Origin of the sequence: Citrobacter sp. wls711 (assembly GCF_005281055.1) — a bacterium.
Classification (GTDB): Bacteria; Pseudomonadota; Gammaproteobacteria; order Enterobacterales; family Enterobacteriaceae; genus Citrobacter; species Citrobacter gillenii.
Genome location: NZ_SZXC01000025.1, coordinates 1 through 326,889, shown reverse-complemented (window position 1 = coordinate 326,889; position 326,889 = coordinate 1). Strand labels below are relative to the sequence as shown.

Here is a 326,889-nt window from a genome sequence, read left to right as displayed (position 1 = left end):
CAAGTATTCCTTCAGTCTACTTAAATTGGAATAGCTGTACGGCGAGGGCTTCAAAGCTATCGTTACGGCTTTTGGGGGCGCTGCGAATTAAACTGAAATCAATATTCATCACCAGACCTTGTTCCTGTAAATATCCTTTTAAAGTTTCGTTGGCTGAGGCCAGCTAAAGTAGGAAGGTCAAAAAACGACCTTAACGTACAATAATTTTCGATATCCAAACTGACCCCTATTTTCAGCTTCGGCTGACAGTAAATGCGGTGGAGCCTTTTGTGATTCCACGGGTATCCCTGCCGTCGCAGCACCTGGAAGAACTATGTAAAACCGTATCGTGGGTATCCTCAACCACCGTCTGCAGGGCGGCAAAAACGGGTTCATCACGCGTGGTATTCGGCAGTAATGGTAAACCGTTCTGCTCAGGTTCAAACTCCGGCAGTCCTGACGGATACTGAGTCCGAATGTCGTTATCAGATGAGAATGACCAGCCTCCGCTTAAAGGCTGGTTTTAAAGCTTTCGGGATCATTCCGCGCAGCTATTTAGCGGCGACAAACCCATGGAGCTGAGATAATAGAGGTTAGGTGAAATGGGTTTTCCCTCTGCTGCTTCGAAACGCGATTTTGCCATATCGGTAAGTTCAGACACGCTAGATTTATCGTCAGCAGCACACAGTAGCACCTCGATACGAGTGGGGACCGCTATAACCAGGTCACCCGATATTGGGATCGCATGACGCCAACGGCTCAAATCCAGAACAACCGAAGCGCTGAGAGTTCGTTCTTCCGGTACAGTCAGGCGAAACCGACCGTTCCCTCCTTCAATATGAATATCACCTCGATTTCGAAGGTTTTTGATCGCAATTGGAAATAGCTCATCGTGATTGCAAAAACCATGGGCAGCACTGACTATTTCCCAGCCCGGGCCTGGGTCGATAGCATAAGTGATAAACAGACCATCAGTATACGGAATAGCTATAGGCCAATTATCAGCCGGAAGATCGGGTATCTTCGATAAGATCTCTTTGTTGCTGTCCATCCAGGACTGGCCTGAGAGCATTGGAACGATTAAATCGTAGCGCAATGAGGTATCATTGACTGGAACCGAATCTGCTGGCGTGTTTTTCGGTTTTTTAAACCATGAAAAAAGTCCCATGTTTGTATATTATCCTCGTAAGTGCTGAAAGAATTTTCTAGTTTTTAGCAATAAATATCATATCTCTATTGACGATAAAACTTGAATATTCTTATTTATGATGTATTAAACTATATTTACGGCGGTGGGCTGGTTGATCCTACCCGCGTAATGTGGACACGGCCCTAAGCGAGGTTCTGTTTTTCAAATTGTTCCGGGCTGAGACCGCCACAGACACTGTGAGGGGTCAGTTTGGATAACTTGACCATCCGGAACTGGGACGTCTACTGATGGACAGTCACCGCAATGATATCTTGCTGGTCGAGCAGATAGAGCGTCTGACCCGACTAAGTAACAGTGACTGGATGACGCTTAAAAAGCAGATCGAGCAACACGAGCTGCGGATTGTCAGCTTTAAGGCCCTGATGCACCTGCCACTCAAAGGTTTCCAGACGAAACGTCAGGCCGGCCTGCTCCGGTGCAGAGGCCGTGTCTGGTGTGTACACTCCTGAATACTGAGGTGCGGCGCACGCTGGTGATTATCAGAACATGGCGGATTAACGTTTTTTCACACTGCCGGAGGACAGCGGCTCAGCCACCACGCCGGTGTGATGGTGAGGAGGCTGCACATCAGACCTGGCTGACGGCACTGTACTGCGGGTGCAGTTATTCTCCTCATCGCACACACTGATGGTCAGCGTCTGCGGCTCAGGGCGATAGCCGGAGGTCTCAGGCATACCACCCTCCTCAGCGCGAAGCGCACCCAGCGCGGCCTGGGTCTGCAGAGCACGCTGCTGAGCGGAATTCTGCAGATTTTCACCAGCAATCCTGCACACGATTTCACGCAGCACACCACGCAGACATAAAAAAACCGGCCATTGTGGGCGGTTCGTCGTGACGGTTTCTGACTTAATGGATTTTTGCCCGGGCCGCTGCTTTCTCAGACTGACGCTCTGCAGCTCTGACAACAGGCATAAACGCTTTGACACCCGGATCCACATCCGGCGACAACATGCGCATAATTGATTTTGAATTCCTGCCGACCTCGTCTGAAATCGCTGGATAACCGCACGTGACCTTAATCAGCGTGCGCAGCATTCCTTTTGCGACTTCGATTTCACCGGCTAGGATTAACTCGTTGATCTCCTGGATAATCTGAACACGTGACCCGATGTCCTCTTTATGCAGGCGAATTATTTATCGTCTGAAATCGTTTTGCATTCACACTTGCCACCTACACTGGCAGCGGTCAGACATAATTCACCGGTTATCGGTTCGTATTTTAGCGTTGCACCTGGCATGACCTGCGCGTGTGTAACCGTGCCCTCGCTCGTCTTGGCATCAAAGGTGATGGCAAGCCCGGATTCGGTGACAATATTGCAGTGTTACTTTGTGGGGGTTTAACCCGCCGTTGCTGATTGCCGTCATATTTAATTAACGAATCAATTTAAATGTGTTTATATACTAGACATGATGCTTTAAAAAATATTTGCTATAGGTGGTGTGCGTAGGTGTATGATGACCGCACTTTTAATATTTCAAAGGGATTGATTATGGCTTTTAAAGAGTTTGCAACATTTGGTACTTTAATAACACCAAAAATACTCGTCGCCGCTTACTGGGTATTAACTATTATTTATATTATCGCTGCTGTTATATTTGCATTTAACGGTAATTTTAGCGCCAGTGGTTTAAGTATTCTTGTTTTAGTTATTACTCGCATTTCATTTGAACTGATAATGATTTCGTTTAAAAATAACGAGTTTCTGTTCCGCATTTGTAATGCACTAGAAAAAGACAAGCAATAAACATCAGCCCCGCATTGACGCGGGGCTTTTTTTGTGTAGTCAGCCATGCCGTGGATATCCTCAATGCGATTAGCGGGTTATCCACGCTGCGCGGCATCCCACCGCTGGCGCCCTATTTCCGCGCGACGGAAACGCGTTTCGCGCCTGAAAACTTGCCACACAACTTACATCTGGTTGAACTACTGAAATCCTGGGCAATAAGAAAAAATGCCGCCCCGGGACAAATTGCGCTGGCATGGCTCCTGGCGCGTAAACCCTGGATTGTTCCCATCCCTGGCACCACCAATAAAGACCATATGCTGCAAAACACAGCGGCTACCAGCGTGTCGCTGACTCTCGCCGAGATGACCGAACTCACCCGCTCACTGGACGCCATCACTATCCAGGGGCAACGTCTGCCGGATGCCGTGCAGGTTTATTCCGATGTTGAAGCACCGATGAAAAGTTAAGAGGAAGTCCCGTTATGCGCCTGTTGTTAGTCGAAGATGAAGAAAAAACGTCAACCTATCTCAACCGTGCGTTGAGCGAGTCCGGATTTACGGTAGATGTCTCTGCAGATGGCGCTGAAGGTCTTCATTACGCGCTAGAGTTCGACTACGACGCGATAATACTGGATGTGATGCTGCCGGGGATAGATGGCTACCGGGTACTTGAGGGTGTGCGAGCAGCCAAACAGACGCCGGTGCTGATGCTCTCGGCACGCGGCTCGGTCGATGAACGCGTCAAAGGGCTTCGTCTTGGCGCGGATGATTATCTGCCCAAGCCCTTTTCGCTTATTGAACTGGTGGCGCGTATTCAGGCGCTGGTACGTCGCCGCGCTACGGATGGCGCAGACATCACCCAACTGCAAATTCACGATCTGCATCTCGACCTGCTGGCTCGCCGGGTATTTCGTGGCGGAACACGGCTGGAACTGACCGCAAAAGAGTTTTCCCTGTTGAGCCTTCTGGCCCGACATCAGGGAGAGATTCTGTCAAAGATGATGATAGCTGAGCAGATATGGGACATGAATTTTGACAGCGACGCCAACGTGGTTGAAGTGGCCATTAAACGACTTAGAGCCAAAGTGGATGCGCCATTCGACGTCAAGCTATTTCATACCGTTCGTGGCATGGGGTATGTCCTCGAAGTCCGGTCCGAATAAATGAAAGGGATAAGCATGCCTAAGCATGTCTCGAGCATAATTTTATTCCTTATCATCATGTTGGCATCATCACTTAATCCATAAGTTAAGCACTTTACCGCGCCCTTCTCACTTCAGCAAATAAGCCGGCTTGTGAGCTACCGCACAGAAATTTCCTCTCTGACATCATTTGTCAAAGGCCCGTGTGATCTGCGCAAATTTCATCCGGGCATATGCGTGAGAATTTCGCCATTGATTCGGACTAATGCACGAAGTCACTCTGCGTTACGGTTTTTATACTGCCATAAACCACATAACTCTTATGGGCTAATTAAACCCATAGTCAGGCAATAGAACGCTTTTTAGGTTCAAACGCTGTACCGAAAACAGGATTATTCCTCCTGCTCTCCTTAGCAGGAAACAGCTACAGGGTAATGCTGAAACCACGCTGTCAAACCGTATGAGAAAAGGTGTTTATCAGGCTGACGGTTCAATTAAAGCCGAAGATATGATGAATGTGGACGATGTAGCCGCTGCCATTCAAATGATGGCGCAGCTGCCCGTCACGACTAACGTGTTGGAAATCACGATTATGGCTAACAACATGCCGTATGTCGGTCGTGGATAATAACTCTCTTTCCCCCAGCGAAAGCCCTCCCGTTCAGGGAGGGTGATAAATGCTCTGCTCTACTGATTAACTATCCCAGAAATAAACAAAATCTGACCATAATGTCGTACGCTTAACGTGAAGATTGAATACGATCTCATCTTACACAGGAGATAGCTACATGGCCGACTGGAACCCTGCACTTTATCTGCAATACGGCAGCGAACGCTCAAGACCCGCAGCAGAATTATTGGGCAGAGTAGCCTTAGAAAATGTCCGTTTAGTCGCCGATCTGGGGTGTGGCCCGGGCAACAGTACGGCATTGCTGCATCAGCGCTGGCCTACAGCCAAAATTACAGGCGTGGATTCATCCCCGAATATGCTCAACGAGGCGCGCGCTGCATTACCAAACTGCCACTTTGTAGAAGTCGATATCAGCGCGTTCCAGGCTGAGCAACCTCTTGATCTGCTTTATGCGAATGCGTCATTGCAGTGGGTACCGGACCACTATGAATTGTTCCCGTATCTTGTCTCTCAGTTGAAGCGTAACGGCGTACTGGCTGTACAAATGCCGGATAACTGGCTGGAGCCGACGCATGTGTTGATGCGAGAGGTCGCCTATGAACAGGATTATCCCGATCGGGGGCGTGCGTCACTTCCCGGTGTGCATGCCTATTATGATATTTTGACGGATGCTGGCTGCGACGTTGATATCTGGCGCACGACCTATTATCACATTATGGATTCACATCAATCGATAATCGACTGGGTCAGTGCTACGGGGTTACGTCCCTGGTTGCAGGATCTGAGCGAAAGTGAGCAACGAAAGTATCTGGCGCGCTACCATGAACTTCTGCAAGAGCAATATCCGCTGCAGGAAAACGGCAAAATCTTGCTGTCATTTCCACGTTTGTTTATTGTTGCCAGACGCGATTTTTAACCCCCCTTATACCTGCATTGGCCTTTCATTGCAGAGGCTAATGTGGGTAAATAGAAATAGTATTTAGCTGGTATTATTTTATTTCGAATGGTGACTATTCAACAATTACTCTTCGGTGAATTTGATATTATCATAAATTGGGCACCCCGCTTTCCATGCTTCCAATTGTGTTGCATTATTACCAGCCGGCCTTGATAACATCCAACGGGCCATAAGCTGGTCCAGTTGATTGTTTGTTTTCACATCCTTTCTGGTATTGCTGCATTTTTCTGGTTTTCTTACCGATGTCGGGGACGTTGCTACCTTGATAATTCGTACGGCAAGTTGACAACAACCACCCTGTACTGGGATTTTACGCATTTCAAATGTGATATCATCATACCCATGTCGATGACAAATATAGCTAAGTATGCCACTGGAACGTCTCAAATCTATCTGAAACGCCTGGCTAACATCATCCCGAGTAAACTCAGTTTTACGCAGAAAACCCCACCAGGCTACCGCTCTATAAAGCGACATATCACCAAGATGGCGGATCTCGTCTGGAATATGAAAATGACCATGGTGCTTTTGTCGGGCTTGTTCACCTGCCCTATTTGACTGATTTATCATAAAATTAACCTGTTTATTCACTATTCATAAAAAGAGGGTAAGCAACGTCAAATGCTTTATTGTAAAAAGCGGGAATGAAATATATCTCATGGGTTAATGCAGTGTTGATTTTAAGATGAACAATAAAGAGATATTAGCGATTCGACGAGTTATTACTTTTTTTACATGATAGCACGCAGGAATTAATTGATCTTAAGCACTGTCTTTTTGTTAGATGAAATAACCTTGTAACACGCCTGTTGGTATATTTTCACACCGTAAGATTATTATTCAATTTGTGAATTAACACTTTTGGTTAATACTTCTTCCGCGCGCGAATGATAGTGGCGATATAAACACCCCGCATCCTGATTTAGGATGCGGGGTGTTGTCAGAATAACACCTTCACACCGAACATTGCCTGAGAATCACTGTAACCACTGTCGCCAATTTGTTGACCTACGTTTCCCCAAAGGTGCAGACGCGTATTTACTTTCGCTTCAACACCAGCTCTGAGTTCAACGATATTTTTTGCGCCATCAACGTCACCCTGTATTTCATTCATTGATATCGAAAAATTTCGGGAATTATGAAGCCAGTTAGTTTCAATAAATGGCTGAAAAAGCCGGCCTTTTCCTTCATCGCGTTGGTTATAGCCTCGCAAATACACTTTACCCCCCAACCGGCTTTGCAGATTCCCTTTGCCTTTATCTCTGATCACGGTGCCGTTTGCCTCCTGATGATCGTCAGACGATACGTCCATCCAGGTCAACTGAACCTGAGGTTGTAGCCAGTAACTCAGGCGTGCCGTCTCCTTCAACTTAAAGGCATATCCTGCTTCAAGCGAGGCGGTCACTCCCCGTGAGCGATATTTCTCTGTCGCCAGTTTTTCACCGCGAACGGTGTTATCAAACCAGTTATAAAGCATCCAGCTGTCAAGATATCCCCCGCTTTTCTCCACATTGTTGGCATACCAGGTTGCGTACAATCCGGCGCTGTAACCTGATATCGAACCGTCAGCGCGGTAATGGCTGACGTCTGACCGCGTATTACTTTGGCTGTTTGCGTAGCCGAACATGACGCCCAGATGCCAGCGTTCAACCTCGCCTGAACTCCATTGTGCGACCTCACCACCTATTTGCAGAACATAACGGTTACTTTGCGTCTTCAGCTGCCCGCTACTATCACGAAACCGGGTATGCCCACCGACGTTGCGTAACCACATGCTGGTCACGTCTGGCTCACCCGTTATGGGGTCAATATAGTGACTTTCGCCCAGGCGATCGTGCAAACGTGTCGTAAACAGCGTATTTCCCGCCGATTTATTCGCAAGGTAGGCGCCTAATTCAGGGCGTAAAACCGAATCGTGAGATGCGGGTTCTTCTTGTTGGACAGGTAACACCGGTGTGTCGGGATCAATAGCCGGTTCTTCTGGATCGCGTATCGGTTCTTCAGAAGGAGTCCACGTATTGGTCAAATACCAATGATTCGAATCAGGAATGAGTGCGGAATCATCCGTATTATTTCCCCGCAGTAGCGCGTAATCATAGGCGCCCGCGATCAAACGGCCAACTGCAACAAACTCACCACCTGACTCGCCATCCACCCGCACTACCCGTGCACCATTGAGATTACTGACCGTCTGGCTGCCCAGTACCTGCAAAGCGACACGGGTGGTCCCTGATGTATTCCCCATCACATGAAGTTGGTTCACCACCGCTTTTTGTTGCACGGCATCTTCTTCTATTGTATTGAGGATAAGAAAACCGTTGTTGCTGCTGTAATTACCGCTAATGGTCAGGATACTATTGGAACGTTTTAGTGCCTCGTCCGTTCCCGGCTGGCCAAAACTGAGCATACCGTCGAGCGACAGCGAGCGGATAGTCTGACTAAAACCATTCAGATCGACAGTCGCCGTCTCATCCACAGTGAAATCTGAGTTGCGGCTAAAGGCATCCGTGCTGCCAGCCCGCAGCGTACCGTTGCGTAGCGACGTGGTGCCCGTGTAGGCATTATTTCCCGACAATAATGTAGTTCCCGGACCATTATGATTGACCTGACCACGTCCGGTTATATCTGCTGCGAGTGAAAAATCGTCACTGTTATGATTAAAATTCAGTTGAACGGTGCTGGTATTGTCGGCAGTATCGCCAAGATAGATCCACGGAACGTTAATGACGCCAGCGCGCTGCGCGACGTCCCCCTCTTCAGACCCTACGTTGACAATGCCTGTACTTCCCTTACCGACGCCTAACCATAAATACTTCCCGGATTTTACCGTGCCACCATTACTCACGGTTAGCACGCCGCGTGCATCATTGTTGCCGGTTCCGTATCCCCCTAACAAAATCGGCTTAGCGATATCCAGTAACGAATCCTCACCATCAACCCTGACGGCACCGTTACCAAACAAGTTATTGCGATCTGTTTTACCAACATAGCCGATATTCATGTGTTCGGTTGCGACCAGCTGCCCACCATTAAGAATATCGAGCTTGCCGGTGTCCTGATCGCCCACTACGACCCAGTTCGTTTTAACGGTAGATCCCGTTCCGTCAATCATGACGCTGCCGTAGGCACCGGCATAAAATTCGCCGATGCGGAGTTCATTAATTCCGCTAATTTTGCTGCCAAGCTCCACCAATAAGCGGCCACTGCCGCTGTTAGTCCCTAAAACAAGATTTCCCCCTTTCAGTATCCAGATTGCCCCATTGGTCAGGGTCACAATGCCGGCACTTCCCCGACCAATTGAGCCTGTAAGCGAAGAAATTTGGCGCCCATCAATGACCAACGCACCTGCAGAATCTTTACCAACAATCAGACCACGAAAAGTATTCCAGACGTCGTCAGTATTTTCAGTATTTGATAACAGAACACTGGCGTTATTATTAATGATCGCATCACTGGTGGCATTGGCGGGTGTATACGGTTGGGCCGCCAATAATACGCGGCTGGCTTGCAGTGTAGTTTTACTTTTATTTTCCGTGCATAACGCGGCGGATTCACGTTCACAGAGCAGTTCCTCTGCGATGGCGTCTACGGGTACCAGCAGACCTGTTGACGCTAACAGCAGTCCGGGAATAATCGCTAATCGGCCGGGGCATTTTGCAGGCATTAGCTGAAAGTTTTTCATAGATAATCCTCCTGATTATCGTGCGTACATCCTTTTAAAGCGTCAGCAGGTTAATCCTCCTGACGACATGGATTTTTTATACGAACGCCATGATTACACTTTCAACGGTTTTATCGAGACAATGATCTATTCTGTGAATGGCCTTACGCTCCGCGGAGATAAATAAGCCTTCGTATTGACAATCACAGGTTGTCGTTCATTTAATGGTCTTTTTTATCTTTACAGCGGGTATCGCATATGCGTGCCATCGCTTTTTTAAGATGTGCTTCTAGTGGCGAGGCTTGTCATCTGCTAGTGTCAGATAACGTTTCGCTGACGAGAGCCGTCATGTCTAAAATCTATTCTGGCGGTTGCCTGTGTGGTTCGGTTCGTTTTACCGCAACGACCCCTAATAATTCACATTCCTGCTCCTGTGATATTTGCCGCAGACATACGGGTGCGCCCACCGTAGTGTGGATTGAATTTAACGCTGAAAACGTAGAATGGACGGGCATTGCGGGGCAACCAGCGACCTGGCGATCATCAGAAATATCCAGCCGAGCCTTTTGTCCACAGTGTGGTAGTTCCGTGGGCGCCATCGATGACGCCCCGATTATTGCCCTGTTAGCCGGGGGATTTGACGATCCCAATGATGAGAGTCTGGCGCCACAGTTTCACTCTTTTTCCGATATGATGCCGGTATGGTGGCAAAAAGGACATGGCGAAAATTGATTCGGTTATGTCAGCTGATAGTGCTTATCGGGCATATGTTTAGCAGGTACAGTCGTTTCATCGTTCATTTGCAGCAAATCAATTTCAATCGCATTACAAATCGCATCCAGCGGCAAGTCGTTATTTTCCGTGCCGAACGGGTCTTCAAGCTCTTCTGCCAACGTGTCGAGAGAAATGAACGTATATGAAATCAGCACGGAAATGAACGGCGTCATATAGTGCAGATCGACCACCAATGCGAATGGCAGCATGATACAAAACAGATAGACCGTGCGATGCAGGATCAAGGTATAGGCAAATGGCACCGGTGTATTAGCAATCCGCTCACAACCTGCAAGTACCGCCGACATATCATTTAATCTATTGTTTAAACTGTGAAATAATATGTCAGATAGCTCGCCATTACGCCTGCGTACGGCTAACCACTCCCCCATCAACAGCAGAATACGGTTGGCCGGTGATTGGCAGGCAAAGACAGTTTGCAAATCTGCGGCACTGAGATATTTCGCTAATGGTTCCGCCTGCGGGTTACGACGCAAGGTCATGCGTAAACAGTGGGCAAAGGCGATTTGCAGACGTACAAACTGCCCCAGCTCGACGTCGTCCGGTAATGTGTTTTTTACTTCACGCAGTAGCGAACGGGAGGCAATCATTAATTGTCCCCACAGGTGTCGAGCCTCAACATAGCGCGAGTAACAGGCGTTGTTGCGGAAGCCTAAAAAGATAGCAATAGCGACGCCCAGGATACTGAATGGTGCCAGGGTAAATTTGATACCCAGCAGCGTATACCATGGCAGCATGATGATAACGGCAATGGAAAGCAGAAAATTCAGCAGCAGGCGCGAGAAAATCTTCGATAACACTGAACCATGCCAGACGAATATCAGACGCAGCCAGTGTTGTTGAGGTCGAACAATCATAGTTATCTTCGGAAAATGTGAAAGCCGCGCCATTAAACGTGATCGCGATCAATGTTGCAAGCACCTCACCGCACTAAATCCCGCCTTTTTACCTGTCTGAACAAATGAGGCGCTACCGTCTCAGACGGTAACTGAATTTAAGAAACACACTGTATGTTGTAACTAATAAACAGGTATAAAAAACCCGGCCTAAACCGGGTAACTATGTGACTATTTTAGCACAGTGGCTTCACGGCTTCGCGCATACCGTTGGACAGAATGGCGTCCAGATCGGCAGAAACCTGTTCAACCAGACCGGGAACCTGCGTCAGATCCTGCTCCCAGTGCTCGTTGACCGCCAGTACTGAGTGGACCAACGCTTGCGTGCTTATTTGACGATCGTGGTGCTGACTCCATAGCAGCTGGAAGCGCTCAATCCAGTGGGCATCATCCTGAACAGGATAAGACTCACCGTTACGCTCGCCACGATAGAAAGCAATCAACGCCGCCAGCGCAAACGTCAGACGCGCCGGCAATTGACCATTGGCCTGCTGCCCTGCCAGCAACTGCGGCAAAATACGCGTGCGGAATTTGGTCATTCCGTTCAGGGCAATCGACAACAGCTGATGCTTGATGTACGGGTTGCAGAAACGTCCGGTCACCGCGCTGGCGAATGATGCCAGCTCATCACGTGGTAAATCGAGCACCGGAATGATCTCTTCGTAAATGGCTTTTTCGACAAAAGCACAAATCTCTGCGTCATTCATCGCTTCACCCACCGTGTCTAGCCCTGCCTGGTAGGCTACCGGTACCAGCGCGGTGTGCGCACCGTTAAGGATGGCAACTTTACGCTCTTTGTACGGCTTAATATCATCAACAATCAGTACATTCAGCGGATATTTGTCCAGACGCAGTTCAGTCGCTAATGACTTCGGCCCCTGAATCACAAACAGGTAGAAGTGCTCTGCAGTATCGAGGAATGCATCGTGATAACCCAGCTCGGCTTCCAGCGTGGCCACTTCGTCACGAGGGTAACCGGTAACGATGCGGTCCACCAGCGTAGAACAAAATGCGTTAGCCTTGTCCAGCCACTGCACGAACGCGTCCGGCAACGCCCACTCCTGCGCATAACGCAGCACCAGTTCACGCAGCGCATCGCCGTTGTAATCAATCAGTTCGCAAGGAATGATTATCCAGCCTTTATCCAGCGCGCCGTCAAAATGGCTGTAACGCTCAAACAGCAGGCGGGTCAATTTGGCCGGATAGCTTACCGCAGGCGCATCGTCGAACTTGTCGCCCGCGTGATAACTGATCCCGGCTTCCGTTGTATTGGAGAAAACAAAACGCATATCAGGGTTATGCGCCAGTTTCAGGAACTCATCGTATTCGCTATAGACGCTGATTTCACGGTTAACCGAGCGAATTAAACGCGCGTCGCTGACGGCCTCGCCCTTTTCATTCAGACCACGAATGATGGTAGTGTAGAGACCATCCTGCGTGCTCAGTGATGGCGGAAATGTACTTTCGATAGGACGAACAATGACCACACCAGAATTCAGATCGGTATGTTCATTCAGTAAATCAACTTGCCAGTCAACAAAGGCGCGCAGGAAGTTTCCTTCACCAAACTGAATGATGCGTTCAGGATAGTGAGCACCGGGAAAATCGCGACGATTTAGTGTTTGCACAATGGGTTCCCTTTTTGATTAGTCATACAACCTGATTGAATTGGTCCAATAGGTTAGCAAACTTTAATACCTTGAAACCCTGTTTTGATCAATCCCCGGTAACAAATTACAGTGATTTATAGAAAAGTGTGGTGCCCGTCAGCGTTCCGTCCGGCATTTGGGCGTAGTCGGGGATCATGCCAGCTTTTTGCCAGCCACAATTGTGGTAGAACAACTCCGCACCGCTACCGGTGGCCGTGTCGAGCACCAGCATGGTTTTACGCTGTTGACGCGCACACGTTTCCAGCGCGTTCATCAGTTCCCTGGCGATACCTGTCCGTCGTGCAGGCGGATGCACCAGTAATTTGGCGACGTCGGCACGATGCGGCTGGTTTTCAGGTTGATCGATAATAAGTTGAACAGTCCCTACCAGAGTACCTTTCGCGTTCTCAGCCGCCAGCACAATTTTCTCGCCACGGACGACGCTTTGCGCGACGCCGGTCCAGAACGGCAGTGACTTATCACGGTTGAAGGGGTGTATAAAACTCACAGATGCGCCGTCATTCACGCACTGTTCGAGGATGTCGCAAAGTTCGTCGATTCTCGACAGAATTTGTTGTGCGCTGAGCACGACGCAGGGTGTAACAGAAGCCATGTTTTTCTCCTTAGATTAACCCCTTGATAGTGCGTTTAACTTTTTCGCAACACAAGGGGTCTTATCATAGGATTGTGTTATCTATGGCTGATTCATTTGGCGTACTATCCAGTGATAAATTACCGTGACAACGTAACGTTGTTGTTCTGCACTTAGCGCCTGCCCTTGCGGAATATCATGCCATTTTGCCAGACACCCGCGACAGCAGGTTGCCGTCGCGTGCTGGGCAATAAACACCGGATGCCCGCGCATTGGCGTCTGCTTACCGTCATTGACCGGGAAGGCAGGCGCCAGGCGTTTAGCAATAAAATCGGCGGCATGTTGTTCAATCACCGGCGCGCCTTTCTCTATACAATAACGTCGTTCTTTGTCACCGAGGCGAAATCGCAAACGAAAACTCGATTTCGCTAGTCGGGAAAAAAGAGGTTCGAGCGAGTTCATCAGTAAACCGAACGCCCCATCTGTTGGGTTAACTGTTCCAGCACCGCAATACCTGCCAGTGAATTCCCTGCCGGATCCAGTTCCGGGCTCCAGACCGCTATCGCCATTTCATGCGGCACAATCGCCACGATACCGCCCCCCACCCCGGATTTTGCCGGCAGCCCTACTCGCCACGCAAATTCACCGGCGTTCTGGTACATACCACTGGTCGCCATCAGCGCATTAATTTGTCGGGCCTGCATCGGTGTCACCACCGGTTCATTGAGATGAAAGGCATGCCCCTGATTAGCCAGAAAGACAAAGGTACGCGCCAGCTCCACGCAGCTCATTTTCAGCGCACAGTAGTGGAAATAGTTTTGCAGAACGGTGGCTACATCATGTTGAAAATTGCCAAAGGATTTCATCAGCCAGGCAATGGCCGCATTACGTGCCGAATGCTCAAACTCAGAGCGGGCAACTGTCGCATCATAGGCGATATCCGGCACACCGCTTAGCGCCCGTACGACTTCGAGCATGCGTTGGCGTGGCGCACTCAGACGCCCCTGCAGCATGTCGCAAACCACCAGCGCCCCGGCATTAATAAACGGGTTGCGCGGTATTCCTTGCTCCATTTCCAGCTGTACCAGAGAGTTAAACGGATGTCCTGACGGATCTTTGCCTACTCGCTGCCAGATCTCATCTTCCTGATAATGACGCATCGCCACCACCAGACTGAGCACCTTCGAGATCGACTGAATTGAAAAACGTTCTTGCGCATCGCCCGCCTGATAGTGCTGACCATCAACGGTACAAATGGCAATACCCAGTTTGGAACCATCAACGGAGGCTAATGCGGGGATGTAGTCAGCGACCTTCCCCTGACCAATCAGCGGGCGAACCTGCTGCACAATGGTTTCTAAGATTGAATTGTCCATGGCCCTGGCCACAACATGCTCCTTGCTCGCAGGTCTGAAAGGCCTGCGAGTATAACAGAGCTGAATGCACCGCGTCAGGATGCAGATGATATGCGTGGACGGGTGTCCCGTGTGGAGACACCCTGAAGATTAGATACGGTTTTTCCAGACGGTCTGCACGTTACAAAACTCATGCAGGCCAAAGTGCGAAAGCTCCCGACCAAAGCCGCTTTTCTTCACCCCGCCAAACGCAACGCGGGCATCACTGGCACTATAACCATTGATAAATACCCCGCCACATTCCAGGCGTGCAGCCATATTCTGCGCCAGTGTCTCATCAGCGGTGAAAATCGTTGCCGACAAGCCAAAATCACTCTCATTCGCCAGTACTAACGCATGCTCTGCGTTCTTCGCTACGGTAATTGCTGCTACCGGGCCGAACAATTCCTGGCGGAAAGCGGTCATCTCAGGTGTCACGTCACCAAGAACCGTGATGGTATAGTAGTTACCTTTTCCGGCAATTTTTTCGCCACCGAGTAACAACGTCGCCCCTTGAGCCAGCGAAGCCTCAACTTGCTGATGCAGTTCATCACGCAGATCAACGCGTGCCATTGGGCCGAGATCGTTTTCCTCATTCAGAGGATCGCCCATTTTTAGCGCACTGGCCGCCGCCACAAAACGCTGAGTAAATTCTGCCGCAATCCCTTCCTCAACAATAAAACGTTTCGCTGCCGCACAAACCTGCCCGGTATTCTGATAACGACCGGCGACTGCCGCCTTCACGGCCAGATCGAGGTCAGCATCGTTAAGGACAATGAACGGATCGGATCCACCCAGTTCAAGCACGCATTTCTTCAGCGCCGCCCCCGCCTGAGCACCAATTGCCGCCCCGGCTCGCACACTTCCCGTTACCGTAACGGCGGCAATACGCGGATCGTTGATTATCTGGCTAACGCCCGAGTTATCGGCATTCACCCAGCCATATACCCCCTGCGGGATACCGGCATCAGCAAACGCCTGCGCAATAATACCGGCACACCCGGTTACATTCGGTGCATGCTTTAACAGGTAACCATTCCCGGCCAATAAAATAGGCACTGCACCGCGCATGACCTGCCACAGCGGGAAGTTCCACGGCATAACAGCCAGAATAGTGCCCAGAGGACGATATTCGATCACCGCCTGGTTATTCTCCACCTGTGTTGGTTCAGGATTAAGCATCAAAGGTCCATGCTCTGCATACCAGTCACACAGCGCCGCGGATTTCGCCACTTCTGCACGAGCCTGTTTTATCGGTTTCCCCATTTCCCGTGAGATACACTGTGCCATCTCTTCCGCACGCTGGCGCAGAGCGTGCCCAACCTTGCGCAGCATCTGCGCCCGATGCGCCACGGTGGTGTGTTTCCATTCATTAAATCCACTGGCGGCCAGATCAAGCGCATGGGCAATCTCATCCCGACTAGCCCACGGCATCGCCGTTAACCTTTCGCCGTTCACAGGATTGACGGAAATCGCATGTGTTGCTGATGTGATGGTCATAGCTGTCTCTCTTTTTGCAGGGTATGGTCATATCATGAGCGTATTTACTCTTTCTGAAAAATGAATAATATTAACTACACCATTCACGAATAGAGAAAAATAATGGATCTGACGCAACTGGAAATGTTCAATGCGGTGGCGGAAACCGGCAGCATTACGCAGGCCGCCGCGAAGGTACATCGTGTGCCGTCCAATCTCACCACGCGTATTCGCCAGCTTGAAGCCGACCTTGGCGTCGATCTGTTTATTCGTGAAAACCAGCGCCTGCGACTTTCCCCGTCCGGGCACAATTTTTTGCGCTATAGCCAGCGGATCCTTGCCCTGGTAGAGGAAGCACGCATGGTCGTTGCTGGCGATGAGCCGCAGGGACTGTTCTCTCTCGGTTCGCTGGAAAGCACCGCGGCCGTACGCATTCCCGCGACGCTGGCTGAATATAATCGACGCTACCCTAAAATCCAGTTTGCGTTGGCTACCGGGCCTTCAGGCACCATGCTGGACGGTGTACTGGAGGGGACGCTGAGCGCCGCCTTTGTCGATGGCCCGATCACCCACCCGGGACTGGAAGGCATGCCGGTCTACCGTGAGGAGATGATGATCGTTACCCCTCACGGACACGCCCCCATACAGCGGGCCAGCGACGTCAACGGCTGCAGTATTTATGCCTTTCGCGCGAACTGCTCTTACCGCCGCCATTTTGAAAGCTGGTTTCACGCCGATCGCGCAATGCCGGGCACCATCCATGAAATGGAGTCGTATCACGGCATGCTCGCCTGCGTGATTGCCGGGGCGGGAATTGCGCTGATTCCACGATCGATGCTGGAAAGTATGCCGGGACACCATCAAGTTAACGCCTGGCCGTTGAGTGAAAACTGGCGTTGGCTCAATACATGGCTGGTCTGGCGTCGGGGAGCGATGACGCGACAGCTGGAAGCATTTATTGAGGTGTTGAACCCCCAACTGGCGCAGAATGCAGATTAGCTGACGCCGGGTGACGCAAGCTCACCCGGCCCTCCTTTCCAGGCATCAGGCGTAAAAATGTGATTTGAATCACGAAATGATTGTGTTTTCACCAGTAACCGTTTTAAGATCGTGACCTCATCTTTTCGCAGCTAATCCAATTTATTTGATATGACAACACACACTGTTTCCCGCAAGGTCGCGTGGCTACGGGTCGTTACGCTGGCTATTGCCGCTTTTATTTTCAATACCACGGAGTTTGTTCCCGTCGGTTTGCTCTCCGACATCGCGCAAAGCTTTAATATGCAAACAGCGCAGGTCGGGATCATGCTGACCATCTATGCCTGGGTCGTTGCCCTGATGTCACTGCCGTTTATGCTGCTTACCAGTCAGGTAGAGCGACGCAAACTTCTGATTTGCCTTTTCGCGCTGTTTATCGCCAGTCATGTGCTCTCTTTCCTGGCATGGAACTTTACCGTGCTGGTCATTAGCCGTATTGGTATTGCCTTCGCACACGCCATTTTCTGGTCGATTACCGCGTCATTAGCGATTCGCATGGCACCCGCCGGCAAACGTGCGCAGGCGTTGAGCCTGATTGCTACCGGGACCGCGCTGGCGATGGTGCTGGGTCTGCCTATTGGCCGTATCGTCGGCCAGTATTTTGGCTGGCGCACAACCTTCTTCGCTATCGGCGTCGCCGCATTAGTCACCTTGCTCTGTCTGATTAAACTGCTGCCAAAACTACCCAGTGAGCATTCCGGCTCGCTAAAAAGCCTGCCGCTGCTGTTTCGCCGCCCGGCGCTGATGAGCATTTATTTGCTAACAGTGATTGTGGTGACCGCGCACTACACGGCTTACAGCTATATAGAACCCTTTGTTCAGACCGTTGCCGGACTGAGTGCCAATTTTGCGACCGTGTTGTTACTGGTTCTGGGTGCGGCGGGCATTATCGGCAGCCTCATCTTTGGCAAGCTGGGTAATCAGCATGCATCCGGGCTGATAAGTGCGGCTATTGCGTTACTGACGGTGTGCCTGGTGCTGCTATTACCAGCCGCTGACAGCGAGATGCACCTCGCCATACTGAGTATTTTCTGGGGTGTGGCCATTATGGTGATAGGTCTGGGGATGCAGGTGAAAGTGCTTGCGCTGGCACCCGATGCCACCGACGTTGCCATGGCGCTGTTTTCCGGGATCTTTAATCTGGGTATCGGCGCGGGCGCACTGGTGGGAAATCAGGTCAGTTTGCACTGGTCGATGTCCACAATCGGTTACATCGGTGCGATACCCGCACTGGCTGCGCTGATATGGTCCGTGATTATCTTTCGCAAGTGGCCGGTCGCGCTGGAAGAACAGCCTAACTAGCCATAAAAAAAGGGTCCGGTAGACTATACCGGACCCTTTTTTTAAGCGTAGGTTTTGATAATTTCCAGTACGCCATTAATAATAAATTGCACGCCCATACACACCAGCAAAAAGCCCATCAGACGGGAAATCGCTTCAATGCCCCCTTTGCCGACCAGACGCATAATTCCGCCTGAACTGCGCAGGCAGCCCCACAGAATAACCCCGATCACCGCAAAAATAATCGGTGGAGCGACCATAATAACCCAGTCCGGAAACTCAGAGCCTTGACGTACGGTCGAGGCCGAACTGATGATCATCGCAATGGTACCCGGACCGGCAGTACTGGGCATTGCCAGCGGCACGAAGGCAATATTAGCCGTCGGTTCGTCTACAAGTTCTTCTGACTTACTTCTCGCTTCCGGAGAGTCGTGCGCCTTCTGCTGCGGGAACAGCATCCGAAAGCCGATAAACGCAACGATTAACCCACCAGCAATACGCAATCCGGGAATCGAAATCCCGAAGGTATTCATCACCACCTGCCCGGCATAGTACGCCACCATCATGATGGCAAACACGTAGACAGACGCCATTAATGACTGACGGTTACGCTCTGCGCTGTTCATATTGCCGGCAAGGCCGAGGAACAACGCCACGGTGGTTAACGGGTTCGCCAACGGTAACAGGACTACCAGTCCCAGACCTATGGCCTTAAACAAATCCATCATAATTCATCTTTCCTGTGCGTTAATCGTCAACGGCAAGTATACGGTGAAAACACCTGTTTAAGCCATTTTCGCGATGTAAGGATTCATTTTTCTCCTCTACGCATAAGCCTGTGAAATCAAAATATTGAAACGAACGTACGGTTAGCCAGGTGCTGACGTTTTAGCAAAACGTGGCATTTGCCAACCCATTCATTTGACTTATATTTGCCTAAGCAATAATATCAGCCGTGACTAACTACTTGCCAGGGCAACCATTGTGAAAAACACCAGTGATCTGTTCAACGAAATCATCCCACTGGGCCGTTTGATCTATATGGTTAATCAGAAAAAAGATCGTTTGCTAAACGACTACCTGTCACCGCTGGATATCACGGCATCGCAGTTTAAGGTGCTTTGCTCCATCCGCTGCGCGGTGTGCATCACCCCTGTTGAATTGAAAAAAGTGCTGTCTGTCGATCTTGGTGCGCTGACGCGTATGCTCGACAGACTGGCCTGTAAAGGCTGGATTGAAAGACTTCCTAATCCACATGACAAACGCGGCGTGCTGGTGAAACTCACCGAGCATGGCGCGACAATTTGTGAGCAGTGCCATCAATTAGTCGGGCAAGACCTGCACCAGGAACTAACAAAAAACTTAACGGCGGACGAAGTGGCAACACTTGAGCATTTGCTTAAGAAAATCCTGCCGTAAACAGAAAGAGGTATGACGATGTCCAGACGCAATACTGACACAATCACTATTCATAGCATTTTGGACTGGATCGAGAATAACCTTGAATCACCGCTGTCACTGGAAAAGGTGTCAGAGCGTTCAGGTTACTCCAAATGGCACCTGCAACGGATGTTTAAAAAAGAAACCGGCCATTCATTAGGTCAATACATCCGCAGCCGCAAAATGACTGAAATAGCGCAAAAATTAAAAGAAAGTAACGAACCGATCCTCTACCTGGCGGAGCGTTATGGCTTTGAGTCTCAGCAAACGCTGACCCGGACCTTCAAAAACTATTTTGATGTGCCACCCCATAAGTACCGTATGACAAATATGCACGGCGAATCCCGGTATTTGCATCCGCTGAATCAATGTAACTGCTAATCGCCTGATAAAGACGTAACCGAGGAAATCATGAAACTTCTGTCATCTGCAATGCTGGCCCTGCTGCTTGTTGTTTCGGGCCAGAGCATGGCGGAACAAACCGCGCAGCCCATAACACCCAATAATCGCGACGCGATAATTATGCCTCCTACGCAGGAGCAGTCCCCGTTTGATTTTAATCATATGGGCGCCGGTAGCGACAAGTCCGACGAACTGGGTGTGCCTTATTACAACATGCGCAGTTTATAAGTCATGATGCCCCGCCACGGCGGGGCTACTGTTATCCCCTCGCCTGCGCAGTCCTGCGCAAACGAAAACCAAACACGTTGATGTACAGCCCCGCCATAATCAACAGCGCGCCGATAAGTTGCAGCCCACTTAGCGTTTCATCCAGTAACACTGCCGCACTCGCCAGCCCAACCACCGGCACGAGTAAAGACAGCGGGGCCACGCGCCAGGTCTCATAGCGTCCCAGCAACGCACCCCATATGCCGTATCCCACAATCGTCGCCACAAATGCCAGATAGACCAGTGAGAGAATAGTCGTCATATCAATAGCAATAAGGCTGTGTACGATGAGCCCTGGGCCATCAAGGACGAGAGATGCCAGAAAGAACGGTAAAATAGGGATCAAGGCACTCCACACCACCAGCGACATCACTGGCGGGCGGGATTCATGTTGCATAATTTTCTTGTTGAAGATATTGCCGCAGGCCCAACTCAGCGCTGCCGCCAGCGTCAGCATAAAACCGAGCATTGTCACGTGCTGTCCATTCAGGCTGGCTTCGATCAACACCAGCACACCAAACACCGCCAGCGCGATGCCGACCCGTTGCTTGCCCTGTAAACGCTCACCAAAAGCGAATGCGCCCAACACAATGGTGAAAAATGCCTGCGCCTGCAATACCAGTGACGCCAGTCCAGCGGGCATGCCAAATTTTATGGCGCTGAACAGAAACGCGAACTGGCCAAAGCTGATGGTCAGGCCATAACCGAGCAGCAATGAGAGAGGGATTTTCGGGCGGGCAACAAAGAAAATAGCCGGAAATGCCACCAGTAGGAAACGTAGCCCTGCCAGCATCAGCGGCGGCATATTGTGCAGACCCACTTTGATGACGACAAAATTTAGCCCCCATACCACCACGACCAGTAGTGCTAACAACCCGTCTTTACGTGACATTCACCCGCCCCTGAAATCATTAAATTTTTGTAAACAAGTTAAAGTAGCGGAAATCGTTGCCGGGTAACAGATCATTAATACAGGTAGGTATAACTGGGCATTTTCAGACAACTTTTTGAGTGTACATCACACTTTTGCCGTGCTATTCCTGTTTGAAATTGAATAAAAACATAACAACATGCATTGTCGGGCAAGAAAATGAATACCACTCTGAGAAGATCCACCCTCGCGTTACTCGCCTCCTCACTATTACTGACGATTGGGCGGGGTGCCACGCTCCCGTTTATGACCATCTATCTCAACCGACAGTACGGCCTGAGCGTCGATCTGATTGGTTACGCCATGACGGTCGCCCTGACTATTGGCGTTATCTTCAGCCTGGGCTTCGGTATTCTGGCCGATAAGTTCGATAAAAAACGCTATATGCTGCTGGCGATTACCGGTTTTGCGTCTGGCTTTATCGCGATCCCTCTGGTGCATAATGTTATCGTAGTGGTGTTGCTTTTTGCCCTGATCAACTGCGCCTACTCCGTCTTTGCCACCGTGCTGAAAGCCTGGTTTGCCGATAATCTCTCCGCCACCAGCAAGACCAAAATTTTCTCACTTAACTATACAGTACTCAACATTGGCTGGACCGTGGGTCCGCCGCTCGGCACGCTGCTGGTGATGCAAAGTATCAACCTGCCGTTCTGGCTGGCAGCGCTTTGCTCGGCCTTCCCGTTGGTATTTATCCAGACGTGGGTGAAACGTTCAGAAGTGCCATCCGAGGGACTGAACGCATCCGTCTGGTCCCCCTCGGTACTGTTGCGCGATAAAGCGTTATGCTGGTTTACCCTGTCAGCGTTTTTGGCCTCGTTTGTGGGCGGCGCATTTGCGTCCTGTATTTCTCAGTACGTGATGGTGGTTGCTGACGGTGATTTCGCAGAAAAAGTGGTGGCCGTGGTCCTGCCCGTCAACGCGGCAATGGTGGTTACATTGCAATATGCCGTCGGGCGCCGTCTTTCCAGCGCCAACATCCGCCCGTTAATGGCCGGCGGAACATTATTCTTTGTGCTGGGTTTAGTGGGTTTTATTTTTTCCGGCAACAGTCTGCTGATGTGGGGCATTTCCGCGGCGTTTTTTACCATCGGCGAAATCATTTACGCACCGGGCGAATATATGCTTATCGACAACATTGCCCCCGTGGGGATGAAAGCGAGCTATTTCTCCGCCCAGTCGCTGGGCTGGCTTGGCGCGGCATTTAACCCGTTAGTCAGCGGCGTTATTCTGACGACCCTGCCGTCATGGTCGCTGTTTGTGGTGCTGATGATTGCCATCATTCTGGCCTGGACGCTGATGTTAAAAGGCATGCGAGCTAAACCCTGGGGCCAGCCTGTAGTTTGTTAATTTCTCTGGCGACAGAGCAGGTGCTGCCCTGTCGCTTTTTCAGAAAACCTCGACATATTTTCCCTGCTCCGCATATTTTGACATCCTTATTTATTTTTCTCTGCCAATAACGCGATAACTTTACTATTCAGACGAAATAATTCACCTGGTTCAATCTTTGTTTAAGATTAAATTGCTAGTATAGTCCTTAACGAGGTGAAATTAAGGTAAGAGAGGAAACTCACAAATAAAGGAGCATAGACAATGCTGGGTAATATGAATGTTTTTATGGCCGTTCTGGGAATTATTTTATTTTCTGGTTTTCTGGCCGCCTACTTTAGCCACAGATGGGATGATTGATGAACGACGATAGTCCTGAACCGAACCGGCCCCTTGCTGTATCACTGCGCAAGGGGCCATTTTTTTGCATGTTCCCACAGCGTCCAAACACAAAGAAGGCCTGAACGACAGGCAAAAAAAACCGCCGGATAGACCAGCGGTAAATGCTTGCATGGATAGATTTGTGTTTTGCTTTATACGCTATCAGGCAATTCCCTGCACAGATAACGAATAGTGAGCCAACATATCATCCGCAACCCCAATGAACGTTAAACGAAATGGAATCACATCAACAAAACTCACGTTCACACCTGTGTCGTTATTCGATCGTTGGCGCCAACCCGCGTGACCTGCTCGTGTTTATCCATAAACATACAGCGGTTTCTGCCGGTCTGTTTCCCTGCATACATAGCTCGGTCAGCACGCCCGAGCGCCGTATCCAGTGTTTCCCCCTGATGTACCCTGGTGAGACCAGCCGTTACCGTAATGCCTAACTCCCCCTGCGGGTAAGGGATCTTTTTTTGCTCAATAAGATGACACAGGCGCAACCCGGCGAGACATGCCTGCTCATCCGTTTTTGTTCTGATCAGAATGATGAACTCTTCGCCACCGTAGCGATACGCGATCTCATCATAACGAGTCCATGACAATAAATTTGATGCCAGACTGCGCAGTACGACGTCACCAACCAGATGGCCGTAGGTATCATTGACGTATTTAAAACGGTCGATATTCAGCAATAATAAATATAAATTAAGCGGTTGCGCGTCAAGTAACTGCTGGTCAAAAGACTCATCCAGCATTCTTCGTCCAGGTAAACCGGTTAATACATCGATATTACTGCGGATAGTCAGTAAATGTATTTTATAATCCATCACCGCCGACGTAAAAGCCAGAAGCGCATCCTGAAAACTATCGAAATGCCATGACTGACTGCGTTCTTCTACTATTACCGATAGCAAGTCCTTACCTAATAAATGCATTTTTTCATGGGCTGCATTTATCTTACTCAAATAACTATAATCTGCGTCATCCTTGACCAGACGCGGGGTAAGCCACTGTCCGAATTGACAGGCACAGTGCGAATTCTTACCTGAAATATCCGCCTGAGTGACATCAGATGACACCACGCAGTGAAACATTTTGACTAGCCATTTATAGTGCGCATCAATCGAGTGATTCAACTCCATCAAGATTGAATCTATTTCTGCCGTTTTTCTCATCATCACGAATCCTTTCCCTGTGTGAGTATTGCTGATAGACAATAGTTTAGCGGCTATAAAGAAAATTTATGTAAATTTATTAATAGTAATTAATATGCCGCAGTCTCGGCCACCGATAATACGGTCAGATTGTAAGCTGACCGTATTATCCCGGTTACTGTTCTAATCCCCGGTTGCGCAGCATTGCATTAATTCCTGGTTCACGCCCACGCCATGCGGGATACAGACCATGCAAATCTGCACTATTACCGCGAGAGAGGATTGCCTCACGAAAATACTGGCCGTTTTCACGGGTTAATCCACCGTTTTCGACAAACCACTGATAGCCATCGTCGGCCAACATTTGCGTCCATAAATAGGCGTAATATCCCGCGGCATAGCCACCACCAAAAATATGAGCAAAATAAGTGCTGCGATAACGCGGCGGTACAGCAGAAATATTCAGCCCTTCCGCAGTCAGCGCACACTGCTCAAACTCCGATACTGACAATATCCTCTCGCGGTTTTCCAACGTGTGCCAGTGCATATCCAGTAATGCGGCACTGAGCAACTCGGTCATATCGTAGCCCTTGTTAAACAAGCTGGCCCGCTGCATCTTATCCTGCAGCGATTCTGGCATTCTTTCCCCGGTTTCAACATGGCGCGCGTAGCGGGCAAAGACCTGTGGATGACTCGCCCAGTGTTCATTAATTTGCGAAGGAAATTCAACGAAATCCCGCGGGGTATTGGTTCCTGAGAGTGTGGCATAACGTTGACTGGCAAACAGGCCGTGCAGCGTGTGTCCAAACTCATGGAACAGCGTAATGACATCATCCCACAGCAGCAAGGGGGGCTGATCCTGGGCAGGTTTTTGGTAGTTACAGACGTTGTAAATCACCGGTCTGGTTTCGTTAAGCATCGATTGCTCAACAAAATTCCCCATCCATGCGCCACCACTTTTTGATTCCCGGGCAAAGAAATCACCGTAGAACAACGCCAGCCCCGTGCCGTCGTGGTCAAAAATTTCCCATACCCGTACATCCGGGTGATATACAGGGATGTCGAAACGCTCGATAAATGTAATGCCATAGAGCTGGTTTGCCGTCCAGAACACACCATCGTTCAGCACCGTATCTAACGCAAAATAGGGTTTCAGCTGTGCCTCATCAAGAGCATATTTTTCACGGCGAACCTGTTCGGCATAATAGGCCCAGTCCCAGGCCTGCACGCTAAAATCGCCCAGCTCTTTATCTATGGCATTTTGGATTTCAGCCAGTTCATCATGGACTCTCCGACGCGCAGCCGGAACGATAGCGCGCATAAAAGTGAGCGCTGCTTCCGACGTTTTTGCCATTTGGTCGGCAACTTTCCACGCTGCATAATGAGCAAAACCAAGTAACTTCGCCTGCTGCATTCGGATTTCCGCCAGCCGCTGAACGATGGCGCGCGTATCGTTGGCATCATTATTTTCAGCCCGCGTCCATGCACGGGTAAACAGCGTCTCACGGGTCTGCCTGTCATGTAACGCGGCAAGCGCAGGCTGCTGCGTGGTGTTCAACAGCGGGATAACCCAATGGTCCTGAAGCCCTTTCTCCCTGGCAATTGCAGCCGCCATAGTTTTCTCTTCCGGGCTTAAGCCATCCAGTTGATGGACATTATCCACCACCAGGGCGCCTGATTTATTCGCCGCCAGCAGGCGCTGATTGAACTGGCTTGTCAGCGTGGCTGATTCGGTGTTCAGCAATTTGAGACGCGCTTTGTCTTCTTCATTCAATTGGGCACCAGCCAGTACAAAACGCTGATAGACGATCTCCAACAACCGTAAGGACTCTGCATCCAGTCCCAACACGGCACGCTGTCGCCAGACGGCCTCTACGCGCACAAAAAGTGCCGCGTTAAGATAAATATCATTCGCCAGCGCCGCCAGCTCAGCGGAAAACGCTTCATCAAGACGCTGTAATTCATCGTTGGTATGCGCTGCCGTCATGGCAAAGAACACGCTGGTGACGCGCGTTAACAGTGCCCCGCTCTGCTCAAGTGCCAGCAGCGTATTAGCAAAATTTGCGGGCTGTGAATTTTGCACAATGGCGTCGATTTCGGCACGCTTTTGCCGAACACCTTCGTCAAACGCGGGACGGTAATGATGCACGTCTATGTGATCAAATGGCGGAGCCTGATAAGGCAAAGTGCTTTGACGTAAAAAAGGATTCGTTAACGACATCTTTCACTCCTGAAAACGATTTATTGACGTGGTATGGTAATAGCACATAAAAAGCGTTGAGGAACAGTGAGATGATCGTTTTAGTAACCGGAGCAACCGCAGGTTTTGGTGAGTGCATTACGCGTCGTTTTATTGAGAATGGGCATAAAGTTATTGCCACCGGACGCCGCCATGAGCGTCTGCAAGAGCTGAAAGACGAGCTGGGCGATAACCTGTATACCGCACAACTTGACGTACGTAACCGTGCCGCAATTGAAGAGATGCTGGCCGCCCTACCAGCCGAATGGCGCAACATAGATATTCTGGTCAACAACGCCGGTCTGGCGCTGGGTCTTGAACCGGCCCATAAGGCTAACGTTGACGACTGGGAAACCATGATCGACACCAACAACAAAGGGTTGATTTATATGACCCGTGCCGTACTGCCGGGTATGGTCGAACGTAATCGTGGTCATATTATCAATATCGGTTCAACCGCCGGTAGCTGGCCCTATGCCGGAGGTAACGTGTATGGCGCAACAAAAGCGTTTGTTCGCCAGTTTAGCCTGAACTTACGTACCGACCTGCATGGCACTGCCGTGCGCGTGACCGATATTGAACCGGGCCTGGTTGGCGGTACGGAGTTCTCTAACGTACGTTTCAAAGGCGACGATGATAAAGCCGTCAAAGCCTACGAAAACACCACCGCGCTGACGCCGGAAGATGTCACTGAAGCCGTGTGGTGGGTGGCGTCATTACCTGCGCATGTCAACATTAACACCCTTGAAATGATGCCTGTTGCACAGTCTTTTGCAGGCTTGAGCGTCCACCGGGGTTAATTTTTATACCCGGCCTTATGCCGGGTATAGATACCACCGAATAAGTGATAAAGTATTCGGGTTAACTCTCTAAAAAGTAAGAATGAATGACCGTAGAAACGCAACTCAACCCTACACAGCCGGTAAATCAGCAGATTTATCGTATTCTTCGTCGCGACATCGTGCAGTGTCTGATTGCGCCCGGTACGCCGCTTTCGGAGAAAGAGGTTTCCGTCCGCTTTAATGTATCACGCCAGCCAGTACGCGAAGCATTCATCAAACTGGCTGAGAACGGCCTGATTCAGATCCGTCCTCAGCGTGGCAGTTACGTGAACAAGATTTCGCTGTCGCAGATGCAAAATGGGTGTTTTGTTCGCCAGGCAATTGAATGCGCGGTTGCCCGTCGCGCCGCGTCGATGATCACTGACAACCAGTGTTATCAGCTTGAACAGAATCTGCATCAGCAGCGCATCGCTATTGATCGTAAACAGCTTAACGATTTTTTCCTGCTGGACGATGAGTTTCATCAGAAGCTGGCGTTAATAGCGGATTGTCAGCTCGCCTGGGACACCGTGGAAAACATCAAGGCAACCATCGATCGCGTTCGCTATATGAGCCTCGATCACGTCTCCCCGCCGGAAATGCTCCTGCGTCAGCATCACGACATTTTTGCCGCGCTGGAGAAGCATGACAGCGATGCCGTTGAGCGCGCGATGATGCTGCACCTGCAGGAAATCGGTGAATCTGTTCAGCTGATTCGTCAGGAAAATAGCGACTGGTTTAGCGAAGATTAATCACTCCCTCACCTCGTTCCGGGGTGAGTTTATGCATCCCTTTATCTCCCCCTCTGAACCGCCAAAAAAAAGCTGTGATTTTGATCGAAAACAAAAAAATTCTTTAACGAGAAGCGTATTTATATTGCGCCCGTTACGTGGGTCTAAAAGCCCACGGGCTTTGACGGTAAGTTGGAGAGGAGAAACCACCATGAAAACATACGATCGTAACCGTAACGCAATCACCACCGGCAGCCGCGTCATGATCAGTGACACTGGCATTACTGGCCGCATCAAGGCTATTGATTCCGATGGCCTGACCGCAGAGCAAATTCGCCGCGGGAAAACAGTGGAAATCGAGGGTTGTGAAGGTAAATACGCCCCTCTGGAATTGATTCGTCTGGGTATGAACTGATTGGTGTGAGTGCCAGCAAATAACGCGCCATCTGGCTGGAGTATAAGCCGGATGGCGACATCAACGTTTTACGTCGTTACTTCAATTTCGCGGCATACTTCGCCACCGTCACCTTCGCCCCTTCCGCCAGTAACGCCAGATACGCTTCGGTAACGCGGGTTCTGAACAACTCAACCAGCGGCAACTCACGACCAAAGATAGCATCGATTGCCAGCAGCGCCTGAACACGTTCTACGCCCTCTTTACTGCTCTGCACCGCATTCTGGATAACCGGCAGTAACGGATCGCTAATCTCAATCGCATCGCCCTGTTCATCCACGCCACCTACGTAGCGCATCCAACCCGCCACACCCAGCGCCAGCAGGTCGAAACGGCTGCCGTGCACAAGATGCCAGCGTACGGAATCGAGCATACGCTGCGGAAGTTTTTGGCTGCCGTCCATCGCTATCTGCCAGGTACGGTGACGCAGTGCCGGGTTGCTGTAACGTTCAATCAAACGATCGGCATACTGCTGTAAATCAACTCCTTTCACTTTCAGCGTTGGGGCCTGCTCCTGCAACATCAGCGCACGGGCGGCAACACGATAATTGTCGTCCCCCATACAGTCGTTAATGTGTTGGTATCCCGCCAGATAGCCGAGATAGGCGAGGAAAGAGTGGCTGCCGTTAAGCATACGCAGCTTCATCTCTTCGAACGGGATAACATCGGCCACCAGCTCAGCTCCTGCTTTTTCCCATTGTGGACGACCGGCAACAAAGTTGTCTTCAATCACCCACTGACGGAACGGTTCACACGCCACGCCCGCCGGATCGCGCACGCCGGTAAGCTGTTCAATTTTATCCAGCGTATCGGGCGTTACCGCAGGAACAATACGGTCAACCATGGTCGACGGGAACGTCACATGCTGTTCGATCCAGTCTGCCAGCCCGGCATCCACCGCACGCGCGTACGCAGTAACCACGTTACGCATGACATGACCGTTTTCAGGCATGTTATCGCAGGACATCACGGTAAATGCGGCCAGACCGGCAGCTTTGCGGCGAGCAAGCGCTTCAACAATGACGCCCGGCGCAGATTTGGGCTGATGCGGATTTTGCAGATCGGCGGCGATCAGCGGGTTTTCCAGCATCAGTTGTCCAGTTGCCGGGGAGTGGCAGTATCCTTTCTCGGTAATAGTGAGAGAAACGATAGCCACCTGCGGTTCGCACAGGGCGGCAAGAACAGCCTCAAGACCATCAACCTGCGCATGCAGCGCGTTTTTGACAACGCCAACCACTCTCGCCGTCCAGGCATCGGCCGACATTTCCGCGACGGTATACAGATTCTCCTGCTGTTTCAGGTCGGCAATCTGCTGCTCGCCGCCGATCAGGTTAACTTCGCAATATCCCCAGTCACTGTTGTGCTCGGCCGCCAGGATATCTGCGTAAACACCCTGATGCGCACGGTGAAACGCACCAAACCCCAGATGAACAATACGTGGGACCAGTTTGCTACGATCGTAGTCAGGAAGTGCAGCCTTAGCTGCCAAGAGTTTGTTTTGCATGGTATGACCTACTTATCAATGAAATCAGGACTGTCTCAGAGTAACGCCTGTATGGTTGTATGTTTTGATTTGCATTAAACTTTTTACTATTGGTATGACATCATTTGAAGTTATATACCAACACACTGAGAGTGGCGGCAAGCGCCGCCAGCTAGTATTAGTGCTTTTGCCACTGCTGATATTCACGTTTAAGCCGCTGTGGTGCTGTTTCTGGCATCATAAGTAAACCGATTATGGAGATAATCCCCAGGACAATAACGTAAGTTGCTAGCCCATAATAATGACCACCAGTGACCTGCAGAATCTTCACTGCGACCAAGCCAAGTATGCCACTACCAATCAACGATCCCATCTGCCAAATCAAGGCGATACCGCTACAGCGAATATGCGTCGGAAAAAGTTCAGGGAAATAGGAGGCCTGAGGGGCATAACACATGCTATGACCGACACTCAGAACCAAAATCATCACTAATTGAGTAAGCCAAAAGCTATCCTGATTTATCGCGAGGAAAAATGGAATAATCATGACGACCTGGAGAAGCGCGCCAATAATATAAACAGGTTTTCGCCCAATCCTGTCACACAACGATCCCATCAAAGGGATTGCAATAATTTCTAGGATTACTGCAACAATCATTGTTTCCATTAAAATATTAGCATCAAGATTATTTGCCTTACCGTAAGCTAAAACAATCACTGTAAACATCGCAAATGTGCAAGCTTCAATCAGTTTTGCGCATACGCCCTTGACGACAATCCCAGGAAAATCGCGAATAACTTCGACTAATGGGCGTGATTCTTCAGCTTTAGTCTCTCTAATTTGAGCAAAAACTGGAGATTCATCTATTTTTAAGCGGATAAAGAGGCCAACAATAACCAATAATAAGCTCAGCAAAAAAGGTATGCGCCATCCGTAGTCCATCATTGCCTCAGGTGAGAGCGTAGCATTCAAGAAGGCAAAAAGTGCTAATGGCAGAAGGAAGCCAACGGGTGCACCAATTTGAACCCAGCTTGAGAAGAAACCACGGTGTTTGGGTTCAGAATATTCAGCGGTCATCAACACAGCACCGGCCTGCTCCCCCCCCACCCCAAATCCTTGTAATACGCGAATGAATATCAGCAAGGTTGGAGCCCAAATACCAATTTTTTCATAGGTTGGCAGCAACCCGATACAAAAAGTTCCTAAACCAACAATAAGGATGGTAATAACTAATGCTTTTTTGCGCCCAACCTTATCGCCAATATGGCCGAATACTATACCACCTAATGGCCTTGCCAGGAAGCCGACGGCATAGGTTGCAAAAGCGGCGAGTGTACTAATTAACGGGTCGTCACTAGGGAAAAATAGATGACCAAAAAAGAGTACGGCTGCTGTTCCGTACGCAAAAAAATCATAATATTCGGCAGCAGTACCAATTGCTGATGCAGAAGCTACTCGGCGAATAATTGGTTTATTATCTGCATCACTTTTAATATCGACTGAACTAACCATAGTTTTTACCTTTTGTAGGGTATGGGGCTAATCAATTTTTTTGTACGTTAAATTTAATTTACCAGTTCCACAAAGTGCCATCTTCCAGGCGCGCGACGGGCAAATAGGCCGGATCGTACGGATATTTCGCCGCGAGTTTTTCGTCGAATTCAATACCCAGACCCGGTTTGTCACCAGGGTGCATATAGCCGTTATCGAACGTCCAGTTATGCGGGAAGACCTCCAGCATCTGCTCGGAATAACCCATATATTCTTGTACGCCGAAATTTGGCACCCACAGGTCAAAGTGCAGCGCAGCAGCCATGCAGACAGGTGACAAATCAGAAGGTCCGTGAGAGCCGGTGCGCACCTGGTACAGCGACGCAAAATCCGCAATGCGACGCATGCCGGTGATGCCGCCCGCATGGGTAATGGTGGTGCGGATGTAGTCGATCAGCTGTTCTTCGATCAACTGTTTGCAATCCCAGATACTGTTGAAGACTTCCCCTACCGCAATCGGCGTCACCGTGTGCTGGCGAATCAGTCGGAAACATTCCTGGTTTTCAGCTGGCGTCGGATCTTCCATCCAGAACAAACGATACTGCTCAATGCTTTTGCCAAACCGCGCGGCTTCAATCGGCGTCAGGCGATGGTGCATGTCGTGCAGCAGGTGTTCGTTGAAGCCGAATTTGTTACGCACGGCGTCAAATAACTGAGGGGTAAAATCAAGGTACTTTTCCGTCGACCACAACTGCTCTTCCGGCCACTGCCCTTTGGTCGCTGGCTCATAGGCCAGGCCTTTGCCTTTTGACATACCGTAGGTGGTTTTCATACCCGGCACGCCGCACTGGACGCGAATCGCTTTAAAGCCCATCTCCTGATGGCGCGCGTAATCTTCCAGCACATCGTCAATGGTACGGCCGGTGGTGTGGCAGTAAACCATCACGCCTTCGCGGGACGCGCCACCCAGTAGCTGATAAAGCGGCATATTCGCGGCTTTCGCTTTGATATCCCACAGCGCCATATCAACGGCAGATATCGCCGACATCGTGACCGGACCACGACGCCAGTACGCGCCTTTGTAGAAGAACTGCCAGATGTCTTCAATGCGGTGCGCGTCGCGGCCAATAAGTTGCGGACACACATGGTCCTTCAGATAGGACGCAACGGATAACTCACGTCCGTTCAGCGTGGCATCACCTAACCCCGTGATCCCGTCCTCAGTGGTAATTTTCAGCGTGACGAAATTACGCCCTGGACAGGTGACAAAAACTTCAGCCCCTACAATCTTCATTCTCTATTCCTTACATCGCTGTGTCTGATGCAGGAAATCTACTCAACTGAACTACTACCATACAAGTATAATGATCGTAAAAGCGCTAGCTGATCACAAAAAAGGGGCTATGCGCGCCCCCATCCTGCCACGATGATCAACATTCCGCACAGCGCGATCAACGCGCCAGACCAGTCGTACAGGCTCAGTTTTACACCATCGACAATGCGCAGCCACATCAGTGCGGTCACCACATACACGCCACCATACGCCGCGTACACGCGCCCGCTCGCGGCCGGGTGCAGCGTCAACAACCAGACAAACAAGGCCAGTGACACCCCGGCCGGAAGAAGCAACCAGGCCGTTGCGCCTCGCTTTAACCAGAGCCAGGGTAAAAAGCAGCCGATAATTTCGCACAGCGCGGTGATGAAAAAAAGTAATGTCGTTTTAAGCATGGACAGTATTCAGTGACGTTTGGTTTACACATGATACGACAGAATGCGGGCAGTTTATCCATATCCGCCAGGCGGGTATGACCCGGAACAGGAATGGTGTAGAATTTAACCCTGTTTTATCGTTTTTTGCCTTTCTCATTAAAGGAATTCACCATGAACAACACACTGAGCAAACGCCTGTGCCTGACGGCCATGTTGACGCTGGCGGCGGTTGTATACACCTCCTCCGCCTTTGCTGAAACCAGCAAACTGGTCATTGAGTCCGGCGACAGTGCCCAAAGTCGTCAACAGGCGGCGATGGAAAAGGAACAGTGGAACGACACGCGTCAGTTACGCCAGAAAGTAAATACGCGCACCGAGAAAGAGTGGGATAAAGCCGACGTGGCCTTTGACAGCCGCGATAAATGCGAGCAAAGCGCCAACATTAATGCCTACTGGGAACCGAACACCCTGCGCTGCCTTGACCGCCGCACCGGCCGTACCGTCGCGCCATAATTTTTGTACCCAATAAAGGAAATGGAAAGGATACGTTATGACAAGCGCCCTCAGTGTTAAGCTGCGCCCGCTGGAGCGTGAAGATTTACGATTTGTCCATCAGCTTGATAACAATGCCAGCGTGATGCGTTACTGGTTCGAAGAACCGTACGAAGCGTTCGTTGAGCTGTCGGACCTGTATGACAAGCATATTCATGACCAAAGCGAACGCCGCTTTGTAGTGGAATGCGACGGTGAAAAAGCCGGTCTGGTGGAACTGGTGGAAATTAACCATGTACACCGCCGTGCCGAATTCCAGATCATTATTTCGCCAGATTTCCAGGGCAAAGGTCTCGCCACACGCGCGGCAAAACTGGCGATGGATTACGGTTTCACCGTACTCAATTTATATAAGCTGTATCTGATCGTTGATAAAGAGAATGAAAAGGCCATTCATATCTACCGCAAACTTGGTTTTATGGTGGAAGGCGAGTTGATTCACGAGTTCTTTATTAACGGACAGTACCGTAACACCATCCGCATGTGTATCTTCCAGCATCAGTATCTGGCGGAACATAAAACACCCGGTTCCAACCTGTTGCAGGCTACTGCACAGTAACGCGGTTAGTAGTAATCAATGGTGTTTTTAATCGTGTAATGGTGTTCAACTGCCGGCTTCACGCTATCATCAACGATGACAAGCTGGCAGTTGAGCGGATTCGCATGATCATCGTATTCACACGTTTGCGTGACGTTTCCCAACGAACGATCGTTCAATAGACTCTCTGCCGTATAATCCAGTTTTTTCAGCGGATCGGCTGACGGTTTTGCATTAACACGTAACGTATTGTCTTTACTGATGGTGGTTTTCCCCAGCGGATAGCCCTCCGCGTCGTACCGGTACTGCACCTGCATTTCTTTCCCCGTTCCTGAAACAACGAAGCCGTTATCGTCGGTGTCCCACACCACCCCGGTAGCAGGTAATTCCGCCAACTGGCATTTCCCCTGTAAACGGATCTTTTTTTCCAGCGTCTCGGCGTCCAGGTAATAGTTAGCATCCAGCACTAACGCCATTCCGCTGTTGCTCTCAGTATCGTGTAATTCCAGCGTATCAAAGCAGCCTTCTTGCGAGAGAGTGCCACGCACACGCTTGGCCACTTCACCTTTCTCATTCAGCAGTGTCTGGCTGAAATCTTTTACCGGACCACGCAGCGGATCAAACTCGAATTCATTGGAAAAACTGGCCATTTCCGGCGTGAAGGAAACCAACTCCTTGCCGTTATCACAGCCGATCAACACGACGCACAGAAAACCTAACAAGGTCTGTTTCTTCACATTTTTCACCGGCATAAAGAGATTATTCTCAATCATATTAGCAAATACAGTTATTTACACCAGAAATGCTAATCTTAATAAATGTCTGTCATGAAAGGAGTTGGTGATGAAATTCTCTACAGGAATTGTCGCAAGTTTGCTTATCCTCGCCTCCCCACAGGTTCTGGCGGCGCCTGAATCGTGCGAGAGAGTCAGGAGCGATATTGAGCAGCGTATTATTAATAATGGCGTTGCACAAGACAGCTTCACCTTAAGTATCGTGCCAAACGACCAGGCCGATCGACCGGATTCTCTGGTCGTGGGACATTGTGCCAACGACACGCATAAAATCCTTTACGCGCGTACCAGCAGCGGCAACGCCACCGCCAATAGTACGCCATCTCAGGACGGTCACCCCGCCGAACCGCAATAAACCTGCCCTCCGTTCGCGGAGGGTTACGCTTAATTTGATATGCATTAATAAGCCCCACCCCAGAATAGGTAAACTTAGCCCACCATTAGCATGCTATTAATTTCATTGTGACACGTAATATATAGCGATAACTATAATGGAGTGGGTTATGTCTGACGTTGACCAAATTCGGATATCAATAAAACGCATGAGATCCTGCAGGATGATTCGAAATGCGAAATGATTGTGGTCATTGAGAATTTCATGACCTCCTCCGCCAAATATGCCGATATTCTGCTGCCCGACCTGATGACCGTTGAACAAGAAGACATTATTCCGAACGATTACGCAGGGAATATGGGATACCTGATTTTTATTCAACCCGCGACTTCCGCAAAATTCGAGCGTAAACCCATCTACTGGATAATGAGCGAAATCGCGAAACGTCTTGGAGACGACATCTACCAACGGTTTACCGAAGGACGCACGCAAGAACAATGGCTGCAGTACCTGTATGCCAAAATGCTGGCTAAAGACCCTGCACTGCCTTCGTATGATGAGCTAAAAAAAATGGGGATCTATAAGCGTAAAGATCCTAACGGGCACTATGTCGCCTACAAGAAGTTCCGCGAAGACCCTGATGCCAATCCACTGAAGACACCGTCAGGCAAAATTGAGATCTACTCGAGTCGACTGGCAAAAATTGCCCGTACCTGGGAACTAGAGAAAGATGACGTGATTAGTCCGCTGCCTGTTTACGCATCGACCTTTGAAGGCTGGGACGATCCCAAACGCAGTCATTTCCCACTACAGCTATTTGGTTTCCACTACAAATCTCGAACCCACTCAAGCTACGGCAACATCGACGTTCTCAAAGCGTCCTGTCGCCAGGAAGTCTGGATTAACCCACTGGATGCGCAAAAGCGTGGTATTTCCAATGGCGATATGGTGCGTGTTTATAACGATCGTGGCGAAGTGCGTATTCCCGCAAAGTGACCCCGCGTATTCTCCCCGGCATTAGCGCAATGGGCCAGGGTGCCTGGCACGATGCCGATATGTCTGGCGACAAAATTGACCATGGTGCCTGTGTTAACACGCTGACCACCCAGCGCCCGTCACCGTTAGCCAAAGGTAACCCGCAGCACACTAACCTGGTTGAGATTGAGAAGGTTTAAGGGGCGTGTTGATCGTGAGCGGGCTGGGGTGGTTCTCTGCCAAAGACGATGCGACAAGACAGCGTCTCGTTCGCAGCATGTTCTTTCTGTTTTCGCCGTCGGTGGTGTCTGGTGGCTAGTGGCTAGTGGCTTTTCTCGGTAAAATGCCCGCAGCGCGGGGTAAAATCTGGCTGCTGGTAAGCATAATCCTCGGCGTTGTATTTGTCTGGGCGATAACCCAGATTTACCAGATAGAAACCGTGCCGACCTGGTATAATGGTTACACCACCGTGGCCTTTTTCATGACGGTGTTGCTAAGTGGCCCGCGGATTTGTCCCCTGATCCGCCGCAAAGAACCCCATGTTACAGGTCTGGCGCTCGGCTTAATTCTCGTGCTTGCCGGTGAAATCATTGGCCGCGGATTGTTTTACGGTCTGCATATGACAGTCGGTATGGCTGTTGCAGGTTAACTCACGAGTGCGGGGAAGCCCGCACTTTTCAGGATTGTTTGCATGACCTCTTTTTCTCAACGTGACAACTTCTCCACCGCAGCGCGCGTGCTGGGTGCACTATTTTACTATGCGCCAGACAGCGCAGAAGCGGCCCCGCTCATTAGTGCGCTAAGAGCCAATGGCTGGCAGGCGCAATGGCCACTGTCTGACGATACGCTGTGCGAACTGGTTAGCCAGTTTCAGATTGAAGGCGATGAATCACTCTCACAGGCCTGGCAGCGTTTGTTCGTTGGTCCGTACGCACTGCCTTCTCCGCCATGGGGTTCCGTCTGGCTGGATCGTGAAAACGTCTTGTTTGGTGAATCCACGCTGGCATTGCGTCAGTGGATGCGCGACAACGGTATCCAGTTCGACATGCAGCAAAACGAACCCGAAGATCACTTCGGCTCTCTGCTGCTATTAACCGCCTGGCTTGCTGAAAATGGCCATCACAACGCGTGCGAACAACTGCTGGCCTGGCATCTGTTACCCTGGTCAGGCCGTTTCCTCGAAGTTTTTATCGAGAAAGCCGATCATCCGTTTTATCAGGCCCTGGGGGAACTGGCCCGACTCACGCTGGCGCATTGGCAGTCGCAGTTGCTGATCCCCGTCGCTGTGAAGCCATTATTTCGTTAATGCATCATTTGCACGCCTATCCTGACCTGCGCGCGATGCTTCGCCGTCTGGTGTTCGCCGCGCTGATTGGTATCCTGGCAGCACTGGCAGTGGCCGGGTTCCGCCACGCCATGCTGCTCCTGGAGTGGCTTTTCCTGAGTAATGACACCGGCAGTCTGGTTAATGCGGCGTCCAGTCTGTCACCACTGCGACGCATGCTGACCCCGGCTCTGGGCGGCCTTGCTGCAGGCTTGCTGCTGTGGGGCTGGCAGAAATTTAACCGGCAGCGCCCGCAGGCGCCTACGGATTATATGGAAGCACTGCAAACTGACGGCCAGTTTGACGTTAGCGCCAGCCTGGTGAAGTCGTTGGCGTCATTGCTGGTGGTCGCCAGCGGGAGTGCCATCGGACGTGAAGGCGCCATGATCTTACTGGCGGCGCTGGCAGCATCCTGTTTTGCACAACGCTTTACCCCACGCACGGAATGGAAGTTATGGATTGCCTGCGGTGCTGCCGCCGGCATGGCCGGTGCGTACCATGCGCCACTGGCCGGCAGCCTGTTTATTGCTGAAGTCCTGTTTGGCACGTTAATTCTGGCATCGCTGGGACCGGTTGTCGTCTCCGCCGTTGTCGCCTTGCTCACCACTCATTTACTCAGTGACAGCAACGCGCTGCTTTATACCGTGCATTTGTCGCGAGAGCTGCACGCGCTGGACTATCTGATGATTGTCAGTACCGGCGTGGCGGCAGGGATCTGCGGCCCTCTCTTTATGTGGCTGATGACCACCAGCCACACCGGTTTTTTACGCCTGAAACTTTCACCACCGTGGCAGTTGGCGCTGGGGGGATTGATCGTTGGCGTGCTGTCGTTATTCACACCAACCGTTTGGGGAAATGGCTACAGCGTGGTGCAGTCGTTTTTACTCTCCCCGCCGCTGCTTTCGGTTATCTCCGGGATTTTTATCTGCAAATTACTGGCTGTACTGGCCAGCAGTGGTTCTGGCGCGCCGGGCGGTGTGTTCACACCGACCCTGTTTGTCGGCCTGTCGGTTGGTATGCTGTTGGGTCGCCTGTGGGGATTCTGGCTTCCCGGTACGGATGAGATTGCGGTGCTGCTGGGATTAACCGGGATGGCGACGTTATTGGCGGCAACAACGCACGCACCGATTATGTCTACGCTGATGGTCTGTGAAATGACCGGGGAGTATCGTCTACTCCCCGGCTTATTGATTGCTTGCGTCGTGGCTTCCGTGCTGTCGCGAACGTTACGCCATGACTCTATCTACCGACAGCACGCTGCCGAGCATTGACAGTCGGATATACTGAGACAGCTCTCGCTGCTCTGCGCGCGGCAGGTACGGCAACTCGCCGATCAACGGGGCAGGTAATTTCTTGCCGAGCACGTCGATGATTTCAGCGTAATGCGCCAATCCGGGGTTAATGCGGTTCGCTACCCAACCAATCAGCGGCAGCCCGTCACTGGCAATCGCCTGCGCCGTAAGGATGGCATGATTAATGCAGCCTTCCTGAATCCCCACTACCATCAGCACGGGTAGCTGTTCCTGAACCACCCACTCCGACAACGGACGCAAATCGTTCATCAGACTGCGCCACCCGCCGGTCCCTTCGACCACCACGTGATCAACCTTTTCGCTCAGGCTGGCGAGTCCGTTGGACAACAGGGTGTAGTTGATCGGGCCGCTATGCGCCACACTACTTTCGTCTTCGCTCAGCGCAATAGGATTGACCGCCTCGTAAGGCAATTCCAGGGAAGAAACGCTTTGCAGCACCAGCGCATCTTTGTTCCGCAAGCCTTCCGGCGTCTCTTTGCTGCCTTTAGCCACGGGTTTATAACCCGCAACACATTTACCCCCTGACGCTAACGCTTGTAGTAATGCGCGGGAAACCACTGTCTTCCCAACAGAAGTGTCTGTACCTGTAATAAAGAAACGCTTCAGCATCACTAACTCCACCGTTATGCTTTGAAAATATAAGCCAGGAAAATAATACAGTGGAGAAAGTCTAAGGTAAGAGAACCTGAATCAGCTTGAGATAGCGCAATTTTTTGTACAACAGTTAAAAAATGTTAACCCTGTAATAGACGAATCAACAAAGAACCGTTATACATCGCGTCCTTCACGAGTGCGGCCCCCGCCATCGTTCCCTGATTGGTAAACTGCGTGCTCTCAACAACAATGTGCTTACTGTAGGCTGGCAACGCCTGTTGGCGAATACTGTCAGCAATGGTCGGAAACAGAATATCTGCGGCCTTGCTGAGCGGAGAACCGATCAAAATCTTTTGCGGGTTGAATAAATTCACCATGATGGCCAGGATGCGTCCCACATGCGTACCGACGCCGCTAATAATATCTTTCGCCAATAAATCACCCTGCATGGCGGCAAGGCATATTGAATCCACCGTCAACGGTTGGCCATGCAGTGAGGAGCTCATCGACTGTTTCAGACGCACCTGTGCGAGTTCAAGAACGCTATCTACGCTGGCTATCGTTTCCAGACACCCATGATTCCCGCAGTAACAACGCTTGCCATACGGGTCCACCTGCGTATGGCCAATCTCGACCAGACTGCTGCTGCCCGCATGCAGTAAATGGCCGTCGGTGATCACCCCCGCGCCCACGTTGTGGTCAATCACTACCTGAATCACGTCGCGGGCACCGCGCGATGCACCAAAAAGCGCTTCAGCCATGGTCCAGGCGCTGATATCGTGCTGAATGTATACCGGTACCCCGGTATGACTCTCCAGCGCGTCACCCAGTGGCATCTCTTTAACGTCATCGTAAAACGGCATGCGATGAACGATGCCATTCTCGGTATCGATAATGCCCGGCATGGTGATGGCAATGGACGTTAAGCGTTCAAGCTTTTGCTGATGGCGAATGAAGAATTGATCGACCTGCGCAATCACGCGATCGAGCAGCGGGATCTCGGAGACCAGCGCCATTTCAAGGCAATCTTCAACCACCAGTTTGCTGCTGAGATCGCGCAGTGCGAGAAAAATTTCGCCACGACTGATACGAATAGATAAGTAGTGCCAGGCTTCCGTCTCGACAACCAGGCCAACGGCCGGACGCCCACGACTCCCGGCTTCTTTGATTTCCAGTTCTTGCACCAAATGTGCTTCGAGCATTTCGCGGACAATCTTGGTAATACTGGCAGGCGCTAATTGCGCCAGGCGAGAGAGATCAATACGCGATACCGGTCCGAGCTGATCTATCAGGCGATAAACCGCGCCCGCATTGGTCTGCTTAATTTGATCGATATGCCCAGGCTGACTATCAGCAACCACCACTTACTCCCTTTATTTTCGCGCTCCGAAATAATCTGTAGGCTATGGTGAAGTACTTCAATGGTTTCCGTCAACTTTTTACTTAGCCGTGTGATTTACCGCACATTTTCACCGGTTTTTAAACTAATTTAAGCACGTTGTACCGCCGCTAAAAGCTGCTGGCGAAAGCGTTGCGCAGCATGGCTTTGCTCGCGATGTTTAGGCCACACCAGCCACATTTCAGATACAGCATCCTCTTCTGCTATCGGTACCCAACACATTTCATACAGCTGTACCCGTTTAAAGGAGACTGGCAGAATAGACACCCCCAACCCCGCCGCCACCAGGCCGATAATGGTCATCGCCTCCCCGACCTCCTGAGTAATAGTCGGCTTCAGGTCGTAGCGACGCATCAGGCCAAGAATATCGTCATACAATCCGGTCCCCACGTGCGGGTCAAAAAAGACAAACGGCTCGCGGGCAAGTTCCGCCAGAGTAACAACCGGCTTTTGTGCCAATGGATGCGCTCGCGGGATCATCGCCATCAGCGGTTCGTGCAGGATAACCTCCCGGTGCAGAGTGTCAGGCAGTTGCGTATTGCGCAACAGTCCCATATCCAGCGTCCCTTCGCTTAATGGGGCAATTTGCTCGCGGGTATTCATTTCACGGGTTTGCATATGCACATCGGGGTAAGCCTGGCGAAAAAAGGACAGCGTATCTGACACCGCCTTAATAAACGGTGCTGAGGAGGTAAATCCGATACGCAACTCACCCGCTTCGCCCAAATGCAGACGTTCAGCTCTTGCTGCGGCTTCATTCACCAGCCCGAGGATCTGCCGACTGTCGGCCAGAAACTGCCTGCCTGCGGCGGTCAGCGCCACGCTGCGGTTGGTTCGCGCCAGCAATCTGGCACCCACCTGCTGCTCGAGGATTTGGATCTGTTGGCTCAACGGAGGTTGGGAAATGTTCAGCCGCGCCGCCGCACGGCCAAAATGGAGTTCTTCCGCAACCGCCACAAAGTAGCGCAGGTGACGCAGTTCAATATTCATATTTTTAAAATATTATTTGAGATTATTAATATATTAGACAGAATATTGTGTTTTTCATACTCTAAAGACTAGTCCTGTATACCCAATGGATTTCATGTGAGCCGTACAACTACTGTCGATACTGCCCCGACAAGCGATGTTGATGAACAGATTATCTCCCCGCCAGATGCGTTTATAAAACGCGGCACCGCCTCTTTTATGCGCGTCACGCTGGCTCTGTTTTCCGCCGGGCTGGCGACATTTGCCCTGCTGTATTGTGTACAACCGATCCTGCCGGTACTGTCCCATGAGTTTGGCGTATCGCCTGCCAGCAGCAGTATTTCACTGTCTATCTCCACCGCCATGCTGGCAATCGGTCTCCTGTTTACCGGCCCGCTTTCCGACGCCATTGGCCGCAAGCCGGTAATGGTCACCGCGCTCCTGCTGGCTTCCTGCTGCACCCTACTTTCAACGATGATGACCAGCTGGCACGGTATCCTGATCATGCGTGCATTGATTGGCCTGTCATTAAGCGGGGTCGCCGCGGTAGGTATGACCTATCTCAGTGAGGAGATCCACCCTAGCTTTGTCGCCTTTTCGATGGGGCTGTATATCAGCGGTAACTCGATTGGCGGCATGAGTGGCCGGTTGATCAGCGGAGTATTTACCGACTTTTTTAACTGGCGTATTGCGCTGGCGGCTATCGGCTGTTTTGCGCTGGCCTCCGCGCTGATGTTCTGGAAAATCTTACCCGAATCGCGCCACTTCAGACCGACGTCACTGCGGCCTAAGTCATTGTTTATTAATTTCCGCATGCACTGGCGTGACCCCGGATTGCCGCTACTTTTCGTGGTCGGATTCTTATTGATGGGGTCGTTTGTCACGCTGTTTAACTACATCGGCTACCGCCTGATGCTGTCGCCCTGGGAACTCAGTCAGGCGGTGGTCGGCCTGCTGTCCGTGGCTTACCTTACCGGTACCTGGAGTTCCCCCAAAGCTGGGTCAATGACCACCCGCTACGGTCGTGGTCCGGTGATGTTGTTCTCGACTGGCGTGATGCTCGTAGGCTTGTTGATGACGCTGTTCACCTCACTGTGGCTGATTTTTGCCGGGATGCTGCTCTTTTCTGCCGGTTTCTTTGCCGCACATTCGGTGGCCAGCAGCTGGATTGGTCCGCGCGCTAAACGCGCCAAAGGTCAGGCCTCGTCGTTGTATCTGTTCTGTTATTACCTGGGATCGAGCATTGCGGGTACGCTGGGTGGCGTTTTCTGGCATAACTACGGCTGGAACGGCGTCGGCGGGTTTATTGCGTTGATGCTGATCCTTGCGCTACTGGTGGGGTCCCGTTTACATCACCGTTTGCACGCCCTGGAGAAGAATGGGTAAATGCGGTAAATCGCGTTAGACTCACAGGTCTGGTCCAACAGAACGAGAACGAAAATAATGAGTAACAGTACGAATTACCAACAGCTCACCCGCACGTTCCAGCGGCTCTCTCGCTTCTCCCACCTCTCGGCTATCGCCAGTTGGGACATGTTCACCATGATGCCTCCTGGTGGCAGCCAGGCCCGTGGCGAAGCGCTGGCGGAACTGAACGTCCTGGAACATCAACTGTTAACCGATCCTAAGGTCGCCACCTGGATTGCCGGCGCGCAACAAGAAGAATTGAATGATGTTGAACAGGCCAATCTGCGGGAAATGTCGCGTCTGCATCATCAGGCATCATTGTTGCCGGAATCACTGGTTGAAGCCAAATCCCTTGCGGGTAGCCGCTGCGAACACGCCTGGCGCAGCCAGCGCCCGGCCAATGACTGGGAAGGTTTTGCTGAGAACCTGAAGGATGTGGTGAAGTACAGCCGCGAAGAGGCCAGGCTGCGTGCCGAGGCCAAAGGTTGTTCACCGTATGATGCGCTGCTGGATGTGTTTGAACCAGACATGACCAGCGCCCGCCTGGACGTGTTATTCGCCGACCTCAAAGGCTGGCTACCGGATCTGTTAAGCAAGGTGGTCGCCAAACAGTCCCGGCAATCGTTAATCGCGCCGGTTGGCCCTTTCCCGACGGCGGTGCAGCGCGAATTAGGCCTTGAGACCATGGCGCAGTTGGGATTCGACTTTGCGGGTGGACGGCTGGACATTAGCGCCCACCCATTCTGCGGCGGCGTACCGGAAGATGTGCGCATCACCACACGGTATGATGAAAATGAACTGCTGAGCGCACTGTTTGGCGTTATCCATGAAACCGGCCATGCCCGCTATGAGCAGAACCTGCCGCGTAACTGGTCCGGTCAACCTATCGCTCTGGCACGCTCGACCGCCATTCATGAATCCCAAAGCTTGTTCTTTGAAATGCAGCTGGGTCGAAGCAGCGCCTTCCTGACGCGGCTAATCCCGGCGGTGAAGCGGCATTTTGGCGATCAAACCGCCTTTGAAGAAAGCAATTTTATCGCCTGGAACCAGCAGGTGAAGCCGGGCTTTATCCGCGTTGATGCCGATGAAGTGAGCTACCCCGCCCACGTGATCCTGCGCTACGAAATCGAGCGAGCACTGATTAACGGCGACATTGAAGTCGATGATATTCCGGCCTTGTGGAATGAGAAGATGCAGGCGTGGCTGGGGCTGTCAACCATCGGCAATTACCGTAATGGGTGTATGCAGGATATCCACTGGACCGACGGTGGCTTTGGCTACTTCCCTTCCTATACCCTTGGTGCCATGTATGCAGCACAGTTGTTTAGTGCGGCAAACCGCGCGTTGCCGGGGTTAGAAACGGCCATTGCTCAGGGTGATTTCAGCGCACTGTTTGACTGGTTACGCCAGAACATCTGGCAGCACGGTAGCCGCTTTACCACCGAACAGCTGATTACGCAGGCCACCGGTGAACCACTCAGTAGCCGCTATTTCCGCGCACATCTGGAAGCCCGTTATCTGTAATTGCTTACCGTGAGTCATTGTACATATGGTTACACGCCGAAACCAATGACTCACGGAAGCCTTGATATTACAGCGATATAGTTATTTCAACGGCCCCGCAGTGGGGTTGAATGAAAAACCAAATCGAGGGTATGACAATGAAAAAAGTATTAGCTCTGGTTGTTGCCGCAGCTATGGGTCTGTCTTCTGCTGCATTTGCTGCTGAAACAACGGCTACCACGACTCCGGCCGCTGCAGCCACCACCAAAGCAGCCCCGGCTAAAACCACACATCATAAAAAACAGCACAAGGCGGCACCGCAGAAAGCGCAATCTGCCAAGAAACACACCAAAAAAACCACCGCTAAACCTGCTGCAGAACAAAAAGCACCAGAGCAAAAAGCACAGGCAGCTAAAAAGCACAGCAAAAAAGCTGTAAAACACGACGCAGCTAAACCTGCGGCTCAGCCAGCGGCATAATCCGTCAGAAATAACGCTGGCGTTCCCCACGCCAGCGCCTACGGCGCTAGCTCTTGTCGGTTTAGCGCCGCGTTTCGGAGGGTAAAAGGGTGTCCCATTACCGCTTTGAGTTCATTCTTATTACACTGATAATTTGCGGCCTTATTGCCACGCACTTTTATCTTTCCTGAGTGTAGTTACCTGATTTTACTCCCACTTTCCCACCGTCCCGTCTATAGTATTCATTGAGGGTTTGCTTTTAATAATCATAATTCCCCACCAGAGTGTGATATGCATAAAACCATTGCGGTATTACTGGGTTCTATTTATCTTTCTCCTGGCATTGCGCATGCGGATCGGCCAGCAACGCCCGCCACTGAAGCTGAAGACATTAAAACGCTCTTCTTTGGTCATGACGATCGCGTACAGATCCCAGACCCGACTCAATCTCCCTGGGACGCCATCGGACAACTGGAAACCGCCAGCGGTAACCTGTGTACGGCCACGCTCATTTCTCCGCATCTGGCCTTGACCGCCGGGCACTGTCTGTTAACGCCCCCTAAAGGCAAGCCGGATAAAGCCGTTGCGCTGCGCTTTGTGTCAAAAAAAGGCGTCTGGCGCTATGAAATCCACGGCATTGAGGCACGGGTTGATCCTTCACTTGGCAAGCGCTTAAAAGCGGATGGCGACGGCTGGATAGTGCCCCCTTCTGCGGCACCCTGGGATTTTGGTCTGGTGGTGTTGCGTTACCCTCCATCAGGAATTACACCGCTTCCCTTGTATGAAGGCGATAAAACCGCATTAACCGCTGCGCTGAAAGCCGCCGATCGCAAAGTCACTCAGTCAGGCTACCCGGAAGACCATCTGGACGATCTGTATGCGCATCAGGATTGTGTGGTGACCGGCTGGGCGCAAAACACCGTCATGTCCCATCAGTGCGACACGCTCCCGGGTGACAGCGGTTCCCCATTGATGCTGAAGACAGATGCGGGCTGGCAATTGATTGGTGTGCAGAGCTCCGCTCCGGCGGCGAAAGATCGCTGGCGGGCCGATAACCGCGCGATTTCGGTCACCGGTTTTCGCGATAAACTGGACGCGTTAGCGAAGGGATAACAACATGCTGCCCGCAGATACAGGCAGCATTTTTATCAGGCGAGTTTAATCATGATCATACCGGCCAGCAACAATGCCACGCCGATCCAGCCTTTATTATTCAGGCGCTGACCAAAAAGCACCCAGCCTGCGGCCAACGTGGCGGCAATCCCGAATCCCCCCCACAGGGCATAAGCAACGGAAAGGTCGATGCCTTTTACCGCCTGGGACAGCGCACTAAAGGCTGCCAGCACGGCGACCAATGACAGCACGCCATAGGCTTTACGACGAAAACCATCGGAAAATTTCAAAAAGACGTTAGCGACAATTTCCAGCACGATGGCCATCCCCAACCAGGCGCCGTGAACCCATTCAAACTGCTGCATGGGTCACCTTGCCCCTCGCTTTTGCTGGCTTTCGTGTGCCTGATTTAATCAGCACGATACCGAACACTAGCGAGACTAATCCGGCCACCTTCATCGCCGACAGGGTTTCGTCAAATAACAGCACGCTAAATAGCGTAATAAATAAAATACCGATACCTTCCCATAACGCGTAGGCCACGCCGAGGGCGATTTTTTTAACGGCGAAACTGAGAAAAATATACGATAAGGCGATCATTACCAGCATTAAAATAAAGCCCGCATTACCATTACCTACGCTTGCCCATTTCATCGACAGCGTACCTGTAATTTCAGCCGCAATGGCCAGACCTAATAAAATCCAGTAAAACATGATACTTCTCCTGCTAGAGAATAAAGTCCTTTGGGCTTACCGCATGCAGCAAACCAAAAAATAAAATCAGATAGCTCAGCGCATAACGCCAGCTCAGGCAGAAGAAGGGACTAAAGCGCGTTGCGCCAGAGTTGCTCACCTGCAAGCAGGAAAGTAGAAGAGGTACGAAGAAGTGTAGGTAAACGCAAAAACATCCTGAACGTATTGTCCATAATATTACAATTATCCGCAGTGTTGCTTCTCGTCATCGCGGATGATAATTGTCCTCGGTAGTTAAACACACGCAATTTGTATCATAGGTTCAAGACGAACTCAAAATCTTTTCACTTCTTTACCTGCTTCGTTTGATTTTTGTTATAACGACTCGAGGCAGATCACACTATTATCCTGATTCAGGATAACTCTTCAGGAATAAACATGGCGAAACCCATTATCACGCTTAGCGGTCTAAAATTAGTCATTATGTTGGGCATGCTGGTGATCATTCTGACCGGCGTCCGCTTTGCGGCCGATATCATTGTCCCCTTTATTCTGGCGTTATTTATTGCCGTGGTACTTAATCCCGTGGTCCAGCGGATGGTCAAACTTCGCATTCCGCGAGTATTAGCCGTGTCATTGCTGGTGGTTATTATTGTGATGCTAATGGTGCTGCTTTTAGCATATTTAGGGACATCCTTAAATGAATTAGCGAGAACGCTACCGCAATACCGTTCTTCACTGGTTATCCCGCTGAAAAATATCGAACCGTGGCTGCAGCGCGCGGGAATTGGCGTTTCCGTCGACGAACTCGTGAAGTATATCGACCCTAATGCGGCGATGACGCTGGTGACCAATTTGCTGACGCAATTGTCCAATGCCATGTCATCTATCTTTTTACTGCTACTGACCGTCGTGTTTATGCTACTGGAAGTGCCACAGTTACCCAGCAAACTCAAACAAATGATGAGCAGACCCGTTGAGGGAATGGCGGCTATTCAACGCGCAATCGACAGCGTGTCACACTACCTGGTCCTCAAAACGGCCATCAGTATTGTCACCGGCCTGGTCGCCTGGGGCATGCTGGCCGCACTGGATGTCCGCTTCGCATTTGTCTGGGGACTGCTGGCTTTCGCGCTGAACTACATCCCCAATATCGGATCCGTGCTGGCGGCGATCCCCCCTATTGCTCAGGTACTGGTGTTTAGCGGATTTTACGATGCCCTGGTGGTGCTGGCGGGCTATCTGGCGATTAACCTGATATTCGGTAACATTCTCGAACCGCGCATCATGGGACGCGGACTGGGGCTATCGACGCTGGTGGTTTTTCTGTCGTTGATATTCTGGGGCTGGTTACTGGGACCGGTTGGCATGCTGCTTTCTGTCCCACTCACCATCATCGTTAAAATTGCACTTGAGCAAACTGAAGGCGGCCAAAGCATTGCCGTTTTGCTGGGCGATCTCAATAAAGCCTGAAGCCGCCTCTCTCGCTAATAAGCGGAATGTGTTATAAAAAAACGGCCTCCGAGGAGGCCGTATGACATGTTAGTAATAATTACAGCGCTTTCAGTATTGCATCCACGCTGGCTTTGGCATCGCCAAACAGCATATGGGTGTTATCTTTAAAGAACAGTGGGTTCTGCACGCCGGCATAACCGGTATTCATTGAACGTTTAAACACAATGACGTTCTGCGCCTTCCACACTTCCAGAACCGGCATACCGGCGATTGGGCTTTTCGGATCGTCCAGCGCCGCCGGGTTAACGGTATCGTTCGCGCCGATGACCAGTACAGTGTCGGTATCGGCGAAATCATCGTTGATTTCATCCATTTCCAGCACGATATCGTAAGGCACCTTCGCTTCCGCCAGCAGCACGTTCATATGCCCCGGCAGACGCCCGGCAACCGGGTGGATACCGAAACGCACCTTGATGCCGCGTGCACGCAGTTTCTCGGTGATTTCGGCCACCGGATACTGTGCCTGCGCCACCGCCATGCCATAGCCTGGAGTGATAATCACCGAGTGCGAATCCTTCAGCATTTCTGCCGTTTCTTCCGCGGAAATCTCGCGATGTTCACCCGCTTCCTGATCGTCACCAGTAGAAGAACCGTCGGTACCAAAACCACCGGCAATGACGCTGATGAAGGAGCGGTTCATCGCCTTACACATAATGTAAGACAGGATCGCACCCGAAGAACCCACCAGCGCACCGGTAACGATCAGCAGATCGTTGCTCAACATAAAGCCCGCCGCCGCTGCCGCCCATCCTGAATAGGAGTTCAGCATCGATACCACAACCGGCATATCTGCCCCGCCGATAGACGCCACCAGATGCCAGCCAAACGCCAGCGCGATAATGGTCATCACCAGCAACGCCAGAACCTGCAGACCCACGCTTTCAGTACGCACGAACAGCACCAGCAGCAGGAACGAAACCACCAGCGCCGCAAGGTTCAGCTTGTGACGATTCGGCAGCATCAGCGGCTTAGAGGATATCTTGCCGCGCAGTTTACCAAACGCCACAATAGAACCCGTGAAGGTCACCGCACCGATGAAGATGCCAAGGAACACTTCAGTCAGGTGAATATTCACCAGAATCGGTTCCAGACCCGCTTCGTGATACAGGTAGCTGTTAAAACCAACCAGCACCGCCGCCAGGCCAACGAAGCTGTGCAGGATCGCCACCAGCTCCGGCATCTCGGTCATTTCGACTTTCTTCGCCAGACGAATACCAATCGCGCCACCGATGATCATGGCAACCAGAATCCACGCGACGTTGCCGGTATCCGGACCAAAGATCGTGGCAATCAGCGCAATCGCCATCCCGGCGATACCGAAGTTATTACCCTGCTGGGACGTTTCATGCTTAGAAAGCCCCGCCAGACTGAAAATAAACAGGATCGCGGCAACAATGTATGCAGCTGTAACTAATCCTCCAGACATGTGCTACCCCTTAGTTTTTCCGGAACATTTTCAGCATGCGCTGAGTCACGGTGAAGCCACCGAAAATATTAATGCTGGCAATAAGTACCGCGATAAAGCTCAGGAAACTCACCCAGCCACCCTGGCCAATCTGCAATAATGCCCCCACAACGATGATCCCGGAGATGGCGTTCGTCACAGACATCAGCGGCGTATGCAGCGCATGCGACACGTTCCAGACCACGTAGTAACCGACCACGCAGGAAAGCGCGAACACGGTAAAGTGGCCAAGGAACTCTTTTGGCGCCACATCGGCCAGCCAGCCAAACAGAATAACCACCAACGCCATCAGGGCGTATTTACGCCACGGTGAGACTGGTTTTTTCTCTTCAACCGGTGCAGGTGCAGCTTTTGCTGCCGCCTGAGGCTGAGCGGAAACCTGGATCGGCGGCGCAGGCCAGGTGATTTCACCTTCGCGAACCACCGTCACACCGCGCACCACCACATCGTCGAAATCCACGGTGATATTGCCGTCTTTCTCTTTGCACAGCAGCTTCAGCAGGTTAACGAGGTTGGTCCCGTATAGCTGGGAAGACTGCGTCGGCAAACGGCCCGGAAGGTCGGTATAACCAATAACCTTGACGCCGTTCTCGGTCGTGGTCACCTGATTCGCCACGGTGTATTCGCAGTTACCGCCGTTTTGCGCAGCGAGATCGACAATCACGCTGCCCGCTTTCATGGAGTCAACCATTTCACGGGTGATCAGTTTCGGGGCCGGTTTACCCGGAATCAACGCGGTGGTGACGATAATATCGACGTCTTTCGCCTGCGCGGCGAACAGTTCCATTTCCGCTTTGATAAACGCTTCGGACATCACCTTGGCGTAACCATCGCCGCTGCCCGCTTCTTCTTTGAAATCCAGCTCGAGGAATTCAGCGCCCATACTTTGCACTTGTTCTTTCACTTCCGGGCGCGTATCGAAGGCGCGAACAATCGCCCCCAGGCTGTTGGCCGCACCAATGGCCGCAAGACCCGCAACCCCGGCACCGATCACCATCACTTTGGCTGGCGGGACCTTACCCGCGGCGGTAATTTGTCCGGTAAAGAAGCGACCGAACTCATGCGCCGCTTCAACAATGGCGCGATATCCGGCGATGTTGGCCATCGAACTGAGGGCATCCAGCGACTGCGCACGCGAAATACGCGGTACGGAGTCCATTGCCATCACGGTGACATTGCGCTCGGCGAGTTTTTGCAGCAACTCCGGGTTTTGCGCCGGCCAGAGGAAACTGACCAGCGTGGTCCCCGGATTCAACAACGGAATCTCAAATTCTTCTGGTGCGTTGACCTTCAGGATAATCTCTGACTGCCAGACCGCATCCCCGTCAACAATTTCCGCGCCCGCTTGCACAAACGCCTTGTCGTCAAAACTTGCCAGTTGACCCGCGCCGCTTTCAACCGCGACGCTAAAACCCAGCTTCAGCAGCTGCTCAACCGTCTTCGGTGTGGCTGCTACGCGGGTTTCATTGGTTAACCGTTCTCTTGGTATGCCAATTCGCATAATGTTCCCTTCCATCTGTATTTTTGATGATGGTTTATCAATGTTCGCAAGCGGCCTGCGCGCACTTACGTAAGAGGTAAGTGTTACCCCAACAAAATAAAACAGTAACAAACTCTGTATAACCTACTGAAATTAACGCCTGTGATCTAGCGCCAAAAAACAGTATTTATTATGAAATTCGCAAAACCGGGATGAATTAACCCGCAGACAGAGATAATGCCCTTGAAATAGCCCGCAAAGGCCGATAAATCGCTCAAGCCAAGCGGCAAAACATGATTAAGCGCCACCACGGAACAATTGATTAACATTAAATTAACTTATGAAATTCAACCGATTTATCAGTTTTAGCGCTGAAATGCCGAATTTTTAGACATATCACTAAATGTTATCGATGTTGTTACGACGGCTGGCTCGATGAGTGAAAAATGACGCAGACACTGACACAATTTAAATGCAATAATCAGCCACGTTTCTAGTCAATAACAATACCAGTACCTGGTTTGCGCAAGGCGAAGGATTATTTTTATGAAGCTTAAGAACACTCTCCTGGCGTCCGCACTTCTTTCTGCGACTGCTTTTTCTGTAAATGCAGCGACAGAATTGACGCCGGAGCAAGCGGCTGCCCTGAAACCCTATGACCGCATTGTGGTGACCGGCCGTTTTAATGCTATCGGTGATGCGGTTGCCGCCGTATCCCGCCGTGCAGATAAAGACGGTGCAGCCTCCTTTTACGTTGTTGATACCTCAGATTTTGGCAGCGGCGGTAACTGGCGTGTTGTTGCCGACGTCTATAAAGCCGACGCAGAAAAAGCGGAAGCTAACAAAAATCGCGTCATCAACGGTGTTGTAGAATTACCCAAAGATCAGGCCGTGTTGCTGGAACCGTACGATACCGTCACGGTGCAGGGTTTCTACCGTAGCCAGCCTGAAGTCAACGACGCCATCACCAAAGCGGCGAGAGAGAAAGGGGCTTACTCTTTCTATATTGTCCGTCAGGTCGATGCTAACCAGGGTGGCAACCAGCGTATTACCGCATTTGTCTATAAAGCCGATGCGAAAAAACGTGTTGTACAAAGCCCTGACGCCATCCCAGCTGATTCTGATGCCGGACGTGCAGCATTAGCAGCCGGTGGCGAAGCCGCGAAGAAAGTTGAGATCCCGGGCGTAGCTACCACCGCATCTCCGAGTGCAGAAGTGGGTCGTTTCTTCGAAACGCAGTCAACCAAAGGTGGACGTTACACTGTCACGCTTCCGGATGGTACGAAAGTAGAAGAACTGAACAAAGCAACCGCCGCCATGATGGTGCCGTTTGACAGCATCAAGTTCACCGGTAACTACGGCAACATGACTGAAGTTTCTTATCAGGTTGCTAAACGTGCCGCGAAAAAAGGTGCCAAGTACTACCACATTACCCGCCAGTGGCAGGAACGTGGTAACAACGTGACCATCAGTGCCGATCTGTATAAATAACGGTCACGAGTAACAATATAAGGCGGCTTTTTGCCGCCTTTCGCATTTTTAGTCACAAATCTCCCCATGCCCATTGCATGCGCTCCCTTCTCTCCGTAAAATTCCGCGCCTTAGTGGCTTCCTCCATTTTTATGCGGTTTGCCAAAATAATTATTCTCTCACTCTCGTTTTGTCACTGGATACAAATGGAAAAGAAATTGGGTCTGAGCGCACTGACCGCGCTGGTTTTAAGCTCAATGCTCGGCGCGGGCGTTTTCAGCCTGCCACAAAATATGGCAGCGGTTGCCAGCCCAGCCGCATTACTGATTGGTTGGGCGATTACCGGCGCGGGAATTCTCCTGCTGGCCTTTGCCATGCTCATCCTGACGCGCATCCGTCCCGATCTGGACGGCGGTATTTTTACCTACGCCCGTGAAGGTTTTGGCGAACTGATTGGTTTCTGCTCGGCATGGGGTTACTGGCTGTGCGCCGTTATCGCCAACGTTTCTTATCTGGTGATCGTTTTTTCCGCACTCAGCTTCTTCACCGATACGCCTGAATTGCGTCTATTTGGCGACGGAAATACCTGGCAGTCTATCGTCGGGGCCTCAGTGCTGCTGTGGGTGGTCCATTTTCTGGTATTACGCGGTGTACAAACCGCCGCCAGCATCAACCTGGTAGCGACACTGGCGAAATTATTGCCGCTGGGTCTGTTTGTCGTGCTGGCCTTTATGCTGTTTAAGCTTGATACCTTTACCCTGGATTTTACCGGTATTGCGCTGGGTGTTCCGGTCTGGGAACAGGTCAAAAACACCATGCTCATCACGCTGTGGGTGTTTATCGGGGTAGAAGGCGCGGTCGTTGTGTCAGCACGTGCCCGCAATAAACGCGATGTCGGTCGCGCCACGCTGCTGGCGGTATTGGCCGCGCTGGGTGTTTATCTGTTGGTTACCCTGCTTTCCCTTGGCGTGGTTGCTCGCCCGGAACTGGCTGAAATCCGTAACCCGTCAATGGCCGGACTGATGGTCAAAATGATGGGGCCATGGGGTGAAATTATTATTGCGGCCGGTCTGATAGTTTCCGTCTGCGGTGCCTATTTAAGCTGGACGATTATGGCAGCCGAAGTGCCGTTTCTGGCATCGACGCACAAAGCGTTCCCGCGCATTTTCGCACGTCAAAATGCGCAAGGTGCACCGTCGTCTTCACTGTGGCTCACCAATATCTGCGTACAGGTGTGTCTGGTGCTGATCTGGCTCACAGGCTCTGACTATAATACGCTGCTGACGATTGCCTCCGAGATGATTCTGGTGCCTTATTTTCTCGTTGGCGCATTTTTGCTGAAAATCGCCACCCGCCCGATTCATCAGGCTGTTGGTGTCGGTGCCTGCATTTATGGCTTATGGTTATTATATGCTTCTGGCCCAATGCACCTGCTGCTGTCTGTGGTGCTGTATGCGCCAGGATTATTGGTCTTTCTTTACGCCAGAAAAACGCACACGCACGATAACGTGCTGAACCGCCAGGAATTGGTTTTGATCGGCCTGCTGCTGGTCGCCGCCGTTCCGGCTACCTGGATGCTGATGGGGTAAACGTCATACCCATCGTTTGATGTTAATGGAGATTACGATGGGTAAAAAGCCCCTGCCAATACTTATCACCGGCGCAGGCCGTCGCATCGGCCTCGCAATTGCATGGCATTTTTTGAATCAAAAACAGCCGGTAATTATCAGCTATCGTACGCATTATCCATCGATTGATGGTCTGCAAGAAGCCGGCGCGGTGTGCATTCAGGCCGATTTTTCGACCGATGCCGGCGTGCTGGCCTTCGCTGATGACGTAAAAAACCGAACGGATGGATTACGCGCCATCGTGCACAATGCCAGCGCCTGGGTTGCAGAAAAACCCGGTAAACCGCTGTCTGACGTGTTGTCCAGCATGATGCAGATCCATGTCAACACGCCCTACCTGCTCAACCACGCGCTGGAAGGCCTGCTGCGCGGCCACGGCCACGCCGCCGGCGACATCATCCATTTTACCGATTACGTCGTCGAGCGCGGCAGCGACAAACATATCGCGTATGCCGCCAGCAAGGCTGCACTGGACAACATGACCCGCTCATTCGCGCGTAAACTGGCACCAGAAGTCAAAGTGAACGCCATCGCTCCATCGCTTATTCTGTTTAACGAAGATGACGACGCCGAATATCGTCAGCAGGCTCTGAACAAGTCACTGATGAAAACCGCGCCCGGCGAAAAAGAGGTCATTGAGTTAATCGATTATCTGTTGACCAGCTGTTTTGTCACCGGGCGTAGTTTTGCCCTGGATGGCGGTCGCCACCTGCGTTAGTGCAGTTTTACCCAACAAATAATCAGCAACCACGCGCTCAGGCCCCAGCAGACTACCGCCCCGCCGAGCGCGACGGGCAGGCGCATAAACCCGGTGAAGTACCACAGTGAAACAAGGTAGACAAAATAGGGAATAATTGACCACATACTGAAGACAATTGTGGTGCGTAACGCTTCAATACCGCGCTCGCTGGCCACAATATAGTGAGCGATCAGCGCAAATGTCGGGAACAGCGGAATTAATCCGGCAATATAGTAATTCTTTGTTTTAGCCAGCACGCCAATCAACACCACCACCAGCGCACCCAGCGCCGCTTTTATAAGTAACCCCATCACTTTGCCTTAACACATCAATAACATCAGCCCCTAGCATAACGGAAGCGTTCTCGTTTAGAAAAGATTAATGGAAGGAAAAACAGGGGCGGTGTATGTTGGCGCTTTATAATCAAAATGAATGATATGAACACCATCGTATTTGTTGAAGATGATCCTGAAGTCGGTTCGCTGATTGCCGCCTACCTGGCCCGGCACGATATCGAGGTCATCCTTGAACCGCGCGGCGATGTAGCCGAAGAGAAGGTCCTGCAGGTTCAACCCGACCTGGTGTTGTTAGACATTATGCTGCCTGGTAAAGACGGAATGACCATCTGTCGTGATTTGCGCGGGCGCTGGCAGGGTCCAATTGTTCTGCTGACGTCTCTCGACAGCGATATGAACCATATACTGGCGCTCGAAATGGGAGCCTGTGACTACATTCTGAAAACGACGCCGCCGGCGGTGCTGCTGGCCCGCCTGCGCCTGCATTTACGCCAGAACGAACATTCGACGCAGTCAAAAGGTATTCAGGCGGCCACCCTTACGCCGCATACCATACTGCGCTTTGGTACGCTAACTATCGATCCAACCAATCGTTCCGTGCTACTTGCTGGTGACCCCGTTTCGCTATCTACCGCCGATTTCGAACTACTGTGGGAGCTGGCAACCCATGCGGGACACATTATGGATCGCGATGCGTTGCTGAAAAATCTGCGCGGTGTGAGTTATGACGGGATGGATCGCAGCGTTGATGTGGCGATTTCCAGACTGCGTAAAAAACTGCTGGATAACGCCACAGAGCCGTACCGCATCAAGACCATCCGTAATAAAGGCTATTTGTTTGCCCCGCACGCCTGGGATGATGAACCACGCAAATAACCCAGCCAAATTCGCCATTTAACGTTACACCGTCACGTAAATCGTCTACAGGATAAGCATAAAGACCTCGTCTCGGTCTGAACCACACTTTTTGCGTGGCTGTCAGTGGCCCCCCTCCCTATAATCCGTCCCGGTCCTGAGCCACTATGGCTCAGCGTTTTATTTCAAAAATACACTCTCTTTCCGGCATTTCAGGTGCTGAATGAGGCAAGAGGCTACATTATGTTCGTTACTCTCGCGTATATCGCGTTATTTTTGGTTTGTTCATGGGCTGTATTCAGAATCGACCAAAAAAGTCACTCCCTGTCCAAAAGCGTTTTCATTGCCATTTTTATCGGTGCCGTTATTGGCTTATCCCTGCATTTTATTGCAGCCGACAACAGCAAAATAATTATCGACTGGTATAACGTCATCGGTAACGGTTATGTCAATTTACTCAAGCTAGTTGCGGTTCCGCTAATCTTTATCTCTATCCTGTCGGCGATTAATAAGCTCGAAAACAGCGCCGGAATTGGCAAAATGTCGCTCACTATTGTAGGGAGCATGCTCTGCCTGGTGATGATCGCCGGATTTGTTGGCCTGCTCACCGCCCACGTTTTAGGTCTGAATGCCAGCGCATTTGGCCATATGCAGTCAACGTTGACGGCTGAGGATGTGAGTAAAACAGCCGCCGTTTCACTGCCTAAGCTAGTCACCTCGCTGATCCCCACCAATATCTTCCTCGATCTTACCGGGGCCAGAAGCGTTTCTGTTATTGGTATTGTGATTTTCACTCTGCTTGCCGGGGTGGCATTATTAAAAGTAAAACAAGATGCACCGCAAGAAGGTGAAAAATTAAGCGCGGGCATTAACGCCATCCAGATTTGGGTGATGAAAATGGTGCGCATCGTTATTGCCCTCACCCCCTATGGCGTGATGGCATTAATGGCTGGCGTATTTTCCGCTTATCGGTTTGAACAATTTGCCAGTTTGTTAGGCTTTATTGCCGCCTGCTACATTGCCGTGCTGATGATGTTTATCGTGCATGCGCTAATTTTGCTGCTTAGCGGAAACAATCCTGTGCGCTATTTTAAAACCGTGTGGCCGGTTTTAACCTTTGCGTTTGTTTCACGCAGCAGCGCTGCCTCTATTCCACTGGCCATTACCGCACAGGAAAAATTTGGCGTACAAAATACCATTGCCAATATCGCGGCTTCATTTGGTTCCAGCATGGGCCAGAATGGCTGTGCCGGGATTTACCCTGCGATTATGGTGGCAATGATTGCACCGACAATGGGCATCGATCCGCTGTCGGTACATTTTCTGCTCGCGATGCTACCGGCGATTGCGCTGGGATCGATTGGGGTGGCGGGCGTCGGTGGTGGTGGGACGTTTGCCGCACTGATTGTGCTTTCCACGCTGAATTTTCCGGTCGCGCTGGTGGGGATTTTTATTGCTATTGAGCCGATTGTCGATATGGCGAGGACTGCATTAAACGTCAACGGTTCGATGATGTCGGGCGTGCTGGCTAACCGAATTTTGCGTAAAGAAACGTCCGCGCAGCAACCGTCCACATCGCTCAGCAACGCTGAATAACCGTTCAGAGCAGTGCCAGATAATAGCCTTCCCGCTGACAGGAAGGCTTTATTTAGGTTAGCTGAGCATCAACCTGTCATAGTTTTTCCAGCGATAATTCAGCGCGGAGAGGATCCAGCAACCGAGAAATACAGCAATAATCATAAAACCAACATTACCCATGTGGTCACGCATATTACTTACCGTATCCCACATTCCGCCCTGAAGTGAAAACGCATCGGACAGTAATCCTAACGCTTCCAGCCCGCCAATAAATACCGCCACAATCACCGAGGTTCCGGTGATGGTCATATTGTAATACAGCTTCCGCTGCGGCTTATTAAAGGCCCAGCCGTAGGCCTCGACCATCAGAATACTGTCGAGGCAATCAATTAACGCCATGCCACAGGTAAACAATGCCGGAAACACCAGAATGGACCAGATGGACATCCCACTGGAAGCACCTGAAGCAGAAATGCCTAACAGCGAAATTTCTGTGGCAGTATCAAAACCCAGCCCAAACAAAAAGCCGACAAAATACATATGCCAGTCTTTCCCCACCAGCCTAAAGGCCGAGCGGAAGAGCCAACTCAGAGGCCCTGAAATCGTGATTTCTTCCGCAGTTCCGTAATAGGTGCCCGTACGTTTTAAATGGCGGAATGCCTTCCATACCTGGCAGAAGATAATCAGATTGATGGTCGCCAGAATCAGCAAGAACGCTGCAGAAACGGCCGTACCGATCACGCCCCCAACATTCTGCAACCACGCCATATGATGTTTAAACACGCTGGTAGTGAGGGCAATGCCAATACTTGCCAGTACCACGATGGTGGAATGTCCGAGAGAAAACCATGCCCCGGTGGTCAATGCGCGCTTTTTTTGCTGCATCAGTTTGCGGGTTGCGCTGTCGATGGCGGCGATATGATCGGCATCCACTGCGTGGCGCAAACCGTAACACCAGGCGACCAGGCTCAGCGCCAGAAGCGAGGTATGATGACTAAACACCGTGAAAGCCCACAGCCACGCCACAATGTTTGCACCGACCAAAATCGCCACCAGCAGCATAATATCCGGGCGTTTTTTGCACACTGAAAACAACGCGTTCATTGTTTTCGGCCTATTAATTTATTCACAAAAGACACAACCTAACCCGCCATTTACTGATTGGTAATCTAAATATTTATTAGTCTAATGATAACGGTTTAAAATTACTGACGCGTGTCGTAGATCAAAATTGCAGAGACCCTGAGTCCAGTTCAGCAAACGCGAGCTCCGCCACGTGCAGGGTTATTGCCGCAGTGCCCCCGTCTTGCAGAAACCAGGCGGATGAAAGCCCACACCATGCCGCGATCCACAGAAGAAGACGCTCGCGTTTAAGTCCGGCAGCCTCTGAAACGATGTTGACGCGCTGGGTGAACCGCGATGGATCAATGGCGATGCCAATACCAGGATCGGCAAGATCGGGATTGGTGAAAATATTGGCGTAATCAAACCCACGCTCACCCAACAACCCTTTCGGATCGATAGCCAGCCATCCAGACTCTGCAAAATCAAGCACATTACCGTGGTGTAAATCACCGTGCAGCACCACGACATCTTGCGCAGTGGAGAAAAGCACATTGGCTGCCTGCGCGCAACGAAGCATGATCCCACCAAAACGTTGCGCTGTCGGCTCAAGATCGCCAAACCAATGTTCAAGTGGCGTGAGCACCGGTGTTGAGGTATCTGCCGCAACATGGAGTCGACGGGCAGTTTGGCAAATGATGCGGCAGGCTCGCGCATCCTGGTCTTCCCGGGACATATCCGTCAGCGATTGTGTCCCTGTGGCACGTTCTAACAGAATCGCCCCATTTTCATGAGCCAGCACCCTCGCCGCCCCTTTCCCGTTCCACCAGGTCATCAACTGACAACCGGTTCGCTCACTGTCATCATCCGTGAGTTTAAGAATGGCTTTCTTGCCACCGTGAATTGTTGTCACGGGTAGCAGATACGATGTATGAGTCACGATGGGAGCACCATCAGGGACGAGTTTCCAGCGGCTTAACCAGGTACTGAACATATGCTTTCCAAAGTAATGCCACCCTCTTCAGCCTGAGTGAATCGCTGGTGGAACATTAGCGAGATTTTTACCGCAGTATAACGATGACGGGTCAGGGCGACACCTACACCTATACAGAATTTTATGCTAGGTTGAAAAATACAGCCCTCGAGAAATAGGCAAGCGCCAGCTTCAAAAACAGATCGTTTGTGCTGTTTACGGTCAATTTCGCCATAGAATTCAGAATAAAATAAAATCACATCATCGATAAAAACAGGGAGCGCTGAATTCTCGCCCCCTGCACTTTTTTTACCCCTCAGGCATCGCCGAAGAGTGATGGGTAGAGATTTTCCACTCTTTCCCATCCCATGCGTAAGTGAACGTATATCGTGCTGAAACGGTAGATTTATCGGCGAAGGTAAATGTGTAGGTACCGGTATCTATCGCCTTGTTGCACCCCAGACGAATAGTGCGAGTATCAATTTTTCCGGTAGGTTTCTTCGCCAGAAAATGCTCAAAATAATCAATGCGTTCAGCATCCGTTAAGCGGGCTTTATTGGATACCGTTGGCAGTAACACCGCATCGCTGAGATAGTTTTCTGAAACCGTCTTCGCGTTGCCCGTTTTTAACGATGCGTTCCACTTATCAAATAGCGCTTCGATTTGAGCGTTATCGACCTTCACGCAGTCAGGTGCCGACACCGCAAAAACCGGGCCAGACAGAAGGGTCAGTGAAGCAATAAGACCAAATAATTTCTTCATTTTAATCAATCCATTCGTGGTCGTATGGCAATGCTGAACCATTGATAACCAGGCTATAAAAATCGCATGGCATGTCATTATCAATGGGAATCATCAACATACGCTGTGTGTGAAAATAAAGAATCCGTGAGGGAAAGGGTATTCAATACGAAGGAGTTATAAGCGATTTTTGTGTTATCGCCACGGGTAGAGACTGTTCAACTTCCTGGTTAATTATAGTTCAGTGATTATTGCTGAAGCATGACTTTCAGTATTTTTGCCCGTATCCAGTACGGGCATTTTAGATGATGCTCCCCTCATATCACGTACTCACCTTGCGCAAAGACAGCCGCCAGCAGCAATTACTCTGTTAAGACGAGACTGTTTACCTGGCCCAACTGCCCTCGCCCGTTCCAGACATGCTGTATTTATTACGGGCCTCATGGGCCATGAGAATGCATAAAGGGTTCATACCGTGTACTCTGCCGGGATAAGCGCGATTGACGATGGTCAGACTGAATTTCTGAATCTGCGTCTCGGTGGATACAGCAATCCCCCCGCCAGCCCCGAGTGGCAAAAGCGTATTAGCTAACTTATTGAGCGTCCGGTGATTTGTTATGAAGAAGCTGTTTGTGCAGTTTTACCTGTTGCTGTTCGTCTGCTTTCTGGTGATGACCCTGCTGGTCGGTTTGGTATATAAATTCACCGCAGAGCGCGCCGGCAGGCAGTCGCTCGATGATTTAATGAAAAGCTCCCTGTATTTGATGCGCAGTGAGCTTCGCGAGATCCCCCCCCATGAGTGGGGGAAGACGCTGAAAGAGATGGATTTAAACCTCTCGTTTGATCTGCGCGTGGAGCCACTGAATAAATACCATCTGGATGCCCCTACCCAGCAGCGTCTGCGCGAGGGCGATATTGTGGCGCTCGACGACCAGTACACCTTTATTCAGCGTATTCCTCGCAGCCATTATGTCCTTGCCGTCGGCCCGGTTCCCTATCTCTATTTTCTGCATCAAATGCGCTTGCTGGACGTCGCGCTGATGGCGTTCATCGCCATTTCGCTGGCCTTCCCGGTGCTTATCTGGATGCGTCCGCACTGGAAGGAGATGTTGAGGCTGGAAGCGGCGGCGCAACGTTTTGGTGAAGGACACCTGAGTGAACGACTACATTTTGACAGCGGTTCCAGTTTTGAGCGGCTCGGCGTGGCGTTCAACCAAATGGCGGACAATATCAATGCGCTCATTGCCAGCAAAAAACAGCTGATTGATGGCATCGCCCATGAGCTGCGCACACCGCTGGTGCGTTTACGCTACCGGCTGGAGATGAGCGATAACCTCAGCGAACAGGAATCCCAGGCGCTGAATCGTGATATTAGCCAGTTGGAAGCGCTCATCGAAGAGTTACTCACCTACGCACGACTCGACCGGCCACAGAATGAGTTAAACCTCACGGAACCAAACCTACCGGTATGGCTCACCACCCATCTGGACGATGTACAAAGCGTTAATCCTGACCGCACGGTGCGCCTGCGCCATCTAACCTCCGGTGATTACGGTGCGCTGGATATGCGCCTGATGGAGCGCGTCCTGGATAATTTGCTCAACAACGCCCTGCGCTACTGCCAGTCTACGGTTCACGCCAGTCTGCTGCTACAGGGTAATCAAGCGATGCTGGTCGTCGAAGACGATGGCCCCGGCATTCCACCTGACGCCCGTGCGCAAGTTTTTGAACCGTTTGTTCGTCTCGATCCCAGCCGCGACCGGGCCACCGGCGGCTGCGGACTCGGGCTGGCCATCGTCCACTCGATTGCGCAGGCCATGGGCGGTACGGTGATGTGTGACGAAAGCGAGCTCGGCGGCGCGCGTTTCACCTTTAGCTGGCCCCTCTGGCATAACATTCCTGAATTTTCCGCTGCCTGACCCCTACGGCTCGGTGGTCAGGTAACGTTGGGTGTGCTATAAAAAAGTATGTTGTAACTAAAATGGTAACTCTATGACTCGTTACGATCTCGTTGAACGTCTGAACAGCACTTTTCGCCAGATGGAACAAGAACTGGCGCAATTCACTGAAAATCTGCAGCAGCACACGCTACTGATTGCCCGTGTGTTCTCCTTGCCAGAAATCGCAAAAGAGTCGGAGCACGCCCCGCTGGAGGCCATCGACGTTAAACAACATTTAGGTAAAGAAGCTCAAAGTCTGGCGCTGCGCCACTATCGCCACCTGTTTATTCAGCAGCAGTCCGAGAATCGCAGCAGCAAAGCTGCCGTGCGCCTACCCGGCGTGTTGTGCTATCAGGTCGACAGCCCTTCTCAGGCGACGCTGGAAGCGCAAATTCAGCGTATCAACCAGTTGAAAACAACCTTTGAGCATATTGTGACGGTGGATTCAGGTCTGCCACCCGCCGCACGTTTCGAATGGGTGCATCGCCATTTACCAGGACTCATCACCCTCAATGCTTATCGAACGCTGACGGTGGTCAGAGAACCTGCGACCCTGCGATTCGGTTGGGCCAATAAACACATTATTAAAAACCTGAAACGCGATGAGGTACTGGAACAACTGGAAAAGAGCCTGAATTCACCGCGCAGCGTACATCCATGGACGCGCGAAGAGTGGCAGGCCCGTCTGGAGCGCGAGTATCAGGACATTGCCGCCCTGCCGCAACAGGCGAAACTGAAGATAAAAAGACCGGTGAAAGTCCAGCCCATCGCCCGCGTCTGGTACAAAGGGCAGCAAAAGCAAGTGCAATATGCATGTCCGACACCGCTGATTGCACTGATTAATAACGATAATGGTATGAGTGTGCCGGACATCGGCGAGTTGCTGAATTACGATGCCGACAACGTGCAACACCGTTTCAAACCGCAGGCGCAACCGCTGAGGTTGATTATTCCCCGGCTGCACCTGTATGTGGCAGATTAACGTCCCGGTCGCATACTTCCAACCATCAGTTCCGGGCGCACCCAACTGTCGAACTCAGCTTCGCTAAGGTAGCCCAGCGCCAGCGCCGAGGCTTTTAACGTCAGCCCCTCTTTGTGGGCCTTTTTGGCGATCTCCGCGGCTTTATCGTACCCAATATGGGTATTCAGGGCAGTCACCAGCATCAGGGATTCATTGAGCAACTGGTCAATGCGCTCGCGATTGGGCTCAATGCCGGTCGCGCAGTGCGCATTGAAGCTTTCCATACCATCTGCCAGCAGACGAACTGATTGCAGGAAATTATGGATAACCATCGGTCGGTAGACGTTAAGCTCAAAATTACCGGAGGCTCCACCAATGTTGATAGCCACATCGTTGCCCATTACCTGACAGCACAGCATAGTTAAGGCTTCACATTGTGTGGGGTTGACCTTACCAGGCATGATGGAGCTGCCTGGCTCGTTTTCAGGAATCGCTATCTCGCCGATACCACAGCGCGGACCAGATGCCAGCCAGCGCACATCGTTGGCAATTTTCATTAACGATGCAGCCAGACCTTTCAGTGCACCATGGGCATGTACCAGCGCATCACAGGTGGCCAGCGCTTCGAATTTATTCGGCGCGGTGACAAACGGTGCACAGGTGATCACTCTCAGTTCATCCGCGACCCGGCGAGCATATTCAGGATGTGTATTCAGTCCGGTGCCGACGGCCGTTCCTCCCAAAGCCAGTTCGGCCACATGCGGCAGGCTGTTTTCTATGTGCTTCAGGTTATGTTCCAGCATCGCCACCCAGCCAGAAATTTCCTGACCCAGCGTCAACGGTGTAGCGTCCTGCAAATGCGTACGGCCAATTTTGACAATATCTGCAAAGGCGTGGGATTTTTTACTCAGTGTTTCAATTAAAACATTCAATTGTGGAATAAGTGACTTACGCAGAGCCAGCAGTGCGGCAACGTGCATCGCCGTGGGGAATACGTCATTTGAACTTTGGCTTTTATTGACGTCATCGTTGGGGTGTATTTTACGTTCCATCCCCCGCACGCCGCCCAGCAGTTCGCTGGCCCGGTTCGCCAGCACCTCGTTCATGTTCATATTGCTTTGCGTACCGGAACCGGTCTGCCAGATAGCCAGCGGAAACTCATCAGCGTGTTTATCAGCCAGCACTTCATCTGCCGCCTGCATGATGGCGTTCGCTTTTTCTGCCGCCAGCAGCCCGAGGTCCTGATTTACCTTCGCGGCGGCACGTTTAGTGAGCGCCAGCGCGTGGATCAGCGAGACCGGCATTTTCTCCGTAGAGATACGAAAATGCTCCAGCGATCGTTGGGTTTGTGCGCCCCAGAGTTTATCGGCCGGAACCTCAATCGCCCCCATTGAATCATTTTCGCGGCGTACCGTTACCATGACCTGCTCCTTATATTAACAATTGATTAGGTTATGTTTCGACATTGCCCATTTGCCATTGGTCTTATGAGTATTGACGAGGATGGAACCCTCGTTTGGTGGTTCGTGCGGTAAAAAAAACCGCCCCAAGGGGCGGCTGACGTTACTTAACGCAGCGTGCGCACTGCGACGTCTGAATCTGTTGGAAGAAATCGTTACCTTTGTCATCCACCAGGATAAACGCCGGGAAATCTTCCACTTCAATTTTCCAGATGGCTTCCATCCCCAGTTCCGGGTATTCCACACATTCCAGGCTCTTGATACTGCCTTGCGCCAGCACTGCCGCAGGACCGCCGATGCTACCTAAATAGAAGCCACCGTGTTTATGGCAGGCGTCAGTAACCTGCTGGCTGCGGTTGCCTTTTGCCAGCATGATCATGCTGCCACCCGCAGACTGCAGTTGATCAACGTATGAATCCATGCGCCCGGCGGTGGTTGGGCCCAGCGAACCCGAAGCATAACCTTCCGGCGTTTTCGCCGGACCCGCGTAATAGATTGGATGATCTTTAACATACTGCGGCAAACTTTCGCCGTTATCCAGACGCTCTTTCAGTTTTGCATGCGCTATATCACGTCCGACGATGATTGTGCCATTCAGTGACAGACGCGTGGAAACAGGATACTGCGACAACTGTGCCAGAATCTCTTTCATCGGGCGGTTAAGATCGACGCGCACCGCTTCGCCTTCACCGGCCTGACGCAACGCTTCCGGGATGTACTTGCCGGGATTATTTTCCAGCTTCTCAATCCAGATCCCCTGGCGGTTGATCTTGGCTTTAATATTACGATCCGCTGAACAGGAGACGCCCATGCCAACCGGGCATGACGCACCGTGGCGCGGCAGGCGGATCACGCGAATATCGTGGGCAAAGTATTTCCCGCCGAACTGCGCGCCCAGTCCAAGGTTTTGCGCTTCAATCAACAGCTCTTTTTCCAGCCCGACATCGCGGAACGCCTGACCATGCTCATTACCTTCAGTCGGCAATTCATCATAATATTTTGCCGACGCCAGCTTAACGGTTTTCAGCGTTGCTTCTGCCGAGGTTCCACCAATCACAAAAGCAATGTGATACGGCGGACAGGCTGCGGTTCCCAGCGTACGCATTTTCTCGACCAGATAATTTTTCAATTTACCCGGCGTGAGCAGCGCTTTGGTTTCCTGATACAGATAGGTTTTATTCGCCGATCCCCCACCTTTGGCGATGCAGAGGAATTTGTACTCGTCACCGTCCACGGTATACAGGTCTATCTGCGCAGGCAGGTTGGTCCCGGTGTTTACCTCGTTATACATATCCAGCGCGGCGTTTTGCGAATAGCGCAGGTTATCTTCGATATAAGTGTTATACACCCCACGCGCCAGAGCGGCTTCATCACCCCCGCCGGTCCAGACACGTTGCCCTTTTTTACCGACAATAATCGCCGTACCGGTGTCCTGGCAGGTCGGTAACACGCCTTTCGCCGCGATGTCGGAGTTACGCAGGAATTGCAGGGCCACATATTTGTCGTTTTCGCTGGCATCCGGGTCGCGAAGAATATCCGCAACCTGCTGCTGATGCGCCGGACGCAGCATAAATGAGGCATCATGAAATGCCTGGCGGGCAAGGAGGGTTAAGGCTTGCGGATCAACTTTAATGATTTCGTGGCCTTCAAATTCGGAAACGGAAACATGGTCGCTGGTCAACAGATAGTATTCGGTATCATCCTTTTTGAGGGGGAAAGGATGCTGATAATGAAAGGGTTTGTTTGACATTGTGCTCTCACTTACTGCTCGGTCTGGTTATTCTCTGGGCAGATGTTCCATTGCCCTGCTTCCCTGTCGCGGGTCCGGTTGTGCCAGCAACGGCCTTTGTGCAACCAGAATTGCTCAGGGTATTAAAAGCGAGTCACCATATCCTACACAATTTTTTAACAAAAACTGAGACAAGTACGACTTTTTACATGCGCAGGTTACTTCCCCGTGGGTTTCTTGGTTTAATAGTCAGAGATAATTCCACATTGAAACAGGGCTTGATAATGCAAAAACTCATCAACTCAGTGCAGAACTATGCCTGGGGAAGCAAAACTGCCTTAACGGAACTTTATGGCATTGAAAATCCGACCCAGCAACCGATGGCAGAGCTGTGGATGGGTGCCCATCCGAAAAGCAGTTCTCGGGTTCAGAACGCCGACGGCCAGACGGTTTCCCTGCGTGACGTGATCGAGCACGATAAGTCAGCACTGTTAGGTGATGCCGTAGCACAACGCTTTGGTGAACTGCCTTTCCTGTTTAAAGTGCTCTGCGCTGCCCAGCCTCTTTCGATTCAGGTCCACCCGAACAAACACAATTCTGAGGTTGGCTTTGCCAAAGAAAACGCCGCAGGGATCCCAATGGACGCCGCCGAGCGTAATTACAAAGATCCTAATCACAAGCCCGAACTGGTGTTTGCCCTGACGCCTTTCCTGGCGATGAATGCGTTTCGCGAGTTCTCCGAGATTGTGGCGCTGCTACAGCCAGTGTCTGGCGCGCATCCGGCCATTGCTCACTTCCTGCAGGAACCCAACGCCGAGCGCCTGAGCCACCTTTTCGCCAGCTTGTTGAATATGCAGGGCGAAGAGAAATCGCGTGCGTTGGCCGTACTGAAATCTGCCCTTAACAGCCAACAGGGTGAGCCGTGGCAAACTATCCGTCTGATAGCGGATGTCTATCCGGATGATAGCGGCCTGTTCTCTCCGCTGCTGCTCAATGTGGTGAAGCTGAATCCAGGCGAGGCGATGTTCTTGTTTGCCGAAACCCCACACGCCTACTTGCAAGGTGTGGCGCTCGAGGTCATGGCCAACTCCGATAACGTACTGCGCGCCGGACTGACGCCGAAATACATCGATATTCCAGAGCTGGTCGCCAACGTTCAGTTTGTCGCTAAACCGGCGAATCAACTGCTGACAACCCCAGTCAAAACAGAGAGTGAACTGGATTTCCCAATCCCGGTTGACGATTTCGCTTTCTCCCTGCATGTACTGTCTGCCCGTGAAGCCACTATCAGCCAGCACAGCGCCGCCATTTTGTTCTGCGTTGAGGGCGAAGCCGTGCTGAGCAAGGGCGAGCAACGCTTGGTACTGAAAGCAGGTGAATCGGCATTTATCAGCGCCAATGAGTCGCCGGTGAACGTCAGCGGCACCGGTCGTTTAGCGCGGGTTTATAACAAGCTGTAGCAAGATACTGATATTTTTAACAACTCTTGCTAAGCTAGTAGAGAGTTAAAGACATGTCACCCCTCCAGGCGTCTTCAAACGCCTGGATTTATTTTATGGATATCGAAATGAAAAAAACGCTGGTAGCTGCGGGTGTGGTGGTTGCACTGGGAATCGTCTGGACGGGCGGTGCATGGTTCACGGGAAAGAAACTGGAAACCCATCTTGCTGAGATGGTGACGCAGGCAAACGATCAGCTCAAACGCCTCTCGCCCGAGGCAGGCATTGAGCTGAGTTATGAGAACTACCAGCGCGGCGTGTTCAGCAGCCAGCTGCAACTGGTGGTAAAACCTGTTGCCGGTCAGGAAAATGCCTGGCTGAAGCCAGGGCAAAGCATCATTTTGGATGAATCCGTCGATCATGGCCCTTTCCCGCTAGCCCAGCTTAAGTCATTCAACCTGGTACCCGCGATGGCCGCAGTGAAAACCACGCTGGTGAATAATGACGTCACCAAACCGTTATTTGACATTGCCAAGGGTGAGTCACCTTTCATCATCAATTCCCGCGTGGGCTATAGCGGCGATACCCGCTCTGACATATCTCTCAAGCCGCTGAGTTACGAAAAAGGCGATGAGAAAGTAGCCTTTAGCGGAGGCGAATTCCAGCTCAGCGCCGACAAAGACGGTAACGCGGTTTCCCTGACCGGTGAAGCGCAAAGCGGCGTGGTCAATGCGGTTAACGAGTACGATCAAAAAGTACAAGTTACCTTTAATAATCTGAAGACGGATGGCTCAAGCTCGGTTGCCAGCTTTGGTGAGCGTATTGGCGATCAGAAATTGTCCCTTGATAAGCTGTCTATTTCCGTCGAAGGCAAAGAGTTGGCGGTGCTGGAAGGCATGGGCATCGACGGTAAATCAGACCTGGTTAACGAGGGTAAAACCGTCAACAGCCAGCTGGATTACACGATCAACAGCCTGAAATTGCAGGGTCAAGATTTGGGTAGCGGTAAGCTGACGCTGAAAGTAGGCCAGATTGATGGCGAAGCATTACATCAGTTCAGCCAGCAGTATAGTGCCCAAACCAAAGCATTGATGTCACAGATTGACGTAGTGCAAAACCCGGAGCTGTATCAGCAGAAAGTGACCGAAGCGTTCTTCAGTGCTCTGCCTGTTCTGATGAAGGGTGAGCCGGTTATTACCGTTGCGCCACTGAGCTGGAAAAATGCCAAGGGTGAGACCAGCTTTAATCTGTCCCTGTTCCTGAAAGACCCGAATGCGAACCAGGAAGAACCAAAAACGCTGGCCCAGGAAGTGGATCGCTCGGTGAAATCACTGGACGCGAAGCTGGCGATCCCGATGGATATGGCAACTGAGTTCATGACCCAGATTGCCAAACTGGAAGGGTATCAGCAGGAAGAAGCGGCAGGTATGGCGAAACAGCAGGTCAATGGTCTTGCTGCGATGGGTCAAATGTTCCGCATCACGACGGTACAGGACAACACCATCGGCTCCAGCCTGCAGTACGCAAACGGTCAGGTGACGCTCAACGGCCAAAAAATGCCGCTGGATGAGTTTGTCGGCATGTTTGGTATGCCAACACTTTCCGCACCAGATGCCCCGGCCATGCCGCAGCCGTAATTTCCATCTGCGTAATGTCCGCTACAGCCCGATAAAGCGATTTATCGGGCTTTTTTACCTCTGGCGCATTACTTTTGCGTCACCAGTCTGGCGGATAACGTCAGATTGCGCGAATGCCCCTCATCACTGCTGATTCGCTGGAGTACGCGTTCAGCCAGTGTATATCCCATTTCACGCGCGGGCGTGCTGACCCAAATAATCGGTAAATCATCCAGAGCGTTCTCTGCCACATCGGCAAAGGCGGCTAGCGAGATCTGCTGTTCAAAATAACGGTCAACGCCAATTTCACCACTCTGTCGCCCTGCTTTCATCAGGCCAAACCAAGCCCCAACGGCGATAGTTTCGTTATAGCATACCACCGCACTGATGGTCGGGTTATGCCGTAGTAGCGCCGTCACGGCGTCTGCGGCCTGCTTCTGGCTTGAGGCGCACTCCAGTACCCAATCGCTGTGAAAAGGCAGTCCAAATTTAAGCAGCGTGGCGCAATATCCCCCCACGCGTTCTGCACGGGTCAGAGAGGAGCTCTGTCCCCCTAACCAGGCGATTCGTTGATGACCATGCCCGACAAGATGCTCAACTAACAGCTGCGCAGCCTGCATATTGTCGGGTCTGACGGTGTCAGCATCATCCAGATAACTGGCGCGTGAAGCAAACACTACCGGAATACCCTTTTCACCGGCCAACTGCCGTAACGCGTCGCTGCTGCCCGCGGCTCCGGCGATCACCACCCCGTCAACGCCCTGATTGAGTAACATCGAGAAACGCTGGGCCAGCTGTTCGCCGTCCTTACCGCCATGCAGTAAAAATACCATCCGCCCCTGAGCTTCTAAGGCTTCCGTCAGTCCTGCCGTCAGTTCGGCATAAAACGGCGTCGAGAGATCGCGAACGATTAACCCAATAACCCCACTCTGCCCGCCACGCAGCGCCGATGCCTGGCGGTTACGTACGAACCCCAGTTGTTCGATGGCAGCATTGACCCGTTCTCCGGTCGCTGATGAGATACGCCCTTTGCCGCTAAGAACCAATGAGACGGTACTGACTGAGACACCGGCCGCCAGCGCTACATCATGAATGGTTATTTTTTTGGCTATAGCCATAAAACCAGAAAGCTCCCTGATAACGTGATGGATAAAACGTTTTATCAATCATCCGTATTTATACGCCCTATTATCCTTCGATAATGTGATTTGTAACGCACTAAAATTAGGTAAAACGTTTTATCTTCTCGCCATCATTCGTTGGTCGATTTTTTACAAGGAGTCGTTAGATGACGACGAGAACCACACCAAAAGTCACGTTATGGGAATTTTTCCAGCAGTTGGGCAAAACCTTTATGTTGCCCGTAGCACTGCTCTCGTTTTGCGGGATCATGCTGGGGATCGGCAGCTCATTAAGCAGCCATGATGTCATTACGCTGATCCCCGCGTTGGGGAACCCGATGTTGCAGGCGCTGTTTACCTGGATGAGCAAAGTCGGATCCTTCGCATTTAGTTTTCTGCCGGTGATGTTTTGTATCGCTATCCCGCTTGGCCTGGCGCGCGAAAATAAAGGCGTTGCGGCCTTTGCCGGTTTTGTCGGCTATGCGGTGATGAACCTGGCCGTCAACTTTTGGTTAACGGCCAAGGGAATATTGCCCACCACGGATGCGGCGATCCTCAAAGCCAACAACGTGCAAAACATTCTGGGGATCCAGTCGATCGACACTGGGATCCTCGGTGCGGTAATCGCCGGGATCATTGTCTGGATGCTGCATGAACGTTTCCACAACATTCGCCTGCCGGATGCGCTGGCGTTCTTCGGTGGCACCCGTTTTGTGCCGATCATCTCGTCGGTAGTGATGGGACTGGTCGGGCTGGTCATTCCGCTGATTTGGCCGTTCTTCGCCATGGGTATCACTGGCTTGGGTAACATCATCAATAGCGCCGGTGATTTTGGTCCGATGCTGTTTGGTACCGGTGAACGTCTGCTGTTGCCGTTTGGCCTGCATCACATTCTGGTGGCCTTAATTCGCTTCACTGAAGCTGGCGGTACGCAGGAGGTGTGTGGTCATAGCGTTAGCGGCGCGCTGACTATTTTCCAGGCCCAATTGAGCTGCCCTACCACTCAGGGCTTCTCTGAAAGTGCCACGCGTTTCCTGTCCCAGGGCAAAATGCCGGCGTTCCTCGGCGGTTTACCGGGCGCTGCGTTAGCGATGTACCACTGTGCTCGCCCTGAAAATCGTCACAAAATTAAGGGATTATTAATCTCCGGCCTGATCGCCTGCGTGATTGGCGGTACCACCGAACCTCTGGAGTTCTTATTCCTGTTCGTCGCACCAGTGCTGTACGTTATTCACGCACTGTTGACCGGGCTGGGCTTCACTATCATGGCTGTGCTTGGCGTCACCATCGGCAATACCGATGGCAACCTGATTGACTTCGTGGTGTTTGGCATCCTGCACGGGTTGTCCACCAAGTGGTATCTGGTACCGGTTGTCGCTGCTATCTGGTTCGCGGTGTACTACGTCATCTTCCGCTTCGCCATCACCCGCTTTAATCTGAAAACACCGGGTCGTGATGTCGAAATTGCCAGCAATATTGAGAAAGTCATGGCAGGAACGCCGGGCAAATCAGGCTATAACGTCCCGGCTATTCTGGCGGCGCTGGGTGGCGCTGAGAATATCGTCAGCCTGGATAATTGCATTACCCGCTTGCGTCTTTCCGTGAAAGATATGTCGCTTGTGAACGTGCAGGCGCTGAAGGATAATCGCGCAATTGGCGTCGTTCAACTCAATCAGCATAACTTGCAGGTCGTCATCGGTCCGCAGGTCCAGTCGGTGAAGGACGAAATGACGGTTCTGATGAATACCGTACAGGCATAAGGGCAACAATATGTTTGATTTTTCAACTGAAGTGGACAGGCACGGTACCTGGTGCACCCAATGGGATTATGTCGCCGATCGGTTTGGTTCGGCCGACCTGCTACCATTCACCATCTCAGATATGGATTTTGCCACCGCACCATGCATTCTCCAGGCGCTGACGCAGCGCCTGTCACACGGTGTGTTGGGCTACAGTCGCTGGAAAAATGATGATTTTTTGGCGGCAATTAGCCATTGGTTCCTGACCCGCCATAACACCCAAATCGATCCGCAATCTGTAGTTTATGGCCCCTCCGTCATCTATATGGTGTCGGAGCTGATCCGCCAGTGGTCGTCAACGGGTGACGCGGTGGTTATCCATACTCCAGCTTACGATGCGTTTTACAACGCCATCAAAGGCAACCAGCGTACAGTGCACCCTGTTGCACTGGAGAAACGTGCGCACGGCTGGTATTGCGATATGGCTAAGCTGGAAGAAACCCTCTCGCGGCCTGAAAGCAAAATTCTTCTGCTCTGTAGTCCGCAGAATCCGACCGGCAAGGTCTGGACCCGAGATGAACTGGAAACCATGGCCAGCATGTGTCAACGGCACGGCGTGAAGGTCATTTCCGACGAAATTCATATGGACATGGTATGGGATCAACAACCTCATATCCCATGGAGTCAGGTTGCTCGAGGCGACTGGGCGCTGCTCACATCCGGCTCCAAGAGTTTTAATATTCCGGCGTTAACCGGGGCTTACGGGATCGTTGAAGACGCCGATAGCCGTAACCACTACCTTGCGGCGCTAAAAGGCCGAGATGGCCTTTCCTCACCTGCCGTACTGGCGCTTACCGCGCATATTGCTGCTTATCAGCACGGCGCCCCATGGTTGGATGCGTTACGCGATTATCTGGCCGCTAATCTGCACTATGTCGCACATGAGCTTAATGCTGCGTTCCCTGAGTTAAACTGGCAGATCCCACAATCAACTTATCTGGCATGGATTGACCTGCATCCGCTCAATATTGATGATCATGCGTTGCAGGATGTACTCATCCATCAGCAAAAAGTCGCGATTATGCCGGGATATACCTATGGTGAAGAAGGCCGCGGCTTTGTCCGTCTGAATGCCGGGTGTCCGCGTGCAAAACTGGAAAAAGGTGTGAATGGGTTAATAAACGCTATTCGTTCGCTACGCTGACTGTATTTGCGCAATGAGCCTTTTCATTGCGCAAATTTTACCTGCTGGGGAACCCGCCTTCTTTGTTACTCTCTCACCATTGCACAATAGGGCAATGTGAGAAAAAACAGTATTTTTCAGCTAACCGTGTATAGTGGGCTTCCACTCAAATCAGGAAGAGCCTATGTCTGAACGTAAAAATGTGAAATCCCGCCGTAATTTTCTTATCAAATGTCCTTGCCCTAACTGCACCGCGCATTCTGAACACAGTTTTTCTCGCGTACAAAAAGGTGCCATGTTGATTTGCCCGCAGTGCAATAAACTATTCCAGGCCGATACCAAACTCGTCGCGTAAACTGCTATTCAGATAACCGCTGCTCAAAACAATTATCATGAATTGCGGTTATCACAGCATAAATCATCACTCCGAATCTCATGACATCTGTCATCTATAACTTCAGCAAATATCACGCCTAAATTAGGCTATTACAAAGCGAATACCTACTTTCTGGATGGTTTTAGCGGATGATGTTTCTGTTGTATAATGGTGCGCACTTTTACTAAAAACAAAGAGTGCGACCATGATTGATAAATCCCTCCCCTTAACCGACATCCATCGTCACCTTGATGGCAACATTCGTGCGCAAACTATTCTCGATCTTGGCCGTCAGTTCAATTTAACGCTTCCCGCTCAAACGCTGGAGACGCTGATCCCGCACGTGCAGGTCACCTCGACAGAACCGGATTTAGTCAGTTTTTTGTCGAAGCTTGACTGGGGCGTGAAGGTACTGGCCTCACTGGATGCCTGCCGCCGCGTGGCCTTTGAAAATATTGAAGATGCCGCCCGTAACGGGCTGCACTATGTGGAACTGCGCTTTTCGCCCGGCTATATGGCGATGGCGCATCAACTCCCCGTCGCGGGCGTGGTTGAAGCAGTGATTGCGGGCGTGCGTGAAGGCTGCAAGACTTTTGGCGTGGAAGCGCGCTTAATTGGCATTATGAGCCGTACTTTTGGCGAAGCCGCTTGCCTGCAGGAACTGGATGCGCTGTTAGCACACCGTGACCACATTACCGCACTGGACCTGGCGGGCGATGAACTGGGTTTCCCAGGCAGTCTGTTCCTGTCTCATTTTAATCGGGCGCGCGATGCAGGCTGGCACATTACCGTGCACGCTGGTGAAGCAGCAGGCCCTGAAAGCATCTGGCAGGCCATCCGAGAACTGGGTGCCGAACGTATTGGTCATGGCGTCAAAGCCGTAGAAGATCCTGCGTTAATGGATTTTCTTGCCGAGCAGCGAATTGGCATCGAATCCTGCCTGACCTCCAACATCCAGACCAGCACCGTTGCTTCATTGGCAGCGCATCCGCTGAAGACGTTCCTCGAACAAGGTGTGTTGGCCAGTCTAAACACCGACGATCCCGCGGTTCAGGGCGTGGATATTATTCACGAATATACTGTTGCTGCTCCAGCTGCAGGGTTGAGCCGCGAACAGATCCGTCAGGCGCAAATCAATGGTCTGGAAATGGCGTTTTTGAGTACTGAAGAGAAACGTGCGTTGCGTGAGAAAGTCGCAGCGGCATAACGATGATAGTGCCGGATGGCGCTAACGCTTATCCGGCATTTCCGTAATCAGGCAAGACACAACGTAGAACGGTGTTTTGCCGATTCAATACCCAGCTCAATCAGTTCCATAATTTGAATGGCCTGTCGTGCTGGAACCGGGTTTTCACCATTGCCGTTCAGTGCATCACGGATACCCGCATAATAAGCCGGATAGTTACCTGGCACGGTTAACCAGGTCTCTTCCACACGTTCTTCGCCTTCGACCCGCGTCAGCACGCCATCGCGCATGTCGTAACCCCAGTCTTCCTGCGGCAAACGTTCACCATTTTTTAAACGTTCTTCCTGCGGATCAAGACCGTATTTCACATAGCTCCCACGCGAACCGTGCACGATGTAGCGTGCCGACTCGGCGGCAGCCAGCATGGTGCCGTGCAGAACCACCCGACGCTGAGGGTAAGTCAAAATAGCGTGGAAATAATCTGTCGATTGTGCGCCAGGACGTAACTGTGCAAGGTCCACCGTCAGGCTGACAGGCAAACCAAACAGGTTAATGGCCTGATCCAACAGATGCGGCGCTAAATCGTACCAGATACCGCTTCCTGGACCGCCCTGTTCACGCCAGCGGTCGCGGACCTGCGGACGGAAACGATCGAAGTGGGATTCAAAGTAAGCGACTTCACCCAACACTCCGTCTGCCAGCAGGGCTTTCAGCGTCAAGAAATCACTGTCCCAGCGGCGGTTATGGAAAACAGACAGCACACGACCCAGGCTACGCGCCAACGCATCCAGCTCGCGAGCTTGTGACAGTGTCACGGTAAATGGCTTATCAACAACCACGTGTTTACCCGCTTCCAGCGCTGCTTTAGCGAGCGGGAAATGCGTGTCATTCGGCGTGGGGATCACAATCAGGTCGATGCTGGGATCGTTAAACAGATGCTTAGGCTCACTCACCACCGTAACAGAAGGCCAGTCCGCCTTCACTTTTGCTTCGTCACTACTGGATACCGCGGCCAGCTCCAGCCCCGGGGTGCCCACAATCAGAGGGGCATGGAAAGTTTTGCTGGCATAGCCATAGCCAATCAGCCCAACGCGGATGTTGTCACTCATGTTATTGCCTCTCAATTCAGGACCGACCTATTTCACACCATACATCGCAACGTCACAACAGTTTAATAACCTTTGCAGGGAAAAGGTTGTTTCTTAACTTAAGTCAAACATATGCCACTTAGTGATAACTTGCTGCGAAAAAGTCGTCGAAATCGTTCCCAATGCTCTTGCCGTCTTACTTATTGATAAGTAACATTTGCCTCCTGTGTTTAAGGATAAATCAAAGCAAATGTCGTCAGTAATGAATCGTCTTATTGAGTTAACAGGTTGGATTGTTCTCGCGGTTTCCGTCATCCTTTTAGGTATTGCCACGCATATCGACAACTACCAGCCACCAGAACCAACGGCTTCGGTGCATGCGGTGCAGAAAAAATAACCCACGGCCTCCTTTTTTAACCCAGCAGTCATGCTGGGTTAGGTTGTAACAGCGTCATTTCTATCAAAAATAGCGAATTGTGCAGTCCCCCACCTTGGCACTTATTGCCTGCGATAGCGAAGCGCGTTACCCTTTGACCTGGTGCTCAGCGTGCCTGCGTATCTATCAGTACGAACACTCTTATTTGTATCTTTGCACACCCTGCGTTTTTATCTGTGCAACCTTGTTTATTTTTTAATATTAACTACTCCGTTGGTGTTATTTTCTTAATATGGATCTCCACATATGACTGTTCAGGATTACTTATTAAAATTCCGCAAAATCAATTCCCTCGAAAGCCTGGAAAAACTGTTCGATCATCTTAACTACACGCTCACCGACGATCGCGACATTATCAATATGTATCGCGCGGCGGATCACCGCCGGGCGGAGCTTATCTCCGGGGGACGCCTGTTTGATATCGGCCAGGTGCCAAAATCCGTCTGGCATTATGTGCAATAAATAAGAAAGTAGCGCTCATCGTTAAAAGCTTTATAATAATCGCCCCAAAATGAATGGCATGTTTGTTTGCACGCGTAAATCTGGAGAAGAGATGACGACGACACCGGCACAACGTATCGGAGGCTGGCTACTTGGGCCACTGGCCTGGCTGTTAGTGGCGTTGTTGAGCGCTTCGCTGGCGATCCTGTTGTATGTAACTGCGCTGGCAACTCCGCAGACGTTTCAGACGCTCGGCGAACAAAGCTCCGCTAATTTACTGTTATGGGGCGTTTCCTTTATTACCGCTATCGCCATGTGGTACTACACGCTGTGGCTGACTATCGCGTTTTTCAAACGCCGACGCTGTGTACCCAAGCACTACATTTTATGGTTACTGATCTCTGTGTTACTGGCTATTAAAGCCTTTGCGTTTTCACCTGTTCCGGATGCCTTTGCCGTCCGCCAGTTACTGTTCCCGTTGTTGGCTGCTGCATTGCTGGTGCCCTATTTCAAGCGTTCGCAGCGCGTGAAATCGACGTTTGTGAACCCGTAATAACCCTACAGTTAACCTGTTGTCGCCTGTTGTAGATTGTCAGATAATAGGCGGCTTTTTTATTTCAGGCCGAAAAATGACTGATTACCTGCTGCTGTTTGTCGGAACTGTACTGGTCAATAACTTTGTACTGGTCAAGTTTCTGGGTCTCTGCCCGTTTATGGGCGTTTCCAAAAAACTGGAAACGGCGATGGGCATGGGCCTCGCCACGACCTTTGTAATGACGCTGGCATCGATTTGCGCATGGCTGATTGACACCTGGATCCTCATCCCGCTCGATCTCATCTACCTGCGTACGCTGGCGTTTATCTTAGTCATCGCCGTGGTCGTGCAATTTACCGAAATGGTGGTGCGCAAAACGAGTCCTGCGCTGTATCGCCTGCTGGGGATCTTCTTACCGTTGATCACCACTAACTGTGCGGTACTGGGCGTCGCGTTGTTGAATATCAACCTCGGTCATAACTTTTTACAGTCGGCACTGTACGGTTTTTCCGCTGCCGTCGGCTTCTCGCTGGTGATGGTACTGTTCGCCGCCATTCGCGAGCGCCTCGCCGTGGCTGATGTTCCGGCACCTTTTCGCGGTAATGCGATTGCGCTGATTACCGCCGGTTTAATGTCATTGGCCTTTATGGGCTTTAGTGGTTTGGTGAAGCTGTAATGAATGCTATCTGGATTGCCGTTGCTGCAGTGAGTCTACTGGGTCTGGCATTCGGCGCTGTTTTAGGCTATGCCTCCCGACGTTTTGCCGTTGAGGACGACCCGGTCGTTGAAAAAATCGATGAGATCCTTCCGCAAAGTCAATGTGGCCAGTGCGGTTACCCTGGCTGTCGCCCGTATGCGGAAGCGATTGGCTGCCAGGGCGAAAAAATCAATCGCTGCGCCCCCGGCGGTGAAGCGGTGATGCTAAAAATTGCGACGCTGCTGAACGTCGATCCGCAGCCTATTGATGGCGATGAACAGGACGTTACGCCGGTGAGAATGCTGGCGGTCATTGATGAAAATAACTGTATTGGCTGTACAAAGTGCATTCAGGCCTGCCCGGTTGATGCCATCGTCGGCGCGACGCGTGCAATGCACACAGTCATGAGCGATCTCTGTACCGGATGCAACTTGTGCGTTGATCCCTGCCCGACTCAGTGTATTGAATTACGTCCGGTTGCCGAAACGCCTGATAGCTGGAAGTGGGATTTGAACACTATCCCCGTGCGCATCATTCCCGTGGAACAACATGTTTAAGCTATTCTCTGCATTCAGAAAAAACAAAATTTGGGACTTCGAAGGCGGCATTCATCCGCCCGAAATGAAAACCCAGTCAAACGGCACGCCGCTGCGACAAGTACCACTGCCGCCGCGTCTGGTGATTCCGCTCAAACAGCATATTGGTGCTGAGGGTGAGCTGTGCGTAAACGTCGGTGACCACGTCCTGCGCGGTCAGGCGCTGACGCGTGGACGAGGTAAAATGCTGCCAGTGCACGCGCCAACCTCCGGCACCGTTGTGGCCATTGCTCCTCACTCCACTGCGCACCCTTCAGCATTGGCCGAGCTCAGCGTCATAATCGATGCTGATGGCGAAGATCGCTGGATTGAGCGTGAAGGCTGGGCTGACTATCGCTCCCGCAGCCGAGAAGAGCTTATTGCCCGTATTCATCAGTTCGGCGTTGCCGGACTGGGCGGTGCTGGTTTCCCTACTGGCGTAAAACTGCAGGGCGGCGGCGATAAAATTGAAACATTGATCATCAACGCTGCGGAATGTGAACCCTACATTACCGCTGACGATCGCCTGATGCAGGATTGTGCAGCTCAGGTGGTGGAAGGCATCCGCATTCTGGCCCACATTCTTCAACCGCGCGAGATCCTGTTGGGGATTGAAGATAACAAACCGCAAGCGATATCAATGCTGCGCGCGGTGCTGGCGGACTCACATGATATCAGCCTGCGCGTTATCCCAACCAAATATCCTTCCGGCGGCGCGAAGCAGTTGACCCAAATTCTGACCGGAAAACAGGTCCCACACGGTGGACGCTCCTCAGATATCGGCGTCCTGATGCAAAACGTCGGTACGGCCTATGCTATCAAACGCGCCGTGATCGACGGGGAACCGATCACCGAACGCGTCGTAACGCTGACCGGCGAAGCCGTCAGCCGTCCGGGCAACGTCTGGGCACGTTTAGGCACGCCTGTTCGCCACCTGCTTGATGACGCAGGTTTTTGCCCTTCCGCAGAGCAAATGGTCATCATGGGCGGCCCGCTAATGGGCTTCACTCTCCCCTGGCTTGATGTCCCCGTAGTGAAGATCACCAACTGCCTGCTGGCGCCATCTGCCAGTGAAATGGGTGAACAGCAGGAAGAAAAAGGCTGCATTCGCTGTAGCGCCTGCGCCGACGCCTGCCCGGCCGATCTCCTGCCTCAGCAGCTTTACTGGTTCAGTAAAGGACATCAGCACGACAAAGCAATCGGTCACAATATCGCTGACTGCATTGAATGCGGTGCCTGTGCGTGGGTATGTCCCAGCAATATTCCGCTGGTGCAGTATTTCCGTCAGGAAAAAGCTGAGATTTACGCCATAAGCCAGGAAGAAAAACGCGCCGCAGAGGCAAAAGCACGATTCGAAGCCAGACAGGCACGCCTGGAGCGTGAAAAAGCTGCGCGTCTTGAACGTCATAAAAGCGCCGCCGTTCAGCCTGCCGCGAAGGACAACGATGCCATTGCTGCCGCGCTTGCACGGGTGAAAGAGAAACAAGCTCAGGCTTTACAACCGATTGTTATTCAGGCTGGAGAGAAACCGGATAATAGTGCCGCCATTGCCGCCAGAGAAGCGCGGAAAGCACAGGCCCGGGCCAAACAGGCGGAAAATGTGCCTGCTACCGACAGCACCACCGATACCGATCCGCGCAAAGCCGCGGTAGAAGCGGCTATTGCCCGTGCCAAAGCACGCAAGCTTGAGCAGCAACAGGCCGTCGCCGAGACTGCCGAACCAGTTGACCCGCGCAAAGCCGCGGTAGAAGCGGCTATTGCCCGCGCTAAAGCACGCAAACTTGAGCAGCAGCAGGCCGTCGCCGAGACTGCCGAACCAGTTGACCCGCGCAAAGCCGCGGTAGAAGCGGCTATTGCCCGCGCTAAAGCACGCAAACTTGAGCAGCAGCAGGTCGTCGCCGAGACCACCGAACCGGTTGATCCACGCAAAGCCGCCGTTGCGGCCGCTATTGCACGCGCTCAGGCTAAAAAGGCCGCCCAGCAGCAGGTTGTTAACGAGGAATAAATGGTATTCAGAATCGCAAGCTCTCCCTATACCCATAACCAGCGCCAGACATCGCGTATTATGCTGCTGGTGTTAATTGCCGCGTTACCGGGGATTGCCGCTCAGCTTTGGTTTTTTGGTTGGGGCACGTTGGTACAGATTTTTCTCGCTGCCATCAGCGCCATTGCCGCTGAAGCAGGCGTATTGAAACTGCGTAAACAGCCGGTCGTCGCTATTTTAAAAGACAACTCCGCCTTGCTCACCGGGCTACTGCTTGCCGTCAGCCTTCCGCCGCTGGCCCCCTGGTGGATGGTGGTCCTGGGCACCGTATTTGCCGTGATCATTGCCAAGCAACTGTATGGCGGCCTCGGGCAAAACCCGTTTAACCCGGCGATGATCGGCTATGTGGTTCTGCTTATCTCCTTCCCGGTGCAGATGACAAGCTGGCTTCCCCCGCATGAAATTGCGGCCACGGTACCGGGATTTGTTGACGCCATTAACGTCATTTTTACCGGACATACCTCAAGCGGCGGTGATATGAACACCTTACGCATGGGTATCGATGGCATTAGCCAGGCGACGCCGCTTGATACGTTCAAGACATCGTTGCACGCCGGACGCACTGTAGAACAGGTTATGCAGTACCCCATTTACAGCGGGATACTTGCAGGCGCAGGCTGGCAGTGGGTAAACCTGGCCTGGCTGGCGGGCGGCGTCATGCTATTGTGGAAAAACGCTATTCGCTGGCATATTCCGGTCAGTTTCCTGCTGTCGCTCGCTATCTGTGCGACATTAGGCTGGCTTTTCTCTCCCGAGTCGCTGGCGTCACCACAGTTGCACCTGCTCTCTGGCGCAACCATGCTCGGTGCGTTCTTTATTCTTACCGATCCCGTTACGGCATCGACAACCAATCGCGGTCGGCTGATTTTTGGTGCACTTGCCGGTCTGTTGGTATGGCTGATTCGCAGTTTTGGTGGGTATCCGGATGGCGTGGCCTTTGCGGTATTGTTGGCAAATATCACGGTCCCGTTGATTGATTATTACACCCGCCCTCGCGTGTACGGACATCGCTAAGGACACCCTATGCTGAAAACGATTCGTAAACACGGTATCACTCTGGCACTCTTTGCCGCTGGTTCTACGGGCTTAACAGCGGCAATCAATCAGCTGACTAAGTCTACGATTGACGAGCAGGCAACGCTGCAGCAAAAAGCGCTGTTTGATCAGGTTCTGCCAACTGACCGCTACAATAATAATCTGCACGACAGCTGTTATCTGGTTACAGCCCCGGCATTAGGTAAAGGGACGCACCGTGTTTATATCGCCCGTCAGGACGATCGTCCGGTCGCTGCCATTCTCGAAGCCACCGCGCCAGACGGCTACTCCGGCGCGATACAACTGCTGGTTGGTGTCGATTTTAATGGTACCGTACTGGGTACGCGGGTCACCGAGCATCATGAAACGCCCGGTCTGGGCGATAAAATCGAGCTTCGACTGTCCGGCTGGATAACCCACTTTACCGGTAAAACAATCTCAGCTGAAAACGATCCTCATTGGGCAGTGAAAAAAGATGGCGGTGACTTCGACCAGTTCACTGGCGCCACCATCACTCCGCGCGCGGTCGTCAATGCGGTGAAACGCGCAGGCCTGTATGCGCAGACGCTTCCTGCGCAACTTCCTCAACTTCCCGCCTGTGGAGAATAAACCATGAGCGAAATTAAAGACGTCATTGTTCAGGGGCTGTGGAAAAACAACTCCGCACTGGTACAGCTACTCGGTATGTGTCCACTGCTGGCAGTCACCTCTACCGCTACCAATGCTCTCGGACTGGGGCTTGCTACCACGCTGGTTTTAACGCTAACCAACCTGACCATCTCTGCCCTGCGCCGCTGGACGCCGTCTGAGATTCGTATTCCGATTTACGTCATGATCATCGCTTCAGTGGTCAGTGCCGTACAAATGCTCATCAACGCCTACGCCTTTGGTCTGTATCAGTCTCTGGGGATCTTCATCCCTCTGATCGTGACCAACTGTATTGTGGTTGGTCGTGCCGAGGCCTTTGCGGCAAAAAAAGGCCCCGCACTTTCCGCGCTGGACGGTTTTTCCATTGGGATGGGGGCAACCGGCGCAATGTTTGTGCTGGGTTCATTGCGCGAGATTATTGGCAACGGCACGTTGTTTGATGGTGCAGACGGCCTGCTGGGGAGCTGGGCAAAAGTGCTGCGCGTTGAGATATTCCACACGGACACGCCATTCTTATTAGCTATGCTGCCACCGGGCGCATTCATCGGGCTTGGGCTGATGTTGGCCGGCAAGTACCTTATTGACGAGAAGATGAAGAAACGTCGCGCAGAGGCTGCTGTGGCAAACACTCCGGCGGGTGAGACAAGGAATGTGTCATGAACAAAGCAAAACGGCTGGAAATACTGACGCGACTACGCGATAACAATCCACACCCTACTACCGAACTCAATTTTACATCGCCGTTTGAGCTACTGATTTCGGTGCTCCTTTCGGCGCAGGCGACCGATGTCAGCGTCAATAAAGCCACCGCAAAACTGTACCCTGTCGCTAACACCCCAGCCGCGATGCTGGAACTCGGGGTCGACGGCGTAAAGTCTTATATTAAGACCATCGGATTGTTCAACAGCAAAGCGGAGAACGTGATTAAAACCTGCCGTATTTTGCTCGAACAGCACAATGGCGAGGTTCCGGAGGACAGAGCAGCACTGGAAGCGTTGCCTGGCGTCGGGCGTAAAACCGCCAACGTGGTGCTCAATACCGCCTTTGGCTGGCCCACTATCGCTGTCGATACGCATATATTTCGGGTGTGTAACCGAACACAATTCGCCCCAGGGAAAAACGTCGAGCAGGTCGAAGAAAAGCTGCTGAAAGTCGTTCCCAGTGAATTTAAAGTCGACTGCCATCACTGGTTAATTCTTCATGGTCGCTACACCTGCATTGCCAGGAAGCCGCGCTGCGGCTCCTGTATCATTGAGGATCTCTGTGAATTTAAAGAAAAAGTCGACATCTAATGCAATCGGGGTAACGTTCGTTGCCCCTTATTATCATAACGATTAGTTATGCACTCTCCAATCGCTTAATCCCCGACAATGATGCCATGCTATTGCGTATATCTAATGCAATATTCTTGTGCTTTAACACCTGAGCAGGTTAATCGTTTTTTTAGTAGTAGAAATTTCTATTCATACGTGATCAAGATCACATTGATAATGTGATGTTAATTTTTCTTATTTTTATAGTTAAAATGACAATCAGATGACCTATTCCCGTCGATTCGATACAAAACATTACACTGGGTATTTTTCAGATAATGGCCTATATCACTGGATTCAACGCTGAATAGCAGAACATATAGCCGCTTTGCCATTTTCGCCCCCATTGAACAGTGAAAAAAACTGTCATTTTTCAATTGAAGAAATTTAACGCTAGATAACATTTACCTGCCCCGATGATTTCACCACCCTGGATATATGTAACAGAGTATTACAAACCTCTTGTCTGAAGGGGCAAGATAGTGAACATTACTTGCCGTTTCCCCTCCCACTATAACAATCGGACGGATGAACTTGACTCATCACGTACCTGAACACCCCCGTAGATATGGGATGTAAAAAAAGAGGTAAAAGTGTCTACTGCAAACAATAAACCAACTGAAAGCGTGAGCTTAAACGCCTTCAAACAACCAAAAGCGTTCTATCTCATTTTCTCAATTGAGCTGTGGGAACGTTTTGGCTACTACGGCCTGCAAGGGATTATGGCCGTCTACCTGGTGAAACAACTGGGTATGTCAGAAGCGGATTCCATTACCCTTTTCTCCTCCTTTAGTGCCCTGGTTTACGGCCTGGTGGCTATTGGCGGCTGGTTAGGTGATAAAGTTCTGGGTACTAAGCGTGTCATTATGCTGGGTGCCATTGTACTGGCTATCGGTTATGCGCTGGTCGCATGGTCCGGTCATGATGCTGGTATCGTTTATATGGGTATGGCGGCCATCGCGGTCGGTAATGGCCTGTTTAAAGCGAACCCATCCTCCCTGCTTTCTACCTGCTATGCCAAAGATGACCCGCGTCTTGATGGTGCATTTACTATGTACTACATGTCCGTCAACATCGGTTCATTCTTCTCAATGCTTGCTACTCCATGGCTGGCGGCACGATACGGCTGGAGCACCGCATTCGCACTGAGCGTCGTCGGGATGCTGATTACCGTCGTAAACTTCGCATTCTGCCAGCGTTGGGTTAAACAATACGGGTCTAAACCAGACTTTGAGCCGATCAACTTCCGCAACCTGCTGCTGACCATTGTTGGCGTGGTGGTGTTGATTGTTATCGCAACATGGTTACTGCACAACCAGGGCATTGCACGTATGGTTCTGGGCGTCGTGGCTATGGGTATCGTGTTTATCTTCGGTAAAGAAGCCTTCGCCATGAAGGGTGCCGCGCGTCGTAAAATGATCGTCGCCTTCATTCTGATGCTGGAAGCGATTATCTTCTTCGTGCTGTACAGCCAGATGCCGACATCACTGAACTTCTTTGCAATTCGTAACGTTGAGCACTCTATTCTGGGCATCACGTTCGAACCTGAGCAGTATCAGGCACTGAACCCGTTCTGGATCATCATTGGTAGCCCAATCCTTGCCGCTATCTATAACAAGATGGGTGACACCCTGCCAATGCCGACCAAGTTTGCTATCGGTATGGTGCTGTGTTCCGGTGCGTTCTTGATCCTGCCGCTGGGTGCGAAATTTGCCACCGATGCGGGTATCGTTTCCGTTAACTGGCTGATCATTTGCTACGGTCTGCAGAGTATCGGTGAACTGATGATCTCTGGTCTGGGTCTGGCAATGGTTGCGCAGTTGGTACCACAGCGTCTGATGGGCTTCATCATGGGTAGCTGGTTCCTGACCACTGCCGGTGCAAACATCATCGGTGGCTATGTTGCCAACATGATGGCTGTACCGGAGAATGTGACCGACCCACTGATGTCTCTGGAAGTCTATGGTCGTGTGTTCCTGCAGATCGGTATTGCAACGGCAGTTATCGCTGTTCTGATGCTGCTGACGGCACCGAAGCTGAACCGTATGACTCAGGACGATGATGTCAGCGAGAAAGCCTCTAAGACCGCAACAGCGTAATTCTCAGGGAAACTTCTTTTCAGGCCGCTAACTGATGTTAGCGGCTTTTTTTTTGGCTGAGGTCGCACTACCATACGATATACCTCAGCCAAAAGGAGTTACCGATGAAACTGTTCTACAAACCGGGCGCGTGTTCTCTCGCTTCGCACATCACGCTTCGCGAAAGCGGTAAAGATTTCACCCTTGATGGTGTTGATCTGATGAAGAAACGCCTGGAAAACGGCGATGATTTTTTCGCGGTAAACCCAAAGGGACAAGTTCCTGCTCTGCTGCTGGACGATGGTACGCTACTAACCGAAGGCGTGGCCATCATGCAGTACCTGGCCGATTCGGTACCCGATCGCCAGCTTCTTGCCCCAACCAGCAGCCTCTCGCGTTACAAAACGCTGGAGTGGCTTAACTATATTGCGACAGAACTGCATAAAGGCTTTACGCCATTGTTCCGTCCCGATACGCCGGAAGAGTACAAGCCGACCGTACGCGCACTGCTGGAGAAAAAAATGCAGTATGTGAACGATTCACTGCAGGACAACCCGTGGATCTGCGGCCAGCGTTTTTCCATTGCAGATGCTTATCTGTTCACCGTACTGCGTTGGGCGTATGCCGTGAAATTGAATATGGCAGGATTAAGCCATATCGAAGCCTATATGGCGCGGATGGCTGAGCGCCCGGCAGTGGCAGCGGCGCTTAAGGCAGAAGGGTTAAATTAATGGTTGTTGCCGGGTGGCGCTTGCTCACCCGGCTTACAGTCAAACAAACGTAAGCCCGATAAGCGTGAGCGCCATCGGGCATTGATTACAGCTGCGTAGCGCTAAAATAGTGTTCCGGTTTTGCAATGCGATCCTGTGCAGCAACGACCTGCAGTTCATACTCATGCATCTCTTTGGTCGCAATCATAATCTCATACACCGCCGCCGTTACATGCTCAAGCGCCTGCTGCACCGTCGCGCCCTGTAACAGTTTCACCAGTAGCAAACCGCTGGTCACATCACCCACCCCCACAGGCTGACGCGCACCAAAATCCACCAGCGGACGACTGATATGCCACGCCTGCTCAGCGGTGACCAGCAGCATCTCGAAACGGTCGGGACTCATCCCTGCGCGAGCAAGATGTTTCACCAGCACCACCTCAGGCCCTTGAGCAATCAGCTCACGCGCCGCTAATACCGCTTCATCCACGTTGGTCACCGCGTGCTCGCAAAGGATCTCAAGCTCTACCAAATTAGGCGCGATAATATCGCTGGCCGGTAACGCGTGGCGCACGTGAAACTCGGCGACGCCCGGTGCGACAATACAGCCTTTTTCCGGATGTCCCATCACGGGGTCGCAGAAATACTTCGCCTGTGGATTAGCCGACTTTACCTTACGGACAATTCCCAGAATATGTTCGCCCTGCTCTGCTGAACCGAGGTAGCCGCTCAGCACAGCATCACAAGTTTTAAGTTTATCGATATCGGCAATACCCTGGACAATTTCGGTCAGGTGGCTGGGCGGCATCACGCAGCCGGTCCATTTGCCGTATTGGGTATGGTTAGAGAACTGAACGGTATTAAGAGGCCAGACGTTGGCGCCAAGACGGCGCATCGGAAATTCTGCTGCACTGTTGCCCGCATGACCAAAAACAACGTGGGACTGGATGGCGAGGATATTCTTCATTTTTTTACCTGAACAAAAATAAGGGAGTGATTTCTCACTCCCATTCCTTAACGCATTATTTCCAGCAAATCAGACAATAGTTCTTTTTGCCGCGGCGCAGTAACGTGTAGCGCCCAAACAAAATGTCACTGTCCTGGAAGAAGTATTCCGGATCTGACTGTTTTTCGCCGTTGATGGTCACCGCATTCGACGCAATGGTCTTACGCGCCTGGCCGCGAGACGGCTGCAGTTCTGAGTCCACCAGCGCCTGCATCAGATCGGCACCTTTTTCCATTTCGATCATCGGCACGCCATCCTGCGCCAACTGCTCGAAGTCAGCTTCGCTGAGATCGCTTAAGTTCCCGTTGAACAGGCATTCGGTGATGCGTTTTGCCGCCACCAGACCTTCTTCACCGTGAACCAGACGCGTAACCTGCTCCGCCAGAACATACTGGGCACGCGGCGCTTTACCGCTGTTCTTATCTTCTTCTTCCAGGGCATTGATCTCTTCAATGTCCATAAAGGTGAAGAATTTAAGGAAGCGATAGACATCAGCATCGGCGGTGTTAATCCAGAACTGGTAGAACTTGTACGGACTGGTTTTCTTCGGATCCAGCCAGACTGCGCCACCTTCCGTTTTACCGAACTTGGTCCCGTCTGCTTTGGTGATCAGCGGAACCGTCAGGCCGAACACCTGATTCTGGTGTAAACGGCGGGTCAGATCGATACCGGAGGTAATGTTACCCCACTGGTCAGAACCCCCGATTTGCAGCGCCACACCGTGCAGTTTGTTCAGGCAGGCGAAGTCATACCCTTGCAGCAGGTTGTAAGAAAACTCGGTAAAGGAGATGCCCTGATCGTCACGGTTCAGACGCTGCTTCACCGCTTCTTTGTTGATCATCTGGTTCACAGAGAAATGCTTGCCGATATCACGCAGGAAAGTCAGTACATTCATACCGCCAAACCAGTCGTAGTTGTTCGCAGCAATCGCGGAGTTGTCGCCACAGTCGAAATCGAGGAACGGTGCAACCTGTTTGCGGATTTTATCCACCCATTCTTGCACGGTGTCTTCGGTATTCAGTTTACGCTCGGCGGCTTTAAAGCTCGGGTCACCAATCAGACCGGTTGCACCACCTACCAGTGCGACAGGCTTATGGCCTGCCTGCTGGAAGCGTTTCAGGCATAACAATGGAACCAGATGCCCCAAATGCAAGCTGTCAGCGGTAGGGTCGAAGCCGCAATAGAGCGCGATCGGGCCTTGCGCCAGTCGCTCTGCTAACGCTTCTTCGTCCGTCACCTGGGCCACCAGCCCCCGCTCTTGCAATTGTTTAATCAAGTTACTGCTTGCCATCAAAATCTCCATGTATAAAACGACTGCACCTTTGCCGGTACACGACTTTTCGCCTGATGCGAAAGAGACATAGAATAAAGCGCCGGATTCATCAGTGCCAGCGCTTAAAACAAGAATTTTGCATCTTTAGGGGGCCAGGCGATCGATTTTCCACGCGTTGTCTTCACGCTGGTATAAAAAACGATCGTGTAAGCGGTTTTCGCCGCCCTGCCAGAACTCCATTTGCTCAATACTCACGCGAAAACCGCCCCAGAAACTTGGCAGTGGGACTTCCCCCTGCTGAAACTTCTGCTTCAGTTCAAGAAATTTGCTTTCGAGAATACCGCGTGCGGAGATACGACTGGACTGTTTTGATACCCAGGCGCCAATTTGGCTGTCGCGTGGGCGACTGTGGAAGTACTTAACCACCTCAAGCGTAGAAAGACGTTCGGCCTTACCTATCACCATCACCTGCCGTTCCAGCGTATGCCACGGGAACAGTAGGCTAATGCGAGGATTATGCTCTATCTGGTGCGCCTTACGGCTGCCCATGTTGGTATAAAATACCAAACCTTTGTCATCATAATGTTTGAGCAACACGATGCGCTGGTACGGCTGACCGTTTTCATCAACGGTGGCCACTACCATGGCAGTCGGATCGGCGAGTTTGGCGTCACAGGCTTGTCCGAGCCAGCGCTCAAAAAGCGCAAGCGGCTCGGCGGGAAGATCGCGGCGGCGAAGACCGCCTTTCGTGTATTCACGGCGCAAATGCGCGATTTGCTGCAATTCGTCGTTATCAGACATGATGTTTGGGCTACGGATTGTCAGTGGGTGACGCTATTGTGCGCCGCCCAGGTGAAAATCTCAACGCTTCGGGTTCTGTAACTGACAGTTATTTAACACAACTCTGTCACGTTTATAGACCGTCGCGCTGTCGCCTTTAGACCAAAAGACATAGATGCCATCGGTGTAACGCGCACCCGATGCTGATACACCCTGTTTAAGATTCACTAACTGATTATCGTAAACAAAGCTTGCCGTTTGTTGGGTATTGTTCAATTTCACGGTCAGCGGTTTTTCATCACAGCGATATTCGAGAGTATCCGTTTGCATACGCTCGACAAATTGGTTGTAGACACTACAGCCGGTAAGCAGTACCGGCAAACATACCAATAACAGTTTTTTCATAGCCCTATCCTGAAGACATTCCTGGTCCCGGAGGGGAATACCCCCCTCCCTAACATCCCTAGTTTACCGGCATCGACGCCAGGATAATTTCAGTTAACTCTGAGTTCGTGGGTTTGCGGGAAAAATAGCGCCTAAAACGCTGGATTCCGTCGCACCGGTAACTGAGGGTAAATTACCCGGTAATCCCGCCAGCGAGCGCCATGCCAGCCAGGCAAAAGCTAACGCTTCCATATCATCCCCGCTAATACCGGCTTCATCGGTAGAGGTCACTTCCGTGCCGGGCAACAGTGCCGCCAGGCGCATCATCAGCAGCGGATTACGGCTTCCACCGCCGCAGACCATCAAGCGCTCGCAGCCACCGCTCAACAGGACCTGCTCGGATATTGTCACCGCCGTCAGTTCAGCAAGCGTCGTCTGCACATCACGCGCGGCCAGTCCCGGGAACTGCGCCAGATGACGTTCGACCCAACCATAATTAAAGTACTCGCGGCCAGTGCTTTTAGGTGCCGGCGCGGCAAAATAGGGATCGCTCAGCATGCTTTGCAGCAACGGAAGAATTACCGTGCCTTCGCAAGCCCACTGCGCATCTTTATCGTAAGGTTTTCCACATTGCCGCCAGATCCAGGCATCCATCAGCATATTACCTGGCCCGGTGTCATAACCGCGTACAGGGCGCTGAGGAATAAGCAGTGACAAATTAGCTATACCGCCGATATTCAACACCATCCGACGTTCAGTTGGGTGCGCCAACAGCGCCTGATGAAAAGCGGGAACCAGCGGTGCACCCTGCCCGCCCAGTGCAATATCACGCCGGCGAAAATCGCCGACTACGGTGATGCCGGTATGCGCCACAATCTGGTTGTTGTCGCCAATTTGCAGGGTATGCGGCGCACTGCCTGTCGGCTCATGCCAGACGGTTTGTCCGTGGCAGCCAATTGCGACAATATCCTGCGGCTTTAATTTTTGCTGCGCCAGCAGCGCATTTACCGCCTCGGCGAATAAACGCCCCAATTGCGTATCCAGTTGCCCATACTGCGAGAGTGTGAGTTGCTGCCCCTGGCAGATATCGAGAATGGCCTGTTTCAAATGGAGAGGGATGGGCCAGGTCAGACTCGCCTGCTGCGCGACCATCGTTTCATCTATTGCGGCCAGCACAACATCAACACCATCAAGGCTGGTTCCAGACATAACACCGATAAAACGGCCCGATTTCATACGTCATCCTTTTAAACACGTTAGCCTTGACACTCAACCATAAAGTGCTGATTAATTCCATGCTTCGTTGATGATTTTTGATGGCTAATCATGACAAGCCGCCATCTATTCAATCAATTTGATGAATGATTCGTTTATACTCAGTTAACCTGATTTCGGTTAAGATTTTCATATTGTTCCAGTAGAACATGTGACCTTAGGCTCACAAATGCCATATAATTTAACCATGAAGGGTGCTTTATTAGCGTTTCGTGGTGTAAAGGAGAGTTATAAATGATTAAACGTGCACTGATTGTTTCATTAATGGGATTATCTTTAGCGGGTTGTGTTAACAGTGATAGTCTTTCAGGTGACGTGTATACCGCATCCGAAGCGAAACAGGTACAGAACGTAACCTACGGTACGATCGTTCATGTCCGTCCGGTGCAAATTCAGGGTGGCGATGATGCTAACGTCATCGGCGCGATCGGCGGCGCTGTACTTGGTGGATTCCTTGGTAACACCGTCGGCGGCGGTTCTGGTCGTTCATTAGCTACGGCGGCAGGTGCGGTTGCAGGCGGCGTCGCAGGTCAAAGCGTCCAGGGTGCAATCAATAAAACACAGGGTGTGGAACTGGAAATCCGTAAGGATGACGGGAACACCATTATGGTGGTGCAGAAACAAGGCGCGACCAAATTCGCTTCAGGTCAGCGTGTTGTGATGGCCAGCAACGGCAAAGAAGTTACCGTTTCTCCGCGCTAATCGAATTTACGTGTGGTCAGTCAGATACTGGCCACACGTAGATTTTCGCATCAGCCCTGAGACTGTAGCTCAATAATATTGTGTTCCAGTCGGGCAACCAGTTTAATCAGCAGATTAATTTCCTCGGTTGAAATCCCTTCCAGAATCTCTCCGCGCGTTTTGTTGATGACCGCTTCCATATCCGCGATCAGCGGCTCGGCTTTCTCCGTCAGTTTAATTCTCTTTGCTCGACGATCGCTGGCGCAAGTCTGTCGTGAAATGAGTCCCTTTTCTTCCAGTTGGTCGAGCGTACGCACCAGAGAAGGCTGCTCAATCCCTATCGCTTTAGCCAGCTGGATCTGCGATTGATCCGGTGGCAGCTGATGAATGTTGTGCAGCGTAACCCAATGCGTCTGCGTCAACTCCAAAGGCTTCAGGCGATGGTCAATCAGAGCACGCCAAATGCGCACCAACCGTGCCAGATCAGAACCTAGTGGCGATTCCAATTTCATCTCCTTATAATTAGCTTGCTAAGTTGTTATGCTGATTTTAGAATAGTGTGCAGCATTTGTATTCCCAAAACAAATGTATTGCCAAATTTGCTTACCGGATGACATTTTTTCAGACATTATGCGTTAAAGAGACTGATTGTCCCTTTTTTTGCTAAACCTATAGCAATGCTCTCTTCCGTCAAGGATTTTGCCCGTGAAGTTTATGTTTAATGCAACAGGATTGCCCCTACAAGATTTAATGATCGGTGCATCTGTCTACTTCCCTCCACTTTTCAAAGCGTTTATCTGCGGATTTATCTTCTGGTTGGTTGTTCATCGCGTACTGCGCGACTGGATGTACTCCGGCGAAATCTGGCATCCCTTGTTAATGGATCTGTCGCTCTTTGCGCTTTGCGTGTGTCTGGGCTTTGTTATGCTGATTGTGTGGTGATTATGTCGCTCAAAACCGTTAAATACTTCTCCACTATTATAGTCGCAGTTGTTGCCGTTCTCGCGGGTTGGTGGATGTGGAATTATTATATGCAGTCCCCCTGGACGCGCGATGGCAAAGTTCGTGCGGAGCAGGTCAGTATCACCCCACAGGTTTCCGGCAGCATTACCCAACTCAATATTAAAGATAATCAGTTTGTTAATGCAGGCGAGGTGCTGTTTGTTATCGATAAGACGCCGTTTCATATTGCTGAACTGAATGCACAGGCGCAGCTGGCGAAAGCGCAGTCCGATCTGGCAAAGGCCAATAACGAGGCTAATCGCCGCCGACATCTTTCACAAAATTATATCTCTGCCGAAGATCTGGACACGGCCAACCTCAACGTGAAAGCGATGCAGGCAAGCGTTGAGGCGGCCCAGGCCCAATTACGGCAAGCGCAATGGCAATTAACCCAAACGGATGTGAAAGCCCCGGTCGCAGGTTGGGTGACAAACCTTTCAACGCGACGCGGAGATTACGCAACTACCGGTAAGCCCCTGTTTGCCCTGGTCGACAGCCACTCATTTTATGTGATGGGATATTTTGAAGAAACCAAACTCCGCCATATTCGTGAGGGCTCACCGGCACTGATAACGTTGTACAGCGGCAACATAAAGTTACAGGGTCACGTTTCCAGCATTGGCCGTGCAATTTACGATCAAAGCGTTGAGAGCGATTCCGGCCTGATACCCGATATCAAACCGAACGTGCCGTGGGTACGACTGGCGCAACGGGTGCCTGTGCGTATCGAGTTTGACGTGCTGCCACACGATGTCACCCTGGTGTCTGGCACCACCTGCAGCGTGTCCATCGGTCAGCAAAAATGAAAAGGCTTCACCTGACGCCGGGCAATTTGCCATGGTTCAAAGCCACTGCCGCACAGTGGCGTTACGCATTACGTAATACCATCGCAATGTGTCTGGCGTTAACGTTTGCCTACTACCTGAATCTGGATGAACCCTACTGGGCGATGACTTCCGCTGCAGTAGTGAGTTTCCCCACCGTTGGCGGCGTCATCAGCAAAAGTCTGGGTCGCGTGGCAGGCAGCTTGTTGGGTGCCACGGCGGCGCTGATTATTGCCGGACACACCCTCAACGAACCATGGCTGTTTCTGCTCAGCATGTCAGTCTGGATTGGCTTATGCACCTGGGCCTGCGCGCACTTTACCAATAATGTGGCTTACGCCTTTCAACTGGCAGGCTACACCGCGGCCATCATTGCGTTTCCAATGGTCAATACCATTGAGATTACGCAACTGTGGGATATTGCCCAGGCCCGGGTGTGTGAAGTAATAGTCGGGATACTCTGCGGGGGCATGATGATGATGATCCTGCCCAGCACCTCCGATGGTTCCACGCTGCTGACGGCGCTGAAAAATATGCATGCACGTTTGCTGGAACATGCCAGCCTGCTCTGGCAACCTGAAACCACCGATGCGATCCGCTCTGCCCATGAAGGGGTGATCGGCCAGATTCTGACCATGAATCTGCTGCGTATTCAGGCATTCTGGAGCCACTACCGCTTTCGCCGTCAGAATGCCCTGCTCAATTCGCTGTTGCATCAGCAGCTTCGTCTGACCAGCGTGATCTCCAGCCTGCGCAGAATGCTACTTAACTGGCCAAATCCTCCTGCTCACACCCGGGAAGTCATCGAACAGCTACTCAGTGCACTGGTGAAATCCGATACCGATAGCTACACGGTAGCCCGCATTATTGCCCCCCTGCGTCCACAGGATTCCCACGACTACCGGCATGTCGCCTTCTGGCAACGGCTACGTTATTTCTGCCGAATTTACCTGCAAAGCAGCCATTATCTGCATTTGCTGGAAAAAGGCGTGACTGCCGAGCGCATCAGCGTGAACCGCACACCGGGCCTGGCCCGCCATACGGACAACGCGGAAGCCATCTGGAGCGGGTTACGTACCTTCATCACGTTGATGGTGATTGGCGCGTGGAGCATCGGCGCACAATGGGAGTCCGGCGCGGGTGCTCTGACGCTGGCTGCTATTAGCTGCGTGCTGTATTCCGCCGTTGCCACCCCATTCAAATCACTCTCGCTGCTGATGCGCACGCTGGTACTGCTTTCATTGTTCAGTTTTGTGGTGAAATTTGGCCTGATGGTGCAAATCACAGACCTGTGGCAATTCATTCTGTTTCTCTTCCCACTGCTTGCCACCATGCAGCTATTAAAGCTGCAAATGCCTGCCCTGGCAGGGCTTTGGGGGCAGTTGATCGTCTTTATGGGATCGTTCATTGCCGTAACTAACCCGCCGGTGTATGACTTCGCCGATTTCCTGAATGATAATCTGGCAAAAATAACCGGCGTAGCGCTATCCTGGTTGGCCTTTGCTATCCTGCGGCCAGGCTCAGACGCGAGAAAGAGTCGTCGTCATATTCGCGCCCTGCGCCGGGATTTTGTCGATCAGCTCAGTCGGCATCCGGCACACAGCGAAAATGAATTTGAGTCGTTAACCTATCATCATGTCAGCCAGCTCAGTAACAGCCAGGATGCGCTGGCGCGGCGGTGGTTATTACGCTGGGGCGTCGTGTTGCTGAATTGCTCTCATGTGGTGTGGCAGCTGCGCGCCTGGGAAGCGCGCTCCGATCCGTTGGCCCGCGTCAGGGATGTGTGTATTTCACTGCTGCGCGATGTGATGAGCGAGCGTGGCGTCCAGCAGCGTCCGCTGAATGCCACGCTTAACGAGTTACAGCGCATCTGCGATACGCTTGCCCATCATCATCAGCCTGCCGCACAAGAGCTGGCGGCGCTTATCTGGCGTTTACACTGTTCGTTGTCTCAGCTTGAACAGGCTCCGCCGCCAGGCACGCTGAGCCGTTGATTATTTGATAACCCCGCAGGCGTAACGCGCCCCGCCACCGCCTAGAGGTTTAGGCTGATCGGACATGTTATCGCCACCCACATGGACCATCAGCGCCTTACCTTTGACCTCATCCAGTGATTTCAGGCGTGGGGCGGTAACAGTCGTTGTGGCGTAACCTTCGGCATTGACCACCAGCAACGGCAGGTCGCCCATGTGCCCAGCCCCCTCCGGACCTTCATGTTTTCCTGTTTTATGCGGGTCAAGATGTCCCCCTGCCGATTCAGCGGCAGAAGCTTTGCCTTCTTTAATCGCAGGCTGACAGCTGCCGTTGGCATGGACATGGAAACCATGTTCTCCTGGCGGCAGTGCTTTCAGGTCAGGCGTAAACGCCAGCCCTTGCGCAGTTTCAGAAATAGTTACTGAACCAATCGACTGACCTACCCCTTGCGAAGTCACCAGATTCATCTCAACTTGCTCACTGGCAGCCTGTGCGCCCGCACAGGCCAGTAAGGTGATTATGGCGATACTCAAACGCTTCATACGACCTCCGTCACTATGTGTCTGACTGATAAGTGTAAACCAGTGACGCGATTTTGAGCGACGGAACGCCGAAAACGCGATTACGGTACGTCGTAACCCAGCGCGGCTTTACGGATACGGAACCATTGCTGGCGGGACATGGTTAACGATTCGGCCTCAATAGCAGCGCAAACACGCTCAATTTTCCCTGAGCCAATAATCGGCAGCGGCTGTGACGGTAGACGGAGGATCCACGCATAGACCACCTGCTCAATGGACTGCGCATTCAATTCTTGCGCAATGACGGCGAGTTCATTGCGAAGCGGTTGGAAAGCATCATCATTGAACAGTCGTCCACCACCCAGACAGGACCAGGCCATTGGCCGGATGCGCAGTTGTTGCAGCTGATCTAAGGTGCCATCCAGCAGCAGTGGCTGATGCACCGGGGAAATCTCAACCTGATTGGTTGCCAGCGTAAACGGCAGACGTGATTGCAGCAGGGAAAACTGCGCAGGCGTAAAGTTCGACACGCCAAAGTGACGCACTTTGCCGCTATGATGCAGTTTCTTAAACGCCTCAGCCACTTCATCGGCATCCATCAGCGGATCGGGACGATGGATCAAGAGCAGATCAATATGGTCGGTCGCCAGCAGTTTCAGCGACTGCTCCGCGCTGGCAATAATATGGTCGCTGTCGGTGATGTAGTGACCGAGGGTATTTTCCGCCCGTGCCGTGGTGGCAATACCGCATTTGGTCACGATCTGCATTTTTTCACGCAGATGCGGAGCCAGCTTCATCGCCTCGCCAAACGCCGCTTCGCACTGGTATCCACCATAAATATCAGCGTGATCGACGGTGGTTACGCCCAGGTCAAGATGTTCTTCAATAAAGCTGACGAGCTGGCGCGCGGACATATTCCAGTCCATCAGCCGCCAGTACCCCATGACAAAGCGAGAAAATTCCGGGCCTTGCGGCGCAATAGTAATACGCTGAACCATAGCAGCTTCCTTAACAATGAGTGTGCATCGAGTATACGCAATTACGCTTTTAAAAGAGTGAAGGTTGTTGCTGTTCTTCTGGCGGGCTGGGTTTGTTTGCACGTAATTTACGCATCAGACGCTGACGACAAAGACGCAGCACATCCTGCTTTTCGGCATCGCTCATTTTCTGCCAGTTAAAGCGCTCATCCCGGCTACGAAAACAACCACGGCAAAAGCCGCGTTCGTCGGACTGGCAGATCCCGCGGCACGGGCTCTGGACGGGGAAAAACTCCAGCTGTTCGGCCACATCCCCTCCTTACGTAAGATAGTTATACCTATTGAAGACGCTAACTGAATTTCTGGCAAGCGCTATTGCATTAGACCGACTGGTCTATTACACTCCATGCCATGAACAAAGCAACTGAACACGACACACGCGAACATCTTCTGGCAACCGGCGAGCAGCTTTGCATGCAGCGCGGTTTCACCGGTATGGGTTTAAGCGAACTGCTGAAAACCGCCGAGGTGCCCAAAGGGTCGTTTTACCACTATTTTCGCTCTAAAGAGGCGTTTGGTGTTTCCATGCTTGAACGCCATTACGCGGCCTACCACCTTCGGCTGGCCACACATTTGGCGTCGGGTGCCGGTAACTACCGCGACAGAATCCTCGCCTACTATCAGGAAACCCTGAATCAGTTTAGTCAACACGGCATTATTAGCGGTTGCTTAACGGTCAAACTGTCGGCTGAAGTATGCGATCTCTCTGAAGATATGCGTACGGCGATGGATAAAGGCGCTCGGCACATTATTACCCTGCTGGCGCAAGCACTGGAAAAAGGTCGCGACACACACTGCCTGTTGTTTAGCGGCGAACCGCTGCAGCAAGCGCAGGTGCTGTATGCGCTGTGGCTCGGGGCCAACCTGCAGGCCAAGATGTCTCGCAGTGCTACCCCTCTGGAAAATGCGCTGGCACACGTTAAAAACATTATTGCAACGCCTGCCGTTTAACAGGCGTTTTTATTTACCTAATCACTAGACGACCGGTCTATTCATACCTGGAGTTAATATGTCATCTGAAAAATTGTTTTCCCCGCTGAAAGTAGGAGCCATCACGGCGGCCAACCGCGTATTTATGGCCCCACTGACGCGCCTGCGTAGCATCGAACCTGGCGACATCCCAACTCCGCTGATGGCCGAGTATTATCGCCAACGCGCCAGCGCTGGTCTTATCATCAGCGAGGCCACTCAGATATCTGCTCAGGCAAAAGGCTACGCCGGTGCGCCGGGATTACACAGCGCAGCACAAATTGAAGCCTGGAAAAAAATCACCGCCGCCGTCCACGCTGAACAAGGTCATATTGCCGTACAGTTGTGGCACACCGGTCGTATCTCTCACGTCAGCCTGCAGCCGAACGGACAACCGCCAGTTGCCCCTTCCGCCATCAGCGCCGGTACCCGTACCTCGCTGCGCGATGAAAACGGTCTGGCAACGCGTGCCGACACCTCAATGCCGCGCGCCCTGGAAACCGACGAAATCCCGGGCATCGTCAATGATTTCCGTCAGGCAATCGCCAACGCACGCGAGGCTGGCTTTGACATGGTTGAGCTGCACTCTGCCCATGGCTATTTGCTACACCAGTTCCTGTCACCCACCTCTAACCAGCGTACCGATCAGTACGGCGGCAGCGTCGAAAATCGTGCACGTCTGGTGCTGGAAGTCGTTGATGCCGGTATCAAAGAATGGGGCGCAGACCGGATTGGCATCCGCGTATCCCCTATCGGCTCTTTCCAGAACGTTGATAACGGCCCGAATGAAGAAGCCGATGCGTTGTACCTGATTGAACAACTGGGTAAACGTGGTATCGCTTATCTGCACATGTCCGAACCAGACTGGGCCGGTGGAGAGCCGTATAGCGATGCGTTCCGCGAGAAAGTTCGCGCGCGTTTCCACGGTCCGATTATTGGTGCTGGTGCCTACACCCCGGAAAAAGCAGAAGCGCTGATTGAGAAAGGGTTGATCGACGCCGTAGCCTTTGGCCGCGCCTATATTGCCAACCCGGATTTGGTCGCACGTTTGCAGCACAAAGCAGAACTGAACCCACAGCGCGCAGAGAGTTTCTACGGCGGCGGTGCAGAGGGTTACACGGATTATCCAACCCTGTAATTGCGCAATCTCCGTTCTGGCATTGATAGCGGCGCAACAACGCCGCTATACTAAAACAACATATTGAATGTACTAGCCATTTTTGAAGGGGAAAAAGATGCGTTTACTTCATACCATGCTGCGCGTAGGTGACCTGCAGCGTTCCATCGAATTTTACACCAACGTGCTGGGCATGAAGCTGCTGCGTACCAGTGAAAACCCTGAATACAAGTATTCTCTGGCCTTTGTCGGTTACGGTCCTGAGACCGATGAAGCCGTCATTGAGCTGACCTGGAACTGGGGCGTCGACAAATATGACCTGGGCACTGCCTACGGCCACATTGCTCTGAGCGTAGACAACGCCGCAGAAGCCTGCGAGCGCATTCGTCAGAACGGCGGCAACGTGACGCGCGAAGCGGGTCCGGTCAAAGGCGGGACGACGGTTATCGCATTTGTAGAAGATCCGGACGGTTACAAAATCGAACTGATCGAAGAGAAAGACGCAGGCCGCGGCCTGGGTGACTAACCTCCCCTCGGGCGCAGATCGTCTGTGCCCGTAGTTTTATACTCATCATTTTGTCATAATACGCGCTGCAATTTTCCCGTATTAAGAGACCCAGATGTCCGATAACGCTCAACTTTCCGGTCTGTGTGACCGTTTTCGTGGTTTTTATCCTGTCGTCATTGATGTAGAAACAGCAGGATTTAACGCCAAAACCGATGCGCTGCTCGAGATTGCAGCCATCACGCTGAAAATGGATGAACAAGGCTGGCTGATGCCGGACATGACGTTGCATTTCCACGTCGAACCGTTTGAAGGGGCAAATCTGCAACCAGAAGCACTTGCGTTTAACGGTATTGATCCGAGCAACCCGTTGCGCGGCGCGGTCAGCGAATACGACGCCCTGCACGCCATCTTCAAAATGGTGCGTAAAGGCATCAAAGACAGCGGCTGCAATCGGGCGATTATGGTTGCGCATAATGCCACCTTCGATCACAGCTTCATGATGGCAGCCGCCGAACGCGCCTCGCTGAAGCGCAACCCATTTCACCCGTTTGTGACCTTTGACACTGCGGCCTTAAGCGGTCTTTCGCTCGGGCAAACCGTACTGTCTAAAGCGTGTCTGGCTGCAGGAATGGAGTTTGATGGCAACCAGGCGCACTCTGCGCTGTATGACACCGAACGGACGGCCGTGCTGTTTTGCGAAATCGTTAACCGCTGGAAACGCCTTGGTGGGTGGCCCCTGCCAATGCCTGAAGAGGCATAAGCGGACCATAAAAAAAGCGACCAGACTGGTCGCTTTTTCGTTTCTGCTGATTACTCAGCGTCCGGCTCTTCGGTTTTGTACTTCGCCGCAGTCTCTTTGATAAGCTGCTGCAATTCACCGCGCTGGTACATTTCGATTAAAATGTCGCAGCCGCCAACCAGCTCACCATCAACCCACAGCTGCGGGAAGGTTGGCCAGTTTGCGTATTTCGGCAACTCAGCGCGAATATCCGGGTTTTGCAGAATATCAACATAAGCAAAGCGTTCACCACAGGCAGACAGCGCCTGCACAGCCTGAGCGGAAAAACCGCAGCTTGGCAGTTTTGGAGAACCTTTCATGTACAGGAGAATCGGGTTTTCAGCGATCTGGCGCTGGATTTTTTCGATAGTGGTGCTCATTATCTTGCTTCCTTAACTTCTTTTACGGCAGTAGTCTGACATTGTAACGGGTCTGACTGACAACGGAAAATAACATTTTTCTTACGGTTATTATTTTATCGCCAGTCGCCATAAGTTGCATTCAGAATCTTACTTATCCCTTTTATGCACAAGGAATTGATTATCCCTTCGCCAGTATTGGCGTTGATTGCTGTTTTTTTTTGCGGTCGGTAACGAAACACTATTTTAAACAAAAAAAGCTATTAACTTTCCCCGTTTCTATAGATTAGAATCATCAAGTTTTGAAAATCACACGCAGGCATGATAGACCTGCCCTAACAGAGGACTGCTCAGTGGCGCGGATAAACCGAATCTCGATCACGCTCTGTGCTTTGCTTTTTACCACACTCCCTTTTACGTCAGTGGCCCATGCTTCCAAGCAGGCCAGGGCGACACCTGCCGTTTCTCACACGCTCAAAACGGTAGATAAAAAGAAAAGCGCGATAGCCAGTAAAAAAGTCACACAAACCAGCAAGAAAACGGCAAAAAAAACCACCAGTAAATCCAGCACCAAAACCGCTTCCTCTTCCAAAAAACGCACCGCGACACCTGCAAAAACAACCAAAACGGTCAACCGTCGCAGTAAAGTCGCAACAACACAAACCGCTGCGGTCACCTGGACTGAAAAATGCACCCCGCGCAAAGGTCACAAGCCGCGCTGTGTAAAAGTAAAATCAACAGCCCCGGTAGCCCTCGCTGATGCCCATAAAGTGAAAGTGCAAAAAGCGACCAAAACCGCGATGTCTACTCTGATGAACCAGATCGGTAAACCCTACCGCTGGGGTGGCTCTTCGCCGAGGACCGGTTTTGATTGCAGTGGTCTGGTTTATTACGCGTATAAGGACCTGGTGAAGTTCCGCATTCCGCGTACTGCCAATGAAATGTACCACCTGCGCGACGCGGCACCGATCGACCGCGATGAACTGAAAAACGGCGATTTGGTCTTCTTCCGTACCCAGGGCCGCGGCACCGCCGATCACGTTGGTGTCTACGTTGGCAACGGTAAGTTTATTCAGTCACCACGTAGCGGTCAGGAGATCCAAATCACCTCCCTGAGTGAAGATTACTGGCAGCGCCACTATGTGGGCGCTCGTCGTGTCATGACGCCAAAAACAATTCGCTAAAATCTTACCCTACAGTATGTGCTGTAGGGTAAGTTCTTCTTTTGCATAACCTTTCAATTTGCTACCCTATCCTTACTCACAATGAGGCTATTGTGTGTACTCAATATAAATAATAAGGAGAGAAGCAATGTCGTTCGAATTACCTGCATTACCGTATGCCAAAGATGCTCTGGCGCCGCACATTTCTGCTGAAACGCTGGAATACCACTATGGCAAACACCACCAGACTTACGTTACTAACCTGAATAACCTGATCAAAGGCACGGCGTTTGAAGGCAAATCACTGGAAGAGATCGTACGTAGCTCTGAAGGTGGTGTGTTTAACAACGCGGCTCAGGTCTGGAACCACACCTTCTACTGGAACTGCCTGGCACCCAACGCGGGCGGCGAACCGACCGGTGAACTGGCTGAAGCCATTGTTGCATCTTTTGGTAGCTTCGCTGACTTCAAAGCGCAATTCACCGATGCGGCGATCAAAAACTTCGGCGCTGGCTGGACCTGGCTGGTAAAAGGTACTGATGGCAAACTGGCTATCGTTTCCACGTCAAATGCCGGAACACCGCTGACCACCGATGCAACGCCGCTGATGACCGTTGATGTGTGGGAACACGCTTACTACATCGACTATCGCAACGCGCGTCCTGGCTACCTGGAACATTTCTGGGCGCTGGTGAACTGGGAGTTTGTTGCGAAAAACTTCGCAGCATAAAAATGATAACGCAGAAGGGACTCCCTTCTGCGTTTTAGCGTTAGTTCGTGACGCTGCAGGCCTCGTCAGGCTGTTTTCTCGCGGAGACAAAGACCAGTAGCAACGCCATCCCAGCCACAATTGCCCCCATCACCGGGACAAAACTGTAACCTAAACCACCCGATATCACTGCGCCACCCGCCGCCGCACCTAGCGCATTCCCCAGATTAAACGCACCAATGTTGACCGAGGATGATAAGCCCGGCGCGTCGCTGGCAACGCGCATCACACGCATCTGTAACGGCGGAACTACCGCAAAGGTTGCCGCACCCCAGACTACCATGCTAATAGCTGCACCCAGTTCACTACGCGCCAGTAGCGGGATTGCCAGCATAATCACCATCAATAGCAGTAAGAAGCCTTTCAGCGTGCCGTTGACTGAGCGGTCCGCAAGCTTGCCGCCCAGATAGTTACCGATTGAGAACCCAACGCCAATCAGCACCAGCATTCCGGTTACAAAGGCAGGCGTGGCATGGGTGATGCTATGCAGCACCGGTGAAATATAGGTATAGAGCGTGAACATCGCACCGGCTCCCAGCACAGTAGTCAGCAACGCTGACACCACCTGCGGGCGCATGAGCACCGCCAGCTCTTTGCGCACGTTCGGGCGCTCCCCTGCTCCGCCACTCGGCAACGAGAAGAACAGGCTGACCATCGAGATAACCCCCAGACCCGCCGTTGCCATAAAGGACATGCGCCAGCCGATGGTTTCACCCAGCCAGGTCGCTGCAGGAACGCCGCCAATATTGGCGATGGTGAGTCCCATAAACATGGTGGCGACAGCGCTGACCTGTTTGTGCTTTGGCACCACGCTTGCCGCTACAACCGAGCCGAGACCAAAAAAGGCCCCATGGTTAAGACTGGTCAGAATACGCGACAGCATCAGAGTAGTGTAATCGGGAGATAACGCCGACAGCACGTTGCCGAGCGTAAAAATCGCCATCAGAAAAATCAGCGCATTGCGACGCCCGCGATGAGAAAGCAATAAGGTCATTAACGGTGCACCGACCATCACCCCTACTGCATAGGCGCTAATTAGCATCCCTGCCGCCGGAATCGAGACATCGACGCCTTTAGCGATGACGGGTAATAACCCCATCGGAGAAAACTCTGTCGTGCCGATACCAAACGCCCCTATCGCCAGCGCCAGTAGTGGATAATTTATTTTCATACAGCGACTCCGTAACGTCGAGCCGTGGCACGACACAGAATAAGAGTCAAAAGCATGACATTGATCGCAAAAATAATAAAGTTAACAAAAATGCAAAAGACTTTTGCTTATTTGCAAACAATAGCAGTGGGAGGACAGGTTGGCGGGATGAGGGAGATAGCTCTCCCTCGGCGATACATCAATGCAGCGCGGCGGTTAAACCACTGGCAACAATCAAACCCAGAACAATAATGGTGGTGACTAACGAAAATTTCAGATCGGTGCTCATCAAGTTTTCTCCTTTTTATTCCCACACAAAAAGTGATATTGCGCATTTTTGCACACTTGAAGGTAAAAATCTCTCACGATTTATATTGATAAATGCTTTTAACTCTTCCCCTTTTCGTAAAGATCAGACAAAATTCCACGCTTACTTGATTAGCGTACCGGCCATTGACCCCTTCCTGACGTTCCGTGTCGTTTTCCTGGCGTACCGCAACCCTGATGTTGCGCGAAGGGTGTGTGAAGGCAAACGGTTACCTGGAGTATTCTCAGGAACTTAGGATATGGTCTGGAGTGAGATGTAATGGCAACAATTAAAGATGTAGCGAAGCGAGCAAACGTTTCCACTACAACCGTATCACACGTAATTAACAAAACACGCTTTGTCGCGGAAGAAACGCGCAATGCCGTCTGGGCAGCAATTAAAGAACTACATTATTCCCCAAGCGCGGTGGCACGCAGTCTGAAGGTGAATCACACTAAATCGATTGGCTTGTTGGCGACCAGCAGCGAAGCCGCCTACTTTGCGGAAATCATCGAAGCCGTTGAGAAGAACTGCTTCCAGAAAGGCTATACGCTGATTCTGGGCAACGCGTGGAACAGCCTCGAGAAGCAGCAGGCCTACCTCTCCATGATGGCGCAGAAGCGCGTAGATGGTCTGCTGGTGATGTGTTCTGAATACCCGGAACCTCTGCTTTCCATGCTCGAAGAATATCGCCATATTCCGATGGTGGTGATGGATTGGGGCGAAGCCAAAGCTGATTTTACCGATACGGTCATCGATAACGCCTTTGAAGGCGGTTATATGGCAGGCCGTTATCTGGTTGAACGCGGTCATCGCGAGATTGGTGTGATCCCAGGGCCTATGGAGCGTAACACCGGCGCCGGACGCCTGGCGGGCTTTATGAAGGCGATGGAAGAAGCGCTGATTAAAGTGCCTGACAACTGGATTGTCCAGGGCGATTTTGAGCCTGAATCCGGGTATCGCGCCATGCAGCAGATCCTCTCCCAGTCGCACCGCCCGACCGCCGTCTTCTGCGGTGGTGATATCATGGCGATGGGCGCGCTTTGCGCCGCTGACGAGATGGGCCTGCGCGTCCCGCAAGATGTGTCGCTGATTGGTTACGACAACGTGCGTAACGCCCGCTTCTTCACCCCGGCATTAACCACCATTCATCAGCCAAAAGATTCGCTCGGTGAAACGGCCTTTAACATGCTGTTAGACCGTATCGTGAATAAACGCGAAGAGTCACAGTCTATTGAGGTGCACCCGCGCCTGGTAGAACGTCGCTCCGTGGCCGATGGTCCGTTCCGCGATTATCGTCGATAATCTGTTGTGCGGGAGCCTTCCTCTGGCTCCCGCAGCCACTCTTTATTCAACGTTTCACTGTCCCCTAAATAGTCCAGCAGCCATCTCAGTGCGGGCGAGGTATCGTTTTGCTGCCAGGTCAGGCAACATGCGGCATCAGGAAAGGGATTTTCAAGCTGTAGTGCAACCCATTTCCCGCTGTCGATCCACGGTTTGGAAAAATGCGTTGGCACCATCCCAACACAGAGTCCAGCCGATAAACAGGTGGCAGATGACTCCCAGTCAGGCACTACCACCCGTTTTTGGTTATCCAGTAGCCAGGTAATACGTTTTGGCAACGTACGGGAGGTGTCTTCTCGTACCAGCGACGGCCAGTTGCGCAACGTATCGTCACTGAGCGGTCCCGGCATCGACGCCAGCGGATGATGACTTGCCACCACGCAGTTCCAGCTCAACATTCCCATATCGCGAAACGTATAGCGCCCCCCTACCGGAATAGCCTGCGTCGCGCCAATCGCCAGCTCCACGCGCCCGTCCGATAACGCATCCCAGACACCGTTAAACACCTCCTGAAAAACGATTAACTCCACATCATCAAAATGACGGTAGAAATCCACAATCATCTGCCGGGTCCGTTCCGGCCTGACAATATTATCGACGGCAATCGCCAGTTGCCCACGCCAGCCGTTGGCAATTTGCTGACATTGTTGGCGAGTGATCTGCATTTTTTTGATAACAGAGCGCCCTTCTTTTAAAAACCACGCCCCGGCGGGGGTTAATTCCACATCCCGATGGCGACGTTCGAAAAGAGGCACAGCCAGCCACTCCTCCAGTTGACGCACGGTATAGCTCACCGCCGAAGGCACGCGGTGCAACTCCTGGGCGGCAGAACTAAAGCTGCCGTTGCGTGCGACTGCATCCACCACTTCAAGGGAATATTCTGACCACATACTCTGCCTGCAAAAAATTTGAAATCAATAAGCAAATATTAGCGTTTCACAGCAAGAATTTCACTCACTACACTCAGCGGCACTGTTCTATTGCTTATAAAGAGAAATAATGATGCAACCTGGAAAAGGGTTTTTAGTCTGGCTGGCAGGTCTTAGCGTGCTCGGTTTTCTGGCAACGGATATGTATTTGCCAGCATTTGCGGCTATTCAGTCCGATTTGCAAACCCCAGCATCAGCCGTCAGCGCCAGCCTTAGCCTGTTCTTGGCGGGTTTTGCCATCGCGCAACTTCTGTGGGGGCCACTCTCCGACCATTATGGCCGCAAGCCTATTTTGCTACTGGGCCTCTCCATCTTCGCGCTGAGCAGTCTTGGCATGCTTTGGGTCGAAAACGCCACCGGCTTGCTGGTGCTGCGCTTTATCCAGGCTGTGGGCGTCTGTGCGGCGTCGGTTATCTGGCAGGCGTTGGTTGCTGATTATTATCCCTCGCAAAAAGTGAACCGTATCTTTGCCACCATTATGCCGCTGGTCGGGTTATCTCCTGCACTCGCGCCATTATTAGGCAGTTGGATCCTGATGCATTTTTCCTGGCAGGCTATTTTTGCCACCCTGTTTGCCATCACCCTGATCCTGATGCTGCCGGCCCTGCGCCTGAAGCCCACGGCTAAAGCGCGTGACGATAGCCAGGATAAGCTCACCTTTGCCACCCTGCTGCGCTCCAGAACCTACCGCGGCAACGTGCTGATTTATGCGGCCTGTTCCGCGAGCTTTTTCGCGTGGCTGACCGGCTCGCCGTTTATCCTGAGCGAGATGGGCTATAGCCCGGCCGTCATTGGCCTGAGCTATGTGCCGCAAACCATCGCCTTTTTGATCGGCGGATACGGCTGTCGTGCCGCCCTGCAAAAATGGGAAGGTCGTCAATTACTGCCGTGGCTGCTCATTCTGTATGCGGTGAGCGTTATCGCTACCTGGGCGGTCGGCTTTATTCACCACGTTGCGCTGGCCGAAATCCTGATCCCATTCTGCGTGATGGCAATAGCGAACGGTGCTATCTATCCGATTGTCGTTGCTCAAGCTTTGCGTCCCTTCCCACAGGCAACAGGACGTGCCGCAGCGCTGCAGAATACGCTGCAACTGGGCTTATGCTTCCTGGCAAGTCTGGTTGTGTCATGGTTGATCAGCACGCCGCTATTCACCACCACCGGCGTCATGCTGTCCACGGTGTTGCTGGCCGCGCTGGGGTACAAAATGCAGTCGCAGAAAGAATGTCGCTCTCACGCTGATGAGGTTTCTACTGCTGCGCCCGGCGAATCACATTCATAGCGCTTGAATAATTAATTAGCGGGCTAATATTTTTTGATTGAACCCACAAAAATTCAGGCCTATACTGATTTCCAGTTGTTACAAAAACGATAATTTTTATGTGTTAACGGGAACACGCATGTTCCCGCTTAACCACGGATGGCCTTTTCGGTAAGGGATTCTCCCTTCCTCTGTTCTACGTCGGAAAACAGATTCGCGGATTCATTCCGTGAGATTTCTCACAAAGCCCAAAAAAGCGTCTACGCTGTTTTAAGGTTCTGATCACCGACCTGTGATGGAGAAGCTATGAGTTCATCCTGTATAGAAGACGTCAGCGTACCAGATGATGACTGGTATCGAATCACCAGTGAATTATTAAGCCGTGCGGGCATTACCATTAATGGCACTGCACCGGCAGATATTCGCGTTAACAACCCCGATTTTTACAAGCGCGTTTTACAGGAAGGTTCACTGGGTTTAGGTGAAAGTTATATGGATGGCTGGTGGGAATGCGATCGGCTGGACATGTTTTTTACTCAGGTTTTACGTGCCGGCCTTGAAGGCCAACTCCCCCGCCACTTTAAAGACACGCTGCGAATCGCCGCCGCGCGCCTGTTCAATTTACAGAATAAAAAACGCGCGTGGGTTGTCGGAAAAGAACACTACGATTTAGGCAACGATCTCTTCACCCGCATGCTTGATCCCTACATGCAATATTCCTGTGCCTACTGGAAGGACGCCACGACCCTGGAGTCAGCCCAACAGGCGAAGCTCAATATGATCGCCGAAAAATTACAGCTCAAACCGGGGATGCGCGTGCTGGACATTGGCTGCGGCTGGGGAGGCTTGTCCCAGTTTATGGCCGCCCATTACGGCGTCAGCGTCGTGGGGGTGACCATTTCTGCCGAACAGCAGAAACTGGCGCAAACACGGTGTGAAGGGCTGGATGTCACTATTTTGCTTGAGGATTACCGCGACCTGCACGATCGTTTCGACCGCATTGTCTCCGTTGGCATGTTTGAGCATGTGGGTCCAAAAAACTACAACACCTATTTTGATGTTGTCGATCGCAATTTAAAACCAGAGGGTCTGTTTTTGCTCCACAGCATTGGATCCAGAAAAACCGACAATAACGTCGATCCGTGGATCAATAAGTATATTTTCCCGAATGGTTGCTTGCCGTCCGTGCGCCAGATTGCGAAAGCCAGCGAGCCGCATTTTGTGATGGAAGACTGGCACAACTTTGGCGCCGATTACGATACTACGCTGATGGCCTGGCATACGCGCTTTATGGCAACCTGGCCTGAAATCACCGAGCACTACACCGAGCGCTTTAAACGTATGTTCAGCTACTACCTCAACGCCTGTGCCGGCGCATTTCGCGCCCGTGATATTCAGCTCTGGCAGGTGGTGTTCTCACGTGGCGTAGAACACGGCCTGCGCGTTCCACGCTAGTCATTCCCGCCCCCGCCTTCAACGGGGGCCTGGAAACGCGCCGGCTTAGACTTCGCCGGTGACGTGATTTACTGCACTTTCTTTTGCCGCCAGCACGCGCTCAACGGTATCCACGACCGCCTGCGTTTGTGGGTCGATTTCGATGTTGACCCGAGCCCCCAGTTTTTTCTTACCAAGCGTCGTACGCTCCAGCGTTTCCGGGATCAAATGCACGCAAAAACGCGTCGGTGTTACTTCTCCAACCGTCAGGCTGATACCATCAATGCCGATAAATCCTTTGTACAGGATATATTTCATCAACGACGCATCCTGCACCTTAAACCAGATCTGACGATTATTTTCTGAGGTCAGAATTTTTGATATCTCAGCGGTAGTCATAATATGACCTGACATTAAATGCCCGCCGATCTCATCGCTGAATTTTGCCGCGCGCTCTACGTTGACCCGATCGCCCACTTTAAGCTCGCCCAGATTGGTAATACGCAGCGTTTCTTTCATCAGGTCAAAGCTGATGTGATTGCCGTTAATGTCGGTCACCGTCAGACAACAACCATTGTGTGCAACTGATGCACCCGTCTCCAGGCCATCCAGCATGTATTCAGGTAACTCCACTACATGCGTACGAAAATTTGGTTTCTCATCAATAGACACCAGTTTCGCGGTGCCCTGCACAATACCCGTAAACATACCTCTAACTCCTGAACGTAATTAAGACATATCTGTTGTGCACAATAGCAGGTGAAAATTGCGGTTGCCAGCAATGCACCGCCCCCACCTGTTTTTTCACTGGAGAATTACGTATTCCTCGCTACAATAGACTGCAATTTCCCCTGTATTTTCTTCTTGCTGCCCTCTCAGGCGGCTTTTTTAGTCTCTCAAATAACAACAATATAATGGTGTAAACGTGCAAAAGTATGTAATCGAAGCGCGTCAGTTATTAGCTCTGGCAATTCCGGTGATTCTTGCGCAAATCGCCCAAACCGCAATGGGGTTCGTCGATACCGTCATGGCGGGTGGATACAGCGCGACGGACATGGCTGCCGTCGCTATCGGGACCTCCATTTGGCTCCCGGCCATCTTATTTGGTCACGGACTCCTGCTGGCATTGACGCCAGTCATTGCGCAACTTAACGGATCGGGTCGCCGCGACCGCATTGCTCATCAAATACGCCAGGGTTTCTGGCTGGCGGGCAGCGTATCTGTGCTCATTATGGTGGTGCTCTGGAATGCGGGATACATTATCCGCTCCATGGATAATATCGATCCGGCGCTGGCCGATAAAGCCGTCGGCTACCTGCGCGCGCTGTTGTGGGGCGCGCCTGGCTATTTATTCTTCCAGGTAGCTCGTAACCAGTGTGAAGGTCTGGCCAAAACCAAACCGGCGATGGTGATGGGGTTTCTCGGCCTGTTGGTCAACATCCCGGTTAACTACATTTTCATCTATGGGCATTTTGGCATGCCAGAACTCGGCGGCGTAGGCTGCGGCGTTGCCACTGCGGCGGTGTACTGGGTGATGTTTCTCGCCATGTTGTCCTACGTTAAACGTGCGCGCTCAATGCGTGATATTCGCAACGTCCGCGGTTTCCAGAAACCCGATACCGCGGTGATGAAGCGCCTGATCCAGTTGGGCTTACCGATTGCGCTGGCGTTATTCTTTGAAGTCACGTTGTTCGCCGTAGTGGCATTGCTGGTTTCCCCGCTGGGGATTGTGGACGTGGCCGGACACCAAATCGCGCTCAACTTTAGCTCGCTCATGTTCGTTCTGCCGATGTCGCTGGCAGCCGCCGTAACGATTCGCGTGGGTTATCGTCTGGGCCAGGGGTCAACGCTTGATGCCCAAACTGCAGCCAGAACCGGGTTGGGCGTCGGTGTTTGCATGGCAGTGTTAACCGCAGTGTTCACCGTGACCCTGCGTGAGCACATCGCCCTGCTCTACAACAATAATCCTGAAGTGGTGACGCTGGCTGCCCAGCTCATGTTGCTGGCCGCCGTGTATCAAATATCTGACTCGATTCAGGTCATTGGCAGTGGGATCCTGCGTGGTTATAAAGATACGCGCTCCATTTTCTTTATCACCTTTATCGCTTACTGGGTGTTGGGTTTACCGAGCGGATATATCCTCGCACTGACCGACCTGGTAGTTGAACGCATGGGTCCAGCAGGTTTCTGGATCGGCTTTATTATCGGTCTGACCTCTGCTGCAGTAATGATGATGCTGCGCATGCGTTATCTCCAACGCCAGCCGTCCGCCATTATTTTACAACGCGCGGCGCGATAACACCCCGCAATAGCCGCCCCCCGGCGGCTATTCTCTCCACCCTATTCAGAACGGACTGGCATTGTGGGCGTTGATCGCTTCTCCGCTGACAGGATGCTTAAAATGCAGTTCGCTGGCATGCAGCATCAGTCGCGGCGTCCGTTCTGTACCCGGCAACAGACGCCCCCCATACAGATCGCAGCCCCAAATGGCGTACCCCAGATGTTGACAGTGAATACGCAACTGATGGGTGCGACCGGTTTCGGGGAAAAGCTGTACCCGCGTTAATGGCAGTACAGTCCCGTCTTCCAGCGGATGATTAAAGCGTTCGACAACCCGATAGCGGGAGCGCGCGGGTTTACCGCTGATGGCGCATATCGACATCAGCGGAAACAGCGCCGGATCCTTGGCAATAGCAGCGTCTATCACCCCTTCATCCTCGCTCAGATGCCCACAGAGCAAGGCGCTATACACCTTGGTGACGGCGCGCAGGCTGAATTGCTGGCACAGCGCAGCATTGGCAGCCTTATTGCGGGCAATCACCATCAGCCCGGAAGTGCCAAAATCAAGTCGATGCACCAGCGTGCAGCCGGGATAAATCTGAACCAGCCGGTGATGTACCGAGTCGATATTTTGCGGATTTTTTCCTGACAGGCTTAGCAAACCGGTGGGTTTATTGATAAGAAGCAGATGGTCGTCTTGATAGAGGACCTCTATCTCGTCATGGCACGGTGGAGCAATAAAGGTATCAAAGAGAGTAGACATCAGGCAGCCATGATAAAGTACGGGAGCGGATCATAACGAATTTTCAGCAGACTGGCGAATCAGCGATCTTTTGCCGTTTATTGTGCAATAAATTAAAAATAAGATACTGACTTACCCACATCAGCGTTATCCATGGAGGAATTATGTCAAACACACTATTGCAGTTGCACTTTGATTTTCAGGGCCCGTTTGGTGAAGAGATGTCACGCCAGCTTGTCGACCTGGCAGAGTCCATTAACCAGGAGCCTGGTTTTATCTGGAAAATCTGGACAGAAAACGAAGCAACCCAGGAAGCCGGCGGCATCTACCTGTTCCAGGACGAAGAAACTGCGCTGGCATATGTTAAAAAGCATACAGCCCGTCTGAAACCGCTAGGTGTGCAAAACGTGCAATTCAAAATCTTTAATGTCAATGAACCGTTAACGCGCATTAACCACGGCATGGCTGAGTAACATTGTTGCTTTATCACAGGCAAAATAGAGGGCGGCTTTACGTTCAAGCTGCCCTGTAGCGGGTAGGGCCAATGTACTCTGAGCAGACATGACTGCTATCCTTGCTGGTAATAAGAGATCGTCTGGCACATCAAGCATTGCGTTCTTCTGAATGGTGCAATATGTTATCGCTAATCTCTTGTAATTCATTGATCAATCTTGCCACATGAAAACCATCGCACACGGAATGATGTACCTGAACAGCGAGAGGTAACATTACTTTTCCATCCTGGTTGTAGTATTTCCCAATAGTGAACATGGGGGAAAAAAAGTTCTGCATGTTGGCAACGTTGATATTGAAACTGGTAAAACTTACCCAAGGAATGGCCGACACGAAAAATATATTTTCCAGCGACTCTCCCTTAGGCCAGTAAGAAAGGTTATTACCATAGCGTGCCATGTCTTCTGCATAAACATGTTGAAAGTGATGAATATTGCCATCATAGTGACTCCATAATGATGAAAAGGTCTCCGTTTCATTATGGAAAATCGTATAACTTGGATGAACTTCATTCCATATGACAAGCTTATTGTCCTTTATCGCCATACGAAACTCTGTATGCCTGTTTACGACTTTAGAGAGCAGGAAAATAATAGTAGGATAAAATTTCCAGCCAACCTCTTTTATATGTTTTAACAGCGCGGTAATGTCTAAGAGAACTGTTTGGTTAATTGTGCTTTGAGCAAAGGTCTGAAACACCTCAAAATGCTCCTTTCTTGCCCAACGAGATAAGTTAACGGGCGTATATTCTGGGGTTGTTTTTTTCACTTTTTAACCTTTGATAAGCAATCATATATCAGACGTCAGCCTAAACTTTTTCATGAATTAAGCAAGCATACAGATGCCGTAATCGTTTTTGTAGCAAACGCCTTTGTGGGAGTCGCGCATCCTTATACCACGACTTCCGACAGGGGTTCAGCTCACCGTGGGTATTGCGTACAATGCAGGGTCGATACTCTCTGGAAATGGCTGTGGCGAATACTATGAATCTCAATCGCGGTTGTTATTTGCTGCTGATCCTCGCCGCGATCGGCAGCCTGTTTACATCACATCCCTTTATTATATGGTTACTGCTCGCCAACGTACTGACGCTGGTGATTTACGGCATGGACAAAATGGCGGCGCGAAAAGCCTGGCGCAGAGTGCCAGAGTCCACATTACTGATATTTGGCGTTGTCGGTGGATGGCCCGGCGCGATAGCTGGTCAGCAACTCTTCCGCCACAAAACACACAAACAACCATTCAAAACCTACTTTATCATCAGCGTATTATTGAGCATCTCCGTGATGGTAGCGGTGTATCAGCTCTATCCTTTTTCGCCTTTCTGAACATTGGCTACGCGCGAACTATACAGCTTTACAACATCTGCCTGATAAAGTCGTGGAGATCGTCGCTGGCCAACTGACATTTTTCAGGTGAAGGATGAATAATCAGGTTCTCTGAGTACCCGTTAAGCATGGCAACGAACTGGCGTGTAACACGTTCGGCATCCAGCGCCCGGAACGCTTTCAACCCCACACCTTCACGAATAATGTCGGCTATCATTTCCATCCAGCAATTCATATTGCGCTCTGCAAGCTCTGCGTAAGCGGCGTCATGGCTCGCCAGGCGCCATAAAGAGTCATAAAGCTGCCAGACGGCATCCGGACCTTCAGGAAGGTAGTATTTGATCAATACGCTTAACTTTTCGTGAGGTTCGCGCCCGGCTAACGATTCGGTTAAATCGTCCAGCTCTTGTTGCATAAATCTTTCCAGCGCGGCAAGGCACAGTGACTGCCAGTCCTTAAAGTAGTGATAGATATGGCTGCGAGAAAGGCCGAGATGTTCCGTCAACTCCCGGGTTGTCACCTTCTCTATCCCTTTTTCGATAAACAGCGCCACCGCGCCATCCAGAATTCGTACTCTCAACTCTTCTGTCTTTTTTTTCATCAATTCACCCCGCATTGACTTTGAGCAACCGCTCAAATACACTCGACCTGCAATAATTGAGCAACCGCTCAATTATTAATTTTAACAGAATCACAGATAATGATAAGCCTGAAGAGTCACGATAAATCCACATCCTTATACAGTGCAGTTGGCACGCTTAAGTCTCTGGCCCGCCGCCACCGTAAAAAACTCCTGGTCACATTTCTTCTCGTAGTTGCCGAGAACCTGACGTATCTGCTGTATCCGCTAATGGCCGGCTTTGCCATCAATGCAATTATTGCGGGTAACGCCTTACACGCGGTTTTTTATGCCGTTGTGGTCTTTATAATGTGGGCCATTGGGGCGGCTCGTCGGAGTGTTGATACCCGTACATTTACTCGGATCTATGCTGAGTTGGCGGTTCCCGTCATTCTCGCTCAACGTCGGGACAATCAAAATACCTCGACCATTGCAGCACGGGTCGCGCTTTCCCGCGAGTTCGTCGATTTTTTTGAAAAGCATCTGCCTGCGCTGATCACCTCGATCGCCTCTATTCTGGGGGCTGCCATCATGCTGCTGGTTATAGAGTTGTGGACGGGTGTGGCCTGCCTTGTCATTCTTGGTTTTTTTTCACTGTTCCTGAGCAGCTATACGCGCAAAAACGAAGCGCTTTTCCTGCGATTAAATAATCGACTCGAAAAAGAGATAGCCATGGTCAATAGCGCCGCCGCCTCCCCGCTCAGCAAACATTACCGCCTGTTGTCCAGGCTGCGTATTTGTTTGTCCGACCGTGAGGCGCTGGGTTACTTGTCCATTGGCATTGTAGTCGCTCTGTTATTTGGCATGACGATCCTCATCATGACGCTCGGCGGCGGGGCTGATGCGGGTCACATTTACTCTGTGATGACCTATATGTGGATGTTTGCCATGAGCCTGGATGATGCTCCGCAGTTGCTGGAAAAGTATTCTCAGCTCAAAGATATTGGTAAACGAGTAAACACCGGACATGAATAAACCCCGGTAGACTCGCGTCCATTTCGCTCAGCGTGCCCTGGCACGCCGACAGTTGCAGGTTGGTAAATCCGCTGAACAGTTCTATAGTCGGGACTGCTTCTTATTTACAGGATCCACTAATGCGTTTTAACGGACTGACCAAAGGTTTTTTCATTTTCATTCTCGCCCTCGTGACGTGGGCGTTCTTTGATGTGCTGTCCCCTTACTTTTCCGCCATTCTGTGGGCCGCGATATTAACCACTATTTTTAATCCGGTGAAAAACAAACTGCGCAGCGCGCTGGGCGATCGCAACGGGCTGGCGTCGCTTATCACCATTGGCATTATCTGCCTGATTGTCTTTATTCCCCTGATGGTGATCCTGTCATCACTGGCTATCGAACTGAACGTGGTGTACAGCAAGCTGCAACAGAACAACACGCAGTTCCCGGAAGTCGTCACCGCGATCCTGTCGTATCTCCCTGACTGGGCCAGAGGATTCCTTGCGGACCACCATCTGGATAACGTGGCACAAATTCAGCAAAAGCTCTCCGATGTTGCATTACAGGGCGGGCAGTACCTCGCCGGCAGTGCATTCCTGATTGGCAAAGGGACATTCGGCTTTGCCATCAGCTTTGGCATCATGCTGTATCTGCTGTTTTTCCTGCTCAAGGACGGGCCGTACCTGGTGCGTCAGATTCTGGATTCTTTACCGCTGACCGATTTCGCTAAACAGCACCTGTTTGCCAAATTTGTCGGTGTCACCCGTGCCACGGTAAAAGGCACAGCGGTGGTCGCGGTGGTTCAGGGCACACTCGGTGGCATTGCTTTTGCCATTGTGGACATCGACGGCAGCGTTCTGTGGGGCGCATTGATGGCGTTTCTCTCACTGGTGCCTGCTGTGGGTTCAGCCATTGTCTGGGTGCCCGCAGCAATTTTCCTCTTTGCCACGCAGCAGTTGTGGCAAGGACTGTTTATCGTCGGATTCTTCGTCATTATCGTCGGGCTGGTAGACAATATTTTGCGCCCATTGCTGGTGGGCAAAGACACCAAGATGCCCGATTATCTAATTTTGATTTCTACCCTCGGCGGGATGGAGATTTACGGTATCAACGGGTTTGTCATTGGCCCGTTGATCGCGGCACTGTTCCTTGCCTGCTGGAATCTGTTATCCGGGCGCGATCACGAGGGCAACGTGGAGGAGATCGATAAAGACTTTATGGAAGAAGGAAAAAATCCTCCAGATTTATAATGGTATGACGATAACAAAGGGCGACCACGGGGTCGCCTTTTTATTATCACGCAAAATCATACGTTTTCTATAATTTCAATCATGCACATTCATTACTCGTCGCAAAAGGAATAAACAGGTGCGAATAGCCACAATCACCAACTGGGCCTACAGTGCGACGGTATGCCTGACCCTCGCCTCCGGCGTGGTCATGCTAATGGCGTCAAGCGCCGATAACACCGAACGACAGGCGGTAGAACAGCGGTATATATTCGATCAATTGACCGAAGAAGTTGAAATTGACGCCTGGTCACTGTCCGATCTGGCGCGCCTGTATGTGGTCAGTAAAGATCCTGATGCGTTGCAAGCCTACCAACAGAAAGAGACCTCGCTAAAAGCCGTTGAGCACCGATTGACGAAACTGAAGGATACCGGTGCATCAGGGGAAGAATTGGCGCTCCTGCACGAGGGATTGCAAATTGTTGATACGCTACAGAACGAACAACAGACGGCGATCGAAAGCGTCGCGCGCGGAGAGCAGGCGCAGGCTATAGCCCTGCTCTTCGGTAAATCCTATGAGCAGGAGCTCGAACGGACGCAGGATAAAATAGACCATTTCCGCCAGATGCTCGACAGCCGCGCCCGCCACGCCATTGAGGGCGCCACGCAGACGTCCCGTACACTGCGCACGCTGTCCGAAGTGATGGTCGGACTGACGGCACTGCTGTTTTTGTTTGTCCTCGGCTTTATTTTAAAACGTCGGGTGCTACGCCCCGTCGTGCGACTGAGCGACGTCGTTCATCGACTGGCCTCGCAGGATTACGCGGTTGAAACACCTAACTTTAACCAGATTGATGAAATCGGCGATATGGCACAGGCCATCCGCATTTTTCGCGAGAACGGCCTGGTACGGCAGCGGCTGGAGAAAGAGCGTGACGCCGACTGGGCGATACGCGAACTGCTGGCACGGATGACTCAGCGCTTACAGGGTTGTGAGAACTTCGCTGACGTTATCAATGTTGCACAACTGTTCGCGCCGAATATTGCTCCCGGCGTCGCCGGACGCCTCTACATTCTTGACCGGGAACCGTGGCAGATGCGCTGCGTCGCTGAGTGGCTTTCTCCGCAGGGAAAAGCAGATGCCTTCCACCCGGACGAATGCTGGGCCGTGCGTCGCGGGCAGAGTCATCCCCCGGTCCACGGCGAGCCGGACATCGCCTGCTACCATCTGCCAGAGTCATGTCAGGATCACACGCTGTGTGTGCCGTTGATTGCTCAGGGGGAGGCTATCGGCCTGCTCTCATTTCAGAATCTCAGCGATGATACCGCGCCTTCCCGCGCGTATCTGGAACTGATGGCAGAAGCGCTCGGTCTGGCATTAGCCAATCAGCGTCTGCGCGATGCGTTACTGGAAAAAGCACTCTACGACCCGCTGACCGGTCTGCGCAATCGCCATCATCTGGAAGACACTTTGCGCACCCAGATGGGCCTGGCGATACATAATCAGACACCCATCAGTTGCCTGATGATTGATATTGATCACTTCAAAGATGTCAACGATCGGTTCGGTCACGAGGCGGGCGATGGCGTTATCAAGGGCGTTGCCGCGATTATTCAGCGCGCCATACGCGACAGTGGGATGGCGTTCCGCTACGGTGGTGAAGAGTTTTTGGTCCTGCTCAGCGGCATGGGTGAAGAAGAGGCTAACCGCATGGCGACGGACATCTACAACGGTGTGCATGCGCTTACGCTGCGCTTTGGGACGTCGGACATCAGCCATATCGACGTGTCTATTGGCGTTGCCAGCTACCCACAGCACGCCCAAAGCGACAACCTGCTGCGCGCCGCTGACGTGGCCCTGTATCGCGCCAAAGAGTTGGGTCGATCGCGAATCGTGAGCTTCGGTATGCTGCAAGCGAGCTAAACGCGGGCATATCGCGATATGTTATTGCCTGCAAGAGCATAAACCAATACGAAATTGCACGTTGTCATGGCATGGTAGAGCGTGAGATGACCGGAGAACAACAAGAGGACTATACGATGAAGCACATTGATTTTTACATGATAGATGCCTTTACCGACACCACTTTTGGTGGCAATGCCGCAGCAGTGTGTCCTCTTACAGAATGGTTGCCCGATGAGATATTATTAAAAATGTCTCAGCAACATAACCAGTCAGAAACCGCCTTCTTTGTCACCACCGATAGCGGCTTTGAGCTACGTTGGTTTACCACTCAGGGTGAAATCAATTTATGCGGGCATGCCACACTGGCTGCTGCACACGTCATCTTTGAACATCTTGACTACCCGGACACCACAATTCACTTCGAAACCCGATTTGTTGGCCCGCTGACCGTGACCCGCAGTGGCGAATGGCTGACGCTTGATTTCCCCGCCTGGAATACCGAATCGGTTATACCGCCGCCTTTACTATTGGAAACGCTGGGTATCACGGAATACAAAGAAGTCCGCGTGGCACGTGATTACATGGTCGTTATGGAGAATCAGCAGCAGATTGCAGCAGTACGCCCGGATATTCACGCCATGCTTCCGCTGGGAAAAATGGTCTGCATTACGGCGCCAGGCGATAGGGAATACGATTTTGTCAGTCGTTTCTTCTGCCCAGGCGAGGCCGTTGCGGAAGACCCTGTCACAGGTTCGGCACATAGCATGCTCATTCCATACTGGGCTGAGAAACTGAACAAAACACAGATGCTGGCACGCCAGGTGTCCGAGCGCGGCGGGGATTTACGCTGCAAGTTAGTGGGCGATCGTGTCCATATTGGTGGTCAAGCCACAACGTATCTGACAGGTAAAGTACAGTTGCGTGAGAACGCGCGATAACAACGGTTGTCACGCCAATCAGCTCGCAGCGTGCATGGCTTTACCTCTTCATCACACCATGGTATGTTCATTAAATGAATACAAAACACGATGTAAACAGCGTTAATAACAACCTGTGGTGGCAGCCTTCTTAAAGGCGGCCAGAATGTGTTTTCCCCATTTTAAATAACCGCCGAAAGGCGGTTATTTGCATTTGAAAGACCCCTTTCGGTTTGATGACTAAGGAGTCTGACATGAACAACAAAACCATTATTCTTACTGGCGATCGCCCAACCGGCCCATTACATCTCGGCCACTTTGTTGGCTCGCTACGCCAGCGTGTTGCCCTACAACGTGAGTATCAACAGTTTGTGCTGGTCGCGGATCTTCAGGGGCTTACCGATAACGGCAGCAATCCGCAAAAGATCCGCAATAACATCCCCGAAGTGCTCGCCGATTATCTTGCCGCGGGGATTGATCCTTCACTCACGACAATTTGCTTGCAGTCTGCTTTACCGGCGCTTGCTGAACTGACTGCGCTTTATATGAACATTGTTACCGTGGCGCGCGTGGAGCGTAACCCAACGGTAAAAAATGAAATTATGCAAAAAGGGTTTGCCCGCTCTCTGCCGGTTGGTTTCCTGGTTTACCCGATCAGCCAGGCGGCAGATATTACAGCCTTCAAAGCCAGCATTGTCCCCGTCGGCGACGATCAATTACCGATGCTCGAGCAGACTAACGAAATCGTACATAAGATGAATAGCCTGTTACCAACTCCCGTTTTACAGCATTGTAAAGCTATGCTCAGCGAAACCAGCCGCCTCCCGGGTATCGACGGCAACGCCAAAATGTCGAAATCACTTGGCAATACGTTGCTCCTTTCTGCCAGCGAAGAGGCCATTCATCGCGCGGTCAGCGCCATGTACACCGACCCTCACCATTTAAAAGTGACCGACCCGGGGCGGATAGACGGCAATATAGTGTTCACATATCTGGACGCCTTTCACCCGAACAAAGCAAAAGTTGCGGAAATGAAAGCGAACTATCAACAAGGCGGGCTGGGGGATAAAACGTGTAAAAACGAGCTGGAGGTGTGCTTACAAGAGCTTATTGCCCCCATGCGAGAGCGCCGTGCGACCTACATCCAGGATAAAGGTATGTTGATGGCGCTATTGCAAAAAGGGAGCGAGCGGGCGCACGACGTCACGCAGAAAACAGTAAGGGAAGTGAAGTGTGGGCTGGGATTACCCGTTTTCTGACACGCGCAATTTCCCGCTTCTCAGCAGCGCCATCTCTTGCTTGCAGAGCAGCACCACGGCCTGACGTCCCTTGACACGGCGGGATGTCAGAGCCCTTTTCACCGTACGGCGACTCGCGCCAGATTCCAGCATCTGAAAACACATCAGGGAGAGCTTCGGATTATTTTTCATCAAAAATTCACTTGGTTGAGTTAGCCAGTAGCGTTGCGGCAGAAAGCGGAGATTTTACGCTAATCCGGGCACGGCTTAAACCCGGTCTACGGGTAGGTCCTGTTGCAGAATTCCCCATGGCGAAACCGAACAAAAAACAACCAGGCTGATATAATTGAAGAGCAGCCATGTGCGTAATCAAGCTAAGGAGGTGCGCAATGGACAAAGCAGATGTGAAATCATTCGATATACCCGATGAGGTTCGCGAGTTTGCGAATGGACGACTGGAACTTCTCAATATCGGCGGAGCCATCGTCGGACGTGCGGTGCTGGAGCCCGGCTGGCGATGGGCGACATCGATCCAGTCGATAGCGGGAACAAAGAGTTGTGAAGCCCCGCATTTTCAATACCACGTAGCCGGGGTGCTGCGGGTAAAAATGGACGATGGCAGTGAATTTGATTGCCGCCCCGGCGATCTGTCACGCATCCCTCCAGGGCACGATGCCTGGGTCGTCGGGGATGAGTCGGTGGTCATTGTTGACTTTCAGGGCATGGTCGACTGGGCCAGACATAAAGATACCGGCTGTAACGACTCGCCATAACAGCAAAAAGCCCCGGATGATCGCGACATTCGGGACTTACAGGAGTGGTTCTGATTCTCCCCCGCACGCCTGACTTGTGCCCCCAAAGGACCGGGTGAATAAAAAACACGCCGTAAAATCAACAAAATATAATCAACTTGCTTAATTACTCTGCAATTGAGTGAAAACATGCAGAAAAACACCATTTCCCTCTTGCCTCATTCGGTCTGTGCCGCTAATATTCGTCCCCGTTGTCACCTACAACGTTGCGTTCATAGCTCAGTTGGTTAGAGCACCACCTTGACATGGTGGGGGTCGTTGGTTCGAGTCCAATTGAACGCACCATTTTGCGTCCGTAGCTCAGTTGGTTAGAGCACCACCTTGACATGGTGGGGGTCGGTGGTTCGAGTCCACTCGGACGCACCAAATCAATTCCCGTTGATTTGGTGCTTACTCTCTCGTCTTTCTCTACACTTTCTTTTTTTCAAAAAAACACTCTTACGTAATTACTATTCGGCCTTCAACAATTGGCTGTGGCTGCCTGCTTTCCTCACTGTCTTACAGGCAACCATCCGTTCAGAAAAACGCCTTAATTCACATCCGCTATACAGACCACGTGACTGCTTTTCCTGGTATTCGTCACTATCCCGTTACTCATATTCAACGTATTTTTACTGCCCAGTTCATCTATCCAGTAAGGTGCGTTGACCCAGTTGCCACCAAAGTTGTACAACGGCCCCCACTCGCTCCACCAGCGTCCGGTTGAAGCCGCTCGCTCGCCGTTGCGGGTCGATTCCTCTGCAGTCGGCCGACGATAGCCATCATCTTGTTTACCACACCAGTCATTATTAAATCCTGTTGGATTGCCGTCAGTGATTAACCACTTCGTGACCGTGAAGGTATAAGCATAAGATCCACCATCATTTTTCGACCGTATGGTAATGGTGGCAGTTTTCTCTGCGCCTTCAGGCCGACGGGTAAACGTCACCACACCCTTATCATCCACGCTTAACCACGAACGATCGTCATGCCAGGAATACTCCCGGTTGCTGGCAGCATTGCCATTCATGCGCAACTGGAAGCTGGCACCAACCAATCCGCTGCGAGGAAAACCGCTGTCGGTATCAAACGTGGCGCCATTGACGTGAATAGTCGTGTTCCCAGGGAGGACGTTGCTGCCGCCTGATGCCACTTGCTCGCTGACCGTACTGACCATTGTCCCCATTACCGTGTCATAGCTTGCTGGCGTAGCTTCCACCACCAGATAGCGATTTACATCCTCTGCAACGGGGGTATAACTTTTTTCAACCGCGCCTGGAATTGCCGTTTTTCTGGCCGTTCCTGCGGCATTATCCGCACGAAACCACTGAAAACGCGACCGGTCGGGAATCGTCTCATTCCCCTGATAAAGATAGGAAAGCGTGACATCTTCCCCTTCGCGGGGCGCCGGTATCGCTAAATTGACGATCGCCGGGAGCATGTCAGGTATACCGGTTTGCGCGCACACCACTGTCTGTCTGCTGGCGTTTGCCGCCGCGCTACTACGCCCATCGGTAAAAGCATTAATCACCGCATGGTGCGTATCATTGAGCGCGCGTGTCGTCCAGATAGCGTTACGTCCAGCAATGCCATAGGTATGCCGTAAATCGCCTTTAGAATCTTGCCCCACACGATTTGCCCGAGTGTAGGTCACAAACATATCCTGCAGATCTCCCTCATCGGGTAAACGCATGCCGTTGTTCGCACAGTGCATATACGCATCCCCCCAGCGCAGCGCTGGCGAAGCATAATGAAACGCGGCCGACAAGTCTGCTCGCGCGGGTAGCACCGGCGCGTTCGCGTTTGGGCTGACAAAAGGCGCATCCGGTCGGTCGGGATCGGAAGGTTCAATCTCAACCGGCAACACCTTAACCGTCAGGTAGCGTTTATTCTGCGCGGGGCCGGGCGTGAAAAGACGCTCATTCGCCCCTGAGATTACCTGCTCGTCGGCCAACCAGCGAAACAGGGTCTCTGATGGACTTTCCTGCAAACCATCAGGATCGTGAAATTGATACGCAATCTCCAGCGTATCTCCCTGAGCCGGATTTAATCCCGGCGCAGAGGTGTTAATCACCTGCAGTTGACCGGCCACGGGCGGGCGTCCTTTTACCGTCCCGGTCTGTGCTGTCACCGCCAGGGCTTCAGTGGCGACAAAAACAACCAATATGCCCGCGGCGCTGCGCACAATGGGTGACATTAATTCACCTCGATCTGAATCTTACGTTTCTGATCCCCGGCTACCGGTTTGTAAGTCTTACCGTTCGCACCTGGAATATTTTGGTATACGCCAGAACCAATCGCGGTCTCAATCTTCCACTGATAGGTGCCAGCATCACCGGCGCTGCCGTCAGCCAGTTGTACGACGGCGCTAAGTTCAGTATCAACCTGCGGGAAGCCATTCACTGCGCCATCAATCTGTACGGCGATCGGCGTCGATGCAGAAGCCGCTGACAGCTCATTTGACGCAACTGCGATACCGGTATCCGGATCGGTTATCGTTGGATCAGTATGCGGCGTAACCAACACGGTGATCTTTTTGCCTAAATCACTCGCCGTCACGGTGTAGGTATCACTGGTGGCGCCCGAAATATCTGCCCCATCCGCCTGCCACTGAAAGGTTCTTTGCGATTCTGCATCCCCGTCCGGGTCGCTGAACGCGCCCTGCTGGCTGATGGAAATCACATCGCCAATGTCGAAGACGCCGTTGCTGTTAGTATCAGCAGAAACAATCGTGCTCTGGGTGATAACCGGCACGCGTCCTTTTACGGTATCGGTTGGATCGGACAAGACGGCCAGGGCGGGAAATGACAGGATTAACATCGCGCTACTGGCGGTTAAGGTAAAGTTTTTGCGTTTCATTTGCGTACTCAATAATAAAAAGGGATTAAGGCGTCAGCCGGGAAATTACGGTTTTCAGGGTGATTCTTGTGTTTCCACGCGCAAAGCACGTTTTTGCCATTCGCCAGACACAACATAGATACGGCCCGTCGCCTGTGGAATCGCGGTGAACTGGTTACTGCCTGCAGCGGTTTCCCCCTGCCACTGAAAATGTTCTGGCTGCTCTTCGCAGACAATTTCACCGCACATGACGACAGCGGATAAACGGTCACCCACCTGCGGATGGGTGGTCAGCGCTTGCCCATTGCGTAGCACTTTCACCGATGATGCAAAGGGGGCAAAATTAACCGACACGTGCTCGCCGCGACGATTAATCAGCGCCACAACCTCGCTGCGTCCCGCAGCCGTGCTCGTCAGGGTCGCTGTTATCACGCCGTTCGCATCGGTCACCCCCTGTGCAGAAGCACGTACGCCGTGGCTGGCCTTAAATTTCACCTGCTGCCCCGCCACAGGATTACCAAACGCATCCCTGATGGTCGCGCTGACTTTATTTTCAGCAGTGCCGTTAGCTAATGCGTTGTCCGCTATGATGCGCAGGTCGCCAGGGAAAATGGTGGCGCTGCCTTCATCAGACAGAAAGGTGAGTTCAACCTGCTGGACATGTCCGTTTAACATCACCGACACCACGGATTTTCCGGCGATGCGGTTGGTCACCATGGCCATTGCTTCGCCTTCGCTATTAGTCATCACCGAGGTGGGTACTGCCGCCCCGTTAGTCGCCACGAATCGCACCGCCTGCGCGCTGGCCGGACGCCCATCCGCATGGTGTATGGTGACCTTCACCTGATTCGCCGATCTGCCATTGGCCGGCGCATTGTCTGCCACCACCTGCGTGACGCCCTGCCCGGCCTCACCCACTTTTGGCGTGAGCGTAACGCTCACTGGAGTAACCGCAAAGTGATGGTCATTCACGTTGACAGAAATCTCGGCAACGCCCGCCGTTACGCCAGATAACGACGCTTTATACAGGCCGTTATGGTTATCCTTAGCCTGACTGATAGTCGTGCCCTCCAGAGGACTGGTGAAGGTCACTTTTTGCCCGGTAACCGGGTTACCCTGCTGATCCCTTAATAAAAAGTGAATAAATGATTCAGCATTGCCATTCGCTTCAATACGTTCAGGGACGACATTCAGTTGAGATTTCGCTGGATCCAGGCTGTCATCATCAACGGCAAAACTCGTTTCAACTTCCTCTGTGCTGCCGTTAAGTTCGACAATCACCGTGACCTCACCCGCGACCCGACTGGTCAACGACACCGAGACCTCACCGTTAGCATCGGTGGTGGCTGCTGGGGGAATATCCGCATGATTGTTCGCGTACAGTCGTACGGTTTCACCCGCAGCAGGTGTCCCATCCGCGTTAAAGGTGGTGACTTTGATGACATTCTCATCTACACCATCCGCCAGCGCATGATCGTCAAGCACCACCACAGCCTCAAGACTGACCGAATTGTCATCACGTACCAGCTTGACCACCGTCGGCGCGATAGTGGTCAGAAACCCGTTAACATGCGTCCTTATTTTTGCGTTTCCGGTTGCGGTACCCGTCAATGTGGCGGTATACGTACCATCCTCCCGGTTAGTGACGTTGCCGATCGTCGTTCCGGCGAGGCTACTGGTAAATCGGACGTTTTTTTCTTTCAGTGGGTTCCCGCTGCTGTCGGTTAACTGCAGAACCAGAGTCGATTCCGTATTACCATTGGCGGATATTCTTCCCGGCGTCGCATTTAGAGAAGATTGCTGCGGGTCGACAGGGTTACCGGAGGAGATGAGGGTGACCGGACGGCGTAAGGTCTTCGCCACAACATTTCCCTGCATAACCTGCACCACGCCTTTCCCGGCATGAATACCGCTCAACTTTGCACGATAGATACCCGGCGCGACTTCACGCACTGCACTGGAGGTGGTATTGGGCACACCGATCACCTGAAACGACACGTTCTCGAGACCCGTTACCGGTTCGCCCTCGCTGTTATTAGCTTTGTAGGTCATTTCAGCAACATCTTCGCCATCGGCCCGAATCACCGCCGGGTTCACCAGCAACGCCGAGTACATTCCATCGACACCCGAATTCGCCTGGCTATACAATACTTTCGCGCTCTGGCTCAGTTCATGCACCCTGGCCGTCGCCATTGCCTGACCCGCAACGTGAGAGACCACGCTGTACATCGCCCGCCCAGCCGCATCGCTCATCACATCCTCAGCGGTGATACTGCCGTCGGCGAATGTCATTCCCATGGTGATATTTTTTCCGCTAACCGGTTTGCCGTCATCATCGACCAGGGTTGCGGTCACAGTAACCGGCGTTTTACCATCAGCGGGCGCACCGTTACCGGTGACCTGTAACGCATCGCCAAACGCCAGATTTACGGGTAGAACCTCAATCAGCAAGGTCTGGGCATTACTGGTATTTCCTTCGGTATCCTCTGCCATCGCAACGACGCGATACTGGTTTGCCGTCCCGTCTGAGGATGGCGAGCGTTGGTAAGGAGGCAATGTCAGTGAAAACATATTCACGCTCAGCTCGCGAAACTCTCCGCCAGCCGCCAGAAACGCCGCGTTATCCCAGGTGACCTGCGCCAGCGGGTATTCACTCGTGACATCGGTCGAAATCGTATGCACCGTATATTCAGCGTCCTGAATCGCCTCTTCAGAAAGCGTCAACTGCACAAGATCCTGTGCCTGATATTCCAGAGTGATGACATTATTACGATCAACCAGGTTGTAGCGGCTACCTTCCAGCTCGCGCAGAGAGGCCACTTCATCAGGCGAAAGTTGAGACTCCAGGGTTTCACCCGGTCGCCACGCCAGCTCCATTTGCACGCTGGTGTCTCGCTCATCACCCTTTTCCATACTCTGCTCAATACCCAGCGTCATTAGTGGGAATGGCGTCCAGGTGATACCGGTCGTGAAGGCCCAGGCATTTTTCTCACGTTCATCTTCGCCAGACAGCCCGACCTCATCGCCAAAATACTGCTCATAGATAAACTTGCCGCCAAGGTGCGGATAGTCAGGCAACCAACCTTGCACTCTGACATCAAAACCGTTCGACGGGCGTTCGTCATAATTTTCCACGTCTTTCGAGGCCTTCCAGTCAGACAGTCTGAAATACCCGTTGGTAGCAAGTTGAAAATAGTCGCGCCACAGTTCAGCCCCAACGCCAAGGCGACGATGATCGCCACTCAAATCGGCGTCATAAAAGGTATTAAATCCCAGCATCCAGTCATGGCTGAAATGACGTACGCCCACGCCAACGTTCAGCGTATTACGGTCGTCCTGATTCTGATAACCCAGTTGGGTGAATAAGACATTCGTCTGTGTTTCATATACCGGCACCAGCCAATCTACGCTGCTGTCATCAAGGGAAAACTGTTCGCCGACATTCAACTGCGCCCGTACCGTGCCAAACCGCCCTAACCAGCCAGTGACTGTTTCATTCGCTTTACTGTTAATTTCCGAACGGACCAGACCGCTGGCCGCTTGTGCCGCATCGCCGTTTTCGAGAATATTCGCCAGGCCCGAAGCACCGCTGGCAAGGCGTTTAACCCCGGCGTCGTTTTCCTGTTCCTGGTGTAGCTTGTCACTCGCGCCTGCCGCCTTATTCCCACCGGAGGCTGGGGCCGGAATATCAAGCTCATCACCCTGATCTAATTGTTCAAACGGTTTGTTAAATGTTCTGAATTGGTTGAAATAGCGCAGTTGGGTGGTCGTCAGACCTAAGCGTTCGGCAACGGAATCCGTCGTTTCTTCGGCCTGAAGCACATATACGACAGAAGGTCGTGCAAGTAATTCGCTTTGCCATTGCGACGATTGAGGTTCGCTTGTTATTGTTGCCAGTACCGGCGTCGTAATGATCGACAGGTGTACAATCAGGCAAAGCCATGCAGTTCTTTCGATCATAATAAGTGTGCGACTTTTACAGAGGGCTCAGGGTTTAATTTGTAATAAAAGTGAATAAAACGTTATTCATTCAGTAAAATTTGCTTAAGTATTAACTCGTTATCCCTGAATCCAGACTGTGACCATAAATTTGCGCGGTATTCTAGTCAGATTCACCTCATGCGTCTCGCAAACAATGTGCATAACATTATGCGTAATAGATATAATGCATTACCGTTTCTGCTACAGTAGTATCAGGCAGATTTTTTCAATCGTTCCATCGAATTGCATCAATAGATATAATCTGCGTAATAATACTGCGCAGATAACCTTCACAAGATATATCTGAGGTCTCAGTGGTCCAGAAAATCAGCTTTAACGATAACGAACTCCGTATCCTTTATGAACTTTCGTGTACCCGTAGTTTGAGTCTGGCTGCGGAAACGCTAAAAATTGCGCAACCCAATATCAGTAGAACCTTACAACAACTGGAGGACCGTTTTGGATTCTCCGTGTTCGATCGCTCTTGTCGGCCGATAAAATTGACCCGTTTCGGTGAAGAGCTTCTCCCCTACGTCAAAAAACACATGAAGTCATGTGAAGATATCCAGAAGTTTACAATGGCCTATAAGCTGGCGTCTGATGGTTTTGTCAGGATCCATGCCCCTACCGGTCAGCTGTTATTTATCTCCAAGTACGTCATTCCTGGGTTGAAAGCGCAGCATCCGGAAATTAAATTAATGCTGACCACCAGTAACCTCAGCAACGCTGAATTTACCCTTGGTGTCCCTTTTAGTGATGACTGCGACATCTTGTTTACGCATTCATTGCCCGACAATGACGAACTTATTGCGCGAAATATCGCATCGATTCCGGCCAATATATATGGCACCCGCGACATGATTGCGAGATATCCGATCCACTCCATTGACGATTATGGACACAGTCCCTGTATACTTTTTTTCTCACATATGGAAGACAATCATAACATCTGGTATATAAATGACGACTCACGTAAAGAAATAAGAAAGATAATCATTAGCGGTGATTTTGCCTGCGATAACTCGTATGCCGCAATCGAACTCGCCAAAGCGGGTCTTGGTTATTTATTTATGCCCGAGTTGATCATTAAAGAAACAGATATCGACGGTCTGGTCCCTACACTTCCTGATAACTTCTCCACCCATCTGGATCTGTTTGTGATTTACAGTAAAAAGACCCAGCAGCCTTTCCGGGTACAGCTAATCATTAATTCAATTGTTAATATCTTAAAAAAATTATTACCCAGATAATTATTGCCATTTGCATCGAATAGTTGGTCATATACAATATGATGACGTTTAAGATGTCTGTCATTCATTTCGGACCTCGAATTCAGGACTCGCTACATTATGTCATGCCCCATCACGCTCTTCGCTGCTGGTAGTTTACGGCTGGCCTTTACCCCGCTGATAAACCAGTTCACGTCTCTAAGCGGAATTGATGTTTGTGTGGAATACGGCCCGGCCGGATTATTACGCGAACGTATAGAAGCCGGTGAACCTTGTGCCTTATTTGCCTCGGCCAATCGTGCACATCCGCAGCAGTTGCTGGCCAGCGGTAGGGCACTGTCCGCGCATACCTTTTGCTGGAACCAACTGAGCCTCACCACCCGCAAAACCGGCGAATGGCTGGAGTTACTGCGCGATCCAACCCTGCGTATTGGCACCTCAACCCCCGGCTGTGACCCTTCCGGGGATTATGCCTGGGCATTATTCGACAGCCTCGATGTGCTCGAACCCGGCCTTGGACAGCGCCTGCGCGAACGCGCTATTCCCCTTGTCGGTGGCCGTGACACGGTTAAGGTGCCAAATGGCGAACTGGCCAGCGCGTGGATTATTCGCCAGGGCCTGGCGGATTTGTTTATTGGCTACGCGCACTATGCAACAGCACTTGCCGGGCAGCCCGATATTCGCTGCGTAACGATCCCCACGGACCATAACATTCGCTGTGAATACCAGTTAGCGGTGCTCGAGGCGTCTAAAAACGTCAAAGCGCTGGCTGATTTTATCCTCGCGCGCGACGGACAAACATGTTTGGCCAGCGCCGGTTTTAAAACACTTAACGATGAATGGTAAACAGCGGCGCGATAAACGGCGTCGGATGCGGGTCCACGCTAAATTTTCGCAGCGGTAAACCGTACGCCTGGAACAAATTATCTTCCGTCACAATCTCCTGCGTTGGCCCCGCCAGCCATCTCCCCTGCGGCAACAACAGCAGCGTATGACTGGCTATCTGTAGTGCATGCTGCGGATCGTGCGTTGTAAAGAGAATACTGCAGCCCTCGCGACACGCCAGATCGCTAATAAGCTGCAGTACCACCTGCTGATTGGCTAAATCCAGCGCCGAACAAGGTTCATCAAGCAGCAGCGTTTGACAATCCGTGACCAACGCCCGGGCGATCATTACCAACTGTTGCTGCCCACCGGAAAGTGAACAAAAATTACAGGACGCAAGATGCGCAATATTGAGCTGCTCCAGCGCCTGCATCGCCCGCTTTTTATCCTGCTGGCCCGGTTGAGCAAATAACTTTACATGCTGCGCGCGGCCCATCAGCACGACATCGCTAACGGTGTAGGGAAACGGCAAGCGCGTATGCTGCGCCACAATACCAATTCCCCCCTCACTTTGTATGTTTCCACCCAACAACGGCAGCGTACCGATCAGCGTATCCAGCAACGTGCTCTTCCCCAAACCGTTACGCCCGAGCACGGCACAGATATTGCCTTTCTCACAGCGGAACGTGAGCGGCGCAAACAACGGCATCCGGTAGCCATACTCCAACTGATCGACGTTAAGTGCGGCAGATATCATCGTTTCCCCCGTCGACTGGACTGAATCAGCAAAAAGGCAAACAGCGGCGCACCGAGCAAGGCGGTGATGATCCCCAGAGGAATTTCCGCAGGTAGCAGCGTGCGGGCAATATCATCCACCACAATCATAAAACCGCCGCCCAGCCAGAAAGCACAGGGGAGTAACCGACGGTGATCAACGCCTACCAGCAGGCGGGCCAGATGCGGGATCACCAGACCCACCCAGGCAATACTGCCGCTGACGGAGACCTGCGCCGCAACCAGCAATGCGCAGCACAGCAACACGCTGCGCCGCAGCGGAACCACCGACACCCCGAGCGCTTTGGCGTCTTTATCGTTGAGTGATAACAGGTTGATTCGCCAGCGCAACTGGTACAACAGCATGGCCGCAATGCCGACCGGCACCGCCAGCAGCCACACTTTATGCCAGTTGGCGGTCGCAAAACTGCCCAACAGCCAGAATACAATGCTGGGTAACGTCTCTTCGGTATCGGCCTGGTATTGAATCAGGCTCACCAGCGCGGCAAAAAAACCACTCAAAATAATGCCCGAGAGGATCAGCACCAGCGTGTTTTCCAGCCCCTGTAGCGCGGCAATGGCATATACCAGAATCAACGCCGCCAGACCAAAGAAGAACGTCGACCCCATCATCAGGAACGGATCAAGCCCAAGCAAAATCGCCAGCGTGCCGCCAAATGCTGAGCCAGAGGTCACCCCAATAATATGCGGGTCCACCAGCGGATTATGAAACACGCCTTGCAGCGTAGCCCCACATAACCCCAGCGCGCCGCCCGCCAGCAGTGCCATCAAAATACGCGGGAGTCTGACGGTCCAGACGACCTGGTGCGCCATACCCTGCGAGTCTGCGTAATAGCTCAACAGTGAGAACACATCGCGCAGCGACAGCGGATATTGCCCCACACACAGTGAACCAACACCCAGCAGTAGCACCACGGTAATCAGTATCGGTTGCAGGGGGAAAGCGCGATTACTTAGCAGCATCGGACTGCCAGTTCACGCGGTAAAAACGGTGGTAGTAATCCTGTGCCTGCGCATCAACATCGATGTTTTTATAGACATCCGGATAGAGTTTTTTTGCCATCCACAATTCACCCAGCGCCAGCGCTTCCGGCATCGGATATCCCCAGGCTTTAGCGTATTCCGGCATCAGCCAGACGCGATGATTTTTTACCGCATCGATGTTCTGCCAGTTGGGATCGTTTAGGATCTCCGTCACCACCTGCGGGTAGCGGTCCTGGACAAAAATCACCTGCGGGTTCCACGCTAACACCTGCTCCAGCGAAACCTGCCGCGCGCCTTTAACGCTCGCCGCAGCCACGTTTAGCCCTCCGGCATGCTGCATCATCAGGCTCGTGTACTTTCCGGCACCGTAAGTCATGAGATCGGGGTTGGCCATATAGATACGGACTTTTTGCGCCTGTGCAATCGCCGCCACCGGCGCATTGAATTTAGCCCTGGCCGAAAAAACGTAGTCGATCAGCGTTTCAGCCTGCGGTTTACGTCCCACCACGTCGGCAATCAGGCGAATCCCCTGCTTTAAGCCTTCGTTGTAGACCTGCTCTTCGTCAGCCATAGTCGGGTTCATTTTGTTCTGCTGGCCAGCAGCATCCTGACGTAATGAGATAGCCACCACCGGAATCCCGGCATTCTGAATCTGCTGGATCATCTCGGCAGGTGCATAGTTGGCAACAAACACCACCTGCGGGTGGGTAGCCAGCAGGCTTTCAATATTCACGCTGGTGAGATCGCCCGGCGTCGGCAGGGTCGTAATCGTCGGCATAAAGCGGGCGAACGCCGGTCCAAGCTGTTTTTTCCAGCTCGACATCACGCCGACAATGTCCTGCGTGGCATCCAGTTGAACCAGAATATTCAGCGTCTGGTGTTGTAACACCACCACCTTATTAACGCTATCGGGGATCGTGACCTGGCGGCCAAGCTGATCGGTTATCGTGCGGTCTGCCTGCGCCGAAAACGCAAACAACATGCTGGCGCATACCAGCAAAAATGAACGAAGAGTTAACATAGACACCATCTGGACAGGAGAAAAATCGATATGCATTAAATTATATAACGAGGTATCTGGCAACGCATTTCCAATAAATCAGGTAACTCTACCGATGAAGATCAATTGACGTTGAGAAACCCACAGGAACAAAAAAGCCGACGATGTGTACCACCGTCGGCCAGGGTTGACGCTATACGCGCACTATCACGATTTAGTGACGGATTTAATAATTTCCAGCGCTTTTACGAACTGTTCCTGCGGAATGGTCAGCGGGTAGAGGAAACGGATCACGTTGCCGTACTGGCCGCAGGTAAGCAGCAGCAGTCCCTGCTCAAGGGCTTTCTTCTGTACGCGTTGCGCCGTGGCCGCAGAAGGCTCTCCGGTGCTGGCATCACAAAACTCAGCGGCAATCATCGATCCTAACCCACGCACTTCGGCAAGTTCCGGACACCACGCACGGGCATCGGTCAGCGTGGCACGCAGTTGTTCACCCAGCGCCGCTGCTCGCTGGCACAGTTGCTCATCATGAATGATATCAAGCACCGCGTGAGCGGCCGCCACGGCGAGCGGGTTACCGGCATAGGTACCGCCCAGACCACCCGGTGCAGGGGCATCCATAATTTCGGCTTTGCCGACCACGCCGGACAGCGGCATACCGCCCGCCAGACTTTTCGCCATGGTCATCAGATCGGCTTTGTGGCCGTAATGGTCCATGGCAAAAAGCTCGCCGGTGCGGGCAAAACCACTCTGGACTTCATCGGCAATCATCACAATACCGTGCTCATCGCAGATGCGGCGAATAGCGGCAACGAATTCAGGTGGGGCCACCACAAAGCCCCCTTCACCCTGGACGGGTTCGAAGATAATCGCTGCGACCTGGCTGGCGTCGATATCAGCTTTAAACAGACGCTCGATGGCTTTTATTGAATCGGCGGTGGTGATGCCTTGCAACTCAGAAGGATACGGTGCGTGGTAAACCGATCCCGGGAACGGCCCGAAGCCTTTTTTATACGGTGCGACCTTGCCGGTCAGCGCCATCGTCATATAGGTACGGCCATGAAATCCCCCGCCAAACGCGATCACACCTGGACGGCCGGTGTGCGCGCGGGCAATTTTAACCGCGTTTTCGACGGCTTCTGCGCCGGTGGTAAAGAACGTGGTTTTACGCAAACCGTCAATCGGCGCGGCCGCATTGATTTTCTCCGCCAGCGAGACGTAGCTTTCGTACGGGACAATCTGATAGGCCGTGTGGGTAAAGGCTTGAAGTTGTGCTTCAACCGCCTGCACCATACGAGGATGACGGTGTCCAGTATTCAGGACGGCAATCCCGGCAGCAAAATCAATATATTGATTGCCTTCGATATCGGTAATGGTGCTGTTTTCTGCCGACTGGGCGAAAAAGTCACACATTACGCCCACGCCACGCGGGGTTGCATCCAGACGACGTTGTTGCAGGTTTTTATTATTCATTCTCTACACCTTGTTCATAAACACATTCAGGGTTGAATTACCCTTTAAATCTAGACGCCATCTGGTACTTTAATCGAGAGCCAAATCGTTTTATTTTAAGGATCCAAATGCGTTCACTTGCCGGAGATGTGATCAAGCATGCATTTAGCCAGCAAACCGACGAGAAACTGCACCGGCGTTTGTATGCCGCCATCTGCAGCTGCATTCTTGAAGGCAGCCTGAAACCCGCCACCCGTATGCCACCTTCGCGCGATCTGGCGGGCGAACTGGCGTTATCGCGCAATACCGTCTTGCGAGTGTATGAGCAACTGCAGGCCGAAGGGTATATTTCTGCACGTACCAGCAGCGGCACGTTTGTCACCGATAGCGTGCTGGACAACCTCGCGCAACGGCCCGATAAAAAAAACGCGCCCCCCGCACAGGAAGACCGCGCCAGCCTGTCCGCCCGCTGCCTGGAGCTGCTCGGTAATGCCAGCGCCAGCCCACGCCAGTGGGGGGCGTTTATTCCTGGCGTTCCGGATGTGCAACATTTCCCCCACCGCACGCTTAAAAAAATTCAGGACCGGCTGGCAAGACGCCTGCGCCCGGAGTTTCTCACCTATGATGCGGCGGGTGGCGACGGTGAACTAAAAGAAGCGCTGGCGGACTATTTGCGTACCGCGCGCGGCGTCAGGTGTGCTCCTGAACAGATACTGATCACCGAAGGCATTCACCAGGCGTTGGATCTGGTGACCCGCACCCTGTGTAACCCTGGCGATAACGCCTGGATTGAAGAGCCAGGCTATTGGGGAATCAAAAATATTCTGCGCATCAACGCGGTTAACTTCTCGGCGATGGCGGTTGATGAACAGGGCATGGTACCGCCAGTGTCGTCAGCGGTGTCCCCGAAGCTGATTTTTGTGACACCGTCACATCAGTATCCGCTGGGGTCGGTGATGAGCCTGAGCCGGCGACGGCAGTTACTGTTTCGCGCACGTGAAACACGCAGTTGGATCGTGGAAGATGACTACGACAGCGAATTTCGCTTTTCGGGGCAGCCCATTCCTTCACTGCAAGGACTGGAGGAAGAAAGTCCAGTTATCTACATCGGCACATTCAGTAAAACGCTCTATCCTGCCCTCCGACTCGGGTATGTTGTGCTGCCCAAACCGCTCGCTGCACCGCTGAAGAAAGTTCATAACGACCTCTATCGCGGCGGACACCTTTTGATTCAGGCCGCGCTGGCAGAGTTTATCCGCGAAGGCTACTACGCCGCGCATATCCGTAAAATGCGCCAACTGTACAGCCGCCGTCGTCAGACGCTGGTGGACCTGATCGCCACGCAACTCGGAGAGGATTATCTGGGACCGTTCAACAGTAACGCCGGGCTGCATCTGATATTACAATTGCCAGCCCATGCCGACGACAGCATGATTGCACAGCTGGCGAATACGCAGGGGTTATTGGTACGACCGCTGTCACGTTACTACGTCAACGAAGAGAAACGCCGCGGTCTGTTGCTGGGTTTTGCCAGTATTGAAGAACATGAGATGGCCGCGGCGTTTTCCCGGTTGGCGGGCATTATCAAGGCAAACGTAGGATAAACGTTGCCGGATGGCGTCACTAACGCGTCTTATCCGACCTACAATACGGTTTTTATAGGTCGGATAAGCGCAGCGCCATCAGGCATGACGCTTAGTGTGTAGCTGGTTTAAGTCCGGCAAGCTCCTCCTGACTGACCTCGCCATTGCCTTCACCCCAACTTTTTCGTACATAGTTGATCACATCGCGCATCTCAACCTCGGTCAGCAATCCGTTATACGCTGGCATCTTAAACGACACGTTGCCCCGCGTGGTCGGCGTTTCCGCGCCCTGCGAAATAACCCTGAACAGCGGGGTCGGATCGTCAACCATCACCAGCGGATTGTGGATAAGTGACGGCGCGTTGTTATCCGTGCCCTTGCCTTCCAGACCGTGACAGGTCGAGCAATAACGGTTGTAGACCACTTTTCCCGCCTGCGGTGAATTCGACCAGGACGCCGTGGTGGTGCCCGCTCGTGTCGGCTCCGGTTTGGCGTTTTTCAGGCTCCGCAGATACTGTGCAATCGCTGCAGCATCTTCATCCGTCAGGTATTGCGTACTCTCACTGACGACTTCAGCCATTGAACCCGAAACCGCAGCATGCTTGCTTTTACCGGTCAGTAACAGCGACGTTAACTCCCGCTCAGACATCCCGGTGCCCCGAAGGGACGGCGCATACCAGCCGTCAATCATCGTCCCGCTCAGGTACTGTGCATCGGCATGAGTATAGGCTTTCTCATTCATCGCCATTCCCCTCGGGGTATGGCAGGAGCCACAGTGGCCGGGTCCTTCAACCAGATAAGCTCCGCGCTGGATCCGCGCGGCACTGGCATCGGTACTGTTGCTGCCTACCGCAGCCGTTGCAGGAGCGTCGGTAAAGAGCCAGTTCCAGATATGCAGCGGCCAGCGGGCTGAAATCAGCCAGGGGATCTCATTCTCTTTATTTGCTGTCGCAGACGGCGTGACATCATGCATAAAGTAGTGATACAGCGCCTGGACATCTTCGTCGGAGAGCTTGGCGTAAGACGGATATGGCATGGCCGGGTAAAGCGGATGGCCATCTTTGGCAATGCCCTGACGCACCGCTTTTTCAAAATCCTCGTAGGAATAGTTACCGATGCCGTGGGTTTTGTCCGGCGTGATATTTGTCGAGAAAATATCACCGACCGGCGTGGGAAACTTTTTGCCCCCAGCCATCGCGTCTCCACCCTCAGCGGTGTGACAGGCTACACAGTCTGAAATTCTGGCGATGTACTCACCGTGAGAGTCCGCGGCGGAAACCGTCGCGCTAAACAAACAGGCGACAAGAACGGTTACATTACGCATAGATCACCTCATACCCTTGAGTTCGTTAACCGCCCGCAATGCCTGATCGATCGCCGCATGTGCATACGCGCTCCAGTCGGCATCAGAGTTAGCAATCGCAATTCGGCCGATGGGCTGGCGTGCCCGCTCAACAACCTTCTCCATTTCATCCATGTCGTCGAACAGCGGGTTGGCGTAATAGGCATAGCCATGTGCCCAGCGGTTAACCGTAATAGCCGCGATATCACGTTGATTGTCAAAGCCTGTCGAGCCAAACATCTCCTGCAACTGGCCACGGATCATCTCTTCATGCGCAGCAAACGAGGTCCCCAGCAGATAGGCCCGTCCCAGGCGGAATTGTTCTCTCGCCGGTAGGTTACTGCCCGGATAGGTTGGCACATAGACCATATGAATCACCATCGGATCGTCCGGGGTCGCCGGGTGCTGATAGCCGCCAATGCTGACTGGATAGTCGAGCTTAATGCGGCTGTACGGCGCAGCCGGGGAATAAAACTCATGTACGCCGAGTTGCTTAAACGCCTGCCAATTTTTCACCACTACGTTGGTGTACACCAGCGGCGCCTTTACGTTCAGCTTGAGGTCTGCCTGCTGTTGTTTCGGCATTTCCGGCACCAGGTACGGGATCATCATGTTATAACCCGCCATGATGGCGTTTTTTGCGTGCACACGATGCAATTTGGCGTCACGCAGATAGGTTACGGCCACGCCGCGCGGCACGTTGGCCGCATTAATCACGCTACTGTTGAGGCGCAAACGCGTGGTATTTTCCGGCTGATCCAGCTTTTCGTAATGCAATCTGGCGAGGACGGAATCCTCCATGGTGGTCCCCGGCAAGGCATCCGGGAGCATATATCTGACCATTATTCGTGCCAGTCCCGCGTTGCCATCGGGGAAGTGATAAACATACGGCTCTTCGAGGTCGGCCAGTGACTCGCCGTCCAGCGGCGGCAGACCTAACGCTTCCATGCCCGGTAAGGCGCATGCCCGGGCATCGCTACAGGAAATGCCCTCAATGCCGATAGCAAAGAAATCGTTGGAACGCTGCTGGAAATAGAGCAGTGCCATTTTGCTTAAACCGACTTTCGTGGCCAGAAATTCACTGTAGCTGTGGGTATCCAGCCAGCTACTTTTCTCCTCGACCGTCATGCCCGGAAGGTAGTCGCCAGGGCGTACATGCAGATCGATAAGCGCTTTTCGGTCGCTCTCACTCAACGGAAAATCATTGATAAAGTCTTCAATCTTACGACCGTTGAGCCGGTCCGGTGGAATATCGTCGGAAACCGCGCGTCCCGGATCGCCGCTGACGATTTTGGTCTCGCCAAAATTCTTTTTGTCGAAAAAGACGCCGCGACTGAGCTGCCAGTCTGGGTAGAAGTCGACGTCAAAACTCTCTTTGAGCTTGGTGGCGCTCACGCCGAGTGTTTCCATCAGCTTTTGCACATCCGGGCTGAAATTATGCGCTGGCGACTGAAACGACTCACTGCCGCCATAGCCGATCAGTTTTTTTCCGGCTGTGCTAAATTCGTTACGTTTGGCGTGGCCGCCAAAATCATCATGGTTGTCGAGGATCAGAACCTTGCTGTTTTGCCCGACAAGTTGCCGCCAGAAACATCCGGCCGCCAGCCCGCTAATGCCGCCACCGACCACCACCAGGTCGTACTCTTCCTCGAGCGGAAGCGCCGTTAAATCAAATTTTTTCTGTTCCCGGCCCAACGCGTGAGCCATTTCAAACGAGCCAGGATGGTTACCACGCAGCCCCGTCAGGCTGGGAGGGTAATAACTTCCATCGATAAATTCATGTTCTTTTCCTGCCGCTCTGACCATATCCAGAGGGGTCAGCCCCGCGGCGATGGTGACCGCCACACCGTTGAGAAAATCACGTCGGGTAATTGCCATTAACTTGTCCTTTTGCCACGCACACACTGCCCTAAACACAGCACAAATGAGAGGTTCCCCCTCTCACAAGGGGGACCACCGACTACTTCACTGGCTTGAGTTCTTCATCCAGTTTTTTAGAATCATAATAATCACCCTGCCAGGTGATTTTTCCTGCCTTAACATGAATATAGCTGACGCCTTCAAATTTTATCGGATTATTTGTCGGCGGACTTCCTGCCCATTCGCCGCTATTTTTACCCGAGAACTCCCAACGAAATGCCACGGTATCTTCGTCATAGACGGGTTTGCCGACCATTTTCCAGTTCAGATCCGGGACCGCCTTAATGAATGCTCCAATCACCTCTTTCTCGGCTTTTTCCCTGCCAGTTATCGGCTCCCCGGCGGCGGCATCGTAATAGACCGCGTCGTCGGCCAGATACTGCGCTGCCAGCGGCGCGTTATGCGCATTCCAGGCCGCCATATACGCTTTTACGGTATTCAGCGGGGAGCTGTCTGCCAGGCTAAACCCCGAGAACATCACCAGCGACAGCGTAGCTATTTTTAATGTTTTCATCGTATTACCCGCTATTCAGAAATATCGCACATGATATGTTTCACTCGGGTGTACTCATCGAGTGAATAAGAGGAGAGATCTTTACCGTAGCCGGATTTCTTGAACCCGCCGTGCGGCATTTCCGCACACAGTGGAATATGGTTGTTGATCCACACCGTGCCAAAATCGAGATCAATGCAAAAACGCTGTGCGCGGCCGTGGTTACCGGTCCAGACGCTTGCGGCCAGGCCGTATTCCACATCATTGGCTTTGTGCAACGCGTCTTCGTCAGTCGAAAAGGACTGAATCGCCATTACCGGACCAAACACTTCATGTTGAATGGCTTCGTCGTGCTGATGCAGACCGGAGATGATGGTTGGCTCAAAGTAGAAGCCCGGTCCGGGCCCTGCTCTGCCACCCGTTTCAATTTTTGCATGCGCAGGCAGACGCGCAATAAAACCTTGCACCTGCTCCAGTTGGTTCCGGCTATTCAACGCGCCATATAGCGCATCCCTATCCTGCGGGGGACCAAATTTGATGCTTTTTGTTTTCTGGATCAATTTTTCCAGAAACTCAGCATAAACGGACTGCTCGACGAGAATTCGCGTGGCGGCGGTACAATCTTGCCCGGCATTGAAAAAGCCGGCGGTAGCGATCGTCTCAATCGCCCTGTCGATATTCGCGTCGGCAAATACCACGGCGGGCGCTTTACCGCCCAACTCCAGATGGGCTTTGGTCAGGTTTGCCGCCGCCGACGCCGCCACCTGTAGACCCGCACGTACCGAGCCAGTAATCGAAACCAGTGAGGCCGTCGGGTTCGACACCACCAGCGAACCGGTTTTGGCTTTCCCTAATACCACATTAAACGCCCCTTTCGGGAACAGCGGCGCGGCCAGCTCAGCCAGCAGCAGCGTGCTGACCGGCGTGGTGTCACTCGGTTTAAGCACCACCGTATTGCCTGCCGCCAGCGCAGGGGCTATCTTCCACACCGCCATCATAAACGGGTAATTCCACGGCGTGACTTGCCCCACAATACCCAGCGGTTCGCGACGAATGGTTGAGGTGAACCCGGCAGAATATTCACCGGCAGCCTTCCCTTCAAGGCAGCGCGCGGCACCGGCAAAAAATCGAATGGCGTCGCAGGAGGCCACGATCTCTTCTTTCTCAATAAAATGGCGCAGCTGTCCAGTTTCCTGACTCTGGGCGTTAACCAGTCGCTCTACATTGCGTTCGATTTCATCAGCCAGCGCCAGAAGCGCTTTTTGCCGCTGTGCGGGCGTCGATTTCTTCCAGATACTGAACGCGGCAGCGGCGGCCGAGTAGGCCAGATCGACTTCTGCTGCCCCACCATTGGGCGATAACGCGTATGTTTCACCGTCCACCGGGCTGACCAGCTCAAACGCGTCTTCGGTACTGCCCGCCACGTAGTGTCCGTTGATAAAATGCTTCAGGGTTTTCATGACTGTCTCCTGCCCGTTAATACATAAAGAATCTTATGTAATATATATATTGTAAAATTTTTTCAAATGCGCAACATTGACAGTATGATAAACGTCGCATTTTTAACTTAAATTTTACATTTTTACGGTAAGGTTATTCATCGTCATTTGACGCTAACGGGACACACATCCGCCTGTGCAACGGTTTTGTGCATGGGCAGGTAAAATAACGCGACCATTCTGACCTTCCTTGCCTGACAGGCTTGTGTTAGAAAGGGTCGTTGTTTCAGGGAATTGAGTGCAGAAAAGATTATGATTACTCATGCGGTCATATTTGCGCCTATCGGGCAGGTCAGTCGTTCCGACCAGATTGTGCAGCGCCTTTCAAACGCCATCATTACGGGATTGCTCGAGCCAAAAGAGCAACTGCCCAACGAAACCGACCTGGCAAAGATGATGGGCGTCTCACATATCACCATCAGAGAAGCACTCAACACGCTTCGGGCTAATAATCTTATCCATACGGTTCGTGGCCGAAATGGCGGCAGCTTCGTTTGCGAAAATATTGATGGCAAAAATAGCGTCCTGCATCCGTTTAAATCGATTGGCACCGATTACCTTTCCGACTTAGGCGAAATGCATTGCGCCATTATCAGCCACAGCGCCAGGCTGGCCTCCCGGCGCATGACCAATGCGGATATCGCTAAATTTCGCGAGTTTGTTGAGGTGTTAAGAAAGGCTAATTCACCCGAATTAATGACCCAGGCCGATATGCGTTGCCTACTGGCGATCGCCGCCAGTTCGCATTCAGCGCGGCTGGCGAACCAGGAACTACAGGTGCAGGCGGAATGGGCTTCGCTGGTCGCTATACTCTATCGTTCTGGCACTATTCACGCCGAGATCATTGCGCTCTATTCGGCGCTGGCCGATGCGCTGGCCGCGCATAATGAGACAGAATCGGTGCAGTTTGCCACCCAGATTATCGATACCTGTACCTATTATCTTATTGAAAAAAAGCTGAAATATAACGCGAACTGACCATCAGTGAAGGCAGGAAAGACCATGAGCTCTTCGACATCCCTTAGCGCATTAATCCGTAAAATTGATGATATTACTGTCTCTACCGTAGAGTCTACCGTTGCGCTGGCGAGGAGCATCCACGAGGCGATTGCCGGTGTACAAAAAGGCTCGGCAGAGGTGGTCCTCGACCCGGCAGTGAGAGCCACTGTTCAGCAGCACATTAAACACACGCTGAATCACAATCACTATTGCTCGGGTGCCGGATTCGCCAGCCATATTGAGAATACGCCAACCCGCAACGAGTATTGGCTGCTGGAGTGGTGGTATAAGAAAGATAACGGTCTGAGTCAGGCGCATCTGGATTTAGATCAGGCCACCCAACAGCGGCTGGATTTCAGAACCTTCGAGTGGTTTAAGCATTCTCCTCCTGCAGGTGAAGCCTATATTCACGGGCCTTACGTCGACTATATCTGCAACATTTCTTACACACTGACCTCGGCGGTGCCCGTTTACTACCATGACCAGTTTCTTGGCGTCGCCGCTGTCGATCTGCTGGTAAGCCAGATCGAGGCAGAACTGCTCTCCTGCCCCCAACCTGACTATGTCATTCTGACCAATCTGGAAAACCGGATTATCTTCTCCAGTTGGCCGCGCTGTCGCGTGGGAGAATTACTGTCACCGACGAATACCCGTATTGTGTATCAGAGCGACTACTTCATTCTTTACCACTATCAACACTAAGGGGATAGGCTCTAAGGGCCCGAAGGCCCTTTGTTTAATTATCCTGCCCCATATTGAGCTTGTTTGCGTAGGCTATCGCATCATTTTCCGGCGCAGCAGAGCGACCAAACGGACGCGTCAGGAACATGTAGATAAGCCCCGAACCCACCACAATCGCCAGGCCAAACAGCACCGTCCAGCGGTCGATGAAATCACTGCTGTCGGCGGGTTGGGCCAGCAGCCAGATCCCGCACAATCCGTAAGCTAACGCCAGCACGTTAACCAGAGTCCCCCAACCACCGATGGTCCACTCGCCCGCCGGTTTCCAGCCTTTCAGGCGCTGACGCAGCGCTGCCAGCACGACCATCTGGAAGGAAATATAGATACCGATAACGGCAAACGCGGTAATGCGCGACAGATTATCGGGCTGGAAGTAGACCCAAACACAGATAATCACCGGCAGTAAGCAACTGACCACCATGGCATTATCGGGAACACCATTTTTAGAGATTTTGGACATCCACTCGCTTCCCGGCAGCATTCTGTCACGGGAGAAAGAGAAGATAAGGCGGCTCAACGCAGCCTGGAGAGACAGAATACACGACAGCATGGCGATAATCGCGACGATGATAAAGACCGTCGCGCCGGTTTCCCCCAGGGCCTCATTGAGGATAGCCGGGATCGGATCGGCCGTTTTACCGTTGACAATACTGACCAGATTCGGCGAAGCCAGCAGATACCCCATGACGGAAATAATGGCCGAGATCGCACCAAACACGATACTCAGGATCATCGCAATCGGGATTTTTTTGCTTGGGTTCTTCACCTCTTCCGCAACGTTGCCGCAGGCTTCAAAGCCAAAGAACATAAACAGGCCCATCAGCGCGGCTGACATAAAGGCAGTGGAGTAGCTCCCGTCCTGGGCCAGCACGCCCATTGAATCAAATATCACCGAGAATGGCTGCGAACGGTGGAATATCAGCAGGTAAATCCCCAGCGCAATCACGCTGACGATCTCACACCAGAAACCAATTTTGGCGACCCGGGCAAGATTCTTTGTCCCGGACATATTCACCGCCATCATCAAGAGCAGCAGCACCACGGATGTCAGCAGCATGGTGGCCGGAGTCTGACCATAGTGGAATAATGACTCGACGAAGGTAGAGGTGTATTCCGCGATTGAGGTGATGGTCACCACCAGCGCCCACAGGTAAATCCAGGCGGCAATCCACGCATATTTTTTCCCCCACAACCTTCTGGCCCAGGGATACAGCCCTCCGGTAATCGGATACTGAGACGCCACTTCGCCAAACACCAGCGCAACCAGAAGCTGCCCACAGGCGACGATTAAAATCCACCATACCGCCGGTGGCCCTGCCAGTGTTACGGCAAGCGCAAACAGCGAATACACGGCGGTGAGTGGCGACAGATAGGTAAAACCCAGCGCAAAGTTAGAGATAAGTCCGATCGATCGGTTGAACTGCTCTTTGCCATCTTTCTGAAAATTATCGTTTTTATTATCAGGTATCTGTTCCATATCTCTTTCTCTTTTGTGGAATAGTCACAGGGGTTAACGATTAATGTATAAAAGATATTAAGTTATATGTATAGTGATTTTGTCATGATATTGTTAAAAATGATCGCGCGTCACGTTCCTGAATAAACAGGCCTGCAGCATGATTGTGAAACATATTATTAACATTTTGGCGAGTTGTGACGGGTTAAAAAACGGACAAAAAAAAGTAGTTAGCGAGGACCGCCGCGCACCGGAGCGGTGTTTCAGTTCAGGGGCGCGGCGTTGGCGTGCATGTCAGGTTATCGGTTCGGACAACACCGACAAACCGAACTGTTCAATAAAGCGATCGACCGTATTTATATCCTCATCCGTTAAGGTCCAGCCGGGTTTTCGACAATACTCATCCTGAGCGCCGCCAACCGACATCTGTGGACCACGCTACCGGAAAAATACGCACATCTGATTTGATAGTCGCCTCTAAATCGCAAGAATCGCTGCTGTTCAGCAACATTTTTGCAATATAATTAGGGAATGTTAAACGCTGAACCTGAACAGGTGACTGATGGAAATTGATCTCGATAATCTGGTCTTTGATGGACTTGATGAAGCGCAAGAGCGCAATGCGGAACGTCTGGAAGATGCAGACAAAAAAGCACAGGAAATGATTGCGGATAATGACTGCGGCGATGCCTGCAAAATCTAATCCCTGAACCGGCGTAATGCCGGTTTTTTTATCTCCAGTCAGCGTGTATAGCGCAATGCTTCAATCAGCTGTGCAAAGGAAGCGGTGTGCTGTTTGCGGCTGGGATAATAAAAATAATGACCCGTAAACGGCGCGCCTGGCCCTCTTTGAGATAATAGAGATCGTTAAAATTATCACGCAGCATGACTGGCCCCAATCCAACATCGGTTGTCGGTTGTCGGTTATCGGTACAGGCCCGCATGGAAATACAGTAGCGTTCCTGGATAATTTGCATTGTATTTACCCATTATTAACAGCTATTTCACTAATATCATTTTGTATATAGATAAGAATTTTTTCTTATTTTGCGCCATCGATAAGTTATGGGAGCGTTAATAGCACAAACCAATAACTACAGGGATTTCATATAATGATGGCAACGAAAATTCAGCGCGCTAAAAAATCAATCCTGGCACTTAGCATATTGTCCGCGTCGGGCATGATGGCTTCGCAGGCTCAGGCCGATCAACTGGCCGATATCAAAGCTGCAGGCGTGGTGAAAGTCGCGACGTTCGACGCTAACCCACCGTTTGGCTCTGTTGATGCGAAAACACATAAAATTGTCGGCTATGACGTGGATTTTGCCGAAGCGCTGGCAAAATCACTCGGTGTAAAACTGGAACTGGTGGCAACCAATCCGGCCAACCGCATTCCGCTGTTGCAATCCGGTAAGGCCGATTTAATCGTTGCGGATATTACGATTACGCCGGAGCGGGCGCAGGTCATCGACTTTTCGGTCCCCTATTTTGTCACCGGACAGCAGTTCCTGGTGCCCGCAAAATCCCCGGACAAGCTTGATGATTACAGCAAGGCACGCATCGGCGCGGTGAAAGGCACTACCGGTGAACAGGCGCTACATCAGCGCTTCCCACAGTCACGCGTGCTGGCCTACGACGATATTCCGCTGGCGCTGACCGCATTGCGCAATGGCAATGTTCAGGCCATCACCCAGGACAGTACTATTCTGGCGGGCCTGTTAGGTGGCGCACCGGATAAAGCAGATTTCAAAATTTTACCTGACCTGCTGAGTAAAGAAGAGATCGGCGTAGGGGTGAAAAAAGGCGAAACGGCACTGTTAAACGCGGTAAACGACGAACTGCTGAAACTTGAGTCGACCGGTCAGGCGGCCAAAATCTACGATGTCTGGTTTGGGCCTGACACCAAAAATCCCCAGCCCCGCGCCTTTAAAATAGAAGCGAAGTAATATGCTCTCAGGTCTGTTTCCTCGCTCCGCAGCGCCAGCTGCGGATTTTACGCAGTTGCGTCAGGCGCGGGTCGAGCTGCGCAATGTGCATAAACAGTATGACGCGCAGGTGGTGTTAAATGACGTTAACCTGACCGTGGAGCCCGGTGAAATGGTCACCATTCTGGGCCCTTCCGGCTCAGGGAAATCTACGCTTATTCGCCTGATCAATCAGCTTGAATCACTTAGCGGGGGCGATATTTTCATTGATGACCACCCGATCGGCCAGCTGCGCGGCGCGGCCTTACGTCAGTTACGCAGTCGCATTGGTTTTGTGTTCCAGCAGTTCAATCTTTACGCACATCTGACGGCGCAGCAGAACATCTCGCTGGCGCTGGAATATGTTCACGGCTGGAATAAAACGGAGGCGAAACGACGTGCACTTGAGCTGCTGGAACAGGTCGGACTGGCTGACAAAGCCGAGGCCTACGCCGCACAGCTTTCCGGCGGTCAGCAACAGCGCGTTGCCATCGCCCGCGCCCTGGCCTCCTCCCCACAAATCCTCCTGTTTGATGAACCCACTTCCGCGCTGGATCCCGAAATGATCGGCGAAGTACTGTTGGTGATGAAAAACCTCGCCCATAGTGGCATCACGATGATTGTCGTCACTCACGAAATGCATTTCGCCCGCGAGATTGCCGATCGGGTGGTTTTCATTGATGGCGGCGATATTCTCGAAGTGGCGCCCCCCGAGGCGTTCTTTACCCGCCCACAGCACCCAAGGACCCGACGTTTCCTGAAAAAAGTTCTCGACCCGTTACATCAGGAGTCATCGTTATAATGCACGCAATGGACTGGCAGGGAGTGCTGAGCGGGCAACCTCTGCAATGGATAATGTCAGGTTTTCTGACCACGCTATGGGTGACACTGGCGGGGATCGTACTCGCCACATTGCTGGCCATCTTACTGCTCGGCCTGCGCCTTTCGGGTAATCGCATCGCCGGTGGCATGGTCAGCGTGTGGGTTTCAGTTTTTCGCAACACGCCGTTACTGGTACAACTGATGTTCTGGTATTTCGCCGCATGGAATCTGCTTCCCCGGGAGGTAATTACCTTCATCAATGCGGAGCACCCGTGGTCCATTCTGCCGGGAGAGGTCTGGTGGTTAACGCCGGAGTTTCTCTGTTCGGCCTGGGGGCTGGGGATTTTTACGTCAGCTTTTTTGGTGGAGGAAATCGCCTCCGGTTTACAGGCGGTGTCCAGCGGGCAGCGGGAAGCCGCCGTGGCGCAGGGTTTTTCTTCCTGGGCGGCCTTTCGGCATATTCTGTTGCCTCAGGGCCTGGCGAACGCCTGGCAGCCAATCGTCGGGCAGTATCTCAATTTAATGAAGCTCTCATCGCTTGCCAGCGGTATTGGTTTCGCTGAACTGACCTACCAGGTTCGGCAAATCGAGAGTTATAACGCCCACGCACTGGAAGCGTTTGCCGTCGGCACCGGGCTGTATCTGCTCACTGGGCTTGTGCTGGGAATGCTGCTCACGCGACTTGGCCCTCGGCCCGTACCGGCAAAGCGATCTGCGGTAAAAACCCACATTTTGAGCATCCGGAGTCCACAGCATGATCGCTAATATTTCGGTGATTACCGACAATCTGGACTATCTCCTGTGGGGACGCGCGGCACAGGGACAGCCGGGGGGAGTTCTGCTCACGTTACTGATGGCAATTGGCGCTGCGGTGCTGGCGCTGCCCGCCGGGATTCTCCTCGCCTGCTGCGCGTGGCGGTTCCCGGGCGTGGTGCGCAAGGGACTGTTTGTCTGGGCGGAGTTTATTCGCGGCATTCCGCTCATTTTTGTCATTTTCTGGATGTGGTACCTGCTGCCCATGCTGACAGGCAGCGATCTGCCAGGGGCGGCGACCGTCACGCTGGCGCTAGCCTGGTTTACCGCCGCCTCGGTGATGCACTCCGTGTATGCGGGCTTAAACGCGCTGCCTGGCGGTCAGTATGAGGCGTCAGTGGCTCAAGGATTTCGCCCGTTTCAGACGTTGTGGCTGATTTTACTGCCACAGGTGCTGCGTAATATCCTGCCATCGCTGACGGGGATTTTTATCGGGTTACTAAAGGATACGTCGCTGGCGTTTATCGTCAACGTCCCTGAACTGACGACGGTTGCCGGTCAGGTGAACAGCCGCGTGCAGATTTACCCGGCGGCGATTTTTGTCTTTACCGGACTGGTTTACTACCTGCTGTGTTTTGGGCTGGAGAAAGTCGCCCGGCATCGGTTCGCGCTAAAATAATGCCACGGCTCAACAGGCCACGAACTGGTGGTCGTCGTTGAGCCGGTATTTCACACCGGCACGGATATTATTCTCACCCTCGATGGCCACGGCAAACCGCATTCTCTCCCCGTCGTGATAGGCAAGCGCGGCACATCCACCGGGGCCGAGAATGATTGAATCGACCTCGCCGGTACTGGCAACGACCGCATTTTCACCGCTGGCAATAATGTGCACATTGTCAGCACAGTTAGCAATCTTTGACTCAGGGCCAAAGCTGGCGATCTGCGTGAGATCGCCGCTGCTGGCAATACGGCTGCGCTCGCCCAACGAACTGATACGCACACGCATGCCGGTACTGGCGATGCGCGTGCCGCCTCCCACGCTGCTGACGCGCGTGGAATTTCCCGCGACCGCGATTCTGCTGCGATTGCCGGAGCTGCCGACATGCGTATTGTACCCCACGCTGCCAATGCGGGCGCTGTACCCCGCGCTGGCAATCTGTGCGGCGTACCCGGCGCTGGCGATTTTGACGTTATCACCTGCACTGCCAAGGCTGTCGCGGTCCGTTGCACTCGCCAGCTGTCTGCCGTTGTCGTCTGCCGTTTGCGGGCTGGCTAAACGCGCCATCGCGAAAATATCCTGCTGCACAAAACGTGCTTCATCCAACCATTTAGACCAGCCATATTCCACGAGGCTGTCCGCCCAGTCGCCGAAACCCTCTCGCTCAAGCGCACGGTGAACATCCGCATAGCTGCCACCGTCCGGAAACGAACGCAGAAACCAGCGGTACAACACGGGCCCGACGCGCCAGGCCCGTAAGTCACTAGAGGTTATCATCATTGCTTAATGCCGATGATAGCCATCCACCATGCACCTGAAGGTTTCGCCCGGTGTGCGTCCCGTGGTGCAGAGATAAAGATGTCCAAAAATGAAAAACAGACTCACTATCGCCAGCGCAAAGTGCGCCTGCAGCAACCAGTAACGCACCCCCGGGAACAGATCGCCCACCGCTTGCGGATACAGCGACAGCAAACCAGAAATCAGCAACAGAGGTAACAGTCCGTACATTACGCCGACATAGGCCGCCTGCTGTAACGGGTTGAACTTAGACCGCGTGGATGCCGGGAACGGGTGTGCCTCACCCTGCATAATGCCAAACAGATAAAACCGCGTCTGTCGTTGCGCCCGCCCAATCCAGCCCTGGCGTTTAATCATATAGTGATGCCCGTTGCCACCGATCAGGTTGATCAGCACAAAGCCAATCCAGCACGCCAGCAGCAAGAAGCCACAGATTTCGTGCACAGCATGCAGGCTTTTCATTACCGGGGCGCTGACGGCAGAAAAGTGGTTGACCAGACCACTGCCCAGCAGCAGTAAAAACAGCAGCGCATTCGACCAGTGCCACAGGCGGACCGCCTTCGAGTACAGATAAACTTTCTCACCGTGCCCGGCTGACGCTTTATTGGCAGAGCGAAAGCGCAACATGGCGTGTAGCGCCAGCACCAGCCACATCCCCACCAGCATTAACCCGGCAGCCACCAGCCAGACTGGCCAGTAGTCGGGCTTAAACAAGGGGACGTACTGCGCCAGTTGCGCATGAAACTGTTCGGCATTCTGCGACGCGTTCATACATTATCCTTTTTAATCAAATGTTGACCGAACCGACGATACAGATGGGGTTTCCCGGCGCCTGCCAGCTGATACTCGTAAAACTTGTTTTCGCGCAGCCAGGCCTGAACCTGCGGACTATCTTCACGCCCAAATATCAGCGCATGTTCCGGGCACGCATTCACGCAGATAGGCGGGAAGCCTTTTGCCAGACGTGACTCGGCGCAGAAGTCACATTTGTCGGCCACTTTGGTTTGCGGATTAAGATAGCGAACCTGATAAGGACAGGCCCCTATGCAGTAGCTGCAGCCAATGCAACGCGCGGCGTCAACCCGCACAATCCCATTCTCATCGCGCCAGGAAGCACCGGTCGGACACACCTCAATACAGGGCGCATCGTCACAATGCTGGCAGGACTGGCGGAAATAGTGATACAGGGTTTCGTTGTCGTTATCCGACACCGGAATATGGGCAATCGACAAACGGCTACCCTGGGCTGGAACATGGTTGGTTTTTCTGCACGCTCGGGCACAAATATTACAGCCGTTGCACAATGACTCATCATGAATCATGACATAACGAACCGCTTGCGTATTTTTGGTACTTGCTAACAAGGTTTGGCCTGGGCCGGTGAAAAAAATCACCGTCCCCATGCCAATGACAAATTTTCGTCGGGTGAAGGACATCGGGTTATCCTCTAATGCTGTGACAGTGATAGTCCACACGTTCCATGACATTTACCTGATCAATTCAGGGGTTCTGGTACTGCTCAACCTCAAGCCATTCACACAGGCCGTACGCCTTGCCGTAGCGCATAAAGCGCTCGCTAAACAGATAAGGTTCCGCATTCGACGCTTCCACAACGCGTATATCTGCGTAATCCGGGTGCGTTTCCATGGCGGTCAGCGCCGCGGCTATCTGTTGAGGTGCAAAGTGATACGGCGACTGTCCGAGCATGGCGACCTTATACGGGCGAGGATACGTTCGGCAGTCAAAGCGCACCGCCTCGGCGATCGCCCGGCAGATATCGTTTTCCACCACCTGCATGCACATGTCGGCATAGTTAGCCGTCATGGTCTGCGTCGAGTAGAAATACACATCTTCCGCACCCTGCACGCAGGTAATATCCGCACTGCCCGCCTGCTCATGCATGGCGTCCAGCAGCAGCGTAAGGTCTGTTTCAGGCATTGAATAAGGTGGCTGCAAAAACACACCGCTCGCCACCAGCTGGCCCGACGTGGAGTGCTGGCGGATAAAATCCGCCATTATTGACTCCGCCGTCACCGGCTCTTCGACCTGCGGCGTGTTGCTGTGCTCTACGGCCGGGTGTAACGCCTGTAGCCACTGTCGTTTTTGGCTATCCACCTCATCAGGAAGCGCTATACACGCTTCCTCATCGGCGACCAGAACGTCGCTCACGTTAGTCATCTCGCGTTCCTTACGCCGGCAGCAGATTCTGCGCAGCCAGATCGGCTGCCACATCCTCAAGACCGAGGCGATTCAGGGTTTCACGCGTTGGGCAGCCGAGTTCCGGGTCCCAGCCCATTTCCTGATAGAACATCGTCAATGACTGGCGCATATCTTCCCGATCCATTTTGTCGGTCCCTTCGGTAAACACCGGGATCTTAGGATCTTTGTCGAAGACCCAGGAGCAGATAAGATCGTGCTCATTGCGCATATCTTTGGTTTGCATCAGTTTCACTGTATAGGCACGGTGCAACGTAAAAATACGCTCGGCGGCGAGATCCAGGCTTGCCTGCGTTGTTTCATCACCGGTTACCGCCTGGAAGAATTTCGCTTCCAGATCCAGATCTCCACGATAGTTTCGACTCTTCAGCGGCGACACCGTCATCGGCCAGACCCAGTTGCACAGCGTGACGGCGTTATGCAGACAGACCTTCAGCAGCGTCCATTTGGCATATTTAATTTTGGCGGCGTTGATTGGGGTGTAGTTTTTTGTTTCGTCGTAGGCATCCTGTGAGCCAAACAACTCACCCGCCACTTCACGCTGTAATTTCAACGGCAAACCAGAGCCGATGAAGTTGATGTGGGTGTGCGCCATGCAGTCACGGTTAAACATGCAGTTGGTGATCGCCCCCACCTGTGCCGAAGCCTCGTTAGCATGGTGAACAGGAAAACCAAACGGCGACCACAGTTTGTTTTTGGCATAGCCCCAGTACTCGTCGCCTAAATTCCAGCGTTCGGCAATGGCATATGACCCATCTGCAAGGTGGCTGAGTTCACCGACGCGATGCGCCAGGCGGTAGTAGAAATCTTTAATAAAATTAGGATCGCCCGCTTCCAGCTGATCCCAACGGATCTCGGCATACTCTTCGGCCGGCAGCACGCGTTTAAAAACGCCTTTGGCATAGCAGTAGGTGAAATCACGGTGCAATTGCCCGTAGTTACACCAGATACCGTAGTCGTCGAACAGGTTCAGGCCAACCAGATTCCCCACCACGCGGCCATCATCTTTCTCGTCAAAATCTCTCGGGCCGTTCGGGAAAATCGTGGTGTGCACGAAGTTCGCCACGCAGGTGTTACCACCGGTACTCGGTACACCAAAATCTTTAACACGCGGGACGTTGAGCTGGGTCATACAGCGAATCGGGCATGAGTGACAGCCGCTCATTTTGACCGTGTATTTTTCTGCGGCCGGTCCGAGATCGAACACCGACTTGTAGGTACGAAAGCCGACGGTATTTTGGTTGCCTGGCGGGATTTCCCCCGTTTCAATCGGGCCGCCTTCCGCCGCCCCCCAGAACAGTCCTTTACGCGCCGTCCAGCGTGAGTTTGGAGATGAATATTCAGCCCACGCCTGTGGCGTGCTCGGCACCACATGGTTGTTGTTAGCGCCGATAAGCTCGGTCATCATGTAATCGTTCAGCCGCTTCATCTCTTTACGATCGGCGATGTTGACCCCTTTTGTGCCTTCAACCGCAATGGCCTTCAGGTTCTTCGAGCCCATCACCGCACCGGTGCCAGCACCGCCGCTGTGGTTGCGGCTGTTGATCATACAGGACAGCGGTACCAGATTTTCTCCCGCCTGACCGATGGCGGTGACGCAGGTTTCCGGGCTGGTGAGGCGACAAATTTCTTCGGTCGTAGCGCGTGTACCCTTGCCCCACAGGAAGTCGGCTTTTTCGATGCTGACCTTGTCGTCTTTGATATTGATCCAGACAGGCGATGCCGCCTTACCTTCAATCACAATCGCGTCATAGCCGGCAAATTTCATTTGTGCCGCAAAGAAGCCGCCCATATGGGCATCAACGACTAAATTACCTTTGGTAAAGGTTGATAATGAGGTGATATTGACGCGTGAACTGCAGGGTGCGCCCGAGCCAGTGAGGGGACCGGTGGCGAAAACCAGTTTATTCCCTTCATCAAAAGGTTTTGTGCCTGGCGGGACTTCGTCGTACATAATTTTATAACCAAAGCCCATCCCACCGACAAATTTTTTAAATTTACTGGAATCTTCCACGGTGATATTACCCGTCGTGAGATTGACCCGTAAAATATTACCTGTCCAACCATTAGCCATCATTTTTTCCTTTGCTAGAAGGTTTAATAGATATACCCGTCATTTTGCTGGCCGCATTTCTGTACATAGCGGCAATTTTTTTGGCAATTAATGACGCGTATCAGGCAAGCCTGCGATCCATCAAACGGTAATCTCTTTCCATTCGATAATTTTTAATGCTCCAGTCGGACAAGCATTGGCGCATTCCCCACACAACACACATTTCGAGGATTTTTTAGTTTCGGTATTCACGGTCGCCATCATCCAGGGACAGGCCGTGGTACACGCGCTACAGCCAATACAGCGCTTGTGATCCACCGCAATACAACCGTCTTCCTGTTTCCAGGTAATTGCGCCTATCGGGCAGACAGCCATACATTGCGGATCTTTGCACTGACGGCAGGTGTCGGCGGTGTAGTTTAAATCGCCGTACAGTCCGCCACCGGAACCGACACCGTTGTCACCAAAGAAGAAATTGCGATGGATTTTGATACGGGAAAAGAAGGTGCCAACGGCGCCATCGTTATAATTCGTACAGGAAATTTCGCAGCGGTGACATCCTGTGCAGCGTGCACGTTGTGTCACCAGCACCCCTTTCGGCGTGTTAATCAGCCCGACAGTGCCGCTATCGACATCTTCCTGCTTACAGCCAAAAAGTGATAACAGTGCGGGGGCAATGGTTAACCCTGCCAGACCTTTTCCTGATATCCGCAGAAATTCAAGTCGCGTTAAACCACAATCTAAAAATGGACGATCAACCTGGTTCATTTATTTCGCATCCTCTTCGCAAACGCTGTAGCAGCAACACATCCAGTGCTCATGTTTATACGCGCCGGGCAGGCCAAATCGGGCCACTGATGTTGCCGACAACACGTGATATTTTTGCCCTAACCTGATCGCATCAATGACGGTGGTTAAACGGAATGAATCTTTACCCTCAAGACAGACATAATCCTTTAGGGTTAGGCGAATAAATAATGTGGTTATTCATAGCCTGTAACCTTGATCGTTATCAAGTAAAAACGGGAAGGAGAACAATTAATGCGGAGTGATATTTATTATCATTAAGGCAGGTTGAAATAGTATTTCATCTGCATTACACATATTTGTGATTACACCTCCAAATATAAGCGTATGTTTTAATCGATATATAAAATAAAACATAACGACAAATACATTTTTCTGCACTTTTTATTTTCAAAGATGAATTATATATATTGATAGAATACCGTGGCAGAATTACAGGGCGGTAGCCTTTCTCCACCGCCCTTTTCAGGATTAACCGGCTAACGCTTTAATCACCGTCTCCATGGCCTGTTTTTCTAACTCACTGCGTTGCACGCGCTGATTGGCGAGGGTGGTTCTCAGTACACCGGCAATGACGATATGCTTAGGCTCTTGTCCCAGATCGCGCATTTCCAGTACTACTTTACCAACAACTCTGCACATCTCGCGGTACAGTTCGTCATCTTTGGTCTGATTACCCATATTTGCCTGCTCGTCATTAGCTCAAACCAACAGCATATATCAGTCTGGTTTATTAGACAAAAAATCAATGAAAATCAAATAACTGTCATGAATCTACAGAACCTGCTGGAGTCGGTTAACCAGCTCAGCCAGGCTCCCCGCCTGCATTTTTTCCATCACTCTTGCCCGGTGAACCTCAACGGTACGGACCGCAATATTCATTGCATCTGCGATTTCCCGGTTCATCAATCCTTGTGCCACCAGACCGGCCAGTTGGCGTTCCTTTGGGGTAAGCTGTTGGTAGCAAGCGACGATCTCATGGCGCGTGCATGCCGTAATGGAAACCTGCAGAGCATGTTCCAGCGCGACCTGAAGTGGTCCGGCAGAAACCGGCTTTTGCAGAAAATCGACCGCTCCACGTTTCATTTGCGCGACCGCCATCGGTACATCGCCATGCCCGGTAAGAAAGACCACCGCCAGCGTGCTGCCGCGCCGTAGCATCTCGTCATGTACACCTTGTCCATCCAGTCCCGGCATACGCATATCCAGCAATACAACCCCGACCTGATGCAAATTAACCTCGGCCAGGAAGGTTTCTCCGTGCTGCCAGCACCGGACCTTGTATCCCAGACTTTCCAGTAAAAATGCGCAGGCCTGGGTGACGGCTACATCGTCATCCAGCAGATGAATGATCGCCACAATCGCCCCCTTTCTGTGTTGGCTTAAAATGTAATCTTACCGCGACACCCGCCCGACCATCCGGAGCCTGTTGATTGTTGATGCTGATCTCGCCTCCAGCATAGCGAACCAGGCGTTGGCATATGACCAATCCCAGCCCCATTCCTTCTTTGCGGGTAGTCATAAACGGTTGGAACGCCTGATAAAGCTGAGTTTCATCGATTCCTCCGGCGTTATCCTGTACCTGTATGCTGATACCGTCGTCCACATGTTGAGCGGTAAACCACACCGTGCTGGCCCCTGCCTGAGCGGCGTTAAGCACCAGATTTGCCAGTACTTGTTCCAGCAGAACGCTGGGCAGCGTCAGCGTTAAGTTTGCGCTGACCGTCGTTTGCAGCGTGACGTCAGGGAATTGCTGTGTCATACGCAATAATTGCCACACGTGGTGGACAGCATCACGGATGTTGATCGCCTGCCAGTCATCCGTCATTACTGGATTGCCCTGGGCCTGGCTGGCCCACAGACGCAGATTGCGCAACGTATCGCCCCCCCGCTGTGCCTGAGCATCTATCTGTTCAAGCGCAGGTAACAGCGGATGCTGTTGATCCTGACCGCGCAGGCGAATCAGGCAGCCTTGCGCGTAGTGACGGATAGCCGAGAGCGGCTGGTTAAGTTCATGGGCAAACCCGGACGTCATCTCGCCGAGGACGCTCATCTGACGCGCGGTTTCCAGTGCCTGCTCCTGCTTGCGCAACAGCACATTGTTACGCTCCAGCAGCCTGCCGCGACGACGGACCAACAGCATCACCCAGATGTAGTTGAGTGTGAGCAACAGCAGAACCACCGCTGCTGCCCCCATTACCAGTTGATGCTGGATAAACCAGCTTTTGATATCCAGCCACAGTTGACGCTGCTGCGGGTGCTGACGAACGTCACGTAGCAACGTTTCGACCTCGCGGGTCGAGGCGGGAGCTCCCCAGCGAAAAGGCGCATCTTGTGGGGCATTAAACAGAACCCGGGTGACGCGATCGGCAAGTTCATCACTCACTGCTGGCAGTGCGGCGAAGGACCAGTCAGGATAAAGCGGCGTGCTGCTCAGGCAGGGAATCGACGTCGGATGGTTGAGCACCACCTTAAAATCGGCTTTATGGATCAGCCCTTCTTCATCCATTTTTTCCAGCAGACACACCGGCACAATCACGGCCTGAACGGCTTTCTCACGCAATAAATACACTAACGCATCGGCAGGAAAACCCGTGAACCTCAGGCGCAAATCGCGCTCCGGGCGCAATCCCGCATCGATAAGCGCTTTATAACCCAGCAAATAGCCGCCAAATGCCTGGGCATCGATCGCCCCAACCGTTTTGCCGATCAGATCGTGTGCCGACGCGATCTCTCCGTCACGCCTGACCAGGATCGCACTACCAATCACATTGCTGGTTGCTTTTCCGCCGCGGGTGGAGCGTAAGGATGCCAGCCAGCGTAGCGCTGCGCGGTTGTTTAACTGCACAAACTGCGCCGGATTGGTTACCACAAACTGCACGGTTCCCCGGTTCACGGCATCTTGCATCTGGTGCAGGTCCAACGGTTGAATATGAAACCGTTCACCGGCGATTTGCTGATTCAGCAGGGTTTCCAGCGGCTGCCAGTGATTACGTGTGGTGACCTCCCCACGCATGGCTAAGACGCCAATGTTCCATGTCTGCGCCCAGGCCGCTCCACTCAGCATCCACAACGCTGCCAGCACCGTCAGGCAATGTACTACTTTACATCTCACGCCATTATCCCTGTCATTTATGTTGTTTTAGATCAACAACAAGCCGGGTATGTGGTTAACCACAATAGAGTACCCCCCGCCACGATTTTTACACTGTAAATCATCAAGATTCTTTATTCATCACACGCAAACCAACGGCGTGACCAATGTTTCGTTGTTGCATTGTGACGGGAGAAAATATGGACAGCAGTAAACGGCAGTTTCTCCAGCAACTGGGCGTTCTGACCGCAGGCGCATCCCTGGTTCCCCTGGCTCAGGCCGAGTTTCCCTTCTCGCCAGAACGCCATGAGGGGTCGCGCCAGCATCGCTACGCCATGTTGATTGATCTGCGGCGGTGTATTGGCTGTCAGGCCTGTACCGTCAGTTGCGCCATTGAAAACCAGACGCCTCAGGGCGCGTTTCGTACCAACGTCAACCAGTATCAGGTACAGGTTGAGGGTCAGCAAAGCGTCACCAACGTGCTGCTGCCGCGCCTGTGTAACCATTGCGATAACCCACCTTGTGTGCCCGTTTGTCCCGTGCAGGCCACCTTTCAGCGCGAAGATGGCATTGTAGTGGTCGACAATACGCGCTGTGTGGGCTGCGCCTACTGCGTGCAAGCCTGTCCATACGATGCGCGGTTTATTAACCATGAAACGCAGACCGCCGACAAATGCACATTTTGCGTGCACCGCCTGGAAGCCGGGCTGCTCCCGGCCTGCGTGGAGTCCTGTGTGGGCGGCGCGCGCATCATTGGCGACATCAACGATCCGCACAGCCGGATTTCACGCATGCTGCACGAACACCATGACACCATCAAAGTCCTGAAACCGGAAAGCGGCACCTCGCCTCACGTGTTCTATCTGGGGCTGGATGACGCCTTCGTCACCCCGTTGATGGGACGTGCTCAACCCGCTCTGTGGCAGGAGGTTTAAATGACCCATTCACTGATTATCGAAGAGGTGCTGGCCCATCCGCAGGAAATAAGCTGGTTGCCCTGGGCAGTACAGTATTTCTTTTTCATTGGCATTGCCGCCTGCGCGGCGCTGTTCGCCTGCGTGCTCCACTGGCGTAAAAAAGCGCAGCCGCAGCTAGAAAACCTGACGCTGCTGATCGCCCTGACCTGTGCCATCACCGCCCCGCTGGCGCTGACCGCGGATCTGCACCAGACCGCGCGCGTCTGGCATTTTTACGCCTGGCCGACACCGTGGTCATGGATGCCGTGGGGAGCACTGTTTTTACCGTTGTTCACCGGGTTTCTCGGGCTGTGGTTTCTGGCGCAGCAGGTCAAACGGTTTACGCATAAAAGTTACAGTGTCACTAAATGGTTGGCCGTGGGCAGCGCGCTCTCAGCCATTGGATTATTGGTGTATACCGGCCGCGAAGTCTCCGTCGTGCAGGCGCGTCCCATCTGGTTCAGCTATGCCTTCCCGCTGGCGATGTTCCTCAGCGCGCTGCAAACCTTCTTCGCCCTGCTTATCGCCAGCATAAACCGCGACAGCACACTGCCGCACAAGCTGGCATGGGGGCAAATTGTCACGTTGATCGTTCTGGCCATTGTGATGGCGTGGTGGGTGAGCGGCGATACGCTTTCCGGCTCGGCGATTCGCCAGTGGCTGGATGTCGCCGCGTCTGCACGGCACTACGCCATCGGCTGGGTAGTGCTGTGGGCTGTCTCACTGGCACTTTGCGGATGGGTGTTACGTCACCCATCGTCATTACCGCTGCGTATTACGCTGGCCTTCAGCGCCATGGCGCTGTGCTGGCTGATGCGCTGGACGATACTGATTCAGGTGCAGACCATCCCCAAATTTAACGCGCAATTTAATCCGTACTCCCTGCCCGGCGGCACAGATGGCTGGCTGGCCATTGTAGGCACCTTTGGCCTGTGGGTTGCGCTACTCATTATTGTTCATGAAGGCCTCAACGCGATCGCAAGGAGAATGCAACATGGCTAATTTAACCCGTCGTCAGTGGCTTAAAGTTGGTCTCGCCGTTGGCGGGATGGTGACCTTTGGCCTGAGTTATCGGGATGTGGCAAAGCGCGCGATTGACGGTTTGCTGGATGGCACCTCGGGGAAAATCACCCGCGATCGCATCTTCGGCAATGCGCTTCCCCCCGAAGCCAACGCCCAACCGCGCTGGCAGCAGGATCCGCAGCAGGTGATCGCCATGACCCAGTGCTTCGGCTGCTGGACCCAGTGCGGTGTGCGGGTCCGCGTCGACAGCAAAGCGGGGAAAGTTCTGCGCATTGCGGGCAACCCCTACCACCCACTGTCGCATGAACATCACATTGATTCGTCGGTTCCGTTTGCCACGGCAATGGAACAACTGGCGGGCGAAAGCGGTCTTGATGCGCGTTCCACCGCCTGCGCCCGGGGCGCAACCCTGCTCGAAGGCCTGTACAGCCCGCTGCGAATTCTGGAGCCGATGAAGCGCGTCGGTAAACGTGGCGAAGGTAAATGGCAGCGCATCAGCTTTGAACAGCTCATCAAAGAGGTGGTGGAAGGCGGGGACCTGTTTGGCGAAGGTCACGTTGACGGCCTGCGGGCCATCCACGACCCCATCACCCCGTTAGATGCTAAGCACCCCGGCTTTGGCCCGAAATCCAATCAACTGCTGGTCACCAATACCAGCGACGAGGGACGCGATACGTTTATCCGCCGTTTCGCACTGAACAGTTTTGGTAGTAAAAACTTCGGCGCGCACGGTGCGTATTGTGGGCTAGCGTATCGGGCCGGTTCCGGCGCGTTAATGGGCGATCTGGATAAAAACACCCACGTCAAACCGGACTGGGATAACGTCGAGTTCGCGTTATTTATGGGCACCTCCCCGGCGCAGTCCGGCAACCCGTTTAAGCGCCAGGCTCGCCAACTCGCCAGCGCCCGCTTACGCAATGATTTCGAGTATGTCGTTGTCGCACCCGCCCTGCCATTAACCACGGTACTGGCTGACGATCGCGGTCACTGGCAGCCTGTGCACCCGGGGAGCGACTCGGCGCTGGCAATGGGAATGATCCGCTGGATAATCGAAAAGCAGCGTTACAACGCCGATTACCTCGCCATCCCTGGTGTCCAGGCCATGCAACAGGCCGGAGAAAAAAGCTGGACCAACGCCACGCATCTGGTGATTACCGATGAGATCCCAACGCTTGCCGGACAGCATCTCACGCTCGCCCATCTGAACACCGACGCGCCTGGCGAACCGCTGGTCGTTAACGAGGCCGGTGACATGGTAGCAGCCAGCAGCAGTCAACGCGCACAGCTGTTCGTGACCCGCGAAGTAACGCTAGCCGACGGGCAAACTGTGACGGTCAAAAGCGCATTCCAGCGTCTGAAAGAGTCTGCCGAAAAGCTGTCACTGGCGCAATACAGCCAGCAGTGCGGCGTGTCGGAGGCAAAAATAGGCGCGCTGGCGGACGCCTTTACCCGTCACGGGCGTAAAGCGGCGGTGATCACCCACGGCGGGATGATGGCAGGCAACGGATTTTACAACGCCTGGGCGGTGATGATGCTGAATGCGCTGATTGGCAACCTCAGCCTCGAAGGCGGCGTCTTTGTGGGCGGCGGTAAATTCAACGGTGTCACTGACGGACCGCGCTACAATATGGACAGTTTCGTCGGAAAGGTGAAACCGAAAGGCCTGAGCATCGCACGCAGCAAAACCGCCTATGAATCCTCTGAAGAGTACCGTAATAAAGTGGCCGCTGGACAATCGCCCTTCCCGGCAAAAGCCCCGTGGTATCCGTTTGTCGCCGGGCAGTTGACCGAATTACTCGTCTCGGCGCTCGAAGGCTATCCGTATCCGCTAAAAGCCTGGATCTCCAACATGACTAACCCGTTCTACGGCATTGCGGGGTTGCGTGGCGTGGCGGAAGAAAAGCTCAAAGATCCGGCGCGTCTGCCGTTGTTTATTGCCATTGATGCTTTTATGAACGAAACCACCGCGCTGGCAGACTATATTGTCCCGGATACCCACAACTTCGAAAGCTGGGGATTCAGCGCCCCGTGGGCAGGCGTGGCGAGCAAGACCACCACCGCCCGCTGGCCGATTGTTGCACCCGCCACCAGCAAAACCGCCGACGGCCAACCGGCATCCATGGAGTCATTTTGCATCGCGGTGGCAAAACGCATCGGGCTGCCGGGCTTTGGCGATAACGCCATTACCGATCCGCAGGGCAATCACTATCCGCTGAACCGCGCGGAAGATTACTACCTGCGACTGGCCGCCAACATTGCGTTTATGGGTAAGGCGCCGGTCGCCGAAGCCGCGCCGGAAGATATCTCGCTGACCGGCGTGACGCGGATCCTGCCGGTCATCACCGACACGCTAAAAGCCGACGAAGTTCGTCGCGTGGCGTTTGTCTACTCGCGCGGTGGTCGTTTTGCGCCAGATAAGAGTGGCCGCACCGATAACCGCGTCGGTAATGCGTGGGAGAAACCTCTGCAAATCTGGAACGCGGATGTCGCCGCACACCGCCATGCGATCACCGGCGAGCGCTACAGCGGCTGTCCGGCCTGGTATCCTTCCCGCCTGTCCGACGGGCGTTCGGTGGACGAATTGTTTCCGCAGCAGGAATGGCCGCTGAAGATGATCTCCTTTAAGTCCAATACCATGTCCAGCGCCTCGGCGGTGATCCCACGTCTTCACCATCTCAAGCCTGTGAATCTGGTGGCGCTCAACCCGCAGGACGGCGCGCGTTATGGTGTGTCACACGGCGACACGGTGCGCATCATCACGCCGGGTGGACACGCACAAGCGCAGGTCAGCCTGCTCAACGGCGTTATGCCGGGCGTTATCGCAATTGAACATGGTTACGGACATAAAGAAATGGGGGCGGCACAGCATACGCTTGACGGAGAGCCAATGGCGTTTGATGAAAAGATTAAATCGGGGATTAACATTAACGATTTGGGTTTTGCCGACCCTACGCGTCAGGTGGCCAATACCTGGCTGGACTGGGTCTCAGGAGCGTCTGTGCGCCAAGGGCTACCGGCGAGAATCGAGCGAGTGCAACTCTAGCGCCGGATGGCAACGCTACTGCGTTTTACCCAGCCTACAGACGTTGTAGGCGGGGTAAGGCGAAGCCGCCACCCGGCAGAAAGTGGATCAGTTATTTACCGGGATCACCGCGCCTTTATATTTGGTGCGGATCCAGTCCTGAATTTCTTTTGAGTGCAGTGCGTCAACCAGCGCCACAATATCCTTTTTCTTCTCATCGCCGCGATGCACGGTAATGATGTTGGCATACGGGTTGTTTTCACCGCTTTCGACGGCAATCGGATCTTTCACCGGATCCAGCCCGGCATCGATGGCGTAGTTGGCGTTGATCACCACCGCATCGCCTTCATCGTTGTTATACATCTGCGGCAACAGTGCCGCTTCAACGTTAGGCAGGAACTTCAGTTTTTTCGGGTTCTCAACGATGTCGCTGATGCGCGCGGTGACTTTATCAACGCCTGGCTTGAGCTTAATCACGCCCTCTTTTTCGAAAATCGACAGAATACGCCCTTCTTCGGACACCGCGTCACGCATGATGATCTTTCCGCCTTCCGGCAGGTCCTTCAGCGACTTTACCTTTTTAGAATAGATACCAATCGGCTCAATGTGAATCGCCCCGGCGCTGACGAAATCATAGGTCTTATCACCCGCATGATCCTTCAGTACGCTGTTCAGGTACGGAATATGCTGGAAGTAGTTGGCGTCAATCTCACGCCCCGCCAGCGCGGTGTTTGGCAGAATGTAGTCCTGGAACGGTTTAATCTCCAACTCGATCCCCTGCTTTGCCAGGATCGGTTTCGCCTGTTCGAGGATCTCAGCGTGCGGCACGTTGGACGCGCCCACGGTCAGCGTATCTGCCCACGACGCAAAGCTCAGGGCGCTTAAGGTGGCGGCGGCGAGTAATGTCAGTGATTTTTTCATGATAATGGTTTCCGTATTTTATTAGCGTTTATCTAACAGAGAGGTGATCACATCGCCGCAAAACTGGATGATGAAGACAATAACCAGAATGGTCACCGTCGCCACCAGCGTAACGTCGCTGTGGTTGCGCTGGAATCCTTCCAGATAAGCCAAATTCCCTAAACCACCGGCACCAATCACACCAGCCATTGCGCTGTAGCTAACCAGGGCAATCAGCGTCACGGTGATACCGGACACCAGAGCGGGTGATGATTCCGGCAGTAAAACCCGAAAAATAAGCGTACTCAGACGTGCCCCCATGGAGCGGCTCGCTTCAATAACGCCTTTATCTACTTCACGCAGGGCAATTTCGACCAGACGGGCATAGAACGGTGCGGCACCCACGATCAGCGCGGGTAGCGCGGCGTTGGCACCAAGAATGGTGCCTACCAGCGTTTTGGTCACCGGGATCAGCAGCACGATCAAAATGATGAATGGGATTGAGCGGAAAATATTCACGATCAACGAGATGGCGCTGTACAGCGTGCGGTTCTGATACAGGCCGCCACGCGCGGTCAGAAATAGCGCCAGTCCGAGCGCAATACCCAGCACAAAGGTCGCCACACCGGAAAGCGCGGTCATGTAGAGCGTTTCCTGAGTTGCCGCGAACAGTTGGTCCCATTTCAGATGGGGAAACAGGGAATCAGCCATGTTGGATAACCTCGCCGTCAACGTCGCTGTGGCGCAGATCGGCCAGAATATTGTTGAGTTGTTCTTCAGTGGCCACCACGTGCACCCACAGTTGACCAAACGCGCCATGGGCGGTTTGCGTCATCTTGCCGTGCAGAATGTTAAACGGCAGGCCGTAGCGCAGGGTCAGTTCCCCGACCACCGGCCGATGGGTACGATGTCCGGTAAACGTTAACTTAATCACCGCACCGCCGAGTTCGCTTGCCAGTTGCGGATTAAACTCATCTTCCTCGGCATATTGACTTACCTGACGGACAAACTGACGGGTGATCGGTTGCTGCGGGTGGCTAAACACGCTGAGCACATCGCCCTCTTCAACCACTTTGCCGTTCTCCATCACCGCCACGCGATCGCAAATTTTGCGCACCACGTGCATCTCATGAGTGATCAGCACAATGGTTAATTTGAAACGCCGGTTAATATCGAGCAGCAAATCCAGGATTTGATCGGTGGTTTGCGGATCCAGCGCGGAGGTGGCTTCGTCGCACAACAGCACGTCCGGGTTGTTCGCCAGCGCACGAGCAATCCCGACACGCTGCTTTTGCCCACCGCTGAGCTGCGACGGCCAGGCGTTTTCTCGACCATCCAGCCCGACCAATGTAATCAGTTCGGCCACACGTGCTTTAATTTTTGCTTTTGGTACACCGGCGATTTGCATTGAGAAGGCAATGTTTTCGCTGACGGTCCGCGACCACAGCAGATTAAAGTGCTGAAACACCATGCTGATTTTCAGTCGGGCCTGGCGTAACGATTCCCCGCGCGCCGTGGAGATATCGTGACCATTGACGGTCACACTGCCGGAAGTTGGCTGTTCAAGGCCGTTAAGCAGGCGAATCAGGGTGCTCTTACCGGCACCGCTGTAGCCAATAATTCCGTAAATCTGCCCCTGTTCAACCGTCAGGTTGACGTTATCGACAGCGGTAATAGCAAGCCTGCCTGGCGTAAACACTTTCGAAATATTTTTCAGGACAATCATGTCGTTTGGGTATCCGCTGCTGCTTATCGTTATCCTGCTAACGCTTTTGGCTGTTTAGCAGTATGGATGTCCAAACGAGTGTAATCAGGGAAATAGGCTTTTGATATGATTTAAAAAGAATTTGATATAACTATAAGGAATAACTGTTTTGCACTATTGTCGTTTGCAAGAGCCGGGAATGAAGAACCTCGTGTTGTTGCGCAACAGACCACCGCTGCGGACAACCTCTTTATCCATAGCAATGAACAAATTCGTGAATATTTTTTCGTGAAACTGCACAGAACGCTTTTGAAACACCGTTTCCATTTTCCTTTTAGATAATTTTCAGCGTATAATGCGCGCCAATTGTCTCTTGAATGGTTTCAGCACATTGACCTGTAAAACTCAACGACTACAAAACTCTCCTACCCGTTGGGCTGAAACGCAAGCACACATTCCTCTGCACGCTCTTTCGATGTCACCTATCCTTAGAGCGAGGCATCACAACTTTCGTAACTCAGGTTTAGCTTCCCATCCGTGCGCGACGGAAGCCAGATTTCCATATCCTTCTCAACTTAAAGACTAAGACTGTCATGAAAAAGACGAAAATTGTTTGCACCATCGGTCCGAAAACCGAATCCGAAGAGATGTTAACCAAAATGCTGGACGCGGGCATGAACGTCATGCGTCTGAACTTCTCCCACGGCGATTACGCAGAGCACGGTCAGCGCATTAAGAACTTGCGCAACGTGATGAGCAAGACCGGCAAGAAAGCGGCCATCCTGCTCGACACCAAAGGTCCGGAAATCCGTACCATTAAACTGGAAGGCGGTAACGACGTTTCTCTGAAAGCGGGTCAGACCTTCACGTTCACCACCGACAAATCTGTCGTAGGTAACAACGAAATCGTTGCTGTTACTTATGAAGGCTTCACCAATGACCTGTCCGTTGGCAATACCGTGCTGGTTGACGATGGTCTGATCGGCATGGAAGTTACCGCAATCGAAGGTAACAAAGTTATCTGTAAAGTGCTGAACAACGGCGACCTGGGCGAAAACAAAGGCGTTAACCTGCCGGGCGTTTCTATCGCGCTGCCAGCACTGGCTGAAAAAGACAAACAGGACCTGATCTTCGGTTGCGAGCAAGGCGTTGACTTCGTTGCTGCGTCCTTTATCCGTAAACGTTCTGACGTCATTGAAATTCGTGAACACCTGAAAGCGCACGGCGGCGAAAACATTCAGATCATCTCCAAAATCGAAAACCAGGAAGGCCTGAACAACTTCGACGAGATCCTCGAAGCGTCTGACGGCATCATGGTTGCACGTGGCGATCTGGGCGTAGAAATCCCGGTTGAAGAAGTTATCTTCGCGCAGAAGATGATGATCGAAAAATGCGTACGCGCACGTAAAGTGGTTATCACCGCGACTCAGATGCTGGACTCCATGATCAAAAACCCACGTCCGACCCGTGCTGAAGCCGGTGACGTGGCAAACGCCATCCTCGACGGTACTGATGCAGTCATGCTGTCTGGTGAATCCGCTAAAGGTAAATACCCGCTGGAAGCCGTTTCTATCATGGCAACCATCTGTGAACGTACCGACCGCGTGATGACCAGCCGTCTGGACAACAGCCATGACAACCGCAAACTGCGTATTACCGAAGCCGTTTGCCGTGGTGCTGTAGAAACCGCTGAAAAACTGGAAGCTCCGCTGATCGTCGTAGCGACCCAGGGTGGTAAATCCGCTAAAGCCGTACGTAAATACTTCCCGAACGCGACCATTCTGGCGCTGACCACTAACGAAGTGACTGCGCGTCAGCTGGTTCTCAGCAAAGGTGTGGTGCCGCACCTGGTGAAAGAAATCGCTTCTACTGATGATTTCTACCGTCTGGGTAAAGAAGTTGCGCTGCAGTTAGTTGAGCGCGGCCTGGCACAGAAAGGTGACGTTGTAGTGATGGTTTCCGGTGCGCTGGTACCGAGCGGCACCACCAACACGGCATCTGTTCACGTGCTGTAATAATTCCATCGGGAATTAATTTGCCTAAAAAGCGCCCTTGCGGCGCTTTTTTTATTTCCGCGTTAGCTACTATTAATAAAAAATCAAATCGGATTTCACTATCTAATTAGAGATTATCTAAGATGAATCCGATGGAAGCTTTCTGTTTTCACTCGGGTTTTTAGCCGTTTTTGCACAATTCGATGCTTCTTTGAGCGAACGATCAAAAATAAGTGCATTCGCATCAAAAAAATATTCTCAACCTAAAAAGCTTTGTGTAATACTTGTAACGCTACATGGAGATTAACTCAATCTAGAGGGTATTAATAATGAATCGTACTAAACTGGTACTGGGCGCGGTAATCCTGGGTTCTACTCTGCTGGCAGGTTGCTCCAGCAATGCTAAAATCGATCAGCTGTCTTCTGACGTTCAGACTCTGAACGCTAAAGTTGACCAGCTGAGCAACGACGTGAACGCAATGCGTTCCGACGTTCAGGCTGCTAAAGATGACGCAGCACGCGCTAACCAGCGTCTGGACAACGCAGCTACTAAATACCGTAAGTAATAGTATCTGTGTAATAGAAATGGCGCACATTGTGCGCCATTTTTTTTGCCCTTTATTCCTCCTTCCCTGTTACTGCATCGTCCGCACGTCCCCTGCTTCTGGCAATCCATTCTGTGCCGACTTCACCTCTGGCCCGTTGGCCACAATCGGTGCCTGCCCGGCCGTAACGGTAACCGGATAACCTGCCCGACGATACAGCGCCCGATCCACCAGCCCCAGGTCTACGGCTTTACTGTCTTTAAACTGGGTAAAACCGGCTGGCAGTACATACGGCATGGTCTGTACGTTTTGTTCTTCCTCTGGCGACAATGGTCGGTGCACTTCAACATAACGCATGCCGTTAGGCTCGATGGCGTATTTTATCGGCTCATTAATCACTCTGACCGGCGTGCCGGTTCTGACCTGAGCAAACAGAGCTTTGATGTCCGGCGCGTTCATGCGAATACAGCCAGAGCTGACGCGCAGGCCTACACTGTCGGGTGCGCTGGTGCCGTGGATAAGGTATTCACCGTTTCCATGCGCCAGACGCAGCGCAAAGCGTCCTAACGGGTTATTGGGCCCGGCGGGCACTACAGGGGGCAGCGTAATGCCGCGCTCCAGAGAACGCTTACGGATGCCTGGTGTTGGGGTCCATGTAGGGTTAGGGATTTTCTGTCCCACCCGGGTTTCCATCACCGGGGTCTCCAGTCCCTGTAAGCCAATGCCAATCGGGAATACCTGAACAATATTCTCTCCTGGCGGGAAATAATACAGACGCAATTCTGCCAGATTCACAATAATGCCTTCGCGCGGCGCATCCGGTAACAGCAGTTGCGAAGGAATCGTAATCAGGGTGCCGGGACTGGGTACCGGGGCGATCGTATTATTCGCTTCGAGGATCAGCATCGCGGCGGTATCAAACCGGCGGGCTATCGCCTGCAAGTTTTTATCGCCTTCCTGCACGGTGTAGGTTTGATTCTGCCCGACAAGACGACTGTTCGCCGCAGGCAAAGGATAATCGACCGCCCAGGCGGCCTGTATAGCGCTGTAAGCGCCAATTAGCATTAGAGTAATAACAGACGCGCGTTTCATACTCACTCACCCCCCTGGCGTTATTGCCGGATAACGACTGCTGCGGTATCCGGCCAACGAGTCATTGCATAAATCTGCTCAGCGTTATCCCGCAAGGTTTGCCGGATAACGTGTTTTATCAGTTTAGCTAAGAGTTGCCGCTTGCGTACGAATAGCGCGAATCATCGCTTCCAGCCCCTGTGAACGCGATGGCGTGAGATGTTGCGTCAGCGCCATTTTCTCGAACCACGGACGCACATCAAAACGCACAATATCTTCGGCAGTCATTCGATCATATAAAATGAATACCACAGCAATCAGTCCTTTCACAATTGCCGCATCACTGTCGCCCTGTAATTCAATAATTCCGTCAGCATTCTGACGCATTGCTATCCATACCTGACTCTGACAGCCCTGAATACTATTTTTCTCACAGCGATCGTCAGCATTTAATTCTGGTAAACGCTGACCTAATTCAATGACATACAGATACTTCTCTTCCCAGTTCGCACAGCGCAGAAAATTACGCAACAACTTTTCTTTATCCGGTAGCGCAGCCATACCCCCTCCCTGTTATCCCAGTAAGTGATGAATGCGTTTAAGTCCTGTCACCAGACGGTCAACCTCTTCCTGGGTGTTGTACATGGCAATCGAGGCCCGGCACATAGCAGGGACGTTATAATACGCCATCAGCGGCATGGCGCAGTGATGCCCGGTGCGCACGGCAATGCCGTAGTTATCAAGAAAACTACCCACGTCGTAGGCGTGGTGCTTACCGAGGTTAAACGCGATGACGCCCAGGCGGTCCTGCGGGCCGTACAGCGTCAGTTCCGGCACGCTGGCCAGCTGTTCCAACGTATAGCGCATCATGAACTGCTCGTACTCGCTGATGTCATCCAGCCCCAGCGAACTCACATATTCAATGGCAGCCCCCAGGCCAATAATACCACCGGTGTTGGGGGTTCCCGCCTCAAAACGCCAGGGTGCTTTCGCCCAGGTCGTTCCCTGGCTCAGGCTAACCGTTGCTATCATTGAACCCCCGCCTTCCCAGGGCGGCATATCTTGTAGCAAAGACTCGCGGGCATACAGCACGCCGATACCGGTGGGGCCGTACAGTTTATGTCCCGAGAAGACATAAAAGTCGCAATCGAGCGCCTGCACATCCACCTTATGGTGCATCACCGCCTGCGCGCCATCGACCAGCACTTTTGCCCCGTGCTGATGCGCCAGTGCAATCATCTCTGCTAACGGGTTTTCGGTGCCCAGCACGTTGGATACATGGGTAATCGCCAGCAGTTGGGTGCGTTCGTCGAACAGAGTTGGCAGAGTATCCAACTGCAAGGTGCCATCAGCATTCAGGGGGATGACACGCAGCTCAGCACCCACTCGGGCACACAGCATCTGCCATGGCACGATGTTGGCGTGGTGTTCCATCTCACTGATGATGATGTTATCCCCCGCCCGCACATTGCTGGTGCCCCAACTGTTGGCTACCAGATTAATACCCTCGGTCGTGCCACGCACAAATACCAGTTCTTCAGCGGAGCGGGCATTAATAAACAGCGACGCCAGCTTACGCACATTCTCCATTTTTTCCGTCGCCTGGGCGCTTAAGGTATGAATACCACGGTGAACCGCCGCATAGCCATGGCGGTAAAACTCAGCTTCGGCATCAATCACCTGATTCGGCTTTTGCGCGCTGGCTGCGCTGTCCAGATACGCCAGTGGCAGGCCGTTCACTTCACGGGTCAGGACCGGAAAGTCGGCCCGCACTTTTTCAATCGGAAATGTCATGCTACGCCTCCCGGCAGGCGTTGGGCTATACGCGCCAGAACCTGTTGTTTAAGCGTTTCATCGCTCAGGGCTTCCGTCAGCTCAGCGGCAAACGCATAGAGAATCATCTGTTGAGCATCCTGCTGGCCGATCCCACGCGAGCGCAGATAGAACATCTGCTCATCGTCGATCCGCCCTACCGTCGCGCCGTGGCTGCATTTCACGTCATCGGCATAGATTTCCAGTTGCGGTTTGGTGTCCACTTCCGACAGCTTACCAAGCAGCAAATTATTGTTCGTCATCTGCCCGTCGGTTTTAATCGCGTGCTGCGCCACGTTGATCAGACCATTGAACACCGCCCGACCTTTATCGCTGACGATGGTTTTATGCAGTTGGCGGCTGTTGCAATAGCCTTTGTTATGCTCAAGCCAGGTGCGGGTATCGCAGACTTCGTTTTTCACCGGCATCGCCAGACTGTTAATCCGCAGCGTGGTGTTTTCGCCGTTCAGTTGAGTGCTGGTGTTATGGCGCAACACCGCGTCGCCGAGCAAAAAGCTGTGACTCACCGCCGTAGCATCTGCGCCCAGCTGAATGTCGTTATGGGCGAAGTGATGGCTGACCGGGTTCTCAAACGCCAGCTTGATATGCTGCAAGTGGGCATTGGCCGCCACGTTCATCGTAACGCGCGCGCCGGTAAAGTGCTTCAGCGTGTTGAGGCTGACAAAATGTTCGATGAGGGTGGCTTCTGCACCCTCCGCCAGTTCAAGGTGGTGGCGATAATGCGCAGTATTGACGTCATCGCCCGCCACTCCCTGGGTGATGTGCATCAACAGCAGCGGTTTCGCCGGGCGCTGATTACGCTTCACCTTGATATGCGTCACACTGCGCGACAGGCTTTCCGTCAGATGCAGAAAAACCTCTGGCTGAATCGGTGGCGGCAGCGACAGGTGCGCATCGTCAACGGTAATGTCAAAGCCGCTACCGTCCGTGCTGTCGCTAAGCGCTTCGCAGAATTGCCCGTCGACAAACACCAGACGCACAGCATCAATGCCAGCGGCTAACGCCTCGCACTGCGCCGGGGTTATCGCGGCAGGATGACTAACAAACTGGCTACGGGTTAATCCTTCCAGCGGCGTGTATTTCCAGTCTTCATGCTTACGCGTAGGCAGCCCAAGACGCAGCATCTGCTGTAAGTGCTGCTGCGCGTGCTGCGAGCGGGTTTCGCCCTGCGACTCAAACAGGTGATGCCACTGCTGCAGCACATTACTGCTGTTCACTAAGCCAGCCATATCCTTGCTCCTCCAGCTGTTTAACCAGCGTGAAATCGCCGGACTTAACAATGCGTCCCTGATACAAAACATGGACGTAATCGGGTTTGATATAGTCGAGGATGCGCTGATAGTGGGTGACAATAATGAATGAACGCGTGCCGTCGCGCAGCGAATTGACGCCATCAGCGACAATTTTTAGCGCATCAATATCCAACCCCGAATCAGACTCGTCGAGAATGCACAGCTGAGGCTCCAGCACCGCCATCTGCAAAATATCATTGCGTTTTTTCTCACCGCCGGAGAAACCGACGTTTACCGAGCGGGTGAGCAAATCCTCCGGCATTTTCAACAGCGCGATTTTCTCCTCCATCAAATCCTGGAAGTCGAATCGATCCAGCGCGTCTTCGCCACGGTAACCGCGCACTGCATTAAGCGCGGTTTGCAGGAAAAACTGATTGCTGACGCCGGGGATTTCTACCGGGTACTGAAACGCCATAAAGATGCCTTCACCAGCCCGGTCTTCCGGCGACAGTTCCAGTAAATCTTTACCATTAAATTCCACCGTTCCCCCGGTGACGGCATAATCATCACGCCCGGCCAATGTTGCCGACAGCGTGCTTTTTCCTGAACCGTTCGGCCCCATAATGGCGTGAACTTCACCCGGGCGGACCTCCAGGCTCAGCCCGCGCAGGATCGCCTTCTCTTCGACGCTGACCTGTAAATCTTTAATGCTTAACATGTGCTTTCCTTAAATTTTAACCGACGCTGTGTTCAAGGCTGATGGCGAGAAGTTTTTGCGCTTCAACAGCGAACTCCAGCGGCAGTTCAGAGAACACGTCTTTACAGAACCCGTTGACGATCATCGAGATGGCGTCTTCTTCGCTGATACCGCGCTGCAGACAGTAGAACAGCTGATCTTCACCAATACGTGAGGTGGTGGCTTCGTGTTCAAGCTGGGCGCTGTTGTTGCGACACTCTACGTACGGGAAGGTGTGCGCCCCGCAGTCCGCACCAATCAGCATCGAGTCACACTGGGTATAGTTACGGGCGTTGGTGGCCGTCGGCATGATTTTTACCAGGCCGCGATAGCTGTTCTGGCTGTGCCCGGCGGAGATCCCTTTCGAGATAATGGTCGATTTGGTGTTCTTGCCGATGTGGATCATCTTGGTGCCGGTATCGGCCTGCTGATGACCGCTGGTCAACGCAACGGAGTAGAATTCGCCGATGGAGTTATCGCCGCGCAAAATACAGCTGGGGTATTTCCAGGTGATGGCCGAGCCAGTTTCCGACTGGGTCCACGACATTTTGCTGTTTTCGCCTTCACACAGTGCACGTTTGGTCACGAAGTTCAGAATGCCGCCGGTGTTGCCATCGCCAGGGAACCAGTTTTGCACCGTCGAGTATTTCACTTCAGCATCTTTGTGGATGATCACTTCCACCACCGCCGCGTGCAGCTGATAGCTGTCGCGTACCGGAGCAGAACATCCTTCAATGTAGCTGACGTAGCTGCCTTCATCCGCCACCAGGATAGTGCGTTCAAATTGCCCGGTTTTTTCCGCATTTATACGAAAATAGGTGGAAAGCTCCATTGGGCAGCGCACGCCTTTCGGCACATAGATAAACGTACCGTCTGAGGCAACCGCTGCATTCAGCGCGGCAAAGAAATTGTCGTTGCCCGGCACCACCGTGCCGAGATATTTTTTCACCAGTTCCGGGTGATCATGAATGGCCTCACCGAACGAGCAGAAAATAATGCCTTGCTCCGCCAGCTTTTCACGATAGGTGGTCGCCACCGATACCGAGTCAAAAATGGCGTCAACCGCTACTTCTCGCCCTTCACGTACCGGCACGCCAAGTTGTTCGAAAGCGTCCTCAACCTCTTTACTTAAAAACGCATTCGCGCCCGTTTGCTGTACCGCTCCCGGCTCGGAGGCGCAGGTCTCATCGCAGTTGCCGCAGGAAGGTGCGGAGTAATAGCTGTAATCCTGATAATTCAGCTTATCGTAATGCGCTTTTAACCAGTGCGGCTCCTCCATCGTCAGCCACGCCTTAAACGCATCCAGGCGAAATGCCAGCATCCAGTCCGGTTCGTTGCGTTTCGCGGAAATCGCCCGTACGACCTCTTCATTGATGCCCTTCGCCAGTTCATCAGTTTTTAGTTGGGTGAAGAACCCCTCTTTATAATTGAGGTGTCCGCCAGCCCAGGTGTTGACATCGTCAGTTGCTTCAGTGTTACGCGACATAGTACCGCCTATACCCCAAAACTTTCGCCACAGCCGCATTCGTTCTGGGCTTTCGGGTTATGAAATTTAAATAACTGATTTAATCCTTCACGAACAAAATCGACTTCGGTTCCGTCAATAAACGGCATCGCCTGTAACGGCACATACAGCCTCGCGCCATCGGTTTCGAACACCAGATCGTCTTTTTCCGGTTGGCTGACGGTATCCAGCACATAGCCAAACCCCGCACATCCTGTTTGCTTCACGCCTAACCGTACGCCCAGCATATCGGGCTGTTTTGCCACCAGCTCACGAATATGCACCGCTGCGGCTGGCGTTAACGTCAACCCACGCCATGCAAAATCGTTCGGATTAAATGTTCCTGAATGCAATTCCATAGGGTTACCTCGAGTCATTAACCTGCACGCTACAACACCATGTTAGTGATAATGATTATCACTTCAACCCCTGATCAGCAGGGGCATTCGGGTTAACCGCCCTTTTTGGTTACTTTTATTAAGCATAGACCCTGCGGCGAGGGTTTACAGAGAGCGATTATTTTGTTCAATGCTTTGATAAATAATGGGTTACAAACCGTTAATCGTTCAGCAAGGTAAAACGCAAAAAGATGTATAGAAAATGTCTATTTAAGAGATAGGGGAAAGACGGAGAAATAGAGGTAACCGCATGCAAACGGCGCAGACAGACAATAAAAAACCCTTAAGGCTGCTCTATTAGCAGGCTTAAGGGTTCCGACCCCATCCGGCGCTTATCTCCGGCACTCACGATGGCTTAGCTCTTGAAGGGGCGATAAGAATACTCTCACGACCTGACGCCGTGTTTTTAACACAAACTGCGGTTTGTCTGATTTACAGGCGGACGCAGCTCACATATTCAGACCAGAATCTCATGCAGGGCATCCAATAACAGACGCAGCCCTGCCGGTTGATGCTCACGCGACAGGTATAAGCCGTAAATTGGCAGACGTCGCGGCTTGAGTTGGGGTAGAAGTCGGATCAACTGGCCGCGAGCCAGCCCTTCACGCGCCTCTTGTTCCGGCACCACCGCAATACCCATACCGGCCAGCGCCGACTCACATAATAGCGCAGAGATCCCCGCGCTGAGATTTCCCTTTATCGCCACCGATACAGCATTGCCCTGCTCATCATCAAAGTGCCATGATTTTCCGGCAAACCCGCTGTAGTAAAGGCAATTATGCTGGGCGAGACAGTCCAGGGTTTGCGGAATGCCATGCTGGCGCAGGTAGTCCGCAGAGGCGCATAACACCGACTCACAGTCACCCAGACGACGGGCGATAGTACCCGGTTCAGGATTATCCGTAATGCGAATCGCCGTATCAATACGTTCACCGACCAGGCTCACCGGTTGATTGTTAATCTCAACCTCAATGCGCAGTTCAGGGAAACGCGCCAGAAAAACGGGCAGTACCGGCGCCAAAATATGCATCGCAGTAAAATGCGCGCAAGCCACACGTAGCGTGCCGGAAGGAATCTCTGCTGCGCTGGCGGCGCTGATATCCAGCGACAGCTGCGCCAGCGAGCGTGTCTTCACTAACGCCTCTTCCCCCGCGGGCGTAATGGTCAGCCGACGCGATGAACGGTGGATTAACCTTGCACCCGCCCATTTTTCCATCTCGTCGAGATAGCGACTGACCATCGGACGGGAAAGCCCCAGCGCGCGCGCTGCGGCGCTCAGGCTGCCCAAATCGCAGATGTGGTTAAACACCGTTGCCGCCATGACTCTGTCCATTGCATCCCATCCGATCGTTTTATGAAACTCAGCATGTCCTGATAGAGGAATTCTAACAGATCCAAATATCCGTAAAATAAAGAACAAGAAAAAGACATTTCATCTGCAAAAGGTTATCCCCCATGAAAGTGAACACCCTGGCCCTGCTGTTACCTCTGTTTGCCTCGCCGGTATTCGCCGCGCCACTCCAGCTTGACGTCTACAATCCCCAGGAAAAAGCTATTTTCCCGGTATCCTCAACGCTGGTGTCCGGCCCGAAAGAGGCCATTTTATTTGATGCGCAATTCAGCACCAAAGACGGTGAAAAGCTGGTGCAGATGATTCGCGACAGCGGCAAAAAACTGCAGGCCATCGTGATCACCTCCGGCGATCCGGATTTTTATTTTGGTCTGCAGTCGATTGTTAACGCCTTTCCCGAGGTAAAGATTTTGGCAACACCGCACGTCGTGGAGCACATTCGTGCCACCAAAGACGCCAAACTGCAGTTTTGGGGCCCGCAGATGAAAGACGGCGCACCAACGACGCTCATCGTGCCGCAGGTCACGACGCAGACACGCTTTACCATTGATGGTGAAACGCTGGAACTGCGCCACTCGAATGATTACGCGGCCTACGTCTGGATCCCGGCTAACCGGGCGATCCTCGGCGGCACCGGCGTGGCTTCCGGTATTCATGTCTGGACCGCGGACACACAATCTCCTGAACAGCGTCGCGCATGGCGTAACGTGCTGAGCGAAATGCAAACCTTACGCCCAAACGAGGTGATCCCCGGTCACTACATCGGCGAACGCCCGGCAGGCGATCAAGCGATCCGCTTCACCGGTGATTACTTGCACGCTTTTGAGCAGGCGCTGGGCGCAAAAAAAGGGTCTACATATGTGATTAAAACGATGAAGGCGGCATGGCCAGGGCTTGCGGACGAAAGCTCGCTGGGGCTGAGTGCGAAGGTCAATACCGGGGAGATGAAATGGTAAATCCGATTTAAGGCAAAAAATAACCCCGAACTGGTGTCGGGGTTTTCATCACGATAAGCATACTGGAATCAATGAACGCCGTGCCGCCAGGCAAAATAGATTTCTTCTTTGAGTTCAGTCGAAGAAAGCGCCAGTAAATCAGCAAACTCCAGCTCTAATTGTTTCAGTCTTTTCAGGTACTGAGCCGGTGAAAGATCGCTGTTATCACGACGTATAAATTCTATTGCCAGTTGGGCCGGGTCTAATTGGGTAGACATATCATCCTCGCTTGTGTTCAAAACCTGCACAGTATAGCACCTTTCCCTGCGCAGATAATGACCAAAAGCAACATGCATCACAAAATAGCGGTCGTCAGACGCGATGTGCAACACAACCGTCCCTGCTCATCGAAGATTTCGATTTGCCAGACCTGATGGCGAGAACCGGTATGCAGCGCGCTGCACACCCCTCTCACTCGCCCTTCCCGCGCGGAACGGATATGGTTGGCATTGACCTCAAGACCCACCACTTTTTGATCACCTTGAGTGCATAAATAGCCGGCCACCGAGCCAATGCTTTCGGCCAGCACCACCGACGCGCCACCGTGTAACAGGCCAAAAGGCTGTTTGGTCCGGTGATCCACCGGCATTGTGGCTTCCAGCGTATCGTCACCAATGTGCTCAAAACGAATATCAAGCAGACCAACCATATTTCCCTCACCCATGGCATTGAGCGCCTCGAGTGAAACTTCACGTTTCCAGATCATCCAATAATCTCCAGCAGTGCCTGTAATGGGTGGCGAACGCCCGTGCCTTCCACGCGTTTCACCTGGCTGCGACAAGAATATCCCGCAGCCAGACAGCGATTGCGCGGTAGTCTCTGCATCGCCTGATGCCATGATAGCTCATAGATGCCCAGCGAGTTCTGGTGATTCTTCACTTCATGACCGTACGTGCCCGCCATGCCGCAGCACCCGACACTGACGTTTTCCAGCTGCGCGCCAAATTTGGCAAAAATGGCCGCCCACTGCGCTGGCGCACCCGGCAGGGCCGTTACTTCGGTGCAGTGTCCAAAGAAATACCACGGCTCACCCGCAACAGCGGCAGGCTGCTGAGAGGCCAGGACAGTTGACAGCCACTCGTTCACCAACAGTACATGGAAGTCTCCACGCTGATCGCCAAGCGCCAGCTTGTATTCATCGCGATAGCACAATACCAGCGCCGGATCGACGCCGACCATTGGGATGTTCAACGTCGCCACCCGATTGAGAAATTCAGAGGTCTTTTTCGCCGTTTTGGCAAAACGGTTTAAGAAGCCCTTAATGTGCTGCGCCTTGCCATTAGGCGAGAACGGTAGCAGGACCGGCTGTAAACCGAGTTTTTCCACCAGGCGGATAAAATCAGCTACCACCTGCGCATCGTAATAGCTGGTGAACGGATCCTGGACCACCAGCACAGTGCGGGCTTTCTGTTCCTGACTCAATAGCTCGAGCTGTTCCAGCGTCATATTGGCGGAGCGGTGCCCGACCAGCTGACGTTGTAATGACGGCGCGGACAGTAGCGGCAAATCCACCATGCCAATATGCTTTTTGGCCAGCGTACGCACCAGCGGCTGGTTAATGAAGAAGTTGAATGTTTTTGGCGCACGCGCCATTAGCGGCGCATAGCTTTCGACGGTTGCCACCATGTGATCGCGCAGCGGGCGTAAATAACGCGTGTGGTACAGTTGCAGGAAGCGAGAGCGAAATTCCGGGACGTCAATTTTGATCGGGCACTGCGTGGAACACGCTTTACATGCCAGACAGCCGGACATCGCCTCTTTGACTTCGTGCGAGAAATCGTACTCCCCCTTGCGCGCATGCCAGCTGTTACGCGTGCGGGCGATTAACGTGCGCAAGCTGGCACCTTTTTCCGGTAACTCTTTTTCCAGGCGAACCGGATCGATGCCGCGGTCAGCCAGCAGGCGTAACCATTCCCGTACCAGCGTTGCGCGTCCTTTGGGGGAGTGAATTCGGTTCATGCTGATTTTCATCGACGGGCACATGGGGCTGTTGGCATCGAAGTTAAAACATAACCCGTTGCCGTTACACTCCAGCGCCCCACGCCACTCCTGCCTTACGGCCAGTGGGATCTGGCGATCGTAGGTACCGCGTTTAACCGCATCGACCTTCATCATCGGCGCATCGACGCCTTCCGGTGGGCATATTTTACCAGGGTTCAGTCGGTTTTGCGGGTCAAACGCCGACTTCACCTTGCGCAGTTCACCGTACAATTCATCGCCAAAGAAAGCCGGACTGTACTCCGCGCGGAATCCTTTGCCGTGTTCGCCCCACAGCAGGCCGCCGTATTTTGCCGTCAATGCCACCACGTCATCAGAAATGCGTTTCATCAGCACTTCCTGCTGCGGATCGCACATGTCCAGCGCCGGCCTGACGTGTAACACTCCGGCATCCACGTGACCAAACATGCCATAGCTCAGGCCGTGGCCGTCAAGCAGCGCGCGGAACTCCGCGATATAATCCGCCAGATGTTCAGGCGGTACGCAGGTATCCTCCGCGAACGGAATCGGCTTGGCGGCCCCTTTTGTATTACCCAGCAGACCGACGGCTTTTTTGCGCATCGCGTAGATACGCTCCACGCCCGCCAGCTCAGTACACAGCTGCCAGCCAATGACGCCAGCTTCCTGACGGGCAATTAAACCGTCCAGGCGTTCACACAACGCGCTGACCTGCTCATCAATCAATGCTTCGTCGTCACCGGCAAACTCGACGATATTCAGTCCCAACATTTCTTTATTCGGTACATCGGTAATCAGTTCGCTAACCGAATGCCAGACAATGTCTTCGCGCGCCAGATTCAGCACCCTGGAGTCCACGGTTTCTACCGACAGCGCGCGCGCGTCAACCATTACCGGGGCATTGCGCAAAGCGGAATCAAATGAGTCATATTTGACGTTGACCAGCCGCCGCACTTTCGGCAATGGCGTGATATCGAGGCGAGCCTCGGTAATAAATGCCAGCGTGCCCTCGGAACCGGTGAGGATGCGGGTTAAATCAAATTCGGTCATCTCATCGTTAAAGACGTGCCGCAGATCGTAGCCGGTTAAAAACCGATTCAGCTTCGGAAACTTATCCACGATCAGCTGACGATTTTCGCGACAGCGCTGGTAAACGGTCTTATAGATGCGCCCGATGGTGGTATTGGTGTTACCGAGCATTTCAGCCAGTTCCACTGGCATCGGCTGCGTATCAAGGATATCGCCGCCCATCAGTACCGCACGTACGCCCAGTACGTGGTCGGAGGTTTTACCGTATACCAGCGAGCCCTGTCCGGACGCATCGGTGTTGATCATCCCGCCAAGCGTTGCCCGGTTACTGGTCGACAATTCTGGTGCGAAGAAATAGCCGTACGGCTTTAGATACTGGTTAAGCTGGTCTTTGATCACCCCGGCCTCGACCCGTACCCAACCTTCCTGCGGATTGATTTCAATAATGCGGCTCATATAACGGGACATATCCACGATAATGCCCTGATTCAGCGCCTGACCATTGGTACCCGTGCCGCCGCCACGCGGGGTAAAAATCAACGAGGAAAAGAGAGGTTCTGCCGCCAGACGGGCGATCAGCGCCACATCCGCCGTTGAACGGGGAAAAACCACGGCATCAGGAAGAAGCTGATAAATGCTGTTATCTGTCGACATTGTCAGGCGATCGGCATAGCTCGTTGCCGTGTCGCCCGTAAACCCTTGCTGCTCCAGCGCCTGCAAAAAATTAAGCACCAGTTGAACGACACCAGGTGCCTGAGAAATTTGTGGAATCATTATAGTGACCCTTTCCTGCGGTCTGTGTTGTGAATTTAATCGTTTGCGTGTTGCTTTGTTTGTTGTATCACATTTTTTTCTAATACGCCCGGCAGATTTAAAGGCAGAATCTGCCTGTTAAAAACCGCTGAAATTGCTCATCATTATAGGGTGGGGTTTTAGCGTTCACGTCGCGTCAACGTCCTGACGTACAGAAAAGGTGAAAAAGTATTTATGGTAAATTTCCGTCAGCCCAGGGATATCGCACAAGTGCTGCTCTCGGTGCTGTTTTTAGCCATCCTAATTGTGGCCTGTTTATGGATAGTGCAGCCCTTTATCCTTGGTTTTGCATGGGCTGGAACCGTGGTCATTGCGACCTGGCCTATCTTGCTACGCATACAGAAATTGTTATGGGGACGCCGCTCTCTGGCCGTGCTGGTAATGACCCTGCTGCTGGTCCTTTTGTTTATCATTCCCATCGCGCTATTGGTCAACAGTATTGTTGATGGCAGCGGACCGTTGATCCATGCCGTAACCGCGGGCGATATGACGTTGCCGGACCTGGAATGGCTGAACAGTATTCCGTTAGTGGGTGCCAAAATTTATAGCGCATGGCACAGCCTGCTGGATATGGGCGGCGCGGCAATTATGGCCAAAGTGCGTCCTTATATCGGTTCCACAACGACCTGGTTTGTTGGTCAGGCCGCGCACATTGGTCGCTTTATGATGCACTGTGGCCTGATGCTGCTGTTCAGCGCCCTGCTCTACTGGCGCGGCGAGCAGGTGGCATTAGGGATTCGTCACTTCGCCTGTCGCCTGGCTTCTAAGCGTGGTGATGCTGCTATTTTGCTGGCGGCACAAGCGATCCGCGCGGTGGCATTGGGTGTGGTCGTCACCGCACTGGTGCAGGCCGTTCTCGGGGGTATTGGTCTGGCGGTAACGGGTGTGCCGTACGCCACGCTGCTGGCGGTGTTGATGATCCTGTCCTGCCTGGTGCAGTTGGGTCCTCTACCGGTGCTAATCCCGGCCATTATCTGGCTGTACTGGACGGGGGACTCCACCTGGGGCACGGTGCTGCTGGTTTGGAGTGCCGTGGTCGGCACGCTGGATAACGTAATCCGCCCGATGCTGATTCGTATGGGCGCCGATTTACCGCTGATCCTCATCCTGTCGGGTGTCATCGGCGGGTTAATTGCCTTCGGCATGATTGGCTTGTTTATCGGCCCAGTGGTCCTGGCGGTATCCTGGCGTCTGTTCTCTGCTTGGGTGAACGAAGCCCCGGCTCCAGGTAACGATCCGGACGAAATCCTCGAAGAAATCGCTGAAATCGAAAACAACAAATAACCCTGAAATCAGGCGGCATCGCCGCCTGATTGTTTAACGCTGCTTATTGATGCTTCAGCACTCATTGCCCCAATCCCACGCCTCCTGCCTTAAAACTCTCATTTGTGTCGCAATTTCTTTACAGTTTTTAAACTATTGAGATGAATCTGATCGACGTGAAAAATCGACATGCCTACTATTGTCTCAAGGCTTTAGATCAACACATTGATTTATAAGCATGGAAATCCCCTGAGTGAAACAACGAATTGCTGTGTGTAGTCTTTGCCCATCTCCCACGATGGGCTTTTTTTTAACATTTACTCGCAGCTCACCACGCAGCGGCTCATCATCTGCCAATTCTTCGGCATAATCTGTAGCGTACCAACCACATTGACCGTCGTGCTCGCCCAGATGTTCGCAGATGAATTCCCGACCATCAGGTCGAACTCGCCAGGTTCAACCACCCGTTTGCCATCCCGGCGGGTGAAGTTAAGCATATCCACCGGCACATAAAAGGTCAGCGTCGCGCGTGCACCGGGCTCCAGCGTGAGGCGTTGAAACGCTTTCAGCTCTTTAACGGGGCGTACCATCGAAGCCACTTTATCGTGGACATACACCTGCACCACTTCACTTCCCCTGCGCTCGCCACGGTTACTTAACCTTACCTGCAAAGCAATCTCGCCTTCCACCGGGACATCCTTCGCCAGCGCTGCTATTCCTTCACAGGCAAACTCGGTCCAGCCTTTGCCGTAACCGAAGGGATAGCGGGATCCAAAGTGGAACGCAAACGGCGTTCCGCCGCTTTTCAGTTTGTGATTGTAGTAATAGGGCATAGCACCTGCGCTTTTCGGCACGCTAACCACCAGCCTGCCCAGCGGCTCAGCCCGTCCGGTCAGCACATCGGCAATAGCCCAGCCTCCTTCCTGACCTGGTGCCCAGGCCATTAACAGCCCGGCGACATTGTCCTCCAGCCCCTGCAGGTTGTATGGCCTGCCGCCTGTCATCACCACAACAACCGGTTTACCCGTCGCCACCAGAGCCTCCAGTAGTTGTTGCTGTACACCCGGCAGAGTGAGGCTGTCTGTATCCGAGCCTTCTCCCACCGTGCCGCTCTGGAAAAGTCCGGCCAGATCGCCGACACAGACCACCACCACATCGTTGCGACGGGCGACGGCAACCGCTTCAGGAATCAAACGTTGGTCAGTGGAGACCGGGGAGGACTGCATCGGTTTGCCACTGCTGTCACCGGGAAACACCGGTGCGCCCGCCAACCGTTTCTCTATGATATGACAGCCCTTCGCATAGTCGATATGGTCATCGCCCAGATAGTGGCGCAGCGCGGCCAGCGGGGTCGTCACCTGCTCGGCGCTGTCAGCCATATCGCTGATGATCAGATGCACCGGGAAGCTGTAACCACTGAGCAGCGCCAGCGGGTCGTCCGCCGTGGGGCCGATCACCGCAACGCGCGGTCTGCCCTGCAGCGGCAAAATACCGTTATTTTCCAGTAGCGTTATCGAGCACGTGGCAACATCACGCGCGGCCTTGCGTGTTTCATCGGACTGTAGGTCAATCGCGGACACATCGGTATACGGCTGTTCGAACAGGCCAAGACGGAATTTCTCCGTCAGGATGCGGGAGACAATCTCATCGACTTTGGTCATGGTTATCAGTCGACGCTCAACCGCCGTAGCTAAATGGCGGGCGCAGTCGTCTTTCGGCAACTCAACGTCCAACCCGGCATTAAAGGCCAGCGCTGCAGATTGCGCAGCATCATGCGACACGCCATGATGCTGATGCAGCAAACTCACACCACCGTAATCCGCCACAATAATCCCATCAAATCCCCATTGCTCGCGCAAAACGGTGGTTAACAGATAATTGTCACTGTGCCCCGGCTGGTTATCAATATCATGATAGGCAGGCATTACCGATCCGGCATTGGCCAATTTAACCGCCATCTCGAACGGCAGCAGGAAGGTATCGTTAAGCTCACAGAATCCCAGATGCACGGGCGCATGGTTGCGCGCACCTTCGCTGAACGAATGCCCGACATAATGCTTCAGCGTCGCCAGCACATCGCGTTTTTCGCCCTGTAAGCCCTGCACATAGGCACAGGCCATTACCCCCACTAGCCATGGATCTTCACCAAAGGTTTCTTCCGTCCTACCCCAGCGGACATCGCGTGAGACATCCAGCACCGGTGCCAGCCCCTGGCGGCATCCGGTTGAACGCGCCTCCAGGCCAATCTGCCTGGCGGCACGCTTGACCAGTTCAGGATCCCAGGTTGAACCGTAGTTCAGCGACGAGGGAAACAGGGTGGCATCTTTACATAACAACCCCACCAGGCACTCCTCATGAAACAGCGCGGGAATGCCCAGTCGCGTCTCTTCCACTAACATCTTTTGTAAACGATTTGCCGCCCGCACGCCCGTTTTTGCCTCAACGATATGGGTACCCAGCGGGCGCGTAATCTGTCCAACACCCATTCTCAGTCGCTCGGTGAGTGCCGCCTGACCGCTCACACCGGCAAACTCGTCACTCATGTCGCTGCGTTCCCGGTGGTCGCCCTGTTCAGAGAGCACCAGCCAATACGCATGCATTTGCGCGAACTTCTCTTCAGGTGTCATGCGCGCCAGCAAATCGGCCACGCGTTCGTGCACCGGCCGTTGTGCATCCTTGTAAATACTCATCATTGTAACTCCCCTCTCTCCATCAACCATTGCTCTGACAAGTATCGAGAGGCGCGACAACGTGAACAATTGCGGAAATAGCCAGTGGAATTACGTTATTTAGTTAATGTGATCGGCCGAAAGGGGTGTTTTACTCGCGACCTGAAAGGCCAATCACCGTCGTATTCACAGATTAATAACAAATAATATTGCACAAGATACTGTGACTCTCTTCAAGTTGAAATATCCACAGTAATGCTATTACTACTCCACCGTTTTTATTAAGTGATGACATGATGAACGCATTCGAATTGCAGGCATTCCGCCACCTTTTTGCGCTATCGATTGAAGAAAGTGCGATTTATATTGCAGGTGATGGCAATGTTACCACCTGGCAACAATGGGAAAATGGTGATCGTGATATACCAGAGAGCATTGTGCGGCGCTGTGCAGAAATGAAAGCAAAGCGCAAATTGCGAATTAATGCCATCATCGAAAAAATCAACAATCGTATTGGTAATAATACGATGCGTTTTTTCCCCGACCTGATGTCTTTTCAGGCGGTGTATCACGACGATAATTTCCTCGACTGGAAAATTTATCAATCGACGGCAGTTGAACTTTTTGCTCACGATCTCGAGCGTTTGTGCTAGGAAACCGCGACGCCACACCCTTTAGCCTCTTCGCTGAGTAACACATTATGAAAAATACCTATTTCTCCACTGCGATAGGGCTGTACCTTAATTATCTGGTACACGGTATGGGGGTCATTTTGATGAGCCTCAATATGTCCTCACTGGAACAACAGTGGCAAACCAATGCGGCAGGCGTGTCGATTGTCATTTCTTCTCTCGGCATTGGTCGATTAAGCGTCTTATTACTGGCGGGTTTACTCTCCGATCGCTATGGGCGCAGGCCGTTTATCCTGCTCGGCATGACCTGCTATCTCTGTTTCTTCGTGGGTATTATCAATACGCACAATATTTACATTGCCTACGCGTTTGGTTTTTTAGCCGGGATGGCGAACAGTTTTCTCGATGCGGGAACTTACCCCAGCTTGATGGAGGCATTTCCCCGCACCCCCAGCACCGCGAATATTCTGATTAAAGCCTTTGTCTCCAGCGGCCAGTTCCTGTTGCCGATGGTCATCAGCCTGTTGATGTGGGGCGAATGTTGGTTTGGTTGGTCCTTCCTGCTGGCGGCAGGCATCATGATTTCCAACGGCATATTTTTATTTCGCTGCCGATTTCCTGCGCATCCGGGACGTCAACCCACCGTCAAGGAAGCACCCGAAACAACGATGGCTACGCATCGTTGTTCCCTGATCGATCTTGGCAGCTACACCCTGTACGGCTACATCTCAATGGCCACCTTTTACCTGGTGAGCCAGTGGCTGGCTCAGTACGGTCAGTTTGTCGCTGGCATGTCCTATACGTTATCCATCAAGCTGTTGAGCGTTTACACGTGCGGTTCGCTACTGTGCGTGCTGATCACCGCCCCGCTGGCGAGGAAGGCCGAACGCGCACCGACGCTGTTAATGCTTTACACCTTCATCTCGTTTATTGCTCTGCTGGCGGTCTGCCTGCACCCTACGCCAACGGTGGTGATCGCGTTTGCTTTTGTCATCGGTTTTTCATCTGCTGGCGGCGTGGTGCAAATCGGGCTAACGCTGATGGCGGCGCGCTTCCCGCATGCCAAGGGGAAAGCCACCGGGATTTATTACAGTGCGGGTAGTATTGCCACTTTCACCATTCCCTTGATTACGGCAAAACTCTCACAATCCAGCATTGCCCATATCATGTGGTTTGATACCGGCATGGCTGCCATCGGCTTCTTGCTGGCACTGTTCATTGGTTATCGCAGCCGCATGGCGACAAAGTATCCATTAAAAATGGCGCCACTCGCCGAATAGCACGGATGCAATATTGTTCCCCCCGTCTGCAAAATAATTTGCGGACTATTTAAAACAACAGCAAAACGGCAACAGGAAGAATTAATTTCACACTTTGCTATGCAATATACCTGGTCACTTAAGCGTCATGCTATGTAGGTACAGCATCCGTCACTCGGTATAGTAATGACATCATCATCGCAATCAATATTATCACGATGAAAACGAACCCTATTAAAATCTGCAAGGAGTTATGCGAAATGTCTCAGAGCAAGGCTTTTAATACGCCATTTCTTCTGGCGATAACCTGTATTTATCTCAGTTATTTCCTGCATGGCATTAGTGTCATTACGCTGGCACAAAACATGACTTCCCTGGCAGAGAAATTTTCTACCGACAATGCGGGGATTGCCTATTTAATTTCCGGTATCGGATTGGGCCGTCTGGTCAGTATTTTATTCTTTGGCGTACTCTCCGATAAATTTGGTCGTCGGGCCATTATCCTGTTAGGCGTCATTCTTTATATGCTGTTCTTCTTCGGTATTCCCGCCAGCCCAAATCTGATGATTGCTTTTATTCTGGCGGTTTGTGTGGGCGTCGCCAACTCCGCGTTGGATACCGGTGGCTATCCGGCGTTAATGGAGTGCTTCCCCAAAGCGTCCGGTTCGGCGGTTATTCTGGTGAAGGCGATGGTGTCTTTTGGGCAGATGATCTACCCGCTCGTTGTCAGCACCATGTTATTGAATCATATCTGGTACGGCTATGCCGTCATTGTCCCGGGCATCCTGTTCGTGGTGATTACCTTAATGCTGCTGAAGAGTCGCTTCCCCAGCCAAGTGGTGGACGCAGGTGTGGCGAAAGATCTGCCGCAGATGAACAGTAAGCCGCTGGTGTGGCTGGAAGGTGTGGCATCAGTGATGTTCGGCGTGGCCGCATTTTCAACCTTTTACGTCATCGTGGTGTGGATGCCGAAATACGCCATGGCCTTTGCCGGGATGGCCGAAGCCGACGCGCTGAAAACCATCTCTTACTACAGTATGGGTTCCCTGGTCTGCGTGTTTATTTTTGCTGCACTGCTGAAGAAATTAGTCCGTCCGATCTGGGCCAACGTCTTTAACGCCGGGCTGGCAACGATTACAGCAGCGGTTATCTATTTGTACCCCTCACCGCTGGTCTGTAACGCAGGCTCATTTCTCATCGGGTTCTCTGCCGCTGGCGGTATTTTACAACTGGGCGTCTCGGTGATGTCGGAGTTCTTCCCGAAGAGCAAAGCCAAAGTCACCAGCGTTTATATGATGATGGGCGGCGTTGCCAACTTCATTATCCCGCTGATCACCGGATACCTGTCTAACATCGGCCTGCAATACATTATTTTGCTCGATCTGGTCTTTGCCCTGCTGGCATTTATCACGGCCATTATCGTCTTTATCCGTTACTACCGCGTATTTGATATACCCAAAAACGATGTGCGGTTGGGCGAAAGTTATTTTCAATAAAGAGTTCACAAGGAGTTAAAAATGGATGTTACTGCAAAATATGAACTGATTGGCCTGATGGCCTACCCCATCAGACACAGTCTGTCGCCAGAAATGCAAAATAAGGCGCTGGAAAAAGCCGGACTGCCGTTTACCTATATGGCATTTGAAGTCGATAACACAACCTTTGCGAGTGCCATTGAAGGGTTGAAAGCGTTAAAGATGCGCGGTACCGGCGTCTCGATGCCCAATAAACAGCTGGCGTGCGAATATGTCGATGAATTAACCCCGGCCGCTAAACTGGTCGGTGCCATCAATACCATCGTCAATGACAATGGCTATCTTCGTGGCTACAACACCGACGGCACCGGCCACATTCGCGCCATTAAGGAAAGCGGCTTCGATATAAAAGGCAAAACCATGGTACTGTTGGGCGCGGGCGGTGCATCGACCGCTATCGGCGCACAGGCCGCCATTGAGGGCATTAAAGAGATTAAACTGTTTAACCGTCAGGATGATTTCTTTAGCAAGGCGCTTGAGTTCGCCAAACGCGTGAATGACAACACCGACTGCGTGGTGACCGTTATCGATCTGGCCGACCAGCAGGCCTTTGCCAAAGCCCTGGCCAGCGCAGACATTTTGACCAACGGCACAAAAGTCGGTATGAAACCACTGGAAAACGAATCCATTGTTCGCGATGAATCGCTCCTACGCCCGGATCTGCTGGTAACCGAATGCGTCTACAATCCGCATATGACCAGGTTACTGCAGCAGGCGCAGCGTGCCGGTTGCAAAACCATTGATGGTTACGGCATGTTGTTATGGCAAGGTGCTGAGCAGTTCAAATTGTGGACCGGGAAAGATTTTCCGCTGGAATACGTTAAGCAGGTTATGGGGTTTGCCGCCTGACGGGCAACAATCTGTGAATTTTTAAAGGGTAATCAATGAAAACCGTAACCGTAAGAAACCTCGTGATTGGCGAGGGTGCGCCGAAGATCATTGTTTCGTTAATGGGTAAAGACATCGCCACGGTAAAAACCGAAGCGCTGGCCTACCGTGACGCGGACTTCGACATCCTGGAATGGCGTGTTGACCATTTTGCCGATGTCTCTTCCATTGACGCGGTGCTGGAAGCGGCCCGCACGATCCGCGACGTGATGAGCGATAAGCCGCTACTTTTCACCTTCCGCAGCGCCAAAGAAGGCGGTGAACAGGCGCTGTCTGTTGCAGACTATATTGCGCTTAACCGTGCGGCGGTGGATAGCGGGCTGGTGGATATGATCGATCTGGAGCTGTTCACCGGCGATGAACAGGTCAAAGCCACCGTCGAGCATGCGCACGCGAAGCAGGTGCTGGTGATTATGTCGAATCATGATTTCCACAAAACACCGGCGGCAGAAGAGATTATCCAGCGGCTGCGTAAAATGCAGGAACTGGGCGCAGATATCCCGAAAATTGCGCTGATGCCACAAAACAAGACGGATGTCCTGACGCTGCTTAGCGCTACGCTTGAGATGCAGGAGCACTACGCCGACCGCCCGATCATTACTATGTCGATGGCCAAAACAGGCGTAATTTCGCGACTGGCGGGTGAAGTTTTTGGTTCTGCGGCGACCTTTGGCGCGGTGAAAAAAGCCTCAGCGCCCGGGCAGATCTCGGTTTCCGATTTGCGCAGCGTACTAACCATTTTACATCAGGCTTAATAACAGAATATTTCAGTACTGTTTTAAATAACCTCCCTGCCCTGTTATTCATATTATTTTGAATATCGGGCAGACGGTTAGTTATTTTTAAAATAAATTAATATCTTTTATCGAATAAAACGATAGGCAGCCTCACGCCTGTAACCTGGAGTTTATATGAAACTTAACAGACCTGAACGTATTAACGGTCGGGTGCCGGTATTATCGGCAGCGGATGCAGTTGATTATATTTCTGATGAAGCCACGCTCTGCGTATTAGGCGCCGGCGGCGGCATTCTGGAGGCCACCACATTAATTAGCGCACTGGCCGAAAAATATAAAACCTGTCAAACTCCGCGTAATTTATCGCTAATTAGTCCGACGGGCCTGGGCGATCGCGCCGACCGGGGTATTAGCCCGTTGGCACAAGAAGGATTGGTCAAATGGGCGCTATGCGGACATTGGGGGCAATCACCGCGCATTTCCGATTTAGCTGAACAAAATAAAATCGCCGCCTATAACTATCCTCAGGGCGTATTGACGCAAACGCTGCGTGCAGCCGCAGCCCACCAGCCGGGTATTCTGAGTGATATTGGGATCGGCACGTTTGTTGACCCCCGCCAGCAGGGCGGCAAGCTCAATGACGTAACCACCGACGATCTGATCAAACTGGTGGAGATAGACAACAAGGAGTACCTCTACTACAAGGCCATCGCGCCCACCATCGCCTTCATTCGCGCTACCACCTGTGACAGCGAAGGCTACGCCACGTTTGAGGATGAGGTGATGTACCTCGATGCGCTGGTGATTGCCCAGGCCGTGCATAACCACGGCGGCATCGTCATGATGCAGGTACAAAAAATGGTCAAGAAAGCCACCTTACACCCCAAAGCGGTGCGGATCCCAGGCTATCTGGTGGACATCGTGGTGGTTGACCCTGATCAGACCCAACTGTACGGCGGGGCGCCGGTTAACCGTTTTATTTCCGGTGACTTTGTCCTTGATGACAGCCAGCAAATCGCCCTGCCGCTCAACCAGCGCAAACTGGTGGCCAGGCGCGCCTTGTTCGAAATGCGCAAAGGCGCGGTGGGTAACGTGGGGGTCGGTATCGCTGACGGCATTGGTCTGGTTGCTCGTGAAGAAGGCTGCGCCGACGACTTTATTCTGACGGTCGAAACTGGTCCAGTGGGTGGGATAACCTCGCAAGGCATTGCCTTCGGTGCCAACGTTAACACCCGTGCCATTATGGATATGACCACGCAGTTCGATTTCTACCACGGCGGCGGTCTGGATGTGTGCTATTTGAGTTTTGCTGAAGTGGACAGCCACGGCAACGTCGGCGTGCATAAATTCAATGGCAAGATTATGGGCACCGGTGGATTTATTGATATTAGCGCCACGTCCAAGAAAATTATTTTCTGCGGCACACTCACTGCCGGAAATCTGAAAACAGACGTCGCCGACGGTAAGCTGAATATTGTCCAGGAAGGTCGGGTGAAAAAATTCGTCAGTGAATTACCTGAAATAACCTTCAGTGGAAAAATTGCTCTCGAACGCGGATTAGAGGTGCGTTACATCACCGAACGTGCCGTCTTTACCTTAAAAGAGGATGGTCTCCATTTGGTAGAAATTGCCCCCGGCGTTTCTTTGCAAAACGATATTCTGGACAAAATGGATTTCGCCCCGGTTATTTCTCCTGAGTTAAAACTGATGGACGAAAGATTATTTATCAATACCCCTATGGGTTTTGTCTTGCCCGACGCAGCCAATTAAAAGGAGTACCCTAATGGACTTTTCGTTAACTGAAGAACAAGAGCTGCTGCTTGCCAGCATTCGCGAACTGATCACCAGCCATTTTCCGGAAGAATATTTCCGCACCTGCGATCAGACCGCCACCTACCCAAAAGAGTTTATGCGCGCCCTTGCGGATAACGGTATTTCGATGCTGGGCGTGCCGGAAGAGTTCGGCGGCATACCGGCAGATTATGTCACCCAGATGCTGGCGCTGATGGAAGTGTCAAAATGCGGCGCTCCGGCATTTTTAATCACTAACGGGCAGTGTATTCACAGCATGCTCCGTTTTGGTTCCGCCGAGCAGTTACGTAAAACGGCGGAAAGCACCATGGAAACCGGTGATCCCGCATATGCGCTGGCGTTAACCGAACCGGGTGCCGGATCTGACAACAACAGTGCCACCACCAGTTACACGCGTAAAAACGGCAAAGTGTATCTCAACGGGCAAAAAACGTTCATTACCGGTGCTAAAGAGTACCCGTACATGCTGATACTGGCCCGCGACCCGGAGCCAAAAGATCCGAAGAAAGCCTTTACGCTGTGGTGGGTCGACTCCAGTAAACCGGGTATTAAGGTGAACCCGTTGCACAAGATCGGCTGGCACATGTTAAGCACCTGCGAAGTCTACCTCGACGACGTTGAAGTTGACGAAAGCGATAGGGTTGGCGAAGAAGGCATGGGCTTCCTCAACGTGATGTACAACTTCGAAATGGAGCGGCTGATCAACGCCGCACGCAGTACCGGCTTTGCCGAGTGCGCCTTCGAAGATGCCGCGCGTTATGCCAATCAACGTATTGCCTTCGGCAAGCCGATCGGCCACAACCAGATGATCCAGGAAAAACTGGCGTTAATGGCGGTTAAAATCGAAAACATGCGCAATATGGTGTTGAAGGTCGCCTGGCAGGCCGACCAGAAGCAATCACTGCGGACCAGCGCTGCGCTGGCAAAACTGTACTGCGCCCGTACGGCGATGGAAGTGATTGACGACGCGATTCAAATTATGGGTGGTCTGGGGTATACCGATGAGGCTCGCGTGTCCCGCTTCTGGCGCGACGTACGCTGTGAGCGCATTGGCGGCGGCACGGATGAAATCATGATTTACGTTGCGGGCCGTCAGATCCTGAAAGATTACCAGAACAAGTAAGCGTTAATGGCCCGGTAGGCGTCAAACTTACCGGGCACGCAGAAAACCGCTAATTAGATCTCCGGCATCAGACATTCCTGCTCAAGCAGATTGTTTTTAAATTGCTTGCGATACTCGCTGGGCGAGCAGCCTACGTGGCGCTGAAAGAGTTTGGCAAAGTGATCGACATTTTCATATCCCACTCGCCACGAAATTTCTGCCAGTGATGATTCGGTGTTGGTCAGAGAAAATTTAGCCTCCGTCATTCGCCGCTGAATAACATAATTAATCGGTGAGATCCGATACTCTTTAGTAAATTCATGGCAGATGTAACTGACGCTGGCGCGAAATTTTTTTGACAACTGTTCAAGTGTGATTTTTTCCCGAAAATTGTTATTTAAATACACCAGCACATCTTTAATTAAGATATCTTTTTTAATGTATCCCTGCTCCGAACGGTACGCATTTTTGAAATTTTCATAATACAGCACGGTTAACGCATAGGCGAAAGCTGCATAAGCCGCCGAAGTCGGGTTATTTTTGCTTCGTGGCAGCATAATACTCAGTTCGTTAAAAATACTGTTAATCACCTCCTTTCCCTGCCCGACGCTGATAACCGGGCACGAATGCGCCTGCAGCAGTTGGTTATCCTGCCAACCGTTAAAGCGGAATCCTGCCAGTGCGCAAGTGTAGGTGGTAGCCGGTGCGCTGCTGTCAGACGCGACCGCATGCAGCCTGCCTTGCTCTATCACCACAATATCGCCGGCGTGGGCAACATACAGTGACGAGTCGATAATAAACCTGGCGACACCTTTTTTGACATAAATGAGTTCGGTTTCATTGTCGTGGACATGGTGGCCTGACTCCCAGTTCGGATCGTCGCTGATGACGAAGCGAGAAAACACAGGGGTTTTCCCCTGCTCAAAAAGGGTTTCCATGGCATTATCAAAACATCGTTGATACATGACAACCTCCACCTTAAGACCGGATAATTTTGAATGAATAATAGCGATGAAATAAAGGGACTGAGTATGTTATACAACGTTACTTCATCCTGAAGAAACAAAATTATTGGTACCTCCTGCAAGATGGTACGCATGGTCATCATGTATTATCCGCACAACTTATTGACGTTTTGAAATTAATAAAAAGCGTAAATGTTATTATTTGGCTATCAACTATTCACATAACAGAAACACAAATAGTCAGATATTGAGTAATAACATGATGCATTTCACGGTTTCCCCGTCCTGCTCACTGTTTCTGTTTATTGCCACCCTCCCTGACGTTTAATCAGCGCTGATCAGTAAAACGTCCGAACGGCACTTTTTTTTGCAAGATTGTTGGAAACGAAAACAGATTGTCCCGTCGAAAATGCCCCTCACCTGCCGCACACTAATTTCAGTCACCTTTCCCTACTGCCGATAATGACGCTCCCCGTCATCATCTGAACATGATTCACCGGAGATGCCATGAAAATAGTCACCTGCTTTAAGTTGGTCCCTGAAGAACAGGACATTGTCGTTACCCCTGAGCGTTCGCTTAATTTCGACAGAGCAGAAGCCAAAATCAGCCAATTTGACTTAAACGCCATCGAAGCCGCAGCGCAACTGGCTGCTGAAGGTGACGAGATCGTCGCCTTAACGGTTGGCGGCTCGCTGTTACAAAACTCCAAAGTGCGTAAAGACGTCTTGTCCCGCGGACCGGACAGCCTGTATATGGTCCAGGATGCGCAACTGGAACATGCACTGCCCAGAGATACCGCCCAGGCACTGGCCTGCGCCGCAACAAAAATTGAATGTGACCTGATGTTATTCGGCGAAGGGTCGGGCGATATCTATGCGCAGCAGGTGGGCTTGCTGGTAGGCGAACTCCTGCAGTTGCCCGTCGTCAACGCGGTGAGCAAGATTGAACGTCACGGTGAGCGGATTCTGGTCGAACGCGCGCTTGAGGACGAGATTGAAGTGCTTGAACTCCCGCTCCCCGCCGTGCTTTGCGTCACGTCAGATATCAACACGCCGCGCATTCCGTCAATGAAAGCCATTCTTGGCGCCGGGAAAAAAGCCGTCACCCCCTGGCAGGCCAGCGATATTGGCTGGACGCCTGTGCCGCCGTTAGCGGAACTGGTGGCAATAACGGTTCCACCACAAACCGAGCGTAAACGCATCATTCTGGAAAATGATTCAGCGGACGCCATTGCTGAACTGGCCGACCACCTGAAAAAAGCCCTGAATTAAGCCCAACGGAGAGAAAACATTATGAGTAAATTAGCCAACGTCTGGGTATTTAGCGATAACGCTGAACGCTACGCAGAATTAATGACCGGCGCGCGTCAATGGGGTGAACAGGTCCATATCATTGTGCAAGGTAGCGAGCAGGCAAATCAGGTTCTGCCGCTGGGGGCCGATAGCATTATCGTGCTTGAGCAATCTTCCGGCTTACAGCGCATTGAAAACTATGCCGAAACCTTCACTTCGCTGTTGCAAGATCACAATGGTTTACTGCTGATGCCCGCCACCAAGCGCGCGAAATCCCTTGGCGCGCGTCTGAGCATTCAACTCAATGCGGCGATGGTGAATGACGCCACCTCGGTAAGTCTTGATGCTGGCGCACTGTTCGTTGAACACCGCATGTATGGCGGTCTGGCATTCGGCAAAGAAAAGCTCAATAGCGCGCTGGCCATTATCACGCTTGCATCCGGCGTACTGGAGTCGAACGAGGCCAACCCGGCACACACCTGCCCTGTTACCGCTGCGCCGTACATCACCCCTCGCCATGAAATTATGTGTCAGGAGCGTCGCGCCAAACCCCTGAGCAGCGTGGATCTCAGCAAAGCCAAACGCGTGGTGGGCGTCGGCCGCGGTCTGGTGGCACAAGCCGATCTGGAGATGGTACATAAACTGGCGGCCGTGCTGGGCGCAGAGGTCGGTTGTTCCCGCCCGATTGCTGAAGGCGAAAACTGGATGGAGCGCGAACGCTACATTGGCGTTTCCGGCGTGTTGCTGAAATCTGACCTGTACCTGACGCTGGGCATCTCCGGACAAATCCAGCATATGGTCGGCGGTAATGGTGCAAAAGTCATCGTCGCCATCAACAAAGATAAAAAAGCGCCGATCTTTAATTATGCCGATTACGGCCTGGTGGGCGATATCTACAAAGTTGTGCCGGCCCTGATCGAACAGTTAAGCCGCTAACCCCCCTCATTTAATCCACATCTCCCGCTGCGCTCGCGGCGGGAAGGGAGCATAAGCATGTCAGATGAAAAATTTGATGCCATTGTGGTTGGTGCTGGCGTGGCGGGAGCGGTCGCTGGCTACGTAATGGCAAAAGCCGGACTGGACGTCCTGGTCATCGAGCGCGGAAACAGTGCAGGCAGTAAGAACATGACCGGCGGGCGTCTCTATGCACACAGCCTTGAAAGCATCATGCCAGGATTTGCCGAGGAAGCGCCTGTCGAACGCAAAGTGACGCGTGAAAAAATCTCCTTTCTAACCGAAGAAAGCGCCGTCACGCTCGATTTTCATGGTGAAAAAAACACGGCGGCAACGCAGGATTCGTACACGGTTTTACGCAGCCGTTTTGACCCGTGGCTAATGGATAAAGCCGAACAGGCCGGCGCGCAGTTTATTCCAGGCGTACGCGTCGATGCATTACTTCGCGAAGGTAATAAGGTCACGGGCGTTCAGGCCGGTGACGATGTTCTGGAGGCTAACATCGTCATCCTCGCTGACGGCGTCAACTCCCTACTCGGTCGCTCGCTCGGCATGGTCCCGCCCGCTTCAGCACACCACTATGCCGTCGGCGTTAAAGAGTTGATTGGCTTGCCACCCGCGGTTATAGCAGACCGTTTCAATCTTTCGGGCAACGACGGCGCAGCCTGGCTGTTTGCCGGTTCCCCGTCAAACGGCTTGATGGGCGGTGGTTTTCTGTATACCAATCAGGATTCAATTTCTCTGGGCCTGGTTTGTGGGCTGGGCGATATCGCCCACACCACGAAGAGCGTTCCACAAATGCTGGAAGACTTTAAGCAGCATCCAACCATTCGTCCGCTGATTGCCGGGGGTGAACTGCTGGAATATTCGGCGCATATGGTGCCCGAAGGCGGCCTGGCAATGGTGCCTGAACTGGTCAATGACGGTGTGATGATCGTCGGCGATGCCGCCGGCTTCTGCCTGAATCTGGGGTATACGATCCGCGGTATGGATTTGGCCATTGCCTCCGCAGAGGCGGCGGCGAAAACGGCTATCGCGGCGAAAGAACGCCAGGATTTCTCCACCAACAGCTTGATGGAATACAAACGCTCCCTCGAGCAGGGTTGCGTCATGCATGAGTTACAGCATTTTCGCAAGATCCCGGCACTGATGGAAAACCCACGTCTGTTCACCCAGTACCCGCGCATGGTGGCGGATATTATGAGCGAAATATTCACCGTTGACGGACGTCCGACGCCCCCAATGCGCAAAAGGATCATGCCCCATGTAAAACGCATTGGGTTAATGAACTTACTGAAAGACGGCATTAAGGGAGCGACCGCGTTATGAACCAGGACAACACCGTGAACGTTGACGTCAAGCTGGGCGTCAATAAATTCAACGTTGATGAAGGACATCCGCACATTATTCTGGCCACCCACCCGGATCTGAACGAGTTTCGCAAACTGCTCTATGCCTGCCCCGCCGGACTGTACAAGCAGGACGAGGCCGGAAATATCCATTTTGATTCCGCCGGATGTCTGGAGTGCGGAACCTGTCGGGTGCTGTGCGGCGAAACAATACTTGAACAATGGACGTACCCGCTCGGCACTTTTGGCATCGATTTTCGTTATGGATAACGGATATTGCCAGTTGCAGGCCGGATAAGGCCCAGTCGCCGTCCGGCAAGACGTATGCCGCAATCATCCAGGGACAAAGCAATGAGTGTCAGATTAACGTTTAACGCCGAGCGTCGTCATGCCTGGCGACAGCAAGGACTGTGGGGTGACGCCTCACTGGGCGATTACTGGAGCCAGACCGCCCGGGCCGTACCGGATAAAATTGCCGTGGTCGATAATCACGGCGATGCATACACCTACGCCGCACTCGATCGCGCCGCCAGCAGCCTGGCCACCTGGTTTTTAGCCAGCGGCATTCAACCCGGCGATCGGGTGGCTTTCCAGTTGCCGGGCTGGTGTGAATTTACCGTGATTTATCTGGCTTGCCTGAAAACCGGTGCCGTTTCCGTACCGCTACTGCCTGCCTGGCGCGAAGCAGAGCTGGTATGGGTGCTAAACAAATGCAAGGCGAAGCTCTTCTTTGCGCCAACCCTGTTTAAACAGACTCGCCCGGTGGATCTGATCCTGCCCTTACAGAATCAGTTGCCGCACCTGCAACAAATTATCGCCGTGGATAAACTGGCCCCGGCAACTGCTTCGCTGGCGCTAAGCCAGCTTCTGACCTCCCCCCCGTTAACCCACACCGTTAGCGTGCACGCCGACGTGTTAGCCGCCGTGCTGTTCACTTCCGGCACAGAGGGTATGCCAAAAGGAGTAATGCTGACCCATAACAATATTCTCGCCAGCGAACGCGCCTACTGCGCCCGCCTTAACCTCAACTGGCAGGATGTTTTTTTAATGCCTGCACCGTTGGGGCACGCCACCGGTTTTCTGCACGGCGTCACGGCCCCTTTTTTAATTGGCGCACGCAGCGTACTGCTGGATGTTTTTACCCCAACCGCCTGTCTTGAACTGCTGGAGCAACAGCACTGTACCTGCGTCCTCGGCGCTACGCCCTTCGTCTATGACATGCTGTGCTGCGTGGAAAAACAGCCTTACGACCTCTCATCATTACGCTTCTTCTTATGCGGCGGCACCACCATTCCGCAGAAAATTGCCCGCGAGTGTCAGCAGCGCGGCATTAAGTTATTAAGCGTTTACGGCTCGACCGAAAGCTCACCGCATGCGGTGGTGAATCTCGATGATTCGCTTTCCCAGATGATGAATACCGACGGCTACGCCGCTGCGGGCGTTGAAATTAAAGTGGTTGACGAGGCACGTAATACGCTGCCACCTGGCGTGGAGGGCGAAGAAGCCTCGCGCGGGCCGAACGTGTTTATGGGCTACCTTGATGAACCCGAAATGACTGCCAGAGCACTGGATCAAGACGGCTGGTACTACAGCGGTGACTTATGCCGCATGGACGAGGCGGGCTACATTAAGATTACCGGACGTAAGAAAGATATTATCGTGCGCGGTGGCGAAAATATCAGCAGCCGTGAGGTTGAGGACATTTTATTGCAGCATCCGCGTATTCACGATGCCTGCGTGGTGTCGATGCCGGACGAGCGTTTAGGGGAAAGGTCGTGCGCTTACGTGGTGCTTAAACCGCCACATCACTCGCTGTCGCTGGAATCGGTAGTGGCCTTCTTTAGCCGCAAGCGGGTAGCAAAATACAAATATCCAGAACATCTGGTGATTGTCGATAAATTACCACGCACCGCCGCCGGTAAAATTCAGAAGTATCAACTTCGTCAGGATATTATTCAGCGCCTGAGCAAGGTATGAATGCCGGATGGCGACGCTCTCGCGCCTTATCCGGCCTACGAATAATGCTGACCGTAGGCCGATAAGGCATTTACGCCACCATCCGGCAGGGTATTACTTGTTCAGTTCCGCCAGGCTCAGCCAGGTCTGTACGACGGTGTCCGGGTTCAGCGACAGACTGTCGATCCCCTCTTCCATCAGCCAGGCCGCGAAGTCTTCGTGATCAGAGGGGCCCTGACCGCAAATACCCACGTATTTACCCTGTTTCTTGGCCGCGCGAATCGCCATCGACAGCAGCGCTTTCACCGCGTCATTACGCTCATCAAACAGTTCTGACACCACGCCGGAATCACGGTCCAGACCCAGCGCCAGCTGCGTCATGTCGTTCGAGCCGATAGAGAAACCGTCGAAGTACTCAAGGAACTGCTCAGCCAACAAGGCGTTGGATGGGATCTCACACATCATGATGATCTTCAGCCCGTTCTCACCACGCTTCAGACCCTGACGAGCCAGCTCTTCCACCACGGCCTTGGCCTGCGCCACGGTACGCACAAACGGCACCATCACTTCAACGTTAGTCAGTCCCATCTCGTTGCGCACACGTTTCACCGCGTCACATTCGAGTGCGAAGCAGTCGCGGAAGCTGTCTGCCACGTAACGGCCTGCCCCACGGAAGCCCAGCATCGGGTTTTCTTCATGCGGCTCGTAACGCTCGCCACCGACCAGGTTGGCATACTCGTTGGACTTAAAGTCTGACATCCGCACAATAACGCGTTTTGGATAGAACGCCGCACCCAGCGTCGCGATCCCTTCGGTCAGACGACCGACGTAGAATTCACGCGGCGAATCAAAACCTTTCATCATTCCGCGGATTTCATTTTGCAGTTCTGGCGTCTGGTCATCAAATTCCAGCAGCGCGCGAGGATGCACGCCAATCATGCGGTTGATGATAAATTCCAGACGCGCCAGCCCGACACCTTCGTTTGGCAGGCAAGCGAAGTCGAATGCACGGTCCGGGTTACCGACGTTCATCATCACCTTCAACGGCAGGTCCGGCATCGTTTCGACGCTGGAACTCTTAACGCTAAAGTCGAGCATATCGGCATACACGTAGCCGGTGTCACCTTCGGCACAGGAGACGGTCACATTCTCGCCTTCCGTGATGCGATCGGTTGCATCACCACAGCCTACTACCGCCGGGATCCCCAGTTCACGGGCGATGATTGCCGCGTGACAGGTACGACCACCACGGTTGGTGACAATCGCCGCCGCTTTTTTCATGATCGGTTCCCAGTCCGGGTCGGTCATGTCAGTAACCAGCACGTCACCAGGTTCAATGCGGTTCATTTCGCTGATGTCATGAATGACTTTTACCGGACCCGCACCGATGCGGTGGCCGATAGCACGGCCTTCAGCAATGATTTTGCCCTGCGCATGCAGCGTATAACGCTCCATCACCTGGCCGCGAGAACGCACGGTTTCCGGACGCGCCTGCACAATAAACAGCTTGCCGGTGTGACCGTCTTTCGCCCATTCGATGTCCATCGGACGACCGTAGTGCTTCTCGATTTGCACCGCCTGCTTCGCCAGTTCCTGCACTTCCTCGTTCGTCAGTGAGAAAATATCGCGCTGTTCCTGCGGCACATCTTCGATCGTCACCTGTTTGCCGTGTTCCTGGCTCGGCGCGTAGATCATGCGGATTTTTTTCGAACCCATGGTGCGACGCACGATAGCCGGACGGTTAGCCGCCAGGGTCGGTTTGTGCACATAGAATTCATCCGGGTTAACGGCACCCTGCACCACCATTTCGCCCAGGCCCCATGCGGAGGTGATAAACACCACCTGATCGAAGCCAGATTCTGTGTCGATAGAGAACATGACGCCCGAAGAGGCCAGGTCGGATCGCACCATCCGCTGAACGCCAGCAGAAAGCGCTACGCCGCGGTGGTCATAACCTTGGTGCACACGGTAAGAAATTGCACGGTCGTTAAACAGCGAAGCAAAGACGTGCTTGATGGCCACCAGCACGGCATCAAAGCCCTGGACGTTGAGGAACGTTTCCTGCTGACCGGCAAATGAAGCATCAGGCATATCTTCTGCGGTGGCGGAGGAGCGCACGGCAAAAGAGGCATGGGCATCGTCCGCGGAAAGCTGCGCGTAGGCATCACGAACGGCATTTTCCAGCTCAGGCTGGAAAGGAGTGTCGATAATCCACTGGCGGATCTGCGCCCCGGCTTTGGCAAGCTCGGTGACATCGTCGATATCCGTTTTATCCAGCAGTTCATAAATGCGCTGGTTTACACCGCTTTGCTCCAGAAACAGGTTAAACGCATCGGCGGTCGTTGCAAAACCATTCGGTACGGAAACACCCATACCTGAAAGGTTAGTAATCATTTCACCCAGGGAGGCATTTTTGCCTCCAACTCTGTCTACATCATTCATGCCGAGTTGGTTATACCAAAGCACCAGCGGTGACGAGCCATTGTTGGACATCGAACAATCCTTATATATGAACGAGGTTAGGAAACTCAATTTTGCGTAATTATCTTTGCATATTTACCGCGGCGAAAAAAACGGTGAATCGTTCAAGCAACTTTATTTTTTATTTTTTCAGATTGTTTCCGCATTTGCGCAAACCCGCGAGCGGCACGGGATCACCACAAAAACAGTCGGTCTAAACATTCGTTCCGAAAAATGAAATGTACTTTTCAGTAAATATAAAAATACCGTTTCATTTTATAAAATGGCGACAACAATATTCGCTTCTGACGCATTTTAATTTATGCTTTCAGAGAATTATATCTGCCCCCAGGATGAGCAAAATGGATAATGCTGTTGATCGTCACGTATTTTATATTTCTGATGGCACGGCCATCACCGCAGAGGTATTGGGCCACGCAGTGATGTCGCAATTTCCGGTTACGATCAGCAGTATTACGCTGCCGTTTGTTGAAAATGAGAGCCGCGCCCGCGCGGTGAAAGACCAGATTGACGCCATTTACCAGCAAACGGGCGTACGCCCGTTAGTGTTCTACTCCATTGTATTGCCGGAGATTCGCGCAATCATTTTGCAAAGCGAGGGCTTCTGTCAGGATATCGTCCAGGCGCTGGTCGCACCGCTGCAACATGAGATGAAACTCGACCCGACTCCAATCGCTCATCGCACGCACGGACTGAATCCCGGCAACCTCAATAAGTACGACGCACGCATTGCCGCCATTGATTACGCCCTCGCCCACGATGACGGTATTTCGTTGCGCAACCTCGATCAGGCGCAGGTTATTTTGCTCGGCGTCTCCCGCTGCGGTAAAACGCCAACCAGCCTGTATCTGGCGATGCAGTTTGGCATTCGGGCGGCGAACTACCCCTTTATTGCCGATGATATGGATAACCTGGTACTGCCCGCGTCGCTAAAACCGCTGCAACACAAACTTTTTGGTCTGACCATTGATCCGGAACGTCTGACGGCGATCCGCGAGGAGCGTAGAGAAAACAGTCGTTATGCCTCGCTGCGCCAGTGCCGCATGGAAGTAGCCGAAGTTGAAGCGTTATACCGTAAAAACAAGATCCCATGGCTCAACAGTACCAACTATTCGGTAGAAGAAATTGCCACCAAGATCCTCGATATTATGGGACTAAATCGTCGCATGTACTAGAACGCTAGTGCAATGGTTCGTTTTTTGTTAGCATAAACTCTGGCTTGCGAGGTGTGACACGCCTCGCACTTGAAATCAGCAGGGATTGGTTTATCGTGATGCGCATCACTTCCCGGTAGTCCTGCCGTTGAAGCAACAAATTTCTGAGACACGTAATGAACCGAACTGATGAACTCCGTACTGCGCGTATTGACAATCTGGTCACTCCCGCTGAGCTGGCGCAACGGCATCCTGTGTCGTCCTCTGTCGCTCATCACGTGACGGATTCCCGACGCCGGATAGAAAAAATACTGAATGGCGAAGATCCTCGTTTGCTGGTGATCGTGGGTCCCTGCTCGATTCACGACCTCGATGCGGCCCTGGAGTACGCCACGCGCTTGCAGACGCTGCGCACCCAACACCAGGCACGCCTGGAAATCGTGATGCGGACCTATTTTGAAAAACCGCGCACCGTCGTCGGCTGGAAAGGCTTAATTTCCGACCCGGACCTGAACGGCAGCTACCGCGTTAACCACGGCATTGAGCTGGCGCGTAAACTCCTGCTACAGGTCAACGAGCTGGGGGTCCCTACGGCCACCGAATTCCTCGATATGGTCACCGGTCAGTTTATTGCCGATCTGATCAGCTGGGGCGCTATCGGCGCACGTACCACCGAAAGCCAAATCCACCGTGAAATGGCCTCTGCGCTGTCCTGCCCGGTCGGGTTTAAAAACGGGACGGATGGCAATACGCGTATCGCCGTCGATGCTATTCGCGCCTCCCGCGCCAGCCATATGTTCCTCTCACCGGATAAAACCGGTCAGATGACTATCTATCAGACCAGCGGCAACCCGTACGGGCATATCATCATGCGCGGTGGTAAAAAGCCGAATTACTTTGCAGAAGATATTGCCGCCGCCTGCGATACGCTGCATGAATTTTCGCTGCCGGAGCATCTGGTCGTCGATTTCAGCCACGGCAATTGCCAGAAGCAGCATCGCCGCCAGCTGGAAGTATGTGATGACGTCTGTCAGCAAATTCGCAATGGCTCAACGGCCATTGCCGGGATTATGGCAGAAAGTTTCCTGCGCGAAGGGACACAAAAAATCGTCAGCGGTCAGCCGCTGGTCTACGGTCAGTCCATAACCGACCCCTGCCTGAATTGGGAAGATACCGAACTGCTGGTCGAAAAACTCGCGGCTGCGGTGGATAGCCGCTTCTAACTTTTTCGCCGGGTAGCATATGTTACCCGGTGACAATCCCTTGTTTTCCTCCTGTTTTTTCCTCTTTTTTGCTCAAAAATCGCTCTCGTCACAATTTTTTCACAAAAAGGCTTGCCGCAAATTTTTACTTTGATGATAATGATTATCATTGTTACATTGATTGTTATTTTTAAATACTATGTCACGTATGGATAACACAACGGCAACGCCTGCAAAAAAGAAGACACCCCCCCCTGCCCCCGTCGCTGAGCGTCGAATTGACAGCAAAAGCCTGCTGGGCAATGAGGGACGAGTGATCATTGAGCATGACGGGCAGCATTACCTGCTGCGCCAGACCCATGCCGGAAAACTAATTTTAACGAAATAACCCCACACATTTCGCCAGCCACCCAGGTTATCCCCAGGCAGCCAGCGCTTTTCGAGTTTCTAATGGAGAGTTGCTATGCCTTACCTGCACACCGCGAGGATGCGCCCATCGCTGCTGGCGCTGGCGATCGTCTGCAGTCTTCCTGGCGCCGCCTACGCGGCGGTTGAAGACATGACCGTTACCGCGACCGGCAATGCTCGCAGCGCCTTTGAAGCACCGATGATGGTCAGCGTCATCGACGCGACGGCCCCGGAAAATCAAACCGCCAGCTCCGCCGCAGACCTGCTGCGCAGGGTCCCCGGCCTGACTCTTGACGGCACCGGTCGTACCAACGGCCAGGACGTCAATCTGCGCGGCTACGACCGACGCGGCGTGCTGGTACTGGTTGACGGCGTCCGTCAAGGCACTGACACCGGACACCTCAACAGCACCTTCCTCGATCCTGCCCTCATCAAGCGTATTGAAGTGGTGCGCGGCCCGTCCGCGCTGCTGTACGGCAGCGGCGCGCTGGGCGGCGTCATTGCCTATGAGACGGCGAATGCCAGCGATCTACTGGGCGCGGGAAAAAACAGCGGATATCGCGTGTTCGGTACCGCTGCCACGGGGGATCACAGCCTCGGGATGGGTGCCAGCACGTATGGCCGCAGCGATACGCTGGACGGACTGCTGTCCTGGTCCAGCCGTGACCGGGGTGACCTCCGTCAGAGTAACGGCACCACCGCGCCGAACGACGAAGCGATTAATAATATGCTGGCGAAAGGCAGCTGGAAAATTGACAACGCCCAGACGTTGGTCGGCTCACTGCGCTATTACAACAACGATGCACGGGAACCTAAAAACCCGCAGGCCAGTGACGCGGACAGCAGCAATCCAATGACCGACCGTTCGACGATCCAGCGCGATGCCCAACTGACCTACTCGGTAGCCCCGGCGGATAATGACTGGCTGAATGCCGATGCGCGCATTTACTGGTCTGAAGCGCGTATTAACGCACAAAACCCGGATGCCACCGGCGAGTTTCGTAAGCAAACCACCACCGGTGGGAAGATTGATAACCGTACGCGCCTGTTTAGCGACGCCTTTGCCGCGCATCTGCTGACATATGGCGGCGAGTACTATCGTCAGGAGCAAAAACCAGCGGGAGCCACTACCGGTTTCCCACAGGCGAAAATTGATTTCAGCTCCGGCTGGCTACAGGACGAAATCACCCTGCGTGACCTGCCGGTGACCTTGCTGGGCGGCACGCGTTATGACTCTTACCGCGGTAGCAGCGACGGTTACGCAGATGTCGATGCCGATAAATGGTCGTCCCGCGCAGGAATGACCGTAACCCCAACCGACTGGCTGATGCTGTTTGGATCTTACGCCCAGGCCTTCCGTGCGCCAACCATGGGCGAAATGTACAACGATGCGAAACACTTCTCCATCGGTCGCTTCTACACCAACTACTGGGTACCTAATCCGAATCTGCGCCCGGAAACCAACGAAACGCAGGAGTATGGTTTTGGTCTGCGCTTTGACGATTTGCTGCTGGCGAACGATGCCCTTGAATTTAAAGCCAGCTATTTTGACACGAAAGCGAAAGACTATATCTCCACCCGCGTCGATTTCGCCGCCGCAACGACGATGTCCTACAACGTTGCTAACGCCAAAATCTGGGGCTGGGACGTGATGACAACTTATTCCACCGATCTGTTCAGCTTGGATCTGGCCTATAACCGCACGCGCGGCAAAGACACCGACACCGGTGAATATATTTCCAGCATTAACCCGGACACCGTCACCAGCAAGCTAAACGTGCCTGTCGCGCACAGCGGTTTCTCAGTTGGCTGGCTCGGTACCTTTGCCGACCGTTCAACCCATATCAGCAACAGCTACACTAAACAGCCCGGCTATGCGGTCAACGACTTCTATGTCAGCTACCAGGGGCAGCAGGCGCTGAAAGGCATGACCACCACGCTGGTGCTGGGTAACGCCTTTGACAAAGCGTACTGGTCGCCGCAGGGCATTCCACAAGATGGACGCAACGGCAAAATTTTCGTGAGTTATCAGTGGTAATCACTTTGCCCCGGACACCGGGGCAGCAATCGGAAAGGAAGAGGCAATGAATTACTACACCCGCTGGCTGGAACTGAAAAAAGAACATCCTGGCAAATACGCCCGTGACATCGCAGGTCTGTTGCATATCAGCGAAGCTGAACTGACCTTTGCGCGCGTTGGTCATGACGCCTGGCGCCTGCGCGGTGAGGTGCGCGAGATCCTCAGTGCACTGGAGGCCGTGGGCGAAACCAAATGCATTTGTCGCAATGAATACGCGGTGCATGAAGTTATTGGCGCGTTTACGAATCAACACCTGAACGGCCATGCTGGGCTCATTCTGAATCCGCGCGCCCTCGATCTGCGCCTGTTCTTGAATCAATGGGCCTGCGCATTTCACATCAGCGAGAACACCGCTCACGGCGAGCGCCAGAGCATCCAGTTTTTCGATAGTCAGGGCGACGCGTTGCTAAAGGTCTACACCACGCAGCATACCGATATTGCTGCCTGGGGCTCGCTGCTGACCCGTTTCATCTTTGCGGAAAACCCACCGCTGATGCTGCAAACACTCGAAACCGCCGTTTCTGGCGTTAACGCAGACGCTACGGTGGTAGATGCAGAGTGGCGCACCATGACCGATGTGCACCAGTTTTTTGGCTTGCTGAAACGCCACAACCTAACCCGTCAGCAGGCCTTTCGCCTGGTGGGTGACGATCTGGCCTGCAAAGTGACGAACAGTGCGGTGGCCCAATTGCTGGAAACTGCACGTCAGGATGGCAACGAAATTATGGTATTTGTCGGCAACCGCGGCTGCGTGCAGATTTTTACCGGCGTGGTAGAAAAATTGGTGCCAATGAAAGGCTGGCTGAATATTTTCAACCCGACCTTTACGCTGCATCTGCTGGAAGAGACCGTCGCCGAGACGTGGGTCACGCGTAAGCCGACCGCTGACGGTCACGTCACCAGCCTGGAACTGTTTGCCGCAGACGGTACGCAAATCGCCCAGCTGTATGGGCAGCGTACGGAGGGCGAGCCAGAACAGAAGCAATGGCGTACGCAAATCGACGCGTTAGCACCGAAAGGGCTGGCCGCATGAAGATACTGTGGGTCCTGATGGCGTTTCTGCCGCTGACGGCTCAGGCCGCACCCGAAGAGAAAGTGGTCGCCCTCGGCGGTGACGTGACAGAGATTGTCTTCGCGCTGGGCGCGCAGTCATCCCTTGTGGCGCGGGATAGCACCAGCCAGTGGCCGGCGGCGGCAACGGCATTGCCGGACGTGGGCTATTTACGTCAGCTCAATGCCGAAGGGATCCTGGCCACCCGCCCTACGCTGGTTTTGGCCAGCGCGCAGGCGCAGCCCTCATTGGTGCTTGAACAGCTCAAGCAAAGTCAGGTCAACGTTGTTACGGTACCGGCAGGTAATGCGCTTAGCGTGATTGATGAGAAAGTCCGGGTGATTGCACAGGCAACCCATCGTCAGGCTCAAGGTGAGGCGCTACGCCAAACCCTACGCCAGGCGCTGGCTGAACTGCCCTCCTCGGAACTCAACAAACGCGTGCTGTTCATTCTCAATCACGGCGGAATGACCGCCATGGCGGCCGGACAGCAAACCGGAGCCGATGCAGCCATTCGTGCCGCAGGTTTGCGCAACGCTATGCAAGGGTTTACCCGTTACCAACCCTTGTCTCAAGAAGGGGTGATTGCCAGTCAGCCCGATCTGGTGGTGATTTCCCAAGACGGCGTCAACGCGATGGGGGGTGAAGATAATCTGTGGACGCTGCCGGGACTGGCGCAAACGCCCGCTGGTCGTAATAAGCAGGTGTTGCAGATTGACGATATGGCATTGCTGGGTTTTAGCGTGCGTACGCCGCAGGCCATCCAGCAACTGCGTGCCAAAGCGGAGCAATTGCCCTGATGCCCTGGCGTATCACCTGCTCTTTGTGGATGCTGGCCGCTACGCTGGTCGTGATGACGATTGTGGCTACCGGTTTTGGCGCATTGCGTCTGCCGGTAAGCCTTTTCTGGCGCGAGGGAGATGGCGCGCTGCGTCAAATCTGGCTCACTATTCGACTACCGCGCGTGCTGCTGGCACTGGTGATTGGCGGTTCACTGGCGCTGGCGGGCTGTGTGATGCAGGGGTTGTTTCGCAATCCACTTGCCGATCCGGGCCTGCTGGGGATCAGTAGCGGAGCCGCCTGCGCCGTCGCATTGTGGGTAGTATTACCGGTCACCTTACCGGCGCTGCTGATGCTGTATGCCCCGATGCTGGCGGCGTTTCTCGGCGCACTCGCCGCCACCGGGGTGATTTTTTTTCTCAGTCAACAGCGCGACGGTTCGCTTTCACGCCTGTTGCTGGTGGGTATTGCCATCAATGCATTGTGCGGAGCTGCGGTCGGCGTGTTGTCGTGGGTCAGCAATGATGCGCAACTGCGCCAGTTGTCGCTGTGGGGGATGGGCAGTCTGGGGACCGCGCAGTGGTCAACACTGCTGGCGGTCACTTCGCTGATGCTGCCCACTGTGCTTTTCATCTGGCGTTTATCCCCGACGCTGAATCTGCTGCAGCTCGGAGAGGAAGACGCGCACTATCTTGGCGTGGATGTCCGTCGGGTGCAGTGCATTTTACTGCTATGCAGCGCACTGTTAGTAGCCGCAGCCGTCGCGGTCTGTGGCGTGATTGGTTTTATCGGTTTGGTTATCCCTCATTTGATGCGCATGTGGCTTGGTAGCGATCATCGGGCGGTGATCCCAGGCTCTGTATTGGCGGGGGCATGTTTACTGTTGATCGCCGACACCCTCGCGCGAACAGCGGTTTCGCCCGCTGAGATGCCGGTGGGTCTGTTGACCAGTATTCTCGGTGCACCGTGGTTTTTGTGGCTTATTTTTCGTCAGCGAGGTCCGCATGGCTGAACATTTCATCGCCGAAAATCTGCACTATCAAGTGGCGGATCGTTCGGTGATTCGCGACGTGTCACTGACGCTGACAAAGGGTGAACTGGTGGCGTTGATCGGCCCAAATGGTGCGGGGAAGTCCACGCTGCTGCGCCTGCTGACCGGCTTTCTGACGCCGACAGCCGGGCGCTGCTTACTGAACGGAAAACCGCTGAATGACTGGCGTATACAGAGTCTGTCTCGCCATCGCGCAGTCATGCGGCAACAAACACAGATAGGCTTTGACTGGCAGGTCGAGGCCGTGATCGCCATGGGGCGAACGCCCTGGACCCAACAACCCGAACCGGCGCTTATTGCTCAGGTGATGGTGATGACCGGATGTACACCGCTAGCTGGCAGGCACTACGCCGCGCTTTCCGGCGGCGAGCAGCAACGTGTACAGCTTGCCCGTGCGCTGGCGCAGTTGTGGTGCGACGGCGCGCCGCGCGGCTGGCTATTCCTTGATGAACCTACTTCAGCGTTAGATCTCTACCACCAGCAGCAACTGTTACGTTTGTTAACGTCGCTAACGGCTGTGGGGGAGTTACACGTATGCGTAGTCCTTCACGATCTCAATCTTGCCGCGTTGTGGGCCGACAAAATTATCTTGCTCCATGACGGACATATTGTCTCTCAAGGGACGCCAGAAGCCGTATTACAGGCCAATGAGCTGATGCGCTGGTACGGCGCCCAGCTTCACATTGGCCTGCACCCGGCTAACGCCTCGCCGCATGTTTTTCTCGCCCGTTAGCTTGAACAACTGACTTCCAGCCGCTTACCCCAGTCTGGCGGACGGCTGACATAGTCATCATCCCTGTCGGCATACGGCGTGCGCAACGCAATGTGTAAGCGATGCAGTTCAGCGTAATCCCCCTGCTCTGCCTGGCTAATTGCCCGCTGCGCCAGCCAGTTGCGTAACACCATTGCCGGGTTGGCAGCTTTCATTTGCGCCTGTCTTACATCGTCCGCCACATTGTCCTGTTGCAAACGTGAACGATAGCGCGCAAACCAGTCATCAAATGCTGCGCGGTCGATAAACTCATCGCGCAACGGCGAAGACGCGCTATGTTGCTCCGTCTGACTCAGCATACGAAACGTTCGCGTAAAATCGCTTCTTTCCCGTGCCATCAGGCTAAACAGTTCGCTGAGCAATTCGTTATCGTTTTTTTGCTCGCTAAAGAAGCCCAGCTTTTGTCGCATCCGCTGCCCATAACGGGTCAGCAGCGCCAGTTGATAGTTATCCAGCGCGTCATTGAGTGCGTCGGCCGCAATAAACGGCGACAGGGTTTGCGCCAGCCGCTGCAAATTCCACAGCGCGGCAGCCGGTTGATTATCGAAACTGTATCGCCCCTGGTGATCCGAATGATTACAGATAAAATCAGGCACATAGTCATCCAGAAAACCGAAGGGACCGTAGTCCATCGTCAGCCCGAGAATCGACATGTTGTCGGTGTTCATCACCCCGTGCGCAAACCCTACCGTCTGCCAGTTGGCAATTAAGGTCGCGGTGCGCGTGACCACGTCCTGAAACCACCGTTGATATTTATCCGCCTCGTCCTGCCAGTGCGGCCAATAATAGCGAATCGCAAAATCGGCCAGTTGACGTACTTTTTCCGGTTCACGACGATAGTAGAAGTGTTCAAAGTGACCAAAGCGCATATGACTTTGCGCCACGCGAATCAGCATCGCCCCGGCTTCTACCGTTTCGCGGTAGACCGGCGTGTCGCTGGTGACCACCGACAGCGCTCGCGTCGTGGGGATCCCGAGATAATGCATGGCTTCGCTGGCCAGACTTTCGCGGATCGTCGAACGCAGTACCGCACGCCCGTCTCCCATGCGCGAATATGGCGTAAGTCCCGCGCCTTTCAGATGCCAGTCAAGCGTCGAGCCATCGGCGAGCAGCTGTTCGCCCAGCAGGATCCCGCGTCCGTCACCCAACTGCCCTGCCCAAACACCAAACTGATGTCCGCTATAGACCTGCGCCAACGGCGACATGCCGGGAAGCAGCGTTTCACCGCCGCAAACGCCTGCGTTATTTTCACTATTAAACAACGTAGCCGGGATCCCTGATTGCTCAGCAAGCATATCGTTATGCCAAATTACGCGCGCATTTTTCAGGGGAGTAGGCGAAAGTGCCGTATAGGTTGCTGGCAATTCATCACGCCAGCGGGTGGTAAAAGACAGGGTCATAGGGCCTCCTGCCTCTAGTGTAGACTGTTAACGAACGGTTAAACACCGGCAAATGCAAGGGTTATCCTTGCATCAATGAGGTTATCTGCGCGGGTAAGACAGCCGGCCATAGCGCACCCTGCATGGCGCTGAATCCCAGGGGCAATACCCGTTCGAGCATCTCCTGCGTATCAATGCCGCTGATTATTATTGATTCGCAGTCTGGGGATATTTGTGCCTGAATGGCGCGCATAAAAGGCTCAAACGAAATTTGCGTAATACGTTGTTGAACAAAGTGTTTATCCAGTACGACACGTTTGAACAGGCCATCAAAAATTGCACGCGTGGATATGCCTGGCGCACCGAAGTTGGTCAAGACTAATGGAAATCGCACCGCTAATGCCGCCAGTATTGGATTTTCTTTACCCTTGTTTAACTCGGGAAAACTTTCATTAATGGTTAATTCAATAAATGAAAATCGTTCAATACGCGAAGCATATTCTGCATCTAATAATAAAGTATTAGCGACTGCTGGAGTTAAATTAAGCCACGCAGAAATGTTGCGTTGAATAAAAAAATGTTGGCATGTTTCGATTAATTCGAGTTTTTCGCTAAATAAACGACGCTGCTCATCGTCCGACATCCGAGGTATGACCAACCCTGATGGCATATGCACTACGCCGTCAGGACTAACAAAATGGGTGATGATGTCTACGTATTTAAGATCGCCTCCTGCACTTCTCGCAGGAAGAAAAGAGAACTCAGAATGATAAAGATTATCCAGTGAAACTATCATTGTGCCAGCCCCGCTGCATGGGTGTAATCCGGCATCCTGTAGCAAAGGATGGAAAAATACGTCACATCAGATGCAAATTGAGGCTCTTTCATTTTTCCCTTTTTAGCCAGTAAATCGAATCCTTTTTTTTAGCTTATCCTGATTATAAGCTAATATCCAGCTTTGTACTTTTTAATAACTCGGCATAAATCATATTTTTAGCAAAATACTCTCTTAATGCACAGGGTTATTGTCAGTGCAGCAGCAGAAGTGAAAGTTGACTTTAAATGGCGATGATGGAGCTGCTTCATACATGACCAGCCCCATCACCCGAGAGATTTAAATACGTCGCGCCTGCCAGAAATTTTTACGCCAGTAGACATTATCAAGCGAGGAGCGCATCACGCCACGACTGGTGGAGGCATGAATAAATTGATTATTGGTATCGTAAATACCGACGTGTAGCCCGCTTTCACCCGATCCGGTTTTAAAGAAAACCAGATCGCCTGGCAGCAATTCATCTTTATCAATTTCGGTACCAATCTTTGACTGCGTGCGCGTATCGCGTGGTAATTGCAGGTCGAATTTATCGCGCATCGTCATCAGTACAAATCCAGAACAATCCACGCCGCTCCGGCTCATTCCTCCATAACGATAAGGTGTACCACGCCAGTGCTGTAACTGGTCGTTAAGACCGGCAATCACGGCGATAGAGTCCGATAACCGGGCATTGGGTGCGGGAGCGCGATGGCTACTGCACCCTGCCAAAAACAAAGCTGTGATAAAAAGAAGCCAAAAACGCATGCAGGACGAATCCTCTATTTTTTATTCTTGCGCCAATTTAGCGTGGAAATAATGGGGTTTTCAAGAGCCCATTTAACTTAAGTGGTTGATATGAGCATTCTGTGGCCTTCGATATCCAGACGACGGAAGTTTACGCCATAAGCCTGAGAGAGATTAGCCGGCGTCAGCACCGCATCGCGTGTACCACTGGCCAGCAACTTCCCGCGCTTGAGTAACCAGGCTTTGTGCGCATGACGCAACGTATGGTTCAGGTCATGACTGCTCATCACAATTGCAATTCCCTGCTGACAGAGTCGGCCCAATAGGCGGTCCAGCGCATTTTGTTGCGCAACATCCAGACTGTTCATCGGTTCATCTAACAGCAACAGTTGGCCGTGCGGATTAGCCTGCGGACAAATTTGCAGTATTACCGCCGCAAGACGCACCCGCTGCCATTCGCCGCCAGAAAGCTGATTCGACCCACGACCAAGTTTATCACCCAACCCAAGCGCGTCGGCCGTCTCCTGCAGCAAATCGGTACGCGTTTTATCAGGCTGATGCAGCGTCAGAAAATGCCAAACCGGCATGGCAAACGGGGGGGGTTGTTGTTGCGCAAGATAAGCGCGATGTTGCGCCAGTTTTGCCGCAGGCCAGTCATCGAGCGGCACATCACCCAACACGATGGTTCCTTCACCGGTCGTTAACCCCGCCATCCTCGCCAGCAGCGTGCTTTTTCCTGCGCCGTTGGGTCCGACAAGGTGCAGGATCTCCCCGGCCCTTATTTCACCGGAAAGCGGGCCAAGCCGGGTCGATTCCGCCACATTCTGGAGCTGCATCAAAGGAGACATTATTTTGCCAGCGCCGCGTTGATATGTTCCACAAGGATGGGGTCTTCAGGCGTCATATCGGGTGAAAAACGCTGTAAAACCTGACCATCGCGCCCGACTAAAAACTTCTCGAAATTCCACAGAATATCGTCCGGGTAGAGCGGCGCGCGCCCTTTGCTCGCCATGCGCGCATAAAACCCACTGTCGGCTGGCGCTACGGCGGTGGGCGCGGCGGCAATCAGCTTCTGATACAGCGGATGGCGCGCTTCGCCGTTGACATCTATTTTACTGAACATGGGGAAAGTAACGCCCCAGGTAGTACTGCACCAGGTTTTAATTTCCTCTTCACTACCGGGTTCCTGACCGAGAAACTGATTGCAGGGGAACCCCAACACGGTAACTCCCTGCTCGTGCCATGCTTTCTGCAGATTCTCGAGTTGTTCATACTGCGGCGTTAATCCACATTTTGAAGCAACATTAACAATTAACAGGACTTTTCCGGCATACGCTTGTAATGAGACGACATTTCCGTCGATAGTCGTCACTTCGGTATTGAAAATAGTGTCTTGCATAGCATCTCCAGGTGAATAGTCAGCGATCAATTTTCCGTGTTTAATCATAGTCCGAACCGCAGACGTCTAGCGCCCGGATTTTAACAATAACCAGATAAATACCGGTGCACCCATGGTTGCCGTTACCACGCCGATAGGCAGTTCAGCCGACGCCAGCACCAGACGTGCCACAACATCCGCTAACAGTAACGCAATAGCCCCCGCCAGCGCACAGCCAGGCAGCAATACGCGATGATCGGTTAATCCACACAGTCGCAGAATATGCGGGATAACCAGGCCGATAAAACCAATGGCGCCAGCAAGCGCCACGCTGACCCCCACCATCCAGCCGGTGGCCACCACCAGCAGGTTCCGCCAGAACCATAACGGCAGCCCTAGCTGGCGCGCAGACGTCTCCCCCAGCGCCAGCATATTCATCGGCTGCGACTGACAGCAAATCCACAGTAAAACGGGCAGTAGCGCGACCATCAGCCAGGCCTGCTGCCAGTCGACACCGCCAAAGCCGCCCATCATCCAGTACATTAACTGTCGCAGATCAAAAGAGGTTGAGAAGTAGATAGCCCACGTCATCAAGGCGCTACAAATAATACCCAGCGCCACGCCTGCCAGCAGCAGACGGCTGGTCGACAGGTGGCGGCGGGCAAAACGCAGAAGGATAAGCGTGATGATCAGCGCCCCGGCAATCGCGCACAGGCCCAGCGCCCAGCCGGGTAACTGGCCCTGCCCCAATAGCACCGCGGCGATGAGTCCAACGCCTGCGCCGTTAGACACGCCCAGCAGGCCTGGTTCGGCTAAGGGGTTTTCGAACAGCGCCTGCATCACAGCACCGGACAGCGCCAGCGCGGCACCGACCAGCAGTACGGCCAGCGTACGAGGAAGTCGAATTTGCCAGACGAACAGATCGCCACGGGCGCTAAACCAGTTGCCGGGCGCAATCCACTGTTCGCCTGCGCACAGGCTGAGGATCGTTGCCAGCAGCATCAGCGCTGACAGAGACAATATCCAGCGTACATTTCGTCGCTGTTGTTGATGGGCGAAGGTCAGCATGTTTTCCATTCTGCTGAAAAGAGATGGGAGGATTTTACGGTGCCGATTCGGTAGTGGAAAGGAAAAAGGCCGCAGAGCGGCCTTTTTAGTTATACCCGTCATACTTCCAGCCGCATGTGCGTTGGCTTTACTCGCTCACCCCAGTCACGTACTTATGTACGCTCCTGGAGATTAGCTACGTCGCCGCCTTCCTGCAACTCGAAGTATTTAGGGTATGTATACGTCATGCTTTGCACTGCCGCTTTGATGGCGGCGTAAGTGACTTAGCGGAACGTCAAATCACTCTTCTTTGGGCGTTGCGTTTTCGACCCGACTTTTTAACTTCTGTCCGGGTCTGAAGGTCACCACGCGCCGTGCTGTAATGGGAATATCTTCGCCCGTTTTCGGGTTACGTCCCGGGCGTTGATTCTTATCACGCAGATCGAAGTTACCAAAACCAGAGAGTTTTACCTGCTCACCATTTTCCAGAGCACGACGGATCTCTTCGAAAAACAGCTCGACCAGTTCTTTGGCATCCCGCTTGCTAAGCCCAAGCTTATCAAACAGATATTCTGACATTTCAGCTTTTGTAAGCGCCATAGGTTCAATCCCTCAATGATGCCTGGAATCGCTCTTTTAATGCCTCTACACATTTGGCGACGGTAGCGGCAATCTCCTCTTCTTCAAGTGTACGGCTGGTATCCTGAAGGATCAGGCTGATAGCGAGGCTCTTATAACCCTCCGCAACACCCTTACCGCGGTACACGTCAAATAAGTTTACGCCAACTACCTGATTTACGCCAACTTTCTTACACTCGGATAAAATATCCGCAGCGGGAACGTTTTCTGCCACCACCACGGCGATATCACGGCGGTTCGCCGGGAAGCGAGAAACTTCACGAGCCTGAGGCACCACGCGGTCTGCGAGCTTGTTCCACTCCAGTTCAAACACTAAAGTGCGACCGTTCAGATCCAGTTTACGTTCCAGCTCAGGATGAACAACCCCAATGAAACCAATACGTTCACCTTTCAGATAAATCGCCGCAGACTGGCCCGGATGTAATGCCGGATTGGCTTCAGCTTTGAACTGAATGTCACCCAGTTTACCGGTCAGGTCGAGAACCGCTTCCAGATCGCCTTTCAGATCATAGAAATCAACGGCCTCTTTTGCCAGGTCCCAGTGTTCATCATAACGGTTGCCGCAGATAGCACCCGCCAACATCAGATCCTGACGGATCCCGAGGTTAGCCTGGGTATCGGGAACAAAACGTAAACCCGTTTCGAAAATACGCACGCGATTCTGCTGACGGTTCTGGTTATACACCACCGTAGACAGCAAGCCGGTCCACAGGGACAAACGCATTGCCGACATGTCGATTGAGATTGGGCTTGGCAGCAACAGCGCTTCTTCACCCGGATGCAGCAGCGCCTGAACTTTCGGATCGACGAAGCTGTAGGTGATCACTTCCTGGTAGCCTTTATCATTGAGCATGGTTTTGACACGCTTCAGCGATAAATCTGCTTCGCGATGCGTCCCCATGATCAGGCCTGCCTGAATAGGCGTATTCGGGATATTGTCATAACCGTATACGCGGGCAATTTCTTCGACCAGGTCTTCTTCAATCGACATGTCGAAACGCCAGCTCGGTGCAACCGCCAACCACTCATCCTGGCCTTCCGTCACGTCACAACCCAGACGACGCAGAATATCGCTCACCTGCTCATCGGCAATATGATGGCCAATCAGACGATCCAGTTTGCTACGACGAAGCGTAATGGTTGCGCGTTTTGGCAACGTACTTTCGTTCGTTACGTCAATGACCGGACCGGCTTCACCGCCACAGATGTCAATCAGCAGACGCGTTGCACGCTCCATGGCTTTGTGCTGCAGCGCCGGATCGACACCACGCTCGTAACGGTGAGAGGCATCGGTGTGCAGACCGTGACGACGCGCGCGACCAGTAATGGACAGCGGGCTGAAGAACGCACATTCCAGCAGGACGTTTTGCGTCTCATCATTCACACCAGAGTGCTCTCCGCCAAAGATGCCGCCCATTGCCAACGCTTTGTTGTGGTCAGCAATAACCAGCGTATCCGCATTCAGTTTTGCTTCGCTGCCGTCCAGCAATACCAGGGTCTCACCCTCTTTTGCCATACGCACAACAATTCCGCCTTCAATGCGGTCTTTGTCGAACGCATGCATCGGCTGACCCAGTTCGAGCAGTACATAGTTGGTCACATCAACCACGGCATCGATGGAACGGATCCCGCAACGACGCAGTTTCTCTTTCATCCACAGCGGCGTTGGTGCTTTAACATTGATACCTTTAACCACACGGCCCAGATAGCGCGGACAGGCGTCAACGGCTTCAACCTGGATTGGCAGCACGTCATCAACTGTCGCCGCCACAGGGACGATTTCCGGCTCAACCAGCGGGGCTTTGTTCAGTACCGCAACATCGCGTGCAACACCGATGATGCCTAAGCAGTCGGCGCGGTTCGGCGTAACGCTGATTTCGATAGTGTTATCGTCAAGCTTCAGGTATTCGCGGATATCGGTACCAATCGGCGCATCCGCCGGCAGTTCGATAATCCCGTTATGATCATCGGAAATACCCAGCTCAGAGAACGAGCACAACATCCCTTCTGACGGCTCACCGCGCAGTTTGGCGGCTTTAATCTTGAAATCGCCCGGCAGAACGGCACCGATGGTCGCCACGGCGACTCTTAATCCCTGACGGCAGTTAGGTGCGCCACAGACGATATCCAGCAGACGATCGCCGCCCACATTAACTTTGGTGACACGCAGTTTGTCTGCGTTCGGGTGCTGGCCGCACTCAACCACTTCACCGACCACTACGCCGTTAAATTCACCGGCAACGGCTTCAACGCCGTCGACCTCGAGGCCCGCCATGGTGATCTGGTTTGACAGCGCATCGCTATCAATTGCCGGGTTTACCCATTCGCGTAACCACAGTTCACTGAATTTCATTGTTTTATCCTGCCTTTATTTAAACTGTTTGAGGAAACGCAGATCGTTTTCGAAGAAAGAACGCAGATCGGTGACGCCGTAACGCAGCATGGTCAGACGCTCCATACCCATACCGAAGGCAAAGCCTGAGTAGATTTCTGGGTCGATACCAACGTTACGCAGCACGTTCGGATGGACCATACCGCAGCCCAGCACTTCCAGCCATTTGCCATTTTTTCCCATTACGTCAACTTCCGCAGAAGGCTCAGTGAACGGGAAATAGGAAGGACGGAAACGTACCTGCAGATCCTCTTCAAAGAAGTTACGCAGGAAATCGTGCAGCGTGCCTTTCAGGTTGGTGAAGTTGATGTTGGTATCAACAATCAAGCCTTCCATCTGATGGAACATCGGGGTGTGCGTCTGATCGTAGTCGTTACGATACACGCGGCCCGGTGCGATAATGCGGATTGGCGGCTGTTTTTCTTTCATGGTGCGGATCTGCACGCCAGAGGTCTGGGTACGCAGCAGGCGCGTGGCGTCAAACCAAAACGTGTCGTGGTCAGCACGCGCCGGGTGATGGCCTGGAATATTCAGCGCATCGAAGTTGTGGTAGTCATCTTCGATTTCCGGTCCCGTCGCCACGGTAAATCCGAGCTCACCGAAGAAGCTTTCAATCCTGTCGATGGTACGTGTGACCGGATGCAACCCGCCGTTTTCAATACGACGGCCCGGCAGGGAGATATCAATGGTTTCTTCTGCCAGACGTGCATTCAGCGCAGCATTTTCTAAATCAGCCTTACGCGCGTTCAGCGCCTGCTGTACCTGCTCTTTGGCTTCATTGATAACCGCACCTGCTGCCGGACGCTCTTCAGGCGGCAGTTCGCGCAGGGTTGTCATTTGCAGGGTCAAATGCCCTTTCTTACCCAAATATTCGACGCGGACATTGTCTAACGCGGCAACATCTGAAGCCTGGTTAATGGCGGCCGTTGCACTGGCAACCAGCTCTGCGAGATGTGACATGGTTTTCCTCGTTGTGTGGCGATATTCATATGTCGCTCATATATACACAAAATCATTCAAGTTGCATCCAGGCGGCAAGAGAGCAAAATGCAGCCAATACAGGGGCCGCTTGAAGGATTACGTGTATAAAAAAAGCCTCCACCAGGGAGGCTCTTAGGCGCTGTTTTCCGTTTCTTCTTTCACGCGCTAGCCTCCCGGATTCAGGTGCTAAAGTAAAAAAAGAAGCGGAAAATAGCAGCATTCATGCTTGCGTTACCTTATGTAGTAAAAACCGGACAACCTTTATTGAAAAGGCTTACGGGTGAATTGTCAACTAATTGATTACGCTACAAATAAAAGAGAGGGAGCCTGGCTCCCTCTTTTCACCGGCTTATGCCAGAGCTGCTTTCGCTTTTTCAACCAGAGCGGTGAACGCTACTTTGTCGAATACTGCGATGTCAGCAAGGATCTTACGGTCGATTTCAACAGAGGCTTTTTTCAGGCCGTTGATGAATTTGCTGTAAGAAATACCGTTCTGACGTGCTGCTGCGTTGATACGCGCAATCCACAGTTGACGGAACTGACGCTTTTTCTGACGACGGTCACGATAAGCGTACTGACCAGCTTTGATAACAGCCTGGAAGGCAACGCGGTATACGCGAGAACGCGCACCGTAGTAGCCTTTAGCTTGTTTCAAAATTTTCTTGTGACGTGCACGGGCAACTACACCACGTTTTACGCGAGCCATATGTGCTCTCCTGTATCTATATTCTTAGTAAAAAAATTAATTAAACGTTAACGGCTTATGCGTACGGCAGGCACGCGATAACCAGACCCAGATCGCCTTTAGACACGAGGCCTTTTGGACGCAGGTGACGTTTACGCTTAGTAGATTTTTTGGTCAGAATATGACGCAGGTTTGCGTGCTTACGCTTAAATCCACCACCACCGGTTTTTTTGAAGCGCTTAGCAGCACCGCGTACGGTCTTAATTTTTGGCATTTTAATAACTTCCACTTCGCATTGTTAATAAACGAAACATAGGCGAACAAAACCTGCGAAGCCCGTAGGCTCCACAGGAATTGCTACTTGAAGGCCTTACTGTTTCTTCTTAGGAGCGAGCACCATGATCATCTGGCGGCCTTCGATCTTCGTAGGGAAGGATTCGACCACTGCCAGTTCACTCAGATCGTCACGGACGCGCGTAAGCACTTCCATACCGATCTGTTGGTGAGCCATCTCACGGCCGCGGAAACGCAGCGTGATCTTAGCTTTATCACCCTCTTCCAGAAAGCGTACCAGGCTGCGGAGTTTTACCTGGTAATCGCCATCGTCGGTGCCAGGACGGAATTTAATTTCCTTAACCTGGATAACTTTTTGCTTTTTCTTCTGTTCCTTAGAAGATTTACTCTTTTCATAAAGGAACTTGCCGTAGTCCATAATACGACAAACTGGCGGTTCGGCGTTAGGGCTGATTTCAACTAAATCTACTCCAGCTTCTTCAGCTTTTTCGATAGCTTCTCTCAGACTCACAATACCCAAAGCTTCGCCTTCCAGACCTGTTAAGCGAACTTCCAGGGCGCGAATCTCGCCATTGATACGATTCGGACGTGCCGTTTGAACTCGTTTTCCGCCTTTAATACCTTATTCCTCCAGTTGTTGAAGACTGCGGCTGCGAATCTCTTGTTGCAGCTTCTCGATAACTTCACTTACGTCCAGGCTGCCCAAGTCTTTGCCACGACGGGTACGCACGGCAACTTTGCCTGCTTCTACCTCTTTGTCGCCACAGACCAACATGTAAGGGACACGACGTAAAGTGTGCTCGCGGATTTTAAAGCCAATCTTCTCATTTCTCAAGTCTGCTTTTACACGAATACCCGCATTTTGTAGTTTCTGCGTTAATTCGTTGACGTATTCAGACTGCGAATCGGTAATATTCATGACCACAACCTGAACCGGCGCAAGCCAGGTCGGGAAGAAGCCAGCGAACTCTTCGGTCAGGATACCAATGAAACGTTCCATTGACCCAAGAATCGCGCGGTGAATCATTACCGGTACCTGACGCTCGTTGTTTTCGCCAACATAAGAGGCGCTCAGACGAGACGGCAGAGAGAAGTCCAGCTGTACAGTACCGCACTGCCATGCGCGATCGAGGCAGTCATACAGGGTAAATTCAATTTTCGGACCGTAGAATGCGCCTTCACCCAGTTGGAACTCAAACGGGATGTTGTTTTCTTCCAGCGCAACCGCTAAGTCCGCTTCAGCACGGTCCCACATTTCATCGCTACCGATACGTTTCTCGGGGCGAGTGGACAGTTTGACGACGATTTTCTCGAAGCCAAAGGTGCTGTACATATCGTAGACCATACGAATGCAGGCGTTAACTTCATCACGAATCTGCTCTTCGGTACAGAAGATATGCGCATCATCTTGAGTGAAGCCACGTACGCGCATCAGGCCGTGCAGCGCACCTGACGGTTCGTTACGGTGACAGCTACCAAATTCCGCCATACGCAGCGGCAGGTCGCGATACGATTTCAGACCCTGATTAAAGATCTGAACGTGGCCTGGGCAGTTCATTGGCTTGATGCAGTATTCACGGTTCTCTGAAGAGGTGGTGAACATCGCATCCTTGTAGTTGTCCCAGTGCCCTGTTTTTTCCCACAGCACACGGTCCATCATGAACGGGCCTTTCACTTCCTGATACTGGTATTCTTTCAGTTTCGAACGAACGAACACTTCCAGTTCACGGAAAATTGTCCAGCCATCGTTATGCCAGAACACCATACCTGGCGCTTCTTCTTGCATATGATACAGGTCAAGCTGCTTACCAATTTTACGGTGGTCGCGTTTAGCCGCTTCTTCCAGACGTTGCAGGTAGGCACTCAGCGCTTTTTTATCGGCCCATGCAGTACCATAAATGCGCTGCAGCATCTTGTTGTTGCTGTCGCCGCGCCAGTATGCCCCAGCGGTCTTCATCAGTTTGAAGTGATGACAGAAACGCATGTTCGGCACGTGCGGGCCACGGCACATATCGACGTATTCTTCATGATGATACAAGCCAGGCTTGTCATCATGGGCAATATTTTCATCAAGGATAGAGACTTTATAGGTCTCGCCACGCTTCACGAACGTTTCACGCGCTTCGTACCAGCTGACTTTCTTCTTAATGACATCGTAGTTTTTCTCAGCGAGCTCGTGCATCCGCTTTTCGAGCGCGTCGACGTCTTCCTGGGTTAACGTACGGTCAAGATCGATATCGTAGTAAAAGCCGTTGTCAACAACCGGTCCGATCGCCATTTTGGTGTGCGGCCAGAGTTGTTTGATCGCGTGCCCTAACAGGTGCGCACAGGAGTGACGAATGATCTCCAGACCTTCATCATCCTTAGCGGTAATGATGGAGAGTTTCGCATCCTGTTCAATCAGATCGGAAGCATCAACCAGCTCACCGTTTACACGGCCAGCGATAGTGGCTTTCGCCAGACCTGGACCGATGTCCAGCGCAACATCCATGGGACTTACAGCGTGGTCGTAATGGCGTTGGCTGCCATCAGGAAGAGTAATAACAGGCATGTTATATCCTTATTTGCAGTGGTGCCCCACACGTAAGAGCACATACAAAGTTTCACTATTTAAAATTTATCAAAAAGGTGTGGGCTGATTCCCGCTTCACTCTGCGAAATATGTCACGCATTACCTGACTGGCAACGCTGTAACCTACACCCGCTTTTTGATAACACCGCCTGACAGTGTACACGGCATTACGGGCCGTTCAAAGCGACAATCAACGCGCCATCTATGATGTAAATCAATTCACTGGCGCCCTGCCGTCTTTGTTACACTATGCGGTAATCATTGTTACTGACCAGGAAAGAACCATGCCAAAAAATCGCTTTGCCAAAAAACACTGGAAAATGGTTGTGGTACTGCTCGTCATTTGCGCGGCAATGCTGATGTTAAGGTGGGCAGCAATGATTTGGGGTTGAACCGTCACGCCGTTAATAAATGGTACTTTGCGTTATTTCGCGATGTACACAGATGCATCCAATAAATTAAAAAAGAGATTTCAATATTACTTTACCGTTTATGACAAAATAAAAACCGGTACATCAATATCCGGTTTTTTCATTACGACATTTGGCTGAATAGACGTCTGGACACTGATGAAGATATTAAGACCATTCGCCAGCCACCAGGGTATGAACATTAAACGCATCATTCATACTTTGGCCAGTTGACTGGGAACCAGGAGCGATATTTGAACCTGCTTCCACATCAGAGGCATGCGTGATGCCAACTTGTGTCGTGTTATCAGACGGTGCGTTGGTGACCGGAACGGCTGCAAACACGCCGAAGGACAGCGCAGAAAGCACGATGACAGCAGCCGTCGCTTTGATATTTTTCATAGGTATCTTCTCTTACTTGAATTAATGCTAAGGTCTGAAGGCGATTAATTGCCTGTAGGTAAGAGTGTAGATCTGGCTCACACTTTTTCCTAGTCAATTTATTTATCAATTCGTGTCAAATAAATTGAATATGTACCCAGAAGAGTAATTATGGAGAAAGTATGAAGAAAAGTTTTTTTCGAAAAAATTAAAATACCGGTCAGAAAATAATAACACTGAAATTTTATTTGGAAAAGCCGGGCCATTTATTTGACCCGGCTTTTTACTACATACGATAGCCGAGCGAAACGGTCGTACGACGATCGGTATGTTCCGGTGCCGTAGCCGGCGGTTCTGAGTTCCAGGTGACGTTATAAGCCACTTTCAAACCGAAGTGTTCGTTGATAGCCACATTTAACGCTGTTTCAGAGTTAAGCGTCGTATCTTCAGCACCAAACACCGACACCCCTTGTGTGAATTTGGTGGTGTCCGTCATCTGCCACGCATAAGCGCCTGACGCATAACCCAGCGGCTGCGTTTCGGTTATGCCATCGGTGTGTTCGTCATAGCGTACGCCTGGACCGAATTCGAAACGGAAGCTGTGTACCGGCCCATTAAGGAACTGACGACCATAACCTGCAGTCAGTACGTCACGCTCGCGATAGCCGTTGTATCGGTCGGTCAACCAACTGGCCTGTCCGAACAGGTAATCATAATCCGTCATATTAAAACGACTACGACCACCTACGGCGTATTTCTCCGAAGAGCGTTCATCATTCGACGAGGTATTGCTGGCGTTACCCCACAGAGACCACGCCGTGGTTTCACCGTACCAGGTCATGGTGGTATCTGCGGTTAAAGAAGAACTTTTTGTGTTGCCTGACTGGGCGAGGTATCCCGCGTTCAGGTTACCTTCAAAGGGTTTTTTCGCGCTGGAGGGGTCATCCATGACAGTAAAAACGGAATCATCGGCGGCGGCATGCATTGACGCAAACACGCCTCCCATCAGCACGAATGCTGCGGGTACTGTCTTCAAAAGCTTCATTTATAAAGAGTCCGTACAACAAAAAAAGAGACCATTACGGTCTCGGAAACTTTCATAGGGATCAATGACAAAAGCCCCTTGAAAGGTAACAAATTATAAAAAGACTCGAATAACATAGCAATAATTTCTTATTTCATTTTTTGAATAAGAGCGTTCTTAAACCGTAATTTTATTTATATATCTTTGCCGAGATAATTTTAAATAAAGATGCGATAAATCATGTTGTTAATTACTTCACTTTCGTCACATTAAGTGCCAGACTGAGGACAGCCTAACAGGAGGTAAAGATGGTACGTATCTATACGTTAACACTTGCGCCCTCTCTCGATAGCGCAACAATCACCCCGCAAATCTATCCCGAAGGTAAACTTCGCTGCACCTCGCCGGTTTTTGAACCCGGTGGTGGTGGTATTAACGTGGCCCGCGCCATTGCTCATCTTGGCGGAAACGCAACGGCTATCTTTCCGGCTGGCGGCGCTACCGGGGAACACCTGGTATCATTGCTTGCCGATGAAAATGTCCCGGTCGCCACCATAGAGGCCAAAGACTGGACCCGGCAAAATCTTCACGTCCACGTAGAATCCAGCGGCGAGCAGTATCGATTTGTTATGCCTGGGGCAACACTTACCGATGACGAGTTCCACCAGCTTCAGGATCAGGTGCTGGAAATTGAGTCCGGCGCGCTGCTGGTGATAAGCGGCAGCCTGCCACCCGGCGTGAAGCTTGAAAAACTCACCCAACTTATTACTGCGGCACAAAAGCAGGGCATTCGCTGCATTGTTGATAGCTCAGGTGAGGCACTGACTGCCGCATTAACGCTCGGCAATATCGAACTGGTCAAACCCAACCTCAAAGAACTCAGCGCGTTGGTTAACCGCGAACTCACACAACCTGATGACGTCCGTAAGGCCGCGGAGGAAATTGTGCACAGCGGTAAAGCGCAACGTGTTGTCGTTTCGTTGGGACCGCAAGGGGCACTGGGCGTTGACGGTGAAACCTGCGTACAGGTGGTACCCCCGCCGGTTAAGAGCCAAAGTACCGTCGGCGCAGGTGACAGCATGGTCGGCGCGATGACGCTGAAACTGGCACAAAATGCGCCATTTGACGATATTGTTCGTTTTGGCGTAGCGGCAGGTAGCGCGGCAACCCTCAATCAGGGTACCCGTTTATGCTCGCAGGACGATACGCATAAAATATACGCATACCTTTCGCGGTAATACCCTTCCCCCTCATCATCAGGGGGATTTACCGACAAAACTGTCGACATACGTGTTATGCGTCTATGCTGAAAAATCACGTGATAACAAAGCAGTGGATCACGTGAACCCATAACTGCAGCGCTCTGACAAGGAGTGAAATAGCAACAAACATTACGTGCTTTTTCAGCGATAACGCGTCCACGGTGTGCGTTGGTTCGTGTTTTTTTACCGCATTATTGCGCTAACCTTATGATCTGGCAGACAACATGGGGAGAGACATCATGTGGCAGGCTATCAGTCGTCTTTTAAGCGAGCAACTCGGTGAAGGCGAAATCGAGCTGCGTAATGAACTGCCCGGCGGTGAGATCCACGCCGCATGGCATTTACGCTATGCGGGGCGCGATTTTTTCGTCAAATGCGATGAAAGGGAGCTGTTAACCGGCTTTACGGCAGAAGCCGACCAGCTGGAACTGCTATCCCGCAGCAATACCGTTTCAGTCCCCAAGGTCTGGGCGGTCGGTGCAGACAGAGACTACAGCTTTTTGGTGATGGATTTCCTCCCTCCCCGTCCACTGGATGCCCACAACGCCTTTATTCTCGGACAGCAGCTCGCGCATCTTCATGAATGGAGCGATCAGCCGCAGTTTGGCCTCGACTTTGATAATGCACTCTCTACCACGCCACAACCCAATACGTGGCAACGTCGCTGGTCTACCTTTTTTGCAGAACAGCGCATTGGCTGGCAACTGGAGCTTGCCGCCGAAAAAGGGATCGCGTTTGGCAATATTGACGCCATTGTTGACCATGTTCAGCAGCGTTTGTCATCACACCAGCCACAGCCTTCACTACTGCATGGCGATTTGTGGTCGGGGAACTGCGCCCTTGGCCCTCATGGTCCCTACATCTTTGACCCCGCATGCTATTGGGGCGACAGAGAGTGCGACCTGGCAATGCTGCCATTACATAGCGATCAGCCACCGCAAATTTATGACGGCTATCAGTCGGTTTCCCCCCTGCCGCTGGATTTTCTCGACAGGCAGCCTGTTTATCAGCTTTATACGCTGCTGAATCGGGCGATTCTGTTCGGCGGGCAACATCTGGTGGTAGCGCAGAAAGCGATGGACAGGATACTGGCGGCTTAACAGATATATAGCGGAAGTTCTTTGCTAATCAGGCCCGCAGCTTTCGCGTGGGCCTGATAGTGACGCGCTTACAAAAAACCTAGTAGCGAAAAGAAGAAATAGCCAATCACGATGACGATAACCGGCAAAATATAGAGCGGGAATATTTGTAAGAAAATCGTATGATGCGGCACGACAATACGCGACTCAATCTGCTCACGCGATACCCCTTCACTGCCCTTCGCCTGCTCCAGAATCAGCTGATCTTCAACGCCTTCACGTAAAAAACGAGCCTGACGGCTCATGCGAGCACCCGAATCCTGCATCGCCAGCCCGATAAAAATAAGAATAAAAATCAGCCAGAAAACCAGATTCAGTCCACTTTGAAAATCAGGTGTCGGTGAGTTATACCAAAACAGGTTAAGAAAGGGAGTGTTTACCCGCATCATGTCAATCATCACGTGGGCAAAGTCGAGCATCACCGCGTTAATCCCCTCCTGCTTTTCACTGTGCGCATACATAAACTTCAGTACTGAAACCAGCGTTGAAATCAGCGCCGGGATGAAAATCACCCATCCCACCAGCCTTTTCAAGACAGCAATGCGTCCAGCTTGTTGATACGTCATGAGTTCCCCTTGATTAAGACGTGTCATTTTGGCCTAAGTTTACCCGTTGATAACCATTTTCGCCTGATCTTTAAAGGCGGTATAATCGAGAATTAGCCATAATGAACGCTGAGAGCCGGTTCACCCAGGCTCTTAATCCCTGCTGTTTCATGTTCAAAGGAGAGGTTGTGATGTCAACCCCGCGTCAAATTCTTGCTGCAATTTTCGATATGGATGGATTACTGGTCGACTCTGAACCCCTTTGGGATCAGGCTGAACTGGACGTGATCGCAAGTTTAGGCGTAGATATCACTCGCCGCCATGAACTGCCCGATACGCTGGGGCTGCGTATTGATATGGTTGTAGATCTATGGTTCGCCCAGCAACCGTGGAGCGGCCCATCTCGCCAAGAGGTCACCGATCGCATTATCACCCGGGCTATCGCCCTGGTTGAAGAGACAAAACCACTGCTGCCTGGCGTACGTGAAGCCGTCGCGCTGTGCAAATCCCAGGGCTTACGAGTGGGTCTGGCATCGGCCTCCCCGCTGCATATGCTGGAAAAAGTGCTGACGATGTTTGATCTTCGCGACAGCTTCGACGCGCTGGCCTCGGCAGAGAAATTGCCCTACAGCAAACCGCATCCTCAGGTCTACCTCGACTGCGCGGCAAAATTGGGTGTGGAGCCCTTATCTTGCGTAGCGCTGGAAGATTCTGTCAACGGCATGATTGCATCAAAAGCAGCACGCATGCGCGCGATCGTCGTACCTGCACATGAGAACCAGGACGATGCCCGCTTTGTTCTTGCTGACGTTAAATTGACCTCGCTGGCCGATCTCACCGTCACGCATCTACGCGGATAATTCCCTGATGGGCAATGGTTGCATTGCCCGTTTTGCCAGGTCAGTCATGTTTTTGAAACGTTGTTTCATTTTTCATTGTATTTCCTGCCAGCCTCTCCTATTCTTTCACTCACAGCATGCGTTAAAACCATTTGATAGCCGGGGTGAATATGATTTTGGATGCTTTTCGTCTTGAAGGTAAAGTAGCAATCGTCACCGGATGTGATACCGGGCTTGGGCAAGGTATGGCGGTCGCGCTGGCGGAGGCCGGCTGCGACGTGGTCGGCGTCAATCGTAAAATTCCTGTGCAAACCGCTGAGAAAATCCATGCACTCGGGCGACGCTTTCTGACTATCCAGGCCGACCTCAGCCAGCAGGACTCGCTGAACGATATCGTGACGCAAACGGTCTCCACCTTTGGTCGGATCGATATTCTGGTCAATAACGCGGGGACCATTCGCCGTGAGGACGCCCTGAACTTTAGTGAGCAAGACTGGGATGATGTGATGAACCTGAATCTCAAATCCGTTTTCTTTTTGTCACAGGCCGTCGCCAGACAATTCCTGACCCAGGGTCAGGGCGGAAAAATCATCAACATTGCGTCAATGCTCTCCTTCCAGGGCGGTATCCGCGTACCTTCCTACACCGCTTCAAAAAGCGGCGTGCTGGGCATAACCCGCCTTCTGGCCAATGAATGGGCCGCTCAGGGTATTAACGTCAATGCCATTGCTCCGGGATATATGGCGACCAACAATACGCAGCAACTGCGGGATGATGCCGACCGTAATCAGGAGATTGTCGACCGTATTCCGGCCGGACGCTGGGGAACGCCTGACGACCTGAAAGGCCCGGCGGTATTCCTTGCCAGCCGCGCCTCTGACTACATTAATGGGTATACATTGGCCGTCGACGGTGGCTGGCTGGCACGTTAATCGCCTATTTGTGACAAAGGGTTACAACGTCACCTCTTTCGCCTACTGTATAAAACCCCTATACTGTATGAATTGACAGTTCATTGGGTTTTATCATGACGGCGGAAGGCCACCTTCTTTTTTCTATTGCCTGTGCGGTATTTGCCAAGAATGCCGAACTGACGCCCGTTCTCGCGCAGGGTGACTGGTGGCATATTGTTCCTTCAGCTATCTTGACCTGCCTGCTGCCCGATATCGATCATCCCAAATCGTTGCTGGGGCAGCGTCTGAAGTGGGTCTCAAAGCCCATAGCCCGGGCATTTGGTCATCGCGGGTTTACGCATAGCCTGCTGGCGGTGTTTGCCTTGCTGGCGACGTTCTATTTGAAAGTACCCGAGACCTGGATAATCCCGGCGGATGCGTTACAGGGGATGGTGCTCGGCTACCTTAGTCATATTCTGGCCGATATGCTGACCCCAGCCGGCGTTCCTCTGCTGTGGCCCTGCCGCTGGCGCTTTCGCCTGCCGATCCTCGTACCGCAAAAAGGCAACCAGCTGGAGCGTTTTTTATGCATGGCGCTGTTTGCCTGGGCTATCTGGATGCCACAAACTTTGCCTGAAAACAGTGCAGTACGCTGGTCATCGCAGATGATTAATACGCTACAAATGCAGTTTAATCGTTTTATAAAACACCAGGCTGATTAAGAAATCGGCCAAAATGTCATTTTTGGCATAAACAATTCCATTTGAATATAAGAGGCAAGTCACAGTTCTGCTAATCTTGCGCCAACAGAATCACTGTAGTTCGGTGATACATAAAAAAAGATCAGGAGAACGGGGATGAACTTTCCATTAATCGCGAACATTATCGTGTTCGTTGTACTGCTGTTCGTGCTGGCGCAAGCCCGTCACAAACAGTGGAGTCTGGCCAAAAAAGTACTGGTTGGTCTGGTTATGGGCGTGGTATTTGGCCTTGCCCTGCATACGATTTACGGCTCAGACAGCCAGGTACTGAAAGATTCTGTACAGTGGTTCAACATTGTCGGCAACGGCTATGTTCAACTGCTGCAAATGATCGTCATGCCGCTGGTATTTGCCTCTATCCTCAGCGCCGTTGCGCGTCTGCACAACGCCTCTCAGCTGGGGAAAATCAGCTTCCTGACCATCGGGACGCTGCTGTTTACAACACTTATCGCCGCGTTAGTTGGGGTACTGGTCACTAACCTGTTCGGCCTGACGGCGGATGGACTGGTACAGGGTGGTGCTGAAACCGCCCGTCTGAACGCCATCGAAACCAACTACGTGGGTAAAGTTGCCGACCTGAGCGTGCCGCAACTGGTGCTGTCGTTTATCCCGAAAAACCCGTTTGCCGATCTCACTGGCGCTAACCCAACCTCCATTATCAGCGTTGTTATCTTCGCCGCATTCCTTGGTGTCGCTGCCCTGAAACTGCTGAAAGATGATGCCCCGAAAGGCGAACGCGTATTAACCGCTATTGATACCCTGCAGAGCTGGGTGATGAAGCTGGTTCGTCTGGTGATGCAGCTGACGCCGTACGGTGTTCTGGCGTTGATGACCAAAGTGGTTGCCGGCTCCAACCTGCAGGACATTATTAAGCTGGGCAGCTTCGTGGTGGCTTCGTACCTCGGTCTGGGCATCATGTTCGTGGTACACGGTATTCTGCTGGGTATTAACGGCGTGAGCCCGCTGAAATACTTCCGTAAAGTTTGGCCGGTGCTGACGTTTGCCTTCACCAGCCGCTCCAGCGCTGCGTCTATTCCGCTGAATGTGGAAGCGCAAACTCGTCGCCTGGGCGTGCCTGAGTCGATTGCCAGCTTTGCTGCCTCTTTTGGCGCCACGATTGGTCAAAACGGTTGTGCGGGCCTGTACCCGGCAATGCTGGCGGTGATGGTTGCACCAACCGTGGGGATTAACCCGCTCGACCCAATGTGGATTGCGACGCTGGTCGGTATTGTGACCGTTAGCTCCGCCGGTGTTGCGGGCGTGGGTGGCGGTGCAACGTTTGCCGCGCTGATCGTGCTGCCGGCGATGGGCCTGCCGGTTACGTTGGTCGCTCTCCTGATCTCCGTAGAACCGCTGATCGATATGGGTCGTACCGCGCTGAACGTGAGCGGTTCCATGACCGCCGGTACGCTCACCAGCCAGTGGTTGAAGCAAACCGACAAAACGATTCTGGACAGTGACGATAACGCCGAACTGGCGCACCGTTAAACCGGTTTCCTGAAACGTAAAAAACCGCCGGAGTATCACGCTCCGGCGGTTTTTTTATATCCCATTACTCGCTCAGTTCGTTTTCCTGACGGATCTGGTTGGCCCAGCGTTGTGCCGACTCCGGCACCGTAAACACAGGCGAACGTTGAAACGCCTCTCCTATTAAGACAAAAGCGACATATTTTCCGCGCAGTATCCATACGTCACGAAACGCATTCATTTTTATCGCATGCTCTGGTGGCGCGGGCTCCACACGCGGAACGTAGCTGATAACCTTGCGATTTTGTTGGCGAAGAGGTTTCATAATCAGTTGCTTCACTAAAGACAAATTCTAAAAATCAGAAAAACGCTATCTTAGCCGATTTTGCGCCCTGCCGTCCTGCCTTGCGTACGCTGTTTGCCTTGTTCATTGCAGTATTCTCCTTCAACGGAACCCGGCCCAACTGGATGCGTGGTCTATAGTTAATGTTTTTGACAGCAACAACGACCCTTTCAGCAATGAAAACAGGAGACGAGTTCATGTCGCAGAATGACAAGCATCCACTCAATCACCCGGCACCGGTTCATGATGCCAGCGAATCCAGACCAGGGCTCGATTCCCAGGCCCCCGCAGACGGCTCGCACAAACCCGACGCCAAACCCACACCGCCGGGCATGCAGCCCACTGCCCCTGGTAGTGCAAAGGCCCCCGACACCGTTAATGACAAACTCAACTCACTGGAGCCTTTTCGTAAAGGCAGTGAAGATTTTGCCCTTACCACCAATCAGGGTGTCCGCATTGCAGACGATCAAAACTCATTACGCGCCGGAAACCGTGGGCCGACGCTGCTCGAGGATTTTATCCTGCGTGAGAAGATTACCCATTTTGATCATGAACGCATTCCGGAACGAATCGTTCATGCCCGTGGCTCCGCCGCGCATGGTTACTTTCAGTCCTATGCCGATTTAAGTGCCGTCACCAAAGCCGACTTCCTGTGTGAGGCAAATAAGATAACCCCGGTTTTTGTGCGCTTCTCCACCGTCCAGGGCGGCGCCGGTTCAGCAGACACGGTCCGGGATATTCGCGGATTTGCCACAAAGTTTTATACCGAAGAGGGGATATTTGACCTGGTAGGAAATAATACACCGGTGTTTTTTATCCAGGACGCCCATAAATTCCCGGACTTCGTCCACGCGGTTAAACCAGAGCCGCACTGGGCTATTCCACAGGGACAAAGCGCGCATGATACCTTCTGGGATTACGTCTCTTTACAGCCAGAAACACTGCATAACGTGATGTGGGCCATGTCAGACCGTGGGATCCCTCGCAGCTATCGCACGATGGAAGGCTTTGGCATTCACACGTTTCGACTGATTAACGCGCAAGGCAAAGCCACCTTTGTGCGCTTCCACTGGAAACCCCTGGCAGGCAAAGCCTCTCTGGTTTGGGATGAAGCGCAAAAACTTACCGGTCGAGACCCTGACTTCCACCGTCGCGATCTGTGGGAGGCCATCGAAGCCGGTGATTACCCGGAATATGAGTTGGGACTGCAACTGATTTCGGAAGAGGACGAGTTTAAATTCGATTTTGATCTGCTCGACCCAACAAAGTTGATCCCCGAGGAATTGGTTCCGGTTCAGCGCGTCGGAAAAATGGTGCTTAACCGTAACCCGGATAATTTCTTTGCCGAAAACGAGCAGGTAGCATTTCATCCAGGACACATCGTCCCCGGTATTGATTTCACCAACGATCCGCTGCTACAGGGCCGACTGTTTTCATATACCGACACGCAGATCAGCCGTCTGGGCGGACCTAATTTCCATGAAATTCCGATTAACCGCCCGACTTGCCCGTATCACAATTTCCAGCGCGACGGCATGCATCGCATGGATATTGATACCAACCCGGCCAACTACGAACCAAACTCGATCAATGATAACTGGCCGCGCGAAACGCCACCTGGCCCTAAACGCGGGGGTTTTGAATCGTATCAGGAACGTATTGAAGGCAGTAAGATCCGTGAAAGAAGCCCCTCTTTCGGCGAATACTATGCGCACCCTCGCCTGTTCTGGCTAAGTCAGACGCCTATTGAGCAGCAGCATATTGTAGGCGGATTCAGTTTTGAACTGAGCAAAGTCACCCGCCCGTATATCCGCGAGAGAGTGGTTGAACAACTGGCGCACATTGATACCACCCTTGCACAATCTGTTGCCGACAACCTCGGTTTTGAACTAACCGACGAACAGCAGCAAATCGCCCCGCCTGCGGACGTCAACGGGTTAACTGAAGCCCCATCACTCAGTTTGTACGCAGGGGAACAAGGCGATATCAAAGGCCGTATAGTGGCCATTTTGCTGAATGACGAGGTCAAATCGGCCGATATGCTCACCATAATGCAAGCTCTCCAGTCCCGCGGTGTGCATGCAAAATTGCTCTATTCGCGGATGGGGAACGTGGTTGCCGACGATGGCTCGGTTCTGAACATCGCCGGTACCTTTGCCGGTTCGCCATCACTGACCGTGGATGCGGTCATTGTGCCTTGCGGCAATATTGCGGATATCGACATGCGCGGCGATACCCGTTACTACTTACTGGAAGCGTACAAACATTTGAAACCCATTGCGCTGGCAGGCGATGCGCGTCAGTTGAAAGCCGTGCTGCAGGTTAGCAATCAGGGTGAAGAAGGGATTGTTGAAGCGGACAGCGCAGATGCGCAGTTTATGGATACCTTGCTGGCGCTCATGACTGCGCACCGTGTCTGGTCTCGCAGCGGAAAAGTCGACGCCATTCCGGCCTAAAAAAAGCGGCGCATTGACGCGCCGCAAACTCAGGAATTACACGTTCAGAAAACTGCCGAGACGATAACCGCGCTCCGCAATAGCATATTTCAATACCGGAGACGTCAGCACATCAAGTTCAGTTAAGCGGGGGTAACAGTAGGCGCTTTGTCGAATGATATTATCGACAAAGGCCGGGTGGCACATCACTTCCAGCGAGGACTCGCCCCTGTCTGCAGAGGCGTCGAGCACCTGCAAAAACAGTTCTTCGGAAATCGCCTCGCCGTAAAACTCGCTGCTAAATCCCTGCGACGTGCGCAACGTAATCGGTAAGTCAGAGGCCTCAAATACTGCCTGGCGATCGATACGTAATGCAATACCACGCTGGGCCGCAAAATCCGCCACTACAGGGAAAATCTGCGGAAACATATGCACATGGTGATGGCTATCCAGATGCGTCGGCTCCCGGCCGAACAGGTCGATGAAACGCTGATACTGTGCGGCCAGCTCGTGCGAAATTTCATCCAGCGGCAAGGTGTCCTCCTCGGCCATCTGCCAGATCCATTTCCCCAGCAGTCCGTCGCGGGTCAGCCCTGGCATTGCCGTCAGCGGTTTCCCCAGCGTCAGCACAAAGTGCATGCCAACAGCCAGTTCAGGAAGCTCACGACTCAACTGCACCGCATGCTCAATGGCCTCGCCGTTGACCAGCGCCGTTGTCGAGGTGACAACACCATGGCGACAAGCGTCAATAATGCCGTAGTTTTGCCCTTTGCTCAGGCCAAAATCATCCGCATTCACAATCAGTACGCGTTCCATAGCCGACCTCTATCAGTGTTGTTCGCTTTTGAGCGTCTCGATGCACCCGGCAAAGTTTGGCAGCCATTTTTCATGGGCAAGGATCAGTTCCCGCGCCAGAATTTCGGCATCACGGTCAGAATGCACCAGTGGGCTCAGATTTAACGCCAGCAGCACATCATTAAATTCACCGCTCAGCGCCGCATTACTCGCCGCCACCTCAAAACCTTTAATGGTATAGATAAGGCCAAGCACTTTCTCATCAAAATGCGTGATCCGTGGATGCGGGGTCGCACCATTGCGCCCCAGCGTACAGGTCATCTCAACCGCCCAGTCCGCAGGAATGTTGTCTACATGACCATAGTGAGGAATGTTGACATAGTGCTCGGTCTGCTTGTCGTTGTAGATGGCGTTGATCACCTCACACGCCGCATCGGAGTAATACGCCCCACCACGCTGCTCAAGCTCCTTCGGTTTCACATTCAGTTCAGGATTTTTATACAGCTCAAAAAGTTGTTTCTCCACTTTTTGCACAACCTGCGCGCGTGCACCGCCCTTATAGTATTCACCCATTTCAATCGCCAGCATCTCTTTTGGCTTGAAGTAGTAAAGCAAATACGAGCACGGCAGCAGTTTCAGCGAGCGAATCAATCCTTCGCTAAACGGCAGGTCGAAAATGTTCTTCACGGTGGACGCTTTTAACTGCCCCGAGGCCACGCCGTCGAGCAGTTCGTCAAAACGTGACTCGCCGTTGACCAGCACATCTTTAATAAACACCATATGGTTCAGGCCAAACAGATCGATAGATAAATCATCGCTCTCTTTCAACGCCAGCACGTCGGTTATAAACATTTTCATGCCGATCGGAATATTGCATACCCCGATGAATTTCTTAAAATTCGTATGGCGATAGACGGCTTCAGTGACCATTCCGGCCGGGTTAGTAAAATTAATCACCCACGCATTCGGGCACAGTTCTTCGACATCTTTCACGATGTCAAAAATAACCGGAATAGTCCGCAAACCTTTAAACAGGCCGCCCGCGCCGTTTGTCTCCTGGCCCAGATAACCGTGGCTCAGCGGGATTCGCTCGTCCTGCTCACGGGCTTTAAGTTGTCCAACGCGCAGCTGCGTGGTCACAAAGTCAGCGTCTTTCAGCGCTTCGCGACGATCTAGTGTTTTATACAGCTTCATCGGTACGCCGGCGTTGTCGATCATGCGTTGGCACAGGTCGAAAATAATATCCAGCTTCTCTCTACCGCCGTCGACATCAACCAACCACAATTCAGATACCGGTAATTCATGATAACGCTTAATAAAGCCTTCAAGTAATTCAGGGGTGTAGCTGCTCCCGCCACCGATAGTGACGACTTTTAATTTCTGGCTCATACTTTCTCCCTTCAGTGTTAAAACACTGACGTGTATTATGCTCAACCCGTTTGTCAGATATAGCGTGGCTGTCCCGACGCTATTTTGGGCAAGCTATAAAAATGGGTTATTGGCAAATAATAGCTACTGATTAAACTCAGTTAACTTCTTCCGGTAGCTATTGGGCGTAAACGACGTCAGTTTTTTAAACGTTTTAATAAACAGGCTTGGGCTGCTATAACCGGACTCATAAGCAATATCCGTGACCGAATAGTTGGTCATTTCCAGCTGTTTTTTAGCAAAGTTAATGCGGATTTCATTAATAATCTGCATCGGTGTTTTACTGTAATAACGCTGGGTGGCACGAGTCAGATATTCCTGAGATTTTGCCGACAGCTGGACCATGTTTTCCAGCGCATTCTCGCTAAACTGACGTTTGTCGTGCATCGTTTCCACGGTCGCTTTCAGCCATTGTGGAATGTCATCCAACACTTGTTCTTCACGGTGATGCCGGAGTCGATTAATAATGTAGAAGGTGACCACTTCGACAAATTCATCCAGCCCGCTCTCGCGAAAGTTCAGTGATGCAATGACCGTTTCGATATAGGTGAGAAAGGAGTTATTCGCCCGATACACCTGCGATGCAACAAAACAAAACGGCAATAAAGGATGATAGTGCTGTTCAAAAAAACGCTTACTGATACCGACGTTAAGGATCCGCGTGGCGCCGAAATCATAGAAACTTTGGTGATGCGATCCCAGGGGGATAAAAACAAAGTCACCACGTTCCAGCAGTACACGTTTACCGTTGATTTCCTGATAATAGCGACCGGTTAATACCAGCGTAAATTCATAGTAATCGTGCTGATGCAGTCCACTGATACTCTCAGTTTTGTTATAGATAAACACATGGAAATTTTTGCCATTAAACAACTGCTGCTCGTAAACGGTTTTGATTTCCGGTGCGTTAATCTGTAATTGCATCATGCACTCCTCGCTATTTCAGCTTCTCGTGAAGCTCAATCAGTTCCGTCACCAGCTCGCGTGCCAGCATCGACGTCATCAGGTGATCCTGTGCGTGAACCAGAACCAGGCTCACTTTCATTTTACCTTCGCCCTGATCGCCTTCAATCAGTTTCGTTTGTACGAGGTGCGCTTCGTTCAGCGCCATACGAGACTGTTCCATCATGGCCTTCGCCGCCTCAAAATCGCCCTGTTTGGCCATCTTGAGTGCGCCATAGGCCAGGCTACGCGCCTGCCCCGAATTGATGATAAGCCCCATCACCACTTCTTCAAGCTCTTCAGCTTCTGACGATGTATCCACGATATTTTCGATATCCAACATACTCTTTTCCTCTGGTTCAGTCCGGCATGACCGAGAGGCCATGCCGGATTAAATTTAGAATTTCAATGCGTTAGCGATATCTTCTTCGCTTTCTTCTTTATCAATAACGTTCTGCGCTTTGTTGGCGACGACGACGAATGGCAGATACACCAGCGTGGCGACCCCAAGGTTGAACAGTGCCACCAGCAGAGCCGCAACGCTACCGTTGGTGTTAAAGAACGCGCCTAACCCGGTTGGCATCGTCCACGGCGCAATATTGGTAATCGGTGGAATAATGCCTGTGTAGTAGGCTGCCAGCATAATCGCGGCCAGAATCGGTTGAACCAGAATGAACGGGATGAACATAACCGGGTTCATGATAATTGGCAGACCGAACAGAATCGGTTCGTTAATCTGGAAGATACCTGACGGCAGGGCCAGTTTCGCCACCTGACGATAATCCGGACGACGAGATGCCAGGAAGATAGCAATAATCAGACCCAGGGTTGCGCCGCTACCGCCGAGGAAGATGTAGGAATCCAGCATCGGTTTTGCCCAGACGTGGAACGTCTTACCGGCTTCCAATGCTGCGTCTACGGAACCAAACTGTTGATAGATAGCGATGTTTTCCAGTGCCCAAGGCGTCATGATACCGCTGTCCAGCGCGGTCAGCGCCAGTGAACCGTGAATACCAAAGAACCACAGCAGCGGAACAAAAATCACGTAAGCCCAGCCCACTACGCTGCCCAGCGATGCCAGCGGAGTCGAAATAGAATCCATGATGATCTGGTGGAAGTTGGTGCCCCAGATTGCCAGTGCCCAGCCAATGATCCCCATAATGGAGAGAATGATAAATCCAGGAATCAGTGCTGAGAAGGAGCGCGAGACCGAGGCAGGAACGCTATCGGGTAATCTGATAACCCAATTACGACGGACCACAAAGGTGAACATTTCTGCGACCACAAGACCGATAATAATACCGGAAATAATGTTCGCACCACCCAACCAGTTTGCACCAACGGCATAGGCTTCACCCACGCTATAAGGCGTGACGGTCATAAAGGCTGCGACGGAGAGCAAACCTGCGGCCAGGGAGTCAACTTTGCGTTCATCGGCCATCGCCATGCCGATAAAGAAAGGCGCCATCAATGACATGATACCCAGCGTACCGTTATAAACGTTCCCACCGATACCTTTTAAGCTATTGAGATTCTCAATAGTCGAAGCATCAAGTCGGATACCCATTGAATAAAAAAACGACCCCTCCCCAAAGCTCAGGAAAACGTTATTGATTAATACAAACATGGCCCCTGCGAGGGTTAACGGCATTAAACGAATAAAACCGTTTTTGATTGCATTAACGTGTGGCTGCTTTCCAATTTTTATAGCAAAAGGAAGGAGTACCTTTTCAAGTGAAGCAATAGCGTTACTCATAGAAAAATACCCTTAAATACCGCAATATAATATTGCGGTGAATGTTAATGAAATAACTCTTTGACGGGAAATTTAAAAAATATAATTAATTTGCTGCGGCTTTTTTAATTGCTGCAACTGCAGCCTTAAGCACGCCTAAACCATCGACTTTGCCATATAACAGCGAGTCAATCACTTCTACAGGCTTGTTAGGTAACAAACGCTGAATTTCGGGTAACATATAAGCAATTTGCGGGCCTAATAACACGACGTCAGCAACAGGACCTTTTTCCCCAGCCAGGGTTTCAGGGAAAGCTTCAATAATAACCGGTACTTCGTATTTTTCAGCCTGCGCACGCATCTTCGAAACTAACAAGGAAGTCGACATGCCCGCAGAACAAAACAGATAAATGTGTTTCTTTTCCATAAAAACGATCCTCATATGCGATTATCTGTCATCCAGACACTCCGCAAGCCATAACCTGCATCCATGCTCTGGGTAACTTGCGTCAGCTAAATTACTTTTTTAGGTGGCTGAAATGAGTATACGGGATTGCACCAGAGGATGGTATTTCCTTGACCAACTAAATTGTCTCTCATTGACCTGGTGTTATGACACCCCTCACATTTCAGGCAAATAATTCGCGACATTAAATAAGATCGTACGGCACAAAAAAACCGGCGCAATGGCCGGTTCCGTTGAGTGCTCAGGCATTAAGCAGTCGTTACTGCTTCGCCGCCTGCGGATCGGTGTCGTACTCGGCACAGGTCTGATAACCAGAATTAACCACGTGTCCCGTATCATCCAAAGCTACAAAATAGGTCTCAGCTTTACCATCTCGTTGACCCAGGATGTAGGTCTGACACGTCCCGCGAGCATGCACCATTGTCACTTCAGAAGACGGCTTGCCGGCAATCTGCGCAACCTGCGCCCGGCTCATCCCTTTCTTCACATCTTTCACCACGGGCTGAACAAATTGGTCTTTTGTACGATCGTAGGCCGTACACCCCGCCAGCATAGTCAATACCGCCGCTGCACCCAGAATTCCTGTTAGATTCTTGTTCATTTTCTCGTCCTCTTGTTTTTCAGCGTGTTATATAAGCCTGGAGCACAACAACACATTTTTCAAGCTTACAGATGAGTCTCAGACCATTTCGGAAAAATCTATACCCTAAATAATTCGAGTTGCAGGAAGGTGGCAAGGGAGCGAATCCCCAGGAGCTTACTAAAGTAAGTGACTGGGGAGAACGAGTGTAGCCGACGCACATGCAACTTGAAGTATGACGGGTATAGTAAAACAAAATACTGCGATATCAGGCTGCATCCCTTGTCGTTTGGGCGTCAACGCGTTAGCTTTAACCGATCATATTTTTTGTCATTATTTTTTTCGGAGGGGTTAGATGACTCTGCAGCAAGAGATAATCCAGGCACTTGGCGCACAGCCGCACATTAATGCAGAAGAAGAAATTCGCCGTAGCGTAGATTTTCTGAAATCTTATCTGAAAACCTATCCTTTCCTGAAATCACTGGTATTAGGGATTAGCGGCGGTCAGGATTCAACGCTCGCCGGAAAGTTATGCCAAATGGCCATTTCAGAGTTGCGCGACGAGACCGGGAACGACGCGCTGCAGTTTATTGCCGTGCGCCTCCCTTACGGTGTGCAGGCCGATGAACAGGACTGCCAGGACGCCATCACCTTCATTCAGCCGGATCGCGTGTTAACCGTCAATATCAAAGCTGCGGTGCTGGCCAGCGAACAGGCATTACGTGAAGCTGGTATTGAGCTGAGCGATTTTGTGCGCGGTAATGAAAAAGCCCGTGAACGTATGAAGGCACAGTACAGCATCGCCGGAATGACCAGCGGCGTAGTGGTAGGTACCGATCACGCTGCGGAAGCGATTACCGGCTTTTTCACCAAATATGGCGATGGCGGCACCGACATTAACCCACTATTCCGCCTCAACAAGCGTCAGGGGAAACAGCTGCTGGCCGCGCTAGGCTGTCCGGAGCACTTATATAAGAAAGCGCCTACCGCCGACCTCGAAGACGATCGCCCTTCTCTGCCCGATGAAGCCGCCTTAGGCGTAACGTACGATAACATTGATGATTATCTGGAAGGCAAAATTCTGGATGATGTTATCGCGAAGAAAATTGAAGGCTGGTATTTAAAGACGGAACACAAACGTCGCACGCCCATTACGGTGTTTGACGATTTCTGGAAAAAAGCGTAATCAGTTTGCTCTGTGCCGGATGACCACACTACACGGCTTATCCGGCACTAAATCAGCGCTATTGCACAGAATCCGGCGAATGCCCCGGCATCCAGTTAATCTCACTAAACAGCAGCTTCCCTTCCGCTTTTAACAATCGCAGCGTGTGCTTGCCGTCGTGCCAGCATGCGCCCTGGTCCGCCGTCAGTAACTTATCGCCCAACTGCCAGGCTCCGCTTAACACAAACACCACACCGCCGCGCGAACCAAAGGTGGTAAACGTTCGATCCGCAACCCTGACTTTGGCCTGGCAGACATCACGACGGGTCATAATATTGAAGTCCATCGACATCTGACCTTCTGTCAGTTTGGCTTTGACTACCTGATCGCCCGCAAAGGTAAACGGTTGATGCTGTTTCAGGGTATGGCTGAAGGGATTGGCGCCTTCCAGAGTCACTTCGCCTCCTTCCAGCAAGGTAATCACTCGCTCTACGCCCGGGAAAAGAGAAAACTCACCGTTCGCGGCAATGGACGCAATACTTGCCCGCCAGTGAAAATCGCGGGTCGCTGGCGGAAAACAACAAATCTCTCGCGTTTCACCCGCACCATTGCGCCAAAGATTGACCGGCATTTTGCGGATATCAAAGTATTCCATCATCCCTCCAGAAAGGCGCGGTACGTCAGCGTGACGCTCCCTGGCCGCCATAAGTTCACTCTGCACATTTATTGTTATCGGCAGCAGAGTTGATTTGCCTTAGCGAGGATGCAGACGTTTGAAGAAAAAAGATTAACGCGCTGATCCAGGTAGAATTTTCGCAGGCTTCAGGAGAATAGCGTGTCGGTTGCAGGGTGCAATAGGCTGGAAAGAAAAAACCGCCGATCCTGCCCACCTCGTTAAACGTGTTGTGGACAAGACCGGCGGTCTTGAGTTTTGATTCGCGCCGTCCTGAGCAATGCCCAGACACAACGCGAATAATGTAGTGTAGACGCTAATCGGTTACTCAGCAGCTTCTGGCATTTTACCTTTCTGCGCCGCGCGTTCTGTCAGACGCTTCTCAAAATTGGCATTAAACTGTTTTTTCTGTTCCGGCGTCAGGATGTTGTAAATCTTGTTCTGGGTTTCCATATGCGCCAGCATATTAGCTTTGCGCTGTTCTTCCATCTTCGCAATCTGCGCTTCAGCTTTCGCTTTGTCGAAGCTGTCGCTGGCGATGATATCGTGCATTGCACGGCGTTCCTCCAGCGGCGGACGTTTCATCTGATCGCGCTGGCCTTTCATAATGTCGCGGATCTGCTGTTTCTGCGCATCAGTCAGATTCAGATCTTTAAACATCATGTCGTGGTGCGGGCCAAACTTGCCGTTATGGTGCATCATCGGTTTGGCATCAGCCGGAGCGGTAGTTGTGGTATCAGCGGCGTGTGCCAGATTTGCAGCGCCCAGCGCCAGAGTAGAGGCAACAAACAGAGCAGTCAGTTTACGCATAATTTCTATCCTTCCTTTCAGTTATTCTGACGACATTCTTACGATGCTTATCTCATCGGATGTCGTGTTGACGAGATTAACTTTACCGCCAGAAGCGTCAATTAATCAGAGCAACGGTAAAACAATGAAAGTATAAAAAACAAATTCTCACCAATTATGAAGAAAAAAAGAATAAATTACGCAGAGTTGCAATAAAATATTACAACATGATGATTTTGAAAGGATTATGGAGAACTATACCTGAAACATGATTATTAATAAAGCAACTTACCAGGAATAATCCGTAATAACAAAAAAGGGCATGTAAAAATAATCCCTCAGAGACATCCCCGAGGGAAAGATATTGATTATAACCTTTCCAGCATCAGCCCCGCGCGTAAACCACAGGCCACGTTTGGGTTGGGAAACAGCACATATTCAACATCATGAGTAACAACAAAACGCGCATCGCCGTCCTGCGCCAGCAATGTGCCCTCGTTAAAGGGGGTAAAATTCAGCGTCTGATTGTTCATATGAAGAACAAAATCGTCGCTGTGTCGCGTGATTTGCGACACCACGCGATAGCGCAGCGGCGTGGTTTGCGTTGATGATGCACGCTCCCCCTGCAACAAAGCCGCCAACGCCTCCGCCGTGTGAGCAAACTGCGTCAAATCGTTTTGCCCGAACGCCAGAGCCTTACCCAGCTCCAGCGTACAGGCCAGCGCACCGAAATGCTCGCCACTGAAATGGGTAAATGTCCCGCCCGGTGTCTGATGGAAAACCAGCGCCTCCAGTCCCGCATCCCCCAGCCACGATAGAAACCCTTCGTCCCAGGGCACGTTGCGCTGCGGCAGTACGCCAAAGCGCAGATGATGCGAACCGCGAATGGCGGTGTGCAGATCCAGATGCCAGCGCACGGACTCCCTGGTGCGCGAATAAAACGCTTCCAGGCACAGCTCAAGTTCGCGGGCGCGCCGCGTTTCACCGCTCTCGACAAATATCTGCCAGCGCCCGCCAAACATACGGTTCATGTCGCTATGGCAATAGCGCTTCCCCTCCGCCAGCGCCTGCGGATTGCCCAGAATCACCAGCAACCGCCATGTCAGCGTCAACTCGCCACGAAAAAGCGCGGACAGCAGCGCATCCAGCATCTCAACCGGTGCCGTTTCATTGCCATGAATACCTGCAGAGATCACCAGCGAACGATCAACCTCGGCGACCGGCGTCAGCTCCAGCATCCCGTGCCCTGTCCACCGCCAGCTAAAACTATGAGCCTCACCGTGGGTGATATCCGGCGAGGTTCCCGCGAGGGTCAGGGCCAGAAAGTTATCCATAGTTCGCCCGCTCCTGCTGGAAAGGATACACCGAGCCGAGATTGAGCAGTTGCGTCAGTGAATCCAGCGCTTCGCGTCCTTCACGTAACAGCTGGGGGTCAGCAAGATCTGCAGCGGTAAGCCGGTCCCGGTAGTAACGATCGACCCAGTTATTGAGCGTATTGAACAACGTGTCGTTCATCATTACCGCTGGATTCACCGCCTGCAGCTCCTGTGACGTTAACACCACTCTCAGTCGCAGGCATGCCGGACCGCCGCCGTTGGACATACTTTCACGCAGATCGAATACCCGCAGGTCGTCAAGCGGATTATCCGCGTCCAGTAGACCGTTCAGATAGCGCCACACGCCCGCATGCTCCCGACACTCCTGTGGTAAAACCAGCATCATTGAGCCATCATCACGGCTCAACAACTGGCTGTTAAACAGATACGTTGCCACCGCATCCGCCACCGACACCTCCGCAGCAGGCACTTCCAGCGCCGTAAACCCATCAACCTGAGCGCGTAGCTGGCTCAACAGCGCCTGCTGTCGGACAAATGCCTGTTCATGGCAAAACAGCACCTGGCGATTCGATACCGCGATCACGTCGTTATGGAACACGCCACTATCGATAACGTCCGGGTTTTGCTGGGCAAAGATAAGTTGATGCGGATTAACCTGGTTCAGCCGCGCCACCGCTTCGCTGGCCTCACGCGATTGTCTGGCCGGGTAGCGCCTCGGCTGTGACACATTCCCCTCCTCGCGACCGTAAACAAACAGCTGCACGCCAGGTGCACCGTAATCTCCTCCAAGGCGATTGTGGTTGGCCGCCCCTTCATCACCCAGCAGAGCCACCTGAGGTAGCGCGCTGTGGACCGCAAAAGCATGCTCATCACGGAATATCGCCCGTAATAACGCTTCGGTAGTCGGCGCTTCCAGTGAACGGTGGAATTTGTTGTTCAGGTTCGCCACCGTCAGATGTACTTTCCCATCCAGTGAATCGGCCGAAGGACAGACCGTGGCCGCATTCGCCACCCACATCGGCGAGGCCGAGCTGGCGCTGGAAAGCCAGTGTGGCGCCTGACGCGCAACCTTTTCCAGGATCTGCTCATCGCTCCCGCTGAAGCCGAGCTGACGCAGAACCGGAATATACGGACGTTCATGCGGCGGGATCACCGCCTGAGGAAACCCGGCATCTGCCAGCGCTTTCATCTTTAATAAGCCCTGCTTCGCCGCCAGACGGGGATTCGACACCTGAAAACGGTGCCGGGTCGAGGCCTCATTGCCAAACGACAGCCCCGCATAATGGTGGGTCAGTCCCACCAGCCCGTCGAAATTGACCTCACGCGCTTTCATCGTTTTTCTCCACGAGAAAAATCCAGACCTGGGCTCAGCGTCGTCGGCAACGTTAATGCCGGTGACTCCAGACTCGCCATTGGCCAGGCGCAGTAATCTGCGGCATACCACGCGCTGGCACGATGGTTTCCTGAAGCCCCCACTCCGCCAAACGGTGCCGTACTCGCCGCCCCGGTCAACGGTTTATTCCAGTTAACGATGCCCGCCCGCGCTTCCAGCAACAGCTGGTCAAACTGATTGCGATCCGGTGAGACCAGTCCGCATGACAGGCCAAATCGGGTGTGGTTCGCAAGGCTTATTGCCTCGTCGAAACTGTCATAACGCCAGACGCCGAGCAGTGGACCAAACACCTCTTCATCCGGCACATTGGCCACACCGGTGAGTTCGATAATGCCCGGCGCCAGCAGTGACGTGCCCGCTTTTACCCGTCGCGGCGCCAACAGCGTACGGCCACCTAACGCCTCAAGACGCTGCCAGGCATCACAGACGTGTTGCGCCGCCTGCTCAGATATCAGTCCGCCGATAAACGGTTGCGGCTCGTCATCCCACTTGCCAGGCAGTAAACGCTGGCTGACCTCAACCAGGCGCGCCAGAAACGCATCGCCCTGCGCGCCTTTTTTTACCAGCAGACGACGGGCGCAGGTGCAACGCTGCCCGGCGGTGACAAACGCCGACTGAATAGTCAGATGCACGGCGGCATCAATATCTTCCGGATTCTCAATAATTAACGGGTTATTGCCCCCCATCTCCAGCGCGAGGATTTTTTCCGGCTGCCCGGAGAGTTGTCGATGCAGTTGATAACCGGTATTGGCGCTACCGGTAAACAGCAAACCGTCAAGGTCTTCCAGCGCGCTCAGCGCCTGCCCGGTTTCGCGCCCACCCTGCACCAGGTTTAGCACGCCCGCAGGGAGCCCCGCCTGCCCCCACAGTTTGGTCACCGCTTCACCGGTCCACGGCGTCAATTCACTGGGTTTAAAAATCAGCGTATTGCCCGCCAGCAGCGCCGGAACGATATGACCGTTGGGGAGATGACCGGGGAAGTTATACGGACCAAACACCGCCAGCACGCCGTGCGGACGATGGCGTAACGTCGCCGCGCCATCCGGTAATTCGTTGTGTTGCTCCCCGGTACGCGTGTGGTACGCCTTTACGGAAATGGCGATTTTATTGATCATCGCCGTCAGTTCGGTGGCTGCTTCCCAGCGTGGTTTTCCGGTTTCTCTGGCGATAATGGTCGTCAGCTCGGCTTTGTTGCTCTCCAGCAATGTGGCGAATTTTTCCACCACCGCCTGACGCGCGGAAAAGGGTTGCCTGGCCCAGCCCGCAAACGCCGCACGTGCGGCGCGGCATGCCTGCGCCACCTGCGTAGCATCTGCATCATGGCCTTGCCACAATACATCGCCGCCCACCGGATTAGTTTTCACCCGACGCTCGCCCTGGCCCGTTACCCAGTCGCCGTTTATCCATAAAGTCATGCTGTTTTCTCCTCTGCACAAAGACGAACGAAACGGACATGGTCACCCGCATGGCACTTCAGGGCATCCAGCTGCGCCGCCGTCAGCACCAGCCGCTGGGTATGCGGATCGGCGCGCACCAGCATGACGCGGAAGTTGTGGTAGTTTTCATTCGCCACCAGGCAGGCCGGATATTCGCCCGGCGCTGGCTGGCCTTCAGCCACCTCCACCAGCCGGCTTTTCCGAATCGCCCGCACCCGGTCGATATCGCATTCCAGCGTCGGTCCGCCGTCGAAAATGTCGACATAGTTGCGATAGCGGAAGCCTTCTTTCTCCAGTACCGCACGCGCCGGGGCCGTTTGCGGATGCACTTCGCCAATCACGCTTTGCGCTTCATCCGACAGGAAGTGGGTATAGATAGGATGCTTGGGCATCAATTCGGCAATAAAGGCTTTTTGCCCGGTGCCGCAAAGAAAATCGGCCCGGCTAAACTCCATCGAAAAGAAGCGTTTGCCGAGGCTCTGCCAGAACGGGGAGTAACCATGTTCATCAATCACGCCGCGCATCTCGGCCACCACTTTTTCATTAAACCGGTCGCGGAATGCCGCCATAAACATAAAGCGCGATTTCGACAGCAAATAGCCGTTGCCCTCTTTACGCCAGTCCGGATCAAGAAACAGGGTGCAAAGTTCGCTGCTGCCGGTGTGATCGTTACTGAGAAACAGCGTCGGCAGCGCGTTATAGACGTTCAATTCCTTCGAGGCATGGACCAGCGTCCCGACGCGATAGTTGTACCAGGGGTCGTTTAGCCCGACCGCCACTTCAATCGCGCAGATCCCGGCCACGGTACCGGTGGCACTGTCCTCGAGTACAAAAACGTAGCCCTGCTCACTTTTTGGCAGTTCGCCCTGCCAGGTCTGCAGTGAACGCTCAATACGCGCCATCAGCGTGGCTTCGTTAGCCGGAAGCGAGGTCAGCCCACCGCCGGTCTTACTGGCCAACTGCATCAACGCCGTAATATCGGCGCGTTCAATGGGACGGATCACCATCATGATGAACCTCCTGCTTTAATACGTTCGCAGGCCAGCGCAAAGCGATCCAGTCCGCTGGCAACCTCTTCTTCGCTAACGTTCAGCGCAGGTGCAAAACGCACCACGTTACCGCCAGCAATCAGCACCATCACGCCGACATTGGCCGCCTCTTGCGAGATAAGCTTCGCTTTACCGGCAAACTCCGCATTCAGCACACAGCCGATCAGCAGGCCCAGTCCACGAACCTCACTAAACAATCCAAAACGTTCGTTAATGGCGTTAATACGCTCCACAAACCAGTCGTGACGCTGTTTTACGCCAGTGAGGATTTCCGGCGTGTTAACGATCTCCAGCAGTTTTCCGGCCACCGCAGAAGCCAGCGGGTTTCCGCCGTAAGTGGTGCCGTGCGTACCCACCGTCATAACGCTTGCGCATGGTTCGGTCGCCAGCAGCGCACCGATAGGGAACCCACCGCCCAGCGCTTTGGCCGTGGTCAGCAGATCCGGCGTCACGCCGTAGTGCATATAGGCATACAGTTCGCCGGTACGTCCCACGCCAGTCTGCACTTCATCAAAAATCAGCAACGCATTGTGGCGATCGCAGAGTTCGCGCAGCCCCTGCAAAAAGGCCTTTGTCGCAGGCACCACGCCGCCTTCACCCTGAATCGGCTCAACAATAACCGCACAGGTGGTGTCATCAATCAGCTGGCTGGCAGAGTCGAGATCGTTATACACCGCATGGCGGATATCCGGCGGCAATGGCGCGAAATCCTGCGAATAGGCCGGCTGCCCCCCGGCGCTGACGGTAAACAGCGTTCGGCCGTGGAAGGCGTTTTTAAACGCGACGATGCCGCTTTTCTGCGTGCCGAAACGGTCGTGAGCATATTTACGCGCCAGTTTTAATGCCGCTTCGTTGGCTTCTGCGCCGGAGTTACAGAAGAAGACACGCTCGGCAAAGGTGGCATCAATCAGTTTTTTTGCCAGCCGCAGTACCGGCTCGTTAGTGTAGCCATTTCCGGTATGCCAGAATTTACCGGCCTGATCGTTTAATGCTTCGCGCAAAGCCGGGTGTGCGTGACCCAGCGCGTTAACCGCAATGCCCCCCGCGAAATCGATATACTCTTTGCCCTGCTGATCCCACAGTCGCGAGCCTTCACCGCGAACCGGCACAAAAGGAGCCGGTGCGTATACGGGCATCATCCATTCATCAAAATTTTCACGCGTAACTGACAGAGACATAGCGACCCCTACGGTAAATAAAAAGTTATTTATATGTTAATAAATATAGTGTTTGCGGTGTAAATGTAGAGTGCAGGGTTCGTGCCAGCCAGCAAAAAATATGCATAAACACGACGAGACAACGAAATATCAATAAGTTACGAACCATCAATATTCATCATATGTGCATATAAAGTGAATACGTTCGCCAGCGGGGTGAATAATTAGAGGAAAAAACGCAATTCTATTCAGTCGCCAAATATAATTCTGGAATTGTGATCGTATACGAAATTTTTCGGAAATTATTGCCCCATTCTGACGCGTATCGCGCCAAAACAGTGCAGTTTTTGCCCCATCGTTAACGCCATTAGCAATCATTGTTGGAATCAGGTGACAAGAAGCAGTCAGCCTGCGGAAATTCTGCTACCATCCTTGCACTATTCATCTTGCAAAGTGGCAGCGACTATGAAATTTGTCTCTTTTAATATCAACGGCCTGCGTGCCCGTCCTCATCAACTGGCAGCCATTGTCGAAAAACACCAACCGGATGTGATCGGCTTGCAGGAGACAAAAGTCCACGATGACATGTTCCCTCTCGAAGAGGTCGCAAAGCTGGGTTACAACGTTTTCTATCACGGTCAAAAAGGCCATTACGGCGTCGCGCTGCTGACGAAAGAAACGCCCATTTCGGTGCGTCGTGGCTTCCCGAACGATGACGAAGAAGCTCAGCGCCGTATTATCATGGCCGAAATCCCGTCTCCACTGGGGAATATCACCGTGATTAACGGCTATTTTCCGCAAGGCGAAAGCCGTGACCACCCGCAGAAGTTCCCGGCCAAAGCCGCGTTTTATCAGAACCTGCAAAACTATCTGGAGACTGAACTGAAGCGCGACAATCCGGTGCTGATCATGGGAGATATGAATATCAGCCCGACCGATCTGGACATCGGCATTGGTGAAGAGAATCGCAAACGCTGGCTGCGTACCGGCAAGTGCTCCTTCCTGCCGGAAGAGCGTGAGTGGATGGAACGACTGATGGGATGGGGTCTGGTGGACACGTTCCGTCACGCACATCCGGACACCGCCGACCAGTACTCGTGGTTTGATTACCGTTCAAAAGGCTTTGACGATAACCGTGGTCTGCGTATCGATCTGCTGCTGGCGAGCAACCCGCTGGCGGAGCGCTGCGAAGAAACCGGCATCGACTATGAGATCCGCAGTATGGAAAAACCGTCCGACCATGCGCCGGTATGGGCCAAATTCCGCGTCTGATCGCCTGAGCGTTGTCACTCTCCGGGCCTTGCCTGGAGAGTCGGTGTAGCCTGAGCAAAATCAAAAAAACCACGGTAATACATTGTTGCCAACGGGGATTTATTATATCTTCGCGCGCACTTTCGCTGGCGAAACGCGTTATTACCCTCGGTATTACAGGAGACCCCATGAAAAAGAAGTTCGCATAAAGCAGAATACAGACTGCTGATCGTTGCGCTACTCCTCTGTGTCCTGGTGGGCGTTCTCCATTATTCTGGCCTGAGTGGCCTGATAACCCATTTCCACCTTTTACAAGATCTCATCCGCCAGAGCGGCATATACGGCTACGTGCTGTACATTCTGCTGTTTATCGTCGCTGCGCTGTGTTTGATACCCGGCAGCATGCTGGTGATCGTCGGCGGTATCCTGTTTGGCCCGCTGGTGGGGACGCTTGTATCGCTGTTTGCAGCCACCGTGGCCTCGGCGCTGTCGTTCTTACTTGCCCGCTGGCTGGGTCGCGATCTGCTGCTGAAATATGTCGGGCATACGGCCACCTTCCAGGCGATAGAAAAAGGCATTGCTCAAAGCGGTAGCGATTTTCTGATCCTCACCCGCCTGGTGCCGTTATTCCCGTACAACATTCAAAATTATGCCTACGGGCTGACCGCCATCCCATTCTGGTCATTCACCGTCATTTCTGCACTCACCACCTTCCCCGGCCTGTTCATCTATACGCTCATGTCGCATGAACTCGTCAGCGACGGCATCACCCTGGCGTTTATGGTTAAACTCAGTATTGCTGGCATTATTTTATTTACCCTGGTACAGGCAGCCAAAGCCTGGGCCCGCGTGAAGCGTATTGATCCCTCTGTCCAACGTGAGTTAGCCGATAAATCATGAAGCTGAACAAAACGCACGTCATACGCTATTGCCGAACCGGGCTGATTCTCCTGTTACTGCTGGCGCCGATCGCCTGGGTATGGGTGCCCGGCGTCAGTGATTTTGTCAGTCACAGCCTGGCGGCATTCGCCACGGTTGACCAGCTCGCCATTGAAAATCTCATTCGGTCATACGGTGCTCAGGCTGCGGTGGTATCGTTTTGCTTAATGATCTTACAAGCCATTATCGCCCCGCTTCCGGCGTTTGTGATCACCTTTGCCAATGCGTCATTGTTCGGCGCATTCTGGGGAGGCGTACTCTCCTGGACCAGCGCAATGGCTGGCGCGGCGCTATGCTTTTTCATCGCCCGTGTTTTTGGTCGTAGCACGGTGGAAAAGCTGACCGGAAAAACGGTGTTGAATAGCATGGACGCCTTTTTTGCACGCTACGGCAAACACACTATTCTGGTCTGTCGCCTGTTACCTTTCGTTCCCTTTGATCCGGTTAGTTACGCCGCCGGTCTGACATCGATCCGCTTTCGTCATTTTTTCCTCGCCACCGGCGTCGGTCAGCTACCCGCGACTCTCGTCTATTCCTGGGCCGGCAGCCTGTTAACCGGAGGAACATTCTGGTTCGTGACCGGGCTATTTGTATTATTTGCGCTGACTGTGGTTATCTCCGTGGCGAGAAGCATTTATCTTGAACGGCACAGAAAACACGTCTGAGGCCCCCCTTAACAACTGGAGAGTGTATGCGTTATTGCTTATTGTGCCTGAGTTTGCTGTTTTCTCCGCTGGCGACCTTCGCGCAGGATCACAGCTGGCAGCAGATCAAAAACGACGCCCGTGGCCAGACGGTGTGGTTCAACGCCTGGGGAGGCGATAACGCAGTGAACCAATATCTCGACTGGGTAAGCGGCGAGATGAAAACACATTACGCCATTAACCTGAAAATCGTGCGTCTGGCCGATGCTGCCGACGCGGTTAAGCGTATTCAAACAGAGGCCGCTTCCGGGCGTAAAACCGGCGGCTCTGTCGATTTACTGTGGGTGAACGGTGAAAACTTCCGTACGCTGAAAGAGGCAAACCTGCTGCAAACGCAGTGGGCGCAGACGCTGCCCAACTGGCGCTACGTTGATACCCTGCAGCCTGTCAGCGAAGACTTCTCCATCCCTACAGAGGGAGCCGAGTCACCGTGGGGAGGCGCGCAGCTTACTTTTATCGCTAACCGTGATGTGACCGAACAGCCACCACAAACCCCGCAGGCGCTGCTGGCATTTGCCAAAGCGCATCCTGGTTCGGTGACCTACCCGCGCCCCCCGGATTTTACCGGGACTGCATTTCTTGAGCAGTTGCTGATGGCGCTGACTACCCAACCACAAGCGTTGAAAATGGCGCCCGATACCGCGACGTTCGCTGATGTTACGGCTCCGCTGTGGCAGTATCTTGACACGCTGCATCCGTTTTTATGGCGTGAAGGTAAAGACTTCCCGCCTACGCCCGCACGAATGGATACGCTGCTGAACAACGGCGTACTGCGCTTGTCGCTGACCTTTAACCCCGCGCACGCGCAACAAAAAGTGGCCAGCGGTGAATTACCCAAAAACAGCTACAGCTTTGGTTTTACGCAAGGCATGATTGGCAACGTGCATTTTGTCACGATCCCGGCGAACGCCAGCGCCAGTGCAGGGGCGAAAGTCGTCGCCAATTTCCTGCTCTCTCCGGAGGCGCAACTGCGTAAAGCCGATCCCGCCTACTGGGGCGACCCTTCGGTTCTCGATCCGCAAAAATTACCTGCGGCACAACGTGAAGCTCTGCAGGCACGGATCCCCAAAGGACTACCCACCGTGCTTCCTGAACCCCATGCGGCCTGGGTAAACGTACTGGAACAAGAATGGCTACGCCGTTACGGTACGCATTAATCCTGCTGATATGGGGCGTCATGGCGGTGATTTATTTGCCGCTGGTACCTGCCGCCATCGCACTTTTCACACCTGCGCTCTCCATCACTCATTGGCTGGCGCTGTTTGCCGATCCCCAGCTGCCGCAGGCGCTGATGGCGACGCTGGTTTCCGTGACGCTGGCGACCCTCGGTGCGTTGGTCATTGCCCTGTTGGCGATCCTCGCCATGTGGCCCGGCGCGGGCTGGGCGCGGCTGTGCACCCGGCTGCCGTGGCTGTTGGCGATTCCGCACGTCGCGTTTGCCACCAGCGTCCTGTTGTTGTTTGCCGAAGGCGGTCTGCTGTACCGCGTGTTGCCTTTTCTTACCCCGCAGGCTGACCGCTACGGGATCGGTCTGGGCTTGACGCTAGCCGTCAAAGAGAGCGCTTTTTTGTTATGGGTACTCTCGGCCCTGCTCAGTGAAAAGCAGCTTGCCCGGCAGGTGACCGTGCTGGACTCGCTGGGATATAGCCGCCTGCAATGCCTCAACTGGTTGGTCTTACCCGCCATCGCACCGGCACTGGGGAAAGTGATGCTGGCGGCCACTGCATGGTCATTGTCGGCGGTGGATGTGGCGATCGTGCTGGGTCCGGGCAATCCGCCAACGCTTGCGGTGTTGAGCTGGCAATGGCTCACTCAGGGCGATGCCGACCAACAGATAAAAGGCTCGCTCGCCAGCCTGCTGCTGGTACTGCTGCTGTGTGTGTATGCGCTGGTTGGTTATCTACTCTGGCGCAGCTGGCGGCGTACCCTGCCGGGGATTAGCGGGAAGCGCCAGCGTTTTTCATCCTATCCACTGGGGCGCTCACTGGCGCAACTGGTGCCCGTAAGCGGCGTACTCTGCCTGCTGGTTCTGGCCCTGGTTGCACAGTATTCATTCATCGATAGCCAGACGTTATTCACCAGCCTGCAAGTGGGAATGATTGCCAGCGCACTGGCATTAATCACGCTGTTGCTATGGCTGGAATGGGGACCACAGCGCGGACATCGTTGGGTCTGGCTGCCGATTATCCTGCCTGCTCTCCCGCTGGTCACCGGACAATATACGCTGGCGCTACACGCACAGCTGGATGGTCAGTTGTTGACGGTTGTCTGGGGACATTTGCTGTGGGTCACACCGTGGATGCTGTTTATCCTCAAACCGGCGTGGCAGCGAATTGATCCGCGGTTAATGTTGATTGCGCAGACGCTGGGCTGGTCGCGGGAGCGCATCTTCTGGCAGGTGAAATGCCCGCTGCTGCTGCGCCCCGCGCTGATCGCTTTCGCGGTGGGCTTTTCCGTCAGTATCGCCCAGTATATGCCGACCCTGTGGTTAGGGGCCGGACGCTTCCCCACGCTGACCACCGAGGCCGTGGCATTGAGCAGCGGCGGCAGCGCGGCACGGCTTGCGTCACAGGCGCTCTGGCAACTGCTGCTGCCGCTGTTGGTTTTCGCACTGTCAGCATTACTCTCCGCATGGGTTGGCCGCTGTCGACAAGGACTCCGCTAATGCTAATTGTGAAAAATGTTTCGCTACATCTGGGGCCTTGCGTTCTGCTCAACGAGGCCAATTTCGAGGTTAACAAAGGTGACATTGTCACTATTATGGGCCCCTCCGGCAGCGGCAAATCATCGCTGTTCTCGTGGATGATTGGCGCACTTTCTCCAACGTTTCAGGCGAGTGGCGAGCTGTGGCTTAACGACCGGCGCATCGACTCGTTGCCCACGGCGCAGCGCCAGATTGGCATTTTGTTCCAGGATGCCCTGCTGTTCGACCATTTCAGCGTGGGGCAAAATTTGCTGCTGGCACTCCCCGCAAGTCTGAAAGGATCGGCCAGACGAGATAAGGTCGAGCGCGCCCTTGAGCGTGCCGGGCTGGCGGGGTTTTATCATCGCGATCCGGCGTCACTCTCCGGCGGGCAGCGATCGCGTATCGCCCTGCTGCGCGCGCTGTTGGCACAACCGCTGGCGCTGCTGCTGGATGAGCCCTTCAGCCGACTGGACACCTCGCTTCGCGACGCGTTTCGCCAGTGGGTCTTTGCCGAAGTGCGCAAGCTGGGTATTCCCGTGGTGCAGGTTACCCATGACGCGCAGGACGTTCCGCCCGCGGGCCGCGTTTTGCAGATGGCAAACTGGGCGTGAATGTGGCGATATGCTGCGTTAACGCAATGATTTTATCAGGCTGGCGGCACAGAATGTCGTCTTCTTTTTTTCAACGTCGGGCTATTCGATGAAACGTGTTTCTCAAATGACCGCGCTGGCACTGGCTTTAGGGCTCGCTTGCGCTTCTTCCTGGGCTGCTGAAACAGCACAGACGCTCACCCTCCACCAGTTACAGCAGCAACAAGGCGCGGCAATCGATACCCGTCAAAGTGCGTTTTATAACGGCTGGCCGCAATCGCTTAATGGCCCTTCCGGCCATGAACCTGCCGCCCTGAACCTGTCTGCCGCCTGGCTCGACAACATGAACGACGAGCAACTCACCGCCTGGGTTAAGCAACATCAGTTAAAAACCGATGCACCGGTAGCGCTGTATGGCAGCGAAAGCGACATGCAGGCTGTTAAAGCGCGTCTGCAGAAAGTGGGCTTTAGCCAGCTTTCCACGCTCAGCGATGCACTGCAGGATCCCGCGCGATTGCAGCGCCTACCGCACTTCGAACAGCTGGTCTATCCGCAGTGGCTACACGACCTGCAACAAGGCAAAGCCGTCACCGCCAAACCGGCCGGTGACTGGAAAGTCATTGAAGCGGCCTGGGGGGCACCGAAGCTCTATCTGCTCAGTCATATTCCGGGTGCCGGATACATTGATACCAACGAAGTCGAAAGCGAACCGCTGTGGAACAAAGTCTCCGACGCGCAGCTCAAAGCGATGCTGGCTAAACACGGTATTCGTCATGACACGACGGTGATTTTGTATGGCCGTGATGTCTATGCGGCGGCGCGTGTCGCACAGATCATGCTGTACGCGGGCGTGAAAGATGTTCGCCTGCTCGACGGCGGCTGGCAGACGTGGTCCGACGCAGGATTACCGGTCGAACGCGGCACGGCACCGACGGTTAAACCGGAGCCTGATTTTGGCGCGACGATCCCTGCACAGCCGCAGCTGATGCTGGATATGGAACAGGCGCGTGGCCTGCTGCATCGTCAGGATGCGTCGCTGGTCAGCATTCGTTCGTGGCCGGAATTTGTCGGCACCACCAGCGGTTACAGCTACATTAAACCAAAAGGTGAAATTGCGGGGGCGCGTTGGGGTCATGCGGGCAGCGACTCCACGCATATGGAAGATTTCCATAACCCGGACGGCACCATGCGCAGCGCAGACGATATCGCCGCAATGTGGAAACAGTGGAACATCTTGCCGGATCAGCAGGTTTCCTTCTACTGCGGTACCGGCTGGCGTGCCTCGGAGACGTTTATGTACGCCCGTGCGATGGGCTGGAAAAACGTCTCGGTGTACGACGGTGGCTGGTTCGAGTGGAGCAGCAATCCGAAGAACCCGGTAGCCAGCGGCGAGCGTGGCCCGGACGCCAGCAAGTAATCGCTGATTATTCCTGACGCTGGATCGATTTCAGCGTCAGGTATCCGCTCCAGATCCGCGTGAACGTTGTCAGCCAGCACAGCGCACCAAATATCCACGCCAGCACGGCAAAATAATCAGGGAACAGACAGCCCAGCACGAACAGCAATATCGTCTCGGTGCCTTCGGTCAACCCACCTAAATAATAAAACGATTTATGCGCATAACCGGGGTTATCAATCTGATGCTTCGCCGCCAACGCGGCAAAGGCCAGGAAACTGCTGCCAGTGCCGATAAACGCAAACAATAGCCAGCTGCCCGCCAGCGCATTCTGCTCGGGTGCCGCCAGAATAAAGCCAAACGGCACCAGCGCGTAAAACAGAAAATCGAGTGAAATATCGAGGAATCCGCCGGCATCGGTCAGTCCCCTGCGCCGCGCCAGCGCGCCGTCCAACCCATCAAACAGACGATTAAGCACAATGGCGACCAGCGCCGCCGAATACCAGCCTAATGCCAGAAACGGCAAGGCCAGCACGCCAATAGCGAAACCGAAGAGCGTCAGACCGTCCGGCGAAATACCGGGCTTATCAATCATGCGAGCGCACTGATGTAACAGCGGTTTTAACCGCGGATGAAGATGGCGGTCAAGCATGTGGCCGTCCTTTGAAACTGTCGCACAATCCCTGCGAAGGAATATCCAGCGCGGCGTTAAAGCGTGCCGAGAGATTTTGAAAGGCAATCAGCGCGGTCATTTCGGTAATCGTGTCATCGGTAAAATGCTGCTGCATTTGCGTCTTCAGCGCATCATCAAGGCGCGGCGGCGTGGAGGTCATCGCATCCGCATAGGCCAGCGCCACGCGCTCTTCTGCGCTAAACAGTGCAGACGATTGCCAGTTTGCCACCTGTAACACTTTATCCAGCGCCCCGCTGCGTTCGGCCAGCCGTAAGCTGTTGGCATCCACGCAGAACGCGCAATGACACACCTGCGACACCCGCGTCATCAACAGCGCGCGCATCACCGGGGTTAATCGCGCCCGTTTACGCTCCAGAAATCCGACAAACAGCGCGACCAGCCAAAACAGAAACGGCATACGCCCCCACCAGCGCGTGGGATGCAGCACGTCGCCGTAATGTTTTTTCTGCGTCGCGACAAGCGGTTTCAAACTGGAAGGGATACGCGTCAACGGTTTTACCCACGCCTGAGGATCGTTCAACGGTGACTCCTGAATACTTTAGATAAAACAAAGATAGCGATAGTATGTCACTTTCTGCTGTTAGATCTTGATGAATATGATGAAAACCCTCGACGTGGTCGCCGCTATCCTTGAACGTGATGGCAAAATATTACTCGCTCAGCGCCCGGCGCATACGGATCAGCCGGGTATGTGGGAGTTTGCGGGCGGTAAGGTAGAGCCCGGCGAGAGCCAGCCGCAGGCGCTGAGGCGTGAACTGCACGAAGAACTCGGCATTGAGGCGGTTGTTGGGCAGTACGTTGCCAGCCATCAACGCGAAGTATCAGGCCGGATTATCCATCTGCATGCCTGGCATGTGCCAGATTATCAGGGCGAACTGCACGCGCACGAGCATCAGCAACTGGTGTGGTGCCTACCTGAAGAGGCGCTGACGTATCCGCTGGCGCCTGCCGACATCCCGCTCTTACAGGCGTTTATTCTTTTACGCGACGCCAGACCAGCGGATTAGTGCCGATCGTTTTCTCATCACGCTGGCATTGCAACAACACGCTATCAGCCTTGATTACCGCGCCTTCCGAATAGTTTTGATCCTGATAAACGCAGCACTGATTACAGGGCTGCGCCCGCTGACCGCTGGAACTGAACACTTCTGGCGGCACATTAACCTGCACATCCGGGCGATAAAGCTGATTTGCCAGTGCCGTGCTGGAGAGCAAAACCAGCGCACCTGCCATGATAGAACGGCGCATACTCTTTCCTTTTAAACTGACCTCTATGCTCAGTATAACGGTATAAACCGGCAGAAACTTTAGTCCCTTCCCGCATCGTTTTTGGTTATGACCTACGCCGCAATATTAATTTCCTTAGCGGGGTTAATTTTTTCTTGCGTCCCGTCACACTGCTGATGTTATAGTCAAAAACTGCACAACACATAACATAAACATCAAAAATATAACCATATCAATACATAAGAGGTTCTTATATCTATGGATCAGACATGTTCTTTGGCGTCATTTCTCAACCATGTGCAAAAGCGCGACCCGAATCAAACCGAGTTCGCGCAAGCCGTTCGTGAGGTCATGACGACGCTGTGGCCGTTCCTCGAACAAAACCCGCGCTATCGTCAAATGTCATTGCTGGAACGTCTGGTTGAACCTGAGCGCGTGATCCAGTTCCGCGTGGTCTGGCTGGACGATCGTAATCAGGTACAGGTTAACCGCGCATGGCGTGTACAGTTTAGCTCGGCGATTGGTCCTTACAAAGGCGGCATGCGTTTCCATCCGTCGGTAAACCTGTCGATCCTGAAATTCCTTGGCTTCGAGCAGACTTTTAAAAACGCCCTCACCACGCTGCCGATGGGCGGAGGTAAAGGCGGGAGCGATTTCGATCCAAAAGGCAAAAGCGAAGGCGAAGTGATGCGTTTTTGCCAGTCCCTGATGACCGAACTGTTCCGTCATTTAGGGCCAGACACTGACGTTCCCGCGGGTGATATCGGCGTGGGCGGTCGTGAAGTCGGCTTTATGGCCGGGATGATGAAAAAACTCTCCAACAACAGCGCCTGCGTCTTTACCGGTAAAGGTCTGTCGTTCGGCGGCAGTCTGATCCGCCCGGAAGCGACCGGCTACGGCCTGGTGTACTTCACCGAAGCAATGCTTAAGCGCCATGGTCTGGGCTTTGAAGGCATGCGTGTCGCCGTTTCCGGCTCAGGTAACGTGGCGCAATTCGCCATTGAGAAAGCCATGGAGTTTGGTGCCCGCGTGGTGACCGCCTCCGACTCCAGCGGTACCGTGGTTGACGAGAGTGGCTTCACGAAAGAGAAACTGGCGCGTCTGTGTGCCATTAAAGACAGCCGCGATGGCCGCGTGGCGGATTACGCCCGTGAGTTTGGCCTGACCTATCTGGAAGGTAAGCAACCGTGGTCAGTGCCGGTGGATATCGCCCTGCCGTGCGCTACGCAGAACGAACTGGATGTGGACGCTGCGCAGATGCTGATTGCCAACGGCGTCAAGGCCGTGGCGGAAGGCGCAAACATGCCGACCACCATCGAAGCCACCGATCTGTTCCTCGAAGCGGGCGTACTGTTTGCGCCGGGTAAAGCCGCCAACGCCGGTGGTGTGGCGACATCAGGCCTGGAAATGGCGCAGAACGCCGCGCGTCTGGGTTGGAAAGCGGAGAAAGTGGATGCGCGCCTGCACCACATCATGCTGGATATTCACCACGCCTGCGTCGAGTACGGTGGTGAAAGCAAACAAACCAACTACGTGCAAGGCGCCAACATTGCTGGCTTCGTGAAAGTTGCCGACGCGATGCTGGGCCAGGGTGTGATTTAATCATCAGGCATGACCGCATTACAGGCCTGCCTCCTCTGAAGGCGGGCTTTTTTTCGCCGGGCGTTTTCGCGGCGCGCTCTTTTTCTTCTCCGCGCCAGCCGGCGCGGTTATCCCGCGGAACCGGCGTACCGGCGTACGTTTAGCCTGGTCAATCAGCTGATACAGAGTGTCCACCAGCGGCTGCATAAAGTCCTGATAGCGGCACTGCTTTTCACTGATTTGCGTCAGGATCGACTCCCAGTGCGCGGTCATATCCGGACGCGTCGCCATTTCGGGCAGCGAATGGAACAGCGCCTTTCCGGGATCCGTCGAGTGTATATAGCGACCCTTTTTCACCAGGAACCCGCGCTTAAACAGCAGTTCGATAATCCCCGCACGCGTAGCCTCCGTTCCCAGTCCGTCGGTGGCACGCAGGATTTTTTTCAGATCTTTATCCTGCACAAACCGTGCTATCCCGGTCATCGCCGACAACAGCGTCGCGTCGGTAAAATGGCGCGGCGGCTGGGTCTGGCGTTCCACCACTTCGCCCTTTTCACACAGTAGTTCGTCATCACGAGCCACCACCGGCAACGGTGTGCCGTCGTTTTCTTCGTCGCGCTCTTTGTTACCCAGCAGCGTACGCCACCCGGCTTCCGCCAGGAAACGGGCTTTAGCAACAAATTTGCCTTTCGCAATATCCAGTTCAATGACGCACTTGCGGAATACCGCGTCCGGGCAGAACTGCATCAGATACTGACGCGCAATCAGGTTGTACACCCTGGCTTCATTGTCATTCAGATTGATGGATGAACTGCGCGCAGTGGGAATAATCGCGTGGTGCGCATCAACCTTTTTATCGTCCCAGCAGCGATTACGCATATCGGGATTGACCGCAGGCTGCGGAAATAAATCCGGAGCGTGCACGCTAATCGCATTCATCACCGCATGGCGACCGGCAAAATGTTCTTCCGGCAGATAGCGGCTATCAGAACGCGGATAGGTAATCAATTTGTGGGTTTCATACAGCTTCTGGCAGATATCGAGCACGTTTTGCGCGCTCAGTCCGAAGCGTTTAGCGGCTTCAATCTGCAACGCCGACAATGAGAACGGCAGCGGTGCGGATTCTGATTCCCGTTTATCGTTATAGCTGGTGACTATCGCTGGCTGACCGTTGATGCGTTTCACCACATGCTCCGCCAGCGTACGGTTCAGTAAGCGCCCTTCTTCATCCTGATAAGGTTCACACGCCTCGCTCGGCTGCCAGATAGCGGTAAACCGCTCGTCGGCAGGTGTGACGATATGCGCTTTGACCTCAAAGAAATCTTTGGCGACGAAGTTTTCAATCTCTTCATCACGGCGCACCACCAGACCAAGCACCGGCGTCTGCACACGCCCCACGGACAGCACGCCCTGATAACCCGCGTTACGCCCAAGAATGGTATAGGCGCGCGTCATATTAATGCCGTACAGCCAGTCGGCACGCGCCCGCGCCAGCGCCGAAACGCACAGCGGGATGAACTCACTGTTGGCGCGCAGACGAGAAATTGCCCGCTCCACCGCCTGTGGGTTAAGGTCGTTAATCAGACACCGCTGTACCTGATGCCGCTTTTCCGGCGCCAGTTGCAGGTAATCCAGCACTTCATCGACCAGCAGCTGTCCTTCACGATCGGGGTCTCCCGCGTGAATGACTTCACTGGCCTCATGCAGAAAGCGCTTGATGACGTTGAGCTGTTTGGTGACGGAGGGACGCGGCTGCAGTTGCCACTTTTCCGGTACAATCGGCAAGTCGACCAGACTCCAGCGTGCATAGCGACTGTCGTAGGCGTCTGGCTGCGCCTGTTCAAGCAGGTGACCGATACACCAGGTCACCACTTGCCCATTTCCGCATTCAATAAAGCCATCACCTTTGCGATGTGGCTTAGGGAGCACATCGGCAATCGCGCGCGCCAGACTCGGTTTTTCGGCAATAAACAACCGCATCGAATTAACGGATCTCAACCATGGCGCGACCGCCACGTGCTTCAACCAGCTCACCAATCGCGGTGAGATCAATGCCAAACTGCGCGGCAACCGCTTTCACTTCAGCCTCAGATTCCGGCGTTACCGCCAGCAGCAGGCCGCCGGAGGTTTGCGGATCGCACAGCAGGTCTCGTACCGCCTGCGGCATCTCACCCATCAGATGCCCGTAGCTGGCAAAGTTACGCTGCGTACCGCCCGGCACTGCGCCCTGCGCGATGTACTCTTCAACACCAGGCAGTTTTGGAATATCCTGGTAAACGATTTGCGCCTGAACGCCCGCGCCCTGACACATTTCGCTCAGGTGTCCCAGCAGGCCAAAACCGGTCACGTCGGTCATGGCTTTCACACCTTCAATGTCCGCAAACGCTGCGCCCGCAATATTCATGCGGCACATCACTTCCGTCGCCAGCCCAACATGCTCAGGCTTAAGCAGCGATTTTTTCTCGGCGGTGGTCAACACGCCAATGCCCAGCGGCTTGGTGAGGAACAGCGTGCATCCCGCTTCTGCGGTGCTGTTTTTCTTCACGCGCTCGGTCGGGACCACGCCCGTTACAGCGAGACCAAAAATCGGCTCCGGGGCATCAATAGAGTGACCACCCGCCAGCGCAATGCCGGCCTGGCGACAGGCGAAACGCCCGCCTTCGGTCACTTCACGGGCGACTTCCGGTGCCAGCTTATCGAGCGGCCAGCCCAGAATCGCGATAGCCATAATCGGTTTGCCACCCATCGCGAAGATATCGCTGATGGCGTTGGTCGCGGCGATGCGGCCAAAATCAAACGGATTATCGACAATCGGCATAAAGAAATCGGTGGTGCTGATAACGCTGGTACCATTACCCAGATCGTACACGGCCGCGTCGTCGCGGGTTTCATTCCCCACGAGTAAATTCGGATCAACAAATTTCGCCTGCTCGCTGTGCAGGATGGTTTCCAGCACTTTGGGGGAAATTTTACAACCGCAACCGGCTCCGTGGCTGTATTGCGTTAAACGAATAGCGTGCTCGCTCATGGACATCTCCTGTCATTGCAATCGGGCTATGGTAGCGCTCATTCCATGATGTGGTAAGAGTGACTGTCTGAATTCGGGTGTCTTTGCTCATAATCCAGACAGTTTAGCCGCTGAAATCAAAAATACTGGACGAATGCGCTCGGATCGGCAGGGTTAATCGTGGTGGACGCTTTAAGCTGTGGCGTGCCCAGATAGAGGAAGCCGACAATTTTATCCTGCGCACGACAGTCAAATGCCTCGCGCACCACTGCACTTTCGGTTAATGCACCGCTGCGCCAGATCCCGCCAAAGCCTTGCGCAATCGCCGCCATTTGCATGGCCATTACCGCACAACCCGCTGACATTTCCTGTTCCCACAGCGGAACCTTGTCACTTTCTTCACATTTTGCCACTACTGCAATAATCAGCGGGGCACGAAACGGCGCAGTACGCGCTTTTTCGACAGCCTTTTCGTCGCCCTCTGCGGCAATAGCCCCTTTTTCGAGCACGGCGCTAAAACGCTCACGCCCTGCACCTTCAATCACAAAGAAACGCCACGGCTGCAGCGATTTGTGATCCGGGGCGCGCATCCCCGCCCGCAGGATATTTTGCAGTTGCTCCCCCACGGGAGCGGGTTCAACAAGACGAGAGGCGCTACGGCGGGTAAGAAGTAATTCGAGTGCATCCATTTGCTTAACTCCAACAATGAAATTTGTTCACAAAATTAACACGTGAGCGGATTTTGTTACAGCGCCGGCGGTGATTCCTGCTGACAATTGCCTGCCGGGTCATTACGATAGCCACATCTTAACGTCTTCTCCGCTAAAACGGGGGGGGCGTGTTGTTCATCGGTAGGGAGAATACATGCGAACCCTGTGGCGTTTTATTGCCGGAATTTTTAAATGGACGTGGCGAATACTGAATTTCGTCCGCGAATGTGTACTGAACCTGTTCTTTATCTTTTTGGTCCTGGTGGGCGTGGGGATCTGGATGCAGGTCAGCAGTAGCACCTCCAGCGAACACGCGGAGCGTGGCGCACTGCTGCTCGATATCTCCGGCGTTATTGTCGATAAGCCCTCGAGCACCAGCCGCTTAAGCGTCATCGGACGTCAGCTGTTTGGCGCCAGTTCCGATCGCCTGCAAGAAAACTCACTGTTCGATATCGTTAACACCATTCGCCAGGCAAAAGACGATCGTAACATCACCGGCATCGTGATGGATTTAAAAAACTTTGCCGGGGCCGATCAGCCGTCCATGCAGTATATCGGCAAAGCACTGCGCGAATTCCGCGACAGTGGAAAACCGGTATTTGCCGTGGGCGATAACTTCAGCCAGGGACAGTATTACCTCGCAAGCTTTGCCAACAAAATTTGGCTCTCCCCGCAGGGTTCGGTTGACCTGCACGGCTTTGCGACCAACGGTCTGTATTACAAGTCTCTGCTGGATAAACTAAAAGTCTCCACCCACGTTTTCCGCGTCGGTACCTATAAGTCCGCCGTCGAGCCGTTTATTCGCGACGATATGTCCCCGGCCGCACGTGAAGCCGACAGTCGCTGGATTGGCGAGCTGTGGCAGAACTATCTCGATACCGTTGCCGCTAACCGCCAGATCCCGGCGCAGCAAGTGTTCCCTGGCGCACAGGCGATGCTTGACGGCCTGACGAAAGTGGGTGGCGACACCGCGAAGTACGCCCTCGACAATAAACTGGTCGATGCTCTCGCCTCCAGCGCTGAAGTGGAAAAACTGCTGACTAAACAGTTTGGCTGGAGCAAAACTGAGAAGAACTACAGTGCCGTCAGCTATTACGATTACACGCTAAAAACCCCGGCGGATACCGGTGACAGCATTGGCGTAGTCTTCGCCAATGGCGCGATCATGGATGGAGAAGAAACACCGGGGAACGTCGGCGGCGACACCACTGCAGCACAAATCCGTGAAGCGCGTCTCGATCCGAAGGTAAAAGCCATTGTCCTGCGCGTTAACAGCCCAGGCGGCAGCGTCAGCGCCTCGGAAGTGATCCGCGCTGAGCTGGCTGCAGCAAAAGCGGCGGGTAAACCGGTGGTGGTTTCCATGGGCGGCATGGCGGCATCCGGCGGTTACTGGATCTCAACCCCGGCAAACTACATTGTGGCGAACCCCAGCACCCTGACCGGCTCCATCGGCATCTTTGGCGTGATCAACACCGTTGAAAACAGCCTCGATTCCATTGGTGTACATACCGACGGCGTGGCGACCTCGCCGCTGGCCGATATTTCCGTCACCAAAGCGTTACCGCCGGAAGTGCAGCAGATGATGCAACTGAGCATCGAGAACGGCTATAAGCGCTTCATCACGCTGGTCGCGGATGCACGTAAGACAACGCCAGAGCAGATTGATAAAATCGCCCAGGGCCACGTCTGGACCGGTCAGGATGCAAAAGCGAATGGTCTGGTCGACAGTCTCGGCGATTTCGACGACGCTGTAGCAAAAGCGGCAGAACTGGCGAAACTGAAACAATGGCACATTGAGTATTATCAGGACGAGCCCACGTTCGTTGATATGGTCATGGACAGCATGTCTGGTTCCGTTCGCGCTATGCTACCAGAAGCCATTCAGGCCATGCTCCCGGCACCACTGGCCTCTGCGGCAAGCGTGGTAAAAACCGAAAGTGATAAGCTGGCCGCGTTTAACGACCCGCAGAACCGTTATGCGTTCTGCCTGACCTGCGCCAACGTCCGCTAACTCTTGGCCCCTCTTCGGGATGAAGAGGGGTTTTTCTTTGAGACAGAAGAAAAGTCATGCAGAAGAAATCGATTTACGTTGCCTATACCGGCGGTACCATCGGTATGCAGCGCTCAGAACAAGGTTACATTCCGGTTTCCGGCCATCTTCAGCGTCAACTGGCATTGATGCCTGAATTCCACCGCCCTGAGATGCCAGACTTCACCATTCACGAATATGTCCCGCTGATGGATTCCTCCGATATGACGCCAGAAGACTGGCAGCATATTGCGGAAGATATTAAAGCTCACTACGACGAATACGACGGTTTTGTGATCCTGCACGGCACCGACACCATGGCGTTCACCGCCTCGGCGCTGTCGTTTATGCTGGAGAATCTGGGCAAGCCAGTTATTGTGACAGGGTCACAAATCCCGCTGGCTGAGCTACGTTCAGACGGACAAATCAATTTGCTGAATGCGTTGTACGTTGCGGCCAATTATCCGATCAATGAAGTCACTCTGTTCTTCAATAACCGACTGTATCGTGGTAACCGCACTACCAAAGCGCACGCCGACGGTTTTGACGCCTTCGCTTCACCTAACCTTGCACCTTTACTGGAAGCCGGGATCCACATCCGTCGTTTGGGCACCCCGCCCGCGCCGCACGGTGCGGGCGAGCTGATTGTGCACCCTATCACCCCGCAGCCGATTGGCGTGGTCACGATTTATCCGGGAATTTCCGCAGACGTGGTGCGGAACTTCCTGCGCCAGCCAGTCAAAGCGTTAATTCTGCGTTCTTACGGCGTGGGCAATGCCCCGCAGAATAAAGAGTTCCTGAAGGAGCTTGAGGATGCCAGCTCACGCGGTATTGTGGTCATTAACCTCACGCAGTGCATGTCCGGCAAGGTCAACATGGGCGGTTATGCGACGGGGAATGCGCTGGCACATGCGGGCGTGATTGGCGGTGCGGATATGACCGTTGAAGCAACACTGACCAAGCTGCATTATTTGCTGAGCCAGGGTCTGGACACGCAGGCCATCCGTGACGCGATGACGCAAAACCTGCGCGGTGAACTGACGCCGGATGATTGAAGGAGGAGTGACGATGGCACGAGCATTACTGCTGGTTGATTTACAAAACGATTTTTGTGCCGGAGGCGCACTTGCCGTTCCAGAAGGTGATAGCACCGTGGATGTCGCCAATCGCCTGATTGACTGGTGTTCGCTGCACGGTGAGAAGGTTGTTTCCAGTCTGGACTGGCATCCGGCTAATCACGGCAGCTTTGCCAGCCAGCATCAGATCGCCCCTTACACGCAGGGACAACTGGACGGCCTGGCGCAGACGTTCTGGCCGGATCACTGTGTACAGAACTCGCAGGGAGCGGCCCTGCACCCTCTGCTGAATCAGCGCGGCATTGATAAGACGTTCTATAAGGGCGAAAACCCGCAGGTTGACAGCTACAGCGCATTTTTTGATAACGGTCGCCGTCAGGCAACGGAACTGAATGCGTGGCTTGTGCAACAACGTATTACCGACCTCATCATCATGGGGCTGGCAACCGACTACTGCGTGAAGTTTACCGTCCTCGATGCGCTGGAACTGGGCTATACGGTGAACGTCATTACCGACGGTTGTCGAGGGGTGAATATTCAGCCTCAGGACAGCACGCAGGCGTTTATGGAGATGGCCGCTGCGGGTGCAACGCTGTATACGCTGGCTGACTGGGAAGAAACGCAAAGATAGAACGTTGCCTGATGGTACAGCCATCAGGCAAGTAATCACCCCAAAGTTGAGATTTCTTCTAGTGAAACCAAGCGGGTTTCAATACCAAAACAAAACAGGATCAGCGCACATACCACCAGCATGATACCGAGGACGATAAACACGGTAACAGAGTCATATTGAGTTAATAATACGGCAACGCCATAGGGTGTAAAGACGGCGACAATTCGACCCACAGCATTGACAAAACCTGAACCACGTAATCTGAGATGCGTTGGCCACAGTTCCGGGACATATACCGCAGAGGCAAAACAGACATACATATATAAAAAGAAAATCATGACCAGACCACAGCTTAAAATCGCCCACTCCTGCGTTTGAATCGAATAAAAATAGCCCAAAAGTGCAATAATAATTAACAGCAACGAACCAAAGAGACGTCGCGGAAAGCGGTCGATAATCAATGCCGCAATAAAAATACCTACCGGTGCGCCAATCATAATAATCGCAGTCATCAAAATGGACTTCGTCACAGCAATACCCGAGTTAACAAAAATAGTCGGGATCCATACGGTAATGGTATACAGTGAGATATTCATCGCAATCAATACCGTAATAGCCACCAGCGTCCGACGCAGCATCTGTCCTTTGAATAACAGCCAAAATGACCCGTCTACGGCGCGGCGTTCGCTCTTTCTCTTCGGTATTGGACACAATGGTAATGTGATTTGCTTTTCTGTTTCTACCTGCAACTCAACATCGAGTAAATGCTTCTCCGCCATGTCCTGCTGACCTTTACCTGCCAGCCACCGGGGAGACTCAATAAAGTATTTTCCAGAAATGTACCAGGCCAGCAGCATTCCCACGCCTCCGACTAAAAACATCGCTCGCCAGCTTAAGTATGAGATAACAACCACACCAACCGCCGCCGACAGCATCGGCGACCAGTTGCCAACAAAAGACAGACGCGCAGACCATTTTCCGCGCACCACCGGCGGAATAAACTCAGTGAATGAGGCATAGCCCACCATAATCAGCGCCCCCATGCCGGTTCCCATCAGGCCTCGAAAGAAGATCAACCAGTACATGTTGGGAACAAAAGATGCGGCGATTGCAGAAATGCCAACAATCAGTAGATTGATACGAAATGCTTTACGGCGACCAAAATAATCACCAATAAATCCACCACTCAACGATCCGATGAAATAACCAAACATCAGCGCAGACGTAAACGCTGCATTGAGATAATTATTTGACCAACCGTTACTAACCAACTTTGCCAGTACCACATTACCGGAATAACTAAGAAACCCGGTCAGTAATAAACCAAAACTTATGATACCAAAAATACGAAAATGAAATCGCGAGAAAGGTAAGCGATCTAGTCTTGCACCGATATATTCATATTGTTCCATCTGGATGCCTCAAATGCAGCAAAATATAAAATAATAAATTATGGTAACGCGCGGCAGAGTTAACTTTGCCGCATTTACCATCATCATTTTATTGGCATTATCCGGATGCAAACTAAAACGCTATCGATATCACAATTCCGTTATTAGTATACGAGCTGGATATTATTTTCCTTGCAAAAGGAAATCCATTCTGCACCCGGTGCTTTATCTGTTATTATGTAATTAATATGACTAAGATCTACCAACTGAACAAATGCTTTACGATCGAACTTTGAGTGGTCAACCAACAGTGCTACTTCAGCAGCCTGACGAATCATGGTTTTCTTGATCTCTGCTTCAGCTTCGTTTGAATCAAGCGCACCGTTGGCGATATCCAGTCCTTTACAACTCATCACCATGATATCAACGTGATATCGGCTGATGATCTCTTTGGTAATACGCCCCTGTAGTGACAGCGTATTTTTGTTTAACTCTCCCCCCGTCGAAACCACATTAATCTCAGACTGTGCCAGTTCATGAAAGGCTTCCGCCGAGTTGGTTAATAATGTGAGGTCATTACGTTCCTTCAGAAGCTTTAATAACTCCATTGCAGTACTGCTGGAGTCAGCCGCCATAGTGGTCTTATTTTTAATAAACGGCAGCGCGTTGCGAGCGACCTTCTGCTTTTCTTCATAGAATGATTTAGCTCGCTTGTAAAAATGAATGTTATCAGACAGCGCGGCCGTATTTAATACAGCACCACCATACGTACGGGTCAGAAAACCTTCATCTTCAAGCTTTTCAAGATCGCGGCGAATCGTTTCTTCTGTAACCTGAAAAATAGCGCTCAGATTAGATACCGTTACTTTCTTGTCGTTGGCTACCCTTTGCTTGATAGCCTGAATTCTGTCTTTTGCCGCCACGATTACACCTCTGTTTCCTTCAACATCATGATAAGTTACCAGTATCTCACAGGCTATGTTTATTTTCAAAACAACATGTCTGAATCACAGATTTTATGGTCTTTTACACAGAAACAGAGGCGTTTTCTATTTACCTATTTATTATTCAATGCTTCTGCCATTTCTCGCATCAATAAAGAATCCGCGTCGGTTAACGCGATCGTCAGGGCGTCGACGTTTTCACGAACCTGCTCTGGCGCCGTCGCTCCGCTTAACAGGGTGATTAAATCACTTTGTTTTAAAATCCACGCCAGCGCCAGCGCCGGGATTGTGCAACGGTATTTAGCACACAGCGGTTGCCAGCGTTCTAGCATGTCAATCACGCGCAGCATATTTTCGCGCTGGAACCAGACTTTGTTAGCCCGCGCGCCGCCGGGAACATAATCCCGTGTGATAGTTCCGGTCAGCAGCCCCTGTTCCAGCGGGGAATAGACCTGAACCACAATGCCGTGCCGCTGACAGAGCGGCAGCAGCTCAGTTTCCAGCGCCCGGTCGAGGATGCTGTACTTAGCCTGCACGATATCCAGCTCGCCGTGTTTTACGTACTCCCGAATATGCTCAGCATCTACGTTCGCCGCGCCGATAGAACGGATTTTCCCTTCTTTCTTGAGCGCGTTGAGCGTATCGACCGTTTCCGCAATCGGTGTAAAACAAGGCTCTACCGACTGCCAGTGGGTCATATAAATATCAATGCTGTCGATACCGAGCCGTTGCAGGCTGGCGTCCACCTCCTCACGAATCGACTCGGGCGTGAGATTTTTATACAGCTGGCGTTCGCCCACTTTATTGAACAGGCTACCTTCCCGCTCCCAGACAATGCCGCATTTGGTTTCGACAACAATCTCGTTGCGCGGCAGTTTTTTCAGCGCCTGACCCACAATCTTCTCGCTATTACCGAAGTTGTAGCCCGGTGCGGTATCAATCAGATTAATGCCGCAACGATGCGCTTCGATAATGGTGTCGATGCAAACCTGCAAATCAAGATCGCCGTTCCATGCCGGGCCGCCACCGATGGCCCAGGTGCCCAGTCCCATGCGGGAAAGCGTAATATCCGTACTGCCTAAAGGAATCATTTTCATCTGCCGCTATTACCCTTCGTATTCGTCGAGAAGTTGGTCAACCAGTTTTCTGTTTTTCACGCCCGTCGTAGCGCCCACGCTGAGCACCGATATCGCTGCCGTCGCGTTAGCAAACAGCGCACAGTCGCGTAGCGGTTTGCCTTCAAGCAGCGCAGAGATAAACCCCGAAGCGAAATTATCGCCCGCACCGATGGTGTCAATAGCGGTAATTCCCGAAACCGCAGGTACCGCCATTTTCATATCAGCACGCTTGATAAAGCAGCCTTTCTTACCGGTTTTAATCACTACCGTTTTCACACCGCAGTGCAGAAAACTGTCTGCTATCTCATCCAGCGTCTCTTTCCCGGTTAGCAGTTTCGCCTCGTCGACATTGGGAAACAGATAATCGACATAGCTCAGCGCTTCGCGAATATCGTCCAGCGTTTCATTAAGCCGCGGCTTAATCATATCGGCACAAATGATCAACTGATGCTTTTTGGCCTGAATAAATATCTCCGTTAACGCTTTGCCGTCCAGCAAGGGGCTATTAAAGATGCTTGCCAGCGATAGCAGCTTTGCCTGCGAGAAACGGTCAAAATCGACATCGCTAATATTCAGTTTCCACAGGCTGCCGTTGCAGTTAGTCACAAAGGTGCGTTCGCCATCGGCGGTCACTAAGCCCACGTTAATAGAAGTATCAATATCCGCGTCCTGTTTCAGACTCTGGATATCAATATTCTCGCGTCGACAGTGGTCGAGAATAAAATTCCCGGCGGCATCATTACCTACCCGACTGATTAACGCGGTGCGATGACCGAGGCGAGAAATAATCGTCGCTTCATTAATCGCATCTCCCCCGGTGGTCATGGCAATACGTTCTAACGGATAAGAGTCTACATCAAAGATATTTTTACTTACCGGCTGCAAGGGAATATCAACAATGGCCGCCCCTATACAAATAACCTCGATTCTATCCATATTGTCATTCCGCTTTACCGTCTGAACCAAACAGTTTGATTTTCTCCAGCGCGCGCTCTTTTACAGCTTTACGTACTTCGCGCTCGACGTGCAGGAACGGCTGGTCCTGGTTTTCTTGCACCGCGACCATCGCGGCCTGACACAGTTCAGTGTGGATATTGATTTTCGAAATGCCTAATGAAATGGCTTTCTTAATATCCGCATCGCTGATGCCGGAAGCGCCGTGCAGCACCAGCGGCACAGATACCGCCTGACGTACGCGTTTAACCACGTCAAAGTTCAATTTCGGTTCGGAGGTATAGACGCCGTGCTGGTTACCAATCGCTACCGCCAGCGAGTCGCAGCCGGTACGTTCAACGAACTCAGCCGCCTGGCTTGGGTCGGTGTAATGATAGCCGGCCAGCGCTTCTTCGTAGACCGTTTCATTCCCCACATGGCCCAGTTCTGCTTCGACCGGAATACCCAGCGGGTGGAAGAAATCGACCGCCTCTTTGGTCAGGCGAATATTTTCTTCGAAATCAAAAGCGGAAGCATCACGCATCAGCGAATTCATGCCGTGGGTCCAGGCGTTATGGATAATCTCCATACTGCGTCCGTGATCCCAGTGGGTAATTACCGGTACCGAGGCCTTTTTCGCCATAGAAACCATCATATGCGAAAAATCTTCAAACGAGGTATTGCCGACAAACCCGGTGCCGAACGAGATAATGACCGGCGATTTCGACTCTTCCGCCGCATCAATCACCCCCATTAACATTTCCGCATTCCACACGTTAAAGTGGGCAATAGCATAATGTTTATTCTGGGCATCGTTTTCCCAATATTTAATATCTGCTAGCATGGTTATTTCTCCCTTTTCAATTAATTAATGATTAACTTTAATAACGCCTTTAATAATGTCGCGTTTGTTATTAACGGATTCATCAAACGCGCGCTGAACATCTTCATAATCGTAAATATGCGTCACCATCGACTTCACATCGAAACGACCGGAGGAGATAGCCTCAATGGTGACCGGATAGCGGTTGGCATAGCGGAAAACGGTCTGAATCGAGACTTCACGGTTAATTTTGAGGAAATTAATCGCCGAATCACCGGGTACCGTGCCGACAATCATGATTTTGCCGCCGCGCATCACCAGATAAGGGGCTTGCTTAACGGTGATGGCTGAACCGGCGGTTTCAAAAACAATGTCGGCCCCCATATCGCCAGAGAACTGCTGGCAGCGGACAACCGTGTCCTCTTTTGCCCCGTTGATGACGGTCGTCGCCCCAAGCTGCTCGGCCATAGCCAGGCGTTTTTCCAGCACATCAACGACGGCAATATCGGTTGCGCCCAGGCATTTACAGGCTTGCAGAGTCATTAAGCCGATACAGCCTGCCCCCAGAATGACGATTTTCTTACCCGGTTTAACATCTGCCAGCATCGCAGCGTGCATCCCCACTGCCGCAGGCTCTACCAGCGCCCCTTCCAGGGTGTCCATATTGTCGGGCAGCTTGTAGGTGAAGCTCTCCGGATGGCACAGATAGTGGGTTAGCGCACCACGATAGTTTGGCTGGGTGACCATAAAATCGACGTCCGGGCAGATGTTGTATTTCCCTTCCAGACAATAACGACAGTGACCGCACGGCACGCCAGGCTCGATATTGACCCGGTCGCCGGGTTTGAATTTGGATACGCGGTTCCCTACCGCCACCACGGTACCTGCACATTCGTGCCCGAGACCAATTTCCTGATTCGGATCTTTCGGCGGAATAAAAGGGCCCGATTCAAAACCGTGAACATCTGAGCCGCAAATACCGACGTATTCAATTTTAATCAGCACTTCATGCTCTTTCGGTACCGGCATATCGGCGGTAATAATTTTCATCGTACCGGGTGTTTTTAATATTGCTTTTGAATTTTGCATTTTCTTTCCCATCAATATTATTTGCTGGTCGCGGCATCAATACCGAGACTTTCGACAGAGACGCCTTTGGTTTCAATTCCGATAGTAGCAATGGCGATGGCGACAATAATGGATACCGCCCCCAGCAGCACAAATACCCCCGTCACACCGTAACCGTTAAGCAGTACGGCTACCGCGTAAGGTGCGGCGATACCGCTGATGCGCCCTACCGCATTTGCCAGTCCGGAGCCACGCAGTTTTGCTTCGGTCGGCCATATTTCCGGAACATACACCGCCGAAGCGTAGCAAACATACATATACACAAAGGTAATCAGGAAGAAGCCAATTAACGTAATTAGCAGCATGCTGGTTTGCAGCGAATAGATATATCCCAGCACAGCAATTAAAACTAATAAGCCCACACCCATGGTCTTTCTGGGAATTTTATCCATCACCAGCATGGCGATAAATATGCCAAACGGCGCGCCGAACATACTCATGGTATTTAAAACAATGGAGTCTTTCAGGTTAATACCCTGAGTCATAAATATCGTCGGTAGCCAGTTAATTAAGGTGTACTGCACGACATTCATGGCAATCAGAACGAAGGAACCTAAAATAACGCGCTTGAGTAATACGCCGGTTAATAGAGCCGAATACGGGACAGAGCGTGGGGGCTTGCCGTCATCTTCTATCACCACCGGCGGCAGCGGTTTACCCGTCTGCTGAACCACGCCCTCCTCTATTGCCCGCATCACTTTTTCGGCTTCCTGATAGCGTCCACGAGACTCCAGCCAGCGAGGCGACTCGGGGAACCAGCGCCAGGCAATGGCGGTGGCAATCAGCGACAGCACCGCCGGGATCAGCAGTTGTACGCGCCAGTTCCATTCAGCACTGATTAACGGCGTCAGCCCTATTGCAATCAGCGAACACAGCGGATAAGACCAGTTACCGATAAATGAGACCCGACTGGACCAGGTGCCTCGATTTCTGCCGGGCATATATTCGGTGAATCCGGCAAATAAGGTCACCAGCAGCGCGCCTAATCCCACCCCCATGACAAAACGGCAGGCGATCAGGAAGGTCATATTTGGCGAAAACGCCCCCACGACCATGGCAATAATATGAATCGTTTCATACAGGATAAAGGCATTTTTGCGCCCGGTTTTATCCCCGATAATTCCCCCGGCAAGCGCGCCAAGAAACATGCCCGCCGTGGTAATTGCTGAAAACGTGGCGGTAGTGGAATTATCGGTCCAGCCCAGTTCTTTTAACTGTGCGAGAATTAATCCGCCGACGGCATTGCTCCAGCACACCAGTAATCCAAAGGCGACCATGGCAAACATCGATGAATGCCAGCGACAGTCAGGCAGCCTGTCCAACCTGGCGCCGCAGTGCGGTTTTGTTATTTTTTCCATGCGATAACGTTCCTTTAATAAATAGGTTATTCATCAAAGTCGTAAGTCATGATCACTTTAATCGCGGTTTTATCGACCATAGCGTCAAACCCTTCGCGCCATTGTGAGAGGCCAATACGGTGAGTGATCATCGGTTTAACGTTGATCGCGCCGCTGGCCAGCAGGCGAATCGCGTTGCGCCAGGACGTTGAGTCATAAGCCATATGACCGATGATGCTTTTGTTCCACGCAGTGATGTCGTTGATGGAGAAATCGAGCGGTTTAAAGCCCATACCCACGCGGACGACTTCACCGTTTGGACGCAGCATTTCGATCGATTGTTTGAGGGCGATATTGGCACCGGAGCATTCGATGACCAGCCCCAGATTGTCTTTCCCGCAGATTTCCTGGCAGCGCGTGACCACATCTTCGGTCGAACCGTTGACTACCGCCGTCGCACCCAATTCTTTGGCGATTGGGAAACGCACCGCAACGTCCTCTTCCAGCCCGACCATCACGATATTGACGGCCCCCATAATGCGCGCCATCTGGACCGAGAAGAGGCCTAATGGACCGGTACCGAAGACCACCACATCCTGACCGGGAAGGAATTTTGATTGCTGAGCGATAGATTTATAAGCGTTGCAGATAGGGTCCAGCACCGCGGCTTCTTCATAATCAACACCCTGCGGGATTTCCCACAGCGCGTGACGGTGAATTTTGAGGATCTCACCCGGTACCAGACAGTATTTTGAAAATCCACCGCCCCAGGTATTGTTATCCAGACCCAAATTCACTTTTTCTGTACAACACAGAAAATCACCTTGTTCACAGGCCGGACAAACGCCGCAGACGTGCCCACTATTGTCAGAAACCACCCGCTGGCCAACTTTCCAGTCCTTGACCTTTTCCCCTACCTGCACAATATTGCCGGCAAATTCGTGACCGCGAACGGAGTTGAACTGATCGGAACCGCTGTCGACGTTGTAGTGTTTCATATCCGCACCGCAGATAGCCGCCGCTTTGATTTCAATCACTACGTCATCCGGACCACATACTGGTTCCGGCACGTCAATCATCTTATAACCGCCAAAGGCCTTACCAAATCTTGCCAGTGCTTTCATTGCATCTTCCTTTGTGTTTAGTTTTGCATCAGTGGCACCAATACTTAACCACGCCATCTTCAAGGTCAACATAAAATCTTTAAAACAAAGATAATGATCTGTATTTCACAACTCAGATCACAAATAGAAGTGAACATATCCCAAATTTCAAAGGACCATGGAAGCCGCTTCGCTAAACATGGCGTGAACCCCTTCGCATTTTTCCTTTTTGTAAACTGCTAGCCTGCGAGAGCTGTTTTTTTCGCCACGCCATTATCGTGGCGTGTTTGCTTGTTTAAATGTCAAAGAGGAACACCGATGAAACTTTTGCCTTTGCTGGCAGCATTACCCCTGCTCTGCGCGAGCGTTGTGTCCGCTAATCCCCTGATGTCTGTCGGTTACTTTAACGGCGGTGGCGATGTTACTGCCGGTCCCGGTGGCGATATTGATAAACTGGACGTCCGCCAGATTACCCATCTCAATTACTCCTTTGGTCTGGTCTACAACAACGAAAAAGACGAAACCAATGACGCATTAAAAGATGCCAGCAAGCTGCATCAGATTTGGCTGTCGCCAAAAGTACAGGCTGATTTGCAGAAGATCCCCACATTGCGTAAGCAAAACCCTAACCTGAAAGTGCTGCTTTCTGTGGGTGGCTGGGGGGCGCGCGGATTCTCAGGTGCGGCGGCAACCAAAGAAACGCGAGCAGTGTTTATTCGGTCCGTACAGGAGATTGTGAGGAAATACGGCCTGGATGGTATCGATCTCGACTGGGAGTACCCGGTAAACGGTGCATGGGGACTGGTCGATAGCCAACCCGCCGATCGGGATAACTTTACCTCGCTACTGAAAGAACTGCGTAGCGCAATGGGCCAGCAAAAACTGGTCACCATTGCCGTGGGCGCAAACGCGGATAGCCCGAAAAGCTGGGTGGACGTGAAGGCGATAGCCCCGTCGCTCGATTACATCAATCTGATGACCTATGACATGGCTTACGGCACTCAGTACTTCAACGCCAATCTCTATGATTCAACACAATGGCCAACGGTGGCGGCGGCAGATAAATACAGCGCCGATTTTGTGGTTAATAACTATCTTGCCGCAGGATTAAAACCGAGCCAGATGAACCTGGGAATTGGTTTCTATGGCCGGGTGCCTAAACGCACCGTCGAGCCAGGGATTGACTGGAGCAAACCCGATGCGCAGAAAAATCCGGTCACCCAGCCCTACTTCAGTGCCCAGCAAATTGAACTGTTCAAATCACTGGGCGTGGATCTGACCAAAGATACCTATGTGAAATACAACGACATTGTGGCGAAGCTCATCAACGATCCGCAAAAACGCTTTACCCAGCACTGGGATGATGAAGCGAAAGTGCCATGGCTGTCGGTGCAGTCGGCTGACGGCAAAGCGCTGTTTGCCCTTTCTTACGAGAACCCACGATCGGTGGCAATCAAAGCAGACTACATCAAGAGCAAGGGGCTGGGCGGGGCCATGTTCTGGGAGTATGGCGCGGACGATAAAAACCAACTGGCTAAGCAGCTGGCTGAGTCGTTAGGGATTAAACACTGATCCCCACGTCGTGCACAATAGGTTATGATTATCGCCATCTGCTGCGCCTGACGTTGGCGCAGCTTTTCAAATTCTACAGGAGCACGAGGTTTTATGGCTTTTATCCCTAAAAATTACGCCCGTCTGGAAGTCGGATACCGGGAAAAGGCGCTTAAACTGTTCCCCTGGGTCTGCGGGCGCTGTTCGCGCGAGTTCGTGTATTCCAACCTGCGCGAGCTGACGGTACACCATATCGATCATGACCATTCCAATAACCCGGAAGATGGCAGTAACTGGGAGATGTTATGCCTGTATTGCCACGATCATGAGCACTCGAAATACACCGAAGTGGATCAGTATGGTTCTACCGTGGTAGCGGGCGAAGATGCGCAGAAAGACGTCGGCGAGGCGAAATACAACCCGTTTGCCGACCTTAAGGCGATGATGAACAAGAAGTAAGACTTTGCAGGTCCGTTACGGTAAGCCGTACCGGACCTGCGAATTCGTGTTGTTTCCACAATCAGGATTTGAACGTCGCAATCGGCTCAGGCGTTATCCCAAATTCAACTTTCAGCTGCTGCTTACTCTTCATGACCATCTCACCGTTGGTGTCGATAGTCATATGCTGCGCATCGATATTGTTACGCGCCTGCCATAACATCACCAGTTGCATGCTGTTCTCTTTTTGTTCTGCCGTCAGCGCGACGCCATCCGGCCATTTTCCCAGCTCAACGGCCGTCGATAAGCGCTGATAAATTTCCGGCGTCATGCTGTTAATCATCTCATCAAGATTCATCTTAAACCCACTCCCGTAGAATAATTTGCTGAATCGTTTCTTCAGCCTTTAATCTGCTCACCGTTTTCATCGTCGGTAAAGTTCAAAGACGCTGAGTTGACGCAGTAGCGTTCACCGGTAGGTTTTGGACCATCCGGGAAGACATGTCCCAAGTGCGCATCACAGTTGCCGCAACGAATTTCAATGCGCTGCATGCCATGTGACGTATCCTTAATGTAACGAATCGCCTCTTCACTGACAGGCTCGTAAAAGCTAGGCCAGCCGCAGCCAGAATCATATTTTGTATCAGAACGAAACAGCGGTTTGTCACAGATCAGGCAGTGATAAACACCGTCCCGCTTGTTATGCAGCAAACGCCCGGTAAATGGCGGTTCTGTCCCATGATTTTGTGTCACGTAGAACTGCATTTCGGATAAATTTTTCTTTAGGTCTTCTGGAGAAGGTTGATTAGCCATTTGCTCACATCTCGCTTTATCTAAACTCACATTGCGAGACAGATTCTAACAAAACATTAACACCGCAGGGCGAACTTTTGTTCTAAACTTGATCATTGCGAAATGGCAGCCTATAAATCGTGATAGCAATCACGTTTTTATCTTGATTGCCCTTTAAAATTCGGGCCGCCGCCCCCATGTGGTTTCAAGCCCAAAGGAAGAGTGAGGCGAGTCAGTTGCGCAAAGCTTAGGCAGCAGATTGATTTGTCGCAATGATTGACACGATTCCGCTTGACGCTGCGTAAGGTTTTTGTAATTTTACAGGCAACCTTTTATTCACTAACAAATAGCTGGTGGAATATATGACTATCAAAGTAGGTATCAACGGTTTTGGCCGTATCGGTCGCATTGTTTTCCGTGCTGCTCAAGAACGTTCTGACATCGAGATCGTTGCAATCAACGACCTGTTAGACGCTGACTACATGGCTTACATGCTGAAATATGACTCCACTCACGGCCGTTTCAACGGTACCGTTGAAGTGAAAGACGGTCATCTGATCGTAAACGGTAAAAAAATCCGTGTTACCGCTGAACGTGATCCGGCTAACCTGAAATGGGACGAAGTTGGTGTTGACGTAGTTGCTGAAGCTACTGGCCTGTTCCTGACAGACGAAACCGCTCGTAAGCACATCACTGCTGGCGCGAAAAAAGTGGTTCTGACTGGCCCGTCCAAAGACAACACTCCGATGTTTGTTAAAGGCGCTAACTTTGACAAATACGAAGGTCAGGACATCGTTTCTAACGCTTCCTGCACCACTAACTGCCTGGCTCCGCTGGCTAAAGTTATCAACGACAACTTCGGTATTATCGAAGGTCTGATGACTACCGTTCACGCGACCACCGCGACTCAGAAAACCGTTGATGGCCCGTCTCACAAAGACTGGCGCGGCGGTCGTGGCGCAGCACAGAACATCATCCCGTCCTCTACCGGTGCTGCTAAAGCAGTAGGTAAAGTACTGCCAGAACTGAATGGCAAACTGACTGGTATGGCGTTCCGCGTTCCTACTCCGAACGTATCCGTTGTTGACCTGACCGTTCGTCTGGAAAAAGCTGCTTCTTACGAAGAAATTAAGAAAGCAATCAAAGCTGCTTCCGAAGGCCCGATGAAAGGCGTTCTGGGTTACACCGAAGACGACGTTGTATCTACCGATTTCAACGGTGAAGTTTGCACTTCCGTGTTCGATGCTAAAGCAGGTATCGCACTGAACGACAACTTCGTGAAACTGGTCTCCTGGTACGACAACGAAACCGGCTACTCAAACAAAGTTCTGGATCTGATTGCTCACATCTCCAAATAAGTTGAGATGAAAATCTGATCCAAAAAGGCGACCTCGGTCGCCTTTTTTTATGGTTTTCAACATCAAGGATTGCATCATGATTAATAAAATTTTTGCACTTCCGATAATCGAACAAATTTCCCCTGTCCTCTCCCGTCGTCAGTTGGATGAACTGGAGGTCGTGGTGGTCGATCACCCGCAGGTTAAAGCCTCTTTCGCCCTACAGGGCGCGCATCTTCTGTCATGGAAACCGACCGGCGAAGATGAGGTCCTGTGGTTAAGCAACAATACGCCGTTTAAAACGGGCGTAGCGCTGCGTGGTGGCGTCCCTATTTGCTGGCCATGGTTTGGCCCAGCGGCACAGCCAGGGCTTCCCTCGCACGGTTTTGCCCGTAATCTGCCGTGGACGCTGAAAGCGCACAACGAAGATAATAGCGGTGTGGTTCTGACGTTTGAACTGCAAAGTAGCGCTGAAACGCGTCAGCTTTGGCCGCATGAGTTTACGCTGTTAGCGCGTTTCAAAGTGGGCGCTACCTGTGAAATAGAACTGGAAGCCCACGGTGAATTTGAAACCACCTCCGCGCTGCACACCTATTTTAACGTCGGTGACATTGCAGCGGTGAAAGTGAGTGGCCTTGGTGACCGTCTGATCGATAAAGTTAACGATGCAAAAGAAGATGTCCTGGCTGACGGTACCCAGACGTTCCCGGACCGCACCGACCGCGTGTATCTGAACCCAGAAGCGTGCAGCGTCATCCATGACGATTCACTGAACCGCAACATCGACGTCGTACACCATCACCATCTGAACGTTGTCGGCTGGAACCCAGGGCCAGCCCTGTCTGTCAGCATGGGTGACATGCCGGACGACGGGTACAAAACATTTGTCTGCGTAGAAACCGCTTACGCGACCGCGCCGCAGAAAACCACCGCTGAGAAACCTTCTCGCCTGGCACAAACAATTCGTGTTGCTAAGCGCTAAGATTTTGCCAGTTGCCTGATGGCAACTGGCGTTTTATCAGGCCATATCTAGCGGTGTTTTAGCTGCTGGGGCAGGAAAAGCCGAGTCTAACAACATCAACTCCTCGTCAGAAAGCGTCATATTTAGCGCTGCGGCATTCTGCGCAACGTGTGCGACATTTGCCGCCTTCGGAATGGCTATCACCCCCGGTTGTCGAATAACCCACGCCAATAAAATCTGCGCGGAGCTGGCCTTGTGCGCGTGCGCAATCTCACTCACCGCCGGATTAGTGAGCAAATCTCTGCATAAACGCCCCGCCTGGGCCAACGGGCTGTAGGCCATGACCGGTATCTGCCGTTGCTGACACCATGGCAGCAAATCAAACTCAATGCCGCGTGACGCCAGATGATACAGCACCTGATTCGTGGCACACTGCTGTCCACCAGTAACCTGCCATAGCGCCTGCATGTCTTCATAGTCGAGGTTAGAAACGCCCCAGCGGCGGATTTTCCCTTGCGCGATCAACCTTTCCATCGCCTCAACCGTCTCTGCAAATGAAAAATTACCCGTCCAATGCAGTAAGTAGAGATCCAGATAATCGGTCTTCAGTCGCCGCAGGCTCGCTTCGCAGGCCGCGATGGCTTTCTGGCCCCCAGCATTCCAGGGATAAACTTTTGATACCAGAAAAGCGTCATCGCGTCGCCCCAATAACGCCTCGCCGACAATCTCTTCCGCTGCACCATCAGCGTACATTTCTGCAGTATCAATAAGGCGCAAACCCAGATCCAGTCCAGCACGCAGCGCTGCCACTTCAGCTCCCCGGCAATGGGCGTTTTCACCCATGTACCACGTCCCCTGCCCGATAGCAGGAAGCGTGGCCTGCCCGGTAAACATCACCTGTTTATCTGTCATCGCACTCTCCTGTATTTTGCACCACAGTAAAGCAAAACAGTGCGCATGTGTCCTGTAATGGTGCACAAATTGCACCATCATCGTTTGGGCTATTCGTTGCCCGGCCTGCCAGCAGACACAAAAAAACCCGCTGTAATGCGGGCTTCTGTTCAGTATGTTCAGTTATCAGAACTTGTAGGTAATACCCGTAGAGATCAGACCCGTCCAGGATTTGTCTACCATCGGACTGTCGGTCACTTCATCAGACAGGTGGGTATAACGCGCCGTCGCGTATGCACTCCAGTTGCCGATGAAGTTATAATTTGCGCTCAGCTCCAGGTACGGGCTCCAGCTGCTATTTGGATCGTAGCTGCGCAGGCCGCTGCGAGAGGATTCATGACGCGATACACCATAATAGTATTCGTTTTGGTTTTCGCTGTTCCACTCGATACCGATCCCCGGCGTCAGCGTCAGGCCACCGTTAGTGTAACGATATAACCACGCCAGATCCCAGACGATACCATTACTGTTGTCCAGCGCGTCTCCCGCAAGGCTGGTGCGCAGGAAACCGTATTGCGTATTGTGGACGTAAGACAGACCGGCCATCATGGTGCTCTTACGTTTATCCAGTTGACGCAATTGGCTGTTATCGCTGTCACCCGGTTTAAAGTACATCGGTGACCAGTAAGCCATGACAGACAACTTATCGGTATTGTCATTCCACAGGTAGTAACCGCCCCCCAGCCCACGGAACCAGAAGTTCTCGCTGTCATAGGTCACTACAGGTACCGGGTAAACGTCGTTATCGTATTGTTTATAAGCGTTCTCGACCACACCAACGCCCGCGCCCAGCGACAGGTCGCTTTCTGCTTGTGCTACGCTGGAAGAAGTGGCAATAAGCACGCCAAGTGCCAGAAGTTTGAGTTTGGTCACAGTCCATAATTCCTTATTCAAATGTAAAGCACCCAAAGTGTAACCGTCATTGCGTGACAGCCCAACTATTTTACGTATTCATCTCGTTATGTAACCCTCTAATTTCTCAGCGAGTGATGACATTTTACTTGCAGCCTGATGAACAAGGTATGAATTCAGTCCTATTTATTTACATAACAGGTCTATTTTTTGCCGATGAGTTATTGATATGCCATTGAAATTCGTTTGCGCGCGCAGGCAAGTTTTGCAAATGCCATCTACGCTTAATTTTAGAAGGTGTATCACTGAATACGTTGATCTTCTGACCATCAAAATGGCATGAGAGTTGCTTATTTTTCCAGCAGCGACGTCGTTCAGTTTACCTCTTCAGGGGCCTCTACTATTCATATGAACGGCTCTTAACATGTGCTAAAAAACGAAAGGACGGCATACCATGAATATATTCGATCACTATCGCCAGCGTTATGAAGCTGCCAAGGACGAAGAGTTCACGCTGCAGGAGTTTCTTACCACTTGTCGGCAAGATCGCAGTGCTTATGCCAACGCGGCAGAGCGGCTATTAATGGCTATTGGTGAGCCTGTCATGGTCGATACTGCCCATGAACCTCGACTTTCTCGACTCTTCTCTAACCGGGTTATTGCACGTTATCCCGCGTTTGAAGAGTTTTACGGCATGGAAGACGCGATTGAACAGATTGTCTCCTATCTGAAGCACGCGGCGCAGGGGCTGGAAGAGAAGAAGCAGATCCTGTATCTGCTGGGGCCTGTAGGGGGAGGAAAATCCTCTCTTGCTGAGCGACTGAAGTCGCTGATGCAGAGGGTACCGATTTATGTCCTGAGCGCCAACGGTGAACGCAGCCCGGTTAACGATCACCCGTTATGCCTGTTTAATCCGCAGGAAGATGCACAAATCCTGGAGAAAGAGTACGGGATCCCACGTCGCTATCTTGGCACCATTATGTCGCCATGGGCCGCGAAGCGTCTGCATGATTTTGGTGGAGACATCACTAAATTCCGCGTAGTTAAAGTGTGGCCGTCTATTCTGGAACAAATCGCTATCGCCAAAACGGAACCGGGCGATGAGAACAACCAGGACATTTCCGCGCTGGTCGGCAAAGTGGATATTCGTAAACTCGAACACCACGCCCAGAACGATCCGGATGCTTACGGCTATTCCGGCGCACTATGCAGGGCTAACCAGGGGATTATGGAGTTCGTGGAGATGTTTAAAGCACCGATTAAAGTGCTGCATCCTCTGCTGACCGCAACGCAGGAAGGTAACTACAACGGGACAGAAGGTATTTCTGCCCTGCCGTTTAACGGCATCATTCTTGCCCACTCAAACGAATCTGAATGGGTGACGTTCCGTAACAACAAAAATAACGAAGCCTTCCTTGACCGCGTATACATCGTGAAGGTTCCGTATTGCTTACGCATTTCCGAAGAGATCAAGATCTACGAGAAATTGCTTAATCACAGTGAATTGACCCACGCGCCGTGCGCACCGGGTACGCTGGAAACGCTGTCTCGCTTTACCATTCTTTCTCGCCTGAAAGAGCCAGAAAACTCGAGCATCTACTCGAAGATGCGCGTTTACGATGGCGAGAGCCTGAAAGACACCGATCCGAAAGCGAAATCCTACCAGGAGTACCGGGATTACGCCGGAGTCGATGAGGGGATGAACGGTCTGTCAACGCGCTTCGCGTTTAAGATCCTCTCCCGCGTGTTTAACTTTGACCATGTAGAAGTGGCGGCCAACCCGGTGCACCTGTTCTATGTTCTGGAGCAGCAAATTGAGCGCGAGCAGTTCCCGCAGGAGCAGTCCGAACGTTATCTCGAGTTCCTGAAAGGTTATCTGATCCCGAAATACGCTGAATTTATTGGCAAAGAGATCCAGACCGCCTATCTGGAATCCTACTCCGAGTATGGACAGAACATTTTTGACCGTTATGTCACCTATGCGGATTTTTGGATCCAGGATCAGGAATACCGTGACCCGGATACCGGTCAGCTGTTTGACCGCGAGTCGCTGAATTCAGAACTGGAAAAAATTGAAAAACCGGCGGGTATCAGCAACCCGAAAGATTTCCGTAACGAGATCGTCAACTTTGTTTTGCGCGCCAGAGCGAATAACAGCGGTCGTAATCCAAACTGGACCAGTTACGAAAAACTGCGCACGGTTATTGAGAAGAAAATGTTCTCCAACACCGAGGAGTTGCTGCCGGTCATTTCGTTTAACGCTAAAACCTCAACTGACGAGCAGAAAAAGCACGACGATTTTGTCGACCGCATGATGGAAAAAGGCTACACGCGTAAACAGGTGCGTTTACTGTGCGAATGGTATTTGCGCGTACGTAAATCGTCTTAACATAAGTGCCCGGTGGCGCATGCGCTTACCGGGCATGCAAAACAATGTTCCGTAGGCCGGATAAGCGCCAGCGCCATCCGGCACTTACAGACATGGCGAACAGTTGGCAGTACGGGGGGCATATGACCTGGTTCATAGACCGACGTCTTAACGGTAAAAACAAGAGCACGGTTAACCGCCAGCGCTTCTTGCGCCGTTATAAATCACAAATTAAACAGTCGATCTCCGAGGCCATTAATAAGCGTTCGGTGACTGATGTCGATAGTGGCGAGTCTGTCTCTATCCCAACCGATGATATTAGCGAACCGATGTTCCATCAGGGGCGTGGAGGCCTGCGCCATCGCGTACATCCGGGTAACGACCATTTTGTGCAGAACGACCGTATAGAACGCCCTCAGGGCGGCGGCGGGGGTTCAGGAAGCGGGCAAGGCCAGGCCAGCCAGGATGGAGAAGGCCAGGATGAGTTCGTGTTTCAAATTTCTAAAGATGAGTATCTGGATCTGCTGTTTGAAGATTTGGCACTGCCGAATCTGAAGCAAAATCAGCAACGTCAGTTAACGGAATACAAAACCCACCGTGCGGGCTTCACCTCCAATGGGGTGCCAGCCAATATCAGCGTGGTGCGTTCCCTGCAAAACTCACTGGCGCGCCGCACGGCGATGACGGCAGGTAAACGTCGGGAGCTGCACGCGCTTGAAGCTGACCTGGAGACTATCGCCAACACAGAACCGGCGCAGTTGCTGGAGGAAGAACGCCTACGCAAAGAGATTGCTGAACTGCGGGCAAAAATTGAACGCGTCCCGTTTATCGACACCTTTGATTTACGCTATAAAAATTATGAAAAACGACCCGATCCTTCCAGCCAGGCGGTGATGTTCTGTCTGATGGACGTTTCCGGCTCGATGGATCAGTCGACTAAAGATATGGCCAAGCGGTTTTACATTCTGCTGTATCTATTCTTAAGCCGAACCTACAAAAACGTGGAAGTGGTTTACATTCGCCACCATACCCAGGCAAAAGAGGTGGACGAGCATGAGTTCTTCTACTCTCAGGAAACCGGGGGCACCATCGTCTCCAGCGCGCTGAAGTTGATGGATGAAGTGGTGAAAGATCGTTACGATCCTGCCCAATGGAATATCTATGCAGCGCAGGCATCAGATGGCGATAACTGGGCGGATGACTCACCGTTGTGCCATGAGATTCTGGCGAAAAAACTGCTGCCGGTGGTGCGATATTATAGCTATATCGAAATCACCCGCCGCGCGCACCAGACCTTATGGCGTGAGTACGAGCATCTGCAATCGACCTTTGATAACTTTGCCATGCAGCATATTCGTGACCAGGATGATATCTATCCGGTGTTCCGGGAACTGTTTCATAAGCAGAGTGCCACAAGTTGAGATGAACCATTGAAGATCGGCCAGTTACGTACTGTTTCTGGCTGATTTTTCAACATGATACGCCTACTCTACGCCCAATTCGCCGTTTACTCTTTTCTTTGCCGCTCAACTCCAACGCTGAAATATCGCCAGATGACAACAGCGGTTGCAATGCCACCAACGTCTCTTCCGCCAGTTGATACAAATCCAGCGCCAGCAATCGTTTAATATCCTCTTCGGGAAGTCGATATCTTATGATCTTCGCCGGATTCCCGCCGACAATCGCATACGGAGGTACATCTTTGGTCACGACAGCACCCGCAGCCACGACAGCGCCTTCTCCAACCGTCACGCCAGGCATAATCATCGCGCGCATACCTAACCAACAGCCATCCTTGAGAACCGTGTCTCCGCGAAACTGGTAGGCATCGTTGATGGACGCCATAAAGGGGTAAAGACTTATCCAGTCCAACCGGTGGGTACTGTTTCCCCCCATAACAATCACGCTCTCGGCACCAATACAGACGAAATTACCGATGATCAACTTATCCAGATGCCCGAGCGGTTCCCACTCTCTGCTAACCTCGTCGCCGAGTAAATATCGCACGACTGAAGCCTCAAAGCCTTTATCCCAGCAGTCACTGTAATAACTGTGTGTCCCTTTGATCACAATATTGGGATTCGTCACTGTCTGGTGAAGATATTCCATTCTCGACCAGTGTTTTTCTGACATTCCAGTAGCCCTTTACTCAGTTATGTTCTGAACGCACATTACATCCTTTCTACCCGCGGATAGAAATCTTTATTTTCCCGCTGCATACGCTCAAACACTTTGCGTAATACGGTATTGGCGTCGCGTCTGAACGCCTCGTCATTACCCATCAGCTTGCTGGCAATATTCCAGCGGCGCGAAAACGCATCATACTCACCAACAATATCCGCCATTTCACGTTGAAATTGGGTACTGACCTGTCTGAGTTTACTATTCCCATCCTGTTCAATTTGAGGGTAAAGAAACTGATCTTCCGCTGACAGATGCGTTTTAATGATCGCACTCATGCTCACGATCGCCGCAGCAATTTGCTGCGCATTGGATGATACCCCGGACTGGCTTAACGTACGTAGAAAAGATATTTTTTCGAGAATATCAACGTGCTGATGTTTCATTTTATCCAGATTCATCCCTTCATCCTTTTTATTTTCCCTTTACGGAACAGCAGGCGATATAGTTGAGTTGGTGACGCTGTGCGCGGAAAAAGCGGAACATGTTAATAAAACGCTGGCGATTCTCATGCGTGCGTAGTCCGTTATAAGCAATTTTAAGGGCGCCGTTAAATCCCTCATCACGAATTAACCCCTGCGGCGACATTAGCGACATTTCACCATTTTGCTGTAGCACCTGTTCAAATCCCGCGCCAAGAAATAGATCGCGCCAGCCTTGCTGCGTCAGTGGACTCACATTTGACTTCACAACCTGCTGAAGCTGGTTTTGATCGCCCTCTCCCAGTTTTTGCGCCGTAAACATAATGTCATGGGTTAACAAGCGCCCACCGGGTTTCAGTACCCGATGGTATTCCGCAATCAACTTCGTCTTAGCCTTATCACCGTACATCGTGAGCATGGCTTCATTAATCACCACGTCAAAACTGTTGTCGGCGAAAGGAATAGTATTCGCATTAGCGGCCATGACATGAATGTGATTTTCCAGCCCATGGACGGCGACGTTATTCCTCGCCTTAACCAGCGCATTTTTATCCATATCAATGGCGTAAACGGTGCAGCCAAAACGTTGCACCAGTTCAATCGCCGTGGTCGCCATGTTACACGCCACTTCAAGCACCTGACTGTCTGACGTCAATTGCGACTGGCTGAACAGCCATTCTGTGGCTTCTATACCCCCCGGGCGCAGGCGGGTTTTCCCCAGGCTGGCTAAAAATGTATGGCCTGCTTTTTCCATCGTACTCATCGGCCTGTCTCCTTTTCTATAAGTTGCATTATAAATACAACATTAAAGATTAAAGGTGAAGAGTACGAATGATTTTTATTACAAAAATAGCCAACAATGGGGCATTCCCATACCGTTAGAGTGGACGTTTAGCGTGTGATAAACTGAAGTATCGGACTTACAGGGCTGAAAAACATTATGAAATTTCATCATAAAGCGCTCCGGCACTTTATCTCCGTAAGCGTTATTGTTTTGACCTCTTCTTTTCTGGTGTACGAACTGATTGCCAGCGATCGGGCAATGAACGCCTATATGCGTTATGTCATTGAGAAAGCCGACTCTTCTTTCCTGTATGATAAATACACTAATCAGAGTATTGCCGCCCATTTAATGCGCCGTTTTTCATCGCCCAAAGCCCCTGTTTCTGCTGAACAACGAAAAGCACTGTGCCAGGCATTTGAGCACGTTAACGGCACGTACGGGCTGAATCTCACCTCACATAGCTACCTGCCGTTACGCGGTACTTTACAGACCCACTCAGCAAACTGTATTGAACAACTTGATGACATATTCTTGTTGCCCGCTTTCGACCAGGCGGTCAACGTCAATCGTGAACTGGTCGATTACGGCCACGGATTAGCCACACTGGAGTATAAATTTCGTTATTACATTGATTTAAATAATAACTATATCTATTTCTACAACCTGATTAACTCTAATCAGTTCACGATGAATCATTGGTCTTTTTTGCAAAAAGGCACGCTGGGAATTCACCAGAACGATATCGATGATGTTTTTACCGGCCGCACCGTCATTTCCAGTATTTATGAGGATGACCTGACGCAAGAAAAAGTCATGAGCTTTATCACCCCGGTCTATTACGCCGGTAAACTCAAAGGCGTCGTGATGGTCGATGTGAACAAGGACAATCTGCGGCATATTTTTTATACCAGCGATCGTCCCCTCGTCTGGCGTTATCTGAACGTCACGTTGTCTGACGTCAGTTCAGGAAAAGAGATCGTCATCAACCAGAGTGAATCAAACCTGTTCCAGTATGTGCAATATGTTAATGATATTCCCGGCGGAATACGGATCACACTCTCCCTTGATTTAATGTACTTTATTGTCTCTTCCTGGAAAATTTTCGCTTTTTACCTGCTGGCAACCGCGCTACTGCTGAATTTGGTCAGAACCCACTTTCGTTTGTATCATAACGTCCGGCGCGAAAATATCAGCGATGCGATGACCGGGTTGTACAACCGTAAAATCTTAACGCCAACGCTTGAGCAACGTTTGCAGCAACTGGTCAACGCCGGAACGCGGGTGACATTTATCGCTATTGATTGTGACAAGCTAAAAACCATTAATGACACGCTGGGACACCAGGAAGGCGATCGTATTATCACTATTCTGGCCAAAGCGATTCAAAACGCGATCCGCAAAAGTGATTATGCTATTCGCCTCGGGGGCGATGAGTTCTGCATGATTCTGATCGATTATCCTGCCGAGCTCACTCCTCAGTTGCTGGAACGGATCGACGAGAACTTACACATTATTGCGCCGGGGACCTCCGTTAGCTTTTCTGCCGGTATTTATAATATGCAGCCGGGTGACACCATTAACGATGCTTACAAAGCCTCTGACGCCCAGCTGTATCTCAACAAACAGAAGAAGCACCCTCGTTCGTGATACTTTTTCTGCGCAGGATTTTTATTGTGATATCAGGAGTAAGACATGACGGAAGTAAATACAGGTAATGTAACCCATCAACGTTTGGTCGCGTTATTGTCGGAACACGGCGCAACGTACCGCGTGATCAGCCACGACGCCGTCGGCAAATGCGAGGCGGTATCAGAGATTCGTGGCACAGCCTTGGGTCAGGGTGCAAAAGCCCTGGTATGTAAAGTGAAAGGCAATGGCGTCAATCAGCATGTGCTTGCTATTCTTTCTGCCGATCAACAGGCTGATCTGAGCCAACTCGCCAGCCATCTTGGCGGCTTGAGGGCCTCCCTGGCAAGCCCTGCTGAAGTGGATGAACTGACGGGATGCGTCTTTGGCGCCATTCCTCCCTTCAGCTTCCATCCTCAGCTCAAGCTGGTCGCCGATCCACTCTTGTTCGAGCGTTTTGATGAGATTGCCTTTAACGCCGGGGTGCTGGAAAAGTCGGTCATTATGGACACCCAGGATTACCTGCGCATTGCGCAACCGGAGTTAGTCACGTTTCGCCGCACGCAATAACACGCTATAACGCCCCGTTACCGGCACAGAAACGCACGGTTATGCGTTCGCCCAAATAGCGTATACATCACTAAAAAAAGCCTGTTCCACCACGCATTTGCGCGTACAGTAAGCAGGCTTATTTTTTTTGGCAAGGAAACTACGATGTTTGATGTCACTCTGCTGATCCTGCTCGGACTGGCAGCTCTGGGCTTTGTCAGCCACAACACCACTGTCGCCGTTTCAATCCTGGTGCTGATTATTGTCCGTGTCACCCCGCTGAACACCTTTTTCCCGTGGATTGAAAAACAGGGCCTGACTGTCGGGATTATTATCCTGACGATTGGCGTGATGGCACCGATCGCCAGCGGAACGCTACCGCCCTCCACGCTCATTCACTCCTTCGTAAACTGGAAGTCACTGGTCGCCATTGCTATCGGCGTGTTCGTCTCCTGGCTGGGTGGACGTGGCGTCACGCTGATGGGCAGTCAGCCGCAGTTAGTCGCCGGGTTGCTGGTCGGTACGGTACTGGGCGTTGCGCTGTTTCGCGGCGTCCCTGTGGGGCCGCTCATCGCCGCGGGTCTGGTTTCGCTGATTGTGGGGAAACAGTAGCCAGCCCCGTCAGATAACGGCCTGGGGTTTGACCCAGGCCTTTTTTGAACATGGTGATAAAGGCGGTTGTTGAATCGTAACCCAGCATGTGGGCGACCTGCTGGACGTTACGACCATCAACCAGCGCCTGTAATGCCAGAATCAACTGTAGTTGCTGACGCCAGCGGCGAAAACTCAGCCCGGTCTCTTTCACCACCAGCCGGGCAAGATTGCGTTCGCTCATCGCAAACACGCTAGCCCACTGGCCCAAGGTCTGCCATTGCGCGGGCTCCTGCGCCATCGTTGCGACCATCCTGCGAATTTTCGGATGATCGGAAACCGGCAGCTGCATTTGCTCCTGCGGTTGCTGCGGAAGTTCATCAAACAAGACCTGCGTCAGCCGCTGCGTTGACGGCTCCAGCCGCTGGGCATCGGTTCTGGTCGCCAGCGAAAGAATCAGTTCCCGGCAGAGTGGGGATATTTTCAGCGTGCAGCAACGTTCAGGCATCACCACCGCCTGCGGTTCAATAAACAAAAAACACAGCTCAGCGCCAACGGTGACGTGATTACTGTGAGGGATCTCACCCGGGATCCACACCGCGTACTGGGGTGGCACCATCCACATGGCGTGTTCAACTTCACAGGTAATGGCGCCATGCAATGCCAGGATCAGTTGGCCTTTACGGTGCTGATGCAGCGGGCTGAAGAGTTCATCTTCCTGAGCCTGAATACAAAAAGCCACAGCGGCATCGTGATAGCGATCCGGCTCATACCCGTCCAGCCTCAGTCCCAGCATAACGTTGTCCGATTTTAGCGATAATCTGTCATTTTAGCTTGATTCATCCATGGTGTAAAAACGGTAAGGTATTGCCTCGCCTGACGATAAGAGAAAAAGATGACTTATTCCCCTTCCCCCCGCGGCAAGCAAGGTGCATTGCTGATTGCGGGTATCCTGATGATCGCCACCACGCTTCGCGTTACCTTTACCGGTGCAGCGCCGCTGCTGGATGCCATTCGCGCAGATTACGCGCTGACGACCGCCCAGACGGGGCTCCTGACTACCCTGCCGCTGCTGGCCTTTGCGTTAGTTTCCCCCCTGGCGGCGGGCGTTGCCCGTCGATGGGGTATTGAGCGCAGTCTGTTTGCCGCCATGCTGCTGATTTGCGCCGGTATTGCCATACGTTCATTGCCCTCGCCGCCATTCTTATTTGGTGGAACCACCCTCATTGGCTGTGGGATAGCATTAGGTAACGTGCTGCTTCCGGGGCTGATTAAGCGTGATTTTTCACAACATGTCGCAAAACTTACCGGGGCGTACTCGTTGACGATGGGAGCTGCGGCCGCCATTGGCTCAGCCATCGTGGTGCTGCTGACGCTTAACGGATTCGGCTGGCGCGGTGCGCTGATGATGTTGATGGTCTTTCCGCTGCTGGCGCTGTTTATCTGGCTACCACAGTGTCGCCAGACGAGCCATGCCACGATGAGTAACTCGCGCGCGTTGCATTCCCGAGGGATCTGGCGCTCCAGCCTCGCCTGGCAGGTGACGCTCTTTCTGGGGATCAACTCACTCGTCTATTACGTGATTATCGGCTGGTTGCCCGCTATTTTGATTAGCCATGGCTACAGCGAGGCGCAGGCGGGTTCGCTGCACGGTTTGCTGCAACTCGCTACTGCCGCACCCGGCTTACTGATCCCTTTAATCTTGTTTAAATTGAAGGATCAACGCGCCATTGCCGCTTTGGTCTCATTAATGTGTGCGATTGCAGCCGCAGGATTCTGGCTGCTACCCAACCAGGCCGTGTTGTGGACGATTTTATTTGGCTTTGGCTCGGGCGCGACGATGATCCTCGGACTGACGTTCATCGGGCTTCGTGCCAGTTCTGCGCACCAGGCCGCCGCGCTGTCAGGTATGGCGCAGTCTGTGGGGTACTTGCTGGCGGCGTGTGGACCGCCGTTAATGGGCAAAATTCACGACCTCAACGGTAACTGGCAGATACCGTTGATTGGCGTCGCCCTGCTAGCGACGCTGATGGCGGTGTTTGGCCTGTATGCCGGGCGCAACCGTGAGATAACCTCGCCATAACGCATGGGGCAGGCTCAGTGCAGACCTGCCCGACTTTTTATCCGCGCGCCGCGCGTAACATCGCCTGAACCAGCGGCACGGGTTTCCCCGCCAAGGCACCACGTTCATGTTGAAAGAGCGTGCCAACATAAAAAGGATGCGTCACCAGTTCAATAGCTCGAATATCTCCCGCCTCATCCCAGCCCGTCACGCGTAAATCCCCACGATCCAGTTCGTCGGCAAAGGCTTGCGATACGCCGTAGTTGCAGTGATAACCTTCGGAAATCACCTCCTGATTGTAGGCTCTGGCGATCAGCGTATTCGCCCGCAGTTCGATATCATCCGTTTTTTCGACCAGCGAGCAGCTCAACGGGGCAATTACCATGCGACCTTCGGTATCCGTTTCTGCGTGTGCGGCATCGTGCCAACCCAGCACGTTGCGGGCATATTCGAGGATGGCATGCTGAAAACCACCGCAGGTGCCGAGAAAGGGAATACTGTTTTCACGGGCGTAACGAATCGCCGTCAGTGCACCTTCTGGATGCTGATACGGGCTACCGGGCACCACCCAAATAGCGTCATAGCCGACCAGGTCCTCACCGCTATTAATATCCGATGTGGTTAGCCAGTCGTAATCCGCCATTAATTCCAGCACCGCGGCAGCGTCATCAATAGCAAGGGGAATCGCCTGATGCGCGACAATGTCAGGGTTGTAGTCACCGACCAGCGCAATGCGAAGGGTATTTTTTACAGGGGAAATGTCCATGAGAGTTTCCTTGTGTCCAGACAATAAGGGACAACATAAGGAGCCTCACCCTACCGATATTTTGTTGTTTTCACAATCCCTTAAATTGGGAGCCAGTCGCGACAAAATGCTATAATGGTCACGTTTTACGATCTTAATGTGCCGTAAAGACGATAATAAAACGTCTCCATTCGGTGATATAACGGAGCGGATTGAGAAATGAATATTCAATGTAAACGCGTGTATGACCCGGCTGAACAAAATGATGGTTATCGCGTTCTGGTCGACAGACTGTGGCCACGGGGGTTAAAAAAAACCGACCTGGCCTGCGATGAGTGGAATAAAGCGCTCACGCCCTCGACTGAATTACGCAAAGCATTTCATGCTGAACTTATTGATTTTAAACATTTCGCAGAACAATACCGCGCCGAGCTTGCTCAACAGCAGCAGGAAGGGAAACGGCTTGCTGACATCGCGCGTCAACAGACCGTCACGCTACTGTATGCGGCAAAAAATACGCAGCAAAACCACGCTCTCGTGCTGGCCGAGTGGCTACGTCAATGGTAGCAGGCTCTCACTGCGTTTTAGCCGGGTGATCTCTGCGCCAAAGCGCCCATTCGTCAATCACTTCTCCTCCGGGGAGCTTGCAGTCAGAACGTACCCCTTGCGGCGTTTGTACCGCAATCAGCGAACCTCCTTTTTGCTGGCAATAGACGGATGCCGGATTCGCCATACCCACTTTCGGTGGCATTGGTGCATCGGGTTGCGTCGAACATCCCGCTAACATCAGCATACTTGGCAACACAATAAACACAGATTTCATGACCGCTCCTGCAAATAATGTTATTGCGGAAGATTACCCTGACTGCCCGCCTACCTCCATGTTTTAGTGATGCGTTTTCATTCTCTGCTTACATTTCATACAGTTCGGCTTGTTTCATCTTTCACAGTGTTGTTTTATCATGCAGGCATCACCGTCGTTGTTACTACTCAGGAGTATTTACCTCTCATGTCTGACATGATCCTTGCCAGAGTCTCACAATCATTAGCCACCGAGCAGTCTGTTGAGGGTCTGGTTCGGCAACTTCTGGAGATGCTGGAAATGGTGACTGACATGGAGTCGACCTATTTAACCAAAGTCGATTTAGATGCACGCCTGCAGCATATTCTGTATGCACGTAACAGCCGACAGATGCATATACCCGAGGGTTTGTCGGTGCCGTGGGATGAAACGTTGTGCAAGCGCGCAATCGAAGAAAACTGCCTGTATAGTGATAACGTTCCCGCTCGCTGGCCAGACTGCACCGCCGCGTGCGCACTGGAAATTACCACCTTTTTGAGCACGCCGGTCCACCTTCCGGATGGGACGTTCTATGGTACGCTTTGCGCCACCAGCCGGCAGCAACAAACGTTGAGCCAACGCGGAGAGCAGGTCCTGCATCTGTTTGCGAGTCTGATTGCCCAGTCGATTCAAAAAGAGTCACTGGTGGCGCAATTACGTGAAGCGAATGCGGCACTCATTACACACTCCTATACCGATGCACTCACCGGATTACCGAATCGTCGGGCCATTTTCGAAAAAATGGAGACCCTCTTTTCGCTGGCTCGCCATTTGCAGCAAAAAATTATCGTCGCCTATATCGATTTAGATGATTTCAAGCTGATCAATGACCGTTTTGGCCATGAAGTTGGTGACCAATTCTTGATCCAGGTTGGGCAACGTTTGCGCCATGTGTGTAGTGAAAACGATATTCTCGGCCGACTGGGCGGCGACGAATTTCTCGTCGCGGGTCTGTCACAAAAAAGTGAAGGAGATCAACACACGCGCGTGCAGAGGGTTAAAGACCAGTTGCAACAACACCTCTGCGGCGACTATCAGCTTGGCGCTATCAGCCTGTTTTATCCTGGTGCCAGCCTGGGCGTGATTGAAGTTGATCCGCGAGAAACCGACTTAAACTGTGCGCTTCATAGCGCTGATAGCGCGATGTACCTGGATAAAAAACGTGCGGGCAAAACTGCTTTTGTCACGCATTAAGCCCTGTTATTCTGGCTCATCTTTACATAACGTTGGCTGGTGAAACCATGAGGATCGGTATTATTTTTCCTGTCATTATCTTCATTTCCGCCGTTGTTTTCTTATCCTGGTTCTTTATTGGCGGCTACGCCGCACCGGGAGCATAACCATGAAAAAAACAACGCTCATCATGATTGGTGTCGCCATTATTGTGGTACTCGGCACCGAGTTGGGCTGGTGGTAAAAAAATAAAGGCCACACGAAGTGGCCTTTATTTCGATATCTGTTTTGATTTAGCTTTTGACTTTTCTGTAGATAAACAGAACAACGAGCGCGCCGATAATCGCCACGACAAAGCTGCCAAAGTTGAAACCATCCACTTTGCCAAAGCCCAGCAATGTACTGATCCAACCGCCAACGACTGCACCGATAACCCCTAAAATAATAGTCATAAAGAATCCGCCGCCGTCCTTGCCTGGCATAATCCATTTTGCCAATATCCCAGCGATAAGACCGAAAATAATCCATGAAAGTATACCCATTTTTTTCCTCGCTTATGTTTTTACGTGAACGATTGACTCGCTGTTTAAAAGCATAGCATAGACCCGAAAAATTAATATTTGTGATCGCCATCACTTTGTATTTTCATCTTTTTCCGATGATTCATGAGATTAAAGCATCCTAAATGGCGATCTTTTCTGACGTTTATCGTCATTAATGTCGTTTCGTCAGTGACTTTACGTTTAATTTCGCAGCCAAACCCTACCGTGACTACGTTTTCAATTCTGGCACACTTTATGCTTTAACAGCCCGTCACTACGATACATCGTAGCCCGTGACCTGTTCACGCGGCTGCGTCTACAATTCGCGCTATTTCAGCATTTAACAGGTCTGTTATTGATGAAAAAAATCACCAGTGTATGCCCATACTGCGGGGCAGGGTGCAAGCTCAAGCTTGTTGTTGAAAATAACAAAATCATCCGCGCCGAAGCCGCTGAAGGGGTGACCAACCAAAACCAGCTATGTCTGAAAGGCTACTACGGTTGGGATTTTCTTAACGACACGCGCCTTCTGACTCCCCGTCTAACTCGCCCGCTGATCCGTTATGAAAAAGGGGGAAAGTTCACGCCCGTCAGCTGGGATGAAGCCATTCGCTACACCGCAAAACGCCTATCAGACATCAAAAATACTCATGGTCCCCGCGCCATCATGACTACTGGCTCTTCCCGTGGAACGGGAAATGAGACCAACTATGTGATGCAAAAGTTCGCGCGTGGCGTGCTCAACACCAACAACGTCGATTGCTGTGCTCGCGTATGCCATGGCCCTTCCGTTGCCGGATTGCAGGAAACCTTAGGCAATGGCGCAATGAGCAACTCCATCAGCGACATTGAAAATTCCAAATGCCTGCTCATCTTTGGCTATAACTGCGCAGACTCTCATCCGATAGTCGCCCGCCGGGTCATCAAAGCCCGTCAGAACGGCGCGAAAATCATTGTCTGCGATCCTCGCCGCATTGAAACCGCGCGTATTGCAGACCAGCACCTGCAGTTGAAAAATGGCTGTAACATGGCGCTGGTCAACGCCTTTGGACACGTGCTGATTGAAGAGCAGCTCTACGATCGTGAATACGTGCAAAAGCATGTCGAGGGCCTGGAAAGCTATTGGGAAACCGTAAAGGACTATGCGCCTGAAACCGTTGAACACCTCACCGGGGTGCCCGCTCAACAGGTACGCCAGGCGATGCGCACCTTTGCCGCCGCACCGTCAGCGACGGTGATGTGGGGAATGGGCGTGACGCAGTTCGGCCAGGCTGTCGACGTCGTGCGTGGGTTGTCGAGTCTGGCCCTGCTGACCGGCAATCTGGGTCGACCTAACGTCGGCGTCGGCCCGGTACGCGGGCAGAATAACGTTCAGGGCGCATGCGACATGGGCGTGCTTCCCAATCAATTTCCGGGCTATCAGGACGTTACCGATCCCGCGGTAAGAGCGAAATTTGCTCAGGCCTGGGGGATCGACGTCAACCTGATGGATGACAAGGTGGGCACACGGATCACCGAAGTCCCGCATCTGGCGATTGAAGGCAAAGTTAAAGCCTACTACATCATGGGGGAAGATCCGCTGCAAACCGAAGCCGATTTGGGCCTGGTTCGAGAAGGCTTCAACGCGCTTGATTTTATCGTGGTGCAGGACATCTTCATGACCAAGACGGCGGAAATGGCCGACGTTATCCTGCCCGCAACCTCATGGGGCGAACACGGTGGCGTCTTTACCTGCGCCGATCGTGGTTTTCAGCGTTTTGAGAAGGCGATCGAACCCACCGGGGATGTGAAGCGCGACTGGGAAATTATCAGTCTGCTGGCGACGGAAATGGGTTACCCAATGCAGTATCAAAACAACCAGCAAATCTGGGATGAGATGCGCGAACTCTGTCCGCTATTCTATGGGGTAACGTATGAGAAAATGGGCGATATGGGCCATATTCAATGGCCTTGCCCGGATCTCGATCACCCTGGCACCCCGTATCTCTATCAGAATAGTCGGTTTGATACCGCCAACGGTAAGGGCAAGCTGTTTGCCGCTCAGTGGCGAGCCCCTGCCGAAGTACCGGATGAAAAATACCCGATGGTGCTCTGTACCGTACGCGAAGTGGGGCATTACTCCTGTCGTTCCATGACCGGCAATTGCGCGGCACTGCAGGCGCTGGCAGATGAACCGGGCTATGTGCAAATCAATACTCAGGATGCCGCCAAACAGGGGATCCGTCATCGTGACCTGGTGTGGGTGAGTTCCCGTCGTGGGAAAGTCATCAGCCGTGCCGATGTCTCTGAACGCATCAATAGCGGAACGGTATATATGACGTATCAGTGGTGGATTGGCGCATGTAACGAGTTAACCCAGGATAATCTTGATCCTATCTCGAAAACGCCGGAAACCAAGTATTGCGCGGTGAATATCGAACACATCACCGATCAAAATTGGGCGGAGAAGTATGCTGCGCAATCGTATAGCGAGATGAAGTCACGTTTATGTGAAGCTATTGCGTAAATAAGAGTACGCACAGCCTGAGTCTTTTGTTCAAGGCTCAGGCTGTTATTTCGATCACTTAGCCAGCAGCGGCTTGCCCACACGAACAAATGCGTATTCTTCCTTCTTATCTTGCCGCATAAAACCAAGGTTCATCAGAAATAATCCCACCATAAACGGCAGTTCATACAGCTCTTCAATAAGATCGCCGTAATGGGCATTATGCAGAAACAGTGGCGACAGCAGACGATGATGTTCTACGGTGTCAGATATCAAAAATGCACAGGTGGTGATTGCCAGCAGCCAAATCGGCAGCGGTTCATTGCGTACACGACGTGCAATATCCTGCCGTAAGCGCTTCGACAGTAACACTGGCAGAATAATCACGGCAATAAACACGACTGAGATGGTTCTGAACAGGAGTTTAGGATGCTCAGGGAAATAATCACGGCCCCAGCTGGTGCTTCTGCCCAGTAAAACCAGCCACCACACTGCCGCCCACAGCCAAAATTGCTTCTCACCTTCAGGACGAGATAAAGGCCGAATATAGCCGAGAGTAAATATCGCGCCAAACAGTAGCCACAGCGCTTGCCCATTTTCAATCCATCTGACAACGGTGCCGTTTAACAGAGGAAGATTCCAGTTTGCGGTGAACGGGATCGCGACGATGACCAATCCAAGAATGGGTGTGGGTAATGTAAGCTGGGTGTTCAATTTCATAAGCAAGATGTTCTGTAATGTTACTGTGTACCGATCATAATCCCTGTGGATGGTTGCCTATTAGCAATGAATGCGATGTTCTTAAGGTTTTCTTAAGAATTCTTTTTTCGGACTATTTAAGTAACCAGTCACAGGATGTCAGTCAATAAAAAAACCGCAGTACGCTGCGGTTTTTTATATAAATCATAGAGTAACGGCGCTTATGGCGTTACCAGCCGCAAACATCGTGCTCATTTTCTGTATCGTACGAACGTACGGTATTCACCAGATCTTTGACCACTTCGGCTGCCACGTCGGGTACCAACAGCGTCATTGGCGCTTCCGTTTCATAATCAACAGAAACGCCATTGCTGTTATTGGTTACGGTGACGGTATAGGTTGCTTTACTCATGACTCACTCCTTGCCGGTACGCACGACTTTTCGTTGATTAGCACTCTCCATCAGAACCTCAGGCGCAACGAAAAAATCGATATTAAAGTAGGTGTCGTCGGTCATCACTTCGATGTTATGCCATTTTTCCGGTGGGAAAACGCCAAACTGACCGGCTTCAATAATCATCACCTCTACGGGTTCCGGGCTGTGCTCATCTGCGAATCCGAGATATTTGACCGCCCCCTGCATAACCGACAGTCGAGGATAAACCCCCGCACGGGTACCTTTATCAAGGTGGCGTTCGAAAATTCCGGCAGGCGCAGTGTCTTTGTTCCAGAACGGCGTTGAGCGTGTATGAATGTGATTCTGTGGAATTTGAAGCATCTTTCTTCCCTTTTCCAGTCGACAACCAGCGAGCCTTATTGAACCGCTGCTGTGAACAGGGTACGCCTCAAAATATACATTTAAAATACCATTTATTGGTTAGTATTCTTACTGATGGGCAATGATAAGAATGGGGAAAAACGCAAAGCCCGCCGCCTGGAGCGGGCTAATGGCGTTAAGACTGAAGCGTCGCCAGACGGGCTGCAAATCCCACAAAAATTAAACCGATAAGGGAATTGCCCACCTTCGCCAGTTTCTTCTTGGTGCGAATATACTGCGTGACAAAAGCACCTGAGAAAATAAGGAAACTCAGATAGAAGAAGCTCACGATTTCAAGCGTAATGGCCAAAATAAAGAACGACAACCCTGAATGTGGTGCATTGACGTCAATAAATTGAACGAAAAACGACACATAAAACAGAATGGCTTTTGGATTAGTCAGACTCAAAATTAATGCACGTTTGAAAATAGCACCAAAGGGCGTTTCTTCGGCCGCAGTCTCCGTGGCCCTCGACTTTAACGTGGCATACAGAATCTTCGCGCCGAGATATAACAGATAAAAAGCCCCCAGATAACGCACGATATTAAACAAAACGGGCGTTGTTTTGATCAGTGCCGCAACACCTGCGTAGGCCAAAAACATCAGCACGGCATCACCGATGAACACCCCGCAGGCTGCAAGGTAACCGCCCTTCACCCCTCGCCCTACGCTGTTCTTCAGCACGAATATCGTATTGGGCCCCGGTACCAGTACAATAAAAATAGCCCCCACCAAATACGTCCAGTAATTCAGAACTCCATACTCTGCGAACACGTTAACCTCTTCCTGATAAAACACATGCACTTGCTGCGAGACAATATGCTAACGAATGCATCACCTGATGGAAAGAGAAGCTTATGAATAGCGCACTCTGTTGCAGAATATTTTTCGTTCCAGATTTACAACGATGAAACTCATTTTTGCGACTACCCAATACCCCGGATAGCCACTACTGTTTATCAATAGATTTCGCCGTCGAGGCCCCCTCTCATCACCTGGAGAAAGAAAAAATGACGATTACCTATAAACGTGTGGACAAAGATCAGGCTGCCGTACTGTTGGTCGATCACCAGGCAGGTTTACTGTCGCTGGTCCGTGATATTGATCCCGACAAGTTTAAAAACAACGTGCTGGCGCTGGCCGATCTGGCGAAGTACTTCAAACTCCCCACCATTCTGACCACCAGCTTTGAAACCGGTCCTAATGGCCCTCTGGTTCCTGAGCTGAAAGCGCTGTTTCCTGACGCCCCTTACATTGCCCGCCCGGGGCAGATTAACGCCTGGGACAACGACGATTTTGTCAACGCGATTAAAGCGACGGGTAAAAAACAGCTGATCATCGCCGGTGTCGTCACCGAAGTGTGCGTCGCCTTCCCTGCGCTATCGGCCATTGAGGCAGGGTTCGACGTGTTCGTGGTTACCGATGCGTCCGGTACCTTTAACCCGCTGACCCGCGACTCTGCCTGGAACCGTATGTCTTCTGCCGGCGTGCAGTTGATGACCTGGTTCGGTCTGGCCTGTGAATTACACCGCGACTGGCGTAATGACGTTGAAGGGCTGGGCACGCTGTTTTCCAACCATATTCCTGACTATCGCAACCTGATGACCAGTTACAGCACGCTGGCTTCCGGAAAATAATATCCGCAATTTATCAACCCGCCGTTATCGGCGGGTTTAAATACAGCCGGATGGGAATTAATGATGCAGCATCTCGTCAATCACCGCTTCTGCTTTGAGCTGATACGGATAATAGGTTGGCCAGTTGTCCATCTCTTCAAGCAGCGCTGCCTGTGAGGTATTTCCCATAAAGATGTGATAGTGGCTCGAATTGCGTGGCGCGATAATATGATCGCTAAATTGAACGTATTTAGGCGCCTGACTATTTGCCTCTTTGCACTCAAACAGATACCGCACACCTTTCTTGCCTGACGTATAGGTCAATATTTTGTATCCGGCATAGTCATATTTACACGATGCAACCTTATTACCCGTATGAAATTCCATCACACCGTTCTCGATACCGATAGTGTCCACGCTAGTGGCATAGCCTGTGCGGTAATAGGTTTTATACTCCTCCGCCGTTTTACTTTTATCCTTTTCGGCCTTCTGCTTGAATACCGGATCCAGTTCACCGCTCTGCAGATAAGGGTACACGGACTGCCACACGCCATCCCAGTCGCTCAGGGCCCTGTCCTTCACATGGCTATTATCAAAAACGCCCTCTGACGCTTTTTGCTCTATTTCTGTCATCGGTGCGCCATGGGAATGGTGCCCATGTGCCAGTACCTGACTACTGGCTAACAGCATTCCCAAAACAACCGCCAGTCTTTCCAAACGAATAGCCAAAATTTCACCCTCAATATGGTTGCGAGTGAATTGTTATAATATAACGTAACAATATAATCAACGATTATGCAGCATTCGCGAGCAAACTTGATCAAGCAATGCCTGCTGATGGCTGATAATAAGCATACCTAACGGTCGACGCTGGCATTCTTCAAGAAGCAGCGCCCATATGTCTCGTTGAATAGAAGGGTCAAGCTGGGCGGTAATTTCATCGGCAATGAGAAAACGCGTGCGCGGATCAAGCGCGCGCAGTAGCGCAATACGCGCCAGTTCACCACCAGAAAGCTGCCCGGGTCGGCGGGTTAACCACTCGGGATTGATATGTAAACGGGCGAGCGTTGAGGCATCCGGCTGCCAGGCATCCCGCACCGCATCACCGGTACTTCGCCAGGGGTTGAACGTCAATTCAGGATGTTGCGGCACCAGTTGTACCGGGCAATATTGCCCGACCGGTAACGGTTTATCATCGACTAAAATCTCACCGGAGGTTGGTTTTTGCCAGCCAGCCAGCACGCGTCCCAACGTGGTTTTCCCGGTCCCGCTAGGAGCGCAAATCCCCATGCGCTCCCCGACAGCCAGCGAGAACGTCAGGCTTTGCCACAGCACCTTACCGCCCTGGCGTATAACAACATCACGACAGCACAGCATTCAGCTCTCCAAATAGTTGGTTTCTCTCAGGTAACGCCCGCCATTGCCGCTGCAAATGTTCGCTGATATCGCCACGCAGCAGCTGTTCCCGGCTCACGTTATCCGATACCCGTCCCTGATGCAGGGCAACAATCCGGTCCGCATGGCGTGCAGCCAGCGTGAGATCGTGGGTTACCCACAGCACACCGCAGCCCTGCTCGCAAAGGCCTCGTAAATGCCCCAGCAGTTGATTCGCCAAAGGCGCATCCAGCCAGGCGGTAATTTCGTCAGCAAGGATATAGCGCGCCTGACTGAGTGACGCATGGCACGCCAGAACACGTTTTGCCATCCCACCGGACAGCTGGCGCGGGAAAGCACCTAATACGCTGGTGTCCAGTTGGCTCCGTTCAAGAAGTTGCGTTACCTTCCCCGCGTCCCAGGGATGACCGGAGAGTTGACTCGCTCTTTTCAAATGCTTTTCAATGGTCAGCAGTGGATTAAGCGCCTGAACCCCTTGCGGTACATAACTAAAGGTATTGCCGCGACATGCACGGATGTCATTACGATCCAGCGTTTTTCCATCGAGGGTTATCGCGCCCTGAACGCGCAGATTGTCTGGTAACAGATCGAGCAGACACTGCAACAGCAGACTCTTACCTTCCCCGCTGCCGCCGACTAATGCCACCATTTGACCGGGGGCAATATCAAAAGAAATATCCTGGAGTAGCGATGACCACTTTCTCGCGCCGTACCAACGATAACGCGCCACGTCCAGCGAGACCTGCTGTAAACTCAACATGCGTCACCTCTCAACCACAAACGATGTACCGCCCGGGCAAACTGATCAAATAACATCACCAGGCTGAACAGCATTAACCCCGGAAACAGCACCAGCCACCAGTTGCCGTGGCTGATAAATCGCAGCGCATCCGCCAGCAACAGACCCAGCGACGGCTCATGCGGCGCCAGCCCGAAACCAAGAAAACTTAACGCCGCGCTATGTAACACCGCGTGCGGAAACATCAACAACGTCCCGGTCAACCATTGTGGCAATAGCGCAGGTAAGTAGTGATGACGCCAGCAGTAAAAATGCCCGTGTCCCAGCCGCCGGGTCAGCATCAGGTAGTCACTGTGTGCGACGCGTTCCGCCTCCGCGCGCAGGATCAAGGCCAGACGCGGCCAATGGGTCAGCGCAACCGCCAGCACCACCCCACTTTTACCACCGCCGAGAGTAAAGCAGATCAAAATCAGCAGCAGCAGATGCGGCATCGACAACATCGCGTCGGTGACTAAGCGCATCAGAACATCCATGCGCGGATGCAAACGCGAAACCGCCGCCATCAATAAAGCAATTACCCCGCTACACACCGCCGCGCCGATACCAATTTGCAGGCTGGTTAACGCCCCCTGAAAGCAGCGCCCCCATAAATCACGCCCGAGATTATCGGTGCCAAACCAGTGCAGCGCATCCGGTGGCAAATGGCGGGCCAGCAGATTAACGCTCAGTGCACTATCCAGCGTAGCGTTGCCATAAATGGCGATGAAGAGTAAACCGCCCGCAGACAGCAGAAGGCGAATCAACGTTGGGGTTGGGTTATAGAGCATCTGGACGCTCCACCGCGCGATTTAGCACATGGACTAACCAGGAAGAGAGCGAGTTGCCGATGAATACCAGAACGGTGCTGAACAAGACAATCCCCATCAGCAGCGGCACATCGCCGCGTAATCCGGCATCAATGGTCGCCTGCCCCAGTCCGGGATACGCAAAGACTTTTTCTGCCAGCAATGCGCCGCCAAAAAGTTCGCCAAGCGAAGCAAATTGCAGGCACAGCGCAGGCGTTATCGCATGACGCAGGACCTGGTGGCGCAGCAGCGACCATCCCTTGTCTCCCTGCGAGCGAGCAAAGCGAACGAAGTCGCTTTTCATCACGCTGGCGATACTTTCGCGGGTGTGTAGCGTAATTTGCCCTAACCCCAATAAACTGAGGGCGCATACCGGAAGAATCAGATGACGCAGACGCTCTGTGAAGCCAGCCATATCACCACTGTTACCAGGCTCCCACGCGCAGCAGACCGGGAGCACCGGCCAGCGCACCGCAAACACGGCCAGCAGCAGCATTCCTATCCAGAAGGTTGGCAACGATGAAAGCAGATAGCTGAGGCGGCAGATCATTTTATCCGGCCAGCGGTTCAGGAAGCGCCCGGCAACGAACCCCATTGCCGTACCCAGTAACCCCGACATCAACCATGCACCACAGAGCAGAGCAAACGAGGTCGCAAAACGCTCTTTGATCACGCTGGCGACCGGTGCATTAAACAGCATCGAATACCCGAGATCGCCCTGTAAGACGCGTGCAAACCAGTGCCCGAAACGCTCCCACAGCGGCTGATCCAGCCCCCAGCGTGCGGCGATACGCGCATACTGTTCTGGCGGAACATGCAGGAGATCGTTACCAATATAGGCACGAATCGGATCGACCGGCGAGAAGCTGAGCAAGATGAAGGTGCCAGCAGCGACCAGCACCAACAATACGATCAGCCGCAGAAAATGACCCACAACAGACTTCATCAACGGCAGGTCCAGGTCCATTCTTCAAGATTGTTGAGCACGGACCAGCTGCCGTGAATTTCCGGCGCCCCTTTGCCCAGGTCAATGCACGGATTAGCCAGATAAGTATGCTGGATATTCAGCAACCATGCCCACGCAGCGTCACCCTGAACGCCTGCACCCTGCTTGCCATCCCACTCCACCTGCTGCCAGAAAGGCACTGCTTTTTGCCAGTCCGGCGCATCAATGGCCTGTTTGAGATGCTGTTCAACCGCAGGATTGCTGTAATAACCGGGGTTGTAATACTCAATGCCCGCAGCCTGCCCGCTGTAGTGATGGAAAAGCTCCATCGGATCTAAACTCCCCCAACCAAACAGCGTGGGATTCGAATGCATGTGGCGCTCAACGGTTTCCCAGCTTCCGGATTGCAGCGACACCGCAATGCCAACAGGTTCGAGCATGGCACGCACCGCTTCGGCTAAATCACGACGCGTACTGTCGCCGCTCGCATACCATAAGGTCAGACGGACTGCTTTGCCGTCTTTTACACGTACACCATCCGGGCCAACTTTCCAGCCAGCCTGTTCCAGAAGCGCACGCGCTTTGTCACTGTCGCCATCTTTAAACGCAACCGACGGTCCCTGCCACGGCAGTCCCTGCACCGCGCTGTACGCCGGGATAGCGTGGCCTTCCATAACCTGTTCAGCGAGCTGCTTACGATCGATGGCGTAGTTGATGGCCCGTCTGATCGCGACGTCGGCCGTTATATCGTTACCGACCGGATAACCGTTAGCATCTTTTTTACCCGCAGGGACCATCGGGAACACGATCCCCCGGTTCTCTACGCTGTTGCGAACCCACAGTTTCAAATTATCTTGCTGAGGTGCAACGGCCATTGATGGCGCAATACGCACCAGCCCCAGTTGACCACTGCGTGCGGCCGCGTAAGCGTTATCTTCGTCGAGGAAAACAAACACCAGCCGGTTAAAATCATTTTTCTTACCCGCGTACCAAGGGTTCGCTTCGACGATCAGCTGTTGGCCCGGCTGAAAACTCACCAGCCGATAAGGGCCTGCGCCAATTGGATTTCTGGCAAAGGTTTTTTCATCGTATTGTTTTGCCGGAACAATGCCTAACGAGCCCAGCACGTTCACAAACGTACTCTGCGGACTGCGTAGCGTCATTTCTACCGTGCGATTGTCTTTCAGGCGGGCATGGGTGAAATTCCCCATGTCGATTTTCCCACCGCTTGTCGCGGCTTTGTTGAAGGTAAATACCACATCTTCCGCCGTGAGCGGGGAGCCATCAGAGAATTTAAGATCGGGTTTTAAGGTTAATGTCCAGGTTTTCCCATCAGCGCTGGTCTCCACCTTCTCCGTCAGCAGGCTTCCCCAGCTCATATCGGCATTTTGTTTTAACAAAGGTGCATGCAGGAGCAAATAGCTGCCGTGACTCCAGCCTAGCATTGGGTCGAATCCCTCCGTGGGTTCGGGTCCAATTGCCAGTTTCAATGTTTGCCCTTCCACCGCCGGTTGTGCTGCGAAAAGGGAGGTCGAAAATGCCAGAGTCAGTGCGCACGTCAACCGTGCCAGCTTGCCGTTAATCATTACCTTATCCCGCTTTTGCGTTGTTTTTATACCGCACAACAGCACATACCCGTTGTGAGGTCTCCTGGGGAAGGGATTATGGCGGACCACTTTGGCTAAAAAAATGATACAGCGCAGAAAAGTATGACGATTTTAAAAAAACATCATACAACTGTCGAATTCTCACCTCTCGACGTGCAGTGATTAACTACCGTGATTTTTATCTCCTTCTCTATTATTCAATCTCATATTAAATGAATATTAATAATTACCGTAAAAACTACTCACGCGTTTTGTCATTACTCCCTATCTAAAATTAGTGACAATTTATGTATATTTATTCAAGAAATATACAGAGAGTGACAAGTTATGTAAATTTGTAATGATAATTATTTGTATTATCATTTTCATCAATTATCTTACTGCCTTTGAATTTTTAACAAAGGAAGTTTGACTATGCGTTTAAAACCTGTTGCCTCTGTCGTTCTGTCCTGCCTTGGATTCAGCGGTACTTATGCCTTCGCCGATGATGTCATGGTCGTGACCGCGTCGGGTTACGAAAAAAAGATCACCAACGCGGCTGCCAGCGTGTCGGTTATTTCTCAACAAGAATTACAAACCAATAAATATAATGACTTAGGTGAAGCCCTGCGCTCCGTTGAAGGGGTTGATGTTGAAAGCAGCACCGGTAAAACCGGCGGTCTGGAGGTCAGTATTCGCGGCATGCCTGCCAGCTATACGCTGATCCTGATAGACGGTATTCGTCAAAATGGCAGCAGTGACGTGACGCCCAACGGCTTCTCTGCCATGAACACCAGTTTTATGCCTCCGCTGGCAGCCATCGATCATATTGAAGTGATCCGCGGTCCTATGTCGACGCTGTACGGTTCAGATGCTATCGGCGGTGTCGTTAACATCATTACCAAGAGAAGTACGGACAAATGGAGCACGTCCATTAATACCGGCGTTAACCTGCAAGAAAGCAATAAATGGGGTAACAGCACGGTAGCCAACTTCTGGTCAAGCGGCCCGCTAATTGCTGGTGTGCTGGACATGCAGGTACGCGGCAGCACGACACAACGACAAGGCTCCAGCGTCACCTCTCTGAGCGATACCACATCGACGCGCGTGCCATATCCAACGGAATCTGAAAACTACAACATCGGTACCCGTCTGGACTGGAAAACCGGCGCAAATAATACGCTGTGGCTGGATCTCGACTCCGCCAGACAGCGCTATGACAATGATGATGGGCAGTTGGGTAATCTCACCGGCGGATACGATAAAACCCTGCGCTATGAACGTAATAAGGTCACGCTGGGTCACGATACCGCATTAACATTTGGTACCTGGAAATCCTCCGTGGGCTGGAATGAAACCGAGAACAAAGGCCGCCAACTGGTCTCATCCGCACTCACGCCAGAAAACGCGGGCCAGGCCGGTGACGCTCGTGAACTGAAAAATACCAACGTCATCCTGGACTCGGTCCTGCTGACGCCATTGGGTGATTCGCATCTGCTTACTCTCGGCGGAGAATACTGGGATGCCCGCATGAAAGACGGGGTGGTGCTGGCCAATACCGGTGAGACATTCCACCAGAAAACCTGGGCGACCTACGCAGAAGATGAGTGGCATATTCTCGACTCGCTGGCGTTGACCGCAGGCACTCGCTATGAGCATAACGATGTCTTTGGCGGACACCTTAGCCCGCGAGCTTACATGGTGTGGGACGTATCGGAAGAATGGACCTTGAAAGGTGGCGTCACAACCGGATACAAAGCCCCGTCACTCAGCCAGTTGCACAACGGCATCAGCGGTGTGACCGCTCAGGGAACCGTCAATACGGTCGGCAACCCCGACCTTAAACCCGAAGAAAGCACCAGCTATGAAACCGGGTTGTACTATGAGAACGACGCGGGGCTGAACGCCAACGTTACCGGCTTCTACACCGAATACAAAAATAAAATTGTCTCGTATTCCATCGATGACAATACCAACAGCTATACCAACAGCGGCAAGGCGAGAACGGACGGCGTTGAATTCGCCAGCACCTTCCCGCTTTGGTCTGACGTGCTGAGCTTATCGCTCAACTACACCTATACCCAGAGCAAACAAAAAGATGGCGAAAACAAAGGCGCACCGCTGAGCTATACCCCCAAACATATGGCTAACGCCCGTCTGAACTGGCAGGCAACCGAAGATATGAATGCCTGGCTAAGCGCACGCTATCGTGGTAAAGCCCCACGCTTTACCGAAAACTATGACAACCTTAGTGCAGTCCAAAAAGCCGTGTACGATGATAAAGGGGGCAATTTAAAAGCCTGGACCGTTCTCGATATGGGTATGTCCTATAAGCTGACCAAAGAACTGACACTGAATACGGCGATAAATAACGTGTTAGATAAAGACTTTAGCGACGTCACACTGTATCAGGTCGGCCGCAGCAGCACCTACGCGGGCGACTATTTCCAGACCGCACAATCCACGACTGGCTACGTCAATCCGGGCCGCAACTACTGGGTGTCGTTAAACTACCAGTTCTAATTGGCTTTCCAACTCTTGGCCGGGCTATATCTTAGCCCGGCATATTTTCGATATTATAATGCCCGAGCCAAAAGATGATAAAAAGCATATCCGCTATGGGCTAGAACCAATGTTGATATTAATAAAACGTTAGAACTCCACAGTATTGTAAATAAACGAGGTTTAGTACCATTTTTCTGATAAGTAGAGATTCGTTCCAGTTTTCAGCCCCCCTGACTTCATGAATCCTTGATAGACATAGACATAAGGAAAATGTAGGATCGCCTGATATTAAATTTCATCATTATCTCTAACTACCCAGCTAAAAAGGCGTAGAGCATGGCTTACATGCACAATGGAAGAAGCCATGGAGAGCTTTCGTAACCGTTACAATGAAAATGAATTTAATTGTACTATAAACAAAATCTCTAGCGGTTATGTCTATATAGTTAAACCTAAGTCTAAAATTGAAAAAAATCAGAGCAACCATTCTCAAATAGCCAATTCCAAGAAAGCAACCTCTTCAATTTTAATTGAACCATTATCAAACAAAAAATCCGCACCCAGGGTTAACTCGCTTGCTACAGAAGATTTAGAAAAAGTTAAAAAACTGCCGATTAAAAAATCTAAAAATATAGTTGAAGATGAACCTGTATCAGATGAGGCGATTAAAGCAGTAATTGCATGCCGGGCTAAGTGCAAAAAACCGTACCATATGTGCGAGAAGAATTCCCATCTGTATCTACATTAAATATCAATCAACCTGATTTAGATCGGCTACGTTGCATCTATTGTGGTGACTATCGTTCGGGCATAGTTCGTGATCATGTAGTATCTGTTGCTAAACACGTTTAGTCAAAGCAGTGACGTGGTTGGAATTGTCGTACTTATCACCCTGCACGGTTTCTAAGTCACCCCCTGAAGATTTCTTTGTTAAATTGTGAAAATAGTTAATACAACGCTATATAGTTTAACGCAACATTGTTCCTTGAGAAAATTAAGCACCTGATGATATCTCAACAAATAATCACATTGTTTACCACTTTCAAAGATAAGCCATATTTGAAATGCTGCTAATTTCAAAAAACAAAACAAATTCAACATTGTTAAAAAAAGAGAATAAGTCCAATGAAATATATTTTCTCAAAATAATATTTTACACAGTTAACATTTCTTAGCATAAAAATACATATTTATTGATTATTTTGGATTTTTACAATACTCATTTTTGTTTTTTCTTGAATTTCACTTTGGTATACTTCTAATCGCTCCCGGATGGTATTGTTTTTAATGATGACAGCTCTTGTTATGAATTAGATAATGCTTAATGGAGACGAAGGTGAAATACATAAAAGAACATAACCAGCAACCTCAGCAGGGCTCTTTCCTGGAAAAAAAGAATCATATTCTTCCTTCAGGAAATATGTCTGATGATGAGTTCTGGTTTTTGATCGAACTGACACCCATCCGCAGCGATAAAATAATCAGGGCGTTGCACGATTATTTTGTATTGAATCGCCCAAGATCTCACTGTTGCGATAAACATGGTGTTAGCAATGGCTACTTTGGGGTATGCATCAGCAGATTTGAGCATGTCATCCAGGTTGTTAATGCGCTACTTAATTATTATAAGATGTCAAAAAGCGAAATGACCGAATGAATTCCCTGCGAAACCATTCAATATGTTCGAGTAATGCAGTGAGTTTTAAGAGCATCTCAAATTTGTAACCGGTAGACGATATTAAAATCATTACACATCCTGGGCGCATGAGGTATGCGGATACGTTTGTCAGTTTCCCGCAACTAATACTTAATGATTTCTGTACTTTTCAACGCTTATATATTTTTAAGGTGGGAATATGTCAACGCTGAAGAATACATTTTTTATCCCTCCGCCTGATATTCCAACGCAGGCCGGACCTGAAAATATCTTTTATGATTTTAATGATGGCGCTCGTGTTCTGCTTCCTGAAGGGAAATGGCACGTACGTTTGCTTGATGCCGACTCCGATAACATTCTTTTCTGCTGCGATGCAGATAACGGCTGGGTGACCAGTAGTAAGAAATATTTTGTGCGCTTCCGCATTCAGGTATTCCGTCAGGGGGAAGAGACACCCCTGCTGGATGAAACCCTGAAATTAAAAGACCGGCCTGTGCTGATTTCATTCCCCACCGGGACGTTAGGCGACCTGCTCGGCTGGTTTCCTTATGTCGAACGCTTCCAGACTCTGCACAAGTGCAAGCTGGAATGCACGATGGCACAGGACATTATCGACCTGCTGGCACCTCAGTACCCGCAGATACAGTTTTCCACGCCGGATAATCCACGCACGGTAGCGCCTTACGCAACTTACCGCATAGGTCTCTACTTTGGTGGCGATACAGATAATCAGCCCGTGGATTTTCGCAAAGTCGGTTTCCATCGTTCTGCAGGCTACATTCTGGGCGTAGACCCGCGTGAATCGCCGGTCCGTCTTGACCTGTCTGCGCCCCGGGTTATCCAGGAGCCTTACGTGTGTATCGCCACGCAGTCCACCTGTCAGGCGAAGTACTGGAACAACGGCACCGGCTGGAGTGAGGTTGTCGCACAACTGAAATCACTGGGTTACCGGGTGCTGTGCATTGACCGGGACGCCCACTATGGCCAGGGCTTTGTCTGGAATCACATCCCGTGGGGTGCAGAGGACTTTACCGGCAAGCTCCCTTTGCAGGAGCGGGTGAACCTGCTGCGGCATGCCAGCTTTTTCATTGGACTGCCAAGCGGCTTGTCATGGCTGGCCTGGGCTACCGGTATTCCGGTGGTGCTGATAAGTGGCTTCAGCCTGCCCAACAGCGAATTTTATACCCCGTGGCGGGTATTTAATTCCCATGGCTGCTACGGATGCTGGGACGACACATCGCTGAATTTTGACCACCACGATTTTCTGTGGTGCCCGAGACATAAAAACACCGACCGGCAATTTGAATGTACCCGGCTGATAACCGGCGCCCAGGTCAAGGGCGTCATCAATAAACTTCACCGTTCTTTAACTGAACAGGGTGTTGAGGCCACCCTGGAGAAAGGAGTAAGCAATGAATAAGGTCTATAACACTGTCTGGAATGAATCCACAGGAACGTGGGTCGTAACCTCAGAACTGACCCGTAAAGGGGGCCGACGCCCCCCGTCAAATCAAGCGAACCGCGCTGGCAGGGCTGATTGCGGGCCTACTTATGCCGTCACAGCCCGTACTGGCGACTGCCTATGACAATCAGACGCTGGGGAGTGGCGGAACAAGCTCATCCATGGTCCTGAGTGCTGGTAATACGGCAACAAATACCACCATTAACAACGGTGGGGTTCAGCATGTTTCCAGCGGCGGTAGTGCCACGAGTACCACTATCAACAGCGGAGGGCACCAGCATGTCTCCAGTGGTGGTAGTGCCACGAATGCAACTGTTAACAATGGTGGGAGACAGACGGTATTCAGCGGCGGCAGTGCCATGGGCACCATAATTAACAGCGGAGGAGACCAGTATGTAATCAGTGGTGGCAGTGCCACAAGCGCATCAGTTAACGACGGAGCGCGACAGTTTGTCTCCAGTGGCGGCATCGCCAAGGCGACTTCTGTTAATAGCGGTGGTCGCCAGTATGTCCGTGACGGCGGCATTGCCACGGACACCGTGCTTAACAATACTGGGCGTCAGATTGTCTCCCACGGTGGTAGTGCCACTAACACTACAATTAATTCCGGTGGGCAACTGACTGTCAGTACCGGCGGCAGTGCCACTAACACTACAATTAATTCCGGTGGGCAACAGATTGTCAGTACCGGCGGCAGTGCCACTAACACTACAATTAATTCCGGTGGGCAACAGATTGTCAGTACCGGCGGCAGTGCCACTAACACTACAATTAATTCCGGTGGGCAACAGATTGTCAGTACCGGCGGCAGTGCCACTAACACTACAATTAATTCCGGTGGGCAACAGATTGTCAGTACCGGCGGCAGTGCCACTAACACTACAATTAATTCCGGTGGGCAACAGATTGTCAGTACCGGCGGCAGTGCCACTAACACTACAATTAATTCCGGTGGGCAACAGATTGTCAGTACCGGCGGCAGTGCCACTAACACTACAATTAATTCCGGTGGGCAACAGATTGTCAGTACCGGCGGCAGTGCCACTAACACTACAATTAATTCCGGTGGGCAACAGATTGTCAGTACCGGCGGCAGTGCCACTAACGCTACAATTAATTCCGGTGGGGGGCAGTTTCTCTACGGCGGAAGTGCCACGGGTACCTCTATTAACAACGGTGGGGTTCAGCATGTTTCCAGCGGCGGTAGTGCCACGAGTACCACTATCAACAGCGGAGGGCACCAGCATGTCTCCAGTGGTGGTAGTGCCACGAATGCAACTGTTAACAATGGTGGGAGACAGACGGTATTCAGCGGCGGCAGTGCCATGGGCACCATAATTAACAGCGGAGGAGACCAGTATGTAATCAGTGGTGGCAGTGCCACAAGCGCATCAGTTAACGACGGAGCGCGACAGTTTGTCTCCAGTGGCGGCATCGCCAAGGCGACTTCTGTTAATAGCGGTGGTCGCCAGTATGTCCGTGACGGCGGCATTGCCACGGACACCGTGCTTAACAATACTGGGCGTCAGATTGTCTCCCACGGTGGTAGTGCCACTAACACTACAATTAATTCCGGTGGGCAACAGATTGTCAGTACCGGCGGCAGTGCCACTAACGCTACAATTAATTCCGGTGGGGGGCAGTTTCTCTACGGCGGAAGTGCCACGGGTACCTCTATTAACAACGGTGGGGTTCAGCATGTTTCCAGCGAAAGAAGTAGCGGAAGTGGCGGAAGTAGCGGACTTGGCGGTAGTGCCACTAGTACCACCATCAACAGCGGCGGGACGCTGGATATTCGCAGCGGCGGTGTGCTCTACGGCACCACCACCCTGACTGATAAAGGGACGCTGGTCGGTGACGTAGTCACAAACGAAGGCAACCTGTATTACCTCAACAACAGTGCTGCAGCCTTCTCAGGTACCCTGACGGGGAGCGGTACCCTGACACAGGAAGGCGGCAACACACGCTTTAGCGGTCTGTTGTCTCAGGACGGTGGGATTGTCCTTAGGAGTGGCGGTGCCATGACGATGGATGCCCTTCAGGCTAAAGCCAATGTGACGACACAATCAGGCACCACCCTGACTCTGGATAACGGGACTATCCTGACGGGGAACGTTGCAGGGGACAGCACCGGCGCAGGTGATATGGCGATTAAAGGTGCATCTGTCTGGCATCTCGATGGTGACTCCACTGTCGGCGCATTAACGCTGGATAACGGGACCGTTGATTTCCGTCCGTCAACAACCACGCGTCTGACGCCAGCCTTCCAGGCGGTTTCGCTGTCGCTCGGGAGCCTGTCGGGTAGCGGGACATTCCGGATGAACACTGATATCGCGTCGCATACCGGAGATATGCTGAATGTCGCGGGCAACGCCAGTGGTAACTTTGTGCTGGATATCAAAAATACCGGCCAGGAGCCAGTATCCGCTGATGCGCCGCTTCAGGTGGTGCAGACCGGTGGCGGTGACGCCGCGTTTACCCTGAAAGGCGGGAAAGTCGATGCAGGTACCTGGGAATACGGCCTGAGTAAGGAAAATACCAACTGGTATCTGAAGACTGACACCCCACCTCCGGTTACTCCGCCGACCACCCCGGATACAGGTAACCCGGATGCAGGTGTGCCGTCTCCTGCGCATCGCACAACAAAATCTGCCGACGCGGTACTGGGCATGGCGACAGCACCGGCATACGTCTTCAACAGCGAACTGCAGAATCTGCGTTTCCGTCACGGTGACGTGATGCAGAACACCCGTGCGCCAGGAGGAGTATGGGGCCGTTATACAGGGTCAGATAACCGCATCAGCGGCGGGGCCAGCTCGGGCTATTCTCTGACCCAGAACGGTTTCGAAACTGGTGGCGACAAGGTCTTTGAGCTGGGTGACAGCCATTTAGCTGTGGGTGCTTTCTTCTCTTACACCGACAACAGCATTAAGCATGCCCGTGGTGGAAAAAGTACGATCGACAGCACAGGCGGTGGTTTGTATGCAACCTGGTTTGATAATGACGGCTACTACGTGGACGGGGTTATCAAATTCAACCGCTTTAGTAATGAGCTGCGCACCTGGATGAGTGACGGCTCGGCGGTGAAGGGAGATTACAGCCAGAATGGTTTTGGCGGCAGTCTCGAAGCTGGTAAGACCTTCAGCCTGAATGAGAATACATGGGCGCAGCCATACGTGCGGACAACGGCGTTCCGGGCAGATGAGAAGGATATCAGCCTGAATAACGGCATGAAAGCCAGCATCGGGGCAACCAAGTCTCTGCAGGCCGAGACCGGTGTGAATCTGGGTATGAATCTTGACGTTGCCGGAAAAACAGTCAAACCGTACCTCAAGGCTGCGGTCAGCCATGAGTTTTCGGACAACAACAAGGTGCAGATCAACAACCGCTATGACTTTACCAACGATATCTCAGGTACGACAGGTAAATACGGCGTCGGGGTGAGTGCCCAGTTGACACCAAACGCAGGGGTGTGGGCTGAGGCAAACTACCAGAAAGGAGAGAATATCGAGTCTCCGGTAACCGGTAGCGTAGGTTTCCGCATCAACTTCTAACCAGGGATGGAAACGACAGCCACATCTGTGGCTGTCTCCCCTTCGACTGAACATTCACGCCATGAGCGGTACCGGTCATTTTTAATGCACGCCGCAATGGTCTGACGATGCACATCAGACAATGTGGCCAGTTGGCTAACATTTAGTTGTAAGTTTTTTAGTTCACAATCCATAGTTCACCCGAGGAAAAAACTTGCATCCTGCGAGCACCTTTTAAAAACGGCGTCAGTGATGAACAAAGCGCACACATTCGACACTATGAAATTTATCTCATTAAATATCAATGAATTATACTAACAGTGATGGCCGATGAAAATGCAAAAACCAGCCTTGCTACGCGCCGCTCCCGCCCCGTAGCAAGGCCCCCCTACTGGGAGAACCCTTAATCGTCCCATGACCTCGCTATCCGCACCACACCAAGAGATCTGACCAGATTGAAGCGACAAAACTGATCGTGCACACTACACGCTCTCATAACTAACAATAGGTTATAACCCTGATGGATCAGGTTACTGTTCTTGAAAAGATGTTTGAGCAAGTGAGAAAGGAACATAATTTTTCGTGGTTTTACTCTGAACTAAAACGCCAGAATATTGCTCATTATATTTACTACCTGGCTACTGATAACATCAGAGCTGTTACAGCGAATGATAAAGTAATATTAATAAGAGGGAAAAGAGATTTATTAAAAGTCAGTACAACCAAGAACCCTGAACAAGTAAAAAAAGCAGCCCAGGCACATATTTCCGGGGAATCCACATTTCGGGAATATATTACAACACTTGTTAGTGCTGGCGTTTTCCGATGGGTTACTGATGTCAATGATAACAAACGGTATTACTACTCTGTCGACGATACACTTTTATACATGGAAGATGTCGAGAACAACAATCCATTAATATAATGATAATTAAACTAACAGTCCGGTTTCTTCCCCCCTGGCACCGGATAAGCTGACATAAGTGCCAAACCTGGTTTTGGGGAAACGTTTTGGCGAGAGTTTTGGGGAAGGAATTTTACAGGTATAAAAAACGGGAGCCCATCGGCCCCCGTTCACATACAACCCAGAATCTGGATTACATGTTTTCGATGATCGCGTCACCAAACTCAGAACATTTCAGCAGCTTAGCGCCGTCCATCAGACGTTCGAAGTCATAGGTTACGGTTTTCGCGTTGATCGCACCGCTCATACCTTTAACGATCAGGTCAGCCGCTTCGACCCAACCCATGTGGCTCAGCAGTAGTTAGACGGTCCAACCACAACCATCTGATAAATAACAGTAATATGAATAATCCCCTGTTAATACGCTGGCTTCTGGCTTTCCCCTAACTTATTGATTATCAATATATAATTCTTGGTTTTGATAACCGTTTTAGAATGTAAGAAACAGCCAGTATTTATCAGATACTTCACAAAAAAATAGATCTTAAATCATGTATGTTTTACATAGTTATCAGTGAGTTACTTTTTTTCACCAATAATTCATAAGTTAACGATCATATAAGACAGAAGCTTTCCGGTATATATAAACGCGGGCGGAAGCCTTTCAACTTCCGCCCGCAGCGCAGGGTTTAATCCCTGCCGTGTTCAGGGTATGGCTCAGAAATTAAAACGGAACCCGACACTGGCCGTGACCGGTGACTCGGTCTGCTTACCGTTTTCATAACGAGCTTCAGCCCAGACTCCAGCATTTGGGGTCAGCTGCGCACTGACACCCACTCCGTATTTCCCGGTCGTCCCGGAGATGTCGTTCCTGAAGTCGTAGGTGTCATTAATCCGGACTTTGTTGTTGTCCGAAAATTCATGACTCACCGCTGCCGACAGGTACGGTTTGACTTCTTTTCCTCCAACGTCAAGGGTCATCCCCAGCTTCACGCCAGCCTCAGCCTGCACCGATTTGGTCGCACCGGTTTTGGCCTTCATACCGTTATTCAGGCTGATATCCTTCGCATCTGCCTTGAATGCCGTTGTCCGCACGTATGGCTGCGCCCAGGCATTCTCATTCAGACTGAAGGTTCTGCCCGCTTCGAGACTACCGCCGAAACCATTCTGGCTGTAATCCCCTTTCACCGCCGTGCCGTCACTCATCCAGGTACGCAGCTCATTATTAAAGCGGTTGTATTTCAGCACCCCGTCCACGTAGTAGCCGTCATTATCAAACCAGGTGGCATACAAACCACCACCGGTGCTGTCGACCTTACTCTTTCCTCCACGCGCATGCTTAATGCTGTTGTCGCTGTAAGAGAAGAAAGTACCTACAGCTAAACTGCTCTCACCCAGGTCAAAGACCTTGTCGGCGCCGGTTTCAAAACCGTTCTGGGTCAGGGTATAGCCCGAGCTGGCCCCGCCACTGATACGGTTCTCTGACCCTGTATAACGGCCCCATACGCCCCCTGGAGCACCGGTATTCTGCATCACATCGCCGTGACGGAATCGCAGATTATCCAGCTCGCTGTTGAAGACGTATGCCGGTGCTGTCGCCATGCCCAGTACCGCGTCGGCCGATTTGGTTGTACGACGCACCGGAGACGACGATGTACCTGCATCTGGCTTACCTGCGCCCGTGTTACCTGCACCTGGGTTACCTGCATCCGGGTTACCTGCATCCGGGTTACCAGTTCCTGGGTTACCTGTGCCCGGTGTTGAAGGCTGGGTAACCGGCGGAGGGGTATTAGCCTTCAGATACCAGTTGCTATTTTCCTTGCTCAGACCGTATTCCCAGGTACCGGCGTCCACTTTCCCGCCTTTCAGGGTAAACGCAGCATCACCGCCACCGGTCTGCACTACCTGAAGCGGCGCACCCGCAGATACTGGCTCCCGGCCGGTGTTTTTGATATCCAGCACAAAGTTACCGCTGGCATTACCTGCTACCTTCAGCATATCTCCGGTATGCGATGCGATATCCGTGTTCATCCGGAACGTACCGTTACCCGACAGGGTATCAAGCGCCAGCGAAACCGCCTGGAAGACTGGCGTCAGACGCGTGGTTGCTGACGGACGGAAATCAACGGTCCCGTTATCCAGCGTTAAAGCCCCGACAGTGGAGTCACCGTCGAGATGCCAGACAGACGCACCTTTAACCGCCATGTCACCTGCGCCGGTGCTGTCTCCCGCCACGCTCCCCGTCAGGATGGTCCCGTTATCCAGCGTCAGGGTGGTCCCGGACTGGGTCGTCACATTGGCCTTCGCCTTAAGGGCATCCATCGTCATGGCTCCACCATTCTGAAGGGCAATCCCGCCATCCTGAGACAACAGGCCGCTGAAGCGTGTGTTGCCGCCTTCCTGCGTCAGGGTACCGGAGCCCGTCAGGGTGCCTGTGAAGGCTGCAGCAGTGTTGTTAAGGAAATGCAGGTTCCCTTCGTTTGTCACCACATCACCGACCAGTACCCCTTTATCGTTCAGGGTGGTGGTGCCACGGAGCACACCGCCGCTGCGGACATCCAGTACCCCATCACTGCCAACAGTTGTATCGCTGGCTTCATGACCGTCAAGCACCGCCAGGTATCCGCCGTTTTCCAGCAGCATATTGGCTGCACTGCCGCCGGCAATACTGAAGCTACCTTTAACATTGTTGCCATTCAGGACAGAACCAGTGTCAGTACTGATGGCGCCACCGCTTTCCTGAGTAATTGAGACAGCACTTCCTCCAGCGAACACCACCAGTGAACCATCGCTCTTAATGGTCGTATCCGTAGCGCTACCGCCGCTGTAAACAGTCTGTAATCCGTCGCTGTTAATGATTGTGTTCGTTACGCTACCGCCGCTGGAGACAGCCTGCTCCCCCCCATTATTAATGGTGGTATCAGTAGCGATACCGTAGACTTTTTGGTCCCCACCGTTGATTGTTGTAGCAGTTACACTACCACCGCTTGATACCCGTTGATTTCCCGCACTGTTAATAATGGTGTTAGTAGCACTACCGCCGCTGATGATAGTCTGCCCCCCACTATTAATTGTGGTACTTGTAACGCTGCCGCCACTGGCGACATACTGATGCCCACCGTTCATGGTAGTACTTGTGGCACTACCGCCGTTGGAGACAAATTGATTTCCACCGTTAATGATGGTCTCAGTGACGCTGCCTCCGCTGGAGACATGTATCCTGAACACACTCAGGACAGAAGAAACGTATTTTTATTCGGCTGCGTCTCACAGGCATGCCCGCCACCAGAATATCTCTCCGTCAGAAGTTATGAATTAAGAAGCACTGACATCCCTCCACTCCAGTAATAACAACAGATATCTGTTGCCGTATGTGTCGGGTTATCAGTGCCCAGTAACGTGCAATACAGGTATACAGGAAGAGGATCCGTTGTTGTCAAAATGACCCATTTTGACAACAACGGATTAATAATCTGAATTTAAGTTATTAAGCAGAGTTTATTGTTGATAAATGATTATGTATTGGATTTTTATTTTGTTGAAATAATCCTGGAAATCTCAGAAAACTGACAGGGATCAGGGGCACGGGCTTACAGAAGGGAAGAGATATGCGGGTTTTATTGATTTAAATCAAACTATCTTAAAAAAGTTGTTGTCTGCATTGTCTGTGTTTTTTTAGAATTTTCGTTCAATGCAGGCAGTTTACAGTTTGGGTCAAAAAGTTGCTTTTTCCCCTTTTTTGACCGATTCCACACCCGGTCAAACCGGGCTGAATTTGAGGCGGTATAAATTACCGTATGCCGGATATTCCGGTGTCCCAGATAATCCTGAATCAGCCGCGTATCAATGCCATTATCCGCCAGCGCATAACCACAGCCATGCCTGAGCATATGAGGGTGAACGGAGACAGTCAGCCGGGCTTTCCTTCCGGCTTCAGACAGCAGGTCATAGAACCGCTGACGGGAGAGCGGACGTCCCGACCGGGAAATAAAAAGCCAGTCCCCTTCCTCTTCTGCAGCCGGTGATTTAATCGTTTCCCTGGCGGTAAGCCAGCTTCTGAGGCACTTCACCTCTTCTGCCAGTAAAGGATGAACGGTACTGAAACCGTTTTTGAGACGCCGGACACACAGTTTTCGGGATACGAGCTCAAGGTCAGCAAGCCGCAGTGACAGCAACTCACTGACCCGCAGTCCGTGGAGAAAGGCCAGGAGTATCATGCAGGTGTCGCGTTCCGGATGACGGCTGGTCAGTGCAGCCTGCAGCAGCAAAGAAACTTCATGGTGGGTGAGAAATTTTCGGGTAGACATTAGTTGCTCCGGTTTAGTGAAACAGAGCAATGGAGGATGACACGATAAAAACCACTGGCGAAGGCGAAACGTGCTAACGTCGGAGAATACAGTGAAATTACGACCGTTCTTAACACTCAGCCTCTGCCGTGGCTGTAAAAGGGAGAAGAGATGGGTTTAATCCAGCAACTGGCAGCTATTATTGAAGGAAATCTGAACAGTTCCCTGCCGGTGAAAGAGCTTGCAGAGCGTTCCGGCTACACAGAACGCTGGCTGTACAGTCTGTTTCTGAAAGAGACCGGGATGAGTGTGGCAAAGTATATTCGTCGTAGAAAACTGACACTTGCGGCGTTACTGTTGCGTCATACCAGCATTCCGGCAACCGACATATCACTGATGTATGACTTCAGTTCTCTTCAGACATTCTCCCGTTCATTCAGACAACAGTTTACTGTCTCCCCGCAACAATACCGGAATGCAAAGGCATGGGATATGCAGTACGCCCAGCCCGTGCTGTACAAGCTGACAAAGGACACAGAATTTAAGTTAGTGGAGATAGCAGAAGGAAATAGCCTCCCTGCTCTTCGCAATAAAAAAAGCATTCGACTGGGAATGGATTTTATACATACAACAAGAGACGGTCGCCTTGTTTATAATCGGAATCTTTTTCAGTCCATGATGTCAATTTACGTACCAACTTATACCATGTCAGACTTTATGATTTCAGGAGAAATGGTTCCCGCTGAAGACACTGATTCAGAAATTATTTACACTTTTACAGAAATAAGCAACCCCGCCCAACCGGAAAAACTTATCCCTGATGGTTTATACACCTGCCAGAAATTCAAAGGTACATACGAACAGATCTTTGAGTTCCAGATGTACGATGCGATGGGAGAGCTGTGCAATAATAAATGCATTTTAAAGAAAGGCCCTATGTATACTTTATTCCACAGAACTGATCATAAAGATATTATGAACGTGCAGTTTCTTATCCCTTGTCTGAAGGCTTAGCCTTGCCAGACTCTCTGAAAACGCCCGGGGTTACTGGCTGTATACAGAACAGTATGATGAATATTCCTGTGCCCGAGATAGTCCTGGATAAGTCGTGTATCCAACCCCTGGTTGGCAAGAGCATAACCACAAGCGTGACGTAGCATGTGTGGATGAACCTTAACTCTCAAACCCGCGAACTTACTGTATCGAGCACATAATTTATACACCCACTGTCTGGATATTTTTTTCCCGTGAGAGGACAGAAAAAGATAATCCTCATGGTTGCCTTTCGCGTATTTTTTCCTGATCTGAATCCAGTGTTGCAATAATTCTACGGTTTCTTGTTGCAATGGATGAGAGGTTGACAACCCATTTTTTAGTCGTCTGATGAAAACAATTTTTTCGGTCATATCAAGATCGCCTAACCTCAGGTCTAACACCTCACTGACTCTCAACCCATGGATATATGTCATCTGCAACAAGGCTTTATCGCGAATTTCATTTCGCGTACCATTTATAGCTTTAAAAAAAGCCACCCATTCGCTGTGGGTAATATATTTACGCATAACCTCCTCCTGTCAGATTTATAAGCAAAATTTTACTGCCAACAGAAGTAATGACTTATCAATTTCGGAAGTCAGGTTATGATAAAGTAGGTATGTCGCGTAATTGATTGGTAACCCCCCGGTAATCCCCCCATTTTTAACGGAGGTGATAAGTAGAATCAGGTCATGCGTTGAATATGCTGCATCGGCGTGAAGCCATTCAGTGCCATATTCGGACATTCGTAATTATAAAACTATTGCCACTGCGTGGCATAGCCCTGCAATTCGTCCAGTGAGTTAAACAGGTGCTGGCCCAGCCAGTCATAACGCACCGTCCGGTTATATCGCTCAATATAGGCATTCTGCTGAGGTTTGCCGGGCTGAATAAAACGAAGGCTTATATTCTGCTGTGCGGCCCATGACATCAGTATCCTCCCTGTATATTCCGGTCCGTTATCACACCGAATGGCTGCGGGTTTTCCCTTCCATGCGATGAGTTGCTCAAGTGTTCTGACTACCCGACTGGCCGGCAGAGAAAAATCGACCTCAATCGCCAGTGCCTCACGGTTAAAATTATCGATAACATTCAGCAGACGGACTGAGCGACCATCCGATAACTGGTCGTGCATGAAGTCCATCGACCAGCATTCGTTGCTGCTTTCAGGCACTGCCAGCGGTTCAGGTTTATCCCGTTTCAGTCTTTTTTTCGGCTTGATGCGCATGTTCAGCGATAGCTCGCAGTAAATCCGGTACACCCTTTTGTGGTTGAAGCGGAAGCCTTTTACGTTGCGCAGGTACAAAAAACACAGGCAAAATCCCCAGTTGCGCTGACTGCCCGTAATGCGCAGTAGCCAGTCGGCAATGACCTCATTTTCCTCATTCAGTTG

The 326,889-nt window shown here is 52.2% G+C and carries 314 protein-coding genes, 2 tRNA genes, 1 other RNA gene, 12 pseudogenes and 1 other annotated feature; of the genes and pseudogenes, 162 read left to right on the top strand and 167 right to left on the bottom strand.

The window, feature by feature from the left end; translation table 11 throughout:
• Positions 1-233: 233 nt before the first annotated feature.
• Positions 234-512: pseudogene (locus tag FDW98_RS11445) on the bottom strand (IS3 family transposase); the annotation flags it as partial.
• 5 nt (positions 513-517) lie between these two features.
• Positions 518-1,147, bottom strand: a complete 630-nt coding sequence (locus FDW98_RS23410) for a hypothetical protein (protein WP_096757065.1) — start codon at positions 1,145-1,147, stop codon at positions 518-520.
• Positions 1,148-1,386: 239 nt separating this feature from the next.
• Between FDW98_RS23410 and FDW98_RS11440 the strand changes: the two are divergent.
• Positions 1,387-1,539: pseudogene (locus tag FDW98_RS11440) on the top strand (recombinase family protein); the annotation flags it as partial.
• Here FDW98_RS11440 and FDW98_RS23405 read toward each other — a convergent pair.
• Together FDW98_RS23405 and FDW98_RS23635 are read right to left on the bottom strand one after the other, a co-directional pair.
• Positions 1,474-1,632 (bottom strand): hypothetical protein, encoded by a 159-nt coding sequence (locus FDW98_RS23405; RefSeq protein WP_170975203.1) that lies wholly within the window; start codon positions 1,630-1,632, stop codon positions 1,474-1,476. The pseudogene FDW98_RS11440 and the gene FDW98_RS23405 overlap by 66 nt on opposite strands.
• A 51-nt stretch (positions 1,633-1,683) precedes the next feature.
• Positions 1,684-2,115, bottom strand: a complete 432-nt coding sequence (locus FDW98_RS23635) for a hypothetical protein (RefSeq protein ID WP_226794634.1) — start codon at positions 2,113-2,115, stop codon at positions 1,684-1,686.
• Between the two features lie 564 nt (positions 2,116-2,679).
• On the opposite strand from FDW98_RS23635, the gene FDW98_RS11425 reads away from it, so the two are divergent.
• From FDW98_RS11425 to tam, 5 genes are all read left to right on the top strand, one after another.
• Positions 2,680-2,934, top strand: a complete 255-nt coding sequence (locus FDW98_RS11425; protein ID WP_096757066.1) for a hypothetical protein — start codon at positions 2,680-2,682, stop codon at positions 2,932-2,934.
• A 50-nt stretch (positions 2,935-2,984) separates the two neighbouring features.
• Positions 2,985-3,383 carry an aldo/keto reductase gene (locus FDW98_RS11420; protein WP_226794636.1) on the top strand — a complete coding sequence of 133 codons (399 nt, stop codon included), beginning with the start codon at positions 2,985-2,987 and terminating at the stop codon, positions 3,381-3,383.
• 14 nt (positions 3,384-3,397) lie between these two features.
• Complete coding sequence (locus FDW98_RS11415) at positions 3,398-4,078, top strand: heavy metal response regulator transcription factor (RefSeq protein ID WP_096757067.1); 681 nt, start codon at positions 3,398-3,400, stop codon at positions 4,076-4,078.
• A gap of 439 nt (positions 4,079-4,517) precedes the next feature.
• Positions 4,518-4,685 (top strand): hypothetical protein, encoded by a 168-nt coding sequence (locus tag FDW98_RS11410; RefSeq protein WP_226794639.1) that lies wholly within the window; start codon positions 4,518-4,520, stop codon positions 4,683-4,685.
• A 160-nt stretch (positions 4,686-4,845) separates the two neighbouring features.
• The gene (tam, locus tag FDW98_RS11405; protein WP_096757068.1) at positions 4,846-5,604 is read left to right on the top strand and encodes a trans-aconitate 2-methyltransferase; all 759 of its coding nucleotides are present in this window, start codon (positions 4,846-4,848) and stop codon (positions 5,602-5,604) included.
• A gap of 105 nt (positions 5,605-5,709) precedes the next feature.
• Here the strand turns inward: tam and FDW98_RS11400 are convergent, their stop codons facing one another.
• Together FDW98_RS11400 and FDW98_RS11395 are read right to left on the bottom strand one after the other, a co-directional pair.
• Positions 5,710-6,216 (bottom strand): CaiF/GrlA family transcriptional regulator, encoded by a 507-nt coding sequence (locus FDW98_RS11400; RefSeq protein ID WP_096757069.1) that lies wholly within the window; start codon positions 6,214-6,216, stop codon positions 5,710-5,712.
• 370 nt (positions 6,217-6,586) lie between these two features.
• Positions 6,587-9,328 (bottom strand): autotransporter outer membrane beta-barrel domain-containing protein, encoded by a 2,742-nt coding sequence (locus FDW98_RS11395; RefSeq protein WP_096757070.1) that lies wholly within the window; start codon positions 9,326-9,328, stop codon positions 6,587-6,589.
• 327 nt (positions 9,329-9,655) lie between these two features.
• Here FDW98_RS11395 and FDW98_RS11390 point away from each other — a divergent pair, with 327 nt between their 5' ends.
• Positions 9,656-10,039, top strand: coding sequence for a GFA family protein (locus FDW98_RS11390; RefSeq protein ID WP_096757071.1), 384 nt, complete (start codon positions 9,656-9,658; stop codon positions 10,037-10,039).
• A 5-nt stretch (positions 10,040-10,044) separates the two neighbouring features.
• Here FDW98_RS11390 and FDW98_RS11385 read toward each other — a convergent pair whose 3' ends face one another.
• From FDW98_RS11385 to sad, 6 genes are all read right to left on the bottom strand, one after another.
• Entirely contained in the window at positions 10,045-10,959 is a 915-nt protein-coding gene (locus FDW98_RS11385; RefSeq protein ID WP_269473705.1) for a bestrophin family protein, read from the bottom strand.
• A 215-nt stretch (positions 10,960-11,174) separates the two neighbouring features.
• A complete protein-coding gene (locus tag FDW98_RS11380; protein WP_096757073.1) occupies positions 11,175-12,626 on the bottom strand; it encodes a tagaturonate reductase in 1,452 nt (483 codons plus the stop codon).
• 106 nt (positions 12,627-12,732) lie between these two features.
• Positions 12,733-13,260 (bottom strand): N-acetyltransferase, encoded by a 528-nt coding sequence (locus FDW98_RS11375; protein WP_096757074.1) that lies wholly within the window; start codon positions 13,258-13,260, stop codon positions 12,733-12,735.
• A gap of 81 nt (positions 13,261-13,341) precedes the next feature.
• Complete coding sequence (locus FDW98_RS11370) at positions 13,342-13,701, bottom strand: DUF4186 domain-containing protein (protein ID WP_096757075.1); 360 nt, start codon at positions 13,699-13,701, stop codon at positions 13,342-13,344.
• Entirely contained in the window at positions 13,701-14,627 is a 927-nt protein-coding gene (gene glsB, locus FDW98_RS11365) for a glutaminase B (protein ID WP_096757076.1), read from the bottom strand. Before glsB ends, FDW98_RS11370 begins: the two co-directional genes overlap by 1 nt.
• A 117-nt stretch (positions 14,628-14,744) precedes the next feature.
• Complete coding sequence (gene sad / locus FDW98_RS11360; RefSeq protein ID WP_096757077.1) at positions 14,745-16,133, bottom strand: succinate-semialdehyde dehydrogenase; 1,389 nt, start codon at positions 16,131-16,133, stop codon at positions 14,745-14,747.
• 102 nt (positions 16,134-16,235) lie between these two features.
• Here sad and FDW98_RS11355 point away from each other — a divergent pair, with 102 nt between their 5' ends.
• Both FDW98_RS11355 and FDW98_RS11350 read left to right on the top strand, forming a co-directional pair.
• Positions 16,236-17,111, top strand: coding sequence for a LysR family transcriptional regulator (locus FDW98_RS11355; protein ID WP_096757078.1), 876 nt, complete (start codon positions 16,236-16,238; stop codon positions 17,109-17,111).
• A 150-nt stretch (positions 17,112-17,261) separates the two neighbouring features.
• A complete protein-coding gene (locus FDW98_RS11350; RefSeq protein WP_096757079.1) occupies positions 17,262-18,452 on the top strand; it encodes a sugar transporter in 1,191 nt (396 codons plus the stop codon).
• Between the two features lie 41 nt (positions 18,453-18,493).
• Here the strand turns inward: FDW98_RS11350 and FDW98_RS11345 are convergent, their stop codons facing one another.
• On the bottom strand, positions 18,494-19,159 hold the full coding sequence (locus FDW98_RS11345; RefSeq protein WP_096757080.1) for a MarC family NAAT transporter: 666 nt from the start codon (positions 19,157-19,159) through the stop codon (positions 18,494-18,496).
• Between the two features lie 256 nt (positions 19,160-19,415).
• On the opposite strand from FDW98_RS11345, the gene marR reads away from it, so the two are divergent.
• Genes marR through marB form a run of 3 tightly spaced genes read left to right on the top strand, consistent with a single transcriptional unit; the run spans position 19,416 to position 20,501 of the window.
• Positions 19,416-19,850, top strand: a complete 435-nt coding sequence (marR, locus tag FDW98_RS11340; RefSeq protein ID WP_096757081.1) for a multiple antibiotic resistance transcriptional regulator MarR — start codon at positions 19,416-19,418, stop codon at positions 19,848-19,850.
• An 18-nt stretch (positions 19,851-19,868) separates the two neighbouring features.
• Positions 19,869-20,252 (top strand): MDR efflux pump AcrAB transcriptional activator MarA, encoded by a 384-nt coding sequence (gene marA / locus FDW98_RS11335; protein WP_138140554.1) that lies wholly within the window; start codon positions 19,869-19,871, stop codon positions 20,250-20,252.
• Between the two features lie 30 nt (positions 20,253-20,282).
• Positions 20,283-20,501: a multiple antibiotic resistance protein MarB gene (gene marB / locus FDW98_RS11330; protein WP_096757082.1), complete on the top strand. Its 219-nt coding sequence runs from the start codon at positions 20,283-20,285 to the stop codon at positions 20,499-20,501.
• A gap of 31 nt (positions 20,502-20,532) precedes the next feature.
• Here marB and eamA read toward each other — a convergent pair whose 3' ends face one another.
• The gene (eamA, locus tag FDW98_RS11325; RefSeq protein ID WP_096757083.1) at positions 20,533-21,432 is read right to left on the bottom strand and encodes an O-acetylserine/cysteine exporter; all 900 of its coding nucleotides are present in this window, start codon (positions 21,430-21,432) and stop codon (positions 20,533-20,535) included.
• Positions 21,433-21,630: 198 nt separating this feature from the next.
• Between eamA and ydeE the strand changes: the two genes are divergently transcribed.
• Both ydeE and mgtS read left to right on the top strand, forming a co-directional pair.
• On the top strand, positions 21,631-22,818 hold the full coding sequence (gene ydeE / locus FDW98_RS11320) for an efflux MFS transporter YdeE (protein WP_096757084.1): 1,188 nt from the start codon (positions 21,631-21,633) through the stop codon (positions 22,816-22,818).
• Between the two features lie 243 nt (positions 22,819-23,061).
• Complete coding sequence (gene mgtS / locus FDW98_RS11315; protein WP_096757085.1) at positions 23,062-23,157, top strand: protein MgtS; 96 nt, start codon at positions 23,062-23,064, stop codon at positions 23,155-23,157.
• Between the two features lie 284 nt (positions 23,158-23,441).
• On the opposite strand, the gene FDW98_RS11310 is transcribed toward mgtS, so the two are convergent.
• Both FDW98_RS11310 and dcp read right to left on the bottom strand, forming a co-directional pair.
• Positions 23,442-24,362: a diguanylate cyclase gene (locus tag FDW98_RS11310; RefSeq protein ID WP_096757086.1), complete on the bottom strand. Its 921-nt coding sequence runs from the start codon at positions 24,360-24,362 to the stop codon at positions 23,442-23,444.
• A gap of 151 nt (positions 24,363-24,513) precedes the next feature.
• Positions 24,514-26,559: a peptidyl-dipeptidase Dcp gene (dcp, locus tag FDW98_RS11305; RefSeq protein WP_096757087.1), complete on the bottom strand. Its 2,046-nt coding sequence runs from the start codon at positions 26,557-26,559 to the stop codon at positions 24,514-24,516.
• A 71-nt stretch (positions 26,560-26,630) separates the two neighbouring features.
• On the opposite strand from dcp, the gene ydfG reads away from it, so the two are divergent.
• The 3 genes from ydfG to ydfZ all read left to right on the top strand — a co-directional run bounded on the left by ydfG (position 26,631) and on the right by ydfZ (position 28,544).
• Entirely contained in the window at positions 26,631-27,377 is a 747-nt protein-coding gene (gene ydfG / locus FDW98_RS11300; protein ID WP_096757088.1) for a bifunctional NADP-dependent 3-hydroxy acid dehydrogenase/3-hydroxypropionate dehydrogenase YdfG, read from the top strand.
• An 86-nt stretch (positions 27,378-27,463) separates the two neighbouring features.
• On the top strand, positions 27,464-28,150 hold the full coding sequence (locus FDW98_RS11295) for a GntR family transcriptional regulator (protein ID WP_096757089.1): 687 nt from the start codon (positions 27,464-27,466) through the stop codon (positions 28,148-28,150).
• A 190-nt stretch (positions 28,151-28,340) separates the two neighbouring features.
• Positions 28,341-28,544, top strand: a complete 204-nt coding sequence (ydfZ, locus tag FDW98_RS11290) for a putative selenium delivery protein YdfZ (RefSeq protein WP_096757090.1) — start codon at positions 28,341-28,343, stop codon at positions 28,542-28,544.
• Positions 28,545-28,620: 76 nt separating this feature from the next.
• Here the strand turns inward: ydfZ and FDW98_RS11285 are convergent, their stop codons facing one another.
• From FDW98_RS11285 to FDW98_RS11270, 4 genes are all read right to left on the bottom strand, one after another.
• Complete coding sequence (locus tag FDW98_RS11285) at positions 28,621-30,087, bottom strand: mannitol dehydrogenase family protein (RefSeq protein WP_096757091.1); 1,467 nt, start codon at positions 30,085-30,087, stop codon at positions 28,621-28,623.
• Between the two features lie 157 nt (positions 30,088-30,244).
• On the bottom strand, positions 30,245-31,579 hold the full coding sequence (locus tag FDW98_RS11280; protein WP_096757092.1) for an MFS transporter: 1,335 nt from the start codon (positions 31,577-31,579) through the stop codon (positions 30,245-30,247).
• 58 nt (positions 31,580-31,637) lie between these two features.
• Positions 31,638-32,852, bottom strand: coding sequence for a starvation-sensing protein RspA (rspA, locus tag FDW98_RS11275; protein WP_096757093.1), 1,215 nt, complete (start codon positions 32,850-32,852; stop codon positions 31,638-31,640).
• Positions 32,853-32,959: 107 nt separating this feature from the next.
• A complete protein-coding gene (locus FDW98_RS11270; RefSeq protein WP_096757094.1) occupies positions 32,960-33,286 on the bottom strand; it encodes a YnfA family protein in 327 nt (108 codons plus the stop codon).
• A 153-nt stretch (positions 33,287-33,439) separates the two neighbouring features.
• On the opposite strand from FDW98_RS11270, the gene FDW98_RS11265 reads away from it, so the two are divergent.
• Positions 33,440-33,781, top strand: a complete 342-nt coding sequence (locus FDW98_RS11265) for a DUF1283 family protein (RefSeq protein ID WP_096757095.1) — start codon at positions 33,440-33,442, stop codon at positions 33,779-33,781.
• A gap of 37 nt (positions 33,782-33,818) precedes the next feature.
• Positions 33,819-34,379, top strand: a complete 561-nt coding sequence (gene speG, locus FDW98_RS11260; protein WP_096757096.1) for a spermidine N1-acetyltransferase — start codon at positions 33,819-33,821, stop codon at positions 34,377-34,379.
• Positions 34,380-34,384: 5 nt separating this feature from the next.
• On the opposite strand, the gene FDW98_RS11255 is transcribed toward speG, so the two are convergent.
• Positions 34,385-35,095, bottom strand: a complete 711-nt coding sequence (locus FDW98_RS11255; RefSeq protein WP_096759402.1) for a YnfC family lipoprotein — start codon at positions 35,093-35,095, stop codon at positions 34,385-34,387.
• A 106-nt stretch (positions 35,096-35,201) separates the two neighbouring features.
• On the opposite strand from FDW98_RS11255, the gene FDW98_RS11250 reads away from it, so the two are divergent.
• The 5 genes and pseudogenes from FDW98_RS11250 to clcB all read left to right on the top strand — a co-directional run bounded on the left by FDW98_RS11250 (position 35,202) and on the right by clcB (position 39,056).
• On the top strand, positions 35,202-35,507 hold the full coding sequence (locus FDW98_RS11250) for a DUF1161 domain-containing protein (protein ID WP_096757097.1): 306 nt from the start codon (positions 35,202-35,204) through the stop codon (positions 35,505-35,507).
• 165 nt (positions 35,508-35,672) lie between these two features.
• Positions 35,673-36,661, top strand: a pseudogene (locus tag FDW98_RS11245) (molybdopterin dinucleotide binding domain-containing protein); the annotation flags it as partial.
• A 2-nt stretch (positions 36,662-36,663) separates the two neighbouring features.
• Positions 36,664-37,110 (top strand): annotated as a pseudogene (locus FDW98_RS11240) (DmsC/YnfH family molybdoenzyme membrane anchor subunit); the annotation flags it as partial.
• A 42-nt stretch (positions 37,111-37,152) separates the two neighbouring features.
• Positions 37,153-37,767: a Tat proofreading chaperone DmsD gene (gene dmsD, locus FDW98_RS11235; protein ID WP_096757098.1), complete on the top strand. Its 615-nt coding sequence runs from the start codon at positions 37,153-37,155 to the stop codon at positions 37,765-37,767.
• Entirely contained in the window at positions 37,767-39,056 is a 1,290-nt protein-coding gene (gene clcB, locus FDW98_RS11230) for a voltage-gated ClC-type chloride channel ClcB (protein WP_096757099.1), read from the top strand. Before dmsD ends, clcB begins: the two co-directional genes overlap by 1 nt.
• Here clcB and bioD read toward each other — a convergent pair.
• From bioD to FDW98_RS11215, 3 genes are all read right to left on the bottom strand, one after another.
• Positions 39,012-39,707: a dethiobiotin synthase gene (bioD, locus tag FDW98_RS11225; RefSeq protein ID WP_096757100.1), complete on the bottom strand. Its 696-nt coding sequence runs from the start codon at positions 39,705-39,707 to the stop codon at positions 39,012-39,014. The genes clcB and bioD overlap by 45 nt on opposite strands.
• Before the next feature lie 125 nt (positions 39,708-39,832).
• Positions 39,833-41,053: a sugar metabolism global transcriptional regulator Mlc gene (mlc, locus tag FDW98_RS11220; RefSeq protein WP_096759403.1), complete on the bottom strand. Its 1,221-nt coding sequence runs from the start codon at positions 41,051-41,053 to the stop codon at positions 39,833-39,835.
• A gap of 128 nt (positions 41,054-41,181) precedes the next feature.
• Positions 41,182-42,081: a LysR family transcriptional regulator gene (locus FDW98_RS11215; protein ID WP_096757101.1), complete on the bottom strand. Its 900-nt coding sequence runs from the start codon at positions 42,079-42,081 to the stop codon at positions 41,182-41,184.
• Positions 42,082-42,177: 96 nt separating this feature from the next.
• On the opposite strand from FDW98_RS11215, the gene FDW98_RS11210 reads away from it, so the two are divergent.
• From FDW98_RS11210 to FDW98_RS11195, 4 genes are all read left to right on the top strand, one after another.
• Positions 42,178-43,446, top strand: a complete 1,269-nt coding sequence (locus FDW98_RS11210; RefSeq protein ID WP_096757102.1) for an MFS transporter — start codon at positions 42,178-42,180, stop codon at positions 43,444-43,446.
• Positions 43,447-43,503: 57 nt separating this feature from the next.
• Positions 43,504-44,991, top strand: a complete 1,488-nt coding sequence (locus tag FDW98_RS11205; protein ID WP_096757103.1) for a carboxypeptidase M32 — start codon at positions 43,504-43,506, stop codon at positions 44,989-44,991.
• Positions 44,992-45,128: 137 nt separating this feature from the next.
• A complete protein-coding gene (gene asr, locus FDW98_RS11200) occupies positions 45,129-45,449 on the top strand; it encodes an acid resistance repetitive basic protein Asr (protein WP_115259947.1) in 321 nt (106 codons plus the stop codon).
• 270 nt (positions 45,450-45,719) lie between these two features.
• Positions 45,720-46,541 carry a serine protease gene (locus FDW98_RS11195; protein ID WP_096757105.1) on the top strand — a complete coding sequence of 274 codons (822 nt, stop codon included), beginning with the start codon at positions 45,720-45,722 and terminating at the stop codon, positions 46,539-46,541.
• 35 nt (positions 46,542-46,576) lie between these two features.
• Here the strand turns inward: FDW98_RS11195 and mdtI are convergent, their stop codons facing one another.
• Entirely contained in the window at positions 46,577-46,906 is a 330-nt protein-coding gene (gene mdtI, locus FDW98_RS11190) for a multidrug/spermidine efflux SMR transporter subunit MdtI (RefSeq protein WP_040233868.1), read from the bottom strand.
• Complete coding sequence (mdtJ, locus tag FDW98_RS11185) at positions 46,893-47,258, bottom strand: multidrug/spermidine efflux SMR transporter subunit MdtJ (protein ID WP_170975210.1); 366 nt, start codon at positions 47,256-47,258, stop codon at positions 46,893-46,895. Before mdtJ ends, mdtI begins: the two co-directional genes overlap by 14 nt.
• Positions 47,259-47,672: 414 nt before the next feature.
• On the opposite strand from mdtJ, the gene FDW98_RS11175 reads away from it, so the two are divergent.
• Positions 47,673-48,707, top strand: a complete 1,035-nt coding sequence (locus FDW98_RS11175) for an AI-2E family transporter (protein ID WP_096757108.1) — start codon at positions 47,673-47,675, stop codon at positions 48,705-48,707.
• Between the two features lie 79 nt (positions 48,708-48,786).
• On the opposite strand, the gene pntB is transcribed toward FDW98_RS11175, so the two are convergent.
• Both pntB and pntA read right to left on the bottom strand, forming a co-directional pair.
• The gene (gene pntB / locus FDW98_RS11170; RefSeq protein ID WP_096757109.1) at positions 48,787-50,175 is read right to left on the bottom strand and encodes a Re/Si-specific NAD(P)(+) transhydrogenase subunit beta; all 1,389 of its coding nucleotides are present in this window, start codon (positions 50,173-50,175) and stop codon (positions 48,787-48,789) included.
• 10 nt (positions 50,176-50,185) lie between these two features.
• The gene (gene pntA / locus FDW98_RS11165) at positions 50,186-51,715 is read right to left on the bottom strand and encodes a Re/Si-specific NAD(P)(+) transhydrogenase subunit alpha (protein WP_096757110.1); all 1,530 of its coding nucleotides are present in this window, start codon (positions 51,713-51,715) and stop codon (positions 50,186-50,188) included.
• Between the two features lie 525 nt (positions 51,716-52,240).
• Between pntA and ydgH the strand changes: the two genes are divergently transcribed.
• The 3 genes from ydgH to folM all read left to right on the top strand — a co-directional run bounded on the left by ydgH (position 52,241) and on the right by folM (position 55,510).
• The gene (gene ydgH / locus FDW98_RS11160; RefSeq protein ID WP_096757111.1) at positions 52,241-53,185 is read left to right on the top strand and encodes a DUF1471 family protein YdgH; all 945 of its coding nucleotides are present in this window, start codon (positions 52,241-52,243) and stop codon (positions 53,183-53,185) included.
• A 185-nt stretch (positions 53,186-53,370) separates the two neighbouring features.
• Complete coding sequence (locus FDW98_RS11155) at positions 53,371-54,753, top strand: amino acid permease (RefSeq protein WP_096757112.1); 1,383 nt, start codon at positions 53,371-53,373, stop codon at positions 54,751-54,753.
• A 37-nt stretch (positions 54,754-54,790) separates the two neighbouring features.
• Positions 54,791-55,510: a dihydromonapterin reductase gene (gene folM / locus FDW98_RS11150; protein WP_096757113.1), complete on the top strand. Its 720-nt coding sequence runs from the start codon at positions 54,791-54,793 to the stop codon at positions 55,508-55,510.
• Here folM and FDW98_RS11145 read toward each other — a convergent pair.
• Positions 55,507-55,842 carry a GlpM family protein gene (locus FDW98_RS11145; RefSeq protein ID WP_096757114.1) on the bottom strand — a complete coding sequence of 112 codons (336 nt, stop codon included), beginning with the start codon at positions 55,840-55,842 and terminating at the stop codon, positions 55,507-55,509. The genes folM and FDW98_RS11145 overlap by 4 nt on opposite strands.
• A gap of 117 nt (positions 55,843-55,959) precedes the next feature.
• Here FDW98_RS11145 and rstA point away from each other — a divergent pair, with 117 nt between their 5' ends.
• On the top strand, positions 55,960-56,703 hold the full coding sequence (gene rstA, locus FDW98_RS11140; protein ID WP_096757115.1) for a two-component system response regulator RstA: 744 nt from the start codon (positions 55,960-55,962) through the stop codon (positions 56,701-56,703).
• A gap of 222 nt (positions 56,704-56,925) precedes the next feature.
• Positions 56,926-58,278 carry an L-cystine transporter gene (locus FDW98_RS11135; RefSeq protein WP_096757116.1) on the top strand — a complete coding sequence of 451 codons (1,353 nt, stop codon included), beginning with the start codon at positions 56,926-56,928 and terminating at the stop codon, positions 58,276-58,278.
• A 57-nt stretch (positions 58,279-58,335) separates the two neighbouring features.
• Here the strand turns inward: FDW98_RS11135 and FDW98_RS11130 are convergent, their stop codons facing one another.
• The 3 genes from FDW98_RS11130 to FDW98_RS11120 all read right to left on the bottom strand — a co-directional run bounded on the left by FDW98_RS11130 (position 58,336) and on the right by FDW98_RS11120 (position 61,057).
• Positions 58,336-59,364 (bottom strand): HoxN/HupN/NixA family nickel/cobalt transporter, encoded by a 1,029-nt coding sequence (locus FDW98_RS11130; RefSeq protein WP_096757117.1) that lies wholly within the window; start codon positions 59,362-59,364, stop codon positions 58,336-58,338.
• A gap of 121 nt (positions 59,365-59,485) precedes the next feature.
• Positions 59,486-60,316, bottom strand: a complete 831-nt coding sequence (locus FDW98_RS11125; protein ID WP_096757118.1) for an aminoglycoside phosphotransferase family protein — start codon at positions 60,314-60,316, stop codon at positions 59,486-59,488.
• Positions 60,317-60,604: 288 nt separating this feature from the next.
• Positions 60,605-61,057 carry an SgcJ/EcaC family oxidoreductase gene (locus FDW98_RS11120; RefSeq protein WP_096757119.1) on the bottom strand — a complete coding sequence of 151 codons (453 nt, stop codon included), beginning with the start codon at positions 61,055-61,057 and terminating at the stop codon, positions 60,605-60,607.
• 596 nt (positions 61,058-61,653) lie between these two features.
• Between FDW98_RS11120 and rstB the strand changes: the two genes are divergently transcribed.
• Together rstB and tus are read left to right on the top strand one after the other, a co-directional pair.
• Positions 61,654-62,955: a two-component system sensor histidine kinase RstB gene (gene rstB, locus FDW98_RS11115; protein ID WP_096757120.1), complete on the top strand. Its 1,302-nt coding sequence runs from the start codon at positions 61,654-61,656 to the stop codon at positions 62,953-62,955.
• Between the two features lie 73 nt (positions 62,956-63,028).
• Positions 63,029-63,958: a DNA replication terminus site-binding protein gene (tus, locus tag FDW98_RS11110; protein ID WP_096757121.1), complete on the top strand. Its 930-nt coding sequence runs from the start codon at positions 63,029-63,031 to the stop codon at positions 63,956-63,958.
• Here tus and fumC read toward each other — a convergent pair.
• Positions 63,955-65,358, bottom strand: coding sequence for a class II fumarate hydratase (gene fumC, locus FDW98_RS11105; RefSeq protein ID WP_096757122.1), 1,404 nt, complete (start codon positions 65,356-65,358; stop codon positions 63,955-63,957). The genes tus and fumC overlap by 4 nt on opposite strands.
• Before the next feature lie 142 nt (positions 65,359-65,500).
• Positions 65,501-67,147: a class I fumarate hydratase gene (gene fumB, locus FDW98_RS11100; protein WP_096757123.1), complete on the bottom strand. Its 1,647-nt coding sequence runs from the start codon at positions 67,145-67,147 to the stop codon at positions 65,501-65,503.
• 263 nt (positions 67,148-67,410) lie between these two features.
• Between fumB and manA the strand changes: the two genes are divergently transcribed.
• Entirely contained in the window at positions 67,411-68,586 is a 1,176-nt protein-coding gene (manA, locus tag FDW98_RS11095) for a mannose-6-phosphate isomerase (protein WP_096757124.1), read from the top strand.
• 107 nt (positions 68,587-68,693) lie between these two features.
• The gene (locus FDW98_RS11090; protein WP_096759404.1) at positions 68,694-70,202 is read left to right on the top strand and encodes a YdgA family protein; all 1,509 of its coding nucleotides are present in this window, start codon (positions 68,694-68,696) and stop codon (positions 70,200-70,202) included.
• Between the two features lie 68 nt (positions 70,203-70,270).
• On the opposite strand, the gene FDW98_RS11085 is transcribed toward FDW98_RS11090, so the two are convergent.
• Entirely contained in the window at positions 70,271-71,299 is a 1,029-nt protein-coding gene (locus FDW98_RS11085; RefSeq protein WP_096757125.1) for a Mal regulon transcriptional regulator MalI, read from the bottom strand.
• A gap of 170 nt (positions 71,300-71,469) precedes the next feature.
• On the opposite strand from FDW98_RS11085, the gene malX reads away from it, so the two are divergent.
• The 4 genes from malX (at position 71,470) to add (ending at position 75,807) form a co-directional block, all read left to right on the top strand.
• A complete protein-coding gene (gene malX / locus FDW98_RS11080; RefSeq protein WP_096757126.1) occupies positions 71,470-73,062 on the top strand; it encodes a maltose/glucose-specific PTS transporter subunit IIBC in 1,593 nt (530 codons plus the stop codon).
• Positions 73,063-73,072: 10 nt separating this feature from the next.
• Positions 73,073-74,245, top strand: a complete 1,173-nt coding sequence (locus tag FDW98_RS11075) for a MalY/PatB family protein (protein WP_096757127.1) — start codon at positions 73,073-73,075, stop codon at positions 74,243-74,245.
• A gap of 163 nt (positions 74,246-74,408) precedes the next feature.
• Positions 74,409-74,579 (top strand): YnfU family zinc-binding protein, encoded by a 171-nt coding sequence (locus FDW98_RS23500; RefSeq protein ID WP_164496619.1) that lies wholly within the window; start codon positions 74,409-74,411, stop codon positions 74,577-74,579.
• Positions 74,580-74,805: 226 nt separating this feature from the next.
• Entirely contained in the window at positions 74,806-75,807 is a 1,002-nt protein-coding gene (gene add, locus FDW98_RS11070) for an adenosine deaminase (RefSeq protein ID WP_096757128.1), read from the top strand.
• A 47-nt stretch (positions 75,808-75,854) separates the two neighbouring features.
• Here add and FDW98_RS11065 read toward each other — a convergent pair whose 3' ends face one another.
• Positions 75,855-76,895, bottom strand: a complete 1,041-nt coding sequence (locus FDW98_RS11065; protein WP_096757129.1) for an oxidoreductase — start codon at positions 76,893-76,895, stop codon at positions 75,855-75,857.
• A gap of 241 nt (positions 76,896-77,136) precedes the next feature.
• Here FDW98_RS11065 and blr point away from each other — a divergent pair, with 241 nt between their 5' ends.
• The 12 genes from blr (at position 77,137) to gstA (ending at position 87,407) form a co-directional block, all read left to right on the top strand.
• The gene (gene blr / locus FDW98_RS11060; RefSeq protein ID WP_096757130.1) at positions 77,137-77,271 is read left to right on the top strand and encodes a division septum protein Blr; all 135 of its coding nucleotides are present in this window, start codon (positions 77,137-77,139) and stop codon (positions 77,269-77,271) included.
• Positions 77,272-77,556: 285 nt separating this feature from the next.
• The gene (gene ydgT / locus FDW98_RS11055) at positions 77,557-77,772 is read left to right on the top strand and encodes a transcription modulator YdgT (RefSeq protein ID WP_096757131.1); all 216 of its coding nucleotides are present in this window, start codon (positions 77,557-77,559) and stop codon (positions 77,770-77,772) included.
• Between the two features lie 91 nt (positions 77,773-77,863).
• The gene (locus FDW98_RS11050) at positions 77,864-78,304 is read left to right on the top strand and encodes a DUF2569 domain-containing protein (protein ID WP_096757132.1); all 441 of its coding nucleotides are present in this window, start codon (positions 77,864-77,866) and stop codon (positions 78,302-78,304) included.
• 76 nt (positions 78,305-78,380) lie between these two features.
• Positions 78,381-78,962 (top strand): electron transport complex subunit RsxA, encoded by a 582-nt coding sequence (gene rsxA / locus FDW98_RS11045; RefSeq protein WP_005121199.1) that lies wholly within the window; start codon positions 78,381-78,383, stop codon positions 78,960-78,962.
• Entirely contained in the window at positions 78,962-79,540 is a 579-nt protein-coding gene (gene rsxB, locus FDW98_RS11040; RefSeq protein ID WP_096757133.1) for an electron transport complex subunit RsxB, read from the top strand. Before rsxA ends, rsxB begins: the two co-directional genes overlap by 1 nt.
• Positions 79,533-81,563: an electron transport complex subunit RsxC gene (rsxC, locus tag FDW98_RS11035; RefSeq protein WP_137398850.1), complete on the top strand. Its 2,031-nt coding sequence runs from the start codon at positions 79,533-79,535 to the stop codon at positions 81,561-81,563. Before rsxB ends, rsxC begins: the two co-directional genes overlap by 8 nt.
• Entirely contained in the window at positions 81,564-82,616 is a 1,053-nt protein-coding gene (gene rsxD / locus FDW98_RS11030; protein ID WP_096757135.1) for an electron transport complex subunit RsxD, read from the top strand.
• 9 nt (positions 82,617-82,625) lie between these two features.
• Complete coding sequence (gene rsxG, locus FDW98_RS11025; RefSeq protein ID WP_096757136.1) at positions 82,626-83,246, top strand: electron transport complex subunit RsxG; 621 nt, start codon at positions 82,626-82,628, stop codon at positions 83,244-83,246.
• Positions 83,247-83,249: 3 nt separating this feature from the next.
• On the top strand, positions 83,250-83,945 hold the full coding sequence (locus FDW98_RS11020) for an electron transport complex subunit E (protein WP_096757137.1): 696 nt from the start codon (positions 83,250-83,252) through the stop codon (positions 83,943-83,945).
• Positions 83,942-84,577 (top strand): endonuclease III, encoded by a 636-nt coding sequence (gene nth / locus FDW98_RS11015; RefSeq protein WP_096757138.1) that lies wholly within the window; start codon positions 83,942-83,944, stop codon positions 84,575-84,577. The genes FDW98_RS11020 and nth overlap by 4 nt, the downstream gene beginning before the upstream one ends.
• A gap of 614 nt (positions 84,578-85,191) precedes the next feature.
• Entirely contained in the window at positions 85,192-86,697 is a 1,506-nt protein-coding gene (gene dtpA, locus FDW98_RS11010) for a dipeptide/tripeptide permease DtpA (RefSeq protein WP_096757140.1), read from the top strand.
• Positions 86,698-86,801: 104 nt separating this feature from the next.
• Positions 86,802-87,407: a glutathione transferase GstA gene (gene gstA / locus FDW98_RS11005; RefSeq protein ID WP_096757141.1), complete on the top strand. Its 606-nt coding sequence runs from the start codon at positions 86,802-86,804 to the stop codon at positions 87,405-87,407.
• A gap of 85 nt (positions 87,408-87,492) precedes the next feature.
• Here gstA and pdxY read toward each other — a convergent pair whose 3' ends face one another.
• From pdxY to anmK, 5 genes are all read right to left on the bottom strand, one after another.
• On the bottom strand, positions 87,493-88,353 hold the full coding sequence (pdxY, locus tag FDW98_RS11000; protein ID WP_096757142.1) for a pyridoxal kinase PdxY: 861 nt from the start codon (positions 88,351-88,353) through the stop codon (positions 87,493-87,495).
• Positions 88,354-88,408: 55 nt separating this feature from the next.
• Complete coding sequence (tyrS, locus tag FDW98_RS10995; RefSeq protein ID WP_096757143.1) at positions 88,409-89,683, bottom strand: tyrosine--tRNA ligase; 1,275 nt, start codon at positions 89,681-89,683, stop codon at positions 88,409-88,411.
• 126 nt (positions 89,684-89,809) lie between these two features.
• Entirely contained in the window at positions 89,810-90,466 is a 657-nt protein-coding gene (pdxH, locus tag FDW98_RS10990; protein WP_096757144.1) for a pyridoxamine 5'-phosphate oxidase, read from the bottom strand.
• 60 nt (positions 90,467-90,526) lie between these two features.
• The gene (gene mliC, locus FDW98_RS10985) at positions 90,527-90,850 is read right to left on the bottom strand and encodes a C-type lysozyme inhibitor (protein ID WP_096757145.1); all 324 of its coding nucleotides are present in this window, start codon (positions 90,848-90,850) and stop codon (positions 90,527-90,529) included.
• A gap of 93 nt (positions 90,851-90,943) precedes the next feature.
• A complete protein-coding gene (gene anmK, locus FDW98_RS10980) occupies positions 90,944-92,065 on the bottom strand; it encodes an anhydro-N-acetylmuramic acid kinase (protein ID WP_096757146.1) in 1,122 nt (373 codons plus the stop codon).
• Between the two features lie 273 nt (positions 92,066-92,338).
• Between anmK and slyB the strand changes: the two genes are divergently transcribed.
• Positions 92,339-92,806 carry an outer membrane lipoprotein SlyB gene (gene slyB, locus FDW98_RS10975; protein WP_096757147.1) on the top strand — a complete coding sequence of 156 codons (468 nt, stop codon included), beginning with the start codon at positions 92,339-92,341 and terminating at the stop codon, positions 92,804-92,806.
• 50 nt (positions 92,807-92,856) lie between these two features.
• Here slyB and slyA read toward each other — a convergent pair whose 3' ends face one another.
• Positions 92,857-93,297 (bottom strand): transcriptional regulator SlyA, encoded by a 441-nt coding sequence (gene slyA / locus FDW98_RS10970; RefSeq protein WP_269473706.1) that lies wholly within the window; start codon positions 93,295-93,297, stop codon positions 92,857-92,859.
• Between the two features lie 193 nt (positions 93,298-93,490).
• On the opposite strand from slyA, the gene FDW98_RS10965 reads away from it, so the two are divergent.
• From FDW98_RS10965 to FDW98_RS10955, 3 genes and pseudogenes are all read left to right on the top strand, one after another.
• Complete coding sequence (locus tag FDW98_RS10965; RefSeq protein WP_096757148.1) at positions 93,491-93,727, top strand: DUF1656 domain-containing protein; 237 nt, start codon at positions 93,491-93,493, stop codon at positions 93,725-93,727.
• 2 nt (positions 93,728-93,729) lie between these two features.
• Complete coding sequence (locus FDW98_RS10960; protein WP_096757149.1) at positions 93,730-94,593, top strand: HlyD family secretion protein; 864 nt, start codon at positions 93,730-93,732, stop codon at positions 94,591-94,593.
• Positions 94,590-96,630: pseudogene (locus FDW98_RS10955) on the top strand (FUSC family protein). Before FDW98_RS10960 ends, FDW98_RS10955 begins: the two are co-directional and overlap by 4 nt.
• On the opposite strand, the gene sodC reads toward FDW98_RS10955, so the two are convergent.
• The 3 genes from sodC to FDW98_RS10940 all read right to left on the bottom strand — a co-directional run bounded on the left by sodC (position 96,606) and on the right by FDW98_RS10940 (position 98,393).
• Positions 96,606-97,127 carry a superoxide dismutase [Cu-Zn] SodC gene (gene sodC / locus FDW98_RS10950; protein ID WP_096757151.1) on the bottom strand — a complete coding sequence of 174 codons (522 nt, stop codon included), beginning with the start codon at positions 97,125-97,127 and terminating at the stop codon, positions 96,606-96,608. The pseudogene FDW98_RS10955 and the gene sodC overlap by 25 nt on opposite strands.
• 80 nt (positions 97,128-97,207) lie before the next feature.
• Positions 97,208-98,104, bottom strand: coding sequence for an aldo/keto reductase family oxidoreductase (locus tag FDW98_RS10945; RefSeq protein ID WP_096757152.1), 897 nt, complete (start codon positions 98,102-98,104; stop codon positions 97,208-97,210).
• A gap of 49 nt (positions 98,105-98,153) precedes the next feature.
• The gene (locus tag FDW98_RS10940) at positions 98,154-98,393 is read right to left on the bottom strand and encodes a DUF1289 domain-containing protein (RefSeq protein WP_096757153.1); all 240 of its coding nucleotides are present in this window, start codon (positions 98,391-98,393) and stop codon (positions 98,154-98,156) included.
• A 101-nt stretch (positions 98,394-98,494) separates the two neighbouring features.
• On the opposite strand from FDW98_RS10940, the gene FDW98_RS10935 reads away from it, so the two are divergent.
• From FDW98_RS10935 to rnt, 4 genes are all read left to right on the top strand, one after another.
• Positions 98,495-99,094, top strand: a complete 600-nt coding sequence (locus tag FDW98_RS10935) for a TetR/AcrR family transcriptional regulator (protein ID WP_096757154.1) — start codon at positions 98,495-98,497, stop codon at positions 99,092-99,094.
• A gap of 58 nt (positions 99,095-99,152) precedes the next feature.
• A complete protein-coding gene (locus FDW98_RS10930; protein ID WP_096757155.1) occupies positions 99,153-100,250 on the top strand; it encodes an alkene reductase in 1,098 nt (365 codons plus the stop codon).
• A 97-nt stretch (positions 100,251-100,347) separates the two neighbouring features.
• Complete coding sequence (gene gloA, locus FDW98_RS10925; protein WP_096757156.1) at positions 100,348-100,755, top strand: lactoylglutathione lyase; 408 nt, start codon at positions 100,348-100,350, stop codon at positions 100,753-100,755.
• A gap of 94 nt (positions 100,756-100,849) precedes the next feature.
• Positions 100,850-101,497 carry a ribonuclease T gene (gene rnt, locus FDW98_RS10920; protein ID WP_096757157.1) on the top strand — a complete coding sequence of 216 codons (648 nt, stop codon included), beginning with the start codon at positions 100,850-100,852 and terminating at the stop codon, positions 101,495-101,497.
• Between the two features lie 50 nt (positions 101,498-101,547).
• Here the strand turns inward: rnt and grxD are convergent, their stop codons facing one another.
• Positions 101,548-101,895 (bottom strand): monothiol glutaredoxin 4, encoded by a 348-nt coding sequence (gene grxD, locus FDW98_RS10915; RefSeq protein WP_003832760.1) that lies wholly within the window; start codon positions 101,893-101,895, stop codon positions 101,548-101,550.
• A gap of 332 nt (positions 101,896-102,227) precedes the next feature.
• Between grxD and FDW98_RS10910 the strand changes: the two genes are divergently transcribed.
• Both FDW98_RS10910 and sodB read left to right on the top strand, forming a co-directional pair.
• Positions 102,228-103,058, top strand: a complete 831-nt coding sequence (locus FDW98_RS10910) for a C40 family peptidase (RefSeq protein WP_096757158.1) — start codon at positions 102,228-102,230, stop codon at positions 103,056-103,058.
• Positions 103,059-103,185: 127 nt separating this feature from the next.
• Positions 103,186-103,767, top strand: coding sequence for a superoxide dismutase [Fe] (sodB, locus tag FDW98_RS10905; protein WP_096757159.1), 582 nt, complete (start codon positions 103,186-103,188; stop codon positions 103,765-103,767).
• A gap of 40 nt (positions 103,768-103,807) precedes the next feature.
• Here the strand turns inward: sodB and FDW98_RS10900 are convergent, their stop codons facing one another.
• Positions 103,808-104,977 carry an MFS transporter gene (locus FDW98_RS10900; RefSeq protein WP_096757160.1) on the bottom strand — a complete coding sequence of 390 codons (1,170 nt, stop codon included), beginning with the start codon at positions 104,975-104,977 and terminating at the stop codon, positions 103,808-103,810.
• Positions 104,978-105,155: 178 nt separating this feature from the next.
• Positions 105,156-105,245: a cytochrome bd-I accessory subunit CydH gene (gene cydH / locus FDW98_RS10895; RefSeq protein ID WP_072036634.1), complete on the bottom strand. Its 90-nt coding sequence runs from the start codon at positions 105,243-105,245 to the stop codon at positions 105,156-105,158.
• 297 nt (positions 105,246-105,542) lie between these two features.
• Here cydH and purR point away from each other — a divergent pair, with 297 nt between their 5' ends.
• A complete protein-coding gene (gene purR / locus FDW98_RS10890) occupies positions 105,543-106,568 on the top strand; it encodes an HTH-type transcriptional repressor PurR (RefSeq protein WP_096757161.1) in 1,026 nt (341 codons plus the stop codon).
• Here the strand turns inward: purR and punR are convergent.
• Positions 106,556-107,497 carry a DNA-binding transcriptional activator PunR gene (gene punR, locus FDW98_RS10885; RefSeq protein ID WP_137398849.1) on the bottom strand — a complete coding sequence of 314 codons (942 nt, stop codon included), beginning with the start codon at positions 107,495-107,497 and terminating at the stop codon, positions 106,556-106,558. The genes purR and punR overlap by 13 nt on opposite strands.
• A 112-nt stretch (positions 107,498-107,609) precedes the next feature.
• On the opposite strand from punR, the gene punC reads away from it, so the two are divergent.
• Together punC and cfa are read left to right on the top strand one after the other, a co-directional pair.
• On the top strand, positions 107,610-108,818 hold the full coding sequence (gene punC, locus FDW98_RS10880; RefSeq protein ID WP_096757163.1) for a purine nucleoside transporter PunC: 1,209 nt from the start codon (positions 107,610-107,612) through the stop codon (positions 108,816-108,818).
• A gap of 285 nt (positions 108,819-109,103) precedes the next feature.
• Positions 109,104-110,252 (top strand): cyclopropane fatty acyl phospholipid synthase, encoded by a 1,149-nt coding sequence (gene cfa, locus FDW98_RS10875; protein ID WP_096757164.1) that lies wholly within the window; start codon positions 109,104-109,106, stop codon positions 110,250-110,252.
• Positions 110,253-110,297: 45 nt separating this feature from the next.
• On the opposite strand, the gene FDW98_RS10870 is transcribed toward cfa, so the two are convergent.
• On the bottom strand, positions 110,298-110,939 hold the full coding sequence (locus FDW98_RS10870) for a riboflavin synthase subunit alpha (RefSeq protein WP_096757165.1): 642 nt from the start codon (positions 110,937-110,939) through the stop codon (positions 110,298-110,300).
• A gap of 217 nt (positions 110,940-111,156) precedes the next feature.
• Between FDW98_RS10870 and mdtK the strand changes: the two genes are divergently transcribed.
• Positions 111,157-112,530 carry an MdtK family multidrug efflux MATE transporter gene (gene mdtK, locus FDW98_RS10865; protein WP_096757166.1) on the top strand — a complete coding sequence of 458 codons (1,374 nt, stop codon included), beginning with the start codon at positions 111,157-111,159 and terminating at the stop codon, positions 112,528-112,530.
• A gap of 45 nt (positions 112,531-112,575) precedes the next feature.
• On the opposite strand, the gene FDW98_RS10860 is transcribed toward mdtK, so the two are convergent.
• The gene (locus tag FDW98_RS10860) at positions 112,576-113,274 is read right to left on the bottom strand and encodes an RluA family pseudouridine synthase (protein ID WP_096757167.1); all 699 of its coding nucleotides are present in this window, start codon (positions 113,272-113,274) and stop codon (positions 112,576-112,578) included.
• A 143-nt stretch (positions 113,275-113,417) separates the two neighbouring features.
• On the opposite strand from FDW98_RS10860, the gene FDW98_RS10855 reads away from it, so the two are divergent.
• Positions 113,418-113,726: a monooxygenase gene (locus FDW98_RS10855; protein ID WP_096757168.1), complete on the top strand. Its 309-nt coding sequence runs from the start codon at positions 113,418-113,420 to the stop codon at positions 113,724-113,726.
• Between the two features lie 130 nt (positions 113,727-113,856).
• Here FDW98_RS10855 and catA read toward each other — a convergent pair whose 3' ends face one another.
• Positions 113,857-114,534: a type A chloramphenicol O-acetyltransferase gene (catA, locus tag FDW98_RS10850; protein ID WP_096757169.1), complete on the bottom strand. Its 678-nt coding sequence runs from the start codon at positions 114,532-114,534 to the stop codon at positions 113,857-113,859.
• A gap of 215 nt (positions 114,535-114,749) precedes the next feature.
• On the opposite strand from catA, the gene FDW98_RS10845 reads away from it, so the two are divergent.
• Positions 114,750-115,094 carry a DUF1294 domain-containing protein gene (locus FDW98_RS10845; protein WP_096759407.1) on the top strand — a complete coding sequence of 115 codons (345 nt, stop codon included), beginning with the start codon at positions 114,750-114,752 and terminating at the stop codon, positions 115,092-115,094.
• 28 nt (positions 115,095-115,122) lie between these two features.
• On the opposite strand, the gene FDW98_RS10840 is transcribed toward FDW98_RS10845, so the two are convergent.
• A complete protein-coding gene (locus tag FDW98_RS10840; RefSeq protein ID WP_096757170.1) occupies positions 115,123-115,695 on the bottom strand; it encodes a TetR/AcrR family transcriptional regulator in 573 nt (190 codons plus the stop codon).
• Positions 115,696-115,794: 99 nt separating this feature from the next.
• Here FDW98_RS10840 and FDW98_RS10835 point away from each other — a divergent pair, with 99 nt between their 5' ends.
• From FDW98_RS10835 to trpS, 5 genes are all read left to right on the top strand, one after another.
• Positions 115,795-116,688 carry an ABC transporter six-transmembrane domain-containing protein gene (locus FDW98_RS10835; protein WP_170975207.1) on the top strand — a complete coding sequence of 298 codons (894 nt, stop codon included), beginning with the start codon at positions 115,795-115,797 and terminating at the stop codon, positions 116,686-116,688.
• Positions 116,689-116,807: 119 nt separating this feature from the next.
• A complete protein-coding gene (locus FDW98_RS10830; protein ID WP_096757171.1) occupies positions 116,808-117,917 on the top strand; it encodes an AI-2E family transporter in 1,110 nt (369 codons plus the stop codon).
• Positions 117,918-118,035: 118 nt separating this feature from the next.
• The gene (locus tag FDW98_RS10825) at positions 118,036-119,820 is read left to right on the top strand and encodes a diguanylate cyclase (RefSeq protein ID WP_096757172.1); all 1,785 of its coding nucleotides are present in this window, start codon (positions 118,036-118,038) and stop codon (positions 119,818-119,820) included.
• A 116-nt stretch (positions 119,821-119,936) separates the two neighbouring features.
• The gene (locus FDW98_RS10820; protein ID WP_096759409.1) at positions 119,937-120,740 is read left to right on the top strand and encodes a PhzF family phenazine biosynthesis protein; all 804 of its coding nucleotides are present in this window, start codon (positions 119,937-119,939) and stop codon (positions 120,738-120,740) included.
• 233 nt (positions 120,741-120,973) lie between these two features.
• Entirely contained in the window at positions 120,974-121,978 is a 1,005-nt protein-coding gene (trpS, locus tag FDW98_RS10815; RefSeq protein WP_096757173.1) for a tryptophan--tRNA ligase, read from the top strand.
• Here the strand turns inward: trpS and FDW98_RS10810 are convergent.
• Positions 121,964-122,149 (bottom strand): hypothetical protein, encoded by a 186-nt coding sequence (locus tag FDW98_RS10810; protein WP_096757174.1) that lies wholly within the window; start codon positions 122,147-122,149, stop codon positions 121,964-121,966. The genes trpS and FDW98_RS10810 overlap by 15 nt on opposite strands.
• Before the next feature lie 197 nt (positions 122,150-122,346).
• Here FDW98_RS10810 and FDW98_RS10805 point away from each other — a divergent pair, with 197 nt between their 5' ends.
• The 3 genes from FDW98_RS10805 (at position 122,347) to FDW98_RS10790 (ending at position 123,135) form a co-directional block, all read left to right on the top strand.
• Positions 122,347-122,730 carry a cupin domain-containing protein gene (locus tag FDW98_RS10805; RefSeq protein ID WP_096757175.1) on the top strand — a complete coding sequence of 128 codons (384 nt, stop codon included), beginning with the start codon at positions 122,347-122,349 and terminating at the stop codon, positions 122,728-122,730.
• Positions 122,731-122,977: 247 nt separating this feature from the next.
• Positions 122,978-123,054: transfer RNA gene (locus FDW98_RS10795), tRNA-Val, on the top strand.
• 4 nt (positions 123,055-123,058) lie between these two features.
• A tRNA-Val gene (locus FDW98_RS10790) sits at positions 123,059-123,135 on the top strand.
• Positions 123,136-123,298: 163 nt separating this feature from the next.
• On the opposite strand, the gene FDW98_RS10785 is transcribed toward FDW98_RS10790, so the two are convergent.
• The 3 genes from FDW98_RS10785 to FDW98_RS10775 are packed head-to-tail and all read right to left on the bottom strand — an operon-like array spanning position 123,299 to position 129,546.
• Complete coding sequence (locus tag FDW98_RS10785; RefSeq protein WP_096757176.1) at positions 123,299-124,945, bottom strand: hypothetical protein; 1,647 nt, start codon at positions 124,943-124,945, stop codon at positions 123,299-123,301.
• Positions 124,945-125,607, bottom strand: a complete 663-nt coding sequence (locus FDW98_RS10780; protein ID WP_223240221.1) for a ZirU family protein — start codon at positions 125,605-125,607, stop codon at positions 124,945-124,947. Before FDW98_RS10780 ends, FDW98_RS10785 begins: the two co-directional genes overlap by 1 nt.
• A 54-nt stretch (positions 125,608-125,661) precedes the next feature.
• Positions 125,662-129,546, bottom strand: coding sequence for an inverse autotransporter beta domain-containing protein (locus tag FDW98_RS10775; protein ID WP_137398847.1), 3,885 nt, complete (start codon positions 129,544-129,546; stop codon positions 125,662-125,664).
• 335 nt (positions 129,547-129,881) lie between these two features.
• Here FDW98_RS10775 and FDW98_RS10770 point away from each other — a divergent pair, with 335 nt between their 5' ends.
• Positions 129,882-130,817: a LysR family transcriptional regulator gene (locus FDW98_RS10770; RefSeq protein WP_096757178.1), complete on the top strand. Its 936-nt coding sequence runs from the start codon at positions 129,882-129,884 to the stop codon at positions 130,815-130,817.
• Positions 130,818-130,916: 99 nt separating this feature from the next.
• On the top strand, positions 130,917-131,642 hold the full coding sequence (locus FDW98_RS10765; protein ID WP_096757179.1) for a substrate-binding domain-containing protein: 726 nt from the start codon (positions 130,917-130,919) through the stop codon (positions 131,640-131,642).
• Here the strand turns inward: FDW98_RS10765 and FDW98_RS10760 are convergent.
• The 4 genes from FDW98_RS10760 to puuE all read right to left on the bottom strand — a co-directional run bounded on the left by FDW98_RS10760 (position 131,626) and on the right by puuE (position 135,873).
• On the bottom strand, positions 131,626-132,378 hold the full coding sequence (locus FDW98_RS10760) for an ABC transporter ATP-binding protein (RefSeq protein ID WP_096757180.1): 753 nt from the start codon (positions 132,376-132,378) through the stop codon (positions 131,626-131,628). The two genes, FDW98_RS10765 and FDW98_RS10760, sit on opposite strands and share 17 nt — an antisense overlap.
• A complete protein-coding gene (locus tag FDW98_RS10755; RefSeq protein ID WP_096757181.1) occupies positions 132,375-133,379 on the bottom strand; it encodes an iron ABC transporter permease in 1,005 nt (334 codons plus the stop codon). Before FDW98_RS10755 ends, FDW98_RS10760 begins: the two co-directional genes overlap by 4 nt.
• Positions 133,366-134,421, bottom strand: coding sequence for an ABC transporter substrate-binding protein (locus FDW98_RS10750; protein ID WP_096757182.1), 1,056 nt, complete (start codon positions 134,419-134,421; stop codon positions 133,366-133,368). The genes FDW98_RS10755 and FDW98_RS10750 overlap by 14 nt, the downstream gene beginning before the upstream one ends.
• A 186-nt stretch (positions 134,422-134,607) precedes the next feature.
• Positions 134,608-135,873, bottom strand: coding sequence for a 4-aminobutyrate transaminase (gene puuE / locus FDW98_RS10745; RefSeq protein WP_096757183.1), 1,266 nt, complete (start codon positions 135,871-135,873; stop codon positions 134,608-134,610).
• A gap of 107 nt (positions 135,874-135,980) precedes the next feature.
• Between puuE and FDW98_RS10740 the strand changes: the two genes are divergently transcribed.
• Positions 135,981-137,456, top strand: coding sequence for a PLP-dependent aminotransferase family protein (locus FDW98_RS10740; protein WP_096757184.1), 1,476 nt, complete (start codon positions 135,981-135,983; stop codon positions 137,454-137,456).
• A 91-nt stretch (positions 137,457-137,547) separates the two neighbouring features.
• Here the strand turns inward: FDW98_RS10740 and FDW98_RS10735 are convergent, their stop codons facing one another.
• The 4 genes from FDW98_RS10735 to FDW98_RS10720 all read right to left on the bottom strand — a co-directional run bounded on the left by FDW98_RS10735 (position 137,548) and on the right by FDW98_RS10720 (position 142,650).
• Entirely contained in the window at positions 137,548-138,759 is a 1,212-nt protein-coding gene (locus tag FDW98_RS10735; protein WP_096757185.1) for a cytochrome c, read from the bottom strand.
• Positions 138,760-138,762: 3 nt separating this feature from the next.
• Positions 138,763-140,655, bottom strand: coding sequence for an FAD/NAD(P)-binding protein (locus FDW98_RS10730; protein WP_096757186.1), 1,893 nt, complete (start codon positions 140,653-140,655; stop codon positions 138,763-138,765).
• 82 nt (positions 140,656-140,737) lie between these two features.
• The gene (locus tag FDW98_RS10725; protein WP_096757187.1) at positions 140,738-141,211 is read right to left on the bottom strand and encodes an ester cyclase; all 474 of its coding nucleotides are present in this window, start codon (positions 141,209-141,211) and stop codon (positions 140,738-140,740) included.
• 11 nt (positions 141,212-141,222) lie between these two features.
• Complete coding sequence (locus FDW98_RS10720) at positions 141,223-142,650, bottom strand: aminobutyraldehyde dehydrogenase (RefSeq protein ID WP_096757188.1); 1,428 nt, start codon at positions 142,648-142,650, stop codon at positions 141,223-141,225.
• Positions 142,651-142,941: 291 nt separating this feature from the next.
• Here FDW98_RS10720 and FDW98_RS10715 point away from each other — a divergent pair, with 291 nt between their 5' ends.
• Positions 142,942-143,667, top strand: a complete 726-nt coding sequence (locus tag FDW98_RS10715; RefSeq protein ID WP_096757189.1) for a FadR/GntR family transcriptional regulator — start codon at positions 142,942-142,944, stop codon at positions 143,665-143,667.
• Positions 143,668-143,691: 24 nt separating this feature from the next.
• On the top strand, positions 143,692-144,390 hold the full coding sequence (locus tag FDW98_RS10710; RefSeq protein ID WP_096757190.1) for a cache domain-containing protein: 699 nt from the start codon (positions 143,692-143,694) through the stop codon (positions 144,388-144,390).
• A gap of 34 nt (positions 144,391-144,424) precedes the next feature.
• Here the strand turns inward: FDW98_RS10710 and FDW98_RS10705 are convergent, their stop codons facing one another.
• Both FDW98_RS10705 and FDW98_RS23740 read right to left on the bottom strand, forming a co-directional pair.
• On the bottom strand, positions 144,425-145,906 hold the full coding sequence (locus FDW98_RS10705) for an APC family permease (RefSeq protein WP_096757191.1): 1,482 nt from the start codon (positions 145,904-145,906) through the stop codon (positions 144,425-144,427).
• A 273-nt stretch (positions 145,907-146,179) separates the two neighbouring features.
• Positions 146,180-146,311, bottom strand: a complete 132-nt coding sequence (locus FDW98_RS23740) for a hypothetical protein (protein WP_256372069.1) — start codon at positions 146,309-146,311, stop codon at positions 146,180-146,182.
• Positions 146,312-146,447: 136 nt separating this feature from the next.
• Between FDW98_RS23740 and FDW98_RS10700 the strand changes: the two genes are divergently transcribed.
• Positions 146,448-146,588 (top strand): hypothetical protein, encoded by a 141-nt coding sequence (locus FDW98_RS10700; protein ID WP_096757192.1) that lies wholly within the window; start codon positions 146,448-146,450, stop codon positions 146,586-146,588.
• 38 nt (positions 146,589-146,626) lie between these two features.
• On the opposite strand, the pseudogene FDW98_RS23630 reads toward FDW98_RS10700, so the two are convergent.
• Positions 146,627-146,719: pseudogene (locus FDW98_RS23630) on the bottom strand (LysR family transcriptional regulator); the annotation flags it as partial.
• Positions 146,720-146,997: 278 nt separating this feature from the next.
• Here FDW98_RS23630 and FDW98_RS10690 point away from each other — a divergent pair.
• Genes FDW98_RS10690 through FDW98_RS10675 form a run of 4 tightly spaced genes read left to right on the top strand, consistent with a single transcriptional unit; the run spans position 146,998 to position 150,103 of the window.
• A complete protein-coding gene (locus tag FDW98_RS10690) occupies positions 146,998-147,831 on the top strand; it encodes an ABC transporter substrate-binding protein (RefSeq protein ID WP_096757193.1) in 834 nt (277 codons plus the stop codon).
• Position 147,832: 1 nt separating this feature from the next.
• On the top strand, positions 147,833-148,651 hold the full coding sequence (locus FDW98_RS10685) for an amino acid ABC transporter ATP-binding protein (RefSeq protein WP_096757194.1): 819 nt from the start codon (positions 147,833-147,835) through the stop codon (positions 148,649-148,651).
• A complete protein-coding gene (locus tag FDW98_RS10680; RefSeq protein WP_096757195.1) occupies positions 148,651-149,436 on the top strand; it encodes an amino acid ABC transporter permease in 786 nt (261 codons plus the stop codon). Before FDW98_RS10685 ends, FDW98_RS10680 begins: the two co-directional genes overlap by 1 nt.
• On the top strand, positions 149,426-150,103 hold the full coding sequence (locus FDW98_RS10675; protein ID WP_096757196.1) for an amino acid ABC transporter permease: 678 nt from the start codon (positions 149,426-149,428) through the stop codon (positions 150,101-150,103). Before FDW98_RS10680 ends, FDW98_RS10675 begins: the two co-directional genes overlap by 11 nt.
• 9 nt (positions 150,104-150,112) lie before the next feature.
• Here the strand turns inward: FDW98_RS10675 and ydhT are convergent, their stop codons facing one another.
• The 9 genes from ydhT to ttrS form a co-directional block, all read right to left on the bottom strand.
• Positions 150,113-150,925, bottom strand: a complete 813-nt coding sequence (gene ydhT, locus FDW98_RS10670; RefSeq protein WP_096757197.1) for a protein YdhT — start codon at positions 150,923-150,925, stop codon at positions 150,113-150,115.
• A gap of 3 nt (positions 150,926-150,928) precedes the next feature.
• The gene (gene phsC, locus FDW98_RS10665) at positions 150,929-151,714 is read right to left on the bottom strand and encodes a thiosulfate reductase cytochrome B subunit (protein WP_096757198.1); all 786 of its coding nucleotides are present in this window, start codon (positions 151,712-151,714) and stop codon (positions 150,929-150,931) included.
• Positions 151,711-152,379 (bottom strand): 4Fe-4S dicluster domain-containing protein, encoded by a 669-nt coding sequence (locus FDW98_RS10660; RefSeq protein WP_096757199.1) that lies wholly within the window; start codon positions 152,377-152,379, stop codon positions 151,711-151,713. The genes phsC and FDW98_RS10660 overlap by 4 nt, the downstream gene beginning before the upstream one ends.
• Positions 152,380-152,443: 64 nt before the next feature.
• Positions 152,444-153,121: a YdhW family putative oxidoreductase system protein gene (locus tag FDW98_RS10655; protein ID WP_096757200.1), complete on the bottom strand. Its 678-nt coding sequence runs from the start codon at positions 153,119-153,121 to the stop codon at positions 152,444-152,446.
• Between the two features lie 10 nt (positions 153,122-153,131).
• Positions 153,132-155,234, bottom strand: a complete 2,103-nt coding sequence (locus FDW98_RS10650; RefSeq protein WP_096757201.1) for an aldehyde ferredoxin oxidoreductase — start codon at positions 155,232-155,234, stop codon at positions 153,132-153,134.
• Positions 155,235-155,354: 120 nt separating this feature from the next.
• Positions 155,355-155,981: a ferredoxin-like protein gene (locus FDW98_RS10645; RefSeq protein ID WP_096757202.1), complete on the bottom strand. Its 627-nt coding sequence runs from the start codon at positions 155,979-155,981 to the stop codon at positions 155,355-155,357.
• Between the two features lie 510 nt (positions 155,982-156,491).
• Positions 156,492-156,701 (bottom strand): fumarate hydratase FumD, encoded by a 210-nt coding sequence (gene fumD / locus FDW98_RS10640; RefSeq protein ID WP_096757203.1) that lies wholly within the window; start codon positions 156,699-156,701, stop codon positions 156,492-156,494.
• A 93-nt stretch (positions 156,702-156,794) separates the two neighbouring features.
• Positions 156,795-157,379, bottom strand: coding sequence for a tetrathionate respiration response regulator TtrR (ttrR, locus tag FDW98_RS10635; RefSeq protein WP_096757204.1), 585 nt, complete (start codon positions 157,377-157,379; stop codon positions 156,795-156,797).
• Positions 157,354-159,135 (bottom strand): tetrathionate respiration histidine kinase TtrS, encoded by a 1,782-nt coding sequence (ttrS, locus tag FDW98_RS10630; RefSeq protein WP_096757205.1) that lies wholly within the window; start codon positions 159,133-159,135, stop codon positions 157,354-157,356. The genes ttrR and ttrS overlap by 26 nt, the downstream gene beginning before the upstream one ends.
• Positions 159,136-159,314: 179 nt before the next feature.
• On the opposite strand from ttrS, the gene ttrB reads away from it, so the two are divergent.
• The 3 genes from ttrB to ttrA are packed head-to-tail and all read left to right on the top strand — an operon-like array spanning position 159,315 to position 164,136.
• Positions 159,315-160,049, top strand: coding sequence for a tetrathionate reductase subunit TtrB (ttrB, locus tag FDW98_RS10625; protein WP_217439024.1), 735 nt, complete (start codon positions 159,315-159,317; stop codon positions 160,047-160,049).
• Complete coding sequence (gene ttrC / locus FDW98_RS10620) at positions 160,050-161,072, top strand: tetrathionate reductase subunit TtrC (protein WP_096757206.1); 1,023 nt, start codon at positions 160,050-160,052, stop codon at positions 161,070-161,072.
• Positions 161,065-164,136 (top strand): tetrathionate reductase subunit TtrA, encoded by a 3,072-nt coding sequence (ttrA, locus tag FDW98_RS10615; RefSeq protein WP_096757207.1) that lies wholly within the window; start codon positions 161,065-161,067, stop codon positions 164,134-164,136. Before ttrC ends, ttrA begins: the two co-directional genes overlap by 8 nt.
• 87 nt (positions 164,137-164,223) lie before the next feature.
• On the opposite strand, the gene FDW98_RS10610 is transcribed toward ttrA, so the two are convergent.
• Genes FDW98_RS10610 through FDW98_RS10600 form a run of 3 tightly spaced genes read right to left on the bottom strand, consistent with a single transcriptional unit; the run spans position 164,224 to position 166,741 of the window.
• Positions 164,224-165,036 carry a MetQ/NlpA family ABC transporter substrate-binding protein gene (locus tag FDW98_RS10610; protein ID WP_096757208.1) on the bottom strand — a complete coding sequence of 271 codons (813 nt, stop codon included), beginning with the start codon at positions 165,034-165,036 and terminating at the stop codon, positions 164,224-164,226.
• Positions 165,037-165,057: 21 nt separating this feature from the next.
• A complete protein-coding gene (locus tag FDW98_RS10605) occupies positions 165,058-165,726 on the bottom strand; it encodes a methionine ABC transporter permease (RefSeq protein ID WP_096757209.1) in 669 nt (222 codons plus the stop codon).
• Positions 165,719-166,741 carry a methionine ABC transporter ATP-binding protein gene (locus FDW98_RS10600; protein ID WP_096757210.1) on the bottom strand — a complete coding sequence of 341 codons (1,023 nt, stop codon included), beginning with the start codon at positions 166,739-166,741 and terminating at the stop codon, positions 165,719-165,721. Before FDW98_RS10600 ends, FDW98_RS10605 begins: the two co-directional genes overlap by 8 nt.
• 572 nt (positions 166,742-167,313) lie before the next feature.
• Here FDW98_RS10600 and pykF point away from each other — a divergent pair.
• Together pykF and lpp are read left to right on the top strand one after the other, a co-directional pair.
• Complete coding sequence (gene pykF, locus FDW98_RS10595; RefSeq protein WP_096757211.1) at positions 167,314-168,735, top strand: pyruvate kinase PykF; 1,422 nt, start codon at positions 167,314-167,316, stop codon at positions 168,733-168,735.
• A 308-nt stretch (positions 168,736-169,043) separates the two neighbouring features.
• Positions 169,044-169,280, top strand: a complete 237-nt coding sequence (gene lpp / locus FDW98_RS10590; RefSeq protein ID WP_003029373.1) for a murein lipoprotein Lpp — start codon at positions 169,044-169,046, stop codon at positions 169,278-169,280.
• Between the two features lie 69 nt (positions 169,281-169,349).
• On the opposite strand, the gene FDW98_RS10585 is transcribed toward lpp, so the two are convergent.
• The 8 genes from FDW98_RS10585 to FDW98_RS10550 all read right to left on the bottom strand — a co-directional run bounded on the left by FDW98_RS10585 (position 169,350) and on the right by FDW98_RS10550 (position 177,366).
• A complete protein-coding gene (locus FDW98_RS10585; protein WP_096757212.1) occupies positions 169,350-170,351 on the bottom strand; it encodes a L,D-transpeptidase family protein in 1,002 nt (333 codons plus the stop codon).
• Positions 170,352-170,474: 123 nt separating this feature from the next.
• Positions 170,475-170,891, bottom strand: coding sequence for a cysteine desulfuration protein SufE (gene sufE, locus FDW98_RS10580; RefSeq protein ID WP_096757213.1), 417 nt, complete (start codon positions 170,889-170,891; stop codon positions 170,475-170,477).
• Between the two features lie 12 nt (positions 170,892-170,903).
• Positions 170,904-172,124 (bottom strand): cysteine desulfurase SufS, encoded by a 1,221-nt coding sequence (gene sufS, locus FDW98_RS10575; protein WP_096757214.1) that lies wholly within the window; start codon positions 172,122-172,124, stop codon positions 170,904-170,906.
• Complete coding sequence (gene sufD, locus FDW98_RS10570) at positions 172,121-173,392, bottom strand: Fe-S cluster assembly protein SufD (protein WP_096757215.1); 1,272 nt, start codon at positions 173,390-173,392, stop codon at positions 172,121-172,123. Before sufD ends, sufS begins: the two co-directional genes overlap by 4 nt.
• Positions 173,367-174,113 (bottom strand): Fe-S cluster assembly ATPase SufC, encoded by a 747-nt coding sequence (gene sufC / locus FDW98_RS10565; protein ID WP_096757216.1) that lies wholly within the window; start codon positions 174,111-174,113, stop codon positions 173,367-173,369. Before sufC ends, sufD begins: the two co-directional genes overlap by 26 nt.
• A 16-nt stretch (positions 174,114-174,129) precedes the next feature.
• On the bottom strand, positions 174,130-175,617 hold the full coding sequence (gene sufB, locus FDW98_RS10560; RefSeq protein WP_096757217.1) for a Fe-S cluster assembly protein SufB: 1,488 nt from the start codon (positions 175,615-175,617) through the stop codon (positions 174,130-174,132).
• An 8-nt stretch (positions 175,618-175,625) separates the two neighbouring features.
• Positions 175,626-175,994 carry a Fe-S cluster assembly scaffold SufA gene (sufA, locus tag FDW98_RS10555; RefSeq protein WP_096757218.1) on the bottom strand — a complete coding sequence of 123 codons (369 nt, stop codon included), beginning with the start codon at positions 175,992-175,994 and terminating at the stop codon, positions 175,626-175,628.
• Positions 175,995-176,490: 496 nt separating this feature from the next.
• Positions 176,491-177,366 (bottom strand): LysR family transcriptional regulator, encoded by an 876-nt coding sequence (locus FDW98_RS10550; RefSeq protein WP_096757219.1) that lies wholly within the window; start codon positions 177,364-177,366, stop codon positions 176,491-176,493.
• 122 nt (positions 177,367-177,488) lie between these two features.
• On the opposite strand from FDW98_RS10550, the gene FDW98_RS10545 reads away from it, so the two are divergent.
• Positions 177,489-178,340 (top strand): Vmh family MBL fold metallo-hydrolase, encoded by an 852-nt coding sequence (locus FDW98_RS10545; protein ID WP_096757220.1) that lies wholly within the window; start codon positions 177,489-177,491, stop codon positions 178,338-178,340.
• 68 nt (positions 178,341-178,408) lie between these two features.
• On the opposite strand, the gene FDW98_RS10540 is transcribed toward FDW98_RS10545, so the two are convergent.
• From FDW98_RS10540 to FDW98_RS10530, 3 genes are all read right to left on the bottom strand, one after another.
• Entirely contained in the window at positions 178,409-178,597 is a 189-nt protein-coding gene (locus FDW98_RS10540; RefSeq protein ID WP_135912127.1) for a YdiH family protein, read from the bottom strand.
• Positions 178,598-178,674: 77 nt separating this feature from the next.
• Positions 178,675-179,085, bottom strand: a complete 411-nt coding sequence (gene menI / locus FDW98_RS10535; RefSeq protein ID WP_096757221.1) for a 1,4-dihydroxy-2-naphthoyl-CoA hydrolase — start codon at positions 179,083-179,085, stop codon at positions 178,675-178,677.
• Positions 179,082-182,138, bottom strand: coding sequence for an FAD-binding and (Fe-S)-binding domain-containing protein (locus tag FDW98_RS10530; protein WP_096757222.1), 3,057 nt, complete (start codon positions 182,136-182,138; stop codon positions 179,082-179,084). Before FDW98_RS10530 ends, menI begins: the two co-directional genes overlap by 4 nt.
• A gap of 213 nt (positions 182,139-182,351) precedes the next feature.
• Here FDW98_RS10530 and ydiK point away from each other — a divergent pair, with 213 nt between their 5' ends.
• Positions 182,352-183,461 (top strand): AI-2E family transporter YdiK, encoded by a 1,110-nt coding sequence (ydiK, locus tag FDW98_RS10525; RefSeq protein ID WP_096757223.1) that lies wholly within the window; start codon positions 182,352-182,354, stop codon positions 183,459-183,461.
• A 185-nt stretch (positions 183,462-183,646) separates the two neighbouring features.
• Positions 183,647-183,754, top strand: an RNA gene (gene rprA / locus FDW98_RS10520) — antisense sRNA RprA.
• Between the two features lie 3 nt (positions 183,755-183,757).
• On the opposite strand, the gene FDW98_RS10515 is transcribed toward rprA, so the two are convergent.
• On the bottom strand, positions 183,758-186,133 hold the full coding sequence (locus FDW98_RS10515; RefSeq protein WP_137398846.1) for a glycoside hydrolase family 3 N-terminal domain-containing protein: 2,376 nt from the start codon (positions 186,131-186,133) through the stop codon (positions 183,758-183,760).
• Between the two features lie 272 nt (positions 186,134-186,405).
• On the opposite strand from FDW98_RS10515, the gene FDW98_RS10510 reads away from it, so the two are divergent.
• From FDW98_RS10510 to FDW98_RS10480, 7 genes are all read left to right on the top strand, one after another.
• Positions 186,406-186,762 carry a YdiL family protein gene (locus FDW98_RS10510; protein WP_096757224.1) on the top strand — a complete coding sequence of 119 codons (357 nt, stop codon included), beginning with the start codon at positions 186,406-186,408 and terminating at the stop codon, positions 186,760-186,762.
• A 47-nt stretch (positions 186,763-186,809) separates the two neighbouring features.
• The gene (locus tag FDW98_RS10505; RefSeq protein ID WP_096757225.1) at positions 186,810-188,021 is read left to right on the top strand and encodes an MFS transporter; all 1,212 of its coding nucleotides are present in this window, start codon (positions 186,810-186,812) and stop codon (positions 188,019-188,021) included.
• Between the two features lie 239 nt (positions 188,022-188,260).
• Positions 188,261-189,496 carry an MFS transporter gene (locus FDW98_RS10500; RefSeq protein WP_096757226.1) on the top strand — a complete coding sequence of 412 codons (1,236 nt, stop codon included), beginning with the start codon at positions 188,261-188,263 and terminating at the stop codon, positions 189,494-189,496.
• A gap of 21 nt (positions 189,497-189,517) precedes the next feature.
• On the top strand, positions 189,518-190,384 hold the full coding sequence (ydiB, locus tag FDW98_RS10495) for a quinate/shikimate dehydrogenase (protein ID WP_096757227.1): 867 nt from the start codon (positions 189,518-189,520) through the stop codon (positions 190,382-190,384).
• Positions 190,385-190,419: 35 nt separating this feature from the next.
• Positions 190,420-191,178, top strand: coding sequence for a type I 3-dehydroquinate dehydratase (gene aroD / locus FDW98_RS10490; RefSeq protein ID WP_096757228.1), 759 nt, complete (start codon positions 190,420-190,422; stop codon positions 191,176-191,178).
• Between the two features lie 156 nt (positions 191,179-191,334).
• The gene (locus FDW98_RS10485) at positions 191,335-192,930 is read left to right on the top strand and encodes an acyl CoA:acetate/3-ketoacid CoA transferase (RefSeq protein ID WP_096757229.1); all 1,596 of its coding nucleotides are present in this window, start codon (positions 191,335-191,337) and stop codon (positions 192,928-192,930) included.
• Between the two features lie 13 nt (positions 192,931-192,943).
• A complete protein-coding gene (locus tag FDW98_RS10480) occupies positions 192,944-194,095 on the top strand; it encodes an acyl-CoA dehydrogenase (protein WP_096757230.1) in 1,152 nt (383 codons plus the stop codon).
• A 53-nt stretch (positions 194,096-194,148) separates the two neighbouring features.
• Here FDW98_RS10480 and FDW98_RS10475 read toward each other — a convergent pair whose 3' ends face one another.
• Positions 194,149-195,039: an AraC family transcriptional regulator gene (locus FDW98_RS10475; protein WP_096757231.1), complete on the bottom strand. Its 891-nt coding sequence runs from the start codon at positions 195,037-195,039 to the stop codon at positions 194,149-194,151.
• A gap of 507 nt (positions 195,040-195,546) precedes the next feature.
• Here FDW98_RS10475 and FDW98_RS10470 point away from each other — a divergent pair.
• The 5 genes from FDW98_RS10470 (at position 195,547) to fadK (ending at position 200,612) form a co-directional block, all read left to right on the top strand.
• Positions 195,547-196,311: an electron transfer flavoprotein gene (locus FDW98_RS10470; RefSeq protein WP_096757232.1), complete on the top strand. Its 765-nt coding sequence runs from the start codon at positions 195,547-195,549 to the stop codon at positions 196,309-196,311.
• A 21-nt stretch (positions 196,312-196,332) separates the two neighbouring features.
• A complete protein-coding gene (locus FDW98_RS10465) occupies positions 196,333-197,268 on the top strand; it encodes an electron transfer flavoprotein subunit alpha (RefSeq protein ID WP_096757233.1) in 936 nt (311 codons plus the stop codon).
• Between the two features lie 57 nt (positions 197,269-197,325).
• Positions 197,326-198,615 carry an FAD-dependent oxidoreductase gene (locus FDW98_RS10460; RefSeq protein WP_096757234.1) on the top strand — a complete coding sequence of 430 codons (1,290 nt, stop codon included), beginning with the start codon at positions 197,326-197,328 and terminating at the stop codon, positions 198,613-198,615.
• Positions 198,612-198,905, top strand: a complete 294-nt coding sequence (locus FDW98_RS10455; RefSeq protein WP_096757235.1) for a ferredoxin family protein — start codon at positions 198,612-198,614, stop codon at positions 198,903-198,905. Before FDW98_RS10460 ends, FDW98_RS10455 begins: the two co-directional genes overlap by 4 nt.
• Before the next feature lie 81 nt (positions 198,906-198,986).
• Positions 198,987-200,612 (top strand): medium-chain fatty-acid--CoA ligase, encoded by a 1,626-nt coding sequence (gene fadK / locus FDW98_RS10450; RefSeq protein ID WP_096757236.1) that lies wholly within the window; start codon positions 198,987-198,989, stop codon positions 200,610-200,612.
• Positions 200,613-200,705: 93 nt separating this feature from the next.
• Here the strand turns inward: fadK and ppsA are convergent, their stop codons facing one another.
• On the bottom strand, positions 200,706-203,084 hold the full coding sequence (gene ppsA, locus FDW98_RS10445; RefSeq protein ID WP_096757237.1) for a phosphoenolpyruvate synthase: 2,379 nt from the start codon (positions 203,082-203,084) through the stop codon (positions 200,706-200,708).
• 329 nt (positions 203,085-203,413) lie between these two features.
• Between ppsA and ppsR the strand changes: the two genes are divergently transcribed.
• From ppsR to FDW98_RS10405, 8 genes are all read left to right on the top strand, one after another.
• Positions 203,414-204,247, top strand: a complete 834-nt coding sequence (gene ppsR / locus FDW98_RS10440) for a posphoenolpyruvate synthetase regulatory kinase/phosphorylase PpsR (protein ID WP_096757238.1) — start codon at positions 203,414-203,416, stop codon at positions 204,245-204,247.
• 155 nt (positions 204,248-204,402) lie between these two features.
• Positions 204,403-205,449 carry a 3-deoxy-7-phosphoheptulonate synthase AroH gene (gene aroH, locus FDW98_RS10435; protein WP_096757239.1) on the top strand — a complete coding sequence of 349 codons (1,047 nt, stop codon included), beginning with the start codon at positions 204,403-204,405 and terminating at the stop codon, positions 205,447-205,449.
• Between the two features lie 178 nt (positions 205,450-205,627).
• The gene (gene hemP, locus FDW98_RS10430) at positions 205,628-205,816 is read left to right on the top strand and encodes a hemin uptake protein HemP (protein ID WP_096757240.1); all 189 of its coding nucleotides are present in this window, start codon (positions 205,628-205,630) and stop codon (positions 205,814-205,816) included.
• A gap of 75 nt (positions 205,817-205,891) precedes the next feature.
• Entirely contained in the window at positions 205,892-207,874 is a 1,983-nt protein-coding gene (locus tag FDW98_RS10425; RefSeq protein WP_096757241.1) for a TonB-dependent hemoglobin/transferrin/lactoferrin family receptor, read from the top strand.
• A 46-nt stretch (positions 207,875-207,920) separates the two neighbouring features.
• A complete protein-coding gene (locus FDW98_RS10420; protein ID WP_096757242.1) occupies positions 207,921-208,949 on the top strand; it encodes a hemin-degrading factor in 1,029 nt (342 codons plus the stop codon).
• Complete coding sequence (locus FDW98_RS10415; RefSeq protein ID WP_096757243.1) at positions 208,946-209,767, top strand: hemin ABC transporter substrate-binding protein; 822 nt, start codon at positions 208,946-208,948, stop codon at positions 209,765-209,767. Before FDW98_RS10420 ends, FDW98_RS10415 begins: the two co-directional genes overlap by 4 nt.
• Positions 209,767-210,759: an iron ABC transporter permease gene (locus tag FDW98_RS10410; RefSeq protein ID WP_096757244.1), complete on the top strand. Its 993-nt coding sequence runs from the start codon at positions 209,767-209,769 to the stop codon at positions 210,757-210,759. The genes FDW98_RS10415 and FDW98_RS10410 overlap by 1 nt, the downstream gene beginning before the upstream one ends.
• Entirely contained in the window at positions 210,752-211,531 is a 780-nt protein-coding gene (locus FDW98_RS10405; RefSeq protein WP_096757245.1) for a heme ABC transporter ATP-binding protein, read from the top strand. The genes FDW98_RS10410 and FDW98_RS10405 overlap by 8 nt, the downstream gene beginning before the upstream one ends.
• Here the strand turns inward: FDW98_RS10405 and selO are convergent.
• The 14 genes from selO to thrS all read right to left on the bottom strand — a co-directional run bounded on the left by selO (position 211,528) and on the right by thrS (position 224,474).
• Entirely contained in the window at positions 211,528-212,970 is a 1,443-nt protein-coding gene (gene selO, locus FDW98_RS10400; protein ID WP_096757246.1) for a protein adenylyltransferase SelO, read from the bottom strand. The two genes, FDW98_RS10405 and selO, sit on opposite strands and share 4 nt — an antisense overlap.
• Before the next feature lie 61 nt (positions 212,971-213,031).
• Positions 213,032-213,745, bottom strand: coding sequence for an EAL domain-containing protein (locus tag FDW98_RS10395; RefSeq protein ID WP_096757247.1), 714 nt, complete (start codon positions 213,743-213,745; stop codon positions 213,032-213,034).
• Positions 213,746-214,063: 318 nt separating this feature from the next.
• Positions 214,064-214,528 carry an NlpC/P60 family protein gene (locus FDW98_RS10390; protein WP_096757248.1) on the bottom strand — a complete coding sequence of 155 codons (465 nt, stop codon included), beginning with the start codon at positions 214,526-214,528 and terminating at the stop codon, positions 214,064-214,066.
• Positions 214,529-214,605: 77 nt separating this feature from the next.
• The gene (btuD, locus tag FDW98_RS10385) at positions 214,606-215,355 is read right to left on the bottom strand and encodes a vitamin B12 ABC transporter ATP-binding protein BtuD (protein WP_096757249.1); all 750 of its coding nucleotides are present in this window, start codon (positions 215,353-215,355) and stop codon (positions 214,606-214,608) included.
• The gene (locus FDW98_RS10380; protein ID WP_096757250.1) at positions 215,355-215,906 is read right to left on the bottom strand and encodes a glutathione peroxidase; all 552 of its coding nucleotides are present in this window, start codon (positions 215,904-215,906) and stop codon (positions 215,355-215,357) included. Before FDW98_RS10380 ends, btuD begins: the two co-directional genes overlap by 1 nt.
• 66 nt (positions 215,907-215,972) lie before the next feature.
• Positions 215,973-216,953, bottom strand: a complete 981-nt coding sequence (gene btuC / locus FDW98_RS10375) for a vitamin B12 ABC transporter permease BtuC (protein ID WP_096757251.1) — start codon at positions 216,951-216,953, stop codon at positions 215,973-215,975.
• Between the two features lie 279 nt (positions 216,954-217,232).
• Positions 217,233-217,532: an integration host factor subunit alpha gene (ihfA, locus tag FDW98_RS10370; RefSeq protein ID WP_003030571.1), complete on the bottom strand. Its 300-nt coding sequence runs from the start codon at positions 217,530-217,532 to the stop codon at positions 217,233-217,235.
• A 4-nt stretch (positions 217,533-217,536) separates the two neighbouring features.
• Positions 217,537-219,924: a phenylalanine--tRNA ligase subunit beta gene (gene pheT, locus FDW98_RS10365; protein WP_096757252.1), complete on the bottom strand. Its 2,388-nt coding sequence runs from the start codon at positions 219,922-219,924 to the stop codon at positions 217,537-217,539.
• 15 nt (positions 219,925-219,939) lie between these two features.
• On the bottom strand, positions 219,940-220,923 hold the full coding sequence (pheS, locus tag FDW98_RS10360; protein ID WP_045442121.1) for a phenylalanine--tRNA ligase subunit alpha: 984 nt from the start codon (positions 220,921-220,923) through the stop codon (positions 219,940-219,942).
• Positions 220,924-221,048: 125 nt separating this feature from the next.
• Positions 221,049-221,173, bottom strand: a sequence feature (Phe leader region).
• Positions 221,124-221,168, bottom strand: a complete 45-nt coding sequence (gene pheM, locus FDW98_RS23395) for a pheST operon leader peptide PheM (protein ID WP_001386830.1) — start codon at positions 221,166-221,168, stop codon at positions 221,124-221,126. It overlaps the preceding feature by 45 nt.
• A 120-nt stretch (positions 221,174-221,293) precedes the next feature.
• Positions 221,294-221,650: a 50S ribosomal protein L20 gene (rplT, locus tag FDW98_RS10350; RefSeq protein ID WP_003030578.1), complete on the bottom strand. Its 357-nt coding sequence runs from the start codon at positions 221,648-221,650 to the stop codon at positions 221,294-221,296.
• A gap of 55 nt (positions 221,651-221,705) precedes the next feature.
• Positions 221,706-221,903, bottom strand: coding sequence for a 50S ribosomal protein L35 (rpmI, locus tag FDW98_RS10345; protein WP_003030583.1), 198 nt, complete (start codon positions 221,901-221,903; stop codon positions 221,706-221,708).
• Between the two features lie 96 nt (positions 221,904-221,999).
• A complete protein-coding gene (gene infC / locus FDW98_RS10340) occupies positions 222,000-222,542 on the bottom strand; it encodes a translation initiation factor IF-3 (protein ID WP_071830666.1) in 543 nt (180 codons plus the stop codon).
• Positions 222,543-222,545: 3 nt separating this feature from the next.
• Positions 222,546-224,474: a threonine--tRNA ligase gene (thrS, locus tag FDW98_RS10335; protein WP_096757253.1), complete on the bottom strand. Its 1,929-nt coding sequence runs from the start codon at positions 224,472-224,474 to the stop codon at positions 222,546-222,548.
• A gap of 305 nt (positions 224,475-224,779) precedes the next feature.
• Between thrS and yniD the strand changes: the two genes are divergently transcribed.
• A complete protein-coding gene (gene yniD / locus FDW98_RS10330) occupies positions 224,780-224,887 on the top strand; it encodes a small membrane protein YniD (RefSeq protein ID WP_096757254.1) in 108 nt (35 codons plus the stop codon).
• Between the two features lie 186 nt (positions 224,888-225,073).
• On the opposite strand, the gene FDW98_RS10325 is transcribed toward yniD, so the two are convergent.
• Together FDW98_RS10325 and FDW98_RS10320 are read right to left on the bottom strand one after the other, a co-directional pair.
• Positions 225,074-225,307 carry a hypothetical protein gene (locus tag FDW98_RS10325; protein ID WP_096757255.1) on the bottom strand — a complete coding sequence of 78 codons (234 nt, stop codon included), beginning with the start codon at positions 225,305-225,307 and terminating at the stop codon, positions 225,074-225,076.
• Between the two features lie 265 nt (positions 225,308-225,572).
• Positions 225,573-226,331 carry a YdiY family protein gene (locus FDW98_RS10320; protein WP_096757256.1) on the bottom strand — a complete coding sequence of 253 codons (759 nt, stop codon included), beginning with the start codon at positions 226,329-226,331 and terminating at the stop codon, positions 225,573-225,575.
• 287 nt (positions 226,332-226,618) lie between these two features.
• Between FDW98_RS10320 and pfkB the strand changes: the two genes are divergently transcribed.
• Both pfkB and FDW98_RS10310 read left to right on the top strand, forming a co-directional pair.
• A complete protein-coding gene (gene pfkB / locus FDW98_RS10315; RefSeq protein WP_096757257.1) occupies positions 226,619-227,548 on the top strand; it encodes a 6-phosphofructokinase II in 930 nt (309 codons plus the stop codon).
• 263 nt (positions 227,549-227,811) lie between these two features.
• Complete coding sequence (locus FDW98_RS10310) at positions 227,812-228,672, top strand: fructosamine kinase family protein (RefSeq protein WP_096757258.1); 861 nt, start codon at positions 227,812-227,814, stop codon at positions 228,670-228,672.
• Positions 228,673-228,740: 68 nt separating this feature from the next.
• Here the strand turns inward: FDW98_RS10310 and FDW98_RS10305 are convergent, their stop codons facing one another.
• Positions 228,741-229,277, bottom strand: coding sequence for a YniB family protein (locus FDW98_RS10305; protein ID WP_096757259.1), 537 nt, complete (start codon positions 229,275-229,277; stop codon positions 228,741-228,743).
• A gap of 170 nt (positions 229,278-229,447) precedes the next feature.
• On the opposite strand from FDW98_RS10305, the gene hxpB reads away from it, so the two are divergent.
• From hxpB to tcyP, 4 genes are all read left to right on the top strand, one after another.
• Positions 229,448-230,116: a hexitol phosphatase HxpB gene (hxpB, locus tag FDW98_RS10300; protein ID WP_096757260.1), complete on the top strand. Its 669-nt coding sequence runs from the start codon at positions 229,448-229,450 to the stop codon at positions 230,114-230,116.
• 149 nt (positions 230,117-230,265) lie between these two features.
• A complete protein-coding gene (gene kduD, locus FDW98_RS10295) occupies positions 230,266-231,027 on the top strand; it encodes a 2-dehydro-3-deoxy-D-gluconate 5-dehydrogenase KduD (protein ID WP_096757261.1) in 762 nt (253 codons plus the stop codon).
• A 95-nt stretch (positions 231,028-231,122) separates the two neighbouring features.
• Entirely contained in the window at positions 231,123-231,710 is a 588-nt protein-coding gene (locus FDW98_RS10290; protein WP_096757262.1) for a metal-dependent hydrolase, read from the top strand.
• A 135-nt stretch (positions 231,711-231,845) separates the two neighbouring features.
• On the top strand, positions 231,846-233,237 hold the full coding sequence (tcyP, locus tag FDW98_RS10285) for a cystine/sulfocysteine:cation symporter (protein ID WP_096757263.1): 1,392 nt from the start codon (positions 231,846-231,848) through the stop codon (positions 233,235-233,237).
• A gap of 64 nt (positions 233,238-233,301) precedes the next feature.
• Here tcyP and cedA read toward each other — a convergent pair whose 3' ends face one another.
• On the bottom strand, positions 233,302-233,565 hold the full coding sequence (gene cedA, locus FDW98_RS10280) for a cell division activator CedA (RefSeq protein ID WP_096757264.1): 264 nt from the start codon (positions 233,563-233,565) through the stop codon (positions 233,302-233,304).
• Positions 233,566-233,756: 191 nt separating this feature from the next.
• Here cedA and katE point away from each other — a divergent pair, with 191 nt between their 5' ends.
• A complete protein-coding gene (gene katE / locus FDW98_RS10275) occupies positions 233,757-236,015 on the top strand; it encodes a catalase HPII (protein ID WP_096757266.1) in 2,259 nt (752 codons plus the stop codon).
• 36 nt (positions 236,016-236,051) lie between these two features.
• Here katE and chbG read toward each other — a convergent pair whose 3' ends face one another.
• From chbG to osmE, 7 genes are all read right to left on the bottom strand, one after another.
• On the bottom strand, positions 236,052-236,810 hold the full coding sequence (chbG, locus tag FDW98_RS10270; RefSeq protein ID WP_096757267.1) for a chitin disaccharide deacetylase: 759 nt from the start codon (positions 236,808-236,810) through the stop codon (positions 236,052-236,054).
• 12 nt (positions 236,811-236,822) lie between these two features.
• Positions 236,823-238,178, bottom strand: coding sequence for a 6-phospho-beta-glucosidase (locus tag FDW98_RS10265; RefSeq protein ID WP_096757268.1), 1,356 nt, complete (start codon positions 238,176-238,178; stop codon positions 236,823-236,825).
• Between the two features lie 123 nt (positions 238,179-238,301).
• Entirely contained in the window at positions 238,302-239,144 is an 843-nt protein-coding gene (gene chbR, locus FDW98_RS10260) for a transcriptional regulator ChbR (RefSeq protein WP_096757269.1), read from the bottom strand.
• 10 nt (positions 239,145-239,154) lie between these two features.
• A complete protein-coding gene (gene chbA / locus FDW98_RS10255) occupies positions 239,155-239,502 on the bottom strand; it encodes a PTS N,N'-diacetylchitobiose transporter subunit IIA (RefSeq protein WP_096757270.1) in 348 nt (115 codons plus the stop codon).
• 54 nt (positions 239,503-239,556) lie between these two features.
• Positions 239,557-240,915, bottom strand: coding sequence for a PTS N,N'-diacetylchitobiose transporter subunit IIC (gene chbC / locus FDW98_RS10250; RefSeq protein ID WP_096757271.1), 1,359 nt, complete (start codon positions 240,913-240,915; stop codon positions 239,557-239,559).
• An 85-nt stretch (positions 240,916-241,000) separates the two neighbouring features.
• Positions 241,001-241,321 (bottom strand): PTS N,N'-diacetylchitobiose transporter subunit IIB, encoded by a 321-nt coding sequence (chbB, locus tag FDW98_RS10245; protein ID WP_003832547.1) that lies wholly within the window; start codon positions 241,319-241,321, stop codon positions 241,001-241,003.
• A gap of 298 nt (positions 241,322-241,619) precedes the next feature.
• The gene (gene osmE / locus FDW98_RS10235) at positions 241,620-241,961 is read right to left on the bottom strand and encodes an osmotically-inducible lipoprotein OsmE (protein WP_096757272.1); all 342 of its coding nucleotides are present in this window, start codon (positions 241,959-241,961) and stop codon (positions 241,620-241,622) included.
• Between the two features lie 334 nt (positions 241,962-242,295).
• On the opposite strand from osmE, the gene nadE reads away from it, so the two are divergent.
• The gene (nadE, locus tag FDW98_RS10230) at positions 242,296-243,126 is read left to right on the top strand and encodes an ammonia-dependent NAD(+) synthetase (RefSeq protein ID WP_096757274.1); all 831 of its coding nucleotides are present in this window, start codon (positions 242,296-242,298) and stop codon (positions 243,124-243,126) included.
• 58 nt (positions 243,127-243,184) lie between these two features.
• On the opposite strand, the gene ves is transcribed toward nadE, so the two are convergent.
• From ves to FDW98_RS10195, 7 genes are all read right to left on the bottom strand, one after another.
• Positions 243,185-243,760 (bottom strand): environmental stress-induced protein Ves, encoded by a 576-nt coding sequence (gene ves / locus FDW98_RS10225; RefSeq protein WP_096757275.1) that lies wholly within the window; start codon positions 243,758-243,760, stop codon positions 243,185-243,187.
• A 342-nt stretch (positions 243,761-244,102) separates the two neighbouring features.
• Entirely contained in the window at positions 244,103-244,588 is a 486-nt protein-coding gene (spy, locus tag FDW98_RS10220; protein ID WP_096757276.1) for an ATP-independent periplasmic protein-refolding chaperone Spy, read from the bottom strand.
• 347 nt (positions 244,589-244,935) lie between these two features.
• Positions 244,936-245,901 carry a succinylglutamate desuccinylase gene (astE, locus tag FDW98_RS10215; RefSeq protein WP_096757277.1) on the bottom strand — a complete coding sequence of 322 codons (966 nt, stop codon included), beginning with the start codon at positions 245,899-245,901 and terminating at the stop codon, positions 244,936-244,938.
• Entirely contained in the window at positions 245,894-247,237 is a 1,344-nt protein-coding gene (gene astB / locus FDW98_RS10210; protein ID WP_096757278.1) for an N-succinylarginine dihydrolase, read from the bottom strand. Before astB ends, astE begins: the two co-directional genes overlap by 8 nt.
• On the bottom strand, positions 247,234-248,712 hold the full coding sequence (gene astD, locus FDW98_RS10205) for a succinylglutamate-semialdehyde dehydrogenase (protein WP_096757279.1): 1,479 nt from the start codon (positions 248,710-248,712) through the stop codon (positions 247,234-247,236). Before astD ends, astB begins: the two co-directional genes overlap by 4 nt.
• Positions 248,709-249,743 carry an arginine N-succinyltransferase gene (gene astA, locus FDW98_RS10200; RefSeq protein ID WP_096757280.1) on the bottom strand — a complete coding sequence of 345 codons (1,035 nt, stop codon included), beginning with the start codon at positions 249,741-249,743 and terminating at the stop codon, positions 248,709-248,711. Before astA ends, astD begins: the two co-directional genes overlap by 4 nt.
• Complete coding sequence (locus tag FDW98_RS10195; protein WP_096757281.1) at positions 249,740-250,960, bottom strand: aspartate aminotransferase family protein; 1,221 nt, start codon at positions 250,958-250,960, stop codon at positions 249,740-249,742. Before FDW98_RS10195 ends, astA begins: the two co-directional genes overlap by 4 nt.
• 444 nt (positions 250,961-251,404) lie before the next feature.
• Here FDW98_RS10195 and xthA point away from each other — a divergent pair, with 444 nt between their 5' ends.
• From xthA to FDW98_RS10155, 7 genes are all read left to right on the top strand, one after another.
• Positions 251,405-252,211 (top strand): exodeoxyribonuclease III, encoded by an 807-nt coding sequence (gene xthA / locus FDW98_RS10185; protein ID WP_096757283.1) that lies wholly within the window; start codon positions 251,405-251,407, stop codon positions 252,209-252,211.
• 234 nt (positions 252,212-252,445) lie between these two features.
• A complete protein-coding gene (locus FDW98_RS10180) occupies positions 252,446-253,090 on the top strand; it encodes a TVP38/TMEM64 family protein (protein ID WP_226794642.1) in 645 nt (214 codons plus the stop codon).
• Positions 253,087-253,794 (top strand): TVP38/TMEM64 family protein, encoded by a 708-nt coding sequence (locus tag FDW98_RS10175; protein WP_137398845.1) that lies wholly within the window; start codon positions 253,087-253,089, stop codon positions 253,792-253,794. Before FDW98_RS10180 ends, FDW98_RS10175 begins: the two co-directional genes overlap by 4 nt.
• 26 nt (positions 253,795-253,820) lie before the next feature.
• The gene (locus FDW98_RS10170) at positions 253,821-254,990 is read left to right on the top strand and encodes an ABC transporter substrate-binding protein (RefSeq protein WP_096757285.1); all 1,170 of its coding nucleotides are present in this window, start codon (positions 253,821-253,823) and stop codon (positions 254,988-254,990) included.
• A complete protein-coding gene (locus FDW98_RS10165) occupies positions 254,963-256,498 on the top strand; it encodes a thiamine ABC transporter permease (protein WP_096757286.1) in 1,536 nt (511 codons plus the stop codon). Before FDW98_RS10170 ends, FDW98_RS10165 begins: the two co-directional genes overlap by 28 nt.
• Entirely contained in the window at positions 256,498-257,130 is a 633-nt protein-coding gene (locus FDW98_RS10160; RefSeq protein ID WP_096757287.1) for an ATP-binding cassette domain-containing protein, read from the top strand. The genes FDW98_RS10165 and FDW98_RS10160 overlap by 1 nt, the downstream gene beginning before the upstream one ends.
• A gap of 88 nt (positions 257,131-257,218) precedes the next feature.
• Positions 257,219-258,526, top strand: a complete 1,308-nt coding sequence (locus tag FDW98_RS10155) for a sulfurtransferase (RefSeq protein ID WP_096757288.1) — start codon at positions 257,219-257,221, stop codon at positions 258,524-258,526.
• A 7-nt stretch (positions 258,527-258,533) separates the two neighbouring features.
• Here the strand turns inward: FDW98_RS10155 and FDW98_RS10150 are convergent, their stop codons facing one another.
• On the bottom strand, positions 258,534-259,157 hold the full coding sequence (locus tag FDW98_RS10150) for a CDP-alcohol phosphatidyltransferase family protein (RefSeq protein ID WP_096757289.1): 624 nt from the start codon (positions 259,155-259,157) through the stop codon (positions 258,534-258,536).
• The gene (locus FDW98_RS10145; RefSeq protein ID WP_096757290.1) at positions 259,150-259,719 is read right to left on the bottom strand and encodes a carboxymuconolactone decarboxylase family protein; all 570 of its coding nucleotides are present in this window, start codon (positions 259,717-259,719) and stop codon (positions 259,150-259,152) included. The genes FDW98_RS10150 and FDW98_RS10145 overlap by 8 nt, the downstream gene beginning before the upstream one ends.
• Before the next feature lie 79 nt (positions 259,720-259,798).
• Between FDW98_RS10145 and FDW98_RS10140 the strand changes: the two genes are divergently transcribed.
• Positions 259,799-260,206: a pyrimidine (deoxy)nucleoside triphosphate diphosphatase gene (locus tag FDW98_RS10140; RefSeq protein ID WP_096759414.1), complete on the top strand. Its 408-nt coding sequence runs from the start codon at positions 259,799-259,801 to the stop codon at positions 260,204-260,206.
• On the opposite strand, the gene FDW98_RS10135 is transcribed toward FDW98_RS10140, so the two are convergent.
• Positions 260,172-260,447, bottom strand: a complete 276-nt coding sequence (locus FDW98_RS10135; protein ID WP_096757291.1) for a YnjH family protein — start codon at positions 260,445-260,447, stop codon at positions 260,172-260,174. The two genes, FDW98_RS10140 and FDW98_RS10135, sit on opposite strands and share 35 nt — an antisense overlap.
• Before the next feature lie 237 nt (positions 260,448-260,684).
• Here FDW98_RS10135 and gdhA point away from each other — a divergent pair, with 237 nt between their 5' ends.
• A complete protein-coding gene (gene gdhA / locus FDW98_RS10130; RefSeq protein ID WP_096757292.1) occupies positions 260,685-262,028 on the top strand; it encodes an NADP-specific glutamate dehydrogenase in 1,344 nt (447 codons plus the stop codon).
• A gap of 18 nt (positions 262,029-262,046) precedes the next feature.
• Here gdhA and FDW98_RS10125 read toward each other — a convergent pair whose 3' ends face one another.
• The 3 genes from FDW98_RS10125 to FDW98_RS10115 form a co-directional block, all read right to left on the bottom strand.
• Positions 262,047-263,987, bottom strand: a complete 1,941-nt coding sequence (locus FDW98_RS10125) for a DNA topoisomerase III (protein ID WP_096757293.1) — start codon at positions 263,985-263,987, stop codon at positions 262,047-262,049.
• A 4-nt stretch (positions 263,988-263,991) separates the two neighbouring features.
• Positions 263,992-265,035 (bottom strand): selenide, water dikinase SelD, encoded by a 1,044-nt coding sequence (gene selD, locus FDW98_RS10120; RefSeq protein WP_096757294.1) that lies wholly within the window; start codon positions 265,033-265,035, stop codon positions 263,992-263,994.
• Between the two features lie 116 nt (positions 265,036-265,151).
• Positions 265,152-265,703, bottom strand: a complete 552-nt coding sequence (locus FDW98_RS10115; protein WP_096757296.1) for an NAD(P)H nitroreductase — start codon at positions 265,701-265,703, stop codon at positions 265,152-265,154.
• Positions 265,704-265,878: 175 nt separating this feature from the next.
• Between FDW98_RS10115 and sppA the strand changes: the two genes are divergently transcribed.
• The 3 genes from sppA to pncA are packed head-to-tail and all read left to right on the top strand — an operon-like array spanning position 265,879 to position 269,460.
• Positions 265,879-267,735, top strand: a complete 1,857-nt coding sequence (sppA, locus tag FDW98_RS10110; protein ID WP_096757297.1) for a signal peptide peptidase SppA — start codon at positions 265,879-265,881, stop codon at positions 267,733-267,735.
• 56 nt (positions 267,736-267,791) lie between these two features.
• Entirely contained in the window at positions 267,792-268,808 is a 1,017-nt protein-coding gene (gene ansA / locus FDW98_RS10105; RefSeq protein ID WP_096757298.1) for an asparaginase, read from the top strand.
• Between the two features lie 13 nt (positions 268,809-268,821).
• Positions 268,822-269,460: a bifunctional nicotinamidase/pyrazinamidase gene (gene pncA / locus FDW98_RS10100; RefSeq protein ID WP_096757299.1), complete on the top strand. Its 639-nt coding sequence runs from the start codon at positions 268,822-268,824 to the stop codon at positions 269,458-269,460.
• 35 nt (positions 269,461-269,495) lie between these two features.
• On the opposite strand, the gene FDW98_RS10095 is transcribed toward pncA, so the two are convergent.
• The 8 genes from FDW98_RS10095 to FDW98_RS10060 form a co-directional block, all read right to left on the bottom strand.
• Positions 269,496-270,854 (bottom strand): MFS transporter, encoded by a 1,359-nt coding sequence (locus tag FDW98_RS10095; protein WP_096757300.1) that lies wholly within the window; start codon positions 270,852-270,854, stop codon positions 269,496-269,498.
• Positions 270,855-270,997: 143 nt separating this feature from the next.
• Positions 270,998-271,756: a DeoR/GlpR family DNA-binding transcription regulator gene (locus FDW98_RS10090; protein WP_096757301.1), complete on the bottom strand. Its 759-nt coding sequence runs from the start codon at positions 271,754-271,756 to the stop codon at positions 270,998-271,000.
• A gap of 134 nt (positions 271,757-271,890) precedes the next feature.
• Positions 271,891-272,874 carry an aldo/keto reductase gene (locus FDW98_RS10085; protein WP_096757302.1) on the bottom strand — a complete coding sequence of 328 codons (984 nt, stop codon included), beginning with the start codon at positions 272,872-272,874 and terminating at the stop codon, positions 271,891-271,893.
• Positions 272,875-272,883: 9 nt separating this feature from the next.
• A complete protein-coding gene (locus FDW98_RS10080; protein WP_096757303.1) occupies positions 272,884-273,831 on the bottom strand; it encodes a carbohydrate kinase family protein in 948 nt (315 codons plus the stop codon).
• A 4-nt stretch (positions 273,832-273,835) separates the two neighbouring features.
• The gene (locus FDW98_RS10075; RefSeq protein WP_096757304.1) at positions 273,836-274,672 is read right to left on the bottom strand and encodes a ketose-bisphosphate aldolase; all 837 of its coding nucleotides are present in this window, start codon (positions 274,670-274,672) and stop codon (positions 273,836-273,838) included.
• A 24-nt stretch (positions 274,673-274,696) separates the two neighbouring features.
• Positions 274,697-275,740 (bottom strand): NAD(P)-dependent alcohol dehydrogenase, encoded by a 1,044-nt coding sequence (locus FDW98_RS10070; protein ID WP_137398844.1) that lies wholly within the window; start codon positions 275,738-275,740, stop codon positions 274,697-274,699.
• 17 nt (positions 275,741-275,757) lie between these two features.
• Positions 275,758-277,137: an MFS transporter gene (locus tag FDW98_RS10065; protein WP_096757306.1), complete on the bottom strand. Its 1,380-nt coding sequence runs from the start codon at positions 277,135-277,137 to the stop codon at positions 275,758-275,760.
• A 26-nt stretch (positions 277,138-277,163) separates the two neighbouring features.
• On the bottom strand, positions 277,164-278,240 hold the full coding sequence (locus FDW98_RS10060) for a zinc-binding dehydrogenase (RefSeq protein ID WP_096757307.1): 1,077 nt from the start codon (positions 278,238-278,240) through the stop codon (positions 277,164-277,166).
• Between the two features lie 297 nt (positions 278,241-278,537).
• On the opposite strand from FDW98_RS10060, the gene FDW98_RS10055 reads away from it, so the two are divergent.
• Both FDW98_RS10055 and yajD read left to right on the top strand, forming a co-directional pair.
• Positions 278,538-279,791: a glycoside hydrolase family 18 protein gene (locus tag FDW98_RS10055; RefSeq protein WP_137398843.1), complete on the top strand. Its 1,254-nt coding sequence runs from the start codon at positions 278,538-278,540 to the stop codon at positions 279,789-279,791.
• Positions 279,792-279,884: 93 nt separating this feature from the next.
• On the top strand, positions 279,885-280,229 hold the full coding sequence (yajD, locus tag FDW98_RS10050; protein WP_003030690.1) for an HNH nuclease YajD: 345 nt from the start codon (positions 279,885-279,887) through the stop codon (positions 280,227-280,229).
• Between the two features lie 61 nt (positions 280,230-280,290).
• Here yajD and FDW98_RS10045 read toward each other — a convergent pair whose 3' ends face one another.
• A complete protein-coding gene (locus tag FDW98_RS10045; RefSeq protein ID WP_096757309.1) occupies positions 280,291-280,566 on the bottom strand; it encodes a YeaC family protein in 276 nt (91 codons plus the stop codon).
• Between the two features lie 41 nt (positions 280,567-280,607).
• The gene (gene msrB / locus FDW98_RS10040) at positions 280,608-281,021 is read right to left on the bottom strand and encodes a peptide-methionine (R)-S-oxide reductase MsrB (protein WP_168246963.1); all 414 of its coding nucleotides are present in this window, start codon (positions 281,019-281,021) and stop codon (positions 280,608-280,610) included.
• A gap of 341 nt (positions 281,022-281,362) precedes the next feature.
• Between msrB and gapA the strand changes: the two genes are divergently transcribed.
• Together gapA and FDW98_RS10030 are read left to right on the top strand one after the other, a co-directional pair.
• Positions 281,363-282,358 carry a glyceraldehyde-3-phosphate dehydrogenase gene (gene gapA, locus FDW98_RS10035; RefSeq protein WP_096757311.1) on the top strand — a complete coding sequence of 332 codons (996 nt, stop codon included), beginning with the start codon at positions 281,363-281,365 and terminating at the stop codon, positions 282,356-282,358.
• A 76-nt stretch (positions 282,359-282,434) separates the two neighbouring features.
• The gene (locus tag FDW98_RS10030; protein WP_096757312.1) at positions 282,435-283,319 is read left to right on the top strand and encodes a D-hexose-6-phosphate mutarotase; all 885 of its coding nucleotides are present in this window, start codon (positions 282,435-282,437) and stop codon (positions 283,317-283,319) included.
• A 36-nt stretch (positions 283,320-283,355) separates the two neighbouring features.
• Here the strand turns inward: FDW98_RS10030 and FDW98_RS10025 are convergent, their stop codons facing one another.
• Together FDW98_RS10025 and FDW98_RS10020 are read right to left on the bottom strand one after the other, a co-directional pair.
• Positions 283,356-284,210, bottom strand: coding sequence for an aldo/keto reductase (locus tag FDW98_RS10025; protein ID WP_096757313.1), 855 nt, complete (start codon positions 284,208-284,210; stop codon positions 283,356-283,358).
• A gap of 165 nt (positions 284,211-284,375) precedes the next feature.
• Positions 284,376-285,122: a MipA/OmpV family protein gene (locus FDW98_RS10020; protein WP_096757314.1), complete on the bottom strand. Its 747-nt coding sequence runs from the start codon at positions 285,120-285,122 to the stop codon at positions 284,376-284,378.
• Between the two features lie 433 nt (positions 285,123-285,555).
• On the opposite strand from FDW98_RS10020, the gene yeaG reads away from it, so the two are divergent.
• Positions 285,556-287,490, top strand: coding sequence for a protein kinase YeaG (gene yeaG / locus FDW98_RS10015; RefSeq protein WP_096757315.1), 1,935 nt, complete (start codon positions 285,556-285,558; stop codon positions 287,488-287,490).
• Positions 287,491-287,612: 122 nt separating this feature from the next.
• Complete coding sequence (locus FDW98_RS10010; RefSeq protein ID WP_096757316.1) at positions 287,613-288,890, top strand: YeaH/YhbH family protein; 1,278 nt, start codon at positions 287,613-287,615, stop codon at positions 288,888-288,890.
• A 49-nt stretch (positions 288,891-288,939) separates the two neighbouring features.
• Here the strand turns inward: FDW98_RS10010 and FDW98_RS10005 are convergent, their stop codons facing one another.
• From FDW98_RS10005 to FDW98_RS09995, 3 genes are read right to left on the bottom strand one after another with little or no spacing between them, the layout of a single operon-like run.
• A complete protein-coding gene (locus FDW98_RS10005; RefSeq protein ID WP_170975205.1) occupies positions 288,940-289,602 on the bottom strand; it encodes a CatB-related O-acetyltransferase in 663 nt (220 codons plus the stop codon).
• Between the two features lie 38 nt (positions 289,603-289,640).
• On the bottom strand, positions 289,641-290,051 hold the full coding sequence (locus tag FDW98_RS10000; RefSeq protein WP_096757318.1) for a hemerythrin domain-containing protein: 411 nt from the start codon (positions 290,049-290,051) through the stop codon (positions 289,641-289,643).
• Between the two features lie 13 nt (positions 290,052-290,064).
• Positions 290,065-290,835 carry a class I SAM-dependent methyltransferase gene (locus FDW98_RS09995; protein WP_096757319.1) on the bottom strand — a complete coding sequence of 257 codons (771 nt, stop codon included), beginning with the start codon at positions 290,833-290,835 and terminating at the stop codon, positions 290,065-290,067.
• Between the two features lie 177 nt (positions 290,836-291,012).
• Here FDW98_RS09995 and dgcJ point away from each other — a divergent pair, with 177 nt between their 5' ends.
• The 3 genes from dgcJ to FDW98_RS09980 all read left to right on the top strand — a co-directional run bounded on the left by dgcJ (position 291,013) and on the right by FDW98_RS09980 (position 293,643).
• Positions 291,013-292,503 carry a diguanylate cyclase DgcJ gene (dgcJ, locus tag FDW98_RS09990; protein WP_096757320.1) on the top strand — a complete coding sequence of 497 codons (1,491 nt, stop codon included), beginning with the start codon at positions 291,013-291,015 and terminating at the stop codon, positions 292,501-292,503.
• Between the two features lie 45 nt (positions 292,504-292,548).
• On the top strand, positions 292,549-293,052 hold the full coding sequence (locus tag FDW98_RS09985) for a YbaK/prolyl-tRNA synthetase associated domain-containing protein (RefSeq protein ID WP_096757321.1): 504 nt from the start codon (positions 292,549-292,551) through the stop codon (positions 293,050-293,052).
• A gap of 144 nt (positions 293,053-293,196) precedes the next feature.
• Positions 293,197-293,643: a DUF441 domain-containing protein gene (locus FDW98_RS09980; protein ID WP_016152803.1), complete on the top strand. Its 447-nt coding sequence runs from the start codon at positions 293,197-293,199 to the stop codon at positions 293,641-293,643.
• On the opposite strand, the pseudogene FDW98_RS09975 reads toward FDW98_RS09980, so the two are convergent.
• Positions 293,626-294,418: pseudogene (locus tag FDW98_RS09975) on the bottom strand (helix-turn-helix transcriptional regulator); the annotation flags it as partial. The gene FDW98_RS09980 and the pseudogene FDW98_RS09975 sit on opposite strands and share 18 nt — an antisense overlap.
• A 99-nt stretch (positions 294,419-294,517) precedes the next feature.
• Here FDW98_RS09975 and FDW98_RS09970 point away from each other — a divergent pair.
• Positions 294,518-295,705 carry a CynX/NimT family MFS transporter gene (locus FDW98_RS09970; protein ID WP_096757322.1) on the top strand — a complete coding sequence of 396 codons (1,188 nt, stop codon included), beginning with the start codon at positions 294,518-294,520 and terminating at the stop codon, positions 295,703-295,705.
• Positions 295,706-295,742: 37 nt separating this feature from the next.
• Here FDW98_RS09970 and FDW98_RS09965 read toward each other — a convergent pair whose 3' ends face one another.
• The gene (locus FDW98_RS09965) at positions 295,743-296,450 is read right to left on the bottom strand and encodes a CTP synthase (protein ID WP_096757323.1); all 708 of its coding nucleotides are present in this window, start codon (positions 296,448-296,450) and stop codon (positions 295,743-295,745) included.
• A gap of 198 nt (positions 296,451-296,648) precedes the next feature.
• Here FDW98_RS09965 and FDW98_RS09960 point away from each other — a divergent pair, with 198 nt between their 5' ends.
• Entirely contained in the window at positions 296,649-296,996 is a 348-nt protein-coding gene (locus FDW98_RS09960; RefSeq protein WP_096757324.1) for a DUF488 domain-containing protein, read from the top strand.
• Positions 296,997-297,003: 7 nt separating this feature from the next.
• Here FDW98_RS09960 and FDW98_RS09955 read toward each other — a convergent pair whose 3' ends face one another.
• A complete protein-coding gene (locus FDW98_RS09955; RefSeq protein WP_096757325.1) occupies positions 297,004-297,252 on the bottom strand; it encodes a DUF333 domain-containing protein in 249 nt (82 codons plus the stop codon).
• A gap of 186 nt (positions 297,253-297,438) precedes the next feature.
• Here FDW98_RS09955 and FDW98_RS09950 point away from each other — a divergent pair, with 186 nt between their 5' ends.
• Genes FDW98_RS09950 through yoaJ form a run of 3 tightly spaced genes read left to right on the top strand, consistent with a single transcriptional unit; the run spans position 297,439 to position 298,687 of the window.
• Positions 297,439-298,464, top strand: a complete 1,026-nt coding sequence (locus FDW98_RS09950; protein WP_096757326.1) for a sensor domain-containing diguanylate cyclase — start codon at positions 297,439-297,441, stop codon at positions 298,462-298,464.
• A gap of 47 nt (positions 298,465-298,511) precedes the next feature.
• The gene (locus tag FDW98_RS09945; protein WP_096757327.1) at positions 298,512-298,610 is read left to right on the top strand and encodes a YoaK family small membrane protein; all 99 of its coding nucleotides are present in this window, start codon (positions 298,512-298,514) and stop codon (positions 298,608-298,610) included.
• A 2-nt stretch (positions 298,611-298,612) separates the two neighbouring features.
• A complete protein-coding gene (gene yoaJ / locus FDW98_RS09940; RefSeq protein WP_099530266.1) occupies positions 298,613-298,687 on the top strand; it encodes a protein YoaJ in 75 nt (24 codons plus the stop codon).
• Positions 298,688-298,736: 49 nt separating this feature from the next.
• Here the strand turns inward: yoaJ and FDW98_RS09935 are convergent, their stop codons facing one another.
• Entirely contained in the window at positions 298,737-298,985 is a 249-nt protein-coding gene (locus FDW98_RS09935; RefSeq protein WP_096757328.1) for a GlsB/YeaQ/YmgE family stress response membrane protein, read from the bottom strand.
• Between the two features lie 358 nt (positions 298,986-299,343).
• Between FDW98_RS09935 and fdhF the strand changes: the two genes are divergently transcribed.
• Positions 299,344-301,491: a formate dehydrogenase subunit alpha gene (fdhF, locus tag FDW98_RS09930; protein WP_096757329.1), complete on the top strand. Its 2,148-nt coding sequence runs from the start codon at positions 299,344-299,346 to the stop codon at positions 301,489-301,491.
• Positions 301,492-301,545: 54 nt separating this feature from the next.
• On the opposite strand, the gene FDW98_RS09925 is transcribed toward fdhF, so the two are convergent.
• The 4 genes from FDW98_RS09925 to leuE form a co-directional block, all read right to left on the bottom strand.
• Positions 301,546-302,190 carry a hypothetical protein gene (locus tag FDW98_RS09925; RefSeq protein ID WP_096757330.1) on the bottom strand — a complete coding sequence of 215 codons (645 nt, stop codon included), beginning with the start codon at positions 302,188-302,190 and terminating at the stop codon, positions 301,546-301,548.
• A gap of 208 nt (positions 302,191-302,398) precedes the next feature.
• Positions 302,399-302,581 (bottom strand): DUF1869 domain-containing protein, encoded by a 183-nt coding sequence (locus FDW98_RS09920; RefSeq protein ID WP_096757331.1) that lies wholly within the window; start codon positions 302,579-302,581, stop codon positions 302,399-302,401.
• Between the two features lie 3 nt (positions 302,582-302,584).
• Positions 302,585-302,947, bottom strand: a complete 363-nt coding sequence (gene yeaR, locus FDW98_RS09915; protein WP_096757332.1) for a DUF1971 domain-containing protein YeaR — start codon at positions 302,945-302,947, stop codon at positions 302,585-302,587.
• Between the two features lie 175 nt (positions 302,948-303,122).
• On the bottom strand, positions 303,123-303,761 hold the full coding sequence (leuE, locus tag FDW98_RS09910) for a leucine efflux protein LeuE (protein WP_096759415.1): 639 nt from the start codon (positions 303,759-303,761) through the stop codon (positions 303,123-303,125).
• A gap of 236 nt (positions 303,762-303,997) precedes the next feature.
• On the opposite strand from leuE, the gene ycaC reads away from it, so the two are divergent.
• The gene (ycaC, locus tag FDW98_RS09905; protein WP_096757333.1) at positions 303,998-304,624 is read left to right on the top strand and encodes an isochorismate family cysteine hydrolase YcaC; all 627 of its coding nucleotides are present in this window, start codon (positions 303,998-304,000) and stop codon (positions 304,622-304,624) included.
• A 57-nt stretch (positions 304,625-304,681) separates the two neighbouring features.
• Here the strand turns inward: ycaC and zinT are convergent, their stop codons facing one another.
• The 6 genes from zinT to FDW98_RS09875 form a co-directional block, all read right to left on the bottom strand.
• The gene (gene zinT / locus FDW98_RS09900) at positions 304,682-305,326 is read right to left on the bottom strand and encodes a metal-binding protein ZinT (RefSeq protein ID WP_371683355.1); all 645 of its coding nucleotides are present in this window, start codon (positions 305,324-305,326) and stop codon (positions 304,682-304,684) included.
• 63 nt (positions 305,327-305,389) lie between these two features.
• Positions 305,390-305,980, bottom strand: a complete 591-nt coding sequence (locus FDW98_RS09895) for an ATP-binding cassette domain-containing protein (protein WP_096757335.1) — start codon at positions 305,978-305,980, stop codon at positions 305,390-305,392.
• Positions 305,964-306,758: an ATP-binding cassette domain-containing protein gene (locus FDW98_RS09890; RefSeq protein WP_096757336.1), complete on the bottom strand. Its 795-nt coding sequence runs from the start codon at positions 306,756-306,758 to the stop codon at positions 305,964-305,966. The genes FDW98_RS09895 and FDW98_RS09890 overlap by 17 nt, the downstream gene beginning before the upstream one ends.
• The gene (locus FDW98_RS09885; RefSeq protein WP_096757337.1) at positions 306,752-307,564 is read right to left on the bottom strand and encodes an ABC transporter permease; all 813 of its coding nucleotides are present in this window, start codon (positions 307,562-307,564) and stop codon (positions 306,752-306,754) included. The genes FDW98_RS09890 and FDW98_RS09885 overlap by 7 nt, the downstream gene beginning before the upstream one ends.
• Positions 307,554-308,528, bottom strand: coding sequence for an ABC transporter permease (locus tag FDW98_RS09880; RefSeq protein ID WP_096759416.1), 975 nt, complete (start codon positions 308,526-308,528; stop codon positions 307,554-307,556). Before FDW98_RS09880 ends, FDW98_RS09885 begins: the two co-directional genes overlap by 11 nt.
• Positions 308,528-310,114, bottom strand: coding sequence for an ABC transporter substrate-binding protein (locus tag FDW98_RS09875; protein ID WP_096757338.1), 1,587 nt, complete (start codon positions 310,112-310,114; stop codon positions 308,528-308,530). The genes FDW98_RS09880 and FDW98_RS09875 overlap by 1 nt, the downstream gene beginning before the upstream one ends.
• Positions 310,115-310,549: 435 nt before the next feature.
• On the opposite strand from FDW98_RS09875, the gene FDW98_RS09870 reads away from it, so the two are divergent.
• The 7 genes and pseudogenes from FDW98_RS09870 to FDW98_RS09845 all read left to right on the top strand — a co-directional run bounded on the left by FDW98_RS09870 (position 310,550) and on the right by FDW98_RS09845 (position 319,292).
• Positions 310,550-312,637: a TonB-dependent receptor gene (locus FDW98_RS09870; protein WP_137398842.1), complete on the top strand. Its 2,088-nt coding sequence runs from the start codon at positions 310,550-310,552 to the stop codon at positions 312,635-312,637.
• A 346-nt stretch (positions 312,638-312,983) separates the two neighbouring features.
• Positions 312,984-313,367, top strand: coding sequence for a hypothetical protein (locus tag FDW98_RS09865; protein ID WP_096757340.1), 384 nt, complete (start codon positions 312,984-312,986; stop codon positions 313,365-313,367).
• Between the two features lie 588 nt (positions 313,368-313,955).
• Complete coding sequence (locus FDW98_RS09860; RefSeq protein ID WP_226794645.1) at positions 313,956-314,276, top strand: adhesin biosynthesis transcription regulatory family protein; 321 nt, start codon at positions 313,956-313,958, stop codon at positions 314,274-314,276.
• 199 nt (positions 314,277-314,475) lie between these two features.
• On the top strand, positions 314,476-315,696 hold the full coding sequence (locus FDW98_RS09855) for an autotransporter strand-loop-strand O-heptosyltransferase (RefSeq protein WP_096757342.1): 1,221 nt from the start codon (positions 314,476-314,478) through the stop codon (positions 315,694-315,696).
• Positions 315,689-315,862 (top strand): ESPR domain-containing protein, encoded by a 174-nt coding sequence (locus FDW98_RS23755; RefSeq protein ID WP_137398841.1) that lies wholly within the window; start codon positions 315,689-315,691, stop codon positions 315,860-315,862. Before FDW98_RS09855 ends, FDW98_RS23755 begins: the two co-directional genes overlap by 8 nt.
• Positions 315,828-316,577 (top strand): annotated as a pseudogene (locus FDW98_RS23750) (AIDA repeat-containing protein); the annotation flags it as partial. The gene FDW98_RS23755 and the pseudogene FDW98_RS23750, both read left to right, overlap by 35 nt.
• Positions 316,566-319,292, top strand: coding sequence for an autotransporter outer membrane beta-barrel domain-containing protein (locus tag FDW98_RS09845; protein WP_371683354.1), 2,727 nt, complete (start codon positions 316,566-316,568; stop codon positions 319,290-319,292). The pseudogene FDW98_RS23750 and the gene FDW98_RS09845, both read left to right, overlap by 12 nt.
• Positions 319,293-319,369: 77 nt before the next feature.
• Here the strand turns inward: FDW98_RS09845 and FDW98_RS23625 are convergent.
• Positions 319,370-319,465 (bottom strand): annotated as a pseudogene (locus FDW98_RS23625) (terminase); the annotation flags it as partial.
• Between the two features lie 326 nt (positions 319,466-319,791).
• Between FDW98_RS23625 and FDW98_RS09830 the strand changes: the two are divergent.
• Positions 319,792-320,196 carry a DUF1398 family protein gene (locus FDW98_RS09830; RefSeq protein ID WP_096757343.1) on the top strand — a complete coding sequence of 135 codons (405 nt, stop codon included), beginning with the start codon at positions 319,792-319,794 and terminating at the stop codon, positions 320,194-320,196.
• Between the two features lie 172 nt (positions 320,197-320,368).
• Here FDW98_RS09830 and FDW98_RS09825 read toward each other — a convergent pair.
• The 3 genes and pseudogenes from FDW98_RS09825 to FDW98_RS09815 all read right to left on the bottom strand — a co-directional run.
• Positions 320,369-320,536, bottom strand: a pseudogene (locus FDW98_RS09825) (NADP-dependent isocitrate dehydrogenase); the annotation flags it as partial.
• Between the two features lie 356 nt (positions 320,537-320,892).
• Positions 320,893-323,388 (bottom strand): annotated as a pseudogene (locus FDW98_RS09820) (autotransporter outer membrane beta-barrel domain-containing protein); the annotation flags it as partial.
• A gap of 422 nt (positions 323,389-323,810) precedes the next feature.
• On the bottom strand, positions 323,811-324,482 hold the full coding sequence (locus FDW98_RS09815; RefSeq protein WP_096757345.1) for a tyrosine-type DNA invertase: 672 nt from the start codon (positions 324,480-324,482) through the stop codon (positions 323,811-323,813).
• 150 nt (positions 324,483-324,632) lie between these two features.
• Here FDW98_RS09815 and FDW98_RS09810 point away from each other — a divergent pair, with 150 nt between their 5' ends.
• The gene (locus tag FDW98_RS09810) at positions 324,633-325,475 is read left to right on the top strand and encodes a helix-turn-helix transcriptional regulator (RefSeq protein WP_096757346.1); all 843 of its coding nucleotides are present in this window, start codon (positions 324,633-324,635) and stop codon (positions 325,473-325,475) included.
• Here the strand turns inward: FDW98_RS09810 and FDW98_RS09805 are convergent.
• Complete coding sequence (locus FDW98_RS09805; RefSeq protein WP_096757347.1) at positions 325,472-326,023, bottom strand: tyrosine-type recombinase/integrase; 552 nt, start codon at positions 326,021-326,023, stop codon at positions 325,472-325,474. The genes FDW98_RS09810 and FDW98_RS09805 overlap by 4 nt on opposite strands.
• A 158-nt stretch (positions 326,024-326,181) precedes the next feature.
• A pseudogene (locus tag FDW98_RS09800) lies at positions 326,182-326,889 on the bottom strand (IS3 family transposase); the annotation flags it as partial.

Coding starts and splice junctions, on each gene's coding strand:
- FDW98_RS23410 (WP_096757065.1), bottom strand. CDS start 1,147: ATGGGACTTTTTTCATGGTTTAAAAAACCGAAAAACACGCCAGCAGAT.
- FDW98_RS11425 (WP_096757066.1), top strand. CDS start 2,680: ATGGCTTTTAAAGAGTTTGCAACATTTGGTACTTTAATAACACCAAAA.
- FDW98_RS11415 (WP_096757067.1), top strand. CDS start 3,398: ATGCGCCTGTTGTTAGTCGAAGATGAAGAAAAAACGTCAACCTATCTC.
- FDW98_RS11410 (WP_226794639.1), top strand. CDS start 4,518: ATGAGAAAAGGTGTTTATCAGGCTGACGGTTCAATTAAAGCCGAAGAT.
- tam (WP_096757068.1), top strand. CDS start 4,846: ATGGCCGACTGGAACCCTGCACTTTATCTGCAATACGGCAGCGAACGC.
- FDW98_RS11400 (WP_096757069.1), bottom strand. CDS start 6,216: ATGATAAATCAGTCAAATAGGGCAGGTGAACAAGCCCGACAAAAGCAC.
- FDW98_RS11395 (WP_096757070.1), bottom strand. CDS start 9,328: ATGAAAAACTTTCAGCTAATGCCTGCAAAATGCCCCGGCCGATTAGCG.
- FDW98_RS11390 (WP_096757071.1), top strand. CDS start 9,656: ATGTCTAAAATCTATTCTGGCGGTTGCCTGTGTGGTTCGGTTCGTTTT.
- FDW98_RS11385 (WP_269473705.1), bottom strand. CDS start 10,959: ATGATTGTTCGACCTCAACAACACTGGCTGCGTCTGATATTCGTCTGG.
- FDW98_RS11375 (WP_096757074.1), bottom strand. CDS start 13,260: ATGGCTTCTGTTACACCCTGCGTCGTGCTCAGCGCACAACAAATTCTG.
- FDW98_RS11370 (WP_096757075.1), bottom strand. CDS start 13,701: ATGAACTCGCTCGAACCTCTTTTTTCCCGACTAGCGAAATCGAGTTTT.
- sad (WP_096757077.1), bottom strand. CDS start 16,133: ATGACCATCACATCAGCAACACATGCGATTTCCGTCAATCCTGTGAAC.
- FDW98_RS11355 (WP_096757078.1), top strand. CDS start 16,236: ATGGATCTGACGCAACTGGAAATGTTCAATGCGGTGGCGGAAACCGGC.
- FDW98_RS11350 (WP_096757079.1), top strand. CDS start 17,262: ATGACAACACACACTGTTTCCCGCAAGGTCGCGTGGCTACGGGTCGTT.
- FDW98_RS11345 (WP_096757080.1), bottom strand. CDS start 19,159: ATGATGGATTTGTTTAAGGCCATAGGTCTGGGACTGGTAGTCCTGTTA.
- marA (WP_138140554.1), top strand. CDS start 19,869: ATGTCCAGACGCAATACTGACACAATCACTATTCATAGCATTTTGGAC.
- marB (WP_096757082.1), top strand. CDS start 20,283: ATGAAACTTCTGTCATCTGCAATGCTGGCCCTGCTGCTTGTTGTTTCG.
- eamA (WP_096757083.1), bottom strand. CDS start 21,432: ATGTCACGTAAAGACGGGTTGTTAGCACTACTGGTCGTGGTGGTATGG.
- ydeE (WP_096757084.1), top strand. CDS start 21,631: ATGAATACCACTCTGAGAAGATCCACCCTCGCGTTACTCGCCTCCTCA.
- mgtS (WP_096757085.1), top strand. CDS start 23,062: ATGCTGGGTAATATGAATGTTTTTATGGCCGTTCTGGGAATTATTTTA.
- FDW98_RS11310 (WP_096757086.1), bottom strand. CDS start 24,362: ATGATGAGAAAAACGGCAGAAATAGATTCAATCTTGATGGAGTTGAAT.
- dcp (WP_096757087.1), bottom strand. CDS start 26,559: ATGTCGTTAACGAATCCTTTTTTACGTCAAAGCACTTTGCCTTATCAG.
- ydfG (WP_096757088.1), top strand. CDS start 26,631: ATGATCGTTTTAGTAACCGGAGCAACCGCAGGTTTTGGTGAGTGCATT.
- FDW98_RS11295 (WP_096757089.1), top strand. CDS start 27,464: ATGACCGTAGAAACGCAACTCAACCCTACACAGCCGGTAAATCAGCAG.
- ydfZ (WP_096757090.1), top strand. CDS start 28,341: ATGAAAACATACGATCGTAACCGTAACGCAATCACCACCGGCAGCCGC.
- FDW98_RS11285 (WP_096757091.1), bottom strand. CDS start 30,087: ATGCAAAACAAACTCTTGGCAGCTAAGGCTGCACTTCCTGACTACGAT.
- FDW98_RS11280 (WP_096757092.1), bottom strand. CDS start 31,579: ATGGTTAGTTCAGTCGATATTAAAAGTGATGCAGATAATAAACCAATT.
- rspA (WP_096757093.1), bottom strand. CDS start 32,852: ATGAAGATTGTAGGGGCTGAAGTTTTTGTCACCTGTCCAGGGCGTAAT.
- FDW98_RS11270 (WP_096757094.1), bottom strand. CDS start 33,286: ATGCTTAAAACGACATTACTTTTTTTCATCACCGCGCTGTGCGAAATT.
- FDW98_RS11265 (WP_096757095.1), top strand. CDS start 33,440: ATGAACAACACACTGAGCAAACGCCTGTGCCTGACGGCCATGTTGACG.
- speG (WP_096757096.1), top strand. CDS start 33,819: ATGACAAGCGCCCTCAGTGTTAAGCTGCGCCCGCTGGAGCGTGAAGAT.
- FDW98_RS11250 (WP_096757097.1), top strand. CDS start 35,202: ATGAAATTCTCTACAGGAATTGTCGCAAGTTTGCTTATCCTCGCCTCC.
- dmsD (WP_096757098.1), top strand. CDS start 37,153: ATGACCTCTTTTTCTCAACGTGACAACTTCTCCACCGCAGCGCGCGTG.
- clcB (WP_096757099.1), top strand. CDS start 37,767: ATGCATCATTTGCACGCCTATCCTGACCTGCGCGCGATGCTTCGCCGT.
- bioD (WP_096757100.1), bottom strand. CDS start 39,707: ATGCTGAAGCGTTTCTTTATTACAGGTACAGACACTTCTGTTGGGAAG.
- FDW98_RS11215 (WP_096757101.1), bottom strand. CDS start 42,081: ATGAATATTGAACTGCGTCACCTGCGCTACTTTGTGGCGGTTGCGGAA.
- FDW98_RS11205 (WP_096757103.1), top strand. CDS start 43,504: ATGAGTAACAGTACGAATTACCAACAGCTCACCCGCACGTTCCAGCGG.
- asr (WP_115259947.1), top strand. CDS start 45,129: ATGAAAAAAGTATTAGCTCTGGTTGTTGCCGCAGCTATGGGTCTGTCT.
- FDW98_RS11195 (WP_096757105.1), top strand. CDS start 45,720: ATGCATAAAACCATTGCGGTATTACTGGGTTCTATTTATCTTTCTCCT.
- mdtI (WP_040233868.1), bottom strand. CDS start 46,906: ATGCAGCAGTTTGAATGGGTTCACGGCGCCTGGTTGGGGATGGCCATC.
- FDW98_RS11175 (WP_096757108.1), top strand. CDS start 47,673: ATGGCGAAACCCATTATCACGCTTAGCGGTCTAAAATTAGTCATTATG.
- pntB (WP_096757109.1), bottom strand. CDS start 50,175: ATGTCTGGAGGATTAGTTACAGCTGCATACATTGTTGCCGCGATCCTG.
- pntA (WP_096757110.1), bottom strand. CDS start 51,715: ATGCGAATTGGCATACCAAGAGAACGGTTAACCAATGAAACCCGCGTA.
- ydgH (WP_096757111.1), top strand. CDS start 52,241: ATGAAGCTTAAGAACACTCTCCTGGCGTCCGCACTTCTTTCTGCGACT.
- FDW98_RS11155 (WP_096757112.1), top strand. CDS start 53,371: ATGGAAAAGAAATTGGGTCTGAGCGCACTGACCGCGCTGGTTTTAAGC.
- folM (WP_096757113.1), top strand. CDS start 54,791: ATGGGTAAAAAGCCCCTGCCAATACTTATCACCGGCGCAGGCCGTCGC.
- FDW98_RS11145 (WP_096757114.1), bottom strand. CDS start 55,842: ATGGGGTTACTTATAAAAGCGGCGCTGGGTGCGCTGGTGGTGGTGTTG.
- rstA (WP_096757115.1), top strand. CDS start 55,960: ATGAATGATATGAACACCATCGTATTTGTTGAAGATGATCCTGAAGTC.
- FDW98_RS11135 (WP_096757116.1), top strand. CDS start 56,926: ATGTTCGTTACTCTCGCGTATATCGCGTTATTTTTGGTTTGTTCATGG.
- FDW98_RS11130 (WP_096757117.1), bottom strand. CDS start 59,364: ATGAACGCGTTGTTTTCAGTGTGCAAAAAACGCCCGGATATTATGCTG.
- FDW98_RS11125 (WP_096757118.1), bottom strand. CDS start 60,316: ATGTTCAGTACCTGGTTAAGCCGCTGGAAACTCGTCCCTGATGGTGCT.
- FDW98_RS11120 (WP_096757119.1), bottom strand. CDS start 61,057: ATGAAGAAATTATTTGGTCTTATTGCTTCACTGACCCTTCTGTCTGGC.
- rstB (WP_096757120.1), top strand. CDS start 61,654: ATGAAGAAGCTGTTTGTGCAGTTTTACCTGTTGCTGTTCGTCTGCTTT.
- tus (WP_096757121.1), top strand. CDS start 63,029: ATGACTCGTTACGATCTCGTTGAACGTCTGAACAGCACTTTTCGCCAG.
- fumC (WP_096757122.1), bottom strand. CDS start 65,358: ATGGTAACGGTACGCCGCGAAAATGATTCAATGGGGGCGATTGAGGTT.
- fumB (WP_096757123.1), bottom strand. CDS start 67,147: ATGTCAAACAAACCCTTTCATTATCAGCATCCTTTCCCCCTCAAAAAG.
- manA (WP_096757124.1), top strand. CDS start 67,411: ATGCAAAAACTCATCAACTCAGTGCAGAACTATGCCTGGGGAAGCAAA.
- FDW98_RS11090 (WP_096759404.1), top strand. CDS start 68,694: ATGAAAAAAACGCTGGTAGCTGCGGGTGTGGTGGTTGCACTGGGAATC.
- FDW98_RS11085 (WP_096757125.1), bottom strand. CDS start 71,299: ATGGCTATAGCCAAAAAAATAACCATTCATGATGTAGCGCTGGCGGCC.
- malX (WP_096757126.1), top strand. CDS start 71,470: ATGACGACGAGAACCACACCAAAAGTCACGTTATGGGAATTTTTCCAG.
- FDW98_RS11075 (WP_096757127.1), top strand. CDS start 73,073: ATGTTTGATTTTTCAACTGAAGTGGACAGGCACGGTACCTGGTGCACC.
- FDW98_RS23500 (WP_164496619.1), top strand. CDS start 74,409: ATGTCTGAACGTAAAAATGTGAAATCCCGCCGTAATTTTCTTATCAAA.
- add (WP_096757128.1), top strand. CDS start 74,806: ATGATTGATAAATCCCTCCCCTTAACCGACATCCATCGTCACCTTGAT.
- FDW98_RS11065 (WP_096757129.1), bottom strand. CDS start 76,895: ATGAGTGACAACATCCGCGTTGGGCTGATTGGCTATGGCTATGCCAGC.
- blr (WP_096757130.1), top strand. CDS start 77,137: ATGAATCGTCTTATTGAGTTAACAGGTTGGATTGTTCTCGCGGTTTCC.
- ydgT (WP_096757131.1), top strand. CDS start 77,557: ATGACTGTTCAGGATTACTTATTAAAATTCCGCAAAATCAATTCCCTC.
- FDW98_RS11050 (WP_096757132.1), top strand. CDS start 77,864: ATGACGACGACACCGGCACAACGTATCGGAGGCTGGCTACTTGGGCCA.
- rsxA (WP_005121199.1), top strand. CDS start 78,381: ATGACTGATTACCTGCTGCTGTTTGTCGGAACTGTACTGGTCAATAAC.
- rsxB (WP_096757133.1), top strand. CDS start 78,962: ATGAATGCTATCTGGATTGCCGTTGCTGCAGTGAGTCTACTGGGTCTG.
- rsxC (WP_137398850.1), top strand. CDS start 79,533: ATGTTTAAGCTATTCTCTGCATTCAGAAAAAACAAAATTTGGGACTTC.
- rsxD (WP_096757135.1), top strand. CDS start 81,564: ATGGTATTCAGAATCGCAAGCTCTCCCTATACCCATAACCAGCGCCAG.
- rsxG (WP_096757136.1), top strand. CDS start 82,626: ATGCTGAAAACGATTCGTAAACACGGTATCACTCTGGCACTCTTTGCC.
- FDW98_RS11020 (WP_096757137.1), top strand. CDS start 83,250: ATGAGCGAAATTAAAGACGTCATTGTTCAGGGGCTGTGGAAAAACAAC.
- nth (WP_096757138.1), top strand. CDS start 83,942: ATGAACAAAGCAAAACGGCTGGAAATACTGACGCGACTACGCGATAAC.
- gstA (WP_096757141.1), top strand. CDS start 86,802: ATGAAACTGTTCTACAAACCGGGCGCGTGTTCTCTCGCTTCGCACATC.
- pdxY (WP_096757142.1), bottom strand. CDS start 88,353: ATGAAGAATATCCTCGCCATCCAGTCCCACGTTGTTTTTGGTCATGCG.
- tyrS (WP_096757143.1), bottom strand. CDS start 89,683: ATGGCAAGCAGTAACTTGATTAAACAATTGCAAGAGCGGGGGCTGGTG.
- pdxH (WP_096757144.1), bottom strand. CDS start 90,466: ATGTCTGATAACGACGAATTGCAGCAAATCGCGCATTTGCGCCGTGAA.
- mliC (WP_096757145.1), bottom strand. CDS start 90,850: ATGAAAAAACTGTTATTGGTATGTTTGCCGGTACTGCTTACCGGCTGT.
- anmK (WP_096757146.1), bottom strand. CDS start 92,065: ATGAAATCGGGCCGTTTTATCGGTGTTATGTCTGGAACCAGCCTTGAT.
- slyB (WP_096757147.1), top strand. CDS start 92,339: ATGATTAAACGTGCACTGATTGTTTCATTAATGGGATTATCTTTAGCG.
- slyA (WP_269473706.1), bottom strand. CDS start 93,297: ATGAAATTGGAATCGCCACTAGGTTCTGATCTGGCACGGTTGGTGCGC.
- FDW98_RS10960 (WP_096757149.1), top strand. CDS start 93,730: ATGTCGCTCAAAACCGTTAAATACTTCTCCACTATTATAGTCGCAGTT.
- sodC (WP_096757151.1), bottom strand. CDS start 97,127: ATGAAGCGTTTGAGTATCGCCATAATCACCTTACTGGCCTGTGCGGGC.
- FDW98_RS10945 (WP_096757152.1), bottom strand. CDS start 98,104: ATGGTTCAGCGTATTACTATTGCGCCGCAAGGCCCGGAATTTTCTCGC.
- FDW98_RS10935 (WP_096757154.1), top strand. CDS start 98,495: ATGAACAAAGCAACTGAACACGACACACGCGAACATCTTCTGGCAACC.
- FDW98_RS10930 (WP_096757155.1), top strand. CDS start 99,153: ATGTCATCTGAAAAATTGTTTTCCCCGCTGAAAGTAGGAGCCATCACG.
- gloA (WP_096757156.1), top strand. CDS start 100,348: ATGCGTTTACTTCATACCATGCTGCGCGTAGGTGACCTGCAGCGTTCC.
- rnt (WP_096757157.1), top strand. CDS start 100,850: ATGTCCGATAACGCTCAACTTTCCGGTCTGTGTGACCGTTTTCGTGGT.
- grxD (WP_003832760.1), bottom strand. CDS start 101,895: ATGAGCACCACTATCGAAAAAATCCAGCGCCAGATCGCTGAAAACCCG.
- sodB (WP_096757159.1), top strand. CDS start 103,186: ATGTCGTTCGAATTACCTGCATTACCGTATGCCAAAGATGCTCTGGCG.
- FDW98_RS10900 (WP_096757160.1), bottom strand. CDS start 104,977: ATGAAAATAAATTATCCACTACTGGCGCTGGCGATAGGGGCGTTTGGT.
- cydH (WP_072036634.1), bottom strand. CDS start 105,245: ATGAGCACCGATCTGAAATTTTCGTTAGTCACCACCATTATTGTTCTG.
- purR (WP_096757161.1), top strand. CDS start 105,543: ATGGCAACAATTAAAGATGTAGCGAAGCGAGCAAACGTTTCCACTACA.
- punR (WP_137398849.1), bottom strand. CDS start 107,497: ATGTGGTCAGAATATTCCCTTGAAGTGGTGGATGCAGTCGCACGCAAC.
- punC (WP_096757163.1), top strand. CDS start 107,610: ATGCAACCTGGAAAAGGGTTTTTAGTCTGGCTGGCAGGTCTTAGCGTG.
- cfa (WP_096757164.1), top strand. CDS start 109,104: ATGAGTTCATCCTGTATAGAAGACGTCAGCGTACCAGATGATGACTGG.
- FDW98_RS10870 (WP_096757165.1), bottom strand. CDS start 110,939: ATGTTTACGGGTATTGTGCAGGGCACCGCGAAACTGGTGTCTATTGAT.
- FDW98_RS10860 (WP_096757167.1), bottom strand. CDS start 113,274: ATGTCTACTCTCTTTGATACCTTTATTGCTCCACCGTGCCATGACGAG.
- FDW98_RS10855 (WP_096757168.1), top strand. CDS start 113,418: ATGTCAAACACACTATTGCAGTTGCACTTTGATTTTCAGGGCCCGTTT.
- FDW98_RS10845 (WP_096759407.1), top strand. CDS start 114,750: ATGAATCTCAATCGCGGTTGTTATTTGCTGCTGATCCTCGCCGCGATC.
- FDW98_RS10840 (WP_096757170.1), bottom strand. CDS start 115,695: ATGAAAAAAAAGACAGAAGAGTTGAGAGTACGAATTCTGGATGGCGCG.
- FDW98_RS10835 (WP_170975207.1), top strand. CDS start 115,795: ATGATAAGCCTGAAGAGTCACGATAAATCCACATCCTTATACAGTGCA.
- FDW98_RS10830 (WP_096757171.1), top strand. CDS start 116,808: ATGCGTTTTAACGGACTGACCAAAGGTTTTTTCATTTTCATTCTCGCC.
- FDW98_RS10820 (WP_096759409.1), top strand. CDS start 119,937: ATGAAGCACATTGATTTTTACATGATAGATGCCTTTACCGACACCACT.
- trpS (WP_096757173.1), top strand. CDS start 120,974: ATGAACAACAAAACCATTATTCTTACTGGCGATCGCCCAACCGGCCCA.
- FDW98_RS10810 (WP_096757174.1), bottom strand. CDS start 122,149: ATGAAAAATAATCCGAAGCTCTCCCTGATGTGTTTTCAGATGCTGGAA.
- FDW98_RS10805 (WP_096757175.1), top strand. CDS start 122,347: ATGGACAAAGCAGATGTGAAATCATTCGATATACCCGATGAGGTTCGC.
- FDW98_RS10785 (WP_096757176.1), bottom strand. CDS start 124,945: ATGTCACCCATTGTGCGCAGCGCCGCGGGCATATTGGTTGTTTTTGTC.
- FDW98_RS10780 (WP_223240221.1), bottom strand. CDS start 125,607: ATGAAACGCAAAAACTTTACCTTAACCGCCAGTAGCGCGATGTTAATC.
- FDW98_RS10775 (WP_137398847.1), bottom strand. CDS start 129,546: ATGATCGAAAGAACTGCATGGCTTTGCCTGATTGTACACCTGTCGATC.
- FDW98_RS10765 (WP_096757179.1), top strand. CDS start 130,917: ATGTCATGCCCCATCACGCTCTTCGCTGCTGGTAGTTTACGGCTGGCC.
- FDW98_RS10760 (WP_096757180.1), bottom strand. CDS start 132,378: ATGATATCTGCCGCACTTAACGTCGATCAGTTGGAGTATGGCTACCGG.
- FDW98_RS10755 (WP_096757181.1), bottom strand. CDS start 133,379: ATGCTGCTAAGTAATCGCGCTTTCCCCCTGCAACCGATACTGATTACC.
- FDW98_RS10750 (WP_096757182.1), bottom strand. CDS start 134,421: ATGTTAACTCTTCGTTCATTTTTGCTGGTATGCGCCAGCATGTTGTTT.
- puuE (WP_096757183.1), bottom strand. CDS start 135,873: ATGAATAATAAAAACCTGCAACAACGTCGTCTGGATGCAACCCCGCGT.
- FDW98_RS10740 (WP_096757184.1), top strand. CDS start 135,981: ATGCGTTCACTTGCCGGAGATGTGATCAAGCATGCATTTAGCCAGCAA.
- FDW98_RS10735 (WP_096757185.1), bottom strand. CDS start 138,759: ATGCGTAATGTAACCGTTCTTGTCGCCTGTTTGTTTAGCGCGACGGTT.
- FDW98_RS10730 (WP_096757186.1), bottom strand. CDS start 140,655: ATGGCAATTACCCGACGTGATTTTCTCAACGGTGTGGCGGTCACCATC.
- FDW98_RS10725 (WP_096757187.1), bottom strand. CDS start 141,211: ATGAAAACATTAAAAATAGCTACGCTGTCGCTGGTGATGTTCTCGGGG.
- FDW98_RS10720 (WP_096757188.1), bottom strand. CDS start 142,650: ATGAAAACCCTGAAGCATTTTATCAACGGACACTACGTGGCGGGCAGT.
- FDW98_RS10715 (WP_096757189.1), top strand. CDS start 142,942: ATGATTACTCATGCGGTCATATTTGCGCCTATCGGGCAGGTCAGTCGT.
- FDW98_RS10710 (WP_096757190.1), top strand. CDS start 143,692: ATGAGCTCTTCGACATCCCTTAGCGCATTAATCCGTAAAATTGATGAT.
- FDW98_RS10705 (WP_096757191.1), bottom strand. CDS start 145,906: ATGGAACAGATACCTGATAATAAAAACGATAATTTTCAGAAAGATGGC.
- FDW98_RS23740 (WP_256372069.1), bottom strand. CDS start 146,311: ATGTCGGTTGGCGGCGCTCAGGATGAGTATTGTCGAAAACCCGGCTGG.
- FDW98_RS10700 (WP_096757192.1), top strand. CDS start 146,448: ATGGAAATTGATCTCGATAATCTGGTCTTTGATGGACTTGATGAAGCG.
- FDW98_RS10690 (WP_096757193.1), top strand. CDS start 146,998: ATGATGGCAACGAAAATTCAGCGCGCTAAAAAATCAATCCTGGCACTT.
- FDW98_RS10685 (WP_096757194.1), top strand. CDS start 147,833: ATGCTCTCAGGTCTGTTTCCTCGCTCCGCAGCGCCAGCTGCGGATTTT.
- FDW98_RS10680 (WP_096757195.1), top strand. CDS start 148,651: ATGCACGCAATGGACTGGCAGGGAGTGCTGAGCGGGCAACCTCTGCAA.
- FDW98_RS10675 (WP_096757196.1), top strand. CDS start 149,426: ATGATCGCTAATATTTCGGTGATTACCGACAATCTGGACTATCTCCTG.
- ydhT (WP_096757197.1), bottom strand. CDS start 150,925: ATGATGATAACCTCTAGTGACTTACGGGCCTGGCGCGTCGGGCCCGTG.
- phsC (WP_096757198.1), bottom strand. CDS start 151,714: ATGAACGCGTCGCAGAATGCCGAACAGTTTCATGCGCAACTGGCGCAG.
- FDW98_RS10660 (WP_096757199.1), bottom strand. CDS start 152,379: ATGTCCTTCACCCGACGAAAATTTGTCATTGGCATGGGGACGGTGATT.
- FDW98_RS10655 (WP_096757200.1), bottom strand. CDS start 153,121: ATGACTAACGTGAGCGACGTTCTGGTCGCCGATGAGGAAGCGTGTATA.
- FDW98_RS10650 (WP_096757201.1), bottom strand. CDS start 155,234: ATGGCTAATGGTTGGACAGGTAATATTTTACGGGTCAATCTCACGACG.
- FDW98_RS10645 (WP_096757202.1), bottom strand. CDS start 155,981: ATGAACCAGGTTGATCGTCCATTTTTAGATTGTGGTTTAACGCGACTT.
- fumD (WP_096757203.1), bottom strand. CDS start 156,701: ATGGGTAATCAGACCAAAGATGACGAACTGTACCGCGAGATGTGCAGA.
- ttrB (WP_217439024.1), top strand. CDS start 159,315: ATGGACAGCAGTAAACGGCAGTTTCTCCAGCAACTGGGCGTTCTGACC.
- ttrC (WP_096757206.1), top strand. CDS start 160,050: ATGACCCATTCACTGATTATCGAAGAGGTGCTGGCCCATCCGCAGGAA.
- ttrA (WP_096757207.1), top strand. CDS start 161,065: ATGGCTAATTTAACCCGTCGTCAGTGGCTTAAAGTTGGTCTCGCCGTT.
- FDW98_RS10610 (WP_096757208.1), bottom strand. CDS start 165,036: ATGAAAAAATCACTGACATTACTCGCCGCCGCCACCTTAAGCGCCCTG.
- FDW98_RS10605 (WP_096757209.1), bottom strand. CDS start 165,726: ATGGCTGATTCCCTGTTTCCCCATCTGAAATGGGACCAACTGTTCGCG.
- FDW98_RS10600 (WP_096757210.1), bottom strand. CDS start 166,741: ATGATTGTCCTGAAAAATATTTCGAAAGTGTTTACGCCAGGCAGGCTT.
- pykF (WP_096757211.1), top strand. CDS start 167,314: ATGAAAAAGACGAAAATTGTTTGCACCATCGGTCCGAAAACCGAATCC.
- lpp (WP_003029373.1), top strand. CDS start 169,044: ATGAATCGTACTAAACTGGTACTGGGCGCGGTAATCCTGGGTTCTACT.
- FDW98_RS10585 (WP_096757212.1), bottom strand. CDS start 170,351: ATGAAACGCGCGTCTGTTATTACTCTAATGCTAATTGGCGCTTACAGC.
- sufE (WP_096757213.1), bottom strand. CDS start 170,891: ATGGCTGCGCTACCGGATAAAGAAAAGTTGTTGCGTAATTTTCTGCGC.
- sufS (WP_096757214.1), bottom strand. CDS start 172,124: ATGACATTTCCGATTGAAAAAGTGCGGGCCGACTTTCCGGTCCTGACC.
- sufD (WP_096757215.1), bottom strand. CDS start 173,392: ATGGCTGGCTTAGTGAACAGCAGTAATGTGCTGCAGCAGTGGCATCAC.
- sufC (WP_096757216.1), bottom strand. CDS start 174,113: ATGTTAAGCATTAAAGATTTACAGGTCAGCGTCGAAGAGAAGGCGATC.
- sufB (WP_096757217.1), bottom strand. CDS start 175,617: ATGTCGCGTAACACTGAAGCAACTGACGATGTCAACACCTGGGCTGGC.
- sufA (WP_096757218.1), bottom strand. CDS start 175,994: ATGGAATTGCATTCAGGAACATTTAATCCGAACGATTTTGCATGGCGT.
- FDW98_RS10550 (WP_096757219.1), bottom strand. CDS start 177,366: ATGGACAGAGTCATGGCGGCAACGGTGTTTAACCACATCTGCGATTTG.
- FDW98_RS10545 (WP_096757220.1), top strand. CDS start 177,489: ATGAAAGTGAACACCCTGGCCCTGCTGTTACCTCTGTTTGCCTCGCCG.
- FDW98_RS10540 (WP_135912127.1), bottom strand. CDS start 178,597: ATGTCTACCCAATTAGACCCGGCCCAACTGGCAATAGAATTTATACGT.
- menI (WP_096757221.1), bottom strand. CDS start 179,085: ATGATCTGGAAACGTGAAGTTTCACTCGAGGCGCTCAATGCCATGGGT.
- FDW98_RS10530 (WP_096757222.1), bottom strand. CDS start 182,138: ATGATTCCACAAATTTCTCAGGCACCTGGTGTCGTTCAACTGGTGCTT.
- ydiK (WP_096757223.1), top strand. CDS start 182,352: ATGGTAAATTTCCGTCAGCCCAGGGATATCGCACAAGTGCTGCTCTCG.
- FDW98_RS10515 (WP_137398846.1), bottom strand. CDS start 186,133: ATGATGAGTATTTACAAGGATGCACAACGGCCGGTGCACGAACGCGTG.
- FDW98_RS10510 (WP_096757224.1), top strand. CDS start 186,406: ATGAACGCATTCGAATTGCAGGCATTCCGCCACCTTTTTGCGCTATCG.
- FDW98_RS10505 (WP_096757225.1), top strand. CDS start 186,810: ATGAAAAATACCTATTTCTCCACTGCGATAGGGCTGTACCTTAATTAT.
- FDW98_RS10500 (WP_096757226.1), top strand. CDS start 188,261: ATGTCTCAGAGCAAGGCTTTTAATACGCCATTTCTTCTGGCGATAACC.
- ydiB (WP_096757227.1), top strand. CDS start 189,518: ATGGATGTTACTGCAAAATATGAACTGATTGGCCTGATGGCCTACCCC.
- aroD (WP_096757228.1), top strand. CDS start 190,420: ATGAAAACCGTAACCGTAAGAAACCTCGTGATTGGCGAGGGTGCGCCG.
- FDW98_RS10485 (WP_096757229.1), top strand. CDS start 191,335: ATGAAACTTAACAGACCTGAACGTATTAACGGTCGGGTGCCGGTATTA.
- FDW98_RS10480 (WP_096757230.1), top strand. CDS start 192,944: ATGGACTTTTCGTTAACTGAAGAACAAGAGCTGCTGCTTGCCAGCATT.
- FDW98_RS10475 (WP_096757231.1), bottom strand. CDS start 195,039: ATGTATCAACGATGTTTTGATAATGCCATGGAAACCCTTTTTGAGCAG.
- FDW98_RS10470 (WP_096757232.1), top strand. CDS start 195,547: ATGAAAATAGTCACCTGCTTTAAGTTGGTCCCTGAAGAACAGGACATT.
- FDW98_RS10465 (WP_096757233.1), top strand. CDS start 196,333: ATGAGTAAATTAGCCAACGTCTGGGTATTTAGCGATAACGCTGAACGC.
- FDW98_RS10460 (WP_096757234.1), top strand. CDS start 197,326: ATGTCAGATGAAAAATTTGATGCCATTGTGGTTGGTGCTGGCGTGGCG.
- FDW98_RS10455 (WP_096757235.1), top strand. CDS start 198,612: ATGAACCAGGACAACACCGTGAACGTTGACGTCAAGCTGGGCGTCAAT.
- fadK (WP_096757236.1), top strand. CDS start 198,987: ATGAGTGTCAGATTAACGTTTAACGCCGAGCGTCGTCATGCCTGGCGA.
- ppsA (WP_096757237.1), bottom strand. CDS start 203,084: ATGTCCAACAATGGCTCGTCACCGCTGGTGCTTTGGTATAACCAACTC.
- ppsR (WP_096757238.1), top strand. CDS start 203,414: ATGGATAATGCTGTTGATCGTCACGTATTTTATATTTCTGATGGCACG.
- aroH (WP_096757239.1), top strand. CDS start 204,403: ATGAACCGAACTGATGAACTCCGTACTGCGCGTATTGACAATCTGGTC.
- hemP (WP_096757240.1), top strand. CDS start 205,628: ATGTCACGTATGGATAACACAACGGCAACGCCTGCAAAAAAGAAGACA.
- FDW98_RS10425 (WP_096757241.1), top strand. CDS start 205,892: ATGCCTTACCTGCACACCGCGAGGATGCGCCCATCGCTGCTGGCGCTG.
- FDW98_RS10420 (WP_096757242.1), top strand. CDS start 207,921: ATGAATTACTACACCCGCTGGCTGGAACTGAAAAAAGAACATCCTGGC.
- FDW98_RS10415 (WP_096757243.1), top strand. CDS start 208,946: ATGAAGATACTGTGGGTCCTGATGGCGTTTCTGCCGCTGACGGCTCAG.
- FDW98_RS10410 (WP_096757244.1), top strand. CDS start 209,767: ATGCCCTGGCGTATCACCTGCTCTTTGTGGATGCTGGCCGCTACGCTG.
- FDW98_RS10405 (WP_096757245.1), top strand. CDS start 210,752: ATGGCTGAACATTTCATCGCCGAAAATCTGCACTATCAAGTGGCGGAT.
- selO (WP_096757246.1), bottom strand. CDS start 212,970: ATGACCCTGTCTTTTACCACCCGCTGGCGTGATGAATTGCCAGCAACC.
- FDW98_RS10395 (WP_096757247.1), bottom strand. CDS start 213,745: ATGATAGTTTCACTGGATAATCTTTATCATTCTGAGTTCTCTTTTCTT.
- FDW98_RS10390 (WP_096757248.1), bottom strand. CDS start 214,528: ATGCGTTTTTGGCTTCTTTTTATCACAGCTTTGTTTTTGGCAGGGTGC.
- btuD (WP_096757249.1), bottom strand. CDS start 215,355: ATGTCTCCTTTGATGCAGCTCCAGAATGTGGCGGAATCGACCCGGCTT.
- FDW98_RS10380 (WP_096757250.1), bottom strand. CDS start 215,906: ATGCAAGACACTATTTTCAATACCGAAGTGACGACTATCGACGGAAAT.
- btuC (WP_096757251.1), bottom strand. CDS start 216,953: ATGCTGACCTTCGCCCATCAACAACAGCGACGAAATGTACGCTGGATA.
- ihfA (WP_003030571.1), bottom strand. CDS start 217,532: ATGGCGCTTACAAAAGCTGAAATGTCAGAATATCTGTTTGATAAGCTT.
- pheT (WP_096757252.1), bottom strand. CDS start 219,924: ATGAAATTCAGTGAACTGTGGTTACGCGAATGGGTAAACCCGGCAATT.
- pheS (WP_045442121.1), bottom strand. CDS start 220,923: ATGTCACATCTCGCAGAGCTGGTTGCCAGTGCAACGGCCGCCATTAAC.
- rplT (WP_003030578.1), bottom strand. CDS start 221,650: ATGGCTCGCGTAAAACGTGGTGTAGTTGCCCGTGCACGTCACAAGAAA.
- rpmI (WP_003030583.1), bottom strand. CDS start 221,903: ATGCCAAAAATTAAGACCGTACGCGGTGCTGCTAAGCGCTTCAAAAAA.
- thrS (WP_096757253.1), bottom strand. CDS start 224,474: ATGCCTGTTATTACTCTTCCTGATGGCAGCCAACGCCATTACGACCAC.
- yniD (WP_096757254.1), top strand. CDS start 224,780: ATGCCAAAAAATCGCTTTGCCAAAAAACACTGGAAAATGGTTGTGGTA.
- FDW98_RS10325 (WP_096757255.1), bottom strand. CDS start 225,307: ATGAAAAATATCAAAGCGACGGCTGCTGTCATCGTGCTTTCTGCGCTG.
- FDW98_RS10320 (WP_096757256.1), bottom strand. CDS start 226,331: ATGAAGCTTTTGAAGACAGTACCCGCAGCATTCGTGCTGATGGGAGGC.
- pfkB (WP_096757257.1), top strand. CDS start 226,619: ATGGTACGTATCTATACGTTAACACTTGCGCCCTCTCTCGATAGCGCA.
- FDW98_RS10310 (WP_096757258.1), top strand. CDS start 227,812: ATGTGGCAGGCTATCAGTCGTCTTTTAAGCGAGCAACTCGGTGAAGGC.
- FDW98_RS10305 (WP_096757259.1), bottom strand. CDS start 229,277: ATGACGTATCAACAAGCTGGACGCATTGCTGTCTTGAAAAGGCTGGTG.
- hxpB (WP_096757260.1), top strand. CDS start 229,448: ATGTCAACCCCGCGTCAAATTCTTGCTGCAATTTTCGATATGGATGGA.
- kduD (WP_096757261.1), top strand. CDS start 230,266: ATGATTTTGGATGCTTTTCGTCTTGAAGGTAAAGTAGCAATCGTCACC.
- FDW98_RS10290 (WP_096757262.1), top strand. CDS start 231,123: ATGACGGCGGAAGGCCACCTTCTTTTTTCTATTGCCTGTGCGGTATTT.
- tcyP (WP_096757263.1), top strand. CDS start 231,846: ATGAACTTTCCATTAATCGCGAACATTATCGTGTTCGTTGTACTGCTG.
- katE (WP_096757266.1), top strand. CDS start 233,757: ATGTCGCAGAATGACAAGCATCCACTCAATCACCCGGCACCGGTTCAT.
- chbG (WP_096757267.1), bottom strand. CDS start 236,810: ATGGAACGCGTACTGATTGTGAATGCGGATGATTTTGGCCTGAGCAAA.
- FDW98_RS10265 (WP_096757268.1), bottom strand. CDS start 238,178: ATGAGCCAGAAATTAAAAGTCGTCACTATCGGTGGCGGGAGCAGCTAC.
- chbR (WP_096757269.1), bottom strand. CDS start 239,144: ATGATGCAATTACAGATTAACGCACCGGAAATCAAAACCGTTTACGAG.
- chbA (WP_096757270.1), bottom strand. CDS start 239,502: ATGTTGGATATCGAAAATATCGTGGATACATCGTCAGAAGCTGAAGAG.
- chbC (WP_096757271.1), bottom strand. CDS start 240,915: ATGAGTAACGCTATTGCTTCACTTGAAAAGGTACTCCTTCCTTTTGCT.
- chbB (WP_003832547.1), bottom strand. CDS start 241,321: ATGGAAAAGAAACACATTTATCTGTTTTGTTCTGCGGGCATGTCGACT.
- osmE (WP_096757272.1), bottom strand. CDS start 241,961: ATGAACAAGAATCTAACAGGAATTCTGGGTGCAGCGGCGGTATTGACT.
- nadE (WP_096757274.1), top strand. CDS start 242,296: ATGACTCTGCAGCAAGAGATAATCCAGGCACTTGGCGCACAGCCGCAC.
- ves (WP_096757275.1), bottom strand. CDS start 243,760: ATGGAATACTTTGATATCCGCAAAATGCCGGTCAATCTTTGGCGCAAT.
- spy (WP_096757276.1), bottom strand. CDS start 244,588: ATGCGTAAACTGACTGCTCTGTTTGTTGCCTCTACTCTGGCGCTGGGC.
- astE (WP_096757277.1), bottom strand. CDS start 245,901: ATGGATAACTTTCTGGCCCTGACCCTCGCGGGAACCTCGCCGGATATC.
- astB (WP_096757278.1), bottom strand. CDS start 247,237: ATGAAAGCGCGTGAGGTCAATTTCGACGGGCTGGTGGGACTGACCCAC.
- astD (WP_096757279.1), bottom strand. CDS start 248,712: ATGACTTTATGGATAAACGGCGACTGGGTAACGGGCCAGGGCGAGCGT.
- astA (WP_096757280.1), bottom strand. CDS start 249,743: ATGATGGTGATCCGTCCCATTGAACGCGCCGATATTACGGCGTTGATG.
- FDW98_RS10195 (WP_096757281.1), bottom strand. CDS start 250,960: ATGTCTCTGTCAGTTACGCGTGAAAATTTTGATGAATGGATGATGCCC.
- xthA (WP_096757283.1), top strand. CDS start 251,405: ATGAAATTTGTCTCTTTTAATATCAACGGCCTGCGTGCCCGTCCTCAT.
- FDW98_RS10175 (WP_137398845.1), top strand. CDS start 253,087: ATGAAGCTGAACAAAACGCACGTCATACGCTATTGCCGAACCGGGCTG.
- FDW98_RS10170 (WP_096757285.1), top strand. CDS start 253,821: ATGCGTTATTGCTTATTGTGCCTGAGTTTGCTGTTTTCTCCGCTGGCG.
- FDW98_RS10165 (WP_096757286.1), top strand. CDS start 254,963: ATGGCTACGCCGTTACGGTACGCATTAATCCTGCTGATATGGGGCGTC.
- FDW98_RS10160 (WP_096757287.1), top strand. CDS start 256,498: ATGCTAATTGTGAAAAATGTTTCGCTACATCTGGGGCCTTGCGTTCTG.
- FDW98_RS10155 (WP_096757288.1), top strand. CDS start 257,219: ATGAAACGTGTTTCTCAAATGACCGCGCTGGCACTGGCTTTAGGGCTC.
- FDW98_RS10150 (WP_096757289.1), bottom strand. CDS start 259,157: ATGCTTGACCGCCATCTTCATCCGCGGTTAAAACCGCTGTTACATCAG.
- FDW98_RS10140 (WP_096759414.1), top strand. CDS start 259,799: ATGAAAACCCTCGACGTGGTCGCCGCTATCCTTGAACGTGATGGCAAA.
- FDW98_RS10135 (WP_096757291.1), bottom strand. CDS start 260,447: ATGCGCCGTTCTATCATGGCAGGTGCGCTGGTTTTGCTCTCCAGCACG.
- gdhA (WP_096757292.1), top strand. CDS start 260,685: ATGGATCAGACATGTTCTTTGGCGTCATTTCTCAACCATGTGCAAAAG.
- FDW98_RS10125 (WP_096757293.1), bottom strand. CDS start 263,987: ATGCGGTTGTTTATTGCCGAAAAACCGAGTCTGGCGCGCGCGATTGCC.
- selD (WP_096757294.1), bottom strand. CDS start 265,035: ATGAGCGAGCACGCTATTCGTTTAACGCAATACAGCCACGGAGCCGGT.
- FDW98_RS10115 (WP_096757296.1), bottom strand. CDS start 265,703: ATGGATGCACTCGAATTACTTCTTACCCGCCGTAGCGCCTCTCGTCTT.
- sppA (WP_096757297.1), top strand. CDS start 265,879: ATGCGAACCCTGTGGCGTTTTATTGCCGGAATTTTTAAATGGACGTGG.
- ansA (WP_096757298.1), top strand. CDS start 267,792: ATGCAGAAGAAATCGATTTACGTTGCCTATACCGGCGGTACCATCGGT.
- pncA (WP_096757299.1), top strand. CDS start 268,822: ATGGCACGAGCATTACTGCTGGTTGATTTACAAAACGATTTTTGTGCC.
- FDW98_RS10095 (WP_096757300.1), bottom strand. CDS start 270,854: ATGGAACAATATGAATATATCGGTGCAAGACTAGATCGCTTACCTTTC.
- FDW98_RS10085 (WP_096757302.1), bottom strand. CDS start 272,874: ATGAAAATGATTCCTTTAGGCAGTACGGATATTACGCTTTCCCGCATG.
- FDW98_RS10080 (WP_096757303.1), bottom strand. CDS start 273,831: ATGGATAGAATCGAGGTTATTTGTATAGGGGCGGCCATTGTTGATATT.
- FDW98_RS10075 (WP_096757304.1), bottom strand. CDS start 274,672: ATGCTAGCAGATATTAAATATTGGGAAAACGATGCCCAGAATAAACAT.
- FDW98_RS10070 (WP_137398844.1), bottom strand. CDS start 275,740: ATGCAAAATTCAAAAGCAATATTAAAAACACCCGGTACGATGAAAATT.
- FDW98_RS10065 (WP_096757306.1), bottom strand. CDS start 277,137: ATGGAAAAAATAACAAAACCGCACTGCGGCGCCAGGTTGGACAGGCTG.
- FDW98_RS10060 (WP_096757307.1), bottom strand. CDS start 278,240: ATGAAAGCACTGGCAAGATTTGGTAAGGCCTTTGGCGGTTATAAGATG.
- FDW98_RS10055 (WP_137398843.1), top strand. CDS start 278,538: ATGAAACTTTTGCCTTTGCTGGCAGCATTACCCCTGCTCTGCGCGAGC.
- yajD (WP_003030690.1), top strand. CDS start 279,885: ATGGCTTTTATCCCTAAAAATTACGCCCGTCTGGAAGTCGGATACCGG.
- FDW98_RS10045 (WP_096757309.1), bottom strand. CDS start 280,566: ATGAATCTTGATGAGATGATTAACAGCATGACGCCGGAAATTTATCAG.
- msrB (WP_168246963.1), bottom strand. CDS start 281,021: ATGGCTAATCAACCTTCTCCAGAAGACCTAAAGAAAAATTTATCCGAA.
- gapA (WP_096757311.1), top strand. CDS start 281,363: ATGACTATCAAAGTAGGTATCAACGGTTTTGGCCGTATCGGTCGCATT.
- FDW98_RS10030 (WP_096757312.1), top strand. CDS start 282,435: ATGATTAATAAAATTTTTGCACTTCCGATAATCGAACAAATTTCCCCT.
- FDW98_RS10025 (WP_096757313.1), bottom strand. CDS start 284,210: ATGACAGATAAACAGGTGATGTTTACCGGGCAGGCCACGCTTCCTGCT.
- yeaG (WP_096757315.1), top strand. CDS start 285,556: ATGAATATATTCGATCACTATCGCCAGCGTTATGAAGCTGCCAAGGAC.
- FDW98_RS10010 (WP_096757316.1), top strand. CDS start 287,613: ATGACCTGGTTCATAGACCGACGTCTTAACGGTAAAAACAAGAGCACG.
- FDW98_RS10005 (WP_170975205.1), bottom strand. CDS start 289,602: ATGTCAGAAAAACACTGGTCGAGAATGGAATATCTTCACCAGACAGTG.
- FDW98_RS10000 (WP_096757318.1), bottom strand. CDS start 290,051: ATGAATCTGGATAAAATGAAACATCAGCACGTTGATATTCTCGAAAAA.
- FDW98_RS09995 (WP_096757319.1), bottom strand. CDS start 290,835: ATGAGTACGATGGAAAAAGCAGGCCATACATTTTTAGCCAGCCTGGGG.
- dgcJ (WP_096757320.1), top strand. CDS start 291,013: ATGAAATTTCATCATAAAGCGCTCCGGCACTTTATCTCCGTAAGCGTT.
- FDW98_RS09985 (WP_096757321.1), top strand. CDS start 292,549: ATGACGGAAGTAAATACAGGTAATGTAACCCATCAACGTTTGGTCGCG.
- FDW98_RS09980 (WP_016152803.1), top strand. CDS start 293,197: ATGTTTGATGTCACTCTGCTGATCCTGCTCGGACTGGCAGCTCTGGGC.
- FDW98_RS09970 (WP_096757322.1), top strand. CDS start 294,518: ATGACTTATTCCCCTTCCCCCCGCGGCAAGCAAGGTGCATTGCTGATT.
- FDW98_RS09965 (WP_096757323.1), bottom strand. CDS start 296,450: ATGGACATTTCCCCTGTAAAAAATACCCTTCGCATTGCGCTGGTCGGT.
- FDW98_RS09960 (WP_096757324.1), top strand. CDS start 296,649: ATGAATATTCAATGTAAACGCGTGTATGACCCGGCTGAACAAAATGAT.
- FDW98_RS09955 (WP_096757325.1), bottom strand. CDS start 297,252: ATGAAATCTGTGTTTATTGTGTTGCCAAGTATGCTGATGTTAGCGGGA.
- FDW98_RS09950 (WP_096757326.1), top strand. CDS start 297,439: ATGTCTGACATGATCCTTGCCAGAGTCTCACAATCATTAGCCACCGAG.
- FDW98_RS09945 (WP_096757327.1), top strand. CDS start 298,512: ATGAGGATCGGTATTATTTTTCCTGTCATTATCTTCATTTCCGCCGTT.
- FDW98_RS09935 (WP_096757328.1), bottom strand. CDS start 298,985: ATGGGTATACTTTCATGGATTATTTTCGGTCTTATCGCTGGGATATTG.
- fdhF (WP_096757329.1), top strand. CDS start 299,344: ATGAAAAAAATCACCAGTGTATGCCCATACTGCGGGGCAGGGTGCAAG.
- FDW98_RS09925 (WP_096757330.1), bottom strand. CDS start 302,190: ATGAAATTGAACACCCAGCTTACATTACCCACACCCATTCTTGGATTG.
- FDW98_RS09920 (WP_096757331.1), bottom strand. CDS start 302,581: ATGAGTAAAGCAACCTATACCGTCACCGTAACCAATAACAGCAATGGC.
- yeaR (WP_096757332.1), bottom strand. CDS start 302,947: ATGCTTCAAATTCCACAGAATCACATTCATACACGCTCAACGCCGTTC.
- ycaC (WP_096757333.1), top strand. CDS start 303,998: ATGACGATTACCTATAAACGTGTGGACAAAGATCAGGCTGCCGTACTG.
- FDW98_RS09895 (WP_096757335.1), bottom strand. CDS start 305,980: ATGCTGTGCTGTCGTGATGTTGTTATACGCCAGGGCGGTAAGGTGCTG.
- FDW98_RS09890 (WP_096757336.1), bottom strand. CDS start 306,758: ATGTTGAGTTTACAGCAGGTCTCGCTGGACGTGGCGCGTTATCGTTGG.
- FDW98_RS09885 (WP_096757337.1), bottom strand. CDS start 307,564: ATGCTCTATAACCCAACCCCAACGTTGATTCGCCTTCTGCTGTCTGCG.
- FDW98_RS09880 (WP_096759416.1), bottom strand. CDS start 308,528: ATGAAGTCTGTTGTGGGTCATTTTCTGCGGCTGATCGTATTGTTGGTG.
- FDW98_RS09875 (WP_096757338.1), bottom strand. CDS start 310,114: ATGATTAACGGCAAGCTGGCACGGTTGACGTGCGCACTGACTCTGGCA.
- FDW98_RS09870 (WP_137398842.1), top strand. CDS start 310,550: ATGCGTTTAAAACCTGTTGCCTCTGTCGTTCTGTCCTGCCTTGGATTC.
- FDW98_RS09865 (WP_096757340.1), top strand. CDS start 312,984: ATGGAGAGCTTTCGTAACCGTTACAATGAAAATGAATTTAATTGTACT.
- FDW98_RS09855 (WP_096757342.1), top strand. CDS start 314,476: ATGTCAACGCTGAAGAATACATTTTTTATCCCTCCGCCTGATATTCCA.
- FDW98_RS23755 (WP_137398841.1), top strand. CDS start 315,689: ATGAATAAGGTCTATAACACTGTCTGGAATGAATCCACAGGAACGTGG.
- FDW98_RS09830 (WP_096757343.1), top strand. CDS start 319,792: ATGGATCAGGTTACTGTTCTTGAAAAGATGTTTGAGCAAGTGAGAAAG.
- FDW98_RS09815 (WP_096757345.1), bottom strand. CDS start 324,482: ATGTCTACCCGAAAATTTCTCACCCACCATGAAGTTTCTTTGCTGCTG.
- FDW98_RS09810 (WP_096757346.1), top strand. CDS start 324,633: ATGGGTTTAATCCAGCAACTGGCAGCTATTATTGAAGGAAATCTGAAC.
- FDW98_RS09805 (WP_096757347.1), bottom strand. CDS start 326,023: ATGCGTAAATATATTACCCACAGCGAATGGGTGGCTTTTTTTAAAGCT.